At 65.5% G+C, this 382488-nt stretch carries 329 protein-coding genes, 4 tRNA genes, 6 pseudogenes and 2 riboswitches (1 of these 341 running past the window's edge); of the genes and pseudogenes, 188 read left to right on the forward strand and 151 right to left on the reverse strand.

Annotated elements, in window-relative coordinates:
* The 3 genes from ACG0Z6_RS11000 to hppD form a co-directional block, all read right to left on the reverse strand.
* Nucleotides 1-1632, reverse strand: the 5' portion of a protein-coding gene (locus ACG0Z6_RS11000) for an ATP-binding cassette domain-containing protein (RefSeq protein WP_394461303.1). The gene continues 117 nt to the left of window position 1, outside the view; 1632 of the gene's 1749 nt are visible here — the first part of the coding sequence; the start codon lies at nucleotides 1630-1632; the stop codon falls past the left edge of the window.
* A gap of 187 nt (nucleotides 1633-1819) precedes the next feature.
* Nucleotides 1820-16081, reverse strand: coding sequence for a PA14 domain-containing protein (locus tag ACG0Z6_RS11005; protein WP_394461305.1), 14262 nt, complete (start codon nucleotides 16079-16081; stop codon nucleotides 1820-1822).
* 251 nt (nucleotides 16082-16332) lie between these two features.
* Entirely contained in the window at nucleotides 16333-17460 is a 1128-nt protein-coding gene (gene hppD / locus ACG0Z6_RS11010; RefSeq protein ID WP_394461307.1) for a 4-hydroxyphenylpyruvate dioxygenase, read from the reverse strand.
* Nucleotides 17461-17579: 119 nt separating this feature from the next.
* Between hppD and ACG0Z6_RS11015 the strand changes: the two genes are divergently transcribed.
* Nucleotides 17580-18062 carry an Lrp/AsnC family transcriptional regulator gene (locus ACG0Z6_RS11015; RefSeq protein WP_394461309.1) on the forward strand — a complete coding sequence of 161 codons (483 nt, stop codon included), beginning with the start codon at nucleotides 17580-17582 and terminating at the stop codon, nucleotides 18060-18062.
* A gap of 19 nt (nucleotides 18063-18081) precedes the next feature.
* On the opposite strand, the gene ACG0Z6_RS11020 is transcribed toward ACG0Z6_RS11015, so the two are convergent.
* The 5 genes from ACG0Z6_RS11020 to ACG0Z6_RS11040 all read right to left on the reverse strand — a co-directional run bounded on the left by ACG0Z6_RS11020 (nucleotide 18082) and on the right by ACG0Z6_RS11040 (nucleotide 20514).
* Nucleotides 18082-18960: an HDOD domain-containing protein gene (locus ACG0Z6_RS11020; RefSeq protein WP_394461311.1), complete on the reverse strand. Its 879-nt coding sequence runs from the start codon at nucleotides 18958-18960 to the stop codon at nucleotides 18082-18084.
* Nucleotides 18961-19057: 97 nt separating this feature from the next.
* Nucleotides 19058-19231 carry a hypothetical protein gene (locus tag ACG0Z6_RS11025; RefSeq protein WP_394461314.1) on the reverse strand — a complete coding sequence of 58 codons (174 nt, stop codon included), beginning with the start codon at nucleotides 19229-19231 and terminating at the stop codon, nucleotides 19058-19060.
* Nucleotides 19228-19500 (reverse strand): hypothetical protein, encoded by a 273-nt coding sequence (locus ACG0Z6_RS11030; protein ID WP_394461316.1) that lies wholly within the window; start codon nucleotides 19498-19500, stop codon nucleotides 19228-19230. The genes ACG0Z6_RS11025 and ACG0Z6_RS11030 overlap by 4 nt, the downstream gene beginning before the upstream one ends.
* A gap of 39 nt (nucleotides 19501-19539) precedes the next feature.
* Nucleotides 19540-19728, reverse strand: a complete 189-nt coding sequence (locus ACG0Z6_RS11035; protein ID WP_394461318.1) for a hypothetical protein — start codon at nucleotides 19726-19728, stop codon at nucleotides 19540-19542.
* 225 nt (nucleotides 19729-19953) lie between these two features.
* On the reverse strand, nucleotides 19954-20514 hold the full coding sequence (locus ACG0Z6_RS11040) for a hypothetical protein (protein WP_394461320.1): 561 nt from the start codon (nucleotides 20512-20514) through the stop codon (nucleotides 19954-19956).
* A gap of 221 nt (nucleotides 20515-20735) precedes the next feature.
* On the opposite strand from ACG0Z6_RS11040, the gene ACG0Z6_RS11045 reads away from it, so the two are divergent.
* Nucleotides 20736-21347, forward strand: coding sequence for an HdeD family acid-resistance protein (locus ACG0Z6_RS11045; RefSeq protein ID WP_394461322.1), 612 nt, complete (start codon nucleotides 20736-20738; stop codon nucleotides 21345-21347).
* A gap of 93 nt (nucleotides 21348-21440) precedes the next feature.
* Here the strand turns inward: ACG0Z6_RS11045 and ACG0Z6_RS11050 are convergent, their stop codons facing one another.
* Nucleotides 21441-24515, reverse strand: a complete 3075-nt coding sequence (locus tag ACG0Z6_RS11050) for a S9 family peptidase (protein ID WP_394461324.1) — start codon at nucleotides 24513-24515, stop codon at nucleotides 21441-21443.
* Between the two features lie 238 nt (nucleotides 24516-24753).
* On the opposite strand from ACG0Z6_RS11050, the gene ACG0Z6_RS11055 reads away from it, so the two are divergent.
* Nucleotides 24754-25053 (forward strand): PspC domain-containing protein, encoded by a 300-nt coding sequence (locus ACG0Z6_RS11055; protein ID WP_394461326.1) that lies wholly within the window; start codon nucleotides 24754-24756, stop codon nucleotides 25051-25053.
* A 20-nt stretch (nucleotides 25054-25073) separates the two neighbouring features.
* On the opposite strand, the gene ACG0Z6_RS11060 is transcribed toward ACG0Z6_RS11055, so the two are convergent.
* Nucleotides 25074-25541 (reverse strand): hemerythrin domain-containing protein, encoded by a 468-nt coding sequence (locus tag ACG0Z6_RS11060; RefSeq protein WP_394461328.1) that lies wholly within the window; start codon nucleotides 25539-25541, stop codon nucleotides 25074-25076.
* Between the two features lie 246 nt (nucleotides 25542-25787).
* Here ACG0Z6_RS11060 and ACG0Z6_RS11065 point away from each other — a divergent pair, with 246 nt between their 5' ends.
* A complete protein-coding gene (locus tag ACG0Z6_RS11065) occupies nucleotides 25788-27971 on the forward strand; it encodes a TonB-dependent receptor plug domain-containing protein (RefSeq protein WP_394461330.1) in 2184 nt (727 codons plus the stop codon).
* Nucleotides 27946-28482: a TlpA family protein disulfide reductase gene (locus ACG0Z6_RS11070; RefSeq protein ID WP_394461332.1), complete on the forward strand. Its 537-nt coding sequence runs from the start codon at nucleotides 27946-27948 to the stop codon at nucleotides 28480-28482. The genes ACG0Z6_RS11065 and ACG0Z6_RS11070 overlap by 26 nt, the downstream gene beginning before the upstream one ends.
* 32 nt (nucleotides 28483-28514) lie before the next feature.
* On the opposite strand, the pseudogene ACG0Z6_RS11075 reads toward ACG0Z6_RS11070, so the two are convergent.
* A pseudogene (locus ACG0Z6_RS11075) lies at nucleotides 28515-28628 on the reverse strand (IS110 family transposase); the annotation flags it as partial.
* A 408-nt stretch (nucleotides 28629-29036) separates the two neighbouring features.
* Here ACG0Z6_RS11075 and ACG0Z6_RS11080 point away from each other — a divergent pair.
* Nucleotides 29037-29603, forward strand: a complete 567-nt coding sequence (locus ACG0Z6_RS11080) for a transposase (protein WP_394461333.1) — start codon at nucleotides 29037-29039, stop codon at nucleotides 29601-29603.
* Between the two features lie 206 nt (nucleotides 29604-29809).
* Entirely contained in the window at nucleotides 29810-30268 is a 459-nt protein-coding gene (locus tag ACG0Z6_RS11085) for an MAPEG family protein (protein ID WP_394461335.1), read from the forward strand.
* A 407-nt stretch (nucleotides 30269-30675) separates the two neighbouring features.
* Here ACG0Z6_RS11085 and ACG0Z6_RS11090 read toward each other — a convergent pair whose 3' ends face one another.
* On the reverse strand, nucleotides 30676-31377 hold the full coding sequence (locus ACG0Z6_RS11090) for an IS110 family RNA-guided transposase (RefSeq protein WP_394461338.1): 702 nt from the start codon (nucleotides 31375-31377) through the stop codon (nucleotides 30676-30678).
* A gap of 131 nt (nucleotides 31378-31508) precedes the next feature.
* Nucleotides 31509-32417 carry an EamA family transporter gene (locus ACG0Z6_RS11095; protein ID WP_394461340.1) on the reverse strand — a complete coding sequence of 303 codons (909 nt, stop codon included), beginning with the start codon at nucleotides 32415-32417 and terminating at the stop codon, nucleotides 31509-31511.
* A 158-nt stretch (nucleotides 32418-32575) separates the two neighbouring features.
* Between ACG0Z6_RS11095 and ACG0Z6_RS11100 the strand changes: the two genes are divergently transcribed.
* A complete protein-coding gene (locus ACG0Z6_RS11100; protein WP_394461342.1) occupies nucleotides 32576-33229 on the forward strand; it encodes a PEP-CTERM sorting domain-containing protein in 654 nt (217 codons plus the stop codon).
* A gap of 71 nt (nucleotides 33230-33300) precedes the next feature.
* Here the strand turns inward: ACG0Z6_RS11100 and ACG0Z6_RS11105 are convergent, their stop codons facing one another.
* From ACG0Z6_RS11105 to thiC, 5 genes are read right to left on the reverse strand one after another with little or no spacing between them, the layout of a single operon-like run.
* The gene (locus tag ACG0Z6_RS11105) at nucleotides 33301-34932 is read right to left on the reverse strand and encodes a PfkB family carbohydrate kinase (protein WP_394461344.1); all 1632 of its coding nucleotides are present in this window, start codon (nucleotides 34930-34932) and stop codon (nucleotides 33301-33303) included.
* Between the two features lie 25 nt (nucleotides 34933-34957).
* Nucleotides 34958-35755 carry a thiazole synthase gene (locus ACG0Z6_RS11110; RefSeq protein WP_394461347.1) on the reverse strand — a complete coding sequence of 266 codons (798 nt, stop codon included), beginning with the start codon at nucleotides 35753-35755 and terminating at the stop codon, nucleotides 34958-34960.
* A 1-nt stretch (nucleotide 35756) separates the two neighbouring features.
* Complete coding sequence (gene thiS, locus ACG0Z6_RS11115; RefSeq protein WP_394461349.1) at nucleotides 35757-35969, reverse strand: sulfur carrier protein ThiS; 213 nt, start codon at nucleotides 35967-35969, stop codon at nucleotides 35757-35759.
* Between the two features lies 1 nt (nucleotide 35970).
* The gene (locus tag ACG0Z6_RS11120) at nucleotides 35971-37083 is read right to left on the reverse strand and encodes an FAD-dependent oxidoreductase (protein WP_394461351.1); all 1113 of its coding nucleotides are present in this window, start codon (nucleotides 37081-37083) and stop codon (nucleotides 35971-35973) included.
* On the reverse strand, nucleotides 37080-38978 hold the full coding sequence (gene thiC, locus ACG0Z6_RS11125; RefSeq protein WP_394461353.1) for a phosphomethylpyrimidine synthase ThiC: 1899 nt from the start codon (nucleotides 38976-38978) through the stop codon (nucleotides 37080-37082). The genes ACG0Z6_RS11120 and thiC overlap by 4 nt, the downstream gene beginning before the upstream one ends.
* A gap of 130 nt (nucleotides 38979-39108) precedes the next feature.
* Nucleotides 39109-39232: riboswitch (TPP riboswitch) on the reverse strand.
* Nucleotides 39233-39465: 233 nt separating this feature from the next.
* Between thiC and ACG0Z6_RS11130 the strand changes: the two genes are divergently transcribed.
* Together ACG0Z6_RS11130 and gstA are read left to right on the forward strand one after the other, a co-directional pair.
* Complete coding sequence (locus tag ACG0Z6_RS11130; RefSeq protein WP_394461355.1) at nucleotides 39466-40137, forward strand: energy transducer TonB; 672 nt, start codon at nucleotides 39466-39468, stop codon at nucleotides 40135-40137.
* A gap of 59 nt (nucleotides 40138-40196) precedes the next feature.
* A complete protein-coding gene (gstA, locus tag ACG0Z6_RS11135; RefSeq protein WP_394461357.1) occupies nucleotides 40197-40805 on the forward strand; it encodes a glutathione transferase GstA in 609 nt (202 codons plus the stop codon).
* Between the two features lie 5 nt (nucleotides 40806-40810).
* On the opposite strand, the gene cueR is transcribed toward gstA, so the two are convergent.
* Together cueR and ACG0Z6_RS11145 are read right to left on the reverse strand one after the other, a co-directional pair.
* On the reverse strand, nucleotides 40811-41239 hold the full coding sequence (gene cueR / locus ACG0Z6_RS11140; protein ID WP_394461360.1) for a Cu(I)-responsive transcriptional regulator: 429 nt from the start codon (nucleotides 41237-41239) through the stop codon (nucleotides 40811-40813).
* Entirely contained in the window at nucleotides 41239-43662 is a 2424-nt protein-coding gene (locus ACG0Z6_RS11145; protein ID WP_394461362.1) for a heavy metal translocating P-type ATPase, read from the reverse strand. The genes cueR and ACG0Z6_RS11145 overlap by 1 nt, the downstream gene beginning before the upstream one ends.
* Before the next feature lie 101 nt (nucleotides 43663-43763).
* Here ACG0Z6_RS11145 and ACG0Z6_RS11150 point away from each other — a divergent pair, with 101 nt between their 5' ends.
* The 12 genes from ACG0Z6_RS11150 (at nucleotide 43764) to ACG0Z6_RS11205 (ending at nucleotide 63434) form a co-directional block, all read left to right on the forward strand.
* Entirely contained in the window at nucleotides 43764-43967 is a 204-nt protein-coding gene (locus tag ACG0Z6_RS11150; RefSeq protein ID WP_394461366.1) for a heavy-metal-associated domain-containing protein, read from the forward strand.
* A gap of 312 nt (nucleotides 43968-44279) precedes the next feature.
* Nucleotides 44280-47090 (forward strand): TonB-dependent receptor plug domain-containing protein, encoded by a 2811-nt coding sequence (locus ACG0Z6_RS11155; RefSeq protein ID WP_394461368.1) that lies wholly within the window; start codon nucleotides 44280-44282, stop codon nucleotides 47088-47090.
* Between the two features lie 400 nt (nucleotides 47091-47490).
* Entirely contained in the window at nucleotides 47491-50178 is a 2688-nt protein-coding gene (locus tag ACG0Z6_RS11160; RefSeq protein ID WP_394461370.1) for a TonB-dependent receptor plug domain-containing protein, read from the forward strand.
* 390 nt (nucleotides 50179-50568) lie between these two features.
* Nucleotides 50569-53337 (forward strand): TonB-dependent receptor plug domain-containing protein, encoded by a 2769-nt coding sequence (locus ACG0Z6_RS11165; protein WP_394461372.1) that lies wholly within the window; start codon nucleotides 50569-50571, stop codon nucleotides 53335-53337.
* Nucleotides 53338-53518: 181 nt separating this feature from the next.
* Nucleotides 53519-55126: a carboxyl transferase domain-containing protein gene (locus tag ACG0Z6_RS11170; protein ID WP_394461375.1), complete on the forward strand. Its 1608-nt coding sequence runs from the start codon at nucleotides 53519-53521 to the stop codon at nucleotides 55124-55126.
* A 221-nt stretch (nucleotides 55127-55347) separates the two neighbouring features.
* The gene (locus ACG0Z6_RS11175; protein ID WP_394461377.1) at nucleotides 55348-56568 is read left to right on the forward strand and encodes an alpha/beta hydrolase family protein; all 1221 of its coding nucleotides are present in this window, start codon (nucleotides 55348-55350) and stop codon (nucleotides 56566-56568) included.
* Entirely contained in the window at nucleotides 56565-57884 is a 1320-nt protein-coding gene (bioA, locus tag ACG0Z6_RS11180; RefSeq protein ID WP_394461379.1) for an adenosylmethionine--8-amino-7-oxononanoate transaminase, read from the forward strand. The genes ACG0Z6_RS11175 and bioA overlap by 4 nt, the downstream gene beginning before the upstream one ends.
* A complete protein-coding gene (bioF, locus tag ACG0Z6_RS11185; protein ID WP_394461381.1) occupies nucleotides 57874-59094 on the forward strand; it encodes an 8-amino-7-oxononanoate synthase in 1221 nt (406 codons plus the stop codon). Before bioA ends, bioF begins: the two co-directional genes overlap by 11 nt.
* Nucleotides 59091-59801, forward strand: coding sequence for a dethiobiotin synthase (bioD, locus tag ACG0Z6_RS11190; RefSeq protein ID WP_394461383.1), 711 nt, complete (start codon nucleotides 59091-59093; stop codon nucleotides 59799-59801). The genes bioF and bioD overlap by 4 nt, the downstream gene beginning before the upstream one ends.
* The gene (gene bioB / locus ACG0Z6_RS11195) at nucleotides 59798-60898 is read left to right on the forward strand and encodes a biotin synthase BioB (protein WP_394461385.1); all 1101 of its coding nucleotides are present in this window, start codon (nucleotides 59798-59800) and stop codon (nucleotides 60896-60898) included. The genes bioD and bioB overlap by 4 nt, the downstream gene beginning before the upstream one ends.
* A 75-nt stretch (nucleotides 60899-60973) precedes the next feature.
* Complete coding sequence (locus ACG0Z6_RS11200) at nucleotides 60974-62875, forward strand: hypothetical protein (RefSeq protein ID WP_394461387.1); 1902 nt, start codon at nucleotides 60974-60976, stop codon at nucleotides 62873-62875.
* Between the two features lie 112 nt (nucleotides 62876-62987).
* Nucleotides 62988-63434 (forward strand): hypothetical protein, encoded by a 447-nt coding sequence (locus ACG0Z6_RS11205; protein WP_394461389.1) that lies wholly within the window; start codon nucleotides 62988-62990, stop codon nucleotides 63432-63434.
* A gap of 95 nt (nucleotides 63435-63529) precedes the next feature.
* Here ACG0Z6_RS11205 and ACG0Z6_RS11210 read toward each other — a convergent pair whose 3' ends face one another.
* Nucleotides 63530-63820: a hypothetical protein gene (locus ACG0Z6_RS11210; protein ID WP_394461392.1), complete on the reverse strand. Its 291-nt coding sequence runs from the start codon at nucleotides 63818-63820 to the stop codon at nucleotides 63530-63532.
* A 458-nt stretch (nucleotides 63821-64278) separates the two neighbouring features.
* On the opposite strand from ACG0Z6_RS11210, the gene ACG0Z6_RS11215 reads away from it, so the two are divergent.
* The 5 genes from ACG0Z6_RS11215 to ACG0Z6_RS11235 all read left to right on the forward strand — a co-directional run bounded on the left by ACG0Z6_RS11215 (nucleotide 64279) and on the right by ACG0Z6_RS11235 (nucleotide 70260).
* The gene (locus ACG0Z6_RS11215) at nucleotides 64279-65193 is read left to right on the forward strand and encodes a dihydrodipicolinate synthase family protein (RefSeq protein WP_394461394.1); all 915 of its coding nucleotides are present in this window, start codon (nucleotides 64279-64281) and stop codon (nucleotides 65191-65193) included.
* Between the two features lie 11 nt (nucleotides 65194-65204).
* Nucleotides 65205-66155: a 4-hydroxyproline epimerase gene (locus tag ACG0Z6_RS11220; RefSeq protein WP_394461945.1), complete on the forward strand. Its 951-nt coding sequence runs from the start codon at nucleotides 65205-65207 to the stop codon at nucleotides 66153-66155.
* Between the two features lie 17 nt (nucleotides 66156-66172).
* Entirely contained in the window at nucleotides 66173-67285 is a 1113-nt protein-coding gene (locus tag ACG0Z6_RS11225) for an NAD(P)/FAD-dependent oxidoreductase (protein WP_394461395.1), read from the forward strand.
* Nucleotides 67282-68847, forward strand: a complete 1566-nt coding sequence (locus ACG0Z6_RS11230; RefSeq protein WP_394461397.1) for an FAD-dependent oxidoreductase — start codon at nucleotides 67282-67284, stop codon at nucleotides 68845-68847. The genes ACG0Z6_RS11225 and ACG0Z6_RS11230 overlap by 4 nt, the downstream gene beginning before the upstream one ends.
* 432 nt (nucleotides 68848-69279) lie before the next feature.
* Nucleotides 69280-70260, forward strand: a complete 981-nt coding sequence (locus tag ACG0Z6_RS11235; RefSeq protein WP_394461400.1) for a hypothetical protein — start codon at nucleotides 69280-69282, stop codon at nucleotides 70258-70260.
* A gap of 82 nt (nucleotides 70261-70342) precedes the next feature.
* On the opposite strand, the gene icmF is transcribed toward ACG0Z6_RS11235, so the two are convergent.
* Nucleotides 70343-73627 (reverse strand): fused isobutyryl-CoA mutase/GTPase IcmF, encoded by a 3285-nt coding sequence (gene icmF, locus ACG0Z6_RS11240; protein ID WP_394461402.1) that lies wholly within the window; start codon nucleotides 73625-73627, stop codon nucleotides 70343-70345.
* A gap of 120 nt (nucleotides 73628-73747) precedes the next feature.
* Nucleotides 73748-75127, reverse strand: a complete 1380-nt coding sequence (locus ACG0Z6_RS11245; protein ID WP_394461404.1) for a cytochrome P450 — start codon at nucleotides 75125-75127, stop codon at nucleotides 73748-73750.
* Nucleotides 75128-75264: 137 nt separating this feature from the next.
* On the opposite strand from ACG0Z6_RS11245, the gene ACG0Z6_RS11250 reads away from it, so the two are divergent.
* On the forward strand, nucleotides 75265-76122 hold the full coding sequence (locus tag ACG0Z6_RS11250; RefSeq protein WP_394461407.1) for a helix-turn-helix domain-containing protein: 858 nt from the start codon (nucleotides 75265-75267) through the stop codon (nucleotides 76120-76122).
* Nucleotides 76123-76128: 6 nt separating this feature from the next.
* Here ACG0Z6_RS11250 and ACG0Z6_RS11255 read toward each other — a convergent pair whose 3' ends face one another.
* Both ACG0Z6_RS11255 and ACG0Z6_RS11260 read right to left on the reverse strand, forming a co-directional pair.
* On the reverse strand, nucleotides 76129-76770 hold the full coding sequence (locus ACG0Z6_RS11255) for a response regulator transcription factor (RefSeq protein WP_394461410.1): 642 nt from the start codon (nucleotides 76768-76770) through the stop codon (nucleotides 76129-76131).
* Nucleotides 76767-78755 carry a two-component system sensor histidine kinase NtrB gene (locus tag ACG0Z6_RS11260; protein ID WP_394461412.1) on the reverse strand — a complete coding sequence of 663 codons (1989 nt, stop codon included), beginning with the start codon at nucleotides 78753-78755 and terminating at the stop codon, nucleotides 76767-76769. The genes ACG0Z6_RS11255 and ACG0Z6_RS11260 overlap by 4 nt, the downstream gene beginning before the upstream one ends.
* A 157-nt stretch (nucleotides 78756-78912) precedes the next feature.
* Here ACG0Z6_RS11260 and ACG0Z6_RS11265 point away from each other — a divergent pair.
* The 4 genes and pseudogenes from ACG0Z6_RS11265 (at nucleotide 78913) to ACG0Z6_RS11280 (ending at nucleotide 82838) form a co-directional block, all read left to right on the forward strand.
* Nucleotides 78913-79926: pseudogene (locus tag ACG0Z6_RS11265) on the forward strand (TRAP transporter substrate-binding protein).
* A gap of 74 nt (nucleotides 79927-80000) precedes the next feature.
* On the forward strand, nucleotides 80001-80651 hold the full coding sequence (locus ACG0Z6_RS11270; protein WP_394461414.1) for a TRAP transporter small permease: 651 nt from the start codon (nucleotides 80001-80003) through the stop codon (nucleotides 80649-80651).
* Nucleotides 80648-81928, forward strand: a complete 1281-nt coding sequence (locus ACG0Z6_RS11275) for a TRAP transporter large permease (protein ID WP_394461416.1) — start codon at nucleotides 80648-80650, stop codon at nucleotides 81926-81928. Before ACG0Z6_RS11270 ends, ACG0Z6_RS11275 begins: the two co-directional genes overlap by 4 nt.
* Nucleotides 81929-82064: 136 nt before the next feature.
* On the forward strand, nucleotides 82065-82838 hold the full coding sequence (locus ACG0Z6_RS11280) for a type III pantothenate kinase (protein ID WP_394461418.1): 774 nt from the start codon (nucleotides 82065-82067) through the stop codon (nucleotides 82836-82838).
* Nucleotides 82839-82851: 13 nt separating this feature from the next.
* Here ACG0Z6_RS11280 and hslU read toward each other — a convergent pair whose 3' ends face one another.
* From hslU to ACG0Z6_RS11305, 5 genes and pseudogenes are all read right to left on the reverse strand, one after another.
* Nucleotides 82852-84195: an ATP-dependent protease ATPase subunit HslU gene (hslU, locus tag ACG0Z6_RS11285; RefSeq protein ID WP_394461947.1), complete on the reverse strand. Its 1344-nt coding sequence runs from the start codon at nucleotides 84193-84195 to the stop codon at nucleotides 82852-82854.
* An 11-nt stretch (nucleotides 84196-84206) separates the two neighbouring features.
* A complete protein-coding gene (gene hslV, locus ACG0Z6_RS11290; protein WP_394461421.1) occupies nucleotides 84207-84758 on the reverse strand; it encodes an ATP-dependent protease subunit HslV in 552 nt (183 codons plus the stop codon).
* Nucleotides 84759-84815: 57 nt separating this feature from the next.
* Nucleotides 84816-86459, reverse strand: coding sequence for an STAS domain-containing protein (locus ACG0Z6_RS11295; RefSeq protein WP_394461423.1), 1644 nt, complete (start codon nucleotides 86457-86459; stop codon nucleotides 84816-84818).
* A 38-nt stretch (nucleotides 86460-86497) separates the two neighbouring features.
* Nucleotides 86498-86953: pseudogene (gene dksA, locus ACG0Z6_RS11300) on the reverse strand (RNA polymerase-binding protein DksA); the annotation flags it as partial.
* Between the two features lie 231 nt (nucleotides 86954-87184).
* Nucleotides 87185-88294 carry a CobW family GTP-binding protein gene (locus ACG0Z6_RS11305; protein ID WP_394461425.1) on the reverse strand — a complete coding sequence of 370 codons (1110 nt, stop codon included), beginning with the start codon at nucleotides 88292-88294 and terminating at the stop codon, nucleotides 87185-87187.
* Between the two features lie 124 nt (nucleotides 88295-88418).
* On the opposite strand from ACG0Z6_RS11305, the gene ACG0Z6_RS11310 reads away from it, so the two are divergent.
* From ACG0Z6_RS11310 to ACG0Z6_RS11340, 7 genes are read left to right on the forward strand one after another with little or no spacing between them, the layout of a single operon-like run.
* A complete protein-coding gene (locus ACG0Z6_RS11310; protein WP_394461427.1) occupies nucleotides 88419-89303 on the forward strand; it encodes an HlyC/CorC family transporter in 885 nt (294 codons plus the stop codon).
* The gene (gene lnt / locus ACG0Z6_RS11315; RefSeq protein ID WP_394461429.1) at nucleotides 89300-90832 is read left to right on the forward strand and encodes an apolipoprotein N-acyltransferase; all 1533 of its coding nucleotides are present in this window, start codon (nucleotides 89300-89302) and stop codon (nucleotides 90830-90832) included. The genes ACG0Z6_RS11310 and lnt overlap by 4 nt, the downstream gene beginning before the upstream one ends.
* A gap of 60 nt (nucleotides 90833-90892) precedes the next feature.
* On the forward strand, nucleotides 90893-91843 hold the full coding sequence (glyQ, locus tag ACG0Z6_RS11320) for a glycine--tRNA ligase subunit alpha (protein WP_394461431.1): 951 nt from the start codon (nucleotides 90893-90895) through the stop codon (nucleotides 91841-91843).
* 3 nt (nucleotides 91844-91846) lie between these two features.
* On the forward strand, nucleotides 91847-93991 hold the full coding sequence (gene glyS / locus ACG0Z6_RS11325) for a glycine--tRNA ligase subunit beta (protein WP_394461433.1): 2145 nt from the start codon (nucleotides 91847-91849) through the stop codon (nucleotides 93989-93991).
* 51 nt (nucleotides 93992-94042) lie between these two features.
* A complete protein-coding gene (gmhB, locus tag ACG0Z6_RS11330) occupies nucleotides 94043-94630 on the forward strand; it encodes a D-glycero-beta-D-manno-heptose 1,7-bisphosphate 7-phosphatase (RefSeq protein ID WP_394461435.1) in 588 nt (195 codons plus the stop codon).
* Complete coding sequence (locus ACG0Z6_RS11335; RefSeq protein ID WP_394461436.1) at nucleotides 94630-95385, forward strand: lysophospholipid acyltransferase family protein; 756 nt, start codon at nucleotides 94630-94632, stop codon at nucleotides 95383-95385. Before gmhB ends, ACG0Z6_RS11335 begins: the two co-directional genes overlap by 1 nt.
* A 5-nt stretch (nucleotides 95386-95390) precedes the next feature.
* The gene (locus ACG0Z6_RS11340; RefSeq protein ID WP_394461437.1) at nucleotides 95391-96167 is read left to right on the forward strand and encodes a M48 family metallopeptidase; all 777 of its coding nucleotides are present in this window, start codon (nucleotides 95391-95393) and stop codon (nucleotides 96165-96167) included.
* A gap of 4 nt (nucleotides 96168-96171) precedes the next feature.
* Here ACG0Z6_RS11340 and ACG0Z6_RS11345 read toward each other — a convergent pair whose 3' ends face one another.
* Nucleotides 96172-97251, reverse strand: a complete 1080-nt coding sequence (locus tag ACG0Z6_RS11345) for an MBL fold metallo-hydrolase (RefSeq protein ID WP_394461438.1) — start codon at nucleotides 97249-97251, stop codon at nucleotides 96172-96174.
* A gap of 95 nt (nucleotides 97252-97346) precedes the next feature.
* Between ACG0Z6_RS11345 and ACG0Z6_RS11350 the strand changes: the two genes are divergently transcribed.
* The 15 genes from ACG0Z6_RS11350 (at nucleotide 97347) to ACG0Z6_RS11420 (ending at nucleotide 112062) form a co-directional block, all read left to right on the forward strand.
* A complete protein-coding gene (locus ACG0Z6_RS11350; protein WP_394461949.1) occupies nucleotides 97347-97748 on the forward strand; it encodes a MerR family transcriptional regulator in 402 nt (133 codons plus the stop codon).
* Between the two features lie 153 nt (nucleotides 97749-97901).
* On the forward strand, nucleotides 97902-99104 hold the full coding sequence (locus ACG0Z6_RS11355; RefSeq protein WP_394461439.1) for a substrate-binding domain-containing protein: 1203 nt from the start codon (nucleotides 97902-97904) through the stop codon (nucleotides 99102-99104).
* On the forward strand, nucleotides 99101-99892 hold the full coding sequence (locus tag ACG0Z6_RS11360) for an ATP-binding cassette domain-containing protein (protein ID WP_394461441.1): 792 nt from the start codon (nucleotides 99101-99103) through the stop codon (nucleotides 99890-99892). Before ACG0Z6_RS11355 ends, ACG0Z6_RS11360 begins: the two co-directional genes overlap by 4 nt.
* Entirely contained in the window at nucleotides 99879-100670 is a 792-nt protein-coding gene (locus ACG0Z6_RS11365) for an ATP-binding cassette domain-containing protein (RefSeq protein ID WP_394461443.1), read from the forward strand. Before ACG0Z6_RS11360 ends, ACG0Z6_RS11365 begins: the two co-directional genes overlap by 14 nt.
* Nucleotides 100667-101626: an ABC transporter permease gene (locus ACG0Z6_RS11370; protein ID WP_394461445.1), complete on the forward strand. Its 960-nt coding sequence runs from the start codon at nucleotides 100667-100669 to the stop codon at nucleotides 101624-101626. The genes ACG0Z6_RS11365 and ACG0Z6_RS11370 overlap by 4 nt, the downstream gene beginning before the upstream one ends.
* Entirely contained in the window at nucleotides 101623-102579 is a 957-nt protein-coding gene (locus ACG0Z6_RS11375; RefSeq protein ID WP_394461448.1) for an ABC transporter permease subunit, read from the forward strand. Before ACG0Z6_RS11370 ends, ACG0Z6_RS11375 begins: the two co-directional genes overlap by 4 nt.
* Before the next feature lie 25 nt (nucleotides 102580-102604).
* Nucleotides 102605-103723 carry a lactonase family protein gene (locus ACG0Z6_RS11380; RefSeq protein ID WP_394461450.1) on the forward strand — a complete coding sequence of 373 codons (1119 nt, stop codon included), beginning with the start codon at nucleotides 102605-102607 and terminating at the stop codon, nucleotides 103721-103723.
* Between the two features lie 283 nt (nucleotides 103724-104006).
* Nucleotides 104007-105200: a radical SAM family protein gene (locus ACG0Z6_RS11385; RefSeq protein WP_394461452.1), complete on the forward strand. Its 1194-nt coding sequence runs from the start codon at nucleotides 104007-104009 to the stop codon at nucleotides 105198-105200.
* 140 nt (nucleotides 105201-105340) lie between these two features.
* Nucleotides 105341-105760: a thermonuclease family protein gene (locus tag ACG0Z6_RS11390; RefSeq protein ID WP_394461454.1), complete on the forward strand. Its 420-nt coding sequence runs from the start codon at nucleotides 105341-105343 to the stop codon at nucleotides 105758-105760.
* Between the two features lie 95 nt (nucleotides 105761-105855).
* Nucleotides 105856-106509, forward strand: coding sequence for a trimeric intracellular cation channel family protein (locus ACG0Z6_RS11395; protein WP_394461455.1), 654 nt, complete (start codon nucleotides 105856-105858; stop codon nucleotides 106507-106509).
* 121 nt (nucleotides 106510-106630) lie between these two features.
* On the forward strand, nucleotides 106631-108694 hold the full coding sequence (locus ACG0Z6_RS11400) for a M13 family metallopeptidase (protein ID WP_394461456.1): 2064 nt from the start codon (nucleotides 106631-106633) through the stop codon (nucleotides 108692-108694).
* 122 nt (nucleotides 108695-108816) lie between these two features.
* Complete coding sequence (locus ACG0Z6_RS11405) at nucleotides 108817-109404, forward strand: TMEM175 family protein (RefSeq protein ID WP_394461458.1); 588 nt, start codon at nucleotides 108817-108819, stop codon at nucleotides 109402-109404.
* A gap of 85 nt (nucleotides 109405-109489) precedes the next feature.
* Nucleotides 109490-110977 carry a protein adenylyltransferase SelO gene (locus ACG0Z6_RS11410; RefSeq protein ID WP_394461460.1) on the forward strand — a complete coding sequence of 496 codons (1488 nt, stop codon included), beginning with the start codon at nucleotides 109490-109492 and terminating at the stop codon, nucleotides 110975-110977.
* 50 nt (nucleotides 110978-111027) lie between these two features.
* Nucleotides 111028-111669 carry a DUF2238 domain-containing protein gene (locus ACG0Z6_RS11415; protein ID WP_394461462.1) on the forward strand — a complete coding sequence of 214 codons (642 nt, stop codon included), beginning with the start codon at nucleotides 111028-111030 and terminating at the stop codon, nucleotides 111667-111669.
* A gap of 72 nt (nucleotides 111670-111741) precedes the next feature.
* Complete coding sequence (locus tag ACG0Z6_RS11420) at nucleotides 111742-112062, forward strand: EthD family reductase (RefSeq protein ID WP_394461465.1); 321 nt, start codon at nucleotides 111742-111744, stop codon at nucleotides 112060-112062.
* A gap of 10 nt (nucleotides 112063-112072) precedes the next feature.
* Here ACG0Z6_RS11420 and ACG0Z6_RS11425 read toward each other — a convergent pair whose 3' ends face one another.
* The 4 genes from ACG0Z6_RS11425 to ACG0Z6_RS11440 are packed head-to-tail and all read right to left on the reverse strand — an operon-like array spanning nucleotide 112073 to nucleotide 113639.
* Nucleotides 112073-112423 (reverse strand): protein tyrosine phosphatase family protein, encoded by a 351-nt coding sequence (locus tag ACG0Z6_RS11425; RefSeq protein ID WP_394461467.1) that lies wholly within the window; start codon nucleotides 112421-112423, stop codon nucleotides 112073-112075.
* A complete protein-coding gene (locus tag ACG0Z6_RS11430) occupies nucleotides 112398-112856 on the reverse strand; it encodes a DUF6691 family protein (protein WP_394461469.1) in 459 nt (152 codons plus the stop codon). The genes ACG0Z6_RS11425 and ACG0Z6_RS11430 overlap by 26 nt, the downstream gene beginning before the upstream one ends.
* Before the next feature lie 17 nt (nucleotides 112857-112873).
* Entirely contained in the window at nucleotides 112874-113311 is a 438-nt protein-coding gene (locus ACG0Z6_RS11435) for a YeeE/YedE family protein (protein WP_394461471.1), read from the reverse strand.
* Nucleotides 113312-113315: 4 nt separating this feature from the next.
* Entirely contained in the window at nucleotides 113316-113639 is a 324-nt protein-coding gene (locus ACG0Z6_RS11440; RefSeq protein ID WP_394461473.1) for a metalloregulator ArsR/SmtB family transcription factor, read from the reverse strand.
* Between the two features lie 77 nt (nucleotides 113640-113716).
* Here ACG0Z6_RS11440 and ACG0Z6_RS11445 point away from each other — a divergent pair, with 77 nt between their 5' ends.
* The gene (locus tag ACG0Z6_RS11445) at nucleotides 113717-114613 is read left to right on the forward strand and encodes an MBL fold metallo-hydrolase (RefSeq protein WP_394461475.1); all 897 of its coding nucleotides are present in this window, start codon (nucleotides 113717-113719) and stop codon (nucleotides 114611-114613) included.
* 63 nt (nucleotides 114614-114676) lie between these two features.
* Here ACG0Z6_RS11445 and cphA read toward each other — a convergent pair whose 3' ends face one another.
* Nucleotides 114677-117265: a cyanophycin synthetase gene (gene cphA / locus ACG0Z6_RS11450; protein WP_394461477.1), complete on the reverse strand. Its 2589-nt coding sequence runs from the start codon at nucleotides 117263-117265 to the stop codon at nucleotides 114677-114679.
* A 52-nt stretch (nucleotides 117266-117317) separates the two neighbouring features.
* The gene (locus ACG0Z6_RS11455) at nucleotides 117318-119495 is read right to left on the reverse strand and encodes a cyanophycin synthetase (RefSeq protein ID WP_394461479.1); all 2178 of its coding nucleotides are present in this window, start codon (nucleotides 119493-119495) and stop codon (nucleotides 117318-117320) included.
* Between the two features lie 128 nt (nucleotides 119496-119623).
* Between ACG0Z6_RS11455 and ACG0Z6_RS11460 the strand changes: the two genes are divergently transcribed.
* On the forward strand, nucleotides 119624-121903 hold the full coding sequence (locus tag ACG0Z6_RS11460; RefSeq protein WP_394461481.1) for a cyanophycin metabolism-associated ABC transporter: 2280 nt from the start codon (nucleotides 119624-119626) through the stop codon (nucleotides 121901-121903).
* Nucleotides 121904-121930: 27 nt separating this feature from the next.
* The gene (locus ACG0Z6_RS11465) at nucleotides 121931-122401 is read left to right on the forward strand and encodes a cyanophycin metabolism-associated DUF1854 family protein (RefSeq protein ID WP_394461483.1); all 471 of its coding nucleotides are present in this window, start codon (nucleotides 121931-121933) and stop codon (nucleotides 122399-122401) included.
* A 21-nt stretch (nucleotides 122402-122422) separates the two neighbouring features.
* Here ACG0Z6_RS11465 and ACG0Z6_RS11470 read toward each other — a convergent pair whose 3' ends face one another.
* The 8 genes from ACG0Z6_RS11470 to ACG0Z6_RS11505 all read right to left on the reverse strand — a co-directional run bounded on the left by ACG0Z6_RS11470 (nucleotide 122423) and on the right by ACG0Z6_RS11505 (nucleotide 134208).
* Entirely contained in the window at nucleotides 122423-124243 is a 1821-nt protein-coding gene (locus ACG0Z6_RS11470; protein WP_394461485.1) for an amidohydrolase, read from the reverse strand.
* A gap of 75 nt (nucleotides 124244-124318) precedes the next feature.
* Entirely contained in the window at nucleotides 124319-125470 is a 1152-nt protein-coding gene (locus tag ACG0Z6_RS11475) for a porin (protein WP_394461487.1), read from the reverse strand.
* 112 nt (nucleotides 125471-125582) lie between these two features.
* Nucleotides 125583-126740 (reverse strand): acyl-CoA dehydrogenase family protein, encoded by a 1158-nt coding sequence (locus ACG0Z6_RS11480; protein ID WP_394461489.1) that lies wholly within the window; start codon nucleotides 126738-126740, stop codon nucleotides 125583-125585.
* A gap of 19 nt (nucleotides 126741-126759) precedes the next feature.
* Nucleotides 126760-128310, reverse strand: coding sequence for a class I adenylate-forming enzyme family protein (locus ACG0Z6_RS11485; RefSeq protein WP_394461491.1), 1551 nt, complete (start codon nucleotides 128308-128310; stop codon nucleotides 126760-126762).
* Nucleotides 128311-128354: 44 nt separating this feature from the next.
* The gene (locus ACG0Z6_RS11490) at nucleotides 128355-129653 is read right to left on the reverse strand and encodes a serine hydrolase domain-containing protein (RefSeq protein ID WP_394461493.1); all 1299 of its coding nucleotides are present in this window, start codon (nucleotides 129651-129653) and stop codon (nucleotides 128355-128357) included.
* A gap of 71 nt (nucleotides 129654-129724) precedes the next feature.
* Nucleotides 129725-130861 (reverse strand): CaiB/BaiF CoA transferase family protein, encoded by a 1137-nt coding sequence (locus ACG0Z6_RS11495; protein ID WP_394461495.1) that lies wholly within the window; start codon nucleotides 130859-130861, stop codon nucleotides 129725-129727.
* 1 nt (nucleotide 130862) lies between these two features.
* Complete coding sequence (locus ACG0Z6_RS11500) at nucleotides 130863-132986, reverse strand: 3-hydroxyacyl-CoA dehydrogenase NAD-binding domain-containing protein (protein ID WP_394461497.1); 2124 nt, start codon at nucleotides 132984-132986, stop codon at nucleotides 130863-130865.
* A 13-nt stretch (nucleotides 132987-132999) separates the two neighbouring features.
* Nucleotides 133000-134208 carry an acetyl-CoA C-acetyltransferase gene (locus ACG0Z6_RS11505; RefSeq protein ID WP_394461499.1) on the reverse strand — a complete coding sequence of 403 codons (1209 nt, stop codon included), beginning with the start codon at nucleotides 134206-134208 and terminating at the stop codon, nucleotides 133000-133002.
* Between the two features lie 164 nt (nucleotides 134209-134372).
* On the opposite strand from ACG0Z6_RS11505, the gene ACG0Z6_RS11510 reads away from it, so the two are divergent.
* From ACG0Z6_RS11510 to ACG0Z6_RS11540, 7 genes are all read left to right on the forward strand, one after another.
* A complete protein-coding gene (locus ACG0Z6_RS11510; RefSeq protein WP_394461501.1) occupies nucleotides 134373-135017 on the forward strand; it encodes a TetR/AcrR family transcriptional regulator in 645 nt (214 codons plus the stop codon).
* Nucleotides 135018-135165: 148 nt separating this feature from the next.
* Nucleotides 135166-136344 (forward strand): isovaleryl-CoA dehydrogenase, encoded by a 1179-nt coding sequence (locus tag ACG0Z6_RS11515; protein ID WP_394461503.1) that lies wholly within the window; start codon nucleotides 135166-135168, stop codon nucleotides 136342-136344.
* A 34-nt stretch (nucleotides 136345-136378) separates the two neighbouring features.
* The gene (can, locus tag ACG0Z6_RS11520; protein ID WP_394461505.1) at nucleotides 136379-137056 is read left to right on the forward strand and encodes a carbonate dehydratase; all 678 of its coding nucleotides are present in this window, start codon (nucleotides 136379-136381) and stop codon (nucleotides 137054-137056) included.
* Nucleotides 137057-137058: 2 nt separating this feature from the next.
* Complete coding sequence (aceK, locus tag ACG0Z6_RS11525) at nucleotides 137059-138813, forward strand: bifunctional isocitrate dehydrogenase kinase/phosphatase (protein WP_394461507.1); 1755 nt, start codon at nucleotides 137059-137061, stop codon at nucleotides 138811-138813.
* 39 nt (nucleotides 138814-138852) lie between these two features.
* Nucleotides 138853-140031 (forward strand): acetyl-CoA C-acyltransferase, encoded by a 1179-nt coding sequence (locus tag ACG0Z6_RS11530; protein WP_394461509.1) that lies wholly within the window; start codon nucleotides 138853-138855, stop codon nucleotides 140029-140031.
* Nucleotides 140032-140044: 13 nt separating this feature from the next.
* Nucleotides 140045-140575: a GNAT family N-acetyltransferase gene (locus tag ACG0Z6_RS11535; RefSeq protein WP_394461511.1), complete on the forward strand. Its 531-nt coding sequence runs from the start codon at nucleotides 140045-140047 to the stop codon at nucleotides 140573-140575.
* 4 nt (nucleotides 140576-140579) lie between these two features.
* Nucleotides 140580-141110 carry a DUF2867 domain-containing protein gene (locus ACG0Z6_RS11540; protein ID WP_394461513.1) on the forward strand — a complete coding sequence of 177 codons (531 nt, stop codon included), beginning with the start codon at nucleotides 140580-140582 and terminating at the stop codon, nucleotides 141108-141110.
* Between the two features lie 31 nt (nucleotides 141111-141141).
* Here the strand turns inward: ACG0Z6_RS11540 and ACG0Z6_RS11545 are convergent, their stop codons facing one another.
* The gene (locus ACG0Z6_RS11545; protein ID WP_394461516.1) at nucleotides 141142-141930 is read right to left on the reverse strand and encodes a LamB/YcsF family protein; all 789 of its coding nucleotides are present in this window, start codon (nucleotides 141928-141930) and stop codon (nucleotides 141142-141144) included.
* Nucleotides 141927-143012 carry a 5-oxoprolinase subunit C family protein gene (locus tag ACG0Z6_RS11550; RefSeq protein ID WP_394461518.1) on the reverse strand — a complete coding sequence of 362 codons (1086 nt, stop codon included), beginning with the start codon at nucleotides 143010-143012 and terminating at the stop codon, nucleotides 141927-141929. Before ACG0Z6_RS11550 ends, ACG0Z6_RS11545 begins: the two co-directional genes overlap by 4 nt.
* A gap of 369 nt (nucleotides 143013-143381) precedes the next feature.
* Here ACG0Z6_RS11550 and ACG0Z6_RS11555 point away from each other — a divergent pair, with 369 nt between their 5' ends.
* On the forward strand, nucleotides 143382-143612 hold the full coding sequence (locus tag ACG0Z6_RS11555; protein ID WP_394461951.1) for an antitoxin VbhA family protein: 231 nt from the start codon (nucleotides 143382-143384) through the stop codon (nucleotides 143610-143612).
* 259 nt (nucleotides 143613-143871) lie between these two features.
* Nucleotides 143872-145506 carry a hypothetical protein gene (locus tag ACG0Z6_RS11560; protein ID WP_394461520.1) on the forward strand — a complete coding sequence of 545 codons (1635 nt, stop codon included), beginning with the start codon at nucleotides 143872-143874 and terminating at the stop codon, nucleotides 145504-145506.
* A 224-nt stretch (nucleotides 145507-145730) separates the two neighbouring features.
* Here the strand turns inward: ACG0Z6_RS11560 and ACG0Z6_RS11565 are convergent, their stop codons facing one another.
* Nucleotides 145731-146063, reverse strand: a complete 333-nt coding sequence (locus ACG0Z6_RS11565; RefSeq protein WP_394461522.1) for a transposase — start codon at nucleotides 146061-146063, stop codon at nucleotides 145731-145733.
* A 66-nt stretch (nucleotides 146064-146129) separates the two neighbouring features.
* Between ACG0Z6_RS11565 and ACG0Z6_RS11570 the strand changes: the two genes are divergently transcribed.
* Nucleotides 146130-146333 carry a hypothetical protein gene (locus ACG0Z6_RS11570; RefSeq protein ID WP_394461524.1) on the forward strand — a complete coding sequence of 68 codons (204 nt, stop codon included), beginning with the start codon at nucleotides 146130-146132 and terminating at the stop codon, nucleotides 146331-146333.
* A gap of 19 nt (nucleotides 146334-146352) precedes the next feature.
* Here ACG0Z6_RS11570 and ACG0Z6_RS11575 read toward each other — a convergent pair whose 3' ends face one another.
* From ACG0Z6_RS11575 to ACG0Z6_RS11595, 5 genes and pseudogenes are all read right to left on the reverse strand, one after another.
* Complete coding sequence (locus ACG0Z6_RS11575; RefSeq protein ID WP_394461526.1) at nucleotides 146353-147168, reverse strand: hypothetical protein; 816 nt, start codon at nucleotides 147166-147168, stop codon at nucleotides 146353-146355.
* 110 nt (nucleotides 147169-147278) lie between these two features.
* Nucleotides 147279-147839, reverse strand: coding sequence for a hypothetical protein (locus ACG0Z6_RS11580; RefSeq protein ID WP_394461528.1), 561 nt, complete (start codon nucleotides 147837-147839; stop codon nucleotides 147279-147281).
* Between the two features lie 290 nt (nucleotides 147840-148129).
* A pseudogene (locus ACG0Z6_RS11585) lies at nucleotides 148130-148237 on the reverse strand (hypothetical protein); the annotation flags it as partial.
* Nucleotides 148238-148249: 12 nt separating this feature from the next.
* Entirely contained in the window at nucleotides 148250-149026 is a 777-nt protein-coding gene (locus ACG0Z6_RS11590; protein ID WP_394461530.1) for a 5-oxoprolinase subunit B family protein, read from the reverse strand.
* A 48-nt stretch (nucleotides 149027-149074) separates the two neighbouring features.
* A complete protein-coding gene (locus tag ACG0Z6_RS11595; protein WP_394461532.1) occupies nucleotides 149075-149575 on the reverse strand; it encodes a DUF6622 family protein in 501 nt (166 codons plus the stop codon).
* A gap of 294 nt (nucleotides 149576-149869) precedes the next feature.
* Here ACG0Z6_RS11595 and ACG0Z6_RS11600 point away from each other — a divergent pair, with 294 nt between their 5' ends.
* Nucleotides 149870-150178 (forward strand): hypothetical protein, encoded by a 309-nt coding sequence (locus tag ACG0Z6_RS11600; protein WP_394461534.1) that lies wholly within the window; start codon nucleotides 149870-149872, stop codon nucleotides 150176-150178.
* Between the two features lie 107 nt (nucleotides 150179-150285).
* Nucleotides 150286-151617, forward strand: coding sequence for a glycoside hydrolase family 18 protein (locus ACG0Z6_RS11605; protein WP_394461536.1), 1332 nt, complete (start codon nucleotides 150286-150288; stop codon nucleotides 151615-151617).
* Between the two features lie 45 nt (nucleotides 151618-151662).
* Here the strand turns inward: ACG0Z6_RS11605 and ACG0Z6_RS11610 are convergent, their stop codons facing one another.
* The 5 genes from ACG0Z6_RS11610 to ACG0Z6_RS11630 form a co-directional block, all read right to left on the reverse strand.
* A complete protein-coding gene (locus tag ACG0Z6_RS11610; protein ID WP_394461538.1) occupies nucleotides 151663-152328 on the reverse strand; it encodes a dienelactone hydrolase family protein in 666 nt (221 codons plus the stop codon).
* Nucleotides 152329-152366: 38 nt separating this feature from the next.
* Complete coding sequence (locus ACG0Z6_RS11615) at nucleotides 152367-152570, reverse strand: hypothetical protein (protein WP_394461540.1); 204 nt, start codon at nucleotides 152568-152570, stop codon at nucleotides 152367-152369.
* A 138-nt stretch (nucleotides 152571-152708) separates the two neighbouring features.
* Nucleotides 152709-153845 (reverse strand): S41 family peptidase, encoded by a 1137-nt coding sequence (locus ACG0Z6_RS11620; protein ID WP_394461542.1) that lies wholly within the window; start codon nucleotides 153843-153845, stop codon nucleotides 152709-152711.
* 221 nt (nucleotides 153846-154066) lie between these two features.
* Nucleotides 154067-154483 carry a hypothetical protein gene (locus ACG0Z6_RS11625; RefSeq protein WP_394461544.1) on the reverse strand — a complete coding sequence of 139 codons (417 nt, stop codon included), beginning with the start codon at nucleotides 154481-154483 and terminating at the stop codon, nucleotides 154067-154069.
* Between the two features lie 16 nt (nucleotides 154484-154499).
* The gene (locus ACG0Z6_RS11630) at nucleotides 154500-158051 is read right to left on the reverse strand and encodes an indolepyruvate ferredoxin oxidoreductase family protein (RefSeq protein WP_394461546.1); all 3552 of its coding nucleotides are present in this window, start codon (nucleotides 158049-158051) and stop codon (nucleotides 154500-154502) included.
* A 250-nt stretch (nucleotides 158052-158301) separates the two neighbouring features.
* Here ACG0Z6_RS11630 and ACG0Z6_RS11635 point away from each other — a divergent pair, with 250 nt between their 5' ends.
* From ACG0Z6_RS11635 to ACG0Z6_RS11650, 4 genes are all read left to right on the forward strand, one after another.
* Nucleotides 158302-158868, forward strand: coding sequence for an Lrp/AsnC family transcriptional regulator (locus ACG0Z6_RS11635; protein WP_394461548.1), 567 nt, complete (start codon nucleotides 158302-158304; stop codon nucleotides 158866-158868).
* A 122-nt stretch (nucleotides 158869-158990) separates the two neighbouring features.
* On the forward strand, nucleotides 158991-160739 hold the full coding sequence (locus ACG0Z6_RS11640; protein WP_394461550.1) for an amidohydrolase: 1749 nt from the start codon (nucleotides 158991-158993) through the stop codon (nucleotides 160737-160739).
* 111 nt (nucleotides 160740-160850) lie between these two features.
* Nucleotides 160851-161030, forward strand: a complete 180-nt coding sequence (locus ACG0Z6_RS11645; RefSeq protein ID WP_394461552.1) for a hypothetical protein — start codon at nucleotides 160851-160853, stop codon at nucleotides 161028-161030.
* 83 nt (nucleotides 161031-161113) lie between these two features.
* Nucleotides 161114-161839 carry a DUF3047 domain-containing protein gene (locus tag ACG0Z6_RS11650; protein ID WP_394461554.1) on the forward strand — a complete coding sequence of 242 codons (726 nt, stop codon included), beginning with the start codon at nucleotides 161114-161116 and terminating at the stop codon, nucleotides 161837-161839.
* An 86-nt stretch (nucleotides 161840-161925) separates the two neighbouring features.
* On the opposite strand, the gene ACG0Z6_RS11655 is transcribed toward ACG0Z6_RS11650, so the two are convergent.
* From ACG0Z6_RS11655 to gspG, 12 genes are all read right to left on the reverse strand, one after another.
* A complete protein-coding gene (locus ACG0Z6_RS11655) occupies nucleotides 161926-165078 on the reverse strand; it encodes a S8 family serine peptidase (protein WP_394461556.1) in 3153 nt (1050 codons plus the stop codon).
* Between the two features lie 27 nt (nucleotides 165079-165105).
* Complete coding sequence (locus ACG0Z6_RS11660; protein WP_394461558.1) at nucleotides 165106-165807, reverse strand: NF038120 family PEP-CTERM protein; 702 nt, start codon at nucleotides 165805-165807, stop codon at nucleotides 165106-165108.
* Between the two features lie 195 nt (nucleotides 165808-166002).
* Nucleotides 166003-166416 carry a type II secretion system protein gene (locus ACG0Z6_RS11665; RefSeq protein WP_394461560.1) on the reverse strand — a complete coding sequence of 138 codons (414 nt, stop codon included), beginning with the start codon at nucleotides 166414-166416 and terminating at the stop codon, nucleotides 166003-166005.
* Nucleotides 166403-166792 (reverse strand): type II secretion system protein, encoded by a 390-nt coding sequence (locus tag ACG0Z6_RS11670; protein ID WP_394461563.1) that lies wholly within the window; start codon nucleotides 166790-166792, stop codon nucleotides 166403-166405. Before ACG0Z6_RS11670 ends, ACG0Z6_RS11665 begins: the two co-directional genes overlap by 14 nt.
* A 3-nt stretch (nucleotides 166793-166795) precedes the next feature.
* Nucleotides 166796-167278 carry a type II secretion system protein gene (locus ACG0Z6_RS11675; RefSeq protein WP_394461565.1) on the reverse strand — a complete coding sequence of 161 codons (483 nt, stop codon included), beginning with the start codon at nucleotides 167276-167278 and terminating at the stop codon, nucleotides 166796-166798.
* Complete coding sequence (locus tag ACG0Z6_RS11680) at nucleotides 167275-169491, reverse strand: secretin N-terminal domain-containing protein (protein ID WP_394461567.1); 2217 nt, start codon at nucleotides 169489-169491, stop codon at nucleotides 167275-167277. The genes ACG0Z6_RS11675 and ACG0Z6_RS11680 overlap by 4 nt, the downstream gene beginning before the upstream one ends.
* Nucleotides 169491-170039: a hypothetical protein gene (locus ACG0Z6_RS11685; RefSeq protein ID WP_394461569.1), complete on the reverse strand. Its 549-nt coding sequence runs from the start codon at nucleotides 170037-170039 to the stop codon at nucleotides 169491-169493. Before ACG0Z6_RS11685 ends, ACG0Z6_RS11680 begins: the two co-directional genes overlap by 1 nt.
* Complete coding sequence (locus ACG0Z6_RS11690; protein WP_394461571.1) at nucleotides 170036-170590, reverse strand: hypothetical protein; 555 nt, start codon at nucleotides 170588-170590, stop codon at nucleotides 170036-170038. Before ACG0Z6_RS11690 ends, ACG0Z6_RS11685 begins: the two co-directional genes overlap by 4 nt.
* Nucleotides 170587-171924: a hypothetical protein gene (locus ACG0Z6_RS11695; RefSeq protein ID WP_394461572.1), complete on the reverse strand. Its 1338-nt coding sequence runs from the start codon at nucleotides 171922-171924 to the stop codon at nucleotides 170587-170589. Before ACG0Z6_RS11695 ends, ACG0Z6_RS11690 begins: the two co-directional genes overlap by 4 nt.
* Nucleotides 171905-173443 (reverse strand): GspE/PulE family protein, encoded by a 1539-nt coding sequence (locus ACG0Z6_RS11700; RefSeq protein ID WP_394461574.1) that lies wholly within the window; start codon nucleotides 173441-173443, stop codon nucleotides 171905-171907. The genes ACG0Z6_RS11695 and ACG0Z6_RS11700 overlap by 20 nt, the downstream gene beginning before the upstream one ends.
* Nucleotides 173440-174633: a type II secretion system F family protein gene (locus ACG0Z6_RS11705; protein WP_394461576.1), complete on the reverse strand. Its 1194-nt coding sequence runs from the start codon at nucleotides 174631-174633 to the stop codon at nucleotides 173440-173442. The genes ACG0Z6_RS11700 and ACG0Z6_RS11705 overlap by 4 nt, the downstream gene beginning before the upstream one ends.
* Nucleotides 174633-175055, reverse strand: coding sequence for a type II secretion system major pseudopilin GspG (gene gspG / locus ACG0Z6_RS11710; protein WP_394461579.1), 423 nt, complete (start codon nucleotides 175053-175055; stop codon nucleotides 174633-174635). The genes ACG0Z6_RS11705 and gspG overlap by 1 nt, the downstream gene beginning before the upstream one ends.
* Nucleotides 175056-175391: 336 nt before the next feature.
* Between gspG and ACG0Z6_RS11715 the strand changes: the two genes are divergently transcribed.
* From ACG0Z6_RS11715 to ACG0Z6_RS11775, 13 genes and pseudogenes are all read left to right on the forward strand, one after another.
* Nucleotides 175392-176054, forward strand: coding sequence for an RHS repeat-associated core domain-containing protein (locus tag ACG0Z6_RS11715; RefSeq protein ID WP_394461581.1), 663 nt, complete (start codon nucleotides 175392-175394; stop codon nucleotides 176052-176054).
* 759 nt (nucleotides 176055-176813) lie between these two features.
* The gene (locus tag ACG0Z6_RS11720; protein WP_394461583.1) at nucleotides 176814-177218 is read left to right on the forward strand and encodes a hypothetical protein; all 405 of its coding nucleotides are present in this window, start codon (nucleotides 176814-176816) and stop codon (nucleotides 177216-177218) included.
* Entirely contained in the window at nucleotides 177215-177460 is a 246-nt protein-coding gene (locus ACG0Z6_RS11725; RefSeq protein WP_394461585.1) for a hypothetical protein, read from the forward strand. Before ACG0Z6_RS11720 ends, ACG0Z6_RS11725 begins: the two co-directional genes overlap by 4 nt.
* A 318-nt stretch (nucleotides 177461-177778) precedes the next feature.
* Nucleotides 177779-177988: pseudogene (locus ACG0Z6_RS11730) on the forward strand (RHS repeat-associated core domain-containing protein); the annotation flags it as partial.
* 35 nt (nucleotides 177989-178023) lie between these two features.
* Nucleotides 178024-178449 (forward strand): DUF4279 domain-containing protein, encoded by a 426-nt coding sequence (locus tag ACG0Z6_RS11735; protein ID WP_394461587.1) that lies wholly within the window; start codon nucleotides 178024-178026, stop codon nucleotides 178447-178449.
* A gap of 173 nt (nucleotides 178450-178622) precedes the next feature.
* The gene (locus ACG0Z6_RS11740) at nucleotides 178623-179345 is read left to right on the forward strand and encodes an RHS repeat-associated core domain-containing protein (RefSeq protein WP_394461589.1); all 723 of its coding nucleotides are present in this window, start codon (nucleotides 178623-178625) and stop codon (nucleotides 179343-179345) included.
* A 20-nt stretch (nucleotides 179346-179365) separates the two neighbouring features.
* The gene (locus ACG0Z6_RS11745; RefSeq protein WP_394461591.1) at nucleotides 179366-179758 is read left to right on the forward strand and encodes a hypothetical protein; all 393 of its coding nucleotides are present in this window, start codon (nucleotides 179366-179368) and stop codon (nucleotides 179756-179758) included.
* 15 nt (nucleotides 179759-179773) lie between these two features.
* Nucleotides 179774-180319, forward strand: a complete 546-nt coding sequence (locus ACG0Z6_RS11750) for a hypothetical protein (protein ID WP_394461593.1) — start codon at nucleotides 179774-179776, stop codon at nucleotides 180317-180319.
* Between the two features lie 192 nt (nucleotides 180320-180511).
* Nucleotides 180512-180640 (forward strand): annotated as a pseudogene (locus tag ACG0Z6_RS11755) (RHS repeat-associated core domain-containing protein); the annotation flags it as partial.
* Between the two features lie 102 nt (nucleotides 180641-180742).
* Nucleotides 180743-181213, forward strand: a complete 471-nt coding sequence (locus tag ACG0Z6_RS11760; protein WP_394461953.1) for a tetratricopeptide repeat protein — start codon at nucleotides 180743-180745, stop codon at nucleotides 181211-181213.
* 305 nt (nucleotides 181214-181518) lie between these two features.
* On the forward strand, nucleotides 181519-182016 hold the full coding sequence (locus ACG0Z6_RS11765; RefSeq protein ID WP_394461595.1) for an RHS repeat-associated core domain-containing protein: 498 nt from the start codon (nucleotides 181519-181521) through the stop codon (nucleotides 182014-182016).
* A gap of 7 nt (nucleotides 182017-182023) precedes the next feature.
* Nucleotides 182024-182317 (forward strand): hypothetical protein, encoded by a 294-nt coding sequence (locus ACG0Z6_RS11770; protein ID WP_394461597.1) that lies wholly within the window; start codon nucleotides 182024-182026, stop codon nucleotides 182315-182317.
* 75 nt (nucleotides 182318-182392) lie between these two features.
* Complete coding sequence (locus ACG0Z6_RS11775; RefSeq protein WP_394461599.1) at nucleotides 182393-183094, forward strand: RHS repeat-associated core domain-containing protein; 702 nt, start codon at nucleotides 182393-182395, stop codon at nucleotides 183092-183094.
* Nucleotides 183095-183575: 481 nt separating this feature from the next.
* On the opposite strand, the gene ACG0Z6_RS11780 is transcribed toward ACG0Z6_RS11775, so the two are convergent.
* Nucleotides 183576-183767, reverse strand: coding sequence for an antitoxin VbhA family protein (locus ACG0Z6_RS11780; protein WP_394461601.1), 192 nt, complete (start codon nucleotides 183765-183767; stop codon nucleotides 183576-183578).
* Between the two features lie 280 nt (nucleotides 183768-184047).
* On the opposite strand from ACG0Z6_RS11780, the gene ACG0Z6_RS11785 reads away from it, so the two are divergent.
* The 4 genes from ACG0Z6_RS11785 (at nucleotide 184048) to ACG0Z6_RS11800 (ending at nucleotide 188194) form a co-directional block, all read left to right on the forward strand.
* The gene (locus ACG0Z6_RS11785) at nucleotides 184048-184725 is read left to right on the forward strand and encodes a hypothetical protein (RefSeq protein ID WP_394461603.1); all 678 of its coding nucleotides are present in this window, start codon (nucleotides 184048-184050) and stop codon (nucleotides 184723-184725) included.
* Nucleotides 184726-184800: 75 nt separating this feature from the next.
* Nucleotides 184801-185181 (forward strand): DUF2946 domain-containing protein, encoded by a 381-nt coding sequence (locus ACG0Z6_RS11790; RefSeq protein ID WP_394461605.1) that lies wholly within the window; start codon nucleotides 184801-184803, stop codon nucleotides 185179-185181.
* A gap of 125 nt (nucleotides 185182-185306) precedes the next feature.
* Nucleotides 185307-187679, forward strand: coding sequence for a TonB-dependent receptor (locus tag ACG0Z6_RS11795; RefSeq protein ID WP_394461607.1), 2373 nt, complete (start codon nucleotides 185307-185309; stop codon nucleotides 187677-187679).
* 11 nt (nucleotides 187680-187690) lie between these two features.
* Nucleotides 187691-188194, forward strand: coding sequence for a DUF1775 domain-containing protein (locus ACG0Z6_RS11800; RefSeq protein ID WP_394461609.1), 504 nt, complete (start codon nucleotides 187691-187693; stop codon nucleotides 188192-188194).
* 62 nt (nucleotides 188195-188256) lie between these two features.
* On the opposite strand, the gene ACG0Z6_RS11805 is transcribed toward ACG0Z6_RS11800, so the two are convergent.
* From ACG0Z6_RS11805 to ACG0Z6_RS11830, 6 genes are all read right to left on the reverse strand, one after another.
* Entirely contained in the window at nucleotides 188257-189624 is a 1368-nt protein-coding gene (locus ACG0Z6_RS11805; protein ID WP_394461611.1) for a TolC family protein, read from the reverse strand.
* On the reverse strand, nucleotides 189624-191624 hold the full coding sequence (locus tag ACG0Z6_RS11810) for an ABC transporter permease (protein ID WP_394461613.1): 2001 nt from the start codon (nucleotides 191622-191624) through the stop codon (nucleotides 189624-189626). Before ACG0Z6_RS11810 ends, ACG0Z6_RS11805 begins: the two co-directional genes overlap by 1 nt.
* Nucleotide 191625: 1 nt before the next feature.
* On the reverse strand, nucleotides 191626-192861 hold the full coding sequence (locus tag ACG0Z6_RS11815) for an efflux RND transporter periplasmic adaptor subunit (RefSeq protein ID WP_394461615.1): 1236 nt from the start codon (nucleotides 192859-192861) through the stop codon (nucleotides 191626-191628).
* A 255-nt stretch (nucleotides 192862-193116) separates the two neighbouring features.
* Nucleotides 193117-193656 carry a histidine phosphatase family protein gene (locus tag ACG0Z6_RS11820; RefSeq protein WP_394461617.1) on the reverse strand — a complete coding sequence of 180 codons (540 nt, stop codon included), beginning with the start codon at nucleotides 193654-193656 and terminating at the stop codon, nucleotides 193117-193119.
* A gap of 5 nt (nucleotides 193657-193661) precedes the next feature.
* On the reverse strand, nucleotides 193662-194447 hold the full coding sequence (locus ACG0Z6_RS11825) for an adenosylcobinamide-GDP ribazoletransferase (RefSeq protein WP_394461619.1): 786 nt from the start codon (nucleotides 194445-194447) through the stop codon (nucleotides 193662-193664).
* 34 nt (nucleotides 194448-194481) lie between these two features.
* Entirely contained in the window at nucleotides 194482-196035 is a 1554-nt protein-coding gene (locus tag ACG0Z6_RS11830) for a DUF3369 domain-containing protein (RefSeq protein WP_394461621.1), read from the reverse strand.
* Between the two features lie 271 nt (nucleotides 196036-196306).
* Between ACG0Z6_RS11830 and ACG0Z6_RS11835 the strand changes: the two genes are divergently transcribed.
* Nucleotides 196307-197041: a hypothetical protein gene (locus tag ACG0Z6_RS11835; protein ID WP_394461623.1), complete on the forward strand. Its 735-nt coding sequence runs from the start codon at nucleotides 196307-196309 to the stop codon at nucleotides 197039-197041.
* Nucleotides 197042-197154: 113 nt separating this feature from the next.
* Here ACG0Z6_RS11835 and ACG0Z6_RS11840 read toward each other — a convergent pair whose 3' ends face one another.
* From ACG0Z6_RS11840 to ACG0Z6_RS11910, 15 genes are all read right to left on the reverse strand, one after another.
* The gene (locus ACG0Z6_RS11840; RefSeq protein ID WP_394461625.1) at nucleotides 197155-197697 is read right to left on the reverse strand and encodes a metal-dependent hydrolase; all 543 of its coding nucleotides are present in this window, start codon (nucleotides 197695-197697) and stop codon (nucleotides 197155-197157) included.
* Between the two features lie 76 nt (nucleotides 197698-197773).
* Complete coding sequence (cobT, locus tag ACG0Z6_RS11845; protein WP_394461627.1) at nucleotides 197774-198823, reverse strand: nicotinate-nucleotide--dimethylbenzimidazole phosphoribosyltransferase; 1050 nt, start codon at nucleotides 198821-198823, stop codon at nucleotides 197774-197776.
* Nucleotides 198824-198847: 24 nt separating this feature from the next.
* Nucleotides 198848-200356: a cobyric acid synthase gene (locus ACG0Z6_RS11850; RefSeq protein WP_394461629.1), complete on the reverse strand. Its 1509-nt coding sequence runs from the start codon at nucleotides 200354-200356 to the stop codon at nucleotides 198848-198850.
* Nucleotides 200353-201417, reverse strand: a complete 1065-nt coding sequence (locus ACG0Z6_RS11855; protein ID WP_394461631.1) for an aminotransferase class I/II-fold pyridoxal phosphate-dependent enzyme — start codon at nucleotides 201415-201417, stop codon at nucleotides 200353-200355. Before ACG0Z6_RS11855 ends, ACG0Z6_RS11850 begins: the two co-directional genes overlap by 4 nt.
* Nucleotides 201414-202328, reverse strand: a complete 915-nt coding sequence (cbiB, locus tag ACG0Z6_RS11860) for an adenosylcobinamide-phosphate synthase CbiB (RefSeq protein ID WP_394461633.1) — start codon at nucleotides 202326-202328, stop codon at nucleotides 201414-201416. The genes ACG0Z6_RS11855 and cbiB overlap by 4 nt, the downstream gene beginning before the upstream one ends.
* A gap of 9 nt (nucleotides 202329-202337) precedes the next feature.
* Nucleotides 202338-202907, reverse strand: coding sequence for a cob(I)yrinic acid a,c-diamide adenosyltransferase (gene cobO / locus ACG0Z6_RS11865; protein WP_394461635.1), 570 nt, complete (start codon nucleotides 202905-202907; stop codon nucleotides 202338-202340).
* Nucleotides 202897-203550 carry a 5,6-dimethylbenzimidazole synthase gene (gene bluB / locus ACG0Z6_RS11870; RefSeq protein WP_394461637.1) on the reverse strand — a complete coding sequence of 218 codons (654 nt, stop codon included), beginning with the start codon at nucleotides 203548-203550 and terminating at the stop codon, nucleotides 202897-202899. The genes cobO and bluB overlap by 11 nt, the downstream gene beginning before the upstream one ends.
* 2 nt (nucleotides 203551-203552) lie before the next feature.
* Nucleotides 203553-204884 (reverse strand): cobyrinic acid a,c-diamide synthase CobB, encoded by a 1332-nt coding sequence (locus ACG0Z6_RS11875; protein WP_394461639.1) that lies wholly within the window; start codon nucleotides 204882-204884, stop codon nucleotides 203553-203555.
* 14 nt (nucleotides 204885-204898) lie between these two features.
* The gene (locus ACG0Z6_RS11880) at nucleotides 204899-205672 is read right to left on the reverse strand and encodes an ABC transporter ATP-binding protein (protein WP_394461641.1); all 774 of its coding nucleotides are present in this window, start codon (nucleotides 205670-205672) and stop codon (nucleotides 204899-204901) included.
* On the reverse strand, nucleotides 205669-206664 hold the full coding sequence (locus ACG0Z6_RS11885; RefSeq protein WP_394461643.1) for a FecCD family ABC transporter permease: 996 nt from the start codon (nucleotides 206662-206664) through the stop codon (nucleotides 205669-205671). The genes ACG0Z6_RS11880 and ACG0Z6_RS11885 overlap by 4 nt, the downstream gene beginning before the upstream one ends.
* Nucleotides 206664-207611 (reverse strand): ABC transporter substrate-binding protein, encoded by a 948-nt coding sequence (locus ACG0Z6_RS11890; RefSeq protein WP_394461645.1) that lies wholly within the window; start codon nucleotides 207609-207611, stop codon nucleotides 206664-206666. The genes ACG0Z6_RS11885 and ACG0Z6_RS11890 overlap by 1 nt, the downstream gene beginning before the upstream one ends.
* Complete coding sequence (gene cobU / locus ACG0Z6_RS11895) at nucleotides 207608-208180, reverse strand: bifunctional adenosylcobinamide kinase/adenosylcobinamide-phosphate guanylyltransferase (protein WP_394461648.1); 573 nt, start codon at nucleotides 208178-208180, stop codon at nucleotides 207608-207610. The genes ACG0Z6_RS11890 and cobU overlap by 4 nt, the downstream gene beginning before the upstream one ends.
* Nucleotides 208181-208201: 21 nt before the next feature.
* The gene (locus tag ACG0Z6_RS11900) at nucleotides 208202-210118 is read right to left on the reverse strand and encodes a TonB-dependent receptor plug domain-containing protein (RefSeq protein WP_394461650.1); all 1917 of its coding nucleotides are present in this window, start codon (nucleotides 210116-210118) and stop codon (nucleotides 208202-208204) included.
* 85 nt (nucleotides 210119-210203) lie between these two features.
* A riboswitch (cobalamin riboswitch) is annotated at nucleotides 210204-210455 on the reverse strand.
* A gap of 42 nt (nucleotides 210456-210497) precedes the next feature.
* The gene (gene pth, locus ACG0Z6_RS11905; protein WP_394461652.1) at nucleotides 210498-211136 is read right to left on the reverse strand and encodes an aminoacyl-tRNA hydrolase; all 639 of its coding nucleotides are present in this window, start codon (nucleotides 211134-211136) and stop codon (nucleotides 210498-210500) included.
* Nucleotides 211137-211178: 42 nt separating this feature from the next.
* A complete protein-coding gene (locus ACG0Z6_RS11910) occupies nucleotides 211179-211973 on the reverse strand; it encodes a GGDEF domain-containing protein (RefSeq protein WP_394461654.1) in 795 nt (264 codons plus the stop codon).
* A gap of 299 nt (nucleotides 211974-212272) precedes the next feature.
* On the opposite strand from ACG0Z6_RS11910, the gene ACG0Z6_RS11915 reads away from it, so the two are divergent.
* Nucleotides 212273-214402: a TonB-dependent receptor domain-containing protein gene (locus ACG0Z6_RS11915; RefSeq protein ID WP_394461656.1), complete on the forward strand. Its 2130-nt coding sequence runs from the start codon at nucleotides 212273-212275 to the stop codon at nucleotides 214400-214402.
* A gap of 14 nt (nucleotides 214403-214416) precedes the next feature.
* Here ACG0Z6_RS11915 and ACG0Z6_RS11920 read toward each other — a convergent pair whose 3' ends face one another.
* The 16 genes from ACG0Z6_RS11920 to ACG0Z6_RS11995 all read right to left on the reverse strand — a co-directional run bounded on the left by ACG0Z6_RS11920 (nucleotide 214417) and on the right by ACG0Z6_RS11995 (nucleotide 228794).
* Nucleotides 214417-215427: a GlxA family transcriptional regulator gene (locus ACG0Z6_RS11920; protein ID WP_394461658.1), complete on the reverse strand. Its 1011-nt coding sequence runs from the start codon at nucleotides 215425-215427 to the stop codon at nucleotides 214417-214419.
* Nucleotides 215428-215539: 112 nt separating this feature from the next.
* The gene (locus tag ACG0Z6_RS11925; RefSeq protein WP_394461659.1) at nucleotides 215540-216118 is read right to left on the reverse strand and encodes a thioredoxin family protein; all 579 of its coding nucleotides are present in this window, start codon (nucleotides 216116-216118) and stop codon (nucleotides 215540-215542) included.
* Nucleotides 216119-216142: 24 nt separating this feature from the next.
* A complete protein-coding gene (locus ACG0Z6_RS11930) occupies nucleotides 216143-216973 on the reverse strand; it encodes a quinoprotein dehydrogenase-associated SoxYZ-like carrier (protein WP_394461661.1) in 831 nt (276 codons plus the stop codon).
* 35 nt (nucleotides 216974-217008) lie between these two features.
* Complete coding sequence (locus ACG0Z6_RS11935) at nucleotides 217009-217413, reverse strand: hypothetical protein (RefSeq protein ID WP_394461663.1); 405 nt, start codon at nucleotides 217411-217413, stop codon at nucleotides 217009-217011.
* A gap of 8 nt (nucleotides 217414-217421) precedes the next feature.
* A complete protein-coding gene (locus tag ACG0Z6_RS11940) occupies nucleotides 217422-218291 on the reverse strand; it encodes a quinoprotein dehydrogenase-associated putative ABC transporter substrate-binding protein (RefSeq protein WP_394461665.1) in 870 nt (289 codons plus the stop codon).
* Nucleotides 218288-218686, reverse strand: a complete 399-nt coding sequence (locus ACG0Z6_RS11945) for a c-type cytochrome (protein WP_394461667.1) — start codon at nucleotides 218684-218686, stop codon at nucleotides 218288-218290. The genes ACG0Z6_RS11940 and ACG0Z6_RS11945 overlap by 4 nt, the downstream gene beginning before the upstream one ends.
* 82 nt (nucleotides 218687-218768) lie before the next feature.
* Nucleotides 218769-220538 carry a methanol/ethanol family PQQ-dependent dehydrogenase gene (locus ACG0Z6_RS11950; RefSeq protein WP_394461955.1) on the reverse strand — a complete coding sequence of 590 codons (1770 nt, stop codon included), beginning with the start codon at nucleotides 220536-220538 and terminating at the stop codon, nucleotides 218769-218771.
* A gap of 124 nt (nucleotides 220539-220662) precedes the next feature.
* Nucleotides 220663-221265 (reverse strand): glutathione S-transferase family protein, encoded by a 603-nt coding sequence (locus ACG0Z6_RS11955; protein WP_394461669.1) that lies wholly within the window; start codon nucleotides 221263-221265, stop codon nucleotides 220663-220665.
* 59 nt (nucleotides 221266-221324) lie between these two features.
* On the reverse strand, nucleotides 221325-222173 hold the full coding sequence (gene fghA, locus ACG0Z6_RS11960; RefSeq protein WP_394461670.1) for an S-formylglutathione hydrolase: 849 nt from the start codon (nucleotides 222171-222173) through the stop codon (nucleotides 221325-221327).
* Nucleotides 222173-223279 (reverse strand): S-(hydroxymethyl)glutathione dehydrogenase/class III alcohol dehydrogenase, encoded by a 1107-nt coding sequence (locus ACG0Z6_RS11965; protein WP_394461672.1) that lies wholly within the window; start codon nucleotides 223277-223279, stop codon nucleotides 222173-222175. The genes fghA and ACG0Z6_RS11965 overlap by 1 nt, the downstream gene beginning before the upstream one ends.
* 271 nt (nucleotides 223280-223550) lie before the next feature.
* Nucleotides 223551-224177: a 50S ribosomal protein L25/general stress protein Ctc gene (locus ACG0Z6_RS11970; protein ID WP_394461674.1), complete on the reverse strand. Its 627-nt coding sequence runs from the start codon at nucleotides 224175-224177 to the stop codon at nucleotides 223551-223553.
* A gap of 132 nt (nucleotides 224178-224309) precedes the next feature.
* Nucleotides 224310-225272: a ribose-phosphate pyrophosphokinase gene (locus ACG0Z6_RS11975; RefSeq protein WP_394461676.1), complete on the reverse strand. Its 963-nt coding sequence runs from the start codon at nucleotides 225270-225272 to the stop codon at nucleotides 224310-224312.
* 69 nt (nucleotides 225273-225341) lie between these two features.
* A tRNA-Gln gene (locus ACG0Z6_RS11980) sits at nucleotides 225342-225418 on the reverse strand.
* Between the two features lie 40 nt (nucleotides 225419-225458).
* Nucleotides 225459-226454 carry a 4-(cytidine 5'-diphospho)-2-C-methyl-D-erythritol kinase gene (ispE, locus tag ACG0Z6_RS11985; protein WP_394461678.1) on the reverse strand — a complete coding sequence of 332 codons (996 nt, stop codon included), beginning with the start codon at nucleotides 226452-226454 and terminating at the stop codon, nucleotides 225459-225461.
* 22 nt (nucleotides 226455-226476) lie between these two features.
* A complete protein-coding gene (locus ACG0Z6_RS11990; RefSeq protein WP_394461680.1) occupies nucleotides 226477-227040 on the reverse strand; it encodes a lipoprotein insertase outer membrane protein LolB in 564 nt (187 codons plus the stop codon).
* Nucleotides 227037-228794 (reverse strand): tetratricopeptide repeat protein, encoded by a 1758-nt coding sequence (locus tag ACG0Z6_RS11995; RefSeq protein ID WP_394461682.1) that lies wholly within the window; start codon nucleotides 228792-228794, stop codon nucleotides 227037-227039. The genes ACG0Z6_RS11990 and ACG0Z6_RS11995 overlap by 4 nt, the downstream gene beginning before the upstream one ends.
* A gap of 81 nt (nucleotides 228795-228875) precedes the next feature.
* Between ACG0Z6_RS11995 and mutM the strand changes: the two genes are divergently transcribed.
* From mutM to ACG0Z6_RS12010, 3 genes are all read left to right on the forward strand, one after another.
* Nucleotides 228876-229709, forward strand: coding sequence for a bifunctional DNA-formamidopyrimidine glycosylase/DNA-(apurinic or apyrimidinic site) lyase (gene mutM, locus ACG0Z6_RS12000; RefSeq protein WP_394461684.1), 834 nt, complete (start codon nucleotides 228876-228878; stop codon nucleotides 229707-229709).
* A complete protein-coding gene (mutY, locus tag ACG0Z6_RS12005; RefSeq protein ID WP_394461685.1) occupies nucleotides 229694-230728 on the forward strand; it encodes an A/G-specific adenine glycosylase in 1035 nt (344 codons plus the stop codon). Before mutM ends, mutY begins: the two co-directional genes overlap by 16 nt.
* A 282-nt stretch (nucleotides 230729-231010) precedes the next feature.
* Nucleotides 231011-233602, forward strand: a complete 2592-nt coding sequence (locus ACG0Z6_RS12010; protein ID WP_394461687.1) for a TonB-dependent receptor plug domain-containing protein — start codon at nucleotides 231011-231013, stop codon at nucleotides 233600-233602.
* Between the two features lies 1 nt (nucleotide 233603).
* On the opposite strand, the gene rapZ is transcribed toward ACG0Z6_RS12010, so the two are convergent.
* The 3 genes from rapZ to ACG0Z6_RS12025 form a co-directional block, all read right to left on the reverse strand.
* Nucleotides 233604-234512, reverse strand: coding sequence for an RNase adapter RapZ (rapZ, locus tag ACG0Z6_RS12015; RefSeq protein ID WP_394461689.1), 909 nt, complete (start codon nucleotides 234510-234512; stop codon nucleotides 233604-233606).
* A complete protein-coding gene (recN, locus tag ACG0Z6_RS12020) occupies nucleotides 234509-236218 on the reverse strand; it encodes a DNA repair protein RecN (RefSeq protein ID WP_394461691.1) in 1710 nt (569 codons plus the stop codon). Before recN ends, rapZ begins: the two co-directional genes overlap by 4 nt.
* A gap of 70 nt (nucleotides 236219-236288) precedes the next feature.
* On the reverse strand, nucleotides 236289-237164 hold the full coding sequence (locus ACG0Z6_RS12025; protein WP_394461693.1) for an NAD kinase: 876 nt from the start codon (nucleotides 237162-237164) through the stop codon (nucleotides 236289-236291).
* 79 nt (nucleotides 237165-237243) lie between these two features.
* On the opposite strand from ACG0Z6_RS12025, the gene hrcA reads away from it, so the two are divergent.
* On the forward strand, nucleotides 237244-238284 hold the full coding sequence (gene hrcA, locus ACG0Z6_RS12030) for a heat-inducible transcriptional repressor HrcA (protein WP_394461695.1): 1041 nt from the start codon (nucleotides 237244-237246) through the stop codon (nucleotides 238282-238284).
* A gap of 83 nt (nucleotides 238285-238367) precedes the next feature.
* Nucleotides 238368-238444: transfer RNA gene (locus ACG0Z6_RS12035), tRNA-Ile, on the forward strand.
* Between the two features lie 51 nt (nucleotides 238445-238495).
* Here the strand turns inward: ACG0Z6_RS12035 and ACG0Z6_RS12040 are convergent.
* Together ACG0Z6_RS12040 and ACG0Z6_RS12045 are read right to left on the reverse strand one after the other, a co-directional pair.
* Nucleotides 238496-239503, reverse strand: coding sequence for a phage integrase (locus ACG0Z6_RS12040; RefSeq protein WP_394461697.1), 1008 nt, complete (start codon nucleotides 239501-239503; stop codon nucleotides 238496-238498).
* Nucleotides 239504-239516: 13 nt separating this feature from the next.
* Nucleotides 239517-240065, reverse strand: a complete 549-nt coding sequence (locus tag ACG0Z6_RS12045; RefSeq protein WP_394461699.1) for a hypothetical protein — start codon at nucleotides 240063-240065, stop codon at nucleotides 239517-239519.
* An 80-nt stretch (nucleotides 240066-240145) separates the two neighbouring features.
* On the opposite strand from ACG0Z6_RS12045, the gene ACG0Z6_RS12050 reads away from it, so the two are divergent.
* From ACG0Z6_RS12050 to ACG0Z6_RS12130, 17 genes are all read left to right on the forward strand, one after another.
* Nucleotides 240146-240400, forward strand: a complete 255-nt coding sequence (locus ACG0Z6_RS12050) for a hypothetical protein (protein ID WP_394461701.1) — start codon at nucleotides 240146-240148, stop codon at nucleotides 240398-240400.
* Between the two features lie 217 nt (nucleotides 240401-240617).
* Nucleotides 240618-241799, forward strand: a complete 1182-nt coding sequence (locus tag ACG0Z6_RS12055) for a replication initiation factor domain-containing protein (RefSeq protein ID WP_394461703.1) — start codon at nucleotides 240618-240620, stop codon at nucleotides 241797-241799.
* A gap of 35 nt (nucleotides 241800-241834) precedes the next feature.
* Nucleotides 241835-242149, forward strand: a complete 315-nt coding sequence (locus tag ACG0Z6_RS12060; RefSeq protein ID WP_394461705.1) for a hypothetical protein — start codon at nucleotides 241835-241837, stop codon at nucleotides 242147-242149.
* 2 nt (nucleotides 242150-242151) lie between these two features.
* Nucleotides 242152-242406, forward strand: a complete 255-nt coding sequence (locus ACG0Z6_RS12065) for a hypothetical protein (RefSeq protein ID WP_394461707.1) — start codon at nucleotides 242152-242154, stop codon at nucleotides 242404-242406.
* Between the two features lie 24 nt (nucleotides 242407-242430).
* Complete coding sequence (locus tag ACG0Z6_RS12070) at nucleotides 242431-242697, forward strand: hypothetical protein (protein ID WP_394461709.1); 267 nt, start codon at nucleotides 242431-242433, stop codon at nucleotides 242695-242697.
* Nucleotides 242698-242744: 47 nt separating this feature from the next.
* A complete protein-coding gene (locus ACG0Z6_RS12075) occupies nucleotides 242745-242963 on the forward strand; it encodes a hypothetical protein (RefSeq protein ID WP_394461711.1) in 219 nt (72 codons plus the stop codon).
* A gap of 186 nt (nucleotides 242964-243149) precedes the next feature.
* Entirely contained in the window at nucleotides 243150-244538 is a 1389-nt protein-coding gene (locus ACG0Z6_RS12080; protein WP_394461713.1) for a hypothetical protein, read from the forward strand.
* Between the two features lie 10 nt (nucleotides 244539-244548).
* The gene (locus ACG0Z6_RS12085) at nucleotides 244549-244836 is read left to right on the forward strand and encodes a DUF2523 family protein (RefSeq protein ID WP_394461715.1); all 288 of its coding nucleotides are present in this window, start codon (nucleotides 244549-244551) and stop codon (nucleotides 244834-244836) included.
* Nucleotides 244837-244838: 2 nt separating this feature from the next.
* The gene (locus tag ACG0Z6_RS12090) at nucleotides 244839-245882 is read left to right on the forward strand and encodes a zonular occludens toxin domain-containing protein (RefSeq protein ID WP_394461718.1); all 1044 of its coding nucleotides are present in this window, start codon (nucleotides 244839-244841) and stop codon (nucleotides 245880-245882) included.
* The gene (locus ACG0Z6_RS12095; RefSeq protein WP_394461720.1) at nucleotides 245879-247126 is read left to right on the forward strand and encodes a type II secretion system protein GspD; all 1248 of its coding nucleotides are present in this window, start codon (nucleotides 245879-245881) and stop codon (nucleotides 247124-247126) included. Before ACG0Z6_RS12090 ends, ACG0Z6_RS12095 begins: the two co-directional genes overlap by 4 nt.
* A gap of 815 nt (nucleotides 247127-247941) precedes the next feature.
* On the forward strand, nucleotides 247942-248526 hold the full coding sequence (locus tag ACG0Z6_RS12100) for a hypothetical protein (protein WP_394461722.1): 585 nt from the start codon (nucleotides 247942-247944) through the stop codon (nucleotides 248524-248526).
* 76 nt (nucleotides 248527-248602) lie between these two features.
* On the forward strand, nucleotides 248603-248980 hold the full coding sequence (locus tag ACG0Z6_RS12105) for a type II toxin-antitoxin system RelE/ParE family toxin (protein ID WP_394461725.1): 378 nt from the start codon (nucleotides 248603-248605) through the stop codon (nucleotides 248978-248980).
* Nucleotides 248964-249287: a helix-turn-helix domain-containing protein gene (locus ACG0Z6_RS12110; RefSeq protein ID WP_394461727.1), complete on the forward strand. Its 324-nt coding sequence runs from the start codon at nucleotides 248964-248966 to the stop codon at nucleotides 249285-249287. The genes ACG0Z6_RS12105 and ACG0Z6_RS12110 overlap by 17 nt, the downstream gene beginning before the upstream one ends.
* 551 nt (nucleotides 249288-249838) lie before the next feature.
* Entirely contained in the window at nucleotides 249839-251449 is a 1611-nt protein-coding gene (locus tag ACG0Z6_RS12115; RefSeq protein WP_394461729.1) for a site-specific DNA-methyltransferase, read from the forward strand.
* 37 nt (nucleotides 251450-251486) lie between these two features.
* Nucleotides 251487-254228, forward strand: coding sequence for a DEAD/DEAH box helicase (locus ACG0Z6_RS12120; protein ID WP_394461732.1), 2742 nt, complete (start codon nucleotides 251487-251489; stop codon nucleotides 254226-254228).
* 280 nt (nucleotides 254229-254508) lie between these two features.
* Nucleotides 254509-255177 carry an SDR family oxidoreductase gene (locus ACG0Z6_RS12125; protein WP_394461734.1) on the forward strand — a complete coding sequence of 223 codons (669 nt, stop codon included), beginning with the start codon at nucleotides 254509-254511 and terminating at the stop codon, nucleotides 255175-255177.
* 52 nt (nucleotides 255178-255229) lie between these two features.
* Nucleotides 255230-256360 (forward strand): acyl-CoA dehydrogenase family protein, encoded by a 1131-nt coding sequence (locus ACG0Z6_RS12130; protein ID WP_394461736.1) that lies wholly within the window; start codon nucleotides 255230-255232, stop codon nucleotides 256358-256360.
* A gap of 13 nt (nucleotides 256361-256373) precedes the next feature.
* On the opposite strand, the gene ACG0Z6_RS12135 is transcribed toward ACG0Z6_RS12130, so the two are convergent.
* Both ACG0Z6_RS12135 and ACG0Z6_RS12140 read right to left on the reverse strand, forming a co-directional pair.
* On the reverse strand, nucleotides 256374-259163 hold the full coding sequence (locus ACG0Z6_RS12135; protein WP_394461738.1) for a sensor histidine kinase: 2790 nt from the start codon (nucleotides 259161-259163) through the stop codon (nucleotides 256374-256376).
* Between the two features lie 146 nt (nucleotides 259164-259309).
* The gene (locus ACG0Z6_RS12140) at nucleotides 259310-262933 is read right to left on the reverse strand and encodes an indolepyruvate ferredoxin oxidoreductase family protein (protein WP_394461740.1); all 3624 of its coding nucleotides are present in this window, start codon (nucleotides 262931-262933) and stop codon (nucleotides 259310-259312) included.
* A 354-nt stretch (nucleotides 262934-263287) separates the two neighbouring features.
* Between ACG0Z6_RS12140 and ACG0Z6_RS12145 the strand changes: the two genes are divergently transcribed.
* From ACG0Z6_RS12145 to ACG0Z6_RS12155, 3 genes are all read left to right on the forward strand, one after another.
* Nucleotides 263288-264823: a methyl-accepting chemotaxis protein gene (locus tag ACG0Z6_RS12145; RefSeq protein ID WP_394461742.1), complete on the forward strand. Its 1536-nt coding sequence runs from the start codon at nucleotides 263288-263290 to the stop codon at nucleotides 264821-264823.
* Nucleotides 264824-264901: 78 nt separating this feature from the next.
* Nucleotides 264902-265372 carry an Lrp/AsnC family transcriptional regulator gene (locus ACG0Z6_RS12150; RefSeq protein ID WP_394461744.1) on the forward strand — a complete coding sequence of 157 codons (471 nt, stop codon included), beginning with the start codon at nucleotides 264902-264904 and terminating at the stop codon, nucleotides 265370-265372.
* Nucleotides 265373-265465: 93 nt separating this feature from the next.
* Nucleotides 265466-266089, forward strand: coding sequence for a CBS domain-containing protein (locus ACG0Z6_RS12155; RefSeq protein ID WP_394461746.1), 624 nt, complete (start codon nucleotides 265466-265468; stop codon nucleotides 266087-266089).
* A 16-nt stretch (nucleotides 266090-266105) separates the two neighbouring features.
* Here the strand turns inward: ACG0Z6_RS12155 and ylqF are convergent, their stop codons facing one another.
* From ylqF to ACG0Z6_RS12175, 4 genes are all read right to left on the reverse strand, one after another.
* Nucleotides 266106-267032, reverse strand: coding sequence for a ribosome biogenesis GTPase YlqF (gene ylqF, locus ACG0Z6_RS12160; protein WP_394461748.1), 927 nt, complete (start codon nucleotides 267030-267032; stop codon nucleotides 266106-266108).
* A gap of 41 nt (nucleotides 267033-267073) precedes the next feature.
* Nucleotides 267074-267400, reverse strand: a complete 327-nt coding sequence (locus ACG0Z6_RS12165) for a TonB family protein (RefSeq protein ID WP_394461750.1) — start codon at nucleotides 267398-267400, stop codon at nucleotides 267074-267076.
* A gap of 59 nt (nucleotides 267401-267459) precedes the next feature.
* Complete coding sequence (locus tag ACG0Z6_RS12170; RefSeq protein ID WP_394461752.1) at nucleotides 267460-269010, reverse strand: methyl-accepting chemotaxis protein; 1551 nt, start codon at nucleotides 269008-269010, stop codon at nucleotides 267460-267462.
* A 163-nt stretch (nucleotides 269011-269173) separates the two neighbouring features.
* Nucleotides 269174-269878, reverse strand: a complete 705-nt coding sequence (locus tag ACG0Z6_RS12175; RefSeq protein WP_394461754.1) for a YggS family pyridoxal phosphate-dependent enzyme — start codon at nucleotides 269876-269878, stop codon at nucleotides 269174-269176.
* A gap of 36 nt (nucleotides 269879-269914) precedes the next feature.
* Between ACG0Z6_RS12175 and ACG0Z6_RS12180 the strand changes: the two genes are divergently transcribed.
* From ACG0Z6_RS12180 to ACG0Z6_RS12190, 3 genes are read left to right on the forward strand one after another with little or no spacing between them, the layout of a single operon-like run.
* Entirely contained in the window at nucleotides 269915-270958 is a 1044-nt protein-coding gene (locus tag ACG0Z6_RS12180) for a type IV pilus twitching motility protein PilT (RefSeq protein WP_394461756.1), read from the forward strand.
* Nucleotides 270959-270987: 29 nt separating this feature from the next.
* A complete protein-coding gene (locus ACG0Z6_RS12185) occupies nucleotides 270988-272124 on the forward strand; it encodes a PilT/PilU family type 4a pilus ATPase (protein WP_394461758.1) in 1137 nt (378 codons plus the stop codon).
* A gap of 13 nt (nucleotides 272125-272137) precedes the next feature.
* On the forward strand, nucleotides 272138-273040 hold the full coding sequence (locus ACG0Z6_RS12190; RefSeq protein WP_394461760.1) for an NAD(P)-dependent oxidoreductase: 903 nt from the start codon (nucleotides 272138-272140) through the stop codon (nucleotides 273038-273040).
* Nucleotides 273041-273052: 12 nt separating this feature from the next.
* Here the strand turns inward: ACG0Z6_RS12190 and ACG0Z6_RS12195 are convergent, their stop codons facing one another.
* Genes ACG0Z6_RS12195 through ACG0Z6_RS12205 form a run of 3 tightly spaced genes read right to left on the reverse strand, consistent with a single transcriptional unit; the run spans nucleotide 273053 to nucleotide 274684 of the window.
* Nucleotides 273053-273673, reverse strand: a complete 621-nt coding sequence (locus tag ACG0Z6_RS12195; protein ID WP_394461763.1) for a BON domain-containing protein — start codon at nucleotides 273671-273673, stop codon at nucleotides 273053-273055.
* A gap of 26 nt (nucleotides 273674-273699) precedes the next feature.
* Nucleotides 273700-274269 (reverse strand): SIS domain-containing protein, encoded by a 570-nt coding sequence (locus ACG0Z6_RS12200; RefSeq protein ID WP_394461764.1) that lies wholly within the window; start codon nucleotides 274267-274269, stop codon nucleotides 273700-273702.
* Between the two features lie 31 nt (nucleotides 274270-274300).
* Nucleotides 274301-274684 (reverse strand): YraN family protein, encoded by a 384-nt coding sequence (locus tag ACG0Z6_RS12205; RefSeq protein ID WP_394461766.1) that lies wholly within the window; start codon nucleotides 274682-274684, stop codon nucleotides 274301-274303.
* Here ACG0Z6_RS12205 and rsmI point away from each other — a divergent pair.
* Nucleotides 274683-275621 (forward strand): 16S rRNA (cytidine(1402)-2'-O)-methyltransferase, encoded by a 939-nt coding sequence (gene rsmI / locus ACG0Z6_RS12210; RefSeq protein WP_394461956.1) that lies wholly within the window; start codon nucleotides 274683-274685, stop codon nucleotides 275619-275621. The two genes, ACG0Z6_RS12205 and rsmI, sit on opposite strands and share 2 nt — an antisense overlap.
* A 60-nt stretch (nucleotides 275622-275681) precedes the next feature.
* Here rsmI and ACG0Z6_RS12215 read toward each other — a convergent pair whose 3' ends face one another.
* Nucleotides 275682-276044 carry a hypothetical protein gene (locus tag ACG0Z6_RS12215; protein ID WP_394461768.1) on the reverse strand — a complete coding sequence of 121 codons (363 nt, stop codon included), beginning with the start codon at nucleotides 276042-276044 and terminating at the stop codon, nucleotides 275682-275684.
* Between the two features lie 145 nt (nucleotides 276045-276189).
* Here ACG0Z6_RS12215 and tldD point away from each other — a divergent pair, with 145 nt between their 5' ends.
* From tldD to htpG, 3 genes are all read left to right on the forward strand, one after another.
* On the forward strand, nucleotides 276190-277653 hold the full coding sequence (tldD, locus tag ACG0Z6_RS12220; protein ID WP_394461770.1) for a metalloprotease TldD: 1464 nt from the start codon (nucleotides 276190-276192) through the stop codon (nucleotides 277651-277653).
* A 274-nt stretch (nucleotides 277654-277927) separates the two neighbouring features.
* Complete coding sequence (locus ACG0Z6_RS12225; protein ID WP_394461772.1) at nucleotides 277928-279064, forward strand: 3-deoxy-7-phosphoheptulonate synthase; 1137 nt, start codon at nucleotides 277928-277930, stop codon at nucleotides 279062-279064.
* A 149-nt stretch (nucleotides 279065-279213) separates the two neighbouring features.
* Nucleotides 279214-281097 carry a molecular chaperone HtpG gene (htpG, locus tag ACG0Z6_RS12230; RefSeq protein ID WP_394461774.1) on the forward strand — a complete coding sequence of 628 codons (1884 nt, stop codon included), beginning with the start codon at nucleotides 279214-279216 and terminating at the stop codon, nucleotides 281095-281097.
* Between the two features lie 18 nt (nucleotides 281098-281115).
* On the opposite strand, the gene ACG0Z6_RS12235 is transcribed toward htpG, so the two are convergent.
* From ACG0Z6_RS12235 to ACG0Z6_RS12245, 3 genes are all read right to left on the reverse strand, one after another.
* Nucleotides 281116-282153, reverse strand: coding sequence for a serine/threonine protein kinase (locus ACG0Z6_RS12235; protein WP_394461777.1), 1038 nt, complete (start codon nucleotides 282151-282153; stop codon nucleotides 281116-281118).
* A gap of 63 nt (nucleotides 282154-282216) precedes the next feature.
* Nucleotides 282217-282885 (reverse strand): DUF2726 domain-containing protein, encoded by a 669-nt coding sequence (locus ACG0Z6_RS12240; protein ID WP_394461779.1) that lies wholly within the window; start codon nucleotides 282883-282885, stop codon nucleotides 282217-282219.
* A gap of 139 nt (nucleotides 282886-283024) precedes the next feature.
* A complete protein-coding gene (locus ACG0Z6_RS12245) occupies nucleotides 283025-283648 on the reverse strand; it encodes a GNAT family N-acetyltransferase (protein ID WP_394461781.1) in 624 nt (207 codons plus the stop codon).
* Between the two features lie 398 nt (nucleotides 283649-284046).
* Here ACG0Z6_RS12245 and rplM point away from each other — a divergent pair, with 398 nt between their 5' ends.
* The 3 genes from rplM (at nucleotide 284047) to erpA (ending at nucleotide 285405) form a co-directional block, all read left to right on the forward strand.
* Complete coding sequence (gene rplM, locus ACG0Z6_RS12250) at nucleotides 284047-284475, forward strand: 50S ribosomal protein L13 (protein ID WP_394461783.1); 429 nt, start codon at nucleotides 284047-284049, stop codon at nucleotides 284473-284475.
* 9 nt (nucleotides 284476-284484) lie between these two features.
* On the forward strand, nucleotides 284485-284877 hold the full coding sequence (gene rpsI / locus ACG0Z6_RS12255; RefSeq protein WP_394461785.1) for a 30S ribosomal protein S9: 393 nt from the start codon (nucleotides 284485-284487) through the stop codon (nucleotides 284875-284877).
* Between the two features lie 156 nt (nucleotides 284878-285033).
* Nucleotides 285034-285405 (forward strand): iron-sulfur cluster insertion protein ErpA, encoded by a 372-nt coding sequence (erpA, locus tag ACG0Z6_RS12260; protein WP_394461787.1) that lies wholly within the window; start codon nucleotides 285034-285036, stop codon nucleotides 285403-285405.
* 79 nt (nucleotides 285406-285484) lie between these two features.
* Here erpA and ACG0Z6_RS12265 read toward each other — a convergent pair whose 3' ends face one another.
* Both ACG0Z6_RS12265 and ACG0Z6_RS12270 read right to left on the reverse strand, forming a co-directional pair.
* Complete coding sequence (locus ACG0Z6_RS12265) at nucleotides 285485-286612, reverse strand: anhydro-N-acetylmuramic acid kinase (protein ID WP_394461789.1); 1128 nt, start codon at nucleotides 286610-286612, stop codon at nucleotides 285485-285487.
* Between the two features lie 44 nt (nucleotides 286613-286656).
* On the reverse strand, nucleotides 286657-288039 hold the full coding sequence (locus ACG0Z6_RS12270; protein ID WP_419964622.1) for a peptidoglycan DD-metalloendopeptidase family protein: 1383 nt from the start codon (nucleotides 288037-288039) through the stop codon (nucleotides 286657-286659).
* A 218-nt stretch (nucleotides 288040-288257) separates the two neighbouring features.
* Here ACG0Z6_RS12270 and tyrS point away from each other — a divergent pair, with 218 nt between their 5' ends.
* Nucleotides 288258-289496: a tyrosine--tRNA ligase gene (gene tyrS, locus ACG0Z6_RS12275; protein WP_394461791.1), complete on the forward strand. Its 1239-nt coding sequence runs from the start codon at nucleotides 288258-288260 to the stop codon at nucleotides 289494-289496.
* 15 nt (nucleotides 289497-289511) lie between these two features.
* Here the strand turns inward: tyrS and ACG0Z6_RS12280 are convergent, their stop codons facing one another.
* Nucleotides 289512-290222, reverse strand: coding sequence for a PEP-CTERM sorting domain-containing protein (locus tag ACG0Z6_RS12280; RefSeq protein ID WP_394461793.1), 711 nt, complete (start codon nucleotides 290220-290222; stop codon nucleotides 289512-289514).
* Between the two features lie 97 nt (nucleotides 290223-290319).
* Nucleotides 290320-292218: an endonuclease/exonuclease/phosphatase family protein gene (locus ACG0Z6_RS12285; protein WP_394461795.1), complete on the reverse strand. Its 1899-nt coding sequence runs from the start codon at nucleotides 292216-292218 to the stop codon at nucleotides 290320-290322.
* Between the two features lie 182 nt (nucleotides 292219-292400).
* Between ACG0Z6_RS12285 and ACG0Z6_RS12290 the strand changes: the two genes are divergently transcribed.
* From ACG0Z6_RS12290 to hisF, 7 genes are all read left to right on the forward strand, one after another.
* Entirely contained in the window at nucleotides 292401-292652 is a 252-nt protein-coding gene (locus ACG0Z6_RS12290; protein WP_394461797.1) for a CopG family transcriptional regulator, read from the forward strand.
* Nucleotides 292649-293092, forward strand: a complete 444-nt coding sequence (locus tag ACG0Z6_RS12295; protein ID WP_394461799.1) for a PIN domain-containing protein — start codon at nucleotides 292649-292651, stop codon at nucleotides 293090-293092. The genes ACG0Z6_RS12290 and ACG0Z6_RS12295 overlap by 4 nt, the downstream gene beginning before the upstream one ends.
* Before the next feature lie 28 nt (nucleotides 293093-293120).
* Complete coding sequence (hisC, locus tag ACG0Z6_RS12300) at nucleotides 293121-294206, forward strand: histidinol-phosphate transaminase (protein WP_394461801.1); 1086 nt, start codon at nucleotides 293121-293123, stop codon at nucleotides 294204-294206.
* A gap of 18 nt (nucleotides 294207-294224) precedes the next feature.
* Nucleotides 294225-294812 carry an imidazoleglycerol-phosphate dehydratase HisB gene (hisB, locus tag ACG0Z6_RS12305; RefSeq protein WP_394461803.1) on the forward strand — a complete coding sequence of 196 codons (588 nt, stop codon included), beginning with the start codon at nucleotides 294225-294227 and terminating at the stop codon, nucleotides 294810-294812.
* The gene (gene hisH, locus ACG0Z6_RS12310; protein WP_394461805.1) at nucleotides 294812-295483 is read left to right on the forward strand and encodes an imidazole glycerol phosphate synthase subunit HisH; all 672 of its coding nucleotides are present in this window, start codon (nucleotides 294812-294814) and stop codon (nucleotides 295481-295483) included. The genes hisB and hisH overlap by 1 nt, the downstream gene beginning before the upstream one ends.
* A 92-nt stretch (nucleotides 295484-295575) precedes the next feature.
* Nucleotides 295576-296319: a 1-(5-phosphoribosyl)-5-[(5-phosphoribosylamino)methylideneamino]imidazole-4-carboxamide isomerase gene (gene hisA / locus ACG0Z6_RS12315; RefSeq protein ID WP_394461807.1), complete on the forward strand. Its 744-nt coding sequence runs from the start codon at nucleotides 295576-295578 to the stop codon at nucleotides 296317-296319.
* Nucleotides 296320-296359: 40 nt separating this feature from the next.
* Nucleotides 296360-297139, forward strand: coding sequence for an imidazole glycerol phosphate synthase subunit HisF (gene hisF / locus ACG0Z6_RS12320; protein ID WP_394461809.1), 780 nt, complete (start codon nucleotides 296360-296362; stop codon nucleotides 297137-297139).
* Nucleotides 297140-297154: 15 nt separating this feature from the next.
* Here the strand turns inward: hisF and ACG0Z6_RS12325 are convergent, their stop codons facing one another.
* Nucleotides 297155-298702 (reverse strand): galactose oxidase early set domain-containing protein, encoded by a 1548-nt coding sequence (locus ACG0Z6_RS12325; protein WP_394461811.1) that lies wholly within the window; start codon nucleotides 298700-298702, stop codon nucleotides 297155-297157.
* Nucleotides 298703-299074: 372 nt separating this feature from the next.
* Between ACG0Z6_RS12325 and rsmD the strand changes: the two genes are divergently transcribed.
* The 3 genes from rsmD to ACG0Z6_RS12340 all read left to right on the forward strand — a co-directional run bounded on the left by rsmD (nucleotide 299075) and on the right by ACG0Z6_RS12340 (nucleotide 300563).
* Nucleotides 299075-299734, forward strand: a complete 660-nt coding sequence (rsmD, locus tag ACG0Z6_RS12330; protein ID WP_394461813.1) for a 16S rRNA (guanine(966)-N(2))-methyltransferase RsmD — start codon at nucleotides 299075-299077, stop codon at nucleotides 299732-299734.
* Between the two features lie 61 nt (nucleotides 299735-299795).
* Complete coding sequence (gene coaD / locus ACG0Z6_RS12335; RefSeq protein WP_394461815.1) at nucleotides 299796-300305, forward strand: pantetheine-phosphate adenylyltransferase; 510 nt, start codon at nucleotides 299796-299798, stop codon at nucleotides 300303-300305.
* 3 nt (nucleotides 300306-300308) lie between these two features.
* On the forward strand, nucleotides 300309-300563 hold the full coding sequence (locus ACG0Z6_RS12340) for a YfhL family 4Fe-4S dicluster ferredoxin (protein WP_394461817.1): 255 nt from the start codon (nucleotides 300309-300311) through the stop codon (nucleotides 300561-300563).
* A gap of 150 nt (nucleotides 300564-300713) precedes the next feature.
* Here ACG0Z6_RS12340 and ACG0Z6_RS12345 read toward each other — a convergent pair.
* Both ACG0Z6_RS12345 and ACG0Z6_RS12350 read right to left on the reverse strand, forming a co-directional pair.
* Nucleotides 300714-300790, reverse strand: a tRNA-Pro gene (locus ACG0Z6_RS12345).
* 15 nt (nucleotides 300791-300805) lie between these two features.
* Nucleotides 300806-301735, reverse strand: a complete 930-nt coding sequence (locus tag ACG0Z6_RS12350; RefSeq protein WP_394461960.1) for a polyprenyl synthetase family protein — start codon at nucleotides 301733-301735, stop codon at nucleotides 300806-300808.
* A gap of 337 nt (nucleotides 301736-302072) precedes the next feature.
* Between ACG0Z6_RS12350 and rplU the strand changes: the two genes are divergently transcribed.
* The 6 genes from rplU (at nucleotide 302073) to ACG0Z6_RS12380 (ending at nucleotide 307231) form a co-directional block, all read left to right on the forward strand.
* Entirely contained in the window at nucleotides 302073-302384 is a 312-nt protein-coding gene (gene rplU, locus ACG0Z6_RS12355; protein ID WP_394461819.1) for a 50S ribosomal protein L21, read from the forward strand.
* Nucleotides 302385-302418: 34 nt separating this feature from the next.
* Complete coding sequence (gene rpmA / locus ACG0Z6_RS12360) at nucleotides 302419-302676, forward strand: 50S ribosomal protein L27 (protein ID WP_394461821.1); 258 nt, start codon at nucleotides 302419-302421, stop codon at nucleotides 302674-302676.
* 174 nt (nucleotides 302677-302850) lie between these two features.
* Entirely contained in the window at nucleotides 302851-304038 is a 1188-nt protein-coding gene (gene cgtA, locus ACG0Z6_RS12365) for an Obg family GTPase CgtA (RefSeq protein WP_394461823.1), read from the forward strand.
* Entirely contained in the window at nucleotides 304035-305159 is a 1125-nt protein-coding gene (proB, locus tag ACG0Z6_RS12370; RefSeq protein ID WP_394461825.1) for a glutamate 5-kinase, read from the forward strand. Before cgtA ends, proB begins: the two co-directional genes overlap by 4 nt.
* 108 nt (nucleotides 305160-305267) lie before the next feature.
* Nucleotides 305268-306623, forward strand: a complete 1356-nt coding sequence (locus ACG0Z6_RS12375; protein ID WP_394461826.1) for an MFS transporter — start codon at nucleotides 305268-305270, stop codon at nucleotides 306621-306623.
* The gene (locus tag ACG0Z6_RS12380) at nucleotides 306620-307231 is read left to right on the forward strand and encodes a GNAT family N-acetyltransferase (RefSeq protein WP_394461827.1); all 612 of its coding nucleotides are present in this window, start codon (nucleotides 306620-306622) and stop codon (nucleotides 307229-307231) included. The genes ACG0Z6_RS12375 and ACG0Z6_RS12380 overlap by 4 nt, the downstream gene beginning before the upstream one ends.
* Here ACG0Z6_RS12380 and ugpQ read toward each other — a convergent pair.
* Nucleotides 307194-307958 carry a glycerophosphodiester phosphodiesterase gene (gene ugpQ, locus ACG0Z6_RS12385; protein ID WP_394461829.1) on the reverse strand — a complete coding sequence of 255 codons (765 nt, stop codon included), beginning with the start codon at nucleotides 307956-307958 and terminating at the stop codon, nucleotides 307194-307196. The genes ACG0Z6_RS12380 and ugpQ overlap by 38 nt on opposite strands.
* A gap of 308 nt (nucleotides 307959-308266) precedes the next feature.
* Between ugpQ and ACG0Z6_RS12390 the strand changes: the two genes are divergently transcribed.
* The 15 genes from ACG0Z6_RS12390 to ACG0Z6_RS12460 all read left to right on the forward strand — a co-directional run bounded on the left by ACG0Z6_RS12390 (nucleotide 308267) and on the right by ACG0Z6_RS12460 (nucleotide 326925).
* Nucleotides 308267-312202, forward strand: coding sequence for a DUF3683 domain-containing protein (locus ACG0Z6_RS12390; RefSeq protein WP_394461961.1), 3936 nt, complete (start codon nucleotides 308267-308269; stop codon nucleotides 312200-312202).
* Between the two features lie 34 nt (nucleotides 312203-312236).
* Nucleotides 312237-312710, forward strand: coding sequence for an HIT family protein (locus ACG0Z6_RS12395; RefSeq protein WP_394461830.1), 474 nt, complete (start codon nucleotides 312237-312239; stop codon nucleotides 312708-312710).
* A gap of 102 nt (nucleotides 312711-312812) precedes the next feature.
* Nucleotides 312813-313232: a gamma-butyrobetaine hydroxylase family protein gene (locus tag ACG0Z6_RS12400; RefSeq protein ID WP_394461832.1), complete on the forward strand. Its 420-nt coding sequence runs from the start codon at nucleotides 312813-312815 to the stop codon at nucleotides 313230-313232.
* Between the two features lie 24 nt (nucleotides 313233-313256).
* Nucleotides 313257-313988 carry a bifunctional demethylmenaquinone methyltransferase/2-methoxy-6-polyprenyl-1,4-benzoquinol methylase UbiE gene (ubiE, locus tag ACG0Z6_RS12405; RefSeq protein WP_394461834.1) on the forward strand — a complete coding sequence of 244 codons (732 nt, stop codon included), beginning with the start codon at nucleotides 313257-313259 and terminating at the stop codon, nucleotides 313986-313988.
* Between the two features lie 112 nt (nucleotides 313989-314100).
* Nucleotides 314101-316434 carry a Tex family protein gene (locus ACG0Z6_RS12410; protein WP_394461835.1) on the forward strand — a complete coding sequence of 778 codons (2334 nt, stop codon included), beginning with the start codon at nucleotides 314101-314103 and terminating at the stop codon, nucleotides 316432-316434.
* A gap of 173 nt (nucleotides 316435-316607) precedes the next feature.
* Nucleotides 316608-318788 (forward strand): TonB-dependent receptor plug domain-containing protein, encoded by a 2181-nt coding sequence (locus tag ACG0Z6_RS12415; RefSeq protein ID WP_394461837.1) that lies wholly within the window; start codon nucleotides 316608-316610, stop codon nucleotides 318786-318788.
* A gap of 305 nt (nucleotides 318789-319093) precedes the next feature.
* Complete coding sequence (thrS, locus tag ACG0Z6_RS12420) at nucleotides 319094-321001, forward strand: threonine--tRNA ligase (RefSeq protein WP_394461838.1); 1908 nt, start codon at nucleotides 319094-319096, stop codon at nucleotides 320999-321001.
* A gap of 84 nt (nucleotides 321002-321085) precedes the next feature.
* Nucleotides 321086-321631 (forward strand): translation initiation factor IF-3, encoded by a 546-nt coding sequence (infC, locus tag ACG0Z6_RS12425; RefSeq protein WP_394461963.1) that lies wholly within the window; start codon nucleotides 321086-321088, stop codon nucleotides 321629-321631.
* Between the two features lie 164 nt (nucleotides 321632-321795).
* Nucleotides 321796-321999, forward strand: coding sequence for a 50S ribosomal protein L35 (gene rpmI / locus ACG0Z6_RS12430; protein ID WP_029001830.1), 204 nt, complete (start codon nucleotides 321796-321798; stop codon nucleotides 321997-321999).
* Nucleotides 322000-322024: 25 nt separating this feature from the next.
* Nucleotides 322025-322381 carry a 50S ribosomal protein L20 gene (gene rplT, locus ACG0Z6_RS12435; protein WP_394461841.1) on the forward strand — a complete coding sequence of 119 codons (357 nt, stop codon included), beginning with the start codon at nucleotides 322025-322027 and terminating at the stop codon, nucleotides 322379-322381.
* Nucleotides 322382-322486: 105 nt separating this feature from the next.
* The gene (gene pheS / locus ACG0Z6_RS12440; RefSeq protein ID WP_394461843.1) at nucleotides 322487-323530 is read left to right on the forward strand and encodes a phenylalanine--tRNA ligase subunit alpha; all 1044 of its coding nucleotides are present in this window, start codon (nucleotides 322487-322489) and stop codon (nucleotides 323528-323530) included.
* Nucleotides 323531-323586: 56 nt separating this feature from the next.
* The gene (gene pheT, locus ACG0Z6_RS12445; RefSeq protein WP_394461844.1) at nucleotides 323587-326013 is read left to right on the forward strand and encodes a phenylalanine--tRNA ligase subunit beta; all 2427 of its coding nucleotides are present in this window, start codon (nucleotides 323587-323589) and stop codon (nucleotides 326011-326013) included.
* Nucleotides 326014-326025: 12 nt separating this feature from the next.
* Nucleotides 326026-326391, forward strand: coding sequence for an integration host factor subunit alpha (locus ACG0Z6_RS12450; RefSeq protein ID WP_394461846.1), 366 nt, complete (start codon nucleotides 326026-326028; stop codon nucleotides 326389-326391).
* A 39-nt stretch (nucleotides 326392-326430) separates the two neighbouring features.
* Nucleotides 326431-326814: a MerR family transcriptional regulator gene (locus ACG0Z6_RS12455; protein ID WP_394461848.1), complete on the forward strand. Its 384-nt coding sequence runs from the start codon at nucleotides 326431-326433 to the stop codon at nucleotides 326812-326814.
* Between the two features lie 34 nt (nucleotides 326815-326848).
* A tRNA-Pro gene (locus ACG0Z6_RS12460) sits at nucleotides 326849-326925 on the forward strand.
* 67 nt (nucleotides 326926-326992) lie between these two features.
* Here the strand turns inward: ACG0Z6_RS12460 and ACG0Z6_RS12465 are convergent.
* Nucleotides 326993-327712, reverse strand: coding sequence for a type 1 glutamine amidotransferase (locus tag ACG0Z6_RS12465; RefSeq protein ID WP_394461850.1), 720 nt, complete (start codon nucleotides 327710-327712; stop codon nucleotides 326993-326995).
* A 325-nt stretch (nucleotides 327713-328037) separates the two neighbouring features.
* Between ACG0Z6_RS12465 and ACG0Z6_RS12470 the strand changes: the two genes are divergently transcribed.
* The 8 genes from ACG0Z6_RS12470 to kdpE are packed head-to-tail and all read left to right on the forward strand — an operon-like array spanning nucleotide 328038 to nucleotide 338087.
* Nucleotides 328038-328127, forward strand: a complete 90-nt coding sequence (locus ACG0Z6_RS12470; protein ID WP_394461851.1) for a K(+)-transporting ATPase subunit F — start codon at nucleotides 328038-328040, stop codon at nucleotides 328125-328127.
* The gene (gene kdpA, locus ACG0Z6_RS12475; RefSeq protein ID WP_394461853.1) at nucleotides 328128-329942 is read left to right on the forward strand and encodes a potassium-transporting ATPase subunit KdpA; all 1815 of its coding nucleotides are present in this window, start codon (nucleotides 328128-328130) and stop codon (nucleotides 329940-329942) included.
* Nucleotides 329943-329956: 14 nt separating this feature from the next.
* Nucleotides 329957-332086, forward strand: a complete 2130-nt coding sequence (gene kdpB / locus ACG0Z6_RS12480) for a potassium-transporting ATPase subunit KdpB (protein ID WP_394461855.1) — start codon at nucleotides 329957-329959, stop codon at nucleotides 332084-332086.
* Between the two features lie 19 nt (nucleotides 332087-332105).
* On the forward strand, nucleotides 332106-332678 hold the full coding sequence (gene kdpC / locus ACG0Z6_RS12485; protein WP_394461856.1) for a potassium-transporting ATPase subunit KdpC: 573 nt from the start codon (nucleotides 332106-332108) through the stop codon (nucleotides 332676-332678).
* A 16-nt stretch (nucleotides 332679-332694) separates the two neighbouring features.
* Nucleotides 332695-333528 carry a TorF family putative porin gene (locus tag ACG0Z6_RS12490; RefSeq protein ID WP_394461858.1) on the forward strand — a complete coding sequence of 278 codons (834 nt, stop codon included), beginning with the start codon at nucleotides 332695-332697 and terminating at the stop codon, nucleotides 333526-333528.
* A gap of 28 nt (nucleotides 333529-333556) precedes the next feature.
* Nucleotides 333557-334603, forward strand: a complete 1047-nt coding sequence (locus tag ACG0Z6_RS12495) for a magnesium and cobalt transport protein CorA (RefSeq protein WP_394461860.1) — start codon at nucleotides 333557-333559, stop codon at nucleotides 334601-334603.
* Between the two features lie 11 nt (nucleotides 334604-334614).
* Complete coding sequence (locus tag ACG0Z6_RS12500; RefSeq protein WP_394461862.1) at nucleotides 334615-337383, forward strand: DUF4118 domain-containing protein; 2769 nt, start codon at nucleotides 334615-334617, stop codon at nucleotides 337381-337383.
* Complete coding sequence (kdpE, locus tag ACG0Z6_RS12505; protein WP_394461864.1) at nucleotides 337380-338087, forward strand: two-component system response regulator KdpE; 708 nt, start codon at nucleotides 337380-337382, stop codon at nucleotides 338085-338087. The genes ACG0Z6_RS12500 and kdpE overlap by 4 nt, the downstream gene beginning before the upstream one ends.
* Nucleotides 338088-338109: 22 nt before the next feature.
* Here kdpE and recJ read toward each other — a convergent pair whose 3' ends face one another.
* Nucleotides 338110-339897 (reverse strand): single-stranded-DNA-specific exonuclease RecJ, encoded by a 1788-nt coding sequence (gene recJ, locus ACG0Z6_RS12510; RefSeq protein ID WP_394461866.1) that lies wholly within the window; start codon nucleotides 339895-339897, stop codon nucleotides 338110-338112.
* Nucleotides 339897-340826 (reverse strand): hypothetical protein, encoded by a 930-nt coding sequence (locus ACG0Z6_RS12515; protein WP_394461868.1) that lies wholly within the window; start codon nucleotides 340824-340826, stop codon nucleotides 339897-339899. The genes recJ and ACG0Z6_RS12515 overlap by 1 nt, the downstream gene beginning before the upstream one ends.
* 90 nt (nucleotides 340827-340916) lie before the next feature.
* On the opposite strand from ACG0Z6_RS12515, the gene ppk1 reads away from it, so the two are divergent.
* A complete protein-coding gene (gene ppk1 / locus ACG0Z6_RS12520; protein ID WP_394461870.1) occupies nucleotides 340917-342980 on the forward strand; it encodes a polyphosphate kinase 1 in 2064 nt (687 codons plus the stop codon).
* A 14-nt stretch (nucleotides 342981-342994) separates the two neighbouring features.
* Here the strand turns inward: ppk1 and ACG0Z6_RS12525 are convergent, their stop codons facing one another.
* Entirely contained in the window at nucleotides 342995-344506 is a 1512-nt protein-coding gene (locus tag ACG0Z6_RS12525) for a Ppx/GppA phosphatase family protein (RefSeq protein WP_394461872.1), read from the reverse strand.
* Between the two features lie 167 nt (nucleotides 344507-344673).
* On the opposite strand from ACG0Z6_RS12525, the gene ACG0Z6_RS12530 reads away from it, so the two are divergent.
* Complete coding sequence (locus ACG0Z6_RS12530) at nucleotides 344674-345459, forward strand: ZIP family metal transporter (protein ID WP_394461873.1); 786 nt, start codon at nucleotides 344674-344676, stop codon at nucleotides 345457-345459.
* Between the two features lie 8 nt (nucleotides 345460-345467).
* Here the strand turns inward: ACG0Z6_RS12530 and ACG0Z6_RS12535 are convergent, their stop codons facing one another.
* From ACG0Z6_RS12535 to ACG0Z6_RS12550, 4 genes are all read right to left on the reverse strand, one after another.
* Nucleotides 345468-345902, reverse strand: a complete 435-nt coding sequence (locus tag ACG0Z6_RS12535; RefSeq protein ID WP_394461875.1) for a universal stress protein — start codon at nucleotides 345900-345902, stop codon at nucleotides 345468-345470.
* 155 nt (nucleotides 345903-346057) lie between these two features.
* Complete coding sequence (locus ACG0Z6_RS12540; RefSeq protein ID WP_394461876.1) at nucleotides 346058-346915, reverse strand: sulfurtransferase; 858 nt, start codon at nucleotides 346913-346915, stop codon at nucleotides 346058-346060.
* A 3-nt stretch (nucleotides 346916-346918) separates the two neighbouring features.
* Nucleotides 346919-347830: a DMT family transporter gene (locus tag ACG0Z6_RS12545; protein WP_394461878.1), complete on the reverse strand. Its 912-nt coding sequence runs from the start codon at nucleotides 347828-347830 to the stop codon at nucleotides 346919-346921.
* A gap of 86 nt (nucleotides 347831-347916) precedes the next feature.
* Entirely contained in the window at nucleotides 347917-349023 is a 1107-nt protein-coding gene (locus ACG0Z6_RS12550; protein ID WP_394461880.1) for an aromatic ring-hydroxylating oxygenase subunit alpha, read from the reverse strand.
* 318 nt (nucleotides 349024-349341) lie between these two features.
* Here ACG0Z6_RS12550 and xseB point away from each other — a divergent pair, with 318 nt between their 5' ends.
* The 4 genes from xseB to folE2 all read left to right on the forward strand — a co-directional run bounded on the left by xseB (nucleotide 349342) and on the right by folE2 (nucleotide 353354).
* Nucleotides 349342-349599, forward strand: coding sequence for an exodeoxyribonuclease VII small subunit (gene xseB / locus ACG0Z6_RS12555; protein WP_394461882.1), 258 nt, complete (start codon nucleotides 349342-349344; stop codon nucleotides 349597-349599).
* 3 nt (nucleotides 349600-349602) lie between these two features.
* Nucleotides 349603-350490: a polyprenyl synthetase family protein gene (locus ACG0Z6_RS12560; RefSeq protein ID WP_394461885.1), complete on the forward strand. Its 888-nt coding sequence runs from the start codon at nucleotides 349603-349605 to the stop codon at nucleotides 350488-350490.
* A 10-nt stretch (nucleotides 350491-350500) separates the two neighbouring features.
* The gene (gene dxs, locus ACG0Z6_RS12565) at nucleotides 350501-352444 is read left to right on the forward strand and encodes a 1-deoxy-D-xylulose-5-phosphate synthase (RefSeq protein ID WP_394461887.1); all 1944 of its coding nucleotides are present in this window, start codon (nucleotides 350501-350503) and stop codon (nucleotides 352442-352444) included.
* A 118-nt stretch (nucleotides 352445-352562) separates the two neighbouring features.
* On the forward strand, nucleotides 352563-353354 hold the full coding sequence (gene folE2, locus ACG0Z6_RS12570; protein ID WP_394461889.1) for a GTP cyclohydrolase FolE2: 792 nt from the start codon (nucleotides 352563-352565) through the stop codon (nucleotides 353352-353354).
* Nucleotides 353355-353376: 22 nt separating this feature from the next.
* On the opposite strand, the gene ACG0Z6_RS12575 is transcribed toward folE2, so the two are convergent.
* Nucleotides 353377-354315, reverse strand: a complete 939-nt coding sequence (locus tag ACG0Z6_RS12575) for a LysR family transcriptional regulator (RefSeq protein ID WP_394461891.1) — start codon at nucleotides 354313-354315, stop codon at nucleotides 353377-353379.
* Between the two features lie 97 nt (nucleotides 354316-354412).
* On the opposite strand from ACG0Z6_RS12575, the gene lysA reads away from it, so the two are divergent.
* The 3 genes from lysA (at nucleotide 354413) to ahpF (ending at nucleotide 358134) form a co-directional block, all read left to right on the forward strand.
* The gene (gene lysA, locus ACG0Z6_RS12580) at nucleotides 354413-355669 is read left to right on the forward strand and encodes a diaminopimelate decarboxylase (protein WP_394461893.1); all 1257 of its coding nucleotides are present in this window, start codon (nucleotides 354413-354415) and stop codon (nucleotides 355667-355669) included.
* 123 nt (nucleotides 355670-355792) lie between these two features.
* Nucleotides 355793-356356, forward strand: coding sequence for an alkyl hydroperoxide reductase subunit C (gene ahpC / locus ACG0Z6_RS12585; protein ID WP_394461895.1), 564 nt, complete (start codon nucleotides 355793-355795; stop codon nucleotides 356354-356356).
* Between the two features lie 206 nt (nucleotides 356357-356562).
* A complete protein-coding gene (ahpF, locus tag ACG0Z6_RS12590) occupies nucleotides 356563-358134 on the forward strand; it encodes an alkyl hydroperoxide reductase subunit F (protein ID WP_394461897.1) in 1572 nt (523 codons plus the stop codon).
* 8 nt (nucleotides 358135-358142) lie between these two features.
* On the opposite strand, the gene rarD is transcribed toward ahpF, so the two are convergent.
* A complete protein-coding gene (gene rarD / locus ACG0Z6_RS12595; protein WP_394461899.1) occupies nucleotides 358143-359081 on the reverse strand; it encodes an EamA family transporter RarD in 939 nt (312 codons plus the stop codon).
* Nucleotides 359078-359833 carry a pseudouridine synthase gene (locus tag ACG0Z6_RS12600; protein WP_394461901.1) on the reverse strand — a complete coding sequence of 252 codons (756 nt, stop codon included), beginning with the start codon at nucleotides 359831-359833 and terminating at the stop codon, nucleotides 359078-359080. Before ACG0Z6_RS12600 ends, rarD begins: the two co-directional genes overlap by 4 nt.
* A gap of 118 nt (nucleotides 359834-359951) precedes the next feature.
* Here ACG0Z6_RS12600 and ACG0Z6_RS12605 point away from each other — a divergent pair, with 118 nt between their 5' ends.
* Complete coding sequence (locus ACG0Z6_RS12605) at nucleotides 359952-360332, forward strand: hypothetical protein (RefSeq protein ID WP_394461903.1); 381 nt, start codon at nucleotides 359952-359954, stop codon at nucleotides 360330-360332.
* A 21-nt stretch (nucleotides 360333-360353) separates the two neighbouring features.
* Here the strand turns inward: ACG0Z6_RS12605 and ACG0Z6_RS12610 are convergent, their stop codons facing one another.
* Complete coding sequence (locus ACG0Z6_RS12610; RefSeq protein ID WP_394461905.1) at nucleotides 360354-360776, reverse strand: YchJ family protein; 423 nt, start codon at nucleotides 360774-360776, stop codon at nucleotides 360354-360356.
* Nucleotides 360777-360818: 42 nt separating this feature from the next.
* Between ACG0Z6_RS12610 and ACG0Z6_RS12615 the strand changes: the two genes are divergently transcribed.
* Nucleotides 360819-363254, forward strand: coding sequence for a UvrD-helicase domain-containing protein (locus ACG0Z6_RS12615; protein ID WP_394461907.1), 2436 nt, complete (start codon nucleotides 360819-360821; stop codon nucleotides 363252-363254).
* Nucleotides 363255-363284: 30 nt separating this feature from the next.
* Here the strand turns inward: ACG0Z6_RS12615 and ACG0Z6_RS12620 are convergent, their stop codons facing one another.
* From ACG0Z6_RS12620 to ACG0Z6_RS12630, 3 genes are all read right to left on the reverse strand, one after another.
* Entirely contained in the window at nucleotides 363285-365234 is a 1950-nt protein-coding gene (locus ACG0Z6_RS12620; RefSeq protein ID WP_394461909.1) for a PhoX family protein, read from the reverse strand.
* Between the two features lie 129 nt (nucleotides 365235-365363).
* Nucleotides 365364-366185 (reverse strand): BPSS1780 family membrane protein, encoded by an 822-nt coding sequence (locus ACG0Z6_RS12625; protein ID WP_394461911.1) that lies wholly within the window; start codon nucleotides 366183-366185, stop codon nucleotides 365364-365366.
* On the reverse strand, nucleotides 366182-367162 hold the full coding sequence (locus ACG0Z6_RS12630; RefSeq protein ID WP_394461913.1) for a homoserine kinase: 981 nt from the start codon (nucleotides 367160-367162) through the stop codon (nucleotides 366182-366184). Before ACG0Z6_RS12630 ends, ACG0Z6_RS12625 begins: the two co-directional genes overlap by 4 nt.
* A gap of 217 nt (nucleotides 367163-367379) precedes the next feature.
* Between ACG0Z6_RS12630 and polA the strand changes: the two genes are divergently transcribed.
* The gene (gene polA, locus ACG0Z6_RS12635) at nucleotides 367380-370151 is read left to right on the forward strand and encodes a DNA polymerase I (RefSeq protein WP_394461915.1); all 2772 of its coding nucleotides are present in this window, start codon (nucleotides 367380-367382) and stop codon (nucleotides 370149-370151) included.
* A gap of 217 nt (nucleotides 370152-370368) precedes the next feature.
* Nucleotides 370369-370995, forward strand: coding sequence for a PEP-CTERM sorting domain-containing protein (locus ACG0Z6_RS12640; protein WP_394461917.1), 627 nt, complete (start codon nucleotides 370369-370371; stop codon nucleotides 370993-370995).
* Nucleotides 370996-371109: 114 nt separating this feature from the next.
* Here the strand turns inward: ACG0Z6_RS12640 and gbpA are convergent, their stop codons facing one another.
* On the reverse strand, nucleotides 371110-372555 hold the full coding sequence (gene gbpA / locus ACG0Z6_RS12645) for an N-acetylglucosamine-binding protein GbpA (protein ID WP_394461919.1): 1446 nt from the start codon (nucleotides 372553-372555) through the stop codon (nucleotides 371110-371112).
* 260 nt (nucleotides 372556-372815) lie between these two features.
* On the opposite strand from gbpA, the gene ACG0Z6_RS12650 reads away from it, so the two are divergent.
* From ACG0Z6_RS12650 to ACG0Z6_RS12665, 4 genes are read left to right on the forward strand one after another with little or no spacing between them, the layout of a single operon-like run.
* Nucleotides 372816-374081 carry a lipoprotein-releasing ABC transporter permease subunit gene (locus tag ACG0Z6_RS12650; RefSeq protein WP_394461921.1) on the forward strand — a complete coding sequence of 422 codons (1266 nt, stop codon included), beginning with the start codon at nucleotides 372816-372818 and terminating at the stop codon, nucleotides 374079-374081.
* Nucleotides 374074-374751 carry a lipoprotein-releasing ABC transporter ATP-binding protein LolD gene (gene lolD, locus ACG0Z6_RS12655; RefSeq protein ID WP_394461923.1) on the forward strand — a complete coding sequence of 226 codons (678 nt, stop codon included), beginning with the start codon at nucleotides 374074-374076 and terminating at the stop codon, nucleotides 374749-374751. The genes ACG0Z6_RS12650 and lolD overlap by 8 nt, the downstream gene beginning before the upstream one ends.
* Nucleotides 374752-374811: 60 nt before the next feature.
* Complete coding sequence (gene purU / locus ACG0Z6_RS12660) at nucleotides 374812-375669, forward strand: formyltetrahydrofolate deformylase (protein WP_394461925.1); 858 nt, start codon at nucleotides 374812-374814, stop codon at nucleotides 375667-375669.
* 14 nt (nucleotides 375670-375683) lie between these two features.
* A complete protein-coding gene (locus ACG0Z6_RS12665; protein ID WP_394461927.1) occupies nucleotides 375684-376508 on the forward strand; it encodes a TatD family hydrolase in 825 nt (274 codons plus the stop codon).
* Here ACG0Z6_RS12665 and ACG0Z6_RS12670 read toward each other — a convergent pair.
* Nucleotides 376505-377329, reverse strand: a complete 825-nt coding sequence (locus ACG0Z6_RS12670; protein WP_394461929.1) for a mechanosensitive ion channel family protein — start codon at nucleotides 377327-377329, stop codon at nucleotides 376505-376507. The two genes, ACG0Z6_RS12665 and ACG0Z6_RS12670, sit on opposite strands and share 4 nt — an antisense overlap.
* A gap of 185 nt (nucleotides 377330-377514) precedes the next feature.
* Between ACG0Z6_RS12670 and ACG0Z6_RS12675 the strand changes: the two genes are divergently transcribed.
* The 4 genes from ACG0Z6_RS12675 to ACG0Z6_RS12690 all read left to right on the forward strand — a co-directional run bounded on the left by ACG0Z6_RS12675 (nucleotide 377515) and on the right by ACG0Z6_RS12690 (nucleotide 382218).
* Nucleotides 377515-378315, forward strand: coding sequence for a class I SAM-dependent methyltransferase (locus ACG0Z6_RS12675; RefSeq protein ID WP_394461931.1), 801 nt, complete (start codon nucleotides 377515-377517; stop codon nucleotides 378313-378315).
* A complete protein-coding gene (gene tfpB, locus ACG0Z6_RS12680; protein WP_394461933.1) occupies nucleotides 378308-380116 on the forward strand; it encodes a type IV pilus assembly ATPase TfpB in 1809 nt (602 codons plus the stop codon). The genes ACG0Z6_RS12675 and tfpB overlap by 8 nt, the downstream gene beginning before the upstream one ends.
* Nucleotides 380117-380225: 109 nt before the next feature.
* A complete protein-coding gene (locus tag ACG0Z6_RS12685; RefSeq protein ID WP_394461935.1) occupies nucleotides 380226-380699 on the forward strand; it encodes a tripartite tricarboxylate transporter TctB family protein in 474 nt (157 codons plus the stop codon).
* A 13-nt stretch (nucleotides 380700-380712) separates the two neighbouring features.
* Complete coding sequence (locus tag ACG0Z6_RS12690; RefSeq protein ID WP_394461937.1) at nucleotides 380713-382218, forward strand: tripartite tricarboxylate transporter permease; 1506 nt, start codon at nucleotides 380713-380715, stop codon at nucleotides 382216-382218.
* Nucleotides 382219-382488 lie beyond the last annotated feature (270 nt).

Genomic DNA, 382488 nt, shown 5'->3' on the forward strand with positions numbered 1-382488 from the left:
TTGGCCCCGGTCCAGCACCAGCACGCGGTCGGCCATGTTGATGAGTTCGGCGGCGTGGGTGCTGATGAGCACGCAGCGCTCCTTGCTCAGGGTCTGCAGGGTTTGGATGAGCCGGTCTTGCGCCTGGCGGTCCAGCCCCAGGGTGGGCTCGTCCAACAGCAGCACGGCGCTGGCACCGTGGAAGCAGCTGGCCAGGGCCAGCATCTGGCGTTGGCCGCCGGAGAGGCCCAGACCATTGGTGCCGATGAGGGAGTTCAAGCCCAGCTCGCCGCGCTCCAGCATGGGGCCCAGCCCCGCTTGGCGCAGCGCCGTGGTGATGGCCTCGTCTGTGGCCTGCAAGTCACCCCCAGCCACGATGTCGCGCACCGTGCCGCCCAAAAAGCTGGGGTCCTGGGGTTTGTGCATGACTTGGCGGCACAGCCACAGGCGTTGCTCGTCGCTGTCAATGAGGTGGGCGCCAAAGCTGTAGCGTCCGGCGGTGTGGGGCAGTTGCCCAGCCAGCACTTTGAGCAGGCTGCTCTTGCCCGAGCCCGAACCGCCCACCACGGCCACCAGGCCGTTGGCACGCAGCTGCACATTGAGCTGGTTCAGGGCTGGGCGGTCTTTGCCGGGGTAGGTGAATTGCAGGCCCTCCAGGCACAGGCCCTCGCTGGCCAGCGCTGTGGCCATGGCCTCTTGCGGCAGCAGCGGGGGGACTTTGAGTTCCACGGTTTTGCCCAGCTCGGTGAGCGCTTGTTGAAGCTCGCTCCAGCGGTTCCACAGCGGTGCCACGGTGCACATCGCCGAGAGCAGACGCATGGCCAAAAGGTTGGCGGAGATGAGCCCGCCCACGGAGAGGGTTTGGGCTTCAATCATGTACACGCCCACCACCAGCACCAGCACCGAGTTCATGGTCACCACCAGGGGCATGGTTTGGCTTTGCAGCTGTTGCCACCAGCGCGCACGGGCACTGGCTTTGGCGCTGTGCAGGGCTTGCTCGCGATAGCTCTTGAGGGCTTGCACCGCGCGCAGCCGGCCGTGCAGCGCGTCGCGTGCCAGCAGCACGTCCATGAGCAATTGCAGCTTGTGGCGGGTGACGGTGTTGGCGTCGGTCTGGCGGCGGTGGGCCAGGGCGTGAAAGAGCTGGCCCAAGGCCATCAAACCCAGCCCCAGCGCCAAGGGGATGAACACGAGGGGCCCGGCGATGATGGCCATGGCCAGGGCAAACAGCAGCACAAAGGGCAGATCGGCCCAGCCCATGAGGCTTTGCGCGGAGAGCGCATCGCGGCTTTGCGAGACTTCGCGCATGCGGGCCATGACTTCGGCGGGCACGAGCTGGCGGGTCAGGGGGGCTTGCAGCACGCCGCGCATGAGGCGTTCGTCCAGGAAGGCGTCCCAACGTGCCCCCGCATGCTCCAGCATCAGCGCACGCGACCAGCGCAACAGGCCTTCGATGGCGGTGATCAAGGCCATGCCGATGGCCAGGGCCCAGAGGGTGTCGTGAACCTGGTTGCCGATCGCCTTGTCGTACACCAGCATGGAGAACAACGGCATGCCCAGCATGATCAGATTGATCAGCAGGCTGGCAAATCCCAGCTCAGCCAGGTGCTTGGCGTTGCGTCGCAAAAACAGCCTGATAGCCAGCTTGTTCACGTCCCCTCCGTTTTGCGCGCACTTTTTGTGCGGATGCCCCATTGTGCGTACTGCTATTCGCACTTAAGGGTCAAAAAGTGCCTCAAGACCACGCATTTGTGAGCCGAGGCGCTTTTTGCTCGGGGTCAGATGTGGAAGTTCGTGAGATTTCTCACATCTGACCCCTTTCGGGGGGGAGTGGCCGTGCTTAATGCAACAGCTGGGCCTGGTGCAGCAGGTCTTGCAAGGTCGCATGAACCGCCACCGTGGGCTCCTGCCAGGTGTCGAGCGGTTCGCTGGGCTGGGCAGGCGCGGCGGCGCTGGTGGCCGTGGCGCTTTGGTAGGTCAGCCCCACACCCGGTTGCCACACGACGCTAGCCTCTGCTGCATCGGCGTTGTGCAGGGCGTCATGCCAAGACCATCCGGTGCTGCCCGTGCTGCCCGTGCTGCTGTTTGGTGTAGCGCTGAAGGACTGCAGGTCGATGAGGTCGTGCGCGGGTTGGTACTGCGCAGCCGGGGCTTGCGCGGCGGGTGCATGGGTCGCGGCAGCGTCGCCATCGGCACCGGCAGCGGCGGTGACCCTGGACGGTGCCTCGGGCAGGCCTGAAGCGCCGGCGCCGGGCTCGGGCAAGCGGTTCACGATGTCCGTCAGCCCCCAGGTGGTGCCGTCAGTGAAGACGATTTGCTGCAGCGGGTTGCCGCTGTGCCCCACGCTGCCGTTGACCATAAAGCCCTCGAAGGCGATTTGGTCGGTGCTGCCGTTGATGGACAGCAGCAGGTTCTCGCCGTCCAGTTGCAGGTACACATCACCCGTGCTGATGCCCGTGCCCAGGTGCAGGGTGTCGACTTTGTTTGCGGTGGTGTCCGTCGAGCTGCTCACCCAGTCCTGCCCGTCGCCGCGGCCGAAGACATAGACATCGTTGCCTGCACCGCCGTCGAGCGTGTCGTTGCCCGCGCCGCCGGTCAGGGTGTCGGCACCCGCATCGCCGTTGAGGGTGTTGTTGCCGCTGTTGCCGGTGATGAGGTTGTCCTGGCCATTGCCTGTGCCGTGCAAGTCGGCACTGCCGGTGAGGGTGAGGTTTTCGACATTGGCGCTCAGGGTGTAGCTCACGCTGGCTTGCACGGTGTCGCTGCCTTCGCCCGCGTTTTCGGTCACCACGTCGCCGACGTTGTCGACGAAGTAGCTGTCGTTGCCTGCAGCGCCAATGAGGGTGTCGGCACCCGCACCGCCATCGAGCGTGTTGTTGCCACTGTTGCCGGTGATGAGGTTGGACAGCGCATTGCCCGTGCCGTTCAGGTTGGCCGTGCCGGTGAGGGTGAGGTTCTCGAGGTTGGCACCCAGCGTGTAGCTGAAGTTGGCCTGCACGGTGTCGGTGCCTTCGCCGGCGTTTTCGGTCACGACGTCGCCGGTGCTGTCGAGCACGTAGCTGTCGTTGCCCGTGCCGCCTGCCAGGGTGTCGGCGCCCGCGCCGCCATCGAGCGTGTTGTTGCCCGCGTTGCCGGTGATGACGTTGTTCAGGCTGTTGCCCGTGCCGTTCAAGTCGGCCATGCCCGAGAGGGTGAGGTTCTCGACGTTGGCGCTCAGGGTGTAGCTCACACTGGCCTGCACGGTGTCGGTGCCTTGCGCTGCACTTTCGGTCACCACATCGCCCACGTTGTCGACGCTGTAGCTGTCGTTGCCTGCGCCGCCGATGAGGGTGTCCGCGCCCGTGCCGCCATCGAGCGTGTTGTTGCCCGCGTTGCCGGTGATGACGTTGGCCACCTCGTTGCCCGTGCCGTTCAAGTTGCCCGTACCGGTGAGGGTGAGGTTCTCGACGTTGGCGCTCAGGGTGTAGTTCACGCTGGCTTGCACGGTGTCGCTGCCTTCGCCTGCGTTTTCGGTGACCACGTCGCCGACGTTGTCGACCAGGTAGCTGTCGTTGCCAGCAGCGCCGATGAGGGTGTCGGCACCCGCGCCGCCATCGAGCGTGTTGTTGCCGCTGTTGCCGGTGATGACGTTGGCCAGGGCATTGCCCGTGCCGTTCAAGTCCGCCGTGCCGGTGAGGGTGAGGTTCTCGAGATTGGCGCCCAGGGTGTAGCTGAGGCTGGCGCGAACGGTGTCGGTGCCTTCGCCTGCGTTTTCGGTCACCACATCGTTGGCGTCGTCCACCACAAGGACGTCGTCGCCGGTGCCGCCAATCAGGGTGTCGGCCCCGGCGCCGCCGTCCAGCGTGTCGTTGCCCGCGCCGCCGTCGAGCTGGTTGTTGGCGCTGTTGCCGGTCAGCACGTTGTTCAGGGCGTTGCCGGTGCCATTGAGGGCGGAATTGCCGGTGAGGGTGAGGTTCTCGAGGTTGGTGCCCAGGGTGTAGTTGAAGTTGGCCTGCACGGTGTCGGTGCCCGCATTGGCGGCTTCCACCACCACGTCGCTGGCGTTGTCCAGGTCATAGACATCGTTGCCCAAGCCGCCCACCAGGCTGTCATTGCCTGCGCCACCAATGAGCGTGTCGTCGCCATTGCCGCCGGTCAGGGTGTCGTTGCCTGCGCCACCGTCGAGCGTGCCGCCGATGCTGGCGGCCAAGATGGGGGCTGCGTTCTTGTAGGGGTGGGTGGCTGACAGCAGGTTTTGCGTGCCCCATTTCCAGGCCATAAAGCCTTCCAGCAGTTGGCGGTCGGCATCGCTGAGGGTGCCGGTGGTCAGGATGTAGTCGCCAAACTGCCCGCTGTAGTACCAGCCCGTGCCCCACGTCGAGCCGCCGCCAATGCGCATGTCCGCGACGTTGCGCAACAGCCCCAAGGTGGCCACGCCATGGGCCGCGCCATTGAGGTCGGTGTAGATGGTGGCCCGGCTGGCGGTGTTGAGGGTGTTGCCGTCCCTGTAGTAGGTTTGGGCAGCGCTCCAGTAGTTGACGTTGTTGATGCCACTGCCGCCCTGGTCGGCCAAGAACGAAAAGCCCGTGGTGCCATAGGTGAAGGGCATGTACTGGGTGTCAGTGGTGTTTTGCATCCACATGGCGTTGACGGCAATGGTGTCGCTGCCAATGTTGAGCGTGGGCACGCGCAGCATGTCGTCCAAGCCGTCAAAGCGCAGGGTGGGCAGGCCATTGAGGCCCTTGGCTTCGAAGGTCGGCGCGGAGTTGCCCACGCCGTTGGGCAAGAGGTTGTAGGCATGGTTGCCCTTGCCGGACTTGTCTGCCCACATCACCACACGGCCATCGACCACGCCGGTTTCGGCCGCACCCTCGCGCAGGCCGTTGCCGTTGAGGTCGGCCGCATCCAGCCACATCGCCAGCTGGTTGCCCAGGGCGGTGGGGGCCCAGTCTTTGCCCAAGGTCAGGGTGTCGTTGCCGTCGCCGCCGCGCAGGGTGGAGCCGCCGTCGGCCAGGAGTTTGTCGTCGCCCAGGCCGCCTTCGAGCGTGTCCGCACCGCCCCAGCCGTTCAAGGTGTCGTTGCCGCCGCCGCCGTTCAGCAGGTTGGCCCCCAGGTTGCCGGTGAGCACGTTGGCGCCGCTGTTGCCCGTGGCGTTGATGGCACTGCTGCCCGTGAGGGCGATGTTTTCGAGGTTGGGCGAGGCGCTGATGTCCCAGCTCACGCTGGCCTGCACGGTGTCGGTGCCTTCGGCGGCGTTTTCCGTCAGGGTGTCAGCGGTGTCGTTCACCACATAGGTGTCGTTGCCCGCGCCGCCTTGCAGGGTGTCGGTGCCGCCGCCGCCCTGCAGGTAGTCGTCGCCCGCGCCAGCTTGCAGCATGTCGCCCTGGGTGTCGCCTGCAGCGGTTTGGGCGGTGTAGCTGAAGTGGTCGGCCGTGATGTCGCTGTAGGTGGTTTGGCCCGCCAGCTTCCACTGCAGTTGCATGGCGGCATTGCTACCGCCTTCAACGTATTCGATCCTGATGCGGTGCTTGCCCTCCGAGAGGTTCACAGGGGTGCCGTCGGCCACGGTGGCCAGGGCGCTGTCGCGGCTCAAGACTAGTTGGTCGTCGATGAACAGGCGCACCCGGTCGTCGATGATCGCGCCGAAGGTGATCAGGCCTGCCTCCGAGGCGCCAATGTTGATGTCACCCGTCCAGCGCACGGTGAAGTTGTCAGCGCCAATCAAGGCGTCTGGCGCGGCAGTGCCCCAGTTGAAATTGGGGGTTTCCTGGCGCACCCAGTTGGGGTTTTGTTCCACCAGCAAGTTGCTGCTGTTGAAATACTCGGCTTTGAGCCCTTGGTAGACCTGCGCCTCGCGTGCAGAGCGCAGCACGTCGTTGCCCAGGCCCCCCACCAGGCTGTCCACGCCGCTGGCGCCTTCCAGCCAATCGTTGCCGTCGCCGCCTTGCAGGGTGTCGTTGGCCTGGCCGCCCAGCAGGGTGTCGTTGCCCGCGCCACCGTCCAGGCTGTCACCCGCCGTGTCTGCGGCAATGGGGGCCGGGCCCCAGCTGAGGTGGTCGGTGGGTACATCGGCCCAAGTGGTGGCTGCCGACTGCTTCCACTGCCAGCTCAGGCTGGCATTGCCGGAGATTTCCGTGTACTCGATGCGGATGTCGTGAGCCCCGGCCGTGAGGGTGACGTCCCCGCTGGTGTTGAGCGCGGTGTAGCTGTCTGCCACCAGCACGCCGTCCACCCACAACCGGGCGTATTGGTCAGCGGCAATCTTGAAGTTGTAGGTGCCTGCTTCGGCCGGGCTGAGGTTGAGCTGGCCCAGCCAGCGCGTGCAGTAGTTGTCGCTGCCCGTCAGGATGTTGGGCCATGCCGTGCCCCAGTTCTGGTTGGGGTTTTCGTAGCTGATGTAGTTGATGGTGGAGAACGAATAGGTGTTGTTGTAGTACTCCGTGCGCAGCCCCATGCGGCCGATGGTGTAGGCCGCGCTCTTAAGCAGGTCGTCACCATTGCCGCCCAGCAGGGTGTCGGCCCCGTTGCCGCCGCCAAAAAGGGTGTCATTGCCGTCCAGGCCACTGAGGCTGTCGGCGCCTGCGGCGCCTTCGAGCAGGTTGTTCAGCGTGTTGCCGGTGCCGGTGTTGTTGGTGGTGGCGGTAAAGCGCAGGTTCTCGACGTTGCTGCCCAGGGTGTAGGTGGCCAGCGTGGTTTGCACGCTGTCGGTGCCTGCGTTGGCGGCTTCAGAGACCGAATCGGCGGCGTTGTCCACCACATAGGTGTCGTCCCCCGTGCCCCCGGCCAGGGTGTCGGCCCCGGTGCCCCCATCCAGGATGTTGTTGCCGCTGCCGCCGGTGATGGTGTTGGCCAGGGCGTTGCCAGTCAGGCGTGCGCTGTAGCTGATGAAGCTGGCGTTGAGGTTTTCAACGTTGGCGTCCAGCCACCAGTCGAAGTTGTTGCGCAGCTCCACGGTGTCGGTGCCCTCGCCCGCAGCCTCCACGGCCGTGGTGCGGTAGGCGTAGATGCGGTAGGTGTCGTCCCCCGTCAAGCCCGTGAGGGTTTGATACGCCCATTGGACGTTGCCGGCACCTACCAAGGTGTCGTTGCCCGTGCTGCCCACGCCGTTGACGTAGTAGGCGTTCCACAGATCCAAGGTCTCGACATTGCTGGGTATGGTGAGGCTCAGCACATTGCCAATCGTGCCGTTGCTGCGTGAAACCCAAAGGGTGTCGTTGCCTTCGCTGGCGTTTTCCACCACGCTCCAGCCCGTGGGAAAGGCGCCGGTGCTGTTGCTGTAGAGGCGGTAGAAGTCGTCGCCTGCGGCCCCGGCCAGGGTGTTGCTGCTGCCGGTGGTGTTGAAGCTCAAATCGTTGGCCAGGGCATTGCCGTCGAGGCGGACATTGCTGACGGGAGTCAGCACACCGCTGACCACCGTGCTGGTGGCAATGAAGCCGTTCTCCACATTGGCAGGCAGTGTGAAGTTGGCCCAGGCGTAGACCTGGTCTGTGCCCTCGCTGGCGTTTTCGGTGACTACGTCGCCGACGTTGTCGACGTAGTAGGTGTCGTCGCCTGCGCCGCCCACCAGGGTGTCGGCACCGGCCTTGCCGTCAATGAGGTTGTTGGCAGAGTTGCCGGTGATGGTGTTGGCCAGGGCATTGCCTGTGCCGTTGAGCGCGGAGGTGCCCGTGAGCACGAGGTTTTCAACGTTTTTGGGCAGCACGTAGGAGACACCGGCCCGCACGGTGTCGGTGCCCTGGCTGGCCAGTTCGTAGACGGTGTGGTCCATGTTGCTGACGACATAGCTGTCGTCGCCCGCGCCACCGGCCAGCCAGGCGGCACCGCTGCCGCCCACCAGGCTGTCGTTGCCTGCGCCGCCAAAGAGGGCGTCATTGCGACCGCCGCCGGTGAGGGTGTCGTTGCCGTCGCCGCCAAACACCACGGCGTCGAGCAAGCCCGTGCCGCGCGAGCTGGTGCCGGTGTAGCTGGCCGTGAGGGTGTCAGCACCCGTGCTGCCAAAGGCCAGGCGCGCCTGGGACCAGCTGGCATCGCCCGCAATGCTGCCCAGCAGCGAGACCGAGGGGGCCGTGTAGGAGGTGGTGGCCGCCCACTTGGGGCTGAGGCTGTTGAGCAAGATTTGGCGCTCAAACACCCCGGCGCTGTGGTCCAGCACCACCACTTCGGAGACATAGCCGCGGAAGTACTCGCTCCACTGCAGGGCACCGCCCACCGTCATGGTGCCCCAGTTGCCGGTATTGGTGTTGCTGCCCTGCAGCGCCACGCCGTTGTACAGCGCGGCCGTGCCATTGCTGCCATTGGTGGCCTGGTAGCTGGTGCCGGTGAAGATTTGGGTGGCCTGGGTGACGGTGTGCAGGCCCGCGCCGGTGACCCAGCCGCTGACATACATATTGTCCTGGGTGTTGCTCCAGGTGCCGATCAGCGAGTTGTTGTCCGAGGCCGAAATCAAGCGCCCCTGGGTGCCGCTGTTGGGGGTGCCCACCACGATGATGGAGTAGTCGCGCCCCAGGTTGAGGCCGCTCAGATAGACCTGCCCACCACTGAAAAGCAGCGCGTCACGGCCATTCACGGCCGTGGTGTTGAGCACGGCCTGGTTGCCGGAGGTGGTTTGCGTGAAGTTGTAGCCGTTGCCGCTCTTGTCCACCCAAGTGGTGAGCTTGTTGCCGGCCACCAGGCCGGTTTCGTTGATGCCTTCGACCACGCCGTCGCCGTCCACGTCGCTGGCGTCCAGCCAGCTCAACATGCCGCTGGCCTGGCTCAGGCTGGGGTCGGCCACGCGGCCCCAGTTGTCCAGATCGGACATGGCGGGCAGCACCTGCAGGTTGTCGCTCACGGCCAGGTTCAGCAGGCCTGGGCTGGTGGGGGTGATCAAGCGCCCGGCGACGCCCGAGTGCAGCGTGATGGCCGAGGCGTTGCTCAGGTCGGTGACGTTGTTGTATTCGGAGCTGGACAGCAGCAGCACGTCGCGCCCGCCCAGGCTGGCCACGCCGTCGCCCAGCACTTCCAGGCGGCCACCACTGTCGGACCCGACAAAGCCTGGCGCGTTCACCAAGCTCGAAGGCAGGGTGATGTAGTCGGTTTGGCTGCCGCTGAAGTCCAGGGCTTCGATGTTGATGAGTTGGTTGGCCAGCCCAGTCAGTGGCGGGTTGCTGGCGGCCGTGCCGTCGAGCTTGACGGTGTCAAAGCCCGCCCCACCGGTGGCGGTGACGAAGTTCAAATCCCCCAGCACAAAGGTGTCGGCCCCGGCGCCGCCGTCCAGTGTGTCGGCCCCGCCGCCGCCCGTCAGCACGTTGTCGCCCCCGTTGCCGGTGATCTGGTTGGCCAGGCTGTTGCCCGTGCCGTTGAGGCTGCCGCTGCCCGTCAGGGTGAGGTTTTCGAGGTTGTTGCCCAGGGTCCAGCTCACGCTGGCGCGCACGGTGTCGATGCCGTTGCCGGGGTCTTCGCTGATTTGGTCTGCGGCGCTGTCCACCACATAGGTGTCGTTGCCTGCGCCACCGGTCATGGTGTCGTTGCCCGCGCCGCCGTCGAGCACGTTGTTGCCGCTGTTGCCGTCCAGCGTGTTGTTCAGCGTGTTGCCGGTGCCATCGACGCTGTTGAACCCGGTCAGCGTGAGGCGCTCGATATTGGCCGCCAAGGTGTAGCTGACGCTGGCGTAGACGCGGTCGTTGCCTTCGTTGCCGCCTTCAATGACTTGGTCTGCCGTGTTGTCGACGTAGTAAACGTCATCGCCCAGGCCACCGGCCATGACGTCAGAGCCCGCGCCGCCATCAATGATGTTGCTGCCATCGTTGCCGGAGATCTGGTTGTTCAGGGCATTGCCCGTGCCCGTGAGGTCGCCGTTGCCCAGCAAGACCAGGTTTTCCAGGTTGTCACCCAGGGTGTAGGACAGTGTGCTGCGCAGCGTATCGGTACCCTGGTTGGCGTATTCGCTGACGACGTCGTTGACGTTGTCCACCGCGTAGGTGTCGTCGCCGTCGCCGCCTGCCATGGTGTCGGCCCCGGCGCCGCCGTCGAGCACGTTGTTGCCGCTGTTGCCCACCAGGCGGTTGTCCAGCGCATTGCCCGTGGCGTTGATGGTGCCCACGCCTGTGAGGGTGATGTTCTCGATGTTGTCCGACAGCACAAAGCTGGCGCTGGCAAAGACTTGGTCGGTGCCCTGAGCCATGAGCTCGTTGACGCGGTCGCTGCTGCTGTCAACGTAGTAGGTGTCGTTGCCGCGCCCGCCGGTCATGGTGTCGGCCCCGGCGGCGCCGTCGATGATGTTGTCGCCGTCGTTGCCGGTGAGCTGGTTGTCCAGCGCATTGCCCGTGGCGTTGAGGTTGTCGATGCCGGTGAGGGTGAGGTTCTCGACGTTGTCCGCGAGCGTGTAGCTCACGCTGGCGGTGATGCTGTCGCTGCCTTCGCCTGCGGCCTCGGTGACGACATCGCCTGCGTCGTCCACGCTGTAGCTGTCGTCGCCCGCGCCCCCGGCCATGGTGTCGGCGCCCGCGCCGCCGTCGATTTGGTTGGCGCCGCTGTTGCCGCTGATGACGTTGTTCAGGGCGTTGCCGGTGGCGTTGATGGCCGCACCGCCGGTGAGCACGAGGTTTTCGACGTTGGCGGTGAGGGTGTAGCCGATGGAGGAGCGCACGGTGTCCGTGCCCTCGCTGACGAGCTCGGTGACGACATCACCGGCGTGGTCCACCACATAGGTGTCGTCGCCTTGGCCGCCGCGCATTTGGTCGGCCCCGGCGCCACCGTCCAGGCGGTTGTTGCCGGTGTTGCCGGTGAGCACGTTGTTGAGGGCATTGCCCGTGGCGTTGATCGCGCCCGCGCCGGTGAGGGTGATGTCCTCGACGTTGTCTGATAGCGAGTAGCTGACACTGGAGAGCACCAGGTCGCGCCCGGCGTCGGCTTGCTCGGTGACCCCGTCGCCGGTGTTGTCGACGACGTAGGTGTCGTCACCCAGGCCCCCGGCCATGCTGTCGGCACCGGCTTTGCCGTCGATGAGGTTGTTGCCGTCGTTGCCAGTGAGTTGGTTGTCCAGCTCGTTGCCGCTGAGGTTGAGGTCGTTGGTGCCCAGCAGCACGCCGTTTTCGACGTTGGCCACCAGGGTGTAGCTGACGCTGGTGCGCACGGTGTCGGTGCCTTCAGCGCCGTTTTCAATCACCACGTCGCCTTGGCTGTCCAGCATGTAGTTGTCGTCACCCTCGCCGCCGAGCAGGGTGTCGTCGCCTGCGCCGCCATCCAGCGTGTCGTCGCCGCCGCTGGCTTCGATGCGGTTGGCCAGCGCACTGCCGGTGAGCGCATCGGCGCGCACCGAGCCCACCAGGTTTTCGATGTTGGAGAGGCGGTCGCCCTGGGCGTCGCCGCCCTGGCCCAGCCCGGTGCTGAGGTTGACGTTCACGCCCAGGCCAGAGCCCGCGTAGCTGGCGGTGTCTATGCCTGCGCCACCGTCCAGGGTGTCGGCGCCCGCGCCGCCTTGCAGCGTGTCGTTGCCCGCGCCAGCGAGCAGGCGGTTGGCGGCGGCATCGCCGCTGAGTTGGTCGTCAAAGGCGGAGCCGCTGAGGTTGGCGATGTTGATGTAGACATCGCCCTGGGCATCGCTGCTGTTGGTGGCGGGCAGGGTCAGGTTGGCCACCACGCCCGCGCTGGCATTGGTGTAGCTGGCGGTGTTGTTGCCGTCGCCGCCATCGAGCGTGTCGGCACCGGTGCCGCCCATGAGGGTGTCGTCGCCATCGCCGCCGCTCAAGCGGTTGTTGGCGCCGTCGCCGATCAGGGTGTCGGCATTGGCGCTGCCTTGCAGGTTTTCAATGCTGGTGTAGAGGTCGCCCTGGGCGTCGCCAACGTTGTCGGCCGCATCCAGCAAGCTGGCCGTGACGCCTGCCGTGGCGCCCGTGTAGCTGGCGGTGTCCACGCCCTGGCCGCCGATGAGGGTGTCGGCGCCAGCGGCCCCTTCGAGCGTGTCGTTGCCCAGTCCGCCTTCCAGCACATTGGCGTCTTCCGAGCCTGTGAGCTGGTCGTTGAATTCCGAACCGATGAGGTTTTCGACCCCAAGCAGCTTGTCACCCTCTGCTTCGGCCCCGGCGCCTTTGCCTGTGGTGAGGTTGACCACCACCGCATCGGTGGCCACTGCGTAGGTGACGGTGTCGGTGCCCTCGCCGCCATCGAGCGTGTCGGCGCCCGCACCGCCCACCAGCAGGTCGTTGCCAGCCAGGCCGCTGAGGCGGTTGTCGCCAGTGTCGCCCGTGAGGGTGTCGGCAAAGGTGCTGCCGGTGAGGTTTTCGATGCTGACGTACTGGTCAGCCGCAGCCTCGCCGGTGTTGCTGTCGGGTGTGGCCAGGCTGGCGTTGACGCCCACGGCGGCACGTTGGTAGCTGGCGGTGTCGTTGCCTTCGCCGCCATCGAGCACGTCGGCCCCCAGGCCACCGATGAGCACGTCGTTGCCCGCTTGGCCGCTGAGGCGGTTGTCGGCATCGTCGCCCGCCAGGGTGTCGTTCAGTGCGCTGCCGCTGAGGTTTTCGATGCTGATGTATTGGTCGCCCGCCGCGTCGCCCGCGTTGATGCGGGGGGTGAGCAAATCGGCCCAGACCCCGGCGCTGGCGCTGGCGTAGGTGGCGGTGTCGCTGCCGTCGCCACCGTCGAGCACGTCGGCGCCGCCGCGGCCTTCGAGCACGTCGTCACCGGCCATGCCGCTGAGCACGTTCACGCCCGCGTCGCCGCGCAGTTGGTCGGCCGAGTTCGAGCCCGTCAGGTTTTCAATGCCGGTGAGAAGGTCGCCCGTGGCGTCGCCCCCACTGGCGGTGCTGGCAAAGAGGTCGACGTTCACACCGCGCCCGGAGGCGATGTAGGTGGCGGTGTCAATGCCTTCGCCGCCATCGAGCGTGTCGGCGCCCGCAGCACCGGCGATCAGGTCGTCGCCCGCATCGCCCGCGATGCGGTTGTCGCCCAAGTCGCCCGTGAGGGTGTCGTTGAAGGCGCTGCCGCTGAGGTTTTCGATGCTGCTGTACTGGTCGCCCGCCGCATCGCCGAGGTTGTGGCTGGCGTCCGCCAGATTGGCCAGCACGCCGGCCGTGGCGCGGCCGTAGGCCGCGGTGTCTTTGCCCTCGCCGCCGTCCAGGGTGTCGGCGCCGCTGCCGCCTTCGAGCCAGTCGTCGCCTGCACGGCCGCTCAGCAGGTTGGCCCCTGCGTCGCCATAGAGCGTGTCGTTGCCCGCTGAGCCCGCAATGTTTTCGATGGTGCTGAGCAGGTCGCCCTCAGCGTCGCCACCCCGGCCTTTGCCGCTGCTGAGGTCCACGTGCACGGCTTCTGCCGAGGCTTGGTAGTCGGCGGTGTCGATGCCTGCGCCGCCCTCCAGGGTGTCGGCCCCTGTGCCGCCGGTGAGGGTGTCGTCACCGTCGTCGCCACGCAGGGTGTCGTTGCCCATGCGACCTTCCAGCCAGTCGTTGCCGCCGTCTCCGAGCAAGCGGTTGTTGGCGTTGTCACCCTGGAGTTGGTCGTCGAACTGGCTGCCTGCGAGGTTTTCGATGGACTCGTACTTGTCGCCCGTGGCGTCGCCGCCGTCGGCCCCCCCGGTGGCCAAGTCGACGCGCACGGCTGCGCCGCTGCGCGTGTAGCTGGCTGTGTCTGAGCCTTCGCCGCCGATGAGGGTGTCTGCACCGGCGCCGCCTTCGAGTGTGTCGGCGCCTTTTTGACCGTCCAGCACGTTGGCGCTGGCGTCGCCGACGATGCTGTCGGCGTAGCGCGTGCCCAGCACGTTTTCAATATTGCTGTATTGATCGCCCGTCGCGTCACCGCCGCGCCCGCCCAAGCTGAGATCGACTTGGACGGAGGAGGTCGAGGCGCTGTAGTCCACCAGGTCCACGCCCTCACCACCGTCCATGATGTCGGCCCCGGCGCCGCCAATGAGCGTGTCGTTGCCCCCCCGACCAAAGAGCTGGTCGTCGCCGGGGTTGCCCATCAGCACGTTGGCGTTGTCGTCGCCCGTCAGCGTGTCGTTGTACTCCGAGCCCTCGAGGTTTTCGATGCTCTGGTAGCTGTCGCCCGCTGCGTCGCCGACGTTGGCGCTGGCGTCAGAGAGGTTGGCATTGACGGCGCCCAGTGCGCCCAGGTAGCTGGCGGTGTCGTGGCCTTCGCCGCCGATGAGGGTGTCGGCCCCCGCACCGCCTTCGAGCCAGTCGTCCCCCATGCCGCCGCTGAGCTGGTTGGCCTTGGCGTCGCCCGTGAGTTCGTCGGCCAGGCGCGAGCCCACCAGGTTTTCGACGTCCTGGAGGCGGTCACCTTCGGCGTCGCCGCCCAGGCCCTTGCCGGTCTCCAGGCTCACACGCACCCCTTCGGCCGAGGCCACATAGGTGACGGTGTCGTTGCCAGCACCGCCGCGCAGGGTGTCGGCACCCGCGCCGCCGTCCAGCGTGTCGTTGCCACCGCGCCCGTCGAGCATGTTTTCGAGGCGGTCGCCGGTGATCTTGTCGTTGCCCTCGCCGCCGATGACGGCTTCGATATTGCTCAGCACATCGCCTTCGGCGTCACCGCCCGTGCCAACGCCAGTGGCCAGGTTGACCTGGATGGCCGTGGCGCTGCCCAGATAGCTGGCGGTGTCAAAGCCTTCGCCGCCGTCCAGGGTGTCGGCGCCCGCGCGGCCGGTGAGCACATCGTCGCCGTCCTGCCCACGCAGCGCGTTGTTGCCTGCGTCACCGCTGAGCGTGTCGTTGAACTGCGAGCCCGCGAGGTTTTCGATGTTCTTGAGCACATCGCCCGCGGCGTCGCCGCCGTCGGCGGTTTTTTCTTGCAGGTCGATCTTGATGGCGTCGGCCGAATCGCTGTAGTCGGCCCAGTCTTTGCCTGTGCCACCGTCCAGCGTGTCGCCGCCTGTGCCGCCGTTGAGTGTGTCGTCCCCGGCTTCGCCTTCGAGCAGGTCATTGCCAGCCTCGCCGTAGACCAGGTCATGGCCGTAGCCCGCGTGCACCACATCGTTGCCGCCACCGGCGCGGATGTCGTCACCCAAACCAAAGGCGGGCAGCACCAAGCCTGTTTTGCCGCCTGGGGCGTAGACCATGTCTGCGGCGCTGCGCACGTCTTGAATGATGGTGGGAATGACGCGTGTGCCCGTGATGCCCTTGCCTTCCATGAGGCCGGCGACGTCGATGGACAGGTCAAAGCTGCGCGGCGTGAACGGGGTCTCATCCGACGCCACGGGGTACATCAGGCGGATGGAGATTTTGTTCCCCGAGGCCGCCAGATCCGACGCGATGTCGAGCTTCCAGGCATCCCCGTTGAGGGTGCCGCCCACCACAGTGACGTCTGGTGGCAGACCGCGCAGGGTCACGCTCTTGACTTCCAGCGCGGCGCGTGCGGAAAACATCAAATCCAGTTGGCGCGCCCAGCCTGTGCCCAGCAAGGCGGTGTCGTCGCCCACCATGACTTCGGCTTCGCCCGAGCCCTTGATCTGTTCGCGCTCGGCTTGTGCTGGGGCAGAGAAATCGGTGGCTGAGCGCAAGCTGCCGCCGCCGCCAGTGATGGTGACGCGGCCATTGGCGTCCGAGCCGGTGCTTTGCCCGGTCACGTTATAGGCCTGCACGCCCACGCCAATGGTGTCTACGGGCTTGGGTGGGGCCGGTGGGTTGGTGGGGCCGCCCGGTGTGGTGGCGGGCGCATCGCCTTTGCCTGCACTGACAACCACCGTGGGTGCCGCGGGGGGCTGTGAGTACTTGAGCGAAGCTTCCTTGCTGGCCGCGGCACTCAAGTCCGGGGTGACGATGCCCTGCGCCTGAGGCAGGGTGGGTTGGGGCGTGTGGTCCACCGAGTCCTGAGCTGGGGCGGCCTCGTTGCGCACCGTTTCCTCGCTCACGGGCACCTTGGGGGTGGAGCTCACCATGGGGTGGGCCAGCTGGTCGATCATGTCGACTTTGCCGACCGCGCGGAACAGGTCTTCCGCGTTGGTGGTTTGGTCGTTGAACACGACCTTGAGGTCGGGTTCCAGCATTTGCCGCAGGGCCACATCGCGCAGCACCATGGTGCTGCCGTCTTTGAGCTGCAGGACCAAGTCCGTGCCCATCACCACCACTTTGGCCACGGCGGCCTTTGAGATACCCAGCACCACTTGTTTGGCGGTGCCAGGATTGATCACGACATTCTTTTCGTTGGCCACGGGACGCTCCATCACCCTCAGGGGTAACCTCTATGCTCGACAGAATCGCATGGAGCTGAAGAGACCGCATGGGCCGTGAAACGCACGAATGCGCGCTATTTCTCGCTTCTACCCCTTATTTGAGGGGGCAGGCCGTGATGCACTTCACGAAGTGATCGTGGAGGGGCAGGCTGCAAAAGAAAACCCCCGACAGGCTTGCGCCAAATCGGGGGGCGTTGCGGCGCAGCGGCGAGCCGCTGCGGGGGTCAGGCTCAGGTCGCGGGGCTCAGCACGCCGCGGCGGATTTGGTCCAGCTCGATGCTCTCGAACAGGGCCTGGAAGTTGCCTTCGCCAAAGCCCTCATTGCCCTTGCGCTGGATGAGCTCGAAGAAGATCGGGCCGATCACTTCCTTGGTGAAGATCTGCAGCAGCAGTTCCTTCTCCGCGCCCAGGTGGGCGGCGCCGTCGATGAGGATGCGCAGGCGCTTGAGCTCGTCCAGGCGTTCGCCGTGGTTGGGCACGCGCTTGTCCACCAGGTCGTAATAGGTCTCGATGGTGTCTTGGAACACCACGCCCGTGGTCTTCATGTCCTGCACCGTGGTGTAGATGTCGTCCGTGGCCAGGGCCACGTGCTGGATGCCCTCGCCGTTGTAGAGGTGCAGGTACTCGGCGATCTGGCTCTTGTCGTCGCTGCTCTCGTTGATGGGGATGCGGATCTTGCCGCAGGGGCTGGTCATGGCCTTGCTCTTCAAGCCGGTGAGCTTGCCTTCGATGTCGAAGTAGCGCACTTCGCGGAAGTTGAAGAGGCGCTCATAGAAGTCCGCCCACTCCTTCATGCGGCCGCGGAAGACGTTGTGCGTGAGGTGGTCGATATAGGTCAGGCCGTGACCGCGGTGCTGGCTGCTCACGGGCTGGCCAGCTGCATCCAGCAGCGGCACGAAGTCCACGTCGTAGATCGAGATATTGCCAATCTCGCCCGGCTGCGCGCCGTTCTTGCCTTGCCAGCGGTCGACGAAGTAGATCAGCGAGTCGCCAATGCCCTTGATGGCCGGGATGTTGAGCTCCATGGGGCCGGCCTTGTTGTCAAAGCCCCAGGCGCCCAGTTCCAGTGCGCGCTGGTAGGCAAAGGCGGCGTCCTTCACGCGAAAGGCAATGGCGCAGATGGAGGGGCCATGCAGGCGCGCAAAGCGCTGGGCGAAGCTGTCGGTCTCGGCGTTGATGATGAAGTTCACATCGCCCTGACGGTACAGCGTCACGTTCTTGTGGCGGTGGCGCGCCACGGCGGCAAAGCCCATGGTCTCGAACAGCTGGCCCAGCTCCACGGGGTTGGGCGCGGCGAATTCGATGAACTCAAAGCCGTCGGTGCCCATGGGGTTGTCCCAAGGGGTGAATGCGCTCATGGCGGTCTCCTGCATTGATTTGTGTTGGGGTGAGACTGTAGGCAGGGGGGCTTGCACAAATCCTGCGTCTTGCAGCGTTGATTGCCGAAGTGGCGCAGGAATCCTGCAAAAATCAGCGCATGAGCACGCCAACCGAGCTTGACGCCATAGACCGGCGCATCCTGACCGCGCTACAGCAAGACGGTCGCCTGACCTTCGACACCCTGGCCGCGCAGGTCAACCTCTCGGCCTCGGCCGTGCTGCGCCGCGTGCGCCGCCTGGAGGAGGCGGGTGTGATTGCCCGCTACGTGGCGCTGCTGAGCCCGCAGCACCTGGGTCTGGGCCTCACGGCCTACATCAATGTGCGCTTGGAAAAGCACACCGACAGCCACAAGCGCACGCCCATGGACTTGTTCCGCGCAGCCGTGCAGACCTGGCCGGAGGTGGTGGAGTGCGCTGCGCTGACGGGCGAGATGGACTATTTGCTGCGCGTGGTGGTGCAGGACATGGCGCACTACGCGCGCTTCATCAGCGACACGCTGCTGCGCCACCCCAGCGTGCAGGACTGCAAAACCAGCTTTGTGCTGGAGCGGCTCAAAGACACCACGGCCCTGCCGCTCTAGCGCGGGTATGGGGCGCGGCTCAGGCCCCGAGGTCGTCCTGGTCGAGGTCGTGCAGCAGGATTTCCGTGTGCTCGGGGCGGAGCTTGAGCAGCTCGCTGATGTCGCGCACATCGTCGGGCACGGCCGGGTTGTTCCAGTCATCGGCCGTGTGGCGGGCCAGGCGCACGGCCAGCATCACGCACTGCACCTGCGGGTCGTTGGCGCGCTGGTCGTCGGTGATGTGGGTCAGCAGCAAGGGCAAATCCCAGGCCTTCATCAAACCCTGCTCGAGCTGTGCCAGCGTGATGTTGAGCAGCTCGCGCTGCACCACATGGCTGCGCAGCGTGGGCTCGGCGAGCTGGCGCTGGCGCATCTGCAGCGCCAGCTGCGGCGCCTCAATCCACAGCAGCAGCTCGGCAAAGTCGTGCAGCAGCGCGGCGCTGTGGATGATGGCCGCGTCCGGGTCGGTGCGGTGCACGGCAAAGCCCAAGGCAAAGCGTGCCGCACGCTCGGCGCGGCGCAGCACCCGGGCAAAGCCCTGGCGCACCTCGGGCTGCGGGTCCAGGCGGTCGTGCAGGCGCGGCAAATCTTTGAAGTGCTGGAAGAAGGGCGTGATGCCAATCAACACCAGCGCGCCGGTGACGGTCTCCACATCGGCCAGCAGGCGGTGCGAGCGCAGCTGCGCGCCGTGGCGCAGCACGCGCAGCGTCATCAGCGGGTCTTTGGTGATGAGATCGCTGAGCGCGTGCGCGTCCACATCGTCTTCGTTCTCTGACCAGAACGCCACCTGATCGGCGGTGGTGGCCAACACCGGCAGGTCGATGGTCTCGAAACGACGCACCCAGCCCGCCAGATCAGCCGGGGGCTTGGTCAGCAGAGGCAGCGGTGTAGCGGGCGAGCCCGGGTCGTTCGAGTGCATGGCAGGCATGACGCGCGGAAGTTCTGCCCCATGGTAGCCATTGCCAAGACCCCAGATGTGCTGAATAGCGCCACAGCCCGGGCTCTGTTGTGGGTACTCAGCGGCGCTGCCCGGGGTGGGCCCAGGGCTGTACCGCACTGGCGCTGCTGGCCCCAGCCAGGCTGTCTTGCTGCGGCGCGGGCAGGGGCAGCAGCTGGGCCAGCGCCCAAGCCAGCAGCACCAGTGCCAGCGCCCACCCGGCATGGCGGTTGCGTTTGGGGCTGGGCTTCATAGCTCAGTTCCCCGTGTGGGCAGTTCGCCCAGCAAGTGGCCGTCGAGGAACACGCGCCCGGCGGGGTCGCCCGCGCGGCGCACGAAGGTGATCTCGCCCGTGCTGCTCATGGCCGGCGTGTGCACGCGGCTGCGGTGCAAGCTGCGAGCGCTGCGGCGCAGGGCGCGCGCCAGGCTCAGCAACAGGGCGGCCAAGCGTCTGCGCAGGCGGCTGGTTTCAATCAGGCTGCCGGTGTCGGTGCCGGCGAGCAAGGTGGTGGTGATGCTCATGGGGGTCTCCGGACCAGGCCTGCTCAGCAGGCCTGCGTTTCAGGGGCAGTGCAGCGGTGCGTAGAGCTGCTTGAGGGTTTGGGTCACTTCTTGCTTGGCACGCTGTCGCATGCCACCGGGGCTGCAGCGGTGCGCGCCGGCATGGCGCAGCTGTGCGGCTGCCACCAGCGGATTGCGGGGTTTGCGTGGGCCCTGTGCCTGTGGGCGTGCGGAGGTGAACTGAGGCATATCGATCTCCTGGCCACGCCGGGGGCTCACCCTGGCGTGTGATGGTTCAAAAGAGGATGGGATCAGCGCCTGCGGCAGACGCTTGCGCAAATGATAAACAAACGGTTATCAATGGCAAGATAAATTTATCTCACCAGCGCAACAGCTGTGGCCTGCGCGCTGCACAGGGCGCAGCGCTCACAGGCTTTGGGGGGGGGCGGCACCCGAGGCGCCGCAGTGGCAGGTTTAGCGCTTGCGCGGCTTGAGCGGGGCCACGGCTTTTTGCAGCTTGGCCCATTCGTCCATGCCCGCGGGCTTGGGGGCGGGGGCTGGCGCGCTGCTGGGCGTTGCGCGTGGCGGAGCGGCGGGGGGGGGAGGGGTCTCGCCTGGGGTCAGGACTTCGCCCAGCAAGTCCAGCAAGCGGGCTCGGGCGCGCAAGGGGTGGCGGCGGTAGTAGGTGAGCACCAGGCCGACGATGAAGCGCTCGTCCTCGTCCTGCGGCAGCAGCGGTATTTCGTCCTGCTCGACCTGGGCGGGGGCGCTGCCGTGGTCCAGGTCCATCCAGCCCGGGGGTTTGTGGCAGAGCTGTTCGAACTGGCGTGCCAGCCGCTCGCCAATCTGGCGCGAGCGACTTTTGATTTGGCTCCAGTAGCTGGGCTGGATTTGCAGCCGGTCTGCAAAGCGCCGCTCTAGGCCACGCAGCGTGGCGGCATCGGCGTTTTTGACGGTGGCAGCAACGAACTCATCGAACAAGCGCATCGCGTTGTCCAGGCGGACCTGCGCGACATCCCGGGGGGCAGAAGACATGCGCCCATCATAAAGGCGGGACGCACTCGTGCTGCTGGCATGGGGGTGGTGTGGATGACTGGTGGCTGCAGTCCGAATTTCAAGCTCAGTATTGGGGGATATGTACTCACAGATGGCCATGAGTGGAGATGATACGTTTGCCAATAGCGGCAATCTGCGGGGAAATGACACGGCTTGCTGCGTTTTGAAAACCTGTTTATTTCACACGAAGGAGTGCGGTCATGGAAGCGACACAGGTACAGACGTTCGGGGCGATGGGCTTGCAGGGGTGGCGCGAGATGGGGCGTGAAGCTGCCAGCAGCTATGCCTGGCTGATGCTGCTGCGCGGGGTGCTGTCGGTGGGGGCTGCGGTGCTGCTGTGGATGTACCCCTTGAGTGGCATCTTGGCGCTGGTGTTTTTGTTCGGCTGCTACACGCTGGTCGACGGGGTGATGTCCGTGGTGCTGGCCGTGATTGAGCGCAAGGCGCTGGAGCACTGGGTGGCCATGCTCCTGTGGGGCTTGCTGGGGATCTTCGTGGGGGTGGTGTCTTTGATGCGCCCGGAGTTGGCGGCCTTGTCGCTGTCGGTCTACATGGCGGTATGGGCCCTGTTTGTCGGAGGCATGCAGGTGGTGACCGCGGTGCGCTTGCGCAAAATCATTGAGCACGAAGGCTGGCTGGTGTTTGGCGGTCTGCTGCTGATGTTGGCGGGGGCGGCCGTGATGGTGGTGCCTGCTGCGGGCCTGCTGGCCATGCTGGGCAGCATTGGGGCGGTGCTTTTGCTATACGGCGGCCTCAACGTCTGGGGCGCCTACAAGCTCCATCTGGCCCGCAAAGCGCTCGAGCAGCCTTGAGCCCAACTGGGCTGCGCGCTACAGGGCGCCGCAGCTCACCCGCGCCTGGCCTGGCCCCAGACAAGCCAGGGCCAGGCACAGAGCGGGCGTGGGTCAGCGTGGGGTGCTGGGTTTGAACAGCGGGATGACGTTGCGCTGGCCCCGCTCCAGGTAGGGCACAGGGGTGTCCATCCAAGCTGGGCGTGGCGCACCCAGCAGGTAGTGGTCAAAGAACTCCGTCATGTGCACCGTGTAGTGGCGCACGCCGTCGCGGTCGCGCAGGGCGTGCTTCTCGCCGTTGTAGTTGAACCAGTAGGCCTCCTTGCCCAGGCGGCGCAGCGCGGTGAAGAACTCAATGGCCTGCCCGTAGGGCACGGCGTCGTCTTCATCGCTGTGCACCGTGATGTAGGGCGTTTTGACCTTGTGCACCTGGAAGATGGGCGAGTTGTTTACATAGGCCTGGGGGTTTTGCCAGGGCGTGGTGGCCATGCGGCTTTGCCCCATCTCGTACTGGAAGGCGCGTGACAGCCCCGTGCCCCAGCGGATGCCGCCGTAGCCGCTGATCATGTTGGCCATGGAGGCCCCGGCCGAGGCGGCCGCAAACAAGTCTGTGCGGGTGATGAGGTAGTTGATTTGGTAAGCCCCCCAGCTGTGGCCCTGCACGCCCACGCGTTTGGGGTCCACGATGCCCTGCGCGATGAGCTGGCGCACGGCGGGCACCACGCTGTCGAGTGCACTCTGACCCGGCTGGCCGATGGTGAAGTCCACGTCCGGGCGCAGCACCAGGTAGCCGTTTGAAACATAGCGGCTAGGGTTGATGTTCTGGCTGGCGGCCGGCACCACGTACTGGTAGCGGTTGCCGCTGAATTTCTCGTAGAAATTCACCATCAGTGGGTAGCGCTTCTTGGGGTCGAAGTCGGCGGGCTTGGCCAGTAGCGCACGCATGGTTTTGCCTTTGGCGGTCTTGTAGGTGATGAGCTCCTGCGTGCCCCAGCGAAAGCGCGCCTGCTGAGGGTTGGCCTCGCTGATGCGCTGTGGCGCCTGGCTCAGCCACAGGTCGGCGCTCCAGAGGTCGGGGAACTCGGTGAAGCTCTGGCGCGTGAAGAGCACGCGCTCGGCGCTGCGGGCCTTGATCATGCCCATCATGGCTTGAGGCCCGTAGATCAGGCGCTGCGGCGCAGTGCCGCTCTTGAGGTCCAGCCGGTAGAAGCCGCTGTCGCGCTCGGTGTCGTGCACGGCGCTGAGCATGAGCTGCTCGGGCAGGGGGCGGTCCATCCAGCCCTTGGGCTCCAGCGGCAGCACGCGCAGCTCAAGCTTGTGGCGCCGCCCTTCGCCGCGGCTCAGGTTCACGGCTGCCTCGCCTTGCGGGCTCAGGGCCCACAGGTCGTAGCGGTCGTAGACCACCAGGCGCGCGTCGTCCGCCGTCCAACCCGCCAGGCCGTAGGGCGGGGCGAGGTCGGGCGTGTCGTGCTCCTCTTGTTCAAAGCGCAGCTTCTGGCTTTGGCTGAGCTTGCTGCTGAGGTCGATTTCCTTGCCGCTTTGGCTCTCCCAGGCCAGCCAGCGGCGGTTTTGCGCATCAAAGCCCGCGATGTAGCGCCCGGCGGGCGACAGGCGCGGCGCTTGGCGCAGCTTGCGCGCGAGCAGGCGGGACTCGCCGCTTTCCATGTCCACCACGTAGACATCGCTGAAAAAGCCTTCCCAGGAGCGCTGCATGCGGTAGGGCACGTCGCTGAGCCCCAGCGCCCAGCGCGGGTTGTCGTTGGTCTGCACATGCGGCATGGCTTCGGTGCCCAGCTGCACCAGGCGCACGCCCTGGGCGCTGATGTGGGCCACGGCGCGCAGGCTGCGCTGACGTTCACGCTCGGCGTTGACCTTTTGCGCTGACTGCAGCTCGGGGTCCTTCCAGTGCCAGAGGTCGACCTTGAGCGGCTCGGGCGCCCCCTTGGGCAGGGGCGGGCGCAGCACCGCCGTGCCAAAGAACAGGCGCGCGCCATCGGCGCTGAAGTCCAGGTTGGCGTGCTCGCTGGGGCCGTGTTTGGGCGGCAGGCCCAGCCGCCCGGCGCTGGCAATGACTTCGGCCAGGGTCTGGCCCTCGCGCCACAGCAGCAGCTCAAAAGGTGTGGGGGCAGGCGCGTCGGTGCGCTCGGCTTCGCGCGGCTCGGGCGTGTGGGGCTGCTGCGCCACGTGGGCGCGGTTGCTCACAAAGGCGAGCTGGCGGCCCGCGTCGTCAAAGCGCAGCTGGCGGTAGCGGCCCGCGCCGCTGGCCAGGGTTTGGGTGCTGGCGGTGGCGCTGTGCCAGAGGTAGACGCCCTCGGCCGCGCGTGCGCTGGCCGGGGCTTTGTCCGGCAGCGAGCGGCTCAGGGCCAGGCGTTGGCCTTGCTTGGCCCAGATGAAGGCGTCCACGTCCTGGAAGTTGTGGCGCGTGTTGGCGGCTGCGCCTTCGCGCAGGTCCAGCACCAGCAGCTCGGTGCCAGCGACTTTGCGGCTGGGGGTCGCCGAGGCGCCTTCTTCGCCCGAGCCCGGCATGCCGGGCAGAGCCTGGGGCGGCGGTGCTTCCTGGTCGGCCTCGGGGCTCAGGTCGGCGCTGGCGTCGTCATCGATGCCTGCTGGGGTTGGCGCGGCGGTGGCTTTGCCGTCCTTGCTGTCTTTGCGCGGCGCTTCCAGCAGCAGGGCCAACAGGGCCGGGCCTTCTTCCGGCCAGGCCCAGCGCTTCACGCCGGCTTGTTGCTCGGTGTGGCCGCTGGCCAGGTCCAGCCAGCCCGCGCCGGGCTTGGGCAGATCGTCACCCTTTTTCTTCTCGCGCTTGGCACGTTCCAACTCGGCACGCGGCACCTGCACGGTGAAGGCCACATAGCGGCTGTCCGGGCTGAACTGGGGCAGGGCGCCGCGCGGCACGCGCCATTGCTTGTCGCTGCCGAGGTGGCGCAGCACCAGCTCGCCGTCTTCGTCGGGGTGGTGCAGGGCGTAGGCAGCCCACTGGCCGTCGGCCGAAATCTGCGTGCCCTGGATGGTGCGCCACAGCGCGAAGTCGGCAAAGCTCAAGGCTTGCGGTGCGCTGGCGGCGGCTTGGGCAGAGGCCGCGGAGGACTCAGCGCTGGGCTGGTTTTGCGCCTGCGCGCTCGCCAACCAGGCGCACAGTGCGCTGGCCAGCAGGATTTTGGGCAAATCAGGGGTGTGGCGGTGTGACATGGATGCGAGGCAATGGCTTGAACTGGGCACGTCAGCCCCAACGGGCTGCACGGGGTCGGGCGATTCTAGGAGTGCGCCGCGACCCCGCGCTCCAGCGCGATGTCACCTGCACAGCGCGGTCGGCTCGGGCTGCAGCCTGGGGGGCTGGCGCTGCAGATCGTCGCAGCGCGCGGCTGTGCCGGGCCGAGCAGGGCTATGCTGCACAGCATTGACACAACCCCTGTGATGGAGCTGAGAGATGAGCGCAGAAGAACTATCCCGCCTGGCTGATCTGCACGCCAAAGGCGCCCTGACCGATGACGAATACCAACGTGCCAAGGCCCGCGTGCTGGGCGGTGGCGGTGTGGGCAGTGCGTCGCTCAGTGGCTACCGGCGCAGCGTCTCGGACCGTTGGTTTGGCGGTGTTTGCGGAGGGCTGGCGCGCAGCACCGGGGTTGATGCCTGGGTCTGGCGACTGAGCTTTTTCTTTGTGGCTTTTTGCGTGGGCTTTGGCGCGCTGCTGTATTTGCTGCTGTGGGTGTTTGCGCCGCAGGAGTGAGCTGCGGCGCCAGCCGCACGCTAGACCGAGCCTGATGTGGCGTAGCTGGGGACGGCGACCAAGCAGTCCTCAGGCCCCTCATCCAGGGCCACGTACAGCACTGTTTCTTCTTGGTGCACGCGCTCGCCCAGCGCGCTGAACACCTGCTGGGTGTCGGCAATAAAGCCCTTGGGGTTGCTGGCGATGCTCATGGAGCCACGCCATTTCATGGCATAGGCCGTGAAGGTGCGGCTGATGGGCTGCATGTCGCGCGCAAAGCGCTCACCCAGTACGCGCAGCGGCGCGTGGCTGCTGCGCTGGCACTGTGGGTAGAGCTGCAAGTCCTCCGCCGCGAGGTGGATGGAGAGCTTGCCGCTGAGCTGGATCAAGAGTTGCCAAGCCTGTTGCGATTGAGCCACCAGCGTGACCGGGTCTAGCAGGGCTTGAATCTGCCCGACCAAGTCCATGATCTCTGCGTGCTGCTCGCGGTAGTGAGCGGTCTGGCTCATGGCATTCACCTGTTGGATAGGGCCTGCCAGTGTGTGCGCAAGTGTCCCCCTGCGCCAGGGGCTGACAGCGCAGCGGCTGCGCACAAGCGCACAGTTGGCGCCGAAAAATATAGGGGCAGGCCATGCCATCCTTGTGCGCCATGTGCGCAAGGCGCCCGTCGGTCGTGGGCGCCGTGATACGTGTTTCGGTAATGATATCGATTCGCAATTACCATTGCGCACTCTTGAACATTCCGGCGCAGATCGATGACACCCTCCCGCACCCTTTCGACCCCTGTTTGGCGCAGTTCGCGCGTGGCCGCTGCTGTGCTGTGCGTGCTCAGCGGCTGGGCGCAGGCCCACCAGCCCACGCCTGACAAAGGGGGGGCAACGCCGGTGGCACAACAGCTCGAACCCGTGCAGGTCGATGGCCGCAGCACCCAGGCCAATATGCGGCGCGGCGCACTGCGCCAGGACATCGTGCAGACCGAAACGCTGTCGGAGAAGCAAATCGAGCGCTCCGGCGCGACCAATATCAACGAAGCCCTGGACAAAAACCCCGGCATTGCCGTGCAGCTGGAGTGCTCCATCTGCAATGTGCGCAATGTGCTGCTGAACAACCTGCCGGGCCGCTACACCACGCTGCTGATCGACGGCATCCCCATCTACTCGGCGGTTTCCAGCGCCTACGGGCTGGACAGCGTGTCGGTGTGGGGCCTGGAGCGCGTGGATGTGGCCCGTGGCGCGGGTGCGAGCCTGATCGCGCCCGAGGCCTTGGCCGGCACGGTCAACATCATCACCAAGCGGCCCATGAAGGACGAGAACCAGCTGCGCCTGCAACTGGGCGGCTACGGCTCGCGCCAGGCCGACGGCTATGTGGCGCGCACCCTGGGTGCCAACAATGACGGCGCGCTCTCACTGAGCTTCAACCTCAATCGCCACGACAGCATTGATGGCGACGGCGACGGCATCAGCGAGTTCAGTGGTTTTGAGCGCCGCATGGTGGGTCTGGCTGGCTTTGCGCGTGACCTGGGCGGCTGGCGCGCTCGCACGCGGCTGGATGTCATCAAAGAGGACCGTGGTGGTGGCGCGCTGGGGCGCGACTATCAGGCCATCATGGCCGACCAAAGCGGCAACCCGTTTGACTTCCGCAAGACCCGCCACGGCTCCCCCAGCCGTGAGGGCTGGGTGGTGCCCGCCGACGGCAGCCTGCTGCGCTATGACGGCGGGCGCGGCGGCTTTTCGGAAATCATCTTCACCGACCGCGTGCAATGGGTGGGCAGTGCCGAGCGCCCACTGGGCAATGGCAAGCTGCGCCTGGCCGCTGGTGCGGCGCGCCACGAGCAAGACAGCTACTACGAGCACTCGCGCTATGCCGCGGCACAAGACCAGTACTACGCCGAGATCTCGGCCCAGCAGGACGTCGCGGGTTGGCAGCTCACCAGCGGTTTGAACTACCGTTTTGAAGACCTGGCCAGCCATGGCGCCACCGCCGATGGCACGCCCGTGGTGGGCGTGGACAACTACGTCTACCGCACGCCGGCGCTGTTTGTTCAGGGCTACAAGACCTTTTGGGACGATCACCTGGAGCTCAATGCCTCGCTGCGCCACGACCGGCACAACGTCTTTGGTGGCATCACCTCGCCGCGTGTGAATGCGCTCTACCACCACACGCATGAGCTCTCCAGCCGCCTCTCGCTGGGCCGGGGCTTCCGCGCGCCTACCAGCTTTTTCGAGCAAGACCACGGCATTCTGGACACGGTGCGCATCGAGCGCCAGGTCACCAAGCCCGAGATCTCCGACAACCTCAGCTACGCGCTGAACTATGCCGATGAACGCCTGGCCGTGACGGCCTCAGCCCACCACAACCGCATCCGCAACTTCACCATGCTGGACTCGGGGGCCAGCGACGCCCAGGGCCGCCCCATCACGCTCTTTACCGCCGCCACCCAACCCGTGACGGTGCAGGGCATCGACCTCAACGGCTCTTACCTGCTCACCCCCGCGCTGACCTTGTCGGCCGCGCTGGAGCGCTTCCGCTACCGCTTCACACCGGGCACGCTGGCCTTCCCGCGCCCCACCTCGCGCGCCTACGCCAGCATGGACTGGGAGCAGGGCGCCTGGGATGTGACGGCCAAACTGGTGTGGACCAGCGCCATGGACTTGCGCCGCTTTGGCCAGGACGCCGATGGCCGCTGGAACCGCTACAACTTTGACGGCACGCCCAAGCGCACGCGCAGCCCGAGCTACATCACCCTGGATGTGCGGGGCGAGTACCGCTTCAACCCCACGCTGGCCGTATTTGCGGGCGCGGACAACCTCAGCAACACCCGCCAGGTGGACACCGAAAGCCAGCTCTTTGTCGATGCCGACGGCGCACTGGACGTGGTGCACCTGTGGGGACCCAACCGTGGACGCTACGTCTATGCCGGCGTCAAGCTCAGCTTCTGAGCGCGTGCGTGCGCCGCAGCGGTCGCTGGCGCGTTTGCTGCTGTGCGCCGCGCTGGCGGCCGCGCCTGCTGCGGTGCGGGCTCACCCCGACGAGCCGCAGGTCTGGCGCGCCACGCTGGCGGCGGTGGACGGCAGCCGCTTTCTGCACAGCTGGCAGCAAAGCGGCCCGCTGCTGGTGAACTTCTGGAGCCAGGACTGCCCACCCTGCGTGCGCGAGCTGCCCTTGCTGCAAGCCTTTGCCCGCGCCAACCCACACTGGACGGTGTGGCTGGTCAGCCTGGATGCCCCTGCCCAGGCCCACACCGCCGCACAAGCCCTGGGCCTGCAACTGCCCCTGCTGCGCGCAGGCCAAAACCCCGCCGGGCTGCTGCGCGCCGCAGGCAACCGCCAAGGCGCGCTGCCCTACACCCTGGTGTTGTGCACCGACGCCTCAGGCGCGACGCAGCGCATCTGCCAACGCCAACTGGGGGAGCTGTCGGCGGGGGTGTTGGCAGGGTGGGGTGGGATGTAGTCTCCGCTCCCTCGTGGGAGAGGGGCAGGCCACAGCTTCTCGCGTGGCACGGTTGGGCGCAGCAGCTGCGCCTTGCCTGCCTCGTTCACCCCGTGCAGGGCAAATACGTTCTTGGCGAGGTCGATACCCACAGTCAGAATGGCCATGATGTCCCCTTCCGGGTCAGTAGATGAGATACCGCACTTCCCATCGTGGCACTCAATTGCCGTTTGCCGCAATGCGGCCCGCTCGGCACGGGGAAGCCCCTTTCATTCGTTGAGGCTGTGCAAAAACCTGCCCTGATGCGGTAAGCCCGACTGGCGGGATTAGGCAGGCCCAGAGAACATGGCAGGCATCGCTGAGCCACGAGTACCGCTGATGCCGCGCTACAAGCCTGTTGATCGAAGCCCCCGATTTCTTCCGGTGGTGTTGGCCGAGCAGATTCAACCCGGGACGTTTGAGTTTGCGTTGGACCATCTGGTCGACAACGAGTTGGATCTGAGCATGCTGGACGCCAAGTTCCGCAACGACGAAGTGGGTTGTGCAGCGGTCTCGCGCTGCTGGCAGACAACCAGATGCGCCAGCGCGACGAGCGCTACGCCGAGCAGGCCAAGCACAAGGCCAAGGGCGAGGTGTTGCACGACAAACGAAAGCCCGCAGCCAGCCCCAACCCGAAGGTCAAGGGGTACTTCAGTGTGGCTGACTTCGTCTTCGAAGGTGGTAACACCTGCACCTGCCCGGCAGGCTGCACACTGCGCAGCAGCGGCGCGCTGTACAGCGCAGGGCGCTACCAGCGCCAGGAGTTCAAGGCCCGAGCCAGCGACTGCCAAGCCTGCGCACTCAGGTCGCAGTGCATCCGCACGCCGCAGACGGCGCAACGCAAGATCGCCGTGCACCTGCGCATGCCGGATGACCCGAACGAGCCGATCCACCGCATGCGCGCGGCCATCGACAGCGCACACGGCCGCCGGCTTTACAGCCAGCGCATCGCCACTGTGGAGCCGGTGTTCGGCAACCTGCGGCACAACAAGCGGCTGAGCCGGTTCACGGTTCGGGGCAAGGACAAGGTCGGCACGCAGTGGCGCTTGTTCTGCCTGGTGCACAACATCGAGAAGATCGCCAAGCGGGGTGATGGGACGTGAAACAGGGGGATATGTGCCGCCCCTCGCAGTTCACGTTGGCAAGCTTGAGACTTCGATCAGAATGGGGCCATTGACCCGGATCAGTCAGCCCGGTTTCGCGATGAAGAATCAATCCTCCTCACCACTCAACCGTCACTGCGCAGCACCCGGAAATCGGGTTATTGCCCAGCGTCGTTAGGCCCCACATAACAAAGAGGGATTGCTCGATGCATCAACTACCACTGTCGATTGAGTTTGTCGGCCCTGCCGTAGCGTTAGTTGCTTGGTCATTGGTTATGTGGCTATGGATGTATGCCACTCGCATTCCAGCCATGCTTGCCATGCAAATGAAGCCGGATTCGAACGCCCCTTCTGGCGTTCAGATGGCGATGCTTCCTCCAAAGGTTCGCTGGAAGGCAGACAACTACAACCACCTGATGGAGCAGCCCACCATCTTCTATTGCCTAGCGCTGTCCTTGGCACTCCTAGGCTGCACCAACTCAATGGCCATTACCCTGGCCTGGGTCTACGTTGGTCTTCGTGTGATACATAGCCTAGTGCAAGCGTTGACGAACAAGATCGAGGTTCGGTTCCTCGTGTTTGTGCTGTCTAATGGTCCGCTATTCGGACTCACGTACTACGCTGCAAAGCAGTTTTTGCAAATGTCTTCAGCCATTGCTGATTAGAGCCCAATAGGTCACTGTCTTGCACTCGCCAAGCATCTGCTCAGGTTTTAAGGCTCAGGCCGAAGCAACCCGCTTCCACTTCGCCGCCTAACCCCTCTAGTGGGACTCCCCAATAAATCAAGCCGTCATTGAATTCTTTGGGCATTCCGTCCCCCACGCCAAAGGCGAGCCGATGCATGGGCTCCATTCGCTCAAAGGGCCGTCGTGGCACAGACGGGTTACCGAGTTCTCCAGGCATCGGCTCTGAATGGAATTGGGGCGTTCGCGTGCGGTGGTGGCACTGAATCAGACAGACAGCATTTCTAGTGTCGGGCTTTGTTGAGGGGTTTCCTCGGCCCAGGATATGAACCGCTCGGCGGGGCTCTATTCACAGGTCGTGTCGCTGGCGCGATGCCAGCACAAAAGGGTTATGGAGTTTTCCCGCCGCCGGTCTGACTGGGGGCCAACCCCGTCCAGCTGCCAAACTGCTTGGCCGACTTGAATTGCGTGAAGTCCTCCACCGTGGCCACCACCGCCGAGGCCGTGATGGGGCCAATCCCCAGCAACGCAGCCGCCTTCTTGGCGCGCTCGTCCGTGCGCGCATGCTCGCTGATGCGCTGCTCGCACCACGCCATTTCCTCGTCCAAGCGACCCCAGTGCTTGACGTTGCGATCCAGCGCTAAGCGCAGATCACCCGGCAGCTCGTTGTTGGCGTCTTCCAGCACATCGGGCAGTGCAGCTTGCAATGCCTCAGGGCTTTGTGCAAACACCAGCCCGAACTCCGCCAACAAACCTCGGATGCGGTTGATCACGGCGGTGCGTTCATCCTTGTAGCCTTCGCGCAGCTTGTGAATGGACAAGATGCCCTGCTGCGCCGCCGTCTTGATCGGCACAGGGTGCAGATGGGGGCGCGAGGCTGCCTCGCAGATCGCCGCCGCATCCGTCGCATCGTTCTTAGACCGAGTGCCCGCCACTCGGTAGGCACCCACTTGCTGGGCAGGCAGGATGCGTGCATCCAGCCCCAACACCTTGAGCTGCCGACACAGGTGATGCGCGCCACTGCAGCTCTCACAAGGACTTCCCCACCCGTCAAGCCAAACCAATCCCTGATGGCCCGCAATGCGGGCCATTTCTTCATTGGCTTCCCCTTCAAAACCCGCCGCTGTGGCAGGGGTGGGAGAGGCAGGTCAAGGTAGCCCAAGGCGCTGTGAGGTTTGCGCTCGTTGTGGAACTGGCGCCAGGTCTCTGATACAGCGTCGCGCTACCCGGCAACCCCTGCCGCCAAAGACACCACCCCACAGCCCACCAGGGCTGCGCCACACAGGCGGCTCCAGCGGTCTTGCTCGCCCAGCAAGGTGCCGCCCAACAGCGCTCCCAGCAGCATGGACACTTCGCGTGCCGGGGCCACCAGGCTCAGGGGTGCCCATTGCAAAGCGGTCAGCACCATGATGTAGCTCATCGGGCCCAGCACCGCGACGGCCAGGGCGGCGCGCCATTGGGTGCGCAGGCTCTGGTGCAGCGCCGCCATGGGGCCGCCGGGTAGGCGCCACAGCAGCGGCGCAATCATGGGCAAGCGCAGCACATTGCCCAGGTAGTCCACCAGCAGGGGCGCGAGCAGCAGCACCTTCACGGCGTAGGCATCCACCACGGTGTAGCTGGCGATGAACACGCCGGTCAGCGCGCCCCAGCCCACCCCCAGCAATGCGCGCTGGCGTTGCTGGGGGTCCTGAGCGTGGGTGGCTTGCCAAAGCTTGGGGCCGCCCGCAATGAGCATCACGCCCACCACCACCAGAGCCACGCCCAAGGTGCCCAGGGCGCTGAGCGACTCGCCCAACACCAGCACCGCGCCCAGGGTGGCCAGCAGGGGGCCGCTGCCGCGCGCCACGGGGTAGACCACGCTCAGGTCCGCCACCCGGTAGCCGTGCAGCAGGCAGCGAAAGTAGGCCACGTGCAGGGCCGCGCTGGCGCCCACCACAGCCCAGTCGCGCAGCGCCCACTGCGGCAGGGCCTCCTGCCCCACCCACCAGGCCAGGGGCGCCCACAGCACGGTCACCATCAGGGCCGTCAGCAGCATGAAGGCGTCGCCCCCACCGGACTTTTTGGCCATCAAATTCCAACAGGCGTGACACAGCGCGGCGGCCAGCACCAGGGCCAAAGCAGTTAAAGGCATGGGGTTTGGGGTTCAGAGCGGAGCTGGTATTTTCGAACCGGAACTCATGCCAGGCGGGCGCCGCAAACAGATGCTGATTTTTACAATCCAAAGTTGCTGAGATTGGTGCGCCGCGCGGGCTTGGGCCTGCAGCGCCGCTGATCCTGTTGGAGTTCATCTTGCGCAGTACCTCTTACCTTGCCGCCTTTGTGTTGGCCATGCCAGTCTTGGCTCAGGCACAAACCGAGCCGGTCAATCTCGTCAAGAACGGCAGCTTCGAGGCCACCGTTTTGGCCAGCGGCTCGCAAGGCTCCTACGCCCGCATCGAGGGCTGGACCGCCGATCGCAACCAAACCATTGAGTTGCGCCACAACCTGGTGGGCACGGCCTTTGATGGCAAAAATTTTGCCGAGTTGGACGCTGCCAGCAACTCCACCATGCGCCAGTCGGTGCTGGGTTTCACGGTGGGTGAGACCTATACGCTGAGCTTTGCCTATGCCAACCGTCCGGGCACTTTGCCTGCCACCAACGGCTTGGCATGGTCGCTGGGCGGTGGCGTTTGGACCGATCTGGCCACACCCAGCCACGGCCCCAGCCGCGACCATCAGTGGCAGCAGTTCAGCACCACCTTTGTGGCCAACGCGGCTACGGTAGGTCTGTCTTTCAGGGCGTTGGGCATCAGCGATGCCTACGGCAGCTCGCTGGACGCAGTCAGCATCACCCGGCTGACCTCTCCGGTGCCTGAACCCAGCACCCTTGCCATGCTGCTGGCGGGTCTGGGCGTGGTGGGCTTGATGGTGCGCCGCCGCTCGTCCTTGTCCACCAGCCACTAAGACCTGCCCCACAAGCCCAGCTTTCACGCACCCGTCCGGTTCAAACGAACACCGGGCGGGTGCGTATTTTTTTAGTGCATGAGGGCTTGTGGCCGCACCCGCTCGGGCACAAAGTCGTCCAGTTGCTCCAGCGCGCGCACCAAACACACGGCGCGGGCACCGGCCATAAAACACTGCGCGGCTTGGGGGGCTTGCATGATGCCGCCGATGGCCACCACCGGCACACCGGCCCACTGCGCCCACAGCCGCACATGGGGCAGGCCTTGGGCGCGCCAGGGCATGTCCTTGGTGGTGGTGGGCCAGACCGGGCCGCAGGCGATGTAGTAGGGGGCCAGGCCGCGCGCGCGCGCCAGCTCCCACAGGCTGTGGCTGGAGAGGCCCAGCTTCACGCCGCTGGCCAGCAGCTCGCCGCGTTCCTGAGGGCTGAGGCTGGCCCAGTCTTCCTGACCCAGATGCAGGGCGCTGGCACCTTCAGCCAGGGCCAGACGCCAGTGGTCGTTGATCCACACCGTGAGCCCGGGAATCTGGGCCTGCAGCGCTTGGCGTATGGCCTGGCGCAGCTGGGCTGGGCTGTGCTCGCTGCTGGCCTTCACGCGCAGCTGCAGGTGGCGCAGCTGCGCGGGTGCGCGCCGCGCCAGGGCTTGGAGCTGGGCGGGGTCGCTGCTGATGCCATATAGCCCCGAGGCCATGCCGGTGTCGGCGCTGTGGCTGAGCATGCGCTGCCAGCGCGCCAAGGTGCTGGCGTCGGGTTGGGTTTCGTCGTCAAAGCCCATCACCGGCATGGGCGCGCGGGCAATGAATTGGCGTGAGGCCGCCACCGGGCCAGCTCCCGCGCCTGCGGCATGGCTGTCGTGCAGGGCCTGCCAGGTCAGGCGTTTGGCCAGCAACACAGCGTCGGGCAGCGGGAAGCCACGTGCCAGTGCTGCCGCGGCGGCCGTGGCAAAGCTGCAGCCGGTGCCGTGGGTGTGGACGGTGGCTAGGCGGGGCAGGGCCAGCCAGCCCTGCACAGGTCTTTCGGCTTGGGGGTGTAGCAGCGCGTGGCCCAGCAGCCAGTCCAGCGCCAGGGCTTGGGCGCCGCTGCTGGCGTTCAGATCGTCGCCGCCGGTGATGCACACGGCCAGGCTGGGTTGGGCCAGGGCGCGCAGCCGTGCAGCCAGCTCGGGCACGCTCAGGGCCTCGTGCTCAGCGCCCAGCAGGCGCTGGGCTTCACGGCGGTTGGGGGTGATGAGGTTGGCGCGCGGCAGCAGCTGCTGGCGGTAGGCCTGCAGCACCGCGTCGTCACAAAACGCCGCGCCGCCGCTGCTGGCGCCCAGCACGGGGTCCACGACCAGCATCACGGGGGCTTGTTGGCGCAGGGCGTCCAGCACTTCGCACAAGGCCTCGATGGCGGCCACGCTCGCCAGCAAGCCGGTTTTGATCACGCGCGGGGGCATGTCTTGCGCCAAGGCTTGCAGCTGCGCGCTGATGTCTGCCTTGGACAGCGGCAGCACCGCCTGCACACCTTGCGAGTTCTGCGCCGTGATGGCGGCCACCACCGGGCACAGATGCACGCCCATGGCGGCGGCGGCGCGGGTGTCAGCGGCCAGACCGGCGCCGCCACCGCTGTCGGTGCCGGCCAGGCTCCAGATGATGGGCGGGGCGCTGGGGTCAGCGTCCGCGAAAGGGGAAGGCAGGCAGGGACGGGGCCAATCGGTCAAGGGCATAGAGAGGGGGAGGGTTCGCAAACAATCAATCCAACAAAAAAGCGTGGCCGCTGACCGGGGTGGAGGGCACGGCAAAGTCTTGCTGCGCCATCAGCCCAGCCTGATACCCGGCGCGGCCTGCGCGCACGGCGTCGGCAAAGGCGCGTGCCATGGCCACGGGTTCGCGCGCTTGCGCCACGGCGGAGTTCAGCAACACGGCGTCATAGCCCAGCTCCATGGCCGCAGCCGCGTGTGAGGGCGCACCCAGCCCGGCGTCGACGATGAGCACGGCCTCGGGCAGGCGCTCGCGCAGCACGCGCAGCGCGTAGGGGTTGAGCAGGCCTTGGCCCGAGCCAATGGGCGCACCCCAGGGCATGAGCACGGCGCAGCCCGCATCCAGCAGGCGGCGGCACAGAATCAAATCGTCGGTGCAGTAGGGGAAGACGGTGAAGCCCTCGCGCACCAGTTCGGTGGCGGCGGCCAGCAGCTCGAAGGGGTCGGGCTGCAGCGTGTGTTCGTCGCCCACCACTTCGAGTTTGATCCAGCGCGTGGCGTAGAGCTCGCGCGCCATATGGGCCAGGGTGATGGCCTCGCGCGCACTGCGGCAGCCCGCGGTGTTGGGCAGCAGCTGCGCCCCTTGAGCACGCGCGGTGGCCAGAGCCTGCGCCACAAAGCCGTTGTCGCCACCGGCCAGGGTGCGCTTGAGGCCCACGGTAAGCACTTGGGTGCCGCTGGCCACGATGGCTTCTTGCAGCACCTGCGGGCTGGGGTAGCCCGCGCTGCCCAGGAAGAAGCGGCTGCTCAGCGTGTGGCCGTCGATGTGCAGGGGGTCGTGAAGGGACATATCAGCCTCCAACAATGGCTTGGAAGAGCAGCACGCGGTCGCCGTCTTGCAGCTCGGTGCTGGCGCGCAGTTCGCGGGGCACGAACTGGCCGTTGAGCGCCGTGGCGCAGGACTGCGGCGCGCGCGCTTGCTGCGCCAGAAAGTCAGCCAGGCTCAGCGCGCCGGGCAGGGTGTGGGGCTGGTCGTCCAGCCAGATGCGAATGGGGGTGGCCATGTCAAATCTCCAGCGAAGCCAAGCCAGTGGCTTGCAGCAGCTGCTGCACCAGGGCCGGAGCCAGCAGCCAGCCGTGGCGGTAAAGGCCGTTGACGCGCAGCAGCCCGGCCTGGTGCTGGGCCAGGGGCGCGTTGTCGGGCAGGGCCGGGCGCAGATTGCGGTCCAGCCGAGTGATGCGTGCTTCGCCCAGCTGCGGCAGCACGCTGTGCGCAGCGGCCATGAGCTCCACCGCGCTTTGCACCGTGACCTCGCCCCGGTCTTCGGTTTCCAGTTCGCTCGCACCCAGCACCAGCTCGGTGCTGCTGCGCGGTACGAGGTAGATGCGGTGGCGCGGGTGCAGCAGCCGCACCGGGCGCGTGAGGCCGTGCTCGGGCGCGTGCAGGGCCACCACCTCGCCGCGCACGCCGCGCAGCCCCGGCAGCTGCGCGCGAGCCCCCAGGGCGCGTGTGTCCACGGCCCAGTCGACGCTCACACAGCGTCCGTCTTGCAGCTGCAGCGCGCCAGGCGTCACGGCCGTCACGGGGCTGCTCCAGTGGAAGCTGGCGCCGTGGGCGCAGGCGTCGGCGTGTAGCGCGGCCATGGCTTGCACGGGGTGGATCAGCCCTTCGCCTTGCAGCAGCCAGCCGTGCAGGCCGCCGCTGCGCTGCAGGGCGGGTTCGAGCTGCTGCAGCGCCGCCGTGTCCAGGGCCTGAGCCTGGCCCAGCTCGGGGTGCGATGACAGCCGCGCCAGCACGCGCTGGGCTGCGCCCAAGTCGCTGCGGTGCGCCAGCAGCAGCGAACCCCGCAGCGACAGCGCCACCGGCTGCTGTGCTTGCGCCAAGCGCGCCACGATCAGGGGCCACAGCCGCAGCGAGGCCCAGCCCAGCGCGGCCACGCCCGCCTCGGCCTTTTCCAGCTCGGCCAGCGGCGAGAGCATGCCCGCCGCGGTGAAGGCCGCAGCGCCTTGCCCATCAAACGCAGGAGCCGCAGCGCAGCTGGCCTCGTAGACGCAGACGCGGTGCCCCTGCCGGGCCAGGGCCCAGGCCATGAGCCGACCCGCCAAACCAGCGCCTGCGATGGCAATGTGGGCGGCGCCCCTCTCCCGTGCGGGGAGAGGGGAGTGGGTGGCGCTCATGCTTGCGGTTGCAGGGGGATGTAGAGCTTGCCGCCGCCGGCTTTGAATTCCTCGCTCTTGGCTTGCATGCCCGCTTCGGCTTCGAGCTTGGCGGAGTAGTCACGCACGTCCTGCGTGATCTTCATGGAGCAGAACTTGGGGCCGCACATGGAGCAGAAGTGCGCCACCTTGGCCGAGTCCTTGGGCAGGGTTTCGTCGTGGTAGCTGCGGGCGCGGTCGGGGTCCAGGCCGAGGTTGAACTGGTCTTCCCAGCGGAACTCGAAACGGGCTTTGGAGAGCGCGTCGTCGCGGGCGCGCGCACCGGGGTGGCCCTTGGCCACATCGGCCGCGTGGGCGGCAATCTTGTAGGCCATCAGGCCTTCTTTGACGTCCTCGCGGTTGGGCAGGCCCAGGTGCTCCTTGGGCGTGACGTAGCACAGCATGGCGCAGCCAAACCAGCCAATCATGGCCGCGCCAATGCCGCTGGTGATGTGGTCGTAGCCCGGCGCGATGTCCGTGGTCAAGGGGCCCAGGGTGTAGAAGGGCGCTTCGTCGCAGTGCTTGAGCTGCTCGGTCATATTGGCCTGGATCATGTGCATGGGCACATGGCCGGGGCCTTCGATCATGGTCTGCACCTCGTGCTTCCAGGCCGTCTTGGTCAGCTCGCCCAGGGTGTGCAGCTCGGCGAATTGCGCGGCGTCGTTGGCGTCGGCCAGGCTGCCCGGGCGCAGCCCGTCGCCCAGCGAGAAGCTCACGTCGTAGGCCTTCATGATTTCGCAAATCTCTTCGAAGTGCGTGTAGAGGAAGTTCTCCTTGTGGTGGGCAATGCACCACTTGGCCATGATGGAGCCCCCGCGCGAGACGATGCCGGTGCGGCGCTTGACCGTCAGCGGCACGTAGCGCAGCAGCACGCCGGCGTGGATGGTGAAGTAGTCCACCCCTTGCTCGGCCTGCTCGATGAGCGTGTCGCGGAACAGCGCCCAGGTCAGGTCTTCGGCCACGCCGCCCACTTTTTCCAGGGCCTGGTAGATGGGCACGGTGCCGATGGGCACGGGGCTGTTGCGCAAAATCCAGTCGCGCGTGGTGTGGATGTTGCGGCCGGTGGAGAGGTCCATCACCGTGTCTGCACCCCAGCGTGTGGACCACACCAGTTTTTCGACTTCCTCTTCGATGGAGGAGGTGACGGCGGAGTTGCCGATGTTGGCGTTGACCTTCACCAGGAAGTTGCGGCCGATGATCATCGGCTCCAGCTCGGTGTGGTTGATGTTGGCCGGGATGATGGCGCGGCCGCGGGCGATTTCATCGCGCACAAATTCGGGCGTGATGAGCTCCGGAATGCTCGCCCCCATGGGGTTGCCCGCCAGGCGCTGTTGGCGCTCGGCATCGCTTTCGAACTGCTGCATCCATTGCATGCGCTGGTTCTCGCGAATGGCCACGTACTCCATCTCGGGCGTGACGATGCCGCGCCGCGCGTAGTGCATCTGCGTCACGTTGGCGCCGGCCTTGGCGCGGCGCGGCGTGCGGCGCAGGCCCGCGCTCATCTCGTGCAGGCGCTGCTGTTGCTGGGCTTCGCGCAGGCCGTCGTCCACCAGCTCGATCTTGCGTCCGGCATAGGCCTCGGTGTCGCCGCGCGCTTCCACCCAGGCTGCACGCGTGGCGGGCAGGCCCAGGCGCACGTCGATCTTGGCTTCGGGGTCGGTGTAGGGCCCCGAGGCGTCGTAGACGGTGACGTGCTCGCCGTTGGTGAGGGCTATGCGGCGCATGGGCACGCGCAGCTCGGAGTGGGTTTGGCCGGGGATGTAAATCTTGCTCGAGCCCGTCAAAGGCGCGCGGGTGAGCTGCAGGCTTTTGTCCAGCTCAGGACTGAGCGCGGCTTCAAGTGCGGCGGCAAGGCCTGCGTCGGTGGGGGTGTTCATGCATCGGCTCCTGAAATGTGGCTGGGCTCCGATGTGCTGGCTTGAGCCGCAGTGGCACGGCGCCAGAAGACCCCTGGCCGCGCACAGCACCGCCAAGGGGTGTTGTGCGTGTCGCTGGTGCGGTGGCACCTTAGCAGGAGCGGGCTCTTCTTACGCCGGTACAAACCGGATCAAGTTCAGCGGGTCCAAGGCTTCTCGCCTTGTCTCAGCCCGACCTGCACAACGCAGGCAACAGGGCTCCCCGGAGCTAGCGGCGAAGTATAGGTGCGCCCACTTGGCCAAAGACGCCCTGCGGCGGCCCACCATGCGAGAGGCGGTGCGGCTATCGCCCTGAGTGCACCGCAAAGGCCCTTCGCGCAGCGACACAGCCTGGGGCAAACCCACGGAGGTGCGCCCAGGGGCGCTGCCTACACTGCAGCGAGGCTGGGCGCGCACCAAGAACAGGCCAAAGCGCCCGAGCGTGTGTCTGCAGTGTTTGAGGGTGGTGATGAACAGAAAGCTATTGCACGCGGCGTGCTTGGGTGTGGGCTTGCTCATGGCGGGCGACATTGGCGCGCAGGCCTTGGGCGATGTGGAAAAGAAAGCCAAGCTCACCGATGCTGAGCGCGCCAAGCGTGACGCCGAGAAGGTCTACCAGTGGATCAAGTTCCACGCCGAGAAGTCTCCGCCGCTGCGGGCTGAACCGAACAAATCCGAGCCCAAGCCGGAGATCAAAGGCAGCCGTGCCAGCGCCGCTGCCCGTTCAGCGCAGGCTGTGGCCCCCGCCCCTGCACCTCAAACGGCGGTGGCCGCCCCAGCGGCCTCAGCGCCGGCCAGCGAGGCTACTGGCGTGGCTGCTGCGCCGCCATCGGCCGTGAGCGCCGAGCTGCCGCGCCCCGCACCGCAGCTGGCGGCGGCACCCGCACCCGAGGTGCAGCTGCAACTGCTCAAGCGCGTGGAGCCCGAGTACCCGCGTCAGCTCATCACCACGCAGCGCAGCGGCGTGGTGGCGCTGCGCTTTACCGTCTTGCCCAGTGGCGAAGTCGATCAACCCGAGGTCACTGCCAGCCCCCACCGGCGCCTCAGCACGGCAGCTCTGGACGCCGTGCGCCAGTGGCGCTTTGCGCCCATTCCGGTGGCACGCACGGTGGCCGTGGAAGTGGGCTTTCGGCTGGAGTGAGGCAGGCCCGGCGTGATGCGGTTACGCTGCGAGCTCCGTTCTTTTGAAGGAATCTGCTGATGAAGCTCTACTACAGCCCCGGCGCCTGTTCTCTGGCCCCGCACATCGTGCTGCGTGAGGCGGGCTTGCCGTTTGAGTTGGTCAAAGCCTCGACGCGCAGCAAAAAGCTCGCCGATGGCAGCGACTACCTGGCCATCAACCCCAAGGGTTCGGTGCCTCTGCTGGAACTGGACGACGGCCGCCGCCTCACCGAGGGCGTGGCCATCATGCAATACCTGGCCGATCTGGTGCCCGAAAAGCACCTCGCCCCGGCCAATGGCACCTGGGAGCGCGTGCGCCTGCAGGAATGGCTGAACTACATCACCAGTGAGCTTCACAAAGGCTTCACGCCCCTGTTCGTGCCGGGTCTGGTGGAAGAAGCCAAGCCCTTGTTCCGTGAGCGTCTGCGCCAGCGCTTTGAGTGGCTCAACCGCGAGCTCGAAGGCCGTCAGTTCCTGCTGGGAGAGCACTTCACCGTGGCTGACGCCTACCTGCTGGTGGTGAGCGATTGGGGCCAATACGTGGGCGTGGACTTGAGCGACTTGAGCCACCTCAGCGCCTACCGCGCTGCGCTGGCCGCACGCCCCGCCGTGCAAGCGGCGTTGCGCGCCGAGGGCTTGATCGAGTAAGCCCCTCAGCCCTGGGCGAGATCGTCCAGGATGGGGCAGTCGGGGCGCTCGTCGCCCCGGCAGCACTGGGCCAAGTCCTGCAGCGTGCGGCGCATGGCCTGCAGCTGCGCCAGGCGCTGGTCGAGCTCGTCGAGATGGCGCTGGGCAATGCGCTTGACCTCGGCGCTGCGGCGGCTGCGGTCGCGCCACAGCTGCATGAGCTCGGCAATCTGTGCCATCGAAAAACCCAGGTCGCGCGCGCGCCGTATGAAGCGCAGTGCATGCACATCGCGTTGCCCATAAAGCCTGTAGCCCGAGGCGGTGCGTGCTACCGCGCCGAGCAGGCCCAGGCTTTCGTAGTGGCGCAGCATCTTGGCCGACACACCCGATTGCGCGGCCGCCTGGCCGATGGTGAGGGACGCCATTTCGGCGCCGGTATTGGGTTTGCTGGGCATTAGCGATCTCGCTGACGTTTGAGCAGCAGGGCATTGCTCAACACCGACACGCTGGAGGCCGCCATGGCCGCGCCCGCGATCACCGGGCTGAGCAGCCCCAGCGCCGCTGCGGGCAGGCCCAGCAAGTTGTAGACAAAGGCCCAAAACAGGTTTTGATGGATTTTGCGCACCGTGGCGCGCGACAGGGCAATGGCCGTCGCGACCAAGCGGGGGTCGCTGCGCATGAGGGTGATGCCCGCGCTTTGCATGGCCACATCGGTGCCGCCGCCCATGGCCATACCCACGTCGGCCGCGGCCAGGGCGGGCGCGTCGTTGATGCCGTCACCCACCATGGCCACCACCGTGCCTTGGGCGCGCAGCTCGGTGACGATGCGCGCCTTGTCCTGCGGCAGCAGCTCGGCACGGAAGTCGTCCAAACCCAGTTGACGGGCCACGGCTGAGGCGGCCTGGGCGTGGTCGCCGCTGAGCATCACCGTGCGCACGCCCAGTGCGTGCAGCGCCGCAATGGCCTGGGCGGCTTGGGGGCGCAGCGTGTCGCCAAAGGCCAGCAGGGCCAGCAGCTGCGGGGGCTCGCCCGGGCTGAGCCGTGCCAGCCACGACACCGCATGCCCTTGCGTGCGCTGGTCTTCGGCCTGGGCGTGCAGGGCCTGCATCGGCACGCCCAACTCTTGCATCCAGCGCGTGCTGCCCAGCACCACTTGTGCTGTGCCGTGCTGCGCCCGCACGCCACGACCGGCCTCGGTGCTCAGCGCGGTGAGTGTGGGGGTGGGCAGCGCGATCGCATGGGTTTTGGCGTGCTCACGCACGGTCCGTGCCAGCGGGTGGTCGCTGCCCGCTTGCAGGGCCGCGGCCAGGGCCAAGGCCATGTCGGGTGTGACATTGTGTGCGGCCACCAGAGCCGCCAGCCGTGGCCGCCCTTCGGTGAGGGTGCCGGTTTTGTCAAAGGCCACGCACTGCACGCGCCGCGCCAGCTCCAGCGCACTGGCGTCTTTGATGAGCACCCCGCGCTGCGCTGCCACGCCCGTGCCCACCATGATGGCCGCTGGCGTGGCCAGACCCAGGGCGCAGGGGCAGGCAATCACCAACACCGCCACGGCGTGGATGAGGGCGCGCTCCCAATTGCCGTCAAACCAGCCCCAGCCCAGCAAGGTGGCCAGCGCCAGGGCCAGCACCACGGGCACGAACACGGCGCTGACGCGGTCCACCACACGCTGGATGGGCGGCTTGGCAGCCTGGGCCGATTCCACCAGTCGAACGATGCGCGCCAGCGTGGACTCCGCCCCCAGTGCCGTGACGCGCAGGTGCAGCACGGCCTCGCCGTTGACCGCGCCACCGACGACGGGCTCGCCCACGCCGCGCGTCACGGGCAGGCTCTCACCGCTGATCATGGATTCATCCACCTGGCTGCAGCCTTGCAGCACCACGGCATCGGCAGCAATGCGCTCGCCTGGGCGCACGATGAGCTCGTCACCCAGCTGCAGTGCCTCGATGGGCAGCTCCAGCTCCTGCTCGCCGCGGCGCACGCGTGCCGTGCTTGGGCGCAGGGCTTTGAGGGCGTCAATCGCGCCCAGCGTCTGGCGCTTGGCGCGGGCCTCCAGCCACTTGCCCAGCAGCACCAGAGTGATGACCACGGCCGAGGACTCAAAGTACAGCGCCATGCTGTGTGGGCCTTGCCGCAGCAGTTCAAACACGCTCAGGCCATAAGCGGCGCTGGTGCCCAGCGCCACGAGCAGGTCCATATTGCCGCTGCGGTCTTTCAGCGCCGCCCAGCCCGCGCGGTAAAAGCGCGCGCCCAGCACAAACTGCACCGGCGTGGCCAGCGCCAGCTGCCACCAGCCGTTGAGCATCCAGTGCTGCCCCCACAGCAGGGCCAGCATGGGCAGCGCCAGGGGCAAGGTCAGCGCGGCGGCCAGCAGGGTGGGGCCGCTGCCGCTGTGCCAGGCGCTGGGCTGGGCCTGGGTGCGCTGGCCTTCCTCCAGCGTGGCCTGGTAGCCCGCTTGGCGCACGGCCTGCAGCAAGACCAGGGGCTCCAGCGTGTCCAGGGCCTGGACATGGGCTTGATCGCTGGCCAGAAGCACCTGGGCGTGCAACACCCCCGGCACCTGGCTCAAGGTTTTTTCCACCCGTGTGGCGCAGCTGGCACTGCTCAGGCCCGCGAGGTGCAAACGCCAAGCCCGTTGACGCAAACCGTAGCCGCCTTGCTTGAGCGTGGCCGCCGAGGCCTGCAGCAGCGCTGCGGCGTCGGCCCCTTCAGCCAGTTGCAGGCGTGCCGAAGCGGTGCTCAAGAGCACATCCACCCCCGCCACGCCGGGCAGGGCCTGCAGGCGCTTTTCCACCCGTTTCACGCAGCTGGCGCAACTCATGCCTTCAATAGGCAGGTTCAGTTCGGGGGGGATGGCACTCGTGTGGGTGTTCGCAGTCATGGTGGAAGTGTCAACTCTCCCATGGGGGCAAGGTCAAGCTTGACCTTGCTATGAGGGCAAGCTTTAAGCTGATGCCTCATCCAACCCAGCGGAGGCTTCTCATGACCCACCAATTCACTCTGCCTGACCTCAGCTGCGGCCACTGCGCCGCCAGCGTGCGCGAAGCCGTGGCTGCCCTGGACGCTCAAGCCCAAGTCAGCGTGGACCTGGCCAGCAAAACCGTGCAGATCGACAGCACCGTGCCGCCCGCCCAGATGCAAGCCGCGCTCACTGAAGCCGGTTTCCCGCCAGCAGTCAGCACTTGAAACGCGTTTGTCACCGCTCGTGCCCTGGCTTGTGTTCGCTAGTCGCACGCAATGTTGGCGCGTGCCTTTCACATCCGCGTTGGCGCTTGCCCCGAGTACGGCGGCATGAAGAGCGTTGTGCTGTTCTTGAGCAGGCCGGGCCTGTTGTATTTCTGAGGAATTCACTGCTTCTTCGCTGCGGGGGCACTGCCCAGAATCACGCCTCCTCCAGAGGAATTTCAGGAAAAAATGCTGAGGCAATACCCCTGATTTGCTGGGTCCCTCCCCCTTGGCCTGCTGTGACACCGCACGGCCTACACCGCAGTAAGAAGTATGCGAATCATCTCCAAGTTCTCGCCCACGCTCAGCGCGCTGGCTGTCTCGGTGCTGTGCACGCCTGTGCTGGCTCAATCTGCGGATTCCACGCAGCCGCAGCAGCTGCAGCGGGTGGAAGTTACCGGCAGCCACATCAAGCGCATCGAAAAGGAAGGCGCCACGCCGCTGACCCTGATCCGCCGCGAAGAGATCCGCGCCACCGGCGCCACCACCATCACCCAGTTGCTGGACAAGCTGCCCAGCGCGTCGACCAACTTCGACACGGGCCGCAGCAACTCCTTTGCGCCGGGGTCTTCGTCGGTGGGCTTGCGTGGCCTGGGCCAGACCAGCACGCTGATTCTGCTGAACTTCCGTCGCGTGGCGCCTTTTGCGCTGGCCGACTACAACGAGACCTTCGTCAACCTCGACTCGCTGCCCCTGGAGGCCGTGGAGCGCGTGGAAGTGGTGAAAAACGGCGGCTCTTCGCTTTACGGTTCCGACGCCGTGGCCGGTGTGATCAACATCATCACCCGCAAAGATTTCCAAGGCCTGCTGGTCAAGGGTTCGCGCTATCAAGCCAGCAAGACGGCCAAATTCGGTGAAAACTCAGCCAGCATCACCGGCGGCTATGGCGACATCACCAAGCAAAGTTTCAACGTGCTCGGTAGCGTGGAAGTGTTCGAGCGTGACGGTGTGCCGTCGTGGCGCCCGCTGTTGGACGACGTGAACCCGAAATACAAGGCCAAGTCGCCTTCCTTCGGCACGGGCTCGACCTATGCCTACCCCGGCAATCTGGAAGGTGTGCAAGGCTTGGCGCCGATGGATGGCTGCAAGACCGTGACTCGCGGCCTGTGCATGTACGACCGCTACGAGCGCTTCCAGGTGCAACCGGCCTCCAAGCGCGTGAACGGCATCGTGAGCCTGAACTACCGGCTGGGTGAGCTGGACGGCTATGCCGAGGCCATTGGCTCGCGCACCGAGACCGCCTACGACTCTGCCTTCCAGCCCTACGGTATTGGCCTGGGTTCGACCACATGGGGCAATCCTCAGACCAACGAAGGCAAGGTGTTTTTCTACCGTGGCTTGCCCAAAGAGCACCCACTGAACAAGACCGGCTATGAAGCCGAGCTGCGTTATCGCTTCGTGGACGGCAATTCGTCGCAGTCCGTGACGGCCGACCAGTACCGCGTGCTGACGGGCCTGCGCGGTGTGTACAAAGACCTGGATTGGGACCTGGCCGTTGGCGTGATGGGCGGCAAGGCCACCCAGTCGCAATCGGGCAGCTTCAGCGAAAAGGGCTTCAAGGAAGTGATCGGCGACCCGAACGTCGACGTTTTGGCGCCAGACTTCTTCAACAAGCCCAATGGCTACAAGCTGGGCCAGGCCAACAGCGCCGCCGTGCTGGCCAAGCTCTTCCCCACCTACGGGTACACGGGCAAGACGCAGCAGACTTTCTTTGACGCCAAGTTGTCCGGCGAAGTGGGCCGCCTGCCCGCGGGCCCGGTGGGCATGGCGCTGGGCTTTGACCTGCGCCGCGAGTCGATGACCATCACCCCCACCGACAACCTGCGCACTGGCGACATCGTGGGCTACGGTGTGTCGATGTCCAAGGGCACACGCAACTTCGGTGCTGCCTTTGCTGAATTCGAGCTGCCGCTGACCAAGACCCTCAGCAGCCAATTGGCCGCCCGCGTGGACAAATTCCCCGGCTTCGGGGCGCACGTGTCTCCCAAGGCAGCACTGACCTTCCGCCCGGTCAAGGAGCTGATGCTGCGCGGCACGCTGGAATCGGGCTTCCGTGCCCCCAACCTCACCGAAACGGCCCAGGCCACCAAGTTCGCGTTCCAGTCGGTGACCGATGACAAGCGCTGCAAGCCTGCCACGGCCCTGGTCAATGATTTGCTGGCGCAAATGCCGGCCGATGGCGACCCGGTCCTGCAAGCTCGCATTGACAACATCAACCAAAACGAATGCGGGAACTCGGTGGCCATCGTCACCAAGAACAACCCCAAGCTCAAGCCCGAGACCTCGCGCATTGCATCGTTCGGCGCGGTGTTCGAGCCCACGGCCAACTTGAGCTTGAGCCTGGACTACTACCGCATCGAGCGCAAGGCCGAAATTGGCACGCAAGACCCCAACGACCTGTTGGTCAAAGAGGCTTCGCTGCCCGCAGGCACCATCGTGCGCAGCTCGCTGGTCAAGGACTTGACCTTCACGCCGGCAGAAATCCAGAAGTACGGCGTGACCGTGGGCCGTGCCGAACAGGTGGTGGGCATGTTCGAGAACATCGCCAAGACCCGCACCTCGGGGCTGGATTTGAGCGTTCGTGGGCAAAAGCGCGTACAAGGCCTGGGTGTTTTTGGTGCCGGGCTGGAAGTGAGCTACCTGCTGGACTTCAAGCGCTGGAGCGAAGCCCGCAACGGCTGGGGTGACAACCTGGCCGGGCGCTACGACTACTCCCGCACCACCTACGTGGGCAGCCTCTCGCACAGCGTGTCCGATTGGGCGCAATCCCTGCGCATGAGCTACCAGGGCGCCCAGCAGCTGCGCGGCGATTTCTATGACACCACCTGGACCGAAGCGGGCTGCAAGGTCAAGAAGCTGCAAGCCGATGAGTGCCGTATCGCGCCGTCCTACACCTTCGACTACAGCATCAGCTACTCGGGCATCAAAAACCTGGGTCTGGGCTTGAACGTCATCAACCTGCTCAACGACCGTCCGTCGGTGGACTACCGCGACTTTGGCGTGCCCTCGGGCATCGTCCCGGTGAGCGTCAACGACGTGAAGGGCCGTCAATTCAAGGTGTGGGCTCAGTACAAGTTCTTCTGAGCTACGGTCAAGCTGAGTTGAGGCCAAGTCGAATGCAAGCGCCTCACCTCAGCATGTGACTGAATGGTGGTACATCCCACATGCCCAACGGGTCCGGTCACGGACCCGTTTTTCTTTGCCTGAGAGAGGAGGGGACGGCCGCCTTGAGCAGCCGTATTGGCGTTGTAAATCGACTCCTTCGCGCAAAGTCGGAAATAACACCTTGCTGTCAATGTTGGCATCCTCAGCCATTGCTACGAAATGGTGAGGAGCACCCCTCTTTGGTGCGTCGGTGCAGCCTTGGTTGCACTGCTCTTGCAGGCATTGACACATGCGTACTCCAACGTCTTCTTTTCGCCATTCCCCCTCAGTTTGTGCCTTGGCTGCGGCCTTGCTTTGTTCGGGTGCTGTTGCGCAGGATGTGAGCCCCAATGCAGAAAAGCTCGAACGCGTGGTCGTGACGGGCACCAATATCAAGCGCCTCGCTGTGGGTTCTGAAACCGCATCGCCGGTGCAAACGATCAACCGCGACGACATCCGCCGCAGCGGTGCTACCACCGTGCGCCAGATCCTGGACACCCTGACGGCCGCAACTCCCGGCGAGCTGCGTGACGATGGCAACAACGGCAGCTTTGCAGCAGGTGCCACCGGTGTGTCCATGCGCGGCCTGGGCAAGGGTGCCACGCTGGTGCTGCTCAATGGTCGCAGGGCTGCCTACTACGCTTTGGCCGATGGGGCCAAGGAGCAGTTCCTGAACATCGACTCCATCCCGGCCGATGCGGTCGAGCGCATTGAAACCCTCAAAGACGGCGCATCTGCCATCTACGGCTCCGATGCCATGGCTGGTGTGATCAACATCATCACCCGCAGCACTTTCGAGGGCGTGACCGTCTCGGCCTCCAATGTCTGGAATGACGGCCCAAGCGCCGGGGGCTCCAGCACCGTGGCGGTGGTTGGGGGCTTGGGCAATTTGAACAAGGACCGTTACAACGTCTTTGCCAACCTCGAAGCCTTTGAGCGCCGTGGCTATACGCTGGCCGACGTCATTCATGACGCGCCGGAATACCAAACCAAGATCTTCAACCCCAACTTCGGAGCCCCGAGCCTGTTTTCCTACCCCGGAAACCTGCAAGTTGGTAGCAGGCGCGAGCCTGTGAAGGGTTGCACCACGCTGAATTCAGCGGGGCTGTGCGTCAACGACCTCAATGGCCTGAACCAGTGGTCGGACCCTGCCAAGCGCCTCAATTTCTACAGTAGCGCGCGCTTCCAAGCGACGGACGATCTGCAGCTCTTCGGAGAAGTCCACTATTCCAAGACTGAAACCGACTACCGGAGTCTGCCGTTTGCCATTGCTGCGGGCAGCCCTTCGCGCTGGTACGACGGCTACAACAAAAAGGCGCAGGAAGTGGCCCAGCCGCTGCTGGCCATCGGCAACCCAGCCAACCCCTATCCGCAAAAAGTCGGCATCAACTATCGCTTCACGGACAACGTCAACGGTCGTGAATCCACAGCCTCTGCCGACCAATACCGCGTCTTGGTCGGAGCGCAAGGCGTGTTTGCGGGCTATGACTACCAAGTCGCCCTGGGTCGCAATGCCTCGTCGGCCGACAAGTTGGACCACGTGCGCCCCAGCCGCGACATGATTGCAGCCGTGGAGTCTGGCGAGTACAAGATTGGCCAGGTCAATAGCCCGGAGCTGCTGGCGCGCATCTTCCCGGAGGCTGGCATCCTGGGGGATACGTATCAGAACTTTGCTGATGGCAAGATCTCGGGTGATTTGTTCAAGCTGCCCGGCGGTATGGCGCAGTTCGCCGCGGGTGGTGAGTTCCGCACGGAGAACGTGAACATCCGCTCCACCGACAACATCATGCGCGCTGACATCATCGGCCGTGGTGCACAGCTCACCGTGGGCGACCGCAAGCTCGCTGGCGCGTTCTTTGAAGTCAATGCGCCGGTGGTGAAGAACCTGGAGCTCAATGGCGCACTGCGCTTTGACAAGGCCTCAGGGTTTGACGGGCACTGGTCGCCCAAGCTGGGCGTGCGCTGGGAAGTGATGCCCAAGCTGCTGCTGCGCGGCACGGTGGCTGGCGGTTTCCGCGCGCCGAACATTCCTGAAACGCTGGGTCAGGTGGGCGTGACGGGCTTCTTCAACAGCATGGTCGATCCCAAGCGCTGCGACACGGCGACAAAGATCCGCGACATCTTGAAGACCGGCAATGCCGCAGACCAATCCGATGCCACCTCAGCCTACAACTCGGGCTGCTTGGCGTCGCTGCCGACGATGATTTCGTCCAACCCCAAGCTCAAGCCCGAGACCTCGTCCAGCTTCACGCTGGGCATGGTGTTCGAGGTCAATCGCAACCTGGGGGTTGCGCTGGATTACTTCAATATCGAGCGCAAGAACGAGATCAGCTACCGGGACCCGGACTTCGTGTTGGAGCGTGAGGGCAAGCCAGGCTATGAGGGTGCCATCTCGCGCGGCAGTGTGACTGAGCAGGACAAGCGCTTTGCGGACCGCGCCAACGCGCTGCGCCCTGGTGCCAATGTGGCTTGGGATGCCGGTTCCATCACCGCGCTGCTGCTGCAGTACGAGAACTTCGGCAAAACCCAAACCTCGGGCATCGACTTTGACATCAACGGGCGTACCAGCGCCGGCAGCTTTGGCAATCTGGCTGTGGGCCTGACCGCCACTTACGCGCTGATCTACCGCACTTGGGATGTGGACGCCAACATTTGGCGCCCCAACACCATCGGTTTGCGCGACCAGCCGCGTCTGCGCCTGCGCCTGGCCACCGGGTGGAGCAAGGACGACTGGAGCGCAGGCTTGAACTTCATCTACACATCCGCCACCAAGCTCAACGACACTGAGGCTGACTTTGGAACCTGGGGCGAGGCGGCGTGCCAGAAGCGCCTGAACCCGGGCGATCTGCCCTGCTTCATCCAGAGCGATCTGCGTACGGACTTGAATCTGGGCTATACCGGGATCAAGAACCTGCGCCTGAGCCTGAACGTGAACAACCTGATGGGCGAGAAGGCTCAGGTGAACCTGCGCTCCGGCTACAGCGTGCGTCCGCGCGTGTGGCGCCTGGGTGCCAGCTACACCTTCTGATTTCGCGATTCAGGGCTCGACCCCAAAACCCGGCTTCGGCCGGGTTTTTTTGTGGCTGCGACATGAAGGATGCGGGATGCGTTGTGCGGATGTCGCCCTGATTGAGTCTACTGACTTACCCTGACTTTTCTTCGCCGACCCTTGGATTTGTGCGCCCGCCAGACAAAAACAAGCCCAAAAGAGGCGCCTGATCGGGTGTCGCTTGGCTTGGCAAGGGCTTGGCAAGAGCGTTGTGGCAATCACGCCAAAGTCGGTGCATCGACGGCAGAGCCAGTCGTTCCAAGAATGAGCCATCCATCCTGCTCATGCGATCAGCTTGAGGGGAGGCAGCGGCACCTACCGGGTGCAAGAGGCAGCGATCCTGCTGTGGCATTTGAAAAAGTAGTTCTTATGCGAATCACCTCCAAACAACTTCAGCCCTCCTTGTGCGCCCTGGCTGCGGCGTTGGTCTGCGTCAGCGCACATGCGCAAAACCAGCAAACGTCGGAACCGCAACAGCTGCAGCGTGTTGAAGTTACGGGCTCCAGCATCAAGCGTGTCAACGCTGAAACCGCTTCACCCGTGCAGGTGATCGACAGGAAAGAGATTGAAAAGTCTGGAGCCAATACATTGGCTCAGATTCTGAACGCGCTGTCGCCCGCTATCGCAGGTGGCTTCGGTGACAACGGAAATTCAAGCAGCTTTGCTGCAGGCGCATCCAGTACGGCTCTTCGCAAACTGGGTACTGGCGCTACTTTGGTGCTGCTGAATGGTCGACGTGTTGCGAACTTTGCAATGGCCAACGGAGCAAAAGATACGTTTGTTAACGTCGATAGTTTCCCCGCGGATGCAATTGAGCGTATCGATATTCTTAAAGAGGGTGCCTCTGCAGTTTATGGGTCGGATGCTCTGGCTGGTGTGATTAATGTTATTACAAGAAGAAACTATGAGGGTGTTGGTGTGTCTGCCAACTACACCACATCGTCTCGGCCGAAGATCCGTGAACAGGCTACTGCGTCGATTGTGGCTGGCTACGGAAATGTAGACAGGGATCGATTCAATGTGCTTACCAATCTGGAATACTACCAGCGCAAGGCGGATACATTTGACGAAGTCCTTCCGTACTATCCTGATTGGCATCAAAAATACGTCAATCCGGCGATTGGGCTGCCTAGTCAAAACAGCACCCCGGGCAATTTTATTGTGGCAGGTAAGCCGATTTTGAATCCTGATTGCCCTGCAGCAAGCCGGAACTCTGACGGTTTGTGTGTGTTGAATTTGAATGGCATTAACAGGATAACGGATCCTGCCAAACGATTGAATGTATTCAGTTCTGCTCGTTATGTAGTAAATGACTCCGTTGAGGCTTTTGGTGAATTTAGTTATTCCAGGGTGGAGTCTGGTTACGTTGACTTGCCATTTGCATATACCTATTCGGCTACGCCATTTCAGTGGTTTGATGGGTATGCATTGAAGTTGCAGCGAGTGCCGCGTCCCTTGTATGGTGGAAAGAACTCAACGGAGAAGCCGGTTGGGATTCAATACAGATTCATGGATCCAAATATTGATTGGGACTCGAAGGCGGAAGCGGATCAGTACCGGGTTATGGCTGGCGCGCGTGGCCAATTCAAGGGTTGGGATTACGAGGCTGCGCTGGGTAGGACCGGTGCGGATGGAAGTAAAGGTGGTCGGGCAGCACATCGGGATGGCTTTACGTCGGCTCTGGCAAGTGGTGAGTATGTGATTGGGGGCAAAAACAGCGACGAACTCCTGCGTCGTATGTTCCCAAGTATTTCTCTGGGTGGGGAAAATTCCCAAACATTTGTCGACGGTAAGATTTCTGGTGAAGTTTATCAACTGGGCGGCAGGCCCGTGTTGTTGGCGGTCGGTGGTGATGTTCGCCAAGAGAGCTTGAAGATCAAGAGCAGTGACAACGTTATGAATGCCGAGATGATTAGTCGCGGCAGTGTTTGGGTTGAAGGTGAAAGAAAGCTTGCTGGCCTGTTTGCAGAGGTTGAGGCGCAACCAATTAGAAATTTGACTATCAATACAGCGGCGCGCTATGACAAGGTTGGTGGATTTGCGGGGAAGGTGTCGCCAAAGATTGGTATTAAGTGGGCGCCAATTCCTCAAATCTTGGTGCGCAGTGGCTATTCGGAAGGATTCCGCGCTCCAAATATTCCAGAAACCCTTGGTAAGGTTGGTCTGACTGGGTTCTTCAATGGGACTTACGATCCGCAGCGTTGCGAGACCGCGCAAAAAATCAATGATATCTTGAAGAGTGGCAACGCAACGGATAAGGCGTGGGCCTCTGCTGCGCTTGGCTCCGGTTGCTCGGTTTCAATTCCTGCAATGATTACTGCAAACCGCAATGTGAAGCCTGAGTTGTCCAATAGCATTACCTTCGGTGTGGTGCTGGAGCCAAGCAGGAATTTCTCGATGTCTGTGGACTACTGGCGGATTGAGCGAACCGATGAGATTAACTATCGGTCGCCATCTTATGTCTTGGGTAAGGAAGGTCAGCCTGCCTACGATGCAATGATTGCCCGACAGGAGATATCTGAAGATGATATGGTTCGCATTAATCGTGCTAACCAAGTGAGTCCTGGGGCGAATCTAAGCTGGAAGGCCGGTCAGCTGGTCACGCTGTTGCTGGGGTACGAGAATTTTGGCAAGACGTTGAATTCCGGTGTCGATGTCGAGGTCAGTGGGCGCTTGAAGGTCGAAAACCTTGGGACGATTCGCACATCTTTGCAGACGACGTATGCCTTGCAGACGAAATCTTGGGACATTGATCGAAATGCGTATCGGCCCAATACGGTTGGTTTGCGCGGAAATCCTCGAATGACGTCGGTGTTTACCTTGGGTTGGGATCGTCAGGATTGGAGTTCGACGGTTCGTGTGACTCACTCGACTCGTACTGAATTGAATTTCGATGAGTATGATGCGGCAAACTGGAGTGAGGCAAACTGCGCCAGAATCAAAAAGGCGACGGATGTCCCCTGCTATACCGATGAGAGTGTTTTTGTGAATCTTGGTGTCGCCTACACGGGAATTAAAAATACTAGCGTTAGTTTGAATGTCGGAAATTTGCTCGGTTCTGAAAACCCGATCGATTTGCGAGGTGGGTATAACGTAGCTCCTAGAACCTATCGCTTCGCAGTCAGCCACAAATTCTGAGCCGATTGAGTTGACGACGTTCTCCCGCCTGGTGTGGGAGTCGACAGCGCCACAAGCGACATGGTCCGCTGTGGCGCTTTTTCATTTGCAGGGTCGATTTTCTTGCATGCTGCAGCATACTGATGCAGTTGAGTCCCTCTACCCCCTCGGTTTTTGACCCGCCATTGCCCCAGGAGCATCTATGCCCGTGCTGCGCACACAGCTGAATGTCCGTTCGGAAGATTTCCTCAACAGCCAGCGTGCCATGCAGGGGCTGCTGGAAGATTTGCAGCAGCAGTTGGAGCGCATCGCGCAGGGTGGTGGGGAGGCCGCGCGGGCCAAGCATGTGGCGCGCGGCAAGCTGCTGCCACGGGAGCGGGTGCAGCGCCTGTTGGACCCTGGCACGCCGTTTTTGGAGATTGCGCCGCTGGCCGCACTCAACTGCTATGACAACGCCGCGCCCGGTGCGGGCTTGATTGCGGGCGTGGGTCGCATCAGCGGTGTGGAGTGCGTGGTGGTGTGCAACGACGCCACGGTCAAAGGCGGTACCTACTACCCGCTGACCGTCAAAAAGCATTTGCGTGCGCAGGAGGTGGCGGCACAAAACCACCTGCCCTGCGTGTACCTGGTGGATTCGGGCGGCGCCAACCTGCCCAACCAGGACGAAGTTTTCCCTGACCGCGACCATTTCGGCCGCATCTTCTACAACCAAGCCAATCTCAGCGCCCAAGGCCTGGCGCAGATTGCCGTGGTGATGGGCTCATGCACGGCAGGCGGCGCTTATGTGCCGGCCATGAGTGACGAGACCATCATCGTGAAGAACCAGGGCACGATTTTTCTGGGCGGCCCGCCGCTGGTGAAAGCCGCCACGGGCGAGATGGTCAGCGCCGAGGATCTGGGCGGTGGTGATGTGCACACGCGCTTGTCCGGCGTGGCTGACCACCTGGCGCAGGACGATGTCCACGCCCTGGCCTTGGCACGCCGTGCCGTGGCGCAGCTCAACCGCGTCAAGCCTCAGCCGCTGCGCGTGCAGGCTCCGCGCGCGCCGCTGTTTGACGCCGCCGAGCTGCACGGCGTGATTCCCACCGACACGCGCAAGCCCTTTGATGTGCGCGAGGTGATTGCGCGCATCGTTGACGGCTCCGAGTTCGACGAATTCAAGGCCCGCTACGGCGCCACCCTGGTGTGTGGCTTTGCCCATATCGAGGGCATGCCCGTGGGCATCGTGGCCAACAACGGCATCTTGTTTGCCGAGAGCGCCAACAAGGGCGCGCACTTCATCGAACTCTGTTGCCAGCGCAAGATCCCGCTGGTGTTCCTGCAGAACATCACCGGCTTTATGGTTGGGCGCAAGTATGAGAACGAAGGCATTGCCCGCGCTGGCGCCAAGATGGTGACGGCCGTGGCCTGTGCCAACGTGCCCAAGTTCACCGTCATCATCGGCGGCAGCTTTGGGGCCGGGAACTACGGCATGTGTGGTCGTGCCTACTCGCCGCGCTTTCTGTGGATGTGGCCCAACGCGCGCATCTCGGTGATGGGTGGCGAGCAGGCCGCCAGCGTGCTGGCCACCGTCAAACGCGACGGCATCGAGGCCAAAGGCGGCAGCTGGAGTGCCGCTGAAGAAGAGGCCTTCAAGGCCCCCATTCGCCAGCAGTACGAAGACCAAGGTCACCCCTACTACGCCAGCGCGCGCCTGTGGGACGACGGCGTGATCGACCCCGCTGACACGCGCCGTGTGCTGGCGCTGGGATTGTCGGCTGCGCTCAATGCGCCCATTGCGGATGCGCGTTTTGGTGTGTTTCGCATGTGAGGCCGACTTTCACCGCCTAGAATGTTTTGAAAGCCCAAAGAGGCCGTCAAAGGGTGGTGTTGATCTGAGCTAAGCACGCTGCGAGCTGCAGCGCAGGGCCGTGGTGGAGGCGGCTGCTGCAAGGCGATGCGCACGGCACAAGATTGTCGTGATGTCGCCGTTCCGAAGACAAGAACGGGAGCCCCGAGGCCTCAAGGCCCTGGGGTCGCAAGGGAGGGGTCATGTTGCTGCGTCGCTTGCTGCGATGGGGCTTGCTGTGCGGAATTTTGGCGGGCGGCACAGCGGCTTTAGCTGATACCGAGCGGTCCCGCGAGTCGCAGTTGCTCAACGAGATGCGTGAGTCCGTGGAGCGGGTGCCTGTGCAAGTGCAGGATGCGCTGGGCCGCACGGTTGACGGCGTCTTGGCGGTGACCGTGTTTCGCCCTCCGGGGGCGGGGCCATTTCCGTTGGTGCTCATCAACCACGGGCGCGACGCCGAGCGGCGCGAGAAGTACCCACGCCTGCGCTTTGAATCTGCCGCCCGCTACTTCCTGCGCAAAGGGTTTGCCGTGGCCGTGCCGATGCGTTTGGGCTATGGCGAGCTGGCTGCGGTGGGCGACCCCGAGTCCTCCTTGACCTGCACGCGCCCGCGCTATGTGCAAGCGGCGGTGGCGGCTGGGCGCCAAGTGCAGGCCGTGGTGGCGCAGCTCGCGCGCGCTGCGGATATCGACGCCAGCCGCGTGGTGTTGGTGGGGCAATCGGTGGGGGGCTTGGCCACCCTGGCGGCCACGGCCATGGGTGTGCCGGGCCAGGTTGCAGCCATTGCCTTTTCGCCCGGGCACGGTGGGCGCCCCGACCTCAGCCCTGGCTACCCCTGCGACGAACCCGAGTTGCGCGAACTCTTTGCCGGTATGGGGCGGCGCGCCGCCAAACTGCCCCGCGCGGTTCCCAGCTTGTGGCTGCACACTGAAAACGATCGCTATTTTTCGCCCACGCTGGCGCAAGGCTGGGCCCAGGCCTACCGTGCGGCCGGTGCGCCGATGCAGCAGCAGGTGCTGCCCGCGTTCAGCGACGATGGCCACCGTCTCTTCGTGGCGGGCAACGACATCTGGCAGCCCTTGGTGGATGAGTTTTTGCACCCGCTGGGCTTTGGGCGCGCGGGCGCGCTGATGCCCCCGCTGGACCTCTACCGTGCGGCCGCCCAATACCCTCCCGCCCTCGAAGGCCCGCTGCTGCAGGCCTATCAGCGGTTTTTGAGCGGCAAGGCGCCGCGTGCCTTTGCCATGGGTGCTGGAGGGCGCTGGGGCATTGCGTGGGGGGATGACGCCAAGTCGCGCGCCTTGGCCCATTGCAATGGCAATATGGCGGCCGATTGCCGCCTCTATGCGGTGGACGACGCGCTGGTGCAGGGCGAGGACCGTGTGGCCCCGGCCTTGGCGCACATCAACCCCGGATTCCCATGAACTTGCTCCCTCCCGACACGCCCAAGGACTGGCCGCAGCGCAGCCTGGCGGCTGTTTGGCACCCCTGCACGCAAATGGCGCGAGCCCAGCAGGTGCCGCCCCTGCCCATGGCGCGCGGCCAAGGCCCTTGGCTGTTTGACTACGAAGGGCGGCGCTATTTCGACGCCAACAGCTCCTGGTGGGTGAACCTCTTTGGCCACAGTGATGCGGCGCTGAACGAGGCCATCAAGGCCCAGCTCGACACCTTGCCCCACGTCATGCTGGCGGGCTGCACCCATGCCCCGGCCGTGCGCTTGGCCGAGCGGCTCAGTGCGCGCACCGGCGGCGCGCTGGGCCATGTGTTTTTTGGCAGCGATGGCGCCAGTGCGGTGGAAATCGCGCTCAAGCAAAGCTTTCACAGCTGGAAGAACCTGGGCCAGCTGCAGCGCCGCGAGTTTGTATGCCTGCAAAACGGCTATCACGGCGAAACCATTGGGGCGCTGGCCGTGACGGACGTGCAAATCTTCCGCGACGCCTACGACCCGCTGCTGATGCGCGCCCACATCGCGCCCAGCCCCGATGCGCGGCTGGACAACGAGGCGCAAGCCCTGCAGGCCATGCGCGAGCTGCTGCAGGAACACCACGAGCGCGTGGCCGCCGTGATTGTGGAGCCCCTGGTGCAAGGCGCGGCGGGCATGGTCATGCACAGCGCGGCCTATCTGCGCGGCCTGCGTGCGCTCACGCGTGAATTTGGCGTGCACCTCATTGCTGACGAAATTGCCGTGGGCTGCGGGCGCAGCGGGCGCTTCTTGGCTTGGGAGCACACCGAGCCAGCTTCCCCGGCCGACTGGCCGGATTTCATCTTGCTCTCCAAAGGCATCACCGGCGGCACTTTGCCGCTGTCGCTGGTGCTCAGCACCGAGGCCGTGTTCCAGGCGTTTTGGAGCCAGGACGTGGCGCGCGGCTTTTTGCACTCGCACTCCTACACCGGCAATGCGCTGGCCTGCGCGGCGGCCAACGCCGTGCTGGACCGCTTTGACGCCGGGCTGGTGGCGGCGCTGGCCGACCAAGCTGCGGCGCTGTCGCAGGCCTTTGAGCCGCTGCGCAGCCACCCGCGCGTGGCGCACTGGCGCCAGTGCGGCATGATGCTGGCCTTTGATGTGCGCGACGCTGCGGCGGGCTTTGCCGAACGCTTCCACCTGGCTGCACGCGCGCATGAGCTGCTGATCCGCCCCATTGGCGCCACGGTTTACGTGATGCCGCCTTATGTGATCGATGTGGCCACCGCCGACTGGCTGGCGCAGGCGGTGAGCCGGACTTTGAACGATGTTGCTTGAGCATGTGCAAGGCAAGCTGGACGCCCTGGCGGCCCAGAGCCTGACCCGATTCCTGCGTTGCGCCGATTCCGGCACCGCCCCACGCCAACGCGTGCGCGGCCCCGATGGCGTCAGCCGCGAGCTGCTGATGTTTTGCAGCAATGACTACCTGGGCCTGGCCGCGCACCCGCAGCTGCGCCAGGCCCTGATCGAAGGCGCACAGCGCTGGGGCGGCGGCTCGGGGGCTTCGCCCCTGGTCAGCGGCCACAGCGCCGCGCACGAGGCCGTGGCCCACACCCTGGCGCAGTGGTACGCCCCGCACATCCCGCAGGCGCGGGCGCTGGGCTTTTGCACCGGCTACATGGCCAATCTGGCCGTGGTCACGGCCTTGGGCGACGCCGAGGCCGAGCTGTTTTGCGAAAGCCTCAACCACGCCTCCTTGATCGACGGCGCACGCCTGGCGCGCGCCAAAGTCAGCCGCTACCCGCACGCCGATGTGGCGCAGCTCGACGCACAGCTGGCCGCCAGCAGCGCCAAGATCAAGCTCATCGTCACCGACGCGGTGTTCAGCATGGACGGCGAGATCGCGCCGCTGCCGCAGCTGCTGGCCCTGGCCGAGCAGCACGACGCCTGGCTCATCGTGGACGACGCGCACGGCTTTGGCGTGCTGGGCCAGCACGGGCGCGGCGCGCTGGAGCACTTTGGCCTGTGCAGCCCGCGCATCATCCTGGTGGGCACGCTGGGCAAAGCCGCCGGCCTGGCCGGGGCCTTTGTGGTGGCGCACGACACCATCCTGGAATACCTGCTGCAGTCGGCCCGCAACTACATCTTCTCCACCGCCTCGCCCCCGGCGCTGGAGCACGCCTTGCTCAGCGCGCTGGCGCTGATTGAAGGCGAGGCGGGCCAGCAGGGCCGCGCCCAGCTCCAGGCACGCCAAGCCCAGCTCAAGGCTGGCATGGCCGCACTGCTGGCGCGCCACCGCCGCCTGGGCTGGTATTTGATTGATTCCGACACCCCCGTGCAGCCCCTGGTGGTGGGCGGCAATGCCGAGGTCATGCAGCTGGCCGCGCGGCTGGAGCAAGCGGGCATACGCGTGCCCGGCATACGCCCGCCCACGGTGGCGCCGGGCACGGCGCGGCTGCGCATCACGCTGTGCGCCGCCCACACCGAGGCCGACGTGCAGCAGCTGCTGGACGAGCTCGCCGCCGCCGCACAGGAGGCAGCGGCATGAAGGGGCTGTTCATCACCGGCACCGACACCGAAATCGGCAAGACCTGCATCACGGCCGCGCTCACCCATGCACTGCAAAACGCTGGTGCGCGCGTGGTGCCCATCAAGCCGCTGGCTGCGGGTCAGACGCAGGACGAGCACGGCCAGTGGGTCAACGAGGACGTGGCCCAGCTGCACGCCGCCCAAAACGCGGGCTTGAGCCTGGCGCAAGTGGGCCCGCTGCAGCTGCGCGAGGCCTGCGCCCCGCACATTGCGGCGCGGCTGGAGGGCCAGACGCTGGAGCGCGAGGCCGTGCTGAGCGCCATACGCGCCAGCAGCCAGCTCGGCGAGTTGGCCCTGGTGGAAGGCGTGGGCGGCTTTCGCGTGCCGCTCAACGAGCACTACGACACCGCCGACCTGGCGCAGGACTTGGCCTTGCCCGTGCTGCTGGTGGTGGGCCTGCGCCTGGGCTGCATCAACCACGCACTGCTCACCGCCGAGGCGCTGCGCGCGCGCGGTTTGCGCCTGCTGGGCTGGGTGGCCAACACGGTTGATCCGGCGCAAACCCATGTAGGGGACAATATCGCCGCACTCCACGCCCGACTGGGGGCGCCGCTGTGGGGCCATATCCCCCGCTTGGAGGCGCCCACACCGGCGGCCGTGGCCGCCCATTTCGCGATGCCCGCTGCTGACTTGTTGCAGCAGCTGCGCTCAGCCCAGACCGTATGACCATGAAGCAGACCACCAACCAGATCCAGTCGCTCACGCCCACCACCGACGCCCAGCGCCGCAACGCCAAGCCCTGGACGGTCAACGAGGTGGCCGCTTTGTTCGAGCTGCCTTTCAACGACTTGATCTTCCGCGCCCAACAGGTGCACCGCGAGAATTTCGACGCCAACGCCATCCAGCTCTCCACGCTGCTGTCCATCAAAACCGGCGGCTGTGAAGAGGACTGCAAGTACTGCCCGCAGTCGGCGCATTTCGACACCGGGCTCAAGGCTGAAAAACTCATCCCGCTGCAAGAAGTGCTGGAAGCCGCGCGTGCGGCCAAGGCCAATGGCGCCACGCGCTTTTGCATGGGTGCGGCCTGGCGCGCGCCCAAGGAGCGCCACATCGAAGCCATTGGCGAGATGGTCTCTGAGGTCAAGGCCCTGGGCCTGGAAACCTGCCTGACCGCGGGCATGCTGGCCGACGGCCAGGCCGAGCAGCTCAAGCAAGCGGGGCTGGACTACTACAACCACAACCTCGACACCTCGCCGGAGTTCTACGGCCAGATCATCACCACGCGCACCTACCAAGACCGGCTCGACACGCTGGACCGCGTGCGCGGCGTGGGCCTCAAGGTGTGCTCGGGCGGCATTGTGGGCATGGGCGAAACGCGCCGTCAGCGCGCCGGGCTCATCGTGCAGCTGGCCAATCTGGAGCCTTACCCCGAGAGCGTGCCCATCAACAACCTGGTGCAGGTCGAAGGCACGCCGCTGGCGGGCGCGCAGCCGCTGGACCCCTTCGAGTTCATCCGCACGGTGGCGGTGGCACGCATCTGCATGCCGCGCGCCATGGTGCGCCTCTCGGCCGGGCGCGAGGACATGCCCGAGACCATGCAAGCCCTGTGCTTCCTGGCCGGTGCCAACAGCATGTTCTACGGCGACAAGCTGCTCACCACCACCAACCCGCAGGCTGAAAAAGACCGCGCGCTGCTGCAGCGCCTGGGCATGCACTGCGCCACCGAGGAAGAGCTCTCCGGCTCCGCAGGCCGCGAAGCCAAGATCCAGCTCAACGCCACGACCGAAGCCGAACCCGAGCCCAAGGTCTGCCGCGCGCATTGAGCGCTGCTGCGCCCCCGCAGCCCATGCCCTAGCGCTGGGCTCGGGTAAGCGCCGCGCCCCTCAAGCGCGGGCGCGATGACGACGACAACCCCTGCAGGCGTGCCCGGTGCTGTATTGGGCCGCCAGGCTTGCGCCAGAGCGGGCCAAGGGGTGGTGGCCATGGTGGTTTGGGGCAAGAGGCTAGGGCGGCTCGCCGCGCTCGTGTGTGGGGCGGCAGCCCTGGGTGCCTGGTGTGAGGCCAGCGCCGCGCCTGCGGTGGCGCCCGTGCTCATCGAGCTGGCCTGGCAGGCCGGCCCCGAACCCCGCCTGCTGCTGAGCTACACCCCACCGCCGGGCGTGCGCACCCTGCGCCTGCCCAACGACAGCGCTGCCGCGCGCGAAGTCTGGCGCGAGTGGGTGCGTCCCGCCGACGCCTGCAGCCGCTGGAACGCCGCCGACAGCCAGCTGGAGCTGCAAGCGCCTTGCAGCGCTGCGCGCTTCACCGTGGAGCCGCGCCTGCTCATGCGCCCGGCCGTCTACCAGGCTGCCCAACCCCTGGGCGAGGGTGGCGCGCAAGGCGTGCTGCTGCACACCGGTTTTTGGGTCGCCGCCGCACCCGGAGCTGGCCTGCGCTGGCGCTGGTTGCCGCCCGCAGGGGAGGGCGCCCTGGTGCTGCAGCGCGGCCGTGTGCACCGCGCCGAGGCCGTGCAGGGCGCGGTTGAAGAGCTCATTCCCGCCGCTGCGGTCGACGCCTTGCTCAGCCACCCCGAAGAAAGCGCCCACTGGCGTGCGGCCGGGGCGGCGCAGTACGTGGCGCTGGGCCGCCTGCAGCTTCAAACCTTTGATGCGGGCGTGCTGCTGCACGACGACCAAGTCGACCCCGCGCGCCGCCAGGCCGTTCTGGCCAGCCTGCAGCAAGCCGCCAAAGCTCTGCAGCAGGCCTACGGCCAGCCCTTGCGCGAGCCCGCCGCCGTGGTGCTCACCGCCGCTGCGCCACCGGGCTTTCAGGCCGATGTGAGCGACGGCCACATCATGCGCCTGCGCCTGCCCCTGGACCCCCAGCACCTGGCTTTGCAAGAGCTGCAGCGCTACCTGCTGCACGAGGCCACGCACTGGTGGAATATGGGCCTCTACCGCAGCGACGACCGCTACCCCTGGCTGCACGAAGGCCACGCCGAATGGGCCTCGCTGCTGCTCATGCAACAAGCCGCTGCCCTGAGCCCGCAAGCCCTGCTGCGCTTTCTGGACGAAGCCCTCAACCGCTGCCTGGTGCGCCGCGCCGAACACGCGGCCGCCACCCTGGCCCAGGGCTACCACGCTCACGAAGACCCCTATGCCTGCGGCCTGGTGCTCATGCTCGGCGCCCAGCTGCAGCGCGCTGCAGGCCGCCCGCGCGCGCCCGGCTGGGCCTGGGCCGACCTGGCCACGCTGCACCGCCAGGCTCCCAGCAGCGGCGTGAGCCAGGCCGACTTCGCCCGCTGGGCCGACCTCGGCGCCGCCACCGGCCCCATGCAGCAACTGCTGGGCTCAAACCAACAAGGCTTTGCCCAAGGCTTCACCGCCCTCATGAAACCCTGGCTGCAGGCCCAAGACCTCAGCCCCAGCGACGACGCCCAACTCCCCTGGGCCTTGCGCGAACTGCTGGCCCTGGACCTGGCCAAGCAACTGCTGAGTGCCTCCTGCGAGGGCGAACTGCCCCTGCAAGCCACCCCCGGCGGCCTGCTCCTGCCCCGCCGCATGCGCTGCCAACGCCTGCTGCCAGGCCAATTCATCGTGCGCCTGCAAGGCATTCACCTGCTGGACCAACCCCTGGCCGCCGCCCAAGCCGTGCGCCAAGCCTGCGCCACCGGCCAAACCCTGCGCGCCGGCCAAGGCATCCACGAAAGCCCCCTGCAATGCCCCACCACCTGGACCGACCCGCCCGTGCGCCAGCTCTGGCATTGGCGGCCTGAGGTGGTGCAGGGGGTGGGTTTGATGGGGGCGAGTCAAAGCGACTAGGTGGCGCCTGCGACTTTGATGGAAGAGACCAGTGCGCCTGCATGGGCCAAGCCCTTGGCGGCGCTAGCATGAGCGCCACGGCGGCATCAGGCCGCGCAGGCATGGCTTTGACATGAAACTCAACTTCACCAAGGGCTTGGGCAAATTTGATGTGCTGGAGCTGCAGCGCCCAGGCGTGGCGCCGCAGCGTATTGAGTGCCCCAAGCAGCGCATCATTCCGCACGACATGGTGCATTACGCCGTGGAGCACACCCTGGCGGCGCGGGGATTTCTGGGCCGCATCAAAGACGGCGAAGCGGCCAGTTTTCAGATGCACAGCCAAGCGCAGAGCGACGGCGTGGAGCGTCTGGTGGAGGTGATTCAGGGCGACGCCTGGAGCGGTGCCAGCGCCAGCGCGCAGGACTTGATCGCGATGTACCACCTGACCTGTGAGGCGCGCGGCTGCCCACCGCTGGCGGTGGACGCCGCGGCCCTGAATGCCGTGCGCGCGGCCATGGCCGAGCTCACCCAGGCCTGGGACGCTGTGCCCGTGGGCGGTGTGTTGGCGCTGGAGCTCTAAGCCACCGGCCGCGGTTCAAGCCGATGCGAGGAAGCAGTGGGGTCTGCGCCCGCGCATCGGCTCGTGCTGTGGAGGGGTCAATACCAACATGGGGCTCAGATGCGGTTCGGTTGGGCTTTGGCGGCCATGTTGAGGGTGGGGGCCGCCAAGCTGCGGCCTTGCACCACCACGCGGGGCAGGTAGAGAGCCTGCTGCGTGCTGGCCAGCGACTTGCCGTACACCACCACGCGGGGCAGGGTGATGGCCTGCTGGCTGGCGGCGATGGACTTGCCCGTGACCACCACGCGCGGCAGGTGCTCTGCTGGTTGGCTTTGGGCCTGGGCCAGCAGGGGGCTGCAAAGGGTCAGGGCCAGGGTGCTGAGGGCTTGAATCAGGCGGGTGTTCATGGTGGGCTCCGTTGCGGTTTGGGGTGAAATTTGCTGTCGATGGAGTCAGTATCGGCAGCGCACCCGCCCCGCACCATGTGCAGGCGACGAGATGCAAATTCCGCCGCATGAACTGCCAGCTCAAGGGGTCAACGGTGGGGCCCTTGGTGGCAAGCGCCAAACGCGCTGGTTGCTGCTCAAAACCCCTTGTTCAAGGGGTGGTGGGTGCGCGCTGGTCGGGTGACATTTTTTGGGTGCGCCAAATCCTTCCTGGTGTCAGGCAGTGCCTTTCGCCTGAATGCTGTGATTGTGGGTTTTGCGTGAAATGCCATGATCTGACCCCCTAAGTGCGGTGTGGGCGGTGCTTTTGTCGTGGCGGTGGCGCGGCGCTTTGTAGAGAATCCTTGATTAACTCTGCGATGCCACGGCGTTGCATGGCGTGTGCGCTCTGTGCTGCGCCAAGGACTGGAGAACTTTTGATGTTGAAGTCTGATTTGCGTGGCGTGTTTCCCGCGGTGACCACCAAGTTCCACGCTGACGAGCGCATCGATGCCGAAGGCACGGCGCGCCACATTGACTTCCAGATTCGCAACGGCATCCACGGTCTGGTGACCTGCGGTTCCTTGGGCGAAGCCAGCACGCTGTCGCTGGAAGAAAAAGTGGAAGTGGCGCGCATCGCGCTGAAAGCCGCCGAGGGCCGTGTGCCGGTGCTGGCCAATGTGTCGGAGACCTCCACGCGCGAGGCGCTGCGCTATGTGAAGGCCTGCAACGACATCGGCGTGGCGGGCTACATGCTCATGCCCGCGGTCATGTACCCCGGCGATGCGCGCGAGTCCATGCAGCATGTGCGCACCGTCTGCGAGGCTGCGGCGCGCCCGGTCATGCTCTACAACAACCCCGTGGCCTACCGCGTGGACCTGCTGCCCCAGCACATGCAGGAGCTGGCGGACTGCGAATGGCTGTGGGCCATCAAGGAAAGCAGTGGAGACATCCGCCGCATCACCGATTTGCGCAACACCGTGGGCGACCGCTACCAGCTCTTCATCGGCGTGGACGACCTCGCCTACGAAGCGCTGACGCTGGGGGCTGATGGCGTGCTGGCGGGCGTGGGCTGCGCCTTCCCGCGCGAAACCGTGGCGCTGTACGAGCTGGTGCAGTCGGGCGACTTTGACGAAGCCCTCAAGCTCTACCGCTGGATGACGCCCATGCTGCACCTGGACGTGTCCACCAAGCTGGTGCAAAACCTCAAGCTCATCGACGCCCTGGTGGGTGTGGGCAGCGAGCATGTGCGCGCCCCGCGCCTGCCGCTGGTGGGCCAGGAGCGCGAGCGCGTGGAGCGCATCGTGCGCCAGGCCCTGGCCACGCGGCCTGTGGCCTACCAGTCCCGGCCGTGAGCGGCCACGCCATGCAGCGCATCGAGGTCATCGACAGCCACACCGGGGGCGAGCCCACACGCCTGGTGGTGGCGGGTTTTCCTGACCTGGGCACGGGCAGCATGGCGCAGCGCCGCGCGCTGCTGGCGCAGCAGCACGACGCCTGGCGCCGCGCCACGGTGCTGGAGCCGCGCGGCAGCGACGTGGTGGTGGGCGCGCTCCTGTGCGCCCCCGAAAACCCCGCCCATGCGGCGGGCGTGATCTTCTTCAACAACGAAGGCTATCTGGGCATGTGCGGCCACGGCACCATGGGTGTGGTGGCCTCGCTGGCTTATCTGGGGCGCCTGGGCTGCGGCGAACACACCCTGGAAACGCCCGTGGGCCCCGTGCGCTGCACCCTGCACGAAGACGGCAGCGTGAGCGTGCGCAATGTGCCGGCCTACCGGCTGCACGCTGACGTGGCACTGCGCCTGCCCAGCGGGCAGACCGTGCATGGCGATGTGGCCTGGGGCGGCAACTGGTTCTTTTTGTGCAGCGACCACGGCCAGCGCGTGGGCCGCGCCCATGTGGCCGAACTCACTGCCTATTGCTTGCAGCTGCGCCAGGCGCTGCGCGAGCAGGGCGTGTGCGGGGCCGATGGCGCCGAGATCGACCACATCGAACTCTTCGCGCCGCCGCAAGGCGACGAAGACCAGGCCGCCGACAGCCGCAACTTCGTGCTGTGCCCCGGCGGTGCTTATGACCGCTCCCCCTGCGGCACCGGCACCAGCGCCAAGCTGGCCTGTCTGGCCGCGCGCGGCAGCCTGGCGCCGCAGCAGCGCTGGTGCCAGGCCAGCGTCATCGGCAGCTGTTTTGAGGCCTGGTACGAGACCCACGAGCAGCCGGGCTGGGTGGTGCCCACGCTGCGTGGCCGTGCCCATGTGTGCGCCCAAGCGCAGCTGCTCATCGACCCCACCGACCGTTTGGGTTGGGGCATTGTTTGAAGCACTCGGAGCCCCGTTTGCGCGGCAGTCCTGAAGTGGTGGTGATTGGCGCGGGCATTGTGGGTGCCGCCTGCGCACGTGCCCTGGCCGCACAGGGGCGTGAGGTGCTGGTGCTGGACGCGCGCCTGGGTGCGGCCACCGACGCTGGCATGGGCCACCTGGTGGCGCTGGACGACAACCCAGCCGAGCTGGCCCTGTGCAGCTACGGCCTGCGGCTTTGGCATGAGCTGGCCCCGCAACTCGACGCCTCCTGTGCCTGGAACCGTTGCGGCACGCTGTGGATGGCCGCGGACGATGTGGAACTGGCCTGGGCCCACACCAAGGCGCAGCGCCTGCGCGAGGCCGGCGTGCCCTGCCAATGGCTGGACGCCAAAGCCCTGGCTGAGGCCGAACCTGCTTTGCGCCCCGGCCTGGTGGGCGCCTTGCGCGTGTCCGGTGACGCCACCGTCTACGCCCCGCGCGTGGCGCACTGGCTGCTGGCGCAAGAGCCCCGGCGCCTGCAGTTTTCACAAGAAGAAGTGCTGGCCCTGCCTGAGGATGGCAGCGTGCGCACACAACTCCACTGCTACCGCCCACTGCATATCGTGCTGGCCGCGGGCGTGCACGCCACGCGCCTGTGCCCCGAGCTGCCCGTGGTGCCTAAAAAAGGCCTGCTGGTGGTGACCGACCGCTACCCCGGCCACGTCCATCACCAGCTGGTGGAGCTGGGCTATATGGCCAGCGCCCACCAGCGCAGCGGTGCCTCGGTGGCTGTCAACGTGCAGCCGCGCCCCACCGGGCAGCTGCTCATTGGCTCCACACGCCAGTACGACAGCCAGGACGCCAGCGTGGACCCCGCTTTGCTGGCCCAGCTGCTGCGCCGCGCCATCAGCTATCTGCCGGGCTTGGCCGGTGCCTGCGCGCTGCGCAGCTGGAGCGGCCTGCGCCCGGCCACGCCAGACGGCCTGCCCCTGATTGGCCGCCACCCCCAGCGCGCGCGCTTGTGGTTGGCCGTGGGGCATGAGGGGCATGGGGTCACCACCGCCTTGTCCACGGCCGAGCAGCTGGCCGCACTCATGGCCGGAGCCAGCCCGCCGCTCAAGCAGGCCGACTACGCCTGGCGCAGCTTCAACTCGGAACTGGACGCATGAGCCCTCCCACGTCGCGCCAGGTCAGCCCGGTGATGCTGCAGCTCCACCTCAATGGCAAACCGCGTCAGTCGCCGCTCTGCGCCCAGCTCGGCGCCATGCTGGCACAGCTGCCGCCCGCGCAAATGCGCAGCTCGGTGCGTGGGCAGCCCAGGGCACCGCTGTGTGGCATGGGCGTCTGCCAGGAGTGCCGGGTGCAAGTCAATGGCCAGCAAGCCCTGGCCTGCCAGACGCTTTGCGCCCCCGATCAATCCATCAACACCCGAACGGCCCTGCTGGATTCCAACGCCGAGCCCCAGGCGCTGGCTGAGGCTCAGGACTGCGAGCTGCTCATCATCGGTACCGGCCCGGCGGGCCTGCACGCGGCCCTGGCCGCCGCGCCCAGCGGCATGCGCATCACGCTGCTGGACGACAACCCCGCCGCTGGCGGCCAGATCTGGCGCCAGGGCAGGGAGGTGGCGCCACCGCTGGCCAGGCTGCTGGACGAACTGGGCCGCCACGCCAATGTGCGCTGGTTGCAAGGCCTGCGCGTGGTGGGCCGCGCCGGTGCCCAAGCCCTGCTGGTGGAAGGCGCTGAGCAAGGCTATGTCTTGCACTACCAACGCCTGGTGCTGTGCACGGGCGCACGCGAACTGCTGCTGCCTTTTCCCGGATGGACCCTGCCGGGCGTGACTGGTGCGGGCGCTTTGCAAGCCCTCATCAAGGGCGGGCTGCCGGTGCGCGGGCAGCGCATCGTGCTGGCTGGCAGCGGGCCGCTGCTGCTGGCCGCAGCCGCCACCGCGCGCGCTGCCGGTGCGCGCGTGCAGCTGATTGCCGAACAAGCGCCGTGGGCCGCGCTGCGCGAATTTGGCGCGGGCCTGTGGCGCCACCCCGCCAAAGCCTGGCAGGCGCTGCGCCTGCTGCAGTCTGGCTACCAGGCCGACACCCTGGTGCGCGAGGCCCATGGCACGCTGCAGCTCGAGGCCGTGACGGTGGAGCGCCAAGGGCGCCTGGAATTCATGCCCTGCGAGCGCCTGGCCTGCGGCTTTGGTCTGGTGCCCAATGTCGAGCTGGGACAGCTGCTGGGCTGCACCCTGGCCGAACACGGCGGGCTGCACACCGACGCCCAACTCCAAACCAGCGTGCCCCACATCTGGGCCGCAGGCGAATGCACGGGCCACAGCGGCGCCGAACTGGCCGCTGCGCAGGGGCAGCTGGCCGGGCTGAGCGCGGCCGGAGTGAGCCAGCCTCAGGACCAAGCCGCGCGCCTGCAGCGGCGCCTGCAACAGGGCCTGGCCTGGTCGCAACGGGTGCGCGAGCACTTTGCCCTGAGCGACGCCGTGCGCCAACTCGCACGCAGCAACACCTTGCTGTGCCGCTGCGAGGACGTGCCACTCTCCGCCGTCTTGCCCTTTGACGACTGGATCAGCGCCAAGCTGCAAACCCGCTGCGGCATGGGCGCCTGCCAAGGCCGCATCTGCGGGGCCGCCGCACGCACCCTGCTGGGCTGGCAAGTCCCCGCCCCCCGCCAACTGCTAGGCCCCGTGCGGCTCTCCACTCTGGCCTCGGTGCCGCCTCAGGAGTAAGAGCGCCGAGGGCGCTGATCGAGCGCACCACTCAGGCATCCAGCGGTCGCCCAAACGCCACGCCTTGGATCCGCCCGCCTTGATTGGCGCGCAGGTGGCCGATGCGGGCAACAGTTCAGAAACCTTCGAACACATGCATGCGTCCGGCTGGGTATTGGGCGATTGGCATGCCGTCAGCTGAACCACGGGCCGGGTTCATGACCTCCCGGCTCTTGACGGGCAACGAATTTTTCAAGGCCGACTTATTGCGCTTGACTCACGCGATGCCATTCACGGACTTGCGTCGCGTGGAGCGCCAGTGCGCCCAAGCCATTTTGGCGTGCGATAGATGGATTTTGTGTGCGAAGCTGCAATTTACAAGGGTAAATACCCACGCCAGCAATGGCTGTAAATGAGAATAATTATCAACAAAGAAGTATTTTAAATATATCTGTGAAATATATTTCACGCGTTTTGGTGGCAGGTGCTGTGCTGTATCTTGCAGTTCAATATGCGCAGCAACCCGCGACAACCCCGCAGGGACAATCCCCGGTTCATGCTGCCAAGCCCGCGGCCAATCAAACAAGCAGCCCAGAGGGTCAAACTGCCAGGTCAATGATCCCGGCGTCAGCGCCCACCCCTCAGGCCATTGCCGCCTCAGAGCCGCTATTGGGCACAAGGCTGGCTTACGGCATGGACTCATTCACACCTCAAGAGGCGCTGGTGGTCGGCAACAGGCTGCTGAGCTGCGAACGCGTGACGCAGAATGCGCAATTGGAACTCGCCAACGCAGGCGTTTTGTCGGAGCCCGTGAGGCAGCAGATGGCGCGGCGCCACCATCAAGAACTCGTGGCCTGCCAAAGTGTTCAAGGTGACGCTCAGGCACTTGGCCAGGCTCTGATGGTGCGGGCTTTTCGTGGTGGTCAGGCCGGCGCTGCGGTGATCTTGATGACCCTGCACGAGCCATTTCCTGGCAAACCGTCCGACGCCGAATTGGTGGCGCAAGCTAGAAAAGACCTGTGGAGCGGTGACCTGATGACCGCCTCCCAAGCGCTCTTGCATAGAGAGCGCAAGCTGCAAGAAGGTCGGCGTGTGACAGGTCCTGGCGTGACGCAAAGTCTTGATGAGTCCTTGCAGTTGGCGGCCGCATTGGTTCAGGCAGCTGCGTTGAGCGCCGACGCCACGGTGCTCCAGCGACAGCGGCAGTACGCGCTCGACTACGCTTGGGCTCTTTGGCGTCATCAATACAAGCCCGACATGGACGATGAGGCCTTAAGGCGCACTCGCGCACTCGCTGGCACGACAGTGTGGCCACCTGGCTTGCCGAACCCGATGAACACTTCGGCACGCGCATCGATCGAAACTTTGGCGCAAGCCCAAGCCCGAAATGCTGCCGACTTTGTGCGCCAGTGGAATTCACTGGACGCGCAGTAGCCACTTCCACCACCGTCTCTTCCTTGCGCCCGGTGGTCAGAACGGGGGCGCCGTACTCAGCCCCCAGGCGTCCAGCCCCGTTTTACATACTCCGCCGATACTGCCCCCCCACCTCAAACAGCGCGGAGGTGATTTGGCCCAGTGAGCATACGCGCACGGCGTCCATCAGGACTTCGAAGACGTTGCCGTTGTCGATCACGGCTTGCTGCAGGCGCTTGAGGGCGGCGGGGCTGTGTTCGGCGTGGCGGGCGTGGAAGTCGGCCAGGCGTTGCAGCTGGCTTTGCTTTTCTTCGTCGGTGGAGCGCGCCAGTTCGATGTGCTCGGGCACGGGGTCGCCGTGGGGGTTGCGGAAGGTGTTGACGCCGATGATGGGGTACTCGCCGGTGTGCTTGAGCATCTCGTAGTGCATGGATTCTTCTTGAATCTTGCTGCGCTGGTAGCCCGTTTCCATGGCGCCCAGCACGCCGCCGCGGTCGGCCAGGCGTTCGAATTCGGTGAGCACGGCTTCTTCCACCAGCTCGGTGAGCTCTTCAATGATGAAGGCGCCTTGGTTGGGGTTTTCGTTTTTGGCCAGGCCCCATTCGCGGTTGATGACGAGCTGGATGGCCATGGCGCGGCGCACACTTTCTTCGGTGGGCGTGGTGATGGCTTCGTCGTAGGCGTTGGTGTGCAGGCTGTTGCAGTTGTCGTAGATGGCAATCAGCGCTTGCAGCGTGGTGCGGATGTCGTTGAAGGCGATCTCTTGCGCGTGCAGGCTGCGGCCCGAGGTTTGGATGTGGTACTTGAGCTTTTGGCTGCGCTCGTTGGCGCCGTATTTGTCGCGCATGGCCACGGCCCAGATGCGGCGCGCCACGCGGCCCAGCACGGTGTACTCGGGGTCCATGCCGTTGCTGAAGAAGAAGCTGAGGTTGGGCGCGAAGTCGTCGATGTGCATGCCGCGCGCCAGGTAGGACTCCACGAAGGTGAAGCCGTTGGAGAGCGTCATGGCCAGCTGGCTGATGGGGTTGGCCCCGGCTTCGGCGATGTGGTAGCCGCTGATGGAGACGGAGTAGAAGTTGCGCACCTGGTGGTGCACGAAGTACTCGGCGATGTCGCCCATCACTTTGAGCGAGAACTCGGTGGAGAAGATGCAGGTGTTCTGGCCCTGGTCTTCTTTCAGGATGTCGGCCTGCACGGTGCCGCGCACATTTTTTTGCACCCAGTCTTTGATCTTGGCGGCTTCGTCGGCGGTGGGTTCGCGGCCGTTGTCGCTGACGAACTTGCTCAGCTGCTGGTCGATGGCCGTGTTCATGAACATGGCCAGGATGGTGGGCGCGGGGCCATTGATGGTCATGGACACGCTGGTGGAGGGGCTGCAGAGGTCAAAGCCGTCGTACAGCACCTTCATGTCGTCCAGCGTGGCAATGGACACGCCGGAGTTGCCCACCTTGCCGTAGATGTCGGGGCGCGGTGCGGGGTCGGCGCCGTAGAGCGTGACGGAGTCAAACGCGGTGGAGAGGCGCTTGGCGGGCATGCCCTCAGACACCAGCTTGAAGCGGCGGTTGGTGCGAAAGGCGTCGCCCTCGCCAGCGAACATGCGGGTGGGGTCTTCGCCCTCGCGCTTGAAGGCAAACACGCCGGCGGTGAAGGGGAAGGAGCCGGGCACGTTGTCCAGCATCAGCCACTTGAGCAGCTCGCCATGGCACTCGTAGGGCGGCAGCGCCACTTTGCGGATCTTGGTGCCCGAGAGGCTGGTGTGGATGAGCCCGGTGCGGATTTCCTTGTCGCGGATCTTCACCACGTATTCATCGCCCGCATAGGCCTGCTGCATGGCGGGCCACTGGGTCAGCAGCTGGCGCGCGTCGGCGTCCTGGCGTGCCTGGCGCTGCTCGATGAGGGGGGTGAGCGCGCCAGCGGGCTCGTCGTTGCCGCACTGGCCCAGCATGTGCTGGCTGGCGCGCAGCTGCTGCAGCTCGCGTGCCAGCGTGGCCTGGGCGCGCACGCGGCGCTTGTAGCCGCGCACGGCGTCGGAAATCTCGGCCAGGTAGCGGCTGCGTGCGGGCGGCACGATGGGCGTTTGGTGCGTGCTGTGGCGGGTGTTCACTGCGGGCAGTGCACCGGCCGAGAGGGCCAGGCCCAGTTCGATCAGGCGCGGCTTGAGGGCTTGGTAGAGCGCAGTCACGCCGTCGTCGTTGAAGCGGCTGGCCATGGTGCCAAAGACGGGCATGTCCTCGGGCTTGGTGGTGAAGGCTTCGCGGTTGCGCTGCACTTGCTTGGCCACGTCGCGCAGCGCGTCCAGCGCGCCTTTGCGGTCGAACTTGTTGATGGCCACGAACTCGGCAAAGTCCAGCATGTCGATTTTTTCGAGCTGGCTGGCCGCACCGAACTCGGGCGTCATGACGTAGAGCGGCACGTCCACGTGCGGCACGATGGCCGCGTCGCCCTGGCCGATGCCCGAGGTCTCGACGATGATGAGGTCAAAGCCTGCCGCCTTGGCCGCGGCAATGCAGTCGGGCAGGGCCTGGCTGATTTCGTTGCCGTAGTCGCGCGTGGCCAGGCTGCGCATGAAGACCCTGGGGCCCGTGGACCACTCGCTGATGGCGTTCATGCGGATGCGGTCGCCCAGCAGCGCGCCACCGCTCTTGCGCCGCGAGGGGTCGATGGAGATCAGCGCCACGCGCAGCTGGTCGCTCTGGTCCAGGCGCAGGCGGCGTATGAGCTCGTCGGTCAGGCTGCTCTTGCCCGCGCCGCCCGTGCCGGTGATGCCCAGCACCGGGGTGTGGGCCTGCGCTGCGCGCTCGCGCATTTGGGCGATCAGCGCGGGGTCGGCCTCGCCGTTTTCCACGGCCGTGAGCCACTGCGCCAGGGCGCGCCAGGCGGCGTCGCTGTGGCCGCCAATGGCGTTCAGGTCGGTGGGGGCGTAGCTGGAGAGGGAGCGGTCACAGCGCATGACCATCTCGCCAATCATGCCCTGCAGGCCCATGCGCTGGCCGTCTTCGGGGCTGTAGATGCGCACGCCGTGCTCGGCCAGGTCGCGGATCTCGGCGGGCACGATCACGCCGCCGCCGCCGCCAAACACCTGGATGTGCGCGCCGCCGCGTTCCTTGAGCAGCTGCACCATGTACTTGAAGTACTCCACATGCCCGCCCTGGTAGGAGCTGATGGCAATGCCCTGGGCGTCTTCTTGCAAGGCGGCGGTGACGACTTCGTCCACCGAGCGGTTGTGGCCGAGGTGGATGACCTCGGCGCCCATGCTCTGCAAGATGCGGCGCATGATGTTGATGGCCGCGTCGTGCCCATCGAACAAACTCGCGGCGGTGACAAAACGCACCTTGTGCGTGGGACGGTAGTTGGCGAGGGCTTTGAATTCGGCGGACAAGTCAGTCATCGGTCACTCCAGGCGGGCAGCTGCGGACGATTCTAGGCCCCGGTTGACGTTTACGTAAACGTAAGTTTCCCGGATTTCAGGGGGCGGGGGCGGCGCGCAGCGGCAGGGCGTGCCGAGCGCTCACGCCCGCGGATGCAGCAGCAACTTCAGGGAGGCTTGCGGGCGCAGCGTGACGTTGAGTGCCGGCTGGGGGGTGGGTTCGGCTGGCAGCGGGCGCAGCTCAAAGCGCAGCAGCAGCGCCGCGGCAACGAGTGTCATCTCCAGCATGGCGAAGTGCTGGCCCAGGCAGGAACGTGGCCCGGCACCAAAGGGCAGGTAGGCGCCGCGTGGCGGCTCGCTGTGGCCCATGCCCGGCATGAAGCGCTGCGGCAGGAAGGCCTGCGGCGCCTGCCACCAGCGCGGGTCGCGGTGCAGCAGCCAGGGCGTGACGCGCAGCAAGGCACCACGGCGCAGGGTGTGGCCGCCCAGTTCGATATCGGCCTTGAGGCGGCGCGCAAACAGCACGGGTACTGGCGGGTACAGGCGCATGGCCTCTTTGAGAGAGGCGCTGAGCCAGGGTAGGCGCGGCAGCGTCGCGGCGCTGGGCGCAGCTGCGCCGAGCACCTCGCACAGCTCACGGTGCACCTGCGCCTGAGCCTCGGGGTTTGCGGCCATGCACCACGCCCACCAGGTCAGGGCACTGGCGGTGGTTTCATGTCCGGCCAAAAAGGAAGTCATGCATTCATCGCGCAGGGCCTCAAGGCTCAAGCTTTGGTCCTGTTCGTCGCGCAGGGCCATCAGCCAGTCCAGCAAATCGCCTTTTTCAGTGCCGGTGTACTGCTGGCGCAGCTGCAGCGCTGAGCGCACCAGCCCATCGAGCTGCCCCAGCGCCTGGCGTTGACGTCGCCGCCAGGGCAGCCACTGCGGTGGGGCAAAAGGCCAGAAGAAGTCCCGCATGCCTTGTACGCTGATGTGGTGCACGGCGGCGGAGGCCGCCTCCGGGGTGCCCTCATAGTCGCCGCTGAAGAGAGCGTCGAGGATGATCTCCATGGTCAGCCGCGTCACCCACTGTTCAAAGTCCACGCCGCCCGGCTCCAGGGTTTGCACGGCGCGCTCGCAAGCGTGGTTGATGGCGCCACACAAGCCCTCCACGCGCCGTGGCGCAAAGCCCGCTTGCATGAGGCGGCGCCGCTGCTGCCAGACCTCGCCTTCGGACACGATGACGCTGTTGCCATGCGCCTGGCGAAAGACCTCGATGCCGCGCTCCCAGCGCACCAGGTGCGCGGCATGCCCGACCATCAGCTCGCGCACCAAGGCCGGGTGGTGCACGTCCCAGGTCGACTCATGCAACACGCGGCAATAGACCAAATCGCCCAGGCTCAGACGCTGCTGCGCAGCACCCAAATAGTCGCGGTGCATGTCAAGAAAAGTGCGCCAGCCCATCCAGCCGTTTTGTAGCCGCGCGGCGTGGAAAGGAGGGCGACTGTCGGGGGGGAGGCCATCCGAGGCAAGTGTGCTCATGGCGAGTCAGTGGGTTGTGTTCTGGCCACTTTGTGGGGCGGGCTTGCGCGCCGTATTGAAGCCTAGCGACATCAGCGCCCACCCGATTGCAGGGGGTGACGCTGCGGAGAACGGGCGCTTGCCTACACTGGTTTTCAATGAAAGTTGATCTGCATCCTGACACCGTATCGCGCCTGATGGTGCCCAGCCTGACGTTGGGGGGCTGTGTTCAGGCCTATCTGTGGCGCGACACTGCGCGCGCTGACGGCTTGACCGAGGCCCAGCGCCACACTCACTTTCCGGCCACCTCGTACTGCGGTATTGCCTGGACGCTGCAAGGCCAGAGCTGGCAGCTGGGGCCCGAGGGCCAGTGGCAGCCCTTGGCCTCGCGGGTGTATGTGGCGGGCCCGCGCACAAGGCCGGTTCGCTTTGTGGCCGAGGGGGGCTTGCGCATGTTCACGGCGGTGTTCAGCCCCGATGCCTTGCATGCGCTCACCGGCATTTCATTGCCGGAGCTGGTGGATGTGCATCTCACCGATGCAGCGCTGCCCGGGCCGGAGTGGGCCGCGCTGAACCGCGCCATGCTCAGCGCCAACGATGAAGCCCATTGCCAACAGCTGTTGGAGGCCTTTCTTGTGCCGCGCTGGCGCAACCATTGCGCTGCCCAGGGCCTGAACTTCCCCTACCGGGATTGGGCACAGAACCTGGCGTTGCGCGCGGTGGCCTCGGGCCGTGGGGAGAGCCTGCGGCAGCTGGAGCGGCGCTTCAAGCGCTGGGCTGGGCAGTCGCCCCGGGTGTTGCGCCAGCTGCTGCGCGGCGAGCAGATGTTCTCCGACATGCGCCGCGCCATGACCGAGGGCGAGGTGGTGTGGAGCGCAGTGGCGCAAGACCATGGCTATGCCGATCAGGCCCATTTGTGCCGCGAGACACGGCGCATCACGGGCTTTAGCCCGGAGCAGCTGCGCTTGGGCATCTCGCATGAAGAGGCGTTCTGGGCCTACCGGATTTGGCGCTGAGGTGTTTCAGGCCGCGTCGGCCGCGTTGTGCTGTGACAGCAGCGTGGCCAGCTCTGCCGCGCTGTGCAGGCCCAGCTTGCCAAAGACGCGGGCGCGGTGCACTTCCACGGTGCGCACCGAGACATGCAGCGCGTCGGCAATCTGCTTGTTCAACAAGCCCCGCGCCACCAGGGGCATGACTTCGCGCTCGCGCTCGGTCAGGCTGGCAAAGCGTGCGCTGCGTTCAGCGGCCTGGGCGTCGGTGGCGTGGCGTGCCGCGTCCACACGCAGGGCGCGGATGAGCTTGTCCACCAAGGCGTTGTCGCTGCAGGGCTTTTCCATGAAGTCAAAGGCGCCGCGCTGCAGCGCCGCCACGGCCATGGGAATGTCGCCGTGGCCGGTGAGAAAGAGCACGGGGTTGCGCAGGCCGCGCTGCAGCAGGGCTTCGTGCAGCTCGTTGCCGTTCATGGGGCTCATGCGGATGTCCAGCAGGAACACGCCCTGCGGCGCGGCGCTTTGCGCGTCCAGCCACTGCAGCAGCTCGGCGGCGGCGGCAAAGGTGCGCACGGCCAGGCCGCGCGAGCTGAGCAAGAAGTCCAGCGCGTCGCGGATGTCGGGATCGTCGTCGACCACGAAAACGCAGCCGCTGCCAGCATCAGAGGGGTTCATGGCGGTGGTGTGCTTGTGGGGGCGGGGGGCAGGTCGAACTGCATCAGCGCCCCCCCGCCGGGGGCCTCGCTGGCTTGCAGGCGCGCGCCGTGGGATTCGAGGATGGAGCGGCAAATCGCCAGCCCCATGCCCATGCCTTCGGCCTTGGTGGAGTAAAAGGGTTCGAAGAGCAGCTCGCCGGCACGCCCTTGCAGCCCGGGGCCGTTGTCCTGCACCTGCACGCCCACGCCCCCATCGGGCAGCGCTTGCAGCCAGACCTGAATGCGTCGCGGCATGGGCCGCTCCTGCAGTGCATCGGCGGCATTGCGCAGCAGGTTGATGAGCACCTGCTCCAGCAGCACGGTGTCGCCTTGCAGCTCGGGCAAGGGGGCCTGTTGATGCACTTGAAAGTCAATGCGCAGGCGCGTGAACTCACCGCGCAACAGCGCGCTGGCGTGCTCCACGATGCGCGGCAGATGGCAGGGCTCGCGCTGGGGTTCGCGCCGCGTCAAATAGGCACGGATGCGCTGCACCACCTGGCCGGCTTGCTGGGCGCGCTCGCCAATGCGTTGCACGGCTTGCAGCACGCGCGCGTCGCTCACGCCGAGCTGCTGCAGCGAGTTCTGCACCCCGGCGTTGTAGCTGGCAATGGCCGTGAGTGGCTGGTTGAGTTCATGCGCCAGCGTGGCCGCAATCTCGCCCAGCATGGTCAGCCGCGCGTGGTGGGCCTGCAGCTCGGTTTGGCGGGCTTCGCGCTGCTGCAGGCGTTTGCGCTCGGTGATGTCAACGATGGAGCCCATCCAACCCACATGCTGGCCTTGTGCGTCGACCAGGGGGGACTCGAACACCATCACGTCCAGCACCTGGCCTTGGCGGTGGCGCCAGTGCGCCTCATAGCCCTCGCGCGGGGCCTGGCCTTGCAAGATGCGCTGCAGACGCTGCAGCGTGGCCTCGTGGTCTTCGGCCAGCCAGTAGGGCATGGGGCCGCGGCAGGCCAGCAGCTCCTCGGCGCTGTAGCCCACCATATCGCACAGCGTGCGGTTCACGTAGAGCAAGCGGCCTTGCAGGTCGCGCGCGCGCAGCGCCACCAGGGCGCTGTCTTCCATGGCGGCGCGCCAGGCGGCTTCAGTGCGGCCTTTGGCTTCGGCTTGCAGCAGCTGGTGCCAGCGCTGGCGCAACATCACGCTGGACAGCGCCAGCAGCACCACAAAGCCGGCAATCAACACCAGCGCCAGGGGGCGCAGCGTGCGGGGCAGGGGTTCGCGCTGCTGCAGCTCCAGCATGGCGTCGTCGAAGGTGGGGCTGGCTTCGAGCTCATTGAGCAGCGGGCCGGGGAAGGCCAGGCGGTAGCTCAGACCCTGGGTTTGCGCAGTGCGGTGGCGCTGCGCCTCGCGTGGGTCGAGGTTGCGCTGCTCCAGCGTAGAGGCCAGCACCTGCCCGGCGCTGTCTACCACCTGCACCTCGTACTTGCGCGCCAGCCACCAGGGAACGCCGCGTTTGAGCAGCTGCAACGGTGCGTAGCGCAGCACCAGTTGCCCGCTGCCATCGATGGGGGCGCTCAGATGCAGGGACAGCCCGTCGGTGTTCTCCGGCTTGGGGGCGCCCGCAGGTGCGCTGGCGCGCACGCGGTGTTGGGCGTCCAGCCAGGTGACGCTGATCCACAGCCGCTGCAGCCCCTCTTGCACCGTGGGCAGTGCGGCAAAGGCTTGGGCCGCAATGGGTTGGCCCTGGCGCTGCGCGCGACCGAGCTGCTGTGCCAGCAAGGCCAGCTGCTGGTTTTCGTGCTCCAAGCGGCTGCGCAGTTGGGCCTCCAGGCTCAGCGCATCGGTGATGAGGGTTTCGCGCGCTTGCTCGTGCTCCAGCCTGTCCATGGCACGCGCCCACACCAGAATGGCCCCCACAAACAGCAGCGACAGCGCCAGCGGCACCCACCACAGGGCACGCGGTGTGGCGGATGGGGTTTCGGGGTTTACCCGCAGCTCATGCGGGTTTGGCGCGCGGCTCATGCCCGCAGTCTAGAAGCAGCTGTGGCGGTGTGCACTCAGAGTCGGCACGAATGTGGAAGTCCACAACTGACGCCCTGCTGCTGGTTTTTCACAATGCACCAGACCCAACACCCGACGGGGCCACCCGTTGCGATCCAAGGAGACGTTCATGAAGCTCATGCCTCACACCCTCACTCGCCGTGTATTGCTGGCCCTGGGCCTGGCGGCGGCTGCGCTGTCGGTTCACGCGCAAAGCCCCATCGTCATCAAGTTCAGCCACGTGGTGGCTGGCGACACCCCCAAGGGCAAGGCCGCTGAGTTCTTTGCCAAGCGCGCGGCCGAGCTCACCAGCGGCAAGGTCAAGGTGGAGGTCTACGCCAACAGCACGCTGTACAAAGACAAAGAGGAGATGGAGGCCTTGCAGCTGGGGGCGGTACAAATGCTCGCGCCCTCGCTGGCCAAGTTCGGTCCCTTGGGCGCCAAGGAGTTTGAAGTCTTTGACCTGCCCTTCATCTTCGACAACTACAGCGAGCTGCACAAGGTGACCCAGGGCGCCGTGGGCCGCCAGCTGCTGGGGCGACTGGAAGGGCGTGGCATCTAGGGCTTGGCATTTTGGGACAACGGCTTCAAGTCCTTCAGCGCCAACCGTCCGCTCAAGGGCCTGGAGGACTACAAGGGCCTGAAGATGCGCATTCAAAACAGCAAGGTGCTGGAAGCGCAGATGCGCAGCATCGGCGCACTGCCGCAGATGATGGCCTTCTCCGAGGTCTATCAGGCGCTGCAAACCGGCGTGGTGGACGGCACTGAAAACCCGCACAGCAACCTCTTCACGCAAAAAATGCACGAGGTGCAAAAGCACGTGAGCCTGACCGAGCACGGCTATCTGGGCTATGCCGTCATCACCAACAAAAAGTTCTGGGATGCCCTGCCTGGCGATGTGCGCGCCAAGCTGGAGCAGGCCATGCAAGAGAGCACGGTCTACGCCAACAAGATTGCCAAGGAAGAAAACGACGCAGCCCTGGAAAAGGTGCGCAGCTCGGGCAAAACACAGGTCTACCAACCCACGCCCGCTGAGCGACTGGCGCTCAAAAAGGCCATGGTGAAGGTGCACGAGGACATGGCCTCGCGCATTGGCAAGGACGTGATTGAGTCGGTCTACAAGGAGACATCCTTCGACCCCAGCAAGCTCTGACCCGTTCCACCCCTTGGGCCCGTGCCGCTGTGCTGCCACGGCAGGCCGGGCCTGATACTTTGAGGAGCCACGATATGCGCTGGCTGGATCGACTCGAAGAGCTGCTGATCACCGTTTTCATCGGTGCAGCCACGCTCATCATCTTCGCGGCGGTGGTGCACCGCTATCTCTCGGGCTTTGCCATTCCTGGCGTGCAAGACCTGATGTTGCGCATGAACTTTGGCTGGGCCCAGGAGCTGTGCATCATCCTCTTCGTCTGGATGGCCAAGTTCGGCGCAGCCTACGGCGTGCGCACAGGCATTCACGTGGGTGTGGATGTGCTCATCAACCGCCTGAGCGAAGCGCGTCGGCGCCACTTCGTGCTCTTCGGCCTGCTTGCGGGTGCACTGTTCACCGGCATCATCGCCACGCTGGGGGCCACATTTGTGTGGGAGAACGGCGCGCACTACGCCTTCTACAGCCGCCTTGGGTTTGGTGTTGAGGGCATGTACGAAGGGCCCACCACCCCCGATCTGGAATGGCCCACCTGGGTGGTGTATTCGGCCATTCCGCTGGGCTCTTCGCTGATGTGCTTTCGCTTTTTGCAAGTGGCCGTGAGCTACTGGCGCACCGGCGAGCTGCCCCATCACGACCATGGGCATGTGGACGGCTTGGATGACGAGCCCGACGCCATCTACCGCATGGACGACAACCTGCACCCCCACGGCAAGGGAGACGCACGATGAATGCACTCATCATCTTTGGGCTGCTGCTGTTGCTCATGCTCACGGGCATGCCCATCTCCATTTCACTGGGCCTGACGGTGCTGGGCTTTTTGTTCACCATGACGCAGGTGCCCATCGAGTCGGTGGCGCTCAAGCTCTTCACCGGCATCGAGAAGTTCGAGATCATGGCCATCCCCTTCTTCATCCTGGCGGGGAACTTCCTCACCCATGGTGGCGTGGCCAAGCGCATGATCCGTTTTGCCACCTCCATGGTGGGGCACTTCCACGGTGGCTTGGGGCTGGGTGGGGTGCTGGCTTGTGCTTTGTTTGCGGCGGTGTCGGGCTCGTCGCCCGCCACGGTGGTGGCCATTGGTTCCATCCTGTTGCCAGCCATGGTCAAGGCAGGTTTTCCCAATCGCTTTGGCGCGGGTGTCATCACCACCTCGGGGGCGCTGGGCATTCTTATTCCGCCCTCGATCGTGATGGTGATGTACTCGGTCTCCACCAACACCTCGGTGGGCAAACTCTTCATGGCGGGTGTGGTGCCGGGTTTGATGTTGGCCTTCTTGCTGGGCTTCACCACTTGGTGGCGCGCGCGCAAGTTCAACTACCCGCGTCAGCCCAAGGCCAGTTGGCGTGAGCGCGGGCAGGCACTGCGCGATTCTTTCTGGGGCTTGTTGCTCATCGTCATCGTCATGGGCGGCATCTACAGCGGCATCTTCACGCCCACAGAAGCCGCTGCAATGAGCGCTGTGTGGGCCTTCATCACGGCGGTGTTCATCTACAAGGACATGGGCCTCAAGGATGTGCCGCGCGTGTTGCTGGCCAGCGCCAATATGAGCGCCATGCTGCTCTACATCATCACCAACGCGGTGCTGTTCAGCTTTCTGATGACGCACGAGAACATCCCCCAAGCCATGGCCGACGCCATGATTGGCACCGGCGTGGGCGTGATCGGCTTCTTGCTCATCTCCAATGTGCTGCTGCTGGCGGCGGGTAACTTCATGGAGCCCAGCTCCATCGTGCTCATCCTCGCGCCCATCCTCTTTCCCATCGCCATGAAGCTGGGCATAGACCCGGTGCACTTCGGCATCATCATGGTGGTCAATATGGAAGTGGGCATGTGCCACCCGCCCGTGGGGCTGAACCTCTATGTGGCTTCGGGCATCACCAAGATGGGCATCAGCGAGCTGACCGTGGCGGTTTGGCCCTGGCTGCTGACCATGCTGGGCTTTCTGTTGCTGGTGACGTATGTGCCGGCCATCTCGCTGTGGCTGCCCAATTTGGTGATGGGTTGACGCTGCAGAGGCGGGCGTGCGAGTTGGGTTGCGCACGCCCCTTCTCATCTGAGGGTGCGTCTGGGCTGGCGGGGGTGTGCGATGCTGCTAGGCTCGCAACCGCGCACGCATTGCCCGTCACTACCTTCATCACCCCATGAGCTTTTTGGCCATCGACATCGGTAACACCCGCTTGAAGTGGGCGCTTTACGCTGAAGGGCGCCCGGGCAGCACCGTGCTGGCTCATGGCGCGCAGTTCCTCGACAACGTAGATCAGCTCGAAGAAAACGACTGGGCCCAGATGCCCGCACCCAGCGCCGTGCTGGGCTGCCATGTGGCCTCAGAGGCGGTGCGCCGCCGTGTTGAGGACCAGATGGAGCAGTGGGATGTGGCGCCGCGCTGGGTGGTGCCTGCCCCCGAAGGCGGTGGCGTGCGCAATGGCTACGACCACCCCAGCCGCTTGGGCGCGGACCGCTTTGTGGCCATGATCGGTGCGCGCCAGCGCGTGCTGGCGCATTACGCCAACAGCAGCACGCTGCCGCCCTGCCTGGTGGTGATGGTGGGCACGGCGGTGACGGTGGACGCGCTGGACCCGCAGGGCTGCTTTTTGGGTGGGCTCATCCTCCCCGGCCACGGCATCATGCTGCGCGCGCTCGAAGGCGGCACGGCGGGGCTGCATGTGCCCACGGGCGAGGTGCGCGAGTTCCCCACCAACACCTCCGATGCGTTGACCAGCGGCGGCACCTACGCCATCACCGGTGCCATCGAGCGCATGCACCGCCATCTGTGGCGGCGCTGCGGCAAAGAACCCGTGACGCTGATGACGGGCGGCGCCGGGTGGAAGGTCTCTCCCACCCTGGAAGTGCGCCACGAGCTGGTGGACTCGCTCATCTTCGACGGCCTGCTGGCCCTGCAGGCGCAGCGCGGCTGAGCGCTGCGCTGCTTCAGAGGATGAAGCGGCTCAAGTCCTCGTTGGCGGCCAGCGCGCTGAGTTTGGCGTCCACCTCGGCCGCACCCAGCACCACGGTCTGCCCGGCGTGCTTGTGGGCGTCAAAGCTCAGCTCGTCGAGCAGCCGCTCCATCACCGTGGCCAAGCGCCGCGCGCCGATGTTTTCGGTGCGCTCGTTCACCTCGTAGGCAATCTCCGCCAGACGGCGAATGCCGTCCTCGGCAATCTCCAGCTGCAGCCCTTCGGTGGCCAGCAATGCTTGGTATTGCTTGACCAAGCTGGCATGGGTGCTGGTGAGGATGGCCTGGAAGTCGTCCACCGACAGCGAGCCCAGCTCCACGCGGATGGGGAAGCGCCCTTGCAGCTCGGGAATGAGGTCGCTGGGCTTGGCCAGGTGAAAAGCGCCTGAGGCGATGAACAGCATGTGGTCGGTCTTGACCATGCCGTGCTTGGTGGACACCGTGGTGCCCTCCACCAGCGGCAGCAAATCGCGCTGCACACCCTGGCGCGAGACATCGGCCCCGCCGTGCTCGGCGCGGCTGGCCACTTTGTCGATTTCGTCGATGAACACAATGCCGTTGTCCTGCGCATTGGCCAGGGCGGCGGCTTTGATTTCCTCGTCGTTCACCAGCTTTCCGGCCTCTTCCTCCACCAGCTGCTTGAGTGCTTCTTTGATGCTGAGCTTGCGCGTCTTGCGCTTGCCCGCGCCCAGATGGGAGAACATGCCTTTGAGCTGCTCGGCCATTTCCTCCATGCCCTGGGGGCCCAGGATTTCCATGGTGGGGCGTGCCTCAGCCAGGTCGATTTCGATTTCCTTGTCGTCCAGCACACCTTCGCGCAGGCGTTTGCGCATGGTCTGCCGTGCGGCATTGTCCTGGGGTGGTGCTGCCGGAGCCGAGGTGGCGAAACCGAACTCGCCGGTGCTGCGGGCGGGCGGAGGCACGAGCACGTCGAGGATGCGCTCCTCGGCCGCGTCTTCGGCGCGCGCGCGCTGCAGGCGCATCTGGCGCTCGCGCTCTTGCTTGATGGCCATGTCCACCAAGTCGCGCACGATGGTGTCCACGTCCTTGCCCACATAGCCCACCTCGGTGAACTTGGTGGCTTCGACCTTGATGAAGGGCGCGTCGGCCAGCTTGGCCAGGCGCCGGGCAATCTCGGTTTTGCCCACGCCGGTGGGGCCGATCATGAGGATGTTCTTGGGCGTGATCTCGCCGCGCAGCTTTTCATCCACCTGCTGGCGCCGCCAGCGGTTGCGCAGCGCAATGGCCACGGCGCGCTTGGCCTCTTGCTGGCCGACGATGTGGCGGTCCAGCTCCGAGACGATTTCCTGAGGGGTCATGGCAGAGCGGGTCATTCCAGTGTCTCGATGGTGTGGTTGCCGTTGGTGTAGATGCAGATCTCGCCAGCGATTTCCAGGCTGCGCTTGACGATGTCGGCTGCACCGAGTTCGCTGTGGTTGAGCAGGGCCTTGGCCGAAGCCAGCGCGTAGGCACCACCCGAGCCGATGGCCACAATGCCTTGTTCGGGCTCGAGCACATCGCCGTTGCCGGTGATGATGAGCGAGCTGTGGCGGTCGGCCACCGCCAGCATGGCTTCGAGGCGGCGCAGCACGCGGTCGGTGCGCCAGTCGCGCGTCAGCTCCACGGCGGCGCGCACCAAATGGCCTTGGTGTTTTTCCAGCTTGGATTCAAAGCGCTCAAACAGCGTGAAGGCGTCGGCCGTGGCGCCGGCAAAGCCCGCCAGCACCTGCTCGCGGTAGAGCTTGCGCACCTTGCGCGCGCTGGACTTGACCACGATGTGGCCCAGCGTGACCTGACCATCGCCGCCGATGGCCACCTGCTGGCCACGGCGCACACTCACGATGGTGGTGCCGTGGAACTGGGGGGGAGATTCGTTGTGCATAGCCACCTCATATAGGGGCATGGCCGGGCATTGCAAGCCCGCGCTGCGGCGGCAATGTCAGCTCTGCCGAACTTTGATGCGAGCGTGCTGCTCAAACCCCATGGCCAAGAGGAACAGTGCCACCAAACGGTGGGCGTCGACAAAGCGCACGGTGCGCCGCTGCGCATTGCAGCTCAGCACCCAGTTGAGCAGATCGCCTGCGGCTTCAAAATCGAGCTTGATGAGCCGCCCGCAGGAGACTGTGATGTCTGTGGCTGCAGTCAGCGCCGTGCTGTGCTCAGCCAGTTTGGCGCTGATGTCGCCGCTGAGTATGCCGGTGAGCTCCATATGCCCGGCCGTTGGCGCCAAATCACTTTGCAGGGACTCCAAGAAGGTGCTTGCGCCGCCATCCAGCACGCTGCTGGCGCGCGACTGCGAGCCGTCGGTAGGCTCTTGTGCCAGCACGCGACAGCGCGGTCTTTCCCAGGACGGTGGGGACACCTCGTAAGTCACACAGTAGTCGATAGCGACTTCGTCAAAGCGCACCGGGCGGTGGCTAAGGCGCAGCACCTCCAGATGCAGCAGCCACAGCGCAGCATCCGTGTTGCGCTGCCCTTGAGGTGTCAGTGCCGCCAGCGTGCTCAGCAGCCGCTCGGCGCCGTGCCAACGCAGCTCGGCGCCTTGGCGGTCCCAGCCCTGCAGCAGGCTCAACAAAGCCTGTGCGGCAGCGCCATCAATTTGGCGCAAGGCACTCCAGTCCATCAGCCAGGGTGAACTCTGCAGTTCGCAGCGTTGAGCCAACGCCCGAACATCCTCGGGCATCAACTGCTGAGGGCAGGTCCACAGCGGCTGCACCTCGGTCCAAGGCATGAGCGCTGAGCGGGTCTCGGTGCAAAGCTGCGGCAGAGAAATCCACTGAGGTGCAGAGCGTGCGAAGCGCTGCACATATTCCGGCACCAGGGATTCAAAGCGCTCTTGCTGGGCTGTGGCGCGGTAGAGGTCCATCAGCACCAGCCAGGTGTCCATGTGCTGCTCACGTGGGGCGCCTGGGGCCACCAAATCACGCAGCAAGGCCTCGGCCTCCAGTTCCTGGCCTCGGGCAAAACACAGGGCGGCTTCGCTGAGTACCTCGTCCAGTGCGAACTCGTTGATTTCCAGCGACGTCGCTTCCGTGGGTGCATGCCCGGTGGGTGTGGCGCTGCTTGGCCTTGAGGCGGGAATGGTGCTCAGGGTCGAGGTGCCGCGCTGCCCTGAACTTGCCGCGGTGGATGTGCTGGGGGTGGCGGGCGCGCTGCGCGCTGCTGGCAGTGCGCGTGCCGTGGCAGCCGCAGCCGCAGCCGGGGCGTGACCCATGGTCAAGCCCTCGTGCACCATCTGGCGCTCGATCTGGTCGATCTTGTTCTTGACTTGTTCGGGTCGGTGCCCCAGCTCGCTGGGGCGGGGCACTTCATCGATGGCTGAGTTGGCCACCATGCTGCCCAAAGCCGCCAACTGCTCCGGCGAGAGGCCTTCACGCCGAATGCGCCGCAGCATGTCCAACTCGCGTTTGCGCACAAAGTCGTTGCGGCGCTTGCGCTCAATCATGGCGCGCAGCTCGGCCTTGGCAGCGTCGTTGTCAGACTCATCCCCGCGCGAGTGAATGTCAGCCCAATCTGTCGCGGGATAGGTAACAAAGCGTGCCAACTTCTGGAGGAAATTTGCGCTTTCTTTGGACTCTGACATGCTGCGTATTCAGCCCAGGGGCCAAGTCTTCAGAAGACTCAGTCCCCAAACATCTTTTGTTTGAGTTCGCGGCGCTGCTGGGCTTCCAGAGAGAGGTTGGCGGTGGGGCGTGCGATGAGACGGCCCAGCCCGATGGGCTCGCCGGTTTCGTCGCAGTAGCCGTATTCGCCGCTGTCCAGGCGCTGCAGGGACTGCATGATTTTCTTCAGCAGCTTGCGTTCGCGGTCGCGCGTGCGCAGCTCCAGAGCGTGCTCTTCCTCGATGGTGGCACGGTCAGCGGGGTCCGGCACGATGGTGGTGTCTTCGCGCAGGTGTTCGGTGGTTTCACCCGCGTTGGACAGCAAATCGTCCCGCAGCGCGTTGAGCTTCCGGCGGAAGAAGGCGATCTGCTTGTCGTTCATGTACTCGGAATCTGGCATGGCCAGAACTTCCGCGTCAGTCAGATCACTACCGGACTTGGTTTTCCAAGCATTGGCGAGTTTGGGATCAGGCTTCACAGGGTTGCGGGTAGGTTCAGATTCGTTGGAGGGAGGCAGGGCGGCGAGCTTGCCCGCGGCCCTGGTTGGGGCGGTGTTGCGGGACGTTGCCGTGGTCTTGCTCATGCACTCTCCTGGCGGCTGCGCGCTGGTGGCGGGCGGTACCTTGGGTTCCGGCGGAACTCAGGGCGCGGCGGATTGTAGCCATCCTGCCCCGGCGCAGCCCCAGGGCATTTGAGGGCGTTGGGCTTATGCCAAACAGCCTTCAAGGCCGCTGAGCAGGATTTCCTTGGGTAAATCGATGCCGATAAACACCATCTTGCTCTGTTTTTTCTCGCTGGGAAGCCATTTCGGGCCCAAATCTGATCCCATGAGCTGGTGGACGCCCTGGAAGATCACCTTCTTGTCCGTACCCTTCATATAGAGGACGCCTTTGTAGCGCAGCATCTTGGGCCCGTAGACCTGGACGATGGCACCGAGGAAATCTTCCAGCTTGGCCGGGTTGAAAGCCTTGTCGGAGCGGAACACGAAGGACTTCACGTCGTCGTCGTGATGGTGGTGGTGCGGGTGCTGGCAGTGTTCGCCGTGCTCGTGGTTGTGTCCATGCTCATGGCCGTGATCGTGATCGCAATGCCCATGGTCGTGGTCACAGTGCGTGTGATCGTGGTGCTTATGGCCGTGCGCGTGGGTTTCTTCGGGCTTGAGGAAGTCGGGGTCGATTTCCAGCTTGGCGTTGAGGTTGAAGCCGCGCAGGTCAAAGACGCTGGCCAGATCGACCTCGCCAAAGTGCACGCGCTGCTGGGGTGCGCGCGGGTTCATGTGCTTGAGGCGGTGCATCAGCGCGTCCAGCGCGGCGGGCTCCACCAGTTCGGACTTGCTGATAAAGATCTGGTCGGCAAAACCCACCTGGCGGCGCGCTTCCTGGCGTGTGTCGAGCTGCTCGTTGGCGTGCTTGGCGTCGACCAGCGTCAGGATGGAGTCCAGCAAGAAGGACTCGGCCACTTCGTCATCCATGAAAAAAGTCTGGGCCACGGGGCCCGGGTCGGCCAGGCCGGTGGTTTCAATCACCACGCGATCGAAGTCCAGCTCGCTCTTGCGCTTTTTGGCCGCCAGGGTGCTGAGCGTGCTGCGCAGGTCTTCGCGGATGGTGCAGCACACGCAGCCGTTGGAGAGCTGGATGATTTGCTCTTCGGTGTCGGCCACCAGGATGTCGTTGTCGATGTTTTCTTCGCCAAACTCGTTTTCGATGACGGCGATTTTTTGACCGTGAGCCTCGGTGAGCACGCGCTTGAGCAGCGTGGTTTTGCCCGAACCGAGAAAGCCGGTGACGATGGTGGCAGGGATGAGTGTGTCAGACATAGCAGGGCTCACATGAATTTTTGGTGAAGGGTCGCGCCGCCGCGGCAATGGTGCAAACCAGGTGCAGGCGCACGGTGGCGGGCATGGGTTATTCTGACGCCTTCTTCACTACGACACGACGACTGTGTCCGAACCTCAGCCGAGTCGACCGCCCAAGCCGGGCGCTCGCCCCCACGATACCCGGGGATTGTTGGACCGGGTTTTGGAATTCCTGCATCCGGGGCCGGATTCCAAAAGTGAATTGATTGAAACCCTGGCCGATGCTGAGGAGCGTGAGCTCATCGCGCCGGAATCACGCCAGATGCTCGAGGGCGTGCTGCGCATGGCCGATTTGTCGGCCGGCGACGTGATGGTGGCCGCACCGCGCATGGATTTGCTGGACATCCAGGCCAGCACCGACGATTTGCTCGCCACCGTGATCGAGACCGGGCATTCGCGTTTTCCTGTCTACGACGGGCAGCGTGACAACATCATCGGCATTCTGCTGGCCAAAGACCTGCTCAAACTGCGCCGCGCCCCCGAGCTCAACTTGCGTGCGCTGCTGCGCCCGGCGGTGTTTGTGCCCGAGAGCAAGGCGCTCAACGAGCTGCTGCGCGACTTTCGCTCCAACCGCAACCACCTGGCCATTGTCATCGACGAGTTCGGCAACACGGCGGGCTTGGTGACCATCGAGGACGTGCTGGAAGAAATCGTTGGCGAAATCGAAGACGAATTCGATGAGGACGAGGGCGATGCCGGCATCTACACCCTGGCCGATGGCAGCCACCGAGTGGCGGGTGATGCGGGCATCGCGGCAGTGAACCAGCGCTTTGGCCTACAACTGCCGCCCGACGAGTTCGACACCATCGGCGGCATGCTGGCGCAGCAGCACGGGCGCGTGCCGCGTCGCGGCGAGCATGTGGACCTGCAGGGCCTGCGCTTTGCGGTGATGCTCACGCGCGGCGGGGCTGTGCGTTGGTACAAGGTGCAGCGCATCGCACCGCACGCCGAAACGGCCGAAACCTTGTGAGTCGCTTCCTGTCTTTGGCGGGCCTGCGCCAAGCGCTGGTCCACCCTGTGGCCATGCTGGCTGCGGGCGTGCTGCACACGGCGGCCTTTGCGCCTGGCACCCGTTGGGGCCTGCAACTGCTGGCCTTGCTGTGGCTGTTTGCGGCCTTGTCTCGCGCCGATGCCCGGCGCAGCTTTTGGCAGGCCGGGGCGTTTGCGCTGGCCTGGCTGGGCAGCGGCATTTGGTGGATCTGGATCAGCCTGCACCACTACGGCCACCTGCCCGCGCTCTTGTCAGCTGCGGCGGTGCTTTTGCTGGCTGCCTTCTTGGCGCTGTTCTATGCCCTGCCCTTTGCGCTGCTGGGGCGTTGGCGCACGCGCCGCCGCTGGGGCGCAGGTGTGGAGGTGCTGGCGCTGGTGGGGACTTGGCTTGCGGCCGAGCTGGCCCGCGCGCAGGCCTTCACCGGCTTTCCCTGGCTGGCCAGCGGCTACGCCCATACCGACAGCCCCTTGCGTGCGCTGGCCCCCTGGGTGGGGGTGTATGGCTTGAGCGCGGTGGCGGCGCTGCTGGCGGCTTGTTTGGCCCTGGCGCCGCAGCTGTTCCAGCAGCCCAGAGCGCGTTGGGTCTTGACCGCACCTGCCCTGGTGTTGGCGGCCCTGTGGCTGCCGCAAGACTTCACGCACAGCACAGGCAGCTTGCGGGTCTCGCTGGTGCAGCCCAATGTGCCGCAATCGCAAAAGTTTGACCCCGAGCATTGGGGGGTGCAGCTCAAGCGCATGGTGGGGCAGATCGAGCGTGCGCAAGGCGACTTGGTGATCACGCCCGAGTCCGTGCTGCCCGTGCCGCTGCTGTGGTTGCCGCCCGAGCAGGCCGAGCCGCTGCACCGCGCCGCGCTGGCGCGGCCCGTGCTGCTGGGCAGTTTTTTGGGCAATGCCGACGAGGGTTTTGTGAACTCCATGGTGGGTCTGGGGCTGGCCCAGCCCTATGCCTATGGCAAGCGCCACCTGCTGCCTTTCGGTGAATTCATACCGCCGGGCTTTGCTTGGTTTGTGCGTGCGCTGAACATCCCCATGGACAGCCAGGCCAGCGGCCAGCACCAGCGGCCCTTGCTGCTGCAGGGCCAGCACTTGCGCCCGCTGATTTGCTACGAAGATTTGTTTGGCGAGGACTTCGCCGTCAGCGCGCTGGCGCAGGGCGAGGCCGCGGCCACCGTCTTCATCAACGCCAGCAATCTGGCCTGGTTTGGCCCGCGCATGGTGCAAGACCAGCATCTGCAGTTCTCACGCATGCGGGCGCTGGAGTTTCAGCGTCCCTTTGTGCGCGCCACCAACACCGGCGCCACCGCGCATGTGGACCACCAAGGCCAGGTGCTGGCGCGCCTGCCGGCCGAAACCGCGGGCGTGCTGGAGGTGCAGGTGCAGGGGCGCAGCGGCGCTACGCCCTATGCGCGCTGGCTCGCGGCTGCGGGGCTTTGGCCGCTGTGGGTGGCGGCCTTGCTGCTGCTGGCGCCCACGCTGGTGCGGCGTGCGGCGCCATCCCCCGCAGCTTGAGTTCTAACCAGCGGGGTGGTGGCTCGTAGAATCGGGCGTTTTGCCGCAACCACCGATGCCATGCTGAGTTTCCAGCAACTGATTCTGCGTCTTCAAGACTATTGGTCGCGCCAAGGCTGCGCGCTCTTGCAGCCCTACGACATGGAAGTCGGTGCCGGCACCAGCCACACCGCCACCTTCTTGCGCGCGTTGGGGCCTGAGCCTTGGAAGGCCGCCTACGTGCAGCCCAGCCGCCGCCCCAAGGACGGCCGCTACGGCGACAACCCCAACCGCCTGCAGCACTACTACCAGTTTCAGGTGGTGTTGAAGCCCGCACCGGCCAACATCCTGGAGCTCTATCTGGGTTCGCTCGAAGCGCTGGGCTTTGATTTGAAGCAGAACGATGTGCGCTTCGTCGAAGACGATTGGGAAAACCCCACGCTGGGCTGTTGGGGCCTGGGCTGGGAGGTGTGGTTGAACGGCATGGAAGTCACGCAGTTCACCTACTTCCAGCAAGTCGGCGGCATCGACTGCAAGCCCGCCACCGGCGAGATCACCTACGGGCTGGAGCGTCTGGCCATGTATTTGCAGGGCAAGGAATCCATCTACGACCTGGTGTATGTGCAAGGGCAAAACGGCGCGCCTGACATCACCTATGGCGATGTGTTCCACCAAAACGAGGTGGAGCAGTCCACCTACAACTTCGAGCACAGCGACGTGGACTTCCTGCTGCAGGCCTTTGCCGCGCACGAAAAGCAAAGCCAGCACCTCATGGCGCAGCAGCTGGCGCTGCCCGCCTACGAGCAGTTGCTCAAGGCCGGCCACACCTTCAACCTGCTCGATGCACGCGGTGCCATTTCGGTGACCGAGCGCGCTGCCTACATCGGCCGCATCCGCAACCTGGCGCGCGCCGTGGCGCAAAGCTATGTGGACAGCCGCGCGCGGCTGGGCTTCCCCATGGCCCCCAAGGCCTGGGCCGACGAGGTGCTGGCCAAGATCGAGAAAGACAACCAGAACAAAAAGGTGGCCTGAAGCATGAGCACCGTGAACAACCTGCTGGTGGAGCTCTTTGTCGAAGAGCTGCCCCCCAAGGCCCTCAAGAAGCTGGGCGAAGCCTTTGCCACGGCGCTGTCTGACAGCCTCAAGGCCCAGGGACTGTGCGAGGCAGCCGCGGCGGTGACGCCCTTTGCCTCGCCCCGGCGTCTGGGTGTGCATGTGCAAGGCGTGGCGGCCAAGGCCGCCGACAAGCCCGTGCAGCACAAGCTCATGCCCGTGGCCGTGGCCCTCACGGCCGAGGGCCAGCCCACACCCGCGCTGCTCAAAAAGCTCGGCGCTCTGGGCCTGGGCGCGGAAGTTTTGCCACGCCTGCAGCGCCTGCCCGATGGCAAGGCCGAGGCCTTGTTTGTGGACACCGTGGTGCAAGGCGTGAGCCTGCAAGATGGCCTGCAAAAAGCCCTGGATGAGACCCTCAGCAAGCTGCCCATCCCCAAGGTCATGAGCTACCAGCTGGCCGATGGCTGGACGGATGTGAAGTTTGTGCGCCCAGCCCATGCCCTGGTGGCTTTGCACGGCGAGTCGGTGGTGGACGTCAGCGTGCTGGGCTTGCTGGCGGGGCGCCGCACCAAGGGTCACCGCTTTGAGGCCGCAGCGCCGCACATCGATATTCAGCACGCCGACAGCTATGCCCAGCAGCTGCAGAACGAGGGTGCGGTGCTGGCCTCGTTTGACGCGCGCCGTGCCGAGCTGCTGCGCCAGCTGCAAGCCGCAGCGGGCCCGCTGGGCCTCACGCCCATCCAGGACGAAGCGCTGCTGGACGAAGTCACCGCCTTGGTCGAGCGCCCGCAGGTGCTGCACTGCCAGTTCGCGCCGGAATTCCTGGCCGTGCCGCAGGAATGCCTGATCCTGACCATGAAGGCCAACCAGAAGTACTTCCCGCTGCTGGATGCGCAGGGCAAGCTCACGCACCACTTCCTGGTGGTGTCCAACATCGCCCCGGCCGATGCCAGCGCGGTGGTGCAGGGCAACGAGCGCGTGGTGCGCCCGCGCCTGGCTGATGCCAAGTTCTTCTTCGACCAGGACCGCAAGAAAACGCTGGCCGAGCGCGTGCCGGGCCTGGACAAGGTGGTCTACCACGGCAAGCTCGGCAGCCAGGGTGAGCGTGTGCAGCGCGTGCGCGCCATTGCCCATGCCATCGTGAAGCTGCTGCGTGAAGCCACCGTGCCCTACACCGTGGACGCCAAAGACCATTTCGATGTGCTGGACACCAAGGCGCAGCAAGCTGCGCTGCTGGCCAAGGCCGATTTGCTCACCGACATGGTGGGTGAGTTCCCCGAGCTGCAGGGCATCATGGGCGGCTACTACGCGCGCCACGAAGGCCTGCGCGACGGCGTGGCCATCGCCATCGAAGACCACTACAAGCCCCGCTTTGCCGGCGACGAGCTGCCGCGCAACCACACCGGCACGGTGGTGGCCCTGGCCGACAAGCTCGAAACCCTGGTGGGGCTGTTTGGCATTGGCCAGCTGCCCACGGGCGATAAAGACCCCTTTGCGCTGCGCCGCCACGCGCTGGGCGTGATTCGCATCCTGGTCGAGAAGAACCTGCCCCTGCCGCTGCCCGCGCTTTTGCAAGCCGTGCGTCCGGCCTTTGGCGAGCTGATTCAAGACCCCAGCGAGGCGCTGCTGAGCTTCTTCCACGACCGCCTGGCCGTGACGCTGCGCGAGCAGGGCTATAGCGCGCAGGAAGTGGACGCCGTGCTGGCGCTGTCGCCCGCGCAGCTGGGCGATGTGCCGCGCCGCCTGCAGGCCGTGCGCAGCTTTGCCGCGCTGCCCGAGGCAGCGGCGCTGGCTGCGGCCAACAAGCGCGTGTCCAACATCTTGAAAAAGATCGAGGGCCAGCGCCCCACGCAGGTGGACGCCGCCTTGCTGCAAGAAAGCGCCGAGCAGGCCCTGGCCGCCGCGCTGGCGCAGCTGCAGCCGCAGGCCGACACGCTCTTTGAGCAGCACGACTACGCCGCCGCACTGACCGTGCTGGCCGCGCTGCGCGCGCCGGTGGATGCGTTTTTTGAGTCTGTGATGGTCAATGCCGAAGACCCGGCGCTGCGGGCCAACCGCCAAGCGCTGCTGGGTCAGCTGCATGGGGCCATGAACCGGGTGGCCGATCTGGCCCGCCTGGCCACCTGAACCCCTGTCACGCGAGGCCCTATGCCCAGCCGCCAAGACCACAGCCAGGCCATGAAACTGGTCATCCTCGGGCGCGACGGAACGCTCAACCGCTACCGCGATGACCACGTCAAATCCCCCGAGGAGCTGGAGCTCTTGCCCGGCGCACTGCAGGCGGTGGCGCGGCTGAACCAGGCGGGCTGGCACACCGTGCTGGCCACCAACCAGCCCGGCATCGGACGCGGGCTGCTGGACATGGCCAGCCTCAACGCCATTCACCTGCGGCTCAACCAGATGCTGGCCGCCCAGGGCGGGCGGCTCGACGCCGCGTTTTTCTGCCCCCACGCCCCGGACGACGGCTGCAGCTGTCGCAAACCTCTGCCGGGTTTGCTGCAGCAAATTGCCGAGCGCTTTGATGTGGACCTGCGCCAGGTGCATCTGGTGGGGGCCAGCGTGCGGGACTTGCACACCGCGCAGGCGGCGGGCTGCCACGCCCACTTGCTGCTGGGCGGGCGTGTGGCGCATTTGAACGAAGCGCAGCTCAAAGAGCTGGTGAGCCAGGTGCCGGGTGCGCGGGTTCACCGCGACCTGGCTGCTTTTGCTGAAGAACTGATTGAAGGCGGCGCTGCGGGCGCTGCCGTTTCCGGAGCCCCTCATTGATGCTGCTTTCTGCTTTGCGCTCTGCGCTGTTTTTGGTTTATTTGATCGTCACCGTCGTGCCTTGGACGATGGCGGTGTTGCTGGTGTCGCTGTTCACTCGGGGTGACGCGGTGTACTGGACGGCCGCGAGCTGGCTGCGTGCGGCCACCTACGGCGCACGCTGGATTTGCGGCGTGCGCTGGCGCGTGCAAGGCATGGAGAACCTGCCCACCGCGCAGGACCGCCGCAACGCCGTGATCCTGCTGTCCAAGCACCAAAGCGCCTGGGAGACTTTTGCCTATCCGGCCCTGATGTCTCACCCCATGGCCTATGTGTTCAAGCGCGAGCTGCTCTACATCCCCTTCTTTGGTTGGTCCATGGCGCGCATGGACATGATCCACATCGACCGCGGCCGCCGCTCCGAGGCCTGGGCCAAGGTGCTGGCGCAGGGCAAGCGCCTGGCCGGCCTGGGCAACTGGGTCATCATGTTCCCCGAAGGCACGCGCGTGGCGCGTGGCAGCCAGGGTGAATACAAAAGCGGCGGCACGCGCCTGGCCGTGGCCACGGGCACGCCCGTGGTGCCCATTGCCGTGACCTCGGCGCGCTGCTGGCCGCGCCGCAGCTTTTTGCTGCGTCCTGGCGTGGTGGATATTTCCATCGGCGCGCCCATCCCCTCGCAAGGGCGTGAGCCCACGGCGCTGATGCGCGAAGTGGAAGCCTGGATCGAGACCGAGATGCGCCGCCTCGACCCTTTGGCCTACCAGGACCCGGCCTGAGCCCCATGGCCCCTGCCGCCCAGGGAGGCGCCGACGGTGCGGCGGCAGAGCTGCTGCTGCAGGGCCAGCGTGTGAGCTACACCCTGCGCCGTGCCACGCGGCGCAGCATTGGCTTGACCATACGTCACGGCCAGTTGGAAGTGGCGGTGCCGCGCTGGGTCAGCCGCGCCCAGGCGGAAGACGCGGTGCGCAGCAAAGCCGCCTGGGTGCTGCGCAAGCTCGCGCAGAGCCAGGTGCAGCTGCACCAACAGCAAGCGGCCCAGCAAGCCTTTGCCGATGGCATGCAGCTGCCCTATTTGGGCGGCTTGCTGCAGCTGCAATGCCAGCCCGAGCCTGGTGTGGCGCGCGGTGCGGCGCGTCTGGAACCCGCGGTGGCCGACGGCGTAGCGCGCTTGTGGCTGAACTTTGAACCCGGCACGCCCGCGCCCGAGCTGGGCGAGGCCGCCGCGCGCTGGCTGCAGCAGCAGGCGCGGCAGCTGTTTGCACAGCGTCTGGCCCACCATGCGCCGGCCATGGGTGTGCAGCCGCGCTCGCTCAGCCTCAGTGCGGCGCGCACACGCTGGGGCAGTGCCAGCGCCGACGGGCGCATACGGCTGAATTGGCGCCTGGTGCACGCGCCGCTGGCACTCATCGACTACGTGGTGGTGCATGAACTCGCGCACCTGCACGAGATGAACCACAGCCCGCGCTTTTGGGCCGTGGTGGCGGCGCGCCTGCCCGACTACCAGGCCCTGCGCCAGCAGCTGCGGCAGTTTCAGGCGCCCGTGTTGCAGGGCGCCTGAGGGCTCAGGCGGCCACGGCGCTGAAGCGGTACACGCCGTCAGCGCCGAGCTGACGCTGCAGTCGGCCTTGGTGCCAAAGAGCGTGCAAGTGGGCGATGGCCTCGCCCATGGCGAAAGTGGCTTGGTGCATGTCCAGCGCGCGCGTGAAGAGCTGCGGCAACAGGTCGGCCGCATGCTGCGGGCGCTGGGCGCAGGCCTGCAGCACCAGCTCAAAGCGTTCGGCGTGGTGCTCATGCAGCTGGGTCAAACGCGTGGCCAAGCCTTGGAAGGGGCGGCCGTGGGCGGGCAGCACCAGGGTGTCTTCAGGCAAGCCCTCAAAGCGGCGCAGCGAGTCCAAGTACTGGCGCAGCGGGTCGGCGTCGGGTTCGATGTCCACCACCGAGACATTGGTGGAAATGCGCGGCAGCACCATATCGCCGGAAATCAGCAGGCCCGCTTCGGGGCAGTGCAGGCTGATGTGCTCGGGCGCGTGGCCATGACCGGCAATGCAGCGCCAGTCCATGCCCCCGATGCGCACGCACTGCCCATCCATAAGGCGCTGAAAACTCGCGGGCACCACCGGCACCATGCTGGGGTAGTAGTCGGAGCGGGCGCGGACATAGGCCTGGGTCTGGGGGTCGCTCAGGCCGTGGCTGATGAAGAAGTCGGTGGCGCTGGCGCCGCCCATGCCCACGGTGCTGCCGCTGGCCAGGCGGGCCAGGTAGTAGTCGGCCGCGCTCATCCACAGCCGACAAGGGGTGGTGGGCGTGCTCCAGTGTTCGGTCAGCCAGTGCGCCAAGCCCATGTGATCGGGGTGAAAGTGCGTCACCAGCACACGCAACACCGGCAGGCCGTCCAGCTCGGTGGCAAAAATCTGCTCCCAGGCCTGGACTGTGGCCTCGTTGTTGAGGCCACAGTCCACCACGGTCCAGCCTTGGCGGCCGTCGAGCTCATCGCGCAGCAGCCACAGATTGATGTGGTTCAGTACAAAGGGCAGCTGCATGCGCACCCAGCGCAGCCCCGGACGCAGCTCCAGCGTGGTGGCGTTGCCAGGCAGGGCGTCGCCCAAGGGGAAGTGGAGCTGGGATTCGTGGGCGTTGGTCATGGGGATAGACTCACGTTAACGTAAACGTCAAGAAGGCCAGTGTAGCCATGAGTCCCGATTTGGATGATCCATCTGTGCCCCACACCCCAGGTGCCGTGGATGCGTCGACGCTGGCTGGTGACCCGCTCTACACCATCACAGACTTGGCGCATGAGTTCGACATCACCCCACGGGCGATTCGGTTTTACGAGGACATGGGCTTGCTCATGCCCGCGCGCGAGGGGCGCAACCGTGTCTACACCCACCGCGACCGCACGCGGCTCAAGCTCACGCTGCGCGGCAAGCGCCTGGGGCTGTCGCTGCAGGAAATCAAGCAGCTGGTGGACATGTACGACAGCCAGTCCGACCAGGCGCCGCAGCTGCGCGCCTTCTTGAGCGTGCTGGCCCAGCACCGGCTGCAGCTGCAGCAGCAGCTCGACGACATTCAAGTCACTTTGGCCGAAATTGCCCAGCACGAGGAGCGCTGCCATGCCCTGCTGCGGGGCCAGGCGCCCTGAAGTGTGGCTGCCTTTGGGTATTTACTCATGAAGTCTATTTTCACTTGCGCAATCATTCGGGCCTGAGTTCCGTTGGGAACTGAAGCAGGAGGGGCCGCGTACGACACCGCATGGGGCGGTGTTGGCACCCCCGGCTGGCAAGAGGAGCGAGTGATGGTGAAACCTACAGGCAGTGGGCAAGGTGCAGTCGTTGTGGTCAAAACGGCCGCCTGTGTGGCCTTGGCGCTGGGCGCTGCAGGCATGGCTGTGGCTGGTGTCAGCGATGAGCTGATTCGCGATTTGCCCGCCGATTTGAAGGTGCTCTACAAGGACGCGCCGCAAACCATTCACCCTTCGGCTTTCGATGACTTCAAGGCCGTCAAGGGTCCGCTCAAGTGGTGCCACTCCGAGTCCTATCAGGGCAACCCTTGGCGTGTCAGCCTGGCGCAGGAGCTCAAGCGTCTGGTGCTCTCCACGCCCGGCGCCAGTTTTGAGATGGCCGATAGCAATGGCGATGTGAGTCAGCAGATCAGTCAAATCAGAACATTCATAGATAAAAAATGCTCGGTGATTTCGTCGGTGCCGGGTTCGGCCACGGCGCTCAATGAGGCGGTGGCGGCGGCCTACAAGGCGGGCATCCCGTTCGTCACCGCTGCAGGCTCGGTGAGCAGCCCTTACGCGCTGAATGTGGACAGCAACTTTGGCGCCTGGGGCTACGACATGATGAAGGCCATCGCCAAGGAATTGGGCGGCAAGGGCTCGGTGCTGATGGTCGAGGGCATTGCTGGCAACCCCATCGTGGCGCAAGAGCGCCAAGGGGCTGACCGCGCATTGGCCGAGCATCCGGGTCTGAAACTGGCCCGCGTGGTCAATGGCAACTGGACGGCCAACGTCACCAAGACCGTGGTGTTGCAGGCCCTGGCCACCCACCCCGGCCCCATCGATGCAGTCTGGACGGCAGGCTCCGAGAGCCGTGTGGTGGCCGAAGCCTTTGCCCAAGCTGGCCGGCCCGCGCCGCTGATCACGGGTTCGGTCACGGGTGACGCCATCGGCTACTGGAAGGCCAACCCCAGCAAGTACCGCTTTGCGGGCCATGGTGTGTGGCCCCAGTGGACGGGCCAGACCCTGTACCGCGCCGCCATGCGTTTGCTCGACGGGCAAAAGCCGCGCCTCAACACCTTGATGCTGCCGCTGCCCGTGGTGGGCATGAAGGACCTGGCGAATATGCACAAGCCCTGCATGACGGCCGATGCGGTTTCGGTGTTCCCGACGCTGCCCAGCGACCCCGTGCCTGAGCGCATTTTTGACGCCTACTTCCGCAACCCCGCCCCCACGCGCAACTGGGACTACGCCAAGGCGCCCAGCGCTTGCCCATGAGTACTGTTGCTGTGAAACCAGCCCTGCGCGTGGCGGGGCTGTGCAAGCGCTATGGGCAGACGGTGGCGCTGCAGGATGTCAGCGTGGACTTTGCCCCGGGCAGCATTCACACCCTGCTGGGTGAGAACGGCTCGGGCAAGTCCACCCTGGTGAAGATGCTCTCGGGCGTGGTCAAGCCCGACAGCGGCAGCTTGCACTGGCATGGTGAGCCGCTGCAGCGCTTCACCCCTGCGGCCTTCCGGGCCCTGGGCTTTGCCACGGTGTTCCAGGAAGTGCTGGTGGCACCGGACTGCAGTGTGGTGGACAACGTGCTGCTGGGGCAGGACTCACCGCTGCGCCGCGGCTTGCCGCGCGCGCAGCGACGTGAACGTGCGCGGGCCGCGCTGGCCCAGCTCACGCGCACAGAGCTGCCCCTGGAGGCGCCGGTGGCCCAGCTGCCGCTGGCGCAGCGCCAGCTGGTGGTGTTGGCGCGCGCCATGGTGAACCCGCCGGCCGTGCTGGTCTTGGACGAAGCCACGGCTGCGCTGGACTTTGCGGACCGGGAGCAGGTGTTCGAGCACATCCTCGCCCTGCGTGCCCAGGGCTGTCTGGTGCTCTTGGTGACGCACCGCATGGACGAGGTCATGCGCCTGTCCGACCGCATCACCGTGCTGCGCAGCGGCCAGCATGTGGCCACGCTCTCGCGCGGCGACGCCACGGCGTCTGAGCTGCTGGCCCTGATGGCGCCGCTGCACCGCAAGCACCATGCCACGGCGGCCTCTGAGGAGCATGTGTATGAGTCTGTTTGATGTGGGAGCCGGCAGCCCTGGTGCGTCTGCGGGTGAGCTGGCGTCGCCGCCCCTGAGCTTGCTGGAGGCGCAAAGCGTCACCTTGCGTGCAGGGGCTGCGCCCACCAGCTTGAGCTTGCGGCCGGGCCAGCTGCTTGGGTTGGCGGGCCTGGAAGGGCAGGGGCAAGAGGCCTTTTTGGAAACTCTGGCCGGCTGGCGCCGCCCGCACAGCGGGCGCGTTATAGGCCCGCGCGGTGCGGAGCTGCGCCATCTGCGCGACGCCGCGGCCCAGGGCGTGGCCTACCTGCCGCGTGACCGGCGCGCCAGCGGCATTTTTCCGACCCTGTCCATCATGGACAACTTCGCCATGGCGACGCTGGGGCAGGACGTGCGACTGGGCTGGATCAGCCACAAAGCGCGTCGCCAGCGCTATGAGCAGATGCAGCAGCGGCTGGACATCGTGGCGCGTGACGCTGAGTTGCCCATCACCGCGCTGTCGGGGGGCAACCAGCAAAAAGTGCTGTTGGCACGGCTGCTGGCCTTGGCGCCGCGCGTGCTCTTGCTCAACGACCCCACGCGCGGCGTGGATGTGGCCACGCGCCAGCTGCTCTACCGCGTGCTGGGCGAGCTGGCCGCGCAGGGCATGAGTTTGGTGATTCTCTCCACCGAGGTGGACGAGGTCTGCGCCCTGTGCGAAGAGGTGCTGGTGTTTCGCGAGGGCAGCGTGTCGGCCCATTTGCAGGGCGCCGATACGCAGGTCGAGGCTGTGATGGCGGCCATGTTTGGGAGAAAAGCATGAGAGCCAAACTTTGGCGCCGCTGGACGGGCCTGGGCTTTGGGGTGCAGCTGTTGCTGGTGTTGTTGGTGCTCAATGCCAGCCTCAACCCGGCCCGCTTTGCGCCTGCGGCCTGGGGCACTTTGCTGGGCATGGCTGCACCGCTGGTGTGCGCCGCCATGGCGGCAACGCCGGTGATTTTGTCGGGCCGCGGGGGCATAGACATTGCCACCGGCGCGCTCATGGGGGCCATCAACGCGGTGGTGGTGATGGGCTGTTTTGGCGCCTGGGGCCTGAGCTCGCCCTGGGTGGTGATTCCCGTGGCCGTGCTCGGTGGCGCGGCGGTGGGCGCGCTCAGCGGCTGGTTTGCCGTGGTGGTGCGCGTGCAGCCCATTGTGGCCACGCTGGGCAGCTCGCTGATTCTGGGCGGGCTGACGCTGGCGGCCGTGCCCGAGCCGGGTGGGCAGATTGCGCCCTGGCTGCAGCAGTGGTCGGGTGTGGGCTCTTTGTTGCCCCTGCTCATGCTGGGGGGCTGCTGGGCGCTGCTGCGCTGGCTGCCCTACCACCAGCTGCTCATGGCCACGGGCAGCGATGACCGCGCGGCCTTCACCGCCGGGGTGCCGGTGTCCTGGGTGCGGTGGTGGGCTTATGTGATTGGCGGGGCTTTTGCGGGCGTGGCGGCTTTGTCGCTGACAGCGCTCATCAGCTCGGCCGACCCGGGCATTGCGCCCAACTACACCATGTTCGCCATTTCGGCCGCCGCACTGGGTGGGGTGAGTCTGGCGGGCGGGCGTGGCGGCATGCGCCAAGCTGCGGTAGGGGCCCTGGATATTTTCTTGCTGCAAACGGCGCTGACCTACTTCAACGCGTCCACCTTCACGCTGCAGATGGCCTACGGCTCGCTGCTTTTGGTGGCGGTGTGTACTTCGGCTTGGCAGCACCGGCGCAAGCTGCAACTCAGACAAGAGGTGGCATTGTGATTTGGCGTCCTGGGACTTTGCGCATTGCCGCCGTGGCCTTGATGGCGCTGGCCTTGCAAGCGGTGGGGTGCTTGAGCCTGGAGGGCTTCGCCAGCCCGTTTGCGGTGCGGGCCCTGCTGGTGTTGGCGTGTTTGCTGGCGGTGGCTGCCCTGGGTCAAACCCTGGTGGTGCTGGTGGGCGGTATTGATCTGGCCATGCCTTTTGTCATGGGGGTGGCCAATGTCATGGCGGCGGAGCTGCTGGGGCGCGGTCACCCCTTCTGGCTGGTGCTGGTGGTGGTGGTGGTGGTGGCCGCACTCATAGGCATGGGCAACGGGCTGCTCTCGGCGGGCTTGTCGGTGCACCCGCTCATCGTCACGCTGGGCAGCGGCACGGTGGCGCAGGGCGCGGTGCTGTGGTGGACGCGCGGCTTCCCCACGGGCTCAGCGCCCCAGGGGCTCAGCGACTTTGTCTCCATCGGTGGTTCGCTGGGCCCGCTGCCGGTGCCAGCCTTGGTGCCCATGACCTTGGTGTTGGTGCTGCTGCTGCAGGCGGCGCTGGCGCGCACGCCCTGGGGCCGGCGCTTGTTGGCCACGGGGGCCAACCCGGGGGCGGCGCCGTTCTCGCTCATTCAGCCGCTGTGGGTGTGGGCGGGAGCGTTTGCGGCCAGTGCGGCCTTGGCGGCGCTCGCCGGTGTGCTGCTGCTGGGCTTTACGGGCTCGGCCCACGGTGCGGTGGGGCAGCCCTATTTGTTCCAGACCATTGCGGCGGTGGTGATTGGCGGTACGCTCCTGACCGGCGGGGCTGGGTCTTGCGTAGGCACGGCGCTGGGGGCATTGGTGCTGACGCAAATCAACACCTTGCTCATCGGCGTGGGCTTGTCACCCGCCTTGGTGCAAGCCACGCTGGGGGCGCTGCTGCTGGTGTTGATTGCGGTGTATGGGCGTGAGCGCGCGGTGCGCGACACCATCTGAGACAGGAAAGAGGGGGAGTGCGCGTATGACCAAGTCCGAATCGAGCTGGATGCTGGTGGGCAGTTGCAACCGTGCGGTGCCTTACTTCAAAGATGCGCAGGGCGAGGGCATCAGCACTTTTGGCTTTGACGCCCAGACCGGCCGCGCGCAGCGCGCAGCGCTGACGCAGGACATCGACAACCCGACTTTTGTGAGCGTGTTGCCCCAGCGTGGCTTGGTGCTGGCCAGCAGCGAAGTGCCGCATTGGCTGGAGGGACTGTTGAGTGTCTACCGTATCGACCCCGACAGTGGCCGTCTGAACTACCTCAACAAGCAAACCACTTTGGGCAACACGGTGGCGCAGCATGTCGGCGACGCCAGCGCCCGCCATGCTTGGGTGGTGAACTACTCCGTCAACGCGGTTGGCGAGGGACCGGACCAAGGGCTGAGCGTTTTGCCTTTGGCGCCCGATGGTCGGCTGCTGCCGGCCAGGGCTTCAGCGGCTTGGGCCGGGCAGGGGCCAGTGGCCGGGGTGCAGGAGCGCGCCCACCCGCATGCCGTGCAGGTCTGGCCTGACGAGCGCCATTTGCTGGTGGCCGACCTGGGCTGCGATGCGCTGCTGATGTTCCGCTGGGACGCCCAGGCCGCGCAGCTCGAGCTCTGTGCGCGCCTGCAGCTGGCCCCCGGCGCAGGCCCGCGCCATCTGGCGGTCGATGCGGCGCGGTGTCAGGTGTATGTGGCCAACCAGATCGACGCCACACTGGCCACGGTGGCGGTGTCGCTCGACCCCCCCGAGCTGCGCCTGATGCACTGCACCAGCACTTTGCCGCCCGGGGTGTCTGGGGAGGGCAACCATGTGTCGGAGGTGCAGCTCACCCCCGACGGCGACCATGTGCTGGTGGGCAATCGGGGGCATGACAGCCTGGCGGTCTACCGCTTGAGTGCCCAGGGTCAACCCGAGTTGCAGTGCCATGTGCCCGCCGGTGGGCGCTGCCCACGCCACTTTGCATTCGACCCCAGCGGGCGTTGGCTGGTGGTGGCGCTGCAAGACAGCCATGTGCTGCAGGTCATGCGCTGGGAGCCCGAGCTGGCGCGGCTCTCGGCCTGGGGTGAACCCTTGGCCTGCGGTTCACCCACCTGCGTGGCCTTCATGCCCCTGGCCTGAGTTTGCTGCCAAGCGCCCGCGGCACTTGTGGCGCGTACGCCATGACTGCTTCGGCGCGCCTGTGAGGCAACTATTGCCGTCATTGTCGAAAAGCCCCTTGGAATCAACTCAAGCATGACTGTTTGATGAGATTGGTGTTGTCAAGCGTGTAAGAACTACGCTTGAGTTGGGGGTAGGCGGTGCCGGGTCTGTCGTCAACGATGCAAGGGCACGGCAAGACCATGCAAACAGGTCTTTGGCTCAGGCCAAAGCGGTCGGTGATATGCCTGATTGAGGGTCAAACATGACGGAGCTGCCCAAGGTTCAGCACAGCAAGATCCACTTCATGCCGCGTCTGGTGCCCCCGGATGCGGCCGAGGCCAAGGCGCTCAAGCGCGAGCGCACGCGCCAGGCCGTGGCGCGCCTGTCGGCCATTACCGCGCAGCGCCCCGAGTTGGGCGAGCGGCTCAACCGCGTGGTGTCTTTTGCGCGCTCGGTGCGGGTGTCTGAATACCACCTCACCAACGCCTGCAACATCCGCTGCCAGGGCTGCTGGTTTTTTGAGTACGGCCACGAGCGCGAAACCCGCGAGATGACCGACCTCACGCAGCTGCAAGCCTTTGTGCAGCAAGAGGTCAGCCAGCGCCGCGTCAACACCGCCATCCTGATCGGTGGCGAACCCGTGCTGGTGCCCGAGCGCATTGCGGTGTTCAAAGAGCACATGAACAACGTCACCATCTCCAGCAACGGGCTCAAGCGCCTGCCCATGGAGGGCTTCGAAAACGTGGGCGTGGCCATCACGCTGTTTGCTGGTGGACCGCTGGACGATGAGCTGCGTGCCATCAAGCCCAATGGCAAGCGCTTTGAGGGCTTGTTTGAGACCGCGCTGCGCAACTACGAGGGCGACCACCGCGGCCACTACATCTACGCCCTGACCGAAGGCGGCATTGCCTATGTGGAAGAGACGGTGCGCAAAATCCGCCAGGCCGGCAATGCGCTGACCCTCAACTACTACACCGACTACCGCGCCGACGGCACGGCCCCGCCGCCCGAGCAAACCCAGGAGCTGTTGCAGGAGGCCCTGCGCGTGCAGGCCCTCTACCCCGAGACGGTGATGTGCCACCCCTACACCATACGCACGCTGGTGACGGGCGCCTCGCACTGGGGTGAGTTCGGCTACGCGCAATGCCCCAGCATCAGCGTGGAGCACCCCGCGCATGCCGCGCGCCTGCTCAACGGCAACCCCTTCCTGCCGGTCTTCAACACCTGGGCGGCGGACATGGAGACGCTCAAGTTCTGCTGCACCTCCGGTCACTGCGAGGGCTGCCGCGACAGCCAGGCCGTCATCAGCTGGCTGCTGGTGAGCATGGAGCAGTTCCTCGATAGCGCCGAGCAGCTGCAGACCTGGCTGGAGATTGCCGAGATGTACTGGGCGCAGTACTTCTGGTCGCCCTACCACCGCAGCGTCAAAGGCCAGACCAGCGCCGCTACCGCTTGAGCGCAGGGCGGGCGCTGTGCGCTCGCCTCAAGGCGCGGTCAGTTCAGGGCTGTGCTCTACTGCCGCCCTTTCGTGGCGAACGGGGGTGTGGCGAGGCGTAGGTGGTCGGTCTATCCCGTGTGAATAAAGGGAGAGGCCGGATGGACGCCTTGCTGTGGTGTGTGGTGGTGGGCGTGCTCGACGGTGACACGCTGCGCGTGCGCTGTGGCGAGCAGCCCCAGCAGGTGGTGCGCATCGCCCAAATCGATGCACCGGAAAAGCGCCAGCCTTTTGGTCAGCGCAGCCGCGAGGGGCTCTCCGAGCTGTGCATGTACGCCCGCGCGGAGCTGGGGCCCGTCAAACGCGACCGCTACGGCCGCTGGGTGGCCGATGTGCGCTGCGAAGGGCGCGACGTGGCCAGCCACCAGATCGACGCTGGCCTGGCTTGGGCTTACACGCGCTATCTCAAGCGGGTTGAGCTGCTGGCCCGCCAAGCGCAGGCCCAGCGCGCCGGGCGCGGGCTGTGGGAGCAGACCGAACCTCCGCCCGTGGCACCCTGGGAGTGGCGGCGCCAGCGCTGAGGCGCATCCACGGCTTGCCCCACGATGGCGGTCAGGGAATTGCCGCTGGGCCGCGACACCGGCGGGTGCTGCGGCTACCATGCGAGCGCCCCGCCATGAACAACCCCTTGCACTTCATCACGCTGTCCAACGCGCTCACTGCGGTGGAGGCCCTGGCCACGGTGGCGTTTGCGCTGTCGGGCTTGGTGCTGGCCGCGCGCAAGCAACTCGACGCCGTGGGCGTGTGCGTGGTGGCGGGCTTGGCTGCCTTTGGTGGCGGCACGCTGCGCGACATCCTGCTGGACCGGCGCCCCTTCTTCTGGGTGGCCCACGCGGGCTGGTTGTGGGCCTTGTTGGTGATGTGCCTGGGGGCCATGCTCTTCATGCGCAAACACCATGTGGCGCTGACCCAGCGTGCCATGCAGTGGCCTGACGCCATCGGCCTGGGCCTGTTCACCGCCAGCGGCACGCAGATTGCGCTGGAGGCGGGCTCGCCCGCCTTTGTCGCTGTACTCATGGGCATGATGACAGCGGTGTTTGGCGGCGTGCTGCGCGACATTGTCTGCAACGAAATCCCCAGTGCCTTTCACGACCACCAGCCCTATGCGGTGTGTGCCTTTGTGGGCGGCTGGGTGCTGGTGGGCTCGCACCTCATGGGCTGGCCGCAATGGCTCAGCCTGCTGTTGGGCGCGGGCGTGGCTACCGCCCTGCGTGCCCTGGCCATGCTCTTGCAGCTGCGCCTGCCGAGCTGGCAAAACAGCTTGCATTGAACGCACGCACGCACGTATTTCGTGCCGCTGTTCCGGTGTTTTGTCGGCCCAGACGCGCCGCAGGGGCTTGTCCATACCCAGCCCTGGCATAGTGGGTGACTCCTCAATCCTGGCTTCCCTTATGAAGATCCTGCGTCTCACGACCCTGGCTGGCGCTGTTGCGTTGGCAGCTTTGCACCTCACTGACGTTCAGGCTGCGGCGCCGCAGCCCGAGCATGCGCATGCGCATGCGCAGCCGGTGGCGGGCCTGGAGTTCAGCAGCTTCGAACCCCAGGTGCGTGCTCAGGACGACTTGTTCCGCGCCGTCAATGGCCGCTGGTTGAAGCAAACCGCCATCCCGGCGGACAAGGCCGCGTGGGGGGCGTTCATGCAGCTGCGTGACGCTTCTGATGCCCGTGTGCGCCACATCGCCGAAACATTGGCGCGCACCCCGCAGCACAGTGGCAGCGTGGAGCAGAAGGTGGGGGACTTCTACCAATCCATCGTCAACACCGCAGCGCTGGACCGCGCGGGCCTGCAGCCCCTCAAAGCCACCTTGGCCAGCATTGACGCCATTGGCGAGCGCCAGCAGTTGTTGGCCTGGATCGGCCGCCAGACGGGCCAGCTGGATTTGCCGCTGCTGCTGACCGTGGATGTGGATGCCAAGAATCCGCGCCAATACACGCTCATGACTTGGCAGGGCGGCCTGGGCCTGCCCGAGCGCGACTACTACCTCAAGACCGACGATGCCCGCTTCAAGCAAGCGCGTGCGGCCTATGTGCGCTACCTGAGCGTGCTGGCGCGCGCCAGCGGTGAGAGCAACCCCGGCGCGGCCGCTCAGCGCGTGCTGGCGCTGGAGACGCGCATCGCCCAGGCGCATTGGGACGTGGTGGCGCTGCGCGACCCGGTGAAGACTTACAACCGCTGGAGCACCGCCGAGCTGGCTGACAAAGCCCCTGGCGTGGACTGGCAGTTGCTGCTGACGCAAGCTGGCCTGGGCCAGCTCGACAGTCTGGTGGTCTCACAACCCAGCTATGTCACGGCACTGGCCCAGCTGTTGGCGCAAGAGCCGCTGCAGGACTGGAAGCTCTACCTGCGTCTGCGCGCCCTGGACAGCGCCGCGCCCTTGCTGCACAAGCCGCTGCGCGACGCGCACTTTGCCTTCCACGACAAGGCGCTGACCGGCGCCACCCAGCCGCGCCCCCGTTGGCAGTACGCCGTGGGTGCGCTGGACAGTGCGCTGGGCGAGGCGGTGGGGCAAATCTATGTGCAGCGCCACTTCCCGCCCGAGGCCAAGGCCCGCATGCTGGCGTTGGTGAACCAGCTGCTGGCCGCCTACAAGGAGTCCATCGACGGGCTGAGCTGGATGAGCCCCGAAACCAAGGCCCAAGCACAGGACAAGCTCAGCAAGTACATGGTCAAGATCGGCTACCCCGACACTTGGCGTGACTACAGCGCGCTGCAAGTCGTGGCCGGTGATGCCCTGGGCAACGTCGAGCGCGCTGCGCGTTTTGAATGGCAGCGCGTGGCGGCACGAGCGGGCAAGCCTGTGGATCGCAGCGAGTGGGGCATGACGCCACAAACCGTCAACGCCTACTACAACCCCGCACTCAACGAGATCGTCTTCCCTGCAGCCATCCTGCAGTGGCCCTTCTTCGACATGAAGGCCGACGATGCAGTGAACTATGGCGGCATCGGGGCCGTCATTGGGCATGAAATCAGCCACGGCTTCGACGACCAGGGCAGCCAGTACGACGGCAACGGCGTGCTGCGCAACTGGTGGACGGACGCCGACCGCAAGGCCTTCGAGGCCGTGACCACTCAGCTGGTGGCGCAGTACGCTGCTTACGAGCCGCTGCCGGGTAAGCACGTCAACGGTCAGCTCACGCTGGGCGAAAACATTGCTGACCTCTCGGGGCTGCAAATTGCCTACAAGGCCTATCTGCGTTCGCTCGGCGGCAAAGTTGCGCCGGTGATCCAGGGCTATAGCGGTGAGCAGCGCTTCTTCTTTGGCTGGTCACAAGTCTGGCGCGAAAAAGAACGCGACGAGCGTGCGCTGCAGCGGCTCACGGCCGACCCCCACTCGCCCTCGCAATTCCGTGCCAACGGAGCGGCTGTCAACCACGATGGCTTCCATCAGGCCTTTGGCACCAAGCCGGGCGACAAGATGTTCAAGCCCAGCCAGCAGCGCATTCGCATCTGGTGAGACCCCCGCCGCCGTCCCCCCTGACTGTGGGGGACGGGCGGAGGGCACAAGCACAAGGGCTTGTTTAAGCTTGTCGGCTTTGCCCAGCCCCAACAGCGCTTATGTCGTCCAAGCCCCCCGTCATGTCCAAAAACCGCCTGGAAGCTTTTTCCGATGGCGTGCTGGCCATCATCATCACCATCATGGTGCTGGAGCTCAAAGTGCCGCATGGCGACCAGCTCAGCGACCTCCTGCCCCTGTGGCCCGTGCTGCTGAGCTATGTGCTGAGCTTCACCTTCGTGGGCATTTACTGGAACAACCACCACCACATGCTGCACGCCATCCAGCATGTCAGCGGCTCGGTGTTGCTGGCCAATTTGGGCCTGCTGTTTTGGTTGTCGCTCATCCCCTTTGCCACCGGCTGGATGGGCGAAAACCACTTCGCGCCCGTGCCTGTGGCTTTCTACGGTTTGCTGCAGCTGATGGCAGCCACTTTCTACTGGGTGCTGCAGCAGCGCTGCATTGCCACACAGGGCGCCAATTCCTTGTTGCAGCAGGCGATTGGCAATGACTGGAAAGGCAAAATTTCCCTGCTGGCCTTTGCCGTGGCGGTGGCCCTGTCTTTCATCCACACCGGCCTGGCCTTGGCCGTTTATGGCGGCATCTCGGTCATGTGGTTGATTCCAGACCGGCGCATCGAGCGCGCGCTGCGCGCCGCGCGCACGGGCTGAAGCATGGCCCTAAGCCCGGCCGCTCGGCATGGGCTTGTGCGGTGCGGGCTGCGGTGCTGCGGCGCTCTGGCTAGAGTGCTGCGGCATGAGCGCTCCCATTCCCTTTGACAACCTCTTGGCCCGCACCGTGGCGCAGGCCGGTGTGCCCTGGCAGGCCCATGCGGCGCCGCAGCCCGCCTGGCTGTTTTTCAACGCGCCGCTGGCACAGCAGCTGGGCCTGGACGCGGCGCTGCTGGGCAGCGAGCAGGGCTTGCAATGGTGGTCGGGCCGCGAGCCGCTGCCGGGTGCAGCACCGCTGGCCCAGGCCTATGCCGGGCACCAGTTCGGTGGCTTTTCGCCGCAGCTGGGCGACGGGCGTGCGCTGCTCTTGGGCGACTTTGTCGGCCCCACGGGCCAGCGCTGGGACTTGGCACTCAAAGGTTCCGGGCCCACGCCTTTTGCGCGGCGCGGCGACGGCAAAGCCGCTCTGGGCCCGGTGCTGCGCGAAGCGTTGGTGAGCGAGGCCATGGCAGCGCTGGGCATTCCCAGCACGCGCGTGCTGGCGGCCTTGCGCACGGGCGAGACCATCAGGCGCGAGCGCCCCTTGCCCGGCGCGCAGCTGGTGCGCGTGGCCGCCAGCCATCTGCGCGTGGGCAGCTTTGAATACTTTGCCGCGCGGCAAGACCACGACGTGCTGGCCGCCTTGCTGGCCCATGCCATTGAGCGCCACGACGCCGATTTGCGCGCCATCACGGACCCCGCCGAGCAAGCCCTGGCCTGGCTGCAAGCCGTGGGCCAGCGCCAGGCGCGCCTGGTGGCGCAGTGGTGGGCCGTGGGCTTTATCCACGGCGTCATGAACACCGACAACATGGCCATCAGCGGCGAAACCCTGGACTATGGCCCCTGTGCCTTCATGGAGGCCTACGCGCCCGACACCCACTTCAGCGCCATCGACAGCCATGGCCGCTACGCCTATGACCAACAGCCGCTGATCGCGCAATGGAATCTGGCGCGGCTGGCCGAAGCGCTGCTGCCCCTCATCACCGGCCCCGAGGACTCGGCGGCGCGGCGCGACTGGGCCGTGGCCCGTGCCACCGAGGTGGTGCAGGGCTTTGACGCCGCTTTCGGGCAGCACTGGCAGGCGCTGGGCGCGGCCAAGCTGGGCCTGGCCGCCGATGCCGACCCTGCATTGCTGACCGATTTTCTGGCCCTGCTGCAAGCCGCGCAGGCCGACTTCACGCTGAGTTTTTGGCACCTGGCGGCGCTGGTGGACGAACCCCAGCACCCCCACCCGCTGCTGGGCACGCAGTCCGGCTGGCAGCCCTGGCAACAGCGCTGGCACCAGGCCTGGCAGGCGCAGGGCGCTGCCGCCACCCAGGCCCGGCTGCGCGCCAGCAACCCGCTCTACATCCCGCGCAACCACCTGGTGGAAGCGGCCCTGGACCAAGCGCTGGAGCACGGCAGCCTCGCCGCCTTTGAGCGGCTGCTGCAGCGCGTGCGCCAACCCTTTGGCGCGGCCAGCGAAGCCCCTGAACTCTGGCGCAGCGCCACCCCCGCTGAACAAAGGGGCTACCAGACCTTTTGCGGCACTTGAGCGGCTATACAGTGGGCGGCCGCGATGCGTCACCCCCAGGAATCCCCGCCATGAACTCCAACTACCCCCAACAACTCAAGACCGTGCTGCTGCTGTGGGCGCTGGCCTTGCTGGCCTCGGGTTGGGCGCCATTTGACCGGGTGACCTGGTGGCTGGAGGTGGCTCCCGTGCTGGTGGCTGCACCACTGTTGCTGGCCACGCGCGAGCGTTTTCCCCTCACGCCTTTGGTGCTGTGGCTGGTGTTTGCACACGGCCTGGTGCTGATGCTGGGCGGCGCTTACAGCTATGCGCGCGTGCCGCTGGGCTTCTGGGTGCAGGACTTGCTGCAGCTCAGTCGCAACCCCTACGACAAGTTGGGGCACTTCATGCAGGGTTTTGTACCGGCGCTGGTGGCGCGCGAGATTTTGCGACGCGGGGAGTATGTGCGGGGCCCACGCATGCTGGCCTTTTTGGTGCTGTGCGTGGTGCTGGCCATCAGCGCCAGCTATGAGCTCGTCGAGTGGGGCGCAGCACTGGCCTTGGGTCAGGGGGCCGATGAATTCTTGGGTACTCAGGGCGACCCGTGGGACACCCAGTCCGACATGGCCATGGCGCTGGTGGGCGGGGTGGCTGCTCTGGCGTTGTTGGGCGCGTGGCATGAGCGTCAGCTCGCGGCGCTGAGGCGGCCAGATTCAAGTCCGGCGCACCTCTGAATGAGGGACTGTTCGGTGCGCCGCTGCAGGCGCAGCATGGGCGCTTGGACTGAGTCTTGGAGGCTTCTGGAGATGATCAAGATCACCGTGACCTACGCCTACCGCGAGGGCGCTCGCTTTGACCATGCTTACTACCGCGACAAGCACCTGCCCCTGGTCAAGGCGCGCATGGGAGAGGCCTGCCGCTACTACACCATCGACAAGGGTCTGAGCGGCTTCAACCGCGGTGACCCGCCGCCCTATGTGGCGCTGGCCCACCTCTACTGCGATTCGGTGCAGGCCTTTGAGCGTGCCTTTGGGCCGCATGCCCAGGAAATCCTGGGCGATGTGCCCAACTACACCGACCTCAGCCCGGTGGTGCAGATCAGCGAGGTGGTGGTGGGCGGCGACTGAGCCCGGCGCCTTACTCTTGAGCGCGCAGCGCCTGCTGCGCCAGCTGCCACATCATGGTGCTGCGCGCGCCGCTGCGGCAGTAGGCCAGCACGGGGCCGGGCAGCTCTTGCAGCAAGGCGGCCAGAGCTTGGCCGTGCTCGGGGCTCACGCCACCGGACGGGGCCGCCAAGTGGCGCGCTTGCAGGCCCAGGGCCTCGGCAGCGGCGGCAATTTCGGCAAAGCTCGGTTGGCTGGGGCCGCTCTCGCCATCGGGGCGGTTGCAAACCACCGACTTGAAGCCCGCCTGGGCGATGTCGGGCAGTTCTTCGGGCAGGATTTGGCCGGCAACGGCAAAGTCAGGGCTGAGGGCTTGGTACGACATGGGTTTCTCCTCGTTGGGTGTTCAAAGTGGGCAGCATCATGCCCAAGAGCATGGCCCCCACGAAAACAAAGGCTTTAGGTTCGGCCAGCGACAGCGCCACCAAGGCCGGGCCGGGGCAAAAGCCCGCCAGGCCCCAGCCGGCGCCAAAGGTCAGCGCGCCCAGCAGCAGCGAGCGGTCAATGTGGCGTGCGCTGGGCAGTTGCATGGGCTCGCCCAGCCAGCACTGCGCGCGCCGCCGCGCCAGCGCAAAAGCAGGCAGGGCCACGGCAATGGCCCCCGCCATCACCAGGGCCAGCGAGGGATCCCAGGCGCCGCCCAGGTCCAAAAAGGCCTGAACCTTGGCCGGGTTGGTCATGGCCGAGATCAACAGGCCCCAGCCAAACAGCAGCCCGACCAGAAATTCGGCCGCGCGGGCCAGCAAGGTGTTTTTCATGGTGTGCTCCATGCCGATTAGATCAGGTGACGCAGGGCGTAAACAACGGCAAAACCTGCGGCCATGAAACTCAGCGTGGCCGCCAGCGAGCGCGGCGACAGGCGTGCCAGCCCGCACACGCCGTGGCCGCTGGTGCAGCCTGAACCCAGCCGCGTGCCCCAGCCCACCAAAAGCCCAGCCAGCGCCACCAGGGCGTAGCTGGCCTCGATGTGCGGGGCCGTCCACGGCAGCTGCGGCGCCAGCCAGCCCAGCGTGGGCGCTGCGGCCAGCAGGCCCGCCAGCAAGGCCAGGCGCCAGGCGCGGTCGCCCGCTTTGGGGCGCAGCAGGCCGCCCACAATGCCGCTCACGCCCAGAATGCGCCCGCGCAGCAGCACCAGCGCGGCACAGGCCAAGCCCAGCAAGACGCCGCCGGCCAGGGCGCTCCAGGGGGTGAATTGAGACCAGGCGATATTCATATGCTCAGCCCTCCTTGGGGCAAAAAATGGTGTGCAGGGCCTGCATCAGCGCCAGCACCTCGGGGCTTTGCAGGCTGTAGTAGATGGACTTGCCTTCGCGCCGCGTTTGCACGAGCGCCTGCTGTCGCAGCACCGTGAGCTGTTGCGACAGCGTGGGCTGCACGATGCCCAGCAGCGCCTCGAGCTCGCCCACGCGGTGCTCGCCCTGCGCCAGTTGGCACAGGATGAGCAGGCGGTCGGGGTTGGTGAGTACCTTCATGAGGCTGCAAGCGGCATCGGCCGCGTGACGCATGGCGTGCAGGTCGGGTGGGGCGAGGTTTGAGCTCATGGCAAACAGTTTATTGACTGATAGATTATTGGTCAATAAAATGTTTTCACGCCCACACCGCATTCAAGGAGTCTCAGATGTCGGCTGCGACCGCGCTCAACACCCCCCACAGCACCGTGCAGGTGCACACCGAATTCGACCCCGCCACCTGGACCTTCAGCCATGTGGTGCACAGCGGTCCAGGCAGCAGTGCCGCGCTGATCGACCCGGTGCTGGACTACGACCCCAAGTCCGGCCGCACTCGCACCGACTCGGCCGACCGCCTGGTGGCCTATGTGCGCGAGCAGGGCTTGCAAGTGGCCTGGATTTTGGAAACCCACGCCCATGCCGACCACCTCAGCGCTGCGGCCTACCTCAAGCGCCAGCTCGGTGGGCGCACGGCCATTGGGCGGCACATCACGGGCGTGCAAAAAGTCTTCAAGGGCCTGTTCCACCTGGAGCCCGAATTTGCTGTGGACGGCACGCAGTTCGACCAGCTCTTGGGCGAGGGCGACACCCTGGCGCTGGGCGCGCTGGTGGGGGAGGTGATGGAGCTGCCCGGCCACACACCGGCCTGCGTGGCCTACCGCTTTGGCGACGCGGTGTTTGTGGGCGACACCCTGTTCATGCCCGATGTGGGCACGGCGCGGGCTGATTTTCCCGGCGGCAACGCGCAGCAGCTCTACCGCTCGGTGCGCCGCCTGCTGGCCCTGCCGCCGGACACGCGGCTCTTCATGTGCCACGACTACCCACCGGGCAATGCGCGCCCTGTGGCCAGCCAAAGCACGGTGGCGCAGCAGCGCGCCCACAACATCCATGTGCGCGACGGCATCGACGAGGCCGCCTTTGTGGCCATGCGCCAAGCGCGCGATGCGCAGCTGGACATGCCGGTGCTGATCCTGCCCTCGGTGCAGGTGAATATCCGTGCCGGCGAGCTGCCCCCGGCCGAGGCCAATGGCACGGCCTATCTGAAGATCCCGCTCAACGCGCTGTGAGCGAGGCACGCCCCAGGGCTGAGCCCGGGGCGGTCAGGCGGCGGCGCGCGGCGACGGTGGGCTTCAGTGCCCGCCCTGGGCCTCGCGCACGCGCTGGTTCAAGTGCCCCAGGGCTTCTTGCACCTGGTCCACCAGCACCAGGCACAGCTCGCCGGGTTGCAGGCCTTGCAGGGCGCGGTCAATGGCCAGGAACTCGCCGTGCACCTCTTGCACTTGGCGCGTGCGGGTGGCGCCTTCCAGACCCTGGCGCAGCAGGGCCAGCACCTCGCCGTCGGCGCGGCCGCGCTGGCAGGCGTCTTGGAACAGGATGACTTCGTCAAAAGCTGCACCCAGGATTTCGGTCTGGATACGGATGTCTTCGTCACGCCGGTCGCCCGCGCCGGAGATGACCACGCTGCGGCGCGTGGCCGGCATGGCCTGCACGGCCGCCACCAGCGCGCGCATGGCGTCGCCGTTGTGGCCGTAGTCGGCAATCACCGTCGCGCCCTTGTAGTCCATCACATTGAAGCGGCCCGGCACGCTGTCAGCATCGCTGTTGAAGGTGGCCAGCGCGCGGCGAATGGTGTCCCAGTCCAGCCCCACGCCCCAGCCCGCAGCTACCGCCGCCATGGCGTTTTCCACCTGGAAGGGAATGCTGCCGCCGCGCGTGAAGGGGATGTCGCGCAGCAGAATCTGCTCGCGCCAATTGCCTTCGGCCGCCACCAGGTGTTCGCCATCGATGTAGACGGCGCGCTTGCCCTGGGCGCGGTGCGTGGCCATGAGTGGGTGGTGGCGGTCCAGCGCGAAGTAGATGATCTGCCCGGGGCAGACGGCGGCCATTTGCGCCACGACAGGGTCGGCGGCGTTGAGCACGGCGTAGCCGTTGGCCGCGGTGTTGTGAACGATGACGCGCTTGACCAGGGCCAGGTCCTCGACGGTGTTGAGGAAGTTCATGCCCAGGTGGTCGCCATCGCCCAGATTGGTCACCACCGAGACCTGGCAGCGGTCAAAGCCCAGGCCCTCGCGCAGAATGCCGCCGCGCGCGGTTTCAAACACCGCAGCCTGCACATCGGGGTGCATCAGCACATTGCGCGCGCTCTTGGGGCCGGAGCAGTCGCCGCTGTCGATCTGGCGGCCGTCCACGTACACGCCGTCGGTGTTGGTCATGCCCACGCACAGGCCGTTGGTGGCGAACATGTGGGTGATGAGGCGGCTGGTGGTGGTTTTGCCGTTGGTGCCCGTCACGGCCACGGTGGGAATGCGCCCATCGTCGGCCTGGTGCCCGCTGCCAAAGAGGTGGGTGACGATGGCCTCGCCCACATCGCGCCCCTTGCCGTAGGAGGGCGAGAGGTGCATGCGCAGGCCCGGCGCGGCGTTGACTTCCACAATGCCGCCGCTTTGCTCTTCGAGCGGGCGCAGCACGCTCTCGGCCACCACGTCCACGCCGCACACATGCAGGCCCACCACCTGGGCAGCGGCAATGGCGCGCGCGGCCACGTCGGGGTGCACGTCGTCGGTGACATCGGTGGCGGTGCCGCCGGTGGAGAGGTTGGCGTTGTTGCGCAAGATCACGCGCTGGCCCTTGGCCGGCACCGATTCAGGCGTGAGCCCTTGCAGCGCCAGGCGCGCCACGGCGATGTCGTCGAGGCGGATTTTGGTCAGCGAGGTGGCGTGCCCGTCGCCGCGGCGCGGGTCTTCGTTGACCTTGGCCACCAGGGCGCGCACATCGTGCTGGCCGTCGCCCACCACATGGGGCGGGTCGCGCCGCGCTGCGGCCACCAGGCGGTCGCCCACCACCAGCAGTCGGTAGTCGCTGCCGGGCAGGAATTTCTCCACCATGACGTGGCCGATTTCATCGGCCGCCTTGTAGGCCGCGGCCATGGCTTCAAAGCTGGCGACGTTGACCGTCACGCCCTTGCCCTGGTTGCCGTCCTGGGGCTTGACCACCACGGGCAGGCCGATGTCTTGCGCCACCGCCCAGGCGTCTTCCAGCGAGTCCACCGGGCGCCCGGTGGGCACGGGCACGCCGGCCGATTCCAGCAGGCGTTTGCACAGGTCTTTGTCTTGCGCGATGGACTCAGACACGGCGCTGGTGTTGTCCACCTCGGCGGCCCAGATGCGGCGCTGCTTGGCCCCCCAGCCAAACTGCACCAGGCTGCCCTGGGTCAGACGGCGGTAGGGGATGCCACGCTTGACCGCCGCCGTGACGATGCAGCCCGTCGAGGGGCCCAGGCGGATGTCTTCATCGGTCTCGCGCAGGGCGGCCACCACGGCCTCAGCGTCAAAGCTGCCGCCCTCCAGCGCCGCTTGCAGCAAGGCCGTGGCCTGCTCCATGGCGGCGCGGCCCACGTCTTCCTCGCTGTACTCCACCACCACCTGGTAGGTGCCGGCTTCGGGCGTGGTGTGGGTGTGGCTGTAGGTGACGGGGCAACCGGCCTGGGCCTGCAGCGCCAGCGCGGCGCGCTCCAGCACATGGGCCAGCGACAGCACGCCGTGCGGAGGGTTGTCGCCCAGCGAGCCGATGCCGGGGAAGAGCTGGCGCAGCCGCGCCTCAAAACCGCTCAGTTGGGCAATGTCCAGCTCATGGGGCTGGCAGTGGACAACGGCCTCGATGGCCGTGTGGCGGCTCCACATATTGGGTCCGCGCAGCGCACGGGTGCGGGAGACTTCCATCGTGTTCGCTTTCTTGTTGGCGTGGTGCGTAGGGGAAGGAGGGGGTGAGGGTTCAGCTCAGCTCAGGCACAAAGGTGTCAAGCCCGGCGGTGATGAGCTCGGGCGAGATGCCCAGCGCCCAGGCCGCGGCCACGGCCGCGAGCACGGCGCTGGCGCTCACGCTCTGGTGGGCTTGCGCAAAGCGCTGCTGCAGGGCTTGCACATGGGCGCTGCTGCTTTCTTGCGAGCCCTGCGCCAGCACGGCGTTGCCGTCGCGCAGGAACACGGCGCGGCCGCCTTGGGCGCGGTGCTGTGCCAGCGTGGGGTGGGCTGGGTCCAGGGCGTAGAACAGCACCTCGCCGTCGCACAGCTCGGCCATGGGCAGCAAGGTGGCTTGATCGGCGTTGAGCACCGCAGCGCCTTGGCCCAGCACCACATCGACTTGCGTGCGCATGACCTTGAACATCTGCTCGGGGCTCAGGATGTCGTGCTCGGCCAGCTGCTCCATGCCGTCCAGATCGGTCAGCACGCCGACCAGGCAGCGGTCGTAGGCCAGGCCATCGTTGAGGATGGAGGCTGCGCCGTTTTCAATCACCACGGCGTCCACGGCGCGGTTCATGAGCAGGCGGTGCGCGGCAGCAAAGTGCGCGCAGGGCTTGCGCTCCACACGGCGGTTGGCCAGGAACAGGCCGTCTTGGCAGGCCAGGCCGGTGTGGCGGCCGTTCAGGTGCATGAGCCAGGCCACCAGGCGGCTGATGGCCGAGGTGTCGCGCGAGCCCGCCACGCCCACAATGGGCAGGCGGCCGTCTTCGTCCGGGCCAAAGAGGTGGTCCACGATGGCTTGGCCCACGGGCTGGGGCATGCCGTCAGCGGGCTTCAAGTGCATGAGCAGCCCCGGGCCGGCGTTGACTTCCACAATCGCGCCGCCGGTCTCGCTCAGGGGCTTGCTGATGTCGCTGCTGACCAGGTCCACGCCCGCGATGTCCAGCCCCACGGTGCGCACAGCCAGGGACACGGCATGCGCCACATCCGGGTGCACCTGCTCGGTGCAGTCGTTGGCCACATTGCCGTTGCGCTGGATGAGCACGCGCCGCCCGGCGTCGGGCACGCTGTCAGGGGCGAGGCCCTGGCGCTGCAGGTCCAGCACCACCACGGGGTCGTCTTCGAGCTTGATGACGTTGAGCGGGAAGTCCTCCGTCACGCCGCGACGCGGATCGCTGTTGATTTGCAGCTCAATGAGCTGGGCCACGCTGTGCGTGCCGTCGCCACAAATCCAGGCTTCCTCGCCGCGCGCGGCGGCCACCACCTTGCCGCCCACCACCAGCAGGCGGTGCTCGGTGCCGGGGATGTAGCGCTCCACCAGCACCTCCGAGCCCTCGGAGTCGGCCAGGGCGTAGGCGCGCTTGATGTCGTCCTCGCGGCGCAGGTCCAGGGTCACGCCCCGGCCGTGGTTGCCGTCGCTGGGCTTGACCACCACGGGCAGGCCGATGTCTTGCGCGGCTTCCCAGGCTTCTTCGGGGCTGTCCACGGCCTGGCCCTCGGGAACGGGCACGCCCACGGACTTGAGCAGGGTTTTGGTGAGGTCTTTGTCGCCTGCGATGTTCTCGCCAATGGCGCTGGTCATGTCGGTCTCGGCCGTCCAGATGCGGCGCTGCGCGGCGCCGTAACCCAGTTGCACGAGGTTGCCGTCATTGAGCCGGATGTGGGGAATGCGCCGCTCCGTGGCCGCGCCCACGATGGCCGCGGTGGAGGGGCCCAGGTAGCAGTCGTCCACCTTGTCGCGCAGGGTGTTGACGGCGGCGTCCACATCGAAGGGCTGGTCGTTGAGGGTGTGCATGAGCAAGGCATGGCCCAGCTCCAGCGCGCAGCGCGCGACTTGCTCGTCACGGGCGCGAAACACCATGCGGTAGACGCCTTCGCGCGAGGTCGAGCGCGTCTGGCCAAAGCCCGTGGGCATGCCCGCGAGGTTGAGCAGCTCGATGACGATGTGCTCCAGCACATGGCCCATCCAGGTGCCTTCCTCGAGGCGCTGCAAAAAGCCGCCGCGCTCGCCCACACCGCAATGGTGCTCGATCAGCGCGGGCAGGCGCTGGGTCAGGCGTTGGTTGAAGCCTTCAATGGTGTTGGAGGGGTGTTGTTCCAGCGCCCCGAGGTCCAGCCAGGTCTCCAGCACGGAGCGGTAGGTCCACATATTGGGGCCGCGCAGGTAGTTGATGCGCAACAGTGCGATGTCGTCGAAACGTCTGCTCATGGAGGGGTGCTGACTTTGGTGGAGTTGTCAGGTCAGTGGAGTGCGAGCCGCCATTGTGCGCTTAAGCGAGAATCTCCAAGCGCGTTGCAGCCACCGCTGGCGACGAACTTCGAACTTCACACCACACGATGCAGCAACAACAGTCGGTCGCACAAAGGGCCCAGTCTTCTTGGGAACACAACCAGCCGCAGCTGGACACAGGCGAGAACGTTTTGGCCAGCCTTGAAGTTGACCTGAATGGCGACAGGCAGTTCGGCCCGGCGTGGTTGGTGCTCACCGACCGGCGGTTTTGGGCCTGCGACAGCACGGGGGCTCCCTGGCGCAGCTGGGCCCTGACACCGCAGCTGCAGCTGCAGCTCTCAGACCAAGCGGGGCTGGGCCTGCTGGAGCTGCACGACGCGGCCGGCCGCCTGGCCAGCTGGAACTTCACCCTGAAGCTGCACCTGCAGGCGCAGCGTTTTGAGGAAGCGTTCACGCAGCGCGAGCAGCCCCCGCGGCCACGCGGCGAGGAAGCCGCCCAATGCCCCAGCTGCCAGGCCCAGCTGCCCGAAGACAGCGAGGAATGCCCCAGCTGCGCGCGCGAACTGCACACGCCCCCCTCAACCTGGGTGTTGCTGCGCCTGGCGCGGTTCGCCAAGCCCTACCAAGGGCAGTTGTTGCTGGGCTTTTTGCTCATGCTGGGCTCCACGGCCGCCACCCTGGTGGCGCCCTATATGACCATGCCCATCATGGACAAGGTGCTCATCCCGTTCCAAAACGGTGAGCGCATCGACCCCTCGCAAGTGGCCCTCTACCTGGCGGGCCTGTTCGGCGCGGCGCTGCTGTCCTGGGGCCTGGGCTGGGCCAAAACCTACATCCTGGCCCTGGTGTCCGAGCGCATTGCGGCGGATTTGCGCACCACCACCTTTGAGCACCTGCTGTCGCTGTCGCTGGAGTACTTTGGCTCCAAGCGCACGGGCGACCTGATGGCGCGCATTGGTTCTGAGACCGACCGCATCAGTGTGTTTTTGTCGCTGCACGCGCTGGACTTCATCACCGATGTGCTGATGCTGGGCATGACGGCCATCATCCTCTTCTCCATCAACCCCTGGCTGGCCCTGGCCACCTTGGTGCCGCTGCCCTTTATTGCCTGGATGATTCACCTCGTGCGCGACCGCCTGCGCACGGGCTTTGAGAAGATCGACCGCGTCTGGGGCGAGGTCACCAGCGTGCTGGCCGACACCATTCCCGGCATCCGCGTGGTCAAGGCCTTTGCCCAAGAGCGCCGCGAAGGCCAGCGTTTTCACGACGCCAATGCGCGCAACCTGGCTGTCAACGACAAGCTCAACAAAACCTGGAGTTTGTTCTCACCCACGGTGGCGCTGCTGACGGAAATCGGCCTGCTGGTGGTGTGGGCCTTTGGCATTTACCTGGTGGCCGGCGGCGACATCACGGTGGGTGTGCTCACTGCCTTCATCGCCTATATCGGGCGCTTTTACGGCCGGCTCGATTCCATGAGCCGCATTGTCTCGGTCACGCAAAAAGCGGCGGCCGGGGCCAAGCGCATTTTTGACATCCTGGACCACCACAGCAATGTGCCCGACCCCGTGCAGCCCGTGGAGATGGGCGCGGTCAAGGGCGCGATTCAAATCGAGGACGTGGGCTTTCGCTACGGCAACCGCAGCGTCATTCGCGGCCTGAGCCTGGACATTCGCCCCGGCGAGATGATTGGCCTCGTGGGCCACAGCGGCTCGGGCAAGAGCACGCTGGTGAACCTGATCTGCCGCTTCTACGACGTCAGCGAAGGCGCCATCAAGATCGACGGCGTGGACCTGCGCCGCCTGCGCGTGGCCGACTACCGGCGCCACATCGGCCTGGTGCTGCAAGAGCCCTTCCTGTTCTTTGGCACGATTGCCGAGAACATCGCCTACGGCAAGCCCGACGCCACGCGCGAAGAAATCGTGGCCGCGGCCCGCGCGGCGCATGCGCATGAGTTCATCCTGCGCCTGCCCCAGGGCTATGACTCGCTGGTGGGCGAGCGCGGCCAGGGCCTCTCCGGCGGCGAGCGCCAGCGCATCTCGATTGCGCGCGCGCTGCTCATCGACCCGCGCCTGCTCATCATGGACGAGGCCACCTCGGCTGTGGATACCGAGACCGAGAAGGAAATCCAAAAGGCGCTGGACAACCTGGTGCGGGGCCGCACCACCATTGCCATTGCCCACCGCCTCTCCACGCTGCGCAAGGCCGACCGCCTGGTGGTGATGGACCGGGGCGAAATCGTCGAAGTGGGCCCGCACGACGAGCTCATCGCCGCCCAGGGCGCTTACTGGCGGCTGTGGGAGGCGCAGGCGCGGCGCGTCGAGCAAGACAGCGACGGCGGCCTCATCGTGGTGCCGCCCAACGCCCATGCCCACACCACCAACGCCTGAGTGGCGCCACTATTTGCCCCTGCAGCCATGACCACACAGTTTCAAAGCCTGACCCGCAATGCCTTTGGCCAGCTCGATTTGGTGGACGCCCAGGGGGTGCGCCATGAGGGTGTGGTGCCGGTGCGCGCCCACCCTTTGAGCGCGCCCGACGAGGGCATCGCCCTGGTGGGCCGTGACGGCCACGAATGCCTGTGGATCGAGCGCCTCGCGGCGCTGGAGGCCGCCCCGCGCGCGCTGCTGCAAGAAGAGCTGGCCGCGCGTGAAATCACGCCCGTGGTGCAGCAGCTGGTGTCGGTGTCGACCTTCTCCACGCCCAGCCACTGGCATGTGCAGACCGACCGTGGCCCCACCGACTTCATCCTCAAGACCGAAGAGGACATCCGCCGTCTGCCCGACGGGCGCTTGCTCATCACCAGCCACCACGGTCTGCACTTTTGGGTGCAAGACCGCTTGGGGCTGGACCGCCATTCGCGGCGGCTGCTCGAGCGCTTTTTGTGAGCGCTTCTTGGGCCTCCTGGCTTAGGGGGCCGGGGGTTTGATGTCGCTGCTGAGGTAGACGGCGCCGCCCACCACCGTGCCGTGCACGGCGATGTCGCGAATCGCGTAGGGCTGGGTTTTGAGCGGGTCGGCCGCCAGCGCTGTGAAGTCTGCGAGCTTGCCCACCTCGATGCTGCCCAGCCGGTCGTCCACGCCCAGCACATAGGCTGCGTCGATGGTGATCATGCGCAGCGCCTGTTCCACCGTGGTGCGCAGACCCGGCGCCATGGGTGCAGCCTTGGCGCTGTGCGGTTGGCGCGTGACGCTCAGGCTCACGGCCAGCAGCGGCCGTGGCGGGCCGATGGGGAAGTCGGAGTGCAGCGTCACCGGCACGCCCTGGCGCACCAGCTCACCCACGGGCGCCATTTCGTGCGAGCGGTCGGTGCCCAGCACCTGCGTGTACTGTTCGCCGCGTAGCCACAGGTAGTAGGGATTGGCATTGCCCACAGCGCCGAGGTTCTTCATGGCGCGCACCTGATCGCTGCGCGCCATGCCCAGGTGCTCGATGGTGAAGCGGTGGTCTGAGCGCGGGTGCAGCTGTTGCAGCTGGCGCAGTGCCGCCAGGGTCACGTCCTGGGCCTGCACGCCGATCGAATGCACGAACAACTGCTGGCCGTCACGCCACCAGGGCAGCAGCAGGTCGGCGAGCTTGTCCGGCGGCGTGATCCACAGGCCCGGCTCGCCACTGGTGTAGCCTGGGCCACCGGGTTTGAAGGTCAGGCCGTTGAAGCTGTCGTCGGTGATGATCTTGATGCCGCGATACATCAGCCGCTCGGTGCTGCGCGCTTGCAGCTCCTTCACCGCCACGAGGGCCTTGTCTGCGCCACCGTAGCGCGCCAGCATGGCGGGCATGAAGGGGATGGCGATGAGGCGCTGCGGGGTGTCGGGGCGGTTGTAGACCGAGTCCAGCAGCTTGGGCTCGAGGTCCACGCTGAACAGGCCCAGCGAGTGCTCGGTGGAGGTGGTGATGCCGCCGCGCCGGTTGAGGTCGATGAGCCAGCGCATCAGCCGCGTGGCCTCTTTGGGGGCGAGCTTGCTGCCCAGCAAGGGGATGAGTTGCTCGCCCGCAGCCAGGGCACCGAGGAACTGGCCGTTGAGCCGCCCATTGGCATCGCGCATCACGCCCGGTGTTTTGATGTCCTCGGGGACTTTGCGCACGCTCAAAAACGCGCTGTTGACGTAGGCATGGTGCTGCGAGGCGTCCCACACCACCACGGCGCGGTTGGGCGAGACGCGGTCGAGCTCATCGCGCGTGAGGTGGCGGCCCATGGTGGGCACGTCCCAGCCCCAGACCAGCACCGGCGCGTCGCCCGCGGGGGCTTGGGCGATGTAGCGGCGGATGCGCTCGAACGCTTCGGTGTCGCTGCGCACGCCGGCAATGTCCGGGCCATAGGCCTGTGCTGTGGGCAGTGACGCGATGGGCGGCAGGTTCGAGGTGATGGCGCCCAGGAAGGGGTGCTGGTGCGCGTCAATAAAACCCGGCAGCAGCACGCTGTTGGCGAACTGGGTGTTGATCTGCGTGGGGATTTTGTCGGTCCAGGGCTTGAGCTCCTGCACCGTGTCGGCCACACCCACGATGCGGCCCTGGCACACCGCCACAGCCTTGGCGCTGGGGTGTGCGGGGTTCATGGTGATGATGGTGCGTGCGGTGAACACGGTCAGGCTCTTGCACTCGCCCAGCGCACCCTGGGCGGGCTCGGCGCTGGAGTGGCTGTGGGCCGTGGAGCACAGCGCGACCAGCGCTGCGCTGAAGCACAAAGTCCAGGTGGCCCTGGACGCGAGACGGCGGGGGAAGGAAGGCATGCGGCTCTCCTGAAGCTTTACAAGGCGCGGGCGCCACGGTGTGTGCGTGGCGTCCGCGCGCGCATCACGCGGTGTTTAGAAGCTGTGGCTCACACCCAGCTGCGTGGTGGTGCGCCCGTCGTGCCCGTTGAGGGTGGCGCCGGTGCCTGCGCTGAGGTCAGAGCCCCAGAACTTGCCGTACTTGCCGCTCCATTTGTTGATGTCCACACCGGCTTGCAAGCTGGTGCGCGGCGACAGCGCGTATTGGCCAAACAGGTAGACCAGACGCTGGTTGCCATCGCCCTTGCCTGCCACGGCGCTGACCCAGGTGGCGCCCTTGGTCTTGGCTTCGTGCAGGCCCAGACGCGCTGTCCACGGGCCTGCTGTCCAGCTCACGCCGGCGATATAGGCCTTGAGGTCCATCTCTGCGGCCAGCGGCATCAACATGCCGATGGCGCTGCCATGCAAGGCGCCACCGAAGGTGCGCGAGGCCACAAAGCCCGCGTCATACTTGCCGTCGATGTAGGCCCCATGCAGCGTGAAGCCCGCGCCCACGCCCACATTGCCCCCCACCGAGAAAATCTTGGCCTTCTTGCCAGTGCCATCTTCGGTGGTCTGGTAGGCGCCACGCACCGTCATGCCGGGCTTTTGGTAGCCCAGCGAGGCGCCCATGCTGCGGCCATAGGCGTCGCCGTTGGTCTGCTCGCCCGGGGTGTAGAGCGCACCGACATAGACGCCGTCAAAAGTGCCCTGGTACTGCAGCATGTTGTTGTAGCGCAGGCCCGTGTAGGAACCCAGCCACACCATTTCGTTGTTCAGCGATGTGCCTCGCATGGGGTCTGCAAACAGCAGTGGGCCCACGGCACCAGCCATGGGGATGTGGCGACCCATGGAGAGGCGGCCCCAGCTGCCCTTGAGGGCAATCTGGGAGTTGCGGTTCCAGAAGAAATCGGCCGACTGCTGCGTGCCGGTGTCGGGGTTGATGTTGCTTTCCAAAATGACTTCCACACCATTGCCGCCGCCCAAGTCCTCACTGACCTTGATGCCCAAAAAGGCGCCACCGTCTTGCGTGCCGCTGAGCTGGCTGACATGGGCGCCGCTGGGGTTGGCGTTGGTGACTTGGCGCACGCCCAGATTGACCTTGCCGTAGAGGTTGACCGACTGTGCCTGGGTGCTGCCGCACAGCAGCAGACCCACGCAGCTGGCGATCAAGGACAGGGGCGCGAATGAGGACCGTTGTTGTCTCACGTTGTTGTCTCCAAGATGTGTTATCTGACGCGGGGATGGGTTGAACCCACCCGCTCCGCGCCCAGCGGGTGGGCATTGGGGAGCCTTGTTTTGGGGCCAGAAGCAGCGGGGTTCAGCGCGCGTCCAAACCCATGGAGCGGGCCACCAGCTCCCACATCACTTCGGTGGTGCCGCCGTAGATGCGCTGCACGCGGGCATCGGCCCAGGCGCGGGCAATGGGCTGCTCCCACATATAGCCGTAGCCGCCGTGCAGCTGCACGCACTCGTCCAGCACGCGGCCTTGCATCTCGGTGCACCAGGCCTTGGCCATGGAGGCCAGGGCGGGGGTGAGCTCGCCTTGCAGCATCTGGGCCATGCAGCGGTCCACAAAAGCCTGGCCCAGCTCCATCTCGGTGTGCATTTGCGCCAGCTTGAAGCGGGTGTTCTGGAAGTGCGCCACGGGCTTGCCAAAGATGTGGCGCTGCTGCACATATTCCAGCGTCAGCTCGATGGCGCGCCGCGCGCTGGCCACGGCCATGACGGCAATCTGCAGCCGCTCCCAGGGCAGCTTTTGCATCAGGCAGGCAAAGCCTTGCCCGGGCTGGCCCAGCAGCTGGGCCTTGGGCACCTTCACATCGTTGAAGAAGAGTTCCGAGGTGTCCTGCGCCTTCATGCCCACTTTGTGCAGGCGCTGGCCGCGCTCAAAGCCGGGCATGCCGCGCTCCACCAGCAGCAGGCTCACGCCCTTGGCGCCCGCGCTGGGGTCGGTCTTGGCCACCACGATCACCAAGTCGGCATGCCAGCCGTTGGTGATGAAGGTCTTGCTGCCGTTGAGCAGGTAGTGCTCGCCGCAGTCTTGCGCCGTGCTGCGCACACCGGCCAGGTCCGAGCCTGCGCCGGGTTCGGTCATGGCAATGGCGCCCACCATCTCGCCACTGGCCAGGCGCGGCAGGTAGTGCTGCTTTTGCGACTCGCTGCCATAGGCCAGGATGTAGGGCGCGACGATTTCCGAGTGCAGCGAAAAGCCCAGACCGCTGGCCCCGGCGCGCGCCACCTCTTCCATGATCACGACTTCAAAGCGCTCATCCACGCCCGCGCCGCCGTACTGCTCGGGTGTGGAGGCGCACAAGTAGCCCAGCGCCCCGGCACGCCGCCACAGCTCGCGGTCCACCATGCCCTGTGTTTCCCAGTCGGCGTGGTGGGGTTGTACTTCTTGTTCAAGAAAACGGCGAAAGGCTTGGCGAAAGCCTTCGTGATCGTCGCCCAAGAGTAGGCGTGGCAGGGTGTTCATCGTGGGGCTCCGGGTGGGTTCAGTTGATGCGCTTGGCTTGACCAGCCCAATGCGGGGCCCGCAGCTCGTTCTTCTGCACCTTGCCCATGGGCGACAGCGGCAGGGCTTCGCGCAGCTCCAAGGAGCGTGGGCATTTGTAGTTGGAGATGTACTCGGCGCAGTAGCTGCGCAGGGCCTCGAGCGTGAGCACATGCTGCTCGCGCACCACCACCACGGCGTGCACCCGCTCCCCGTACAGCTCATCGGGAACGCCGATGATGGCGCAGGCGCTCACGGCGGGGTGGCGGGAAATGACGCTCTCCACCTCGACCGAGTAGACGTTTTCGCCACCGGTGATGATCATGTCCTTGATTCGGTCCATGAGGGTCAGCACGCCGTTGGCGTCCATCATGCCCGCATCGCCGGTGCGCATGCCGCCGCCGCCGATGGCCGCGCGCGTGGCCTCGGGCTTGTTCAGATAGCCCGCCATCACGCCCGCACCGTAGATCACCACCTCACCTTGCACACCTGGGGGCTGGGGGTTGCCCTGCTCGTCTTCAATGCACATGCGGTAGAGCGGGCCGACCTGTCCTGCCGCTTGGGTCTGGGCATTGGGGCCACGGTGGAAGCGGTCGTCCAGCGAGGCCGCAATGCCGCTCTCGGTCATGCCATAGACCTGGGTGAAGCGGGCCTGCGGAAAGGCCTCCATGACGCGACGCAGCAGCCCAGCAGGCATGGGCGATGCGCCGTAGTAGATGCCACGCAGGTCTCGGTAGTCTTCGGCCTTGAAGCCCGGCGCGTCCAGCACCATGCCCAGCATGGAGGGCACCAAGCCAATGCCCGTGACGCCCAACTCTCGCACCGCGCGCTGGACGAGGTCTGGCCGGAACATGGGCACGATGGCCAGGGTGCCGCGCTGTACCAAATGCCCCATGGCCATGCCAAAGCCGGCCGTGTGGAACAGCGGCACGGCGGCCAGATAGACCTGTTCGCCCGCTGGTGCTTGCAAGCAGGCGAGGTTCACCCCAGCCGCCATCAGCGAGGCTTGGGTGTGCATCACGCCCTTGGGGTCGCCGGTGGTGCCGCCGGTGTAGACGATGGCCGCCAGCGTGTCCGGGCGCACCGCCGCTGGGGTGGTGAGTGGGCTGGTGGTGCTGGCGTGGGCAGCCCAATGCACCATGCCCTCGGGGCAGGGGCCGTTGCCGACATAGATCAGATGGCTCAGCCGAGGGCACTTCTCACGCAGCTGCACGGCCAATTTGGCAAAGGCATCGTCCACCAGCAGCACGGTGATCTCGGCGTCCTCCACCGCGTATTGCAGCTCCTTGAGCGACCAGCGGATGTTCAGTGGCACCAACACCGCGCCCATCCAGGGCACAGCCATGAACAGCTCCATGTAGGTGATGCTGTTGAGCCCCAGCAGTGCCACGCGCTGGGCGGGCTGCACGCCTTGGTCCAGTAGCGCCTGGGCATGGCACTGGCAGCGGCGTGCGAATTCCGGGTAACTCACCGTTTCCCCATCCAGCTGCACAAAGGCAGGGCGGCCGGGGTCGACGGGGAAGACTTGCTGGATCAGGTCGTTGAACAGCATGGTGTTTGTCTCCTGTTGTATTGAGGGGCGGGGTTTGCTGCGCCTTAGCGCATCAGGTGTTGAGCCAGGGCCTGCATGGCGGGCAGGGTGGTCGGATCAAAGTTGGCGTTGGCCGCCAAGGGGTGCGAGCCAAAGCGCGCCACCACCATCTCGGCTTTGGGGTCGATGTAGAGCATCTGACCGTGCACACCGCGTGCTGCAAAAGCACCGTGCGCGTTGTGCGTGACCCACCACATATTGCGGTAGCTCCAACCTGCCAGCAGGGCATAGCCGGCTTGGGCGAAGTGGTCCTTGTTGGCGCCTTGGCGGATGTCTTGCACCACGCTGGCGGGCAGGATTTGCTGGCCGTTGTAGCGGCCATTGAGGCGCAGCATTTCGCCAAAGCGGGCCAGGTCGCGGGCGGTCAAGTTCAAGCCTCCACCGGCGAATTCGCTGCCTTCGCTGTCCACCACCATGTAGGCGTCTTGCTCCGCGCCGAGCTTTTGCCAGATGCTTTCGGACAGCAGCTCGCCCACGCTTTGGCCGCTGGCACGGCGCAGCACCCAACCCAGCACATCGGTGTTGACGGTTTTGTAGGCGAAAGCCTGGCCGTGTTCGCCCTCCTTTTTGAGCGTCTTCAAAAAGCCGTAATAGCTGCTGGGGCCGCTGTAGCCTGGGGGTTTGGGGAAGAGTCCTCCAGCGCGGATGTGGTCCCAGACCTCGGCTTTGGGGTCGGCATAGTTCTCGCTGTAGCGCACGCCCGTGGTCATGTCCATGACCTGGCGCACGGTGGCATCGCTGTAAGCCGTGCCTTCGAGTTCGGGCACGTAGCGCGTGACCAAGGCGTTCTCGTCCAACCGACCCTGGGCCACCAGCATGGCACCCAAGGTGCCGAAAAAGCTCTTGGTGACCGACATGCTGGCGTGCGCCTGATGCGGCTTCATGACGCCAAAGTAGCGCTCATACACCAGGCGGCCTTTGTGCAGCACCACGATGGCATCGGTGTAGTTGGCGGCCAGGGACTGCTCCCAGCTCATTGGGGTGCTTTGTCCCAGCGGCGTGAAGCTCAGCGCATCAATGTCCTGGCGCAGGGCCTTGGGCAGCGCACTTGGGGTGCCAGTGCCCCGCCACACATTGGTGGTGGGCAGGAACTGGCGGAAGTTGGCAAAGGACCAGCGCGTTTGCGGAAATTTGTAAAAGCTGGCGTCCTGGTGGCGCACCAGCTTGTCGGGCGGCGGGGGCGAGCCCTGCATCCAGCCCAGCTTCTGTGGGTCGGTGGCGTCGGCGCTAGGCAGCACGGAAGGCGTTTGCGCCTGCGCCGCGGCGGCCAAGAGCAATGTCAGCGCCGCGAGGGTTGGGCGCATCAAGCGGACTGTTTTCAAACGACCTCCTGACGTGGTGGTGGGCATGCGCGGGAGCAAGCGACTGGTGAGCCTCAAAGGCGGCGCTGGGCCTGGAGTTCGGCGCGGATTTGTGCGCCGTGTTGGTCGTACTGAGGGATGTCGGCCAACGCTCGGGAGGGGGTGTGCTCAAAGCGCGGTGCCGCCGCCGCCTGCAACACGCCCTGATGTTCAACATAGGTGCCACGCGCCTGCAAGTGTGGGTGCGCCGCGGCTGCGGATGGCGCCAGCAGCGGCGTGCAGCAGGCGTCGTGCGCGCCGCGTGCCTGGAGCAGTGCCAACCAGTGCTCGCGCGTTTGGCTGGACAGGATTTGGGCCAAGTGGGCGCGGGCCGTCGGCCACTGCGAGGGCCTGTGAGCATCGCGCAGCACAGGGTCCTCGCTCAGGTCCAGGGCTTTGAGCAACTCGGCGCGAAAGTGCGGCTCCACCGCGGCCACACTGAGCCATTGCGCATCGGCGCAGCGGTAGAGGCCATACCACCAGGGGCCGTCCAGCAGCCCGCTGCCACGCGCCTCGGGCTGCAAGCCTGCGCTGTGCAGCGACAGCAGCAGGTTGAGCAGGTTGGCGCTGCCGTCGACGATGGCGGCATCCACCACCTGGCCCTGCCCACTGCTGCGGGCATGCAGCAAGGCGGCCAGCACGCCCATGGCCAAGTAGAGCGCGCCGCCGCCCAAATCCCCCACCAGTGTGGGCGGGGGCAGGGGGGCGCTGTGCGGGGTAGCACTCCACCAGGCCGCGCCGGACAGGGCGGCGTAGTTCAGGTCGTGCCCGGCATGCTGCGCCAGCGGCCCGCTCTGGCCCCAGCCCGTCATGCGGCCGTAGACGAGGGCGGGTTGGGCCGCCAGGCAAGCCTCGGGGCCCAGGCCCAGGCGCTCCATCACGCCGGGGCGCAGGCCCTCGATCAAGATGTCCGACTGCGCCACCAAGGCCAGCGCTGTGGCATGGTCGTCAGGGTCTTTGAGGTTGAGCGCCAGGGCGCGTTTGCCCCGGTGCACGATGGCGTGGGCCCCCAGCTCCAGCGGGTCGGGGCTGGTGCTGGCGCGCTGCACCAGCACCACATCCGCACCCATGTCGGCCAGCAGCATGCCGCAAAAGGGCGCAGGGCCCAGCGCGGCAAACTCCACCACCTTCACCCCACTGAGCGGGCCTTGTTGAGCAGCGGCTGTGCGCATGTCAGTGCGGGTAGAAGGCTTCGCCGCGCTGCTGCATCTGCACCAGGCGCTGCGGTGGCGCAAAGCGCGCGCCGTGTTGGCGGCAGAGCTGCTCGCAGCGCTGCACCACGCGGTTCACGCCCTGGCTGTGGATTTCGCCAAATGGGCCGCCGCGCGCCGCCGGGAAGCCCCAGCCCAGCACGGCACCGACATCGCCATCGAGCGCGCTGTGCAGCACGCCTTCTTCCAGGCAGCGCACGGCCTCAATGCACTGCGCCATCAAGAGCCGCTCCACCACGTCCTGCACATCGGGTTGATCGGGGCGCACCGCGTAGCGCTCGCCCAGACCCGCCCAGAGCTGCTTGGCTGCATCGGCGGGGTAGTCGTAAAAGCCTTTGCCGGACTTGCGCCCAATGCGGCCCCACTCCACCATCTGGCGCGCCACGATATGGCCGGGGTGGGCACGGTAATCTGCGCCCAAGTCGATCTGGGTCTGGCGGTCGATGCGTGCGATCAACTCCGAGGAGACCTCATCGGTCAGCGCCAGCGGGCCCACGGGCATGCCCACTTGCAGGCCGGCGTTTTCAATCAAGGCCGGTGCCACGCCCTCGGCCAGCAGCGCCAGGCCTTCCAGCACATAGGTGGAGAACACGCGGCTGGTGTAGAAGCCGCGCGAGTCGTTCACCACGATGGGCGTTTTGCCCAGCTGTCGCACAAAGGCCAGCGCGCGCGCCAGCGTGGCTGCACTGGTTTGCTGGCCCATGATCACCTCCACCAGCGGCATCTTGTCCACAGGGGAGAAGAAGTGCAGGCCGATGAACTGCTCAGGGCGCTTGCTGGCCTCGGCCAGCCCCGTGATGGGCAGCGTGGAGGTGTTGGTGGCAAACACCGTGTCGGCGGTGGTCAGGGCTTCGGTTTGTGCGGTGACGCGGGCTTTGAGCGCACGGTCCTCAAACACCGCCTCCACCACCAGATCGCTGCCGGTCAGGTCGGTGTACTCGGCGCTGGGTTGGATGCGTGCCAGCAGGGCTTGGGCCTGGCGGGCGGCATCGTCACCGCGTGCCAGCTGCTTGGCCAGCAGTTGTTCGGAATAGGCCTTGCCGCGCTGCGCTTGCTCCAGTGTGGCGTCCAGCAACACCACCGGCAGACCAGCTTTGGCTGCGGCGTAGGCAATGCCCGCGCCCATCATGCCCGCGCCCAGCACGCCCACACGCTGGGCTTTTGGGGTGGGCTGTGGGCCTGCGCTGAGGGCCGCTGGTTTGTTGGCCGCCTGCATGCCGAAGAACAGCGTGCGGATCATGGCCTTGCAGGCGGGCTGCACCACGGTGTGGGCAAAGAAGCGCGCCTCCACGGCCAGGCCGGTGTCGATGTCGCAGGGGCCGCCGTGCACCACGCAGCTCAGTATGTCCAGCAGCTGCGGCTGCAAGCCCTGTGCGCGTTTGCGCAGCATGGCATTGGCCACGGTGAGCGCCTGCACCACGCCGGGGCTGCTCATGCTGCCGCCGGGCAGCTTGAAGTCTTTGCGGTCCCAGGGCTGCTGGGCGTGAGCCTTGTCGCTTTGCAGCCAGGCCAGCGCTGCATCTACTTCCTGGCCGGGCTCCACCGCAGCGTTGAGCAAGCCATGCTGCAGTGCCTCGGCGGCGCGCAGTTTTTTGCCCTCCAGCAGCAGCGGCAACGCGGCCACGGCGCCAACCATGCGCAGCATGCGCTGCGTGCCGCCGCCGCCGGGCAGCAAGCCCAGTGTGGCTTCGGGCAGGCCAAAGCGTGCCTTGGGGTCGGTGGTGCCTACGCGGTAGTGCGCAGCCAGCGCCACTTCAAGACCGCCGCCCAGGGCCGAGCCGCTGATGGCCACGGCCACGGGCTTGCCGCAGGTCTCCAGACGGCGCTGCGCGCGGTGCCAGTCTTTGGAGCGCTGCTGCATCAGCGCGGGGTCGGTGGCTTGCAGCAGCCACTGCAGGTCACCCCCGGCGATGAAGTCGCTCTTGGCCGAGCTCATGAGCACGCCGCTGATGGTGGGGTCGGTGCAGACGCGCTCAATCACCTCGAAGTAGGCCGCGCAGCTCTCGTCGTTGATGAGGTTTTGGGATTTGCTGGGGTGGTTCCAGACGATGTGGGCGATGCCGCCACGAATGCTCAGGTCGATCATCTTGGGGTCCTCCTCAGATGCGCTCAATGATGGTGGCCGTGCCCATGCCCGCGCCCACGCACAGCGTGGCCAGGCCCACGTATTGGTCGCGGCGCTCCAGCTCGTCGAGCAAGATGCCCAAAATCATGGCGCCCGTCGCACCCAGCGGGTGGCCCATGGCGATGGCGCCACCGTTGACGTTGATGCGATCGTGCGGGACTTTGAGCACGTCCATAAAGCGCAGCACCACCGAGGCAAAAGCTTCGTTGAGCTCCCACAGCTGAATGTCCGAGACACCCATGCCCGCGCGCTTGAGCGCCTTTTCGGCGGCATAGCTGGGGCCCGTGAGCATGATGCTGGGCTCGGAGCCGATGGAGGCAAAGCTGCGAATGCGCGCGCGTGGCTTGAGCCCGGCGCGCTTGCCCGCCTCCAGCGAACCCACCAGGACTGCCGAGGCGCCGTCCACCATGCCCGAGCTGTTGCCCGCGTGGTGCACGTGCTCGATGCTGGCCAGTTCGGGGTAGCGCTGGCGGATCACGGCGTCAAAGCCCGCCTTCTCGCCCATGTCGGCAAAAGAGGGCTTGAGCTTGCCCAGGCTCTCCAGGCTGGTCTCAGGGCGGATGCATTCATCGGCCGTCAGCACTGGCAGGCCGTTGATGTCCAGCACTGGCACCACGCTTTTGTTGAACCAGCCCTGGCTGGCGGCGTGGTGGGCGCGCTGGTGGCTGGCCACGGCATAGGCGTCCACATCCCTGCGGCTGTAGCCCCACTTGGTGGCGATGGCATCGGCCGAAATACCCTGCGGCACGAAATAGGTTTTGTGCGCGATTTGCGGGTCGGTCATCCAAGCGCCACCGCTGGCCCCCATGGCCACGCGCGACATGCTCTCCACCCCGCCGCCGATGGCAAACAGGCTCTGTCCGCTCATCACTTGCGCGGCAGCCATGTTCACGGCCTCCAGACCGGAGGCGCAGAAGCGGTTGACCTGCACACCCGCCACGCTCTGGGCGTAGTCGGCCGCCAGCACCGCCAGGCGCCCAATGCAAGCACCTTGCTCACCCACGGGCTCCACGCAGCCCAGCACCACATCGTCCACCAGCGCGGTGTCCAGCGACAAGCGCTCGCGCAGCGCGCTCAGTGCAGTAGCCGCCAGATGCAGCGGCGTGACGCCGTGCAAGCTGCCGTCTTTTTTTCCTTTGCCGCGCGGCGTGCGCACGGCGTCGTAAATATAGGCATCTGCCACTTGCATACTCCTTGATCTGGACACCCCGCCAAGAAGTTGGGGGAATGTGCTAAAAATAGGTCACGTGACCTATCCATAATCGGCGACGCTTCTGCCCCATGTCAAGCACGCAGCCGTGCCCCTGGGGTTAGTCCGAATTCGTCAGAACAACACGAACCGCGGTGATGAAAGAACTTGTTGCGCAGAACCTGCAGAGCAAGGCCAGCCAAACTACAGCCAAGGGCTTGGGGCGTGCCGAAGAGATCCTGGTACATGCCCGCCAACTGTTGGTGCGCCAAGGCAGCGCGGGTTTGAGTTTGCGGGCGCTGGCGCAGTCGGTGGGCATGAGCCTGTCCAACTTGCAGCACTATTTCCCGGGTCGTGAGGCTTTGCTGCAGTCTTTGGTGCGCGTGACTTTGGTGCGTTACCAGCAAGGCGTGGATGCGCAGCTGCGCGCACATGCCCAGCACGGCGCGGAGCGCCAGCTCGACGCCGTGCTGGAGTATTTGCTGCGCGACTTGGACGACGCGACCTCGCGCGGCTTCTTGCTGGCGCTGTGGGACATGGCCGAGCGCGAGCAGTTCGCAGCGGCGCTGCACTCGGAATTCCAGCGCCGCGCCATTGGCGTGATTGCTGCCGTGCTGCGCGATGTGGGCCCCGCGCGCAGCGAGGCGCTGCGTCGGCGCGTGGCCGTGCAGATGCTGGCCTGCATCCAGGGCATGGCCACGGCCGCACACAACTCCGCGTTGCGCCGCGCGCGCGCGCGGCGCGACCTGCACGAGCTGCTCATGGCCGTGGCTCTGGGCCATGCGTGGGGTGTGATGGCCTGAGCGCGTGTGGTGCCGGGAGGGGGGCAGGTGCATGCCCGTGTTTGCCCTCGGTGTTTCCCCCGGGGGGGTGCATAGAATCGATCCTTACGTTTACGTAAACGTAAACGTCGACTGGCGTTCCTTCGAGCGTCATGAAAGGAGCTATCTGATGAACTTGCCTGGTTTGAACTTTCAGTTGGGTGAAGACATTGACGCGTTGCGTGATGCCGTGCGCGACTTTGCCCAGGCGGAGATCGCCCCGCGCGCTGCGGAGATGGACCGCAGCGACCAATTCCCCATGGACCTCTGGCGCAAGATGGGCGATTTGGGCGTGCTGGGCATCACCGTGCCCGAGGTCTATGGCGGCGCGCAGATGGGCTACTTGGCGCACATGGTGGCCATGGAAGAAATCAGCCGCGCCAGTGCTTCGGTGGGCCTGTCCTACGGCGCGCACAGCAATCTGTGTGTGAACCAAATCAACCGCAACGGCAACGAGGCGCAAAAACAAAAGTACCTGCCCAAGCTCATCAGTGGCGAGCATGTGGGCGCCCTGGCCATGAGCGAGCCCGGAGCGGGCTCTGATGTGATCAGCATGAAGCTGCGCGCCGAAGACAAAGGCGGCTACTACCTGCTCAACGGCAGCAAGATGTGGATCACCAACGGCCCGGATGCCGACACCCTGGTGGTCTATGGCAAGACCGAGCCCGAGGCGGGCGCCAAGGGCGTGACGGCGTTTTTGATTGAAAAAGGCATGCCCGGCTTTTCCGTGGCGCAAAAGCTCGACAAGCTGGGCATGCGTGGCAGCCATACCGGCGAGCTGGTGTTCCAAAACGTGGAAGTCCCGGCGGAAAACGTGCTGGGTGCCGTCAACGGTGGGGCCAAGGTGCTGATGTCGGGCCTGGACTACGAGCGCGCCGTGCTCACCGGCGGCCCACTGGGGCTGATGCAAGCGGTGATGGACAACGTTGTGCCCTACATCCATGAGCGCAAGCAATTCGGTCAGAGCATTGGCGAGTTCCAGCTCATCCAGGGCAAAGTGGCCGACATGTACACGGTGCTGCAGGCCGGGCGCAGCTTTGCCTACACCGTGGCCAAAAACCTCGATCTGCTGGGCACTGAGCACGTGCGCCAGGTGCGCAAGGACTGTGCTTCGGTGATTCTGTGGACCGCTGAAAAAGCCACCTGGATGGCCGGTGAGGGCATTCAAATCTTTGGCGGCAATGGCTACATCAACGAGTACCCCTTGGGACGACTCTGGCGCGACGCCAAGCTCTACGAAATCGGGGCGGGCACCAGTGAAATCCGTCGCATGTTGATTGGCCGCGAGCTGTTTGCCGAAACCGCCTGACCCCGCGGCAGTGGCAGGGCCGACAATGGCGCGCATGAGCACCGAACTTCAAGAACTGCTGGACAACAACCGCCAATGGGCTGCCGACACTGAGGCGCGCGAGCCGGGATTCTTCTCGCGCTTGCTGCGCCAGCAAACGCCGCAATACCTCTGGATCGGTTGTGCCGACAGCCGCGTGCCCGCCAACGAGCTGGTGAACCTGCTGCCGGGTGAGCTCTTCGTGCACCGCAACGTGGCCAATGTGGTGGTGCACTCTGATCTGAACTGCCTCTCGGTCATGCAGTTTGCGGTGGACCAGTTGCAGGTCAAGCACGTCATCATCGTCGGCCACAGCAACTGCGGCGGCGTCAAAGCCGCGCTGCAAGACAGGCGCGTGGGCCTGGTGGACAACTGGCTGCGCCACGTGCAGGACGTGCGCAACGCCCACCAAAGCTGGCTGGACACCTTGCCCGAGTCGCAGCGCGTGGACGCGCTGTGCGAGCTCAATGTGCTGGAGCAGGCGCGCAACGCCTGCCAAACCACCGTGGTGCAAGACGCCTGGGCGCGAGGCCAGGCCGTGGTGGTGCATGGCTGGGTGTATGGGTTGCACAACGGCCTGCTCGAAGACTTGCGCATGACTGTGGCCTGCGCTGAGGATGTGCACAGCGCCTACCGGCGCGCGCTGGCGCGTGTGCACCAGCGCTACCAGGACCTCCGCCCGCCCACGCCCTGACCATGCTGCCTCAGAAGCTCACCGACGCCCGCGCTTACGACATCGCCAGCGCCCTCTTGGAGGGCTTCAACAAACACTACCGGCTCTTTCGCGCCACCTCAGCAGCGGCCAAACGCCGCTTTGAGGCCGCCGATTGGCACGGCCAGCAGCGCGCCCAGCGCGAGCGCATCGAGTTCTACGACCAGCGTGTGGGCGAAGCGGCGGCGCATCTGCAAGAAGCCTTTGGGGCCCAGCACCTGCCCATGGAGCTGTGGGAACAGGTCAAGCTGCACTACATCGGCCTGCTCACCAACCACCTGCAGCCCGAGCTGGCCGAGACCTTTTTCAACTCGGTGTGCACGCGCATCCTGCACCGCAGCTACTTCCACAACAACTTCATCTTCGTGCGCCCGGCGGTGTCCACCGAGTACATCGAAAACGATGAACCCGGCGCCACCCCCACCTTTCGCAGCTATTACCCCAGCAGCGACGGCTTGCACGACACCTTTGTGCGGCTGATCCACAACTTCCAGCTGCAGCGCCCTTTTGAAGACCTCGCGCGCGACGTGCGCCGCGTGCTGGCCGAGCTGGCGCGCGACGCGCAAGTCAGCCGCTGGCGCACCAACTTCCAGGTGCAGGTGCTGGCCAGCTTGTTCTACCGCAACAAGGGCGCTTACGTGGTGGGGCGCATCATCAACGGCTTCAACGAAATGCCGTTTGCCCTGCCCATCTTGCACAACGCCAAAGGCCAGCTCTACATCGACGCCGTGCTCATGGGCGCGGACGATTTGCAGGTGCTGTTCTCCTTCGCGCGGGCCTACTTCATGGTGGACATGGAAGTGCCCAGCGCCTATGTGCAGTTCCTGCGCTCGCTCATGCCGCGCAAACCCCGCGCCGAGATCTACAGCGCCCTGGGCCTGCAAAAGCACGGCAAAAACCTCTTCTACCGCGACCTGCTCTACCACCTGCGCCACAGCAGCGACAAGTTCCGCATCGCGCCGGGCATCAAGGGCATGGTGATGCTGGTGTTTGACCTGCCCAGCTACCCCTTTGTGTTCAAGCTGATCAAGGACTACTACCCGCCGCAGAAAGACACCACGCGCGAACTCATCCAGAGCAAATACCTGCTGGTCAAACAGCACGACCGCGTGGGGCGCATGGCCGACACGCTGGAGTTCAGCAACGTGGCGCTGCCGCGCTACCGCTTTGAAGAAGAGCTCATCCGCGAGCTGCAGACCTTTTGCCCCTCGCTGCTGGAGACGCAGGGCGAGGACTTGATCCTGCGCCACGTCTACATCGAGCGGCGCATGGTGCCGCTCAACCTCTACATCCAAGAAGCCAACAGCGAGCAGCTCGAGCGCGCCGTGCTGGAGTACGGCAACGCCATCAAAGACCTGGTGGCGGCCAACATCTTCCCCGGCGACATGCTGTGGAAGAACTTCGGCGTCACGCGCCACGGCAAGGTGGTGTTCTACGACTACGACGAAATCGAATACATCACCGACTGCAACTTCCGCCGCGTGCCCGAGCCGCGCAACGAGGAAGACGAAATGTCCGGCGAGATCTGGTACCAGGTCGGCCCGCGCGATGTGTTCCCCGAAACCTTCGCGCCGTTTTTGCTGGGCCACAGCGGCGTGCGCGAAGTCTTCATGCGCCACCACGCCGATTTGCTGGACCCGGCCTTCTGGCAAGCGCACAAAGAGCGCATCCAGCAAGGCCATGTTCACGACGTGTTCCCCTACGAAGTGCACCGCCGCTTTGGCGCGGCACCGCCCTGATTTTTGACCCTCAACATCGACACACAAGGAGGACTCACCATGTCTGACCCCATCGTCATCGTTTCCGCCGCCCGCACCCCCATGGGCGGCTTGCTGGGTGAACTCGCCGGGCTGCAAGCCTGGGAGCTGGCCGCCACCGCCATCCAGGCCGCCGTGGCGCGCTCGGGCGTGCCCGGCGACGCCATTCAAGAAGCCTTCATCGGCAACTGCCTCATGGCCGGCCAGGGCCAGGCCCCGGCGCGCCAAGCCGTGCTCAAGGCCGGCTTGCCGCAGTCGGTGGGCGCGGTCACGCTGTCCAAGATGTGCGGCGCAGGCATGCGCGCGCTCATGTTTGCGCACGACACGCTCAAGGCCGGCAGCGCGGATGTGCTCATCGCCGGGGGCATGGAGAGCATGAGCAACGCCCCGCACCTGATCTTTGCGCGCAAGGGCGTGAAGTACGGCGCTGCGCCCATGTACGACCACATGGCGCTGGACGGCCTGGAAGACGCTTACGAGCGCGGCAAGGCCATGGGCGTGTTTGCCGAGTCCTGCGTGACGCACTACGGCTTCACGCGTGAGGCGCAAGACCAATTCGCCATCACCTCCACCGAGCGCGCCAAACGCGCCAACGAAGACGGCAGCTTCGACTGGGAAATGGCCCCCGTCACCCTGTCTGGCCGCAACGGCCCCACCGTGGTGAGCCGCGACGAGCAGCCCTTCAAAGCCAAGCTCGACAAGATTGCTGGCCTCAAGCCCGCGTTCAAAAAGGACGGCACCATCACCGCCGCCACGGCGTCCTCCATCAGCGATGGCGCGGCCGCCCTGGTGCTGATGCGCGCCTCCACGGCCGAGCAAATGGGCCTGAGCCCCATAGCCCGCATCGTCGGCACGGCGGTGCACGCCAACGCGCCTGAGTGGTTCACCACCGCCCCGGTGGGCGCCATTCAAAAGCTGCTGGCCAAAAACGGCTGGGAGCCCAAGAGCGTGGACCTGTGGGAAGTCAACGAAGCCTTTGCCGCCGTGACCATGGCCGCCATGGCCGAGTTCAAGCTGCCCCACGACATCGTTAACGTCCACGGCGGCGCTGTGGCGCTGGGTCACCCCATCGGTGCCTCTGGCGCCCGCATCGTGGTGAGCCTGCTGGGTGCGCTCAAAAAACGCGGCGCCAAGCGCGGCGTGGCATCGCTGTGCATCGGCGGCGGCGAGGCCACGGCCCTGGGCGTGGAACTCCTCTGAGGCGCACCCTCGCATGAGCACGCTGCACACGCCGCGTCTGGTGCTCGAGCCCATGCGGCTCGAGCACCTCGACGACCTCGACGCCATGAACGCCGACCCCGAGGTCATGCGCTACATCAAGGGCCACGGCGTCAGCCGTGAAGAAACCCTGGCCATGATCGAGCGCGTGCAGCAGCGCTGGGCCGAGTTCGGCTTCTCGTGGTGGAGCTTTGTCGAGCGCGACAGCGGCCGCGTCATCGGCGCGGGCTGTGTGCAGCACCTCAACCGCGACCGCAACAACCCGCTGGAAACCGGCTGGCGCTTGCGGCGCGACCGCTGGGGCCTGGGCTATGCCAGCGAAGCCGCGCGCCACATGGCCGCCTTTGCGTTCGACACCCTCAACGCACCGCTGCTCACCGCGGTGTGCCAGCCCGACAACCTCGCCAGCGCCCACGTCATGCAAAAACTCGGCATGCAAGAAGGCCCGCGCGGACACTTCTACGACATGGAGTGCCGCTACTTCGCCATGACCCAGGCACAGTGGCGGGACAGTGTTAAAGCTTGAGCGCATGACCCCCACCACCGTCCGCGAAGTGGCAGCGCCGCCAGACAGCCATGTGGCGCAGCTCTTGCCCGGCGCCTATTTCCACGATGCCTGGGCGGTGGATCTGGCCGATGGGCGGGCCAACGCCATGAGTCTGGCGCTGCGCGTGTTTCAGCAAACACCGCCGTGGATTGATGGGCTGATGGGCCTGCGTAACCGCTTGGCCGGACTTGCGGGGCTCAAAAACGTAGGGACCTTGGCGGACCTAGACCCGGGCAAGCCCAGCGCGGCCTATCAGCTCGGTGATCGCGTGGGCATCTTCACGCTGTGCTTGCGCAGCGAAGCGGAGGTGCTCATGGGCATCGACGACAAGCACCTGAAGGTGGTGGTTTCGCTGCACAGGGCGCAGCTTCAGGCCGACGCGCGCACCACCGCGACCATCACCACCGTGGTGCATGTGCACAACTGGCTGGGGCGGCTCTACATGCTGCCGGTGACACCCGTTCATCGCGTGATTGCCAAGCGCATGACAGGCCTGCTGTTGCAGCCCGCCTGAGGTTTTTGAGACCTCCGCCGCTGAGTCGCACTCAGGCCGCCAGCACCTCGCTCAGGCTGGCGAGTTGGTAGCCCGCCGCGCGCAGCCCGCTGTGCAGGGCTTGCGCGGTGGCCAGGGCTTCGGGGCTGTCGCCATGCACGCAGACGCTGTGAATGGCGGTGGGCAGGGGCGGGCCGTCGGGGCTGATGAGGGCCTCGGCGCGCAGCATGGCCAGCACATGGGCCAGAGCCTCGGCGGAGTCGTGGATGACGGCGCCAGCTTGGCTGCGCGGCTGCAGCTGGCCGTCGGGCAGGTAGCGGCGGTCGGCAAACACTTCCAGCGCCACGCGCAGCCCCGCTTGGCGGCCTGCATCGGCCAGTGCAGAGCAGGCCGGCGCCAGCAGGATGAGTTGCGCGTCCAGCGCCCGCACAGCAGCTGCCACCACGGCGGCCAGGGCCGGGTCGGCGCAGGCCATATTGCTCAGCGCCCCATGCGGCTTGACGTGGCTCAGGGCCGCGCCTTCGCTTTGGGCCATGGCCTGCAGCGCGCCGATTTGGTAGATCAGCAGCGCTTCGAGCTCATCGGGCGCGATGTCCATGCGGCGCCGGCCAAAACCTTGCAGATCGGGGAAGCTGGGGTGGGCGCCCAGGCTCACGCCCAGGGCCTGCGCGGCCCGCACGGTGCGGCGCATCACCAGCGGGTCACCGGCATGAAAGCCGCAGGCAATATTGGCCGCGCCCAGCCAGGGCAGCAGGGCTTGGTCCTGGCCCATGGTCCAGGCGCCAAAGCTCTCGCCCAGATCGGCGTTGAGGTTGATCAGGCGGGGGGTGCTGCGGTTCATGGTGTGGCGCTGGGGTTGAGGGCATTGATCATGCCGCTGACGAGGCTGTGCTGGTAGAGCGCGGCAAGGTCCACATCGCGGGGCACCGCGCAGGCCTGGCGCTGTGCGGCCCAGGCCTGCCAGCGCGCGGCTTGCGCTTGCGCGGCGGCGCGGGCCTGTTCGGGTGTGCAGGCCTCAAAGCGCAGCGCCGTGCCTTCGGGGGCTTGGGCCAGCGCGGGCAGGTCGGCCTGGATGACGCTGGCAATCTTGGGGTAGCCGCCCACGGTTTGGGCGTCGGCCAGCAGCACGATGGGCATGCCATCGGCGGGCACTTGCACGGCACCGGGCGCCACGGCGTCTGACCACATGCCCACGCCATGGCCTGCGCGCAAAGCCAGGGCCTGACCCTGCAGGCGCAGGCCCATGCGGTCTTGCGCGGCGCTGGCCTGCCAGGTCTGTGTCAAAAACTGGCTCCAGGCTTCGGGGCTGAAGTCCTGATGCTGCGGGCCGTGCAGCACGCGCAGGCGCAGCACGCCCGCCTCAGGCGCGGCGCTGACCCAGGGCTGGGGCGCGCGCCACAGCGGGCCTGGCGCCGCGCGAGCCGCTGCCAGGCTGTCTTGCGGCTGCAGCATGCGGCCATGCAAGCCACCGAGCCCCGCGCGCACATAGGTGGCGCGGCTGCCCAGCACGGGCGTGCACGCCACGCCACCGCCCAGGGCCAGGTAGACGCAGCGGCCCGGTGCGGGCTGGACGTGCAGCTGCTCCTGCGCGGCCAGGCGCAGACCTTGCCAGGGCAGGGCGGCTTGCCAAGAGGCCTCGGGTGCGGCGCGGCGGCGCAGCGTGGCGGCACCAGCCACGGCCAGGTCCAGCGCGGCCTCACCGGCTTGCAGGGTCAAGGGCAGGCCGCGCAGCTCCAGCACGGCGGCCTCAGGTGGGTTGTCCAACAGGGCGTTGGCGGCGTCGGCCAGGGGCTGGTCCAGGCAGCCGCTCACGGGCACGCCCACATGGCGCCAGCCGTAGCGGCCACGGTCTTGTACGGTGCAGCCTGCGCCGCCACTGAGCACGCGGGCGCTACCGGTCATTGGCGGGGTGGGCGTGTTCATGCGGTCGGCATGCTGGCCAGCGGAAGAAACGAGAAGCGCAAGGCATGGTGGCATCTCCTGGGGTGCCGAATTGTGCCGCTGGCAGCCCTGAGAGAGATGGTTGGGCTCATGGAAGTTCAAAAGGTACGGGCATGAGCATCGGCATCAGCCCATCCACTGCTTTGAATTGACCTACGAATTGAGCCACAAGATGCTCAAGCGCTTTCTTGAAAGCCGGCCTGACGCTGGCCAGAGTCAGTCAGTTGATCGCCAAGGCTGAGCGCAAGGAGCGGGAGGAATAGCTGGTGGGGGTAAATTTTTGAGACCTGCCCCTGGTCCCCTGACCCCGATCCCCTAAGGCCAGTATCAGCGACCTGCAGGCGCTCGCCGCTGGAGCAGGCCCTGGCCAGCACGCGCATCGAGGGCCATCAGCCCAGCGCGGAGTTCCTGGCGGACATGCAGGCCATAGTCGATGGCCAGCTCGGCGCCGAGGAGGCAAGGCGCAAGCTCATCGAGCGGGCTCGGGAGGCGGATTGGCGGAGTGGGGACTTCAGATTTGAGGTCACCACCTCATTCAGTTCGACAGCGCATTGGGGGATTTATACAGTGGTCTCGCAATGACGCATTCGAGGAGATGTGCAGAGATTTATAGTCAGGAATGGGCATGTCAAATTTTTGGCCATGCCCATACACTACACGCCAACTGACCCAATTTTGTATCGAATATTTCCCGCCAATAAATATGCCATCTTCTCATGCCGAGTAATTTTCCGGCATGCAAGCTACAGAGGGCGAGTTCCTGGGCGTTTTGCACCTGCCAATTGCCATGGCAACAGCAGGTGATACGTAAATAGTGTTTAACCAGAGAGGAAATGGCGAAATGTTTCAAAAAACAATTTATTCCTGTAGTCGGGTGGGTTGCCTCGCACTGCTGGGCGTTTCGGTCAGTGCATGGGCGGCAGACGCCCCAAAGCCAGCCAACACATGCACGGGAACCTATCCAAGCTATTGGCAAGACATGGCTCCAAAATTTGTCGATATGTGGAAGGGCCAGACGATCACCAATGCACCCACCGGCGCATACGCCGGGCCCGTTTTCAAACTCTCCGACGACTATCCACGCCAGCGTGTTGACGATAAGGCCAATCAACCCTGGCGCTCGTCAAAATTCGACCCACTTTTTGACCCGTCAACCGCGCAAAATGTCAAAGAAAAGCTGGCCAAGGAATACGCTTGGCTTGTCTACAACTACATTTTGACCGGCAACGTAAACCGGCGAGAAAAGGAGGACTTTGACGTATGCGAAAACCCCGTACGCCCCTGGTATCACATCGCCTTCCAAACCTATGATCCCCTCAGCGGGCGTGAGTTCATTCACGGCCTCACACGCGAGGCCCCAGTTACCTTCTCCATCAAATCTGGCACCGGCTCTGCGGCAACCACCATGTGGGCTGTGGCAATTTACAACGCCACGGCGGCCTACACCCTGGGCACGGTCTGGCAAAAGGACGGTACTGCAAAAATTCGGACATCAAATATCAGGTTCGATGAAGGCGCTGTGATTGGAAAGCCCCTGTTCAACACAGCCACTTTGGACCAACTTCCAGTGCTTGCCAACATGCCGCGTTGGAATGCCAATATTTCTGATCCAGCATTTTGTCAACCTCCTGGCAATGCGACGATGGTCGAGCAATCCCGGCTCTGCCCACGGAATTACGCCAAATGGAATGACGTCCGATTGATGCAATTCGACATTTCGGTCTCCGATCACCGTGCTTCTAAAACAGGCTGGGTGTACGGCACTTTTGTGGCCGATGGCCTGCGCAAAGCCAAGGTTAAAGACCAGTGGCAACGTGTCAGTTTGTTGGGTTTGATGTGGGGTAACGATACGCCGCCTGAAGGTCAATTGGCATACAACTACCCGCCCAACCCAAGGAAAAACGGCTTCAAGCAGCAGGTCATATTTTGGGATGTGGTTGATGAATTGAACTCGCATGGCGGCACAGGCTCCGTGCAGCGCATGGGGCATTTGGGGTCCAATTTCCGCTTGAACGGACCTGCCGACAATGCCAATAGTTCGTGCATGTCCTGCCATGGCACGGCCTCTGTACCTGATGCCAAATTCACAACCCCACCCCTGTTGGCCCAATTTTCGGGGATGACCAAACAATCCGTGGCGCCGGTCAACGGATTGACCCATGTGGGCCAGGACCGCAGCGGCGCGGCCGCCAGCGTGGTCGACAATGTGACCTTCAGTGAGATGGATGCCATATATTTCGCCAATGTAATGGCGGGCACCTCGTTCAACATGACAACAAAAAATGGAAAGGTCAATGTCATGGGTGACGGCGTACCAAACTACCCAAACCCCGCTCAAAAGCAATGGATTTCATTGGACTATTCCCTGCAGCTTTCAATATCTCTGAAGCAGTGGATGCAGTGGCAAGCGGATCAGGCCGCACAGACGCCCCATGAGGAGCGAAAGTTCGTAAAAGCTCTGCGCCGCGCCGAGTAGTCCTCGCCCTTGCGCCGACAAAAGGCCGCTGAACCTCTTACAGGTCAGCGGCCTTGGTATTTGGGCGACTGGGAATGCCACCCCGAGACGAGACCGCTGCACAACCCACTTTCGCTCAAGGCTGAGCTGGCGCCCTCACCTCAAATTCCATATTGCGGGACTAAACCCGCGTTTCGGGTCCGTTTTGACGCGGTTTGAGCCCCTTTTCGGGCCCCCTGGGGCCCTCAGGACGGACTACTGCCTGTGAGTGGCTGCAGCCGTCCGCCTTGCAGCTTCCTCATCGCCTTGAGCAGGTTCAACCCCAGCGCCGCCCACGCCATCTGCGCCTGTGTCTTGGCCACCCCAAAGTACCGCGCTCGGCTCATGTGGAACCTTCTCTTCAGCGTCCCAAAGCCTTGCTCGACCTTGTAGCGCAGCGTGGCGATGGCCCTGTTCATCTGCGTTTGCAGCCGGTGCACCGGCTGGCCTCGGCTGCCCTTGAACTGGATCAGGTCGCCAATGCCTTTGCTCTGCAGGTACGCCCGGTTGGCCGCGCTGGCGTAGCCCTTGTCGGCCAACACGCCCTCGCGGAATTCGGGGTCTCAAATCTTAAGTCCCCACCCCGCCGATCCGCAGCCCGCTCGATGACTCTTCGCCGCACTGACCTGCCCCCGATCCCGCACAAGCTCGCTCGGCTGGTCTACGCGATGCTGAGCAAGGGCGAGGAATACACCGATGCGGGACAGGACTACTTCGAGGAACGCTACCGCGAGCGTGTGCTGCGCAACCTCACCGAGCGGGCCAAGAAACTGGGCTTGCAGATCGTTCTGGCGCCTCAACCCACCTGAAAACACCATTGCAGATCAACTACTTGGGGGGTGTTTCTTGAGAGGGGTCAGCTGGCTCATACCGCAGCAGCTCTGAACCCGCGAAATAGTTGCCATAGTACTCAGCACTGCGCGACCCGGGCTCGGAGAACTCGATGTAAGGAGCCGTGCAATGAGGGCAGCGGAAGGGATTGAGGTAGGCGAACCGCGATCCGTCGGGTGCTGTGGGCAACATTGCCTCCAAGGCCGCCAGTGCGACGGGATCTGGCTCGCCAAGCGCCACCGGAGCTCCGGCCAGGCGCGAGGAGACAATTAGTGTGTGCTTGCCCGAGGCCGAGTAGAAGTAACCGGACTCGCTAAAGCCCGAGTGGTAAGAACGGATCAGGAAGCTCCGATGGCACGAATCACACTCGCAAGAAAGGAGTGTGTTGCCAGCAGTGATCGTCCCACTGAAATGCAGTCCGCGCGCAAAAAGCCCCTTGCCCTTCAGTTGCTGGTTTGAAACGGCGGCGCCGGGCAGAAAGAACGGCTGAAATCGGATGCCCGTTGCATCTCCGCGACCAAAAGCTTCCGGATCGAAGTGCCGTGTTGGGCCTATGACGCAATCTGCTTGGCATGCCCTATTGATATGCACACGAACTGAGAAATGAGCCCAGCCAATTGAATCGCCAAGAGAATGGTTGTGAACGACGCCATCTGATGACGTGAAAGAAATAATAGAACCCGGTCGAACTTCAACGCTCGGGTTGAGATCAGAGGGCAATTGATCTTCAGTCACAGCGCCAATTATTGCCCCATCAAGCTCGATGGTTAGCAAAGCTGGCTGCTTCTTCTTGAGGAATTCGAGAATCTTCATCTGAGCCCTAATGGTTTTAGTTTGCCGGCATGCGAAAGAGTTGCGTAGCCGGGCAAAATGAAATGACGCCCGGAGGAGGAACGCTGGAGTATGTCCGGTTGAACGAAGGATTAGGCGTCAGCGGGGCTGATTGCGCGGAAGACAACATAGTCTTGCTTTTTCTCGTTCCAGCGAGAGTGCGATTCGATGATCACGGAAGAGTCTTGCGAGAACGCCTGAAACAGGCCGAGAAGGTCATCAATGCGGAACTCGTATGCACATTTGTGACGCATGTAGTCGGAAAAGACCAGCATTCCTGAGAATTTCGTCCCCTCTGACCATGTTTGCATCCAGTAGTAGTGGATAAGCTGGTTGCACACGTCAATCGCAGATAGCTGGACTTTCTCCGGATGATCCATGTCGAAGCAGTCCTCAGGCCAGTCAGATCCAGTGTAGGTAAATGGACGATCTCCTACCTTCTTGTACCGTATGACAGGCATGGCAGTCCGGCGTGCGGTGTCGTTCACTTTGGGACGTTCCAGTAGTGAGCGGACTTGAAATGCAACAAGCATTAGCTTGCGCTCGTAAAGAACGAGTTGCTTCTCTGTCCACCGACGGTAGCTTTGCTTCCGCTTCAGTTCAGAAATTTCAAGGCGCAATTGCTCGCGCCAGTATCGGGACTCGATCACCATTGAGGTTCAGTGCGGCAAGGGCATGCCCCCGTCTTATGACGCCTAACTATGTTTAGACACCCAGCGCACCCCTGCCTTCGCAGCCCAATGCGCCGGGAATTTTTTGAATCATAGGCGTCGGCCTCCGGTGCAAGCCATACCTTTGGGCGGTAGTTGGATATATCAACCAGCCAAAATTTTGGCGGGTGGAGGCTTGCAAAGAGCAGGGCCCGGTGCAGCCCGCTGGACGCGCTCTAGCGCTTAGCCCTCGCCGCCCAGGCCGTCTTCGCTGTCGAGGATTCAGTCAGGTCTCAAATCCTAAGTCCCCCCCGCCGATCCGCAGCCCGCTCGATGATCCTTCGCCGCACCTCCTCGGCGCTGAGCTGGCCGTCGACCATGGCCTGCATGTCTGCCAGGAACTCCGCGCTGGGCTAACGGTTCTCGATGGGCGCACTGGGTAGCGCAAAGTCTTGGCGGTGCACTGGGCCGGTGCGCAGGCGTTCTGCCAGGGCTTGGTACTGCGCGGCGCTGATGGGCTGCCAGCGCACGCAGTCCCCCGCGGCCAGCCAGGCGGGGCCGTCGGGGTGGTGCACGTCAAACAGTGGCAGCGGCGTGCGCCCCAGCAGGTGCCAGCCGCCAGGGCTTTCCCAGGGGTAGACACAGCATTGCGTGCCGGTGATGGCAATGGTTTGGGCCGGCACGCGCGCACGCGGCGTGGCGCGCCGTGGCAGGGCCAGTTCGGGCGGCAGCCCGCTCATGTAGGGGAAGCCGGGCAGAAAGCCCAGCAGGTCCACGCGCAGCGGCTGCGCGCACAGGCGCTGCACCACCTCGGCCTGGCTCAGGCCGCAGGCCTGCGCCACCTCGGGCAGGTCGCTCAGGTCCGGCAGTTCAAAGCAGGCGGGCAAGCACCAGTGGCGCGCGGCCTGAGCGGGCGTTGGCGCGTGTGGGGTGGCCTGCTGCTGCACCCAGCTCAGCAATTCCTCGCCGAGGCGTTCCGCAGCGTCGGTGCCAGCCGCTTCGGGGCGCAGAAACACGCTCATGCTGGTGAAGGCGCCCTGCACGTCACACACCAGGGCCCAGGGCCCGAGGCCTTGCTGCTGTGTGGCCCGTGCGCGCTCGGTCAGGGCCATGATGCGGCCGTGCATGGCCTCATCCCGAGGGCCTTCCAGCGCCAGGGTCCAAGCAAGGTCGCTCAGTGGCTTCAGCAAAAAACCGGGGCTTGGCATTGTGGCAGTGGCGGCAGGCAAAGCGGGGAATTATCCCGCTTGAATTTCCGCAGCAGCTTGGCCCGTGCGTGCGCAGCGCTCCACCGCCACGGCCCGGGCGCCAAAGCCCCCGCTCAAAGCGCCCAGGGCGGCGCTCATCAGGCCGATGAAGGCAAGGTCTTGCAGCAGGGGCGAGTGCGTGCCCGCGGCAAAGCCCAGCGCGAACTTGCAGGCAAAAATGCCCAGCAACAAAAACAGGGGCGTCCAGCTGCCGGGCATGTGCACCTTTTGGCCCTGCAGCTGCAGGCCACGCTGGGTCAGGCGCTGCGCACCCACCCAGGCGGCCACGCCATAGCCCAAGGCCCACAGCAGCAGCGCCAGGGGCTGTGGCCCAAACGCGCTGACCTCACCCCACAGCGACAGGCCCAGCATGGCCACGGCCAGCAGCGTCAGCGCAGCGGGCTTGACGCGGCGCGGCTTGGAGAGCCGGTAGCCCAGCGCCATCAGGCCAATAAACAGGGCAGGCACCCACACCGGAATTGCAGCTTGCATGATGTCTCCAACAGCAGTTGTGTTGGCCTGACTGTGCGCGCCGCCGTTCTGCGCCGCCGCTGCCGTGCGACGAATCAACAGCCCCTGGTGTGAACGGCAAGCGCAGTGGTTTGTGCGGCTTGCGGCTGCGTGGCCATGCATCACACAGGCGCGTATGGCGCGCGCGCAGACCCCCGCAACCATGGGGGGGAGGGGGTTCCCTTGAATGACCGAACGCCGAGGGTCTGTGCTGATACCGGGCCGAGGGGCCGCACCTATGCTGAGACTTCGATGTCTATACCCGGAGTGACAGGCATGCTTTCATTGAGCGGTTGGGCAGTAAAGGGTGGTTTGGCCTTGGCCACCACAGTGGGCCTGTTGGCCTTGGCCACGAATGCGCTATTTCCGCATTGGTCTGCGGTGCTGATGGTGGGGGTGGTGCTGGGCGGTGTGTTGGTGCTGGCGGGTTTGGGGGCGGCGGCGTGGCTGCTGCTGGCCTCTATGGAGCAATGGAGCTTGCAGCGCCAGCAGCCCAAGGGCGAGGACTGGCAGCTCTACCCCGCAGGCCAAAACCTGGACGCTGCTGCGCCCGCAGCACCCGTGGCGCCAGCGCAGCCACACTGAGGGACGGGCTTGCAGGCTTTGTGGGCTTTGCCGCCCGCAGGGCGCCCAACAGGGCTTGTGCTTGGCCGTAAGCTCCTGGGCTTTCAGGACCCAAGGAATAGAGCCCCATGAGCCCCGTGATTGCTCGCTTGCTGGCTGCGGCTGCTGGCGCCTGCCTGAGCTTGGCCGCTCAGGCCACCGAACCCGCCGTGACGGCAGCGCCCACGCTGCAAATGCCCAAGGCCGTCACCCAGGCCGATGCGCCCTATGCGCTCTTTGGTGCGCGCCATCGGCCCTTTGTGCGCAGCAGCAGCCAGGTGGTGGGCGTGTACGTGCCCAACTGGGAGCGCCCTGATCTCATCCAGCGCGTGCCCAGCGGCAATCTGAGCCATGTGCTTTATGCCTTCTTGCGCCTGTGCGGCCCGGGCCAGCTGGACAAAGACGCTGCCGCCTGCAAGGGCAAGCGCGACTTTGAGCTCACCACCAGCGCCACCGAGCAGCGCTTTGACCGCGCCTTTGCCGCCAAAAAACGCCAGGCCCCGCAGCTGCAGGTGCTGGCCTCGGTGGGCGGCTGGGGTGGCTCCGACCCCTTCTTCCACATGGCGCCAGACGCCGCCAAGCGCGCTGTGTTTGTGGCCTCGGTGCTGGACTTTTTGCGTGCCCACCCGGCCTTTGATGGCATCGACATCGACTGGGAGCACCCCGGCGGCAACGGCGCGGCCAATGGCGTGGCCCTGGGCAGCCCGCAGGACGGCGCGGCCTATGTGGCCTTGCTGCAGGACTTGCGCCACGCGCTCGACCAGCTCGGGGCTGACCGCGGGCGGCGCTACGCGCTGACCACCGCCATCAACACCACCCACACCGTGGTGCAGCGCGTGGACTGGCGCGCCGCCGCGCCGCTGCTGGACCTGGTGTTCCTGATGAGCTATGACTTCTACGGTGGCTGGTCGCCCCAGGCCGGGCACCACAGCACGCTGGCGCCGTCCGCGCCCGACGCCGACGACAGCCTCTTGCGTGCCGTGCGCAACCTCGAAGTGGCGGGCGTGCCGCGTGCCAAGCTGGTGGCCGGTGCGGCCATGTATGGGCGCGGCTTCAAGGGCGTGGCGCTGGCCGCGGACCAGCCTGCCACTGGCGCGGCCCACCGCGGTGCCTACCCTGGCCCCGAAGGCGCGCTGACGTACCGCGAGATTGCCAAGCAGATGCTGGGCCGCCACGGCCAGGGCCGTGCGGGCTACCAGGCGCGCTGGGACGCCACCACCCAGACGTGGGCGCTCTACCACGCCCAGGGGCAGCGCCTCATGGGCTATGACGACCCGCGCGCCGTGGCCGCCAAGGCGCAGTTCGCGCGCCTCAATGGCCTGGCCGGTGTGTTTGCCTGGGAGCTCAGCCAGGACAACGGCGATGTGCTCAACGCCATGAACTGGGGCGCGGGCCAGCAGCTGGCCCGACCCGCACGCTGAACTGCGCCCGCAGGCGTTGGCGCTGGCGCAAAAGCGCCGCGCTGCTCAGCGCAGGTGCTGGCGCAAAAACGCCGTGCTGCGCTCAAACGCCAGGGCCGCGGCCGCGGCGTCAAACACCTCTGGGCGGGCGTTGTTGAAGAAGGCGTGGTCGGCCGCGTAGTGGTGCAGCTCGGGCTGCAGGCCTGCGCCTTGCATGCGCTGCGCCAGGTCTGCCGCGGCGGCTGGGGTGCACCAGTCGTCAAGCTGGGCAAAGTGGCCCTGCAGCGGGACGCGGATGCGCGCCGGGTCGGCCAGCTCCAGCGGCGGAATGCCGTAGAAACACACGGCCGCCGCCAGCTCCGGCACATGCACGGCGGCTGAAATCGTCAGCGCCCCGCCCATGCAAAAACCCAACACGCCCACGGCGCGCCCGCCTTGGTGCAAGTGCTGGGCCGCACCGCGCAGGTCTTGGTGCGTGGCGTCAGCAAAGTCCAGCCCCGTCATGAGGTGGTTGGCCTCCTCGCCCGAGCTGGCCAGGCGGCCCCGGTAGAGGTCCGGCGCCAGGGTGCTGAAGCCGGCCTGCGCAAACCGGTCAGCCACGCTGCGGATGTGCTCGTTAAGCCCCCACCACTCCTGAATCAGCACCAAACCCGGTGCGGCCGCACCCGCATCGGCGAAATACGCCGCCGTGCTCTGGCCGTCTGGCCGCTTGAATTCGATCATCGCTCCCATGCAAACCACTCCTGTGTCGATCGGGTAGCGATCATCGCTCAGTGCGCGGGGCGGTGGTGCGTGGTGGCCTGCCAATCGGGCAGCTTGGCCAGCTCTTGGGCGGTTTGGTCGTCGGTGGTGACGGAGAACTCCGAACTGCTGCGTTCGACGAAGTAAGCGCTGCGGAAGCGGTGCAGCAGCGCGCCCAGTGCCTTGCGTGCTTCGTGCTGGGGGCCAGTGAACGTCAAAGTCAGCGTGGTCATGCGTACTCCTTGCTTTCATCGGGAAGCCGCATCCCTGGTTGGGGTGCGTGTTCCTCAAACGCGCAGGAGTCCGTCTGGTTGACGATGGCATTCAAAGGGGGCCCAGCGCCGCACGGTCTGCTGAGCCTGGCAACACCGCTAGGGCTGAGGGCGAGCCGAAGTGCCTTCCAGGTACTTCAGGGCCAAGTCCACCTCTTGGGCCCACGCGGCTGCATTGTCCGACGCTGGCAGTCTGACGTCTGGCGGTATGCCAATCATGTCCACTTGCTTGCCCTGTTGGCGCCGGATGAACGTGGTGGCGTAGCTGATCTCGATTTGCCCCGATGGGCTCATCACCATTCGGACGTTGGACGCATCCAAAGCCCCATGGGTGTTTCGACCCATGAGTGTGACGCGGGGGTTTTGCCGTGCCGTCAACACAAACTGCTCGCCCGAGCTAGCGCAATCGCGATCGATCAAGATCACCACTCTTTTGGGATTGCCCAAGGCCTCCGAAGTGTCGATCTTGTGCACGACCACGGGTTTGTCGGCCATGGGAACCCAGCCTCCTGGCGACGATTTCATGCGCTCAATCAGCGCATCAACCCATTTCACGGTTTCTTGATTGGGTAGGTGTGGTCGTATGGCCTGCCAGGCGCTCACATTGGCAGGGGAGGCAAAAATGTCGGGCTGCTCATAGTGATAGGTGGCAGGGCCCAGCAAGCGAAGCAAGGGATCAAATGCCGAGTCAAACCCGCCGCCGTTTTTTCTAAGGTCGAGGATCAAGTTCTCGGCGTCTCGTACTCCATCGTGGTTTTTTTCGATAGCTTTGAGCAACTGCTGCCTGTCCTCTTCCCAAAAGGCTGGCACCGTGATGAGCGAGGTTCGGGCGGAAAGGCGCTGGGTCGTTACGCCTTCGGGTTTTGGGGTTGACTGTGAACTTTCCTGCGGTGGGGTGAGGCTGCTTTTGGCCCTCGCCCAAAGGTGCCCTGAGCGGATAGAGGCCATGAAACGTTCGATCAGCGCCTCGCACGCGCTGGGCGACTGCACGTCCTTGGCAGCCTGGCGCTCTTTGTCGAGCACCGCAAGAACAGACGCTGGGTAGGTTTTCCAGCCCGCGCCTTGAATGCCCGCATCATTGGCCAGCAGATAGTCGGCCGTGAAGTCCAAATCTCCACGGCAGTTCAATGCCAACGGGGGTGTTCCCGCCGCGGTGGCGTGGGCTGCTTCCTCACACCAAGCGCTGGCAGAGTTCAGTAACAACACCAACGAAAGAGAAAGTCGCAACCCGTTCATTTGTCCCCCATGATTTGTGTCGAATGCCCGCAAATAACCACTTCCCGGTCGGCGCAAGCGGGTGGATTAGATCAGGCTTGCGCAGTGCTCAAGCCTTCTGCCAGCGCTGCATGAGCTGCACCCATTTGGCTTTGGCCGCGTGCAGGTCACGCTCTCCTTCAGCGGGTCGCAGCCGCGGAGGTATGCGGGGGCTGGCCATCTCGCCGGCCAGGAGCGGGTGCTCAGGACTCTCGGTCGTTGATGTTGCAAGCCACCAGGCGCGCCACCCACTGCAGGCGGTAGCGCTGGCCATTGGGCGCGGTGGCTTGCAGCTCAGCGCTGTGGCCCCAGGGTGTGGCCACGCGCGGTTTGGCGAACTCGCGGCGGCCTCCTGTTTCTTGCAGCCCCAGCGAGAACTGCAAATCCGCCGCACCCTGCTGCTCTGTGGCGGTGACGCTGATGCGCAAGCCTCCCTCCAGCGCCGCACTGCCCATCTGCCCAGGCACCAGCAGCAGGCGCAGCGCTGGCAGGGCCTGCGCGTTGTGCGACACCTGCAAGCTCAGTTCCACGCAGGCCGACTGTTCGGTCGAGTGCTCGGTGGACTCTGCGGGCTGCGCCATCACGGCCGCCGCGCCAAGCATGAATCCAGCCATGACCATGAACGCTCCTGTGGGCTCAGCTTTGTTGCCAGCGCTGCATGAGTTGCGCCCACTTGGCTTTGGCGGCGTGCAGGTGGCGTTCCTTCACGTGGCCGTAGCCGCGGATGTCTTCGGGGATGCGCGCAATCTCGCAGGCCAGGGGCAGGCGCTCGGCGCTGAGGCCCTTGGCCAGGATTTGCTCGATGCTGGCACGGTAGTCCTGGATGAGCTGGCGCTCGGTTTTGCGCTCCTCGGTGCGGCCGAAGGGGTCCAGCGCCGTGCCGCGCAGGCCTTTCATCTTGGCCAGCAGGGACAGGGCCGGGCGCAGCCAGGGGCCGTAGGCGGTCTTGACGGGCTGGCCTTGCGAGTCCTTCTTGGCAAAGAGGGGCGGGGCGAGGTGGTGGACGATTTTGTAGTCGCCCTCAAACTGCGCGGCCACCTTTTGCGCGAACTGGGTGTCGCTGTGCAGGCGCGCCACTTCGTACTCGTCCTTGTAGGCCATGAGCTTGAAGAGGTAGCGCGCCACGGCTTCGGTCAGCCGGGTGCTGCCCAGTGGGCTTTCTGCGGCGCGCACCTGTTCGACAAAGGCCTGGTACTGCGCGGCGTAGGCGGCGTTTTGGTAGTCGGTGAGGAAGGCCACACGCTTGGCCAGCAGCTCGTCCACGCCGGGGCGCTTGACGATGTTGATGACCTGCCGCGCCGCGTAGAGCGCCTGCACGGCGGCGAGGTCATGGGCGCAGCGACGCCCCCATTCGAAGGCGGCTTTGTTGTTGTCGATCTGCACGCCGTTGAGTTCCACGGCGCGCATGAGCGCGGCGTAGGACAGCGGAATGCGCCCTTTTTGCCAGGCGTAGCCCAGCATGAGGGGGTTGGTGTAGAGCGAGTCGCCCAGCAGCTTGACGGCCACTTCTTCGGCGTCGAACTGGCCCAGGTGGCTGGTGCCCACGGCCTTGGCGATGGCGGCTTCGCAGGCCGGGCCGGGGAAGGACCAGTCGGCGTTGTGCACCATGGAGGCGGTGGGGGAGCCGTGGGTGTTGAGCGCCACGTAGGTGCGGCCTTCGCGCATCACGGCCAGGGTGGTTTTGTTGGCGGCGACGATGGAGTCGCAGGCAATCACCAGCTGGGCCTCGGCGGTGCCGACCTTGGTGCAGTGGATGGCTTCGGGGGTGTTGGCAATCTGGATGTGGCTCCAGGTGGCGCCGCCTTTTTGCGCCAGGCCTGCGGCGTCTTGCGTGATGACGCCCTTGCCCTCCAGGTGTGCCGCCATGCCCAGCAGCTGACCGATGGTGATGACGCCCGTGCCACCCACGCCCGCCACCACAATGCCCCAGGACTCTTGGGCGTCGGGGATGGTGGGTTGGGGCAGGGCCGGCAGGCTGGCGTCAAAGGGGTTGACGCGCTGCTCTTTCTTGGGCTTTTTGAGCGCGCCACCTTCGATGGTGACGAAGCTCGGGCAGAAGCCCTTCACGCAGCTGAAGTCTTTGTTGCAGGTGTTTTGGTTGATTTGGCGCTTGCGGCCGAATTCGGTTTCCAGCGGCTCGATGGAGAGGCAGTTGGATTGGATGGAGCAGTCGCCGCAGCCCTCGCACACCAGCTCGTTGATGAGGGTGCGCTTTTGCACCTCGGCCATCTTGCCGCGCTTGGTGCGGCGGCGCTTTTCGGTGGCGCAGGTCTGGTCGTAGATGATGACGCTCACGCCCTTGATCTCGCGGAACTGGCGCTGGATGGCGTCGAGCTCATCGCGGTGGTGCACGGTCACGCCAGGGGCCAGGGCGCGGCCGGTGTATTTCTCGGGCGCGTCGGTGACGATGACCAGCTTGACCACGCCTTCGGAGATCAGGCTGTTCATGATCTGCGTGACGGAGTGGCCCTCGGGGCGCTCGCCCACTTGCTGGCCGCCGGTCATGGCCACGGCGTCGTTGTAGAGCACCTTGTAGGTGATGTTCACCCCGGCGGCGATGCTCTGGCGAATGGCCAGGATGCCGCTGTGGAAGTAGGTGCCATCGCCCAGGTTGGAGAAGATGTGCTGCTCGTTGGTGAAGGGCGCTTGGCCCACCCAAGGCACGCCCTCGCCACCCATTTGCGTGAAGGTGGCGGTCTGGCGGCCGGGCATCCAGGTCACCATGTAGTGGCAGCCAATGCCGCCCACGGCGCGCGAACCCTCGGGCACGCGGGTGCTGGTGTTGTGCGGGCAGCCGCTGCAGAACCAGGGCGTGCGGTCGGCCCCGGCGGCGGCTTGTTCTTCAGCCTGCAGGGCGTTTTCTTTGGCTTCGATGACGGCCACGCGCGCATCCAGCCGCGCGGCGATGTCGGCGTCCACGCCCAGCTTTTTCAGGCGCTTGGCAATGGCGCGGGCAATGATGGCGGGCGTGAGGTCGGCCTGCGGGCGCAGCAGCCAGTGGTTGCTGGGGTTGGGCACGCTCCACTCGCCGCCGTCGGCATCACCCGCGTCGAATTTGCCCAGCACATTGGGGCGCACATCGGGGCGCCAGTTGTAGAGCTCTTCCTTGACCTGGTATTCGATGATCTGGCGCTTTTCCTCGACCACCAGAATTTCCTGCAGGCCGTTGGCGAACTCGCGCGTGATCTGGGCTTCTAGCGGCCACACCACATTGACCTTGTGCAGGCGAATGCCCAGACGCCGGCAGGTGGCGTCGTCCAGCCCCAGGTCGTGCAGGGCTTGGCGGGTGTCGTTGTAGGCCTTGCCGCTGGTGATGATGCCAAAGCGGTCGTTGGGGCCTTCGATGACGTTGTAGTTCAGGCGGTTGGCGCGGATGTAGGCCAGCGCCGCATACCACTTGTAGTTCATCATCCGCGCTTCTTGTTCCAGCGGCGGATCGGGCCAGCGGATGTGCAGGCCTCCGGCGGGCACCTGGAAGTCTTCGGGCAGGATGATGTTGACGCGGTCCGGGTCCACGCTCACCGAGGCGCCGGACTCGACGATTTCCTGAATCGTCTTCATGCCCGACCACAGGCCCGAGAAGCGGCTCATGGCAAAGGCGTGCAAGCCCATGTCCAGGATGTCCTGCACGCTGCTGGGGAAGAAGGTGGGGAAGCCCACGGCCTTGAAGACGTGGTCGCTTTGGTGTGCGGCGGTGGAGCTCTTGGCGATGTGGTCGTCACCGGCAATGGCAATGACGCCGCCGTGCCGGCTCGTGCCCGCCATATTGGCGTGCTTGAAGACGTCGATGCAGCGGTCCACGCCCGGGCCCTTGCCGTACCACAGGCCGAACACGCCGTCGAACTTGGCCTTTTCGGGGAAAAGGGCCAGCTGCTGCGTGCCCCACACGGCGGTGGCGCCCAGCTCTTCGTTCACGCCGGGTTGGAAGACGATGTTTTGCTTGGCCAGGTGCTTTTTGGCGGCCATCAGCGCCTGGTCATAGCCCCCCAGTGGCGAGCCCCGGTAGCCCGAGATAAAGCCCGCGGTGTTGAGCCCGGCTTGCGCATCGCGCGTGCGCTGCAGCATGGGCAGGCGCACCAGGGCTTGCACCCCGCTCATGAACGCGCGGCCGCTGTCCAGCGCGTATTTGTCGTCGAGCGTGACCTTCTCCAGCGCGCGCAGGATGTGATCGGGCAATGGGGCGTTCATCGGGAGTCTCCTGGTAGGTGGCCATGACGCGCTTGCACAGCCGCTTGTGGCGACCGGCGCGTACTTGTGCTGCCTGCTTGGCCAGTATGGCGGCGAGGGCGAAGATTTGGCGTGGGCGAGTGTAGAGAAATTCCCCAGTTCAGTGCTTTCTTGTTCGCAACAGTTTCACGTTGATTTGGCAAGGTTCTTTCGCAAGCAAGGGCTAACATGGATCAAATCTTGTGCGCAACGCGGCGATTGCCGACTGACCATGAACGCCACCCGCAAATCCGTCCGCGCCGCTACGGCCAGCACCGCTGCCCTGGCCGAGGCCGATGGCAGCGCCAGCGAGGGCGTGCTGGACCGCTACCACGTGGCCATCCTGGGGGAGCTGCAGCGCGAGGCGCGCCTCTCTAACGCCGAGCTGGCGCAGCGCATCGGCCTGTCCTCAGCACCCACCTGGCGGCGTGTGCGCTGGCTGGAAGAGCAGGGCTATATCACCGGCTACCGCGCCGAGATCGACCGGCGCAAACTCGGCCTGGGCGTGCTGGCTTTTGTGCGCGTGGATGCCGACCGCAACAACGCCGCGGCCACGCGCGAGCTCGAAGCCGCGCTGCGCGGGCTGCCCGAGGTGATTTCCTGCCACTACATCAGCGGCGCGGGCACGTTTGAGCTGCAAGTCATGGCCACGGACCTGGACGCCTTCAGCCGCTTTTCCATCGACACCCTCTTGCACCTGCCCAATGTCAAAGACATCCACACCAGCTTCTCGCTGGGCGAAGTCAAGGCCGCCGGGGCCTTGCCGCTGGGGCATTTGAATTGCGGCCAGCGCGGCTGAGGCTCAGGCTGGGGACACGCTGGGCATTCATGCCAGGGGGGTGGGGCTGCACCTGAGGCCGTCCCGTCACCAAGGTCCGTGGCAGGATCAGCGCCGCCTTTGACTGATGAGGAGGGCGTGAGATGCGTATTCAATCCCTGACCATGGCCGCACTGGCCGTGGCGCTAGCAGGCTGTGCTCAAAACCCTGCAGCACCGCTGGCTCATGCCGCGGCAACGGCGACGCCCATGGCCAACGAAGCCGAAGCCGCCGACACCATTTACAGCGGCGGGCCCATCGTGACGGTCAACGACCGCCAGCTCAGTGCCGAGGCTTTGGCGGTGAAGAACGGCCGCATCGTGGCGGTGGGCGCCTTGGCCGATGTGACGCGCTTGCGTGGCAAGCGCACGCGCTGGGTGGATTTGCAGGGCCATGTCTTGACGCCTGGGTTTGTCGACCCTCACGCGCACTTTGGGGGTTTTGGCTCCCAGGCCATTGGCGCCAACTTGTTGAACCCGCCCGACGGTGATGTCAACACCGTCAGCGACGTGGTGCAAAAGCTCAGAGAGTTCGCGCAATCGCCCGACGTCAAGCGCACGGGCTGGGTTTTCGGGCTGGGCTATGACGATGCGCTGCTGGGTCGCCACCCGACCGCTGAAGACCTGGACCAGGTGTCCACCACCTTGCCCGTCATCGCCGTGCACATCTCGGGGCATTTCTCGGCCGTCAATTCCGTGGGGCTCAAAGCCCTGGGCTATAGCGCCGACACCAATGACCCGCCAGGCGGTGTCATTCGCCGCAAGGCAGGCAGCCGCGAACCCAATGGCGTGCTGGAGGAGCTGGCCAGCATTCCGCACATGATCAAGGCCGTGAACCCCAGCAAGCCCGAGGATATCGAGTACTTCACGCGCCGCGGGCTGGAGCTGGCCAAGAGCTTTGGCTACACCACGGCGCAAGAAGGCCGAGCCTTCACGGCCAACCACAACGCCTTTGCGGCCTACGCGAACAAGTATGGTTTTGAGATCGATGTGAATGCTTATGTCGACTACCTGGACCGCAAGCTGCTGGACGACAGCAAATGGTTTGGCCCCAACTACCAGCAAGGCTACCGCCTGGCTGGATTGAAGATCACGCTGGATGGCTCGCCCCAAGGCCGCACGGCCTGGCGCACCCAGCCCTATTTGTTGCCGCCCGACGGGCAGCAAGCTGGCTACAAGGGCTACCCCGCACTTGCCGACGACAAGGCCTTGATGGCGCTCTACGACGAGGCCTACCGCAAACACTGGCAGGTGTTGACTCACGCCAACGGTGACGCGGCGGTGGACCAACTCATTCGGACGATTTCGCCTGCCGTGACCCAGTACGGTGTAGGCCAGCGGCGCAACACCCTGATCCATGGGCAGTTTGTGCGTGAAGACCAACTTAAAACATTGGCCGAGCTGGGCATCATTCCGTCGCTGTTCCCCATGCACACCTTCTACTGGGGGGACTGGTATGAGCAGATCGTCGGCTCTGTGGCGGCACAGAAAATTTCGCCCCTGCGCACCGCGCTCAAATACCACCCGGTGGTGACCAGCCACACCGACGCACCCGTGGCGCTGCCCAATTTGCTGCAGGTCATGGACGCCACGGTCAACCGCACCTCGCGCAGCGGCAAGGTGATGGGGGCGGCTGAACGGTTGACACCGCTGGAAGCGCTCAAGACAGTCACGCTGTGGGGTGCGTACCAGCATGGTGAGGAGGCGCACAAGGGCTCGCTGGAGGTGGGCAAGCTGGCCGATATGGTGGTGCTGTCGGACAACCCGCTGACGATTGAGCCGCCAAGGATCAAGACCATCAAGGTGCTGCAGACCATCAAGGAAGGCAAGACGGTGTGGCAACGCCAGCCTTGAGCGCCGTGGTGCCCCCTCGGCGCAGCGCATTGCGTCGCTTGATGCTGGGGGGGGCTTGGTCTCGGTGGCTTGAGCGCCGGGCCGTTGCGCGCTTGCGAGCTGCATCTGTACATGGCGGGTTTGGGCTTGGATGCAGACATCGCCATTGAGCCACGGGTGCGTGATGGCCGCCGTGTGGCCTTGCTCACTGACGCCAGCACCGCGCTGGGCCTGCTGCTGGCTCAGCACCGGTTGGCGCGAGGCTGGTGGGTATACGCGGGTGCGCCGAGCGACGCTGCGCCCCAGCGCTGAACGCGTAGCAGCGCTGCAAAGGCGTGTGGCCCGTTACAGTGCGCCGCGCGCTTTGCGCTTTGTCGCCTTTTCGTTCTGGATTTATGAAACCATGTTCCTGCGTTTTGACGCTGGCAGCCGCCTTGTGGCTGTGTGGCTGCGCCCATCTGCCGGGCACCGGACCTGACACGGGGTTGGGGCCTCGCACCGCTGCGGTGGGCTTTCCACCGGGCTGGCACCACCTGCCCATACGCCCGGGCAAGGCACTCACGCAGTACCGTTGGGTGGAGGGGGAGGTGATCCACGCCGACGCCACCCACAGCGCCAGCATGCTGCTGCATGAGGCGCGCGGTGTGGACTTGGCGCGCACCCCGCTGCTGGCCTGGCAGTGGAAGCTTGCTGAGCTGCCCGAAGGCGCCCAGCACCATGTGGCTGCGCGCGAAGACGCGGCGGCGCGCATCGTGCTGCTGTTTGACGGCGACAAAACCCAGCTGCCGCTGGAGGACCGCATGGCGCTGGCCATGGCCGAGGCCATCAGCGGCCGCCCCATGCCCTATGCCACGCTCATGTATGTGAGCTCCTCCAGCGCCGAGCCCGAGGCCCTCATTCCCAACCCCCACAGCGGGCGCGTGCAGAAAATCGTGGTCTCCCGCGACAGCCAGGCCCTGGGGCAATGGCTGTCCCTGCAGCGCGATGTGCGCGCCGACTACGAGCGCGCCTTTGGCCACGCGCCCGGGCGCCTCATTGCCTACGGTGTGATGAGCGACGCCGACAACACCTACAGCGAGGCCGAAGCCTGGTTCCGTGCTTTGCGTTTTGTGAAGCCTTGAGCCGCCCTTAGCAGCCGGGCCGCCAGCCCCGGTGCTTTGGGGGTGGCGGCCCGGTGGGGGCGCTGCGCGTGGCGTGCGCCGCAGGCTTACTTCAGCAGGTCTTCAGCGCGGGCGGACTGCGCCGTGGGCAGCGGGTCGTTGGTGAAGACTTCCACCAGCGTGCTGGCCTCGATCTGGCCATCCACCTTGTAGTTGAGCAGGCCCAGGTAGCGCGCATTGACGGCCAGCCCCGACCAGGCCAGGCCCACGGAGGCCGTGCCGCCCGTCACCGTTTTGCCCGGTGCCAGGGCCTTGAAGCCACCACCCGTGCTGCTGGTGTTGAGCATCCAAGAGGACATCGAGTAGGTGGTGCTGGTGCGCCCATCCCCCAAGCTGTAGGCGACAACGCAGACCTTGTAGGTGCCTGGGGCCGGGTTGACCAGCGTGATGGTCTCATTCGAACCGGAGGTGGTGCTCTGGGCCAGGCGCTTGTTGCTGGTGTTGTAGAGGAACAGGTCCAAATCGTCCGGCGTGCTTTGCCCGGCGCCACTGGTGTCGGCGTTGTAGAGCGCCCAGCGCGCAGCGGTGGTGTTGGCCGGGATGGTGACGGTGCTGACGCGCACGGCTGGATCGGTGCCGGCGGCGCACAGGCTGTCGGCTGCGCCCTTGTTGCTGCTGCTGAAGGTGTCGGTGCTGCGTGAGGCTGCTTTGAGCCCGGACTTTTCAATCACCAGCGGGCCACTGAAGCCCGTGCCCACGCTCAGCGTTTTGGAGCCCGAGGTGGACTCGGCATACACCGAGGCCGGGGCGGCCAAAGCCTGGGCGCGCGCAATCAGGGGGCTCTTCACCGTGTGGGTGCCGTCGCTCCAGGTCAGATCGCCGTAGGTCCAGGTCCGCATGGGCGCGCTGGTGCGCGTGAGCTGTACCGTGAAGCTTTGCTTTTGCCCTGGCTCCAGTGTCATGCTGGCCGGAGAGACCACCACGTTATAGCCCGGCAGCGAAGTTGTGGCGGTGTAGGTGGCGGTGGCGCTGCCCACATGCGTGACGGTGCGCGTCAGCGTGGTCGAGCCCAGCACCGACGACGCGGTGAGCGAGGCCAGGTTCAGGTTGTGGGGCTGGATCGAGCCGCTGACCTGACACTGCGCCGCCGCACTCAGGCCCAGACCGCACAAGAACTGGGCGTAGTCCAGCGCGCCGGCGTCATACACCAGCCCCGGATCGGCCGCCAGATTGGGGCGTACATGCCCGGCACCGCGAGCCCAGGGCAGGCGGCCATTGGCGTTGGCGGTGGGGCTCCAGGGCAGGGGCATGTCCACGCCATCGTCCAGCAGATCGCCAGCGGTGGTCATCAGGGCGGACTTGATCATGGCAGGCGACCAGTCGGGGTGGCGCTGCTTGAGCAAGGCTGCCAGGCCGGCCACATGCGGTGCGGCCATGGAGGTGCCCGAAATCATGTTGTGGGCCGTCTTGGTCGTGGTGCCCCCGGCTTTGAGTGCGGCCACTTCGGTGCTGCTGAGGCTGGGTGCGTAGGCCGCAGCAATCATCACCCCCGGAGCCGCCACGTCGGGCTTGAGCACGCTGGCGTTGGCGGCGTTGGGGCCACGTGAGGAGAAACCTGCCGTGATGGGGGCATCCATGTCCAGGCGCACCGTGGCGCCGGAAATTGCTGCCGTGGGGGCACCGCCGCCCTGGGCATAGGCCAGTACGGCGCGGCCATCGAGCATGCTCAGATGCACGGAGGGCACGCTGTGAGCGTCAGCGCTGCGGCCGCTGCCGTCGTCCGCCAGCACCATGCCCACGCCACCGCCGGTGGCCACAGCCGCGCTCTTGTTCACGCGCGCATTCGTGCCGCGCTCGCACAGCACCACTTTGCCGGTGACTTTGGCGGGGTCCAGTGCCGCATCGGCCGAGCCCCCGTATTGGGTGCGGTCCGCTGCAGTGAAGCACAGGCGCAGGGCCTCGCGGTCGGTGGCGCTGAGGTCCGCCCAGGGGCGCATGCCCGCATCGCGTGCAGCCACCAAGGTGGTGGCGGGCAGCGGACTGGTGGTGAGCGAGCCCCCCAAATACTGGGTGCCGTTGCCCAGGGTCAGCACGGTGGCCACCAGGCGGTTGTGCGTGGACGCCGCCACGGTGGTCAACCAGGGCCCCAGATTGCTCGCGGTGTAAGTGGCTGGGCCGTTATTGCCTGCCGAGGCCGACACAAACACACCGGCATTGGCGGCATTCAAAAATGCCTGGGAGACAGAGTCCGTGAATGAGCCACCGCCCGTGCTGGGGCCGACGGAATAGTTGATGACGTCCACCCCATCGGCTACAGCCTGCTCGATGGAAGCCACCGAGCTGGAGCTCGCGCAGCTGGAGCCGCCCGAGGTGGTGGTGTAGCAGGTCTTGTAGGCCGCCAGGCGTGCGCGCGGCGCAATGCCGCTCATGATGCCCAAGTCAAAGCTGCCGATATTGGCCGCCACATTGGCGTTGCCGCCCGCCGTGGAGAGGGTGTGTGAGCCATGTCCACCGCCATCGCGCCCGGAGTAGTAGTCCGAGGCGTGCAGGGCCGCGGTGCTGGCCACAAAGGAGCGAATGCCCAAGAGCTTGTTGTTGCAGTGCTGGGCCAGGATGCCGGGCTTCAACTCGCAGCCTATGCCCTTCCACTTGGCCGGAGGGGCGCCGTAAACCAGGGTGCCTGCCGGGTCGCGGGTGGGTACGCCGTTGGCGTCGACGCGGTCGGCAAAGCTCAGGTTCTCGGGCCACACGCCGCTGTCGACCATGGCAATGATCATGTCCTCACCGGCCTTGCCCTGTCCACCCAACTGCTCCCACAGGCCTGCAGCTTGGTTCAGACCCAGGAAAGAGGGCGTGGTGCTGGTGTGGGGCACGAGCATTTCGTCGGCCTCCACGCGCAGCACCTGGCTGTTTTTCTTGAGCTCGCGCACCTCAGCATCGGTCAGGTTGGCGGCAAAGCCGTTGAGCACCACGTTGTAGCGCTGGGTGATGTGCTCGGGGCTGATGTTTTGCAGCACGGCGCTTTGCTGGCGCTGCAGGTGTTCAACATAGGCCTGCACGTCGCTGGCGCTGACGTCCAGTCTGGTGCCTGAGGTGGGCTTGGTGGCGCTCAGCCCGGCCACGCCGCCGCTGTAGGCTGCAACCGGTGCTTGAACCAGCTGCACGATGTAGGGGCGGCGCACTTCCTGGGCCTGCACGGCCAGGCTCAGTGCCAGGGTGGCGGCTGCCAGCGCAGCCAGACGGAATCGTTGGTGTGTCATCACAGAGCTCCTTGAGCTGCTCAGGGGTCAGGCGGCGCGGGCGTTGCGGCGGCGGGCCAGGGACAACACCCCCAGGCCCAAACTCAGCAGGGCATAGGTGGTGGGCTCGGGCACGGCAGTGACGTAGCTGATGTTGTCCACCGCGAACTGGGCCAGGTTGCTGGCGGGGTTGCCGCAGCTGCCGCCGTTGTCAAACAAACAGGCGCTGAGCGTGACGCTGGTGAAGGCGGTGGTGGCAAAGCTGCTGCCGGCCAAGTTCCAGGCAGTGAAGTCCCAGCTGCCCTGGGAGTTGGCGGCCGTGAAGTCCTGGCGCACCACCAGTGTGCTGCCGTCGGCTTTGGTGCCGCTGAGCACCAGCTGCCCAAAGCCGCCGGGCTGGCCCACCATGGGCACCGGCGCCAGGAAGGCAAAGTCCAAGGACTGCAGGTAGAGCGGGCTGCCGTTGAGGTCACGCAGGTTCAACCCGCCGTCGTTGAGTGCCGCGAAGTAAGTGCTGCTGGCGCTGGGGCAGGTCAGGTTGTCGCAGCGGTTGGGGTCGGTGCCATCGACCACCACGCCGGTCAGGCCGTTGGCGTCACCCAGGCTGGTGAGCGCGCCGCTGCCCGAGTAAAACTCTTCGCCGCCAGCAAAGATGGTGGGGGTGAGGTCGTTGAAAGTGATGGTGGCGGCCTGCGCGGCCGTGCCGCCCAGTGTGGCGACGGTCAGTGCTGCGGCGCAAAGTGCTTTCATGGCAATCCTGTGTAGCGAGAGGGTCTTGTGGACTCCACCCCCACTGGGCAGCTCGGCAGGCTTGCGCTGTTGGCGTCCTGCCTTACCCGTCAGAGGGTTGCGGCTGTGGTGGGTGGGACGTCAATCGAACAGCTGATTGGCCACTGCATTGTGTGAAGTAGTTCACGGCAAACCCATCCCAATTTGCCCGCCCACTCAGGTGCGGGGGGCAGAGGGCGCCGTGTCGGCCTCCGCTGGCAACACGCGGCTGCGCACCGCCATAAAGCCCGGTCCTTCGGGGGCGGGTACCAGCACCCAATCGGTCTGCTGGGTGTAGGGGTCAGGATAGAACTGGCGCAGGTGGTGCAGCGTGCGCGGGCCACGGCGGTCCTGCAGCAAGTCCTGCACCGTGCGCGGCCACTGCGCGGGCGCTTGGGCACGGTAGCTGGCAATGGCGCGTGCAAATGCCTGGCTGCGAAAGTGCAGCTCGCGCTCGCGCTCGCGCTGGGCTGCGGCTTGCCAGCGTGTACCCACGCCCGCCAGCGCGGCAGCGCTGAGCGCCACAAAGAACAAAAGCCACAGGTAGGTGAACCCGCGCTGGGGGGCGGGTCGCGTCTCACCAGTCGGCATACAAGCGCCCGTCGCTGCCGTGGCCGGCCGCACCGCTCCTGACGTCGTAGAGCTGCCCGGGCAAGGCCGCATCGGGCGGTGGGGGCAGCTCGATCCAGGTTTCGCGCTGCTGGGCCAGCGGGTCCAGCGGCAGCTCGCGCAAATAGCGCTGCGCCACCAGGGCCTGCAGCGACTCGGGGTAGTGCTGGTGGTCGGCGGCGTATTGGTCGATGGCGTCGCGCATCACCGCCAGCGAGCTGCGCAGCGCCACCTCTTTGGCGCGCTGCAAGCTGGCGAAGTAGCGCGGCGCGGCAATGGCCGCCAACAGCGCCACGATGGCCATGACCACGATGAGCTCGATGAGCGTGAAGCCCTTGCGCCGGCGTGTGTGCAGCATGGGCTACCACTCCCGATAGAGGCTGCCGTCCAGCGCGCGGCGCGGGCTCAGCGAGTACACATCAAACACATCGCGCCCGGGGCGTGGGGCGTCGGGCGGGCTGTCGGCGGCGCGCAGCCCCCATGTGGCCTCGCTGGGCAGAGTGGGGTCGGCAAAGGGGTCGCGCGGCAGGCGGCGCAGAAAGTAGAGGCGCCGCCCCTGCGGCGACTTGGCATCGGGCACGCCGCGCACCAGGGCTTGCAGGTCGGGCGGGTAGCCGCTGGCGTCAGCCGCGCTGGCCACATGGCCGTCCAACACGGCCTGGTGGTAGGCGTCGAGGGCGCCGCGCAGCGTGCGCAGGGCCTGGCGCAGCTCAAACTCCTGGCTGCGCTGGGCCGAGAGCTGCAGCACCGGCCGTGCTGCCGCCGCCAGCACGCCCAGCAGGGCCAGCACCACCAGCATTTCGATGAGCGTGAAGCCGCCGGGGCCGCGCCGCGCTGGGCTCATGAACCCGCTCCCACCGCCACCAGCCCCGCGCCTTCTTGACGCACGGGCGGGCGCTCGCCGTTGAGCCCGCTGGCCGCGAGGCCCGTGGCGCGCAGCTGCTGCGACTGGCCGGCCGCAGCGGGCAGGGCGCGAAAGTGCAGCACGCGCTCGCCGCGCGGTGGCAGCTCAAAAGGAATGCGCCCGGGCGCGGCGCCCGAGACGGTCTGCAGCGACTCCAGGCGCGTGGCGTCGTACTCCAGCTGCCCGCGCAGCATGAAGCCGCTGTCCTGGCGCAGGCTCACCGCCACTGTGCCGCCCGCGTCGACCTGCGGCGTCACGTCCATGCGCAGCACGGCCTCGGTGTTGCTGGGCGCCGGTGTGACGCTGGGTGCAGGCGCTGCCGCGTCCGCGCTGCTTGCTGGGCTGGCGGGTGCCGCTGCGGGTGCAGTGCCCAGCCCGCCCCCGGCGCGGCTTTGCGCTCGCAGGCGGCTGCTGAAGGCGCCGGGCGATGCGTCCGTGCCCGCGGGCAGCTGGGTGCTGCCGGCGTCGGGCAGGCTGAGGTTGCGCAGCACGCGCGGGGTGATGAGCAGCACCACCTCGTTCTTGCTGCGCGTGTCGCCCTGCACGCCAAACAAGCGCCCCAGCAGCGGCAGGCCCGACAGGCCGGGCAGCCCGGCGGCGTTGTGGCGGTCCTCGTCGCTGATGAGCCCGGCCAGTACCTGCGTTTCGCCATCGGCTAGGCGCAGCGAGGTGGTGGTTTGCCGCGTGCCGATTTCATAGCCCGTGGTGCCGCCGGGGCCCGTCACCTGGCGCACGATATTGCTCACCTCCAGATTGACCTTGATGGAGACATCGTTGTCCAGCTGGATGGTGGGCTCCACCTCCAGCTTCAGCCCCACGTCCAGATAGGACACCGAGGCCGCCACCGAGGTCTGGCCCGTGAAGTTGGTGGTGGTGGTGAACACCGGCACTTTTTGCCCGATGACCACCCGCGCCTTGTCGTGGTTTTTGACGCGGATCTTGGGGTTGGCCAGCAGCTGGGCGTTGCCGCTGCTGCCCTTGAGCTTGGCCACGGCCAGGGGGTTGGCAATGGTGGCACGCAAGTCCCCGGTGATGTGCCCGCGCGAGTCCAGCACGATGGCGTCGCTGCCGCCGGGCAGGCCCAGGCTCACCGATTCGGGCCACTGCAGGCCCAGGGTGTTGATGCTGTCGGAGGCCAGCTCCAGCACCTCCACCTCCAGCATCACCTCGGGCTCGGGCATGTCCACCGAGGCCACCAGGCGCTCCACCAGGCGCAGCACCTCGGGGGTGTCGCGCACCACCAGCAGGTTGAGGCGCTCGTCGATGTGGATGTCGCGCACCTTGGCCATGGTGCGCACCAGGGCCTGCACCTGCTTCACCTCGGCGTTGGTGAGGTAGAAGGTGCGCGTCATCAGCTCCTGGTGCTCGCGCTGCTTGGCCTGGGTGGCGGGGAAGATGAGCACGGACTGCTCGTTGAGCAGCTTGCGGTCGAGCTGCTGGGTGTTGAGGATGATGCGCAGTGCCTCGTCCAGCGTGACGCCCCGCAGGTAGAGCGTGACGCGGGCGTCGGCGCGCACGTCTTTGTCAAACACAAAGTCCACCTGGCTGGAGCGGGCCAGCACCTCAAACACCTGGCGCAGCGGCGCTTCGCGAAATTCCAGCGAGATGATTTTTTGAAACGCCGCGCCCATCTCGGCCGCACCGGCGTGCTCCAGCGGGCGCGCCTGCTGCAGCTGTTGCAGCAGGCTGCGCGCGCCGCTGTGCTGCGGGGCTTCGGCCAGCACGGTGCGGGCCAGCGCCTCGGCCGTGCCGAGCTTGCCCGCGCGCAGCGCGTCCTGGGCCTCGGCCAGCTGCGTCTGGTGGCGCTGGGCGCGTGCCAGCGCTTGCGTGAGGGTGGCCAGGCGTGGGTGCTGGGGCTCCAGCGCGCGCAGCTCGTCGATCAAGGTTTGGGCCGGGGCCCACTGCGCGCTGCGCAGGGCGGCCTCGATCTGCGTGATGAGCTGCTGCTTGAGCTGCTCGCTCACACGCAGCTTGGCCATGCGCAGCTGGGTGTCTTGCGGGGCCTCGCGCAGGGCTTGCGCCAGCACCGCGTGGGCCTGGGGCAGCTGCTGGTGCTGGCTGAGCGTTTCGGCCTCGCGCAGCGCGGGGTGGCTGCAGCCTGCCAGCACGGTGGCCAACAGCAGGCCCAGGCGCCAAGAGTAGGGGTGCTTCATCACAGGGGTCGCAAGGCAATGTTGACGGGCAGGCCCGCGGGCAGCCAGCGCAGCTGGGCACCCTGGGGGCCGATGTGTTCCACGCGCCAGCTGCCGTCCAGCACATCGCCCACGCGCAGCGCGGCGCTGCGCTGGGCATTGGCCACGAACAGCACGGTCTGGCCACCTTCTTCCATGCGCCCAATGGCCTGGTAGGGGAAGGGCGGTGCGACCGGTGGCGGCGCGGGGGGGGGCGACGGGGGGGGCGGCGGCGGCGCTTCGGGCGGCGGCGGCGGTGGGGCCCAGGCCAGCAGTGCATCGGCCTTGGCGCTGGGCCAGGGCTGGCGCTGCAGCGGCGCCGGGTTCCAGGTTGGTGGGGTGGGTGCAGCACTGGCAGTGGCGCCAGGTGTTGCCGTGCTGGGCGCTGCCGGGCTGGGCCGCGCGCGCACCAGGGCCTGGGCGGCGGCAGGGGCGTCGGCCTCGTCGTCTTGCGTGGCGCTCCACAGCGTGGCGGCCAGCGTGGCCCCCAGGGCGCTGGCCCACAGCGCTTGGCGTTTGCTCGGCCTCATGGCGTGCCCTCCGTGCTTCGGGCGTGCAGCGACCACAGCAGCTCCGCCTCCAGCAGCGGGTCTTGCGGTTCTTTGCGCTGCAGCTTGAGCCCGTCCAGGCTCAGCGCAGGGTCGTGCAGCAAGGCGGCTTCAATGAACTGACGCAGCTCGGCATAACCGGCTTGCACGGGCATGCGCACCTGCAGGCGCTGCAGGCCGGACTGGGCCTCGCGCTGCAGGCGGTGTTCGGTGTGCGGGGCGTTCACGCCGTGGCGCAGGCCCAGCTCCAGCAGCTCGGCCAGGCGCTGCGCCTGGGTGGCGGCCTCGGGCAAGTTGGCCTGCCAGGCCTGGGTGCTGAGCAGTGGTGGTGCGGCCGAGGCCGCGCTTTGCGCGCTGCGTGCGGCTGCTTCCAGCGCCTGCAGTTGCGCTTCTTGTTGGGCTTGCTGCGCGGCCCAGCGGGGCCACAGCCCCAGCGCCAGCGCGGCCGTCACCAGCAGCGCCAAGCCGCCAACAGCGCCGGGCCAGCCCAGGGCCTGGGCGGCGCGCTGCAGTGCAGGGGGCCATCGGTTCATGGCGCCACTCCAGAGGCCGCGCTGGCCGCTGCCGTGGCTGCCAGCACGCGGGTGTCGAGGCGCGCTTGCACATCAAAGCGCAGGCCGCTGCTGCCGCCTTCGCCCTGGCGCAGCGAGCCCAGCACCACGTCCTGCCAACCGGCTTGTGGGCGCAGTGCTTCCACCAGGCCCAGCGCGGCACTGCGCTCCTGCGCCCAGCCTTCCAGGCGCAGGGTGGACTGGGCACTTTGGAAGTCCAGGCTCAACCAGCGCAGGGCCTGCGGGCCCGCGCTCAAGCCCGCGCGCTCCACCTGCGCCAGCAGGGTGGGCCAAGGCAGGCTCAGCAGTTGCTGGGCCTGAGCCTGGGCGGGCGTGGGCGGGGTGAGCTGCGCGGCATGAGCCCGGGCCTGGGGCGTGCGGGCCTGGGCCAGCGCCAGGGCGGTGCTGCTGGCTTGCAGCTCGGCATGGCGCTGGGCGCTGCTCCAGGCGCTGGCCAGCAGCAGGGTCAGGCCGCCCAGGGCCAGAGCCCAGCCCAGGCGCTGCGACGGGCGCAGGGCAGCGGCGTAGTCGGGCTGGGGCAGTTCCGGCGCGCGCCGCGGCGGGCTTTGCAGCAGCGCGGGGTTGGGGTGGCTGGCGTTGAGCGGGCCCAGCACTTGCAGCCCAGCGCGGGGCCGTGGTGCACCGTCGCTGAGGCCAAAACCGGCCAGGCGCAGCGGCAGGCCTGGCGGGTGCAGTGTTTGCAGCAGGGCGTCCAGCGCCTCTGCGCTGGGGGCGTGCAGGCGGCGGTGGCTAAGCTGGCGGCATTGGCCGTGCTCCAGGCGCAGCCAGCACAGCAGCGGCCCTTCCACCCAGGCCAGAGCGGCGTGCTCGGCGTGCAGCCAGGGCGCATCGGTGCTGGCCAGGTGTTGCAGCAGCACGGCCCAGGCCGGGCGGGCCTGGCTGAGCCATTGCTGGTGCTGCAGGGCCTGCGCGCGGGTGGCGGCCCAGTCCAGCCCCGACAGGGCACTGGCACCGCAGGGGCCTTGAGCGCTGCGCCAGGGCGCCAGGGCCCAGTGCTGGGCGGCGCTGCCGTGGTACTGCGTGAACTGGGTGCGGGCGTAGTGCTGCACGGCGCTGAGGTCGGGCAGGGGCAGCTCGGGTGCGCACAGCAGCGGGTGCTGCAGCTGCTCGGCCAGCACCAGCTCCACACGCGCGGGGCCTTGCTGGGCCAGCCACTGGGCCAGGCTCTGGGCGTGGCTGGCGTCTTGATCCAGCGGCCACACGCCCTCGGGCCCCAGCCACAGGCGGCGCGGCCGCGCCAGGCGGGCCTTCAGCCAGGGCAGCCAGCGCCGCGCTTTACTCGGCGAGCGTGACACGTTCGAGCTCCTCAAAGCTGGTCTCGCCCGCGCACACGGCTTGCAGGGCCACGCTGCGCAGCGGCTGCATGCCCCGGGCCAGGGCGCTTTGTTTGATGTGCGACATGGGCGCGCGCGTGGCGATGAGGTCGCGCAGCGTGTCGTCCAGGCGCAGCACCTCGGCCACGGCGCGCCTGCCGCGGTAGCCCGTGCCGCGGCAGTGGCCGCAGCCCTCGGCGCGGCGGAACTGCCCGGCCTCGGCGGCGAGGCCGTGGCGCGCCAGCGTGGCCGCGTCGGGGCTGTGGCTGCGCGCGCAATGCGGGCAGAGCCGGCGCATCAGGCGCTGCGCCACCACGGCGTTGAGCGCGGCCACCACGTGGTAGAGGTCCAGCCCCATGTGCATGAAGCGGCCCAGCACGTCAAACGCGTTGTTGGCGTGGACGGTGGAGAACACCAGGTGCCCGGTGAGGGCGGCTTGCACGGCGATTTGCGCGGTCTCGGCGTCGCGGATTTCGCCCACCATCACGCGGTCGGGGTCGTGGCGCAGGATGGAGCGCAAGCCGCGCGAGAAGGTCAGCCCCTTTTTCTCGTTCACCGGGATTTGCACCACCCCCGCGAGCTGGTATTCCACCGGGTCTTCGATGGTGATGATCTTGTCCTGCCCGGTGTGGATTTCGCTCAGCGTGGCGTAGAGCGTGGTGGTCTTGCCGCTGCCCGTGGGGCCCGTCACCAGCAGCATGCCGTGGGGCTGGCGCGCTTGCAGGCGTATGGCCGCACAGGCCGCTTCGCCCAGGCCCAGCGCGGCGAGTGTGAGCGCGCCTTGCGCCTGCTCGATGCGCGCGCGGTCCAGCACGCGCACCACGGCGTCCTCGCCAAACACGCTGGGCATGATGGAGAGGCGAAAGTCAATCTCGCGGCCCTGCACGCGCAGCTTGAAGCGGCCGTCCTGCGGCAGGCGGCGCTCGCCGATGTCCAGCTCCGCCATCACCTTCAGGCGCGAGACCAGCTGCTCGGCCAGCAGCGTGCCTTCGAGCTGGCGCAGCAGGCTCATCACCCCGTCAATGCGCAGCCGCACCGTGGCGCCGCGCGCCGTGCATTCGATGTGCACATCGCTGGCGCCGTCTTGCAGCGCGTCGTAGAGCGTGGCGTTGAGCAGCCGCACCACCGGGCTGGCCTGCTCCGAGAGGTGCAGGGCCGAGAGTTCCTCGGTGGTGTCGGGCGTGCTGGCGGCGCTGCCCAGGGCCTCGTCCACATCGGCCAGGGCGCGAAAGTCCGCCTCGCCCGCGCCCAGCCAGTGGCTCAGCGCGGCGGCGTCGCAGGCCTGCCAGTGCACGGGCTGCAGCAGCCGTGCTTCCAGGCTTTGCAGCAGCAGCTCGTCGCGCGGCTGGTCGCTCAGCAGCGTGCAGTGCGCGCCCGCGCTCACCGCCAGCACGGCGCGCCAGCGCTGCGCCTGGGCCTGCGGCCAGCGCTCAAAGTCCAGCCGCCAGGGCGCGTGTGCGGCGTCCAGCCAGTCGCTCAGGGCCAGGCGGGGCGCGCTCATTGCACCTGCTCCACCAGCTGAAAAATGGGCAAGTACATGAGCACGATGATGGTGCCAATCACCACGCCCATGAGCAGCATCAGCGCGGGGTTGATGGCGCGCGTGATGAGCTCGGTCAGCCGCACGGCTTCCTCGTCATGAAAGGCCGCTGCGCGCTCCAGCATCTGCGCCAGCTCGCCGCTGCGTTCGCCCACGCGCGCCATGCGCAGCGCCACGGGCGTGGCCAGGCCCTGGGCCTCCAGCGCTTCAGACAAACGCCCGCCTTGCTCCACCTGCAGCGCCGCAGCATCCACCGCCGCGCGCCAGGGCAGGGCCATCACCTCGCGCGCAATGCGCAGTGCGGCCAGGGCAGGCACCCCGGATTGCAGCAACAAACCCAGGCAGCGGTAGAGCCGCGCCAGCGCCAGCACGCGCAGCCGCGGTGCCAGGCCCGGCAGCGTCCACAGCCGCGCCAGCAGCGCCGCGCGCAGGGCCTGCGAGCCCACCGCCGCCACGCCCAGCGCCAGCAGCAGGGCCGCGCCACTCAAGCTCCACCAGGGATGGGCCTGCAGGGCCTGGCTCAGCCCCATGAGCAGGCGCGAGCCCCAGGGCAGCTCCTGCCCCAGCCCGTCCAGAATGCCGCTGAAGCGCGGCAGCACAAACCACAGCAAAAACACAATCACCGCGCTGCCTGCCACCAGCAGCAGGGCCGGGTACACACAGGCCGCCAGCAGGCGCGCGCGCAGCTGCTCCACCCAGGCCAGGTAGCGCGCGTGCTGCGCCAAGGCATGGCCCAGCTGCCCGGTGCGTTCATTGGCCGCCACCAGGGCGCACAAGAGTTCATCAAAAGCCTGCGGCTGGGCGCGCAGTGCGGCCGACAGTGGCTGGCCCTGGCGCACCCAGTCCGCCACGCCCAGCAGGGCCTGGCGCACGCCCTCGTGGCGCTCTTTCTCGCTGAGCGTGCCCAGCGCCTCAAGCAGGCTGATGCCCGCATTCAACAGCACCGCCAGCTCCTGGCTGAAGAGCTGCATGGGCCGGTGCAACTTGCGGCCCACGCGCTGCGGTGCGGCCTGCGCCGCGCTGCGCAGCTCCAGCACATGCGTGGGCGGCACGCCCAGCGCCGCGGCCACGCCCAGGGCATCGGCCGCCTGCACCCGGCGCCACTGCGCGCCGCTGCCCGGCACAAACACGCGTGCTTCAAAGCTGGGCATTACCAGCTCACCACATCCGCGTCCTCGGCAGTGCCGCCGGGGCGGCCGTCCCGGCCCAGCGAGAGCAAGTCGTACTCGCCATGCTCGCCGGGCGCGCGGTAGAGGTAGTCATGCCCCCACGGGTCTTTGGGCAGCGCCTTGCTCAGGTAGGGGCCCGCCCAGCGCGCCTCACCCGCCGGGGCTTGCATCAGCGCCTGCAGGCCTTGCTCTGCACTGGGGTAGCGGCCCACATCCAGCCGGTACTGGTCCAGCGCCTTTTGCAAAGCGTCAATCTGCGCCCGCGCCGCCTTCACCTCCGACTTGCCCACCTGCGCAAAGTAGCGCGGCGCCACATAGCCCGCCAGCAAGCCAATGATGACCATCACCACCAGCAGCTCCAGCAGGGTGAAGCCCCGGCAACGCCCCGCCGGCAAGGCACGCAAAGGGGAGCAACAGCAAGCAAACGGCGGCATGGCAGACACAGTCCAATTCAAACCTTCGAGCGCCCCAGTGTTCCTGCCACCCCCCGCCGCCTCAATCGGGGCATGTCTGGCCCCGTGGATGGGGGGACATGCTTGCCGTTGGGGGTAGCCCGCCCGCGGCAAGCGGTGCTCATACTCAGGTGGGTGCTCTTGATGATCCCAGCGCCCTTGCCTCCCATCTGCCTCTCGGAGGGATGCCAAGTGTTTGGCGCAAAGTCGGCCTGCTCCCACCCCTCCAAACGCGGGTGGTTTGCGCGCCGGGTAAGGGCAACACTTGGGCAAGCTCGAACCAGCCTTGTGAACCTCAACGCTCCACCCTCCGGCAAGCACCGGGCCGCCAACCACGCCATGCGCTGGCGCGGCGGCGGCGCCGACGCCTTTGGAGCCAGCACTCCCAACGACAACCTGCGCTTCCCCGGCCAGGTGTTCGACGCTGAAACGGGCTGGCACTACAACGTGAATTGCGACTACCGGCCTGGGGCGGGGCGGTATGGGCAGAGTGATCCGATTGATTGGGTTGGTGGGGGGGTCAATACGTATGCGTACGTTGATTCCAATCCGCTGAGCTACGCGGATCCCGATGGGCAGCAGCCCATACCAATGCCGCCGCCGGTCTTGCCGCCACCAGTGATTCCGAGGCCTGATCTGCCACCGGGGTCGAACTACACGCCGATGCCGCGGCCTGATGTCGGCGCGTTGTGTCGGATTGCTCCGCTGGCCTGCGCGACGGTCATGGTGTCGAAGGCGGGTGCTTCGGCATGCGAGCCGTCGCCGGCTGACTGCCAGAAAGAGTGGTTGGAGGCAGAAAATATCTGCTTCGAATGGATCCAGGAGCTGAAGTCTTCGCGCAATACCGCACGTCGACGAAAGCAGCTTCTCGACCTTACCGGTGGCTCGATGGGCGCTTGCAAGATGGGACAGGTCTCCCAGGCGTGTGGCGACAACAAGGTGAAGTGGTGACCGATGCCCAAGCGATTTAGCTCCACGGAAGGTTGGATCGGCTTCGCGCTGAAATTGGCCCGAAAGGGTAGATGCGAAGAAGCTCAGCAGGTACTTCGAAAGCTGGTTGGACGGAGCCTGAGCCCGAATGATCTTCGGCTCGCCGCCCAAGTGAACACGCGGTGCGAATTGCTGGATCAAGCTGAAGTCTGCTGGCTCGAAATTGAGCGTCGTGCTGCGATTGAGCCTGGTGACTACTACATGCTCGGCTCACTGCAAATGAGGCTGTCCAAGGCCGAGTCTGCTGCTCGCTGCTTCGAGCGAGAGCTAGAGGTCTCTGCAGCGGCCGGATCGACGTACTTCGCAGATTCATCCGCTATCAGGCTGGCTGACTTGAAGCTGCAGCTAGGACAGCCGATGCGTGCGAGGGAAGTTCTTGCCAATGTCGCGGACGAGGCCGGCGACTACATAGACGGAGTTGGATTCCGGACCAAAGTTGCAATTCTTCGCGACGTAGTTCGCCACGAGACCGGGAGGTAGCCGGCGGCCTGCGGTAGCGGCACCGGGGTTAAGTTTTGAGTCCTGCCCTCGAGACCTTCTTGCTGTCCTTGTCCTCGGGGTTGATGAACCCGGTGGGCCGCTTGGGCGGATCGTGTGGCGTCATGAGCATGGCGTCGGAGACTGGCTTGAGCTGCGCCTGCTTGACCTGCCCACCCCTCCAAACGCGGGTGGTTTGTGCGCCGGGTAAGGGCAACACTTGGGCAAGCTCGAACCGCCCTTGTGAACCTCAACGCTCCACCCTCCGGCAAGCACCGGGCCGCCAACCATGCCACACGCTGGCGCGGCGGCGGCGCCGACGCCTTTGGAGCCAGCACTCCCAACGACAACCTGCGCTTCCCCGACCAGGTGTTCGACGCTGAAACGGGCGGCACCGTTGGTGTTACCCGGGCCGCTGCCCCTGCGGCAGTTGCGTTGGCAAAGCGATTCAACTTTGATGGGCCCTCACCAGGCTTGGCTTATGGCAACGGGCGCGTTTGCCAAGTACGGTTTGATAAGCAGCCTGTGCTTCGCCTCGACTACCACCCATATCCAGGGACCGGCGGCGAATGGCGCTTGCATCTGAATATCTGGTCTGAAGGCGTTCACATTCCGCTTGATCCTCGAAACTTGTGGGACGGCCGATGACCGAGGAGGATGGCAGTGCACTGAAGATTGCGCAGGAATTGCTCTCGGGCACCACAACCTGCGCAGTGGTCGCTCAGGATCTGTCTCGACTGGATCGAGTCAGCCCGGGGTTTGAAAAGCTAGTTCACTTCCTCTACCACTTTGTTGCCGACGAGGATGTCCGGGGCCGAGATGAGGAGTACGCGCGGTGGCAACGAGAGGAACTTCACCGACTAATTGCTGAGGCGATGCATTTGTTATGAGAGCGCGGTCGATACAGGCCTGCGCTTCGAAGTCGTCCAGGACCTTCTGGGCGCACTTCTCGCCCATTGGGCCGAGGTGGCGGCAGCGGCGTTCGACGCTGCAAACCCCGATCCCGCGCGCTTGGCCGAGATCGAAGCCGACCAGCGCAAATTGCGAAACCTCCGCGCGGACTTCGACCCCGCGACGCTGCACAAATCGAGACCGTGATTGCCGAGCGCGCGCTGTACCCCGCCACCCCCAACCCAGGGTGGCACCAAAACGCCGGGCTCGCCACACTCAGGCCATAACGCCTGCGGCCTGTGAATACCTCTACCCCAAGCCCCCGCAACCCGGGTACCTTCACCCACAAGCTGCGCTTCCCTGGTCAGGTGTTCGACGCTGAAACGGGCGGGCATTACAACGTGAACCGCGACTACCGGCCTGGGGTGGGGCGGTATGGGCAGAGTGATCCGATTGGGTTGGCGGGGGGGATCAATACCTATTCCTATGTCGGGGGGAACCCGCTGAGCTTCGTTGACTCGGACGGCGACGTGGTTGGGAACTTGTGGGATGCCAAGCGGAAATGAGTACGTCCAATAAAAAGGTTATGGTTGGTCTCTACCTGAAGGGGGATGACCTTGAACCCCAGCAGATTACGGAGTCCATCGGCATAGTGCCCACAATTTCTCATGGCCGGGGGGAGGCCCAAAGGACCACCTCAGGGCGCGAGTTCGTCACGAAAACAGGTGTTTGGGGGTTTGTCATTGATGAAGACCCTGCTGAGGTTGTTGATGTTGTAGCGAGCCTAATTGCCGCTCTTGGCCAACATAAAGAGTCCTTGGCAAATTTGCCCCAAGTTCAAGAAGCCTACATCGACGTATTCGTTGCCGCGGACTCCGACGAGGACGGCGAAGGAACTTGTGAGATGGCGCTCACCGCCTTACAGGTGAAGGTCTTGTCAAGCTACGGATTGCCCATTCGCTTCACAGTGAGCATGGGCAAGCCATAACGAAATCCATGAACTCGGCTATGACTACAACAACAATGACATCGTCTGTAGCGCATCGACGGTTTCGGGGTCAGGGCTCAAATCTATAGCTCCAATGACCTGCCCACCCCTCCAAACGCGGGTGGTTTGTGCGCCGGGTAAGGGCAACACTTGGGCAAGCTCGAACCAGCCTTGTGAACCTCAACGCTCCACCCTCCGGCAAGCACCGGGCCGCCAACCATGCCATGCGCTGGCGCGGCGGCGGCTCCTTTGGAGCCAGCACTCCCAACGACAACCCCAGCAACCTGGGCGCGCTCAGCCACAACCTGCGCTTCCCCGGCCAGGTGTTCGACGGTGAAACGGGCTGGCACTACAACGTGAACCGCGACTACCGGCCTGAGGCGGGGCGGTATGGGCAGAGTGATTCGATTGGGTTGGCGGGGGGGATCAATACGTATGCCTATGTAGGCGGCAATCCGCTGAGCTATGTCGATCCTCGCGGTACCAACCCCCTTGTGTTGGAGGGGGCGGGCATCGGAGCCGAGGTTGGTACCGCGATCTTCCCCGTAGTAGGGACCGTAGTCGGTGGCCTGATTGGCGCGGGTGTGACGTGGTGGGCTGCTGACCGCCTCGGCAATCTGATCTTCAATAGGCCGAAAAATCCGCCTGATATTGGGCCGCCGGGTGGTTTCATTCAAGGACCACGTCGAGGCCGACAGTACTGTCCTGATGGCACCCCTCAGACTGACTTTGATCGGCCTCACCAGGATGCCAACTATCCCCATGTGCATGACTGTGTAAATGGTGGGCGGGATGACCACAATGGACGGCCCTACTCTCCATGGCCAGCTGGTGATGTGCCTGCTGAAGGCCCCGTGTCGCCAGTGCCGCGCCGTGCATCGGGAGCCGGTGGGTGAGGCAAGCGCTGGAGCAGAACATGAACTTCATGGAAGGCCGATTGCTCGGCGTTGGGATTGATGAATCGGGTCGCGAAGCTTCGCTTTCGATCATCGATACTGGTGGTGCCAAGTTCATTGTGGAACTGCACGGTGTGGAGAGGCTGCTTGTCCATGAATTTCGCCAACAGAATGTCATCGAAGAACTGATCCACTGGAAGCATGGGAGGCCAAGCGGAGGGCTTCAGGAGGCGGCTTTCTTCTTGACGACAGGTGTAGCCGAGAAGGACTGTGACCCGCAGATGGCGACCGTTGCGCGGGCCGTCGTAGATAGAGTTGTTCGGGGCGAGCTTGAGATGATGGAGATCACCGCCGTCTTCGGCGCGCAGATTCTTGCGTCGTTCGCATCGATGACGGTCTGCCCGCAGGTTTGAAGGACAGAGAGGCACATGCCAACGCAGTTCACCCACGGCATCCGCCTCGAAGTCGCGCAAGACGTTCTGGGCGCGCTTCTCGCCCACTGGACCGAAGTCACCGGACACAACACCAGACTACTTCAAAAAGCTTCCTCCTGCGGATGGGCGCCCATGATCCTCGTGATAAGAACGGTGCTGTTCTATGCCCTCATCTGGGCGCTGACATCGTTTGGCTTCACGGTCGGCGCGTTGCAGACCTTGTTGGGGCAAGGCAATGACATCAGCTCTGAACAACTGCATGCGGTGGCCGTGACGAGCGCCGTCGCAACAGTTGTCGCACTTGCCTTGGCAGTGCTTCTCGGATTGAAATTGCTGGGGAAGGGCGCTCTCGCTGGGCGCTTCCCTGCGGTGGCGTTGAGGGCGATTGGTTTGGCCTTCTGCGCAATGGCGGCCTACTCGTTCTTGGTCGTTGCGGCCGATCATCCGGAAGACTTCTTCAGACGCTTTGCAAACGCCGCTCGGTACGAGTTCTTGCTGCTTGGGGTGGCCGCGCTGGCTCTGAGTGTGCGCAGAGTCTGACGCCGCAACATTGGCCGCTGGCGCAGCGTCTCGTCTTAGGTGCATCGAACATCTGCTTGGGTTGCGCCTGCTTGGCCTGCATCCCATCCCTCCAAACGCGGGTGGCCTGCGCGCCGGGGAAGGGCAACACTTGGGCAAGCTCGAACCAGCCTTGTGAACCTCAACGCTCCACCCTCCGGCAAGCGCGCGCTCACCCACAACCTGCGCTTCCCCGGTCAGGTGTTCGGCGCTGAAACGGGCTGGCACTACAACGTGAACCGCGACTACCGGCCTGGGGCGTGGCGGTATGGGCAGAGTGATCCGATTGGGTTGGTGGGGGGGATCAATACGTCCAGCTCCGTGGGAGCAGGTCAAAATCAACGCATCACATTCAATGCCGCTGCACTGGCCCAAGTGGAGACAGGATCATTCCTCATGGATGAAATGACTAAAGCGGCCATCTCTGAAGCTCAACGAAAAATTGAGTCGGGTAAGTTTCGTGAAGCGTATGAAGTGTTACGTCCCCTGCTGGAAACGGAAGTGCCGGATGCTTTGTTCCTGTACTCGACGTTTAGCTTGGCAGGGACGGAGTCTGAGGCTGAATTTGAGAAGCGCAGTTTCGAGTTGTTGGAGCGCGCTGCCGATCTAGGCCATGCTCCAGCGCTCTATGCCCTAGGTGTCTGCTATGAGGTTGGGGATCTTGTCGAAGCAAACCCGATCTACGCAGCAACGCTGTTGAAGGCTGCGGCAGAAATGGGCCACGCAAAGGCCAAGTTCTGCCATGGGCTCAATCTTTACCACGGCTCGAATGGTGTGCCTCGGAGTGAGGGTGCGGGATTGGCCCTGGTCCGTGCTGCGGCTCAAGATGGGGTGGAGGATGCTGAGGAGTTTTTGAAGGATCAAGGGATAGGCTGAACCGAAATCTTGAAACCAAGGGCCGCTGACGCGGCCCTTGTTGCTTTAAGTCTTGCGCTTCGATGAAGTCCAGCTAGCGGCCCCACCACAAACCCCGATTCCAGCCGCTTGGCCGAGGTCGAGGCAGGTTAGCGCAAGTTGCGCAACCTTCGCCCTGACCTGTGCTCGGAGTCCGGTCTCAAATCCATAGCCCCCAGACCTGAACAGAACCAGCAAGTGGCCTGCCGATGAACCACAGCCTTGCTTGGGGCAGTGGGATCAACCTCAGCAGTCAAACAAGAAGCAAGGACCGCTGATGCGGCCAGGTGTTCGACGCTGAAACGGGCTGGCACTACAACGTGAAGCGCGACTACCGGCCTGGGGCGGGGCGGTATGGGCAGAGTGATCCGATTGGGTTGGCGGGGGGGATGAATACGTACAGCTATGTTGAGAACAATCCGCTGAGCTACGTGGACCCCGATGGGTTGCAGGCGATACCAATGCCGCCTCCGCCCATTCCTGGCATCCCTGCCCCAGGTACCCCTTCTCCACGGCCTGTTGACCCGACGGAGCCAGGAGGCAGGCAATACACGCCAAATCCATCGACATCGTTGCCAGATTGGATAAGGCGGATCATGCCGAAGTCAGCGCTTGAGCGCTGTGAAGCCGATTGCGACGCGGGCTACGACGATGATCAGCGCTACTGCGAAGCGCATTGGAAAATGCACGGACGCAATTCGGATGCCTATCGCATGTGCATGAATCGGGCTCGTAAGAAATACGTGCAGTGCTTCCAGGACTGCAAGAAGGAATGTAAGAAGTGAGGTTGGCATGAGCATTGACAGCACCACCCGTGAACTGATCGCAGATTGCCTCGCTCGAATCGAGGCAGGCGACTACGGTGCGGCGTTCGACTTGTCATCGGCCTTCATGGGGCACCTGCACGAAAAGGACATTGGTCTGAACTTGGCAGTTGTCCAAGCCCTTGCTCTGCTGGCCAAGAGTCAAGGCTGTTGTGAAGCGGGAGAGTTCCTCACTACGGAGTGGCCGACTATGCAGGCCATCCTGCGCAAGCGCTGGGCTCGGTACGGCTTCAGTGAGTCGGAAGAGAGTCCTGCTGACTGACTGGATGTGAAATTCCGGGTGACTACCCATTGGACTCCCTGTCATCTGGCAATCTCGCGCCCTGGCATCCCAAAGGTGCATCCCACCCTATCCCAGGGCGGCGCAACCGCACCGGGCTCGCCACACTCAGGCCAACACGCTTGCGGCTCTGACCTGGGCGCCTTCACCCACAACCTGCGCTTCCCCGGCCAGGTGTTCGACGCTGAAACGGGCTGGTACGACAACGTGAACCGCGACTACCGGCCTGGGGCGGGGCGGTATGTTCAAAGTGACCCCATCGGCTTGGATGGGGGCATCAACACGTACACCTATGTCGAGGGCAATCCCCTTAGCTACACCGATCCTACGGGTGAATGTCCTTGGTGCGTGGCTGCTGGTGTTGGCGCCTTGACCGATCTTGCGGTTCAGCTCTATTTCAATGGCTTCAACCTCAAGTGTGTCGACTGGAAGGAGGTCGCCATTTCCGGGGCGGCTGCAGGGGTCGGCGTTGGCATAGCGACCAAATTGGCAAAGCTGGGCAAGGTTGGGACGTATTCGACAAAAACGGGTGGGCCGACCCGACCGACATACCGCTTCTTCAAGAGCAAAGGCAATATCCGCGTCGAGTCACACCCGATCTCCAAAAACGCCCCCGATTGGTACAACTACCAGCACTGGCATCCCGACTTTGCGGGGGAGCCATGGAGCAAGATGCATTGGCCCCTGATTGAGCCATTGGTGGGCATTCCTGCCGCTGGTTACAACTTTGCCAAAGACGATTGCGAATGCCAGAAGTGAGATCAACCGAGACAGGCATCGACCTGTCGTCGTTTCGTTGGGCGCGCGCGAAAGCGACGGGTGAAGCAGGGGTTTGGAATGTCACCCTGCCCCTTTGGCCTTGGAAGTTTCGTGCTGCGGCGAAGGAGAGGGAATCCATCGCTGAGCGACTTGGCCAAAGGTTCTCGTATCGAGCCATTTGGCTCAGCGACTGGGCAAGCAGCGACCGTCCCGGTTGGCACAGCCTCGACCGGGGCGTGCCTTTGTCTTCAGTGGGAGATGACCTCCGAAATGGAGCTTGGGCTCTCTTCTTCTTTGCAAACGAACCCGCTGCGGCCTGCTACAGGTCAAATCCAGTTGAGCCGACTGACGCGGCGGCGGCCAAGCGCGTCGCCCGTGACCTTGGGGCGGATGCTGCAATATGGGCTTGGTACGACGACAACGTGTGGCTTGTTGTACTTCCAGCCCGGTAGGCAGAGGTAAGCGCTGCGCACCCCAGCACTCAGCGCCGGCCGACCACCGCCCGCCGATCCGCCTCCTGGGCGCGCTCGACGATCCGCCGCCTGACCTCCTCGGCGGATAGCTGCCCGGTGACCATGGCTTCCATGTCCGCGAGGAACTCCGCGCCGGGCTGATGCCCATCGATGCGCGTGCTGGCCAGGGCCTGCTCCAGCCGCATGCGGCGCTCGGCCAAGGAGCGTTGGGGCGGGGTGAGTCTCACTTCGGATCCTTCATGTCAAGGGCGCTCGGAGTCCGGTCTCAAATCCATAGCCCCCAGACCTGAACAGAACCAGCAAGTGGCCTGCTAATGAACACAGCCTTGCTTGGGGCAGCGGGATCAACCTCAGCCGTCAAACAAGCAACAAGGGCCGCTGACCCTCTGCCTGAAGACCAACACCCCCACTTTCCCCGCGCAGTTCCAAGCCTTCTGCGGCCAGCGCGTGTTTATGCTGGGCCGGATGAACGGGTGTGTATTGAGCTGCAAGCGTGGGTTGGTGGTGGGGTTGCTGGGGGTGGCCGGGTGGGTGTGTGCGCAAACCGGGCCGCGGAGCAATTTGTGGGTGGAGCTGCGCTGGGTGGACAGTGGGCTCAGCCCTGCGGCGTTGAGGGGATCGCGTGATGGGGCTTTGGTGGTGGGCACGGCGGGCACGCTGATGCCGCACGGGGCCCATGTGCTGAGCACGCAGGACGCTGCGGCGCAGGCGGCGCAGACGCAGCGCCTGATGCTGCAAAACGGCAGCACGGCGCGGCTGCGTTTGAGCGAGGCAGTGCCCGTGCAGTGGGTGGACTACGCGGTGCAGGTGGACGCGGCGGGCGGCCCGGCTGCCAGTGCGTCGGCGGGGCCTGCGGCCAGGCTGCTGGCGCAGCCGCGCAGCACGCTGGTGGAGCGGGTGTCGGCGTTCAGCGTGAGTGCGCATTGGCCCGGTGGCCGCCAGCCGGTGCAAGTCACTGTGCTGGCCCAGACCCCGGGCGAGGGCGCTCAGGCGCAGAGCCACATCCACAGCACGGTGCTGTTGCCGCTGGGGGAGTGGCGCACCATTGCGCGCACGGGGGCGCAGGCGCAGGCGGCCGAGCCCGGTGTGCTGCGCAGCCGCGATGCCCAGCCGCGCCAAACGCGCGAGCTGCAGCTGCGCGTGGAGCTGGCGCCCTAGGGGCGGTGCAAGACTGCCCCCTGATTCAGAGTGCCAGCCCCAGACGCAGGGGGCGGCCTGCCTACAATGCCGGGCATGCGTCTGACCCGCGACACCAAGCTCATCACCTCCTGGGTGGCCATCCTGGCCGTCCTGCTGATGAGCTGGGCGCCGCTGGTGTCGCAGCTGCTGGGCAGCCCGAGCACCTGGGCCGAGATTTGCAGTGCCAGCGGGCCCAAGTGGGTGCAGGCCGATGCGGCCTCGCCTCAGCCACCGGCCAAATCCCCCGCAGCCAAGCTGCTGGAGCACTGCCCCTATTGCTCGCAGCACGCGGGCGCGTTGGGCCTGCCGCCAGCACCCCTGGTGGTGCTGACCGTGCCAGGGCCGCGCGAGGTGGCACGGGCTTTTCTGAGCGCGCCGGCCACGCCGTTTGCGTGGCGCACGGCCCAACCGCGCGGGCCACCGCTTCTGGTCTGACGGCTCGCTGCGCGAGCCTGTGATGCCTTCTTGGACCGCGCTTGGCCATGGTGCCAGCGGTCCCCATGCATTCGCACCCGCGCGCGGCCCTTGGAGGGCCGGCGCGGTGTCAGCACAGGACTGTTATGAACAAGACCCTGCTTGTGGCCGCGCTGGCCACGGCTTACCCCTTTGCGTCTGCGGCTTGGGCGCAGAGCTCTCCCGCGCCGAGCCCTGGCGCCGCCGCCGCTGAAGCCAGCCAGGCCGAAGCCGCGCCCGTGAAGTCGCTGGGCATGGTGGTGGTGCAAGGCAGCCGCCTGAGCACCTTGCCCGCCAACATCCCTACCACCACGGAGAGCGTCAGCGCGGCGGACATCGAGCGCCTGATCAACGCCACCGACAGCGAGGACGCGCTCAAGTACCTCCCCAGCCTCTTGGTGCGCAAGCGCTATGTGGGCGACTACAACCACGCCATCCTCTCCAGCCGGGCTTCGGGCACGGGCAATAGCGCGCGCTCGGCGGTGTATGCCGACGGCATTTTGCTGTCCAACTTTCTGGGCAATGGCGTGGGCGGCTTGTCCTTCCCGCCGCGCTGGGGCCTGGTCACGCCCGAGGAAATCGAGCGCGTGGAGGTGATGTACGGGCCGTTCTCGGCCGCCTACCCGGGCAATGCCGTGGGCGCGGTGGTGGACTTTGTGACGCGCATGCCGCGCCGCTTCGAGGCGCATGTCAAAACCAGCTATGTGCTGCAGCCCTTTGAGCTCTACAACAGCGACGAGCGCCACCACGCGCGCCAAAGCAGCGCCTCGGTGGGCAGCCGTTGGGGCGATTGGTCGTGGTGGATCAACCTCAACCACACCGACAGCACCGGGCAGCCGCTGACCTTCCCCACACGGCTCAAGAGCGCGGGGGTGGCCAGCGGCAACGCCCAGGCCGTGACGGGCGCGGTGGCCGATGCCAACAACGCCGGGCAGCCTTGGTCGGTGCTGGGGGCGGGCACGCAATACCGCACTGTGCAAGACCATGTGAAGCTCAAGCTCGCCTACGAGCTGCCGGGCCGCGTGCGCCTGAGCTATCTGGTGGGCGCCTGGCGCAACGACGCCGATGGCAATGCCAAGAGCTACCTCAAAGACGCCCAGGGCAACACCGTCTACAGCGGGCCGGTCAGCTTGGGCGGGCTGCAGTACACGGGCAAGCAGGCCCTGAGCGGTGCGGACTTCCCCGTCACGCGTGAAGACCTGCTGCATGTGATGCAAGGCTTCTCGGCGCTGAGCCAAAGCGGCGGTGCCTGGGATTGGGCGCTGTCGCTGAGCCAGTACGACTATCGCAAAGACCAGAAGCGCCAAAACGCGGCCAGCAATGCCTTGCCCGGCGCTTTGCAGGGCGGGGCGGGCACGCTGGCCGAAGGCCAGGGCACGGGCTGGACCACGCTGACGCTGCGCGGCATCTGGCGCCCCAATGCGCAGCACGTGCTGGAGTTTGGCGCCCAGCAAGACCGCTACCGGCTGCGCTACCAAAGCAGCAACATCAGCGGCAACTACCTGCTGGACCCGGCTGGCACCCTGGCCAGCCGCGTGCAGGGCAATACCGCGCTGCGCAGCCTCTACGCCCAGGACGCCTGGGCGCTGGCGCCGCGCTGGAAAGCCGTGCTGGGCCTGCGCGCCGAGCACTGGCAGGCCAGCGCGGGCCGCACCGACTTCTCGGCCACCTCTGCGCAGGACCACCCCTCGCGCTCGCTCAGCGCGCTCTCACCCAAGGCTGCGCTGTCCTGGCAGTGGCGGCCCGAGACCGTGCTCAAAGCCTCCATCGGCCGCGCGCTGCGCATGCCCACGGTGTCGGAGCTCTACGGCGCCACGGCCAGCACCAACTCGCGCTACATCAACGACCCCCAGCTCAAACCCGAGCAATCGTGGACGGGGGAGCTCAGCGCCGAGAGCCACTTCGGGCTCTGGAGCACGCGGCTGACCGCTTTTGCCGAGGACACGCGCGACGCGCTCTATGCGCAGACGGTGTTTGATGCTGCAGCCAATCTGAACATCAGCCGGGTGCAAAACGTCGACCACATCGCCACGCGCGGCCTGGAGGCCACGCTCTCCAGCGCCGACTGGCTGCTCAAGGGCCTGGACCTCGCGGCCAGCCTCACCTACGCCGATTCCAAAATCCGGCGCAACGCCGGCTTTGTGACCACGCCCGGCGACACCGTGGGCCGCTGGCAGCCCAACATCCCGCGCTGGCGCGCCACCGCCGTGGCCAGCTACCGCTTTGACGCGCAGTGGACGGCCACCCTGGCCGGGCGCTACAGCGGACGCCAGTACCGCACGCTCAACAACGCCGACATCAACGGCCACACCTATATGGGCGTGAGCCCCTACGCCACGCTGGACGCGCGCCTGCACTACCGCTTCAACCGGCAGTGGAGCGCGGCCCTGGGCGTGGACAACCTCAACAACGACAAGTACTGGAACTTCCACCCCTACCCGCAACGCAGCTACAGCGCCGAGCTGAAGTTCGACCTCTGAGGAGCTCCACCATGCGACACCCAACCCTGACCCTCCCGCTGGCACTCATGCTGGCCACCGCAGCCCAGGCCCATGTCACGCTGCCGCCGGGCGGCGGCGCCGCGGGCACGGTCTACACCGCGGCCTTTCGTGTGGGGCATGCCTGCAGCAAAGAAGCCACCGCCACCACTGGCCTGACGGTGCGCCTGCCCGCAGGCTTCACGCTGATCGACGCCGAGCCCCGGGAGCACTGGGCGCTCAAGAGCAGCCCCAGCGAAGTGAGCTGGACCGCCCAGCGGCCCGAAGCGGCTGTGCCCAATGCCGAGAAAACCACTTTTGTGCTGCGCGGCAAGCTGCCCGATCAACCCGGGCTGCTCTACTTCAAAGTGCTGCAGCGCTGCGACATCGGCCAGGCCGACTGGGCCGAAATTCCAGCCCACGCCGCTGACAAACCCGCCATGCCCGCCGCACGCCTGGAGGTGCTGCCCAGTGGCGGCGCCGCACCGGCAGAGGCGGCCACAGCGCACGCGCACTGAGCGCGGTTACGCCAGCCCCACCCCGCGCCCATCGCCCACGGCCTGCGGCCATTGCAGGTCGCTCAATTGCCCGCTTGCAGCGGCAGACCCAGAGCGCGGTGCAGGGTGGTTTGTTGCACCCAGATGCGCTGCTGCAGTTGCAGCGTGGCCAGTTCGGCTTGCAGGCGTGCGGCGCGGACTTGGCGCCAATCCAGGCCAGAGACCATGCCCAGTTCGCGGCGGCGTTGGGCGTCGCGCTCGGTGCGCAGCACCTCCTGGACGCGTTGCTGCTGCACCGCCAGTTCTTCGCGCAGGCCTCGGTAGTCCAGCAGCGCACCTTCCACGTCGAGCACGGCCTTGTTCAATGTGTCGCGCAGGGCCAGGGCTTGTTCTTGCAGCTTGAGCTGCGCCTGGTCTTCCTGCGCGGCCAGATGCTGCCATTGCACCAGCGGCACGGTGAGCTTGCTCACCAGGCTGCGCAGGGGGTTGTCGAGCCAGTCGCCCGGCCGGGTGCCTTGGGTGCCGTAGGCGGCGCTGAAGGTCAGGCGCGGGTAGCGCTGGCCCCGCGCTTCGGCCCAGCCGGCCAGGGCTTGGTCCACCTGGATGCGGGCCTGGGCCACGTCGGCGCGCAGCTCCAGCACGCGCGCGGGTTCGGCCAGCGGCAGGCCGGCCAGGGCCACGTCGGGCAGCGGCACGGGCTGCAGCTGTGGGCCCGCGCCGCCTTCGCCCAGCAGCACACCCAGGCGCAGTTGCAGCTGCTGCTGTTCGCGCTGGCGCTGCTGAAGTTGCAGCTGCTGTTCTTGAATCTGCGTGGCCACTTTGTCCACTTCCACCGGCGCCAGGCGGCCAGCAGCCACGCTGATGCGGGTCATGGCCAGCACGGCTTGCAGGTCTTCCAGGCGCTCGGCTTGCAGCGGGGCCTGGGCCTGCAGGCCTTGCCATTGCCAGTAGGCCTGAGCCACGTCGGCCAGCAACTGGGTGCGCAGGGCTTGGGCATCGCGTTCCTGCGAGCTCACATCCAGGCTGCGCTGACGGGCCCCGGCGGCCAGGCGGCCAAACAGATCCAGCTCGTAGCTGAGGCTGGCTTGCGCGCTGAAGGTTTGGGTGTTTGCCCCCGGCCGTTGCCGCGTGTCTTGGGCATTCAGGCTGGCCTCCTGCAGCCAGCGGCGGTCGCCATCGAGCTGGCGCGAGCGCGCCGCCTGCAGGCGCAGCGCGGCGCGGGCCAGGTCCAGGTTGGCGAGCAGCGCGCGTTGCTGCAACTGGGCCAATTGCGCGTCGACGACGGGCGTGGCGCGCGGGGCCTCCGGGCTGCCGTGCAGCCAGTGGGCGGGCGGTGAGGGTGGCGCGGGCGGTGCCTTGGGCACGCTGCTGCAGCCCAAGAGCAGCGCACAGGCCAGGGCCAAGGGGCACAGACGGGCGCCGTGGCGCAGGGGGAGGGAGGGGCGTTGCATCATTCTCGGGCCAGGGCATCAACAGGAGACAAACGGGCGGCGCGGCGCGCCGGCAAGGTGCCAAAGAGCAAACCGATGGCGCAGGCCACGGCGCTGGCCACCAGCACCGCTTGCAGCGACAGCGTGGGCTTGAGCTGCTCTTGCGCCGCGCCAATGCCCAGCACGATGAGCCAGCTCAGGCCCAGCCCCAGCAGCCCCCCCAGCAGGCACAGCAGCACGGCTTCGATGAGGAACTGCAGGCGCACATCGCTTTGCCGCGCGCCAATGGCCATGCGAATACCGATTTCGCGCGTGCGCTCCGACACCGAGACCAGCATGATGTTCATCACCCCCACGCCGCCCACCAGCAGGGCAATGGCGGCCACGCCAGCCAACATGGCCGCCAGCGCGCCGGTGACGCTTTGGATTTTTTCGAACTCTTTTTGGGCGTTCCAGATGCGGAAATCTTCCTGCCCGTGCAGCGCGCGCAGGCGGTAGCGCACCTGCTGCTCCATGGCCTGGGGCGACTGCTTGTTGTCGAGGATCACGGTGAAGAAGTACGCGTCAAGGTCTGCATTGAATTTGCGCAGATAGGTGCTCATCGGCACATAGACCGGTGAGTCGCCTCCAAAGCTGATGCTGCTGTCGGAGATGGACTTGACCACGCCAATCACGGTGACCGGCAGGCCGATGGCGCTGACTTGCCCGGTTCGCGGATTCGGCAGCTGCGTGGTCTCCAGCAGCAGGGTGCGCCCCACGACCTGGGCCACGTTGGGGAACAGCTTTTGGCGCAGCGTGTCATCAATCACCACCGTTTGAGCGCCGCCCGTTTGGTCGGTCGGGGTGAAGACGCGCCCCTCTACGATCTCGTAGAGGCCCTTGTCGCTGAGTCGTTCGCTGTTGCCTTGAATAGAGACCGTGGCGTCTTTACGGGCCACGCGGGCGCTGCCCTGCGAGCTGCGTTCAACCTCAATGCGGCGCACACCCGGCAAACCGCCCAGGGCGTGCAAATCTTGCGGCGTGAATTTGCGCGTTTTGGCACCGGGGGGCAGCTTGGCATCGTCCGAAAACACCATGAGCTTGCCGGAGAACAGGCCCTGCAGGTTTTTCTCGATGTGATCGCGCGCCGCGCTGGAGATGGCCACGATGCTGACCACGGCGGCGATGCCGATGCTGATGCCCAGCGTGCTCAGGAGCGTGCGCAGGCGGTTGCCGTTGAGTGCGTCCACGGCGCTGCGCAGGCTCTCGCGGGCTTGCAGAGCCCAGCGGCCCAGGGCCTGCAAGCCACGGCGCAGCGGGGCGGCCGCGGGCAGCTGCGCGCGGGCCGCGGGGGCGAAGGGCGTGCGGCGCTGGTCACTCAAAATGCGACCGTCTTGCAATCGCACCACGCGCTGGGCGTGCTCGGCCACCTTGGGGTCGTGGGTGACGAGGATGATGGTGTGGCCGTCCTGGTGCAGTTGGGCCAGCAACTGGAGCAAGGCCTCGCCGCTGGCGGTGTCCAGGGCGCCGGTGGGCTCGTCGGCCAGGATGATGCGCCCGCCGTTCATCAGCGCGCGAGCGATGGACACGCGCTGCTGCTGCCCGCCGGAGAGTTCATTGGGCCGGTGCCCGCCGCGCTCGCCCAGGCCCAGGCGCTGCAGCAGTTGCTGCGCGCGGGCGCGACGTTGCTCGCCCAATGTGCCAGCGTAGACCGCGGGCAGGGCCACGTTGTCCACCGCGTCCAGGTAGGGCAGCAGGTGGTAGCGCTGGAACACAAAGCCGAAGTGCTCGCGCCGCAGCCGCGCCAGCTCGTCGGGCCCCATCTCGCCCACATCCACGCCGTCCAGCGTGAAGCGGCCGCTGCTGGGCACATCCAGGCAGCCCAGCAGGTTCATCATGGTGCTCTTGCCTGAGCCCGAGGCGCCCATGATGGCCACGTAGTCGCCGGCTTCGATGTCCAGGTCGACGGCATCCAGCGCGCGCACCGTGCTGCCGCCCAGCTCGTAATGGCGCGAGACACCGCGCAGTTCAATCAGCGCCATCTCAGTCTTTGCCCAGCTGTTCGGCCTTGTCGGCACCTGGGGCGAGCAGCACCTTGTCGCCCTGCTTCAGGCCGTCGAGCACTTCGGCGTTGATGCCGTCTTGCAGCCCCACGCGCACCAGGCGCTTGTTGGCAGCGGGCGCGCTGGCCGCACTGCCGGGTGAGGCTGCCCCCGCCTTGTCTTTGGCGCTGGTGTCGCTCAGCAGCACTTCGTAGCGCCCATCGCTCTGGCGCTCGCCCAGGGCCACCACGGGCAGGGTCAGCACTTGTTTGGCCTGCGCGGTTTCGATGTCGACCTGCACGGTCATGTCAGCAAAGAGCTTGCCGTCGCGGTTGTCCACGTCAAACAGCACGCCGTAGAAGCTGGCGTTGCCCGCGCGTTCGGGAATGGGCTGCACCACCTCGACCTTGCCGAGGAAGGGCGTGCCCTCCGTGGCCAGGGTGGTGAACTGCACCTTCTGGCCCACCTTCACCAGGTGCACGTCGGCCTCGGGCACACGAGTGCGCACCCGCATGGTGTCGAGGTTGGCCAGCGTCATCATCACCGGCGGCACCTGAATGGAGATCACCGTCTGGCCCTCTTGCACGGGCAGGCTCACCACCACGCCATCGATGGGTGCGGTGATCTGGGTGTAGCTTAGGTTCAGGCGCTTTTTGTCCAGGTCGGCCTGCAGGCGGCGGCGCTGCGCTTCCTGGCCTTTGATGTCTTGCTCGGCCTTGGCCAGTTCGGTCTCTTGGCGTTCCAGCTCTTGGCGCGCCACGGCTTCGGCCAGCGCCAGGCTGCGCAGGCGCTGCACCTCGCGTTGCAGCAGCTGCAGGTCCAGGCGGCGCCCTTGCAAGGCGGCGTCTTGCTGGGTCAGCGCGGCCTCGGCCTGGGCCACGTCGTTGCGTGCCAGATCGGGGTTGATGGTCACCAGCAGCTCGCCCTTTTTCACACGCTGGCCCAGTTGCACGTGCAGGGTTTGAATCTGCCCGCTGACCTGCGCGCCCACGTCCACCCGCAGCTTGGGCTGCAACACACCGGCGGCCAGCACGCGCTGGGTGATGTCGGCGCGCTGGACCTCGCCGGTGGCGGGTTCGGGCGGCTTGGGCGGTGGGTTCATCAGCCGCCAGCCCACCACACCAGCGGCCAACAGGGCCAGCACGATGAGCCGCCCGCGCCAGGCGCGCAGGCGCTGGCGCCAGCGCCGTTTGAGGGATTGGGGGGCAGGGGCGGTGTCAGGGCGTTCGGCGTTCAAGGGGCAAGTCTCCGCAACAGGCGTGATGGGCGGCGATTATGGGCGGCGCCCTCCTCGCGCCATCGACACCTCCCCGATCCGTGGGCGGACTGTCCGGAAGGCGCCATCGGCCCATGCCGCAGCTCATGCGCCGCCTGGTGGGGTTCATCCGGCATGGCTGCCCTTGGTCGCTTTCAGCGTGGGGGGATCGATACAGGGAAAACCACGATCTCGCGTGTGCGCTAAGGCCACGCCGAATGCCCTCTAAAGGGGGTGTCAGCGGAGTGGAGCGCGGCTGGCGTAGGGGACCCCGCTGGGCCATAGCGCGGCGCTGGGCAGTGCGCTGCCGTGCGCGGCCAGCCATTGCGCGGCGCTGATCCAGCCGCCGTGGGTGACGAGCAGGGCCTGAGCGGGGAGTGTGCTGCGGGCCTGGTGCACGCGCGCCAGCATGTCGGCCACCGACTCGCCGCCGCCGGGGCGGTGGTGGGCAAAGTCGGCCACCCAGGCGTCGATGTCGGCGCGGGGGATGTCGGCCCAGGCGCGGCCCTCCCAGTGGCCGAAGTCGGCCTCGCGCAGTGACTCCAGCCGCACATGGCGCCAGCCCCAGCGGTGCAGCCAGCGGCCCACGCTGGCGCAGCGCTGCAGCGGCGAGGTGTGGATGGTGTGGGGCAGGCGCTGGCGTCGGGCCAGGGCCTGGATGCGGCGGGCCAGGCGCTTGGCGCGGCGCCAGTGCACGGGGGGGTCGAAGCGCCCGCCCACCACCAGGCCTTGGATGCCTTCGGGGCGCGGGTGGCGCCAGGCGTAGAGCTGGGGCATGGGGGCTAGAACCAGCGGGTGAGTGCCAGCAGGGCCAGCAGCGCGGCCAGCTCGCCCAGTTGCTGGCTGGCGCCCAGGGTGTCGCCGGTGTAGCCGCCCAGGCGCCGCTCCAGCTTGCTTTGCAAGTACAGCGTCATGGCCGCGAGGGCCAGCAGCGCGCCCGTGATGAGCGGCACATCGTCCGGCATGGCCAGCGCCCAGCCCAGCGAGGCCAGCAACACCCAGCCCAGTGCCAGGGCCAAGCCCGGGGGGCTGATTTGCGTGGCCAGGGGCTTGGCCTTGGCGTGCTCGGCATCGCCCGCATAGGGCAGGGTGTGCATGAGCCACACCGGCGCGGCGCGCGAGGCGCATTGCCCCCAGGCCAGCGCGGCGGCGGCCAGCACGGGGTCGATCTCGGCCAGTGCCACCAGGCAGGCGGCTTTGAGGCCCAGCACCATGATGAGGGCCAGCGCGCCGTAGCTGCCAATGCGCGAGTCCTTCATGATGGCCAGCACGCGCTCGCGCGTGTGGCCGCCGCCCAGGCCGTCAAAGCTGTCGGCCAGCCCGTCTTCATGAAAGCCGCCGGTGAGCCACAGCCCCAGCACCATGGCCAGGCCCACGGCCACGCTGGGCGGAAAGAGCTGCAGCGCACCCAGCAGCAGCGCGCCGCTGATCAGGCCCAGCAGCGCGCCCACCAGCGGGAAGTAGCCTGCACAGCCTTGCAGCCATTCGGGTTTGAAGCCTACCCAGCCGGGAATGGGCAGGCGCGTGAAGAACTGCAGAGCAATGAAGAACAGGCGGAGTTGGTGCATGGGCAAAGGGGCTGCGGCGCTAAGGGGTGTGCGCTCAGTGCAGACGGGGTTGGGGGTCGGGCCAGCGTTGGTACAGCGCTTCGAGCTGGGGTTGGGATTGCAGCAGCAGCTCGCAGAGCTGGGGGTCGAACTGCTGGCCGGCTTGGGTGCGCACATGCTCCAGCACCTGCGGCAGCGCCCAGGCACTGCGCCAGGGGCGGTGGCCCATGAGGGCGTCAAAGGCATCGGCCAGCGCCACGATGCGCCCGGCCACATGGATTTGCTCGCCCGCCAGGCCGCGCGGGTAGCCCTGGCCGTCCCAGCGCTCGTGGTGCTCGTGCGCAATGGTGGCGGCCAGTTGCAGCAGCGAGCGGCCTGAGTGGCGCAGCAGCTCGTAGCCAATTTGCGCGTGCAGCTGCATGTGCTGGCGCTCTTGCGCGTCCAGCACGGCGGGCTTGTCCAGAATGCTGTCGGACACGCCCACCTTGCCCACATCGTGCAGCGGTGCGGCCTGGCGCAGCTGCTCCACCTCGGCATCGGGCAGGCCCAGGGCCTGGCCCAGCAGCGCGGCAATCTCGCTCACACGCTGCACGTGAAAGCCGCTTTCCTTGGCGCGGTGCTGCACGGCCTCGCCCACGATGTAAACCGTGGAGCGCTGGGTTTCCTCGATTTCCTCGCGCATCAGCAGGCTCTCGTAAGTGATGGCCACATTGGCGCAGAAGATCTCCAGCAGCTCACGCACCTCGGCGTCGATGAGGTCGGTGAATTCCATATAGAGCAGGCTCTCGTTGCCCGCACTGGTGCGGTAGTAGCCCACATAGCGCAAGTCCTCGAAAAACCCCGTGCACTGGTCCAGCGCACGCTGCAAAGCGGCGTGCACTTTGGGCGGCAGCTCCTGCACCTCGGAGTCGTCCAGCAAGCCCTGGTACTGCGTGGTGGCTGCCAGCACCTTGAGCCGCCCCTGTGCGTGCGAGGCCGCATATGCACTCACGCGGCTGGCGCACAGGCCATGGGCTTCGTAGCCCAAGAGGTGCGCCACCTGCTCCAGCACCGAGGAGGCGAACTGGCGCAGATTGTGCGAGTCGTAGACGCGCGTGATCGCGTCAATCGAGCGGCGCAGCGCCTGGCGTGACTGCTCGATGATCATCAAATCCCGATACGCCCGCAGCGCCGCATAAAACACCGTGGTCAGCTTGCGCTTGGTGAGCTCGGTCTTTTCTTTGTAGTCGTTGATGTCGTAGTTCTTGATCACCTGCTCTTCAGGCGCCTGACCCGGCTGGCCCGTGCGCAGCACGATGCGCATGCGCTGGTTGCGCAACTCCTCGCGGATGTAGCGCGCCAAGTCCAGCCCCGCGTGCTCGGTCTCCATCACCACGTCCAGCAGCACCAGGGCAATGTCATCGCGCTGCGCCAGCAGCGTGCGCGCCTCGGCGCCGCCGTAGGCATTCACAAAGTTCAGGCCCCGCCCCGCGAACTCAAACCCCACCAGCGCCAGCTCCGTGACCTGATGCACCGTGGGGTCGTCATCCACGATCAGCACCGTCCAAGGCGGGCGTGTGGAGGTGGGCTCGGGCTCGGGCAACTCGTCGGCAAACAGCAAGTCGGACATAAGCGCCTCAACAACACGCCTATACAAGGCGCAAGTGGCCGCGATTATGGGCGCAGCCCCCAGGCCTGACCACCCATGCCCGAGTAGGGGGCTGTGCTTGGGGTTTGGAGTGCTTCCGCACACAGGCCGAGGCCAGGGTGCCGATCGAGGTCCGGCGCCAGTTCTACAAGGAGCGCCTGTCCCCTGCCACTGTGCGACGAGCGTGGAGCAATACCGATAACATCACCCAGAGACTCACCGCCTGAGAAGTGGGTCGACCCGGAGAGTTGTCATGAATGTGAGCGGTTTGGTCAGCGTCTTGATGTCCTCGTTGCCCCGGGCCGCCATCGTTGGCGCCACCTTCGGTTCAATGTCCGCGGTGGCGGTCGAGCTGCCTGAGCCCTTGCTGGCGGCGCGAGACAAGGCTTTGGCGCGGGGCGCCATGCTGGCGGCGCAGGTAGACAACCAGGTCGGCTACCAAATGGTAGGCCGTAGCGGCCGAGGGGAAGCGCGGCAAACGCTGAGCTGCTGGGAGGCCAAGAAGTCGCGTGCGCGCCGCGAGGCAGCGCAGCCCGTCAGCGAAGAGGTTGAGGGGGCACTGGACCTGGCACCGCCGCTGCCCTTGAACCCCGCGGATGCACCGCACCGCCTGCTGTTGGAGCTGGAGACCGTCAAGCTGCGCGAGGGTGGGAGCGATCCGGCCAAGCCGCTGGAGTACGAGGGCACCGGCAGCCTGGGCAAGAAGAAGGTGGTCCAGTTCGACGCGCTGATCAAGGTGGACAGGCAGCGGCAGGAATTGCTGACGGTGCGCTACCGCTTCAAAGGCATACCCATGACGCGCAAGCTGGACTACCAAATTGACTGGTCCGACACGCCGCAGGGGTGGCTACCCGTCCAGGCCGAGTATTCGGTGGATATGAGGATGCTGCTGCTGTTGTCCGCTCAAATCGAGCGCCGGATGGCCTTTTCGGGCTGGGTCAGCCCAGAGGCCCGAAAGCTGGCGGTGTGTGACGAAGCCAAGTCGTGAGCTGATGCACCGTGGGGCCCAGCGCAACCTCACGTCGCCGCAACTGTCTTGGGCCTAGGTGAAGAAGGCGGCAAAGGTCCAAAGCAGCGGTGTGAGTTTCAAAAATCGACTCATCAATTCGACCACCGAGAACGCGTCAGGGCTGAGACCCGCATCAGCACCGCCGCCAGCAGGCAGGGCAGCCAGACCCAAATCAGCTCGGAATACAAAACCCGCAGACCTGCTTCGCCGAAGAAGCGCTTCAAGCTCAAGGGTGAGGCCTCGATAGGCCGAAACCAAGAGAAATAGCGCTCTGTGCTCAGCGGCCAAAATAGGGCAGCGCCATGGCCCGCATTGGTGCATGTGTCGAGCAAGGGGTGCGAGGCTGCACACACCAGCAGGTAGATAAAGGGGCGCACAGCCGATTGCGAATAGATTCGCGACCACACCACCGAAAAGATGGCGGCCACCATGAGTGCAAAGGCTAGCGAATGGCTGGCGCCACGATGGCCGAATTCACTGGCGTAGGGAATGCCAAACCGATGCAGTGCCACATCGGCATCCGGCAAGATCGAAACCACCAGCCCCAGTATCAACAAACTCGGAGCGATCGCTTTCGACCCCAAGGCAAGTTTGCCCGCGATCGGTACGGCAATGTGGCTAAGAATGCTTGGCATGTGACCTCTTTTGGTTTGCTGGGGCGACCTCAATGGCCCAGGGCGTTTTCAACCATGATCTCTCGGGGTTGCGTGCCTATTGCGCCGCCTCACTTACCCCCGCGCTGGCAAAGCTGGCCATGTCGCGCAGCAGGGTGGCGGCGCTTTGCAGCAGGGGCCAGGCGAGGGCGGCGCCGGAGCCTTCGCCCAGGCGCAGGCCCAGGTGCAGCAGGGGCGTGGCTTGGAGCTCGCGCAGCATGAGGGCGTGGCCCGCTTCGGCCGATTGGTGGGAGAACACGCAGCGTTGCAGCACGGCGGGTTGCAGTCGGGCGGCCACCAGCACGGCCGCACCGGTGATGAAACCGTCCACGACGATGACGCGGCGCTGCAGCGCGGCTTCGAGCACGGCGCCCACCATCATGGCGATTTCAAAACCACCCAGGGCGGCGAGGGCGGCCAGCGGGGTTTGGGCGTCGGGGTGGCGGCGCAGGGTGCGTGCCAGCACTTCGGTTTTGTGGGTGAGTTGGGTGTCGTCCACGCCGGTGCCGCGCCCGGTGCAGATTTCAATGGGCAAGCGTGCCAGGCGCGCCAGCAGCAGTGCGGCGGCGGATGTGTTGCCTATGCCCATTTCGCCCAGCAGCAGCACGTTGCCGGGCAGGCCGGCCAGCAGTTCGCGCCCGCGCTGCAGGGCTTGCCCGCACTGTGCTTCGCTCATGGCCGGACCTTGGCTGGCGTCGGCCGTGCCGTGGGCGATCTTGGCGTTGACCAGCCCGGCACGGGGCGTGAAGTCGTGGGCCACGCCGGCGTCCACCACCTGCAAGGCCAGGCCGTGTTGGCGCGCCAGCACGCTGACGGCCGCACCTCCGGCCAGGAAGTTTTCGACCATCTGCCAGGTCACGTCCGAGGGGTAGGCCGAGACGCCTTGCGCGGTGAGGCCGTGGTCGGCGGCAAACACCAGCAGCTGCGGGGCCTGCAGCTCAGGCGCGGTGCTGCCCAGCACCAGGCCGAGTTGCAGCATCAGCGCTTCGAGCTGGCCCAAAGCCCCCAGGGGTTTGGTTTTTTGGTCAATGCATTGGCGCAGCGCGGCGTGCAGCTCGGGCTGCTCCAGGCTGTCGATGGTGGGGATGAGGGTGCTGCTTGAGGTCATGGCTGTTGGGGCTTTTTGAACTGGTCAGTGCGCGTCTAGCAGTTGCATGAGCGTGGCGTGGCCCAGATGGGTTTGCACAAAGTCGGCCAGGCCTTGGAACACGGGCTCGAGCCCAAGCTGGGCGGGCTCGGGCAGCCCCCAGCTGTCCAGCAGGGCTTGCAGCAGCGAGGCTTGTTCAAACAGGCCGTGGGCGTAGAGGCCCAGCACCGGGCCGCACTGCCAGCCATTGGGCTGGCCGTGGGCGTCGCGCAGCACGACTTCAGGTGCGGCCAGGCTGGGGTGGGGCGCGGTGCGGCCGTGGTGGATTTCGTAGCCCTGCACTTGCAGGCCTTGCAGCGCGGCCCAGGGGCCTTGCAGCGTGGGGCTGAACTGCAGCGCGGCGGGGCGCAGCAGCTTGTCGTTTTCGTACTGGGTGACCAGGGGCAGCAGGCCCAGGCCCGGGGCGTTGCCGTCCAGGCCGTGGGGGTCTACCAGCGCTTCGCCCAGCATTTGCAGGCCGCCGCAAATGCCCAGCACGGGCTTGCCCGCCGCGGCGTGGGCGTTGATGGCGGCGTCCAGCCCCTGCGCGCGCAGCCAGGCCAGGTCCGCCGCCACGGCTTTGGAGCCGGGCAGGATGATGAGGTCTGCGCCCTGCAGCGCGGCGGCGCTGCGTGCCCACACCAGGCGCACGCCGCTCAAAGCCCGCAGGGGCTGGAACTCGTCGAGGTTAGAGAGGCGTGGGTAGGCCACGATGGCAATGCGCCGCTGCGCCGGGGCGGGGCCCCCGCCGCTGGGGGTGTCGTCAAACACGCCGTCTTCTTCCGGCAGGCCGTGGCCGCGCCACAGCGGCAGCACGCCCAGCGTGGGCACGCCGGTGAGGGCCTGCAGTTGCTGCGGCCCGGGGGCCAGCAGCGCAGCGTCGCCACGAAAGCGATTCAGCACAAAGCCGCGGATCAGCGCGCGCTCGGCCGCAGGCAGCAGCTGGTGCGTGCCGTAGAGGTGGGCGAAGGCACCGCCGCGGTCGATGTCGCTCACCAGCAGGCATTGCGCCTGGGCTTCAAGCGCGGTGCGCATGTTCACGTAGTCGTTGGCGTGCAGATTGATCTCGGCGGGCGAGCCCGCGCCTTCGATCACCACGACATCGTTCTCGCTCATGAGCGCATGCAGCGCGGCCTGGGCGTGGGGCCAAAGGCGCTCTGAGCGTTCGCGCCAGGGCATGGCGGTGAGGGCGCTGTCCACCTCGCCCCAGACGATGCACTGCGCGCGCGTGTCGGCCTCGGGCTTGAGCAGCACGGGGTTCATGCGCACATCCGGCGCGCAGCGTGCGGCCAGGGCCTGGAAGTACTGGGCCGAGCCGATCTCGCCCATGCGCCCGTCCAGCGTGGGCACGACGCGGGCGTTGTTGCTCATGTTCTGCGCTTTGAAGGGCGCGACTTTGAGCCCTTGGTTGGCGTAGAAGCGGCACAGCGCCGTGCTCAGAAAGCTCTTGCCGGCATTGCTGGTGGTGCCCAGCACCATGACAGCGCGTGCGCGGGGTTTGGAGGTGGGGCTCATGGGGTGAGGATGGGCTGTGGGGCCAAGAGGGGTTCGAGGGCATCCAGCGCGCGCCACAGCGCGGCCTGGCTGGCGGGCGGCTGCACGCTGAGCCGCCACCAACCCGGCGCGCCCAGGCTGGCGGCGCAGCGCAGCTTCACGCCGTGCTCGCGCAGTGTCGTGCGGCGTGGGGTCAGATCGTGCGCGGCGCGCCCGAGGGTGAAATTGCTGTGGCTGGGTTGCAGCACCCAACCGCGCTGGACCAGTGCGGTGTGTTGGGCTTGCTGCCACAGGCGCAGTGTGTGGCGTTGGGCGCGGTAATGCGCCTGCGCGGCCTCGCCAAAGGCGTGATGCAGCAGCACCACGCCCTCCGCGCCCAGCACCCAGCTGGCGGCCAGGGCGCGAAGTTGGGCCGCGTCGGCCTCCTGCCCCTGCGGGGCTTGCAACACGGCGGCGCGCACGCCGGTGGTGGCCAGCGCTTTGTTGGGGCAGCGCAGCACCCAGGCGGCTTGCAGCAGCGCTTCGGGAAGGTGGCTCGAGCCGTGCAGGCGCAGCTCGGCATAGGCCAGATCCACGCACAGTTGCAGGCGCGGGTGGCGCCGCAGCAGCGCGGTCAAGGCGTGCGCCTCCTCAGGGCTCAAGCCGCGCCCCGTGGGGTTGCAGGGCTCGCACAGCCACAGCAGGGCGGGCTCGTGGGTGGGGTCGCAGGCCTGCACCACCTCATCCACGCAGGCGTAGGGGCTGACGGCCAAGCCCAGCGCACGCGCCGCGGCGGCGTAGTCGGCAAAACCCGGCGTGGGCACCCACACGCGGCGCACACCGCGCAAGAGCGCGTGCAGGCTCAGGCGGCGTATGCCCTCGGCGCCGCCCGCGCACAGGCTCAGGCGCTCGGGTGCCACGCCCAGCTCGTGGCTGAGTTGGCGGTACAGCGCGCTGTAGTGTGGGTCGGGGTAGTGGTGGCGGTCGGCCTGGGCCAGCGCGGTGCTCAGCCACGCGGGCGTGGGCACGCAGCTGGCGTTGGACGAGAAATCATGCGGTGCGCGGCCCAGCGCGTCGGGGCCGCCGTGTTCGGTCAGCGTCATGCGAGGGCTCCTTGCAGCAGGGCCGAACACAGCGGCAACAGCGTGGCCATCAGCAGCGCGGCGCCCCAAGCCACGCGGCGGCAGCGCTGCACCGCAGCGGCGATGTCGGCGCCGCACGGCGCGCGGCCTGCGGCGTTGAGAACATACACGCCGGGCTTGCTCAGGCGCAGGCCCAGCTGCAGGGCCAGCGCGCCCATGGGCCAGCCGCCGTTGGGGCTGGGCGTGGCGCGGGCCTCGTGGCGCAGCCGTGGCCAGTGGCGCGGCGCGCACAGCATGAGGCCGGTGAGGCGCGCGGGCAGCAGGTTGAGCAAGTCATCGGCGCGCGCCGCCCATTTGCCCGCCCATTCATAGCGCCCGCGGTAGCCCCACATGGCGTCGGCCGTGTTGGCAAAACGGTAGAGCGCCGCACCGGGCAGGCCCGCCAGGGCGAAGTACAGCAGCGGGGCCAGCACGGAGTCGCTGAGGTTTTCAGACAGGGTTTCGAGCGCGGCCTCGCGCACCTCGTCGGCGCTGAGCTGCGTGGTGTCGCGGCTGACCAGGCGCGAGAGCTGCGCGCGGCCCTCGGGCAGGCTGCGCTGCAGCGCAGCTTCCACGGCGGTCACTTCCTCGCACAGCAGGCGCAGCGCCAGCAGTGGCTTGAGCAGCAGGCCCAGCACTAGTACCGCCAGCACGGCGGGCAGTTGCAGGGTCAGAGCTTGCAAGGCCCAGGCCAGGGCCACGCACAGGGCTGCGCCCAAGCTCCAGGCCAGTGCCCCGAGTGCAAACGCCGCTGCCGCAGGCAGGGCGTACAGGTGCGGGCCCAGCGCGCCCAGGTAGCGGCCCATGCCCACCACGGGGTGGGCCCACACGGGCGGCTCGCCCCAGCGGTGGTCCACCCACAGGGCCAGGAGCAGGGCGCAGGCGCTGATCAAGCCTCGGCCTCAGTCTTCAATCCCGCGCTGTGCGGGCACGCCGGCTTGGTAGTGGTGCTTGACGAGGCGCATCTCCGTGACGGTGTCGGCCAGGGCGATGAGCTCCTCGGGCGCGCCGCGCCCGGTCAGCACCACGTTAACGTGGCTGGGGCGCTGGCGCAGCACCTCCAGCACAGCGTCCAGCCCCAGCCAGCCGTAGCGGATGGGGTACATGATCTCGTCCAGCACCACCAGAAAGTGCTCGCCCGCGGTGATCAGCGCGGCCGCGCGCGCCCAGCCCTGGCGCGCCAGTTCGGCGCTGTGCTCCAGGTCTTTGCTCTTCCAGGAAAAGCCGTCGCCCAGGCCTTCGATGGGCACGCCCAAGTGTTCGAACATGCGGTGTTCACCGAAGCGGGCGCTGGGCACTTTCATGAACTGGTAGATGTGCACGCGCTTGCCCCGGCCGTGCGCGCGCAGCGCCAGGCCAAAGGCGGCGGTGCTCTTGCCCTTGCCGTCGCCGGTGTGCACGAGGATCAGGCCACGGCGCTCGGCGGGCTGCTCCAGCCTTTGGTGGTTCAGGGGTGGGGTTTCAATTTGCATGGTCGTCGGGGGCGGGTAGAAGCATGTCTTGCAGCGGGCGGCCTTGGCGCCAGCCCACTTGCGACAGCATGGGTTGTTCGTAGAAATGCGGCACGGGGCCCAGGCACAGCAGGCCCAGGGCCAGGGCGCCCTGGGGCAGTTGCAGCGCCGCGCCCAGGGCTTCGGGGTCGAACATCGACACCCAGCCCAGGCCCAGGTTTTCAGCGCGCGCGGCCAGCCAGAGGTTTTGCACCGCCGCGCCCACCGAGCACAGCGCCATCTCGCGCGGCAGGGTGCGGCGGCCAAACACGGTGCCGTCGTCCGGGGCCAGCACCAGGGCCAGCAGCTCGGCGCAATCGGCCAGGCCTTCGACCTTGAGGCGCAGGAATTCGTCAGCGCGCGAGCCCAGGGCCTCGGCCGTGGCCTGACGTTCGGCCTGCACCAGCGGTGCCAGGCGCGCGCGCCAGGCCGGGGTGGACAGCCGCATGAAGCGCCAGGGCTGCATCAGACCCACCGAGGGCGCCAGGTGCGCGGCCTGCAAAAGGCGCTGCAGCTGCGCGTCGGGCAGCGGGGCGCTGGGCAGGAAGTGGCGGCAGTCGCGCCGTGCCTCCATCACGGCCCAGAGGGCCTCACGCTCGGCGCTGCTGAAGGGGCTGCTGCTCATGCTCAGCGCAGGGCAGCGCCGAAAAAGCGCGCCACGGCCTCGGGGTTGGAGGGGAAGTAGTGGTGGATGTAGCTGGCCAAGAGCGAGCCCTGCACATAGAGCGCCTCGGCCGCACGTCCGCCGTTGGGGTTCTCGGCCCGTGTGTGCGGCGCGGGGCCGCTTTGCATGAGCGAGTAGTGAAAGGTGTGGCCGCGCAGCGGCTGCGCGGACTGCGGCCAGCACACCGACTGCAGGCCCAGCGCGGCCAGACGCGGCTGCATCTGCGCCTGACCCGGCAGCAGGCCGGCCATGGCGTGGCTGTGGCCCTCGCCGTCGGTCAGGCTCTGCAGCAAGCACAGCATGCCGCCGCACTCCGCCAGCAAGGGCTTGTGCGCGGCCAGGTGCTGGTGCAGCGCCTCAAAAAAACTGGGGTGAGCGCGCAGCGTGGCGGCATGCAGCTCGGGGTAGCCGCCGGGCAGCCACAGCGCGTCGCACGCGGGCAGCGGCTCATGCGCCAGGGGCGAGAAAAAGTGCAGCTGTGCGCCCATCTCGCGCAGCACATCCACATTGGCGGGGTAGATGAAGGAGAAGCAGGCGTCGCGCGCAATGGCCAGATGCAGGCCGCGCAGCGGCTGCTCGGGGTGGGGCGGTGTGGGCGGCTCGGCTTCAGCCAGGGCCAGTGCGGCGGCTTGCGGCGGCCAGCCTTGGCCCAGGGCCTGCGCGGCCAGCCAGGCCTCGGCCCAGGCGTCGAGCTGCTCGTCCAGCTGCGGGCATTCCAGCGCCTGCACCAGGCCCAGGTGGCGCTCGGGCAGGGCCAGGGCCTCGTGGCGCGTGAAGGCCGCCAGCAAGGGCAGCTCAGGCGGCAGGCCTTGGGCCAGCATGCGCGCATGGCCCTCGCTGCCCACGCGGTTGGCGATCACGCCCGCCACCTGGATGTCGCTGCGGTAGCGCGCCAGGCCTGTGGCCAGGGCCGCAAAGGTCTGGGCCATGCCCGAGGCGTCCAGCACCACCAGCACGGGCAGGCCAAAGGCCGCGGCCAAATCGGCACTGCTAGGTTGGCCATCAAAAAGGCCCATCACGCCTTCGACGAGGATGAGGTCGGCCTCGCGTGCGGCGGCACAGAGCAGGGCGCGGCAATGCGCCAGCCCGCCCATGAAGAGGTCCAGCTGGTAGACCGGTGCGCCGCTGGCGCGCTCCAGCACCATGGGGTCGAGGTAATCCGGCCCGGTCTTGAACACGCGCACGCGCTGGCCTTGGCGCCGCGCCTGGCGCGCGATGGCCGCAGTGATGCTGGTCTTGCCTTGACCGGAAGCCGGGGCGCTGATGAGAAAGGCGGGGCAGTGCGTGGCGCTCATGGGCGGTACTTCATTCAGGCATTCAAAGCCACCCAGCGTTCGTGCACGCGCACGATGAGCAGGCGCTGCTCAAACACGGCTTGCAGTGCGGCATGGGTGGCGGGGTCGCCGGGGGCGCCGTGGTGCACCACGCGCCCGGCTTGCATGACGATGATGGACTGCGCTTGCAAAGCCACGTTCAGCTCGTGCAGCACCGACAGCACCAGCGTGCCCGTTTGGGCGCGGGCGCGCACGATGTCCACCCAGTCGCTTTGGTGCGGTGGGTCCAGGTGGGCCAGGGGTTCGTCCATCAAGAGCAGGGGTGACTGCACGGCCAGCGCCCGCGCCAGCAGCACGCGCTGGCGCTCGCCGCCCGAGAGCGTGTGCAGCGCGCGGTCGCGCCAGTCCCAGCACTGCGTCTGGCGCATGGCCTGCTCCACGGCGGCGTGGTCTTGCGTCGAGGGTGGTGCCAGCCAGGCCTGGTGCGGCAGCCGGCCCAGCATCACCACCTCGGCCGCGCGCAGGCCTTCGGTGCGGATGGATTCGCTCTGCCCCAGCCAGGCCAGGGTGCGGGCGTGTTCACTCGGGGTCAGCTGCTGGGCGTCCTGCCCGCCCAGCAGGCGCTGGCCCTCAAAGGGCAGCAGCCCAGCCAGGGCGCGCAGCAGCGTGGATTTGCCCGCGCCATTGGGGCCCACCACGGCCAGCCAGCCGGGGGTGTCAAAGTGCAGCGCGATGTCGTGCAGCACGCGTTGGCCGTCGAGCTGCAGCTGCTGCAGCGTCAGCGAAAGCGGGCGAAAAGGCAGGCTCACCGCGAGCCTCCGAGCACGCCCTGGCGGTGCATCAGCCACAGCAAATAGCTGCCGCCCAGAATGGCGGTGAGCACGCCCACGGGCAGCTCCTGCGGGGCAATGAGGCTGCGCGCCAGCACATCAGAGGCCAGCAGCAGCGCCCCGCCGGTGAGGGCCGAGAGCGTGAGCAACTGGCCGTGCGTGGCGCAGCCCCAGCTGCGCACCAGGTGCGGGGCCACCAGGCCCACAAAGGCGATCAGCCCGCAATGCGCCACCGCCGCGCCCGTGGCCAGCGCCATGGCCGCCACCAGCAGCAGGCGCAGCGGCATGAGCCGCACGCCCAGCGACTGCGCCGTGGCCTCGCCCAGGGCCAGCGCGTCGAGCATGCGCGCGCAGCCCAGCGCCACACCCCAGCCCAGCAGCAAGGTGCTGGCCAAAATGCCCACGGCCGACCAGCCCAGATAGCCCGTGGAGCCCAGCAAAAAGGCCTGCATGGCGCGCAGGATGTCGGGGTTGAGCATGCCCAGCAGTGCGGCCGCGGCACCGAGCACCACGCCCACAATCACCCCAGCCAGCAGCAGGCGCAAGGTGTGCTCCACACCGCGCGCCAGCACCAGGGTCAGGGCCACCGCGCCCAGCGCGCCCAGGGCCGCCGCGCCGGTCAGCCCCAGGCGCAGCGCCAGCTGCGTGGCCGCGGGCGAGAGGCCCAGGCCAAACAGCATGGCCGCCACGCCCAGCGAGGCCCCGGCCGAGGCGCCCAGCAAATAGGGGTCGGCCAGCGGGTTGCGAAACAGGCCTTGGGCAATGGCGCCCGACAGCGCCAGCAGCGCCCCGGCCAGCCACGCGCCCAGGGTGCGCGGCGCGCGGATGTCCCAGAGGATTTGGCGCAGGGTTTCGTCCTGGCTGAACCAGGGCGCAAAGCCCGTGGCCCCGGTGGACAGGCCCAGGCCCAGCAACAAGGCCCCCACCAGCAGCAAGGCCGCCAGCAGCCAGGGTGCGCGCGTGTTGGGCATCAGCGCATGCCTCCGGCTGCGGGCAGGGCGCCGTTCAAGGGCGGCAAGGGCACGGGCCCGGCGGCGGCCTGGCGCAGGCAGCGCAGCATGAGCTGCGCGGCTTCGTCCATGCGCGGGCCCGGGCGCACCAGCACGTCGGACTCATGCGCGCGCCACACACACAGCTGCTGGCGCTGCACCGCGCTGATGCGGCTCCAGCCCGGGCGCTGCGGCAGGCCGGTGGCGCTGCGCTGGCCCACCATGATGAGGGCGGGGTCGGCACGCACCACGAATTCCGGGTTGAGCTTGGGGAAGGGCCCGAGCTCGGGCGGCACGATGTTGTTCAGCCCCAAGCGCGCCAGGGTTTCGCCGATGAAGGACTGCGGCCCGGCGGCATAGGGCGCGGCGTCGACCTCGTAATAGACGCGCGTGCCGCGCATGCTGGCGGGCACTTGCTCGGCGGCCTGAGTAATGCCAGCGTCGATGCGCTGCCACAGCTGCTGGGCCTCGCGCGGGCGCGCCAGCAACTGCCCCAGCACACCCACGATGCGGCGCACATCGGCATGGGATTTGGGTTCCAGCGCCACCACCTTGAGGCCCAGGGCTTCGAGCCGCTCGGTCAGCCGCGAGGACAGCGCCAGCAGCACCACATCGGGCTTGAGCGCCAGCACGGCTTCCACTGAGGTGTCGTCCAGCCCGCCGAGCTTGGGGAGCTTTTGCACCGCCTCAGGGTGGTTGGAGTAGCGGTCTGTGGCCACCAGGCGCGCGCATTCGCCCAGCGCGCACACCGATTCGGTCAACGAGGGCAGCAGGCTGACGATGCGCTGCGGCGGTGCGGGCAGTTGCAGGACTGCGCCTCGGTCGTCTTTGAGCTTGACGGGCTGGGCCTGTGCGGGGCTCAGGCCCACCACCCCCAGCACCGTCAGGCCCAACAGCAGCCCGGTCGCCCAGCGTGCGGTACGGTTCATGGCAAGTCCTCCTGGGGCGTCACGGCCTGGGTGAATGCTTGGCCTGCGGCCATCAGCGTGAGGTGGCCGCAGCGGCGCGCCACGTCCTGGTTGAGCAGACCGAGCTGGTCGATGAAGCCGCGCACCTCGCGCGACAGGGGCGACACGCCCCAGCCCACCTCGTTGCTCACCAGCACGATGGGGCTGTCGATCTCCTCCAGCGCCTGCAAGAGCGCGGCGCGCTGCTGCAGCCAAGCCGCCTGGCTCGGGGGCTCTCCGCCCGCTGCCACATAGGGCATGAGCCAGTTGGTGAGCCACAGCGTGAGGCAGTCCACCAGCAGCAGGGTGTCGGCGCGCGCATGGGCGCGCAGCGCTGCGGCCAGGGCGCGGGGCTCCTCCACCGTGCCAAAGCCCGCCGGGCGGCTGGCCTGGTGGTGGGCAATGCGCGCGCGCATTTCTTCGTCGTGGGCCTCGGCCGTGGCCAGCACCTGCACGCGCCCGCCCCCGCGCTGCCAGCGCAGCGCCAGGCCTTCGGCATGGCGGGTTTTGCCGCTTTTTTGGCCGCCAACAATGAGGTGGTGCGCGCGCATGGGGTGGGGCCTCGTGGGGGTTTAGCGCGGTGTGTAGCGCAGACCCAGCTGCAGCGTGCGCGGCGCCTGGGCGTAGCCCCCCGCGGTCTCGTAGACCTTGTTCAGCGCGTTGTCCAGGTTGACCTGCAGGCGCAGGGCCGGGTTGACCTGGTAGCCCAAGTCCAGGTTGAGCAGGCCGTAGCCGCCCAGCTGGGTCTTGTTGTCGTTGCGGTCAAAGCGGCGGTCCGAGGCCAGCAGCTGTGCGCCCCAGCTCAGCGCGCCGAGCTGCTGGCTCAGGCGCACGGCGCCATGCAGCTTGGCGCGGCGGCCCAGCCAGAGCTGGGTGCTGGTGTCGCGTGCGTCCTGGCGGTCCACACTGCCTTCGAGCTTGACGCTGCCCAGCTGCCATTGGCCCGAGAGGCTCACGCCCTGCAGGCGCACGGCGGCGAGGTTGCCGTAGCAGCCGCCCCAGGTGGAGACGCAGTTGGAGGCAAAGCTGCCGTCCCACACGATCATGTCGCGCACATGGTTGCGGTAGACGGTCAGCGAGAGCGAGGCTTGTGCGGCATTCCAGTTCAGGCCCAGCTCGCGGTTGCGGCCGTGTTCAGCATCCAGCGCTGGAGCACCGGGCTTGGGACCGTATTCGCTGAAGAGCTGGTAGGGCGTGGGGGCGCGAAACGCCGTGCCCGCGCTGGCCCAGGCGCGCCACTGCGGGCTCAAGCGCCAGCCCGCGGCCAGGGTGCCGGTGCGCACATTGCCGAACTCGCTGTCGCGGTCCTGGCGCACATGGGCCTGGGCGTCCAGCGCGCCGAGCTGCAGCAAATAGCCCAGGCCCAGGGCGTTTTGGCTGCGCTGGGCGGCGTCGCGCTGGAGCAGGCCGCTGTTGATGAGCTCGTCCTGGCGGTGTTCGGCCAGCACATTGAGTTGGCCCGGGCCCAGGCGCAGGCTGCCGTGCAGCGCGGCGTTGCGCACGCGCGATTCGGTCAGGTAGGTGCGCCGCGCGTTGGTTTGGGTCTCGTAGCGGTCGCGGCCTTCGCCCAGGCTCAGCTCAGTCTGCCAGCCGTTTTGCCATTGCGCGCTCCACAGCAGGCGGCTGGCGCGCAGCTGTTGCAGGCTGCGGTCGTCCACGCCCGGCGCGGGCTTGGCGCTGGCGTCGTAGTCGGCGCTGTTGAAGCTGGCAGTGCTCAGCAGCTCCACGCGGTGGCGGCGGTCGAGCTGCCAGCCCAGGCGCGCATTGAGGCTGTTTTGGCGCCAGCCGTCCAGGTCGGCCTGGTAGTTGGGGTCGGCCACTTTGCGGGTGTTGAAGCCCTCGGCCACTTCGGTGGCCAGGCCCAGGCTGTAGTCCAGTGCGCCCAGGCGGCCCGAGGCACTCATATCGCCCTTGACCCGGCCCAGGCTGCCCAGGGCGGCGCCGAAGGAGAGGCGCTGCTCATCGCCCTGGCGCGTGAAGACTTGCACCACACCGGCCACGGCGTCGGAGCCGTAGATGGCGCTGGCCGCGCCGCGCACGATTTCAACGCGCTCGATCTGCGCCAGCGGGATGGCTTGCCAGCTCGCACCGCCCGAGCCCGATTGCGTGTCCACGCGCACGCCGTCAATCAGCAAGGCCGTGTGCTGCGAGTTGGCGCCGCGCAGGAACAAGGAGGTGGTGGCGCCGGGGTTGCCGTTGCGTGCAAATTCAAAGCAGGCTTGGCCGCGCAGCAAGTCGGCCAGGCTGCCAAAGCCCAGGCGTTCGATGTCGGCACGCTCCAGCACGGTCACGTCGGCCAGCACTTGGTCGAGCTTGAGCGCGCTGCGCGTGGCGGTGATCTGGACGGTGTCGAGCTTGGTGCTGGGTGCCGGGGCGGCCAGTGCGGCGGGTGCTGCGCTGATCAGGGCCAGCAGTGCGGCGGTGAGGGCGGTGGCTTGGGCAGGGGCGGCCAGTGCCGTGCCGCGCGAAGGCGTCAGGGAGGAAGTCATGATGTTGGAAACGGACCAATAGGCGAAGTCAGCCAGCCCGCCGCTTCCCCGGCCGCAGGCTGCATACCAAGGCCCGCCCCAAGAGGTGAGCCTCACGCTGTTGGCCGGTCTCCGGGCTGATGGCACACGCCGCCCAACCCTTCCCAGCCCTGCATCGCGGCAGCGCCAGTGGGTGTGTTCAAGGCAGCTCGCAGCGCGTGCAGCGCTGCGGCCATTTACCGTTGCGGGGACAGCTCGGTTTGGGGCTTTGCCGCTTTGCGCGGCAAGGCCCGGTCGATTCCCGTTTCACTGCGCCGCCAGAACAGGCCGCGCGAGCACCAACGCGGCGGATTCTAGCCCCGCACCCCGTGCCGCAGGGGCGCTATGAGGCCGTGTTGGCTCAGGCCTCAGGCTCGGGTTTGGCGGCCGCAGCTGGGCTGGGGCGCGGGGGCTTGGGGCGCTGCGGCTTGGCGTGGATTTGCGCCAGGGCCTGCGCCATCTGGCCTTGCAGCATGAGCGCTGCGGTGGGCAGGCTTTTGTCGATGCAGGCTTGCAGGGCATCGCGCTCGGCCTGCGGGGCTTTGCGCAGCACATAGGCCGCCACTTCGGCCTTGTGCCCGGGGTGGCCTATGCCCAGACGCAGGCGCCAGAAGTTGGCTGAGCCCAGCTGGGCCTGCATGTCTTTCAAGCCGTTGTGCCCGCCGTTGCCGCCGCCTTGCTTGAGCTTCATATCGCCCGGCAGCAGGTCCAGCTCGTCGTGGATGGCCAGGATTTCCTCGGGCGCGATTTTGAAAAACCGTGCCAGCGCGGCCACCGATTTGCCGCTGAGGTTCATATACGTCATGGGCTGCAGCAGCCACACCGGGCCGCTGGCACCGGGCGGGGTGACGCGCGAGACCAGGCCGTGGTAGCTGCGCTCGGGCTGCAAGGTGGCACGCCACTGGCGTGCGAGCTGGTCCACCCACCAAAAGCCAGCGTTGTGGCGGGTGTCTTCGTATTCAGAGCCGGGGTTGCCCAGGCCAACAAACAGGCGAATCATGGGGCGGGATTATCCGGCCGGCTGTGCCCCAGGGGCCGGCCCTCAGACGAAGGGCGCGCACACCACGCGGTTGCGCCCGGCGCCTTTGGCCTGACCCAAGGCCACATCGGCGCGTTTGATCAGCGCGTCGGGGTGCTCGCCCTCGGGCCTCAGGGCCGCCACACCCATGCTTGCGGTGACGGGGCCCAATGCACTGCTCACGTCCTGGCTGAGGGCGTCGAGCAAGCGCAGTGCCAGCTGCTGGACCTGATCGAGGTTTACCTCGGGGCAGATGAGCAGAAACTCCTCGCCGCCCCAGCGGCACAGCAAGTCCTGCTGGCGTATGCCCAGCATCAAGGTGCGGGCGGCCTGGCGCAGCACCTGGTCGCCCACATCGTGGCCGAGCTGGTCGTTGACGGCTTTGAAGTGGTCCAAATCCATCAGCACCACGGCCAGCGGTCGCTCGTAGCGCAGCGCGCGCCGCACCTCCTCGGCCAGCACACTGCTGCCGTGGCGGCGGTTGGGGATGAGGGTGAGCTCGTCGGTGAGCGACTGTTCCAAGCGGGCCTGTGCCTCGCGCCAGCGCCGCGCCGCAAAAATGGCCAGAAACACAGGCGAGAGGGTGACGGTGACCATCAGCTCGTCGAGCTCCCAGGACTCGTGACGGCGCGAGAATTCGTAGAAGCGCTCGTAGGCGTCGATGTAATCAAACAAAAAATGCAGCAGCAGCAAGCCCAGCAGCAGCAAGGCCACTTCAATCCACAGCGCGCGCTGGCTGTGCTGTCCAGGTTTTCGATGGGGTGCTTGGATGTTGCGCACGGCTTGTACGCATTGGGTGAATTTTTGCGGTGCCCGCACGGCGATCTCCTGGGCATGGCAATCGGCTAGCAAGGCGTCGACTTTAGGACTTTCGGTGTTGAGCTGGCGCCACCTTTGGGGCCCGTAACACGTGACATGGCGGCCCGCTGCAGGTGGGCTGCGGTGTTGCATGTGCGATTGGCGAGCCAAAGCTGGCCTGTGGCTCAAGGGGGAAACCCGCTCGCTTGCCTCGGGGGGAGGCTTGTGGGGGGGATGTCAACAGGGCTGCACAAAAGGCACCTGAGGCGGCACAGTCGTGCGGCGTTTGGGGTGGACTGCATCAGCCAACGAGGACCAATATGAAAGCCATCTGGTGTTTGGCCGTGGGAGTGGGGGTTCAAGGTGCGGCTCAGGCGCAGGAGGCGGCCGCGCCGCGCCTGGATCCGGTGGTGCTCAGCGTCACGCGCGAGGGGCGTTCGGCCTTTGAGCTGGCCGCCTCGGTGGACGGCGTGGATGCTGCGCAGCTGCGTGAGGGCAAGGCGCTGATCAACCTCTCCGACGGCTTGGCGCTGGTGCCGGGGCTGGTGGTGCGTGACCGCCAGAACTACGCGCAGGACGCGCAGCTCTCCATCCGTGGCTTTGGTGCGCGTGCCAGCTTTGGCATACGCGGCGTGCGCCTGTTGGTGGACGGCATTCCGGCCACGCAGCCCGATGGGCAAGGGCAGATCTCGCACATCGACCTGGGCACGGCGCAGCGCGTGGAGGTGCTGCGCGGGCCCTACTCGGTGCTCTACGGCAACGCGGCGGGCGGGGTGATTCAAGTCTTCACCGAAGACGGCCGTGGCCGTCCGCGTGCCCAGCTCAGTGCCTGGAGCGGGCCCGACGACAGCCAGCGTCTGGCGGTGAACGTCAGCGGCGCTGTGGGCGAGCTGGGCGTGGTGCTGGGCGCCAGCCGCTTTCGCACCGAGGGCTGGCGCCAGAACAGCCAGACCGAGCGGCGCCTGGGCAATGCCAAATTCAGCTGGCAACCCACGGCCGACACCCAGCTGCGCCTGGTGCTCAACAGCGTGGCCCTGCCGCAGGCGCAGGACCCGCTGGGCCTGACGCGCGCGCAAATGCAGGCCGACCCGCGCGGTGTGGACCCTGCAGCGCTGAGCTTCAACACGCGCAAAACAATGCATCAAACGCAGCTGGGCTTGCAGTGGGAGCAGCGCCTCAGCCCCCAGCACAGCCTGCAGCTGAGCCTGTGGCAAGGGCACCGCGACACCGAGCAATTCCAGGCCATTCCCGTGGGCACGCAGGCCGCAGCCACCCACCCGGGCGGGGTCATTGCGCTGGAACGCGACTACCGGGGCCTGGACCTGCAGTGGCGCTGGCAGCTCTCGCCCCAGGCCAGCCTGGTGCTGGGCTACACGCGCGATGGCCTGGCCGAGCAGCGCAGCGGCTATCAAAACTTTCTGGGCAGCGGCGCGGCCCAGCAGCTGGGCGTGCAAGGCGCGCTGCGCCGCAACGAGGACAACCGCGCCAGCAGCGGCGACCCCTACGCCCAGCTCAGCTGGCGGCTGCTGCCGCAGCTGGAGTTCAGCGCCGGGCTGCGCCGCGCGCAGCTGCGCGTGCGCTCGCAAGACCACTACATCAGCGCCACCAACCCCGACGACAGCGGCGCGGTGGACTACAGCGCCACCACCCCAGCCCTGGGCCTGAGCTGGGCCGTGGCGCCCGACTGGCGCGTGTACGCGGCCTGGGGCCGTGGTTTTGAAACCCCCACGCTCAATGAGCTGGCCTACCGCGCAGGCGGCCAGACCGGGCTGAATCTGGCGCTGCAAGGCGCGCGCAGCCGCCACACCGAGCTGGGCCTCAAAACCCGTGGTGCCGCGCTGGGGGATGTGAACCTGGCGCTGTTCGAGGTGGGTACCTCGCAAGAAATCGTCACCCTCACCAACCAGGGTGGGCGCAGCACCTTTCAAAACGCGGGCCGCACCCAGCGCCGTGGCGCTGAACTGGCCTGGAGCTGGGCGGGCAGCCAGGGCTGGGCGCGCCAGTGGCAGGCCCAGGCCGCCTACACCTGGCTGGATGCGCAGTACCGCGACGGCTTTCTCACCTGCACCGCCGCCCCCTGCGCGCGGCCCAGCGTGAGCGTGCCCGCTGGCGCGCGCCTGCCGGGCCTGGCGCGCCAGCAACTGGCGGCCACGCTGGACTGGCTGCCTACCCGGGGGCTGCGCGCGGCGCTGGAGCTGCGCCACCTGGGCGCCGTGCCCGTCAACGACTTGAACACCGACGCCGCCAGCGCCTACACCCTGCTGGGGGCCAGCCTCAGCCAGGAGCTGCGCACGGGGCCTTGGACGCTCAAAGCCTTTGTGCGCGGCGACAACCTCAGCAACCGCCGCTATGTGGGTTCGGTCATCGTCAACGACGGAAATGGCCGTTACTTCGAACCTGCCCCGGGCCGCAGCTGGGGTCTGGGCTTGAGTGCGCAGCTGCAGTATTGAGGCAATGCCTCGGCTCAATGCCGCGCGTCGCGCCGCGCGCTGGCAAAGCGCTCGCGGTATTCGTGCGGGGCCACGCCCAGGTGTTTGACGAAGAGTTTGCGCAGCGATTGCTCGGAGCCAAAGCCCACGCGGCCGGCCACGCTTTTGAGCGGCAGGTTGCCTTCTTCCAGCAGGCGCCGCGCCACTTCCAGGCGCGCGTTTTCCACGAACTGCAGCGGGCTGGTGCCGGTTTCGCGCTGGAAGACGCGGCGGAAGTTGCGCTCGCTCATGGCCGCGCGGCTGGCCAGGTCGGCCATGGAGACGGGGGCATCGAGGTGGTCCAGCAGCCAGTCCTGCACCTCGCGCAGGCTGGGGTGGTTGGAGCGCTGGCTGGCCAGGTGCACGCTGAACTGAGATTGCCCGCCAGGGCGCTTGAGGTAGACCACCAAGTCGCGCGCGATGTCCAGCGCCAGCTCGCGGCCGTGGTCTTCTTCCACCAGGGCCAGGGCGAGGTCTATGCCGGCGGTCACGCCCGCGCTGGTCCACACCTGGCCACTGCGCAGGTAGATGGCGTCGGACTGCACGCTCACCTCCGGGTAGCGCTGGGCCAGCAGGGATGCGGTGCTCCAATGGGTGGTGGCCGCGCAGCCTTTGAGCAAGCCCGCCTCAGCCAGAAAGAAGCTGCCCGTGCACAGCGCCACCAGACGCTCGACTTGTGGCGCCATGGCCGCCACCCAGCGCACCAGCTCCGGGTTGTGTTGCAGCGCCAGTTCAATGTCTTTGCAACCCACGATGATGGCCGTTTGCGGCACGCCCAAGGCCTCCAGCGAACTGGTGGCTTGCAGTTGCAGCAGGGTTTCAGAGGGCACGCCGCCAGCGTGCACCGAGGCCAAGGTCAGCTCATAGCCAGCCGCCTGGCCGCGCTGCCACAGGCGGCGGTTGGCGTAGTCGAACACGCTGAGCGTGCCCACGGCCTCCAGCGCTTTGAAGCCGGGGTAGATGACGATGGCCACGCGATGGCGGCCCCCGTTGTGGTGGGTGGGCATGACAGAACTCCTGCGGCAATGACAGACCCAGGGGGCGTGCCGCGGGGTGCCGCACTCCCGCCTAGCAAACTGGGCGCATCCTGACCATGCCAGGCTTGCAGGGCAATGCGGCTTAGTCCGACCCCGTAGATAAGGGGGGTGCGGCGGCCGCCGGGATATCGCTCCAGATCTCGACCTGGTCGGCCACGGTTTCCAGCGTGCCGGTGCCGTAGGGCAGTTGCTGCAGCAGGCGCAACTGGGGGCTGAGCTGCCACACCACGGGGTATTGCAAGCGGCGCTGGCGCTCGTCGCCCAGCAGGTATTGAAAGGCCTGGTAGGGCCATGTCTTGCCGTAGGCTTCAAACTGCACGGCATTGCCTTGCGCAGCCAGGCTGGCACGCAGCACCACCAGCACATGCTGCTGTCGCAGCACGGGTGCGAGTTGCTGGGCATTGGCGTTGAGAAAGCGTTCGTAGCGCTGGCAGAAGCCGCAGTCGTGCGCGGTCAACAGCAGGTAGATGTTTTTGTGCTGGCGCTGTGCCAGCGCCAACGCGGGCTGGAGCTGGAACACCCAGCGCCCATCGGCCTCGCGCCGCGGCTCGATGTCCAGCGCGGCATAGCGCTGGTCCATGGGTTCGGCCTGGCCGGGGGAGGCGAACAGCCCAACCAGCAGCAGCAAGGCCGGGGCGACGCGGGTTGGGGCGGTGCGCATGGCGGGCCTTTGCGGGGCGTTGGTTCAACGCGGTACTGCGCAGAGTTGCAGTGTTTGCTGGAAGTGCTGGTCGCGGTTGTCAGTGGCGTGCAGCCGCAGCTGGCCTTGCGCCGCACCGCGCCAGCGCAGGCTCAGGGTGGGTGGGTCGCTGATGGAGAAATCCAGCTGTGCCTGCAGCAGTGGCTGCTCGTCCAGGCTGAGTTTGAGCTCGCTCAGAAAGTGCGCCGGTGTGGCCAGGCGCGTGAGGGGGTCCAGCGCCAGGCCGTTGTGGTTGGGGTGCTCGATGCGCGCCTGCAGCTCTTGCACGCCCTCTGCGGGACTTTGGACTTGCAACTCGATGTCGCCCAGCGCGCGGGCGCCTTGGGCAGGCAGGGGCGGCGCAGCGCAGCCCCCAGCCGCCTTGATGTAGTGGGTGGCCATGCGCAGGCTGCCGTCGCGCCAGCGCGCGATGGCGCGCACATGGGTGTAGCTGTCCACGCGCACGCGGGTTTGTACAAAGGCCAGGGCTGGGCCGTGCAGGGTCAGTGCCATGGACAGTGGGCTGGGGTTTTCGTCGATCACCAGCCACAGGGCTTGCACTTCCCCGGCCTGGGGCAGGGGCTGGGCCTGCAGGCGCAGCGGCACTTGTGCGGCGTCCACGGCGCGCGCAGGCATGTCCAGCTGCAGAGCGCTGCCCGGCTCCAGCAGGGCTTGGTCGCCAAACAGGCTGCGGCGTATGCCCTGCCAGCGAGCGGAGTGCTCCGGGTTGGGCGGCGGCGCAGGGCGGGGCGGTGGGTTGGTGGCCCAGCCCTGCGGGGCCAGCAGCAGCAGCCCCAAGCCTTGCAGGGCTTGGCGACGTTGAGAGGTGGGCGCCATGGTGCAAATCCTCCAAGCAGCGCGTGTTCAGAGCCCTAGCGCGCCGTGCTGATGAAGCAGGCCTGCTTGGCCTGGGCTTGTTGGGCGCGGTAGCGGCGCACCGCGCTTTGCACGGCGTCGTTGTCGCGCAGCACGCCGCCGCGCTCGCCGCCAATGGACACGCCCTTGAGCTCGGTGGACAGCGTCAGGTACTCCGAAAAGCGGTACTGGCGTGCCGTGGCTTCGAGCGCGCAGACGCATTTGCTGGTCATCTCAAACTCAGGCCCGGGGTGTTCTTTGCGGCACTCCTGAACGTAGAGCACGCGCTCCAGCGTGGGGTAGTCGGCCAGGTTGTCGGCCTCGGCCGCACGCGCGCTGCGCAGTGGCAGGCAAGCCAAGCTTAGCGCCACCGCCGCCAGTGGCAGCGACAACAACAAGGGCGTGCGGGCAGAGGGTTTCATGGCGGGGCTCAGTTCTTGGCTGCCGCGGCCGGGGGCAGCAGCGGCACGTGGAATTCACGCAAGATGGCGTCGATCTCGGTGCGGTGGCTCACCAGCAGTTGCTGCACCTGGGCCTGCCAGGCTTTTTCGCCATAGCGCACACCCATGGCCACTTCGTAGTCAAAGCGCACACCGGGTTCAGAGGGCAGGGCCAAAGCGCGCAGCTGCCCACTGCCAGCGCGGTGCACAAAGTAGCCCGCGATCGGGCCCCACACCACGGCGGCGTCAATCTTGCCGCCCTTGAGGTCGCGCTCGATGATCTCGCCGGGGTATTGCTCGGGGTTGGGGCTGAGCATGGGGTAGGGCACGGCCTGGGCCACCAGCCCGTGGCGGTTCACCCACGGCGTGGCGGGGGAGCGGTCGTAGAGCCCGATGCGCAGCGCGCTGCGCTGGGGCTCGGGCAGGGCGTAAAAGTCTTCGGGGCTGCGCACCGCCTGCAGCGCGGGGTTTTGGGTGTTGATCACCAGCGCATAGGTGGAGCGGTAGTAGGGCTGGGTTTGGGCCACTTGGTCAAAGCCCACGGGCACGCCCATGATGATGTCGCAGCGGTAGTCCTCGCCGGGCAGCTTCATGCGCAGGGTGTTGCGCACAAAGCCCATGCGCTGCGGGAAGGAGTAGTACTGCACCGGCAGCCCCAGGGCTTTGCCAAACAGGGCCGCAATGCGGTTTTCTATGCCCTCGCCTTGCAGGTTGGAGAAGGGCATGTTGTTGGGGTCCTGGCAGACGCGCAGGGCGCTGCGTGGTTCGGGCTCATCGGCGTTTTGCGCCCGGGCAGCAGGGGGCGCACAGGCCGCGGCCAGCAGCAGCGCCAAGGCCAGCGCGGCGGCCTGGGCGGTCATTTGATTTCCTCGACCTTGGCGCGGGTGATGGCGCCATCGGAGCGGCCCTTGAGGTAGGCGTAGAGCTGGTCGATGTTTTTCATGACCGCTTCGTTGTTGCCAAAGCTCTGCATGCCTTTGTCCAGGCGGCCATCGCGCACGGTTTTGACGAACTCGTCTTTGCTCAGTGTCTTCAAGCTGTTGACCAGCGAGGGGCCCACCATGCCTTCTTGGTTGGCGCCGTGGCAGCGATCACAGGCGCCGGTGCGCCAGGCCCGAAAGCCCTTCATGGTTTCAGCGTCGACTTTGTAGCCTTCCACCACCTTGTAGGGCGGTGCGTCGGCGGCCAAGGCTGCGCCGCACAGCAGCCAGCAGAGGCACAGCAATGAGCGCAGTCGAAGTGTTTGCAGGGTCATAAGCGGGGCTCCATGTCGTACAGGGTTGGGGCCAAGCCCCCGGCAGGCCTGGCATGGGCGCGCCGGGGGTGGTGGTGCAGGTTTACTGCTGCGGCAGCGCGAACACCGTCAGCGAGCCACCGAGTTCGGTGTACTTGCTCAGCTCACGGTAGCCACCCACGGCGCCCAGACCGTCGTTGTCTTTTTCCAGACCTGCGGCCATGCCGATGCCGGCCCAGCCCCCGATGCCCGAATACACACCGAGGTACTGCTTGCCTTTGTGCAGGTAGGTGAAGACGTTGCCAATGATCCCCGAGGGCGTCTTGAACTTGAACAGTTCCTTGTTGATGTCATTGGCGTCCACGCACTTGAGGTAGCCCTCCAGCGTGCCAAAGCAGGAGATGCCGCCTGCGGTGTTGAGCGCGCCGCTCCACACCGAGAACTTCTCACCCTTGCTCTGCACGATCTTGCCCGTGCCAGCATCCCAGGCAATGAAGTTGCCCATATTGCCGCCGCCATTGGGGCCGGGGAACATGGACAGCGTGGCACCCACATAGGGCTGGCCCGCGACATAGTCGACCTTGAAGGGCTCGTAGTCCATGCACACATGGTTGGTGGGCACGTAGAAGAGCTTGGTGTTGGGGTCGAAGGAAGCGGGTTGCTGGTCCTTGGTGCCCAGGGCTGCGGGGCAGACGCCCTTGGTGTTGACGTCAGCACCGTTGCGCGCGGTGGAGTACTTGGCCACGGTGACGGGGCGGCCCGTCTTCATGTCCACGTGCGAGGCCCAGTTCACGGCGGGGTCGAACTTCTCGGCCACCAGCAGCTCGCCCGTCACCCGGTCCAGCGTGTAGCCAAAGCCGTTGCGGTCGAAGTGCACCAGGGTCTTGCGCGGCTTGCCCTTGACGTTGATGTCCGCCAGGATCATTTCATTGATGCCGTCGAAGTCCCACTCGTCAAACGGCGTCATCTGATAGACCCACTTGGCCATGCCCGTGTCGAGGTCGCGCGCAAAAATGGTCATGGAGAAGCGGTTGTCGCCAGGACGCTGCGAGGGGTTCCAGGTCGAGGGGTTGCCGGTTCCGTAATAGACCAGGTTCAGTGCCTTGTCGTAGCTGTACCAGCCCCAGGTGGTGCCGCCGCCGGTCTTCCACTGCTCACCCTGCCAGGTGGAGATGGAGGCGTTTTTGCCCACCGGTTGCATGCGCCCGTCGGTGTAGGTCATGGTGCGATCGGGGTCGATCAGCATCTCGTCGTCCGGCCCGGTGCTGTAGCCCTTCCATGCCAGCTTGCCGGTGTGCAGGTCGTAAGCGGCCAGGAAGCCGCGCACGCCCCACTCACCGCCGGAGATGCCGGTGATGACCTTGTTGCCAAACACGTGCGGTGCGTTGGTGTTGACCGCGCCGAGCTTGGGGTCGCCGTTCTTCACGCTCCAGGCCACCTTGCCGCTTTTGGCGTCCAGCGCCACCAGCGTGGAGTCGGCTTGCTGCAAGAAGATCTTGCCCTCGCCATAGGCCACGCCGCGGTTGACCGTGTCGCAGCACATCTGCGGAATCACCGCCGGGTCTTGTTTGGGCTCGTATTTCCAGACAATTTTTTGCGTGTCCAGATCAACGGCGAACACTTTGTTGGGGAAGGGCGTGTGGATGTACATCATGCCGTCCACCACCAGGGGCGAGCCCTCGTGGCCGCGCAGCACGCCGGTGGAGAAGGTCCACGCCACCTGCATCTTGCCGACGTTGGCCTTGTTGATCTGGTTGAGCTTGCTGTAGCGCTGGTTGTAGAAGTCGCCAGCCTGCGCGGCCCAGTTGCCGGGGTTGGCCATCTTCTGTTCCAGATCGGCATTGGCCAGCACTGCCATGGGCAGGGCCAGCATTGCCAGCAAGGCGCCCCAACCGCGCCTGGACTTGCTATTGGGTGTTTGCATGCGAGTCTCCTAGTCTTTTGAATCTTCAAACCACAAATCAGAGAACTGCTGTGCCATCAGGCGGGCACCTGGCTCAGGCCGCCGGAATCCCTGGCATGGGGATGAATCCCGGCATGCGCTTGATGCGCGCAATCCAAGCCAGGATGTTCTTGTAGGGCGACAGGTCGATGCCGCCCTCGCCCGCCATGGCGGTGTAGGGGAAGCAGGCCAGGTCGCCGATGGTGGGGTGGCCGAGCTCCAGGTACTCGCGCGTGGCGAGGTGGTCGTCCAGGATCTTGAAAGCCCGATTCGCGCCGGCTTGGAGCTTCTCCAGGTCCAGCGGGTAGTTCAGGATTTTGACCAAGCGCGCACCGGCGGCGTTCATCACTTCGCCGCCGCCGGTCGCCAGCCACTGGTTGATGCGGCCCTGAGCTTCCGCATCGTTGGGGTACCAGTAGTTGTCGCGGTCGTACTTGCGCGCCAGGTAAACCATGATGGCCTGCGCATCGCGCAACCGCAGAGGGCCGTCTTCAAAGATGGGAATCTCGCCGAAGGGGTTGAGCGCGGTGTACTTGGGGGTCTTGTGTTCCTTGTTGACGAAGTCAACGTTGACCACCTCGTAATTCAGCCCCAGGCAGTTGAGCAACAAGCGAATCTTGTAGCAGCTGCCCGAGAGTTCGAAGTCGTAGAGTTTCATGCTGGCGTCTCCTGTTGAATCGCACGGCCTACTTCGAACCGACTGCCCCGGTGCGCTGCCTACAGCGTCATGAGTCTGGCGTGGTGCACCAAATGGTCCGCAATGAAGCTGTGGATGAAGTAATAGCCGTGGTCGTAGCCTTCGTGGCGACGCAACTGGCACGGCTGACCAGCTTCGGCGCATGCCTGCTCCAGCAGATGCGGGTGCAGCTGCTCGGCCAGGAATTTGTCGGCCAGGCCCTGATCCACCAACAGCGGTGGCAGGCGTCGGCCCGAACGGATCAGCTCGCAGGCATCGTGGGCTCGCCACAGCGCTGGGTCCTCACCGAGGTAGTTGCCAAAAGCCTTGTGCCCCCAGGGGCACTGGCTGGGCGCGCAAATCGGCGCAAAGGCCGAGACGCTGCGAAACATCTCCGGGTGGCGCAGCGCCAGCGTCAGCGCGCCGTGCCCGCCCATGGAGTGGCCAAACAGACCCAGGCGCGTGGGGTCCGCGTCGAACTCGTCAATGAGCAGCTGGCGCAGCTCGCGCACCACATAGCTCTCCATGCGAAAGCGCGCCGACCAAGGCGTGCGCAGCGCATCGAGGTAAAAGCCCGCGCCGTGGCCGAAGTCCCAGGCTGCGTCCGCGCCTTCAATGCCGGTCTGGCGCGGGCTGGTGTCCGGGGCCACCAGGGTCAGACCGAGCTCGGCGGCCATGCGCTGGGCACCGGCCTTGATGGGGAAGGTCTCTTCGGTGCAGGTCAGGCCGGCGAGGTAGATCAGCGTGGGGCGCTTGCGTGCGGTGTCAGCGCGTGCCGGGCGGAACACGCTGAACTGCATGGGCGCGCCAATCTCCGCCGAGTCATGGCGATGAAAGCTCTGCACGCCGCCCCAGCAGCCATGCTCACTCAGCGTCGCCACCGTGCTCATCAAAACACCACCACCGAGCGAATGGACTCACCGCGCTCCATCAGGTGGAAGCCCTCGTTGATCTGCTCGAGCTTGAGCGTGTGCGTGATCAGTGGGTCGATCTGCAGCTTGCCTTCCATATACCAGTCCACGATCTTGGGCACATCGGTGCGCCCGCGTGCGCCGCCAAAGGCCGAGCCCTTCCAGACGCGGCCAGTGACGAGCTGGAAGGGCCGCGTGGCAATCTCCTGGCCCGCTGCGGCCACGCCGATCACGACGCTCTGCCCCCAGCCCTTGTGGCAGCACTCCAGCGCCTGGCGCATGGTTTTGACGTTGCCAATGCACTCAAAGCTGTAGTCCGCCCCACCGTCGGTGAGCTGCACGATGGCGTCCACCACGTTGTCCACGTCTTTGGGGTTGATGAAGTGCGTCATCCCGAACTGGCGCGCCATCTTTTCGCGCTCCGGGTTGAGGTCGATGCCGATGATCTTGTCCGCGCCCACCATGCGTGCGCCCTGAATCACATTCAGCCCAATGCCGCCCAGGCCAAACACCACCACATTGGCCCCGGCCTCCACCTTGGCGGTGAACAGCACCGCGCCCACGCCCGTGGTGACGCCGCAGCCGATGTAGCAAACCTTGTCAAAAGGCGCGTCGGGCCGGATCTTGGCCAGCGCAATCTCGGGCGCCACGATGTGGTTGGCAAAAGTCGAGGTGCCCATGTAGTGCAGGATGGGCTTGCCGCCGATGGAAAAGCGCGAGGTGCCGTCGGGCATCAGGCCCTTGCCCTGCGTGCCGCGAATGAGCTGGCACAGATTGGTTTTGCGCGAGAGGCAGAACTTGCAGCCCCGGCACTCCGGTGTGTAGAGCGGAATCACATGGTCGCCGGGCTTGAGCGTGGTCACGCCCGGGCCCACATCCACCACCACGCCTGCGCCCTCATGCCCCAGGATGGCCGGGAACAAGCCTTCGGGGTCTGCGCCCGAGAGCGTGAAGTGGTCGGTGTGGCAAATGCCGGTGGCCTTGATCTCCACCAGCACCTCACCGGCGCGGGGGCCGTCCAGGTCCACGGTTTCAATACTCAGGGGTTCGCCTGCGGACCAAGCCACAGCAGCACGTGTTTTCATCAGCAATCTCCTAGCCATGCGGCGCCGCGCCAGCACAAGGTGGGCGAGGGCCAAAACCTCGGTTGAGGGTGAATATAGAAAGGGCGCTTCGCGGGGCGGGCAGGGTAAACGCGCGAAAGCCACCGACATGGCCGGAGCGTGTCGCAGCTTGGCCGTTTCATACCTGATTTGGCCGCCCGGCCGTGGCGCCTGGCCGGCAGCTGCTTTCGAACAGGCAAAAAAATACCCCGCCGAGGCGGGGTATTCATGCACAAGTGCGAAGGCGGGCGAATTACTTCTTGCCCTTGCCCTTGGCCTTGCCCTTGTCGGCAGCCGGAGCGGCAGCGACCACAATCTCTTCCACCACCGGCGGCACAGCCGTGGCCAGCACGGGGTTGGGCTTGCCGTGGGTGACGATCTTGATGTGGGCAGCCAGCTTGATGTCGTTGACGTGCACCGAGTGGCCGACGGTCAGGCCGCTCAGATCCACTTCGATGAACTCAGGCAGTTGCTCGGCCAGGCAGGTGATTTCCAGCTCGGTGATGATGTGGTTGACCGTGCACTTGTCGGTCTTGACCGCCACGGACTCGGCTTCGCCCACGAAGTGCAGAGGCACCTTCTTGGTGATCTTGGTGGTGGCATCCACGCGCTGGAAGTCCACGTGCAGCACTTGCTGCTTGTAGGGGTGCATCTGGTAGTCACGCAGCAGCACCTTGGTCACAGTGCCGTTGAGTTCCATGTCCAGCAAGGAGCTGTGGAAAGCTTCCTTCTTCATGGCGTGGTACAGGGCGTTGTGATCCAGCTCGATCACGGCCGGCTCACCCGCGCCATAAACGATGCCAGGCACCTTGCCTGCGAAACGCAGGCGGCGGCTCGCTCCGGTCCCCTGCAACTTGCGCTCAAAAGCGACGAATTTCATAACGGTCTCCAAAAGAACGCAGCACCCCCATGGCACTGCGTGTGAGCCCACCCGCGACCAGGCAGGCTCGTTAAAAACTAGGTTGAGAACTTGGCGTTCTGCTGGGCTCGCGCTGTGCGCGCGAAAGCCTGTTTAGAAATTGTTGTTCTGCTCCGAGAACAGCGACGTCACCGATTCGCCATCGGAGATGCGGCGAATGGTCTCAGCAAACAGGAAGGCCACCGAGAGCTGGCGGATTTTGCTGCAAGCACGCGCGGCTTCGGTCAGCGGAATGGTGTTGCTGATCACCACCTCGTCCAGGTGCGAGTTGCTGATGCGCTCGATCGCGGGGCCGGACAGGATGGGGTGGGTGCAGTAGGCAAACACGCTCTTGGCGCCGCGCTCCTTGAGCACCTCGGCCGCCTTCACCAGCGTGCCGGCGGTGTCGATCATGTCGTCCATGATCACGCAGTTGCGGCCGTCGATTTCACCGATGACGTGCATCACCTCAGACACATTGGCCGCAGGGCGGCGCTTGTCGATGATGGCCAGATCGCAGCCCAGCTGCTTGGCCAGTGCACGCGCGCGCACCACGCCGCCCACGTCGGGGCTGACCACCACCAGGTCCGAGTAGTTGCGGGCCTTGAGGTCCGACAACAGCACCGGGCTGGCGTAGATGTTGTCCACGGGGATGTCGAAAAAGCCCTGGATCTGGTCAGCGTGCAAGTCCATGGTCAGCACGCGTTCCACGCCCACGGTTTCCAGCAGGTTGGCCACCACCTTGGCGGAGATGGGCACGCGGGTGGAACGGGGACGACGATCCTGACGGGCGTAGCCGTAGTAGGGAATCACTGCGGTGATGCGGCGAGCGCTGGCGCGCTTCAAGGCATCGACCATGATGAGCAATTCCATCAGGTTTTCGTTGGTGGGAGCGCAGGTGGGCTGCACCACGAAGACATCGCGGGCGCGCACGTTTTGCTGAATCTCCACGGTCACTTCGCCATCGGAGAAGCGGCCAACCACAGCCTTACCGAGCTCGAGGCCCAGATGGGTGGCGATTTCTTGGGAGAGAGCGGGGTTTGCGTTACCCGTGAAGAGGACCGTATTGAGCAGCACGGCGGGCCATCCTTGTGAAGAGGCCCGGTGGCCAACCCAGCGGGTCCCGGAGGTCAGAAAGAAAGAATTTGGCAGGGGAGGAAGGACTCGAACCCTCGCATGTCGGAATCAAAATCCGATGCCTTAACCAACTTGGCGACTCCCCTACACAGGACATTGCGCGAGACACGCAACACCCCGAAACCTTCAGTCTTCAATCCAGCCGCGTAGCGGATGAACTTCTAGACTGTGACAACTTCTTCCAACCCAGCCTGAAGGCAAACCCTTCAGTCCTGTCGCCGTCAGCTGGTCGTCGTTGTCATCATTATCCATCACTGCCGACTCAATTCGTGCGAATACTGCACTTCCCGAACCTGTCATTCGGCTATTGCCGAAACGCTGCTTCAAGAAGGCTAAGGCCTCGCTGACTTGCTCGCTGGCGGCCTCTGCGGCTGCCTGCAAATCGTTGCGACCCCATCCACTGCTGAGCTGCTGCAAAACCGTCGGTTGAACCGCTGATTTGCCGCCGCCAAGGCTTGAATCGAGCCCCGCTTCTGCGCCGCCGCTGCCGACTCCCGCTTCGCGTTTGTCGTCTGCGCCGTTCAGTGCAGGAAAGCCCGCTACTATAGCCACAGAATTTGACCTTTGCAAGAGTGGGCTCGAAAAAATTTCTTTCGTGCCCAAACTGGCCGGAGGTTTGACCACGGCAAAGCGCTGCGTGGGCAGGGCAAGGGGGAGCAGGTCTTCACCAATGCCTTGCACCCAGGCCGGGCGCCCACCCAGGAAGAAGGGCACATCAGCGCCCAGCTGCAGCCCCAGCGGCAGCAGCCGCGACAGCGGCCAGTTCAGGCCCCACAGCCGGTTGAGGGCCAGCAGCACCGTGGCGGCGTCTGAGGAGCCGCCACCCATGCCCGCACCCGACGGCACTTGTTTCTCGATGTGGATGTCTGCGCCCAGGCTTGTGGCGCTGGCTTGCTGCAGCAGCCGTGCAGCGCGCAGGCACAGGTCGTCTTCGGGCAGGGCTTGGCTGAGGTCGTGGCGGCGCAGCAGCGCGTCGTCGCGCCGCTCGATGTGCAGGGTGTCGGCCCATGAAATGGGCACAAACAGCGATTGCAGCAGGTGGTAGCCGTCAGGGCGTTTGCCCACCACGTGCAAAAACAAATTCAGCTTGGCGGGGGCGGGCAGGTCGTAGAGAGCGCGCATGCGGGGTCAGGGCAGAGGGTCTTCAGTCTTGGTCCAACTTGACGCGCAAAACGGCCAAGGGTTCGGTGGGGTTGGGGCCGAGCTTGCTGGCCACCAGCAGGCCCTCGGCCATGCGGCGCAGGTCAACGCGCCAGCCCAGCTGCACAAAGGCTTGCGGCTCCACGGCGTCGTGCGCGGCGCCGCTCCAGGGCTGGCCATGCAGCCAGTCAAACAGCGCGGCCAGCGGCAGGGCCTCACCCAGCAGCTGCGCCAGCAATGCGTCCATGGAGTCGTAGAGCTGCTCGTCCTCGGCGCCTTGCTGCAGCCAGGCCTGCTGCGCGCTCCAGCGCACGCGCGCCATGAGCGTGCCCAGCGGGCTGATCAAGCTCAGTACGCCGGCCTGCGGCGTGCCCAGCAGCTCAAAGCCCGCGCTGCCGCCTTTGGCGTGGCGTGCCGATGGGCTGTCCGCGGCCAGGCTCAGCGCCAGGCGACCGCTGTAGCGGCGCTGCGCGCCAGACTGCACCGGCGGGGTGCTGGCGGGTGGCGCGCTGGCGCAGGCGCTCAGCAAAAGGCTCAGCAGCGCCAGCGCGCTGTGGCGGCGCCTCAAGGCATGGCCCCCAAGCGCTTGAGTGTGGCGCGCAGGGCTTCGTTGCTGGGGTCGCGCTTCAAGCCTTCGTCCCAAATGGCGCGGGCCTCGTCCTGGCGTTGCTGCACCCACAGCACCTCGCCCAGGTGGGCAGCGATTTCGGGGTCGGGGCGCGAGCTGTAGGCTTGGCGCAGCAGGGTTTCGGCTTCTTTGAGCCGGCCCAGGCGGAATTCCACCCAACCGAGGCTGTCGACGATGAAGGGCTCGCGCGGCGAGAAGCTCAGGGCTTTGACGATGAGCTCACGCGCCTCGTTCAAGCGCAGGCCACGCTCGGCCAGCGAATAGCCCAGCGCGTTGTAGGCGTGGTGGTGGTCGGGCTTGAGCTCGATCACGCGGCGCAGCTGGCGCTCCATGTCGTCGAGCCGGTCGATCTTCTCGGCCATCATGGCTTGCTCGTAGAGCAGGTCCACGTCCTTGGGCTGCTGCTGCACGGCCTGATCGAGCAGCTGGTAAGCCGCCTGCCATTGGCGCTGCTCACGCAGCAGCTGCACCTCGGCCAGCAGCCTGGTGCGCTGTTCCTGCGCGCTGCGCTGGGGCAGTTCGCGGATCAGGCTCAGACCGCGTTCGAGCTGGCCTTGGCGCGCGGCCAGCGAGGCGCGGCGGTAGATCAAATCGGCCGAGGGTTCGCTGTCTTGCACGGCGGCGAGTTGCTGTTCCGCTTGCGCGAAGTTGCCGCGCTGTTCGGCTGCCTGAGCGCGCATGAGCAGCAGCTGGCGGCGCACGTCGGGCAGGGTGGCCTCGCCCAAATCTTCAGCGCCCTCGGGCCGGTCCAGCAGGGTTTGGAGTTGCTGCAAGGCGGCTTCGGCGGCGCTGGCGTGCTGCAAGTCCAGCTCCAGCGCGGCCAGGGCCATCCAGGCAGCAGCCTGGCGTGGTTGTTGCTCCGTCACTTGGCGCAGCTGCACCACGGCGTCAGCGCTGCGCTGTGCGCGGCCCAGCGCGCGGCCGTAGGCCAGGCGCAGGTCGCTGCGTGCGGGGTTTTGGCGCAGCGCGTTTTGGATCAGCGCCTCGGCTTCGGCGCGCTGGGGCAGCAGCTCCAGCGCCAGCTGCAGGCCTTCGTCGCGCTGGGGGTATTCGTTGACGATGTTGCGCGTCAGGGCCAAGGCCTGATCGGGGCGCTGGGCGCCCAGCGCCAGGCGCGCCTCGGTGCTCAAAGCGGCCAGGCGGGTGTCGGCCTGGCCTTGGGCGTCGCGCAGCAGGGGCTGCATCAGCTCCAGGGCTTGTTTGCCGTCGGCGCTGCGCGTGAACAGGCTGGGCAGGGAGAGGATCATCCCGGCACGTTGCGAGGCCGGGCTGGCGGCCAGCAGGGCTTTGAAGGCGGCGGGAATGTCGCTGTGGCGGTTGAGGGCGCTGAGCAGCTGCAGCAGCGTGCGGTGCGCTTCTGTCGATTCGGGGCGGGCGTCGCGCCAGGCGCGCGCGGCGATCACGGCTTGGTCGCCCGCACGCTCTTGCAGCGCAATTTGCACCACGCGCTGGAACAAGGCTTCGTCGCTGGTGCGCCGTGCGGCGTCCAGCAGCAGCTGATAGGCCGTGCCGGGCTGCCCGGCGTTGAGCTCCAGCTCACCCAGCAGCAGCTGGTAGAACATGGGCGCGTCCAGCCGCGAGTTTTTGAGCTCGCTGCTCTCAACCGCGGCCAGGGCACTGCCAGCGGCCAGCAGCGGTGTCAAAGCAGCAAACACAACACGCTGAGGCCAGCGCAAACGGCGGGGAGAGGTCATGCGAACTCCGGTTGACCGGGCTGCCGTGCGGCGGCCCACAGCGGGCCATTCTAGGCAGTGCGCCCCCGTATCATGCGCGCCATGCCAGAGTTGCCCGAAGTCGAGATCACGCGCCAGAGCTTTGCCCAGGCGCTTTGCGGCGCGCGCGTGCTGGAGGCGCGTTTGGGCAAGCCCCTGCGCTGGCCGCTGGGCGTGGCGCCCGAGGCGCTGCAGGGCAGTGTGCTGGGCCTGGCGCAGCGCCGTGGCAAATACATCTGGCTGCCGCTGCTGGCGGGCCAGAGTGGGCTCGAAGGCGGCCTGCTGCTGCACCTGGGCATGTCGGGGTCTTTGGGTTTGACGCGCGAGCGGCCCGCGCCGGGCGTGCACGACCACTTTGATTTGTGGACCGACCGCGGGCTGCTGCGCCTGCACGACCCCCGCCGTTTTGGCGCGGTGGTGTGGTCACGCGCGCTGGACGCCGCCCCGGCGGCCACCTTGCTGGCGCGTCTGGGCCTGGAGCCTTTTGACCCACGGCTGGATGGGCGCTACCTCAAGCAGGCCCTGGCGGGCCGCCGTGTGGCCATCAAACAAGCCTTGCTCGCGGGCGATGTGGTAGTGGGTGCGGGCAATATCTATGCTTGCGAGGCGCTGTTTTTGGCTGGCATTGACCCGCGCCTGCCGGCCCACAAACTCAGCCCTGCGCGCTGCGATCGCCTGGTGGCGGCGGTGCGCGATGTGCTGGGCCGCGCCCTGAATGCCGGGGGCAGCACGCTGCGCGACTTTCGCGATGCCCACGGCGTGGCCGGCAGCTTTCAGATGCTGGCCCAGGTCTATGACCGCGAAGGCCAACCCTGCCGGGTTTGCACCACGCCGCTGCGGCGCATCGTGCAGGGCCAGCGTTCCACCTACTACTGCCCCAAGTGTCAAAAGAAGTGAAGCTCCCTGAGGATTTTTCCGCCCGGCTGGTGGCCTGGCAGCGCAGCCATGGCCGCCACGCGCTGCCCTGGCAAAACACGCGCGAGCCCTATCGCGTGTGGCTGTCGGAAATCATGCTGCAGCAAACCCAGGTCAGCACGGTGCTGGGCTACTACCAGCGCTTTACCGAGCGTTTTCCCACCGTGCAGCACTTGGCTGAGGCGCAGCTGGACGAGGTTTTGGCGCAGTGGCAGGGCTTGGGCTACTACAGCCGCGCGCGCAACTTGCACCGCTGTGCGCAGGCCGTGGTGGCGCAGCACGGCGGGCAGTTCCCCAGCAGCGCCGAGGCTTTGGTGGCGCTGCCTGGCATTGGGCGCTCCACCGCTGCGGCCATCGCGTCTTTTTGCTTTGAGCAGCGCGTGGCGATTCTGGATGGCAACGTCAAGCGTGTGCTCTCGCGCCTGCTGGCATTTGAGGGCGACCTCGCCAGCAGCACCGCCGAGAAGCAGCTCTGGGCTCACGCCCAGGCACTGCTGCCTGAGGCCAGCGCCGACATGCCCGCCTACACGCAAGGCCTGATGGATTTGGGCGCCAGCCTGTGCGCGGCGCGCAGCCCGCAATGCCTGCTGTGCCCAGTCAGCGATTTGTGCCGCGCCCGCGCGCAGGGCGAGCCCACGCGCTTTCCCATCAAAACCCGCAAGCTCAAACGCAGCCAGCGCGAGAACTGGTGGCTGTGGCTGGAGCACGAAGGCCGCATCTGGCTGGAGCAGCGCCCGCACAAAGGCGTGTGGGCGGGGCTGTGGAGCCTGCCGCTGTTCGACACCGAGGCCGATTTGCTGCAGCGCGCCCGCGCGCTTGGCGGCGAGCCCGAAGTGCTGCCTCGCATGGAGCACGCGCTGACGCATTTCGACTGGGTGCTGCACCCGCGCCGTGCGCTGCTGCGCCAGGCCGAGGCCGCCGACAGCGGGCGCTGGGTGGCGCGCGAGGAGCTGCCCACCTACGCGCTGCCCGCGCCGCTCAAAAAGCTTTTGGTGGGCTGAAGCACAGATCCGAGTACAGCCACCGCATAAGCAAACAAGAAAGCATTGTTTAGAGGATTGAGGGTTAACACTTAAATTGCCCAGGCGCCGACAAGAGCGTGCAGTCACAAATACCCTCGCCATGAGTTCTCTCACTTCGCCGACCCGGGCCCTCCGCGCCCCGTCGAGCTGGTCTTGCCAACGCCCCCCCGCCTGTTGGTGCTGAGCTGCTAGTGCCAAGCACCGGTGCCTGAGTACACGGCGCCGGCTGCCATCCCTCTTCAAAAACTTCCAAGAAAAATCATGCTGAAACCTTCAGTTCTGGCCGCTGCATTGGCCGCTGCATTTCTCCCTCACGCCCAAGCCCAGTCCAACACCGCTGAGCCCAGCCAGCGCCTGGAGCGCGTGACCATCACCGGCACCAACATCCTGAGCACCCAGCGCGAGGGCGCCAACCCGGTGCAAACACTCACTGCCAAGGACATCGCTGCCAGCGGCAAAACCACGCTGCCCGAGCTGCTGCGCGCCATCACCGCCAACAGCGGCAACAGCTACAACGAGCAGTTCACTGGCAGCTTCTCGGCCGGTACGGCAGGCATTTCGCTACGCGGCCTGGGGCAGCAAAACACCCTGGTGCTGGTCAATGGCCGGCGCGTCGCGCCCTACGCCACGGCGCAGAACATGCAAGAGGTGTTCACCGACCTCAACAGCCTGCCGCTGGCGGCTGTGCGCCGCATTGAAATCCTCAAGGACGGGGCCTCGGCGCTGTACGGTTCTGACGCCATCGCCGGCGTGGTCAACATCCTGCTCTACGACGACTACCAGGGCAGCGAAGTGCGCGTGGGCCTGGGCAGCTCCACCGAGGGCACGGGCCAGCGCGAACGCAGCCTGGAGCTGCGCCACGGCGTGGGCGACTTGGAGGCCGACCGCTACAACCTCACCTTGAGTTTTGACACCGTCAAACGCGACCGCTTGGACCAAAGCCAAGTCTCCTGGCTGCGCGACAACGACTTCCGCAGCGAAGGCGGCGGCTCTCTGGCCTGGGCTGTGACCAACTACTACGGCAGCGACCCCACCAACAAACTGGGGGGCGAGCAAGGCCCGCTCAAGCTCACGAACTACGGCGACATCACCCCCGGAAAAACCGGCACGGTGCTGGCCTACAACCCTGCCATCTACAAAACCCTGATCCCGGGCGTGGAGCGCTACCACGCCTCGGCGCGTGGCACCTGGCGCTTCAGCGACGACGCCCAGGCCTATGCCGAAGTGCTGCTGGGCAAGTCGCGTGCGGAGCTGATCTTCGCCGCGCCGCTGTCTGTGGCCAGCAATCTGCGCGCCTGGAACAACCGCACGCAATCGCTGGAATCCATCTCGGTGGCTTTGCCCAAGACCCACCCCAACTACCCGGCCAGCGGCTCCAATGTGGTGACCGCCACCTTGTTCGATCTGGGCCCGCGCATGAAGCAAGACGCGGTGCACTTCCAGCGCCTGTCGGCGGGCGTGCGCGGCAGCACGGGCGCTTGGGACTGGGACGCCTCGCTGCTGCAGTCCTCCAGCCGCATGCGCGAGACGGTGCAGAACTTTGGCAACCGCTACGAGTTCGAGCGCGCCCTGCAAGCGGGCAGCTACAACTTTGCCGATCAAAGCAAGAACAGCGAGGCCCAGCGCCAGGCCCTGCGCCTGTCCACGCTGCGCCCAGCGCAAACCGAGCTGTACGCCTTTGACGCCAATGCCTCGACCGAGCTGACGCAGCTGCGCGGCGGCGCTCTGGGTTTTGCCAGCGGTGTGCAGCTGCGCCATGAGCGCATGGACTCGCGCACCTCAGACGCAGTGCTCTCCGGCACCGAGCTGCGCCCGGCCATCAACATCATCCAGGGCACGCGCCGTGTGGGTGCGGCTTATGCTGAATTCAACGCGCCGCTGCTCAAGTCACTGACCCTGAACGTGGCGGGCCGCCTGGACCACTACAGCGACTTTGGCTCCGCCTTCTCGCCCAAGGCCAGCGTGCGCTACCAGCCCCTGAACTGGCTGGTGGTGCGCGGCAACGCATCGCGCGGTTTCCGCGCGCCGTCGCTGCCCGAGAACACGCAAAGCACGGGCGTGAGCTATGGCTCGGTGGTGGACCCGCGTGACCCCATCTCGCCCACCGTGGCGCGTGGCGTGACCAACCTCACCACGGCCAACCCCTCGCTCAAGCCCGAGCGCTCGCGCAACTTCAACCTGGGCGTGGTGGTCTCGCCTGACAGCAAAACCAGCTTTGGCATCGACTACTTCAACATCCTGCAAAAGGACTTGATCGACACCGAAACGGCCAAGTACATCGTGGACAACGAGCGCAATCTGCCAGGGCGCGTTGTGCGCGACGCGCAGGGCCGCATCGTCACCCTCACGCGCCAGTTCAAAAACCAGGGCGAACGCACCGTCTCGGGCTTTGACATCGAGGCCAGCCGCAGCCTCTCGCTGGCCGCGGCCGGTGAGCTCAAGCTCAAGGCGCAGCTCAGCCGCCTGCTGCAATTCACCTCGGCACCGGGCGAGGGCAAAGCGCCCATCAACGGCGCGGGCAACAACGAGTACGGCTCGCTGCCCGCCTGGCGCAGCAGCACCAGCGCGCAGTGGAGCGTGGGCAGCTGGAGCACCATCTTGCGCTGGACGCGTGTGGGCAGCTATGAGCAGACCTACCGCCCCACCCCGGCCGTGGCACCACGGGTGCGCGCGGCCAACACCTGGGACTTGAATGTGGACTGGCAAGTCACGCCGCGCCTGCTGGCCACGGCCACGCTGCAAAACCTCACCGCGGCCAAGCTGCCCTACGACGCGTCATCGGGCAGCTTCGACCTCACGCAGGGCGACCCGCGTGGCCGCTTCCTGGGCCTGAAGGCGCACTACAAGTTCTGAGTCAGCGCGCGTCCAGCTCACGGTGGCGCTTGAGCACCTGGCGGTGGTGGGCAAACTGCACCGCCAGGGTCTCCACCAAATAGACCGAGCGGTGCTGGCCGCCGGTGCAGCCAATCGCCACGGTGAGGTAGCTGCGCTGGTCGGCCGCAAAGCTCGGCAGCCACTGCGCGATGAAGGCGTTGATCTGGCTCAGCATCAGCTGCACCTCGGGCTGGCGCGCCAGGTAGTCGGCCACCGGCGTGTCGCGCCCGGTGAAGGGGCGCAGTTCGCGGTCGTAATAGGGGTTGGGCAGCACGCGCACATCAAACACAAAGTCTGCGTCGCTGGGCACGCCGTGCTTGAAGGCAAAGGACTGGAACACCAGCGTGAGGCCCGTGCCCTGCACGGTGACCAAATCGCGCACCCAGCCGCGCAGCTGTGCGGGGCGCAGCTGGCTGGTGTCGATGACGGTGGACTCCATGCGCAGTGGGTTGAGCAGCTCGCGCTCCAGCGCAATGGCGTCTTGCAGCACCTGGTGCATGTCGTCGCCCAGGCCCAGGCTGCGCAGGGGGTGCGGGCGGCGGCTTTCCGAAAAGCGCCGCAGCAAGGTGTCGTTGCTCGCGTCCAAAAAAATGGCGCGCAGTGGCATGCCCTGGTTGCGCAGGGTTTGCAGGTGCGCCATCAGCACGGGCAGCGACCCAGCGCTGCGCACGTCCACCGCCACGGCCACGCGGCGCGCGCTGCGTTCGGCCTCCAGGCGCAAAAACTCCGGCAGCAGTTCCGGCGGCAGGTTGTCGACGCAGAAAAACCCCGCGTCTTCCAGGGCATGCATGGCAATGGACTTGCCACCGCCGGACATGCCCGTGACCAGCACCAGCTCGCGCAGCGCCGGTGGGTTGCTGGGCGGCGGTGCCACTTCTGTGTAACTCATGGCTGCACCTTTTTGCTGCTGCGGCGTGGGGGTTTGGCGGCTGCGGGTGCTGCAGCGGCCGATTGATTCAACATCTCCTGGGCATGGGCCAGGCTGGTGGAGGAGAGGCGCTCGCCGCCGAGCATGCGGGCGATTTCGGCCACACGTTGCTCGCCCTGAATGGGGCGTACGTCCGAGCAGGTCTGCCCCTCGCGCAGCGCCTTGGCCACCAGCAGGTGTTGGTCGGCGCAAGCCGCCACTTGGGGCAGGTGGGTGACGGCCAGCACCTGTACTTGGCGCCCGAGCTGCTTCATCAAGCGCCCCACGGTTTCGGCCACCGCGCCGCCCACGCCCGCGTCGATTTCGTCAAAGATCAAGGTGCCTGCGCCCTGGCAGCGCTGGCTGGTGGTGACGGCAATGGCCAGCGCAATGCGCGAGAGCTCACCGCCCGAGGCCACCTTGGCCAGCGGCCTGGGGCTGGAGCCCGCGTGGCCCGCCACCAGGAATTCGGCCGATTCCAAGCCAAAGCTCTGCGGCTGCTCTTGCGCCTGCAACTCCACGGCAAACACGCCACCGGCCATGCCCAGCTGCTGCATGGCGGCGGTGACGGCGCGCGCCAGCTCCGGCGCGGCTTTGGCACGGGCGGTGCTGACCACGCCTGCCAGGCGCCGGTAGTGCTGCAGCGCGGCGGCTTCTTCGGCACGCAGCGCCTCCAGGTCGGTGGCGGCGTGCAGCAGCTGCAGCTCGGCGCGCCAGTCCAGCAGCAGCTGCGGCAGGTCTTGCGGCTGGCGGCGGTAGCGCCGTGCCAGCGTCAGCCAGGCCGAGAGCCGCTCGTCGAGCTGGGCCAGCCGCTCGGGCTCGAGCTCCGCTGCATGCAAATAGGCGCCCAGGCTGTGGGTCGCGTCTTGCAGCTGGGCCTGCGCGCCTTGCAGCGCTTCCAAGGTGTCTTGCAGGCGCGCGTCAAAGCGCAGCACGCCTTGCACGGCGCTGAGGGCGTGGTCGGTGAGCTGCTGGGCGTTGCTGTCGGCCTCGCTGAGCGCATCGAGTGCGCCTTGCGCCGCGTCGATGAGGGCTTGCGCGTGCGCCAGGCGCTGGTGCTCGGCGTTGAGGCTCTCCCACTCTTGTTCTTGCGGGCCCAGCCCTTCGAGCTCGCTGATCTGCCAGCTCAGGCGCTCGTGTTCACGCGCGAGTTCGTCCTGGCGGCTTTGGGCCGCCTCCAGGCGCTGGCAGCTCTGGCGCCACGCCGCATGTGCGCCCGCCAGGGGGCTGCTGTCGATGCCGCCAAAGGCGTCCAGCAAGGCGCGCACGCTGGACGGGCGTGTCAGCCCTTGCCAAGCGTGTTGGCCGTGGATGTCAAGCAAGTAGTCGGCCAGCTCGCGCAGCTGGGCCACGGTGGCCGCACTGCCGTTGACCCAGGCGCGGCTCTTGCCCTGCGCGTCGATGACGCGGCGCAGCAGCAGCGTGTCCTCGTCGGCGCTATAGCCCGCATCCTCCAGCCAGGGGCGCAGGGCAGGGGGCAGGTCGAACTCAGCGGTGATCTCGGCGCGCGCTGCGCCCTCGCGCACCACGCCCGCGTCGCCGCGGCTGCCCAGCACCAGCTGCAGCGCGTCGATCAGGATGGATTTGCCCGCTCCCGTCTCGCCGGTGAGGGCGCTGAAGCCACCGTGCAGCTCCAGCTCCAGCTCGGGCACGATGACGAAATCACGCAGGCTCAAGGCCTTCAGCATGGGATGTCTCCGCAAGAACGTCGTTGGACACAGGGCGCCGCAGGCTGTGCTTGCGCTGCCCTTGAGGGACTCACTCGCTGCCTTCGTACCAGCGCAGCTTGCGTCGCAGTGTGGCGTAACAGCTCCATCCCCGCGGGTGGATGAAGGTGGCACTGAGCTCGGAGCGGCGCACCCGTATGCAGTCGCCGTGCAACAAGCTGGCCAGGCTGTGCGAATCGAAGTTCACGCTGGCGTCACGCCCGGCCACGATGGTCAGGCGCACCTCGCCGTCGTCGGGCAGCACGATGGGGCGGTTGGACAGCGTGTGCGAGGCAATCGGCAGCAGCACCCAGCCCTGAATGCGCGGGTGCAAGATGGGCCCCCCCGCCGACAGCGCGTAGGCCGTGGAGCCCGTGGGCGTGCCCACAATGACGCCGTCAGCCCGCATGTGGGCGACAAATTCCTGCCCCACATCCACGCGCAGCTCCACCATGGAGGCCGTGGCCCCGCGGCTCACCACCACGTCGTTGAGCGCCAGTCCCTCAAAAATGTTTTGCCCATCGCGCCACACGCTGCCTTGCAGCAAGGCGCGCTCGTCGCGCTCGAAATCGCCCGCCAAGATGGGCAAGAGCGCGTCGCGGAAGTGCTCGACGGTGATGTCGGTGATGAAACCCAAGCGCCCCTGGTTGATGCCCACCAGCGGCAGGCCGTGGCGCGCCGCCTGGCGGGCAAAGCCCAGCATGGTGCCGTCTCCGCCCACCACAATGGCCAGATCGCACTGCGCGCCCAGTTCTTCCGGGCTCAGGGCGTCATACTGTGACAGCCCCGTGTTGTGGGCGGTCTCCTGCTCCAGGCAGACGACCAGCCCCTGCCTGCTGACAAATTCGGCAATTTCCTCAAGCACCGGTCGAATGCCGCGCGCCTGATGTTTGCCCACGATCGCGACGTGACGAAAGCGCTTGGACATGCACGGAATTACACCACAGGGGGTCGCGCCCCCGAGGCATCCTGCCAATACTGCCTTGGCGCAAAACTAGAATCAAACCATGCTGGATGACCGTGCCAAATCACTGCTGAGAACTCTGGTCGAGCGCTACATCGCCGACGGCCAGCCCGTGGGCTCTCGCACCCTCTCCAAAGCCTCGGGCCTGGAGCTCAGCCCAGCGACCATACGCAACGTCATGGCCGACCTCGAGGAGCTGGGCCTCATCGTCAGCCCCCACACCAGCGCCGGGCGCATTCCCACGGCGCGCGGCTACCGCCTCTTCGTCGACACCCTGCTCACCGCGCAACCCCTGCAACTGGCCGGCGCGGCCGAAGGCGCCGGGCGCGAAGCCGGCTTCATCGACACCCCGCTGCAGCCCGACCAGCCCCAGCGCGTCATCGCCAACGCCGCGCAGCTGCTGTCGAGCCTCTCTAACTTCGTCGGCGTGGTCACCGCGCCGCGCAAGGCTGGGGTGTTTCACCACATCGAATTCCTGCGCCTGGGCGAACGGCGCGTGCTCGTCATCATGGTCTCGCCCGACGGCGACGTGCAAAACCGCCTCGTCTTCACCGCGCAAGACCTCAGCCAGAGCGACCTCACCGAAGCCAGCAACCGCCTGAACGCCCACTACGCCGGCCTCAGCCTGGACATGGTGCGCGACCGCCTGCGCAGCGAAGTCGAACAACTGCGCAGCGAAATCGGCCAGCTCATGAGCGCCGCCGTCGACGCCGGGGCTGCCGCGCTGAGCGAGGAGCAAGACCACGTCGTCATCTCCGGCGAACGCAACCTGCTCACCGTGCAAGACTTCAGCCACGACATGGGCAGCCTGCGCCGGCTCTTTGACCTGTTCGAGCAAAAAACCCAACTCATGCGCCTGCTCGACGTCTCCAGCCGCGCCGAAGGCGTGCGCATCTACATCGGCGGCGAGAGCCAAGTCGTGCCCTACGAGGAACTCTCCATCGTCTCCGCACCCTACGAAGTCGACGGCGCCATCGTCGGCACCCTGGGCGTCATCGGCCCTACGCGCATGGCCTACGAGCGCATGATCCAAATCGTCGACATCACCTCGCGCATGGTCAGCCAAGCCCTCAGCCAAAAGTAAAGCGCCCGCCGCCCAGAGCCCCCACCAAGCCTGGTTAGAATCCACCGCTTTCCTTCCGGCACCCACGCTGGAAGCACCCCCGGGGGCCGTTAGCTCAGTTGGTTAGAGCAGAGGACTCATAATCCTTTGGTCGCAGGTTCAAGTCCTGCACGGCCTACCAATTAAATCAATGGCTTAGGACTGATTTGGCGTGCTGCCAAGGTCCAGGCTGTCAACCAAGTGTCAACGCCGTCAACGGGTTGAGCTTCACGACCTCCTGCAGGTGGTCTGGCGCGAGGTGTGCATAGCGCATCGTCATGGTCAGGTTTGCATGACCCAGGCTGCGCTGCAGCACGAGGATGTTGCCGCCGTTCATCATGAAGTGCGATGCAAAGGTGTGACGCAGGACGTGCGTGAGCTGTCCCTCCTGAAGCGTGATGCCCGCCCGTTCGATTCCGTCGCGAAAGGCTGAATAGGCGTAGGCAAACAAGCGCTGCCCGGTCTCCGTCTTGTCGTGATGCTTCCGCAGCTCTTGCTCAAAGCTGCTGTCGATAGGAATGGACCGGACCTTGCCGGATTTCGTACCTGCAAACTGGATCTGGCCGTTTCTGAGGTGGCGTACTTCGAGGTTCTCCGCCTCGCTCCACCTGGCGCCTGTGCTGAGGCACACCCTGGCAATCATGGCGGCATGACGGTTCTTTCCCTCGGCCAGCCTGGCGAGCAGATCGCGTATCTGATCCGTCGTCAGGTATGAGAGTTCGCGCTCCTGAACCTTGAACTGGCGCAGCTCAGCCAAGGGGTTGGGCTTCTTCCACTGACCCAGGCGGCGTAGCTCGTTGAAGACTGAGCGCAGATAGGCATGCTCGCGGTTCACGCTGTTCGGAGCGATGCCAGCGGCAAGACGTTCCGTTCGGTAGTTGGCGAACGCGTTGACGGTGAATCGGTCGGCCACGGGGTTACCCATGGCATCACAGGCGAGCTTGAGGCGGCTATACGTGTTGGCGCCGGCTTTCAGACCTGATCCGTGATGCGTGTACCAAAGGTCGATGAGTTCGCGGAGCTTGCGTGTGTCGCGCTTCTCCGGCTGCCATTTGGCGTTCTGGTTGACTTCTGTTGTAAGCCAAGCCTCGTAGGCCTTGGCTTCGGCCTGCGTCTTGAACGTTTTGCGGAAGCGTTTTCCTCCGCGCCCGCCGGGCTGAACATCTACGAGCCAGCCAGCGCTCGCCTTCTTGATCGTCATTGGGGTTGCGTGCTCAGACGTCCTCTTCGAACGACAACGGCGTTTTGTAGTTTTCGCTGATCTCGGCTAAGCGGCGCGAACTTACGACTCGGAGCGTCTCGATTCGCATCTTGTGTTCAACGTTGCTTCGTGGCGTTTCGGTGCCGTCTAGCTGACTTGACAGCTTCAAGTACTGCTGGCTGTAGCCGCTATTGATGCCTCTATTTCTTAGCGTGCCCTCCTCCGGCCAGTTGGAGATGTAGCCCTTGGCCGCATCCGCGAGGGACGGCATGTCGTGACCACATCGGACGTCCGTGTGTCCCGTAATAAGCCAATAGGCGAACTGTGGCCAGTTCTTGGCGACCGCCTCAACAAGATGACCGCCTGGGGCTCCGCCACGGTTCCACCAAGTCCGCCAGGTGCCAGCGGGAATGCCTGTTTTTCCTTCCAGGACGCTGTAGCGGCCTCTCTCCTTCGTTTCGGCGATCAGCAAGAGCTTGAGACGCGCTGAGAGCGTTTTCTGGCGCAGCTGTTGCACCTCGTCGGGTGCGCTGGAGTTCAATGTAGCTTCTTTACTTGTCATTTAATCTCCATATGTAATCAACTGAACAACAATTCGGTTGCATTGATGATCAACTAAGAATACATTGTTATCAATTGATCATGTTTGCGGTTCGTTGGAGCTATTTCATTATGAACTCTCTTGAGCATTTCGGCGTATCGCTCCCTTTACTTGCCAGCCCTCTTGTCTCTCGAGAGCGCTGGGCGGAGATGCTAGGTCTGCCTCCTGGTGTCGTTATCGCCCAATGCGAACGAGGCATGTGGGGCGCACCCATCCGGGTTGGCAAGCGTGTCTTCGTCAATGTTGAGGCTATCCGTCTGCAATGCGCAGAACGGGCCCAGGAGTTCGCCCTGTGAGCCGCAGCACTTCCAAAGCACCAAAGACCCGTGCCTTCGTCCAGTTGGACTTTTGGCCAGAGTTGAGCCATCGAAGCATGGTCTTTTATGCGGCATGTGCCGGGCGCCGCGCGCCCGCCCGCAGCGTTAGCGAGGACGGATGCACGGCGGCAGGCTTGGCCGCTGTCAGCGGCCTCCCCGATGGTAATCACGGGGATAACCTCACCAAGGTGCACCAATGACCCGCCCCGCTAAGGCTTCATTGGTTACTGACGGCAACACCATCAAGGTGCGACTCGAAGCTGAGCGCCGTCATACCGGCTCACTCGTTCACGTTGACTGGCTCAGATTCACCGTCCGCACGCGCAATGCGCCTTTGCTGCGTAGTGAAGTTCCGGTGGAGAGCGACAACATTTGGGACGAGGGATACCGTCTGTCCCAGCTTTACAAGCTGTTGAACGAGGTGCCCGATTGCGACCGAGACAGTTGCGGCCAGGCGGCCGAACTCGCGGATCGTGTTGCATCGCTACTGGGGCCTGATTTTGCGCGTTCTCTCACCTTGGGTAAGGGACACGATTTCTACCGGCACCGCTGGCCCATTTTACGCAACGAAGTTGAGTGCGGTTGGGTGGGATTTGGTGCGTCGTCTGAGAGTCCCCGTCAGGCCGCACAGGCAAGCACGATTCACGTCAACCTGTTCGGCGCGGCATGTACCTTCGCGGCGTTTGGCTGGCGCGAGAAGCTGGCGGACCTCTGCGACGAACTCAAGGCGGACATTACACGTTGTGACCTGGCCCTTGACTTTTTCGATGGACTCAGCGGCGGCATCGAACGTGTTGCGCAGGACTACCACGCGGGATTGTGCGACGTTGGAGGGCGACGCCTGAAGATCAGGGACGTCAATTGGCTAAAGGGCCGCTCCCGCTCGATCTACATCGGTTCCAAAGAAGCAGGCAAGGAAACCAACGTCTACGAGAAGGGCGATCAACTCTTCGGCGAGGACGCGGACTCCAATTGGGTGCGTTTTGAGCTGCGCTATGGCAACAAACTGCGCGAGCTTTCCTCCGACATGCTGCGTCGCCCAGCTGATTTCTTCGGCGGTGCCAGTGACTGGCACGCAACCGTGCTCGCCGAAGCCGGTGAGACCTTCACACCTGAACCGGTCGCCACAGACGGACGGCTGGCCCCCATGACCGTCGAGGCCGAGGTGTTCCGCAACCTGAAGTGGTCCTTTCAAACCGCCTCTGCGTCCATTGCCGCAGCGTTCAAGTTTCTTGGCGACGAAGACTTCCTTCGCCTGGTGACCGCCCAAAAGCTGCCCGGTCGTCTTCAACGATTCAACCCCTCCGAACTCAAGGCCGCGTTCAGCGCTGCCGTCTCCCGTCCCCTGGTCTCAGAGCCTTGCCCAGCTCTGGCGTGACCTCTCTATGTGGCAACTCTCCAAGGTAAATCACCATGCGCTTTGAATCTGAAGTGATCGTTCATGCGGTCAAGGAATCTGCCGGTAGCTACGAAGGGCGCGAGTTCAGCTCGTGCACCTTTCACTGCGAAGTGGACCTGAAGGAAAACGGTTCAGGCCGGTCCATCGGCCGGGTCACGCGCCCATTCAAGCTGGGCGATGCCAAGGAGTTCGACAAGTGGGCTCATCTCGGCAACTCGCTGCCTCTGAAGGCCAAGGCCGTCTTCGAGATGGCCGCTGCCAAGGAAGACTCAGCCAAGCTGACCTTGGTCGAGATTCGTCCCTTGGACAAGGTCAAGCAGGCGGCTTGAACATGAGGCTCATCGTTCAAAGCCAGTCCACCGGGCGCTTCCTGTGCCCTGGTCTGCTCGATGGTCAGCCCACATGGGTGCGGTCGCTGGCTGAAGCTGGCGGCGGCGTCGTGTCCGACCCAGAGCGCGCCTTGCAGCTCGTGCAGGACTGGGCGGATTTGGACGATGAGCCCGTGATCGTCAACCTCGATGCGCTCGGCACTGCTGACGAGGAAGCACCGCCTGGTGTTCTCGTCAGCGATTTGCCTGGCCATTGAATCACCTTGCTCAACGATTTACGCATGACTACTGACGTCTGGGTCGTTGCCTGCAAACAGCCGCCAAATCTCACCGGCGCCACGTTGCTTGCCCAATGTCCTGTTGCCCAACGCATCTCAGTTCAAACCACTGCCCAATTTTTTGAGCAAAAAGCCTCCGCACCAGAAATGGGCGAGCTTGACCCGGCGATGGTCGGCTCCGCCTTTTCAGTTGCCTTTGCAGTTGTCGTGCTGTTCTACCTAGTAGCTCGCGGCGCTGGTTCTGTTTTGAGTCTTATCCGCCGTGGATAGGCCAAACCGTCCGGGCGGTTCCCGGAATTTTTGAAAAAGGAAATTTCATGCTTACCTTCAAGCAAGCCGCCAAGTATGGCGCAGTCCTCGTCACCGTGGCTGGTGCAGCAGCAGCCAATGCGGCCATCGACCTGACCCCCATCACCAATGCATTCTCTGCCAGTGACGTCATTACTGCGGTTCTGGCTGTCGCAGCGGTGCTCGCTGCCATCTACGCGACCATGACCGCCGCAAAGATGGCACTTCGCTGGATTCGTGGCGGCTAAAGCGTCCCCGAGACTTACACACATGAACTCGGCGTGGTAGGCCACCTCGCCGACTTTTAGCCGCTAAAGGTGCAAAGACTTTAGCGGCTAAAACATGAAGGAGATATTGATGACCACGCATCTTTGGTATTTGCTTGTGTTTGCATGGGGAATCGTGTGTGCCTGGGCTCTTATCAAGGGGTTGGAATGACCTATATTAAGCGCCTCATAATCTACAAGCTGATATTTCGTCTATTGATATTGTTCTTGTGTGCGCCAATCCAGTCATATTCTCAAGCTCTGCCAAAATTTAACCCTTCCAATGTCACGCGCTCCGTTTCCGGCGTAATGCAAGATGGGATGAGGGCTCGTGGTTTTGCAGCCAATGATCCGCGTTTCATGGCGACACTTTCGTCGTCCTCCGCCGTAATTGGCGGGGTTGCTGGCACAACCGCTGCGGCAATTGTCGTTGGCACTGTTACTGCACCTGCATGGGCAAGTGTTGCTTTAGCTGCTGGCGTTGGCGCCGTAGTGACCTACGGTGTCACATTAGGGGTGGAAGGGTTGGTGGCTTGGCTTTTTGGATCGGACGCCATTGATGTAACTCAGAACAACAGCAATGCACCCGTATCTGGCCTTGTTCTCGGGGGGGCTTATTGGAGTACTGGTGGCACCAGCGGTGTTATTTATGGTGGTGATGGAATAGCTGTTGCACGCGAAGGGTATGGGCAATGGGCAAATCGTTGGGGTATTGAAAATAGTCCATCGTGCGAATTGATTGCGGGAAATAGTATAGCTAAGTGCGTCGCCACTGTCCCTGATCCTGTTACCGGAGCTTATGCGGTGCGGCAGGCTCTATTGTATAAATCAGGGGCTCCAAGCTCCTGTAGTACAGGATATTTCTTTCTCGAGAATTCTGGTTGTAAGCCTTATACACCTCCAAAAGATATGAATATTGCCAGGGCGACGCCTCAGCAGGCAATATCTGCGCTACCGCAGTCTGAGTTGGAGAAGCCTCTGAATCCTGCAATTGTTGCTGCGCTTGCGAATAGGGCCTGGCAACAGGCTGCTTCACAGCAGGGATATTCTGGCCTGCCTTATCCACAGTCAAATCCAATCACTGATTCCGAGGTAAAGAAGTGGATTCAAACCAATCCATCTTTTGCGCCTAGGGTTGGTGATTTCGTATCTCCGAATCCCGCCACGAATGCACAGCAGAGCCCATGGGCTCTGCCGCTGAATCCTTCTCAGCCCTCAACTGCACCAGTCACTGGCTCTAATCCAAATGTAACAAATCCTGCCTCACAAAATCCCCTGACCAATTTGGGGCCAGACCCTGGAATTGGCGCACCAGCGATTGAAACGACACCTTCTGCACAGCAAATACTCGATCCTGTTTTGAACATGCTCCCTGGCCACCGCAGCTTTACGGCAAGTAGCCAAGTAGGCACCTGTCCAACGCCGACCATTAATCTCTATGGTTCGCACGTCATGGACGCGCATTGCATCCTGATTGACCAGAACAAAGGTGTCATTCAGGGCGTCATGACTTTTGCTTGGTCGGTGATTGCTTTGTTCATCATTCTTTCGGCTTGAGGGGCAGGGTATGTTTGGGATTTTTCTTTCTGCCCTCAATTCCGTTTTGGGCTGGGTCTTCCGTTCGCTGCTTGTCAAGTTCGGTGTCTTCTTTGCCCTGTACTTCATCACCACTGAATTTGTCGGGCTTATTGTTCACCTCATACCCGACACGGGTTCGCTCAATGGCGCCATGTCCGCCATTGGTTCAGGCACTTGGTACTTTCTGAATGTCTTCCAGGTCACACAAGGTTTGTCGCTGGTGGTGTCAGCCTACGCGACTCGGTTTGTGATTCGTCGCATTCCCGTGATTGGTTGACTATGCCCATCAACGCATACACCGGCCTTATGGGATCGGGTAAGTCCTACGAGTGTGTTTTGTCTGTCATCGTGCCGGCCATAAAAAATGGCCGTCGTGTTGTCACTAACGTAGACGGCATCGACAGTGACGCTATTCGGGCCTACTGTCAAGAAAGGTGGGATTCCGATCCCGAAAAACTGGGTTGCGTAGTCCACTGTAAAAACGATGACGTCTCAAAGGCTAGTTTCCTGCCCTACGGTGAGGGCGTCGATACTTTTTGCAAGCCTGGCGACATTATCTGCATCGATGAGGCTTGGCGCTTTTGGGGAACTGATTGCAAGCTCCTGGCAGAACACAAAATCTTCTTCCGAGAACATCGGCACTTTGTAGACCCTGAATCGAAGGTGTCCTGTGATCTTGTTCTGATGGTTCAGGACATTGGTGACCTGCACCGCACGTTGAAGGTCGTGGTCGAAGTCACTTTCAAGACCACCAAGATCAAAACACTTGGCTGGAACAAGACCTATCGGGTCGAAATGTGGGAGGGCTACAAGCTCACTCAAAAAGGCCGTGTCTCGGTCGAGAACAAGCGCTATGACCCTTCCGTGTTTCCGCTCTATAGCAGCTATCAAGGTGGTGCAGGAAAAGAAATGCGCGTTGATGACCGTCAGAACATCCTGAGGAGTCCCAAGCTTTGGATTCTGGCCGTCGTGGTTATCGGCATGTTCGGGTTGGGTGTGTGGGGCTTGGTTGGATTCTTTTCGGGTTCAAAGTTCAAAGAAAAAAAATCGGGTGATGCAGCGCTACCGACTCAGACCGTCGCGGCCACCGATGTTCAGCAGTCCACAGCGAAGCAGGAGGTGTCTGATCTGTGGCGCATCGTCGGCAGCTATCAAGTTGGTCCTGATTCCATGGTGGTCATTGCAAACGAGTCAGGCACCGTTCGCCTAGAGCATCCCTCGTCTTTCCAATACGCTGGGCAAGCCATGGTTGGGCATGTGGACGGCCAACGCGTCACGTTTTGGTCGGGCGCTCCTGTCCAACAATCAAAAGGTTCCCAATGACGCAAAACAAGGCCCTGGCGCTCGTTCTGGTGCTTGCGATGGTTGGTGGTTCGGCCATCGGCCAAAGCGCCCCAAAGCCCGTTAAATTCGATTTCAAGGCAATCAATGTCGCCCAGGTCGTTCAACTGATATACGGCGAAGTGTTGACCAGTCCTTATGTGCTTGATCCTGAGGTTTTGAGCGATGCACGCTTGGTGTCCTTTAGGTATGCCAGTGACAAGGGCGACGTTCGCGCCTTTGTCCGTTCCTTCCTGGACTCGCTCGGCTATGTCGTGCAACCCAAAGCGGGAGTCGACTTCATCACCAGGCGCCAAGACGTTGAGAAGACCGCCCCTGCTATCGAGCTAGAGGGCTTTGTCTACCGTCCCTTGTTCCGTGATGTTCACTACCTGGCGCGATTGCTTGGCCCGCTGTTTCAAGGCTCTTTCAGCGTGAACGGTGCAGTGTCAGGAAATGCCATCAGCACGAAAGGGCCAGTTCCGCAGGGTTCAGCCACGGCCATGCTCGATCAAAGTGCCGACGTATTGGTGTTCACGGGTACCGGCAAAGAAGTTGACAAGCTCAAAAAGCTCTTGCCCCAGGTGGATTTCCAACTTGGTGAAGTTGTCGTTCGTGGTGTGGTGTACGAGGTCAGCACCACGGACAAGCAAGGCTCGGCGTTTGGCTTGCTTGCATCGCTTTTGGGAGGCAAGCTCCAAGCTGGGGTGGGCGTCATCAACCCCGTGGGCAGCTTTCTCCGTCTTAAAAATACGGCGCTCGATGCGGTGTATTCCGTGCTCAGCCAAGACAGCCGTTTCAAGGTCATGAGCAGCCCAAGCCTTCGCATCCAGTCGGGTGCTCAAGGTACGTTTTCCGTTGGTCAGGATGTGCCTGTTTTGGGTTCAGTGAGCTATCCCAACAACGGCCAGCCGGTTCAAAGCGTCGAGTACCGTAGCAGCGGCGTTATCTTCAACGTACAGCCTACGATAAAGGAAAGCGTCATTGACTTGGCCATTGATCAGCAGCTGAGCAACTTTGCGCAGACCACCACAGGAGTCAACAACTCCCCCACGTTGACGAAGCGGGCCTTGAAGACATCTGTCGGACTTCAGGACGGGGATTTGATCGTCCTCGGGGGTCTCACGGAGAACAAGGAAAGCGACACCCGCGAAGGGCCAGGCTTCCTTCCTCGCCTCTTCCACACCACTGGCAAAGACAACAGTCGCTCAGAAGTTTTATTGGTGCTGCAAGTGCAGCGAATTTGACGGGGTTATTGATGGAACAGTTCTTTCAGTTCTGGACTTTTGTCATCGTTTCGGCTTACGGGGTTCGTGCCATGTACATCGAGATCAGAAGAGTTTTGACCGGTAAGGATCTGGATGACCTGTAGCGTCGTTGTAGGTGCGCCATAGAACAGCGGCGAGGAGGGCGTACCTCAGAAGTCGTGATCCTTGGTTCTAGGACCGTGTGGCTGCGACTTCTGGTCTGTTGTGTCATTTGGCCAATCGGCAATGGTTCGATCTGCACCATCTGTGGCACAGCGAGACAGGTCTTGCTTCTCCACCGTTACGAATGTGGGCAAGGGGCGGATCGAATCGCTTTTGTCACGGTAGCTCGGAACTGCTTTCTTTGCTTTGCGTGTCATGCTCGGGTGACTTTTTGCGTGTGACGAAGCTGAAGAATATCTGAACACGACTTTTGAGGTACGGTTCGCGTGAGCTGACGCCTGTGACCTGCATGGCGTATGCCCCTTGGCTTGTCGGTGGCGATTCGGCCAGGCTGAGCGCGGTAGCTGACATCGCAGCGCGCCGACAGACGTTCGCGCCATCAAAAGCAGACTGAACCCTTCGGACTGCCACCAGTCGTTCACGCAGGCATCGAGGGCTTGGCCAACAGTCCGGGGGACTGTTGGCTTCGTCGGTAGGAGTCGGCCCGGTAGGGCTTCAACCCGTTCAAGCGGGTTGAACTCCGTAGCCCGACGAACCCATGCCTGCGCTCTCTGAGTCCTCTTGCGCTTGATTCAATGCGATCGTCTGGTTGCTATGCTCCGTCGCTCTATGCACTACAGGGAGAAGAAAATATGAAACGCATAAGTGCACTCGCCATCGTGACAGTGGCTGCGCTAGGGCTCACCGGCTGCTTGCTGCCTGAGAAGTTCGAGGCCTCGGTCAACTTCAAACCAGATGGCGACTACACATACAAATACGAAGGCACCGCCGTGCACTTTTTGGCGGCTGCTGCCATTAGGGACAAGGGTGGTCTGCCAGCCAAGGAGGAAGACGCCTTGAAGCGCGAGGGGGAGAAGGCTGCAAAGGCACCGGGCGTTCGAAAGATGGCTTACACGGGCAACGGGCGCTTCGATGTTCAGATCGAAGAAGCCGTGAAGATCGGGCGCCAGGTCAGCACCTTGAAGATCTTCAACATCTCACGCGGCAAGGACGGCGTGTTCTTACTCGCTGTCCCTCCCATGAAGGAAAAGGATCGCGATCAGTTGCGGTCACTCGGCATCAAAGTGAATGGCAAGGCTGAGGTTTTCTTGCCTGGCAACGCGAAGGTCTTGGAGCACAACGCCACCGGCACCCCTGGCCTACTGTCGAAGTCCTACTCTTGGAAGATCGGCGCAGTAGACGACCGGCCGATGATCAAATTTACGCTGACTCAGTAGTGGCGTTATCTGGCCAGTTGTGCCAGCACTTGTTTTGGACGGACAATGTCTAGCACCTGGTGCTATACTTAATGTGATGCCTCAGAAACAGCAGCCCCGCGTCTTCAAGACAGCCCGATTTGGCAAAGATGCAAAGAAGGCTCGGATTTCAGATGCGGATCTGTGTGCCGCCATTCGCCAGGCCATGGCAGGGCAGGCCGACGATCTTGGCGGTGGAGTCTTCAAGAAGCGCCTGAACGACAACATGCACCGCTCCATCATCCTTGCCAAAGGTGGCCGATATTGGGTGTTCGAGTACCTTTTTGCCAAGAAGGATCGAGACAACATCGAAGACGATGAACTCGCTGCCTTCAGGTCTCTTGCAAAGGCCTATGCGGGGCTGACTGATGTGCAGATTGCCGCTTTGATGAGCGGCAAGGACATTGTGGAGTTATGCCATGACGACGAAGCGTAAGTTCAAGAGTGATGCTTTTGAGGCCATCCATGCGTCGGCTTCGGCCCTGCATCGTGTGGGGGCCATTGACAAGGCCACCATGCGCGAATTCGACGAGTCTTGCTTGGCTGCGCCACCTCAGATTGCGCCCAATGAGATCAAGCGAATTCGCGAGAGGGCACATGTCAGTCAACCAGTTTTTGCCCGTTACCTCAACACCAGCGAATCAACGGTGCAGAAGTGGGAGGCCGGGACTAAGCGGCCCAGTGGCATGGCGCTCAAGCTGCTTGCCGTGATCGAAAAGCACGGCTTGCAAGTGCTTGCTTGAACCGTCAACCAAGTGTCAACGGCATAGCGGGATAAAGCGGCCGCAATGCAAGGGTATCAGCGTCTAAGTCCTTGATCTGCCGGGCAAAGCAGCCCTAATGCCGGTCTACTGGATGGACTCATAATCCTTTGGTCGCAGGTTCAAGTCCTGCACGGCCTACCAAACAGTTTCCAAGCAAAACATGGGATTAACTGCGAAGTTAGGCCCTTTTGCCTGGTGCATAGGACTTTGGAAGTCCGATGGTCGGTGCTTTCCCGGACCCATCTGACGCCGTATCCGGCGCGTATGTTTTTTCTGGGCGCCTGATCACAGTTCGTTTTCGGCGCCGTGCCCGGAAACTTTAGGGGCTGCTGCGTTTGGGCCGAAAGGCTCGAAAAGCGATGTTGCCCGTGCGGGCTCTTGGCGACGGATCGTCGGCGTGGGTCGGGCTCGCCCTGTGAGCCGGTTGGGTGCGAAAGTGCCTCTACCGCCTCTGCCTTTCCTCGCGAGGCGGATGCGCAACAAGCCAACCTAGCGCCCAAGCTGTGGGCACTTCTGCGTGCCGAAACCGCGTGGACAATGCTGGCAAGAAAAACAGTGAGAGCTACAAGATGCCGTTTCTCGACTGGGTCAACAAGGCCCAAGCTGTGTCCGTGGCCGGCGCTGTGCCGTACCACCTGTTGAACTTCGAGTCGGCGCATGGTGACCGGTCCGCCGACAACATGCTTATTCAGGGAGACAACCTGCTGGCGCTGAAGGCGCTCTTGCCCTTCTACCGGGGCCGGGTCAAGTGCATCTACATTGACCCTCCGTACAACACTCAAAGTGCGTTCACACACTACGACGACAAGTTGGAGCACAGTCAATGGCTCAGCCTGATGCACCCGCGACTTGTGTTGCTGCGGGAACTGTTGGCGGAGCAGGGCAGTGTTTGGGTATCCATCGATGACCGAGAGGGCCACTACCTGAAGGTTTTGATGGACGAAGTCTTCGGGCGAGAAAACTTCAGCACGACTTTCATCTGGCAGAAGGTCGACAGTCCGAATGACAACAAGGTGCCTATTACGCCAGACCACGAGTTTCTACTCTGCTACGAGAAGCGGAAGGACTCGGCTGGCTTCAAGAAGAAGAGCGATAACTCGCTGCTCGCTGCCTACGGCCAAGTAGACGAGAGTGGTCGCCGTTACCGAGATCGCCTCCTGAAAAAGAACGGCAAGAACAGTCTGCGGGCTGACCGTCCGACGATGTTCTACCCACTAGAGGCCCCTGACGGCACTAGCGTGTTGCCCATTCATGATGATGGAAGAGAAGCGAATTGGGCTTACGGCGAAGTCGGCGTGGCACGGATGCGGGCAGAGGGGCGCCTGATCTGGAAAAAGCGGTTGAAGGCAGAGGGTGAAGTCTGGGTGCCCTACACCCGCGAGTTCGCCCCAGAAGCACCTGAACGCCCTCATCCGACCATATTGCTCGACGTCAAGACCACGCGTCAGGCGAAGGCGCATCAGCGGGAGTTGCTACCGGAAGCCGCTGCGTTTGACACTGTGAAGCCGGAACAACTGCTGCAGCGCATCCTGGAGATTGCAACTGACGCGGGAGATCTTGTGCTCGACAGCTTCCTCGGATCCGGTACCACAGCAGCGGTGGCACACAAGATGGGCCGCCGCTACATCGGCATCGAGCAAGGTGACCACGCGATCACACACTGCCTCCCCCGGCTTGAAAGAGTGCTAAACGGTGAGCAGGGTGGAGTGTCAGACGCTGTTGGCTGGGAGAGCGGCGGCGGCTTCTGCTTCTACACCCTCGGCGAGCCCGTGTTCGACGCTGACGGTGGTATCAACCCTGCTGTGCAGTTCGGCGCCCTGGCGGGCTACCTTTGGCACTTCGAGACCGGCCTGTCCGCCACCCACACGTTCGACAGCCCGCTGTTGGGCGTCCACGACGACACCGCCGTCTTCTTGCTCTACAACGGCATCCTGGGCGACCGCAAGCCGGCTGGTGGCAACGTGCTCACCGGCCCGGTGTTGGCACACCTCGACCAGCTTCTGGCTGACGCCACGCCAGCCGGCACCCGCCTTCCGTCTCGCAAGGTGGTCTACGGCGAAACCACGCGTCTGGGCGAACAGCGCTTGGCCGAGGCCGGTGTGACTTTCCGGCAGATCCCGTACGACATCAAGGCGCGCTGACAGCGCCGGCCAGTACAACAAGCAAGACAGGGACGAGATGGCTACCTTCACGCTGAAGCGCTACCAGCACAACACGCTGGACGCGCTCGAAACCTTCTTCCGCCGTGCCCGAGTGGCCGGGCACGTCACCGCCTGGAACGAGGCCATGGCCCGCGTCGGCCAGTCGTTCGCCTACGACGCCACCACCATGGGCGACGTGCCGGCGGTGTGCGTCCGCATCCCCACGGGCGGTGGCAAGACCACGATGGCTGCGCACGCGGTGGCCCGGGTGGGCCGGGCGTTTGCCGACACCGACGCGCCCGTGGTGCTCTGGCTGGTTCCTTCAGACGCGATCCGTACCCAAACCCTGGCGGCACTGCGAGTGCCCGGCAACGCCTGCCACGCTGGCCTGGCCGAGCACTTCGGTGACCGTGTGCGCGTGTGCTCGCTGGACGAACTGGCGACTGTCGGGCCTCACGAAGTGGGCAGCGCTGCCGTGATCGTGGTCGCCACCATCCAGTCTTTCGCCGTGCGCGACACGACCATCCGCAACGTGTACTCCTTCGACGAGTCGCTGGCACCTCACTTTCAGGGTTTGACGCCGGCCCAGGCCGAACCCCTGGACAAGGTGACCGAGGCCGACATCGTCAAGCAGAGCTACCTGACCCCGAAGGACGTTGGGCGTGTCAAGTCGTCGCTGGCGAACTGGGTGGCGCTGAACAAGCCGATCCTTGTCGTGGACGAGGCTCACAACAACCGCACCCACCTGGCCTTCGACACGCTGCGACGGCTCTCGCCCACCTGCCTGATCGAGATGACGGCCACGCCCGTCAAGGGCAGCAACGTCGTCTTCCACGTCGGCGCGCAAGAGCTGCAAAACGAGGACATGATCAAGCTGCCGATCGTCCTTATGGAACACCCGACAGGCTGGAAGGATGCTGTCCGTGACGCCATCCTGACCCGTGACCGGTTGGAGCTGGCGGCAGCACAGGAGAAGGACTACGTTCGCCCCGTGGTCCTCTTTCAGGCCCAGCCCAAAGGCGGTGAAGTTACCGTGGACGTGCTGGTGGCGCACCTGACCGATGCCGATGGCGAGAAGATCGACCGCAGCCAGATCGCGGTGGCGACCGGCGACCAGAAGGAACTGGCGGGCGTGGTGATCGGCGCGCCGAGCTGCCCCGTGCGTTACGTCGTCACGGTCGAGGCCCTGAAGGAAGGCTGGGACTGCCCCTTTGCCTACGTGCTGTGCAGCCTGCAGAACGCCCACAGTGCCAAGGACGTGGAGCAGTTGCTGGGCCGTGTGCTGCGCATGCCGTACGTCCAGGCTCGCCAGCAACTGGCCTTGAACCGTGCCTACGCGCACATCGTTTCCGAGAGCTTCGTGCGCGTGGCCGACGAACTGGCCGACCGGCTCGTGAAGAACATGGGCTTCAACGCCTTCGAGGCGGCCACGGCCATCATCACGCCACCCCCGGGCCAGCTGTTCCCGCCGAACACAACTGGCGGCACCGTCATTGACGACGGCGGCTACTGGAAGAGCCAGGAGGCTGACAAGCGCAAGGTGCCGGAGGCCATCGTGAGCTTGCCCGCGATGCCGGCTCAACCGGTGCCGGCTGAACTGGCCGCCACCGTCGAACTGCGTCCCACCACCAACGGCGCTACGGCCATCGTGCGCGGCGTTGTTGACGAAGCCACCGAGGCGTTTCTTCTGGGGGCCTTCAGCGGCAAGGACAAGACTGCCGTGGGCGAGTCCATCGAGCGCGAGCGCATGCGCCAGGATGCTGCCAAGGCCCCGGCTGCTCGCGGCATCCCGTTCGCACAGCTGCCCCAGCTGTGCTTCACCTTCGACGGCGAGCTTCAGCCGCTCGACCGCCGGCTGTGTTCGGAGCTGGGCCACTTCGACCTGTTTGCCGAGCCGGTGTCCCTGGCCGGCTTCCAACTGCGTGAGACGGGCCGCACCTACGAGATCGACGTGGAGGGCGGTACGGTCACCTACAAGGTGGCCGAGCCTGAGCAGCTTGGTCTGAACGCGGTGCCGGCGCACGCCGACGAGACCGACCTCGTGCGCTGGCTTGACCGCGAGTGCCGGCAGATCGACATCGGCCAGTCCGTGATGCTCAAGTGGTTGCTGGCGATCGTGCGGCACCTGCAGCGTGACCGAGGCCTGACGCTGACCTCACTGGTTCGGACCCGCAACGCGTTGGCTGAGGCCGTCCGTCGCGAGCTGGAGTTCCGCCGCCAGCGTGCGGTCGTCACCGGCTTTCAGCAGGCGCTGCCTGGCCTGGCTGCTGCGCCTGTGCTGGCCGACAGCTTCCGCTACCACTTCACGTTCCACCCGGACCGTTACCCGGGCCGGCCACCGTTCTACCAAGGCCCCAACCGCTTCCAGAAGCACTACTACGGCAACAACCGCATCCACGACTTGCGGCATCGCACCGACTCTGGCAACCTCGCCGAGGAGTTCGTTTGTGCCCGCGCCATCGACGAAGAGCGCCGGGTGAAGCACTGGGTCCGCAACGTTGAGCGCGACGAGCGGTTTTCCTTCTGGCTGCCGACCTCTACCGACTACTTCTACCCTGACTTCGTGGCCGAGCTGGTCGATGGCCGGGTGCTTGCTGTCGAGTACAAGGGCAAGTACCTGCTGGGTACTGAGGACACCCGCGAGAAGGTGCAGGTCGGCGCCCAGTGGGAAGCCAGCAGCGGCGGTCGCTGCCTGTTCCTCTTGGCAGTTGCGCCTGACGCCGACAGCGCAGGGCGCTCGCTGGAGCAGCAGATCGAGGACAAGGTCCTGGGGAAGTAAGCGAAGAACGGTCGGCCGAACTCGCTGTTAGGTCGGACCGGCGCTTTCGGCACCTCACCTCACCTCGGCACCTTGCACAGACAAGGCGGAGGCTGAGGACCAAGAAAAATCTGTATCGACCCAGCGGTTTCTGCACAGGTCAGGAGCACCGAGTGAATACCCATCGCTGTGGGTGGTCTGACCTGCACCCCATCTGAATCACCGGACTCCAGCCTGGAGTCCGCCGCCACACCCCCACCCCAGGCACAATCCCCCACTTCGAATTGAGGGGGAGTGCAGCGTGAGCACGGTGTTGGTGATTGGGGCGTCGCGGGGCATTGGTTTGGAGCTGGTGCGCCAGTGCTTGGCCGCGGGTGACAAGGTGGTGGCCACGGTGCGGGGCGAGGCGGCTGGGGCGGCGCTGCGGCAGCTGGGGGCGCATGTGGTGAGCCTGGATGTGGCGCAGCTGCACAGCGTGGCGGGCTTGGCCTGGCAGTTGGATGGCTGGCAGTTTGACCAGGTGTTTTACGCCGCCGGTGTGTTTGGCCCGCGCACCCAGGGCATGCAGCCGCCCAGTGAGGAAGAGTTCAAGAACGTGATGGCCACCAATGTGCTGGGGCCCATGCAGGTGCTGCCGCAGTTGCTGGACAACTTGGCGCCGGGCGCGCGCATTGGCTTGCTGTCCTCGCGCATGGGTTCCATGAGCCTGCGGCAAAACCCTGCCGGGTGGCTGTACCGGGCCTCTAAGGCGGCGCTGAATTCGGTGTCGCGAGACATTGCTCTGGCGCTGGACGGGCAGGCCCTGTGTGTGGCGCTGCACCCGGGCTGGGTGCGCACTGACATGGGCGGCTCTGAGGCCGATATCGACGTGCAAACCAGCGTGGCGGGCCTGCGCCAGGTGCTGGCGGGTTTGCGGCCCCAGCACTCGGGCCATTTCTACAACTACGACGGCGAGCGGCTGCCCTGGTGAGGGCTGGCTGGCGCAGCGCCGTGCTGCCGCATTGAATTGACAGGGAGACCCCATGCTGCTTTCCGACGACCACCGCGCCGTGCAAGACGCTGTGCGCGCTTTTGTGCAAGACCAAATTGCGCCCAAGGCGGCGCAGTGGGACAAGGAGCACCACTTCCCAGCGGCCGAGCTCAAGGGCTTGGCGGAGCTGGGCTGCTACGGCGTGGCCGTGCCCACGGAATACGACGGCGCGGGCCTGGACTACCTGGCGCTGGCCATCATCCTGGAAGAGATTGGCGCGGGCGACGGCGCCACCTCCACCGTGGTGAGTGTCAACAACTGCCCGGTGTGCTCCATCCTCATGGCCTTTGGCAACGAGGAACAAAAGCAGGAGTTTTTGAAGCCGCTGGCCCGCGGTGACATGCTGGGCGCCTTCTGCCTGACCGAGCCGCATGTGGGGTCTGAAGCCGGGGGCTTGAAAACCACCGCAGTGCGCGAGGGCGATGACTACGTGCTCAACGGCGTCAAGCAGTTCATCACCAGCGGTAAAAACGGCGATGTGGCCATCGTCATGGCTGTGACGGACAAGGCTGCGGGCAAGAGGGGCATCAGCGCCTTTTTGGTGCCCACCCGCACGCCCGGCTACACGGTGGCGCGCATCGAAGACAAGATGGGCCAGCACGCCAGCGACACGGCGCAAATCCTGTTCGAGAACTGCCGCATTCCGGCGCGCTACCGCCTGGGCGAAGAGGGCCAGGGCTTGAAGATTGCGCTCTCGGGCCTGGAGGGTGGGCGCATCGGCATTGCCAGCCAAAGCGTGGGCATGGCGCGCGCGGCGTTTGAGGCAGCGCTGCGGTACAGCAAGGACCGGGTGGCTTTTGGTCAGCCCATCTTTGAGCACCAGGTCATCCAGCACAAGCTGGCCGAGATGGCCACGCAGATCGAGGCCGCGCGCCAGCTCATCTGGCACGCCGCGGCGCTCAAGGACGCGGGCCAGCCCTGCTTGATGGAAGCGGCCATGGCCAAACTCTTTGCCAGCGAGATGGCTGAGAAGGTGTGCTCTGCGGCCATTCAAATCCACGGCGGCTACGGCTATGTGAGCGACTTCCCCGTGGAGCGCATCTACCGCGATGTGCGCGTGACGCAGATCTACGAAGGCACCAGCGAGGTGCAGAAAATCCTCATCGGCCGCGCTTTGGGCTGAAGACTGCGCGCGCTCAGGCCGCGCTGGCGTTGGCGCGGGCGTGCAGGGGCAGGGCCACGCAAAAGCGTGTGCCCTGGCCTTCGCTGCTGTGCACGGTGATGTCGCCCTGCAGGGCTTCGACCACGAGGTTGTGGGCGATGGACAGGCCCAGCCCGCTGCCACCCTGACCAAAGCGTGTGGTGAAGAAGGGCTCGAAGATGCGCTGCTGCACTTCGGGCGGCATGCCCTTGCCGTTGTCGCTGAGCTCCAGCAGCACGGGCAGGGTGGGGTGGTCGCGCTGCTGCACGCTCAGGCGCAGCACGCCGTCGCTGCGCTCGCCAATGCCGTGGATGAGGGCGTTTTCCAGCAGGATGATGAGCACCTGGCTGAGCGAGCCCGCGTGGCCGAAGAGGCGCAGCGCCTCGGGCAGCTCGGTGACAACTTGCACATGTTGGCGCCGCAGCTGGTGGGACAGCGTGTGCACGCACTGCTGGCAAAGCTCGGGCAAGTCAAAGCTGCAGTGGTCTTGCACCTGGCGGTTCACAGCCAGCTGCTTGAAGCTGTTGACCAGGCGCGCGGCGGTGTGCAAATTGCGCTGCACCACATCCAGGCCTTGCCCCAGGCTCTCCAGCAGTCCGGTGAGGGCGCGTTTGCTCAGCGCCCCGGCGCCGAGTTGCTGGCCGAAATGGCGCGTGTGGTCTTGCAGCGTGGTGCTCACCAGCAGGCTGTTGCCAATGGGGGTGTTGAGCTCGTGCGCCACGCCCGCCACCAGCGAACCCAGCGAGGCGAGTTTTTCCTGATCGGCCAGCTTGCGCTGCAGCTGCTGGGTGTTTTGGTGGGCCACCGCATTGGCCAGGGCAATGGCCACGTAGGAACTCAGCGCGGAGAAGATGGTGCGTTCGCGCGCGCCGTAGGCATGGGCTTGGCGGGTTTGAAGCGACATCACCCCCACCAGCGTGCTGCCCACTTGCAGCGGTGCGTGCATGGCACTGGCCATGGGGCTGGCACCGGGCACTTCGCTGTCGAGTCGGGCTTGGTTGGCGGCCGCTTCTTGCACCAACACCTCCAGCTGCCGCGCGCAGCGTGCGCTGCTGGAGTGGGGGTGGCTCAGCGCTATGGGCAGGCCTGACAGCGCCATGCCGTCTTCAATGAGCTGCAGCGGCAAGAGCTGCTCGCCATTGGGGTCGGTGCGGTAGATCAGGATGCTGTCCACCGGCAGCAGCTCGCGGATCAGCGTGTTGGTCTGGGTGCCCAGGGCTTCGATATTGAGCTGTGCGGTGATGCGCTGCCCCACTGCGGCCAAGCGTGCCAAGGTGTTTTGCTCTTGCTCCAGCAGCGCAATGCGTTCGCGCCGGGCTTCGTTCTGCGATTTGAGCTTGGCGGCCTCGGCCTCCATGCGCCGGTGCTCGATGCGCGCCATCAGCGACAAGGCCTGTTGATTGTTGGTGGCTTCAGCGGCGTGTTGTGCGGCCTGGCGGGCCTGGCGCTCGATTTCGAAGGCACGGGCGTGGTCGCCGCAGGTGGCGTAGTAGTCCGACAGCACGCTGTAGTAAGAGGGCTTGAGAATCAGCCCGCTGGCCTTGGTTTGGGCTTTTTGCAAGGCCGCGAAATGCTGCTCCATGAGCTGGTGCTTGGCCTCGGCGCTCAGGTCGGTGCGCTCCAGTGTGGAGCGTGACAGCAGGTACAGGGCAATGACGGCATGCCCCCAGTCTTGCGCGTCCTGCGCGGACTGCCATGCCATGGACGCGAAGTTGGCGGCCAGGCCCCATTGCCCGCGCCCGAGGTGAATGTGGGTGAGGCCGACCAAGGCCTCGGTTTCCATTTCGGGCTGTTGGTTGAGCAAGGCCCAGTGGCGCACTTGCAGCAGCAGGGGCTCGGCCATGTCGTAGCGGCCGCTGCTGTAGTGCGCGCAGGCCAGGCCTTCCAAAATGCCCGCGTACTCGCGCAGGTGCGGGTAGGCCTGAACATTGTGCAGGGCGTGCTGCAGCACATCAGCGGCTTTTTCGTTTTGCCCGGCGTGCAGCAACAGCTGCCCCAGGCGCATGTCGCACTGGGCGTGCAGCGCAGGCCAGCCCAGGCCGGCGCACAGCTGGTGGCCACGCTCGATCCAGGCAAAGGCTTGTTCAAAGTCCCAGGCGCCGTAAGCGCTGTAGCACAGGGCCGAACACAGCGTAACGGCCAAGCGGCGCTGGCCGTTACGCTGGGCCAGCTCAAAGGCGCGCAGCCCCGGGGCGGTGCATTCGGCCACGCGGCCGTGTTGTATGGCCCAGCGCATTTGCGCGAACAAGGCCGCGGCCTCGTTGGCGGGGCCGTATTCGGGGCGCAAGGGGCCGAATTGCTTTGCCAAGGACTCGCTGCGCGGCAGGTCCACATAGGCCAGCAAGGCGGCTTGCTCCTGGGCGGCGAGGTGCGCGCGCGCTGGGTCGCCCGCGCGCAGCGCCAGCTCGGCGGCTTGCTGCAGCAGCAGCACGGCGCGTTCGACCTGGCCCAATTCGGCCTGCAGCAGGGCCTGGGGCCAGAGTGCGTCGGAGCAGCCGCGCAAATCGTCCAGCAGCTCGAACTGTTCGTAGGCCTGGCGCGATTGCTGTTGGCACAGCTCGGACTCGAGCTGCAGCTGCGCACGCTCGGCGTGCATCAAGAGCAGGCGAGCCTGGCACTGGCGCCGCGTGCGCGAATCGGTGTGGGAGAGCTGCTCCTGCACGCGCCGCTCCCAGCCCTGACTTTGCTCGGGGCTGTGTTGGCGGTAGACCCAGGCCCGGTGCAGGGTCTGGAGCAGGGTGTCGGCGTGGTCGTCCGGGCCCAGCAGTTCTAGGGGCTCAAACAAATGCATATAGCAGCGCGCGCGGCCTCATCGGAGGGACCAAGGGTTGGCAATCGCTGCAGGCTAAGGGCAAGCTGTGGCACTGCCCCTGGAAAAAAGGGCCCAACTGGGCCCTTGATTGGTTTCAACACGCGAGTGTGTGCAAAGCATCACAGCTCAGCCACGCCCTTGATGCGCGTGGGGGACACCGCGGCGGGCGCAGCCTCGGCGGGCAGCGCCTTGCCGTGCAGGCGGTCCAGCAGCTCGCGCCACTTGGCCCGCACGGTCACCACATTGGCCAGCTTCACATGGCCATAGCCGCGCACCTGTTCGGGCAGGCGTGCCAGGTGCAGCATGAGTTCGTAGCGTGCGGCGGGCAGACCCGCTTGCAGCAGGGGCAAGAACTCTTGCTCGATGAGGGCTTGGTAGTCGGCCAGCAGCTGGCGTTCCATGTGGCGCTCTTCGGTTTTGCCAAACACATCCAGCCAGCTGCCACGCAGGCCTTTGAGGCGGGCCAGCAGTTTGAAGGCCTGCCAAGTCCAGCTGCCCAGCTCCATCTTCTTGGCGCGACCGTCGGCGCCGGGCTTGGACAGCAGCGGCGGTGCGAGGTGGAAGGACAGGCGCTCGTAGGACTGGAACTGCTGCTGCAGGGCTTGCTCGAAGCGCCCGTCGGTGTAGAGGCGGGCGACTTCGTACTCGTCCTTGATGGCCATGAGCTTGGCCAGGTAGCGGGCCACGGCCTTGGTGAGGCGCTCGCCCCGGCCCAGCTCACCCAGGCGCGCCTCGGCCTCGCGCACGCGCTGCACCAGGGCGGTGTAGCGCTGGGCGTAGGCGGCGTTTTGGTAGTCGGTGAGGAAGCGGGCGCGGCGCGCCAGCAGGCCCTCTTCGCCGTCGAGCTGGTCTTGCGCGAGCAGCAGCTGCACGGGCGTGCCGGCGGACTTGCCCGAGAGGCGCTGCAGCGCTTCAGGTGCCGCAATGGCCAGACGGCCCAGGGCGAAGGCGGTCTTGTTGCCGGCCACGGCGACGCCGTTCAACTCGATGGCGCGCATCAGCGCTTGCAGGCTCAGTGGCACCAGCCCGCGCTGCCAGCAGGCCCCCAGCATGATGATGTTGGCGGGCATGGTGTCGCCCATCAGGTCTTTGGCAATGGCTTGTGCGTCGATGGTGGACAGCAGCTCGCGCGCGGCGGCCTCGCCACCCACGGCGTGCTGCATCTTGGCCAGCAGGCCCGGGGCGTGCAGCGTGGCGTCGGGGTTGCGCACAAAGGCTGCGGTGGGCAGCTCGTGGGTGTTGGCCAGCACGACGGTGCGCCCGGGCTTGACGGTGCCCAGCGCGTCGGGGCTGGCGCCCACCACCATGTCGCAGGCCAGCAGCACGTCGGCCTGCTGGGTGTCGATGCGCACCTGGTTGAGCAGCGCGCGCGTGGGGGCCAGGCGCACAAAGCTCAGCACCGAGCCGCCTTTTTGCGCAAAGCCCATGAAGTCCAGCACCGAGGACTCCTTGCCCTCCAGGTGGGCCGCCATGGACACCAGCGCGCCGACGGTGACCACGCCGGTGCCGCCCACGCCGGTGACCAGCATGTCAAACGGTCCGCCCCAGGCCCAGGGCGCGGGGGCGGCGATGGCCGCGAGCTCGCGCTCCAGGTCTGCCGCGCTAAAGCCCGAGCCCACCTGCTTTTTCAGCTCGGCACCGTGCACCGAGACAAAGCTGGGGCAAAAGCCGTTCACGCAGGAGAAGTCTTTGTTGCAGCTGGACTGCTCGACGGCGCGCTTGCGGCCCCAGTCGGTTTGCACCGGCACCACCGAGAGGCAGTTGCTGGCCACGCCGCAGTCGCCGCAGCCCTCGCACACGGCCTCGTTGATGAAGATGCGCCGTGGTGGGTCGACAAACTCTTTCTTCTTGCGGCGGCGGCGCTTTTCGGCGGCGCAGGTTTGGTCGTAGATGAGAACTGTCACGCCCTCGATGTCGCGCAGCTCGCGCTGCACGGCGTCGAGCTCGCTGCGGTCATGGAAGGTGGTGCCGGGCGGGAAGAGGTTTTCGTGGCCCTGGTATTTCTGGGGCTCGTCGCTGACCACCACCAGGCGCTTGACGCCTTCGGCCTCCACCTGGCGCGCAATCTGCGGCACGCTGGTGCTGCCATCAACGGGCTGGCCACCGGTCATGGCCACGGCGTCGTTGTAGAGGATTTTGTAGGTGATGTTGGTGCGTGCCGCAATGGCCTGGCGTATGGCCAAGTAGCCCGAGTGGTAGTAGGTGCCGTCACCCAGGTTTTGGAACACATGCTTCTCGGTGGTGAAGCGGCTGTGTGCGGCCCAGTCCACGCCCTCAGCACCCATCTGGATCAGGCCAGAGGTGCCGCGCTCCATCCAGCTGGCCATGAAGTGGCAGCCAATGCCGGCCAGGGCGCGCGAGCCCTCGGGCAGCTTGGTGGAGGTGTTGTGCGGGCAGCCCGAGCAGAAGTAGGGCACGCGGCGCACGCCGTCGGCCTCGTTGTGCAGCAGGGCCGGGGCCAGGAAGTCGGCCACCAGGTGGCGGCGGTCCAGCTCAGGCGCCAAACGCGCCAGCCATTGCGCCAGCGTGGGCATGATGCGCGAGGGGCGCAGCTCGCCCAGCGCGCTCAGCACCGCGCAGCCTTGGGCGTCGTTTTTGCCGGTGATGCGCGGGCGCTCGCCCTCGGGCCAGGGGTAGGCCAGCTCTTTGAGCTGGCGCTCCACCACGGGGGCCTTTTCCTCAATCACCAGCACTTCTTCCAGCCCCTTGGCAAAGGCGCTCATGCGCTGGGGCTCGATGGGGTAGACCAAGCCCACCTTGTAGACGCGCACGCCCGCAGCGGCGAGCTGCTCGGTGCTGATGTCCAGGCGGCGCAGCACTTCCATGAAGTCCAGGTGCGCCTTGCCCACGGTGAGGATGCCCAGGCGCGCGACCGGCGCGTCGACGATGGTTTTGTCAATGCGCGGGTTGGCGCGTGCAAAGGCCAGCACGGCGTTGAGCTTGTGAGCCAGGCGCGTTTCCAGCTCCAGCGAGGGCAGGTCCACCTGGCGGATGTGCAAATCGGTGGGGCTTTGGTAGTCGCTGGGGGTGTTGAAGCCCTGGGGCACGGAGGCCAGGTCCACCGTCATGCCCGACTCCACCACCTCGGAGATGGCCTTGAAGCCCACCCAGGTGCTGCTGTAGCGGCTCAGCGCCCAGCCGTAGAGCCCGAACTCCAGGTACTCGGCCACGCTGGCCGGGTGCACGATGGGCATGCTCCAGGCTTGCAGCGCCAGGTCGCTCTGGTGCGGGGTGGAGGAGGACACGCAGCCGTGGTCGTCCCCGCACACCACCAGCACGCCGCCTTGGGTGGAGGTGCCGTAGACATTGCCGTGCTTGAGCGCGTCGCCCGAGCGGTCCACGCCCGGCCCCTTGCCGTACCACATGGCAAACACGCCGTCGACGGTGCGCTTGGGGTCCAGCGCCACGCGCTGCACGCCCAGGCAGGCGGTGGCGGCCAAGTCCTCGTTGATGGCGGGCAGGAACTGCACCTGCGCCTGGTCCAGGAACTTCTTGGCCTTCCACAGCTGTTGGTCCACCATGCCCAAGGGGCTGCCTCGGTAGCCCGACACAAAACCAGCGGTCTTGAGCCCCTGCTGTTCGTCCAGCGCTTTTTGCGCCAGCAGCAGGCGCACCAGCGCTTGTGTGCCGGTGAGGAACACCTGCCCTTGCCGGGCCGTGAGGTTGTCGGAGAGCTTGTAGTCGCGCAGCGAGAGCGCGCTGGGCTCCACCGTCGTGGAGTTGTTCACAGAGGAAGAAGACATGGCTGGCCTCGGCAGGCTGGAGGAAGACGGTAGGGCCGCGATTTTTTGGCAGCTTTGAGAGAGAAACTTGCCTATTTTTCTATCAATAGGCAAATATTAGAATGATTACGGCTACAAAAGCCTTTGATTTGAGTTGGAAATTTCTTGACGCTTCGGCCCTGGTTCATGTGTTTTAGGCCTTAAGGGATTTGGCGTGCTCTCAGCGTGAATTTTTCGATATCCCGGGTGTTTCTGTTTCAAAGGCGCTGTGCCGTGGGCAATTCCTGCCGATGAGAATGCCAGCGCGCCCTGCCGTATTGGGGTCAGTTGTCATGGGGTGGCGCGGTTCAACAGTGCTCAATTGCAGGAGCTTGAATGAGAAACAACCAGCCAGTTACCCAGAGGGAAGTCGAATTTCCGGAAGGTTCGACCCTGATGTCCACCACCGACAAAGACAGCTACGTGCAGTACGCCAACGCGGCGTTCGTGGCGGTCAGTGGCTATGAGCGGGATGAATTGATTGGCCAGCCCCACAACGTGGTGCGTCACCCCGACATGCCGCCCGAAGCCTTTGCCGATATGTGGACCACGCTCAAGCAGGGCTACTCCTGGACGGCGCTGGTGAAGAATCGCTCCAAAAACGGCGATCACTACTGGGTGCGCGCCAACGCCACGCCCATGCTGCGCGGCGGGCAGGTGCAGGGCTATATGTCGGTGCGTACCAAGCCAGGGCGAGAAGACATCCAGGCTGCCGAAGCGCTCTACGCGCGCTTTCGCGCGGGCACCCAAGGGGCTTACAAATTCCATCGCGGCTTGCTGGTGCGAACCGGCGTGCTGGCACCGCTGAGCTGGTTCAAGCTCATGTCCGTGCGTACACGCCTGCTGCTGGGCACGGTGCTGGGCATTTTGCCTGGGGCCGTGGCTGTGGCAGCGGGGGCACCTCATTGGGCATCGGCCCTGGCCTTGGGGGCCGGGGGTGTGGCTGGGGCGCTGTTTTTGGACCGCCAAATCGGTGCACCGCTGCGCCAAGTGGAGTTGGAGGCCCGTGCCGTGGCCAGTGGTCAGGCGCCCAGCGGGCGTACCCTGGAGCGGGTGGACGAAATCGGCCTGCTGCTGCGCGCGGTGACGCAAGCCGGGCTGAACCTGCGCTCCTTGGTGGACGATGTGGCAGAACAAATCGGTGCGCTGACGTCGGCCAGCCGCGAAATTGCCGATGGCAATATGGACTTGAGCAGCCGCACCGAAGCCCAGGCCAGCAATCTGGAAGAAACCGCCAGCTCCATGGAGCAAATGACGGGCACGGTCAAGCAAAGCGCGGACAACGCAGCGGCCGCTACGGCCCTGGCCGGTGAAGCTTCGCAAGCCGCTGAGGCTGGTGGCACGGTGGTCAGCGGGGTGGTCGAGACCATGTCGCGCATCACCACATCGAGCCGCCGCATTGCCGACATCATTGGCACCATCGACGGCATTGCTTTCCAGACCAATATCCTGGCGCTCAATGCGGCCGTGGAAGCGGCGCGTGCGGGCGAGCAGGGCCGAGGCTTTGCCGTGGTGGCCGGTGAGGTTCGCAGCCTGGCGCAGCGCAGCGGCGAGGCCGCGCGCGAGATCAAGCGCCTCATCACCGACTCGGTCGACAGCGTCGAGGCTGGCAACCGCCAGGTGGGCGCCGCGGGCGACGCCATGCGAGGCATCGTGAACCAAGTGTCACGCGTCTCACAGCTCATCAACGAGATTTCCAACGCCACCAAAGAGCAAAGCCTGGGCATTGGCCAGGTGAACCAAGCTGTCAGCCAGTTGGACCAAATGACGCAACAAAACGCCGCTCTGGTGGAGCAAAGCGCTGCGGGCGCCACTTCCCTGGCACAACGCGTACAGGCGCTGGGGCATGCGGTGTCGGTGTTCCGTTGCTGAGTGTGGTGGCGTCGGTAGCGCTGTCAGGCTGCCGCCATGCGGTCCCCCGATAATCACCACCACAAAGAGGAATCCTGCATGGACAGCTCACGCTTTGATCGCGCCACCCGCCAAATACTTGAAGCCCTGCAAGCCGATGCGCGGCTTTCCACCCAGGCGCTCGCCGAGCGCGTGGGTTTGTCCGCCACACCGGTGTGGCGTCGCGTCAAAGAGTTGGAAGACACAGGCGTGATCCGCCGCCATGTGGCCCTGGTGGACCGCGAAAAAATCGGCCTCAACATCTGTGTGCTGGCCCATGTCAGCCTGCTGCGCCACAGCGACGGCGCGGTCGAGCAGTTCGAGCAGTTGGCGCTGAGCAGCCGCGAAATCATCGAATGCCACGGCATCACCGGTGAGGCCGACTATGTGATCAAGGTCGTAGTGCCCGATATGAAGGCCTACGACCAATTCCTCCAAACCAAGGTCTTCAAAGTGCCCGGTGTGGGCAGTGTGCGCTCCAACGTGGTGCTGCGCGAGGTCAAGTACGACACGGCTATGCCCGTGGGCTGATGCCCCTGCGGGCCGCTGCGGCAAACACACATCAAGTGTGGCCCGCCGCGGCCGATGTGCTGGAGTGAACCACGGCTCGGGCTTGTAGCGCGAATGTTTGCCATCTACGGAATCCAAGGCCATGTGGCCAGCGCCGCACTGGAACAGGTGCAGGCGCTGGCGCGCACGCAAGCCACGCGCGCCGTGCTGCCCGACGAGGGGATGCAGGGCCAGGGTTCAGAGCCGCAGGCCCAGTCGCCACAGTACGGCAGCCATGGCGCCGCGCTGGCGCTGCAGGCCTATGCCCAGCAGCTGCCGGGTTGGTCGCGCGTGGAGCACCTCATGCAGCCCTGCGCTACGGTGCTGGAGGTGCAGTCCGATCTGGCTTCGGCCTGGCGTTTACTCGCCCAGCACGACTGCGAGGCCGCCCCGGTGCTGCGCCAAGACCGCTTTGTGGGCCTGCTGCAGCGCAAACGCTGCTGGCCCGAGCAAGCCCCCGATGTGAGCGCTGAGGCCTGGGCCGCGCACTGGGCTCAGCCCGTGCGGGCTTGCATGACCAGCCCATTGCCCGTGGCTCACCCCGAAACACCTCTGGCTGACGCCGCCGCGCTCATGCAGGCGCTGCGTCTGCCCCTGCTGGCGGTGTGTGATGGCAGTGGGGTGCTGCTGGGTGAGCTCAGCGTGGCCGCCTTGCTGGGCGCTCTGACCCAGCCGCACCGGCTCAGCGCCTGGGGCTGACCTGGGGGCGCTTGATTCAGCGCTGCGGGCGCCGTGCGGCGCGCTGCGCCTCGCGTTCGGCCTCGCGCTGTGCGGCGGCATCGGCGGCGGCTTGGCGCCACTGCGCAAACTCTTCGGGGGTTTCCAGCGTCACGCGGCCCAGCTGGCCGCTGCGTAAATCGGCCAGCAGAATTTCTGCCGCCTTTTGCGTGTTCACCACGCCACCGCTGAGCACCGCGCCGCGCCGGCGGCCCAGCGCTTGCAGCACCTCCCCATCGGCTTCTTGCTCGGTGGGGCTGAGCTGGTAGCGCTGCGCCAGGGCCTGTGGGTAGTGGCGGCGCAAATAGGCCAGCAGCTCCAGTGCCACCACCTCTTCTTCAAAGGCATTGCGGCCCACCGCGCCGCTGGCGGCGAGGTTGATGCCGGCCTGCGGCAGCTCGATCTTGGGCCACAGCATGCCGGGCGTGTCAAAGAGGTAGACGTCTTTGTCGAGCACGATTTTTTGCTCGGTCTTGGTGATGCCGGGCTCATCGCCGGTCTTGGCCGCGCGCTTGCCCACCAAGGTGTTGATCAGCGTGCTCTTGCCCACATTGGGAATGCCGCACACCAGCACACGCAGCGGTTTGGCCAGCCCGCCGCGCAGTGGGGCCAGCGAGCGGCAGCTCTGCGCCAGGGTGCGCGCCAGACCTTTGCTGCCTTGGTCTATAGCCAGGGCCTGGGTGTTGGCTTGGGCGTTGTAGTGGGCCAGCCAGGCGGCGGTGCGCTCGGGGTCGGCCAAGTCCTGCTTGTTCAGCAGCTTGAGGGCGGCGCGGCCTTGGGTGAGCTCGGCCAGCAGCGGGTTGGCGCTGCTGGCGGGCACGCGCGCGTCCAGCAGCTCAATCACCACATCGATGCCGCTTTTCATGCGCTCGCGGATTGCGCCCCGGGTCTTGTGCATGTGCCCGGGAAACCATTGAATCGTCATGGCCGCGATTGTCGGCCATGACGCTGGCGCTGTGGGCGGCTTCAGTCTTCGTTGCGAAAGACCAGCTTCACCTCATGCGTTTGCTTCTCGCCGCTGGGCTCAAAGCGCCAGTCCAGCAAGGCGCGGGTGACGGCTTTGTCAAAGACCTTGCGCGGCTCGGCTTCGAGAATGTCAACGCCGGTGACTTTGCCGTCGGCGTCGATATTGAGCTTGGCCTTGACCGTGCCGCTGGTGATGGACTGGCGGGAGGCTTCAACCGGGAACTCCGGCGGGACTTTTTTGATGATCTTGGGCACTGAGGCCAGCGCCGCGGCGCTCAGGCACAGGGCTCCCAAGGCCAGGGCGGTGCGGGACAGTGGCTTGTTCATGGTGGGGCTCCTGAAACGGGTGGGTGGAGGGCGAAAAAGGGGAGGGCGGGGTGGGGCGTTCATGCCGCCACGCGGAAGAATTTCACCGCCTGCTGCAGACGGCTGGAGCTGATGCGCAGCTCCTCGGTAGAGCGGCTCAGCGCGTCCACCAGGGATGTGTTTTGCTGTGTGGTGCGGTCCAGCTCGTTCATGGCGTTGTTGACCACGCCCACGCCAGCGGCCTGCTCGTGCGCGGAGTTGGAGATCTCCTCGATGAGCTGGCCCATGTTGTTGACCTCGTCCACCACCGAGCGAATGGTGGCGCCAGCGTTGTTGACCAGGGCCGTGCCGCTTTGCACCCGCTCGGTCGACTCTTGGATGAGCTGCTTGATCTCCTTGGCCGCCTGGGCGCTGCGCGAGGCCAGGGCGCGCACTTCGGAGGCCACCACAGCAAAGCCCTTGCCGTGCTCACCCGCTCGTGCGGCTTCCACCGCGGCATTGAGCGCCAGGATGTTGGTCTGGAAGGCAATGCCGTCGATGACGCCGATGATGTCGCCGATGCGGCGCGAGCTGGCGCTGATGTCCTCCATGGTGGAGACCACCTCGGCCACCACAGTGCCACCGGTGGAGGCCGATTGGCAGGCTTTGGTGGCAATCAGCGCGGCCTTGCGGGTGAGGTCGCTGGCGCCGGCCAGGTTGGAGGCTATCTGCTCGACCGAGGCAGCAGTGTTTTGCAAGCTCGCTGCAGAGCGTGCGGTGCGCGCGGACAGGTCTTGGTTGTTGTTGGCGATGTCGCTGGAGTTGTCTGCGACTTCGTTGGCGGCTTGCCCCACTTGCTGCACCACGAGGGAGAGTGCGCCTTGCATCTCGTGCATGGCCTTCAGCATGTGCGCCAACTCGTCGTCGCCCTTGGCGTCAATGCGCCAAGACAAATCGCCAGCACTGATGGCTTGTGCCGCGTCCTTGGCCTGGCGCACTGGCAGCACGATGGAGCGCGCAATGGTCCAGCCCCAGCCGCCGCCGATCAGCACGGCCAAGCCCACCCATATGGCCGTGATGAGCACCGAGCGTTGTGCCAGTGTGGCGCCGGCTTTGGCAGTTTGGCTGCCCACATACACCTGGTGCTGTATGAGTTGGCCCAGGGCCTTTTGGTATTTCTGCTGGGCAGGGCGCAGATCGCTGATGAGGCTCTCGCGTGCTTCGTCAGGCGAGGCGTCGCGTTGCAGCGAGTTGAACTTCGAGACCGCTTGATTGAAAGCATCCAACTGCCCTGACACATCTTTGAGCAGACCCTCCTCCTGCTCGCTTTGTGGGACCTCGTGCAGCAACTGCAGCTTGTTGCGGCTGACCTGCAGCGCTTCATCAATAGCGGCGCGCTGCTTCTTGATTTGTTTGGCTTCGTCCAACAGCAGCAAGTCTCGTGCGGCCGCTGCCACCACATGCACCTGAGCCTCCAGCTCGTTGGTCATGTGGATCTTCACCAAGCTGGTGTCCGCCGTGTGGCGCAGGTCACTGGAGAGTTGATTGGCGTTGTGCGCGCCATAGGCGCCGATGCAGATGATCAGCAAGATCAGCAGGCCATAGCTCAGAGCCAGGCGCTGTGCAATGCGCAGCCGAGACAGTAGTCCCATGTGTCGTACCCCTCGTGTTGGTGTAGTTGGCTAGGCATCACCCTCGGGTCGAGGGTGGACCTGCATGGCTTTCGGCCACGAGGGGTCGGAACTTGAAGGCATGAACACCACCGCAATCAGGGGGTGTTTGCTTGGCGCACTGAGCGCGCCAGAAACGCGGGTTTCAGTGCGGTGTGGTGCCGCTGCGTTGACCAAAAATAGCGCTGCCTACGCGCACGATGGTCGCGCCTTCCATGACGGCGGCTTCCATGTCGGCGCTCATGCCCATACTCAGGGTGTCCAGCGCCAAGCCTTGCTTGATGAGGGTTTGCAGCAGCTGTGTCAATGCCCGGTGCGGTGCGCGTTGTGCCGCCAAATCCTGGGCAGGTTCGGGGATGGACATCAGCCCGCGCAGTTGCAGGCGTGGCAGTGCGGCCACGGCGTGGGCCAGCTCGGGCAACTCGCCAGGTGAGACACCGCTTTTGCTGGCTTCGCCGCTGACATTGACTTGTAGGCACACCTGCAGCGGTGGCAGGTGTGCCGGCCGCTGCGCGCTGAGCCGCTGCGCGATCTTGAGTCGATCAATGCTATGCACCCAGTCGAAGTGTTCGGCCACATCCTTGGTCTTGTTGCTCTGCAGCGGGCCAATCATGTGCCAGCGCAGTTGCGCGCGCAGGTCCGAGAGGGTGCAGATTTTGTCCAGGGCTTCCTGGACATAGTTTTCGCCGAAGTCCCGCTCGCCTGTGGCGTGAGCCGCACGGACTTGCTCGGCCGCAAAGGTCTTGCTCACCACGAGCAGGCAAAGCTGCTCAGACTGGCGCCCAGACTGCTCGCATGCGTGGGTCAAACGCTGACGCACCTGTAGTATGTTGTCGGAGATCATCGACATAATCGCTCGGAACTACGGCCCTCGAGGCCTCAGCTCATGGACATCACTCAACTGCTTGCATTCTCGGTCAAGAACAAGGCGTCGGACTTGCACCTCTCGGCGGGCCTGCCGCCCATGATCCGTGTGCACGGTGACGTGCGGCGCCTCAACGTCGAACCCATGGATCACCGGCAGGTGCACGCCATGGTGTACGACATCATGAACGATGCCCAGCGCAAGGCTTTCGAAGAGCATTTGGAAATCGACTTCTCCTTCGAGGTCCAGGGCTTGGCGCGGTTTCGGGTCAATGCCTTCAATCAAAACCGTGGTGCGGGGGCCGTGTTTCGCACCATTCCCTCCAAGATCCTGACGCTGGAGCAGCTCGCCGCACCCAAGGTGTTTGGTGAACTTGCGCTCAAACCTCGCGGCTTGGTGCTGGTGACTGGGCCCACGGGTTCGGGCAAGTCCACCACGCTGGCAGCCATGGTCAACCACCTCAACGAAAACGAGTACGGGCACATCCTCACCATCGAAGATCCCATCGAATTCGTGCATGAATCCAAGCGCTGCCTGATCAACCAGCGGGAAGTCGGGCCGCAGACGCTGTCGTTTTCTAACGCGCTGCGCTCGGCCCTGCGTGAAGACCCCGACGCGGTGTTGGTGGGGGAAATGCGCGACCTCGAAACCATACGCCTGGCCCTGACCGCCGCAGAAACCGGTCACTTGGTGTTTGGCACGCTACACACATCATCGGCGGCCAAGACGATTGACCGCGTGGTGGACGTGTTCCCTGCGGCCGAAAAAGACATGGTTCGCGCCATGATGTCCGAGTCGCTGGTGGCCGTGATTTCGCAGACGCTGTGCAAGCTCAAAGACGGCAGCGGCCGCGTGGCTGCGCATGAAATCATGCTGGGCACGGCGGCCATTCGCAACCTTATCCGTGAAAACAAGATTGCTCAGATGTACTCGTCCATCCAGACAGGCAACTCTCAAGGCATGCAAACGCTGGATCAAAACCTCACCGACCTGGTGCGTCGCAACATCATCTCTGCCGCTGAGGCGCGCAGCAAAGCCAAGTTCCCTGAGAACTTCCCAGGCTGACCCTCAACCGTTGCATCAGGAGCGCACTCGTGGAACGCGACCAGGCCAGTAAATTCATCAACGATTTGTTGCGGCTGATGATCACGCGCCGCGGCTCGGATCTCTTTCTCACCGCCGACTTTCCTCCCGCTATCAAGGTGGATGGGCGGGTCACCAAGGTCTCGCCTCAGCCTTTGACGGCTCAGCACACCCTGCAGTTGGCGCGCGCCATCATGAACGACAAGCAGGCGGCGGAGTTCGAGCGCAGCAAGGAATGCAATTTCGCCATCTCGCCCCAAGGCATCGGGCGTTTTCGTGTCAACGCTTACATCCAGCAGGGGCAGGTGGCGCTGGTGCTGCGCACCATCCCGAGTGTCTTGCCCACCGTGCGCTCGCTGGAGTTGCCCCAGGCGCTGGATGAGGTAGTGATGACCAAGCGTGGCTTGGTCATCGTGGTGGGGGCCACCGGTTCGGGCAAGAGCACGACCTTGGCGGCCATGATTGACCACCGCAATGAGGCCACGCAAGGCCACATCATCACCATCGAAGACCCCATCGAGTTCGTGCACCCGCACAAAAACTGCATCGTGAGCCAGCGCGAAGTTGGGCTGGACACCGAGGACTGGGGTGCGGCGCTGAAAAATACCTTGCGCCAAGCGCCGGATGTGATCTTGATGGGCGAGATTCGCGACCGGGAAACCATGGAGCACGCCGTGGCTTTCTCTGAAACCGGTCACTTGTGCTTGGCCACTTTGCATGCAAATAGCGCCAACCAGGCGCTGGACCGCATCATGAACTTCTTCCCGGAAGAACGTCACCAGCAGTTGCTGATGGACTTGTCGCTGAACCTGCGCGCCGTCATTTCGCAGCGCTTGGTGCCGCGCGAGCAGAGCAAGGGCCGCGTGGCGGCGGTGGAGATTTTGCTCAACACGCCCTATATCGCTGATCTGATCTTCAAAGGCGATGTTTCGGAAATCAAAGAGGTCATGAAGCGCTCGCGGGAGCAGGGTCTGCAGACCTTTGACCAAGCGCTCTACGACCTCTACGAGCAGGGCACGATCTCGCTGGAAGATGCGCTGCGCAATGCCGATTCGGTCAACGATTTGCGTCTGCAAATCAAGCTCAACAGCGAGCGAGCCCGGCGCGGCAGCCAGGGCACGGGTACTGAACACCTCTCTATTGTTTGACCGGCGGTTTTCCATGAGTTCCATCACTGCGCGCAGCTACGAACCTTCTGAGCCATTGACGCTGGCCTTCATTGGCCTGGGCGTGATGGGCTATCCCATGGCCGGGCACTTGGCGCGCGCGGGTCACCGCGTGTGCGTCTACAACCGCACGGCAAGCAGGGCGCAGGCCTGGGTGGCTGAGTTTGGTGGCAGCGCCGCAGCCACCCCGCGCGAGGCCGCAGCAGGGGCACAGCTGGTGCTGAGCTGTGTGGGCAATGACGACGATGTGCGTGCCGTACTGTTGGGCGAGCAGGGCGCCATGGCCGCAGCCGCTCCCGGCGCGGTGCTGGTGGACCACACCACGGCATCGGCCGAGCTGGCACGCCAGCTCAGTGCGCAGGCCGCCGAACGTGGCTTGGGCTTTGTGGATGCGCCCGTCTCGGGCGGGCAAGTGGGCGCGGTCAACGGCCAGCTCACCATCATGTGCGGGGGGCAGGCTGCGCATTTCGAGCGTGCACGCACGGTGCTGCAAAGCTATGCACGTGCTGTCACGCTGCTGGGCGAGGCCGGCGCGGGCCAGCTGTGTAAGATGGTGAACCAAATCTGCATTGCTGGGCTGCTGCAGGGGCTGTCTGAGGCGGTGGCTTTTGGTCAGCGCGCGGGGCTGCCCATGGAGCAGGTGCTGGGCGTGATTGGCAAAGGCGCGGCCCAGAGTTGGCAGTTGGACCAGCGAGGCCCCACCATGGTGGAGGACCGCTTTGACTTTGGTTTTGCCGTCGACTGGATGCGCAAAGACCTGGGCCTGGTGATGGAGGAGGCGCGGCGCAATGGCGCACGCCTGCCCGTGACAGCCTTGGTGGACCAGTTCTATGCCGCCGTGCAGGCCCAAGGCGGTGGGCGGCTGGACACATCCAGCCTCGTCAAGCTGCTGCGCTAAAGCCGACGCAGCTCAGTTTTTCTTGGGCGTGATGCGCGCGAGCTCTTCTTCGCTGATGAGCTCAAACGTGCGCACCACCTTGTTCACGCCCTTGATGCCGCGTACCAGCTCGCTGGCGCGCGTGGCCTCACGCTCGGTCACACGGCCCATCAGGTAGACGTTGCCGCGCTCCACCACCACGTAAAAGGCGTTGGACATCAGCTCAGGCGCGTCCAGCAGCGTGGCGCGCACCTTGGTGGCAATGGCCACGTCGTTGGCGCGGCTGCTCAGGGAGCTGAGCATGCCGACCTCGATTTCGTTGATCACGTGCTGCACGTTTTCCACGCCACGCGCGACGCGCTCAGCGGCGGCCTTGTCGGCGTCGTTGCGCGTCTCACCCGTGAGCAGCACCACACGGTTGTAGCTGTTGGTGTTGATGTGAACGCGGTCGCCCAGCTGCTCGCTGATGCGACGACCCGCCTTCAGCTCAATGCTTTGATCTTCCACCTGAATGCCCGAGGTACGACGGTCAGACGCCACCATGGCTCCCCCCACCATGGCTCCCCCCACCACCAGCGGCACGCAGGCGGTCTGGGTCAATGCCGCACCGGCGGCCAGCAACAAGGTCAGGGCGAAACGGGTCTTGATGGTCATGGTGATGGTCAGGGGTTGGGCAAGCTTTACTCGGCAGCGCCGAGCAGTTGCAGGTCAATGGCGTCGCACAGGCAGTGGGTGAGCAGGCGGTGCGCGTCAGCCACCCGCGCCTGACGGCTGTGCGGGACGCGCAGGTGAATGTCGGTGTCTTGCAAGGCGCTGCGCAGCTCTTCGTCGTGTGTGCCGGTCAACGCAATCACGCACAGCTCTTGTGCGTGCGCGACTTGCAGCAATGCTGCGCCTGCGCCGCTGGGCTGGGCTTCAAAGAGCAGCAGCAAATCGCCGGGTTGGCCCAGGGTTTGAATCTGCCGCATCAGGCTCGATGCACAGTCCCCATAGCCACTGGCCATGCCATTGAGGTAGATGGCGGCCAGGCCTGGGCGCTCTTGCTCCAAGCGCCCGGTGAGCAAGGCGGCGAGATAGGCCGCGTCAGGGGCCGAGGTGCCCAGTCCCGCGCACAGCACGCGGCCACCCGCGGTGAGGGCGTCGACCAGCATTTGTGCGGCGTCGGACAAGGGGCGCGAAAGCGGCTCTGCGACTTGGTAGAACAAGTCAGCGCTTTCGAAAAACTGTTGTTGTATTCGTTGCTCCAGCATGGGCGGGGATGATAAGCGAGGGGCCGATCGCTTACCCCCCGGAGGCATCAAAGGCCGCTGGCAGCCACTGCAAATCGTCGCCCTCCAGTGCCAGTACGTCGAAGCGGCAGGGCGGGGGGCTGGGTTGGCGCAGCAGGTAGTGACGCGCGGCGTAGAGGATGCGGCGGCGCTTTTGATGGCTCACGCTGGCCGCTGCACCGCCGTGGTTGCGCGAGCTGCGTGCGCGCACTTCGACAAAGACCACCGTGCCGTCAGCGTCGCGCATGATCAGGTCCACCTCGCCGGCATGTCGGGCCGGGCCGCGGGCCACCCGATAATTGCGCGCCACCAGTTGTAGCCCTTGGCGCTGCAGGTAGCTCAATGCGCGGTCCTCAGCGCGATCGCCTTGCTGTTTTGTGGAGTCAAACTTGAACATGGCCTCGTCCTTTGCCTCAGTCCGGGAGGCTGCTGCTCAGCTCGCGGGCGCGCAGCAGTATCCGGCTGCAACGCTCTATCTGGTGTCTACGCCCATCGGCAATCTGGCGGACATCAGCCTGCGTGCATTGCATGTCTTGGGGTTGGTGGATGCGGTGGCCTGTGAAGACACCCGCGTGAGTGGGCAATTGCTGAACCATCTGGGCCTGCACAAACCGCTGCTGAGCCTGCACCAGCACAACGAGATGCAAGCCGCGCAAACCGTGCTGCAGCGTTTGCAGCAAGGCCAGCGGGTGGCCTATGTCAGCGATGCTGGCACGCCAGCCATTTCTGACCCCGGCGCCCACCTCGTGGCGGCGGTGCGCGCCGCGGGCCTGCGTGTGCTGCCCCTGCCCGGGGCCAGCAGCGTGGTCACAGCGCTGTCGGTGGCTGGGGATGCGCAATCCCAGGGCTTTCACTTCGTGGGCTTTTTGCCGCCCAAAGGCGCGCAGCGTTTGCAGGCCGTGCAGGCTCTGGCGAATCAGCCCAGCGCCCAGGTCTTGTTTGAGGCGCCGCACCGCATGGCCGAACTGGCGCGGCAGCTGGCGGACGTTTTGCCGCAGCACACGGTGACGGTTTGCCGCGAACTGACCAAGCAGTTCGAGTCGGTGCATACGCTGGCGGCTGAGGCTTTGCCGCAGTGGTTGGCACAAGATCATCAGCGCGAGCGTGGCGAGTTTGTGGTGGTGGTGCATGCCAAGGCGCCAGAGGCCCCGCAGAGCGGGTTGCCCGAGGCGGCCTTGCGCGTGCTCCAGGTCTTGCTGCGTGAACTGCCGCTCAAACAAGCCAGCAGCCTGGCCAGTGAGCTCACCGGTGCACCGCGCAAAGCGCTGTACCAGCAGGCTCTGGACTGGAAGGATTCAGGCAGCCCCTCTTCCGAACCCGCCGACCTCGGCTGAGACCGGCGGGCTCAGGCGTCAGCGGGGGCTGACGGGCGGGGGCCTCACCTGAGCGCCGGTTCAAGGTTGTGTTGTTGTCGCGGTCTTCTTGTTGTGCTTGGCGTGCTTGATGTCGCCTGACGCATGCTGCTGCATGTGCTGGATGTGGCGACGCTCTTTCTTGCTCACCACGCCGTCGGCTTTGGCCTGCGTTTCGGCTTGGTCGATCTTGGCTTGCTGGCGTTCCAGATGCTGAGTTTCCTTGGCCGTGAGCTGGCCCGATGCTGCGCCTTGCGCAATGCGGGCTTGTTGCTTGGCCTCGTGCTGATCGATGCGTGGGGTGGCTGCAGACGCCGCTGCGGCAGGGGCGGCGGTTTGCGCCATGCTCAGCACCGGCAGCGCAGACAGGGTGACAACGGCCAACATCGAAAGCATGCGTTTCATACTGAGACTCCTGGGTGTTGTCCGGCACTGGCGCCGGATGAGCAAACAACGCCGCGCCAGGCGCTGACGCCGACACAAAGCCTGTGCAAAGAAACGTGAAGCACTCAAATGGGTGGTGGCCCGGGCGGCTGCCTACAATCGACCCATGATTTCGCAAGAACCCACCTTGGCCCGTCTGGCCACCGCGCGCGCTCAGCTGCTCGAACCGTTCGGCCTTTGCGACGCCAGCCTGCGCAAAGCACTGAGCCTGATCACCGAGCATCGCGTCGACGACGCTGATCTCTACTTTCAGACCACCCGGGCTGAGGGGTGGAGCTTGGAGGAGGGCATTGTCAAAAGCGGCAGCTTCTCCATCGACCAGGGCGTGGGTGTGCGCGCCGTGGTGGGCGAGAAAACCGCCTTTGCCTACTCGGATGACATCTCGGAGGCGGCGCTGCTGGATGCCGCGCGCACCGTGCGCACCATCGCCGCGGCAGGGCAAAGCCGCCGGGTGCGGGTGCCCGCCGAGCCGCGCATCGCTGCCAGCCGTACGCTCTACGGTGGGGCTGATCCCATCGCCAGCCTGGACAGCACGGCCAAGGTGGCGCTGCTGGAGCGCGCCGAGCGCCTGGCCCGCTCGCGGGACCCGCGCATCGTGCAGGTCATGGCCGGCTTGGCGGCCGAGCACGACATCGTGCTGATCGCCCGTGCGGACGGCACGCTGGCGGCGGATGTGCGACCCATGGTGCGCCTGTCCATCACCGTGATTGCTGAGCAAAACGGGCGCCGTGAGGTGGGCACTGGCGGTGGCGGCGGTCGCTTGGGTCTGGACTATTTCAGCGACGCCATGGTGGCGCAGTATGTGGACCAGGCCGTGCGTGGCGCGCTGACGAATCTGGAGTCGCGCCCCGCACCGGCGGGCGAAATGACCGTGGTGCTGGGCCCGGGCTGGCCCGGCGTGCTTTTGCACGAGGCCGTGGGCCACGGCCTGGAGGGCGACTTCAACCGCAAGGGCTCCAGCACCTTCAGCGGGCGCATCGGCCAGCGCGTGGCGGCCAAGGGCGTGACGGTGCTGGACGACGGCACGCTGCCCGACCGCCGGGGCTCGCTCAATGTGGACGACGAGGGCTGCGCCTCGCAAAGCAATGTGCTGATCGAAGACGGCATCTTGCGCGGCTACATCCAGGACGCCATGAATGCGCGCCTGATGAAGGTCGCACCCACGGGCAATGGGCGGCGCGAGAGCTACGCCCATGTGCCCATGCCGCGCATGACCAACACCTATATGCTGGGCGGTAGCCACGACCCGCAGGAAATCATTGCCAGCATCGACAAAGGCCTCTACGCCACCAACTTTGGCGGTGGTCAGGTTGACATCACCTCGGGCAAGTTTGTGTTCTCCGCCAGCGAAGCCTTCTGGGTGGAAAACGGCCGCATTCAATACCCCGTCAAGGGCGCGACCATCATTGGCAATGGGCCTGACGCGCTCACGCGCGTGAGCATGATTGGCTCGGACATGCAGCTCGACACCGGTGTGGGCGTGTGCGGCAAAGAGGGCCAAAGCGTGCCTGTGGGCGTGGGTCAACCCACGCTGCGCATTGACGGGCTGACCGTCGGCGGCACGGCCTGAGGGCTCCGGCCTCGCGGCCTTTGCACCACACGGCCCCGCGAAGCTGGGTTGACGCTGGAGCCAAGGCCGGTCTACATTGAACCCATGAACTTGTCGCGTTGCGCATTTTTCTTTGCCTATTTTTGGTTCTCGCCCCTGACCGGCGGCTGGAGAGGCAAACGCGCAAGCTGACAAGATACAAAGCCTTCCCAGAAAACCGCCGGAGACACCGGCGGTTTTTTTTCGCCCTTCCACTTCCGATTTCCCCACCATCGCCCGCATAGGAACCCGCCGCATGAACGCCAAACACAGCAGCACCAGTCCGCAACCCGCTGCCGAACGCTGGTACTCGCCGCAAGACAAGACCAGCGAGACCGACGATCAGCGCATCAGCGACATCACGCCGCTGCCGCCGCCCGAGCACCTCATCCGCTTCTTCCCAATTCGCGGCACGCCCATGGAGCAGCTGGTGGTGGGCACGCGCCAGCGCATCCGCGACATCATGCGGCGCAAGGACGACCGGCTGCTGGTCATCATCGGCCCCTGCTCGATTCACGACCCCAGCGCAGCGTTGGACTACGCGCGCCAGCTCTTGGCGCAGCGCCAGCGCTATGCCGACACGCTGGAGATCGTGATGCGCGTCTACTTCGAAAAGCCGCGCACCACCGTGGGCTGGAAGGGTTTGATCAACGATCCCTATCTGGACGAGAGCTACCGCATCGACGAAGGCCTGCGCATTGCGCGCCAGCTGCTGCTGGAGATCAACCGCCTGGGCCTGCCCGCGGCGTCGGAGTTTTTGGACGTGATCTCGCCGCAATACATCGGTGACCTGATCTCCTGGGGCGCCATTGGTGCGCGCACCACCGAAAGCCAGGTGCACCGCGAGCTGGCTTCGGGCCTGTCTGCCCCCATTGGTTTCAAAAACGGCACCGACGGCAACCTCAAAATCGCCTGCGACGCCATCCAGGCCGCGGCACGGCCGCACCACTTTTTGTCGGTGCACAAGAACGGCCAGGTCGCCATTGTTGAGACCAAGGGCAACAAGGACTGCCATGTGATTTTGCGTGGCGGGAAAGTGCCCAACTACGACGCTCAAAGCGTGGCCCAGGCCAGTGCCGAGCTCAGCGCCGCCAAGCTCGAAGCGCGGCTGATGGTGGATTGCTCGCACGGCAACAGCAGCAAGCAGCACCAGCGCCAAATCGATGTGGCGCAAGACATTGCCGCGCAAATTCGCGGCGGCAGCACCCACATCTTTGGTGTGATGGTGGAGAGTCATCTGCAAGGCGGTGCCCAGAAGTTCAGCCCCGGCAAAGACGACCCGGCCAAGCTGGTCTACGGCCAAAGCATCACCGACGCCTGCATCAACTGGGACGACTCCGTGGCCGTGCTCGACACCCTGAGCGAAGCCGTGCGCGCCGCCCGCGCAGGCTGAGCGTTGTGGGAGTGGCGGGAGTGGCGGGAGTGGCGAAAAAGGGGGGCTCTTGAAAGGCGTGGGAGCGTCCCCATATGGCCCTGGCGTGGGCAGCTTCTCCAAGGGGAGCTGCCCCAAAGATTTTTGTTGTTACACACCACACACACGCCATGGACAAGAAAACACACGCCTTTCAGGCCGAGGTCAAACAGATCCTGCATCTGGTGACCCACTCCCTGTACTCCAACAAGGAAATCTTCCTGCGTGAACTCGTCTCCAACGCCTCGGACGCCTGCGACAAGCTGCGTTTCGAAGCACTGGACCAGGCCGCGCTGTACGAGGACGCACCCAATCTGGAGGTGCGTGTGTTCTTTGATGCCGAGGCCAAGACGCTGACCATCCGTGACAACGGCATTGGCATGAGCGCCGACGAGGCCGTGGCCCACCTGGGCACCATTGCCAAGAGCGGCACGCGCGAGTTCATGGCACGCCTCGAAGGCGACCAGAAGAAAGACGCCAACCTCATCGGCCAGTTCGGGGTGGGTTTTTACTCGGGCTTTATCGTGGCCGACCGCATCACGGTCGAGTCGCGCCGTGCGGGCCTGCCTGCCGATCAAGGCGTGCGCTGGAGCAGCGAGGGCACGGGCGACTTTGAAGTCGAGGCCATCCACAAGGCCAGCCGCGGCACCGATGTGATCCTGCACCTGCGCGACGGCGAGGAAGACTTCCTCAGCACCTGGCGCCTGAAGTCCATCATCAGCAAATACTCTGACCACATCTCGCTGCCCATCTTGATGCAGAAGGAGAGCTGGGACGCCGAAGCCGGCAAGCAGGTCAAGAGCGAGGACGAGTGGGAGAGCGTCAACAAGGCCTCCGCGCTGTGGGCCCGCAGCAAGAGCGAGGTGACGCAGGAGGAGTACGACAGCTTCTACAAGCAAATCAGCTACGACACCGAAGCCCCGCTGGCCCACACGCACAACCGCGTGGAAGGCCGCAGCGAATACACGCAGCTGCTCTACATCCCGGCCAAGGCTCCGTTTGACCTGTGGAACCGCGATAAGCGCGGCGGCGTCAAGCTCTACGTCAAGCGCGTCTTCATCATGGACGACGCTGAAAGCCTGATGCCGGTGTACCTGCGCTTTGTCAAAGGCGTGATCGACTCGGCCGATTTGCCCCTCAACGTCAGCCGCGAGCTGCTGCAGGAAAGCCGCGATGTGAAGGCCATTCGCGAGGGCTCGACCAAGCGCGTGCTCTCCATGCTCGAAGCCCTGGCCAACAGCGAAGACGCTGCCGAGCGCGACAAATACGCCGCGTTCTGGAAGGACTTCGGCCAAGTGCTCAAAGAAGGCATTGGCGAAGACCATCAAAACCAAGAGCGCCTGGCCAAGCTCTGCCGCTTTGCCTCCACCCAGGCCGAAGAGGGCGTGTCTTTTGCCGACTATGTGGCGCGCATGAAAGAAAGCCAGGAGGCCATCTACTACATCAGCGCCGACAGCTTGGCCGCCGCCAAGAACAGCCCGCAGCTTGAAATCTTCCGCAAGAAGGGCATCGAGGTGCTGCTGCTGACCGACCGCGTGGACGAGTGGATGCTCTCGCACCTCTACGAGTTCGAGGGCAAGCCGCTGCAGTCCGTGGCCAAGGGCGCCGTGGACCTGGGCACGCTGCAGGACGAGGAAGAGAAGAAGAAGGTCGAGCAAGCCGCCGAAGCCTTCAAGCCCGTGCTGGAGCGCCTCAAAGAAGCCCTCAAGGACCGTGCCAAAGACGTGCGCGTGACCACGCGCTTGGTGGATTCACCCGCCTGCGTGGTGGTGGAGCAAGGCGATATGAGCCCGCACCTGACGCGCCTGCTCAAGCAAGCCGGGCAAAGCGCCCCGGTCTCGCTACCCACCCTGGAAGTGAACCCTGAGCACGCCCTGGTGAAAAAGCTCGACGGCTCGACCCACTTCGAGGACCTGGCCCAGGTCTTGTTCGACCAAGCCCTGCTGGCCGAAGGCGGCCAGCTTGACGACCCCGCGGCCTATGTGCGCCGCGTCAACGCTTTGTTGTTGGGTTGAAAGAGGTTCGGGGCTTCCTCATTTGAAGCCCTTGTCGAACTCAAACGGCTCGTCGTCTGGGTCGTAGGGGCGTGCCGGGGGCGGGGTGTCGGCGGCCTCGCTCATGGCTTCGAGCTGCTCGCGCAGCTGAATGGTTTGGTCGCTCCAGTAGTTGGGCGTGCCAAACCATGGGAAGGCGGCTGGGAAGGCCGGGTCTTCCCAGCGCCGCGCCAGCCAGGCGCTGTGATGGATCATGCGCTGGGTGCGTAGCGCTTCGATCAAGGCCAGCTCGCGGCGGTCGAAGGGCCGCACGCTTTCGTAGCCTTCCAGCAGGGCTTGCAGCGGGCGTTCGGCGGCGTGGCGCTCGCCCGGCAGCAGCATCCAGAGGTCTTGCACCGCTGGGCCCATGACGGCGTCGTCCAAGTCCACAAAATGCGGCCCCTGGTCGGGTGTCCAGAGAATGTTGCCGGGGTGGCAGTCACCGTGCAGGCGCAGGGTCTGGAGCTGGGGCAGTTCGGCAAAGGCTGCAGCAATCAGGGTCACGCATTGGCGTGCAGCGGCCAACCAGGCGGCGGCTTGTGCCGGGGGGATGAGGTTTTGGGCTTCCAGCCAATCGCAGGCATCCCGAGCCGGCGTGGCACTGTCCCAGCGCACGCGCTGCACAAAGGCTTGGCGCTGGCCTACCAGGTGGATGCGCGCCAAGTAGCGGCCTATCCAGCGCAGCACTTCGGGGTCTTCCAGCTCGGGCGCACGGCCGCCCTGACGCGGGCTCACCGCAAAGCGCATGCCTGCGTGGTGCAGCAGCGTCTGACCTTGGTGGCGCAAGGGCGCCACCACAGGCACTTCGTCGTTTTGCAAGTCCTGCGCGAACTGGTGCTCTTCCAGGATTTGCGCATCACTCCAGCGCTGCGGGCGGTAGAACTTGGCCACCACGGCGCTGCCGTCTTCCAAGTGGACTTGCAGCACGCGGTTTTCGTAGGAATTGAGCTGCAGCACGCGACCATCGCCCCGCCAGCCGTGGCGCTCCAGGGCATCCAGCATCAGGTCGGGGGTCAGAGTGGCGAAAGCGGGATCCATGGTGGCACCTACAGCGCCAACATCGCGGCACTGCCAATCAAGCAGCGCGCATTGGAGCACAGCTCAGCTGTGGCTGCGCAAGGCGGACCGAAGACGGTTGCGCGCCATTTGGGCCGATGCCCCAGCGCGTGCCAAATTGCGTGCAGTCCGCGGCGCGGCGCTGTCCTTGGTCGGTGCGGCAGGCGGCGGTGTGGCTGGGCCACGCTGTGGCGAGCTGGGCAGCAGGGCCTCGCTTCCTATGCTCTGCGGCGTTGAGGCGCTGCGCTCGGCCTGCATGAGTTTGCGCAGCTCGTCGGCGCTTGGTAATTCGCGCAACGAGCAGTGCAAATAGGGAATGGAGCAAGCGCGCAGCACGCGCAGCTTGATCAGCTTGGCGCGTTCGGACTGGCGGTTGTCGTGCTCCAGCACCAACAAGACGCGGCCGCTTGCGCTGCAGACAACGTGTTGGGCATGAATGGTGCCCAGCAGGCGATACCAGTAGGCGCGCTCTTGAATGTCATCGCTTTGGCACAAGCGAATCAGCGGCAGCTTGCTCAGCACCACGCAATCCGCAAGGGCCTCGCGCAAGTGGCGGTGTACGCGCCGCTCGTCGCGTGCGAAGACGGGCCGCTTGGACAGTGCCCAGTGTGTGGGCAATCGCCTCTGCTGCCACCACGCCCGCGCATGCCAGTACACCGACAGCCCCAACAGGGCCGCCAGTGTTGTGGTGGCAAATTTCCATGTCCAGTCCATGGTCGAGGGCGTGTGAACGACGGTCGGACGTTCGAGAGCGGCGGCGATGTCAAGAACTGTAGACGAGGGACATAGAGGTCGCTGCGCTGACCCCCAGGGATGCGGGGCCGGGTCTACCGCATTAGGGTCGGGTGTGCGCTCAGGGGTTGGCCCTGAGGTGTCGGCGCAGCCAGTCGGCGGCTTTGACAAGAGTCGTTTTCAGGACATGCACGCTGTGCAAATGCTGCTTGAGTTGGAAATCCATCTCGGCTGCATGCCGCTCCAGGGCCTCGTCCACATGGGAGCCGACCGAGTCCAAGGGCAGTCGCAGCCATGCCTCGGATTCACCACCGTCACGCTCCACCCGTGCGCCAGCTTTGCGGGCAATGCGCAGCATGGGCGCGTTTTCACTCAGCGCGTGAATGAAAAGGGTGTCAATGCCGCGGTTGCGTGCATGCAAGGCCGCGCACTGAAACAGCCGTGCGCCTAAGCCCTTGCCGCGCGCGGTGGCCAGGACGGACACGCCGAACTCCGCCATGGCGGGTTGGCCCGGGCGCTGCGGTTCGGGCGCATAGGCCAAGTGCGCCACGGCCACCAGGGTCAGGCGTCGGTTAAAGATGCCCAGCACTTCGTCGGTGTCGAAATTCAGGCGCTGTGCGTAGGCGAGAATTTGTTCGTCAGACGCGGCGTAACCAAAGCGCAGATAGCGGTCGCGCTCGTTGAGGGTGAGCAGATGTTCCCGCACCCGAGCGCGGTGACGCCGCTGCAGGGTGCGAACAGGCACCCAGTCGGTCCACAAGCTAAAAGCACGCTTCCACCATGAGCGGGGCGGGGCGGTGTTGGGCAGAGGGTCCATGGGGTCCTGGGGCAGCGCGCCATTCTATGAGGGCTTCCACCTACGCTGGCGTGACCCCGACCGCCCAGGGATTCGGGGGCAGATGCGCGTTTTCAAAGACTTTGCTACACTTGCAGGCTTTCCCGTAAATGGCTGCGGGAATTGACTTCGCGAGAGGCTGCCTTCTTCGCCTATGCCTTCGGGTAGACGGTGGGGTCCATAAGCAGCACCGAGCAAGGTGCGCTCTTCGGAGGCGAAGGCTTTTTGAGCTTTGTCCAGAAAGAGCGTTTCAGCCAAGCAATGACTGCGAGCCCTTTGCGGGGCCTGCAGGCAACCGAAAGTAACTCATGAAGACCTTCAGCGCCAAGCCGGCCGAGGTGACGCACGAGTGGTTTGTGATTGACGCCACCGATAAGGTGCTCGGACGTGTCGCCAGCGAAGTGGCACTCCGTTTGCGCGGCAAGCACAAGGCCATCTACACGCCTCACGTCGATACCGGTGATTTCATCGTCATCGTCAACGCCGACAAAATCCGTGTCACCGGCAACAAGGCCACGGACAAGGTGTACTACCGTCACTCGGGCTTCCCCGGCGGCATCTACGCCACGAAGTTCAAGGACATGCAAGCCAAGCACCCAGGTCGCGCCCTGGAGAAGGCCGTCAAGGGCATGCTGCCCAAGGGTCCGCTGGGCTACGCGATGATCAAGAAGCTGAAGGTGTACGCTGGCGCAAGCCACCCGCACACTGCCCAGCAGCCCAAGGTTCTGGACATCTAAGGAACGGCCATGATCGGAAACTGGAACTACGGTACCGGCCGTCGCAAGTCGTCGGTGGCTCGTGTCTTCATCAAGAAGGGCACCGGGCAAATCATCATCAACGGCCGCAGCATTGAGCAGTACTTTGGCCGTCAAACCTCCATCATGGTGGCGCGCCAAGCTCTGGTGCTGACCAACAACGGTGAAGCCTTTGACATCAAGGTCAACGTGCACGGTGGTGGTGAGTCGGGTCAAGCCGGTGCTGTCCGTTTGGGCATCACCCGTGCTCTGATCGAGTACGACGCAGCCCTCAAGCCCGAACTGAGCCGCGCTGGCTTCGTCACGCGTGATGCGCGTGAAGTCGAGCGTAAGAAGGTCGGTCTGCACGGCGCTCGTCGCCGGAAGCAGTTCAGCAAGCGCTGATGCTTGCACCAGCCTCCGGGCTGGTCTGCCTTGCTCAAAAGGCCGCTGCTTGCAGCGGCCTTTTTCATGACCTGGGTATTTTGCGCATCGCCCCAGCATTTGGGGGAGTGCGTGATAATCCGAGTCAATTCCCAGGAAATTCATCAGGATCAGCCCATGAGCGCCGTACTCGACACGCCAGCCACTTCTGACAACATGCCCGCTCCGCTTGTGTTCACGGACGCAGCCGCAGCCAAAGTGGCGGACTTGGTGGCCGAAGAAGGCAACCCCGATTTGAAGCTGCGCGTGTTTGTGCAGGGCGGTGGCTGCTCCGGCTTCCAATATGGTTTCACCTTCGACGAGGTGGCCAATGAAGACGATATGCAGATGAACAAAAACGGCGTCACCTTGCTCATCGACGCCATGAGTCTGCAGTACCTCACTGGTGCTGAGATCGACTACAAAGAAGATCTGCAGGGGGCGCAGTTCGTGATCAAAAACCCCAATGCCACCACCACCTGTGGTTGCGGGTCGAGCTTCTCGGTCTGAGTTGCCCGAAGCCCACTGAGATGGCCGCCTTCGGGCGGCTTTTCTATTTGAGGGCTGCGAACAAATCGCGCGGGCCAGATCAGGCCGGGCAGTAGCTGCCCAGAATGCGCGCGCCTCGGGCGCCTGTTACGCCCGGAAGATTGCCGGTTTGCTGGTTGATGTGGCACCAAGCCAGCCAAGCAAAAGCGGCGGCCTCCATGTGCATGGGGTCTATGCCACGCACGGCCGTGGTGAGTACGTGAAGCTGGGGATTCAGGGCTTGCAGGCGAGCCATCAGGACGCTGTTGAAGACGCCACCGCCGCACACCAGCAGTTCTTCGTACAGCCCCTGGCCATGGCTTTGCAGCGCGCGCGTGATGCTAAGCGCCGTGAACTCCAGCAAGGTGCGCTGCACGTCTTGGGCTGGCGCGGCCGTGCTGCCGTTGGCGCTGAGCTGGGTTTGCAGCCAAGCTGGGTTGAAGTCGTCGCGTCCGGTGCTGCAGGGCGGGTGGCGCTCGAAGTAGGGGTGGCTCAGCAGCTGATCGAGCAGGCTCGGGATCAAGTGACCTTGGGCGGCCCAGGCGCCAGCATCGTCGTAGGACTTGCCCAGATGCTGCTCGCACCAGCCGTCCATCAGGCAGTTGCCTGGGCCGGTGTCGAAGCCCAGCACACTGCCGTCGTGATGCAGCAGGCTGAGGTTGGCAATGCCGCCGATATTGAGCACGGCAATGTCTTGCGCGGCGCTGCCCAGCACGGCGCGGTGAAAGGCGGGCACCAGCGGCGCGCCTTGGCCGCCGGCAGCCAGGTCGCGGCTGCGCAAGTCATAGACCACGCCGATGCCGGTGAGCTCGGCCAGCAGTGCGGCGTTGAGCAGCTGACAGGTGTAGCCCACGCCGTCTGCAACGCCGGGCTGATGCCTGACGGTTTGTCCGTGTGCACCGATGGCGCGCACCGCCTCGGGCTGGACACCCGCCTGCGTCAAAACCGATTGGGTCACAGTGGCATAGGCTCGTGCAACGGCGTTGGCAGCCAGTGCAGCGCGGTGCAGTTCCTGCTCACCGGGGGTGTTGAGCGCCAGCAGCTCCTGGCGCAGTGCCGCGTCAAAGGCCTGATGAGCGTGCGCGATATGGCGCGGGGCCTCTGGGTGGCCCAGAGTCATCAGCACCGCATCCACCCCGTCCAGCGAGGTGCCGGACATGAGGCCCACATAGAGCGCTTCGGAGTTCAATACGGCCTTGGGAGTTGGCTTGCGTGCGCTTGAAGGGGGAGTTTTCAGTCCCCCACCACGCCTTGCGCCACGGTGGCAGCGCTTTCGAGTTTGGTGCGCACGGTGGCGAGCTGCGCCTGGAAGGCGGGGCGGGCATGAGATGCCAGCGCCACGGCCTCAGAGGCGCGCGCAATGGTGAGCGGATCTTTGTGCTGACCGTTGACGCGGAACTCAAAGTGCAGGTGCGGCCCTGTGGCCCAACCCGTGGCGCCCACGGCGCCCAGGCGCTGGCCTTGCTCGATACGCTGGCCCTTCTTCACGTCGATGCGGCTGAGGTGGGCGTAAACAGTGGTTTGTGAGGCGTTGTGCTTGATATAGACCACGTTGCCAAAGCCGTTTTGGCGGCCTGCAAACTCCACCACGCCGTCGCCCACGGTGCGAACAGGCGTACCGGTGGGGGCACCGTAGTCGGTGCCCAGGTGCTGGCGCCAGGTGCGCAGCACGGGGTGGAAACGCATGGCAAAGCCCGAAGTCACGCGAGAGAACTCTAGGGGGCTGGCCAGAAAGGTGCGGCGCTTGCTTTGGCCGTCAAAGCCATAGAAGCCGCCCTTTTTGCTGCTGGGGTCGTTGAACCACATGGCTTGCAAGGTGCGGCCGTTGTTGACGAACTCCGCAGCCAGCAAGCGGCTGGGGGTGGCGGTCCAGTTCACGGGCTCGCCGTCGGCGGTGAGGGTTTCGTACACCAGCGAGAAGCGGTCGCCTTTGCGAAGCTCGCGGTGGAAATCCAGTTCGCCCGAGAACATATCGGCCAGCTGCGAGGCCACAGCGTCGGGAATGCCGGCGTTGTCGGTGGCCGCGAACAGCGAACTCTCGATGCTGCCGCTGCCCAAGCGGATTTGGCTTTGCAGAGGCACCGTCTCCAGCCGGGCGCCGAATTGGCCGCTGGGCTTGCGCTCAATGGTCAGGCGCGAGAAGTGGCTGGCTTGCTGCTCTTGCGATGCGGCGGGGAAGCGCACCACCATGGACTTGACCTGCCCTTGGGCATTGGCCATGACTTGGACTTGCTTGCCCGCGCGGCCTTGCAGCACCTGGCGGCCCAGTTCGTCGTCGCGCAGGAAGCGGGCGGCCTCGCTGTCAAACGCGCCCAGGCGTTTGAGCAGGCTGTCGGCCGTGTCTTGGCTGCGGGTGCTGTCTGAGCGCGAGAGCGTGAAGTCGTGCGCCGCCAGCGCATCGAGCTGCGATTGCAGGTCGCCCAGCGCGACCGTCTGGACCACTTCGCTGCGAGGCAGCTCGGTGGCATCAGGGGCGTAGGGCGCAATACCGAAGGCGGTGATGGCAAAGGCGCTGAGCGCACCCAGTACCGAGCCCGTCAAAGCGTGCGGGTGGCGGGCGGCAAAGCCTTCTGCGCGCTGCAATGCTTGTCTGATACCGACAATCAAGTCACTCACGATGGTGTTTCCCGCGAAATCTTGTTGTGAGACTGCACCGAGTGTGGCGCGAGCGCTACTTCGAAGGCAGCGCATCTTAGAATTCGTGTCCCAATCGCGGGCTTACCCCTTGATTTCCGACCGCGCCGAGTATACCCGCCTGCGCGAAGGGGACCTGCGGGGAATCCCAGGCCTTTCTTCTGAGCTTTGCTGCGCTTTCGTGTGCGGCCGACACTGCCATGTCCACTGCTGATTCCAAGTCTGACGTTTCTGTTTTGAGCGATGAGGTGCAACACGCACTGGCTGTGTCTTTGGCTGGGGCGCATGAGCTGCTGCCGCGCGAGGAGTGGAGCAAGAAGTTGCAGCGCGCTGAGTCCAGCGGCGTGCCGCTGCGCATCAAGTTCGGCATGGACCCTACGGCGCCGGACCTGCACCTGGGCCACACGGTGGTGTTCAACAAGCTGCGCCAGCTGCAGCAGCTGGGGCACCAGGTGATTGCCTTGATTGGCGACTTCACCACCATGATTGGCGACCCCTCGGGGCGCAACAGCACGCGTCCGCCCCTGACGCGCGAGCAAATCGAAGCCAACGCCAAGACCTACTTTGACCAGCTGGGCTTGGTGCTGGACATGGACAAAACCGAGGTGCGCTACAACAGCGAGTGGTGCGATGCGCTGGGTGCGCGCGGCATGATTCAGCTCTCGGGCCACTACACCGTGGCGCGCATGCTCGAGCGCGACGACTTCACCAAGCGCTTTGGCAGCCAGACGCCCATCTCGGTGCACGAGTTTCTCTACCCGCTGGTGCAGGGCTATGACTCGGTGGCGCTCAAGAGTGATTTGGAACTCGGCGGCACGGACCAGAAGTTCAACCTGCTCATGGGGCGCCATTTGCAGGCGGAATATGGCCAGGAGCCGCAGTGCATTCTGACCATGCCGCTGTTGGTGGGCTTGGATGGCGTGGACAAGATGTCCAAGTCCAAAAACAACTACATCGGCATCAGCGAGCCCGCCAACACCATGTTCGCCAAGGTGATGTCCATCAGCGACGAGCTGATGTGGAACTGGTACGAGCTGCTGTCATTCCAGTCCCCCCAGGCTGTGGCGGCGCTGCGCCTGGAGGTGCAGGGTGGGCGCAATCCGCGCGACGCCAAAGTGGCTCTGGCCAAGGAAATCACGGCGCGCTTTCACAGCGCGGCCGCGGCTGAGGCGGCAGAGGCCGACTTCGTCAACCGTGCGCGGGGCGGCATTCCTGACGACATTCCTGAGCTGAGCCTGAGTGGCGCGCCCCAGGGTGTTGGGGCGCTGCTCAAGCAAGCTGGCTTGGTGGCTTCCGGCAGCGAGGCCATGCGCTTGATCGACCAAGGCGGCGTGAAAGTCGACGGCAGCGTGCTCAGAGACAAGGGCCTCAAGCTCGAGGCCGGCCAGTACGTGCTGCAGGTAGGCAAGCGCAAATTTGTGCGCCTCACGCTGAGCTGAGGCGCACCGCCTTCTTCAGCGCCGCCGTGCGCGGGCGCTGAGGGCACCCAGGCTGAACAGACCCAGCAGCAGCGTGGCGTAGGTGGCGGGTTCCGGTACGGCCGTGACCTGGCCTTGCAGTGTCACCATGTCCAGCCGCCAAGTGCCGGTGCTGCTGTAGCTGCTGCCCGTGGTGCTGGCGTCATAGCCCTGCGTGCCTGGTGCGAAGCTGGCCACCACGCGGATTTGCAGCTGGCTGTTGTTGGCGGCACCGGCCAGGGTGCTGAGGTCCACCCAGCGCTGGTTGTACCAGGTGTCGCTCTGCTGCACGGCGCTGAACTGGGCCACTTGTGTGAAGGTGACACCGTCTGTGGAGACCAGCACCGCTTCGTGGCGCGCCGAGGTGTTGCTGTGGCGCATGTCGTAGCTGAAGGAAAGCTGCTCCCAGCCCACGGTGCTGATGCTGAACTGCGCGCCCCGGCTGAGGTCGCCACTGCCCTGTGAGGCAAAGCCGCTGAGGTTCCAGCCCCAGTCGCTCGTGCTGGTGTCCGGGTCGCTGGAGCCGCCGTTGGCGTTGCCGCTGGCGAAGGTGGCGGTGGTGCCGATGAGCGCGGCTGAACCACTGCCCAGGCTGGGTGCTGTGGTGCCGCTGGCGCCGTTGAAATTCCACTGCGAAATGATGTCGGCATGGCTGACTGTGGCGGCTAGGCACAACGCAATGGCTGTGGCGATATGGCTTTGTTTCATGGTGCTTCAGCTCCTTTGGGCTTGGGGTGGGGAAAGAGGAAAGTGAGTGGGTAAATGATTTGCGCCGTGGTTGGGTGATGATGATTGGCTGTCGCGCTCAGCCGCGCCGTGCGCGCAGGCGCAGCAGCACCAGGCCTATGCCCATCAACACGGCGATCTGGGGCTCGGGCACAGCGGCGAGGTTGAGGGTCAGCAGCAGGGGGTCGTGGTCGGAGACTTGATCCGCGAACTCGCTGTTGGCGTGCACGATGTCGAACATGGACGCGCCCTGCAGATGGCGCGAGACGAACATGTGGTCCAGCTGCTGGGCATTGCCCTGGTAGATGTAGCTGTAGCGTTCTTGCGGCGAGAGGCTGTCGCTGAGGTTGACCAAGCCCGCGTCGAGCAGGGGCTTGAGGGTGTCGGCGAACTGGAAGTCGTTGAAGTCGCCGGTGACGATGATGTTGGCGTCAGGGTTGAGCGTAAGCAACTCGTGCACAAAGCCAGCCAGCACCTGAGCTTGCGCCAAGCGCTGGGTTTCGCTGCCGTTGACAGGTGCTTGGTCAGGCCCAAACAAGGGCTGGTCGCCGCCTTTGCTGTTGAAGTGGTTGGAGATGATGATGAGCTGCTGGCCCTGCACATTCATGTCCACCACCAAGGGCTTGCGGCTGTCGGTCCAGGCGCCGTTGTCGGGTGCTACGCGACCGGCCACGCAGGCAAAGCTCTGGGTCCCGCAGTGGAATTCCAGCTGCCCGTCCTGGCCCAGCGAGGCGCTGATGGCGTCGTTGCTGCCACCCACCTGCTTGCCCGCGTCAAAGCTCACGGTGCTGCGGTCATACAGAAAAGCCTGGCGGATATTGCCCCCGGGCTGGCCGCCGTCCTGGTTGTTGTTGGGGTTGATGGTGAGGTAGCCGTAGTCCTTGCCGGTCTGTGTTTTGATTTCTTGGGTCAGACGGCTCAGGGTGGTGTCGGCTGACACGGTGCCGTCGTTGGTCGCGCCGTTGTTGTCTTGCACCTCTTGCAGAGACAGGATTTGCGGCAGCGCGAGGTTGGTTTTGATTTGTTCGGTGATGGCCGTAAAGCGCGTGGCCGAGGCATTGCCGCCGAGGTTTTCCACGTTGTAGCTGGCAATGCCCAAAGCCCCTGGCGCGCGCGGCGCGGCCACCTCCCGGGTGAGCGGGTTGTTCACCGTGACAGGGGTTTGCGTCATGAAGAGCCGGTAGTTGCTCTCGGTGTAGTCGATCACGCCGACGATGTCGTCGATGCGTGCTCCCACGTTGACGTTGGGGCCCGCGACCATGCGGTTGTCCAGCGTCAGGCGATGGCCGTTGAACTGGCCTGGGGCGATCACGGCGGCACCGCGCGAGGACATCAGGCCGCTGTCGAGCTGGTTGCGGCTCACCACCACCGTGTCGCCGCTGCTGATGTTGCCGGTGGCGGCTACAGCCACGGCGCTGCCCATGCTCACGCGCATGCCTTCGAGGGACTCGTAAAAGTCCATGGCGTATTGGCTGGGCTGCAAGGTGTAGCCAGGGGCGGTTTCCACATTGCCTACGCGGGGTGCGATGGCGCTGGGGATGTTCCAGCCCGGGCTGCCCAGGGCAATGGCCGAGGGCAGGGCGTTGCCGCTGCTGATGCGCTGCCACGAGCCCGAGGCGCCGGCCGTGGCGTTGATCTCGGTCAGCGAGAGGTTGTTCGCGTTGTTGGTGCGGCGGAACTCCACCACGCGGCCGCTGACCGAGAGGGCGTCGCCCAGCAGGGGCTTGGCCGCCGTGCCCAGGAAGACGTAGATGGCGTCCGAGGTGCGCAAGTCACCGTCGCCGCTGTCCTGAATCCAAAAGCCGTTGTTGTCCAGCGCGGTGACGATGCCTTGGATGGCGCTGACTTGCTGGTTTTCAAACGGCGAGCGGTGGCTGCTGCCTTGCAGCGTGCCGATCTTGACGCCGCTGACTTGGGCTTGTGCGAGCAGGCTGAGCAGCCCCAGGGACAAGCCGATGCTTGGATAACGCTTGTTCATGAATCACCCTCTCTGTGTGTGTGATGTGTGACTTCGTTCACACCGTAGGTTGCCCTGATGACAATTTCATGTTGCACCGCGTCACCTGTTGGGGTTTGGCCCTGGGTCATGAGGCCCAAATGGGCGACAGGCAAGCGGCTTGTGTGGCGCTCCGGAATTGCGCAAATGGCAACACGAAGTTCGTGCAGCACGAACTTCGTGTTACTCTGGGCGCCATGAAGAACGTCACCGTCACCATGGAAGACCATGTGGCCGACTGGGCGCGCATGGAGGCTGCCCGGCGCAACACCAGCGTCTCGCGCCTGGTGGGGGAGATGCTGGCCGAGAAGATGCGGCATGACGACGCTTACGAGCGCGCGCTGCAAGACTGGCTGCACCGTGAGCGCAGCTGGGTGTCCGACGGTCGGGCCTACCCGGGGCGGGAGGTGTTGTGAGCACGGAGCTGGTGTTTGTGGACACCTCGGTGCTCATCCTCAGCGAGGACGGCGCCCAGCCCGAGGCGCGCGCGCAAGTGCTGGCCTGGTTGCGCCAGCTTTGGCAGGCCCGCAGCGGGCGCGTCTCCACCCAGGTGCTCAACGACTTTTATTGCTTGGTCACCACGCGCATCCAGCCCGGCATGCCGCATGGCGACGCACGCGCCGAGGTGCGCCGCTACCAGCGCTGGCAGCCCTGGGCCGTGGACCACGCCACGGTGGAGGCGGCCTGGTCGGTGGAGAGCCGCTTCGGGCTGCCCTATGCCGATGCGCTCATCGTCGCGGCAGCCAAAGCGCAGGGCTGCACGCGGCTGCTGAGCCTGACACTGCCGCACGAGGCGGTGTACGACAGCATCCAAGTGCTGGACCCCCGTCTAACCCCCGCACCGGTGGCGGCATGAACACCGGCGCGAACTGGGAGGCTTTGCCATGAGTCGCTTTTGGAGCCCTGTGGTTCACACGCTCACCCCCTATGTGCCGGGCGAGCAGCCGCGCATTGAGGGCTTGGTCAAGCTCAATACCAACGAGTGCCCCTACGGGCCCAGCCAAGCCGTGCTGCGCGCCATTGCCGAGGCTTCGGGCGAGGCTCTGCGTCTCTACCCCGACCCCCAGGCCAGCGCTTTGAAAGCCGCCGCGGCGCAGCTGCACCGGCTCAGCCCCGAGCAGGTGTTTGTGGGCAATGGCTCGGACGAGGTGCTGGCCCATGTCTTCATGGCGCTGCTCAAGCACGAGGCGCCGCTGCTGCTGCCCGACATTTCCTACAGCTTCTACCCCGTGTATGCGCGGCTCTACGGCATTGAGACGCGTCAGGTGGCGCTGGCCGAAGACTTCTCGCTGCGTGTGGACGACCTGCTGGCGGCTGGTCGCAACGGCGGCATCATCTTCGCCAATCCCAACGCCCCCACGGGTATGGCCTTGCCGCGCGCCGAGATCGAGCGCCTGCTGCAGGCCAACCGCGACTCGGTGGTGGTGGTGGACGAGGCCTATGTGGACTTCGGCGCTGAATCGGCCGATGTGCTGGTGCAGCACTACCCCAATGTGCTGGTGGTGTGCACGCTGTCCAAGAGCCGCGCGCTGGCGGGTTTGCGCGTGGGCTATGCATTGGGCCAGGCGCCCTTGATTGAGGCGCTCACGCGTGTGAAAGACAGCTTCAACTCCTACCCGCTGGACCGCCTGGCCATTGCAGGCGGTGTGGCCGCGCTGCAAGACACGGTCGGCTTCACACAGATGCGCCAGCGCATCATGGCCACGCGCCAGCGCCTCAGCCAAGCGCTGCGCCAGCGTGGCGCGCAGGTGCTGCCGTCGTCGGCCAATTTTGTGTTTGCGCGCCTGCCCGCCTGGACGGGGGCGGCGCTGGCGGCGGGGCTGCGCGAGCATCGCGTGCTGGTGCGGCATTTCGCCCAGCCCGCACGCATTGCGGACTTTGTTCGCATCAGCATCGGCACCGACGCGCAAATCGACACCCTGTTGCACGCCCTGGACGCCCTGCTGCAGGCGCCGCAATCCCACCGCTGACACGCAAGAGAGAGCCCCATGCGCACCGCTCAGATCACCCGCTCCACCAGCGAAACCCGCATCCGTGTTTCGCTCAACCTCGACGGCACCGGGCAGGCCAAGCTGCACACCGGCATTGGGTTTTTTGACCACATGCTGGACCAAATTGCGCGCCACGGTTTGATCGACCTGGAGATCGAAGCCGAGGGCGATTTGCACATCGACGGCCACCACACCGTGGAGGACGTGGGCATCACGCTGGGCCAGGCGGTGGCGCAGGCCATGGGCGACAAAAAAGGCATCACCCGCTACGGCCACAGCTATGTGCCGCTGGACGAAGCGCTGTCGCGCGTGGTGGTGGATTTTTCCGGCCGCCCGAGCCTGCACATGGATGTGCGCTTCACCGCCGCCGCCATTGGCGGGCTGGACACGCAGCTGGTGCACGAGTTCTTCCAAGGCTTTGTGAACCATGCGCAGGTGAGCTTGCACATCGACAACCTCAAAGGCCACAACGCCCACCACCAGGCCGAGACGGTGTTCAAAGCCTTTGGCCGCGCCTTGCGCATGGCCATGACGCCCGATGCGCGCAGCGCTGGTGTGGTGCCCTCCACCAAAGGGAGTTTGTGATGGGGCTGGCCGCGCCCAGCACAGCCCCTCGCAGCGTGGCCGTGGTGGACTACGGCATGGGCAATCTGCGCTCGGTGGCGCAGGCCGTGCGCGCCGCGGCGCAGCACCAGGGGGTGCAGGTGGAAATTGCCACGCGGCCCGAGCAAATCCACGCCGCCGAGCGCGTGGTGTTGCCGGGCCAGGGCGCTATGCGCGACTGCATGGCCGAGCTGCAAGCCAGCGGCATGCACGAGGCGCTGTTGCACGCGCTGCGCAACAAGCCGCTGCTGGGCGTGTGCGTGGGCATGCAGATGCTACTCACGCACAGCCAGGAGCAGGATACGCCGGGCCTGGATGTGTTTCCTGGCCGTGTGCGCCGCTTTGAATTGGAGGGTCAGCGCCAGGGCGATGGCAGCCGCTACAAGGTGCCGCAAATGGGCTGGAACCGGGTTCATCAAACCCGCCCCCACGCGCTGTGGCGGGGTATACCCGATCAGAGCTGGTACTACTTTGTGCACAGCTTTTATGCTTGCCCTGACGAACCCCTGCATACAGTGGGCCACACCGACTACGGCACTTGCTTTACCAGTGCCGTGGCGCGGGATAACATTTTTGCCACGCAGTTTCATCCTGAAAAAAGTGCCGACGCCGGACTGGCTTTGTTACGCAACTTCTTGCATTGGATGCCCTGAGCCGTGACCAAGCCTGCCCCTGCGATTGCACCTGCTGCGCACCTTTCACCCCCTGCCGCGCCACTGGCGCTCCAACTCCTACGTTTCGGGCCATGCTGCTGATCCCTGCCATTGACCTCAAAGACGGTAAATGCGTTCGCCTCCAACAAGGCGATATGAACCTCACCACCACCTTTGGTGAAGACCCCGTCGAAATGGCGCGGCGCTGGGTGGATGCCGGGGCGCGGCGCCTGCATCTGGTGGACCTCAACGGCGCCTTTGCGGGCAAGCCTGCCAACGAGGGTGCCATCCGCGCCATCCTGCGCGAGGTCGGCAGCGAGATTCCCGTGCAGCTGGGCGGCGGCATTCGCGACCTGGACACCATCGAGCGCTACCTCGACGCGGGCCTGAGCTACGTCATCATCGGCACCGCTGCGGTGAAGAACCCAGGTTTTTTGCAAGACGCCGCATCAGCCTTTGGCGGCGCGGTGCTGGTGGGCCTGGACGCGCGTGACGGCAAAGTGGCCACCGACGGCTGGAGCAAGCTCACCGGCCACGAGGTGGTGGATCTGGCGCGCAAGTTCGAGGACTACGGCGTGGAGGGCGTGATCTACACCGACATCGGGCGCGATGGCATGCTCAGCGGCATCAATATCGAAGCCACTGTGCGCCTGGCTCAGGCCCTGACCATGCCGGTCTATGCCTCCGGAGGCTTGTCGGGCATGGCCGACATCGAAGCCCTGTGCGCTGTGGAGCACGAGGGCGTGGACGGCGTGATTTGCGGCCGCGCCATCTACACCGGTGACCTGGACTTCGCTGCCGCACAAGCGCGCGCCGACGCGCTCACCGAAGTCTGAGCGGCTCCCCCCTTTTAGCCCCTACTCAAACAAGGCGCCCATGCTGGCCAAACGCATCATCCCTTGCCTGGACGTGACCAACGGCCGTGTGGTGAAGGGCGTCAATTTCGAGGGCCTGCGCGATGCGGGCGACCCCGTGGCCGTGGCTGCACGCTACAACGAGCAGGGTGCAGACGAAATCACCTTCTTGGACATCACCGCCACCAGCGATGGGCGTGACTTGCTGCTGCACGTCATCGAGGCCGTGGCCTCGCAGGTGTTCATCCCGCTGACCGTGGGCGGTGGTGTGCGCTCGGTGGCCGATGTGCGCCGCCTGCTCAACGCCGGGGCTGACAAGGTCAGCTTCAACTCTGCCGCCGTGGCCGAGCCTGAATTGATTCGCGCTGCCAGCGACAAATACGGTGCGCAGTGCATTGTGGTGGCCATTGATGCCAAACGCCGCCAGGGGCAGGACGAGCAGCAGCGCGGCGTGGGCTGGGATGTCTACACCCACGGCGGGCGGCGCAACACCGGGTTGGATGCCCTGGACTGGGCGCGGCGCATGGCCGAGTTGGGCGCGGGCGAAATCCTGCTCACCAGCATGGACCGCGACGGCACACGCAGTGGCTTTGACTTGGCGTTGACCCGTGCCGTGGCGGATGCCGTGCCTGTGCCCGTGGTGGCCTCAGGCGGCGTGGGTGGGCTGCAGGATTTGGCTGATGGCATCACCCTGGGTGGTGCCGACGCGGTGCTGGCCGCCAGCATTTTTCACTTCGGCCAGCACACGGTGGGGCAAGCCAAGGCGCTCATGGCGGCGCAGGGCATCTGCGTGCGCCAGTGAGCGCAGTCACTCAACTCAGCCGATCTTGACGATCTTGGCTATGGACGGTGTGCCGCGCGAATCCAGCGCAAACACCATGTAGTGGCCCGCGGGCGTGTCGATGGCCGATTGCGGCAGGTTGGCTGTGAGCACATTGCCGCGGCGCGAAAAGCTCAGCTTCACATAGCGCTGACCGAAGTTGCGCTGGTGGGTGGCGCTGCCGATGCGCACCATGCTCAGGCTTGTGATGCGCTCTTGCGCCTTGCCGCTGGCGGGGGTGACGGTCACCACCAACGGTGCCCGTGGTGCCAAAGAGCTGCGCGTGACGGAGTTGATGATGGGTCGCGCCCGCACGCTGCCATCGTTGTTGTAGAGGTAGGGCGGGTAGAAGATTTCGCCCGTGTAGTTGGGCATGTTTTTGGGCCGGTTGCTGCCCATCTTCGCCACCGAGCCATCGGGCAAGAGCAGCGCCGTGGAGTGGTAGCTGCGAATGCCTGCGGCCGACGCCATGAGCTTCCAGCCCTTGCCGCTGGTCCAGCGCTCAGCCGCGTAAACGACTTTGTTGAGTGCGAACAAATCGTCCGGGTCTGTTGAGCTGTTGCCGCCTGTGGCCAAGGCGGTGCCATCGGGCAGCACAGTCAGTTCGTGATAGACCCGCGGAATATTCATGGTGCCCGCGTCTTCGACGCTGATACCGCTGTTGCTGACTGTGACGAGCTTGGCCAGGTTGTTGGCGCCATCGGCCTGGCGTGCGCCGGCCACCAGCAGCTGCTTGTTGCCCACTTGAACAGCTGGGCCCAGGGGCACTTTGCCGCGTTGGCTGGTGGAGACTTCCTGCACGCGGCCGGTGCCAGTGACGGTCAGTTTGTAAACACGCTGGTCGTTGCCCAGCATGATGGCGTCGTTGTTGCTGGTGGCAAACATGCGCGGGTAGCTCCAGCCCTTGTTGGCCATGTCAATGCCAGTGAGCAGTCGGGACGACCCGTCTGCAGGGTTGACCACCTCGGGTGCCGCCACGGCCACGCCCTGGTCGTCGGTGCCACCGGCCACCAGGATGGAGCCGTCGGGCATGTCCAGGGTACTGGGGTACCAGCGCGGTTTGTGTAGCGACGTGCCATAGCGGTCGATGCGTCCGCTGCCCTCGCTGTAGCGCGCCAGCAGGTTGGCTCCACCGTATTTGCCGCCTGTGCGGTTGTTGTCCCAGTTGCCCGTGCCACCCACGATGAAGAGCGAGCCATCGCTGAGCCCGATATTGCCTGCACAGAAGCTGCTCACATTCAGCGCCTTGCCAAAGTGCTGGAAAGTGCTACCGGGATTGAGGGAGACAAAGCTCAGCGACTGTTTGTCAGGAGCTGCATCCACCCCTTCGAGCTCGGTGCCGAAAAGCATCAGCGAGCCGCCGGGCATGAGGCTGGCGTGAATCGCTACCACGCCGGTGTCAAAGGGGGCTGACCATTTGCCGATGGCGGCAGCAGAGGCGTCAGCCGGTGGCACCGCGCCCAAAGCCGGCATGGCCACCGGTGCACTGGTGCTGCGTGGCCTGGGTGTGGTGCCCGGTGTGGAGCGCCCCGGGGCGTCTTCCACTTCGTTGTCCCGGTCCGGCCTTGCGGGCGGGGGGTCAAGTACCCGTGACGCTTTCGCTGTTTGAGCCTCTTCCTCAGAGGCGTTTGCCATAGTCGGTTCGTTCCAGCCGCCACCGCAACCGGCCAACAGCGCCAATACTGCAAGCGCCAAGCTGTGATGAATGGCTGTCTGTCGGAGGAACGGCAGGAGGCCAGGGGGCGCTGTCATGCGTGACATTGGTGTTGGGCTGACGTCTTGTGGGGTTGAATCGAGTCTAGGGACGAGTGCTCCACCAGACAGCCCCGTGCTCGCGGGGCGGGGGGGTGCTCGATGTGTGCAGCACTTCGCGCTCTTTGGGACTGCTCCGTTTGGCGGCGGGGCGGCCAAAGCTTGATGCGAAGCAAGCCGCGGCTGTGCTCCAATGCCATTCCCGTGAAAACAAGCATCCCTCCTAAAAAAACACCCCGCGCGGAAGCGCAGGCCCTTGCCCGCAATGCGCCGCGCGAGGTGCGCATCATTGGCGGGCAGTGGAAGCGCTCCAAACTGCCCGTGGCCGACAGGCCAGGGCTGCGCCCCACGCCTGACCGAGTGCGCGAAACGCTGTTCAACTGGCTGGGCCAGGACCTCAGCGGCTGGCGCGTGCTGGACGCTTTTGCCGGCAGCGGGGCGCTGGGTTTTGAGGCCGCCTCACGTGGTGCGTCCGAGGTGCTGCTGCTGGAGCGCGACCCACAACTGGCCGTCAGCCTGCGCCAAAGCCAGCGGCGGCTGCAGGGTAGCGCCGCGCCCACGCTGCGCGTGGAGTGCGTTGATGCCTTGAAGTGGATGGGCCGTACCGCTCCCGAGAGTTTTGACCTCGTGCTGCTAGACCCACCTTTTGCGGCCGATTTGTTTGAGGCTGCGCTGCGCGCCGCGGCACCGCTGCTGCGCCCTGATGGGCTGGTGTATGTGGAGTCACCAGCCCCTGTGGCTTTGGACGCCGCGCTGGGATTGAGCCCATGGCGAGAAGGGCGTGCCGGGGCGGTGCACCACGTGTTGCTGCGCCGCGCGGGATAATTCGGCGCATTGCTTTGCCGCCGCGGCTTGCGGCGCCCCGTCCAAGATCAGGAGACCGGCCTTGAGCCCCACGCGAGCCCCCACTGCTGTTTACCCCGGCACTTTTGACCCCATCACCTTGGGGCATGAGGACTTGGTGCGGCGTGCCAGCCAGCTGTTTTCGCGCCTTGTCATCGGCGTGGCGGCGGGCCACCACAAGCGCACCATGTTCACGCTGGAGGAACGCCTGGCCATGGCCCGCGAGGTGGCACAGGCCTACCCTGGCGTGGAGGTCATGGCCTTTGACGGCTTGTTGCGCGACTTTGCCGTGGAGCAGGGCGCCAAGGTGGTGGTGCGGGGCCTGCGAGCCGTCTCCGACTTTGAGTACGAGTTCCAGCTCGCGGGCATGAACCGCCAGCTCATGCCTGATGTGGAGACAGTGTTCTTGACCCCGTCGGACCAGTACCAGTTCGTCTCTTCCACCTTTGTGCGCGAAATCGCCACGCTCGGTGGCGAGGTGCACAAATTCGTTTCACCTGCCGTGCTGCAGCGCTTGCACCAGCGCGTGGCACAAACGCGCCAGGGGGGCTGAGCCATGGCACTGATGATCACCGACGAGTGCATCAACTGCGACGTCTGCGAGCCCGAGTGCCCCAACGAGGCCATCTCCATGGGGCCTGAGTACTACGTCATCGAGCCCCAGCGCTGTACCGAATGCGTGGGCCACTTTGATGAGCCGCAGTGCGTGCAGCTCTGCCCCGTGGCTTGCATCCCGGTCAACCCCGAGCATGTAGAGAGCCGCGAAACCCTGATGCAAAAGTACCTGCGGCTGACCCAACTCACCGAATGAGGGGCTGCGCGGCCGCGGCCCTAGGGTTGCGCGCGCAGTGCTAGCGAGGCTTGGTCTTCCTGTGCTGCTAGGCGTTGTTGGAACGTGTGAGCAGAGCCAAAGCAAAAAGCCCAAGTGCTTGAAACACTTGGGCTTTTTTGCGTGGATTCCTGGTCGGGGTGAGAGGATTCGAACCTCCGGCCTCTACGTCCCGAACGTAGCGCTCTACCAGGCTAAGCTACACCCCGAAATTCTCTTGTCGCTCAAGAGGATCTTGAGATCGACTGAATCGCGAATTCTAGCAGAGTTTCGCGCCACTTACTCTCGGGCAGGTGGCTCAAGGCTTGGGTGGCGAGTTCGATTTCTTTGCGGGCGGTGTCGCGTGTGATTTCGAGTGCCCCGGTGCGGCGCACGATGGCGATCACCTCGGCCAGCTTGTCCAGCTCGCCGTGCTCGATGGCGTGGCGAATCAGGGTGCGCTCTTCCTCAGTGCCGCGCTCCATGGCTGCCAGCAGTGGCAGCGTGGGTTTGCCTTCGCGCAGATCGTCGCCGACGTTTTTACCGAGGGCCGTGCTGTCGCCTTCGTAATCCAGCACGTCGTCGATGAGCTGGAAGGCTGTGCCAATGGCGCGGCCGTAGGTGGCGGCAGCTTCTTCTTGCTCGGGGGCGGCGTTGGCCAGTACAGCGCCCAGGCGCGCGCTGGCTTCAAAGAGCTTGGCGGTTTTGAAGCGAATGACTTGCAGGTAGTCGCTGACCAGCAGGTCGGGGTCGTGCATGTTTAGCAGCTGCAAGACCTCGCCCTCGGCGATGACGTTGGTGGCTTCGGCCAGGATTTCCAGCACCCGCATGCGGTCGACCGAGACCATCATTTGGAAGGCGCGGGAGTACAGAAAGTCCCCCACCAGCACGCTGGCTGCATTGCCAAAAAGTGCGTTGGCGGTTTGTTTGCCGCGGCGCAGGGCGGACTCGTCCACCACGTCGTCGTGCAGCAGTGTGGCGGTGTGAATGAACTCCACCACGGCGGCCAGTTCGCGGCTGTGGGGGTGGTCGTGGCCCAGGGCGTTGGCGAACATCAACACCAGCTTGGGGCGCATGCGCTTGCCACCGGCGTGGACGATGTAGGCGGAAATCTGGTTGATCAGCGCGACATGGGAGCTCAGGCGTTGAGCGATGACGGCATCGACTTCACGCATCTGCTGATTCAGGATCTCAAGAACCTCGGTAAAGGCTGGCGAGGCGATGGCGGCTTGCACGCTGAACTCTCTCTCTAAGGGATCGATGATTATAGAAAGCCCGAGTGGCTGTGCTTGCATGCTGTGCGCGGAACAATTTCGCGAACCCTTGGGTCCGCCGCATTTGCCGGGGTGAGTGTGAGGACTTGAGCCTTTGGTTGGGGTTTGCTATGATGTCGGGCTCTTTGCTTGTTTGCCTGAGGAAGGTGGACGAGCAGAGCTGGGTGCGCGCCGGGGAAGGGTGGCTTTGTGCTGCTTCTTGCTTGCGGCGCGCTGAATTTTGAGTGAAAGGGCTGATATGTACGCGGTCATAAAAACCGGCGGTAAGCAATACAAAGTTGCTGCTGGCGAAAAGATCAAGGTAGAACAGATTGCTGCGGAAGTTGGCCAAGAGATCGTGATCGACCAAGTTCTCGCCGTGGGTAACGGCGCAGAGCTGAAGGTGGGCACTCCCTTGGTTGCTGGCGCTACGGTCAAGGCCACTGTTGTGGCACAAGGCAAGCACGACAAAGTGCGCATCTTCAAGCTGCGTCGCCGCAAGCACTACAAGAAGAGCCAGGGCCATCGTCAGACTTACACCGAGCTGGAAATCAGCGCGGTCAACGGCTGATCGGCAACCTACCGCAACCATTTAGGAGCAATCCATGGCACAGAAAAAAGGCGGCGGCTCGACGCGTAACGGCCGCGATTCCAAGCCCAAGATGTTGGGTGTGAAGGTGTTCGGTGGCCAAACCATCTCGGCTGGCTCCATCATCGTGCGTCAGCGCGGCACCAAGTTCCACGCAGGCACCAATGTCGGCATGGGCAAGGATCACACCCTGTTCGCGCTGGTCGACGGCACGGTTTCCTTCACCGTCAAGGGTGAACTGAACCGCTCTACCGTCGTCGTCACGCCGGTCTGAGGCGTACCCCCTCTGGCTGTGGCCGAGGGGCGCTGAGGCGCGCTCGGTCATGACCTATAGCCCCGGCTGTGTCCGGGGCTTTGTCGTTTTTTGCGCCAGCCTTCTGTGTATGCAAGGGCCTGGCATATATTCCTCCCCGCTGCGCCTGCGCCTTGGGGCAGGAGAAGGTTTGCCATGAAGTTCGTTGACGAAGCCACCATCGATATCGCCGCCGGCAATGGCGGAGCCGGCTGCGCCAGTTTCCGTCGCGAGAAGTTCATTCCCTTCGGTGGACCCGACGGGGGCGATGGTGGGCGCGGCGGCAGCGTCTATGCCGTGGCGGATCGCAACCTCAACACGCTCATCGACTACCGCTATGCACGCCGTCATGAGGCGCGCAATGGCGAGGCGGGTCGGGGTTCCGATCAATTCGGCGCCGCGGCGGACGACATCGTGCTGCGCATGCCGGTGGGCACCATCGTGCGTGACATCGAAACCGAAGAGATCATTGCCGAGCTGCTTGAGCCCGGTGAGAAGGTTCTGCTGGCCAAGGGCGGCGATGGCGGCTTTGGCAACCTGCACTTCAAGAGCAGCACCAACCGTGCACCGCGCCAGAAAACCCCGGGCTGGCCGGGCGAGGCCAAAAAGGTCAAGCTGGAGTTGCGCGTGCTGGCCGATGTGGGCCTGCTGGGGCAGCCCAATGCAGGCAAATCGACGCTGATTGCGGCGGTGTCCAACGCGCGTCCCAAGATTGCCGACTACCCCTTCACCACGCTCTACCCCAATCTGGGCGTGGTGCGTGTGGCGCCTGAGAAGAGCTTTGTGATTGCCGACATCCCCGGTCTGATCGAGGGTGCGGCAGAGGGTGCCGGTTTGGGCCACCAGTTTCTGCGCCATTTGCAGCGCACGCGTCTGTTGCTGCACGTCGTCGACCTGGCGCCTTTCGACCCGGGTGTGGACCCGGTGGCTGAAGCCAAGGCCATTGTCAAAGAGCTCAAAAAGTACGACCAAGAGTTGCATGACAAGCCGCGTTGGCTGGTGCTCAACAAGCTCGACATGGTACAGGCCGAGGAGCGCGGCGCGCGCGTGAAGGACTTCGTCAAGCGCTACAAGTGGAAGGGCCCGGTGTTTGAAATCTCGGCCCTGACCCGCGAGGGCTGCGAGCCGCTGATTCACGCCATCTACGAGCACGTGGCCGCGATGCGCAACCCCGTGGCGCCCGATCCTGATCCACGCTTTGATGCTGATGCACCGGCCGGCAGCGCCCCAGTGGCGGCGCCGGACGAGCCCGTGGACCCACGCTTCGCGCCCATCGCCGAAGCCCCAGCTACCCCTGCCGCCAAACCGCGGCGCACTGCGAAGAAGTCCAGCACCTCCTCATGAGTCTTGCCCAGCCCCTGCTCAAAGCCCGCCGCATCGTTGTCAAAGTCGGCTCCAGCCTGGTGACCAACGAGGGGCGCGGCGTTGATGCAGCGGCCATTGGCAACTGGTGCCGCCAGTTGGCCGAGCTGGCAGAGCAGGGCAGGGAAGTGGTGATGGTGTCTTCCGGCGCCATTGCCGAGGGCATGAAGCGCCTGGGTTGGGCCAGCCGCCCGCAAGAGCTGCATGAACTGCAAGCCGCCGCCGCCGTAGGGCAGATGGGCCTGGCGCAGATGTACGAAACGCAGCTGCGCGCCTGGGGCATGACCTCGGCTCAGGTGCTTTTGACGCACGCGGACCTTGCGGATCGGGAGCGCTACCTCAACGCGCGCTCCACCTTGTTGACCCTCTTGAGTCACCGCGTGCTGCCGGTGATCAACGAGAACGACACCGTGGTCAACGACGAAATCAAGTTCGGCGACAACGACACCTTGGGCGCCTTGGTGGCCAACCTCGTTGAAGCCGATGCGCTGGTGATTTTGACGGACCAAAAAGGGCTTTACAGCGCCGACCCACGCAAGCACCCCGACGCGCAATTTGTGCACGAGGCTGTGGCGGGCGACCCTGCGCTGGAGCTGATGGCCGGCGGTGCGGGCTCCAGCATTGGGCGCGGCGGCATGATCACCAAAATCCTTGCGGCCAAGCGTGCTGCGGGCAGCGGCGCTTCGACCGTCATTGCCTGGGGGCGTGAGCCCGATGTGCTGTTGCGATTGGCGCGCGGCGAGACCATAGGCACAGCCCTGCTGGCCAGCACTGCCAAACTGGCTGCACGCAAGCAGTGGATGATGGATCACCTGCAGCTGCACGGCGCAGTCAGCGTGGACGCGGGCGCGGCAGAGAAACTCAGCCGCGAGGGCAAGAGCCTGCTGCCCATTGGGGTGACCGATGTGCAAGGCGAGTTCCACCGCGGCGACGTGATTGCGGTGCTCAATGCGCAAGGGCGGGAGCTGGCACGAGGCCTGAGCAACTACTCCAGCGCCGAAGCGCGCCTCATTGCACGCAAGCCCTCCGCCGACATCGCGCGCGCGTTGGGCTATGCGGCCGAAGCGGAACTCATCCATCGAGACAACATGGTGCTGCGCTGAGCCAGCTGAGTTAGAGGGGCGGCCAGGCCTTGGCCTGGTCGATCGGGGAGTATTCGGATCTTGAACATCAAGCCAAAGTTCAGACCACCTGGTCTCTGGAGCCGTTGTTTGAATTGGTGCCTGGACAGACTGGGCCTGCCGCCCGGTGACTTGCTGCGCGACCGCGTGTACCGGCATCTCTGGGCTTCCATTCTGACCAGCACCTTGGGTGCGCAAGTCACCCTCATTGCCTTGCCCTTGACTGCGGCGGTGCTGCTGCACGCCACGCCCACGCAAATGGGCTTGCTCACGGCCATGGAAGTGGCGCCCTTTGCCTTGCTTTCGCTGCCCGGCGGCGTGTGGCTGGACCGCGTGCGCAAGCTGCCTGTCTATGTGGCGGGCGAGGCCATGCTGGCCGTAGCCGTGGCCAGTGTGCCGCTGGCCTATTGGGCGGGCTGGCTGGGCATGCCCTGGCTGTACTTTGTGGCCTTCGTTTTGGGCTCCGTGCACACCGTGGCCGGAACCGCCGCGCAGATCGTGTTGACCCAGGTGGTCTCGCGCGAGCGCTTGGTGGAGGCGCATGCGAAGAACGCGCTGGCCTCTTCCAGCGCCGAGGTGGCCGGGCCGGGTTTGGCAGGCGTGCTCATCAAGCTCTTGGGCGCGCCGGTGGCCTTGGCGGTGGACGCATTCTTGCTATTGATGTCGACACTGATTCTGCGCGGTGTGCATGTGCAAGAACAGCTGCGCGCGCCCTCGGGTGTGGGGTTTTGGGCCGATCTGAAAGCGGGGCTGGCCTTTGTGCGCGGGCACCAGTTGTTGGTGGTGTTGTCGCTCACGCTGGGCGCCTGGCAGGGCTTTCACCATTGCGCGCAGGTGGTGCAGATTTTGATGGCCACGCGGGTGTTGGGGCTGTCCGGCCAGGAAGTGGGGCTGAGTTATGTGGCCCTGGGAGTGGGCACCGTAGCGGCTAGCGTGGTGGGGCATCGCGTCAGTGCGCGCCTCGGGCCGGGGCCTTGCTTGATGCTGGGCTTGGTCATCTGCGGCCTGGGTTGGAGCTTGCTGGCCATGGCGCCCGTCTCCAGCTGGGGTGTCTGGTTTTTTGTGGCCATGTTGTTTTGCTTTGGCCTGGGCGCGGTGTTCATCTTCATCAACTTCCTGGCCTTGCGTCAGGCCGTCACGCCTGCCCCCATGCTGGGGCGCATGACCAGCACCGTGCGTTGGCTCACCGTGCTGCCCGCCGGGCCTGGAGCCTTGCTGGGCGGCTGGCTGGGTGAGCACCTGAGCTTGCGCGCATCGCTGTGGCTGGCAGGCGCTGGGGCTTTGTTGACAGCCGCTGTGGCCTGGTGGCTGTCGTCCTTGCGCGAGGTGCGTGAGCTGCCCGTCATGCAGGCGGAAGAGCCCGCGCTGGGCGCCGAGGCCACCGTGGCCTTTGCTCAAGAGACCCCGCCGCGAGATGCAGACAAAACCGATGGAGCCCGACCATGACGACTTGCTTTTCGGCCACTTTGGTTGAAGTGCCGACAGAGCTGCGCGGTGCACGTTTTGTGCTGCGCGCACCGCAGCCGGGTGATGGTGCCGCGCTGCATGCGGCGGTGCTGGAAACCTTGCAGGAGCTGCAGCAGTGGATGCCCTGGGCGCATGCGCCCATGAGTGTTGAGCACAACGAAGCCGAGGTGCGGCGCATGAGTGCTGAGTTCACGCTGCGCCAGGACCTGCCGTATCTGATCTGGGCTCAGGGCGAGGGCGGGCACCGCAGTGCTTTGCTGGGTAGTGTGGCCTTGCGCCGCATGGATTGGGCCTTGCGCAAGTTTGAGTTGGGTTACTGGCTGCGCCGCTCTTCGCAAGGGCAGGGCCTGGCCAGTGAGGCTGTGCGCCTACTCGCAGGCATGGCGTTTTCACAGCTGCAGGCCCGCCGCGTGGAAATCCGCATGGATGAGCGCAATGTGGGCAGCCGCGCCGTGGCCGAGCGCTGTGGTTTTGAGTTCGAGGGCTTGCTGCGCAGGGATCATCTGGGGGTTGATCAGCAGCCCCGGGACACGCGTGTTTACGCCTTGCTCAGCGCACCTGGAGCGTGGGCTCAGGCGTCGGCGTGAAGCGGTCCAGCGCATCGGTGATGATGCCGTCCACCCCCAGTGCCAGCAGCGAGGCTGCGGCCTCGGGGTCATTGCAGGTGTAGACCAAAACGCGGCGCTGCTGCGCATGCACCTGGGCCACCAACTCGGCATCCACCAAGGGGTAGTGGGCAATCAGGGCGGCGCAATGCAGCGCTTGCAAGGCCTGCTGCCAACCGCCCTCCAGGGTGTCGACCAGCAAGGCACGCGGCACCAGGGGCGCGCTGCTCAAGGCACCTTCGAGTGCCGCCACCTCAAAAGAACTCAGCAGCACGGGCGCGGCAGCGTTTTGCCACAGCCCCTGCACCGCGCGCGCCACCGTGGCGCCTGTGGCGTGGGCCTGGCCGGGCAAGGGCTTGAGCTCCAGATTCAAGGCCAAGTCTTTGGCGCGGCAAAAGCGCGAGACCGCTTCCAGGCTGGCTGGCGGTTCGCCCGCGTAATCGGGGCTGTGCCAAGCGCCAGCGTCCAGCCGCGAAAGCGCAGACCAAGTCCAGCCCGCAGCGCTGCCCTGGGCGCAGGTGCAGCGATCCAGTGTGGCGTCATGCAGCAAATAAGGCACGCCGTCAGCGCTGAGTTTGACGTCGCACTCAAATGCCCGATAGCCAAGACCTGCCCCCTCTCGAAAAGCCGCCAGGGTGTTTTCTGGCGCGAGCTTGCCCGCACCCCGGTGAGCAATCCAAAACGGCAGGGGCCAGGCTGAGCGGTGCATGTGTACTCCCAAAAATGGCAGGCTTGAGCTTAGCGGCTTGCCCGTGCCCGTGGTCTGGCAGAGTTTCACGGTCGGTACGGGAAGGCCCGAAATGGGGTGGGGGCGATCGAAAATTTGTTGCACTGCGGTAGCATGGCCTGGCGCGTGTTGTGTTGTTGGTCATACCCCCGCCCCGCATCGCCACGCAGCTGAGCCCCTGTTGGGGCCTTCAGGCCAAAAGCCTGCGGTGTTTGCTATTTTTCGCATCGTTCGATCAGGCGTGCCTCGTGAGGCACGCCGCAACCCAAGGCGCCTGGCGCCTGGCCGCCATGAATGCTCCGCACCCGCTGACGCCTGCTCCAGGCGCTGTGTCCCCTATTGCTCGCAGCGCCCCTGTGCGTTTGCGCGAAATTCCCTACAACTACACCTCGTTTTCAGACCGCGAGATCGTGCTGCGCCTCTTGGGTCAGCGCGCTTGGGAATTGCTGGACCAGCTGCGCCAGGAGCGCCAAACCGGGCGCTCGGCTCGCATGCTCTACGAGGTGTTGGGTGACATCTGGGTGGTGCAGCGCAACCCCTATTTGCAAGACGATTTGCTGGACAACCCGCGCCGGCGTCAAGACTTGGTGCAGGCCTTGCGCCACCGCCTCAGCGAAGTGCAGCGCCGCCGCCACCCCGAAGGCGACCAGACCCGCGATGCTTGGGTGGGCGAGCTGCTGGCCTGCGCCGATGCGGCTGTGGGCGAGTTCGCCGCGTGGTTTGATCGTGTGGCCGAGTTGCGTCGCCGCGCGCAAAAAGTGCTGGGCCGCCACACGGCGCGGCACAACATCAAGTTCGACCCGCTCTCGCGCGTCTCCCACGTCACCGACGCCACCGACTGGCGTGTGGAATACCCCTTTGTGGTGCTCACCCCCGACAGCGAGGCCGAGATGGCCCATCTGGTGGCGGGCTGTATTGAGCTGGGCCTGACCATCATTCCTCGCGGTGGTGGCACCGGCTACACCGGCGGGGCCGTGCCCCTGGTGTGGAACAGTGCGGTGCTCAACACCGAAAAGCTCGACAGCTTGAGCAGCGTTGAGCATGTCAGCCTGCCCGGGCTGGCGCAAAAAGTGGCCACCATCCAGTGCGAGGCCGGTGTGGTGACGCAGCGCGTGGCCGATGAAGCCGAGAAACACGGCTATGTGTTTGCCGTGGACCCCACCAGCGCTGAAGCCAGCTGCGTGGGCGGCAATATCGCCATGAACGCGGGCGGCAAAAAAGCCGTGCTGTGGGGCACGGCGCTGGATAACCTGGCCTCATGGCGCATGGTCACGCCCGATGCGCAGTGGCTGGAGGTGGTGCGCCTGGAGCACAACCTGGGCAAGATTCACGACGTGGAGTTGGCGCGCTTTGAGCTGCGCTACTTCGACGCCAGCGCCAAACGCTTGTTGCGCACGCAAACGCTGGAAATCCCGGGCCGCGTGTTTCGCAAAGAAGGGCTGGGCAAAGACGTCACCGACAAATTCCTGGCCGGTCTGCCCGGGGTGCAAAAAGAGGGCTGTGATGGCCTCATCACCAGCTGCCGCTGGATCGTGCACCGCATGCCGCGCTTTGTGCGCACGGTTTGCCTTGAGTTCTTTGGCAACCCCAAGGACTGCGTGCCCTCGATTGTCGACATCAAGGACTACATGTTCGCGCAGGCTCGCCAAAGTGGGGGCGCCGTGCTGGCGGGCTTGGAGCACCTGGACGACCGCTACCTGAAGGCCGTGGGCTATGCCACCAAAAGCAAGCGCGGCGCGGCTGCGGGGGGCTCGGGCCTGCCCAAGATGGTGTTGATTGGCGACATCGTGGGCGACGACGAGCAGCAAGTGGCGCAAGCCACCTCCGAGGTGGTGCGCCTGGCCAATGCGCGCTCGGGCGAAGGCTTTGTGGCCGTTGGGGCCGATGCGCGCAAAAAGTTTTGGCTGGACCGCAAACGCACCGCCGCCATCAGCAAGCACACCAACGCCTTCAAGGTGAACGAAGACGTGGTGATTCCGCTGCCCCGCATGGGCGAGTACACGCTGGGCATTGAGCGCATCAACATCGAGCTGTCGTTGCGCAACAAGCTCGCGCTGGTGCAGCGCCTGCAGGCGTTTTTCGGCGCGGGCGAGCTGCCCCTGGGCCGCAGCGACGATGCCAGCGACATCCCCAGCGGCGAGCTGCTGGAAGACCGCGTGCAGCAAGCGCAAGCGCTGCTGGCCGAGGTGCAAGCGCAGTGGCAGGGCTGGCTGGACGGTTTGGACGAGTTAGACGCCAGCAGCGGCCGCAGCGTGTTTGACCATTTGCAAGACAAGAGCTGGCGCGCCTCTTGGAAGCAGCAGCTGCTCAAGCCGCTGCAGACGCTGTTTGCCGGCGCGGCGTTTGCGCCCGTGCTGGCGCAATGCCGCACCATTCACCAAGAGGTGCTGCGCGGCCGCGTCTGGGTGGCGCTGCACATGCATGCGGGTGACGGCAATGTGCACACCAACATCCCCGTCAACTCCGACAACTACGACATGCTGCAAACCGCCCACGAGGCGGTGGGGCGCATCATGGCCCTGGCGCGCTCGCTCGGCGGTGTGATCTCCGGCGAGCACGGCATCGGCATCACCAAGCTGGAGTTTTTGTCCGACGAAGAGCTGGCCGACTTCGCCAGCTACAAGCAGCGCGTGGACCCACAGGGCCACTTCAACCGTGGCAAGCTGCTGCGCCCCCAGCTCAGCACGCACGGCACTTTTGCTGACCTCACCAATGCCTACACCCCCAGCTTTGGGCTGATGGGGCATGAGTCGCTGATCATGCAGCAAAGCGACATCGGCGCCATCAGCGACAGCGTCAAAGACTGCCTGCGCTGCGGCAAGTGCAAACCCGTGTGCGCCACGCATGTGCCACGCGCCAACCTGCTCTACAGCCCGCGCAACAAAATCTTGGCCACCTCCTTGTTGGTGGAGGCCTTTTTGTACGAAGAGCAAACCCGGCGCGGCGTGTCCTTGCGCCACTGGGAAGAGTTCGAGGACGTGGCCGACCACTGCACGGTGTGCCACAAGTGCGCCTCGCCCTGCCCGGTGAAGATTGACTTTGGCGACGTCACCATGAATATGCGCAACCTCCTGCGCAAGATGGGCCAGAAGTCCTGGCGTCCGGGCAACGCGGCGGCCATGTTCATGCTCAATGCCACCCGGCCCGAGACCATCAAGCTGGCGCGCACGGCCATGGTGGGCGTGGGCTTTCGGGCCCAGCGCCTGGCCCACGAGCTGTTCAAAGGCCTGGCGCGCAAGCAAACCCAAGCCCCTGCGGCCACGGTCGGCCCTGCGCCCATCAAAGAGCAGGTGATTCACTTCGTGAACAAAAAGCTGCCCGCCGGGCTGCCCAACAAAACGGCGCGGGCCCTGCTGGACATCGAGGACAAAAACTACGTCCCCCTGATTCGCGACCCGGCTCGCACCACTGCCGACACGGAGGCGGTGTTCTATTTCCCGGGCTGCGGGTCTGAGCGCTTGTTCAGCCAGGTGGGTCTGGCCACCCAGGCCATGCTCTGGCATGCCGGGGTGCAAACCGTGCTGCCGCCGGGCTATTTGTGCTGCGGCTACCCGCAGCGCGGCTCGGGGCAGTTCGACAAGGCCGAAAAAATCATCACCGACAACCGGGTGCTCTTTCACCGCGTGGCCAACACGCTGAACTACCTGGACATCAAAACCGTGGTGGTGTCTTGCGGCACTTGTTTTGACCAGCTCAGCGGCTACAAGTTCGAAGACATCTTCCCGGGCTGCCGCATTCTGGACATCCACGAATACCTGCTGGAGCGTGGCATCACCCTGGGCGATGCCGCGCAGACCTACCTCTACCACGACCCCTGCCACAGCCCCATGAAGCAGCAGGAGCCGCTCAAAACCGTGCAGTCGCTGCTGGGGCAGGGCAGCTCGGTGGAGCTGAGCGCGCGCTGCTGCGGCGAGAGCGGCACGCTGGGCGTGACGCGGCCCGACATCTCCACCCAGGTGCGCTACCGCAAAGAGCAGGAGCTGCGCCAAAGCGAGGAGCGGCTGCGCAGCAGCGGCGCCGTCGGTCCGCAGGACAACATCAAGGTGCTCACCAGCTGCCCCAGCTGCTTGCAGGGGCTGACCCGCTACGGGTCGGACTTGAGCAGCGGGCTGTTGGAAGCCGACTACGTGGTGGTGGAAATGGCGCGCCACATCCTGGGCGAGCGCTGGATGGCCGACTATGTCGAGAAGGCCAACCAGGGCGGCATTGAGCGCGTGCTGGTCTGAGTTCAGGGTGCTCTGCGGTTAGAGTGCGGGCCTCATGACCACGCCCGCTTTCACCCCATTCAGCCCCGCACCTGCGGGCCCAGACGCTGCTGCGCCCTGCGTGCTGTGCGCCGAGCCCGGCGGCCTGCTCTTGCTGCAGCGGCCGCTGTGGCGGGTGGTGCGCGTGACCGACACGCCCGCCTACCCAGCCTTCTACCGCGTGATCTGGAACGCTCATGTAGGCGAGTTTTCCGAGCTGCCACGCGCACAGCGCCAGCAATGCATGGAGGTGGTGTGTGCGGTGGAGCAAGTGCTGCGCCGCGCGCTGTGCCCGACCAAAATCAATCTGGCCAGCCTGGGCAATGTGGTGCCGCACCTGCACTGGCATGTGATTGCGCGCTTTGAGGGCGACGCACATTTCCCTCAACCCATCTGGGCCACCGCCCAGCGTGAGGCCGCGCCGGTGCTGCCCCTCACCTTGCCCGAGCTCGACGCCTTGCTGCTGGAAGCGCTCAAAACCTTGGATTGAAGCCTGCTGGGCCGCTGTGGCTACAGCGCGGGCCCCTGTGCGAGGGCAGGCACACGGCTACACTGCTGGCTTGCCTTTGTCAGCCCGCTGGGCGCCGTTGTCATGTCTGGCCAGAGTCCCTCAAGCCCCCGTCCCACCGACGTGGTCGTCCACCAGCACTCCCGAGTGCTTGAAATTGCTTTTGACGACGGCGCGCGCTGGCGCATCCCGTTTGAGCTCATGCGCGTGCTGAGCCCCTCGGCCGAGGTCATGGGCCACGGGCCTGGGCAGGAAGTGCTGCAGTCCGGCAAGCGCGAGGTGCTCATCGAGGACTTGGCGCAAGTCGGCCACTACGCGCTGCAGCCGCGCTTTTCTGACGGGCACGACAGCGGCATCTTCACCTGGGACTATCTCTACCGTTTGGGGCGCGACCAAGCCATGCTGTGGGACCAGTACCTGGCCCGGCTGCAAGAGGCCGGCCGTGACCGCGATGATCCCATGCCCGGCGCCGCTGCGCGCCAATGCGCCAGCTCCCAAGGCTGACCGAACACACCATTCCTCGACACCATGAGCCAGACCCATTTCGGATTTGAAACCGTAGACGAACAGGAAAAAGCCCAGCGCGTGCGCGGCGTGTTCGACTCCGTGGCCTCGCGCTACGACATCATGAACGACCTGATGTCCATGGGCTTGCACCGCGTCTGGAAAAGCTACACGGTGGCCGTGGCCAACCTCAAGCCGGGCGAGCGCGTGCTGGACATCGCCGGGGGCACGGGCGATATGGCGCGGGCGTTTGCGCGCAAAGTCGGGGCCACCGGCATGGTGGTGCACACCGACATCAACGAAGCCATGCTGCGCACCGGGCGCGACCGCTTGCTCAACGAAGGTCTGGTGCTGCCCACCAACCTCTGCGACGCCGAAGCGCTGCCCTACCGTGACGGCTGCTTCGACATGGTCTGCGTGGCGTTTGGCTTGCGCAACATGACGCACAAGGAAGGCGCACTCAAAGAAATGCGCCGCGTGCTGCGTCCCGGTGGGCGTTTGCTGGTGCTGGAGTTTTCGCAGGTGGCTGAGCCGCTGCGCAAGCCCTACGACTGGTACTCCTTCAAAGTGCTGCCCAAGATCGGCCAATGGATTGCGGGCGATGCGCAAAGCTACCGCTACCTGGCTGAATCCATCCGCATGCACCCGCCTCAGGCTGAACTCAAAGCCATGATGAAGGGCTGCGGCTTTGGCCATGTGGACGTGCACAACCTCACCGGCGGCATGGTGGCCCTGCACGTGGGTCTGGCCTGCTGAGCGCGTCACCGCGCTGATCTGATTTCGCGGCCACCCTGGCCAGTTGGCGTGCCCAGTCCCGGTGCGGGGCCTGTGGCACACTCCCGCGCTCCTTTGTTTGCCATACGCCGCCTTGGACAAAATCCTGCTCCAGATTGCCGACGAGCTCAAAGTTCGCCCGGCTCAAGTCAACGTCGCCGTCCAGCTGCTGGATGGGGGCGCTACCGTGCCCTTTATCGCGCGCTACCGCAAGGAAGCCACCGACGGTTTGGACGACAGCCAGCTGCGCGAGCTGGAGGCCCGCCTGGCCTATTTGCGCGAGCTCGAAGAGCGCCGCGCGGCGGTGCTCAAAAGCATTGAAGAGCAGGGCAAGCTCACGCCCGAGTTGCGCGCCGCCATTGAGGGCGCGCCCACCAAGCAAGAGCTGGAAGACCTCTACCTGCCCTTTAAGCCGAAGCGCCGCACCAAGGGCATGATCGCCCGCGAAGCCGGGCTGGAGCCGCTGGCCGATCTGTTGTTTGCCGACCCCAGCCTCGACCCGCTGGCGCAGGCGCAGGCCTATATCAACGCCGATGCGGGCTTTGCTGATGCGCACGCGGTGCTCGACGGTGTGCGCGATCTGCTCAGCGAACGCTGGGCCGAGGATGCCGCCCTGGTGGGCAAGCTGCGCGAGTGGCTGTGGGAAGAGGGGCGTTTCCAAAGCAAGCTGCTCGCAGGCAAGGACGAAAGCCACCCCGATGTGGCCAAGTTCCGCGACTATTTCGACTACGCTGAACCCATCAAAACCGTGCCCTCGCACCGCGCGCTGGCCGTGTTTCGTGGGCGCACGCAGGAGTTTCTCGACGCCAAGCTGGTGCTGGACGAAGAGGTGGTGCTGGGTCAGCCCTCGCTGGCCGAAGGCCGCATCGCGCGCCACCTGGGCTGGAGCCACGCTCAGCGCCCCTCGGACGAGCTGATGCGCAAAACCGTGGCTTGGACCTGGAAGGTCAAGCTCAGCATGAGCCTGGAGCGCGACCTGTTCTCGCGCCTGCGCGAAGAGGCCGAGCGTGTGGCCATCAAGGTGTTTGCGGAGAACCTGCGCGACCTGCTGCTGGCTGCTCCTGCGGGCAAGCGCGTGGTCATGGGCCTGGACCCGGGCATTCGCACCGGCGTGAAAGTGGCGGTGGTGAGCGACACCGGCCGTGTGCTGGACACCACCACGGTCTACCCGCACGAGCCGCGCAAAGACTGGGACGGTGCCATTCATGCCCTGGGCCGTCTGTGCGCCACGCATGGCGTGAACCTGATTGCCATTGGCAACGGCACGGCCAGCCGCGAGACCGACAAGCTCGCGGGCGATTTGATCAAGCGCATCCAAAGCATGGCGCCGGGCACCGAGATTCAAAAAGTGGTGGTCAGTGAGGCTGGTGCTTCGGTGTATTCGGCCTCCGAATTTGCCTCCAAGGAATTGCCTGAGCTGGACGTGAGCCTGCGCGGCGCTGTCTCCATCGCGCGGCGCTTGCAAGACCCGCTGGCCGAACTGGTGAAGATCGACCCCAAGAGCATTGGCGTGGGTCAGTACCAGCACGATGTGAACCAAAGCGAGCTGGCGCGCACGCTGGACGCGGTGGTGGAAGACTGCGTGAACGGCGTGGGCGTGGATCTCAACACCGCCTCGGCGCCCCTGCTGGCACGCGTGTCGGGCCTGTCGGCCACGGTGGCTTCGAGCATCGTGCGCTGGCGCGATGCGCATGGCGCGTTCAAAAACCGCCGCCAGCTGCTGGACGTCACGGGCCTGGGCCCCAAGACTTTTGAGCTGGCCGCGGGCTTTTTGCGCATTCGCGATGGCGACAACCCGCTGGACCTCTCAGGCGTTCACCCTGAGACCTACCCAGTGGTGGAAAAAATCCTGGCCACGGCGCAGCGGCCCATTGAGCAGTTGCTGGGCAACACCGACGTCATCCGCGCCCTGCGCCCCGAGGCCTTTGCCGATGAGCGCTTTGGCGCCATCACCGTCAAAGACATCCTGACCGAGCTGGAAAAACCCGGCCGCGACCCGCGCCCCGACTTCAAGGTCGCGCGCTTCAACGAGGGCGTGGACGACATCAAAGATCTGGTGGAGGGCATGGTGCTGGAAGGCACGGTGTCCAACGTCGCGCAATTCGGCGCCTTTGTGGACCTGGGTGTGCACCAGGACGGCCTGATTCACGTCAGCCAGTTGGCCAACAAGTTTGTGTCCGACGCGCGCGAGGTGGTCAAGACCGGCGACATCGTCAAGGTGCGTGTGCTTGAGGTCGACCTGGCGCGCAAGCGCATCAGCCTGACCATGAAGCTCGACGCCGCGCCGCGCGCTGCAGCAGGCCGCAGCAACAACGGCTTTGTGCCGGCCGGGCGTCAAGAGCGCCAAGGCCGTGGGGCCGCGGCGGCGCCCAGCGGTGGGCAAAGCGCCATGGCCGCAGCTTTCGCCAAGCTCCAAACCAAGCGTTGAACGCGGCGCCTCCGCCACAGCGGTGGCCCGCTTGGCGCACAGCGCTTGCCATTGGCGTACTCGTTCTCGCATTTGGTCGCACGCGGGCGCCGTACCAGGGCGCCACGCACTAAGGTGACGGCCTAGCGCGACCAAGAGCGCGCTGCGAACTCTTTCTTGGAGATCTCTCAGACATGCACACCCCTGCGAGCGCTGCGTTTTTTTGGCTTTTGTTGTTGAGCGCCGTCCCTACAGCCGCACTGGCTCAAGAGACCACATCCGCCGAAGGCGAGGGCCCCTCCAAAGCGCCAGCCGCCAAGCTCGAGCGCGTGGAAATCAATGCGCGCCCGCAAAGCGACACCGATTTGCGCCGCCGTGCGCCAGTGGCCAAGCAGCTGTATGGTCGTGAAGAGCTGGACAAGTACGGCGATACCGCCGTGACCGAGGTGCTCAAACGCCTGCCGGGCGTGGACCTCTCCACTGGCGCGCCGCGCATGCGTGGCCTGGGTGCGGGCTACACGCTGATTCTCATCAACGGCGACCCGGCTCCTCCGGGTTTTCAGCTCGACCAACTCCACCCCAGCCAAGTAGAGCGCATTGAAGTGATCAAGGGCCCTTCGGCCGAGCACAGCGCCCAAGCCGTGGCCGGGGCCATCAACATCATTCTCAAAGACGCTCCTAAAACCACCAGCATGGAAGCGCGCGTTGGGCTGGGCTATAGCTATGACCAGCCACGTCCTGGTCTGCACATGGCCTACCACCACAAGCAAGGTGCGCTGGCCTATTCGGTGCCGCTGTCTTTGTTTTCCTGGAAAGGTGTGGGTGAGCGCACCACGTTGACCCAGTCGCTGGGCAGCGATCAGCAGCCCGCCAGCAGTTTGGTGCATGTGCTGCAACCCAACTGGGGCCATGGCTACAACTTCGCGCCCCGCCTCAACTGGAAGCGCGGCGACGATGACAATGTCTCGCTGAGCACCTTTATGCAAAAGGGCTTCTGGCACAACCGCCTGTCGCTGCAGCCACTGTCGCTGCAGGGCCGGCCGGTGCTGGACGACCCCAGCTACAACGAAGGCGTCTGGCACAACCAAAACCTCAACCTGGCCTGGAACAAACGCCTCGACGAAGACCGCAAGTTCGAGCTCAAGGCGGGTTGGTTTCGCTCCGGTGGCGAGTTTGACAACGAGTTCACCCGTGCCGCTGGTTTGCGCCGCGTTTGGGGCGGCAACGACACCTACGGGCTCACGCAGGCCGGCAAGTTCAGCCAGCTGGTGGGTGACAGCCACAGCCTGATGCTGGGCTGGGACATCGACCACCGTCGCCGCAGCGATGAGCGCAACACCCAAGAACTGGCCGCGGCCCCGGTGCTGGAGCAAGACCAGTTCGCACGCGTGCGCCGCCTGGCGGTGTTTGTTCAAGACGAATGGGAGCTCACGCCGCAGTGGGGGCTCTACCTGGGCTTGCGTCACGAGCAAATCAACACCCAAAGCAGCGTGGAGGGTCAGCCGCTGCGCCACACCAGCCGCGTCACCTCGCCCTTGCTGCACCTGAACTACAAGTTCGACCCCAAGGGGCGCGACCTCATTCGCAGCAGCCTCACACGCAGCTACAAGGCGCCGGGCCTCAATGCGCTGACGGCGCCCTATGCGGTCAGCAACCGCTACCCAGACTTGAGTCGCCCCAACGATATGTTGTCGCCCGACCGGGGCGGCAACCCGCTCTTGCGCCCTGAGCTGGCCACGGGCTTGGATGTGGCTTACGAGACCTATTTCAGCGGTGGCGGCATGGCCAGCGTTGGCGTGTTTGTGCGCGAGGTGCAGGACCTGGTGCGCAACGTCATCGCGCTGGAGCAAGTCGGGGGCCTTGCTCGCTATGTCTCGCGCCCGCAGAACTTCTCCAAAGCGCGCAGCCATGGGCTGGAGCTGGAACTCAAGGGCCGCGCGGGCGAGCTGCTGCCGGCCTTGTTCGATCCGCAGACGGCGCTGAATCTGCGCACTTCTCTGAACATCTACCGCTCGAAAATCAAGGCACTGCCTCTGCCCAATGCGCGGCTGGAAGGCCAGCAGCCCTGGTCGGCCACCCTGGGTCTGGACTACCGCGCCAGAGCGCTGCCGGTGTCCATGGGCCTGAACCTCGCCTACACGCCGGGCTTTGCCACGCAGCAGACTGCGCAGCAGCTGCAAACGCAGTCGGCCAGCCGCAGCGCGGACGCGTTTGTTCAGTACACGCTCAGCAAGCAGATGTCTCTGCGCCTGGCCGTCAACAACATCGCCCCCTTGGATGGCCGCAACACCACGCGCTTTGACGACGGCTCCTACTCGCAAACCTTGAGCTACCCGCGAACCTCGTACCAGCTGGGTCTGGACATCAAGCTCTGAGGCGCTTGTGCACAGGCTTGGCGCGCTCAGGCGCTGTGCGCATAGAATGGGCGCAGATCTTCCAACCCCTCACAAGGACTGAGAAAGGCACGACGGTTATGACACCGCGGACTAGCACCGGCTCCAACAGCTCGACCCAGCGGGTCTGAGCGGCCGCGGCACGTCACGCCTTTTCTCGGAAGTCTCGAACCCCAGCGTTCCTTCTTCTCTTGTGACACAGCGCGGCGCCCCGGCCGCGCTTTTTTGTTTTTGGCCCTGTACTGCAAACGGCTGCTCCGGCAGCCCAGGGCGTCAAGGAGAACCCCATGATCACGATTCAATTGCCCGACGGCTCTAAGCGCGAATTCCCGCAAGCCCCGACCGTGGCTGAAGTGGCCGCGTCCATCGGCGCAGGTCTTGCCAAGGCTGCGCTGGCCGGGCGCGTGGACGGCCAGTTGGTCGACACCAGCCACCGCATCGAGCGCGATGCGCAGCTGGCCATCGTCACTGACAAAGATGCTGATGGGCTGGAGGTCATCCGCCACTCCACCGCCCACTTGCTGGCATACGCGGTCAAAGAACTCTTCCCCGACGCGCAAGTCACCATCGGCCCGGTCATCGACAACGGCTTTTATTACGACTTCTCCTACAAGCGGCCCTTCACGCCCGACGATCTGCAGGCCATCGAGAAGAAGATGGCCGAGCTGGCCAAGAAGGACGAACCCATCGCACGCCGCGAGCTGCCGCGCGACGAGGCCGTGGCCTACTTCAAAGGCCTGGGCGAGCACTACAAGGCCGAGATCATCCAGAGCATTCCCAGCAACGAGGCGCTGTCGCTCTACCGCGAGGGTGCCTTCGAGGATCTCTGCCGCGGCCCCCACGTGCCGTCGACCGGCAAGCTCAAACACTTCAAGCTCATGAAGGTGGCTGGCGCCTACTGGCGCGGCGACCATCGCAACGAGATGCTGCAGCGCATCTACGGCACCGCCTGGGCCAGCAAGGATGATCTGCAGAAATACCTGACGCTGCTGGAAGAGGCCGAGAAGCGCGACCACCGCCGCCTGGGCCGTGAGCTGGAGCTCTTCCACATCGATGAGCACAGCCCTGGCACCGTGTTCTGGCACCCCAAGGGCTGGTCGGTGTGGCAGGAGGTCGAGCAGTACATGCGCCGCGTCTACCGCGACAACGGCTACCAGGAAGTCAAGGGTCCGCAGATCATCGACAAGACGCTGTGGGAAAAGACCGGGCACTGGGATAAGTACCGCGACAACATGTTCACCACCGAATCGGAAAAGCGCGACTACGCGCTCAAGCCGATGAACTGTCCCGGCCACATCCTGATCTTCAAGCACGGCATCAAGAGCTATCGCGACCTGCCGCTGCGCTTCGGTGAGTTCGGTCAGTGCCACCGCAACGAACCCAGCGGCGGCCTGCACGGCATCATGCGCGTGCGCGGCTTCACCCAAGATGACGGCCACATCTTCTGCACCGAAGAGCAAATCCTGCAAGAGTGCGCGGCCTTCACCACCTTGCTGCAAAAGGTCTACAAGGACTTTGGCTTTAGCGAGATCGTCTACAAGGTGGCGACGCGGCCTGAAAAGCGCATCGGCAGCGACGAGTACTGGGACCGCACCGAGCAGGTGTTGATGCAAAGCCTGCGCCAGTCCGGCGTGGACTTCCAGATCGCGCACGGGGACGGGGCTTTCTACGCGCCCAAGATCGAGTACGCGCTCAAAGACGCGCTGGGCCGCGAATGGCAGTGCGGCACCATCCAGATCGACCACAACATGCCCGAGCGCCTGCAGGCCGAGTATGTGGACGAAGCCGGGCAACGCAAGACCCCGGTGATGCTGCACCGCGCGATTGTGGGCAGCTTGGAGCGCTTCATCGGCATCCTCATCGAGCAGCACGCCGGCGCCTTGCCCACTTGGCTGGCGCCCGTGCAGGTGGTGGTGGCCAATATCACAGATGCCCAAGCCGACTATGTGGCAGAGGTTGCGAATTCTCTGCAAAAACAAGGGCTTAGAGTGGCGACCGATTTGCGCAACGAGAAGATCACATATAAAATTCGCGAGCATTCTCTGCAGAAGGTGCCCTTCATCCTCGTCGTCGGTGACAAGGAGAAGGCCAACGGCACCGTCGCAGTGCGCGCCCGTGGCAACCAGGATCTGGGTGTGATGAGCTTGGCAGACTTCCAAACGAAGCTCGCTGACATCATCGCTTCCAAGGCGTAAGGCCCATCCTGAGTCAGGCGCGCTTTGCTTTTTGTCTATTTGGTATCGGGCCCCGTGCCAGGGGCTTGTTGAAAGGTATTCACCATCGCTACGTTTGCTGACCGTCGTGCGATTCCTGAGCGCAAGCACAGGTTGAACCGCGAAATCACCGCCCTCGAAGTCCGCCTCAATGGCCCTGAAAACGAGCCCATTGGCATCGTGAGCATCCAGGAAGCCCTGCGCATGGCTGGTGATCTGGACGTCGATCTGGTGGAAATCGCCGCCACCGCCAGCCCGCCCGTGTGCCGGCTGATGGACTACGGCAAGTTCAAATACCAAGAGCAAAAGCGCGCTGCTGAGGCCAAGTCCAAGCAGAAAGTCATCGAGGTCAAGGAAGTCAAGTTCCGCCCGGGTACGGACGAGGGCGACTACCAGATCAAGATGCGCAATCTGCGCCGCTTCATTGCCGAGGATGGTGACAAGGGCAAAGTCACGCTGCGCTACCGCGGCCGTGAAATCACCCACCAGGAAATCGGCATGCGCATGCTGGAGCGCATCCGCGACGAGCTCTCCGATGTGGCCGTGGTGGAGCACATGCCCAAGCTCGAAGGGCGCCAGATGATCATGGTGCTGGCGCCGAAAAAGCGCTAACTCACCCCACCTGAGTGGCTGGCCCTGGGGCTGGCGTATCGGGTAAAGTTGAAGGTTTTCGGCCCGCCGATTTGGTCGTTGGCGGGCTTTATTAGTCTCCTGGAGGCTGGCAAGTGTTGCGAGTCCCGCAACCGCCCTCAGGGACGCATTCATAAGGAGCAGTCATGCCCAAGATGAAGACCAAGAGCAGCGCGAAAAAGCGTTTTCGCGTGCGTCCGGGTGGCACCGTCAAGCGCGGCCAAGCGTTCAAGCGCCACATCCTGACCAAGAAGACCACGAAGAACAAGCGCCAGCTGCGCGGCGCCGCGAACGTGCATGAGACCAACATGGGCCACATCGCTGCGATGTTGCCTTTCGCTGGTCTGTAATCCGAGCTACTGAAGGAGAACTCACATGCCTCGCGTTAAACGTGGTGTAACCGCTCGTGCCCGTCATAAGAAGGTCTTGGCTCTGGCCAAGGGCTTCCGTGGTCGTCGTAAGAATGTCTTCCGTATCGCCAAACAGGCGGTGATGAAGGCGGGTCAATACGCCTACCGCGACCGTCGTGCCAAGAAGCGCGTCTTCCGTCAGCTGTGGATTGCGCGTATCAACGCCGCCAGCCGCAGCCTGGGTCTGAGCTACAGCAAGTTTGTGGCCGGCCTGAAGAAGGCCCAGATCGACATCGACCGCAAGGTTCTGGCCGATCTCGCCGTCAACGATCCTGCTGGCTTTGCCAGCATCTTCGCCAAGGTGAAGGCCGCTCTGGCTTGATGACCCTGCCAGCTGCAGTCCTGTGGGCTGTGGCTGATCGGCATCCCTCAAAGGCCGACACCCCGGTGTTCGGCCTTTTTTCATTCCTCTGATTCCGTCCCCGCTGTGAACGATCTCAACCTGCTGCTGCAACAAGCTCAGGCCGCCTTCGAGGCCGCCGCGACCCCCGCTGACCTGGAGAACGCCAAAGCGCAGTTCCTGGGTAAAAGCGGCCAGCTGACTGAGTTGATGAAGGGCTTGGCCGCCCTGAGCGTGGACGAGAAAAAAGCTCGCGGCGCGCAAATCAACCAGCTCAAGCAAGGCGTTGAAGCCGCGCTGCAGGCGCGCCGTCAGGCGCTGGCGGATGCGGAGCTGGATCGCCAACTGCGCGCCGAGGTGCTGGACGTCACCCTGCCTGGGCGCCAGCGCGGCACCGGTGGTTTGCACCCCATCACGCGCGCGATGGAGCGCATCGAGGCCATCTTCGGCTCCATGGGTTTTGACGTGGCCGACGGCCCTGAGATCGAGACCGACTGGTTCAGCTTTGCCTCGCTGAACAACCCCGAGAACCATCCTGCGCGGTCCATGCAGGACACCTTCTACGTCGACATGAAGGACGAAGAAGGCCGTTGGTTCAATCTGCGCCCGCACACCAGCCCCATGCAGATCCGCTACGCCCAGGCTCATGCCAAGCGCTATGCCGGGCAGGACAGCATGCCGGAGATTCGCGTGATTGCGCCGGGCCGCACCTACCGTGTGGACAGCGACGCTACCCACTCGCCCATGTTCCATCAGGTTGAAGGCCTGTGGGTGGGTGAGAACGTGAGCTTCAAAGACCTCAAGGCGGTGTATCTGAATTTCATCACCGCGTTTTTCGAGACGGACGCCTTGCAGCTGCGTTTTCGCCCCAGCTATTTCCCCTTCACCGAGCCCAGCGCCGAGATCGACATCATGTTCGAGCACGGCCCGCTCAAAGGGCGTTGGCTGGAGGTTTCTGGCGCGGGGCAGGTGCACCCGCAGGTGATTCGCAATATGGGCCTGGACCCTGAGCGCTACATCGGTTTTGCGTTTGGCTCGGGCATCGACCGCCTGGCCATGCTGCGCTACGGCGTCAACGATTTGCGGCTGTTCTTCGAGGGCGACTTGCGTTTCCTGTCGCAGTTCAAGTGAGGCCTGTTTGGCCTGCAAGCAACCGTCCAACCGCCCACTGATTACGAGACCTGTCCATGCAATTCCCTGAGTCCTGGCTGCGCAGCTACTGCAACCCTTCGCTGACCACCCAAGAGCTGTCCCATCTGCTGACCATGTCCGGCATGGAAGTGGAGGAGGCCCGCGCCGTGGCGCCCCCATTCACCGGCGTGGTGGTGGCGGAGATTCTGGAGGCCCAACCCCACCCCAATGCCGACAAGCTGCGGGTGTGCCAAGTCAATGTCGGCGGCTCGCAGCCGCTGCAAATCGTCTGCGGCGCGCCCAATGCGCGTGCAGGCATTCGCGTGCCGCTGGCCACCGTGGGTGCGGTGCTGCCGCCCGGCGCCGATGGCAAGCCCTTCAAGATTGGCGTGGGCAAGCTGCGCGGTGTGGAGAGCTCGGGCATGCTGTGCTCGGCGCGCGAGCTGGGCTTGAGCGACGAGCATGGCGGTTTGCTGGAGCTGGCCGCTGATGCGCCAGTGGGCCAAGACATTCGCGAGCACTTGCAGCTTGACGACACGCTGTTCACCCTCAAGCTCACGCCCAATCTGGGCCACTGCCTGAGCGTGTATGGCATTGCCCGTGAAGTGGCCGCACTGACCGGTGCACCGCTGCAGCAGCCCAAAATAGCCCCCGTGGCGGTGCAGCACCAAGACCGCCTGCCGGTGCAGGTGCAGGCCACCGATCTGTGCGGGCGCTTTGCCGGCCGCATTGTGCGTGGTGTCAATGCCCGCGCCACCACGCCGGAGTGGATGGTGCAGCGCCTGGCGCGTTGCGGCCAGCGTTCGGTGTCGGCGCTGGTGGACATCTCCAACTACGTGATGTTCGAGCTGGGCCGCCCCTCACACATGTTTGACTTGGCCAAGATCGACGGCGGTCTGGTGGTGCGCTGGGCGCATGAGGGCGAGCAGCTCGAGCTGCTCAACGGCAATACCGTGGCTCTGGATGGCAAGGTGGGCGTGATTGCCGACGCCCGTCGCGTGGAGTCGCTCGCGGGCATCATGGGCGGCGCGTACACGGCGGTGTCTGACGACACCCAGGACATCTACATCGAAGCCGCTTTCTGGTGGCCCGAGGCCGTGATGGGCCGCGCGCGGCGCTACAACTTCAGCACCGATGCGGGCCACCGCTTTGAACGCGGTGTGGATGCGCAGCACATTGCCGAGCACATCGAATACATCACCGCACTGGTGCTGCAAATCTGCGGCGGCCAAGTCGGCCCTCTGGACGATCAAAGCCTGCAGCTGCCCGAGCGCCCCGCCGTGAAGCTGCGCGTGGCACGCGCGGCCAAAGTCATTGGCTTGCCGCTGAGTGCTGCTGAAGTCGAAGGTGTGCTGCAGCGTTTGGGTCTGGCGTTTGAGGCGCTGCCCGACGGCGTCTACAGCGTCACGCCGCCGAGCTGGCGCTTTGATTTGCAGATCGAAGAAGACCTCATCGAAGAAGTCATTCGCGTGCTGGGCTATGAGCGCCTGCCCGCCACGCCGCCGCTGGCTCCTGTGGTGGCACGCGTGGGCTCCGAGGCGCGCCTGGGCGTGCATGCGCTGCGCCACGCGGTGGCCGCGCGCGACTATTTTGAGACCATCAACTTCAGCTTTGTGGAAGAGCGCTGGGAGCGCGAGCTGGCGGGCAATGAAACGCCCATCCGCCTGCACAACCCCATTGCCAGCCAGCTCTCGGTGATGCGCACCAGCCTCATGGGCAGCTTGGTGCAGGTCTTGCGCCACAACCTAGCGCGCAAGGCACCACGCGTGCGTGTGTTCGAAATCGGCCGCGTGTTCCTGCGCGACAGCGCCGCCCAAACAGGCCCGGTGGGCGTGCAAGGCGTGACGCAGCCGCTGCGTCTGGCCGGTCTGGCCTGGGGCGGGGCTGAGCAACTGCAATGGGGCCAGCGTGAGCGCGCCGTTGACTTCTACGACGTCAAGGGCGATCTGGAAGCCTTGTTTGCGCCGCGCACGCTGCGCTTTGAGCCTGCGCAGCATCCTGCCTTGCACCCGGGGCGCTGTGCCCGCGTGTTCTTGGGTGATCAAGACATCGGCGTGCTGGGCGAGTTGCACCCGCGCTGGCGTCAAGCCTATGAGCTGCCGGCCGCACCGGGCGCGCCAGTGCTGTTTGAGTTGGCGCTAGACGCCGTGCTGGCGGGGCAGTTGCCGCAAGGTCAGCCGGTGCCGCGCCAGCAGGCTGTGCAGCGCGACTTGGCCTTGATCGTGGGCGAAGCCGTCAGCCATGAAGCCTTGATGCAAGCCATTCAGGGTGCGGGTGAGGTGCTGGTACGCTCGGCCAAATTGTTCGACGTGTTCAAACCCGCCCAAGCCACGGCAGAGCTGAAAGCGGGCGAGCGCAGCTTGGCCGTGCGACTGGAGCTGCGTGACGACGACGCCACGCTGACCGATGAGCGCATCGAACAAGCCGTGGCGGCCGTGGTGCGCCAGCTCGGTGAAAAACTGGGCGCGCGTCTGCGTGGATGAGGGAGCAGATTGATGAGTGACGAGGAGCTGAAGGCTCAGGCCTTGGTGCTGCTGGACAGTTTGGAAACGCCCACGCTGACCAAGGCCGATATGGCCGAAATGCTGTTCGAGCGCCTGGGCTTGAACAAGCGCGAATCCAAGGACATGGTGGAGGCCTTTTTCACGCTGCTGCACGATCACCTCGCGCAAGGGCAGGACGTGAAGCTCTCGGGTTTTGGCAACTTCAACATCCGTCGCAAAGCCCCGCGCCCGGGGCGCAATCCCCGCACGGGCGAGTCCATTCCCATCAAAGCTCGTCACGTGGTGACCTTTCACGCCAGCCAGAAACTCAAGGACGCCGTACAAGCCCCGGTCGAGTCGGCGGGAGAGTTGAAGTAGAGTCGGCGGCTCACGCCCGAGCACTGATTGACCCTCACCATGGAATCTGGTCTGCCCGTCATCCCAGCCAAGCGCTACTTCACCATTGGTGAGGTCAGCGAGTTGTGTGGCGTCAAGCCCTATGTGCTGAGGTACTGGGAGCAAGAGTTCACCCAGCTGCGCCCCATGAAGCGCCGTGGCAACCGTCGCTACTACCAGCACCACGAAGTGCTGCTGGTGCGACGCATCCGCGAGCTGCTCTATGAAGAGGGCTTCACCATCAGCGGTGCGCGCAACCGTTTGCTGGAGCAGGGCGCCGCGCAGGCCGCGCCGCAAAATCACGTGGTGCCAGAGGGCGAAGCGCCCAGCGCGAACGACCAGCCTTTGGGTTGGGCGCAGGTTCGCGAAGAACTTGAAAAAATTCGTGCTGAACTTCTTGCGTAGCTCGAAATTTTTCGTATAGAATCTAAGTCTTCGTCGGGGTGTAGCGCAGCCTGGTAGCGCACTTGCATGGGGTGCAAGGGGTCGCGAGTTCGAATCCCGCCACCCCGACCAAGAACAATAAAAAATTGCAAAGCCCAGTACCGAAAGGTGCTGGGCTTTTTGCATTGCTGCATTGCTTTCAATGCAGCATGGAAACCAGGGCAGGGCGTGGCAGGGTGTGCAGCCAATGCCGGTAGAGCGCGTGCGAGACCTGGTGCAACTCACTCGTGCGCTGCGTGAGTTCACGCAAGATTTCGGCGCGGCTTTGGGCGGCGGGGCCCCAGCTGCAAGCCAGCTCGGCGTCACCATGCGCGCACCAGGCTTGCACGTCGGCGGCCGTCACCTCGAAGTGAGATTGCAGCGCCAGGTGGCGCCCCATGCGAAAGCCTTTGTTGAGGCAGTTGGCGCCAAAGAGAATGCGCTGCGCGCCCTGGGGAATGCCAAAGCCGTCGTAGTGCCAGTTGAAGCTCAGCACGCGCTGGCGCCCGCCAAAGAAGGCCCGCGCCGCGGGCGTGACCCACAGGTGCTGCCAGCCGATGTGCGGCCAGGGGTTGCGGGCTACCGGGGCATGCATGGCACGCGCCAACAACTGGGCGCCAAAGCAATGGCCCAGCACCGGAATGTCCAGCCACAGCGCCTGACGCAGCAACTCCAGCTCCGCCTCAATCCAGGGCTCGGGGTCGTGCACGCTGTGGTTGCTCCCCAGCACGATCAAGGCCGCAAAGTCCTGAGCCCGGCGTGGCCGTTCCTGGCCCGCGGCAAAGAGTTCTGCGGTGTAGCCGTGTTGCGCCAGGCAATCGGTCAGCAAGCCGGGCCCTTGGGTGTCGACCTCGTGCTGGAAGAGGGCTATTCGCTTCATGTCTAGAGCTCCGGTCTGAGCGGAGCCGCGCTGTTGATGAGCGTCCCAATCTAGGCAAGCAGCACTCAAAACGGTGCCAAACCTCGCGCCGCAGGCCTCAAGGTCTTGTCAAGGCGTGGTGGGCTGCGCGCGTCTTTACACCGTCTTGATACGCCGCTGGCTGCTCTGAACAACAAGTTGAGCCTCCCCTGCCTAAGCTGACCCCTCTGACAACAACTGTGTGGGAGCACCCGATGGATGGGTTGTTTCTGGGCTTGGCCACGCTGCTGGCTTTGCTCATGTGGGGCCTGATCGAAGCCTGCCAGCGCCTGCAGCGAGGTCTGCCATGAGCGCGCTGTACTGGGTCATGGGCCTGGCAAGCGTGGCCTTGCTGGTGTATTTGGTGTGCGCGCTGTGGCGCGCGGAGGAGTTCTGAGTGAGCACGATGGCATGGGCCCAACTGGGGCTGTTCATGGGCGTGCTGCTGCTGTTGGCCTGGCCCCTGTCGCGCTGGCTGGCAGCGGTGGCTGACGGCCGCTTGCCGCGCTGGATGGGGCGCGTGGAGCAGCTGTGGTTTCGCCTCGGGGGCATTGCGCCCGAGCAGGGGCAGCACTGGAAGCAGTACGCGCTGGCGCTGCTGCTGTTCAACTTTCTGGGGCTGCTGGCGGTGTATGGCCTGCAGCGCTTTCAAGACCTGTTGCCGCTGAACCCACAGGGCATGGGCGCGGTGTCGCCGGACTCGGCCTTCAACACGGCGGTGAGCTTTGTGGCCAACACCAACTGGCAGGGCTATGGCGGCGAAACCACCATGAGCTACCTGACCCAGATGCTGGCGCTGACGGTGCAGAACTTTGTCTCTGCGGCCACCGGCATTGCAGTGGTGTTCGCACTCATGCGCGGCTTTGCACGCAAGAACCATGCGAGCCCTTCGGCGGGCGGCACGTCGAGCCGCTTGAGCGCCGACGTGGGCAACTTCTGGGCTGATCTGAGCCGCGTCACGCTGTGGGTGTTGCTGCCCATCAGCCTGGTGCTGGCACTGTTCTTTGTGGGGCAGGGCGTGATTCAAAACCTGCAGCCCTACAAAACCGTGCGCACGCTGCAAACGCAGAGCTACCAGCAGGCCCAGCTCGACCCCGCAGGGCAGGTGATGAAGAACGCACAGGGCCAGCCCCTGATGCAGGACCTGCAAACCGACAGCCAGACCCTGGCCATGGGCCCGGTGGCTTCGCAGCTGGCCATCAAGATGTTGGGCACCAACGGCGGCGGCTTTTTCAACGCCAACTCGGCCCACCCCTACGAGAACCCCACGCCGCTGTCCAACTTCGTGCAGATGCTGGCCATCTTTTTGATCCCGGCGGCCTTGTGCTTCACCTTTGGCCGCCAGGTGCAAGACATGCGCCAAGGCGTGGCCATTTTGGCGGCCATGAGTGTGATGTTTGTGGCCGGTGTGGTGCTGACCACGGCGGCCGAACAAGCGGGCAATCCGCTGCTGCACGCGCTGGGCGTGGACGACACGGCGGGCAATTTGGAGGGCAAGGAAACGCGCTTTGGCATTGCCGCCAGCAGCCTGTTTGCGGTGGTGACCACGGCCGCGTCCTGTGGTGCGGTCAATGCCATGCATGACTCCATGACGCCCATTGGCGGCATGGTGCCGCTGGTGATGATGCAGCTGGGCGAGGTGGTGTTTGGCGGCGTGGGCACGGGGCTCTACGGCATGCTGGTGTTTGCGCTGCTGGCAGTGTTTATCGCGGGTTTGATGATTGGCCGCACGCCGGAATACCTGGGCAAGAAGATCGAGCCCTTTGAGATGAAGATGTGCGCGCTGACCATTCTGGTGACCCCCACCGTGGTGCTGGTGGGAACGGCCGTGGCGGTACTCAGCCCCGCGGGCGTGGCCGGTGTGGCCAACCCCGGCGCGCATGGCTTCTCGGAAATCCTCTACGCCCTCACCTCAGCGGCCAACAACAACGGCTCGGCCTTTGCTGGGCTGTCGGCCAACACACCCTTCTACAACACCCTGCTGGGCCTAGCCATGTGGCTGGGGCGCTTTGGCGTGATCGTGCCGGTGCTGGCGCTGGCCGGTGCGCTGGCGGCCAAAAAGCGCGTGCCGGTGAGCAGCGGCAGCTTGCCCACGCACGGTGCGCTGTTTGTGGCGCTGCTGGTGGGCACGGTGCTGATGGTGGGCTTGCTGAACTACGTCCCCGCACTGGCCCTAGGCCCCATCGTCGAGCAGCTGCTGCTCTGGAAGTGAAGGGGGGAATCATCATGAAGAAAAACTCCAAAGACTTTGTTTTCGAAGCGGGCCTGGTCAAGCAAGCCTCGCTGCAGGCCCTGGCCAAGCTGGACCCGCGCGTGCAGTGGCGCAACCCCGTGATGTTTGTCGTCTACGTGGGCAGCGTGCTCACCACCGGGCTGTGGGCGGCCAGCTTGCAGCAGGCACCCGGCACGGTGGAGGAGAGCTCGGGCTTCATCTTCGCCATTGCCGCATGGCTGTGGTTCACGGTGCTGTTTGCCAACTTTGCCGAGGCGCTGGCCGAGGGCCGCAGCAAGGCGCAGGCCGCGTCACTGCGCGGGCTCAAGGCCAAGACCTGGGCCAAAAAACTGCAGGAGCCCCGGCACGGTGCACAGTGGCACCCCGTGCCTTCGGACGAGCTGCGCAAAGGCCATGTGGTGCTGGTGGATGCGGGCGACCTGATCCCGCTCGATGGCGAGGTGATCGAGGGCGTGGCCTCGGTGGACGAGAGCGCCATCACCGGCGAATCGGCCCCGGTGATCCGCGAGTCGGGCGGGGACTTCTCCTCCGTCACGGGCGGCACGCGCGTGCTCTCGGACTGGCTGGTGGTGCGTGTGGGTGTGAACCCGGGCGAATCCTTTTTGGACCGCATGATCGCCATGGTCGAAGGCGCCAAGCGCCAGAAGACCCCCAATGAAATTGCGCTGACCATCTTGCTGGTGGCCCTGACCATCGTGTTCCTGGTGGTGACAGTGACCCTGCTGCCTTACTCCATCTACAGCGTGCAGGCGGCCGGTGCGGGCACGGTGGTGTCTGTCACGGCGCTGGTGGCGCTGCTGGTGTGCCTGATTCCCACCACCATTGGCGGGCTGCTGTCGGCCATTGGGGTCGCGGGCATGAGCCGCATGATGGCCGCCAACGTCATTGCCACCTCGGGCCGCGCCGTGGAGGCCGCAGGCGATGTGGACGTGCTGATGCTGGACAAAACCGGCACCATCACCCTGGGCAACCGCCAGGCCAGCGCCTTCATGCCCGCGGCCGGGGTGAGCGCGCAACAGCTCGCCGACGCGGCGCAGCTGGCCTCGCTGGCGGACGAAACGCCCGAGGGTCGCAGCATTGTGGTGCTGGCCAAGACCCAGCACGGCCTGCGCGAGCGCGAGCTGGCCGAGCTGCAGGCGCACTTTGTGCCCTTTACCGCCCAGACGCGCATGAGCGGCGTGGACTTTGGCGACGCCAACGCGCCCAGCCGCAGCATTCGCAAAGGTGCGGCCGACGCCATCACACGCCAAGTCGAGGCCTTGGGGGGCAAGCTGCCCTATGAGGTCAAGCAAGCCGTGGACGAGGTGGCGCGCCGCGGCAGCACGCCCCTGGTGGTGCTGGAGTGGGGCCGCCGCGCGCCAGGTGCGCAGGCCACCGAAGGCCCGCGCGTGCTGGGCGTGGTGGAGCTCAAGGACGTGGTCAAAGGCGGCATCAAAGAGCGCTTTGCCGAGCTGCGCCGCATGGGCATCAAGACCGTGATGATCACGGGCGACAACCGCCTCACCGCTGCAGCCATTGCCGCTGAGGCCGGCGTGGACGACTTCCTGGCCGAAGCCACGCCCGAGGCCAAGCTCAAGCTGATTCGCGACTACCAGGCCGAAGGTCGACTGGTGGCCATGACCGGCGACGGCACCAACGACGCCCCCGCCCTGGCCCAGGCCGATGTGGCCGTGGCCATGAACAGCGGCACCCAGGCGGCCAAGGAAGCCGGGAATATGGTCGACCTGGACTCCAACCCCACCAAGCTGCTGGAGGTGGTGCAAACCGGCAAGCAGCTGCTGATGACGCGCGGCTCGCTCACCACCTTCTCCATCGCCAACGACGTGGCCAAGTACTTCGCCATCGTTCCAGCGCTGTTTGTGGGCGTGTACCCGCAGCTGGCGGCGCTCAACGTGATGCAGCTGTCCAGCCCCAGCTCGGCGATTTTGTCGGCGGTGATCTTCAACGCTCTCATCATCGTGGCGCTCATCCCGCTGGCGCTCAAAGGCGTGCCCTACCGCGCTGTGGGCGCGGCCAGCTTGCTGCGCCGCAACCTCGCCATCTACGGCCTGGGGGGGCTGATCGTGCCCTTTATCGGCATCAAGGCCATCGACTGGTTCTTGGTGGCCACCCATCTGGTTTGATTCACAAGGAGGCTTCCCTATGAAGGCCCAACTGCGTCCTGCCCTGGTGTTCTTGCTGCTGCTGAGCATCGTCACCGGGCTGATCTATCCCCTGGCCGTCACGGGCGTGGCCCAGGCCCTGTTTCCCGTGCAAGCCCAAGGCAGCCTGATCCTGCGTGAGGGCCAGGCGGTGGGCTCCGAGCTCATCGGCCAGCACTTCAGCAGCCCGCGCTATTTCTGGGGGCGGCCCTCGGCCACCGCACCCATGGCCAACAACGCCGCGGGCTCGGGTGGCTCCAACCAAGGCCCGCTCAACCCCGCGTTGGCCGAGGCCGTGCAGGCCCGCATTGCCGCATTGCGCGCGGCCGACCCCGGCAACCGCGAACCCGTACCGGCCGATTTGGTCAATGCCTCAGCCAGCGGGCTGGACCCCCACATCAGCCACGCGGCAGCGCAATACCAAGCCCCCCGTGTGGCGCGGGAGCGCGGCCTGGCGCTGGCTCAAGTGCAAGAGCTGATTGAAGCCAACACCGAAGCGCGCGACCTGCGCGTGCTGGGCGAGCCCCGTGTGCACGTGCTGCGCCTGAACCTGGCGCTGGACGCCCTGAATTGAACAAGGAGTAGAACTCATGAAACGCATGCAACACCACCGTCTTCTGGCCCTGGGCACACTGCTGCTGGGCGCACTCAGCCCGCTGTGCAGCCAGGCGCAAAGCGCGCCGCACAGCCTCAGCGGCAACTTCGGCCTGTTCAGCGACTACCGCTTTCGTGGCATCAGCCAGACCTGGCTGGCCCCCGCGCTGCAAGGCGGGCTGGACTATGCCCACGCCAGTGGCGCCTATGCCGGGGTCTGGGGCTCCAATGTCTCGGGCAACAGTTACAACAACGGCGCCGGGCTGGAGTTGGACGTTTACGGCGGCTACAAATTCGCGCTGTCTCAAAGCCTGACGCTGGACTTTGGCGCGCTGGCCTATGTCTACCCCGGCGCGCGGCTCAACAGCGCCCCAGCCCAGCCCAGCAACCAGAAGTACGACAACCTGGACGTCTATCTGGGCCTCAGCGCCGGGGGCTTCACAGGCAAGCTCTCGGTGGCAGCCAGCGACTACTTCGGCCTCAACAGCCGCACCGCGCCCTACGCCTACTTCAGCGGCCTGGCCGCACGCGGCAGCTCCAAGGGCAGCAGCTATCTGGACCTGAACTACCGCTGGGAGCTGGCCAGCCTGAGCGAGGGCCTGGCGCTGGATGCCCATGTGGGCCGCCTGACCGTGCGCCGCTACGCGGAGCTCTCCTACACCGACTTCAAGCTCGGCGTGGTCAAGAGCCTGGGGGGCTTCAATCTGGGCCTGGCCGTGGTGGGCAGCAATGCCGACAAGGCCTACTACCAGATTGGCAACGCCGCAGGCCAGGACGCCAAGCGCGTCGGCCGCACAGGCCTGGTGCTGAGCCTGCAGCGCAGCTTCTGAACGCCTGTTGCAAGGTGACAATGCCCCAATGCTGATCAACTGCGTGGCCTACCGCGAGGGCCGCAAGCTCGCCGATCTGGCCCCCGACGAGGTGGCCCAGTATCTGGACCGACCTGACACCTTTGTGTGGGTGGCCCTGCGTGATGCTGACGCCGCCGAGCTGGCCCCCTGGCAGCGCCTCTTCAACCTGCACCCGCTGGCGGTGGAAGACGCGCTCAAGGGCCAGCAGCGGCCCAAGATCGAAGAGTACGGCGACGATCTCTTTGCGGTCATGCACTTGATCGATTGGGTGCCCGCAGCCGCCCAGGCCCCTGCACCGCGTGCGCGCCGGGGCGGCTCGGTGCTTGCCGGCGCGGCCGAGCCCGATGGGCTCAGTGGCGACATCCAACGCGGCGAGGTGGCGGTCTTTGTCGGGCCAGGCTATGTGCTGTCGCTGCGCCAGCACAGCCCGCAGCACTTCCTGGGCGTGCGCGAGCGTGCCGAGCGTGAGCCCGAGCTCTTGCGCCAGGGCCCGAGCTTTGTGCTCTACGCCCTGATGGACGCGGTGGTGGACCGCTACTTTCCCGTGCTCGACCTGCTGGAGTCGGCGCTGGAGGACATCGAGCAAAGCATCTTCACCAACGGTGCGGCGCGTGAAAACATCCAGCGCCTCTACGCGCTCAAACGCCGCCTGATGCAGCTGCGCCGTGCCACCGCCCCCATGCTGGAGATGCTGACCAAGCTGCACGGCGGGCGCGTGCCGCCGCTGTGCGCGAAGTCGGAGCATTACTTCCGCGACGTGGCCGACCATCTGGCGCGCATCCACGGCGCCATCGAGGCCGTGCGCGAGACCATTGCCACCGCCATCCAGGCCAATCTGTCCATGGTCGCCATCGAGGACAGCGACGTGACCAAACGCCTGGCCGCCTGGGCGGGCATCTTTGCCGTGGCCACGGCGTTTGCGGGCATCTGGGGCATGAATTTCGAGAACATGCCGGAACTCAAATGGACCTGGGGCTACCCCGCAGCCCTGGGCTTGATCGTCTGCGTCTGCGGCCTGCTTTGGTATCGCCTGCGCCGTGCGGGCTGGCTTTGAGAGGGCTGCGCATGACGGACCCAGACCGCCCCGACCCCGACACGCTTTTGCAGCGCCTGCGCAGCGACGAAGCCAAAGCCCAGCGCGGGCGCCTGCGCATCTACTTTGGGGCCTCGGCCGGCGTGGGCAAAACCTACGCCATGCTGCTGGCCGCGCGCAAGCAGCTCGCCGAAGGCCGCTCTCTGCTGGTGGGCGTGGTGGAAACCCATGGCCGCAGCGAAACCGTCGCCCTCACCGAAGGCCTGCCGCTGCTGGCGCCGCGCCAGGTGGCCTACCGTGGCCGCAGCCTGCCCGAGTTCGACCTCGACGCCGCGCTGGCGCAGCTCAAGCCCCTGGTGCAACCGCAGCAGCCCCGACCCCTGATCTTGATGGACGAGCTGGCGCACAGCAATGTGCCGGGCTCGCGCCACCCCAAGCGCTGGCAGGACGTGGAGGAGTTGCTGGCCAACGGCATTGACGTCTACACCAGCCTCAACGTCCAGCACCTGGAGAGCCTCAACGACGTGGTGGGCGGCATCACCGGTGTGCGCGTGCAGGAAACCCTGCCGGACCGTTTTTTCGATGCTGCTGATGAGGTCGTGCTGGTCGACACCCCCGCCGATGAGCTGCTCGCGCGCTTGAAAGCGGGCAAGGTCTATCGGGGCCAGCAGGCCGAGCGTGCCGCTAAACACTTCTTTCGCAAAGGCAATTTGATGGCCTTGCGCGAGCTGGCGCTGCGCCGCACGGCCGACCGTGTGGAGGACGATGTGCAGGCCTGGCGCAGCAACGAAGCCATTGCCCAGGTCTGGAGCACCGAGGCCGCTATCTTGTGCGCGCTGGGCCCGGGCCCCGGCGCCGAGCCCGTGCTGCGCAGCGCGGCACGCCTGGCCCAGCAGCTCAATGTGTCCTGGCACGCCGTGTATGTGGAGACGCCGCAGCTCAAGCGCCTGCCTGACGCCCAGCGCGAGCGCGTGCTGCGCCTGGTGCGTCTGGCCCAAGACCTGGGGGCGGCCACCGCCGTGCTGCAGGCCCAGGCCGTGGCACCCGCTTTGCTGGCCCATGCGCGCGAGCACAACCTCTCCAAGCTGCTCTTGGGCCGGGCGCGGCCGCGCTCCTTGCTGCAGCGCTGGCTGGGCCGCCCGACGCTGCGCGAGCAACTGGGGCAGGCGCAGCCCGACATCGAGCTCATCGAAGTGGGCCTGGGCGAGACCACGGCCCCAGCCCCGCGCAGCACGACCACGGCCGCGCCGAGCGAGCTCACGGGCGCTCACCCGCCCAAGCATTACGCCCAAGCCGCCCTGGTGTGTGGCCTCACCACGGCGCTGGCCTGGCCGCTGCGAAACTTCTTTGACGAGGCCAACATCGTCATGCTGTTTTTGCTGGCGGTGCTGGGCGTGGCGCTGCGCTGGGGGCGTGGCCCTTCGGTGCTGGCCAGCTTTTTGAGCGTGGGCTTGTTCGACTTTTTCTACGTGGTGCCGCACCTGTCGTTTGCGGTGTCGGACGTTCAATACCTGCTGACCTTTGCAGTGATGCTGGCCGTGGGCCTGATCACCGGCCAGCTCACCGCGCATTTGCGCTACCAGGCCGAAGTGGCGCATGAGCGCGAAGCACGTGCGCGCACCTTGTTCGAACTCACGCGCGAGCTCTCGGGCGCGCTGCAAACCGAGCAGGTGGTTCGCCTGGCGCAGGAGCGCTTGGCGCGCGAGCTGCAAGGCAGCGCCCACATCTGGGTGCTGGGGCAGGACGAACAGCTGCACGCCGTGCTGCCGCAAGCCGGGGAGAGCGCCGATGCGCCCGACGCTGGCACTGTGCAATGGGCGCTGGACCACAGCCAGGCCGCGGGCTTGGCCACCGACACGCTGCCGGGCAGCCCGTGGTTTTACCTGCCGCTGCAAGCGCCCATGCGGGCACGCGGCGTGCTGTGCGCCCGCCCCAGCGATGTGGCTGCGGTGCTGCGCCCCGAGCGGCGCGCGCAGCTCGACACCATGGCCAGCATCGTGGGGCAGGCGCTGGAGCGCGTGCACTATGTGGAGGTGGCGCAAAACGCGCTGGTGCACATTGAGTCGGAGCGGCTGCGCAACTCGCTGCTGTCGGCGCTCTCGCACGATTTGCGCACGCCGCTGGCCGTGGTCTACGGCCTGGCCGACACGCTGGCCGCACTGCCGGGCTTGAGCGCGCCTGCCCAGCAAATGAGCCAGCAGCTGCAGCGCGAGGCGCAGCGCGTCAACGCCATGGTTCACAACCTGCTGGACATGGCGCGGCTGCAAAGCGGTGCGGTGCAGCTGCGCCGCCAGTGGCTGCCGCTGGAGGAGGTGGTGGGCAGCACGCTGGCGGCGCTGCGCCCACTGCTGACCCAGCACCACGTGCACACGGCGTTTGCGCCGGACCTGCCGCTGGTGGACATCGACGCCGCGCTCATCGAGCGCGTGCTGAGCAATCTGCTGGAAAACGCCGCCAAATACACGCCGCCGGGCAGCCGCATTGCCATCGAGGCCCATGTGCAGGGCGAGGAGCTGCAGCTGAGCGTGGCCGACGACGGCCCCGGCCTGCCTGCTGGCCGCGAAGAGCTGCTGTTTGAGAAATTCACGCGCGCGCGCAACGAGTCCAGCATCCCCGGTGTGGGCTTGGGCCTGGCCATTTGCCGCGCCATCATGGCGGCCCATGGCGGGCGCATCTGGGCCCAGGCCGCCAGCGCTGGCAAGCCCACCGCCACGGCGAGTGGCGCGGTGTTTGTGCTGGCCTTGCCGCTGGGTCACCCCCCGGCGCTGCCCATTGTTGAAGAGGAAGAGCCCCTGGCATGATTGAACTGCGCCCCACGGCCCTGATCGTCGAGGACGAACCCAATATCCGCCGCTTTGTGCGCCTGGCCCTGGAAGCCGAGGGCTGGCAGGTGCATGAGTGCGAGAGCGTGCGCCAGGGCTTGATCGACGCGGGCACGCGCCACCCCGAGCTCATCATCCTGGACTTGGGGCTGCCCGATGATGACGGGCTCAACTACCTCAAAGACCTGCGCAGCTGGTCGAGCGTGCCCGTCATCGTGCTCTCGGCCCGTGCGGACGAGCGCGACAAGATTGCCGCGCTGGACGCCGGGGCGGACGACTACCTCACCAAACCCTTTGGCGTGGGCGAGCTCATGGCCCGCGTGCGCGTGGCGCAGCGCCGCACCCAGGCTGTGGCCGCGCACAGCAGCCAGGCTGCAGCGGCCAGCCGTTTTTGCTTTGGCGCGGTGGAGGTGGATTTGGCCGCGCGGCGTGTGCTGCGCGACGGCCAGGCCGTGCACCTCACGCCCACCGAGTACCGGCTGCTCACGCACCTCATCACCCATGCGGGCAAGGTGCTCACGCACCGCCAGCTGCTCAAAGCGGTGTGGGGGCCCAGCCATGTGGAGGACAGCCACTACCTGCGCGTCTACATGGGGCAGCTGCGCCACAAGCTCGAAGCCGAGCCGGCCCAGCCCCGCCACCTGCTGACCGAAACCGCCGTGGGCTACCGCCTCATGCCCTGAGGGCGCATTTCGCGCCGGATGCTCAAGTCGACGTGGCGGGCGCAGCAGGCGCGAGGGCGGCTTCCACCAGCATCTGCACCCGCTGCTGACCCTGGTATTCGTCCAGCGACAAGCGGTAGGCCAGCAGCGACTGGGCAGGCAGGCTTTCGGTGTGGCCGAACCAGATGGCGTCGCGCAGCTGACCGTCCACGCGCACGCGCAGCTTCAGGTGGCGTTCGCCCACGATGCGCTGCTGCAGCACCTCCACGGGGTTGCAAAACAGCGGTGCTTCAAAAGCCTGGCCCCACACCTGCTCGTCCAGCAGGGCCACGGTGTCGGGGTTGAAGTGCTCGCTGGCGAGTGCACCGTCGGTGAGCAGCTCGCGCGTGGGCGTGGCCTCGCCCAGCCACTCGCGCGCCACCTGCTCGAAGGCGGCCGCAAAGCGCGCCACGGCGCTGGCCTCTTCGTCCTCGCCCTGCAGCGTGCAGCCCGCCGCCATGGCATGGCCGCCGAACTTCTTGAGCAGGTCCGGCGCGCGCTTGGCCACGAGGTCCAGCGCATCGCGCAGGTGAAAACCTGCGATGGAGCGGCCCGAGCCTTTGATCTGCCCGTCCGCACCGCGCGCAAACACAAACACCGGGCGGTGCCAGCGGTCTTTCAGGCGCGAGGCCACGATGCCCACCACGCCTTCGTGGAAGTCTTCGTCGTACAGCGCCAGCGCTGGCGGCAGGGCTGCGCCTTCGGGCATGTGCTGCTGCAGCCGGTCCAGCAGCAGCAGGGCGTGGTCCTGCATGCCGGCCTCGATGTCGCGCCGGGCGCGGTTGATGGCGTCGAGCTCGCGCGCCAGGCGCAGGGCTTCGTCAGCGTCGTCGGTGCACAGGCACTGGATGCCCAGGCTCATGTCCGCCAGGCGCCCCGCGGCGTTGATGCGCGGGCCCAGGGCAAAGCCCAGGTCGCTGGCGCTGGCGCGGCGCGCGTCACGCCCGGCGGCGGTGAAGAGTGCGGCCAGCCCGGGCTGCATGCGTCCGGCGCGCATGCGCTTGAGGCCTTGCGCCACCAGGCGGCGGTTGTTGGCGTCGAGCTTGACCACATCGGCCACGGTGCCCAGGGCCACCAGGTCCAAAAGCCCGTCGAGCCGGGGCTGCGCGCCGCCCTCGAAGGCGCCGCGCTCGCGCAGCACGCTGCGTGTGGCCAGCAGCAGGTAGAAGGCCACGCCCACGCCGGCCATGGCCTTGCTCGGGAAGGGGCAGTCGGGCTGGTTGGGGTTGATGAGGGCGTCCGCCGGGGGCACGCTGGGCGCGCCGTCCACCAGCGCGGGCAGGTGGTGGTCGGTGACCAGCACTTTGAGCCCCTGCGCCTGGGCGTGGGCAATGCCGGCGTGGCTGGCAATGCCGTTGTCCACGGTGATGAGCCAGTCCGGGCGCGGCCCGGGCAGGGACAGCACCAAGTCCACGATGGTGGGGCCGAGGCCATAGCCGTGCACGGCGCGGTCGGGCACCACATGGCGCACGCTGCCCGGCCGCGCGCCCAGCATGGCCAGGCCGCGGCGCATGACGGCGCAGGCGGTGGCGCCGTCGCAGTCGTAGTCCGCCACGATGCACAGCTGCTGGCCGCTTTGAAGAGCGTCGGCCAGGGCTTGCGCGGCGGTGCTCATGCCCTTCATGGTGTCGGGCAGCAGCAGCAGCTTGAGGTCAGGGTCCAGCTCGGTGGCGCTGCTCACGCCGCGTGCGGCCATCAGGCGCGCCAGCAGGGGCGGCAGGCCGTGTTGCTCCAGCGCCTGGGCCTGGCGCGGTGCGGCGGGGCGCTGTTTGAGGTTGATGGGCACGGACATCACAAATCCTCCACAAGCGCCGAGAGTTTGGGCTGCGCAGCGCTGACACGCTGCCACCAGCGCTGCAGTGCGGAGCGCGGCGTGTTCTGCCAGCTGCGCGCACGGCGCTCGCCGCACAGCGTGAGGGTCAGCGCAGCACCGCTGCGCGCGGCGTCCAGGGCCTGCTTGAGCTCAGGCGCGGCGTCCAGCGCCTGCCAGGCCTGCAGCCAGGCACCGGGGTCGCTGTTGAGGGCGGGTTCGCGCAAGGCGTCCAGCAGCAACGGGCTTGGCAGGTTCGGGTGTGGCGTGGCCGGGCTCGCGCCGAAAGCGCTCAACCACACCGAGTTCAGTGGCAGCTGGCCTTGGGCTTCGCGCGCGAGGTTGAGCGGGTGGCCGTGCAGGGCCATCTGGATTTCGTTGAGCAAGCGCCGCGCCAGGCGTTGCTCGGGCAGCCAGGGGTCGACATTGCGGTTGAGCACGCGCTCCAGGCTGGCGGCCTGCACCTCGGCCAGCCCGGGGTGGGACACCAGCCATTGGTAGGGGCTGAGCCAATGCCGCTGCCAGCCTTCTTCATCGGGCATGAGCCAGGTGAGCGCCTCGAAGAAGGCGCGCGATTGCGCCTCGTCCAGCGCCAGTGCGGCGGGCGGCAGCGCGGTCATGTGGTCGCTGCCCACGGCCAGGTGCATGGGGCTCAGCAAGCCCCAGGGCTGTTGAGCGGGCAGGCCTGCGGCCAGCGCCAGGGCTGCGGGTGCGCTGTGCCCTTGGGCCTGGGCCAACACGCGCTCGTGCGGCAGTTGCAGGGCAAATTCCAGCGCCGGGTCGTCGGCCACAGCCGGGGTGGTGGGGCTGAGCAGGCCCAGCAGGGCTTGCAGCGTGGGGGCCGACAGTGTGGCCGCCGCGGCCTGGAAGGACGGGCCCAGCACGCCCGCGTAGGGAATCAACAGATGCATGAGGGCGGATTATCCGGGTGCCACCCCTGGCTGTTCAGCAGGGGCGGGCGCTGTCATGATGTTGACACGAGCGATTCATAGAATGATCCGATGACCTCTATGCTGCCCATACCTTTGCTCAACCGCGAGCAGGCGATTCTTGAATTCAATCGCCGTGTGTTGGCCCAGGCGCAGCGCCCCGACGTGCCTTTGCTGGAGCGCCTGCGCTACATCTGCATCGTGTCCTCCAACCTCGACGAGTTTTTCGAGGTGCGCTTTGCCGACATGCTGGAGATGGCGCGCGAGGAGAACGGGTACGTGACCACGCAAGATGTGGTGCGTGTGGGGCGTGCGGCGCACGATTTGATTGACCAGCAGTACGACGCCTTCAACGAACACATCATGCCGGCGCTGGCCGAGCATGGTATTCGTGTGCTCAACCACGCTGACCGCAACGAGCAGCAGCGCAAATGGGTGGCGCGGTTTTTTGAACGCGAGGTGCGCCCGCTGCTGGTGCCGCAAGGGCTGGACCCGGCCCACCCTTTCCCGCAGGTGGCGAACAAGTCGCTGCACTTCATTGTTCGCCTCAGCGGCAAAGACACCTTCGGGCGCGACAACCACATTGCCATCGTCAAAGTGCCACGCGTGCTGCCACGCGTGATCAAGCTGCCCGAGGCCGTGGGCGAGGGGCAGCAGTGCTTTGTGCTGCTCACCAGCGTGATTCGCGCGCATCTGGCCGAGCTCTTTCCGGGGCGGCAGGTGGAGTCGTTCTCGCAGTTTCGCGTCACCCGCGATTCGGACCTGGAAGTGGACGAGGAAGAGGTGGCCAATCTGCGCCACGCCCTGCGCTCGGGCCTGACCACGCGCCACTTTGGCCGCGCCGTGCGGCTGGAGGTGGTCAACACCTGCCCGGAGGACCTGGCTGACTTTTTGCTGCAGCAGTTCCGCCTGCCCGAAGCGGCGCTCTACCGCGTCAACGGGCCGGTGAATCTGGTGCGGCTCAACGAGTTGATCGACCAGACCCAGGCCGCGCCTCTGCGCTTTGTGCCGCACGAGCCGGTGTGGCCGCTCAAGCGTTTGGTGCAGGGTAAGTCCATCCTGAACAAGCTGCGTAAAAAGGGCGATGTGCTCTTGCACCACCCGTTTGAGAGCTTTGACCCCGTGGTGGCCATGCTGCGCGAGGCCGTGGAAGACCCCGATGTGCTGGCCATCAAGCAAACCATTTACCGCACGGGCAGCCAGTCGGTGCTGGGGGATTTGCTCATTGAGGCGGCGCGCCGCGGCAAGGAAGTGCTGGCGGTGGTGGAGCTCAAGGCGCGCTTTGACGAAGAGGCCAATATCAACTGGGCCGAGCGCCTGGAAGCTGTGGGCGCGCAGGTGGTCTATGGCATTGTGGGCCTCAAGACCCACGCCAAACTGCTCCTGGTGACACGCCGCGAGTCCGGCCGCCTGGTGCGCTACGGCCACCTCTCAACGGGCAACTACAACCCCAAGACGGCGCGCCTCTACACCGACATGGGCCACATGACGTCCAACCCCGACCTCACGGCGGATATGGACGCGGTGTTTCGCCAGCTGGCCTCGCAGTCGCGTTTCAAGCCACCGCGCAAGCTGTTGGTTGCACCCTTCAATATGCACGCCACCATGGTCTCGCTGCTGGACCGTGTGGCGCAGGCGGCCGCGCGCGGGGACTCCGCCCGCGTGGTGCTCAAGACCAATGCGCTCACCGATATGGAGCTCATTGCTGCGCTGTTCAAAGCCTCGCAGGCGGGGGCCGAGATCGACCTCATCGTGCGCGGCGCTTGCATGCTGCCGCCGGGCCTGCCGGGCTTGAGCGAGCGCATTCGCGTGCGCTCCGTGGTGGGGCGCTTTTTGGAGCACACGCGGGTGTTTTACTTCCGCTGGGGCGACGAGCCCGAGCACGAGGCGCTCTACCTCTCCAGTGCCGATTGGATGAGTCGCAACATGCTGCGCCGCATCGAAGTAGCCTGGCCCATCGAAGAGCCCAAGCTGCGCCAGCGTGTGATTGACGAGGCCTTGGTGCCCTATCTGCACGACACCCTGGACGCCTGGACGCTGGCCAGCGATGGCCGCAGCACGCGCGTGAGCGAGCAGGGCGTGAGCGCACAGCAGGCCTTGATGCAGCACTACGCCCGCGCGCACGACAGCGACTGAAGGGCAGCGGCAGCTCAGCGCGCCAAGCGCAGTTCCAGGCGGCCAGACTTGCTCCAGGCCTGCAGCTCTTCGTTCAAGAGGTACTGTGAGCGCGGGTTGGCCTGCGCCCAGTCCGGGGGCAGGCGCAGGCTGACGCTGCGACCGCGGCGCGTCAGCCCCAATGTCTTGGGGTCTATGGGCTGGCGCGCATGGCATTTGATGACGGCCAGGCGCAGCGCCAGGAGCTGCCACATCAGCGCCTCGTCTGCCAGGGCTTCTTCGAGCTTGCGCAGGCCACCGCGCTGCCCCAGGGCCAGGCTGCCCAGGCGGCGCAGCTGGTTTTGCGAGAAGCCCGGCGCGTCCACATGGGCCAGCAAATAGGCGCTGTGGCGGTGGTGGTCGTGGTGCGAGACCATCATGCCGATTTCGTGCAGCGCCGCGGCCCAGGCCAGCTCGCGCTGGTGCTCGCGCGTGGCACGCGGGGCCAGCAGTGTGTGCAGCGACAGGGCCAGCTCCTGCACGCGCTGAGCCTGCGCCAGGTCCACGCCAAAGCGCTGCTGCAGCTCGTGCACGGAGTGGTCGCGCCGGTCTTGGCCGGCCAAGTTCTGTTGCGCGACCAGGCGCTCGGCCAAGTCAAAGATGACGCCCTGGCGCAAAGCCCCCTTGGCCGGAGCCAGTTGCTCAATGCCAAAGTGCGTCAACAGCGTGTAGAGAATGCACAGTCCCCCGCCCACCACGGGGCGGCGGTCGTCCTTGAGGCCGGGCAGGTTCAGCGCGCTCATATGCCCCGCAGCCAGGCATTGCTCGATGCACCAGCGCAAGGCGCTCAGGGTGATGGTGCCGTCGGTGATGCCGCAGCCCTGCAGCAGCTGCGCCACCGCACCCACCGTGCCCGAGGAGCCCAGGGCCTGCACCCACTTCACGCCATGACGCCCTTTGCCAAAGGTCTGAATGGCTTCTTCCAGCTCCGCACCGGCGGCCACTTGCGCGGCGCGAAAGGCCTCGGCGCTGTAAACGCCGTCGGCGAAGTAGCGCATGGACAGGCTGACGCTGCCGATTTGGAAAGACTCGGCACTCAGCGCCTGTTCGCCCCGGCCCAAAATCATTTCGGTGGAGCGCCCGCCGATGTCGATCACCAGCCGGGGTTCCTCGCTGGGCTGCAGGCGCGACACGCCCACATAGATGAGCCGCGCTTCCTCGCGGCCTGAGATGACTTCGATGGGGTGGCCCAGCTCTTGGCGCGCGCGGGCCAAGAAGTCGTCGCGGTTGCGCGCCTCGCGCAGGGTTTGGGTGGCCACGGCGCGCAGCTGCACGCCCGGCCACTGGGCCAGCAGTCGGGCGAACTGGCGCAGGCACTGCAGGCCACGCTGGGCGGCTTCTTCGGTGAGCATTTGCTGTTCGTCCAAGCCCGCGCCCAAGCGCACGGTTTCTTTCCAGTAGCCCAAGCGCCGGTAGCTGCCGCGCACCAGCTGCGCGATTTCCAGCCTGAAGCTGTTGGAACCCATGTCAATGGCGGCAAGCGTTTGGGGCGTGGCAGGCGATCTCATGGCGCCGCATTGTCTGTGCAATTGGCGCTGCCACCGCACGTTGCCATGGGGGTGCGGGACTTTTGCGCAAAGGCAGCGGCTGAGTCTGAGAGAATCGCCCACCTCCTGTTTCCACCGTGCCCCGTGCACACAACCCAAGTGGTCAGCCTGTCGCCAACCCTGAATCCATGACCCTGACCTATATCCTGCTGGCCACCTTGGTGGGTGGCATTGCTTCCGTGGTGATTGCTGCCAGCCTGACGCACGCGGTGCTCAGCCGTGTGGTCAAGCACCTGGTGAGCCTCTCGGCCGGGGTGCTGCTGTCAACGGCCTTGCTGCATGTTTTGCCTGAGGCCTTCGAGTCCGGCGTGGACGCGCACAAGCTGTTTCTGACCCTGTTGGCGGGTTTGTTGTTTTTCTTCCTGCTGGAAAAAGCCGAGCTCTACCGGCACAACCACCACCACGAGGGTGATGGGCACCACCACCACCACCATTTCGACCGCGAGCAAGCTGGGCGCGGAGGTTTGTCTGTGCTGGTGGGCGATGGCATTCACAACTTCTGCGATGGCTTCATCATCGCCGCCGCCTTTTTGGCGGACCACCACCTGGGCTGGGTGACGGCCATGGCCATCATTGCCCACGAAATCCCTCAGGAAGTGGGCGACTACATCGTGCTGCTCAACGCGGGCTTTTCGCGCGCCAAGGCGCTGCTGTTCAATGCCTTGTCGGGCTTTGCTGCCGTGTTGGGTGGCTTGGCCGGCTACTTTCTGGCCGGGCACTGGGAAGGCATCTTTCCCTACCTGCTCGTGGTGGCGGCCAGCAGCTTTGTCTATGTGTCGGTGGCGGATTTGATTCCGCAACTGCAGCGCCGCCTGCCCTGGCGCGAAACCGCGGCCCAGCTGCTGTGGCTGGGCACGGGGGTGACGCTGGTGCTGTTGCTGGTGGGCGGCCCGCACGCGGGGCACGCCCACTGAGCCTGGGTTTAACGCACCACCAGCACCGGGATGGTGCAGTGGGTGAGTACCTTCTGGGTTTCGCTGCCCAGCAGCAGGGCCTGAAAGCCGCGCCGACCGTGTGAGGCCATGACCACCAAGTCAGCGCCCACGGTCTTGCTGTGGTCGATGATGGCTTCCCAGGCATGCAGCGCTTCGATGGTGTGCGCTTCAACAGGCACGCCCGCAGTCTGTGCGGCCTGGACCACGGCGCTCAGCCGGGTTTGGGCGATGCGCTCTTGTGCGTCGTAAAACTCCTGCGGCGGCGTGGGCTGCATCTCCGTCACGGCGCTGTAGGGAAAGGGCTCTTTGACGCTGATGGCGTAGAGCGTGGCGCCTTGCAGCCGGGCCAGCTCAACAGCGGTTTGAATGGCCTTGGCGGTGATGTCTGAGCCGTCGGTGGGAACGAGAATGCGCTTGTACATAGAGGCCTCCGTGTGAGGGGTTGCAGCGTTGGTGCTTGCGGGCAGTGTGCGGTCGGCCGACCGACTACAACTTGATCGAACTCAAGTCTGCCAGCGCGCCATTCGCGCTGCGTCGCTCATCGCTAGGGCAGAGTGCCCGGGAGGCTCTGCTGGGCTCAGCTGCGTGCAACGGGGCGGCTGGGGTCGCTACACCATTCGCTCCACGAGCCCGGGTACAGCGGCCCTGCGGGCAGCCCGGCGTGGGCCATGGCCAGCAGGTTGTGGCAGGCGCTCACGCCCGAGCCGCACTGGTGGACCACAGCGGCGGGGTCGCGCTGCCCCAGCACGGCGCTGAAGCGCTGGCGCAGCTCAGCCGGGCTGAGAAAGTGGCCGTCTGCGCCGAGGTTGTGTTGGTAGAAGTGGTTGAGTGCGCCTGGGATGTGGCCTGCTTGCGGGTCCAGGGGCTCGACCTGGCCTGAAAAGCGCTCGGGCGCGCGCGCGTCCAGCAGGGTTTGTGTGTCCAGGGTCGCCAGCAGTTCTGTCGCGCTGAGGGTGGCCTGCAGCGAGGCTGAAGCCTCAAAGTCACCTGTCTGGGGTTGGGGTTCTTGGCCCGCTTGTACCGTGCCGCCCGCGGCCACCCAGGCCTCAAAGCCGCCGTCCAGCACCTGCACAGGGGCATGGCCCAGCCAGCGTGCCAGCCACCACAGCCGCGCGGCAAACAGGCCGCCCTGGCGGTCGTAAGCCACCAGGCGCTGCTGCCTATGCAGGCCCAGGCCGCGCAGGCATTGGGTGAGCTGGTGCGGGTCGGGCAAGGGGTGGCGCCCGGCAAAGCGGCCTTGCGCGTCGGTCTTGGGGCCAGAGAGGTCCGCCTCCAAATGCAGGTAGTGCGCGCCGGGAATGTGGGCTTGCGCGTACTGCAGCGCACCGGCCTGCGGGTCGGTGAGGGCGAAGCTGCAGTCCACCAGCACTGGGGCCTGGGGCTGCGCCAGCAGGGCATGCAGTTCGGCAGCGCTGATCAGGGGTGGCGTGCTCATGGGTCAGGAGTCCTTGGGGGCGGTCATGTCTGGGGGTGGCTTGGGGCCTGCCGCACGCGTGCGCAGCAGTGTGGCGCTGAACCCGGCAGCCACGATGAGGAGCATACCGAGCAGGGACATCCAGGGCAGGCGCTCATCAAAAATCAACACCCCCCACAGCACCGAAAACACAATGCCCAGGTAGTTGAGTGTGGCGTTGGTGAGGGCTTTGCCCACGGCGTAGGCGCGTGTCATGAGCAGCTGTGCCGCCGTGGCCAAGAGGCCCACGGCCAGCAGCAAGGCCGCACCGCGCAGGGAGTGGCCGTGCCAGCCTCCGGCTTCGGGCAGCGTGCTGGTGAGCAGCGCACCCGCCACTGCGCCGCCCACGCTGAAGAAGAAGACCACGCGCAGCTCGGGCTCGCCCGCGCGGCCCAGTGCGCCGACCTGCAAATACGCCAGAGCCGACAGCACGCCCGATGTCAGCCCCGCCAGCGCGTGCCAGATTTGCTCGGGTGCCAGCGTGGGGCGCAGCAGCAGGCCCACGCCTACAAAGCCCACGAGTACGGCGGCGACCAGACGACCATCCAGGCGCGCGGCACCGAGCAAGACGCTGCCGCCCAGCAGAAACGCCGCCATCCACACCGAGGACATGTAGTTGAAGGTCATGGCCGTGGCCAGGGGCAGCTCGGCAATGGCGTAAAACCACAGACACAGAGCGCTCACCCCGCTGATGCTACGCCACAGGTGCATGCCAGGCACGGCGGTGCGCAGGCTCAGGCCCTGGCGCAGGCACAGCAGCGCCGTCAGCACGGCACCGATCAAACCGCGGTACATCACGATTTCGGCTGCGCTGTAATGCGCCGCAGCCAATTTCACGCACACCCCCATGCTGGCAAACAGCGCACTGGCCAGCACCATCATCCAAGACGCAGACATGGCGGGCATTGTGGCCCAGCCACCAAGCACAACGCCCCCGATGTGGGGGCGTTGTCAGTGGGTGCTTGGGCTTCTGCAGTGAGGCTTCAGAGGCCGAGTTTGTCGCGGTACCACTCGTGGAAGTGCTGCATGCCGTCTTCCATGGGGCTTTGGTAGGGGCCCACTTCGTTGTCGCCGCGCAGCATCAGGGCTTTGCGCCCGGCGTCCATGCGCTCGGCGATTTCGTCGTCCTCGATGCAGGTCTCCATATAGGCGGCTTGCTGGGCATCGACGAATTCGCGCTCAAACGCGACGATTTCCTCGGGGTAGTAGAACTCCACCAGGTTCAGCGTCTTGTCCACGCCGCGCGGGAAGAGGGTGGAGACCACCAGCACGTTCGGATACCACTCCACCATGATGTTGGGGTAGTAGGTCAGCCAAATCGCACCCTGGGTGGGGCTTTGGCCCTGGCCGTACTTCAGCACCTGCTCGTGCCAGAGCTTGTAGACATCCGACCCCGGCTTGGCCAGCGCCTTGTTGATGCCCACGGTCTGCACCGAGTACTCGCGCCCGAACTCCCAGGTCAGGTCGTCGCAGGTCACAAAGCTGCCCAAACCCGGGTGGAAGGGGCCGACGTGGTAGTCCTCCAGATAGACCTCGATAAAGGTCTTCCAGTTGTAGTTGCACTCGTGCAGCTGCACCTTGTCGAGCTGGTAGCCCGCAAAGTCCAGCGCGGCACGCGGGCCAACCTTGGCCAGATCCGTTGCAATGTCCCGCCCGTTGTCTTCAAACACCAGGCCATTCCACTCACGCACGGGGTAGCGCTTGAGGTTCAGGCAGGGGTCGTGGTCGAAGTGCGGCGCGCCAATGAGCTCACCCTGCAGGCTGTAGGTCCAGCGGTGCAGTGGGCAGACGATGTTGCTGCGCGTGTTGCCGCGGCCCTTCAACATCACCGCCTGGCGGTGGCGGCAGACGTTGGAAATCAGCTCCAGCCCCTGGGGCGTGCGCACCAAAGCGCGGCCTTCGGCTTCCTGGGGCAGTGCGTGGTAGTCCCCCACCTCGGGCACGGACAGCGCGTGGCCCAGGTAGCGCGGGCCGGACTGGAAGATGAGCTCTTGTTCCTTTTGGAACAAGCCCTCGTCGAAATACGAAGTGACAGGCAGCTGCGAGTGGCTGCGATTAAGCGCGCTGAGAGAGAGGCTCAGGTCGGACATGATCCAAAGGGTTCTCCAAGAAACCAATGTCAACCCCCCGGCGCCTTTGGCGTTTGGCTTTGATAGCCAAGCAAGCCGCCGGGAATAAAGAAAATGGCCACCTTGCGGGGCCACGGGGGGAGCCCGAGTACACAAGCTGTACCAAGGCAAACGAGGGCATGATTGTATCAGTGCAAGCTGAGCCGACCTGGGCTCACCGAGGAGTGCTACTTCCAAGGCGCCGTGAATTCTTTCAGGCCAAAGCGAAGCTGCCCCCGATGGGGGATGGGGTCCTTGCCCGCATATGGGGCGCTTAGAATGCCGCTTTTGTCGAAAAAAATGAGCAAACCTACCAGCAAAAGCAAGGCTGCAGACGCCGCAGCAGCGCCCGTGGCTCAAAGCTTTGAGCTTGCGCTGGAGGAGCTGGAGCGTTTGGTGGCGGATATGGATACCGGTCAGCTGGCGCTGGAGCATGTGCTCACCAGCTACCGGCGCGGCGCCGAGCTGCTCAGCTACTGCCGCGCACAGCTGCAGGCGGTGGAGCAGCAGGTGCAGCAAATTGACTCGGCAGCCCCTGCGTCCGATGGTGCGCTCTGAATAATGAACATGAACCGATTTGATGCGTGGGTGCACGAGAGCCTGGTGCAGGTGGAGCAGGCGCTGGACGCCTGGGTTTGCCCCGAGGCTCCTGCAGGCTTGGGCGAGGCCATGCGCTACGCGGTGCTGGGTGCGGGCAAGCGTTTGCGCCCGCTCCTTGTGCTGGCCGCAGCGCAGGCTGTGCGGGGTCAATATGCCGCGGCGCTGCGTGCCGCCTGTGCGGTGGAGCTCATCCACGCCTACTCCTTGGTGCATGACGACATGCCCTGCATGGACAACGATGTGCTGCGCCGCGGCAAACCCACCCTGCATGTGGCGTTTGGCGAAGCCAAGGCCATGCTCGCCGGTGATGCCATGCAGGCCCTGGCGTTTGAAGTGCTCACCCCCGAGACGGGTGTAGACCCCCTGCTGCAAGTGCGCCTGTGCGCCATGCTGGCGCGTGCCAGCGGCCCCGAAGGCATGGCGGGCGGCCAGGCCATTGATTTGGCCAGCGTGGGCCAGCAGCTCAGCCGCGAACAGCTGCACGATATGCACCGCCGCAAAACCGGCGTGCTGCTGCAAGGCAGCGTGCTCATGGGCGCGGCCTGCGGTCAAACCACGCCCGAGCAATGGCAGGCGTTGAGCGACTACGGCGCCGCCCTGGGCGTGGCCTTCCAGGTGGTGGACGACATCCTGGACGTGACCCAGGCCTCAGATGTGCTGGGCAAAACCGCCGGCAAGGATGAAGATTGCAACAAGCCCACCTTTGTGAGCGTCATGGGCTTGCAGGCCGCATCGGACTACGCCGACGAGCTGCGCCAGCGCGCCCAAGCCGCACTGCAAGCCAGTGGTTTGGAAGACACCCAGTGGCTGAGTCTGCTGGCGGACAAAGTGGTGGAGCGCCAGCATTGAGCGGCAGGCCATGACAGACACAGCATCCTCCTACCCCCTGCTGCGCACCATCAACACGCCGGCGCAGCTGCGAGCCTTGCCCCGCACCCAGCTGCGCCAACTGGCCGATGAGTTGCGCGCCTATGTGCTTGACACCCTGGCCAACTCCAAGGTGGGCGGGCATTTGGGCTCCAACCTTGGCACGGTCGAGCTGACGGTGGCTTTGCACTACGTGTTTGACACGCCGCACGACCGCCTGGTGTGGGATGTGGGTCACCAGACCTACCCGCACAAGGTGCTGACCGGGCGGCGCGACGAGCTGCCCACCATCCGCCATTTCGGCGGCATCAGCGGCTTCCCGCGGCGCGAAGAAAGCGAGTACGACACCTTTGGCGTCGGGCACTCTTCCACCTCCATCTCTGCAGCGCATGGCATGGCCATGGCGGCCAAGCTCAAGGGCGAGGCACGCAAGGCTGTGGCCATCATTGGCGACGGTGCCATGACGGCGGGCATGGCCTTTGAGGCCTTGAACAACGCGGGCATTGCGCACGGCGGGCTGATGGGCGACATGCTGGTGGTGCTCAACGACAACGACATGTCGATCAGCCCCCCAGTGGGCGCGTTGAACAAATACCTGGCGCGGCTCATGAGCGGCAAGTTCTACGCCAAGGCGCGCGAAGGCGCCAAGAGCGTGCTGCGCCACACGCCGCTGTACGAGCTGGCGCGCCGTTTTGAAGAGCACACCAAAGGCATGGTGGTGCCCGGCACCATCTTTGAAGAATTCGGCTTCAACTATGTCGGGCCCATCGACGGGCACGATCTGGACTCGCTCATCCCCACGCTGGAAAACCTGCGCGACCGCCCCGGCGCGCAGTTCCTGCACGTGGTGACCAAAAAGGGCGCAGGCTACGAGCTGGCCGAGGCCGATCCGGTGAAGTACCACGCCGCTTCGGGCAAGTTCGATCCGGCCGTGGGCTTTGTGAAATCCACCGCCCCGGCCAAGCCCACTTTCACGCAGGTGTTTGGCAACTGGCTGTGCGATATGGCGGAGCTGGACCCCACGCTGGTGGCCATCACCCCGGCCATGCGCGAGGGCTCGGGCATGGTGGAGTTCCACCAGCGCTACCCCAGCCGCTATTTCGACGTGGGCATTGCCGAGCAGCATGCGGTGACCTTTGCCGCGGGTCTGGCTTGCGAGGGGCTGCACCCGGTGGTGGCCATTTACTCGACCTTCTTGCAGCGCGCCTACGACCAGCTGGTGCATGACGTGGCGCTGCAAAACCTGCCCGTGCTGTTCGCGCTAGACCGTGCTGGCTTGGTGGGCGCCGATGGTGCCACCCATGCGGGCAATTACGACATTGCCTACACGCGCTGCATTCCCAATATGGCCGTGCTGACCCCGGCCGACGAGAACGAATGCCGCCAGGCGCTCTACACCGGGCAGCGCCATCCCGGCCCAGTGACGGTGCGCTACCCCCGTGGCGCAGGTGTGGGAGCGGTGCCGCAAAGCGCGATGCAAGCCTGGCCCTGGGGCAAGGGCGAAATGCGCCGCCACTCCGGTCAGGCGCAGACGCGCGGGCAAGGCCCGGCGCGCATTGCGCTGCTGGCCTTTGGCACCTTGCTCTACCCAGCGCTGCAGGCCGCTGAGGCGCTTGACGCCAGCGTGGCCAATATGCGCTTTGTCAAACCCCTGGACCAAGCCTTGGTGCTGGAGCTGGCGCGCAGCCACGACGCCCTGGTGACCATCGAAGACGGCTGCATCATGGGCGGGGCCGGCAGCGCCGTGGCTGAGGTGCTGGCCGCGCATGGCCTGACCTTGCCGCTGTTGCAGCTGGGCTTGCCTGACGAGTTCATCGAGCACGGCGATGTGCCCAAGCTGATGTCGCTTTGCGGCCTCGATGCCGCGGGCATTGAGCGTTCGGTGCGCGAGCGCTACTGGCCGGCCACCAGCGTGCCCTCGGCCGTCAACCAGTGATCAATAACCCTTTGCCTGAGCGCGCAAGCACAAGCTGAGAAGATGGGCAGTGCGCTGGGCCTGCACTTGCAGGGCTCAGCGCCGCTGTTGCCCCAGCCGGGCGCCTGAACGAGGCCGCATGAACCAAATCACCAGCACCCTGCACATTCCCGACACCCAGAGCGAGCGCGACACGCGCCATCTGCTCATCCAGCGCGTGGGCGTGAAGGATGTGCGCTACCCGCTGCAGCTCCAAATTGGTGGGCGCGTTGAGCCCGCCGTGGGGCTGTGGTCGCTGGACGTTTTGCTGCCTGCTGAAAAAAAGGGCACGCACATGTCGCGCTTTGTGGCTTGGCTGGACGAGCTGCGCGAGCCGCTGGATGGCGCAACCCTGCTGCGCCTGCATGCCCTCATGCTGCAGCGCCTGGAGGCGCAAGACGGCCGCATCGAGGTGCGCTTCACCTTCTTCATTCGCAAGCGTGCACCGGTCTCAGGCATTGAGAGCCTGCTGGACTACCAAGGGGCATTCATTTGCGAGACCCGCTCCGGGCACACGCAGCTGTGGCTGGAGGTGGCCGCACCGGTCAAAAGCCTGTGCCCCTGCTCCAAAGAGATTTCCGACTACGGCGCGCACAACCAGCGCTCGCTGGTGACCATTCGCGTGGCACCTAAGGACGAGCAGCTCAGCCTCATCGACCTCGTGCGCGTGGCCGAGGCCAGTGCCTCGAGCGAAATCTGGCCGCTGCTCAAACGCAGCGACGAGAAGTGGATCACCGAGCGCGCTTACGAGAACCCCAAGTTCGTCGAGGACTTGGTGCGCGACGTGGCGCTGCGCCTCAACGCCGATGCGCGCGTGGGCGCCTATGTGGCCGAGGTGGAAAACTTCGAGTCCATCCACAACCATTCGGCTTACGCGCGCATCGAGCGCTGAGTCTTGCGCCTCGCCTGCCAGCTCAGGCCAGATCGTCCTTTACCGCCTGCATCAGCCGCTGCAGCCGAGTTTGGAGCGGTGCGACCAGCGCGTGGCGTGGGCGGTGCAGGGGCTCCAACACATGCAGCTCAAAGGGCAGGCTGAAGGCCAAGGGGCGCAGGTGTAGCGCCTCGCTGGCTGCGGCCAGGGCCGTCAAGGGATTGACGATGGCCACCCCCAGGCCCTGGGCCACCAGGGCGCACAGCGTGGCCGCGCTTTCGGTTTGCAGGCTGAGTTTGCGCTGCACAGCCGCCTGCGCAAAACACTGATCGATTTGTTGTCGGTAGGGGTCTTGGGGCGCGAGGCTGACAAAGCGCTCGCCCTCAAAGTCTTGGAGTCGTAGCTTGGGTTTGGACAACAGAGGGTGGCCTGCGGGCAGCACGGCCACTTCGTCCAGGCGCGCCACCAGGGTGCTGCGCACCCCGGCTTGCGGGGCGGCCTGTTCGGCAAAGCCCAGGTCAAAGCGCTGTGCGCCCATCCATTCGTGCAGCAGCGGGGCTTCTTGCGTGGTGATGGACAGCCGCGCCTGCGGTGACTGCAGCAGCAGCTCGCGGCATAAGCGAGGCAGCAGCGCATGCGCCAGCGCAGGCAGGGCCAGCAGCTGCAAGGTGTCGTCCAAGCCCGTGCGCAGGGCTGAGGCGCGCTCCTGCACCCGCGCCAGGCCCTGCCAGGCCAGCTGCACCTCGTCGTACAGCGCCAGCGCGCGCGCCGTGGGGCGCAGGCGGCCTGCCTGACGCTCGAACAGCGCATAGCCCAGCAGCTGCTCCATGCGGGCCAGCTCCCGGCTGAGGGTGGGCTGCGAACTCCACAGTGCCGCCGCCGCCTGCGTCACGCTGCCCGCTTGCATGATGGCGCGAAACACCTCGATGTGGCGGTGGCTCAATGGCGTGCGATGGGGGGTATCGGGAGTGTCAGTGCTCATATCGAAAATGAATGGATGTGGCTATTTTCGCTATTTGCACGCATGGGTGGGCTGCGGCATGCTGGCGCCTGTTTCAAACACACAGCTGTACCTGTTCATGAACGCGTCTTTGCCCCTGTCTTTGTCTGAAAACACCGTGCGCGAGTTGGTGCAGCGCTTTGGCACGCCGCTGTGGGTGTACGACGCGGCCACTGTGCGCGAGCGCATTGAAGCGCTGCGCGCCTTCGACACCATCCGCTTTGCGCAGAAGGCCTGCTCCAACACCCACATCCTGCGCCTGATGCGCGCGCAGGGCGTGAAGGTGGATGCGGTCTCGCACGGCGAGATCCTGCGTGCCCTGGCAGCGGGCTACGAGCCCGGTACGCCAGCGCAGGAGATTGTGTTCACCGCCGATGTGCTCGACGCTGCCACGCTGGCCTGCGTGGCGCAGCACCGCATTCCCGTCAACGCCGGGTCCATCGACATGCTGCACCAGCTCGCCGCGGTGTCGCCCGGCCACCCGGTCTGGCTGCGGCTCAACCCGGGCTTTGGTCACGGTCACAGCAACAAGACCAACACCGGCGGCGAGCACAGCAAGCACGGCATTTGGCACACCGAGTTTGAGGCGGCGCTGGAGGTGGTGCGCGCGCGGGGCTTGGTGTTGGCGGGGCTGCACATGCACATTGGCTCGGGCGTGGACTACGCCCATCTGGCCCAAGTCGGCGAGGCCATGCTGGGCCTGGTGCGCCGCGCGCATGCCCTGGGCCTGCAGGTGCCGGCCATCTCGGCCGGTGGCGGCTTGTCCATCCCTTACCAAGCAGGTGCGCCGCGCGTGGATGTGCAGCACTACTTCGGCCTGTGGGACGAGGTGCGCCGCCAAGCGCAGCAACTGCAAGGGCGCGAGGTGCATTTGGAGATCGAGCCCGGCCGCTACCTGGTGGCGGAGTCCGGCGTGCTGCTGAGTGAGGTGCGCGCCGTGAAGGACGCCGGGGCCAATCACTTTGTGCTGGTGGACGCGGGCTTTAACGAGCTCATGCGCCCGGCCATGTATGGCGCCTATCACGCCATGAGCCTGGTGGCTGCCGACGCTCAAGCGCGGGCGGCTCGCTTGAGCGTGGTGGCTGGCCCGCTGTGCGAGTCTGGCGATGTGTTCACACAAGGCGAGGGCGGCACGGTGCTGGCCCGGCCACTGCCTCAAGCACAGGTGGGCGATTGGCTGGTGGTGCACGACACCGGGGCCTATGGCGCCTCCATGTCCAGCAACTACAACAGCCGCCCGCTGGCGGCCGAGGTGCTCCTGGATGGCGCGGCACCGCCGCGCCTGATCCGCCGCCGCCAGACGGTGCAAGAGCTTCTGGACTTGGAAGCGGTGTGAGCGGCACGATAGAAGACGCTCATAGGCTGCCCCAATGGCAGTGATTTGATTAATCAAACCTAAGGGATTGAGGCAGGTCATATCATTACTCCCGTTCGTTCAACCACACACACGGAGTGACACATGTCCCTGATCAACACCCAAGTCCAGCCCTTCAAGACCCAGGCCTTCCACAACGGCAAGTTTGTTGAAGTCAGCGACGCCAGCCTGAAGGGCAAGTGGTCGGTGCTGGTGTTCATGCCCGCCGCTTTCACCTTCAACTGCCCCACCGAAGTGGAAGACGCTGCTGATCAATACGCCGAGTTCCAAAAGGCTGGCGCCGAGATCTACATCGTCACCACCGACACCCACTTCTCGCACAAGGTGTGGCACGAAACCAGCCCCGCCGTGGGCAAGGCCAAGTTCCCGCTGGTGGGTGACCCCACGCACGCGCTGACCCGCGCTTTTGGCGTGCACATCGAAGAAGAAGGTCTGGCCCTGCGCGGCACCTTTGTGATCAACCCCGAAGGCGTGATCAAGACCGCTGAAGTGCATGACAACGCCATCGCTCGCGACATGAAGGAAACCCTGCGCAAGCTCAAGGCGGCTCAGTTCGTGGCCAACAACCCCGGCCAAGTCTGCCCAGCCAAGTGGAACGAAGGCGCCAAGACCCTGACCCCCTCGCTGGACCTGGTCGGCAAGATCTAAGTTCAGGCTGACTTGAACCGTTTGTCGTGAGACAGACCGCGGCTGCACACCGTCACAGGTGTGCAGCCCATGACCCCCAGCAACGCTGCAAGCGACGCTGAAAACACCCTCTCCAGTGCTGCGATAGCTGCGGCTCCAGCGGGTGTTTTCAGGGTGGCTTGAACCGCCACGCCTGAACGCAAACCCCGCAGTCAAAGGAGCACGCCATGTTGGACGTCCAACTCAAAGAGCAACTCAAGGCCTACCTGGAGCGCGTGCGCGAGCCATTTGAGATCGTCGCCACGCTCGATTCATCCGACACCGCCGCCGAAATGCGCGAGCTGCTGCAAGAAATTGCCGCCGCCTGCGACAAGATCCAGCTGCGCTGGGATGGGCAGGATGCGCGTGCGCCGTCCTTTGCCCTGCAGCGTGCCGGGGAGGCCAGCCGCCTGAGTTTTGCGGGTCTGCCGCTGGGCCATGAGTTCACCTCGCTGGTGCTGGCCCTGTTGTGGATGGGCGGCCACCCGCCCAAGGTCGAACCCGCCGTGCTCGAGCAGATCAAGGCCTTGCCCGGCGAGCATGTGTTCGAGGTCTATATGAGCCTCTCCTGCCACAACTGCCCGGACGTGGTGCAGGCGCTCACCCTCATGAGCTTGCTCAACCCCGGCATTCGCACCACGGTGATCGAAGGCGGCGCTTTTCAAGCCGAGGTCGAGCAGCGTCAGGTCATGGCCGTGCCCTGTGTTTACCGCAATGGCGAGGTCTTTGGCGCGGGCCGCATGAGCTTGGAAGAAATTCTTGCCAAGCTCGATGTGGGTGCGGCAGCGCGTGAAGCCGCGGCACTGAGCCAGAAGGCGGCTTACGACATGCTCATCGTCGGCGGTGGCCCGGCTGGCGCGGCAGCGGCGGTGTATGCGGCGCGCAAGGGCTTGCGTGTGGGCGTGGCGGCTGAGCGCTTTGGTGGCCAGGTCAACGACACCCTGGCGATTGAAAACTACATCTCCGTGCTGGAGACCGATGGCCCCAAATTCGCAGCCGCCCTGGAAGCCCAGGTGCGCCACTACGGCGTGGACGTGATGAACCTGCAGCGTGCCAGCGCGCTGAAGCCTGCTGAGCAGCCCGGTGGTTTGATTGAGGTGGCGCTGGACAACGGCGCGGTGCTGCGCAGCCGCAGCATCATCCTGGCCACGGGCGCGCGCTGGCGCAACCTGAATGTGCCCGGTGAAGCCGAGTACAAAAACAAGGGCGTGGCCTACTGCCCGCATTGCGACGGCCCGCTCTTCAAGGGCAAGCGCGTGGCGGTGGTGGGGGGCGGCAACTCCGGCGTGGAAGCCGCCATCGACCTGGCCGGTGTGGTGGCCCATGTGACGCTGCTGGAGTTCGCCCCCGAGCTGCGCGCCGACGCGGTGTTGGTGGACAAGCTCAAGAGCCTGCCCAATGTGAACATCATCACCAACGCCCAAACCCGCGAACTCACCGGCGACGGGCAGCGCCTGCAGGCCCTGCACTACACCGACCGGCTCAGCAACGAGACGCACGAACTCGCACTCGAGGGCGTGTTCGTTCAAATCGGCCTGGTGCCCAACACCGACTGGCTCAAGAGCACGCTGGAGCTGAGCAAGTTCGGTGAGATCGTGGTGGACGTCAAAGGCCACACCTCGCTGCCCGGCGTGTTCGCGGCTGGTGACGCGACCACCGTGCCCTACAAGCAAATCGTCATCGCTGCGGGCGAGGGCGCCAAGGCCTCACTCTCGGCCTTTGACTACCTCATCCGCACGCCGCAGCCTGTGCAGGGCTGAAGTCGAGCTCAGCGCGCCGCGGCCAGGCTGCGGCGCTCCCGCCAGAGGTGCTCGGCCGAGTACACCAGCAAGGCGGTCCAGATGCAGGCAAAGCCCACCAGGCGGCCGCTGCTGAGCGTCTCGTGATACAGACCCCAGCCCAGCAAAAACTGCAGGCTGGGCGCGATGTATTGCAGCAGGCCCAGCGTGCTCATGCGGATGCGCCGCGCGCCAGCGGCAAACAGCAGCAGCGGCAGGGCGGTCATGGGGCCCGACAGCAGCAGCCATACCCACAGCATGGTGTGCTCGTGGCCGGAACGCCCGGGGGCGGCGGTCAGCCCCACGTCCAGGCTGCCCTGGCTCACCCACCACAGCACTGCACCCAGGGCCAATGGAGCGGCAAAGGCGGTTTCCAGTGTCAGCCCTTCGAGGGGGCCCAGCGCGGCGGTTTTTCTCAGCAACCCGTAGAGGCCAAACGACACGGCCAGGCTCAGCGCCACCCAGGGCAGGGCCCCGGCGCTGAGCGTCATCCACACCACACCCATGGCGGCCAGGGCAATGGCACACCACTGCGCAGGGCGCAGCCGCTCGTGCAGCACCAGGGTGCCCAGCAGCACATTCACCAGGGGGTTGATGAAGTAGCCCAGGCTGGCGTCCAGCACGCGGCCGTTGTTCACGGCCCAGATGTAGATCAGCCAGTTCACGCCCAGCAGCGCGGCGGAGGCCGCAAAGCCTAGGAGCACGCGCGGCTGCTGGCGCAGCTCAGCCAGCCAGCCCCAGCGCTTGAGCGCACCGAGCACGGCCAGTAGCAGCAACATGCACCACAGGGCGCGGTGCACCACGATTTCGGCGGCGCTGACTTGCTGCAGCTGTTTGAAATACAAAGGGAAGAGGCCCCAGATGGCGTAGGCGGCGGCTGCGAAAAGCACGCCGCGCGCGCCGCTCTGGTCGGTGGAAGTGGTGGTCATCGTGGCAGCATGGTAGCCGTGGCGCTGGCCCCGGGCTTGAGGCTGGCCTCGAGTCCACAGCTCTGCAGCACGGGTGCCCAATGGGCATCGGGCGGGCACTGCAGGTGCAGCACCCCCGTGCCCATGGGGTGGGGCAGCTCCAGCGTGTGCGCGTGCAGCCACAGCCGCTGCAAGCCCAGATGCGCGGCCACGGCGCGGTTGTGTGCGCCCTTGCCATGCGTGGCGTCGCCCACGATGGGGTGGGCCAGGTGCTTGAGGTGGCGGCGGATCTGGTGACGCCGTCCGGTCTCGGGCCGTGCCCGCACCACGGCATAGCGGCTGCTGGCGTGGCGGCCGTCCACCGAAAACGGCCAGCTCAGCTGCCCCAAGGTTTCGAAGTGGGTGCTGGCCGCCAGCATGGGCTGCCCGGCCGAGGGCAGCTCGGGGTCACGAGCCAAGGGGTGCTGGCAGCTGATGTGGGGCGCGGGCCAGCCCCGCACCAGGGCGAGGTAGCTTTTGCGCACCTCTGCCGCCTCAAAGGCTTGGCACAGCGTGCGGGCAGCGTCTTCGTTCAAGGCAAAGACCAACAGCCCCGAGGTGCCTTTGTCCAGGCGGTGCACGGGCCAGACATGGCGACCCAGCTGCTGGCTCACGCGCTGCAGCGCGGCGTCTTGCTCATGCGCATCGAGTTGTGTGCGGTGCACCAGCAAACCGGGGGGTTTGTTCACCACCACCAAATGGGTGTCGGCAAAAAGCACGGGCAGTGCGTTCATGTCCCCACAAATTCCCCCTTTGGGGGTTAGAGAGTTGTCACATTCCATTCGGACAATTCCGATCTCAAGACACACACCGTGTCGACTTGACGCGAAGCCCTTGTTTCAGGAGTTCACCATGCCGCAAGAAATTCACATTGGACACCGCTCAGGCCTGGTCAGTGCGCTGAGTTGGCTCTTGCTGGGCTTGGGCGTGGCGGGCTTGTTGGTGGGGGCTTGGGTGGGGGGGCTCGGCGGCGTGCTGCTGCTGCCTTGGGCGGCTGCGTCCATCTGGGTGGGGCAAGCCCTGTTGCGGCGCCTGCCTTGGAGCCGCCGTCCGGCACGCCTGTTGGCCCTGGGCTGGCTGCCCTGGCTGTTGCTGGGGGCTGCCAGCGGGCTCTTGCCGCTGTGGGCCATGGCCAGCCTGGGCCTGCTGGACATGGTCTTGCTGGCGCTGGGCTTGCGGCTGAGCTTTCTGCCGCAGTGGAACAGCGCGCGCATTCACAACGAGTTCGCGTGAGGGCCTGCTGAGCTTTACGGCTCAGCCGTGCTGCACGCCGTCCACGTAAAACCACTGCCCGTTTTCCAGCACGAAGCGGCTGGTCTCGTGCATGCGCTGCGCGCGGCCCTGCCATTTGCTGCGCGCCACAAACTCCACTTCGGCGTGTTGGGCGTCGATCATGCGGTGCTGGCGCACTTGCAGGCCCAGCCAGCGCAACTCGGCTTCCAGGGGTTCGAGCTGCGCGGGTCGCGTGCTGGCGTGCCAGCTCGCCAGCAAGTAGGCCGTGTCGCTATGCACATAGGCGCTGTAGCGTGAGCGCATGAGCGCCTCGGCCGTGGGCGCGGCCAGCGTGGCGTCAGCGTGAAAGCGTGCGTGCAGGGTGCCGCAGCATTGCAGATAGGGCTGCGGCAGGCCGCATGGGCAGGGCATGTCGGCCTCAAAAGCCGGGGGCTTGGATTTCATGCGCGTCATCATGCCAGCGGCGTGGCTCACTAAAATGGCTGGATGAATCTCCAGCCTCGCGCACTCCACTCAGCCGCCGACGACGCGCCGCCCCCAGACCTCTTCACGCCCGCAGCGCCACGCGGTTTGCTCGAAGGTCTCAACCCCGAGCAGTTGGCCGCGGTGACCGCAGGCCAAGCCCCGGCGCTGATTCTGGCGGGCGCGGGCTCGGGCAAGACGCGTGTGCTGACCACGCGCATTGCCTGGCTGATGAGCCAGGGCCTGGCCACCCCGGCCAACCTGATGGCCGTGACCTTCACCAACAAGGCCGCGAAAGAGATGCTCACGCGCCTGTCGGCCATGCTGCCGGTGAATGTGCGCGGCATGTGGATTGGCACCTTCCACGGCCTGTGTCACCGCTTTTTGCGCGCGCACTGGAAGCTTGCGGGCCTGCCCCAGGGCTTTCAGATTCTTGATGCGGGCGACACCGTGGCCGCCGTGAAGCGCGTCATCAAGGGCATGAAGCTCGACGAAGAGCGCTTTGTGCCCAAGCAGGTGGCCTGGTTTATTGCAGGCGCCAAAGAAGACGGCCTGCGCCCGCAAGACATGGAGCAGCGCGACGAGCAAACCCGCCGCTTGGTCAGCATCTACCAGGCCTACGAGGACCAATGCCTGCGCGAAGGCGTGGTGGACTTTGCCGAGCTCATGCTGCGCTCCTACGAGCTGCTGCGCGACAACGCCGAGCTGCGCGCGCACTACCAGCGCCGCTTCCAGCATGTGCTGGTGGATGAGTTTCAAGACACCAACCGCCTGCAATACGCCTGGCTCAAGATGTTCGCGCCCCCCGGCAGCCAGCAGTGCGTGTTTGCCGTGGGCGACGACGACCAAAGCATCTACGCCTTTCGCGGCGCACGCGTGGGCAATATGGCCGACTTCGAGCGCGAGTACCGCGTGCGCCAGGTGGTCAAGCTGGAGCAGAACTACCGCTCCTTTGGCAACATCCTGGACTGCGCCAACGCCCTCATCAGCCACAACAAAAGCCGCTTGGGCAAGAACCTGCGCACCGAAGCCGGGCCCGGTGAACCTGTGCGCGTGAACGAAGCCGCCAGTGACTACGCCGAAGCCCAGTGGCTGCTGGAAGAAGCCCAGGCCCTGCACCGCCAGGGGCTGGCACGCAGCCAGATTGCCGTGCTCTACCGCAGCAATGCGCAGTCGCGCGTGGTGGAGTCAGCGCTGTTCAACGCCGGCATTCCCTACCGGGTGTATGGCGGGCTGCGCTTTTTCGAGCGCGCCGAAGTCAAGCACGCCCTGGCCTATTTGCGCCTGATTGAAAACGCCAACGACGACACCAGCTTTTTGCGCGTGGTGAACTTCCCGGCGCGCGGCATTGGCGCGCGCACCATCGAGCAGCTGCAAGACGCCGCGCGTGCCAGCGGGCGCAGCCTCTACCAAAGCGTGGGCGCGGTGGGCGGGCGTGGTGGCAGCAGCCTGGGGGCTTTTGTGGCCCTGGTGGAGGGCCTGCGCCAAGCCACCGTGGGGCTGACACTGCGCGAGATCATCGAGCACATGCTGCACGCCAGCGGCCTGCAGGATTTCTACCGTGCCGAGAAAGAGGGCGCGGACCGGCTGGAGAACTTGGATGAGTTGATCAACGCCGCCGAGGCCTTTGTCACCCAGGAGGGCTTTGGCAAAGACGCCGTGGCGCTGCCGGTGGATGAGTCTGGCGCGGGCTATGCGCCCGGCGATCTGGCCCCGGGCTTGCCCGTGGCGCCAGCCCCCGCGGCCACCCCTGTGCCCGATGCCGAGACGGGCGAGATCATGTCGCCGCTGGCGGCGTTTTTGTCGCATGCCTCGCTGGAGGCGGGCGACAACCAAGCGCAGGCCGGGCAGGACGCCTTGCAGCTCATGACTGTGCATGCGGCCAAGGGCCTGGAGTTCGACGCCGTCTTTTTGACCGGGCTGGAAGAGGGCCTGTTCCCGCACGAGAACGCGCTGTCCGACCCCGACGGGCTGGAGGAAGAGCGCCGCCTCATGTATGTGGCCATCACGCGGGCGCGCCAGCGGCTCTACATCAGCTTTTGCCAGACCCGCATGCTGCACGGGCAGACGCGCTACAACATCAAGAGCCGCTTTTTGGAGGAGCTGCCCGAGCCCTGCCTGAAGTGGCTGACACCGCGCCACCAGGGCTTTGGCTCGGGCTTTGAGCGCGGCTACCAGCAGGCCTGGGAGCGTGGCAGCGGGCTCAAATCCATGGTTGGCGCCGGGCGTGTGGAGCCCCAGGCCCCACCGGCGGCGCTGCAAAAGTCCGCAGCGGCCAAGACCGGTGCGGAATTCGGCGGCTTGCGTGTGGGCAAGGGCGTGTTCCACACCAAGTTCGGTGAGGGCGTGCTGCTCACCCTTGAGGGCAGCGGTGCGGATGCACGCGCCCAAGTCAACTTCGGGCGCCACGGCATCAAGTGGCTGGCCCTGAGCGTGGCCAAGCTCACGCCCATCGACTGAGGTCTTCAGCCCTGGACGTGAGTGGGGCCCTTACTTGCGCAGCTTGATGCTGCTGAGCTCGCCTGTGAGGTAGCCCACCGCCGCGCCAAAACGGTTTTTGTAGTTGGCGTTGATCAGCGGCTCCAGCGTGGACTTGACCACGCCGTGGATGCCCGTCCAGTCACCCGGGTGCTGGAAGTTGCTGGTGATGTAGGTCCAGCCGTTGAGATCGTCCACCACGCCCAGGCCCGTGGCTTCAGCACCTGCGGGCATGGACATCAAGCGGCTGAGCTGCTTGGTGTCGACGTTGTAGGCCCACACGAAGTTGTTGACGTGCTGACCGCTGTCTTCACCGATGAAGAGGGTGCGCAGCTTTTCCGAGAACTTGAGGTTGTCGGGGTTGGCGATTTTGTCGGGGTTGCCCGTGTTGCCCAGGGCATCGGCGCTGATGTCTTCACCGGTGATGAGCATCTTGCTGCTGCTGGGCACCCAGTCGCTGGCCATGGCGCCACCGGCCGTGTCTTTCTGGCCGCTGCTCAAGCTATGGGCCAGGATGCCACCGGCCACCAAGGCTTTGTCCATGCCGACGTTGTAAGCCTCATTGTTGGCGGCGTGGCCCTTGACCATGGAGGTCTGGATGTTTTGCAGCGCTGAGTAGGCCACCTTGTCTTTGATGTTGACGGTGGTGCCTTCCATCTTGGTGAAGGCCATGGAGCCGCCCATCAGCGCGGCGTAGCGGTGGGTTTCCAGGAAGGCCGCTGCCTTTTCCATGCCGGGCTTGAGCTTGACCCACTGCACCTTGCCGCCGAGCCAGATCTTGGTGAAGCTGGCGTCTTGCGGGTCGGTGGTTTTGACCTCCATGATGTCGGTGGGCTGCAGCGTGTCGGCCATGCGTTCGATTTCCGCGCTGGTGGCCGAGCCGAGCTTGATCCAGCTGATGTTGGCGCCTGCCGCAGCGGGGTCGACTGAGAGGCCCGCGGCAAAACGCGCCACGTACAGCGTGCCCGCAGAGAGGTCTTTTTCCTTGTCAGCGACGAAGAGGAACAGGCCGCCGTTGGTGGCGTCGTCGCCCATCAGCGCCGTGCGGTTGTCGGGCATGACTTGAATCAGCTCATGCGAGATGCGGCCCAGGCAGTAGTGCTTTTTGATGCTGGCGCTGCCGTCGGGGTTGACCGTCACCTCGGGCAGGTGCCCGTAGTGGTAGGGCTTGGCCGTGGTTTCGTCGCCGAACAGATTCTTGCTGTAGGCCTTGAATTGGGCGTTCGAGGCGATGGTGAAGGCGTCGGGCTCGTACTCTTCGCTGGAGAGGTGGGTGCCCCAGGGCGAGAGACTTGAGCCGCAGGTGATCCACAGACCATGCACGCTGGAGGTGTCCACGCGGTGGTATTTCACCAGCGTGAGCTTGCCGGTGTTGGGGTCTTGGTCCAGGCTCAGCACGGCAATGGGCGAGGGCAGCTTGCCGTACATATCGGTCTTGCCGTCTTGCGCCCAGGTGGTGTATTCAAACTGCACCACGGCAAACACGGCCTTGCCTTTGATGCCGGCGACGGTGGCGTTGGGCAGGCTCAGCAGCGAGGTGCCATCGGGCGAATCCGAGAAGAACTGGCGCGGCTTGTCGGCCACGCTGTTGTCCATGATGGGCTGGTTGCGGATGTCGTAGTAGCCGCCGGCCAGCACGGTGCCGCCCTGGCCATCGGGGACCATGTCGCCCGTGACGAAAAAGGGCGCGTAGGCGAGCTTGAAGGTTTGGGTGCTGCCGTCAGACAACGCCACGTCGAGGGCCGAGCCCACTGAGGTTTGCGCCATGGCAGCCGCTGCGCTGAGGGTGGGCGCGGCCATGCCCTTGAAGGTGGCGGACACCAGGGTGGGCAGGGCCACATCGTCACTGCCCCCACCGCAGGCGCTCAACAAGGAAGCAGCACCGCCACTCAAGGGCAGCAGTGTGGTGGCCGACAGGAATTTCAGGGCCTGGCGGCGCGAGGGTTGGGAGACTTGCGTCATGCTGAGGAACTCCATTCCATACAAAGCTGCAGATGGCAGGCAATGTAGGCAGCCCATATGTCAGGGCAGTGACGGTGTTCCCCGCACTTTGGGGTGTGGCGCCGCCAGCACTGTGGCGGCGCAAGCCCATCAGGCCCTGGGTTCGTCCAGCACGTCTTTGGGCGCACCAAACATAAAGCAGTCGATGAAGGTGAAGTAGAGCGAGCAGTAGAACGCTGTGCTGATGATGCCCCCCACCACCATGGCCACCAGGGGCAGCAGCACGCCCAAGCCCAGCAGGCTCAGCGGCAAGGCCAGGGCGGTGCTGCAAAGCATCACCAAGCTGGCCCAGGCCAGGGCCGACAGGGCAAACGCGCTCTTGTTGCGCCACACGCCCAGGGTGCTGGAAAACAGCGCCTGCATGGGGCCTTGGCCGGCCCAATGCACCAGAGCAGGGGCATGCCAAAAGGGCACGGACAGCAGCGCAGTGAGCCCCAGGCGGGTGACCGCGCCCCAGAACAGGCGTGGGTCTTCCAGGGCGAGCTTGGTCGCGGCGGCACCAGCCTCGCCTTGCTGCAGCGCGTCTTGCAGCGCGCCGAAGGCGCCGCCGTCCACCCAGTCGCTGAGCATCATCACCAGCACCGTGGCTGCAGCGTAGGCCGCGCCCAAGATCAGCTGTGAGCGGCGGCGCTGGGGCGTGAGCTGCAGCGGCTGCGCGAACACCGCCATGGTGGGGGTTTGCGCCTGCAGCACCATGTGCGTGGCCAACATAAAGCCCAAAGACACCAGCGGCAGCGCGGCCAGCACCAGCAGCGGGCCCAGCGCGGGCAGCAACATCAGCAACAGGCTGCAGAGCAGGAACAGTCCGAACATGCTGGTCAGGGCCATGGGTTTGCGCTGCAGCACTTTGAGGCCGTGGCGCACCCACAGGTAGCCATTGCGGGGCGGAACGTTTTGGAGATGGAGGTTCATTCTGTCGTGGCCAAGGCGTGCCAGGGCTGCTGCACGCGCTGGCGCAGCACTCTTTCGAAGTGGCTGGGGTCGTGGGGGGTGAGCAGGCTGGCTTCGCGCGGCAGGTGGAAATCCCACAGGCGCGACACCCAAAAGCGCAGCGCCGCACCGCGCAGCATGCCCGGCAGCAGGCGGTGCTCGGCACCGCTGAGCGGGCGCACGCCCTCGTAAGCTGCCACCAGCGCGGCGGCGCGCTCTTCGTGCAGCCGCCCGCTGGCCAAGTCTATGCACCAGTCGTTGATGCACACGGCCATGTCAAACAGCCAGCTGTCCACGCCCGCGAAGTAGAAGTCAAACAAGCCCGAGAGCCGCTCGCGGCCCGGTTGACCGAGCTCATCTTCAAACATGGCGTTGTCTCTGAAGAGGTCGGCATGGATGGGCCCGCGCGGCAGCAAGGCGGCTTGGTGGGCGAACTGCTGCTGGAAGGCCAGCTCGGCCTGGATCAGCTCGGCCTGCGCGGCGTCCAGATGGGGCAGCACCACGGGCACGGTTTCTTCCCACCAGGGCAGGGCGCGCAGATTGGGCTGGTGCAGGGCAAAGTCCTGCGCAGCCAGATGCATGCGCGCCAGCATGGCGCCGAGCTGCTCGCAGTGGTAGGCGTTGGGCGCCAGCTGGTGGCTGCCGCGCAGCTTGCTCACCACCGCAGCGGGCTTGCCCGCCAGGCTGTGCAGGATGCGGCCTTGGGCGTCGGCGCGCGGCTCGGGCACCGGAATGCCGCGCTGCGCGAGGTGGCGCATCAGCTCCAGATAAAACGGCAGCTGCTGGGCGCTGAGGCGCTCGAACACGGTCAGGACGAACTCGCCCTGATCGGTGGTGACAAAGTAGTTGGTGTTCTCAATGCCTGCGCTGATGCCGCGCAGCTGCTGCAGCGGGCCCAGACCCAGCGCGTTCAACAGCGGTTGAGCCAGTTGCGGCGTGACAGTGGTGAAGACGGCCATAGGGTGGGGCTGTAGGGGCGAAAAAGCAGCAGCACAGCGCAGGGAAGGCCGTGTCACAGGCAGGGCGCCGGAGCTCTCACAGAGCCCAACCCTGGTGGGGGTGGGGCCGGTTTGTGTGACTGCCTCGGGCGGATTTGCAAATTCTATGCGCCCGCCTCATACCCCCACCGCGTGTGCTTGGACCCGCGTATGGGGGTGGCTTTGCAACAATGCACGCATGAGCACACCCATTTTGCTGCTGGTCGACGGCTCCAGCTTCCTCTACCGCGCCTTTCACGCCATGCCCGATCTGCGCGGCCCTGCCAACCAGCCCACCGGGGCGCTGCGCGGCATGATCAACATGATGCGAGCCTTGCGCAGCGATATTGGCGCGGCCCATGCGGCCTGCGTGTTCGACGCCAAGGGCCCCACCTTTCGCGACGAGTGGTACCCCGAGTACAAGGCTCAGCGCGCACCCATGCCCGATGCGCTGCGCGAACAGATCGAGCCCATCCACGAGGCCATGCGGCTCTTGGGCTGGCCGGTGCTGGTGGTGCCCGGCATTGAAGCCGACGATGCCATTGGCACCCTGGCGCGCGTGGCCGAGGCTGCGGGCTATCAGGTCGTGATCGCCACGGGCGACAAAGACTTGGCCCAGCTTGTAAGCCCGCACACCAGCCTGATCAACACCATGGACAAACCCCCCAGTCGCCTGGATGTGGCGGGGGTGCAAGAAAAGTTCGGTGTGCCCCCGGAGCGCATCGTGGACTACCTCACCCTCATGGGCGATGTGGTGGACAACGTGCCTGGGGTGGAGAAGGTCGGCCCCAAAACCGCGGCCAAGTGGATTGCCCAATACGGCTCGCTCGACGGCGTGCTCGCGGCGGCCCAAGACATCAAGGGCGCGGTGGGCGACAACCTGCGCAAAGCCCTGGACTGGCTGCCCACAGGGCGCCGCCTGGTGACGGTGAAGTGCGACTGCGAGCTGCAGGAGCATGTGCCGGGCTGGCCCGCGCTGGACGCCTTGGCTTTGCAGGAGGAACAGCGCGAGGCGTTGGCTGCCTTCTACGCCACGCATGGCTTCAAGTCACTGGCCGTCGAGCTGCGCAGCGACGCCGCCCCGCGCCCGGCGGCTGCGGCGCCAGCCGGTGCCACGCAGGATTTGTTCGCGCAGGCCGAGCCCTCGCCCGAAGCCGCAGCGGTGCAAGGGCAGTACGACATCGTGCAGAGCTGGCCCGACTTTGAGCGCTGGCTGGCGCGCCTGGAGGCCGCCGAGCTGGTGGCCTTTGACACCGAGACCGACTCGCTGGACCCCATGGCGGCGCGCATCGTCGGCCTGTCGTTCAGCGACAAAGTCGGCCAGGGCTGCTACATCCCCTTGGCCCACAGCGGCCCAGACACCCCCACCCAGCTGCCGCTGGCTGAGGTGCTGGAGCGGCTGCGCCCCTGGTTGCAAGACCCCGCGCGTGCCAAGGTGGGCCAGAACATCAAGTACGACTGGCATGTGCTGGCCAACCACGGCATCGCGGTGGCGGGCTACGCCCACGACACCATGCTGCAGAGCTATGTGCTGGAGGCGCACAAAACCCATGGCCTGGAGGCCCTGGCGCAGCGCCACCTCGGCCGCAGCGGGCTGAGCTACGAAGAGCTCTGCGGCAAGGGCGCGCAGCAAATTCCTTTTGCCCAAGTCGATGTGGCGCGCGCCGCGCAGTACAGCGGCGAGGACTCGGACATGACTTTGCACGTCTGCCAAACCCTGCTGCCCCAGGTGCAGGCCGATGCAGGCTTGCAGCGCGTCTACCGCGACATCGAGCTGCCCGTGGCCCTGGTGCTGGGCCGCATTGAGCGCACCGGCGTGTTGATCGACGCGGCCATGCTCAACGCCCAAAGCCATGAGCTGGGCCAGCGCCTGCTGCACATCGAGCAAGAGGCCTATGCCATTGCCGGTCAGCCCTTCAATATGGGCAGCCCCAAGCAGATTGGCGAAATCCTCTTCAACCGCCTGGGTCTGCCGGTGGTCAAGCGCACGGCCACGGGTGCGCCGTCGACGGATGAAGAGGTGCTGGACAAGCTGGCGCAGGACTACCCGCTGCCGGCCAAGATTCTGGAATACCGCAGCCTCGCCAAGCTCAAGAGCACCTACACCGACAAGCTGCCGCTGCAAATCAACCCCACCACGGGGCGCGTCCACACCAACTACGCGCAGGCCGTGGCGGTGACAGGGCGGCTCTCCAGCAACGAGCCGAATTTGCAAAACATCCCTGTGCGCACGGCCGAAGGCCGCCGCGTGCGCGAGGCCTTTGTGGCGCCGCCGGGCTGCGTCATTGCCAGCGCCGACTATTCGCAAATCGAGCTGCGCATCATGGCCCACATCAGCCAGGACCCGGGCTTGCTCGGCGCCTTCCAGCAGGGCCAAGACGTCCACCGCGCCACCGCGGCCGAAGTCTTTGGCGTGGCCCTTGATGCCGTCACGCCCGAGCAGCGTCGCTATGCCAAGACCATCAACTTCGGGCTCATCTATGGCATGGGGGCTTTTGGGCTGGCGCAGTCGCTGGGCATAGACAACAAAGCGGCCAAGGACTACATCGAGCGCTACTTCACGCGCTTTGCCGGGGTCAAGCGCTATATGGACGAAACACGCGAAGCCGCCAAGGCTCGCGGCTATGTGGAGACGGTGTTTGGGCGCCGCCTGTGGCTGCCCGAGATCAACTCCGGCAACGGGCCGCGCCGCGCCGGTGCCGAGCGCCAGGCCATCAACGCCCCCATGCAGGGCACAGCGGCCGACCTCATCAAGCTGGCCATGCTGGCGGTGCAAAAGGCGCTGGACGAGGAGGGCAAGCAGACCCGCATCGTGATGCAGGTCCACGATGAACTGGTGTTTGAAGTGCCCGAAGCCGAGCTGGACTGGGTGCGCACCCACATCCCGCGCCTCATGGCCGGTGTGGCTGATTTGCGTGTGCCACTGCTGGCCGAGGTGGGCGTGGGCGCGAGCTGGGAGGCCGCGCACTGAGCTGAGGTGCCTGGCGGGCTCAGGCGCGACTGCGTGTCGCGTCTGGCTGTGACTTCAGCGCCTGGCGGGGGACAGGTGTCGCCCATGCGGGTGGCGCCGTAAAGCCGCAGATGTCCCAGTCAGTCCATGATGCCGCGCTTGCCGTGCGGCAAATATTGCTCTGGCTTGCCCATGGGGGGCAAGTCATGAATGTATTTGCCAATAACGGGAGTAATGAATGAGAGCAATTTCAACTTGGCGTGCCACGGTGCTTGCCGCAGCTTTGGCGCTGGGTGCTAGCGTTGGCGCACAGGCCAAGGACAGCGCTGCGACCACCCAGTTCATAGACCTGGGAGCCAAGAGCAGCGCCATCACCGCGCAAACGACGCAGAGCTACGAGTTGAACCTCAACGATGTGGCCAGCCGTGGCAGTCTGGGGGCACCCGGCAACAGCGTGCTGGAGCTGCAGGTGGGTGCTAACGCCACCATCACCTCGTTGCAGTGGGACTTGTCGCTGACGGCTTTTGATCCGAGCTGGCTGTCGGAACTGCGGGTCACGTTCTCTGACAAGGACGGTCTTGATGGGCTCACCTTCACCCCGGGTGTGGGTGAACAGCGCTCCGGCACGCAAACCTTTAGCGGCAATGCCGATATCGCGGCGGCGGGCCTGAGCTTCCAGGTGGGCTCCGATGGCGTGCTGCGCTTGGAGTTCCATGAGGGCTTTGTGGACGGCGGCAACCCCGATGGCTTGTGGAACGGCAAGCTGACCTTTGGTGTCTCGCCTGTGCCCGAACCCAGCACTTATGCGCTGATGGCCCTGGGCCTGCTGGCCGTGGGCGCAGCATCGCGCCGCCGCGCGAGTTGAGCGGGCTTGGCGCTCAGGCGCCAAGCGGTTTGAGATGAAGCAGGGTGGCCTTTGCGCTGCCACCCGCCAACGCCCGTCACCCCTGGGGTGCACGGGCTTTTTTACTGGGCGTGCTCAGCGCTGGATCCAGGCGTCACGCCAGTGCGAACCCACACCGGGCTCGAAGTGCGGGGTGCTGGGCGACCACTGCACGCAGTAGCCGTTGTTGGGCCAGGGGCGGCATTCGTACAGGCGGCCGTCCTTGGGCTGCAGCACCACGGTGCCGGCCTTGTACTGACGCAGCCCTTCGGGGAAGGTGAACTGCGCTGCGCCGGGCGGTGTGGCGGGGCCGCTGAGCATAAAGTCCGCTGTCTTTTGCACCAAAGCGCCACTGCCCTTGACCACGCCCTTGACCACCAGCTGGTGGTGGCCGGGCTGCGCAGGCTTGATCACCAGCGCGAGCTGTCGGCCCGTGTTGTTCAAGCTCAGGCTTTGTGTGGCACGCGTGGTGCCAGCGTGGTCCAGCACCGTGGCCGTGATGTCGAGTTCACCCACGGCGGTGATCGAGACGTTCAGCGTCGCTTGGCCGTTGGCAATGGCCAGCTGGCTGGGCACGCTGCCCAGCAGCAGGTCCACATTGGGCGCGGCTGCCTTGTCGATTTGCACTTCCACGCGCGCAATGCCGCTGCTGGCTTGGGCAAAAACTTCGTTGCGGCCGGGCGCGGGGGCGATGCGGCCATCAGCACCGCGCTGACCGGCGCGCAGCAGGGGCTGCTCGGCGTTGATGCGCTGGGCCAGCAGGAAAGGCCAGGTGTTGGGGTGGCCATCGCTGGCGCTGCCAATGCGCACTTGCGTGCTGAGCTCGCGGCGCTCGCCCTGGGCATCAAACACGCGTGTCGCCACGCGGTCGCCCACGCTCAAGTCCACCGAGGGGTTGATGGCGCCACGTGCTTCCCAGGTGGCTGCGGGTGGCGTGGGGGTGCTGCCGTCTTGGAACACCACATCGGCCACGTTGTAGAAGCTCATGGGCGTGTCGCCCACCTCCCAGACCGCCAGCACGATTTGATAGCCGCTGCGCGCGGGCACCTGGCAGTTGTGCGTCAACACCTTGGGCGGCTGGCGCATGCCGCCGTCGTGGGTGCAAAACGGCTCGCTTTCAAAAGACGAGCGCGACAGCTGCGCGTTGGGGTTCCAGCCCTGGCGGGTGATGTAGTAGCGGAAGTTGCGCGTGACGTGGTTGGCCGTGAAGGTCCAGGTGAAGTTTTGTGCACCCGCGCTGATAGGGCGCTTGGCCCAGCGGCTGCTGCTTTGCTCGTTGAGTGCACCGAACTGCACCAGCCCCGCACTGGCAATCTGCCCGTCCGCAGGTCCGCGCGCGGGGTAGCCCGAGAGGCCTTCCACGCTTTGCGGTTCCCACTGCACTGCGCCGCACTGGGTGTTGGCGCCGGTTTTGCAAAGCAAGGCGCGAGATTGAGGCTGGCTGAGGTAGCCATGGGCTTGCGCGCTGGAGGCCAAGCCCAGCGCAAACAGCGCGCCAGTGGCCAGCAGGCCCAGGCGTGGCAAGGGGTAAGGCAATGTCATAAATCTCCCTGTTCTTTGTGCGACGAAAACAAAAACACGCCTGGGTTGGCCGGCGTGCTGGGCGCCGATTGTGGGGTGAGGGCGGCTGCAGCCAGCGGCTGTGGACTGGGTTTGCAACAAAGGGTTGCACCCGCAACAGCTGTGTCACGCCTGTTGTGCGCGCTGCGAGCAATGCAGGGCTTTGGCACCTTGTTCGCTAACAGCTTTTGGCACGGTGCTAAAGCCGTTTTGCAGGCCCTGCTCCTGTAGCATGGCGCCCCATGAATTGGCCCTATGAACTGCAAATCGGCTGGCGCTACACGCGCGCGGGCCAAGGCGGGCGGCGCAACCGCTTTATTTCCTTCATCTCCGGCGTGTCGGTGCTGGGCATTGCGCTGGGGGTGGCGGCGCTCATCATCGTGCTGTCGGTGATGAATGGCTTTCAAAAAGAGGTGCGTGACCGCATGCTCTCTGTGGTGGCCCATGTGGAGATCAGCAGCTACAGCGGCGAGGCGCTGGAGGATTGGCAGGCGCTGGCCCAGCAGGCAAAGTCAGCCGCCACCACGCCTGTGCGCGCGGCCGCACCTTTTGTGACCTCTCAAGTGCTGGTGGCCCGTGGTGAAGACATGCGCGGCGCGCTGCTGCGCGGCATTGAACCCGAGGCCGAAGCGCAGCTGACCGATGTGGCCGCTGCCTTGCATCAAGAAGGCTTGCTGCAGGTGCTGCAGCCGGGGCAGTGGAACATCATTTTGGGCGTGGAGCTGGCGCGCCAGCTGGGCGTGCAAAAGGGCGACCAAATCTCGGTGGTGCCGCCTTCGGCCCAGGTCACGCCGGCGGGGGTGATGCCGCGTGTCAAACAGTTCCGCGTGGCAGGTGTGTTCAGCGCCGGCCATTTTGAATACGACAGCGGCATGGCCCTGGTGCATGCGCGCGATGCCGCGGCGCTGCTGCGCACCGGTGGCGTGACGGGCGTGCAGCTGCGCCTGGCTGATGTGCATGCCGCGCGCCAAGCGGGCGATGTGCTGGCTGGCACGCTGGGCCCGCAGTACCGGGTGCGGGACTGGACGCGCACCAACGCCCACTGGTATGACGCGGTGCAGGTGGAAAAGCGCATGATGGGCATCATCCTGACGCTGATCGTGGCCGTGGCCGCCTTCAATCTGGTGTCCTCGCTGGTGATGTCGGTGACGGAAAAGCAGGCCGACATCGCCATCCTGCGCACTTTGGGGGCGAGCCCGCGCTCCATCATGTGCATCTTCATCACCCAAGGCGCGCTGGCCGGGGTGTTTGGCACCCTCAGCGGCGTGGCTTTGGGGTTGGGCGTGGCCACCCATCTGGACGTCATCGTCCCGGCCATTGAGCGCCTCTTCAATACCCAGTTCCTGCCGGCCAGCATGTACTTGATCAGCCATATGCCCAGCGACCCGCGCGCTGCAGACATCGTGCCCATCACCTTGAATTCGCTGGCGCTGTCGCTGCTGGCAACGCTCTACCCCAGCTGGCGCGCCAGCCGCGTGCAACCGGCGGAGGCGCTGCGCTATGAGTGAGCTCAACAGCACGGCACCGGTTCTGCAAGCTCAGGGCTTGAGCCGCCGCTACCAACAAGGGGGCCTGGACGTCACGGTGTTCCAGGGCATGGATTTGAGCGTGCGCGCAGGCCAAACGCTGGCTGTGGTGGGCGCCTCGGGTTCGGGCAAAAGCACCTTGCTGCATTTGCTCGGCGGGCTGGATGTGCCCAGCGCCGGGCGCGTGCTGGTCAAGGGCCAGGACCTGGCGCAGCTCAGCGAAGCGCAGCGCGGCCAGTGGCGCAACCGCCACCTGGGCTTTGTCTACCAGTTCCACCACCTGCTGCCGGAATTCAGCGCGCTGGACAACGTGGCCTTGCCCCTGCGCATACGCCGTGTGCCGCAGGCCCAGGCGCGTGAGGCCGCACAGCACATGCTGCAGCGCGTGGGCCTGGGGCCGCGCGTGGCGCACCGCCCCAGCGAACTCTCGGGGGGCGAACGCCAGCGGGTGGCGCTGGCACGCGCTTTGGTCACGCAGCCCAGCTGCGTGCTGGCCGATGAGCCCACGGGCAATCTGGACCGAGGCACGGCCAACCAGGTGTTTGAGCTCATGCTGGAGTTGGCGCAGTCGCAAGGCACAGCCTTTGTGATGGTGACGCACGACACCCAGTTGGCACAGCGCTGCAACGACGTCTTGCACCTGGGGGCCTGAGCGCCGCACTGTGTTGCAATGCTGGGTCGGCCCCGCCGTGGGGCCCTAGGGAGACCACGCATGGCGGCGCAGCGCTACGTCTTGAAGTTATCTTGCCCGGATCGTCCGGGCATTGTTCATGCCGTCAGCGGCTGCTTGTTGGTGGCCGAGGGCAACATCCTGAGTTCGGCGCAGTACGGCGACCCTGACGCGCAGCGCTTTTTCATGCGCATCGAGTTCGAAAGCCCTCAGACCCTGGCCGTGCTGCGCCAGGCCTTGGCAGCGCTGGGCCGCGATCTGCACATGGAGTGGAGTGTGGTGGCCAGCAGCGCCAAGATGCGCACCTTGCTGCTGGTGTCGCAGTTCGGGCATTGCCTCAATGATTTGCTGTTTCGCGTGCAGTCCCAGCATCTGAACATCGAGGTGCCGGCCATTGTGTCCAACCACCGGGATTTCGAGCCGCTGGCGCAGTCTCACGGCATTGCCTTTCACCACCTGCCACTGCTGAAGGCCACGCCCGAGCAAAAAGCCCAGCAAGAACAGGCGTTGCTGGCTTTGATCGAAGACTTGCAGATCGAGCTGGTGGTGCTGGCGCGCTATATGCAGGTGCTCTCACCCCAGCTGTGCGAGGCATTGCGCGGGCGAGCCATCAACATCCACCACGGCCTGCTGCCCAGCTTCAAGGGCGCGCGACCCTACCACCAGGCGCATGAGCGCGGGGTCAAGCTCATCGGCGCCACGGCACATTACGTCACGGCCGATTTGGACGAGGGCCCCATCATCGAGCAGGAGGTGGCACGCATCGACCACAGCATGAGCCCGCAACAGCTGGTGGCCGTGGGCCGCGACCTGGAGTGCCTGGCGCTGGCGCGTGCCATTCAGTGGCAGGCCGAGCACCGCGTGCTGCTCAACGGCCAGCGCACGGTGGTGTTTCGTTAGCCGCCCATACGCTCATGTGGATTGACACCCACTGCCATCTGGACGCCACGGAATTCGACACCGACCGCGAGGCCGTGCTGCTGCGCGCACGCAGTGCGGGCGTGGTGCAGCTGGTGCTGCCCGGCGTCAGCTCGGCGCAGATGGAGCCCATGCGCGACATGGCGCAGCGCTGGGGTCTGGCCTATGCGCTGGGCATTCACCCGCTGTATGTGCAGGGCGAGGGCGAAGCCGCGCTGGAGCAGCTGGCGCAAGCGCTGGCACGCTGGCGCGACGACCCGCTGCTGGTGGCGGTGGGCGAAATCGGGCTGGACTACTTTGTGCCGGGCCTGGATGTGCACAAGCAGCAAGTCTTTTTGCAAGCGCAGCTGCGCCTGGCGGCGCAACACGGGCTGCCCGTGCTGCTGCACAGCCGCCGCAGCGTGGACCATGTGCTGGCCGCGCTGCGCCGCACACCTGTGGTGGGCGGCCTGGCCCACGCCTTCAACGGCAGCCTGCAGCAAGCCCAGCACTTCATCAGCCTGGGCTTCAAGCTGGGCATGGGCGGTGCCCTGACTTTTGAGCGCGCGCTGCAAATCCGCCGCCTCGCCAGCCAGCTGCCTGTGGAGGCGTTGGTGCTGGAAACCGACGCGCCTGACATGCCGCCGCACTGGCTTTACAAAACCGCCGCCCAGCGCCGCGCCGGGGAGCACAGTCGCAACGAGCCCGCGCAGCTGCCGCGCATTGCCGCCGAGTTGGCGCAGCTGCGCGGCGCGGCTTGCGATGCCGCCTTTGCCGCGCAGCTCAAGACCAACAGCCTGCAGGCCCTGCCCAGGCTGGCAGGGCTGCTGCCGCGCGCTTAGCGCGTGCGCGGTGCCAGCGGTGTTTCGGGCACGGGGTAGCCCGCCGCGCCGAAGGTGGCCACCACGGCCTTGTGGGTGTCGAAGTACACCTGCCAGTAGTGGTCGGTGTGGGTGTAGGGGCGCACGCACAGCAGTGGGCCCTCGGGCGTGAAGGACAGAATCTCGATGTCCGGTGCGGGCGAGGCCTTCACATTGGCAATGGCGGCAATGACCGGGCGCAGCCGTTCGATGGCCTCGTTGGGGTCCACGCTATTGGCCACCTTGGCCACGCAGTCCACCCGGCGGTGGGGCAGGGTGCTGAAGTTTTGGATGGTGTCCGAAAAAATCTTGTTGTTGCCAACAATGGTTTGCACGTTGTCGGGGGTGATGACGGTGGTGCCGAACAGTCCAATCTCGCTGACGGTGCCGACCACCCCGCCCACCTGAACAAAATCACCCACCTTGAAGGGGCGCAAGACCTGCATGAAGACGCCCGCCGCGAAATGCGTCAGCAGACCGCCCCAGGCCGTGCCTATGGCCAAACCCGCACCTGCCAGCAAGGCAGCAAAGGAGGTGGTTTGGATGCCGAAGATGTCCAAGATCGCCAGCACCAGCACGATGTTCAGCAACACCGTCAGGATGGAGCGCAGATAGGTGGACAAGGTGGCATCGATGCGTCGCCCGGCCTCCAGTGCTTTGGTCACCAGCCCCACGGCCAGGCCAATGATCCAGCGCCCGATGATCCACGCGGCCAGGGCTGCGGCCACTTTTAGCGCCAAATCAGTGCCGTGGGTGCTGACAAAATCCCATAGCGCTTGAGTGTTTAGGTTCGATGTGTTCATGATGTCCTTTCGCAGGGTGAGGGCCCGCCACCGGTCGGGGCGCGCGCGAGCCACTGTGTAACGCTCGGCGAGACTTACAGTCCCCCCCTATCTGAGCGAGTTCTGAGGCTACAACACTCGTGTCCCCTGTGCTGGGGTGCTTGCCCTGGCTCTGAGCGCTCTGCCCTTTTGAAAGACTTACTGACTTGACTACGCGAAAAACCAGCCGCCAGGACCACACGCCCGCCACGCTGAGTGAGGCCGATGGCGTGCGTTACCTGCACTTGGATTCCATCTGGGTGCAGGGCGCCATGCGCATACGCAAGCCCCTGCATCTGGAGCTGGAATACATCCAGCGCATGATGGCCTGGATGCTGTGGCGGCCCAGCGCCGAGCTGTGTCGTGGCCGTGCCGTGCAACTGGGCCTGGGGGCGGGGGCGCTGACGCGTTTTGCTCACAGCCGCCTGCGCATGCACACCACGGCGGTGGAGTTCAATCCCAGCGTCATCTCCGCTTGCCGCACCTGGTTTCACCTGCCGCAGGACACGGCCCGTCTGGCGGTGGTGCAAGCTGACGCTGCGCACTGGGTGGCCGATGCCCAGCACTGGGATCAGGTGCAGGTCTTGAATGTCGACCTCTACGACCACGACGCCGCAGGCCCCGTGCTCGACAGCGAAGAGTTCTACAGCCTGTGCCGCAAGACCCTGGTCCCTGGCGGGCTGATGACCGTCAACCTCTTCGGACGCCACGCCAGCTTCGCGCTGAGCGCACGCCGCATTGCCAAGGCTTTTGGGTCTGACCAAGTCTGGCAACTGGCCCCCACGCGAGAGGGCAACACCGTGGTGGTGGCCGCCAACGGCGTGACCGTGCCTGACCGCGAAGAACTGCTGCGCCGTGCCGCGCACATCGAGGCGCGCTTTGACCTACCCGCCACCAAATGGCTGCGCCTGGTGCGCCCCCTGCCGCTGAGCATTTTGCAAACCCCAGAGGGAGAGGGCGATGATTGAACCCAGCAAGTCCGCGCCAGCCTCGGGGCGCCACGCCTCTGCTGCTGCGGCCGAGCATAGGCTCGACTGGCGGCAAATCCTCAAGTGGTTGCAGGCCGATGGTTGGTTGGATGCCGCCCAGGTGGCTCGTGTCGAATCTCGTTTTGGCTCGGGCGACAGCAGCCAGCACGCGCTGGTGCGCTTGGGTTCAGCAGACCTGCTGCGAGCCGACAACGGCAAAGTCATCGACGTTGAAATGCTCACCGAGTGGTTGGCCGGGCGGCTGAAGATGGGCTATGTGCGCATCGACCCACTCAAAGTCGATGTGGGCCGCGTGGCTGATGTCATGTCCGCACACTATGCCGAGGCCCGGCGCTGCCTGCCGCTGCAGGTGACGCTGACGGAAGTCGTGGTGGCCACGGCCGAGCCCCTCATGGCGGGCTGGGTGGCCCAGATCGAATCCCACCTGCGCCGCAGTGTGCGTTTGGTGCTGGCCAACCCCACCGACATTGCGCGCTACACCACCGAGTTCTACACCCTGGCGCGCTCGGTTCGCGCCGCCATCAAAAACGGTGAGGTCAGCCAGACCGCGAGCTTTGAACAACTGGTGGAGCTGGGCCGCAGCAACCGCCAGCTCGACGCCAACGATCAAGGCGTGGTGCAGGTGGTGGATTGGCTGTGGCAATACGCGTTTGACCAGCGCGCCAGCGACATCCATCTGGAACCCCGGCGCGATCTGGGCGTGATCCGCTTTCGCATCGATGGTGTGTTGCACACGGTCTACCAACTGCCGCCTGCGGTGTTGGCCGCCATGACCTCACGCATCAAGCTGCTGGGGCGCATGGACGTGGTGGAAAAGCGCCGCCCGCTGGATGGCCGCATCAAGACGCGCAATCCCGCAGGCGAAGAGGTGGAGATGCGGCTCTCCACGCTGCCCACGGCCTTTGGCGAAAAAATGGTCATGCGCATCTTTGACCCGGACACCGCGCTCAAAGATCTGTCGCAGCTGGGCTTTGGCGCCCACGAGGCCGAGCGCTGGCAAGCCCTCATGGCTCGCCCGCACGGTATTGTGTTGGTGACTGGCCCCACGGGCAGCGGTAAGACCTCCACGCTCTACGCCACTTTGAAGCGCTTGGCCACGGACGAGATCAACGTCTGCACCGTCGAGGACCCGATCGAAATGATCGAGCCCAGCTTCAACCAGACCCAGGTGCAGGCCGCGCTGGATCTGGGCTTTGCCGAAGGCCTGCGCGCGCTCATGCGGCAGGACCCCGATGTCATCATGGTCGGCGAAATCCGCGATCTCCAAACTGCCGAGATGGCCATTCAGGCCGCACTCACTGGGCATCTGGTGTTTTCCACGCTGCACACCAACGACTCCGTCAGCGCCATTGCGCGCTTGATGGATCTGGGCGTTCCCAGCTATCTCATCAGCGCCACCGTGATTGGCGTGTTGGCGCAGCGTTTGGTCCGCACCCTCTGCCCCAAGTGCAAACAGCCCGACCCCTCGCTGACGCGCGAGACCTTGGAGGCTGTGAATAAACATTGGCGCATGCATGGCGCGGTGCAGGCCTATCAGCCTGTGGGTTGTCTGGATTGCCGCCACACCGGCTACCGCGGCCGCGCAGGTCTGTTTGAGTTGCTCACCCTGGACGAGCGCTTGGCGCAGCTGGTGCACCCTGCGGGTGATTTGCCCTCAATCCGTCGGCAAGCCCTGCAGCAGGGCTTGCGTCCGCTGCGTTTGGCTGGCGCCATGAAGGTGGCCGAGGGCCTGACCACCCTCGATGAGGTGTTGCGCTGCACCCCGAGTTGGGAGGGGTGATTGCTGAGGGCTGTGGCGCGCAGGCGCCGCGGCTTGCCGTTTCCCCCCATGCCTCGGGCGGCGCGTCGCCCGGACACTGCAAGCCAGTGCATCACGACACGGGCGCGCCATGCGGCACACACGGCACCAGGATTTCTGGGCAGGTTTGGTCTTGCTGGCCATTGGCTTGGGCTTTGCAGTTGGCGCAAGCACTTACCCCGTCGGTTCGGTCGTGGCGCCTGGCCCCGGTTTTTTTCCTCTGCTCGTAGGCAGCTTGCTCAGTGCGGTGGGTGTGTTCATGGCCTTGCTGGCGCCGCGCCAGGGCCGCGCCCGTCCTGCTTGTGAAGGGGTTTCGGCCCGCGCCACGCTGCGCGTGTTGTTCTGCGTGCTGGGCTCCATCGCTGTGTTCACCCTCGGGCTGCCGAGCTTGGGGCTTGTGCTCACCACCTCAGCCGCTGTTTTGCTGGCCTGCTGTGCGGTCAAGGTGATTTCCTGGCGAGCTTCCGTCCTGCTGGCCCTGGCGTTGACGCTGATGAGCAGCCTGCTGTTTGTGTGGGGCTTGGGTCTGGATTGGCCGCTGCTGCCCGCAGCTTGGTTGCGCTGAGGAGCATGCCGATATGGATGGGCTCACGCATCTCCAGGCCGGCTTTCTGACAGCGCTGTCGGCGCCCAACCTGCTATTGGCCTGGTTGGGTGTTTTGCTGGGGACTTTGGTGGGCGTGCTCCCCGGCTTGGGCCCGGTGGCCACCATGGCCATGCTCTTGCCCGCGCTCAACGGTTTGGATGCCACCTCATCGCTCATCCTGCTCGCGGGTATTTATTACGGCGCCCAATACGGCGGTTCCACCACCGCCATCCTGATCAACACGCCAGGCGAAGCCTCTAGCGTCATGACCGCGCTTGATGGCTACCAAATGGCCCAGCAAGGTCGCGCCGCCGCCGCCTTGGCCATCTCGGCCTGGGGCTCATTCTTTGCCGGCTGTGTGGGGACGCTGCTGATGGCGGTGTTTGCCCCCATACTGGCCCAGCTGGCTTTCACCTTTGGCCCTGCCGAACACTTTGCACTTTTGACGCTCGGCTTGGTGGGGGCCATGGTGCTGGCCAATGGAGCGCCACTCAAAGCGGCCGCGATGACCCTGCTGGGCCTGCTGCTGGCGCAAATCAACACCGACGTCATTTCGGGCGTGGCGCGCTATTCGCTGGGCCTGCCGGAACTCAGCGATGGCATTGGCTTTGTCGTCATTGCCATGGGCGTCTTCGGCGTGGGGGAGGTGCTTGTGACGCTGGAGCGCCCACTTGCACAGCGGCGCTCTGTGTCCATGATCAAGCAGGACGGTCGGCTCACCCGCGACGATGTGCGCGAGGCTGTACCGGCCGTGCTGAGGGGGACGGCCATTGGCTCAGTTCTGGGTGTCTTGCCTGGGGGCGGCTTGCTGTTGGCGACCTTTGCCTCGTATGCCCTTGAGCGCAAATGGGTGCGCAATCCCCGCCATCCTTTTGGGCAAGGCGCCATTCAAGGTGTTGCAGGTCCCGAGAGCGCCAACAACGCCGCGGCCCAAACCAGTTTCATTCCCATGCTGACTTTGGGCGTGGCCCCCAATGCTGTCATGGCCTTGCTGCTTGGCGTACTCACTCTTAAAGGTATCGCTCCCGGGCCGGAGGTTCTCAGCACTCACTCCACGCTGTTTTGGGCCTTGGTGGCCTCGATGTGGATTGGCAATGCCATGCTGCTCGTCCTGAACCTGCCCTTGATCGGACTGTGGTGTCGACTGCTCCTGATGCCCTACCCGTATCTCTATCCGGCCATCTTGACTTTTTGCTGCATTGGCGCCTACTCATTGAGCAACAGCAGCTTTGATGTGTTCTTGGTGGGCGTGTTTGCGCTGGGTGGCTATGCGCTGCGCAAGCTCGACTTCGAACTCGCGCCGCTGATGCTGGGCTATGTGGTCGGCGCGCCGCTTGAAGAAAAGCTGCGTCAGGCCCTGCTGTTGGCCCGCGGGGATTGGGCCTACATCGTCTCCCGCCCTATGGCCGCAACGTTCTTGCTCACTGCCTTGGGCTTGGCGGCATGCGCCACATTGAGCCGCCTTCGAAAAGCACGGCATCCTTTGCTGGCAGCTTAGCGCTCAGCGAAGGCGCGAACGCCCCAAGCCGACATCCCGTCGATGACTTCTTCATCCTGCGCTGCGCAATATTTCTCAGGAATTCAATTCAGCGCTCGGAAAGCATGCTACAGTCTGAGTCTTCGCTGATCACTGATGTGTTCGGCGGCTGACGGAAGGTCAGGCGAGAGGTGGTTTGCAAGAGCTGCCGAGTTTTGAAAAAGAATTTTCAAAAAGTGCTTGACAAGAAGTTGATGGTGAGACAAAATCTCGCCTCTTCGCTGATCACTG

The sequence above is a fragment of the Roseateles rivi genome (assembly GCF_043555845.1).
GTDB lineage: Bacteria > Pseudomonadota > Gammaproteobacteria > Burkholderiales > Burkholderiaceae_C > Roseateles > Roseateles rivi.

Bases quoted from the DNA above. Each gene is read 5' to 3' on its own strand.
- ACG0Z6_RS11545 (WP_394461516.1), bottom strand. From the start codon at position 141,930: ATGAACCGCAGCACCCCCCGCCTGATCAACCTCAACGCCGATCTGGGC.
- ACG0Z6_RS11570 (WP_394461524.1), top strand. From the start codon at position 146,130: ATGACTCTTCGCCGCACTGACCTGCCCCCGATCCCGCACAAGCTCGCT.
- ACG0Z6_RS11675 (WP_394461565.1), bottom strand. From the start codon at position 167,278: ATGAGCCCAGCGCGGCGCGGCCCCGGCGGCTTCACGCTCATCGAAATG.
- ACG0Z6_RS12415 (WP_394461837.1), top strand. From the start codon at position 316,608: ATGCACACCCCTGCGAGCGCTGCGTTTTTTTGGCTTTTGTTGTTGAGC.
- ACG0Z6_RS12010 (WP_394461687.1), top strand. From the start codon at position 231,011: ATGCTGAAACCTTCAGTTCTGGCCGCTGCATTGGCCGCTGCATTTCTC.
- gmhB (WP_394461435.1), top strand. From the start codon at position 94,043: ATGAAACTGGTCATCCTCGGGCGCGACGGAACGCTCAACCGCTACCGC.
- ACG0Z6_RS11830 (WP_394461621.1), bottom strand. From the start codon at position 196,035: ATGTCCGACTTGCTGTTTGCCGACGAGTTGCCCGAGCCCGAGCCCACC.
- ACG0Z6_RS11920 (WP_394461658.1), bottom strand. From the start codon at position 215,427: ATGCCCACCCACCACAACGGGGGCCGCCATCGCGTGGCCATCGTCATC.
- ACG0Z6_RS12225 (WP_394461772.1), top strand. From the start codon at position 277,928: ATGAACGCCAAACACAGCAGCACCAGTCCGCAACCCGCTGCCGAACGC.
- ACG0Z6_RS11060 (WP_394461328.1), bottom strand. From the start codon at position 25,541: ATGAGCCAGACCGCTCACTACCGCGAGCAGCACGCAGAGATCATGGAC.
- ACG0Z6_RS11510 (WP_394461501.1), top strand. From the start codon at position 134,373: ATGAAAGAACTTGTTGCGCAGAACCTGCAGAGCAAGGCCAGCCAAACT.
- kdpC (WP_394461856.1), top strand. From the start codon at position 332,106: ATGAAGGCCCAACTGCGTCCTGCCCTGGTGTTCTTGCTGCTGCTGAGC.
- ACG0Z6_RS12620 (WP_394461909.1), bottom strand. From the start codon at position 365,234: ATGACGCAAGTCTCCCAACCCTCGCGCCGCCAGGCCCTGAAATTCCTG.
- ACG0Z6_RS12540 (WP_394461876.1), bottom strand. From the start codon at position 346,915: ATGAGCACGCCACCCCTGATCAGCGCTGCCGAACTGCATGCCCTGCTG.
- ACG0Z6_RS12285 (WP_394461795.1), bottom strand. From the start codon at position 292,218: ATGAACAAGCGTTATCCAAGCATCGGCTTGTCCCTGGGGCTGCTCAGC.
- hisH (WP_394461805.1), top strand. From the start codon at position 294,812: ATGGGGCTGGCCGCGCCCAGCACAGCCCCTCGCAGCGTGGCCGTGGTG.
- ACG0Z6_RS12525 (WP_394461872.1), bottom strand. From the start codon at position 344,506: ATGAGATCGCCTGCCACGCCCCAAACGCTTGCCGCCATTGACATGGGT.
- folE2 (WP_394461889.1), top strand. From the start codon at position 352,563: ATGAACCAAATCACCAGCACCCTGCACATTCCCGACACCCAGAGCGAG.
- ACG0Z6_RS11215 (WP_394461394.1), top strand. From the start codon at position 64,279: ATGTTGAAGTCTGATTTGCGTGGCGTGTTTCCCGCGGTGACCACCAAG.
- ACG0Z6_RS11655 (WP_394461556.1), bottom strand. From the start codon at position 165,078: ATGACACACCAACGATTCCGTCTGGCTGCGCTGGCAGCCGCCACCCTG.
- ACG0Z6_RS11530 (WP_394461509.1), top strand. From the start codon at position 138,853: ATGTCTGACCCCATCGTCATCGTTTCCGCCGCCCGCACCCCCATGGGC.
- ACG0Z6_RS11665 (WP_394461560.1), bottom strand. From the start codon at position 166,416: ATGCCGACTGGTGAGACGCGACCCGCCCCCCAGCGCGGGTTCACCTAC.
- dxs (WP_394461887.1), top strand. From the start codon at position 350,501: ATGACAGACACAGCATCCTCCTACCCCCTGCTGCGCACCATCAACACG.
- ACG0Z6_RS11925 (WP_394461659.1), bottom strand. From the start codon at position 216,118: ATGCGCACCGCCCCAACCCGCGTCGCCCCGGCCTTGCTGCTGCTGGTT.
- ACG0Z6_RS12530 (WP_394461873.1), top strand. From the start codon at position 344,674: ATGACCCTGACCTATATCCTGCTGGCCACCTTGGTGGGTGGCATTGCT.
- ACG0Z6_RS11130 (WP_394461355.1), top strand. From the start codon at position 39,466: ATGAACAGAAAGCTATTGCACGCGGCGTGCTTGGGTGTGGGCTTGCTC.
- ACG0Z6_RS11390 (WP_394461454.1), top strand. From the start codon at position 105,341: ATGGACGCCTTGCTGTGGTGTGTGGTGGTGGGCGTGCTCGACGGTGAC.
- ACG0Z6_RS12470 (WP_394461851.1), top strand. From the start codon at position 328,038: ATGAGCGCGCTGTACTGGGTCATGGGCCTGGCAAGCGTGGCCTTGCTG.
- ahpF (WP_394461897.1), top strand. From the start codon at position 356,563: ATGTTGGACGTCCAACTCAAAGAGCAACTCAAGGCCTACCTGGAGCGC.
- ACG0Z6_RS11275 (WP_394461416.1), top strand. From the start codon at position 80,648: ATGAATGCACTCATCATCTTTGGGCTGCTGCTGTTGCTCATGCTCACG.
- tfpB (WP_394461933.1), top strand. From the start codon at position 378,308: ATGATTGAACCCAGCAAGTCCGCGCCAGCCTCGGGGCGCCACGCCTCT.
- ACG0Z6_RS12495 (WP_394461860.1), top strand. From the start codon at position 333,557: ATGCTGATCAACTGCGTGGCCTACCGCGAGGGCCGCAAGCTCGCCGAT.
- ACG0Z6_RS11035 (WP_394461318.1), bottom strand. From the start codon at position 19,728: ATGCCTCAGTTCACCTCCGCACGCCCACAGGCACAGGGCCCACGCAAA.
- lolD (WP_394461923.1), top strand. From the start codon at position 374,074: ATGAGTGAGCTCAACAGCACGGCACCGGTTCTGCAAGCTCAGGGCTTG.
- kdpE (WP_394461864.1), top strand. From the start codon at position 337,380: ATGATTGAACTGCGCCCCACGGCCCTGATCGTCGAGGACGAACCCAAT.
- ACG0Z6_RS11500 (WP_394461497.1), bottom strand. From the start codon at position 132,986: ATGATCGACCTGAGCATTCGTGGCGGCATCGCCCACATCGTCTGGAAC.
- icmF (WP_394461402.1), bottom strand. From the start codon at position 73,627: ATGACTGACTTGTCCGCCGAATTCAAAGCCCTCGCCAACTACCGTCCC.
- ACG0Z6_RS11735 (WP_394461587.1), top strand. From the start codon at position 178,024: ATGAGTACGTCCAATAAAAAGGTTATGGTTGGTCTCTACCTGAAGGGG.
- ACG0Z6_RS11370 (WP_394461445.1), top strand. From the start codon at position 100,667: ATGAGAGCCAAACTTTGGCGCCGCTGGACGGGCCTGGGCTTTGGGGTG.
- ACG0Z6_RS11415 (WP_394461462.1), top strand. From the start codon at position 111,028: ATGAACTCCAACTACCCCCAACAACTCAAGACCGTGCTGCTGCTGTGG.
- ACG0Z6_RS11460 (WP_394461481.1), top strand. From the start codon at position 119,624: ATGCAGCAACAACAGTCGGTCGCACAAAGGGCCCAGTCTTCTTGGGAA.
- hisB (WP_394461803.1), top strand. From the start codon at position 294,225: ATGCGCACCGCTCAGATCACCCGCTCCACCAGCGAAACCCGCATCCGT.
- mutM (WP_394461684.1), top strand. From the start codon at position 228,876: ATGCCAGAGTTGCCCGAAGTCGAGATCACGCGCCAGAGCTTTGCCCAG.
- ACG0Z6_RS12095 (WP_394461720.1), top strand. From the start codon at position 245,879: ATGACGCAAAACAAGGCCCTGGCGCTCGTTCTGGTGCTTGCGATGGTT.
- ACG0Z6_RS11540 (WP_394461513.1), top strand. From the start codon at position 140,580: ATGACCCCCACCACCGTCCGCGAAGTGGCAGCGCCGCCAGACAGCCAT.
- ACG0Z6_RS11635 (WP_394461548.1), top strand. From the start codon at position 158,302: ATGAACGCCACCCGCAAATCCGTCCGCGCCGCTACGGCCAGCACCGCT.
- rsmI (WP_394461956.1), top strand. From the start codon at position 274,683: ATGGCCTCGTCCTTTGCCTCAGTCCGGGAGGCTGCTGCTCAGCTCGCG.
- rpsI (WP_394461785.1), top strand. From the start codon at position 284,485: ATGATCGGAAACTGGAACTACGGTACCGGCCGTCGCAAGTCGTCGGTG.
- ACG0Z6_RS11420 (WP_394461465.1), top strand. From the start codon at position 111,742: ATGATCAAGATCACCGTGACCTACGCCTACCGCGAGGGCGCTCGCTTT.
- ACG0Z6_RS12085 (WP_394461715.1), top strand. From the start codon at position 244,549: ATGTTTGGGATTTTTCTTTCTGCCCTCAATTCCGTTTTGGGCTGGGTC.
- ACG0Z6_RS11400 (WP_394461456.1), top strand. From the start codon at position 106,631: ATGAAGATCCTGCGTCTCACGACCCTGGCTGGCGCTGTTGCGTTGGCA.
- ACG0Z6_RS12400 (WP_394461832.1), top strand. From the start codon at position 312,813: ATGTCTGGCCAGAGTCCCTCAAGCCCCCGTCCCACCGACGTGGTCGTC.
- ACG0Z6_RS11155 (WP_394461368.1), top strand. From the start codon at position 44,280: ATGCGAATCATCTCCAAGTTCTCGCCCACGCTCAGCGCGCTGGCTGTC.
- ACG0Z6_RS11120 (WP_394461351.1), bottom strand. From the start codon at position 37,083: ATGAGCGCCACCCACTCCCCTCTCCCCGCACGGGAGAGGGGCGCCGCC.
- ACG0Z6_RS11995 (WP_394461682.1), bottom strand. From the start codon at position 228,794: ATGACCTCTCCCCGCCGTTTGCGCTGGCCTCAGCGTGTTGTGTTTGCT.
- ACG0Z6_RS11220 (WP_394461945.1), top strand. From the start codon at position 65,205: ATGCAGCGCATCGAGGTCATCGACAGCCACACCGGGGGCGAGCCCACA.
- ACG0Z6_RS12490 (WP_394461858.1), top strand. From the start codon at position 332,695: ATGAAACGCATGCAACACCACCGTCTTCTGGCCCTGGGCACACTGCTG.
- lysA (WP_394461893.1), top strand. From the start codon at position 354,413: ATGAACGCGTCTTTGCCCCTGTCTTTGTCTGAAAACACCGTGCGCGAG.
- ACG0Z6_RS11280 (WP_394461418.1), top strand. From the start codon at position 82,065: ATGAGCTTTTTGGCCATCGACATCGGTAACACCCGCTTGAAGTGGGCG.
- ACG0Z6_RS12450 (WP_394461846.1), top strand. From the start codon at position 326,026: ATGAGTGACGAGGAGCTGAAGGCTCAGGCCTTGGTGCTGCTGGACAGT.
- ACG0Z6_RS11625 (WP_394461544.1), bottom strand. From the start codon at position 154,483: ATGGTCATGGCTGGATTCATGCTTGGCGCGGCGGCCGTGATGGCGCAG.
- ACG0Z6_RS12280 (WP_394461793.1), bottom strand. From the start codon at position 290,222: ATGAAACAAAGCCATATCGCCACAGCCATTGCGTTGTGCCTAGCCGCC.
- ACG0Z6_RS12060 (WP_394461705.1), top strand. From the start codon at position 241,835: ATGCGCTTTGAATCTGAAGTGATCGTTCATGCGGTCAAGGAATCTGCC.
- ubiE (WP_394461834.1), top strand. From the start codon at position 313,257: ATGAGCCAGACCCATTTCGGATTTGAAACCGTAGACGAACAGGAAAAA.
- ACG0Z6_RS12075 (WP_394461711.1), top strand. From the start codon at position 242,745: ATGCTTACCTTCAAGCAAGCCGCCAAGTATGGCGCAGTCCTCGTCACC.
- hrcA (WP_394461695.1), top strand. From the start codon at position 237,244: ATGCTGGATGACCGTGCCAAATCACTGCTGAGAACTCTGGTCGAGCGC.
- ACG0Z6_RS11750 (WP_394461593.1), top strand. From the start codon at position 179,774: ATGCCAACGCAGTTCACCCACGGCATCCGCCTCGAAGTCGCGCAAGAC.
- ACG0Z6_RS12395 (WP_394461830.1), top strand. From the start codon at position 312,237: ATGACCACGCCCGCTTTCACCCCATTCAGCCCCGCACCTGCGGGCCCA.
- ACG0Z6_RS11015 (WP_394461309.1), top strand. From the start codon at position 17,580: ATGAGCACGCCAACCGAGCTTGACGCCATAGACCGGCGCATCCTGACC.
- ACG0Z6_RS11395 (WP_394461455.1), top strand. From the start codon at position 105,856: ATGAACAACCCCTTGCACTTCATCACGCTGTCCAACGCGCTCACTGCG.
- ACG0Z6_RS12165 (WP_394461750.1), bottom strand. From the start codon at position 267,400: ATGAACAAGCCACTGTCCCGCACCGCCCTGGCCTTGGGAGCCCTGTGC.
- ACG0Z6_RS11935 (WP_394461663.1), bottom strand. From the start codon at position 217,413: ATGAAACCCTCTGCCCGCACGCCCTTGTTGTTGTCGCTGCCACTGGCG.
- hslU (WP_394461947.1), bottom strand. From the start codon at position 84,195: ATGACCCCTCAGGAAATCGTCTCGGAGCTGGACCGCCACATCGTCGGC.
- cueR (WP_394461360.1), bottom strand. From the start codon at position 41,239: ATGCCCAGCAAACCCAATACCGGCGCCGAAATGGCGTCCCTCACCATC.
- ACG0Z6_RS11745 (WP_394461591.1), top strand. From the start codon at position 179,366: ATGAACTTCATGGAAGGCCGATTGCTCGGCGTTGGGATTGATGAATCG.
- ACG0Z6_RS11480 (WP_394461489.1), bottom strand. From the start codon at position 126,740: ATGAACACCCTGCCACGCCTACTCTTGGGCGACGATCACGAAGGCTTT.
- proB (WP_394461825.1), top strand. From the start codon at position 304,035: ATGAGTCTTGCCCAGCCCCTGCTCAAAGCCCGCCGCATCGTTGTCAAA.
- ACG0Z6_RS12500 (WP_394461862.1), top strand. From the start codon at position 334,615: ATGACGGACCCAGACCGCCCCGACCCCGACACGCTTTTGCAGCGCCTG.
- ACG0Z6_RS11875 (WP_394461639.1), bottom strand. From the start codon at position 204,884: ATGAGCGCCACGCACTGCCCCGCCTTTCTCATCAGCGCCCCGGCTTCC.
- ACG0Z6_RS11410 (WP_394461460.1), top strand. From the start codon at position 109,490: ATGAGCGCTCCCATTCCCTTTGACAACCTCTTGGCCCGCACCGTGGCG.
- ACG0Z6_RS11170 (WP_394461375.1), top strand. From the start codon at position 53,519: ATGCCCGTGCTGCGCACACAGCTGAATGTCCGTTCGGAAGATTTCCTC.
- ACG0Z6_RS12120 (WP_394461732.1), top strand. From the start codon at position 251,487: ATGGCTACCTTCACGCTGAAGCGCTACCAGCACAACACGCTGGACGCG.
- cobT (WP_394461627.1), bottom strand. From the start codon at position 198,823: ATGACCTCAAGCAGCACCCTCATCCCCACCATCGACAGCCTGGAGCAG.
- ACG0Z6_RS12025 (WP_394461693.1), bottom strand. From the start codon at position 237,164: ATGTCCAAGCGCTTTCGTCACGTCGCGATCGTGGGCAAACATCAGGCG.
- bioF (WP_394461381.1), top strand. From the start codon at position 57,874: ATGTTGCTTGAGCATGTGCAAGGCAAGCTGGACGCCCTGGCGGCCCAG.
- bioA (WP_394461379.1), top strand. From the start codon at position 56,565: ATGAACTTGCTCCCTCCCGACACGCCCAAGGACTGGCCGCAGCGCAGC.
- ACG0Z6_RS12665 (WP_394461927.1), top strand. From the start codon at position 375,684: ATGTGGATTGACACCCACTGCCATCTGGACGCCACGGAATTCGACACC.
- bioD (WP_394461383.1), top strand. From the start codon at position 59,091: ATGAAGGGGCTGTTCATCACCGGCACCGACACCGAAATCGGCAAGACC.
- ACG0Z6_RS11575 (WP_394461526.1), bottom strand. From the start codon at position 147,168: ATGAAGATTCTCGAATTCCTCAAGAAGAAGCAGCCAGCTTTGCTAACC.
- ACG0Z6_RS11210 (WP_394461392.1), bottom strand. From the start codon at position 63,820: ATGAACACCCGCCTGATTCAAGCCCTCAGCACCCTGGCCCTGACCCTT.
- ACG0Z6_RS12240 (WP_394461779.1), bottom strand. From the start codon at position 282,885: ATGGACTGGACATGGAAATTTGCCACCACAACACTGGCGGCCCTGTTG.
- ACG0Z6_RS11970 (WP_394461674.1), bottom strand. From the start codon at position 224,177: ATGAAATTCGTCGCTTTTGAGCGCAAGTTGCAGGGGACCGGAGCGAGC.
- ACG0Z6_RS12535 (WP_394461875.1), bottom strand. From the start codon at position 345,902: ATGTACAAGCGCATTCTCGTTCCCACCGACGGCTCAGACATCACCGCC.
- rsmD (WP_394461813.1), top strand. From the start codon at position 299,075: ATGCGAAGCAAGCCGCGGCTGTGCTCCAATGCCATTCCCGTGAAAACA.
- ugpQ (WP_394461829.1), bottom strand. From the start codon at position 307,958: ATGCACCGCTCAGCCTGGCCCCTGCCGTTTTGGATTGCTCACCGGGGT.
- ACG0Z6_RS11595 (WP_394461532.1), bottom strand. From the start codon at position 149,575: ATGCAAGCTGCAATTCCGGTGTGGGTGCCTGCCCTGTTTATTGGCCTG.
- ACG0Z6_RS11885 (WP_394461643.1), bottom strand. From the start codon at position 206,664: ATGCCCAACACGCGCGCACCCTGGCTGCTGGCGGCCTTGCTGCTGGTG.
- ACG0Z6_RS11150 (WP_394461366.1), top strand. From the start codon at position 43,764: ATGACCCACCAATTCACTCTGCCTGACCTCAGCTGCGGCCACTGCGCC.
- ACG0Z6_RS11055 (WP_394461326.1), top strand. From the start codon at position 24,754: ATGAGCGCAGAAGAACTATCCCGCCTGGCTGATCTGCACGCCAAAGGC.
- ACG0Z6_RS11685 (WP_394461569.1), bottom strand. From the start codon at position 170,039: ATGAGGCCGAGCAAACGCCAAGCGCTGTGGGCCAGCGCCCTGGGGGCC.
- ACG0Z6_RS11175 (WP_394461377.1), top strand. From the start codon at position 55,348: ATGTTGCTGCGTCGCTTGCTGCGATGGGGCTTGCTGTGCGGAATTTTG.
- rpmI (WP_029001830.1), top strand. From the start codon at position 321,796: ATGCCCAAGATGAAGACCAAGAGCAGCGCGAAAAAGCGTTTTCGCGTG.
- ACG0Z6_RS12600 (WP_394461901.1), bottom strand. From the start codon at position 359,833: ATGAACGCACTGCCCGTGCTTTTTGCCGACACCCATTTGGTGGTGGTG.
- hisC (WP_394461801.1), top strand. From the start codon at position 293,121: ATGAGTCGCTTTTGGAGCCCTGTGGTTCACACGCTCACCCCCTATGTG.
- ACG0Z6_RS12545 (WP_394461878.1), bottom strand. From the start codon at position 347,830: ATGTCTGCGTCTTGGATGATGGTGCTGGCCAGTGCGCTGTTTGCCAGC.
- thiS (WP_394461349.1), bottom strand. From the start codon at position 35,969: ATGGCCACCCCCATTCGCATCTGGCTGGACGACCAGCCCCACACCCTG.
- ACG0Z6_RS11030 (WP_394461316.1), bottom strand. From the start codon at position 19,500: ATGAGCATCACCACCACCTTGCTCGCCGGCACCGACACCGGCAGCCTG.
- ACG0Z6_RS12200 (WP_394461764.1), bottom strand. From the start codon at position 274,269: ATGCTGGAGCAACGAATACAACAACAGTTTTTCGAAAGCGCTGACTTG.
- ACG0Z6_RS11795 (WP_394461607.1), top strand. From the start codon at position 185,307: ATGAACAAGACCCTGCTTGTGGCCGCGCTGGCCACGGCTTACCCCTTT.
- ACG0Z6_RS11825 (WP_394461619.1), bottom strand. From the start codon at position 194,447: ATGCACCAACTCCGCCTGTTCTTCATTGCTCTGCAGTTCTTCACGCGC.
- ACG0Z6_RS11660 (WP_394461558.1), bottom strand. From the start codon at position 165,807: ATGAAAGCACTTTGCGCCGCAGCACTGACCGTCGCCACACTGGGCGGC.
- ACG0Z6_RS11355 (WP_394461439.1), top strand. From the start codon at position 97,902: ATGGTGAAACCTACAGGCAGTGGGCAAGGTGCAGTCGTTGTGGTCAAA.
- ACG0Z6_RS11340 (WP_394461437.1), top strand. From the start codon at position 95,391: ATGGCCCCTGCCGCCCAGGGAGGCGCCGACGGTGCGGCGGCAGAGCTG.
- ACG0Z6_RS11770 (WP_394461597.1), top strand. From the start codon at position 182,024: ATGAGCATTGACAGCACCACCCGTGAACTGATCGCAGATTGCCTCGCT.
- ACG0Z6_RS11915 (WP_394461656.1), top strand. From the start codon at position 212,273: ATGAAAGCCATCTGGTGTTTGGCCGTGGGAGTGGGGGTTCAAGGTGCG.
- erpA (WP_394461787.1), top strand. From the start codon at position 285,034: ATGAGCGCCGTACTCGACACGCCAGCCACTTCTGACAACATGCCCGCT.
- ACG0Z6_RS12625 (WP_394461911.1), bottom strand. From the start codon at position 366,185: ATGAACCTCCATCTCCAAAACGTTCCGCCCCGCAATGGCTACCTGTGG.
- ACG0Z6_RS11535 (WP_394461511.1), top strand. From the start codon at position 140,045: ATGAGCACGCTGCACACGCCGCGTCTGGTGCTCGAGCCCATGCGGCTC.
- ACG0Z6_RS11650 (WP_394461554.1), top strand. From the start codon at position 161,114: ATGAAACCATGTTCCTGCGTTTTGACGCTGGCAGCCGCCTTGTGGCTG.
- ACG0Z6_RS12100 (WP_394461722.1), top strand. From the start codon at position 247,942: ATGAAACGCATAAGTGCACTCGCCATCGTGACAGTGGCTGCGCTAGGG.
- ACG0Z6_RS11930 (WP_394461661.1), bottom strand. From the start codon at position 216,973: ATGGCGCCCACCTCTCAACGTCGCCAAGCCCTGCAAGGCTTGGGGCTG.
- ACG0Z6_RS11965 (WP_394461672.1), bottom strand. From the start codon at position 223,279: ATGAAAACACGTGCTGCTGTGGCTTGGTCCGCAGGCGAACCCCTGAGT.
- ACG0Z6_RS11095 (WP_394461340.1), bottom strand. From the start codon at position 32,417: ATGCCTTTAACTGCTTTGGCCCTGGTGCTGGCCGCCGCGCTGTGTCAC.
- ACG0Z6_RS11790 (WP_394461605.1), top strand. From the start codon at position 184,801: ATGCGTCTGACCCGCGACACCAAGCTCATCACCTCCTGGGTGGCCATC.
- ACG0Z6_RS11855 (WP_394461631.1), bottom strand. From the start codon at position 201,417: ATGACGCTGACCGAACACGGCGGCCCCGACGCGCTGGGCCGCGCACCG.
- ACG0Z6_RS11940 (WP_394461665.1), bottom strand. From the start codon at position 218,291: ATGACCGCCCAGGCCGCCGCGCTGGCCTTGGCGCTGCTGCTGGCCGCG.
- ACG0Z6_RS11050 (WP_394461324.1), bottom strand. From the start codon at position 24,515: ATGTCACACCGCCACACCCCTGATTTGCCCAAAATCCTGCTGGCCAGC.
- ACG0Z6_RS11495 (WP_394461495.1), bottom strand. From the start codon at position 130,861: ATGCGCACAGCCGCTGCTCAACAAGGCCCGCTCAGTGGGGTGAAGGTG.
- ACG0Z6_RS12110 (WP_394461727.1), top strand. From the start codon at position 248,964: ATGACGACGAAGCGTAAGTTCAAGAGTGATGCTTTTGAGGCCATCCAT.
- ACG0Z6_RS11485 (WP_394461491.1), bottom strand. From the start codon at position 128,310: ATGCTGTTCAACGACCTGATCCAGCAAGTCTTCCCCGTCGACCCCGGC.
- thrS (WP_394461838.1), top strand. From the start codon at position 319,094: ATGATCACGATTCAATTGCCCGACGGCTCTAAGCGCGAATTCCCGCAA.
- ACG0Z6_RS11385 (WP_394461452.1), top strand. From the start codon at position 104,007: ATGACGGAGCTGCCCAAGGTTCAGCACAGCAAGATCCACTTCATGCCG.
- ACG0Z6_RS12090 (WP_394461718.1), top strand. From the start codon at position 244,839: ATGCCCATCAACGCATACACCGGCCTTATGGGATCGGGTAAGTCCTAC.
- cgtA (WP_394461823.1), top strand. From the start codon at position 302,851: ATGAAGTTCGTTGACGAAGCCACCATCGATATCGCCGCCGGCAATGGC.
- kdpB (WP_394461855.1), top strand. From the start codon at position 329,957: ATGAAGAAAAACTCCAAAGACTTTGTTTTCGAAGCGGGCCTGGTCAAG.
- ACG0Z6_RS12550 (WP_394461880.1), bottom strand. From the start codon at position 349,023: ATGTCCGACCTGAGCCTCTCTCTCAGCGCGCTTAATCGCAGCCACTCG.
- ACG0Z6_RS11900 (WP_394461650.1), bottom strand. From the start codon at position 210,118: ATGACTTCCTCCCTGACGCCTTCGCGCGGCACGGCACTGGCCGCCCCT.
- ACG0Z6_RS11105 (WP_394461344.1), bottom strand. From the start codon at position 34,932: ATGCCCTTGACCGATTGGCCCCGTCCCTGCCTGCCTTCCCCTTTCGCG.
- ACG0Z6_RS12190 (WP_394461760.1), top strand. From the start codon at position 272,138: ATGAGTTCCATCACTGCGCGCAGCTACGAACCTTCTGAGCCATTGACG.
- ACG0Z6_RS12070 (WP_394461709.1), top strand. From the start codon at position 242,431: ATGACTACTGACGTCTGGGTCGTTGCCTGCAAACAGCCGCCAAATCTC.
- ACG0Z6_RS12575 (WP_394461891.1), bottom strand. From the start codon at position 354,315: ATGAGCACTGACACTCCCGATACCCCCCATCGCACGCCATTGAGCCAC.
- ACG0Z6_RS12605 (WP_394461903.1), top strand. From the start codon at position 359,952: ATGCCGCAAGAAATTCACATTGGACACCGCTCAGGCCTGGTCAGTGCG.
- ACG0Z6_RS12105 (WP_394461725.1), top strand. From the start codon at position 248,603: ATGCCTCAGAAACAGCAGCCCCGCGTCTTCAAGACAGCCCGATTTGGC.
- ACG0Z6_RS11560 (WP_394461520.1), top strand. From the start codon at position 143,872: ATGTTTCAAAAAACAATTTATTCCTGTAGTCGGGTGGGTTGCCTCGCA.
- hppD (WP_394461307.1), bottom strand. From the start codon at position 17,460: ATGAGCGCATTCACCCCTTGGGACAACCCCATGGGCACCGACGGCTTT.
- ACG0Z6_RS11890 (WP_394461645.1), bottom strand. From the start codon at position 207,611: ATGAACCGTACCGCACGCTGGGCGACCGGGCTGCTGTTGGGCCTGACG.
- ACG0Z6_RS12195 (WP_394461763.1), bottom strand. From the start codon at position 273,673: ATGACCATCAAGACCCGTTTCGCCCTGACCTTGTTGCTGGCCGCCGGT.
- ACG0Z6_RS11335 (WP_394461436.1), top strand. From the start codon at position 94,630: ATGCTGCTTTCTGCTTTGCGCTCTGCGCTGTTTTTGGTTTATTTGATC.
- ACG0Z6_RS11725 (WP_394461585.1), top strand. From the start codon at position 177,215: ATGACCGAGGAGGATGGCAGTGCACTGAAGATTGCGCAGGAATTGCTC.
- ACG0Z6_RS12180 (WP_394461756.1), top strand. From the start codon at position 269,915: ATGGACATCACTCAACTGCTTGCATTCTCGGTCAAGAACAAGGCGTCG.
- ppk1 (WP_394461870.1), top strand. From the start codon at position 340,917: ATGACCTCTATGCTGCCCATACCTTTGCTCAACCGCGAGCAGGCGATT.
- xseB (WP_394461882.1), top strand. From the start codon at position 349,342: ATGAGCAAACCTACCAGCAAAAGCAAGGCTGCAGACGCCGCAGCAGCG.
- ACG0Z6_RS11805 (WP_394461611.1), bottom strand. From the start codon at position 189,624: ATGCAACGCCCCTCCCTCCCCCTGCGCCACGGCGCCCGTCTGTGCCCC.
- aceK (WP_394461507.1), top strand. From the start codon at position 137,059: ATGCTGCCTCAGAAGCTCACCGACGCCCGCGCTTACGACATCGCCAGC.
- ACG0Z6_RS11705 (WP_394461576.1), bottom strand. From the start codon at position 174,633: ATGCCCAGCTTTGAAGCACGCGTGTTTGTGCCGGGCAGCGGCGCGCAG.
- ACG0Z6_RS11360 (WP_394461441.1), top strand. From the start codon at position 99,101: ATGAGTACTGTTGCTGTGAAACCAGCCCTGCGCGTGGCGGGGCTGTGC.
- ACG0Z6_RS11470 (WP_394461485.1), bottom strand. From the start codon at position 124,243: ATGCCTTCCTTCCCCCGCCGTCTCGCGTCCAGGGCCACCTGGACTTTG.
- ACG0Z6_RS11070 (WP_394461332.1), top strand. From the start codon at position 27,946: ATGCCGGCGTCAAGCTCAGCTTCTGAGCGCGTGCGTGCGCCGCAGCGG.
- ACG0Z6_RS12215 (WP_394461768.1), bottom strand. From the start codon at position 276,044: ATGAAACGCATGCTTTCGATGTTGGCCGTTGTCACCCTGTCTGCGCTG.
- ACG0Z6_RS11255 (WP_394461410.1), bottom strand. From the start codon at position 76,770: ATGAACCCCTCTGATGCTGGCAGCGGCTGCGTTTTCGTGGTCGACGAC.
- ACG0Z6_RS12685 (WP_394461935.1), top strand. From the start codon at position 380,226: ATGCGGCACACACGGCACCAGGATTTCTGGGCAGGTTTGGTCTTGCTG.
- gbpA (WP_394461919.1), bottom strand. From the start codon at position 372,555: ATGACATTGCCTTACCCCTTGCCACGCCTGGGCCTGCTGGCCACTGGC.
- ACG0Z6_RS11620 (WP_394461542.1), bottom strand. From the start codon at position 153,845: ATGAACGGGTTGCGACTTTCTCTTTCGTTGGTGTTGTTACTGAACTCT.
- ACG0Z6_RS12145 (WP_394461742.1), top strand. From the start codon at position 263,288: ATGAGAAACAACCAGCCAGTTACCCAGAGGGAAGTCGAATTTCCGGAA.
- ACG0Z6_RS11760 (WP_394461953.1), top strand. From the start codon at position 180,743: ATGACTAAAGCGGCCATCTCTGAAGCTCAACGAAAAATTGAGTCGGGT.
- rpmA (WP_394461821.1), top strand. From the start codon at position 302,419: ATGGCACAGAAAAAAGGCGGCGGCTCGACGCGTAACGGCCGCGATTCC.
- ACG0Z6_RS11610 (WP_394461538.1), bottom strand. From the start codon at position 152,328: ATGGGAGCGATGATCGAATTCAAGCGGCCAGACGGCCAGAGCACGGCG.
- rplM (WP_394461783.1), top strand. From the start codon at position 284,047: ATGAAGACCTTCAGCGCCAAGCCGGCCGAGGTGACGCACGAGTGGTTT.
- ACG0Z6_RS11080 (WP_394461333.1), top strand. From the start codon at position 29,037: ATGCGCCAGCGCGACGAGCGCTACGCCGAGCAGGCCAAGCACAAGGCC.
- ACG0Z6_RS11490 (WP_394461493.1), bottom strand. From the start codon at position 129,653: ATGCGCCCAACCCTCGCGGCGCTGACATTGCTCTTGGCCGCCGCGGCG.
- ACG0Z6_RS11270 (WP_394461414.1), top strand. From the start codon at position 80,001: ATGCGCTGGCTGGATCGACTCGAAGAGCTGCTGATCACCGTTTTCATC.
- ACG0Z6_RS12350 (WP_394461960.1), bottom strand. From the start codon at position 301,735: ATGCGTGAAGTCGATGCCGTCATCGCTCAACGCCTGAGCTCCCATGTC.
- ACG0Z6_RS11800 (WP_394461609.1), top strand. From the start codon at position 187,691: ATGCGACACCCAACCCTGACCCTCCCGCTGGCACTCATGCTGGCCACC.
- cobU (WP_394461648.1), bottom strand. From the start codon at position 208,180: ATGCGCGCGCACCACCTCATTGTTGGCGGCCAAAAAAGCGGCAAAACC.
- ACG0Z6_RS11850 (WP_394461629.1), bottom strand. From the start codon at position 200,356: ATGAGCCCCACCTCCAAACCCCGCGCACGCGCTGTCATGGTGCTGGGC.
- ACG0Z6_RS12080 (WP_394461713.1), top strand. From the start codon at position 243,150: ATGACCTATATTAAGCGCCTCATAATCTACAAGCTGATATTTCGTCTA.
- thiC (WP_394461353.1), bottom strand. From the start codon at position 38,978: ATGAACACCCCCACCGACGCAGGCCTTGCCGCCGCACTTGAAGCCGCG.
- ACG0Z6_RS11145 (WP_394461362.1), bottom strand. From the start codon at position 43,662: ATGACTGCGAACACCCACACGAGTGCCATCCCCCCCGAACTGAACCTG.
- hisF (WP_394461809.1), top strand. From the start codon at position 296,360: ATGCTGGCCAAACGCATCATCCCTTGCCTGGACGTGACCAACGGCCGT.
- ahpC (WP_394461895.1), top strand. From the start codon at position 355,793: ATGTCCCTGATCAACACCCAAGTCCAGCCCTTCAAGACCCAGGCCTTC.
- tldD (WP_394461770.1), top strand. From the start codon at position 276,190: ATGATTTCGCAAGAACCCACCTTGGCCCGTCTGGCCACCGCGCGCGCT.
- ACG0Z6_RS11025 (WP_394461314.1), bottom strand. From the start codon at position 19,231: ATGAAGCCCAGCCCCAAACGCAACCGCCATGCCGGGTGGGCGCTGGCA.
- hisA (WP_394461807.1), top strand. From the start codon at position 295,576: ATGCTGCTGATCCCTGCCATTGACCTCAAAGACGGTAAATGCGTTCGC.
- ACG0Z6_RS11430 (WP_394461469.1), bottom strand. From the start codon at position 112,856: ATGAAAAACACCTTGCTGGCCCGCGCGGCCGAATTTCTGGTCGGGCTG.
- recJ (WP_394461866.1), bottom strand. From the start codon at position 339,897: ATGTCCGTGCCCATCAACCTCAAACAGCGCCCCGCCGCACCGCGCCAG.
- ACG0Z6_RS11615 (WP_394461540.1), bottom strand. From the start codon at position 152,570: ATGACCACGCTGACTTTGACGTTCACTGGCCCCCAGCACGAAGCACGC.
- ACG0Z6_RS11445 (WP_394461475.1), top strand. From the start codon at position 113,717: ATGTCGGCTGCGACCGCGCTCAACACCCCCCACAGCACCGTGCAGGTG.
- ACG0Z6_RS11435 (WP_394461471.1), bottom strand. From the start codon at position 113,311: ATGAATATCGCCTGGTCTCAATTCACCCCCTGGAGCGCCCTGGCCGGC.
- ACG0Z6_RS12640 (WP_394461917.1), top strand. From the start codon at position 370,369: ATGAGAGCAATTTCAACTTGGCGTGCCACGGTGCTTGCCGCAGCTTTG.
- ACG0Z6_RS12610 (WP_394461905.1), bottom strand. From the start codon at position 360,776: ATGAAATCCAAGCCCCCGGCTTTTGAGGCCGACATGCCCTGCCCATGC.
- ACG0Z6_RS11205 (WP_394461389.1), top strand. From the start codon at position 62,988: ATGAAACTCAACTTCACCAAGGGCTTGGGCAAATTTGATGTGCTGGAG.
- ACG0Z6_RS12670 (WP_394461929.1), bottom strand. From the start codon at position 377,329: ATGAACACATCGAACCTAAACACTCAAGCGCTATGGGATTTTGTCAGC.
- ACG0Z6_RS12175 (WP_394461754.1), bottom strand. From the start codon at position 269,878: ATGTCGATGATCTCCGACAACATACTACAGGTGCGTCAGCGTTTGACC.
- ACG0Z6_RS12055 (WP_394461703.1), top strand. From the start codon at position 240,618: ATGACCCGCCCCGCTAAGGCTTCATTGGTTACTGACGGCAACACCATC.
- ACG0Z6_RS12615 (WP_394461907.1), top strand. From the start codon at position 360,819: ATGAATCTCCAGCCTCGCGCACTCCACTCAGCCGCCGACGACGCGCCG.
- fghA (WP_394461670.1), bottom strand. From the start codon at position 222,173: ATGAGCACGGTGGCGACGCTGAGTGAGCATGGCTGCTGGGGCGGCGTG.
- ACG0Z6_RS12235 (WP_394461777.1), bottom strand. From the start codon at position 282,153: ATGGATCCCGCTTTCGCCACTCTGACCCCCGACCTGATGCTGGATGCC.
- ACG0Z6_RS11110 (WP_394461347.1), bottom strand. From the start codon at position 35,755: ATGTCCCTTCACGACCCCCTGCACATCGACGGCCACACGCTGAGCAGC.
- ACG0Z6_RS11810 (WP_394461613.1), bottom strand. From the start codon at position 191,624: ATGGCGCTGATTGAACTGCGCGGTGTCTCGCGCCATTACGAGCTGGGC.
- pheT (WP_394461844.1), top strand. From the start codon at position 323,587: ATGCAATTCCCTGAGTCCTGGCTGCGCAGCTACTGCAACCCTTCGCTG.
- ACG0Z6_RS11365 (WP_394461443.1), top strand. From the start codon at position 99,879: ATGAGTCTGTTTGATGTGGGAGCCGGCAGCCCTGGTGCGTCTGCGGGT.
- ACG0Z6_RS12465 (WP_394461850.1), bottom strand. From the start codon at position 327,712: ATGAAGCGAATAGCCCTCTTCCAGCACGAGGTCGACACCCAAGGGCCC.
- ACG0Z6_RS11690 (WP_394461571.1), bottom strand. From the start codon at position 170,590: ATGAACCGATGGCCCCCTGCACTGCAGCGCGCCGCCCAGGCCCTGGGC.
- ACG0Z6_RS11515 (WP_394461503.1), top strand. From the start codon at position 135,166: ATGAACTTGCCTGGTTTGAACTTTCAGTTGGGTGAAGACATTGACGCG.
- bioB (WP_394461385.1), top strand. From the start codon at position 59,798: ATGACCATGAAGCAGACCACCAACCAGATCCAGTCGCTCACGCCCACC.
- ACG0Z6_RS11580 (WP_394461528.1), bottom strand. From the start codon at position 147,839: ATGGTGATCGAGTCCCGATACTGGCGCGAGCAATTGCGCCTTGAAATT.
- ACG0Z6_RS11820 (WP_394461617.1), bottom strand. From the start codon at position 193,656: ATGCCCCAGCTCTACGCCTGGCGCCACCCGCGCCCCGAAGGCATCCAA.
- purU (WP_394461925.1), top strand. From the start codon at position 374,812: ATGGCGGCGCAGCGCTACGTCTTGAAGTTATCTTGCCCGGATCGTCCG.
- tyrS (WP_394461791.1), top strand. From the start codon at position 288,258: ATGTCCACTGCTGATTCCAAGTCTGACGTTTCTGTTTTGAGCGATGAG.
- ACG0Z6_RS11040 (WP_394461320.1), bottom strand. From the start codon at position 20,514: ATGTCTTCTGCCCCCCGGGATGTCGCGCAGGTCCGCCTGGACAACGCG.
- recN (WP_394461691.1), bottom strand. From the start codon at position 236,218: ATGCTGAAGGCCTTGAGCCTGCGTGATTTCGTCATCGTGCCCGAGCTG.
- cphA (WP_394461477.1), bottom strand. From the start codon at position 117,265: ATGGAAGTCTCCCGCACCCGTGCGCTGCGCGGACCCAATATGTGGAGC.
- ylqF (WP_394461748.1), bottom strand. From the start codon at position 267,032: ATGACGATTCAATGGTTTCCCGGGCACATGCACAAGACCCGGGGCGCA.
- polA (WP_394461915.1), top strand. From the start codon at position 367,380: ATGAGCACACCCATTTTGCTGCTGGTCGACGGCTCCAGCTTCCTCTAC.
- ACG0Z6_RS11950 (WP_394461955.1), bottom strand. From the start codon at position 220,538: ATGCTGGCCCTGCCCATGGCAGTGCTGGCCAATGCCGATCTGGAACAG.
- ACG0Z6_RS11045 (WP_394461322.1), top strand. From the start codon at position 20,736: ATGGAAGCGACACAGGTACAGACGTTCGGGGCGATGGGCTTGCAGGGG.
- ACG0Z6_RS12650 (WP_394461921.1), top strand. From the start codon at position 372,816: ATGAATTGGCCCTATGAACTGCAAATCGGCTGGCGCTACACGCGCGCG.
- ACG0Z6_RS11945 (WP_394461667.1), bottom strand. From the start codon at position 218,686: ATGACCCTGCAAACACTTCGACTGCGCTCATTGCTGTGCCTCTGCTGG.
- ACG0Z6_RS11085 (WP_394461335.1), top strand. From the start codon at position 29,810: ATGCATCAACTACCACTGTCGATTGAGTTTGTCGGCCCTGCCGTAGCG.
- ACG0Z6_RS11295 (WP_394461423.1), bottom strand. From the start codon at position 86,459: ATGTCAGAGTCCAAAGAAAGCGCAAATTTCCTCCAGAAGTTGGCACGC.
- ACG0Z6_RS12140 (WP_394461740.1), bottom strand. From the start codon at position 262,933: ATGTCTTCTTCCTCTGTGAACAACTCCACGACGGTGGAGCCCAGCGCG.
- ispE (WP_394461678.1), bottom strand. From the start codon at position 226,454: ATGCGCGCTCTCTACGACCTGCCCGCCCCCGCCAAGCTGAATTTGTTT.
- ACG0Z6_RS12155 (WP_394461746.1), top strand. From the start codon at position 265,466: ATGTTTGCCATCTACGGAATCCAAGGCCATGTGGCCAGCGCCGCACTG.
- ACG0Z6_RS11305 (WP_394461425.1), bottom strand. From the start codon at position 88,294: ATGTCTGACACACTCATCCCTGCCACCATCGTCACCGGCTTTCTCGGT.
- ACG0Z6_RS11260 (WP_394461412.1), bottom strand. From the start codon at position 78,755: ATGAGCCGCGCGCCAAACCCGCATGAGCTGCGGGTAAACCCCGAAACC.
- ACG0Z6_RS11550 (WP_394461518.1), bottom strand. From the start codon at position 143,012: ATGAACACGCCCACCCCGCCAATGACCGGTAGCGCCCGCGTGCTCAGT.
- glyQ (WP_394461431.1), top strand. From the start codon at position 90,893: ATGCTGAGTTTCCAGCAACTGATTCTGCGTCTTCAAGACTATTGGTCG.
- ACG0Z6_RS11700 (WP_394461574.1), bottom strand. From the start codon at position 173,443: ATGAGCGCGCCCCGCCTGGCCCTGAGCGACTGGCTGGACGCCGCACAC.
- ACG0Z6_RS11440 (WP_394461473.1), bottom strand. From the start codon at position 113,639: ATGAGCTCAAACCTCGCCCCACCCGACCTGCACGCCATGCGTCACGCG.
- rapZ (WP_394461689.1), bottom strand. From the start codon at position 234,512: ATGAGTTACACAGAAGTGGCACCGCCGCCCAGCAACCCACCGGCGCTG.
- ACG0Z6_RS11835 (WP_394461623.1), top strand. From the start codon at position 196,307: ATGAATGTGAGCGGTTTGGTCAGCGTCTTGATGTCCTCGTTGCCCCGG.
- ACG0Z6_RS12150 (WP_394461744.1), top strand. From the start codon at position 264,902: ATGGACAGCTCACGCTTTGATCGCGCCACCCGCCAAATACTTGAAGCC.
- ACG0Z6_RS11200 (WP_394461387.1), top strand. From the start codon at position 60,974: ATGACGACGACAACCCCTGCAGGCGTGCCCGGTGCTGTATTGGGCCGC.
- ACG0Z6_RS12205 (WP_394461766.1), bottom strand. From the start codon at position 274,684: ATGTTCAAGTTTGACTCCACAAAACAGCAAGGCGATCGCGCTGAGGAC.
- bluB (WP_394461637.1), bottom strand. From the start codon at position 203,550: ATGAGCAGCAGCCCCTTCAGCAGCGCCGAGCGTGAGGCCCTCTGGGCC.
- can (WP_394461505.1), top strand. From the start codon at position 136,379: ATGAGCACCGAACTTCAAGAACTGCTGGACAACAACCGCCAATGGGCT.
- ACG0Z6_RS11670 (WP_394461563.1), bottom strand. From the start codon at position 166,792: ATGCTGCACACACGCCGGCGCAAGGGCTTCACGCTCATCGAGCTCATC.
- ACG0Z6_RS12040 (WP_394461697.1), bottom strand. From the start codon at position 239,503: ATGACGATCAAGAAGGCGAGCGCTGGCTGGCTCGTAGATGTTCAGCCC.
- ACG0Z6_RS11345 (WP_394461438.1), bottom strand. From the start codon at position 97,251: ATGACCAACGCCCACGAATCCCAGCTCCACTTCCCCTTGGGCGACGCC.
- ACG0Z6_RS12170 (WP_394461752.1), bottom strand. From the start codon at position 269,010: ATGGGACTACTGTCTCGGCTGCGCATTGCACAGCGCCTGGCTCTGAGC.
- ACG0Z6_RS11165 (WP_394461372.1), top strand. From the start codon at position 50,569: ATGCGAATCACCTCCAAACAACTTCAGCCCTCCTTGTGCGCCCTGGCT.
- ACG0Z6_RS11640 (WP_394461550.1), top strand. From the start codon at position 158,991: ATGCGTATTCAATCCCTGACCATGGCCGCACTGGCCGTGGCGCTAGCA.
- ACG0Z6_RS11600 (WP_394461534.1), top strand. From the start codon at position 149,870: ATGCTTTCATTGAGCGGTTGGGCAGTAAAGGGTGGTTTGGCCTTGGCC.
- ACG0Z6_RS11605 (WP_394461536.1), top strand. From the start codon at position 150,286: ATGAGCCCCGTGATTGCTCGCTTGCTGGCTGCGGCTGCTGGCGCCTGC.
- ACG0Z6_RS11645 (WP_394461552.1), top strand. From the start codon at position 160,851: ATGGCGGGTTTGGGCTTGGATGCAGACATCGCCATTGAGCCACGGGTG.
- ACG0Z6_RS12455 (WP_394461848.1), top strand. From the start codon at position 326,431: ATGGAATCTGGTCTGCCCGTCATCCCAGCCAAGCGCTACTTCACCATT.
- htpG (WP_394461774.1), top strand. From the start codon at position 279,214: ATGGACAAGAAAACACACGCCTTTCAGGCCGAGGTCAAACAGATCCTG.
- ACG0Z6_RS11230 (WP_394461397.1), top strand. From the start codon at position 67,282: ATGAGCCCTCCCACGTCGCGCCAGGTCAGCCCGGTGATGCTGCAGCTC.
- ACG0Z6_RS11455 (WP_394461479.1), bottom strand. From the start codon at position 119,495: ATGAGCAGACGTTTCGACGACATCGCACTGTTGCGCATCAACTACCTG.
- rplU (WP_394461819.1), top strand. From the start codon at position 302,073: ATGTACGCGGTCATAAAAACCGGCGGTAAGCAATACAAAGTTGCTGCT.
- ACG0Z6_RS11065 (WP_394461330.1), top strand. From the start codon at position 25,788: ATGACACCCTCCCGCACCCTTTCGACCCCTGTTTGGCGCAGTTCGCGC.
- ACG0Z6_RS12690 (WP_394461937.1), top strand. From the start codon at position 380,713: ATGGATGGGCTCACGCATCTCCAGGCCGGCTTTCTGACAGCGCTGTCG.
- cobO (WP_394461635.1), bottom strand. From the start codon at position 202,907: ATGCAAATTGAAACCCCACCCCTGAACCACCAAAGGCTGGAGCAGCCC.
- pth (WP_394461652.1), bottom strand. From the start codon at position 211,136: ATGATTCGCCTGTTTGTTGGCCTGGGCAACCCCGGCTCTGAATACGAA.
- ACG0Z6_RS12515 (WP_394461868.1), bottom strand. From the start codon at position 340,826: ATGCATCTGTTGATTCCCTACGCGGGCGTGCTGGGCCCGTCCTTCCAG.
- ACG0Z6_RS12340 (WP_394461817.1), top strand. From the start codon at position 300,309: ATGGCACTGATGATCACCGACGAGTGCATCAACTGCGACGTCTGCGAG.
- ACG0Z6_RS12130 (WP_394461736.1), top strand. From the start codon at position 255,230: ATGCTGCTTTCCGACGACCACCGCGCCGTGCAAGACGCTGTGCGCGCT.
- ACG0Z6_RS11680 (WP_394461567.1), bottom strand. From the start codon at position 169,491: ATGAAGCACCCCTACTCTTGGCGCCTGGGCCTGCTGTTGGCCACCGTG.
- ACG0Z6_RS11250 (WP_394461407.1), top strand. From the start codon at position 75,265: ATGAAAGTTGATCTGCATCCTGACACCGTATCGCGCCTGATGGTGCCC.
- ACG0Z6_RS11630 (WP_394461546.1), bottom strand. From the start codon at position 158,051: ATGAACGCCCCATTGCCCGATCACATCCTGCGCGCGCTGGAGAAGGTC.
- ACG0Z6_RS12045 (WP_394461699.1), bottom strand. From the start codon at position 240,065: ATGACAAGTAAAGAAGCTACATTGAACTCCAGCGCACCCGACGAGGTG.
- rarD (WP_394461899.1), bottom strand. From the start codon at position 359,081: ATGACCACCACTTCCACCGACCAGAGCGGCGCGCGCGGCGTGCTTTTC.
- ACG0Z6_RS11425 (WP_394461467.1), bottom strand. From the start codon at position 112,423: ATGTCGTACCAAGCCCTCAGCCCTGACTTTGCCGTTGCCGGCCAAATC.
- ACG0Z6_RS11245 (WP_394461404.1), bottom strand. From the start codon at position 75,127: ATGAGCACACTTGCCTCGGATGGCCTCCCCCCCGACAGTCGCCCTCCT.
- ACG0Z6_RS12630 (WP_394461913.1), bottom strand. From the start codon at position 367,162: ATGGCCGTCTTCACCACTGTCACGCCGCAACTGGCTCAACCGCTGTTG.
- ACG0Z6_RS11840 (WP_394461625.1), bottom strand. From the start codon at position 197,697: ATGCCAAGCATTCTTAGCCACATTGCCGTACCGATCGCGGGCAAACTT.
- ACG0Z6_RS11380 (WP_394461450.1), top strand. From the start codon at position 102,605: ATGACCAAGTCCGAATCGAGCTGGATGCTGGTGGGCAGTTGCAACCGT.
- glyS (WP_394461433.1), top strand. From the start codon at position 91,847: ATGAGCACCGTGAACAACCTGCTGGTGGAGCTCTTTGTCGAAGAGCTG.
- ACG0Z6_RS11955 (WP_394461669.1), bottom strand. From the start codon at position 221,265: ATGAAACTCTACGACTTCGAACTCTCGGGCAGCTGCTACAAGATTCGC.
- ACG0Z6_RS12560 (WP_394461885.1), top strand. From the start codon at position 349,603: ATGAACATGAACCGATTTGATGCGTGGGTGCACGAGAGCCTGGTGCAG.
- ACG0Z6_RS11090 (WP_394461338.1), bottom strand. From the start codon at position 31,377: ATGGCCCGCATTGCGGGCCATCAGGGATTGGTTTGGCTTGACGGGTGG.
- ACG0Z6_RS12065 (WP_394461707.1), top strand. From the start codon at position 242,152: ATGAGGCTCATCGTTCAAAGCCAGTCCACCGGGCGCTTCCTGTGCCCT.
- ACG0Z6_RS12390 (WP_394461961.1), top strand. From the start codon at position 308,267: ATGAATGCTCCGCACCCGCTGACGCCTGCTCCAGGCGCTGTGTCCCCT.
- hslV (WP_394461421.1), bottom strand. From the start codon at position 84,758: ATGCACAACGAATCTCCCCCCCAGTTCCACGGCACCACCATCGTGAGT.
- ACG0Z6_RS11020 (WP_394461311.1), bottom strand. From the start codon at position 18,960: ATGCACTCGAACGACCCGGGCTCGCCCGCTACACCGCTGCCTCTGCTG.
- ACG0Z6_RS11465 (WP_394461483.1), top strand. From the start codon at position 121,931: ATGACCACACAGTTTCAAAGCCTGACCCGCAATGCCTTTGGCCAGCTC.
- ACG0Z6_RS11405 (WP_394461458.1), top strand. From the start codon at position 108,817: ATGTCCAAAAACCGCCTGGAAGCTTTTTCCGATGGCGTGCTGGCCATC.
- ACG0Z6_RS12050 (WP_394461701.1), top strand. From the start codon at position 240,146: ATGTTTGCGGTTCGTTGGAGCTATTTCATTATGAACTCTCTTGAGCAT.
- ACG0Z6_RS12380 (WP_394461827.1), top strand. From the start codon at position 306,620: ATGACGACTTGCTTTTCGGCCACTTTGGTTGAAGTGCCGACAGAGCTG.
- gstA (WP_394461357.1), top strand. From the start codon at position 40,197: ATGAAGCTCTACTACAGCCCCGGCGCCTGTTCTCTGGCCCCGCACATC.
- rplT (WP_394461841.1), top strand. From the start codon at position 322,025: ATGCCTCGCGTTAAACGTGGTGTAACCGCTCGTGCCCGTCATAAGAAG.